352 protein-coding genes, 3 pseudogenes and 1 other annotated feature (1 of these 356 only partly in view) are annotated in these 370,501 nt (G+C 44.1%); of the genes and pseudogenes, 307 read left to right on the top strand and 48 right to left on the bottom strand.

What is annotated here, in order from left to right; translation table 11 throughout:
• Positions 1-477, bottom strand: a pseudogene (locus tag A8709_RS35715) (hypothetical protein); the annotation flags it as partial.
• 748 nt (positions 478-1,225) lie between these two features.
• Here A8709_RS35715 and A8709_RS19110 point away from each other — a divergent pair.
• From A8709_RS19110 to A8709_RS19050, 13 genes are all read left to right on the top strand, one after another.
• Entirely contained in the window at positions 1,226-2,287 is a 1,062-nt protein-coding gene (locus tag A8709_RS19110; protein ID WP_065854003.1) for an Atu2307/SP_0267 family LLM class monooxygenase, read from the top strand.
• 57 nt (positions 2,288-2,344) lie between these two features.
• The gene (locus A8709_RS19105; RefSeq protein ID WP_065854001.1) at positions 2,345-2,914 is read left to right on the top strand and encodes a TetR/AcrR family transcriptional regulator; all 570 of its coding nucleotides are present in this window, start codon (positions 2,345-2,347) and stop codon (positions 2,912-2,914) included.
• A gap of 128 nt (positions 2,915-3,042) precedes the next feature.
• The gene (locus A8709_RS19100; protein ID WP_065853999.1) at positions 3,043-3,585 is read left to right on the top strand and encodes an NAD(P)H-dependent oxidoreductase; all 543 of its coding nucleotides are present in this window, start codon (positions 3,043-3,045) and stop codon (positions 3,583-3,585) included.
• Positions 3,582-4,229 (top strand): DsbA family oxidoreductase, encoded by a 648-nt coding sequence (locus A8709_RS19095; protein ID WP_084225116.1) that lies wholly within the window; start codon positions 3,582-3,584, stop codon positions 4,227-4,229. Before A8709_RS19100 ends, A8709_RS19095 begins: the two co-directional genes overlap by 4 nt.
• Before the next feature lie 438 nt (positions 4,230-4,667).
• Positions 4,668-5,135: a MarR family winged helix-turn-helix transcriptional regulator gene (locus A8709_RS19090; protein WP_065853996.1), complete on the top strand. Its 468-nt coding sequence runs from the start codon at positions 4,668-4,670 to the stop codon at positions 5,133-5,135.
• Between the two features lie 217 nt (positions 5,136-5,352).
• On the top strand, positions 5,353-5,724 hold the full coding sequence (locus A8709_RS19085; protein WP_065854103.1) for a YhjD family protein: 372 nt from the start codon (positions 5,353-5,355) through the stop codon (positions 5,722-5,724).
• On the top strand, positions 5,721-6,998 hold the full coding sequence (locus A8709_RS19080; protein WP_065853994.1) for a DNA polymerase IV: 1,278 nt from the start codon (positions 5,721-5,723) through the stop codon (positions 6,996-6,998). Before A8709_RS19085 ends, A8709_RS19080 begins: the two co-directional genes overlap by 4 nt.
• Positions 6,995-7,519 carry a YhjD family protein gene (locus tag A8709_RS19075; protein ID WP_065853991.1) on the top strand — a complete coding sequence of 175 codons (525 nt, stop codon included), beginning with the start codon at positions 6,995-6,997 and terminating at the stop codon, positions 7,517-7,519. Before A8709_RS19080 ends, A8709_RS19075 begins: the two co-directional genes overlap by 4 nt.
• Positions 7,520-7,657: 138 nt before the next feature.
• The gene (locus A8709_RS19070) at positions 7,658-8,338 is read left to right on the top strand and encodes an SOS response-associated peptidase (RefSeq protein ID WP_065853989.1); all 681 of its coding nucleotides are present in this window, start codon (positions 7,658-7,660) and stop codon (positions 8,336-8,338) included.
• A gap of 37 nt (positions 8,339-8,375) precedes the next feature.
• Positions 8,376-9,521, top strand: a complete 1,146-nt coding sequence (locus tag A8709_RS19065; RefSeq protein WP_065853987.1) for a metallophosphoesterase — start codon at positions 8,376-8,378, stop codon at positions 9,519-9,521.
• A 24-nt stretch (positions 9,522-9,545) separates the two neighbouring features.
• On the top strand, positions 9,546-10,088 hold the full coding sequence (locus A8709_RS19060) for a hypothetical protein (RefSeq protein ID WP_065853985.1): 543 nt from the start codon (positions 9,546-9,548) through the stop codon (positions 10,086-10,088).
• Between the two features lie 58 nt (positions 10,089-10,146).
• Positions 10,147-11,148: a CobW family GTP-binding protein gene (locus A8709_RS19055; RefSeq protein WP_065853983.1), complete on the top strand. Its 1,002-nt coding sequence runs from the start codon at positions 10,147-10,149 to the stop codon at positions 11,146-11,148.
• A gap of 97 nt (positions 11,149-11,245) precedes the next feature.
• Positions 11,246-11,668 carry a Fur family transcriptional regulator gene (locus tag A8709_RS19050; RefSeq protein ID WP_244163257.1) on the top strand — a complete coding sequence of 141 codons (423 nt, stop codon included), beginning with the start codon at positions 11,246-11,248 and terminating at the stop codon, positions 11,666-11,668.
• 74 nt (positions 11,669-11,742) lie between these two features.
• Here A8709_RS19050 and A8709_RS33770 read toward each other — a convergent pair whose 3' ends face one another.
• The 3 genes from A8709_RS33770 to A8709_RS19035 all read right to left on the bottom strand — a co-directional run bounded on the left by A8709_RS33770 (position 11,743) and on the right by A8709_RS19035 (position 14,255).
• Positions 11,743-12,807 carry a polysaccharide deacetylase family protein gene (locus A8709_RS33770; RefSeq protein WP_084225112.1) on the bottom strand — a complete coding sequence of 355 codons (1,065 nt, stop codon included), beginning with the start codon at positions 12,805-12,807 and terminating at the stop codon, positions 11,743-11,745.
• Positions 12,808-12,897: 90 nt separating this feature from the next.
• Entirely contained in the window at positions 12,898-13,725 is an 828-nt protein-coding gene (locus A8709_RS19040) for a stalk domain-containing protein (RefSeq protein ID WP_065853979.1), read from the bottom strand.
• A 32-nt stretch (positions 13,726-13,757) separates the two neighbouring features.
• Complete coding sequence (locus tag A8709_RS19035) at positions 13,758-14,255, bottom strand: GNAT family N-acetyltransferase (protein WP_065853977.1); 498 nt, start codon at positions 14,253-14,255, stop codon at positions 13,758-13,760.
• 152 nt (positions 14,256-14,407) lie between these two features.
• On the opposite strand from A8709_RS19035, the gene A8709_RS19030 reads away from it, so the two are divergent.
• Entirely contained in the window at positions 14,408-14,692 is a 285-nt protein-coding gene (locus A8709_RS19030; RefSeq protein ID WP_065853975.1) for a hypothetical protein, read from the top strand.
• Positions 14,693-14,778: 86 nt separating this feature from the next.
• Here A8709_RS19030 and A8709_RS34665 read toward each other — a convergent pair whose 3' ends face one another.
• Entirely contained in the window at positions 14,779-14,949 is a 171-nt protein-coding gene (locus A8709_RS34665; RefSeq protein ID WP_167357126.1) for a hypothetical protein, read from the bottom strand.
• Between the two features lie 248 nt (positions 14,950-15,197).
• Between A8709_RS34665 and A8709_RS19025 the strand changes: the two genes are divergently transcribed.
• The 7 genes from A8709_RS19025 to coaD all read left to right on the top strand — a co-directional run bounded on the left by A8709_RS19025 (position 15,198) and on the right by coaD (position 22,047).
• The gene (locus tag A8709_RS19025) at positions 15,198-15,731 is read left to right on the top strand and encodes a hypothetical protein (protein WP_065853973.1); all 534 of its coding nucleotides are present in this window, start codon (positions 15,198-15,200) and stop codon (positions 15,729-15,731) included.
• 334 nt (positions 15,732-16,065) lie between these two features.
• Positions 16,066-17,280 (top strand): hypothetical protein, encoded by a 1,215-nt coding sequence (locus tag A8709_RS19020; protein WP_065853972.1) that lies wholly within the window; start codon positions 16,066-16,068, stop codon positions 17,278-17,280.
• A 2-nt stretch (positions 17,281-17,282) separates the two neighbouring features.
• Positions 17,283-18,059, top strand: a complete 777-nt coding sequence (locus A8709_RS19015; RefSeq protein ID WP_208607701.1) for a copper amine oxidase N-terminal domain-containing protein — start codon at positions 17,283-17,285, stop codon at positions 18,057-18,059.
• Between the two features lie 125 nt (positions 18,060-18,184).
• Complete coding sequence (locus A8709_RS19010) at positions 18,185-18,526, top strand: ribosomal-processing cysteine protease Prp (protein WP_065853967.1); 342 nt, start codon at positions 18,185-18,187, stop codon at positions 18,524-18,526.
• A 353-nt stretch (positions 18,527-18,879) separates the two neighbouring features.
• On the top strand, positions 18,880-20,418 hold the full coding sequence (locus A8709_RS19005; protein ID WP_065853965.1) for a stalk domain-containing protein: 1,539 nt from the start codon (positions 18,880-18,882) through the stop codon (positions 20,416-20,418).
• A gap of 535 nt (positions 20,419-20,953) precedes the next feature.
• Positions 20,954-21,517 carry a 16S rRNA (guanine(966)-N(2))-methyltransferase RsmD gene (rsmD, locus tag A8709_RS19000; RefSeq protein ID WP_065853963.1) on the top strand — a complete coding sequence of 188 codons (564 nt, stop codon included), beginning with the start codon at positions 20,954-20,956 and terminating at the stop codon, positions 21,515-21,517.
• Between the two features lie 29 nt (positions 21,518-21,546).
• Positions 21,547-22,047 carry a pantetheine-phosphate adenylyltransferase gene (coaD, locus tag A8709_RS18995; protein WP_425262337.1) on the top strand — a complete coding sequence of 167 codons (501 nt, stop codon included), beginning with the start codon at positions 21,547-21,549 and terminating at the stop codon, positions 22,045-22,047.
• 68 nt (positions 22,048-22,115) lie between these two features.
• Here coaD and A8709_RS18990 read toward each other — a convergent pair whose 3' ends face one another.
• Positions 22,116-23,387: a nucleoside recognition domain-containing protein gene (locus tag A8709_RS18990; protein WP_065853960.1), complete on the bottom strand. Its 1,272-nt coding sequence runs from the start codon at positions 23,385-23,387 to the stop codon at positions 22,116-22,118.
• A 123-nt stretch (positions 23,388-23,510) separates the two neighbouring features.
• Between A8709_RS18990 and A8709_RS18985 the strand changes: the two genes are divergently transcribed.
• From A8709_RS18985 to A8709_RS18860, 26 genes are all read left to right on the top strand, one after another.
• A complete protein-coding gene (locus A8709_RS18985; protein ID WP_141692582.1) occupies positions 23,511-24,632 on the top strand; it encodes a SepM family pheromone-processing serine protease in 1,122 nt (373 codons plus the stop codon).
• 89 nt (positions 24,633-24,721) lie between these two features.
• Entirely contained in the window at positions 24,722-25,231 is a 510-nt protein-coding gene (locus tag A8709_RS18980; protein ID WP_065853958.1) for a YceD family protein, read from the top strand.
• 38 nt (positions 25,232-25,269) lie between these two features.
• Entirely contained in the window at positions 25,270-25,443 is a 174-nt protein-coding gene (gene rpmF / locus A8709_RS18975) for a 50S ribosomal protein L32 (RefSeq protein ID WP_056624823.1), read from the top strand.
• A gap of 121 nt (positions 25,444-25,564) precedes the next feature.
• The gene (gene fapR, locus A8709_RS18970; protein WP_028558233.1) at positions 25,565-26,176 is read left to right on the top strand and encodes a transcription factor FapR; all 612 of its coding nucleotides are present in this window, start codon (positions 25,565-25,567) and stop codon (positions 26,174-26,176) included.
• Positions 26,160-27,164: a phosphate acyltransferase PlsX gene (plsX, locus tag A8709_RS18965; RefSeq protein ID WP_065853956.1), complete on the top strand. Its 1,005-nt coding sequence runs from the start codon at positions 26,160-26,162 to the stop codon at positions 27,162-27,164. Before fapR ends, plsX begins: the two co-directional genes overlap by 17 nt.
• Positions 27,161-28,147: a beta-ketoacyl-ACP synthase III gene (locus A8709_RS18960; protein ID WP_065853954.1), complete on the top strand. Its 987-nt coding sequence runs from the start codon at positions 27,161-27,163 to the stop codon at positions 28,145-28,147. The genes plsX and A8709_RS18960 overlap by 4 nt, the downstream gene beginning before the upstream one ends.
• Before the next feature lie 81 nt (positions 28,148-28,228).
• Positions 28,229-29,179 (top strand): ACP S-malonyltransferase, encoded by a 951-nt coding sequence (gene fabD, locus A8709_RS18955; RefSeq protein WP_065853952.1) that lies wholly within the window; start codon positions 28,229-28,231, stop codon positions 29,177-29,179.
• Positions 29,166-29,906 (top strand): 3-oxoacyl-[acyl-carrier-protein] reductase, encoded by a 741-nt coding sequence (fabG, locus tag A8709_RS18950; protein ID WP_065853950.1) that lies wholly within the window; start codon positions 29,166-29,168, stop codon positions 29,904-29,906. The genes fabD and fabG overlap by 14 nt, the downstream gene beginning before the upstream one ends.
• A gap of 85 nt (positions 29,907-29,991) precedes the next feature.
• Positions 29,992-30,225, top strand: a complete 234-nt coding sequence (acpP, locus tag A8709_RS18945; RefSeq protein ID WP_028558238.1) for an acyl carrier protein — start codon at positions 29,992-29,994, stop codon at positions 30,223-30,225.
• A gap of 95 nt (positions 30,226-30,320) precedes the next feature.
• Positions 30,321-31,556 carry a beta-ketoacyl-ACP synthase II gene (fabF, locus tag A8709_RS18940; protein WP_065853948.1) on the top strand — a complete coding sequence of 412 codons (1,236 nt, stop codon included), beginning with the start codon at positions 30,321-30,323 and terminating at the stop codon, positions 31,554-31,556.
• Positions 31,557-31,618: 62 nt separating this feature from the next.
• Positions 31,619-32,320, top strand: a complete 702-nt coding sequence (gene rnc, locus A8709_RS18935; protein WP_065853946.1) for a ribonuclease III — start codon at positions 31,619-31,621, stop codon at positions 32,318-32,320.
• Between the two features lie 95 nt (positions 32,321-32,415).
• Positions 32,416-35,991 carry a chromosome segregation protein SMC gene (smc, locus tag A8709_RS18930; protein WP_065853944.1) on the top strand — a complete coding sequence of 1,192 codons (3,576 nt, stop codon included), beginning with the start codon at positions 32,416-32,418 and terminating at the stop codon, positions 35,989-35,991.
• A gap of 59 nt (positions 35,992-36,050) precedes the next feature.
• A complete protein-coding gene (gene ftsY, locus A8709_RS18925; protein WP_065853943.1) occupies positions 36,051-37,040 on the top strand; it encodes a signal recognition particle-docking protein FtsY in 990 nt (329 codons plus the stop codon).
• A gap of 81 nt (positions 37,041-37,121) precedes the next feature.
• Positions 37,122-37,472, top strand: coding sequence for a putative DNA-binding protein (locus A8709_RS18920; protein ID WP_065853941.1), 351 nt, complete (start codon positions 37,122-37,124; stop codon positions 37,470-37,472).
• A 30-nt stretch (positions 37,473-37,502) separates the two neighbouring features.
• Positions 37,503-38,861: a signal recognition particle protein gene (gene ffh / locus A8709_RS18915; protein WP_065853939.1), complete on the top strand. Its 1,359-nt coding sequence runs from the start codon at positions 37,503-37,505 to the stop codon at positions 38,859-38,861.
• Positions 38,862-38,895: 34 nt separating this feature from the next.
• Entirely contained in the window at positions 38,896-39,168 is a 273-nt protein-coding gene (gene rpsP / locus A8709_RS18910; RefSeq protein WP_028558245.1) for a 30S ribosomal protein S16, read from the top strand.
• 26 nt (positions 39,169-39,194) lie between these two features.
• Positions 39,195-39,425 (top strand): KH domain-containing protein, encoded by a 231-nt coding sequence (locus tag A8709_RS18905; protein WP_028558246.1) that lies wholly within the window; start codon positions 39,195-39,197, stop codon positions 39,423-39,425.
• A gap of 71 nt (positions 39,426-39,496) precedes the next feature.
• Positions 39,497-40,012, top strand: coding sequence for a ribosome maturation factor RimM (gene rimM, locus A8709_RS18900; RefSeq protein WP_065853937.1), 516 nt, complete (start codon positions 39,497-39,499; stop codon positions 40,010-40,012).
• The gene (trmD, locus tag A8709_RS18895) at positions 40,009-40,779 is read left to right on the top strand and encodes a tRNA (guanosine(37)-N1)-methyltransferase TrmD (protein WP_065853935.1); all 771 of its coding nucleotides are present in this window, start codon (positions 40,009-40,011) and stop codon (positions 40,777-40,779) included. The genes rimM and trmD overlap by 4 nt, the downstream gene beginning before the upstream one ends.
• 167 nt (positions 40,780-40,946) lie before the next feature.
• Positions 40,947-41,288 carry a 50S ribosomal protein L19 gene (gene rplS, locus A8709_RS18890; RefSeq protein WP_028558249.1) on the top strand — a complete coding sequence of 114 codons (342 nt, stop codon included), beginning with the start codon at positions 40,947-40,949 and terminating at the stop codon, positions 41,286-41,288.
• Positions 41,289-41,407: 119 nt separating this feature from the next.
• A complete protein-coding gene (lepB, locus tag A8709_RS18885; RefSeq protein ID WP_084225151.1) occupies positions 41,408-41,995 on the top strand; it encodes a signal peptidase I in 588 nt (195 codons plus the stop codon).
• 11 nt (positions 41,996-42,006) lie between these two features.
• On the top strand, positions 42,007-42,870 hold the full coding sequence (gene ylqF, locus A8709_RS18880) for a ribosome biogenesis GTPase YlqF (RefSeq protein WP_065853931.1): 864 nt from the start codon (positions 42,007-42,009) through the stop codon (positions 42,868-42,870).
• A 135-nt stretch (positions 42,871-43,005) separates the two neighbouring features.
• On the top strand, positions 43,006-43,653 hold the full coding sequence (locus A8709_RS18875) for a ribonuclease HII (protein ID WP_065853929.1): 648 nt from the start codon (positions 43,006-43,008) through the stop codon (positions 43,651-43,653).
• A 75-nt stretch (positions 43,654-43,728) separates the two neighbouring features.
• Positions 43,729-45,594, top strand: coding sequence for a hypothetical protein (locus A8709_RS18870; RefSeq protein ID WP_065853927.1), 1,866 nt, complete (start codon positions 43,729-43,731; stop codon positions 45,592-45,594).
• Positions 45,591-45,905 (top strand): EscU/YscU/HrcU family type III secretion system export apparatus switch protein, encoded by a 315-nt coding sequence (locus A8709_RS18865; protein ID WP_065853925.1) that lies wholly within the window; start codon positions 45,591-45,593, stop codon positions 45,903-45,905. The genes A8709_RS18870 and A8709_RS18865 overlap by 4 nt, the downstream gene beginning before the upstream one ends.
• On the top strand, positions 45,906-46,283 hold the full coding sequence (locus A8709_RS18860; protein WP_065853924.1) for a YraN family protein: 378 nt from the start codon (positions 45,906-45,908) through the stop codon (positions 46,281-46,283). It abuts the gene before it with no gap.
• 55 nt (positions 46,284-46,338) lie between these two features.
• Here A8709_RS18860 and A8709_RS18855 read toward each other — a convergent pair whose 3' ends face one another.
• On the bottom strand, positions 46,339-47,919 hold the full coding sequence (locus A8709_RS18855; RefSeq protein WP_065854097.1) for a YifB family Mg chelatase-like AAA ATPase: 1,581 nt from the start codon (positions 47,917-47,919) through the stop codon (positions 46,339-46,341).
• A 737-nt stretch (positions 47,920-48,656) separates the two neighbouring features.
• Between A8709_RS18855 and sucC the strand changes: the two genes are divergently transcribed.
• The 104 genes from sucC (at position 48,657) to A8709_RS18330 (ending at position 155,906) form a co-directional block, all read left to right on the top strand.
• On the top strand, positions 48,657-49,817 hold the full coding sequence (sucC, locus tag A8709_RS18845; protein ID WP_065853920.1) for an ADP-forming succinate--CoA ligase subunit beta: 1,161 nt from the start codon (positions 48,657-48,659) through the stop codon (positions 49,815-49,817).
• Between the two features lie 49 nt (positions 49,818-49,866).
• Positions 49,867-50,799, top strand: a complete 933-nt coding sequence (sucD, locus tag A8709_RS18840; protein WP_057315715.1) for a succinate--CoA ligase subunit alpha — start codon at positions 49,867-49,869, stop codon at positions 50,797-50,799.
• 116 nt (positions 50,800-50,915) lie between these two features.
• Positions 50,916-52,007, top strand: coding sequence for a DNA-processing protein DprA (gene dprA, locus A8709_RS18835; RefSeq protein WP_065853918.1), 1,092 nt, complete (start codon positions 50,916-50,918; stop codon positions 52,005-52,007).
• A gap of 70 nt (positions 52,008-52,077) precedes the next feature.
• On the top strand, positions 52,078-54,186 hold the full coding sequence (gene topA / locus A8709_RS18830; protein ID WP_065853916.1) for a type I DNA topoisomerase: 2,109 nt from the start codon (positions 52,078-52,080) through the stop codon (positions 54,184-54,186).
• A 12-nt stretch (positions 54,187-54,198) separates the two neighbouring features.
• Positions 54,199-55,515 (top strand): FADH(2)-oxidizing methylenetetrahydrofolate--tRNA-(uracil(54)-C(5))-methyltransferase TrmFO, encoded by a 1,317-nt coding sequence (gene trmFO / locus A8709_RS18825; RefSeq protein WP_065853915.1) that lies wholly within the window; start codon positions 54,199-54,201, stop codon positions 55,513-55,515.
• A gap of 195 nt (positions 55,516-55,710) precedes the next feature.
• A complete protein-coding gene (hslV, locus tag A8709_RS18820) occupies positions 55,711-56,265 on the top strand; it encodes an ATP-dependent protease subunit HslV (protein ID WP_065853913.1) in 555 nt (184 codons plus the stop codon).
• 88 nt (positions 56,266-56,353) lie between these two features.
• A complete protein-coding gene (hslU, locus tag A8709_RS18815; protein ID WP_065853911.1) occupies positions 56,354-57,751 on the top strand; it encodes an ATP-dependent protease ATPase subunit HslU in 1,398 nt (465 codons plus the stop codon).
• A gap of 36 nt (positions 57,752-57,787) precedes the next feature.
• The gene (gene codY / locus A8709_RS18810; protein ID WP_065853909.1) at positions 57,788-58,573 is read left to right on the top strand and encodes a GTP-sensing pleiotropic transcriptional regulator CodY; all 786 of its coding nucleotides are present in this window, start codon (positions 57,788-57,790) and stop codon (positions 58,571-58,573) included.
• Positions 58,574-58,799: 226 nt separating this feature from the next.
• A complete protein-coding gene (gene flgB, locus A8709_RS18805) occupies positions 58,800-59,210 on the top strand; it encodes a flagellar basal body rod protein FlgB (protein ID WP_065853907.1) in 411 nt (136 codons plus the stop codon).
• A 6-nt stretch (positions 59,211-59,216) separates the two neighbouring features.
• Positions 59,217-59,666 (top strand): flagellar basal body rod protein FlgC, encoded by a 450-nt coding sequence (gene flgC, locus A8709_RS18800; protein WP_065853905.1) that lies wholly within the window; start codon positions 59,217-59,219, stop codon positions 59,664-59,666.
• A 20-nt stretch (positions 59,667-59,686) separates the two neighbouring features.
• Complete coding sequence (gene fliE, locus A8709_RS18795; RefSeq protein WP_065853903.1) at positions 59,687-59,995, top strand: flagellar hook-basal body complex protein FliE; 309 nt, start codon at positions 59,687-59,689, stop codon at positions 59,993-59,995.
• Positions 59,996-60,036: 41 nt separating this feature from the next.
• Positions 60,037-61,620 (top strand): flagellar basal-body MS-ring/collar protein FliF, encoded by a 1,584-nt coding sequence (fliF, locus tag A8709_RS18790; RefSeq protein ID WP_065853901.1) that lies wholly within the window; start codon positions 60,037-60,039, stop codon positions 61,618-61,620.
• A gap of 12 nt (positions 61,621-61,632) precedes the next feature.
• Positions 61,633-62,649, top strand: coding sequence for a flagellar motor switch protein FliG (fliG, locus tag A8709_RS18785; RefSeq protein ID WP_065853899.1), 1,017 nt, complete (start codon positions 61,633-61,635; stop codon positions 62,647-62,649).
• Positions 62,642-63,463: a FliH/SctL family protein gene (locus A8709_RS18780; protein WP_065853897.1), complete on the top strand. Its 822-nt coding sequence runs from the start codon at positions 62,642-62,644 to the stop codon at positions 63,461-63,463. Before fliG ends, A8709_RS18780 begins: the two co-directional genes overlap by 8 nt.
• Position 63,464: 1 nt before the next feature.
• On the top strand, positions 63,465-64,790 hold the full coding sequence (gene fliI, locus A8709_RS18775; RefSeq protein ID WP_065853895.1) for a flagellar protein export ATPase FliI: 1,326 nt from the start codon (positions 63,465-63,467) through the stop codon (positions 64,788-64,790).
• Positions 64,791-64,799: 9 nt separating this feature from the next.
• Positions 64,800-65,243 carry a flagellar export protein FliJ gene (gene fliJ, locus A8709_RS18770; protein WP_065853893.1) on the top strand — a complete coding sequence of 148 codons (444 nt, stop codon included), beginning with the start codon at positions 64,800-64,802 and terminating at the stop codon, positions 65,241-65,243.
• Between the two features lie 23 nt (positions 65,244-65,266).
• Complete coding sequence (locus tag A8709_RS18765; RefSeq protein ID WP_065853891.1) at positions 65,267-66,181, top strand: MotE family protein; 915 nt, start codon at positions 65,267-65,269, stop codon at positions 66,179-66,181.
• Between the two features lie 33 nt (positions 66,182-66,214).
• Entirely contained in the window at positions 66,215-67,669 is a 1,455-nt protein-coding gene (locus A8709_RS18760; RefSeq protein WP_065853889.1) for a flagellar hook-length control protein FliK, read from the top strand.
• Positions 67,670-67,715: 46 nt separating this feature from the next.
• Entirely contained in the window at positions 67,716-68,159 is a 444-nt protein-coding gene (locus tag A8709_RS18755) for a flagellar hook capping FlgD N-terminal domain-containing protein (protein WP_065853887.1), read from the top strand.
• Entirely contained in the window at positions 68,156-68,545 is a 390-nt protein-coding gene (locus A8709_RS18750) for a TIGR02530 family flagellar biosynthesis protein (RefSeq protein WP_065853885.1), read from the top strand. Before A8709_RS18755 ends, A8709_RS18750 begins: the two co-directional genes overlap by 4 nt.
• A gap of 93 nt (positions 68,546-68,638) precedes the next feature.
• A complete protein-coding gene (gene flgG, locus A8709_RS18745; RefSeq protein ID WP_065853883.1) occupies positions 68,639-69,460 on the top strand; it encodes a flagellar basal body rod protein FlgG in 822 nt (273 codons plus the stop codon).
• Positions 69,461-69,520: 60 nt separating this feature from the next.
• The gene (locus tag A8709_RS18740; protein ID WP_065853881.1) at positions 69,521-69,742 is read left to right on the top strand and encodes a flagellar FlbD family protein; all 222 of its coding nucleotides are present in this window, start codon (positions 69,521-69,523) and stop codon (positions 69,740-69,742) included.
• Positions 69,743-70,228, top strand: a complete 486-nt coding sequence (locus tag A8709_RS18735; protein ID WP_065853879.1) for a flagellar basal body-associated FliL family protein — start codon at positions 69,743-69,745, stop codon at positions 70,226-70,228.
• A gap of 36 nt (positions 70,229-70,264) precedes the next feature.
• The gene (fliM, locus tag A8709_RS18730) at positions 70,265-71,263 is read left to right on the top strand and encodes a flagellar motor switch protein FliM (protein ID WP_065853877.1); all 999 of its coding nucleotides are present in this window, start codon (positions 70,265-70,267) and stop codon (positions 71,261-71,263) included.
• On the top strand, positions 71,256-72,530 hold the full coding sequence (fliY, locus tag A8709_RS18725) for a flagellar motor switch phosphatase FliY (protein ID WP_065854096.1): 1,275 nt from the start codon (positions 71,256-71,258) through the stop codon (positions 72,528-72,530). Before fliM ends, fliY begins: the two co-directional genes overlap by 8 nt.
• Positions 72,531-72,554: 24 nt before the next feature.
• Entirely contained in the window at positions 72,555-72,917 is a 363-nt protein-coding gene (locus A8709_RS18720) for a response regulator (protein ID WP_028558282.1), read from the top strand.
• Between the two features lie 48 nt (positions 72,918-72,965).
• Positions 72,966-73,598 (top strand): flagellar biosynthetic protein FliO, encoded by a 633-nt coding sequence (locus A8709_RS18715; RefSeq protein ID WP_084225108.1) that lies wholly within the window; start codon positions 72,966-72,968, stop codon positions 73,596-73,598.
• Between the two features lie 29 nt (positions 73,599-73,627).
• Positions 73,628-74,371: a flagellar type III secretion system pore protein FliP gene (gene fliP, locus A8709_RS18710; RefSeq protein WP_425262332.1), complete on the top strand. Its 744-nt coding sequence runs from the start codon at positions 73,628-73,630 to the stop codon at positions 74,369-74,371.
• A gap of 26 nt (positions 74,372-74,397) precedes the next feature.
• Positions 74,398-74,667, top strand: a complete 270-nt coding sequence (fliQ, locus tag A8709_RS18705; protein WP_065853873.1) for a flagellar biosynthesis protein FliQ — start codon at positions 74,398-74,400, stop codon at positions 74,665-74,667.
• A 12-nt stretch (positions 74,668-74,679) separates the two neighbouring features.
• Positions 74,680-75,477: a flagellar biosynthetic protein FliR gene (gene fliR / locus A8709_RS18700; protein WP_065853871.1), complete on the top strand. Its 798-nt coding sequence runs from the start codon at positions 74,680-74,682 to the stop codon at positions 75,475-75,477.
• A 14-nt stretch (positions 75,478-75,491) separates the two neighbouring features.
• Complete coding sequence (gene flhB, locus A8709_RS18695) at positions 75,492-76,586, top strand: flagellar biosynthesis protein FlhB (RefSeq protein ID WP_065853869.1); 1,095 nt, start codon at positions 75,492-75,494, stop codon at positions 76,584-76,586.
• A gap of 21 nt (positions 76,587-76,607) precedes the next feature.
• Complete coding sequence (gene flhA, locus A8709_RS18690) at positions 76,608-78,641, top strand: flagellar biosynthesis protein FlhA (RefSeq protein WP_065853867.1); 2,034 nt, start codon at positions 76,608-76,610, stop codon at positions 78,639-78,641.
• A complete protein-coding gene (flhF, locus tag A8709_RS18685; RefSeq protein ID WP_065853865.1) occupies positions 78,638-79,951 on the top strand; it encodes a flagellar biosynthesis GTPase FlhF in 1,314 nt (437 codons plus the stop codon). Before flhA ends, flhF begins: the two co-directional genes overlap by 4 nt.
• Positions 79,948-80,817 (top strand): MinD/ParA family protein, encoded by an 870-nt coding sequence (locus A8709_RS18680; protein WP_065853863.1) that lies wholly within the window; start codon positions 79,948-79,950, stop codon positions 80,815-80,817. Before flhF ends, A8709_RS18680 begins: the two co-directional genes overlap by 4 nt.
• A gap of 47 nt (positions 80,818-80,864) precedes the next feature.
• Entirely contained in the window at positions 80,865-81,989 is a 1,125-nt protein-coding gene (locus tag A8709_RS18675; protein WP_141692581.1) for a protein-glutamate methylesterase/protein-glutamine glutaminase, read from the top strand.
• A gap of 44 nt (positions 81,990-82,033) precedes the next feature.
• Positions 82,034-84,103: a chemotaxis protein CheA gene (locus A8709_RS18670; protein ID WP_065853859.1), complete on the top strand. Its 2,070-nt coding sequence runs from the start codon at positions 82,034-82,036 to the stop codon at positions 84,101-84,103.
• Positions 84,104-84,134: 31 nt separating this feature from the next.
• Positions 84,135-84,596, top strand: a complete 462-nt coding sequence (locus A8709_RS18665; RefSeq protein WP_065853857.1) for a chemotaxis protein CheW — start codon at positions 84,135-84,137, stop codon at positions 84,594-84,596.
• Positions 84,597-84,599: 3 nt separating this feature from the next.
• The gene (locus A8709_RS18660; protein WP_065853855.1) at positions 84,600-85,220 is read left to right on the top strand and encodes a chemotaxis protein CheC; all 621 of its coding nucleotides are present in this window, start codon (positions 84,600-84,602) and stop codon (positions 85,218-85,220) included.
• Positions 85,217-85,711 carry a chemotaxis protein CheD gene (locus A8709_RS18655; protein WP_065853853.1) on the top strand — a complete coding sequence of 165 codons (495 nt, stop codon included), beginning with the start codon at positions 85,217-85,219 and terminating at the stop codon, positions 85,709-85,711. The genes A8709_RS18660 and A8709_RS18655 overlap by 4 nt, the downstream gene beginning before the upstream one ends.
• Positions 85,711-86,142: a hypothetical protein gene (locus A8709_RS18650; protein WP_084225104.1), complete on the top strand. Its 432-nt coding sequence runs from the start codon at positions 85,711-85,713 to the stop codon at positions 86,140-86,142. Before A8709_RS18655 ends, A8709_RS18650 begins: the two co-directional genes overlap by 1 nt.
• Positions 86,143-86,161: 19 nt before the next feature.
• Positions 86,162-86,950: a FliA/WhiG family RNA polymerase sigma factor gene (locus tag A8709_RS18645; protein ID WP_065853851.1), complete on the top strand. Its 789-nt coding sequence runs from the start codon at positions 86,162-86,164 to the stop codon at positions 86,948-86,950.
• Between the two features lie 124 nt (positions 86,951-87,074).
• Positions 87,075-88,484, top strand: coding sequence for a DUF342 domain-containing protein (locus tag A8709_RS18640; protein ID WP_065853849.1), 1,410 nt, complete (start codon positions 87,075-87,077; stop codon positions 88,482-88,484).
• Between the two features lie 19 nt (positions 88,485-88,503).
• Positions 88,504-88,824 (top strand): hypothetical protein, encoded by a 321-nt coding sequence (locus tag A8709_RS18635; protein WP_065853848.1) that lies wholly within the window; start codon positions 88,504-88,506, stop codon positions 88,822-88,824.
• A 25-nt stretch (positions 88,825-88,849) separates the two neighbouring features.
• The gene (locus A8709_RS18630) at positions 88,850-89,434 is read left to right on the top strand and encodes a hypothetical protein (RefSeq protein ID WP_065853847.1); all 585 of its coding nucleotides are present in this window, start codon (positions 88,850-88,852) and stop codon (positions 89,432-89,434) included.
• Positions 89,427-89,942 carry a hypothetical protein gene (locus A8709_RS18625; protein ID WP_065853845.1) on the top strand — a complete coding sequence of 172 codons (516 nt, stop codon included), beginning with the start codon at positions 89,427-89,429 and terminating at the stop codon, positions 89,940-89,942. The genes A8709_RS18630 and A8709_RS18625 overlap by 8 nt, the downstream gene beginning before the upstream one ends.
• Positions 89,943-90,191: 249 nt before the next feature.
• Positions 90,192-90,890 carry a 30S ribosomal protein S2 gene (rpsB, locus tag A8709_RS18620; RefSeq protein WP_029195233.1) on the top strand — a complete coding sequence of 233 codons (699 nt, stop codon included), beginning with the start codon at positions 90,192-90,194 and terminating at the stop codon, positions 90,888-90,890.
• 117 nt (positions 90,891-91,007) lie between these two features.
• A complete protein-coding gene (gene tsf / locus A8709_RS18615) occupies positions 91,008-91,658 on the top strand; it encodes a translation elongation factor Ts (protein ID WP_065853844.1) in 651 nt (216 codons plus the stop codon).
• 91 nt (positions 91,659-91,749) lie between these two features.
• The gene (gene pyrH, locus A8709_RS18610) at positions 91,750-92,475 is read left to right on the top strand and encodes a UMP kinase (protein ID WP_065853842.1); all 726 of its coding nucleotides are present in this window, start codon (positions 91,750-91,752) and stop codon (positions 92,473-92,475) included.
• Between the two features lie 3 nt (positions 92,476-92,478).
• Entirely contained in the window at positions 92,479-93,033 is a 555-nt protein-coding gene (frr, locus tag A8709_RS18605) for a ribosome recycling factor (RefSeq protein WP_065853841.1), read from the top strand.
• Positions 93,034-93,096: 63 nt separating this feature from the next.
• Positions 93,097-93,870, top strand: coding sequence for an isoprenyl transferase (locus tag A8709_RS18600; protein ID WP_279615882.1), 774 nt, complete (start codon positions 93,097-93,099; stop codon positions 93,868-93,870).
• A gap of 76 nt (positions 93,871-93,946) precedes the next feature.
• Positions 93,947-94,741, top strand: coding sequence for a phosphatidate cytidylyltransferase (locus tag A8709_RS18595; RefSeq protein WP_065853840.1), 795 nt, complete (start codon positions 93,947-93,949; stop codon positions 94,739-94,741).
• Positions 94,742-94,764: 23 nt separating this feature from the next.
• Positions 94,765-95,910, top strand: a complete 1,146-nt coding sequence (locus tag A8709_RS18590; RefSeq protein WP_065853839.1) for a 1-deoxy-D-xylulose-5-phosphate reductoisomerase — start codon at positions 94,765-94,767, stop codon at positions 95,908-95,910.
• A 271-nt stretch (positions 95,911-96,181) separates the two neighbouring features.
• The gene (gene rseP, locus A8709_RS18585; RefSeq protein WP_065853838.1) at positions 96,182-97,441 is read left to right on the top strand and encodes an RIP metalloprotease RseP; all 1,260 of its coding nucleotides are present in this window, start codon (positions 96,182-96,184) and stop codon (positions 97,439-97,441) included.
• Positions 97,442-97,462: 21 nt separating this feature from the next.
• On the top strand, positions 97,463-98,911 hold the full coding sequence (gene proS, locus A8709_RS18580; protein ID WP_065853837.1) for a proline--tRNA ligase: 1,449 nt from the start codon (positions 97,463-97,465) through the stop codon (positions 98,909-98,911).
• Positions 98,912-98,977: 66 nt separating this feature from the next.
• Complete coding sequence (locus tag A8709_RS18575) at positions 98,978-103,288, top strand: PolC-type DNA polymerase III (protein ID WP_065853836.1); 4,311 nt, start codon at positions 98,978-98,980, stop codon at positions 103,286-103,288.
• A gap of 194 nt (positions 103,289-103,482) precedes the next feature.
• Positions 103,483-103,947 (top strand): ribosome maturation factor RimP, encoded by a 465-nt coding sequence (rimP, locus tag A8709_RS18570; protein ID WP_279615881.1) that lies wholly within the window; start codon positions 103,483-103,485, stop codon positions 103,945-103,947.
• 36 nt (positions 103,948-103,983) lie between these two features.
• On the top strand, positions 103,984-105,081 hold the full coding sequence (nusA, locus tag A8709_RS18565) for a transcription termination factor NusA (RefSeq protein WP_065853835.1): 1,098 nt from the start codon (positions 103,984-103,986) through the stop codon (positions 105,079-105,081).
• 122 nt (positions 105,082-105,203) lie between these two features.
• Positions 105,204-105,518: an RNase P modulator RnpM gene (rnpM, locus tag A8709_RS18560; protein ID WP_065853834.1), complete on the top strand. Its 315-nt coding sequence runs from the start codon at positions 105,204-105,206 to the stop codon at positions 105,516-105,518.
• Positions 105,508-105,837, top strand: coding sequence for a L7Ae/L30e/S12e/Gadd45 family ribosomal protein (locus A8709_RS18555; RefSeq protein WP_065853833.1), 330 nt, complete (start codon positions 105,508-105,510; stop codon positions 105,835-105,837). Before rnpM ends, A8709_RS18555 begins: the two co-directional genes overlap by 11 nt.
• Before the next feature lie 52 nt (positions 105,838-105,889).
• Entirely contained in the window at positions 105,890-108,763 is a 2,874-nt protein-coding gene (gene infB / locus A8709_RS18550) for a translation initiation factor IF-2 (protein ID WP_425262336.1), read from the top strand.
• Positions 108,764-108,769: 6 nt separating this feature from the next.
• Positions 108,770-109,129: a 30S ribosome-binding factor RbfA gene (gene rbfA, locus A8709_RS18545; protein ID WP_065853831.1), complete on the top strand. Its 360-nt coding sequence runs from the start codon at positions 108,770-108,772 to the stop codon at positions 109,127-109,129.
• The gene (locus tag A8709_RS18540) at positions 109,126-110,127 is read left to right on the top strand and encodes a DHH family phosphoesterase (RefSeq protein ID WP_244163245.1); all 1,002 of its coding nucleotides are present in this window, start codon (positions 109,126-109,128) and stop codon (positions 110,125-110,127) included. Before rbfA ends, A8709_RS18540 begins: the two co-directional genes overlap by 4 nt.
• Positions 110,124-111,038, top strand: coding sequence for a tRNA pseudouridine(55) synthase TruB (truB, locus tag A8709_RS18535; RefSeq protein WP_065853830.1), 915 nt, complete (start codon positions 110,124-110,126; stop codon positions 111,036-111,038). Before A8709_RS18540 ends, truB begins: the two co-directional genes overlap by 4 nt.
• Before the next feature lie 47 nt (positions 111,039-111,085).
• Entirely contained in the window at positions 111,086-112,033 is a 948-nt protein-coding gene (locus A8709_RS18530) for a bifunctional riboflavin kinase/FAD synthetase (protein WP_065853829.1), read from the top strand.
• 154 nt (positions 112,034-112,187) lie between these two features.
• Positions 112,188-112,457, top strand: a complete 270-nt coding sequence (gene rpsO, locus A8709_RS18525) for a 30S ribosomal protein S15 (protein ID WP_028558319.1) — start codon at positions 112,188-112,190, stop codon at positions 112,455-112,457.
• 265 nt (positions 112,458-112,722) lie between these two features.
• Positions 112,723-114,825, top strand: a complete 2,103-nt coding sequence (locus tag A8709_RS18520) for a polyribonucleotide nucleotidyltransferase (protein ID WP_065853828.1) — start codon at positions 112,723-112,725, stop codon at positions 114,823-114,825.
• Positions 114,826-115,022: 197 nt separating this feature from the next.
• Positions 115,023-116,000: a polysaccharide deacetylase family protein gene (locus tag A8709_RS18515; protein WP_244163244.1), complete on the top strand. Its 978-nt coding sequence runs from the start codon at positions 115,023-115,025 to the stop codon at positions 115,998-116,000.
• Positions 116,001-116,109: 109 nt separating this feature from the next.
• Positions 116,110-117,366 carry a M16 family metallopeptidase gene (locus A8709_RS18510; RefSeq protein WP_065853826.1) on the top strand — a complete coding sequence of 419 codons (1,257 nt, stop codon included), beginning with the start codon at positions 116,110-116,112 and terminating at the stop codon, positions 117,364-117,366.
• Positions 117,353-117,808, top strand: coding sequence for a dUTP diphosphatase (gene dut / locus A8709_RS18505; RefSeq protein WP_279615880.1), 456 nt, complete (start codon positions 117,353-117,355; stop codon positions 117,806-117,808). Before A8709_RS18510 ends, dut begins: the two co-directional genes overlap by 14 nt.
• Before the next feature lie 145 nt (positions 117,809-117,953).
• Entirely contained in the window at positions 117,954-118,853 is a 900-nt protein-coding gene (gene dpsA, locus A8709_RS18500; protein ID WP_065853825.1) for a dipicolinate synthase subunit DpsA, read from the top strand.
• Complete coding sequence (locus tag A8709_RS18495) at positions 118,850-119,443, top strand: dipicolinate synthase subunit B (protein WP_065853824.1); 594 nt, start codon at positions 118,850-118,852, stop codon at positions 119,441-119,443. Before dpsA ends, A8709_RS18495 begins: the two co-directional genes overlap by 4 nt.
• Positions 119,444-119,479: 36 nt before the next feature.
• The gene (locus A8709_RS18490; RefSeq protein ID WP_065853823.1) at positions 119,480-120,517 is read left to right on the top strand and encodes an aspartate-semialdehyde dehydrogenase; all 1,038 of its coding nucleotides are present in this window, start codon (positions 119,480-119,482) and stop codon (positions 120,515-120,517) included.
• Between the two features lie 42 nt (positions 120,518-120,559).
• Positions 120,560-121,777: an aspartate kinase gene (gene dapG / locus A8709_RS18485; RefSeq protein ID WP_065853822.1), complete on the top strand. Its 1,218-nt coding sequence runs from the start codon at positions 120,560-120,562 to the stop codon at positions 121,775-121,777.
• A gap of 26 nt (positions 121,778-121,803) precedes the next feature.
• Positions 121,804-122,667: a 4-hydroxy-tetrahydrodipicolinate synthase gene (gene dapA, locus A8709_RS18480; RefSeq protein WP_065853821.1), complete on the top strand. Its 864-nt coding sequence runs from the start codon at positions 121,804-121,806 to the stop codon at positions 122,665-122,667.
• 171 nt (positions 122,668-122,838) lie between these two features.
• Positions 122,839-124,515 (top strand): ribonuclease J, encoded by a 1,677-nt coding sequence (locus A8709_RS18475; protein ID WP_065853820.1) that lies wholly within the window; start codon positions 122,839-122,841, stop codon positions 124,513-124,515.
• 172 nt (positions 124,516-124,687) lie between these two features.
• Positions 124,688-125,428, top strand: coding sequence for a ClpP family protease (locus A8709_RS18470; protein ID WP_065854082.1), 741 nt, complete (start codon positions 124,688-124,690; stop codon positions 125,426-125,428).
• Complete coding sequence (locus A8709_RS18465; protein ID WP_065853819.1) at positions 125,425-125,664, top strand: YlzJ-like family protein; 240 nt, start codon at positions 125,425-125,427, stop codon at positions 125,662-125,664. Before A8709_RS18470 ends, A8709_RS18465 begins: the two co-directional genes overlap by 4 nt.
• A 64-nt stretch (positions 125,665-125,728) precedes the next feature.
• Entirely contained in the window at positions 125,729-128,296 is a 2,568-nt protein-coding gene (locus A8709_RS18460; protein ID WP_065853818.1) for a DNA translocase FtsK, read from the top strand.
• A gap of 117 nt (positions 128,297-128,413) precedes the next feature.
• A complete protein-coding gene (sleB, locus tag A8709_RS18455; RefSeq protein ID WP_065853817.1) occupies positions 128,414-129,202 on the top strand; it encodes a spore cortex-lytic enzyme in 789 nt (262 codons plus the stop codon).
• A gap of 101 nt (positions 129,203-129,303) precedes the next feature.
• Positions 129,304-130,584 (top strand): EF-P 5-aminopentanol modification-associated protein YfmF, encoded by a 1,281-nt coding sequence (yfmF, locus tag A8709_RS18450; RefSeq protein ID WP_425262331.1) that lies wholly within the window; start codon positions 129,304-129,306, stop codon positions 130,582-130,584.
• Between the two features lie 3 nt (positions 130,585-130,587).
• Positions 130,588-131,877, top strand: a complete 1,290-nt coding sequence (gene yfmH, locus A8709_RS18445; RefSeq protein WP_065853816.1) for an EF-P 5-aminopentanol modification-associated protein YfmH — start codon at positions 130,588-130,590, stop codon at positions 131,875-131,877.
• Positions 131,874-132,629 (top strand): elongation factor P 5-aminopentanone reductase, encoded by a 756-nt coding sequence (ymfI, locus tag A8709_RS18440; protein WP_065853815.1) that lies wholly within the window; start codon positions 131,874-131,876, stop codon positions 132,627-132,629. Before yfmH ends, ymfI begins: the two co-directional genes overlap by 4 nt.
• A 104-nt stretch (positions 132,630-132,733) precedes the next feature.
• On the top strand, positions 132,734-132,985 hold the full coding sequence (locus tag A8709_RS18435; protein ID WP_065853814.1) for a DUF3243 domain-containing protein: 252 nt from the start codon (positions 132,734-132,736) through the stop codon (positions 132,983-132,985).
• A 93-nt stretch (positions 132,986-133,078) separates the two neighbouring features.
• Positions 133,079-133,930 carry a hypothetical protein gene (locus A8709_RS18430; protein ID WP_141692580.1) on the top strand — a complete coding sequence of 284 codons (852 nt, stop codon included), beginning with the start codon at positions 133,079-133,081 and terminating at the stop codon, positions 133,928-133,930.
• A gap of 142 nt (positions 133,931-134,072) precedes the next feature.
• Positions 134,073-134,816 carry a DUF3388 domain-containing protein gene (locus A8709_RS18425; protein WP_425262335.1) on the top strand — a complete coding sequence of 248 codons (744 nt, stop codon included), beginning with the start codon at positions 134,073-134,075 and terminating at the stop codon, positions 134,814-134,816.
• 51 nt (positions 134,817-134,867) lie between these two features.
• Positions 134,868-135,743, top strand: coding sequence for a helix-turn-helix domain-containing protein (locus tag A8709_RS18420; protein ID WP_065853811.1), 876 nt, complete (start codon positions 134,868-134,870; stop codon positions 135,741-135,743).
• Between the two features lie 144 nt (positions 135,744-135,887).
• Positions 135,888-136,379: a YajQ family cyclic di-GMP-binding protein gene (locus tag A8709_RS18415; RefSeq protein ID WP_065853810.1), complete on the top strand. Its 492-nt coding sequence runs from the start codon at positions 135,888-135,890 to the stop codon at positions 136,377-136,379.
• A 128-nt stretch (positions 136,380-136,507) separates the two neighbouring features.
• Positions 136,508-137,839 carry a 30S ribosomal protein S12 methylthiotransferase RimO gene (gene rimO / locus A8709_RS18410; protein ID WP_065853809.1) on the top strand — a complete coding sequence of 444 codons (1,332 nt, stop codon included), beginning with the start codon at positions 136,508-136,510 and terminating at the stop codon, positions 137,837-137,839.
• Positions 137,836-138,420 (top strand): CDP-diacylglycerol--glycerol-3-phosphate 3-phosphatidyltransferase, encoded by a 585-nt coding sequence (pgsA, locus tag A8709_RS18405; RefSeq protein ID WP_056625118.1) that lies wholly within the window; start codon positions 137,836-137,838, stop codon positions 138,418-138,420. Before rimO ends, pgsA begins: the two co-directional genes overlap by 4 nt.
• Before the next feature lie 113 nt (positions 138,421-138,533).
• Positions 138,534-139,784, top strand: a complete 1,251-nt coding sequence (locus A8709_RS18400; protein WP_065853808.1) for a competence/damage-inducible protein A — start codon at positions 138,534-138,536, stop codon at positions 139,782-139,784.
• 172 nt (positions 139,785-139,956) lie between these two features.
• On the top strand, positions 139,957-141,000 hold the full coding sequence (recA, locus tag A8709_RS18395) for a recombinase RecA (protein WP_065853807.1): 1,044 nt from the start codon (positions 139,957-139,959) through the stop codon (positions 140,998-141,000).
• Between the two features lie 74 nt (positions 141,001-141,074).
• A complete protein-coding gene (locus tag A8709_RS18390; RefSeq protein ID WP_065853806.1) occupies positions 141,075-141,764 on the top strand; it encodes a regulatory protein RecX in 690 nt (229 codons plus the stop codon).
• A 382-nt stretch (positions 141,765-142,146) separates the two neighbouring features.
• A complete protein-coding gene (rny, locus tag A8709_RS18385; RefSeq protein WP_028558347.1) occupies positions 142,147-143,685 on the top strand; it encodes a ribonuclease Y in 1,539 nt (512 codons plus the stop codon).
• Between the two features lie 118 nt (positions 143,686-143,803).
• Positions 143,804-144,598, top strand: a complete 795-nt coding sequence (locus A8709_RS18380; protein ID WP_065853805.1) for a TIGR00282 family metallophosphoesterase — start codon at positions 143,804-143,806, stop codon at positions 144,596-144,598.
• 145 nt (positions 144,599-144,743) lie between these two features.
• Positions 144,744-145,004: a stage V sporulation protein S gene (locus A8709_RS18375; RefSeq protein WP_028558349.1), complete on the top strand. Its 261-nt coding sequence runs from the start codon at positions 144,744-144,746 to the stop codon at positions 145,002-145,004.
• 123 nt (positions 145,005-145,127) lie between these two features.
• A complete protein-coding gene (locus A8709_RS18370) occupies positions 145,128-146,090 on the top strand; it encodes a dipeptidase (protein ID WP_341833429.1) in 963 nt (320 codons plus the stop codon).
• 209 nt (positions 146,091-146,299) lie between these two features.
• Positions 146,300-148,048 carry a 2-oxoacid:acceptor oxidoreductase subunit alpha gene (locus tag A8709_RS18365; RefSeq protein ID WP_065853804.1) on the top strand — a complete coding sequence of 583 codons (1,749 nt, stop codon included), beginning with the start codon at positions 146,300-146,302 and terminating at the stop codon, positions 148,046-148,048.
• Positions 148,036-148,902: a 2-oxoacid:ferredoxin oxidoreductase subunit beta gene (locus A8709_RS18360; protein WP_065853803.1), complete on the top strand. Its 867-nt coding sequence runs from the start codon at positions 148,036-148,038 to the stop codon at positions 148,900-148,902. Before A8709_RS18365 ends, A8709_RS18360 begins: the two co-directional genes overlap by 13 nt.
• Positions 148,903-149,023: 121 nt before the next feature.
• Positions 149,024-149,593: a phosphate propanoyltransferase gene (pduL, locus tag A8709_RS18355; protein ID WP_065853802.1), complete on the top strand. Its 570-nt coding sequence runs from the start codon at positions 149,024-149,026 to the stop codon at positions 149,591-149,593.
• Between the two features lie 269 nt (positions 149,594-149,862).
• Complete coding sequence (locus A8709_RS18350) at positions 149,863-152,301, top strand: bifunctional diguanylate cyclase/phosphodiesterase (RefSeq protein WP_065853801.1); 2,439 nt, start codon at positions 149,863-149,865, stop codon at positions 152,299-152,301.
• Between the two features lie 148 nt (positions 152,302-152,449).
• Positions 152,450-154,036, top strand: a complete 1,587-nt coding sequence (gene miaB, locus A8709_RS18345) for a tRNA (N6-isopentenyl adenosine(37)-C2)-methylthiotransferase MiaB (protein WP_065853800.1) — start codon at positions 152,450-152,452, stop codon at positions 154,034-154,036.
• Between the two features lie 33 nt (positions 154,037-154,069).
• A complete protein-coding gene (locus A8709_RS18340) occupies positions 154,070-154,534 on the top strand; it encodes a YlbF/YmcA family competence regulator (RefSeq protein WP_065853799.1) in 465 nt (154 codons plus the stop codon).
• A gap of 152 nt (positions 154,535-154,686) precedes the next feature.
• Positions 154,687-155,421, top strand: a complete 735-nt coding sequence (locus tag A8709_RS18335) for a phosphonate ABC transporter ATP-binding protein (protein WP_065853798.1) — start codon at positions 154,687-154,689, stop codon at positions 155,419-155,421.
• The gene (locus tag A8709_RS18330; RefSeq protein WP_065853797.1) at positions 155,418-155,906 is read left to right on the top strand and encodes a low molecular weight protein-tyrosine-phosphatase; all 489 of its coding nucleotides are present in this window, start codon (positions 155,418-155,420) and stop codon (positions 155,904-155,906) included. The genes A8709_RS18335 and A8709_RS18330 overlap by 4 nt, the downstream gene beginning before the upstream one ends.
• Before the next feature lie 62 nt (positions 155,907-155,968).
• On the opposite strand, the gene A8709_RS18325 is transcribed toward A8709_RS18330, so the two are convergent.
• Complete coding sequence (locus A8709_RS18325) at positions 155,969-157,216, bottom strand: sensor histidine kinase (protein WP_065853796.1); 1,248 nt, start codon at positions 157,214-157,216, stop codon at positions 155,969-155,971.
• A 222-nt stretch (positions 157,217-157,438) separates the two neighbouring features.
• On the opposite strand from A8709_RS18325, the gene A8709_RS34660 reads away from it, so the two are divergent.
• The 9 genes from A8709_RS34660 to mgrA all read left to right on the top strand — a co-directional run bounded on the left by A8709_RS34660 (position 157,439) and on the right by mgrA (position 166,248).
• On the top strand, positions 157,439-157,606 hold the full coding sequence (locus A8709_RS34660; protein ID WP_167357122.1) for a hypothetical protein: 168 nt from the start codon (positions 157,439-157,441) through the stop codon (positions 157,604-157,606).
• A 113-nt stretch (positions 157,607-157,719) separates the two neighbouring features.
• Positions 157,720-158,730, top strand: a complete 1,011-nt coding sequence (locus tag A8709_RS18320) for a 2-oxoacid:acceptor oxidoreductase family protein (protein WP_065853795.1) — start codon at positions 157,720-157,722, stop codon at positions 158,728-158,730.
• Positions 158,731-158,764: 34 nt separating this feature from the next.
• A complete protein-coding gene (locus A8709_RS18315; protein WP_065853794.1) occupies positions 158,765-161,068 on the top strand; it encodes a thiamine pyrophosphate-dependent enzyme in 2,304 nt (767 codons plus the stop codon).
• Positions 161,069-161,141: 73 nt separating this feature from the next.
• Positions 161,142-161,438, top strand: a complete 297-nt coding sequence (locus A8709_RS18310) for a hypothetical protein (RefSeq protein WP_065853793.1) — start codon at positions 161,142-161,144, stop codon at positions 161,436-161,438.
• A 158-nt stretch (positions 161,439-161,596) separates the two neighbouring features.
• On the top strand, positions 161,597-162,556 hold the full coding sequence (locus A8709_RS18305) for a C40 family peptidase (RefSeq protein ID WP_065853792.1): 960 nt from the start codon (positions 161,597-161,599) through the stop codon (positions 162,554-162,556).
• A 201-nt stretch (positions 162,557-162,757) separates the two neighbouring features.
• Positions 162,758-163,351: a ribonuclease H-like YkuK family protein gene (locus A8709_RS18300; protein WP_244163242.1), complete on the top strand. Its 594-nt coding sequence runs from the start codon at positions 162,758-162,760 to the stop codon at positions 163,349-163,351.
• A gap of 165 nt (positions 163,352-163,516) precedes the next feature.
• Positions 163,517-164,023: an ADP-heptose synthase gene (locus A8709_RS18295; protein ID WP_065854076.1), complete on the top strand. Its 507-nt coding sequence runs from the start codon at positions 163,517-163,519 to the stop codon at positions 164,021-164,023.
• Positions 164,024-164,056: 33 nt separating this feature from the next.
• Complete coding sequence (locus tag A8709_RS18290) at positions 164,057-165,073, top strand: phosphotransferase (RefSeq protein WP_167357121.1); 1,017 nt, start codon at positions 164,057-164,059, stop codon at positions 165,071-165,073.
• 185 nt (positions 165,074-165,258) lie between these two features.
• Complete coding sequence (gene mgrA / locus A8709_RS18285) at positions 165,259-166,248, top strand: L-glyceraldehyde 3-phosphate reductase (RefSeq protein WP_065853789.1); 990 nt, start codon at positions 165,259-165,261, stop codon at positions 166,246-166,248.
• A 3-nt stretch (positions 166,249-166,251) separates the two neighbouring features.
• On the opposite strand, the gene xerS is transcribed toward mgrA, so the two are convergent.
• Complete coding sequence (xerS, locus tag A8709_RS18280) at positions 166,252-167,334, bottom strand: tyrosine recombinase XerS (RefSeq protein WP_065853788.1); 1,083 nt, start codon at positions 167,332-167,334, stop codon at positions 166,252-166,254.
• A gap of 155 nt (positions 167,335-167,489) precedes the next feature.
• Between xerS and A8709_RS18275 the strand changes: the two genes are divergently transcribed.
• The 4 genes from A8709_RS18275 to A8709_RS18260 are packed head-to-tail and all read left to right on the top strand — an operon-like array spanning position 167,490 to position 169,465.
• Complete coding sequence (locus A8709_RS18275; RefSeq protein WP_065853787.1) at positions 167,490-167,999, top strand: RNA polymerase sigma factor; 510 nt, start codon at positions 167,490-167,492, stop codon at positions 167,997-167,999.
• A 2-nt stretch (positions 168,000-168,001) separates the two neighbouring features.
• Positions 168,002-168,889 (top strand): anti-sigma-V factor RsiV, encoded by an 888-nt coding sequence (rsiV, locus tag A8709_RS18270; RefSeq protein WP_065853786.1) that lies wholly within the window; start codon positions 168,002-168,004, stop codon positions 168,887-168,889.
• Positions 168,890-168,948: 59 nt separating this feature from the next.
• A complete protein-coding gene (locus tag A8709_RS18265; protein ID WP_065853785.1) occupies positions 168,949-169,182 on the top strand; it encodes a hypothetical protein in 234 nt (77 codons plus the stop codon).
• A 22-nt stretch (positions 169,183-169,204) separates the two neighbouring features.
• Entirely contained in the window at positions 169,205-169,465 is a 261-nt protein-coding gene (locus tag A8709_RS18260; protein ID WP_065853784.1) for a DUF3892 domain-containing protein, read from the top strand.
• Positions 169,466-169,581: 116 nt separating this feature from the next.
• On the opposite strand, the gene A8709_RS18255 is transcribed toward A8709_RS18260, so the two are convergent.
• Both A8709_RS18255 and A8709_RS18250 read right to left on the bottom strand, forming a co-directional pair.
• Entirely contained in the window at positions 169,582-169,866 is a 285-nt protein-coding gene (locus A8709_RS18255) for a hypothetical protein (RefSeq protein WP_065853783.1), read from the bottom strand.
• 92 nt (positions 169,867-169,958) lie between these two features.
• Positions 169,959-170,810 (bottom strand): AraC family transcriptional regulator, encoded by an 852-nt coding sequence (locus A8709_RS18250; RefSeq protein ID WP_244163241.1) that lies wholly within the window; start codon positions 170,808-170,810, stop codon positions 169,959-169,961.
• A 182-nt stretch (positions 170,811-170,992) separates the two neighbouring features.
• Between A8709_RS18250 and A8709_RS18245 the strand changes: the two genes are divergently transcribed.
• The 5 genes from A8709_RS18245 to A8709_RS18225 all read left to right on the top strand — a co-directional run bounded on the left by A8709_RS18245 (position 170,993) and on the right by A8709_RS18225 (position 174,985).
• A complete protein-coding gene (locus tag A8709_RS18245; RefSeq protein WP_141692579.1) occupies positions 170,993-172,162 on the top strand; it encodes an MFS transporter in 1,170 nt (389 codons plus the stop codon).
• Between the two features lie 161 nt (positions 172,163-172,323).
• Positions 172,324-172,527, top strand: coding sequence for a YwbE family protein (locus A8709_RS18240; protein WP_065854074.1), 204 nt, complete (start codon positions 172,324-172,326; stop codon positions 172,525-172,527).
• A 27-nt stretch (positions 172,528-172,554) separates the two neighbouring features.
• Positions 172,555-172,806, top strand: coding sequence for a YolD-like family protein (locus A8709_RS18235; protein WP_065853780.1), 252 nt, complete (start codon positions 172,555-172,557; stop codon positions 172,804-172,806).
• A gap of 245 nt (positions 172,807-173,051) precedes the next feature.
• Complete coding sequence (locus A8709_RS18230; RefSeq protein ID WP_065853779.1) at positions 173,052-173,975, top strand: tyrosine-type recombinase/integrase; 924 nt, start codon at positions 173,052-173,054, stop codon at positions 173,973-173,975.
• Positions 173,976-174,061: 86 nt separating this feature from the next.
• On the top strand, positions 174,062-174,985 hold the full coding sequence (locus A8709_RS18225; protein WP_065853778.1) for a S66 peptidase family protein: 924 nt from the start codon (positions 174,062-174,064) through the stop codon (positions 174,983-174,985).
• A gap of 68 nt (positions 174,986-175,053) precedes the next feature.
• Here the strand turns inward: A8709_RS18225 and A8709_RS18220 are convergent, their stop codons facing one another.
• Complete coding sequence (locus A8709_RS18220; protein ID WP_065853777.1) at positions 175,054-175,698, bottom strand: C40 family peptidase; 645 nt, start codon at positions 175,696-175,698, stop codon at positions 175,054-175,056.
• Positions 175,699-176,016: 318 nt separating this feature from the next.
• Between A8709_RS18220 and A8709_RS18215 the strand changes: the two genes are divergently transcribed.
• The 7 genes from A8709_RS18215 (at position 176,017) to A8709_RS18185 (ending at position 183,970) form a co-directional block, all read left to right on the top strand.
• Positions 176,017-176,829, top strand: coding sequence for an ABC transporter ATP-binding protein (locus tag A8709_RS18215; RefSeq protein ID WP_065853776.1), 813 nt, complete (start codon positions 176,017-176,019; stop codon positions 176,827-176,829).
• A gap of 109 nt (positions 176,830-176,938) precedes the next feature.
• On the top strand, positions 176,939-178,312 hold the full coding sequence (locus A8709_RS18210; protein WP_065853775.1) for an aspartate aminotransferase family protein: 1,374 nt from the start codon (positions 176,939-176,941) through the stop codon (positions 178,310-178,312).
• 6 nt (positions 178,313-178,318) lie between these two features.
• Positions 178,319-179,590, top strand: a complete 1,272-nt coding sequence (locus A8709_RS18205) for a M20 family metallo-hydrolase (RefSeq protein ID WP_141692578.1) — start codon at positions 178,319-178,321, stop codon at positions 179,588-179,590.
• Positions 179,591-179,619: 29 nt separating this feature from the next.
• Positions 179,620-180,990 carry an NAD(P)-dependent oxidoreductase gene (locus A8709_RS18200; protein WP_065853774.1) on the top strand — a complete coding sequence of 457 codons (1,371 nt, stop codon included), beginning with the start codon at positions 179,620-179,622 and terminating at the stop codon, positions 180,988-180,990.
• A 31-nt stretch (positions 180,991-181,021) separates the two neighbouring features.
• Positions 181,022-182,317, top strand: a complete 1,296-nt coding sequence (preA, locus tag A8709_RS18195) for an NAD-dependent dihydropyrimidine dehydrogenase subunit PreA (RefSeq protein ID WP_065853773.1) — start codon at positions 181,022-181,024, stop codon at positions 182,315-182,317.
• A 2-nt stretch (positions 182,318-182,319) separates the two neighbouring features.
• The gene (gene hydA / locus A8709_RS18190) at positions 182,320-183,762 is read left to right on the top strand and encodes a dihydropyrimidinase (protein WP_065853772.1); all 1,443 of its coding nucleotides are present in this window, start codon (positions 182,320-182,322) and stop codon (positions 183,760-183,762) included.
• Positions 183,755-183,970, top strand: coding sequence for a hypothetical protein (locus tag A8709_RS18185; protein ID WP_065853771.1), 216 nt, complete (start codon positions 183,755-183,757; stop codon positions 183,968-183,970). Before hydA ends, A8709_RS18185 begins: the two co-directional genes overlap by 8 nt.
• Here A8709_RS18185 and A8709_RS18180 read toward each other — a convergent pair.
• Entirely contained in the window at positions 183,967-185,583 is a 1,617-nt protein-coding gene (locus tag A8709_RS18180; protein WP_065853770.1) for a PucR family transcriptional regulator, read from the bottom strand. The two genes, A8709_RS18185 and A8709_RS18180, sit on opposite strands and share 4 nt — an antisense overlap.
• 133 nt (positions 185,584-185,716) lie before the next feature.
• On the opposite strand from A8709_RS18180, the gene A8709_RS18175 reads away from it, so the two are divergent.
• From A8709_RS18175 to A8709_RS18085, 19 genes are all read left to right on the top strand, one after another.
• Positions 185,717-187,159, top strand: a complete 1,443-nt coding sequence (locus A8709_RS18175) for a CoA-acylating methylmalonate-semialdehyde dehydrogenase (protein WP_065853769.1) — start codon at positions 185,717-185,719, stop codon at positions 187,157-187,159.
• A 189-nt stretch (positions 187,160-187,348) separates the two neighbouring features.
• A complete protein-coding gene (locus A8709_RS18170; RefSeq protein WP_084225098.1) occupies positions 187,349-189,112 on the top strand; it encodes an ABC transporter ATP-binding protein in 1,764 nt (587 codons plus the stop codon).
• Positions 189,109-191,121, top strand: coding sequence for an ATP-binding cassette domain-containing protein (locus A8709_RS18165; RefSeq protein ID WP_065853768.1), 2,013 nt, complete (start codon positions 189,109-189,111; stop codon positions 191,119-191,121). The genes A8709_RS18170 and A8709_RS18165 overlap by 4 nt, the downstream gene beginning before the upstream one ends.
• An 829-nt stretch (positions 191,122-191,950) precedes the next feature.
• Positions 191,951-192,754: a lipid II flippase Amj family protein gene (locus A8709_RS18160; protein WP_065854069.1), complete on the top strand. Its 804-nt coding sequence runs from the start codon at positions 191,951-191,953 to the stop codon at positions 192,752-192,754.
• A gap of 74 nt (positions 192,755-192,828) precedes the next feature.
• Entirely contained in the window at positions 192,829-193,707 is an 879-nt protein-coding gene (locus A8709_RS18155) for a radical SAM/SPASM domain-containing protein (RefSeq protein WP_065853767.1), read from the top strand.
• Positions 193,708-193,865: 158 nt separating this feature from the next.
• Positions 193,866-195,812, top strand: coding sequence for an ATP-dependent DNA helicase (locus A8709_RS18150; protein WP_065853766.1), 1,947 nt, complete (start codon positions 193,866-193,868; stop codon positions 195,810-195,812).
• Positions 195,813-195,932: 120 nt separating this feature from the next.
• The gene (locus A8709_RS18145; RefSeq protein ID WP_065853765.1) at positions 195,933-197,441 is read left to right on the top strand and encodes an RNA polymerase sigma factor; all 1,509 of its coding nucleotides are present in this window, start codon (positions 195,933-195,935) and stop codon (positions 197,439-197,441) included.
• Positions 197,442-197,663: 222 nt separating this feature from the next.
• Entirely contained in the window at positions 197,664-198,797 is a 1,134-nt protein-coding gene (locus A8709_RS18140; RefSeq protein ID WP_065853764.1) for an acyl-CoA dehydrogenase family protein, read from the top strand.
• Between the two features lie 17 nt (positions 198,798-198,814).
• Positions 198,815-199,966: a citrate synthase gene (gene mmgD / locus A8709_RS18135; protein ID WP_065853763.1), complete on the top strand. Its 1,152-nt coding sequence runs from the start codon at positions 198,815-198,817 to the stop codon at positions 199,964-199,966.
• Complete coding sequence (locus tag A8709_RS18130) at positions 199,963-201,411, top strand: bifunctional 2-methylcitrate dehydratase/aconitate hydratase (RefSeq protein WP_065853762.1); 1,449 nt, start codon at positions 199,963-199,965, stop codon at positions 201,409-201,411. Before mmgD ends, A8709_RS18130 begins: the two co-directional genes overlap by 4 nt.
• 38 nt (positions 201,412-201,449) lie before the next feature.
• A complete protein-coding gene (gene prpB, locus A8709_RS18125; RefSeq protein ID WP_065853761.1) occupies positions 201,450-202,364 on the top strand; it encodes a methylisocitrate lyase in 915 nt (304 codons plus the stop codon).
• 127 nt (positions 202,365-202,491) lie between these two features.
• Positions 202,492-203,649 (top strand): acyl-CoA dehydrogenase family protein, encoded by a 1,158-nt coding sequence (locus tag A8709_RS18120; protein ID WP_065853760.1) that lies wholly within the window; start codon positions 202,492-202,494, stop codon positions 203,647-203,649.
• Between the two features lie 18 nt (positions 203,650-203,667).
• The gene (locus A8709_RS18115; RefSeq protein ID WP_065853759.1) at positions 203,668-204,834 is read left to right on the top strand and encodes an acetyl-CoA C-acetyltransferase; all 1,167 of its coding nucleotides are present in this window, start codon (positions 203,668-203,670) and stop codon (positions 204,832-204,834) included.
• A gap of 53 nt (positions 204,835-204,887) precedes the next feature.
• A complete protein-coding gene (locus A8709_RS18110) occupies positions 204,888-205,739 on the top strand; it encodes a 3-hydroxybutyryl-CoA dehydrogenase (protein ID WP_065853758.1) in 852 nt (283 codons plus the stop codon).
• A 519-nt stretch (positions 205,740-206,258) separates the two neighbouring features.
• The gene (locus A8709_RS18105; protein ID WP_065853757.1) at positions 206,259-206,825 is read left to right on the top strand and encodes an HIT family protein; all 567 of its coding nucleotides are present in this window, start codon (positions 206,259-206,261) and stop codon (positions 206,823-206,825) included.
• Entirely contained in the window at positions 206,822-207,214 is a 393-nt protein-coding gene (locus A8709_RS18100; RefSeq protein WP_065853756.1) for a hypothetical protein, read from the top strand. The genes A8709_RS18105 and A8709_RS18100 overlap by 4 nt, the downstream gene beginning before the upstream one ends.
• A complete protein-coding gene (locus A8709_RS18095; RefSeq protein WP_065853755.1) occupies positions 207,211-207,471 on the top strand; it encodes a hypothetical protein in 261 nt (86 codons plus the stop codon). The genes A8709_RS18100 and A8709_RS18095 overlap by 4 nt, the downstream gene beginning before the upstream one ends.
• Positions 207,472-207,629: 158 nt before the next feature.
• Positions 207,630-208,187, top strand: a complete 558-nt coding sequence (locus tag A8709_RS18090; RefSeq protein WP_065853754.1) for a DEAD/DEAH box helicase family protein — start codon at positions 207,630-207,632, stop codon at positions 208,185-208,187.
• A 26-nt stretch (positions 208,188-208,213) separates the two neighbouring features.
• Positions 208,214-208,672 carry a GNAT family N-acetyltransferase gene (locus A8709_RS18085; protein ID WP_065853753.1) on the top strand — a complete coding sequence of 153 codons (459 nt, stop codon included), beginning with the start codon at positions 208,214-208,216 and terminating at the stop codon, positions 208,670-208,672.
• Positions 208,673-208,745: 73 nt separating this feature from the next.
• Here A8709_RS18085 and A8709_RS18080 read toward each other — a convergent pair whose 3' ends face one another.
• Positions 208,746-209,585, bottom strand: a complete 840-nt coding sequence (locus tag A8709_RS18080; protein ID WP_065853752.1) for an SDR family NAD(P)-dependent oxidoreductase — start codon at positions 209,583-209,585, stop codon at positions 208,746-208,748.
• 174 nt (positions 209,586-209,759) lie between these two features.
• On the opposite strand from A8709_RS18080, the gene A8709_RS18075 reads away from it, so the two are divergent.
• From A8709_RS18075 to A8709_RS18040, 8 genes and pseudogenes are all read left to right on the top strand, one after another.
• Positions 209,760-210,182, top strand: a complete 423-nt coding sequence (locus A8709_RS18075; protein WP_065853751.1) for a MerR family transcriptional regulator — start codon at positions 209,760-209,762, stop codon at positions 210,180-210,182.
• Between the two features lie 203 nt (positions 210,183-210,385).
• On the top strand, positions 210,386-210,868 hold the full coding sequence (locus A8709_RS18070; protein WP_065853750.1) for a DUF6530 family protein: 483 nt from the start codon (positions 210,386-210,388) through the stop codon (positions 210,866-210,868).
• 5 nt (positions 210,869-210,873) lie between these two features.
• Positions 210,874-211,263 carry a GIY-YIG nuclease family protein gene (locus A8709_RS18065; RefSeq protein WP_065853749.1) on the top strand — a complete coding sequence of 130 codons (390 nt, stop codon included), beginning with the start codon at positions 210,874-210,876 and terminating at the stop codon, positions 211,261-211,263.
• Positions 211,264-211,429: 166 nt separating this feature from the next.
• A complete protein-coding gene (locus A8709_RS18060) occupies positions 211,430-212,413 on the top strand; it encodes an aldo/keto reductase (RefSeq protein ID WP_065854067.1) in 984 nt (327 codons plus the stop codon).
• Positions 212,414-212,454: 41 nt separating this feature from the next.
• Positions 212,455-213,069: a DUF3990 domain-containing protein gene (locus A8709_RS18055; protein WP_065853748.1), complete on the top strand. Its 615-nt coding sequence runs from the start codon at positions 212,455-212,457 to the stop codon at positions 213,067-213,069.
• Positions 213,038-213,334 (top strand): hypothetical protein, encoded by a 297-nt coding sequence (locus tag A8709_RS18050; protein ID WP_065853747.1) that lies wholly within the window; start codon positions 213,038-213,040, stop codon positions 213,332-213,334. The genes A8709_RS18055 and A8709_RS18050 overlap by 32 nt, the downstream gene beginning before the upstream one ends.
• 64 nt (positions 213,335-213,398) lie before the next feature.
• Positions 213,399-214,220 carry a class I SAM-dependent methyltransferase gene (locus A8709_RS18045; RefSeq protein ID WP_065853746.1) on the top strand — a complete coding sequence of 274 codons (822 nt, stop codon included), beginning with the start codon at positions 213,399-213,401 and terminating at the stop codon, positions 214,218-214,220.
• 106 nt (positions 214,221-214,326) lie between these two features.
• A pseudogene (locus A8709_RS18040) lies at positions 214,327-215,478 on the top strand (MFS transporter); the annotation flags it as partial.
• 22 nt (positions 215,479-215,500) lie between these two features.
• On the opposite strand, the gene A8709_RS18035 reads toward A8709_RS18040, so the two are convergent.
• Positions 215,501-216,997, bottom strand: coding sequence for a DHA2 family efflux MFS transporter permease subunit (locus A8709_RS18035; protein WP_065853744.1), 1,497 nt, complete (start codon positions 216,995-216,997; stop codon positions 215,501-215,503).
• A 161-nt stretch (positions 216,998-217,158) separates the two neighbouring features.
• Here A8709_RS18035 and A8709_RS18030 point away from each other — a divergent pair, with 161 nt between their 5' ends.
• The 6 genes from A8709_RS18030 (at position 217,159) to A8709_RS18005 (ending at position 221,904) form a co-directional block, all read left to right on the top strand.
• Positions 217,159-218,031: a TetR/AcrR family transcriptional regulator gene (locus A8709_RS18030; protein ID WP_244163255.1), complete on the top strand. Its 873-nt coding sequence runs from the start codon at positions 217,159-217,161 to the stop codon at positions 218,029-218,031.
• A 58-nt stretch (positions 218,032-218,089) separates the two neighbouring features.
• A complete protein-coding gene (locus tag A8709_RS18025) occupies positions 218,090-218,578 on the top strand; it encodes an SRPBCC family protein (protein ID WP_065853742.1) in 489 nt (162 codons plus the stop codon).
• Between the two features lie 112 nt (positions 218,579-218,690).
• Positions 218,691-219,557 (top strand): sugar phosphate isomerase/epimerase family protein, encoded by an 867-nt coding sequence (locus tag A8709_RS18020; protein WP_244163240.1) that lies wholly within the window; start codon positions 218,691-218,693, stop codon positions 219,555-219,557.
• A gap of 185 nt (positions 219,558-219,742) precedes the next feature.
• Positions 219,743-220,333, top strand: a complete 591-nt coding sequence (locus A8709_RS18015) for a DUF1989 domain-containing protein (RefSeq protein WP_065853740.1) — start codon at positions 219,743-219,745, stop codon at positions 220,331-220,333.
• A gap of 69 nt (positions 220,334-220,402) precedes the next feature.
• A complete protein-coding gene (locus A8709_RS18010; RefSeq protein ID WP_065853739.1) occupies positions 220,403-221,029 on the top strand; it encodes a LysE family translocator in 627 nt (208 codons plus the stop codon).
• Positions 221,030-221,130: 101 nt separating this feature from the next.
• Entirely contained in the window at positions 221,131-221,904 is a 774-nt protein-coding gene (locus A8709_RS18005) for a YqcI/YcgG family protein (RefSeq protein WP_065853738.1), read from the top strand.
• Positions 221,905-221,919: 15 nt separating this feature from the next.
• On the opposite strand, the gene A8709_RS18000 is transcribed toward A8709_RS18005, so the two are convergent.
• Together A8709_RS18000 and A8709_RS17995 are read right to left on the bottom strand one after the other, a co-directional pair.
• A complete protein-coding gene (locus tag A8709_RS18000; protein ID WP_244163239.1) occupies positions 221,920-223,269 on the bottom strand; it encodes an amino acid permease in 1,350 nt (449 codons plus the stop codon).
• 87 nt (positions 223,270-223,356) lie between these two features.
• Positions 223,357-223,995, bottom strand: a complete 639-nt coding sequence (locus tag A8709_RS17995) for a spore coat protein (RefSeq protein ID WP_065853737.1) — start codon at positions 223,993-223,995, stop codon at positions 223,357-223,359.
• 175 nt (positions 223,996-224,170) lie between these two features.
• Here A8709_RS17995 and A8709_RS17990 point away from each other — a divergent pair, with 175 nt between their 5' ends.
• The 7 genes from A8709_RS17990 (at position 224,171) to A8709_RS17960 (ending at position 232,081) form a co-directional block, all read left to right on the top strand.
• Positions 224,171-224,590 carry an HIT family protein gene (locus A8709_RS17990; RefSeq protein ID WP_065853736.1) on the top strand — a complete coding sequence of 140 codons (420 nt, stop codon included), beginning with the start codon at positions 224,171-224,173 and terminating at the stop codon, positions 224,588-224,590.
• A 244-nt stretch (positions 224,591-224,834) separates the two neighbouring features.
• The gene (locus tag A8709_RS17985) at positions 224,835-225,821 is read left to right on the top strand and encodes a CgeB family protein (protein ID WP_065853735.1); all 987 of its coding nucleotides are present in this window, start codon (positions 224,835-224,837) and stop codon (positions 225,819-225,821) included.
• A gap of 11 nt (positions 225,822-225,832) precedes the next feature.
• A complete protein-coding gene (locus A8709_RS17980) occupies positions 225,833-226,864 on the top strand; it encodes a CgeB family protein (RefSeq protein ID WP_065853734.1) in 1,032 nt (343 codons plus the stop codon).
• A 112-nt stretch (positions 226,865-226,976) separates the two neighbouring features.
• Positions 226,977-227,783: a class I SAM-dependent methyltransferase gene (locus A8709_RS17975; RefSeq protein WP_065853733.1), complete on the top strand. Its 807-nt coding sequence runs from the start codon at positions 226,977-226,979 to the stop codon at positions 227,781-227,783.
• Between the two features lie 169 nt (positions 227,784-227,952).
• Positions 227,953-229,524 carry an FMN-binding glutamate synthase family protein gene (locus A8709_RS17970; RefSeq protein ID WP_244163238.1) on the top strand — a complete coding sequence of 524 codons (1,572 nt, stop codon included), beginning with the start codon at positions 227,953-227,955 and terminating at the stop codon, positions 229,522-229,524.
• Positions 229,525-229,702: 178 nt separating this feature from the next.
• Complete coding sequence (locus tag A8709_RS17965) at positions 229,703-230,980, top strand: stalk domain-containing protein (RefSeq protein ID WP_065853732.1); 1,278 nt, start codon at positions 229,703-229,705, stop codon at positions 230,978-230,980.
• Positions 230,981-231,127: 147 nt separating this feature from the next.
• Positions 231,128-232,081 (top strand): stalk domain-containing protein, encoded by a 954-nt coding sequence (locus A8709_RS17960; protein WP_065853731.1) that lies wholly within the window; start codon positions 231,128-231,130, stop codon positions 232,079-232,081.
• Between the two features lie 88 nt (positions 232,082-232,169).
• Here the strand turns inward: A8709_RS17960 and A8709_RS17955 are convergent, their stop codons facing one another.
• Both A8709_RS17955 and A8709_RS17950 read right to left on the bottom strand, forming a co-directional pair.
• Positions 232,170-233,951, bottom strand: a complete 1,782-nt coding sequence (locus tag A8709_RS17955; protein WP_065853730.1) for a cache domain-containing sensor histidine kinase — start codon at positions 233,949-233,951, stop codon at positions 232,170-232,172.
• Positions 233,948-235,522, bottom strand: coding sequence for a response regulator (locus tag A8709_RS17950; protein ID WP_065853729.1), 1,575 nt, complete (start codon positions 235,520-235,522; stop codon positions 233,948-233,950). The genes A8709_RS17955 and A8709_RS17950 overlap by 4 nt, the downstream gene beginning before the upstream one ends.
• Before the next feature lie 186 nt (positions 235,523-235,708).
• Between A8709_RS17950 and A8709_RS17945 the strand changes: the two genes are divergently transcribed.
• The 8 genes from A8709_RS17945 to A8709_RS17910 all read left to right on the top strand — a co-directional run bounded on the left by A8709_RS17945 (position 235,709) and on the right by A8709_RS17910 (position 246,815).
• The gene (locus A8709_RS17945) at positions 235,709-236,626 is read left to right on the top strand and encodes an ABC transporter permease (RefSeq protein ID WP_065853728.1); all 918 of its coding nucleotides are present in this window, start codon (positions 235,709-235,711) and stop codon (positions 236,624-236,626) included.
• A gap of 27 nt (positions 236,627-236,653) precedes the next feature.
• Entirely contained in the window at positions 236,654-237,553 is a 900-nt protein-coding gene (locus tag A8709_RS17940; protein WP_065853727.1) for a carbohydrate ABC transporter permease, read from the top strand.
• A gap of 66 nt (positions 237,554-237,619) precedes the next feature.
• Entirely contained in the window at positions 237,620-239,185 is a 1,566-nt protein-coding gene (locus A8709_RS17935) for an ABC transporter substrate-binding protein (protein ID WP_065853726.1), read from the top strand.
• Between the two features lie 204 nt (positions 239,186-239,389).
• Entirely contained in the window at positions 239,390-242,998 is a 3,609-nt protein-coding gene (locus tag A8709_RS17930; protein WP_141692577.1) for a glycosyl hydrolase 53 family protein, read from the top strand.
• Positions 242,999-243,019: 21 nt separating this feature from the next.
• Complete coding sequence (locus tag A8709_RS17925; RefSeq protein WP_065853724.1) at positions 243,020-244,012, top strand: Ig-like domain-containing protein; 993 nt, start codon at positions 243,020-243,022, stop codon at positions 244,010-244,012.
• A 129-nt stretch (positions 244,013-244,141) separates the two neighbouring features.
• A complete protein-coding gene (locus A8709_RS17920; RefSeq protein ID WP_065853723.1) occupies positions 244,142-244,861 on the top strand; it encodes a response regulator transcription factor in 720 nt (239 codons plus the stop codon).
• Positions 244,858-245,928, top strand: a complete 1,071-nt coding sequence (locus tag A8709_RS17915) for a sensor histidine kinase (protein WP_065853722.1) — start codon at positions 244,858-244,860, stop codon at positions 245,926-245,928. Before A8709_RS17920 ends, A8709_RS17915 begins: the two co-directional genes overlap by 4 nt.
• A 71-nt stretch (positions 245,929-245,999) precedes the next feature.
• Positions 246,000-246,815, top strand: coding sequence for a hypothetical protein (locus A8709_RS17910; protein ID WP_065853721.1), 816 nt, complete (start codon positions 246,000-246,002; stop codon positions 246,813-246,815).
• Positions 246,816-246,834: 19 nt separating this feature from the next.
• Here A8709_RS17910 and A8709_RS17905 read toward each other — a convergent pair whose 3' ends face one another.
• The 3 genes from A8709_RS17905 to A8709_RS17895 all read right to left on the bottom strand — a co-directional run bounded on the left by A8709_RS17905 (position 246,835) and on the right by A8709_RS17895 (position 249,715).
• Positions 246,835-247,392, bottom strand: coding sequence for an NADPH-dependent FMN reductase (locus tag A8709_RS17905; protein WP_065853720.1), 558 nt, complete (start codon positions 247,390-247,392; stop codon positions 246,835-246,837).
• Positions 247,393-248,077: 685 nt separating this feature from the next.
• On the bottom strand, positions 248,078-249,259 hold the full coding sequence (locus tag A8709_RS17900) for an NAD(P)/FAD-dependent oxidoreductase (RefSeq protein ID WP_065853719.1): 1,182 nt from the start codon (positions 249,257-249,259) through the stop codon (positions 248,078-248,080).
• Positions 249,260-249,283: 24 nt separating this feature from the next.
• Complete coding sequence (locus A8709_RS17895) at positions 249,284-249,715, bottom strand: DUF1641 domain-containing protein (protein WP_065853718.1); 432 nt, start codon at positions 249,713-249,715, stop codon at positions 249,284-249,286.
• A gap of 366 nt (positions 249,716-250,081) precedes the next feature.
• Here A8709_RS17895 and A8709_RS17890 point away from each other — a divergent pair, with 366 nt between their 5' ends.
• From A8709_RS17890 to A8709_RS17880, 3 genes are all read left to right on the top strand, one after another.
• A complete protein-coding gene (locus A8709_RS17890; RefSeq protein ID WP_065853717.1) occupies positions 250,082-251,251 on the top strand; it encodes an FAD-dependent oxidoreductase in 1,170 nt (389 codons plus the stop codon).
• 216 nt (positions 251,252-251,467) lie between these two features.
• Complete coding sequence (locus A8709_RS17885) at positions 251,468-252,130, top strand: hypothetical protein (protein WP_065853716.1); 663 nt, start codon at positions 251,468-251,470, stop codon at positions 252,128-252,130.
• 14 nt (positions 252,131-252,144) lie between these two features.
• A complete protein-coding gene (locus A8709_RS17880; RefSeq protein ID WP_065853715.1) occupies positions 252,145-253,236 on the top strand; it encodes a toxic anion resistance protein in 1,092 nt (363 codons plus the stop codon).
• A 120-nt stretch (positions 253,237-253,356) separates the two neighbouring features.
• On the opposite strand, the gene A8709_RS17875 is transcribed toward A8709_RS17880, so the two are convergent.
• Both A8709_RS17875 and A8709_RS17870 read right to left on the bottom strand, forming a co-directional pair.
• Positions 253,357-254,175 carry an ABC transporter permease gene (locus A8709_RS17875; protein WP_065853714.1) on the bottom strand — a complete coding sequence of 273 codons (819 nt, stop codon included), beginning with the start codon at positions 254,173-254,175 and terminating at the stop codon, positions 253,357-253,359.
• Complete coding sequence (locus A8709_RS17870) at positions 254,172-255,197, bottom strand: ATP-binding cassette domain-containing protein (protein WP_065853713.1); 1,026 nt, start codon at positions 255,195-255,197, stop codon at positions 254,172-254,174. Before A8709_RS17870 ends, A8709_RS17875 begins: the two co-directional genes overlap by 4 nt.
• Before the next feature lie 288 nt (positions 255,198-255,485).
• On the opposite strand from A8709_RS17870, the gene A8709_RS17865 reads away from it, so the two are divergent.
• The gene (locus A8709_RS17865; protein ID WP_065853712.1) at positions 255,486-256,187 is read left to right on the top strand and encodes a DUF4386 domain-containing protein; all 702 of its coding nucleotides are present in this window, start codon (positions 255,486-255,488) and stop codon (positions 256,185-256,187) included.
• A gap of 61 nt (positions 256,188-256,248) precedes the next feature.
• Positions 256,249-256,513 (top strand) — a binding site (T-box leader).
• Between the two features lie 141 nt (positions 256,514-256,654).
• Entirely contained in the window at positions 256,655-257,740 is a 1,086-nt protein-coding gene (gene asd / locus A8709_RS17860; protein WP_084225092.1) for an aspartate-semialdehyde dehydrogenase, read from the top strand.
• 89 nt (positions 257,741-257,829) lie between these two features.
• Here the strand turns inward: asd and A8709_RS17855 are convergent, their stop codons facing one another.
• On the bottom strand, positions 257,830-258,429 hold the full coding sequence (locus A8709_RS17855) for a TetR/AcrR family transcriptional regulator (RefSeq protein ID WP_065853711.1): 600 nt from the start codon (positions 258,427-258,429) through the stop codon (positions 257,830-257,832).
• Between the two features lie 155 nt (positions 258,430-258,584).
• Between A8709_RS17855 and A8709_RS17850 the strand changes: the two genes are divergently transcribed.
• From A8709_RS17850 to A8709_RS17830, 5 genes are all read left to right on the top strand, one after another.
• Entirely contained in the window at positions 258,585-259,823 is a 1,239-nt protein-coding gene (locus A8709_RS17850; RefSeq protein ID WP_167357119.1) for an MFS transporter, read from the top strand.
• Positions 259,813-260,457, top strand: coding sequence for a peroxiredoxin-like family protein (locus A8709_RS17845; RefSeq protein WP_065853709.1), 645 nt, complete (start codon positions 259,813-259,815; stop codon positions 260,455-260,457). Before A8709_RS17850 ends, A8709_RS17845 begins: the two co-directional genes overlap by 11 nt.
• A 162-nt stretch (positions 260,458-260,619) precedes the next feature.
• Positions 260,620-263,883, top strand: a complete 3,264-nt coding sequence (locus A8709_RS17840) for a hypothetical protein (protein WP_065853708.1) — start codon at positions 260,620-260,622, stop codon at positions 263,881-263,883.
• Between the two features lie 57 nt (positions 263,884-263,940).
• Positions 263,941-264,894 carry a YbjN domain-containing protein gene (locus tag A8709_RS17835; RefSeq protein WP_065853707.1) on the top strand — a complete coding sequence of 318 codons (954 nt, stop codon included), beginning with the start codon at positions 263,941-263,943 and terminating at the stop codon, positions 264,892-264,894.
• A 176-nt stretch (positions 264,895-265,070) separates the two neighbouring features.
• A complete protein-coding gene (locus tag A8709_RS17830) occupies positions 265,071-266,549 on the top strand; it encodes an Lsa family ABC-F type ribosomal protection protein (RefSeq protein WP_065853706.1) in 1,479 nt (492 codons plus the stop codon).
• Between the two features lie 13 nt (positions 266,550-266,562).
• Here the strand turns inward: A8709_RS17830 and A8709_RS17825 are convergent, their stop codons facing one another.
• Together A8709_RS17825 and A8709_RS17820 are read right to left on the bottom strand one after the other, a co-directional pair.
• Positions 266,563-267,042: a hypothetical protein gene (locus A8709_RS17825; protein ID WP_065853705.1), complete on the bottom strand. Its 480-nt coding sequence runs from the start codon at positions 267,040-267,042 to the stop codon at positions 266,563-266,565.
• A gap of 131 nt (positions 267,043-267,173) precedes the next feature.
• A complete protein-coding gene (locus A8709_RS17820; protein ID WP_141692576.1) occupies positions 267,174-268,592 on the bottom strand; it encodes an MFS transporter in 1,419 nt (472 codons plus the stop codon).
• Positions 268,593-268,695: 103 nt separating this feature from the next.
• Here A8709_RS17820 and A8709_RS17815 point away from each other — a divergent pair, with 103 nt between their 5' ends.
• Positions 268,696-269,733, top strand: a complete 1,038-nt coding sequence (locus A8709_RS17815; RefSeq protein WP_244163237.1) for an AraC family transcriptional regulator — start codon at positions 268,696-268,698, stop codon at positions 269,731-269,733.
• Between the two features lie 69 nt (positions 269,734-269,802).
• On the opposite strand, the gene A8709_RS17810 is transcribed toward A8709_RS17815, so the two are convergent.
• Positions 269,803-270,846 carry an S-layer homology domain-containing protein gene (locus A8709_RS17810; RefSeq protein WP_065853703.1) on the bottom strand — a complete coding sequence of 348 codons (1,044 nt, stop codon included), beginning with the start codon at positions 270,844-270,846 and terminating at the stop codon, positions 269,803-269,805.
• Between the two features lie 178 nt (positions 270,847-271,024).
• Positions 271,025-272,461, bottom strand: a complete 1,437-nt coding sequence (gene pdxR / locus A8709_RS17805; protein WP_065854057.1) for a MocR-like pyridoxine biosynthesis transcription factor PdxR — start codon at positions 272,459-272,461, stop codon at positions 271,025-271,027.
• A 400-nt stretch (positions 272,462-272,861) separates the two neighbouring features.
• On the opposite strand from pdxR, the gene A8709_RS17800 reads away from it, so the two are divergent.
• Both A8709_RS17800 and A8709_RS17795 read left to right on the top strand, forming a co-directional pair.
• Positions 272,862-273,359: a GNAT family N-acetyltransferase gene (locus tag A8709_RS17800; RefSeq protein ID WP_065853702.1), complete on the top strand. Its 498-nt coding sequence runs from the start codon at positions 272,862-272,864 to the stop codon at positions 273,357-273,359.
• Between the two features lie 142 nt (positions 273,360-273,501).
• Positions 273,502-273,717, top strand: coding sequence for a hypothetical protein (locus tag A8709_RS17795; RefSeq protein WP_065853701.1), 216 nt, complete (start codon positions 273,502-273,504; stop codon positions 273,715-273,717).
• Here A8709_RS17795 and A8709_RS17790 read toward each other — a convergent pair whose 3' ends face one another.
• Positions 273,718-274,569 (bottom strand): alpha/beta fold hydrolase, encoded by an 852-nt coding sequence (locus A8709_RS17790; RefSeq protein WP_065853700.1) that lies wholly within the window; start codon positions 274,567-274,569, stop codon positions 273,718-273,720.
• A 214-nt stretch (positions 274,570-274,783) separates the two neighbouring features.
• Here A8709_RS17790 and A8709_RS17785 point away from each other — a divergent pair, with 214 nt between their 5' ends.
• The 17 genes from A8709_RS17785 (at position 274,784) to A8709_RS17710 (ending at position 292,438) form a co-directional block, all read left to right on the top strand.
• A complete protein-coding gene (locus tag A8709_RS17785) occupies positions 274,784-275,668 on the top strand; it encodes a YjgB family protein (protein WP_065853699.1) in 885 nt (294 codons plus the stop codon).
• Between the two features lie 253 nt (positions 275,669-275,921).
• Positions 275,922-276,665: a hypothetical protein gene (locus tag A8709_RS17780; protein ID WP_065853698.1), complete on the top strand. Its 744-nt coding sequence runs from the start codon at positions 275,922-275,924 to the stop codon at positions 276,663-276,665.
• Positions 276,666-276,675: 10 nt separating this feature from the next.
• Positions 276,676-278,361 (top strand): vWA domain-containing protein, encoded by a 1,686-nt coding sequence (locus A8709_RS17775; protein ID WP_065853697.1) that lies wholly within the window; start codon positions 276,676-276,678, stop codon positions 278,359-278,361.
• Positions 278,362-278,394: 33 nt separating this feature from the next.
• Positions 278,395-279,534 carry a toxic anion resistance protein gene (locus tag A8709_RS17770; RefSeq protein ID WP_065853696.1) on the top strand — a complete coding sequence of 380 codons (1,140 nt, stop codon included), beginning with the start codon at positions 278,395-278,397 and terminating at the stop codon, positions 279,532-279,534.
• A gap of 133 nt (positions 279,535-279,667) precedes the next feature.
• Positions 279,668-280,645: an aldo/keto reductase gene (locus A8709_RS17765; RefSeq protein ID WP_065853695.1), complete on the top strand. Its 978-nt coding sequence runs from the start codon at positions 279,668-279,670 to the stop codon at positions 280,643-280,645.
• 144 nt (positions 280,646-280,789) lie between these two features.
• A complete protein-coding gene (locus tag A8709_RS17760) occupies positions 280,790-282,115 on the top strand; it encodes a spore germination protein (RefSeq protein WP_065853694.1) in 1,326 nt (441 codons plus the stop codon).
• Positions 282,112-283,215, top strand: coding sequence for a GerAB/ArcD/ProY family transporter (locus tag A8709_RS17755; RefSeq protein ID WP_065853693.1), 1,104 nt, complete (start codon positions 282,112-282,114; stop codon positions 283,213-283,215). Before A8709_RS17760 ends, A8709_RS17755 begins: the two co-directional genes overlap by 4 nt.
• Entirely contained in the window at positions 283,212-284,312 is a 1,101-nt protein-coding gene (locus A8709_RS17750; protein WP_065853692.1) for a Ger(x)C family spore germination protein, read from the top strand. Before A8709_RS17755 ends, A8709_RS17750 begins: the two co-directional genes overlap by 4 nt.
• A gap of 162 nt (positions 284,313-284,474) precedes the next feature.
• Positions 284,475-286,532 (top strand): peptidoglycan D,D-transpeptidase FtsI family protein, encoded by a 2,058-nt coding sequence (locus A8709_RS17745; RefSeq protein WP_065853691.1) that lies wholly within the window; start codon positions 284,475-284,477, stop codon positions 286,530-286,532.
• A 117-nt stretch (positions 286,533-286,649) separates the two neighbouring features.
• Entirely contained in the window at positions 286,650-287,027 is a 378-nt protein-coding gene (locus A8709_RS17740) for a VOC family protein (protein ID WP_065853690.1), read from the top strand.
• Positions 287,028-287,232: 205 nt separating this feature from the next.
• Positions 287,233-287,811 carry a TetR/AcrR family transcriptional regulator gene (locus A8709_RS17735; RefSeq protein WP_065853689.1) on the top strand — a complete coding sequence of 193 codons (579 nt, stop codon included), beginning with the start codon at positions 287,233-287,235 and terminating at the stop codon, positions 287,809-287,811.
• 22 nt (positions 287,812-287,833) lie between these two features.
• A complete protein-coding gene (locus tag A8709_RS17730; protein ID WP_065853688.1) occupies positions 287,834-288,175 on the top strand; it encodes a DMT family transporter in 342 nt (113 codons plus the stop codon).
• Positions 288,175-288,489, top strand: coding sequence for a DMT family transporter (locus tag A8709_RS17725; protein ID WP_065853687.1), 315 nt, complete (start codon positions 288,175-288,177; stop codon positions 288,487-288,489). The genes A8709_RS17730 and A8709_RS17725 overlap by 1 nt, the downstream gene beginning before the upstream one ends.
• A gap of 326 nt (positions 288,490-288,815) precedes the next feature.
• A complete protein-coding gene (locus tag A8709_RS17720) occupies positions 288,816-290,318 on the top strand; it encodes a malate:quinone oxidoreductase (RefSeq protein ID WP_065853686.1) in 1,503 nt (500 codons plus the stop codon).
• Between the two features lie 18 nt (positions 290,319-290,336).
• Positions 290,337-290,495, top strand: coding sequence for a hypothetical protein (locus tag A8709_RS34655; protein ID WP_167357118.1), 159 nt, complete (start codon positions 290,337-290,339; stop codon positions 290,493-290,495).
• 13 nt (positions 290,496-290,508) lie between these two features.
• Complete coding sequence (locus A8709_RS17715) at positions 290,509-291,468, top strand: D-2-hydroxyacid dehydrogenase family protein (RefSeq protein WP_065853685.1); 960 nt, start codon at positions 290,509-290,511, stop codon at positions 291,466-291,468.
• A gap of 205 nt (positions 291,469-291,673) precedes the next feature.
• Positions 291,674-292,438, top strand: a complete 765-nt coding sequence (locus A8709_RS17710) for an SDR family NAD(P)-dependent oxidoreductase (protein WP_208607700.1) — start codon at positions 291,674-291,676, stop codon at positions 292,436-292,438.
• Between the two features lie 153 nt (positions 292,439-292,591).
• On the opposite strand, the gene A8709_RS17705 is transcribed toward A8709_RS17710, so the two are convergent.
• Positions 292,592-294,355 (bottom strand): sulfatase family protein, encoded by a 1,764-nt coding sequence (locus tag A8709_RS17705; protein WP_065853683.1) that lies wholly within the window; start codon positions 294,353-294,355, stop codon positions 292,592-292,594.
• A gap of 335 nt (positions 294,356-294,690) precedes the next feature.
• Here A8709_RS17705 and A8709_RS17700 point away from each other — a divergent pair, with 335 nt between their 5' ends.
• The 4 genes from A8709_RS17700 (at position 294,691) to A8709_RS17690 (ending at position 297,316) form a co-directional block, all read left to right on the top strand.
• Positions 294,691-295,353: a FusB/FusC family EF-G-binding protein gene (locus A8709_RS17700; protein WP_065853682.1), complete on the top strand. Its 663-nt coding sequence runs from the start codon at positions 294,691-294,693 to the stop codon at positions 295,351-295,353.
• Positions 295,354-295,567: 214 nt separating this feature from the next.
• Complete coding sequence (gene yjcZ / locus A8709_RS35190; RefSeq protein WP_084225084.1) at positions 295,568-295,675, top strand: sporulation protein YjcZ; 108 nt, start codon at positions 295,568-295,570, stop codon at positions 295,673-295,675.
• A gap of 236 nt (positions 295,676-295,911) precedes the next feature.
• The gene (locus tag A8709_RS34950; protein WP_065853681.1) at positions 295,912-296,352 is read left to right on the top strand and encodes a hypothetical protein; all 441 of its coding nucleotides are present in this window, start codon (positions 295,912-295,914) and stop codon (positions 296,350-296,352) included.
• Positions 296,353-296,482: 130 nt separating this feature from the next.
• Positions 296,483-297,316 carry a PPK2 family polyphosphate kinase gene (locus A8709_RS17690; protein WP_065853680.1) on the top strand — a complete coding sequence of 278 codons (834 nt, stop codon included), beginning with the start codon at positions 296,483-296,485 and terminating at the stop codon, positions 297,314-297,316.
• Between the two features lie 47 nt (positions 297,317-297,363).
• Here A8709_RS17690 and A8709_RS17685 read toward each other — a convergent pair whose 3' ends face one another.
• Both A8709_RS17685 and A8709_RS17680 read right to left on the bottom strand, forming a co-directional pair.
• Positions 297,364-297,594 carry a cold-shock protein gene (locus A8709_RS17685; RefSeq protein ID WP_065853679.1) on the bottom strand — a complete coding sequence of 77 codons (231 nt, stop codon included), beginning with the start codon at positions 297,592-297,594 and terminating at the stop codon, positions 297,364-297,366.
• Between the two features lie 65 nt (positions 297,595-297,659).
• A complete protein-coding gene (locus tag A8709_RS17680; RefSeq protein ID WP_056625586.1) occupies positions 297,660-297,860 on the bottom strand; it encodes a cold-shock protein in 201 nt (66 codons plus the stop codon).
• A 324-nt stretch (positions 297,861-298,184) separates the two neighbouring features.
• Here A8709_RS17680 and desA point away from each other — a divergent pair, with 324 nt between their 5' ends.
• The 4 genes from desA to A8709_RS17660 all read left to right on the top strand — a co-directional run bounded on the left by desA (position 298,185) and on the right by A8709_RS17660 (position 302,023).
• Positions 298,185-299,246 (top strand): Delta(5) desaturase DesA, encoded by a 1,062-nt coding sequence (desA, locus tag A8709_RS17675; protein WP_065853678.1) that lies wholly within the window; start codon positions 298,185-298,187, stop codon positions 299,244-299,246.
• Positions 299,247-299,315: 69 nt separating this feature from the next.
• A complete protein-coding gene (locus A8709_RS17670; protein ID WP_065853677.1) occupies positions 299,316-300,452 on the top strand; it encodes a sensor histidine kinase in 1,137 nt (378 codons plus the stop codon).
• Complete coding sequence (locus tag A8709_RS17665) at positions 300,449-301,048, top strand: response regulator transcription factor (protein WP_065853676.1); 600 nt, start codon at positions 300,449-300,451, stop codon at positions 301,046-301,048. Before A8709_RS17670 ends, A8709_RS17665 begins: the two co-directional genes overlap by 4 nt.
• A 228-nt stretch (positions 301,049-301,276) precedes the next feature.
• Positions 301,277-302,023, top strand: coding sequence for a polysaccharide deacetylase family protein (locus tag A8709_RS17660; protein ID WP_244163235.1), 747 nt, complete (start codon positions 301,277-301,279; stop codon positions 302,021-302,023).
• Position 302,024: 1 nt separating this feature from the next.
• Here the strand turns inward: A8709_RS17660 and A8709_RS17655 are convergent, their stop codons facing one another.
• Positions 302,025-303,407 carry an MFS transporter gene (locus A8709_RS17655; RefSeq protein WP_065853674.1) on the bottom strand — a complete coding sequence of 461 codons (1,383 nt, stop codon included), beginning with the start codon at positions 303,405-303,407 and terminating at the stop codon, positions 302,025-302,027.
• A gap of 111 nt (positions 303,408-303,518) precedes the next feature.
• Between A8709_RS17655 and A8709_RS17650 the strand changes: the two genes are divergently transcribed.
• From A8709_RS17650 to A8709_RS17625, 6 genes are all read left to right on the top strand, one after another.
• Entirely contained in the window at positions 303,519-304,406 is an 888-nt protein-coding gene (locus A8709_RS17650; RefSeq protein WP_065853673.1) for a LysR family transcriptional regulator, read from the top strand.
• A 360-nt stretch (positions 304,407-304,766) separates the two neighbouring features.
• A complete protein-coding gene (locus A8709_RS17645) occupies positions 304,767-305,405 on the top strand; it encodes a glycoside hydrolase family 11 protein (RefSeq protein WP_065853672.1) in 639 nt (212 codons plus the stop codon).
• Between the two features lie 87 nt (positions 305,406-305,492).
• Positions 305,493-306,335, top strand: a complete 843-nt coding sequence (locus A8709_RS17640; RefSeq protein WP_065853671.1) for a formylglycine-generating enzyme family protein — start codon at positions 305,493-305,495, stop codon at positions 306,333-306,335.
• 360 nt (positions 306,336-306,695) lie between these two features.
• Positions 306,696-306,962 (top strand): ArsR/SmtB family transcription factor, encoded by a 267-nt coding sequence (locus A8709_RS17635; RefSeq protein ID WP_425262334.1) that lies wholly within the window; start codon positions 306,696-306,698, stop codon positions 306,960-306,962.
• Positions 306,959-307,354 (top strand): SRPBCC family protein, encoded by a 396-nt coding sequence (locus A8709_RS17630; protein WP_065853669.1) that lies wholly within the window; start codon positions 306,959-306,961, stop codon positions 307,352-307,354. The genes A8709_RS17635 and A8709_RS17630 overlap by 4 nt, the downstream gene beginning before the upstream one ends.
• A gap of 27 nt (positions 307,355-307,381) precedes the next feature.
• Positions 307,382-307,729, top strand: a complete 348-nt coding sequence (locus tag A8709_RS17625; protein ID WP_065853668.1) for a DoxX family protein — start codon at positions 307,382-307,384, stop codon at positions 307,727-307,729.
• A gap of 147 nt (positions 307,730-307,876) precedes the next feature.
• Here the strand turns inward: A8709_RS17625 and A8709_RS17620 are convergent, their stop codons facing one another.
• Positions 307,877-308,929, bottom strand: coding sequence for an LLM class flavin-dependent oxidoreductase (locus tag A8709_RS17620; RefSeq protein ID WP_065853667.1), 1,053 nt, complete (start codon positions 308,927-308,929; stop codon positions 307,877-307,879).
• 203 nt (positions 308,930-309,132) lie between these two features.
• On the opposite strand from A8709_RS17620, the gene ybaK reads away from it, so the two are divergent.
• The 7 genes from ybaK (at position 309,133) to A8709_RS17585 (ending at position 327,054) form a co-directional block, all read left to right on the top strand.
• Positions 309,133-309,600, top strand: coding sequence for a Cys-tRNA(Pro) deacylase (gene ybaK, locus A8709_RS17615; protein ID WP_065853666.1), 468 nt, complete (start codon positions 309,133-309,135; stop codon positions 309,598-309,600).
• A 208-nt stretch (positions 309,601-309,808) separates the two neighbouring features.
• Positions 309,809-310,351, top strand: a complete 543-nt coding sequence (locus tag A8709_RS17610) for a GNAT family N-acetyltransferase (RefSeq protein ID WP_341833428.1) — start codon at positions 309,809-309,811, stop codon at positions 310,349-310,351.
• 167 nt (positions 310,352-310,518) lie between these two features.
• The gene (locus A8709_RS17605; RefSeq protein ID WP_244163234.1) at positions 310,519-311,319 is read left to right on the top strand and encodes an ABC transporter ATP-binding protein; all 801 of its coding nucleotides are present in this window, start codon (positions 310,519-310,521) and stop codon (positions 311,317-311,319) included.
• Positions 311,320-311,484: 165 nt separating this feature from the next.
• Positions 311,485-318,033, top strand: a complete 6,549-nt coding sequence (locus A8709_RS17600; RefSeq protein ID WP_084225082.1) for an S-layer homology domain-containing protein — start codon at positions 311,485-311,487, stop codon at positions 318,031-318,033.
• Positions 318,034-318,390: 357 nt separating this feature from the next.
• Entirely contained in the window at positions 318,391-322,263 is a 3,873-nt protein-coding gene (locus tag A8709_RS17595) for a discoidin domain-containing protein (protein WP_065853664.1), read from the top strand.
• Positions 322,264-322,573: 310 nt separating this feature from the next.
• Entirely contained in the window at positions 322,574-326,482 is a 3,909-nt protein-coding gene (locus A8709_RS17590; protein ID WP_065853663.1) for a discoidin domain-containing protein, read from the top strand.
• Positions 326,483-326,601: 119 nt separating this feature from the next.
• Positions 326,602-327,054: a GNAT family N-acetyltransferase gene (locus A8709_RS17585; RefSeq protein WP_065853662.1), complete on the top strand. Its 453-nt coding sequence runs from the start codon at positions 326,602-326,604 to the stop codon at positions 327,052-327,054.
• A 6-nt stretch (positions 327,055-327,060) separates the two neighbouring features.
• Here the strand turns inward: A8709_RS17585 and A8709_RS17580 are convergent, their stop codons facing one another.
• Entirely contained in the window at positions 327,061-327,912 is an 852-nt protein-coding gene (locus A8709_RS17580) for an aldo/keto reductase (RefSeq protein ID WP_065853661.1), read from the bottom strand.
• A 296-nt stretch (positions 327,913-328,208) separates the two neighbouring features.
• On the opposite strand from A8709_RS17580, the gene A8709_RS17575 reads away from it, so the two are divergent.
• The 10 genes from A8709_RS17575 to A8709_RS17530 all read left to right on the top strand — a co-directional run bounded on the left by A8709_RS17575 (position 328,209) and on the right by A8709_RS17530 (position 337,441).
• Entirely contained in the window at positions 328,209-329,564 is a 1,356-nt protein-coding gene (locus A8709_RS17575; protein WP_425262333.1) for an FAD-binding oxidoreductase, read from the top strand.
• Between the two features lie 217 nt (positions 329,565-329,781).
• Positions 329,782-330,765, top strand: coding sequence for an SLAC1 anion channel family protein (locus A8709_RS17570; protein WP_065853659.1), 984 nt, complete (start codon positions 329,782-329,784; stop codon positions 330,763-330,765).
• Positions 330,766-330,864: 99 nt separating this feature from the next.
• Positions 330,865-331,785, top strand: a complete 921-nt coding sequence (locus A8709_RS17565; RefSeq protein WP_065853658.1) for a LysR family transcriptional regulator — start codon at positions 330,865-330,867, stop codon at positions 331,783-331,785.
• Positions 331,786-331,857: 72 nt separating this feature from the next.
• Positions 331,858-332,763, top strand: coding sequence for a hypothetical protein (locus A8709_RS17560; RefSeq protein WP_065853657.1), 906 nt, complete (start codon positions 331,858-331,860; stop codon positions 332,761-332,763).
• A gap of 251 nt (positions 332,764-333,014) precedes the next feature.
• Positions 333,015-333,338 carry an NIPSNAP family protein gene (locus tag A8709_RS17555; protein ID WP_065853656.1) on the top strand — a complete coding sequence of 108 codons (324 nt, stop codon included), beginning with the start codon at positions 333,015-333,017 and terminating at the stop codon, positions 333,336-333,338.
• 61 nt (positions 333,339-333,399) lie between these two features.
• The gene (locus A8709_RS17550) at positions 333,400-333,942 is read left to right on the top strand and encodes an NAD(P)H-dependent oxidoreductase (RefSeq protein WP_065853655.1); all 543 of its coding nucleotides are present in this window, start codon (positions 333,400-333,402) and stop codon (positions 333,940-333,942) included.
• A 73-nt stretch (positions 333,943-334,015) separates the two neighbouring features.
• Positions 334,016-334,243, top strand: coding sequence for a tautomerase family protein (locus tag A8709_RS17545; RefSeq protein ID WP_065853654.1), 228 nt, complete (start codon positions 334,016-334,018; stop codon positions 334,241-334,243).
• 187 nt (positions 334,244-334,430) lie between these two features.
• Positions 334,431-335,999 (top strand): spore germination protein, encoded by a 1,569-nt coding sequence (locus A8709_RS17540; RefSeq protein ID WP_141692575.1) that lies wholly within the window; start codon positions 334,431-334,433, stop codon positions 335,997-335,999.
• A gap of 36 nt (positions 336,000-336,035) precedes the next feature.
• Positions 336,036-337,214, top strand: coding sequence for a Ger(x)C family spore germination protein (locus A8709_RS17535; protein ID WP_084225078.1), 1,179 nt, complete (start codon positions 336,036-336,038; stop codon positions 337,212-337,214).
• Entirely contained in the window at positions 337,211-337,441 is a 231-nt protein-coding gene (locus A8709_RS17530; protein WP_065853653.1) for a hypothetical protein, read from the top strand. Before A8709_RS17535 ends, A8709_RS17530 begins: the two co-directional genes overlap by 4 nt.
• Here A8709_RS17530 and A8709_RS17525 read toward each other — a convergent pair.
• Positions 337,427-338,530, bottom strand: a complete 1,104-nt coding sequence (locus tag A8709_RS17525; RefSeq protein WP_065853652.1) for a GerAB/ArcD/ProY family transporter — start codon at positions 338,528-338,530, stop codon at positions 337,427-337,429. The genes A8709_RS17530 and A8709_RS17525 overlap by 15 nt on opposite strands.
• 136 nt (positions 338,531-338,666) lie before the next feature.
• Entirely contained in the window at positions 338,667-339,365 is a 699-nt protein-coding gene (locus A8709_RS17520) for a GntR family transcriptional regulator (RefSeq protein WP_065853651.1), read from the bottom strand.
• Positions 339,366-339,654: 289 nt separating this feature from the next.
• On the opposite strand from A8709_RS17520, the gene A8709_RS17515 reads away from it, so the two are divergent.
• Together A8709_RS17515 and A8709_RS17510 are read left to right on the top strand one after the other, a co-directional pair.
• On the top strand, positions 339,655-341,349 hold the full coding sequence (locus A8709_RS17515) for a tyrosine-protein phosphatase (RefSeq protein WP_065853650.1): 1,695 nt from the start codon (positions 339,655-339,657) through the stop codon (positions 341,347-341,349).
• A gap of 212 nt (positions 341,350-341,561) precedes the next feature.
• Positions 341,562-341,957, top strand: coding sequence for a hypothetical protein (locus A8709_RS17510; protein ID WP_065853649.1), 396 nt, complete (start codon positions 341,562-341,564; stop codon positions 341,955-341,957).
• A gap of 13 nt (positions 341,958-341,970) precedes the next feature.
• On the opposite strand, the gene A8709_RS17505 is transcribed toward A8709_RS17510, so the two are convergent.
• The gene (locus tag A8709_RS17505) at positions 341,971-342,849 is read right to left on the bottom strand and encodes a LysR family transcriptional regulator (protein WP_065853648.1); all 879 of its coding nucleotides are present in this window, start codon (positions 342,847-342,849) and stop codon (positions 341,971-341,973) included.
• A 52-nt stretch (positions 342,850-342,901) separates the two neighbouring features.
• Between A8709_RS17505 and zwf the strand changes: the two genes are divergently transcribed.
• From zwf to A8709_RS17485, 4 genes are all read left to right on the top strand, one after another.
• Positions 342,902-344,434 (top strand): glucose-6-phosphate dehydrogenase, encoded by a 1,533-nt coding sequence (gene zwf, locus A8709_RS17500; RefSeq protein ID WP_244163233.1) that lies wholly within the window; start codon positions 342,902-342,904, stop codon positions 344,432-344,434.
• A 94-nt stretch (positions 344,435-344,528) separates the two neighbouring features.
• Complete coding sequence (gene gndA / locus A8709_RS17495; RefSeq protein WP_065853647.1) at positions 344,529-345,941, top strand: NADP-dependent phosphogluconate dehydrogenase; 1,413 nt, start codon at positions 344,529-344,531, stop codon at positions 345,939-345,941.
• Between the two features lie 116 nt (positions 345,942-346,057).
• A complete protein-coding gene (locus tag A8709_RS17490; RefSeq protein WP_065853646.1) occupies positions 346,058-347,101 on the top strand; it encodes a stalk domain-containing protein in 1,044 nt (347 codons plus the stop codon).
• Positions 347,102-347,309: 208 nt separating this feature from the next.
• Complete coding sequence (locus A8709_RS17485) at positions 347,310-347,783, top strand: NUDIX hydrolase (RefSeq protein ID WP_244163232.1); 474 nt, start codon at positions 347,310-347,312, stop codon at positions 347,781-347,783.
• A 90-nt stretch (positions 347,784-347,873) separates the two neighbouring features.
• Here A8709_RS17485 and A8709_RS17480 read toward each other — a convergent pair whose 3' ends face one another.
• The 5 genes from A8709_RS17480 to A8709_RS17460 form a co-directional block, all read right to left on the bottom strand.
• Positions 347,874-348,932, bottom strand: coding sequence for a polysaccharide pyruvyl transferase family protein (locus tag A8709_RS17480; protein ID WP_065853644.1), 1,059 nt, complete (start codon positions 348,930-348,932; stop codon positions 347,874-347,876).
• Positions 348,932-350,068, bottom strand: a complete 1,137-nt coding sequence (locus A8709_RS17475) for a glycosyltransferase family 4 protein (protein WP_065853643.1) — start codon at positions 350,066-350,068, stop codon at positions 348,932-348,934. Before A8709_RS17475 ends, A8709_RS17480 begins: the two co-directional genes overlap by 1 nt.
• A complete protein-coding gene (locus A8709_RS17470; RefSeq protein WP_065853642.1) occupies positions 350,065-350,772 on the bottom strand; it encodes a glycosyltransferase family 2 protein in 708 nt (235 codons plus the stop codon). The genes A8709_RS17475 and A8709_RS17470 overlap by 4 nt, the downstream gene beginning before the upstream one ends.
• On the bottom strand, positions 350,759-352,048 hold the full coding sequence (locus A8709_RS17465; RefSeq protein ID WP_167357117.1) for a glycosyltransferase family 2 protein: 1,290 nt from the start codon (positions 352,046-352,048) through the stop codon (positions 350,759-350,761). Before A8709_RS17465 ends, A8709_RS17470 begins: the two co-directional genes overlap by 14 nt.
• Before the next feature lie 226 nt (positions 352,049-352,274).
• Entirely contained in the window at positions 352,275-352,475 is a 201-nt protein-coding gene (locus A8709_RS17460) for a hypothetical protein (protein ID WP_065853640.1), read from the bottom strand.
• Positions 352,476-352,718: 243 nt separating this feature from the next.
• Here A8709_RS17460 and A8709_RS17455 point away from each other — a divergent pair, with 243 nt between their 5' ends.
• The 3 genes from A8709_RS17455 to A8709_RS17445 are packed head-to-tail and all read left to right on the top strand — an operon-like array spanning position 352,719 to position 356,373.
• Positions 352,719-354,116, top strand: a complete 1,398-nt coding sequence (locus tag A8709_RS17455; RefSeq protein ID WP_065853639.1) for a spore germination protein — start codon at positions 352,719-352,721, stop codon at positions 354,114-354,116.
• A gap of 26 nt (positions 354,117-354,142) precedes the next feature.
• Positions 354,143-355,285, top strand: coding sequence for a Ger(x)C family spore germination protein (locus A8709_RS17450; RefSeq protein ID WP_167357116.1), 1,143 nt, complete (start codon positions 354,143-354,145; stop codon positions 355,283-355,285).
• A complete protein-coding gene (locus A8709_RS17445; RefSeq protein ID WP_065853637.1) occupies positions 355,282-356,373 on the top strand; it encodes a GerAB/ArcD/ProY family transporter in 1,092 nt (363 codons plus the stop codon). Before A8709_RS17450 ends, A8709_RS17445 begins: the two co-directional genes overlap by 4 nt.
• Before the next feature lie 12 nt (positions 356,374-356,385).
• On the opposite strand, the gene A8709_RS17440 is transcribed toward A8709_RS17445, so the two are convergent.
• Positions 356,386-356,751: a MerR family transcriptional regulator gene (locus tag A8709_RS17440; protein WP_065853636.1), complete on the bottom strand. Its 366-nt coding sequence runs from the start codon at positions 356,749-356,751 to the stop codon at positions 356,386-356,388.
• An 86-nt stretch (positions 356,752-356,837) separates the two neighbouring features.
• Between A8709_RS17440 and A8709_RS17435 the strand changes: the two genes are divergently transcribed.
• The 10 genes and pseudogenes from A8709_RS17435 (at position 356,838) to A8709_RS17390 (ending at position 364,912) form a co-directional block, all read left to right on the top strand.
• A complete protein-coding gene (locus A8709_RS17435) occupies positions 356,838-357,689 on the top strand; it encodes an SDR family NAD(P)-dependent oxidoreductase (protein ID WP_208607699.1) in 852 nt (283 codons plus the stop codon).
• A 207-nt stretch (positions 357,690-357,896) separates the two neighbouring features.
• Entirely contained in the window at positions 357,897-358,592 is a 696-nt protein-coding gene (locus A8709_RS17430) for a DUF421 domain-containing protein (protein WP_244163231.1), read from the top strand.
• Positions 358,593-358,715: 123 nt separating this feature from the next.
• Positions 358,716-359,139: pseudogene (locus A8709_RS17425) on the top strand (VanZ family protein); the annotation flags it as partial.
• A 288-nt stretch (positions 359,140-359,427) separates the two neighbouring features.
• A complete protein-coding gene (locus tag A8709_RS17420) occupies positions 359,428-360,024 on the top strand; it encodes a TetR/AcrR family transcriptional regulator (RefSeq protein ID WP_065853632.1) in 597 nt (198 codons plus the stop codon).
• Positions 360,025-360,162: 138 nt separating this feature from the next.
• Positions 360,163-360,984, top strand: a complete 822-nt coding sequence (locus A8709_RS17415; RefSeq protein WP_065853631.1) for an SDR family oxidoreductase — start codon at positions 360,163-360,165, stop codon at positions 360,982-360,984.
• Positions 360,985-361,159: 175 nt separating this feature from the next.
• Complete coding sequence (locus A8709_RS17410; RefSeq protein ID WP_065853630.1) at positions 361,160-362,158, top strand: ROK family protein; 999 nt, start codon at positions 361,160-361,162, stop codon at positions 362,156-362,158.
• Between the two features lie 110 nt (positions 362,159-362,268).
• Positions 362,269-363,489 carry an MFS transporter gene (locus tag A8709_RS17405; RefSeq protein ID WP_065853629.1) on the top strand — a complete coding sequence of 407 codons (1,221 nt, stop codon included), beginning with the start codon at positions 362,269-362,271 and terminating at the stop codon, positions 363,487-363,489.
• Entirely contained in the window at positions 363,486-363,869 is a 384-nt protein-coding gene (locus tag A8709_RS17400; protein WP_065853628.1) for a VOC family protein, read from the top strand. The genes A8709_RS17405 and A8709_RS17400 overlap by 4 nt, the downstream gene beginning before the upstream one ends.
• 170 nt (positions 363,870-364,039) lie before the next feature.
• A complete protein-coding gene (locus A8709_RS17395; protein WP_065853627.1) occupies positions 364,040-364,432 on the top strand; it encodes a VOC family protein in 393 nt (130 codons plus the stop codon).
• Positions 364,433-364,456: 24 nt separating this feature from the next.
• Positions 364,457-364,912, top strand: a complete 456-nt coding sequence (locus A8709_RS17390) for a DinB family protein (RefSeq protein WP_065853626.1) — start codon at positions 364,457-364,459, stop codon at positions 364,910-364,912.
• Positions 364,913-365,046: 134 nt separating this feature from the next.
• Here A8709_RS17390 and A8709_RS17385 read toward each other — a convergent pair whose 3' ends face one another.
• Positions 365,047-365,328: a hypothetical protein gene (locus A8709_RS17385; protein WP_065853625.1), complete on the bottom strand. Its 282-nt coding sequence runs from the start codon at positions 365,326-365,328 to the stop codon at positions 365,047-365,049.
• A 202-nt stretch (positions 365,329-365,530) separates the two neighbouring features.
• Between A8709_RS17385 and A8709_RS17380 the strand changes: the two genes are divergently transcribed.
• Both A8709_RS17380 and A8709_RS17375 read left to right on the top strand, forming a co-directional pair.
• Complete coding sequence (locus tag A8709_RS17380) at positions 365,531-366,418, top strand: fructose bisphosphate aldolase (RefSeq protein WP_065853624.1); 888 nt, start codon at positions 365,531-365,533, stop codon at positions 366,416-366,418.
• Positions 366,419-366,988: 570 nt separating this feature from the next.
• On the top strand, positions 366,989-368,434 hold the full coding sequence (locus A8709_RS17375; protein WP_065853623.1) for a P-loop domain-containing protein: 1,446 nt from the start codon (positions 366,989-366,991) through the stop codon (positions 368,432-368,434).
• 27 nt (positions 368,435-368,461) lie between these two features.
• Here the strand turns inward: A8709_RS17375 and A8709_RS17370 are convergent, their stop codons facing one another.
• Positions 368,462-368,875 (bottom strand): MerR family transcriptional regulator, encoded by a 414-nt coding sequence (locus tag A8709_RS17370; protein ID WP_065853622.1) that lies wholly within the window; start codon positions 368,873-368,875, stop codon positions 368,462-368,464.
• A 97-nt stretch (positions 368,876-368,972) separates the two neighbouring features.
• On the opposite strand from A8709_RS17370, the gene A8709_RS17365 reads away from it, so the two are divergent.
• Positions 368,973-369,803, top strand: a complete 831-nt coding sequence (locus tag A8709_RS17365; protein WP_065853621.1) for an SDR family oxidoreductase — start codon at positions 368,973-368,975, stop codon at positions 369,801-369,803.
• 204 nt (positions 369,804-370,007) lie between these two features.
• On the opposite strand, the gene A8709_RS17360 is transcribed toward A8709_RS17365, so the two are convergent.
• A protein-coding gene (locus tag A8709_RS17360; RefSeq protein ID WP_141692573.1) for a metal-dependent hydrolase crosses the window boundary here: on the bottom strand, positions 370,008-370,501 show its 3' portion. It continues 103 nt past the right edge of the window; the window shows 494 of its 597 coding nt (coding positions 104-597); the start codon falls outside the window, past its right edge; the stop codon is at positions 370,008-370,010.

Raw genomic sequence — 370,501 nt, 5'->3', positions numbered from 1 at the left:
GACCCCCGTGGCGCCCGTAGGTCCGGTCGGCCCTGTGACGCCGGTAGCGCCCGTGGGCCCGGTGGGCCCTGTGACGCCCGTAGGCCCGGTGGGCCCGGTCGGCCCTGTGACACCCGTGGCGCCTGTGGGCCCAGTCGGCCCTGTGACGCCGGTAGCGCCTGTGGGCCCAGTCGGCCCTGTGACCCCCGTGGCGCCCGTGGGCCCGGTCGGCCCAGTGACGCCCGTGGCACCTGTGGGCCCGGTCGGCCCTGTGACGCCCGTGGCGCCTGTGGGCCCGGTCGGCCCTGTGACCCCCGTGGCGCCCGTGGGCCCGGTCGGCCCGGTGACGCCTGTGGCGCCCGTAGGCCCGGTCGGTCCGGTGACACCTGTGGCGCCTGTGGGCCCGGTCGGCCCGGTGACCCCCGTGGCGCCCGTGGGCCCGGTCGGCCCTGTGACACCCGTGGCGCCAGTTGGTCCTGTGGCACCAGTAGCACCCGTGGCCCCTGTAGCTCCATTTACACCCGTAGCCCCCGTATCACCGGTAGCCCCTGTCGCTCCAGTCGGTCCAGTGTCCCCTGTAGCTCCTGTTGGCCCGGTCGGTCCCGTAATCCCAGTCTCATGGCAATTGCAACAAGAGAAATGGGAGTCGCTGACATAGATTCTTCTCGTCATCGGGTTCTCCCCCTCCCGTAAAGTCCAATTTAGTATATTAAATGCAGAAGAGGAGCTGTCGGGACACGCACTCGTCCGTGGTTAACCGCACATTTTTGAATAAAGAGGATTAAATGGGTTGTTAACTCCTGAAACTATGTGTGGAGTGAGGGCTTTGAATAAAACAAAGCTAGTCAGTGGATTACGTGATTTGTAAAGGAAATTTATTGATGAGGATATTGTATTCAGGAGAATGATATGATTTAGTAGAGCTTCATCTTGCTCTGTATTCGTACATACCCATGAACACAGTTCATTTTGACCGAAGATCGGAAGCAAACAACTATTCAGATAAATCTAGTCGTATTACTGATACAAGTTAAGAGTTTAGACATTTGCTGCGAGTTTATCGCGGCTGTTTGTTATTCTTCCTTATAGTTATTATGTCAATTTTTCCATGTTGACTCTCTAATTGAATAATATTATATTAAATAATATTAGGATATATAATTATAGAATAAATATTCATATGAGCATTTAAATAGTAGGGTGAACATCATGTTTAAAAATTTGAAGGAAAAAAGAGGGATTTAAAATGGAAATTGGTGTAGATACTTTTGTAGAGACAACCCCAGATGTTAAAACGGGTGAAACGATTAGTCATGCACAGCGATTGCGGCAGGTTGTTGAAGAAATCGTCCTTGCCGATCAGGTTGGGTTAGATATATTTGGGGTCGGTGAGCATCACCGTAAGGAATTCGGGGATTCTGCTACTGCTGTTATACTGGCGGCAGCGGCACCTATGACCACAAGAATACGCTTAACCAGTTCGGTTACTGTGCTCTCCGCTGCAGATCCAGTACGATTGTTTCAGCAATTTGCCACACTCGATGGTATTTCAAATGGACGTGCGGAGATTATCGCGGGTCGAGGCTCCATGGTCGATGCATTTCCATTGTTTGGTTATGATTTAAAAGACTATGATGAGCTTTTCGAGGAGAAACTGGAATTATTATTAAAATTAAGAGACTCAGAGAAAGTATCCTGGAACGGCGTACATCGACCGAGCTTTACGAATCTAGGTGTGTATCCGCGTCCGGTTCAGAATCAATTACCCGTATGGCTTGGCAGTGGGGGGAATTCAGCATCTGTAATACGTGCAGGGGTACTTGGACTTCCACTTGTTTTGGCCATTATTGGCGGAAGTCCTTTGCAATTTGCTCCACTCGTGCCGCTGTATAAGAACGCTGCTACTCGTGCAGGACATGATGCTTCGAAATTAAAGATAGCGGTGCACTCACTCGGGTTCGTTGCGGACAGTACCTCGCTTGCGGCCGACAAGTATTTCCCTCCTACACAGGCGTCGCTTAATTATTTTGGTAAAGAGCGCGGTTGGGGACATTATAGTCGTTCCAACTTTGATGCAGCACGCAGTTTAGAAGGTGCACTCTACGTAGGCGATGCCGAAACGGTCGCCAACAAAATTGTTTATATGAGAAAACATTTGGGCTTCTCACGATTTTTCTTACATTTACCTGTCGGCACCATGCCGCATGAGGAAGTTATGAGAGCCATTGAACTATTAGGAACAGAAGTCGCACCGCGAGTTCGGGAAGAGGTCGCAAAATGGGAAGCTGAAGAAGGAATTTCGAGATAAAACCAAACCATAAATCTCCAAGTTGACATACTATCTACTAAAAGGTAGAATTACAACATGAATAAAAACAAAAACACTTCAGAAATTATTTTGGATACGGCTCAGTCGATCGTGCAGCAATTCGGATTTAACGGATTCAGCTATTCGCACATTGCAGAAAAAGTAGGCATACGCAATGCTAGTATTCATTATTACTTCCCGAACAAGGAAGATTTGGGAGAAGCACTGATTGAACGATATCATAGAAATTTTATTTCTATGGCAGCTCAGATCGATACGGAAACCCAGCATAATTTAGAAAAGCTGCGCAAATTCATTTTGATTTACAGTGGTCCTGTTCAAGATTATTGTGCTTGCCTAAGTGTCATGCTATCGACTGACTTGGCTACTTTATCAGGTAAAGTACAAGTAGGATTATCACAGTTTTTCGCTTCAAATTTAGAATGGTTGGAACGCGTGCTGGAACAGGGACGGCGTGAGGGACATCTGCATTTTGAAGGCTCCGCGGATGTACAAGCACATCAATTTCTTGCTTCACTACAAGGTGCGCAATTATTGGCTAGAAGCTTTCATGATATCAGTAAGTTTGAAAAGATTGCCGATGGCCTAATATCCGCTTTAGCTTGAAAAAGGGGGCGGATGATTTTTTAATAACCATCTACCTTTTAATAGGTAAAATTATTTTTTGTGAAACATGGCATGTCGTAAAGACTCGGCATGGATAACAAATACAACTTAGAATGGAGCAATTATAAATGAAAACTCTAGTCATCGTAACGCATCCTAACATCGAAACATCGAACTGGAATAAATCTTGGCTTGAAGGTTTGCAAAAAGATGGTGGATTCACTGTTCATGAATTATATAAGGAATATCCTGATGAAAATATCGATGTCGCGAAAGAGCAGAAGCTCATTGAGGCACATGATCGGATTATTTTCCAATACCCGCTGTATTGGTACAGTTCACCGTCTTTGCTTAAGAAGTGGTTTGATACTGTCTTACAATATGGTTGGGCCTATGGACCAGATGGCTCTAAAACGGCAGGCAAAGAAATAGGTGCAGCCATTTCAACGTATGGCACAGCAGCGTCTTATCAAGCAACAGGATCTAATCGCTTTACACTACAGGAGATATTACGTCCTATCGAAGCACTTGCCGAATTCATCAGCGCTTCCTATCTGCCTCACTTTGCACTTAACGATACTTCTACCGTTACGGAAGAACGTTTAGCACAGAGTACGAAGGATTACATTCATCATATTAAAACAGTTAAGCCAGTTGGTGTTAAGTCATGAAAGACTTACTAATTGACATATATATGGATACAACATGCCCCTGGTGTCGCATGGGAACCAAGAGTATGTTAGCTGCATTGAAACAATTACCACAAGACACAAAGGCAATCGTCCGTTGGCATGCTTTTCAGATTAACCCAGGTATTCGGCCTGAAGGAGAAGATTATCGCCAGGTTATGATTGGCAAATTAGGTGGCGTTCCTCAATTCGAAGTAAGAAAAAAGCAGTATCAAGAATACGGTGATCATTATGGCATTAAGTTTAAGATGGATCTTGTAAAATATACGCCCAATACCACTTTATCGCATCAGTTAATCGCTATTACTCCTGAGAACATGCAAGAACGATTGATCCAGCAAATCTATACGGCGTATTTTGAAAATGGGATAGATATCGGTGATATAGATGAACTTGTAAAAATAGCTAATACTATTGGGATCCCTAACGATGCTGAGCTGAAAACGCGGCTTTCGCAAGGTGAGGGGATTGAAAAAGTTGAATTAGGACAACGCAACGCGGAAAAGTTAGGGATCAGAGGAGTTCCTTACTTTGTCATTAATGAGAAGATCCGTTTATCTGGATTACAATCCCCTGAAGAATTGATCAAAGTTTTGAGCGGCACGCATGAAAATATTACGGATTAGAAAAATAATGGTAGTCACGTATAAAAGATCGAAAATATCTATCTTTTAATAGGTAAGTTCAATGTGAAAAACAATACCGCAAGCAGCGGTCCCAATAACGTGATCTAGTTCCATCAGTGGGCCGATTCATACGATAAATTGCCCTCCCTATTCGATTCGGAAGTAGGGAGGGTAGGTGTGCTTAAAATGCTTCATACAGGTAGACTATATGGATATGTCAGTTTTTTATTATTGCTGTTCCTTATCTCACATAGGTGGTTCAACATATTGACTTGTACATAAGATGTAAATATATTATATATTATTAGATTAAATAATTTTAGGTTAAATAAATCAATTTCTGGGCCGAAGGAAAGGTGCTTCGAATTTTTCTGATTGATGTTCCTGCAGAAGTAGATTATCTTTTGTATTAACAAAGCCAGATAAGGTGGTCGAAAAATGACTGAACGCGATGCTGAGGGGAAAGAAATTGATTTAAGGCTTACAAGAGTACTAAGAAACATGGTAAACGCGTTGTACGGAAGCTTAGAACGAGACATTGACAGCTATGGCCTCAGTATGGAAACGTTTAGAATCCTCGAGCTTCTATACAATAAAGGTCCACAACCCATACAAAAAATAAGTGATACCTTCTCCATCCCGAGTGGGAGTATTACCTATGTTGTAGATAAGCTGGAGAAGAAGGGCTTTGTGGAACGGCTGCCAATCCCCGGTGATCGACGCAAAACGAATGTGACATTGACTGGTGAAGGACAAAGTTACTTTGATCAGATCTTCCCTAAGCATGTTCAGAAGATCTCCGAAAATTTGTCATTTGCGACGGATGAGGAGAAACTTGAACTTATCGAGCTCCTTAAGAAAATTGGATATGGCATCAAGAATCGGCAAGAAGCTTCCAACAAATAATGGGGAGCTTCTTTACGTTTAACGGTCAGCAACTATGTACCATGGGGAAAAATAAGGTCATCTCGTTGAATAAATCACTTTTGCCCAGATACTTCATCTGGGTTTTTGGTGTTTTTATCCATTGCTAAATATATTTTAAAATTCACTTGCATAACGAATACGTGTTCGGTATATAATATGGAAAAGCGAATACATGTTCGTATATGGTGGTGAGGACATGAGTAATAGTTCAAAAGTCGAGACAGAAGAAGATGTCCAAATGATTAAAGAATACACATTGCTACCCATTCTGCTGGATATGCTGGCAAGAGATATGGAGGAGCTGAAGGTTTATAAGGATAAGATCGTATATAATCACATTCTGTTTTATCTCAGAGAGGTTGAGATGGCGATTTATCCCGAATTACAACGGTTGAAGAGCAAAATGAAGCAGCGAGAGATTAAGGTGATCCATACAGAAATGAATGCTTTAGGCATTAATGTAGAGTACAAAGTGCGAGGTTACATTCATCATTTCACGATGCTTCGTAGTTTGGTCAAAGCTGAGCTTATGACTACGCTGATGAATATGCGGGGGGAATTGCGATGAGCAAGGGGAACAAGGGTGGGGAACGAACGATTTTCCTAGCGGACTGTCAAAGCTTCTACGCGAGTGTAGAAAAGGCGGATCATCCAGGTCTAGAGAACAAACCAGTTGCCGTTGCGGGGGACCCTGCGTTAAGGTCGGGCATTATTTTAGCCGCCTGCCCTATTGCCAAAAGATTCGGTGTATCCACAGCCGAACGGTTGGGTGAGGCACTTAAGAAGTGTCCTGAGCTGATTGTTATGCGTCCACGCATGCAGCATTACATCAATACTTCTCTGCAAATAACCGAAATATATGAGGAAGTTACAGATTTGGTTGAAGTATTCAGCATTGATGAGCAATTCCTAGATGTCACAGGGAGTCTACCGTTCTATGGAGATGCGATGACGATAGCGACAACTTTGCAGCACAAGGTACTGAAACAAACCGGCGTTAAAATTCGCATCGGAATTAGCTCGAATAAAATCCTAGCGAAAATCGCGACCGATATTTGGGCTAAAAAGAATGCCAGCGGCATTTTCACACTTCACCCATCTGCTATTGAGGAGTATCTGTGGAAGGAGCCTGTTAGTAAAATGTTTGGTGTTGGTTCGCGGATGACGGCCCATTTTGCCAAGCTGGGTATGTATACCATCGGCGAAGTGGCGCGAACACCGCTGCCGCAGCTGAAGCAGAAATTTCGCGCGCGCTTCGGCAAGCAGTCGGACATTCACGCCGAGGTGATGTGGCGAACGGCAAATGGACTGGATGACAGTCCCGTCACGCCAGGCACGTTCGATACGCCTCCGAAGTCAATCGGCCATATGATGACGCTGCCGAGAGATTATGCGGAATCCTCCGAGGTGAACACGATCCTCATGGAGCTTACTGAGGAAGTGTGCCGCGATTGTCGGCGCAAAGGCTATATGGCGTCCATTGTGACGGTCAGCTGTATGTGCAGTCCGTTTGATGCGCCGACGGGCTTTTCGCGCCAGATGAAGATGCCGGATCCGACGAACCATACCGGTACGGTATTCCAAGCTGTGAAACAGCTTTTTTATAAGTTCTGGGATACGATGCCTGTTCGCCGCGCGGGTGTGATGCTAAGCCAGTTTGTGGATGATGCGACTTATCAACTCACACTCTTCGAGGATCAGGTGAAGGCACGAGAGCTGGAGAAAGTGACAGACAGCATTAAGGATCGGTTCGGCAATGCGGCGATTGTTCGCGCGTCCTCCTTGACGACAGCGGGTCAAGCGAAGACTCGCTCGCTCAAAATCGGAGGCCACTATAAATGAGCAAAAAGCTACAGGATAACGGACTGTGGGAGTCTAGTCGCATGATGTTGCCGCAGCATCGAGAGGCTTTTCAAAGTGTGCGGCACGATAAGCCCGTTCCTACGAAGCGTCCGACGGCGGATGATATTGGGATTATGAGAGAAGCTGTGCTGTTACCGCTTATGCATACGATTATTGTGAGAAAGGCGAACGAAATGGAGCGCTCGTCGGAGATGTTAAGGGCCTTGTACGCGAAGGTGGCTCTGGTTTTAGCCAAAAACATGAAGGCAGATTTAGCGAAAGTGAAGCGGCATATGCTGGAGAACGGCATGAGCGTTTGCGAAGAGGAAAAGGACGATCAGATGATTCGTTACCGCTATACGTGCCGGGAGCACGAAGATCGGTTTACAATGACGAGAGATTATCTGCGTGCAGAGATTGGCGTGAGAATTGGTCGATATGCCGACAGTCTTGTCACAACCATTTATGGGACGGATCCGCGTGTGAGTGTGTTAGAGACGGAAGCGAAGAAGAAATCGTGAGATGTGCCAAAGAGCAGCGAGTCATACACAGCCTGAAGAAGAACACTTCTTCGGGCTGTACGAATTGACGTGAGCCTATCTTTTTTCCATAATGGAGAGAGGGTTAAGGATAATCGTAAGGGAGAAGGATGTTGACGGATGTGCGGACGCTATACAATCACCGTAACGTTAGAGGAATTGATGCTGCGTTATGATATGTACGACAACTATATGCCGAGATATAGTCCTAAATATAATGTAGCGCCAGGGCAGCAAGTGATGGCCATCGTCCATGACGGGCAGCGAAATAAGCTGGGCGAGCTGCGCTGGGGACTAATTCCCGAATGGGCCAAGGATGCGAAGGTAGGTTATCAGATGCTTAATGCGCGCTCCGAGACCTTATCGGACAAGCCTGCCTTCCGCAAGCCGTTTGAACGCAAACGCTGCCTCATCCCGGCGGATTCTTTCTACGACTGGAAAGGGACTGGCAAGCATAAGCAGCCGATGCGCATCATGCTGCGCAGCAAAGAACTGTTCAGCATGGCAGGGCTTTACGACACATGGACGTCGCCTGAGGGCGAACGTATCTCCACATGTACGGTCATTACGACGGAATCGAACGAGTTGATGAGGGATATTCATGAGCGTATGCCTGTCATTTTGCCCCGGGAAAAGGAAACGGCCTGGCTAGACCGCAATAACAGAAACATGGAACAGCTCAGTTTGTTATTAAAGCCGTATCCTTCGGAATTGATGATGGGGTATCCTGTGTCGAGCCGAGTAGGGAACGTGCGGAATGACGATGAGCTCTGTATAGAGCCGATAAGCCTGCTACTTTAAAGGTAGAAGGTTATAGAGAATGGGAGACTCAAGTAATATGAGAAATCGCATGGCACGAAGAATTATGATTATGCTTGTTATTGTAGCGGCGATCAACGGTTATATAGGCTGGCACTTGAAAGTTTTTCTATCGCATTTAGGGGGAGCTTCCTATCATCCATGGTTGTATTGGCCTGTGTTTTGGATTGTTGCCTTCTGCTATTTAATGGGGCGGTTTGGAACAAAGGTGCTGCCACCAACAGTATCGCGGTCGCTAAACGTCGTTGGTTCCTATTGGTTGGCTCTTATGCAATTCGGTATACTCCTTCTGCCAGTCACGGATGTGGCAATAGGTGTGCTTTACTTGGCATCCGTCTCACCGGCCACGTATGTGCCATTGCTAGGTTGGATCGATGTAGCTATCCTACTTATATTGCTTGCATTAGGTTCTTATCTGGCGCGGACACCGGTTATCCGTAAGTACGAGATTACGATTCCTAAACAAGCAGGGGACTGGAAGCAGCTTCGAGTCGCCGTCGCATCGGACATTCATTTGGGCAACGTCGTCGGTAACGGCCATTTACGGAAGCTTGTTAAGCATGTGAATGGGATGAAGCCTGATCTTATCCTGCTGCCGGGTGATATCATTGATGATGATATTAAACCTTTTATTCGTTATCAAATGGGGCGAACGATGCGGGAATTGCAAGCTCCGTTAGGTATTTATGCCGTGCTTGGTAACCACGAATACTATGGTGGACATATTCCAGCCTTCGTGGAACAAATGGAACAAATCGGCATTCGCGTGCTGATGGATGAAGTCGTTCATATCCAAGACAGCTTATATATCGTGGGGCGTAAAGATAAATCAGCGGAACATTCCGCTGAAGGGCGTAAACCGCTAGCCTCCTTGATGGAGGAACTGGAACTCGCGCAGCCGATTATTGTCATGGATCATCAGCCGCACCACTTAGACAAAGCTGCAGCCGCAGGCGCCGATGTGATGCTGTCAGGGCATACCCACCGTGGTCAAATAGCGCCCAACCACTTATTCACTAGACGCATCTTCGAACTCGACTGGGGCTATTTGCGCAAAGGTAATCTACATGCGATTGTTTCCTCAGGCTTCGGAACATGGGGGCCACCCATACGGTTAGGCAGCCAATCCGAAATCATTGAGCTGTTGATTCATTTTAACAAGTAACGATAGAAAAGAGGATGAACACCTATGCAAGAAATAGATAAGAAGCAAATTACCCCCGTGGAACTGGCTGCAGCGATGATGCAGCTGACGATGAAAGGGATCGAAAGTAGCTGGGACACGTTGAAACCTGCTGTAACGGCCTATTTATCCCATCCCGTGTTAACGATGGCCAAAGAAGATGAATTGTTGAGAGAGATCTACATAGCCGCTTTGGCATTGGAGATTTATTGTATTCCTTATGCTTTCGAGGAAGAAACAGCACGTCTAGTTAGCTTAGGCATGGGAGAGGTGATGTCTTCAGCCAACTTAGTGGAGCATCGCTTATCCGAGTCGATCACACAGTATTACCTCCCGCGATTGGAGGCTGTAGCCGCGGCTGCTCCTGCTGATTTGGCGATGGAGCTTGTTCAAGAGGCAACGAGAATCCTATACGAGCGGATCGATCTCCCGCTGAAACCTGCAGATTGGGCGACAAGCTTGTTAGGGGCGAAACTATTCCCATTCATGGCTGGCATCGTCGGCAAATGGCCGATCTTGGCTATGAAGTTTGAGGTTAAGCCCGAGTAATACTTGGGGGACTTGGCTAGGCGCAATTAGGATGATGGGATGGAGGAGAATGATACGAATGACAAATAAAAGAGTTCATGTTTATATATTATCTGGATTTCTTGGGAGCGGTAAAACGACCTTGCTCACCAAGGCCATCGATTATTTTACAGAAGCGGGACGCAAGCCAGCCGTGATTATGAATGAAATTGGTGAAGTGAATTTGGACGGGCAATTAATCGCGAATGAGGTGCCGATGTCAGAATTACTCGGAGGTTGCATTTGCTGCTCCAGCCGTGGGGATTTGGCAACTGCGCTGAATGATTTGGTAATAGAAGAGCAGCCTGATTTGATTTTCGTTGAATCGACAGGGATTGCGAATCCGATGGAGATTATTGATGAAGTTACAGACGCATCGCTCGTGCTCCCTATCGAACTTTCAGCGATGATCACTGTTGTGGATGCACCTCAGCTGCTAGAGTTGAATCGAACAAGCCGTGGGAAAACCTACCGACTCATGCGAGATCAAATTCGCTGTGCGAACTTACTCCTGCTTAACAAAACGGATTTACTGCAGGAAGCGGCGCTTCAAGAGGTTCATGATCTGGTACGCGAATGGAATCCGTATGCGGATTTACATTATACGGTATTCAGTCAAATCGACATCAGACTAATTGAAGATATCCACATGGACGTTCCTAAGAGGACGAAGGTTCAACCAGATTCGAACGGTCATACACGGGGGCATAACCACGAGCCATCCCATGAGGATGAACATCATCACCATTCCCATCGCCATGTGATGGCATATACACATTTTTTTGAACGAGCCGTAGATAGTAATGCCTTTGAAGAATTCGTCAGTAAGCTGCCTCAGGAAGTGTATCGGGCCAAAGGGATTCTTAGCTTCTCGGATACATCGAGTCGTTTCTTATTCCAATACGCCTACAGAGAAATGGATTTTGTGAAAATTACGCCCAAAGGTGATGTGCCCGATGTAGCGGTCTTCATTGGCGAGAACTTCGCCAAAGATGCTATTCGTGCGGAGTTGCTGAAGTTAGAAGCCATGTCCAACACTTGACGCAAAAGCCCATTTGCTGCACTATAATAGGAGAAGATTTCAACACAGAGGGGTAATGCAAGTGAGTACGCATACGCATACAGATACGATCGATGAGATGCTAAGAGCGATGTCGCAGCAGGGCTGGCGAATTACAGAGCAACGTAGAAGTTTGGCGACTCTATTCGCGGAGTCTGGCGGTTATTTATCGCCTAAGGATGTCTATGAGCATATGAAAGTGAAATATCCAGGCATTAGCTTCGATACTGTGTATCGTAATCTCCGATTGTTGAGCGAGATGGGTGTTCTGGAGCAATTTCATTTGGCCGATGGCTTGAAGTTCAAAGCGAGCTGCTTGTCGCACCATCATCATCACATGATTTGTCTTAGCTGTGAGAAGACAGTGACGTTTGAGTTCTGTCCGATGAAGCTTGTACAGGATTTACCAGAGAGCTTTGAAGTGCAAAGCCATCGGTTTGAGATATTTGGGTATTGCGCGGATTGCAAATCAGCCATGCCTGTTCCTCAAATAAGCGAGTAGTCCATCGTCTTATTCATATTATACTTAGAGCAGTCTGCTGGGAGAAACCAGCAAGACTGCTTTTTGGTATATGGCTACCTGCTTTTGGTCACATGAAGCAATTCAGGAACGGTTACGAAGGTGTAACCAGCTGCTTTCAGCTTCGAGACTAAGGGTCCAATGGCTTGCACAGTGCCAGATAAATCCTGGCTGTCTGCGCCTCCGGAGTGCTGAAGAATAATGGAGCCTGGCTTCGTTTGCTGGATAATATTATGGAGCACTTGGTCTGAATTCAGCGATTTCCAGTCAAGGGAATCGACATTCCAGTTCACAATTAAATAATGATGATCTGCCATCCACCGGACTTGTTCCTCATTAATTGCACCATAAGGCGGACGGATCAACCTAGGTGCGTAGCCGATGAGACCTTGGAGCACATTGTCTGTGCGTTCAATTTGGTTTTGGAATTTATCCACAGATAGCTTGGGAAGATTCGCATGACTATAGGAGTGGTTACCAATGACATGCCCCTCATGGACGATTCGTTGAATGATATCCGGATGTGTGCTAGCCAAAGAACCAAGTACAAAAAAGGTTGCTTTCACGCCATTCGCTTTCAACGCATCAAGCACTTTTGGCGTAAAACGCGTATCGGGTCCGTCATCGAAGGTTAAAGCTATTTTCTTCTCCTGACTGGAGCCGCGCAGCTTGAAGGTGTCTGGGTATTTAACAACCAGTTGTGAGAGAGAAAGTCTCTTCTGAGAAATTCGCGCTTGCCCTTGATTTTTCTGAACAGGCAGGGAAGGTCTCTTAGAAGCTTCTGGTTGTATAGCTGCTTTCTTGGGGCTCGTTTTTGGTTTCGAGCTTGGCGACAAGGTAGGAGTAGAGATAAGCGTACGACGTGTCTCTTGTGTAGCTGTTGGTTGTGCTGAAGCGGCTGGCGTGTTAATAGGCGAAAGAAGACTTATCTGTTTCGACCGAATGACATCTGTAACGAACGGAGACGCGATGGGCTCCCGAGTAACATCAGTAGATGTCTGGGTGACCTCTGGATAGGTATGTTGAGTTGAGTTTTGTTCTTGAAAAGGCTTCGCTAAAGGCACACCGCAGCTTGTAACAAGCAGACAAATGATGCTGACGGACCAAAGCCGTTTGGTCATGGCAATCCCCTCCGAGCATTATGACTATGCTCTAGGTTTTGTTAGGGTGGGTCATCTTATCCAGTGAAAATAACGGAAACAGAATAATCCTTAGAGATGTCCCTCATAATCACCGCTGGATAAAAGTGCCCCTGTGACAGCATCAATCGTCACTGTCTGCCGGTTACCGTAAGGAGAATATAAAGCTGTAATCACCCAAACCTTGGTGTATCGTTGTTGATCCGGAAGTGGGACAGACCAAGCCGGAAGGAGCAGAGCGCTCCATACGGGATTGTCTGCTTGAGAAATGGTAGTCATGCCAATGGACAGGGCTTGCTCCTTGGTCAGAAGGAGGGGATTTGCAATGGTGGGGTCCGCGATCATGCGTTCATTAACGGCAATGATATGTAAAAGGACAGAGGAAAACTGGCCAAAATGGCCATATCCCATTGTCTCAAATGTTAGGGGAGTACGTTTATAGGCAGATCCAGCAATTGATGCTACACCGATCTCGGTACCATGCTCATCCTGAAAGCTTAGGTAGGCATCAATGATATGTGCCTGATCATCAGTGCCTTCTAGCTGAAGCTGCCCTGTAACGCGGGTATTGGCTCCTGAATCTACAGCAATAATATTCCCAACGGTTACTTGTGGATAAGTGGCATCGATGAGTTGGAGTGGTTCATTCTTGATGATAATTCGCTGCTCCTTGGGATCGTAATCAATGTTCGCCCCAAGGTGCTCCGCAGCAAACCGAATAGGCACATAGGCGTGCCCTTGCACGTTAAGAACCGAATAGTCGTCTGGTAAAGATACGGTGTTCCCATTGACTTCAAATGCAGCTGGAAAAAGGAGTGCCTGAATCGTGTCGGAAGCTACGGCTACCGAAGAAAGTGAGATTACAATGCCAAAACAGGTGCCGGCAATGAATTTTTTCACGAGATTCCTCCTTCAAATAATGAAACAAATGATTACGAAATGATTTTCTGAAACGTCACAATATCCAGAAATTTTCCCCATTTGAAACCAACCTCACGATAATAAGCGCATTGCTCGTAACCGTTTCGAGTAAACATATGGATGCTAGCTGAATTATCTGCGCAAACCGTCGCAATTAATGAGTGAAAGCCTCGCTCTTTGGCAATCGCTTCTACATATTGAATGGAGGCGGATCCAATTCCTTTACCTACACATTCCGGATGTAAATAAATCGTTACTTCACCTGTCGTATCATAGGCTTGTTTTTTCTTGTGGGGCATAACTTGGACATACCCTTGGGGTATCTCGTCCAGAAGAATGACATAAGTCTGATACCGCGGGTTAGCGTGAATGACGCTCTCCGTAAATTCAGGTAATGCGACGGGCTCTGTGTGGAAAGAATAGGTGGAGTGAACAACAAAATGATTGTAAATATCCATCAAAAAAGAGATGTCGGATGGTGCTACTTGCTTGAAAGTTAAGGAAGACATGATGTGGGCACCTCGCTGAATGAAATAACAAACTTCAATATATGTTCCACGGCGGCAGTTATATACCTTCTCGCGGTGAGATTTTCAAATAGACATTCCGTACTAATCCATGTATCTTAGAGATAATAGCTACTAGAATTAGGGGGAGTCATATGTCGGGCAATTCAAGTTATATTCTCGTGATCGTCATTGGTGTCATCTTACTCGCAGGCCTGACGTACATGAATCTACGCAAAATAAGCAGATCTACTGCGGATTTAACCCAGCTTAAGAAAAGAACGCTTCTCTGGAGCGAAGTCTCCTTAGCATTGTTCGTCGTGCAATTATTTTTCCGTGACCGTAATGGCGGATTCTTATTGTTTTTTGGGATATTGACCTTGTTTACAGGGGCGCATTATGTTGGGGTGTTGTATCATTCACGTAAAAAGAACCGTTAAAAAAGAAGAGAGGCTCTCCACGTAGGCAACTACGGAAGGGAGCCTTTATTTTATTTTCAATGATATAACATGTGAAATTTCCTGGGTTAATCGTTCCAACTCGATGGTTTCGTCTTCGTGGACGATCCCCACTTCTGGTACCATTTCTTCTTCTGCTTCTGGCCCATTAACGTTCGTAACTGCAGCATCACAAGCTTAGCCCGATCCTCATCGGCGTACTTGTCACGCAAATTCTCAAACACAGGTTGATCTTTCATAACTTACCTTCTTTTCTGGCTGTAGGATGAATGTAAAATAAAGGGAATATATGTTCTTGTTTTTTGATTATAGCATAAAATGGAAGAGGCAATCAAGTTCTCAACATGAACTTCATATAGCATCAGGGCAGATGAGCCTTGGTGCTATTTTCTCTTTTACAATAACTAAAAGACTTGTATATTCCCATTAAATGGAATTAATGTTAATGTATAAATATACCAAATTATAATAATAAATGGAGGTATCCATGTTCAAAAAAGTAGAGAGTGTGCTAGAGTTACAACGCTTTGATGAAATCTGGACCCGGTCCTGGGAGGAGAAAGGATTCGAACTGGAGTATTCCGAAGGAAAGGTCGATCGCTATTTAATTCGAAATGATCAAAATGACGAAATAGGTTCCATAGAATTTAAAGCATTTAGCCATCTTTCAGAAATTAATGCAATTTTCCCTTTTCATCATGTTGATAAAATTAAACACAGTCGCACGACTATTGAAGTGGATAAAGTAGCCATTTTGAACGAACACCGTGGTAAAAACTTAGATCGACTCCTTTCAGCCATGGTTTGTTATGGGGAGACGAATCGGGTTAACTATTACATAGCCTTAATTGATCCCTTGTTGTACCGAGCATTGCGTGTTGTGTATAAAGTACCTTCTGAGAAATTGGGAGAAAAAATGTTCTATAAGGGGGATTACGTGTATCCGGTATATATAGATGTGGAATTTGTGTATAGAAATAAAGATCAGTTTTCGTGGTTGAAGGTTTATGAGAGGGTGTAGAGGGTGGAGAAAAAGAGGATGAAGAAAACCTGTAAGGTCTCGAGTTGAGGCTTACAGGTTTTTGATGTTGTAAATGATAATGGTCTTAGTCCAATAGTGTAGATAGTTTCAAAGTGGGACGGCCTATCCTTTTAGGATAGGTTTTTGTGTATTCTTAATCATATTAATTATTATTTTATGTTACGATAAAATTCGATCCAACATTTACCAGGGGTGCAACTTATATAATGAAGGTGATGAGGTCATTTACGTATTTTTGAAGGGCTAAATGGACTGTTATAAATATACAAAATTGATATAGTTAGTAATTAATTTTAAATTTGGAGGAATTGACTTGAAACGTATTTTCATTTTAATTATCTTAGCATTGGTTATTGGTTGTGATAATCAAAATTCTACAGGTGGAGAGGAGGAACAGCCTAGTAACACGATAGTTCCAAAAGAAAGAGTTGAAACTGTGGAAACACCCAAGCCATCTCCAACTGTTACTCCAACAATTCAAACTGAAACGTCTACTCCATCGACGCTTCCATCTCCAACAGTTTCAGTACAACCCACCGAAGTAATAAATTCAAATAAAACTTTGCCAGACGTGGATAAAGTTATTACTGGAACTTATATATATCCTTGGTCCAATCCATTGAACTCAGGTACGGCAGAAGTTACCAAAATATCCACTAATAAATATCATTTAAATGTTTCTGTTGTTCATGGGTTTGGTCATAATATCGGTGAAATTGACTCTGATTTTACCTACGATGGAAAAAACTTTGTGCTATTAAATGATCAGTATAAAATAGTCACCATTTCATTTACGGATTACACTCTTACGATTGACTATCCTGGCGAGGGATTTGGTGGGGCAGGAGCAGAGCCTAAAGGTACGTTTTACTTGAAAAACTCTGGTGTTGATGATGCTCCTTTTTTGAGAACACTATACGAAAAGTTAAAGCTCAGAGATCAGTATCGCCATGGATTTACAGATGTACTAACCTATAATATAAACAAGACACAGAAAGTTTTATTGGTTCGTTCTAAAGGTAGCATAAACCGCACTCAAATTGTTGCTGAGTCATTGGTACTTTATGATACTTCAAATCAAATCTTTGATGTCTTAGGTGAAGTAAATAGTCACAAAAGTCAGGAAATTCTTAAAAAGCTAGAAAGTTTAAAAGCTTCTCCAGAATTAATTTATCAACTCTTGCACAAAGATTATGCTGATCGATTCATTGAGTTAGAAATGAAAAGATTTGATAATGGTGATCGAACAGTGGGTGAACCAGATAAATTTAAACTTACAGATGCCGAGGCATTTTACATCGTTACTGGTATTGAGGGTGCTACGTCAACTTCTAATAATAAACGTAATTCTGACAATATTGGTTCAATATTTAAGACAGAGGTTGATCACAGCGATAATAAAACGGTTACTATCCATATCTATGAAATAGTACGTAATGATAAAGATGACGAGCATACAGCGACTGCTGACTGGTTGGAGTTGGACCGTTCAACTGGTGAGGTATCAAGCATGATTTTTGATAAATGATAGTGCAGATTGAACGTGATTTACAAGAAGAGATTAATTTATTTATTAAACTAAAAAGGAAGATTAAATTGAAACTTAAAAAAAATGCTATTATATCCTCAATTACTTTGGCTTTTATTCTTGGAGGTTCACTCGGTGCAAAGGCAGATTCAGTATTAGAGTCCATTTCTGCATATCTAGATCATAGTATCAAAATAAAATTGTATGGTACTGATTTTGCTTTAAAGGATTCAGAAGGAAATAAATTAGAGCCTATTAATTACAATGGAAGTACATATCTACCAATACGATCAGTGGCGGAAGCAACAGGGATGAAAGTAAAGTGGGATGAGGAGTCAAGAACAGCAACGTTAGAAAAGGATTCAATTGTACTTGCTAATACTACAGATAAAAGCGGAGTTAAAATTAGTATCGATGGGCTATGGAGTCCAACTTATATTACAGATGTTAAGAAAATATACAGCAATTGGTATATGGGTGTACAGTTTGAGACAACAACAATTGACAAATACGGATTTAAGGACAATATTTCAAGAAAAATCGAAGAACTTAAAAAGCATTCAAGAATTATAGAAATGAAAGAGATATATGTAGGGGATTTAAAAGGGACTTATATTGATCGCGAAGAATCAGATGCTCGAATTAAGATGGTTTTCATAGAAAGTAATAATTCAGATGAATATTTCACGGTTGAAGTATTTATTGAAAAAAGTAAATACAGTGATGAAAATAATGATGCTTTCGATCGAGTTATTTCAACGTTTGCAAGATATAGATAGTATAAGAAGAGGGATGAAAGTATGGAGTTTTCTAACGAAATTGAAATTCAAAGATCAATAAATGATTATGAAACTGATGAGTATAATCCTTTTGTAGTGACATTTTACTATAACTTTAAAAATATTTGTACGGTTTTGTAGCAAGAGGTGAAACTGGTTTTACGCAATATGGTCTCGATATAATCGCAGCTGGAGTTTCCTCCTTAGTAATAAACACAGTAAACTCAGTAAACTCAGTTCAACAACTAACCAACGATCAAGTTGATTCTGAAGTGAAACGTAACTTCACTAAATTCATTTTACCTAAGCTTCAAGATAATAATGGAAGTCGAGAGGCTATTGTATTATTACAGTCGCTTAAGTTAGGAATTCATAGTATACAAAACACTTATGGACAAAAATATATAACAATTGAAGAAATAAAAGAGGAAAAGAGAACGCTTTTAAAGAGGCTATTTGTTAAATAGCAATATACCAGTAATTCATTTAGAGGTATTGCTCCGTAGATACTTCTTCAAATAACATCATTTTTCACGCTGAGACGCGATACGGCGATGTGTGGCAGCTAGTGGATCAAAGCTTATGACTTGTGAGCAGATGAATAGGAAATGACGTGCGCTGAAGTTGGATAGGATCTGCTAAAAGTACAATAATCTTCAAAAATTATACCTAAAGATTTATTTACATGGTAATATTTAGTGGGATGTTCTACATGGACTTTTTCAGAGAGGGAATGTCCTTCGACGTTGAAAGTTTTCCATGGTCAAATTATTTGTTCTGAAATACTACAATATTTTGTAACTGGAGGTAAATTTAATTCATGCAAGTAACAAAAAAGCTAATAAAAACCCTACTAGTCTCGGTGCTTATCTACTCTTTCTCAGTAAGTACTTTAGTTAATGCTGATTCCCAATCATCAGAAAATGATGCTAAAGTTGGTTGGTCAGAAATTGGCGCATTTGGCCTTGCAGTTAAACAAGATGGAACGGTTTGGGCATGGAGTGGAAATAGTGCTTCAAAGCCAACATCAAACATAAAAGATGCAGAGAATGCAGGTATTACTATGGTCCCGGAACAAGTTAAAGGCATCTCAGATGTCACTGCTGTCGCCTCAGGCCATGGATTCTCTTTAGCTTTGAAGAAAGACGGTACAGTCTGGGGTTGGGGTGGCAATGGTGATGGTCAACTAGGCGATGGAACCCAATCTGTTTTTGATCCAAAAACCTATGAAACAATAAAAAGTGCAGATAAAGATATACCAGTGCAAGCAATAGGTCTATCCAATGTGGTTGCTATCGCAGCAGATTGGAACACAAGTTATGCAGTTAAAAATGATGGTACCCTTTGGGCTTGGGGGGGGATCTACTATCGTAAAGCTGATGGAAGGGTTGCCAATTATATTGTCCCTACCCAACTTAAAAAGTTCTCCGATATAGTTTCTGTCTCTCTAGGTTGGGGAAATATGGTTGCTTTAAAGAAAGATGGTACCGTATGGATACCTTCACATGGAAATGTTGTTCAAGTCGACGGACTTAGTGACATTACAGAAATTGCAGCTGGAGGACAATATTCGTATGGCCTAAAGAAAGATGGAAAAGTTTGGTTTTGGGGCTCAAATGGTGAGAGTGGGGCAGTAGTTGGTGGGAAAGATACTGCTGATCATTCAAAACCTCAATTACTTGAAGGAATTGAGGATGTCGTCTCTGTACAAGCAAGTGCAGGAGGGCCTCTTCTCTTGAAAAGTGATGGAACAGTTTGGGCTAGTGGAACAAATACAGGTGGACAGCTTGGAATAGGTTCTTATGAAGATAGTATTGTCCCTGTTCAAGTAAAGGGTTTAACAAGAATAAAAAAAATTGCAGCTTCTGGAACTGATTTTAAATCGATGGCTTTAAAAGCGGATCATACTCTCTGGTCATGGGGAAATGGTTATGTTGGGGATGGTACGAAATGGTATAGGACGGTACCAGTTTGGATAAAAAGTTATGATTCTGAAGTATTACAAGAAGATCAAATAATTGTGAAGTTGGATAATAAAGAACTGGAGTTTGATCAACCCCCTATTATTATCGAAGGAAACACAATGGTGCCCTTGCGTAAAATCTTTGAGGCACTAGGGGCAGATATTCAATGGGATGAGGATACATTAACAGTAACGGCCACCAAAGGACAATCAGTCATTAAACTCAAAGTAGGTAGCGATATTGCTTATGTAAATGGAGTGAGCACAAAACTAGACTCAGAACCATTGATTATTGAGGGAAGGACATTAGTCCCCGCGCGATTTATAGTAGAATCCTTTGGAGCTAAGGTTAGTTGGGAAGAAAATTCAAAGACAGTTTTTATTAAAACTAAATAAATATGTTTAACCCCTCAGCTCAGGTATTATGGGCTATATGGAATATATTGCGTCACATTTTCCGGGAAAATAATGATAGACCCTCAAAATCTTGATGAAACACCTAAAATAAATAAAAGCCCAAGGAGTTACATGGGCTTTTTTTGTGTTTAATTTAGATGTAATAGGATTAAGTTTTTTCGTTTGGTATCCTAATGGTACCTTAAACGATTATGGAGAGCCTGTACTACTCATTTTTTTAGAATTGTTATATACATAATTCCTTAATATATCAACGGGTTCTGAAAACTGTCCTATAAAATAATAACGGCGACTGCTTGCGCAGCCGCCTCATGGGAGAGGAGAAACCGGACGAAGAGCTTATGGGGAAACGTAAGCCTTCTCCGCGGTTGTCTACGACATTCTCTGATGTCGATAATGTAAGGATGACCGATTTACGGTAAATTTATACATCGGAGGGATAAAATTTTTGTAACAGATTAGTCCATGTGGTACGATAGCAAAAGAATGAACCAGCATGAAGGGGAAACGCACGATGAGAGTGATATCAGGCACGGCCAAAGGCCGGTCGTTAAAGGCTGTACCCGGTACAAGCACACGGCCAACAACAGATAAAGTGAAGGAAGCGATCTTCAGTATGATCGGACCTTATTTTGACGGAGGACAGGTACTTGATCTGTTCGCAGGCACAGGCGGGTTAGGAATTGAAGCGCTAAGCCGAGGTATGGATAAGGCGGTATTTATTGATATCGAGAAGAAAAGCATCGACACCATACAGCACAATGTACAAGTAGCAGGTGTGAAAGATCAGGTGGAGATATACCGAACGGAAGCGTCGAGAGCCGTGAAGGTGTTGGCGAAGCGGGCGGAACAATTTCAACTTATTTTCCTAGATCCCCCGTATCGTATGAAAGGAATCGCAGAGTTGATGACGATGATGGAGGAACAAGCCATTGTTGACGCGGATGCGACGATTGTGGTCGAACACGATGCGAAAGATGTGCTGCAAGACACGATAAGTGGATTTAAACAGCAGCGCAGAGCGGACTATGGAGATACAGCTGTAACCATATATAAACGCGACAACGCATCAATATGAGTGAGTCAGCGAAGGAGATGAGGGGCATGATGAGGCAAGAACACGGGATAACAGTTGCGGTATACCCAGGAAGTTTTGATCCGGTTACATACGGCCATCTTGATATTATACATAGAGCGGCGAAGGTGTTTGATAAGCTAATTGTAGCGGTACTCAACAACACATCCAAAAATGCGTTATTTAGCTTGGAAGAGCGGATTGAGTTACTTAGGAAAGTGACCGCAGATCTTCCTAATGTGGAGATTGATGGGTTCCGAGATTTGATGGTAAATTATATGAAGGCTCGGAATGTGCGTCTGATTGTTCGTGGGCTTAGGGCTGTTTCTGATTTTGAATATGAGTTGCAGATGGCGTCAACGAATCACAAGTTGAACCCAGATGTAGAGACGTTCTTTATGACGTCGAAGCCGCAATTTTCGTATTTGAGTTCCAGCATCGTCAAAGAAATTGCGAAATTCCATGGGCCTGTTGAAGAACTGGTGCCTGCCGAGGTGGAAGAGGAGTTAAGAAGAAAGTTCCCTCAGACCTAAGAAGCAGATGGTCTAAAGGAACTTTGTCCTACTTGCGTTAACCATGCAATCACTATTTTATAAAAAAGTTAGTTCACCGTTTTCTTCTGGAAAAGGCGTAAGCTAATCGAAATCAGCAGCATGAGGCTGAAAATAAAAAGGAATTGCGTCAGCATTGGTCCCCACAGGCCCCATGCCGATTCGCCGTTCACAGGAAACGATGCCGCGGCCTCTCCTGAGGATTTGTCCAACCAAAGAAAGCTAGGTTCGGAATCCATGAAAAGCATTTGCAGAGGCGTCCATAGCACAATGGTCGTGAATAAGGCGAGAACAGCGTGAAGGGCACGCGACTGTAAGAAAAACAAGTAGCGTGCATCCGTCTTCTGATGAAAGCCTGCGACCTGTGCGTGGGCGGATAGACCGCCCCAGCCAAGAAATGTGCTAAGCAGCGCCATTTGCGGGAGAAGCGGGAGATCGTTAGCTTGACTGAACGAGTAGGCACCGAGGTGAACTTCCATTAAGCCTTTGATCCAATGAGGCGTAGTATCTGTGAAAATGTTCATAAAGCTCAGTAGAAACTGCGTGAAGGGCCGCAGAATATCAGCAAAATGAGTGATCGAAATCACGTTGATCAACACGGAGAAAATCATCATATACCCGCCGATCAACATAAGGGTTTGTACAGCATTAGCCACGGCATCACCGAGCAGTTTACCGAAGGAACGACCGTCATCCCAATAGGCTTTACGCATGGTTGTAAGAGCTGAAGCCCATATCGTAGAGGGATCTCCCTGCATTAAATTGACCGTCTTCGGTTCAGCGGCAACGGGCTTTTTACCCAATCGCATCAAGAATCCCGTTATAATCGCGGAAATGTAGTGAATAATCGCAAGTAGAATCCCTAGCTTGGCGCTGTGCAAGAACCCGATGCCGACCACCATGATAAGGAATAAGGGGCTGCATACATGGGAAAGAGCCGTTAAACGCTCTGTTTCTGTACGGGAAAGCAGGTTTTTTTCGCGCAGGGATGCAGTAATTTTAGCGCCGGCAGGAAACCCTACAATAAAGCCGGAGGCCAGTGCCCATCCGCTCACACCTGGCAGGCGAAAGATCAAGCGCATCAGCGGTTCCAAGAGAACGCCTGTGCCTTGAACGACACCAAAGCCGATCAATAGCTCGGCCATGATAAGAAAAGGCATCAAAGCAGGAAAGACGAGCTTCCACCAAACGGTAAGCCCTTCGAGAGAAGATTGGAAAGCTTTGTCCGGAAATAAAATAATAGATACGACAACTAGTCCAGCCAAAACACCTAGTACCAGTGTAGTTAATTTAGAATTGGATCTTGTATTCATAGGCTGCATAGCATCACCTCGTCCTTCGAACATGCTTCATTGTACGCAAGAAGGCAAACGAATAGACCAAGCTTTCACATGGATTGGAATGGCCAAAACATCAGGCGAAGGCAACAGGAAAGGGGAACCTGTATGGAAAGGGAAGAAGAAAGTACAGTTCAGGCGTGGTCGAATGATTCCTATCGATATCCGAGAGGTTCGTCGACGAGACGTTATTTAATCTCTGCGCTTATCGGTATCATCATTTTATATGTGATGTTTTTTGTAAGACTTCCTTATTTTATCTTTATGCCAGGCACCGCGGAAGAAATTAAGCCCATGGTGTCGATTGTCAAAACCACAGGCACAGAGAAAGGCACACTGATGCTGACAACGGTGCGTGTCGCCGATGCCAATGTAGTGAATTATTTAGTAGGACTCGTTCATCCCTATGAAGAAATTGAGCCCAAAACGTCGGTTCTCAAGAAGGGAGAGTCCGAGCAGGAGTATTCGCAACGTCAGGAATACGTCATGCTGACCTCACAAGCAAGTGCGATACAAGCGGCTTATACCGAAGCCAAGGTCCCTTTTCATATTGAGCCTGAGGGAGTGATGGTGCTTCAGACGGTGCCAGGCTTAGCTGGCGAAAAGGTGCTCAAACCAGGGGATGTGCTTTTAAAAGCAGGCGATAAAGAAGTGAAAGTCGCACAAGATCTGTTGGATGCCATCGCAGGTAAAAAAGCTGGGGATACGATCACGATTGCGTATACGAGGAATAAGGTCGACATGCAAGCCACGCTTACGCTTGGAGCGCTTCCTCTGCAAGAGGGTGAGACTGTGCAACGTGCTGGAATTGGCGTCGTTCCTGCAGGCATGCAGTCTGTGAAAGCGGATCAGGCGGACCAGCAGGTCACGATTAAAGCTGGTGATATCGGAGGTCCTTCCGCAGGTTTGATGTTCTCTTTAGAGATTTTCAATCAACTAGTCCCAGAGGATATTACGAAGGGCTATCGCATCGCAGGAACGGGAACGATTGACACGGATGGCACGGTTGGACCAATTGGCGGTATTGAGCACAAAATTATTGCCGCGGATCGCGAAAAAGCAGAGATTTTCTTTGCGCCGAAGAACATAACGTACAAAGATGGCACCAAAATTGAGAATTATTCGGATGCTGTCAAAAGAGCCGAGCAAATTAAGACGAAGATGAAAATTGTAGAGATTGGCACCATGGAAGATGCTTTAAAATATCTAGCAGCGTTGCCTCCGAAATAATGCGTATCTATGACAAAGTCATAGATTTAAATTGACAAATCGTATACGCAGTGGATATAATAATCTTTGTTTGTTTGGGGTGAAAAAACATGCAAATTCGTTTTAGAGAGCTATCTCTGCAAGGGCAGTCGGTACCTATGAGCGAAGTTATGAACTTGACGGAACCTTTTGAGGGCCGTTCAGACATTCTTGGCCACGGACCTGTACGTGCCGATCTTCATGCAAAGTATGAAGAAGGAGTAGTGAAAGTTAACGGTACGTTAACGCTAGACTTGGAGTTAAGTTGTTCTCGATGCTTAACGCACACGAACCAAACAATTAAGCTTCCGTTCAAGGAAGTCTTCATGCAAAAACCAGAAGAGGAAGATCCAGAGCTTGACGAGGATATCCATCTGGTTGTTGGGGATAAAGTCGATTTGGAGCCTTACGTTGTAGAAAATGTAGTGGTCGGTTTACCATACATACCACTTTGTGACTCAGCGTGCAAAGGTCTATGTCCAGTGTGCGGAGAAAATCGCAATCAACGTGATTGCGGCTGTAAGCAGGATAAGATTGATCCTAGGCTTGCAGGTCTCGCGGACTTTTTTAACAAAGAATAAGGCAACGCCCGAAATTCGTATAAGGAGGTGTTTTGAATATGGCAGTACCTCAAAGAAGAACGTCCAAAACTCGTCGCGACAAGCGCCGTACTCACTTTAAATTGGAAGTTCCAGGCATGGTGAAATGTGAACAATGTGCAGAGTTGAAACTAGCACATCACGTTTGTAAATCTTGCGGAACTTACAAAAGCAGAGAGATCGTAAAAGCATAAGAATAGACATAGTACTTCATCCTAGGTGAGGTGCTATTTTTTTTGCTTTCTTTTTGGTCTTAAATTTAATATACTACAGTTTAGTATCTGGTAATAAGATGAGATCTCACGAGATAAGGTGGTGCTTACCATCGAACGCCTTCCGAAACGACTAAGGCAGCAACAGCTGTTGCAAGCCATTGAAGCAAACCCTTTTATGACGGATGAGGAACTGATGCGAACGTTTGGAGTTAGTATCCAAACTGTCCGCTTGGATCGATTAGAGCTCGGAATTCCCGAACTGCGGGAACGTATGAAACATATGGCTGTCAAAACGTACGATCCTGTACGTTCGCTTCCGATGGATGAAATTATTGGAGAAGTTATTGACTTACAGCTGGATCAGAGCGGTATTTCGATTTTTGAAATTAAAGAAGATCATATTTTTTCGAGAACTAAAATTGCTCGCGGACATCATATCTTCTCGCAAGCCAACTCCTTGGCAGTTGCTGTCATCGACGACCCGATTGCTTTAACCGCATCAGCAGATATCCGTTTTGTACGATCGGTCAAGTTAGGAGAGAAGTGTGTCGCCAAAGCTTACGTGCGCTCCGTGTCTAAAGGGAAAGCACGCGTTGAGGTGTTCACTTATGTTGGTGAGGAGACGGTGTTCAGAGGCAACTTTGTTATCTTTCATTCGAAGAAAGAGCAACATCTAGATAGGGAGGACAAGCTCCATGCGGATCGCGATTGATGCAATGGGTGGAGATCATGCGCCTAAGATCGTAGTTGAGGGTGCTCTCGCAGCGGCTAAAGAGTGGAAGGACGTACATATCATTCTGGTTGGCAACAGCGCCGCAATTGAAGCCCACCTCACAGAGAGGCCGGATAACCTGACGATTCGCCATGCAGAAGAAGTCATTGAAGCTGAGGATGAGCCCGTTAAAGCGGTTCGTCGGAAGAAGGACGCTTCCATGGTCGTCGCAGGAAGACTCGTGCGCGAGAAAGAAGCGGAAGCGATGATTTCTGCAGGGAACACGGGGGCGCTCATGACGACAGGATTACTCGTCGTTGGGAGAATTCCAGGCATTGAACGCCCGGCGCTAGCACCGATGATTCCTACGATGGATGGCAGCGGTGTGCTTGCACTAGACTTAGGTGCGAACATGGATGCAACGCCAGAGCAATTAATCCAATATGCGATTATGGGGAGCATTTATCGGGCCAAAGTGCACGGTGTGAAGAAGCCCCGCGTAGGATTATTGAATGTAGGGACGGAATCGACCAAAGGGAATGAATTAACCAAAACAGCATATCCTTTATTGGAACAAGCTCCGATTCATTTTGTGGGTAATGTGGAGTCTTCGCAGGTGCTGCGCGCACAATGTGACGTCATTGTTTGCGATGGGTTTGCTGGAAATATTATGTTGAAAACATTGGAGGGCGCTGCGTCCACCATTTTCTCAGCCTTGAAGCAGGAATTTACGAAATCTATATTTACCAAGCTTGCAGCGGCAGTTTTGAAGCCAGGCTTGACACAATTCCGCAAAAAGCTGGATTATAATGAACATGGGGCTGCACCATTTCTCGGTATTGATGGATTGGTACTTAAGAGTCATGGCTCCTCGGATGCAAATGCGATCAAGAATGCCGTTCGGCAAGCAAGAATAGCGTTACAAAATGATTTGGTTGGCACCATATCTGCCGAAATTAGCCGCGGGAAGCGAGATATAACAACATGAACTTAATACCAGTTGGGGTACTCGGAACGGGTAAATATGTACCAGAACGTATTTTAACGAATCAAGAATTGGAAACGATGGTTGAAACGAATGATGAGTGGATCGTAACCCGAACGGGGATACGTGAAAGAAGAATCGCGGCAGAAGGACAAGCTACGTCCGATCTCTGCTACGAGGCTTCACTGGTTGCGATGTCCAATGCGGGCATCACAGCGGATCAACTCGATTTGATCATCGTGGCCACGATTACGCCGGATATGTCATTCCCATCGACGGCATGCATTCTGCAAGAAAAGCTAGGGGCTAAGAAAGCGGCGGCGTTTGATTTATCAGCAGCTTGCTCGGGCTTCGTTTATGGCTTAGCCAATGCTTCTAATTTCATAGCTACGGGTACATATAAATATGCACTCGTGATTGGCGCAGATTGCCTATCCAAAATTACGGATTACACAGATCGCAACACATGCATTCTGTTTGGTGATGGTGCAGGGGCGGTCGTTATAGGTGAAGTACCTGAGGAAAGAGGATTCAAATCCTTTGAATTAGGAGCAGATGGTACGGGAGGTCCTCTTCTGAAAATTGAAGGCGGCGGTTCTCGTAATCCAGCTTCGCAAAATTCCATCGACCAGCGTTTACATTACATTTATATGGCTGGTGCCGAGGTATTCAAGTTCGCGGTCCGCATTATGGGGAATGCTGCAGATGAAGCATTACGCAAAGCGGGTTGGGAGAAAACAGACATCGATCTGCTCGTTCCCCATCAAGCGAATATGCGTATTATTCAATCCTCATTGAATCGCTTGGAATTATCTGCGGACAAGTGTATGATCAACTTGGACAAATACGGCAATATGTCGGCTGCTTCTATCCCGGTTGCCCTTGCAGAAGCTGCTGAGCAAGGCCGAGTAAGTGAAGGCGATCGCCTTGTCTTAGTTGGTTTTGGCGGCGGACTCACATGGGGTGCGACGGCTTTAGTTTGGTAATAAGCTGGCTAGAGCAGTGTGAACTCATTCTTATTTTAAAATGACAAGTAATTATATCGCGGAAGGGGATCCTTTTCTCGTATGGGTAAAATAGCATTTGTATTTCCTGGTCAAGGCTCGCAATCCGTGGGTATGGGACAAGACCTATACGCTTCGTTGCCGGCAGCTAAGGATTATTTTGACCGCGCGAACGCAGCGCTGGGCTTTTCCTTGTCTGACCTGATCTTCCAAGGTCCAGAGGACCAATTGAAGATTACGTATCACACGCAGCCTGCGCTGCTCACGACAAGCATCGCTTGTCTGGAGGCATTCAAGGCTGCTGGCATCACGCCAGACTATGTCGCAGGACATAGTCTGGGTGAGTACAGCGCGCTCGTCGCAGCTGGCGTGCTCGCGTTCGAAGACGCGGTCCGCACCGTGCGGGCCCGCGGCGAGTTCATGGAGCAGGCCGTCCCAGGCGGACTGGGTGCCATGGCAGCCGTGCTTGGAGCCGAGCGCGGAGCGCTGGCGGAGCTTTGCGCGGCAATCACCAGCGGCGGCTCCGTCGTGGAGCTCGCCAATGTAAACTGCCCGGGACAGATTGTCGTGTCGGGCAGTAAGGAAGGCGTTGCAGCGGTTGTTGAACGCTGCAAGGAAGCTGGCGCGAAGCGTGCCATCCCGCTCGAGGTGAGCGGGCCGTTTCACTCTTCCCTCATGAAGCCAGCCTCGGAGCGCCTCGCAGAGGTGCTCGCGTCCATCGAGATGAAGGATGCTGCTGTGCCCGTTGTCGCCAACGTCACAGCGCGTCCTGTGACACAGCCGAGCGATATTCGCGGCTTGTTGGTAGAACAGGTGTATTCCCCAGTTCTATGGGAAGACACGATCACGTACCTGATCAGCCAAGGTGTCGATACGTTCATTGAGCTAGGCTCAGGGACCGTCTTAGCGGGCTTGATCAAGAAGGTCGATAAAACGGTGAAAACCGTGTCGATTGGCAGCCTGGAAGCGCTGGACAAGTTCACGCAGGAGGTGCACAATCATGTTAACGGGTAAAGTAGCACTAGTCACAGGAGCTTCTCGCGGCATTGGCCGTGCGATTGCCTTGCATTTGGCTGAACACGGGGCAGATGTTGTAGTCAACTACGCAGGCAGTGAAGCGGCTGCTGGCGAGGTTGTAGCTGCAATTGAAGCCATGGGGCGCAAGGCGATTAAATTGCGCGCCGATGTAAGCAGCTACCAAGAATCTGATGATTTGGTCAAGCAAACATTAGAAGTTTTTGGTAAAATTGATATTCTCGTGAATAATGCGGGCATAACAAGAGACAATTTAATCATGCGAATGAAAGAAGAAGAATTCGATCAAGTCATCGCTACGAATCTCAAAGGTGTGTTCAACTGTGTCAAAGCCGTTACACGTCCAATGATGAAGCAGCGTTTCGGTCGAATTATCAATATATCTTCTGTAGTTGGCGTGCTCGGTAACCCGGGTCAAGCTAACTATGTAGCAGCAAAAGCAGGTGTAATCGGCTTAACGAAGGCGACAGCGAGAGAATTATCCTCGCGTGGCATTACTGTGAACGCCGTAGCGCCAGGCTTTATTGAAACCGATATGACAGACAAATTGTCTGCCGAGAATCGTGAACACATGCTGAAGCAAATCCCGCTGGAGCGCCTAGGGCAGCCAGAGGAAGTTGCGAAGGTTGTTCGATTCCTGGCTTCTGACGATGCCTCTTACATGACTGGGCAAACGCTCCATGTTGATGGCGGAATGTACATGTAAGTTTCTCCAAAATGAGATTCACGAAATTGCCTACTGGCAATCTGTCAAAGATTCTCGTATAATACCAAATGAGGAGGTGAACCGGATGTCCGACGTATTGGATCGTGTTAAACGAATTGTAGTCGATCGTCTAGGGGTTGATGAAGCTGAAGTCACCCTCGAAGCATCTTTCAAAGAAGACCTAGGTGCTGATTCTCTCGATGTAGTTGAATTAGTAATGGAATTAGAAGATGAGTTCGATTTAGAAATTTCAGATGAAGATGCTGAGAAGATTACGACAGTAGGAGAAGTTACGAATTACATAAAATCTCATACGTAATAGTCTACAGAGTCCCGTTTCTTAATAAAGACGGGACTTCTCTCCATTTTCAATTACTCCAAAAAATAAGCAATACTACATAGAAGGTGGTACAAATGAACAGAGTTGTAATTACAGGTATGGGCGTAGTTACTGCCCTTGGTCAAGATTTGGAGACATTCTGGGGGAACCTGACTGCAGGGAAGTCCGGCGTGAGTTTGATCGAGAATTTTGATGTAAGCGAATACCCAACGCGGATTGCCGCTGAAGTCAAAGATTTCAACATTGAGGACTATGTGGATCGCAAAGAATCCCGTCGCATGGACCGTTTCGTTCAATTCGCAGTAGCAGCATCCTTGAATGCGCTCAAAGACGCGAACTTGAATGTGAAGGAAGATGCAGATCCAGAGCGAGTAGGCGTTTCCGTAGGATCAGGGATCGGCGGTTTGAACACATGGGAAGAGCAACATCGCATTTTGTTGGAAAAAGGTCCTAAACGTGTTTCACCTTTCTTTATCCCGATGATGATTGCGAACATGGCTTCTGGTCATGTATCGATGGTCACAGGTGCGAAAGGGCCGAACTCCACAGCCGTAACGGCTTGTGCAACAGGTACACATTCCATCGGTGACTCTTTCAAAATGATTCAACGTGGCGATGCGGACGTGATGATCTGTGGTGGTGCTGAAGCGACGATTACACCAATCGGTGTTGCAGGCTTCTGTGCATTGCGCGCGATGTCAACTCGCAACGAAGAACCTCATTTGGCTAGTCGTCCGTTTGATACGGACCGTGATGGCTTTGTCATGGGCGAAGGTTCAGGCGTACTCATTCTGGAGTCACTCGAACACGCTCAGAAGCGTGGAGCACGCATCTATGCCGAAATCATCGGCTATGGGATGAGTGGCGATGCTTATCATATGACAGACCCAGACCCAGATGGTGCAGCACGCTGTATGGTGAAGGCGATCAAAGATGCAGGGATTGCGCCTGACGCGATTGCGTACATTAACGCACACGGTACATCGACGCCAGTTGGTGATAAATCAGAGACGATTGCGATCAAGAAAGCGCTAGGCGAGCATGCTTACAAGGTAGCAGTTAGTTCAACGAAATCCATGACAGGTCATTTGCTTGGCGCTGCAGGTGGAGTTGAAGCTGTGATTTGTGGACTAACGATTGCGAATAGCTTAATCGCTCCGACAATCAACTTGGACAACCAAGATCCAGAGTGTGACTTGGATTATGTGCCGAACACAGCGCGTGAAGCGAGCGTAGGCATTGCGATGTCGAACTCCTTCGGCTTTGGCGGACATAATGCAACGATCATCATGAAAAAGTTTGAAGCATAATTTACCTTCCTACGAAGAAAGATAACGGAATATCATTCTCTCGGGGTGGTGAAAGTTAAGGTATGAACCGTGAAATTAAAGATTTACAGAAGCAGATCGGTGTCTTGTTTCGCAAAACGGAGTTACTGAAGCAAGCATTTACACATTCGTCTTATGTGAATGAACATCGAATCGCTGGACATAAAGATAACGAGCGGCTCGAATTTCTGGGAGATGCCGTTCTGGAATTGACAGTTTCGGAATTTTTATATGAATCTTATCCAGGGCGTTCAGAAGGCGAATTAACGAAGCTAAGGGCATCGATTGTATGCGAGCCCTCGCTCGTGACATTTGCCGAGGATTTGGATTTTGGAGCCTTTGTTTTACTTGGTAAAGGGGAAGAGCTTACAGGAGGACGCTCACGTCCAGCGCTTTTGGCGGATGTGTTCGAGTCCTTTGTTGGCGCCTTGTACCTTGATCAAGGCCTCGAAACGGTCAAAACGTTTCTGCAGAAGCATGTTTTCGCCAAAATATCCAATGAAGGTAAGCTGCTTGTGATTGATTATAAGACGCAATTACAAGAGCATACCCAGCATCATAATATGGGTTCCTTGGAATACCGGATTGTGAATGAGCGAGGTCCAGCTCATGAGCGGGAGTTCGTTGCTGAAGTGTATATGGAAAGCGAGCTCCTGGGAACCGGTGCAGGCCGTTCGAAGAAAGAGGCGGAACAGCAGGCTGCTGCTGGTGCGTTGTCTAAATTAAACGTAGCGGTACAAAGATAGGAAGAATAACCAGAAGAGGCGGCTGCTGCTGCCTTTTTTGTATTTTTCTCTTATTTTAACATGCGATATGTTACAATAATTTTTGAGGTGAGACCATGTTTTTGAAACGGATCGAATTATCCGGATTTAAATCATTCGCGGACCGGACGGAACTCGAATTTGTACGAGGCATAACCGCGGTTGTAGGTCCTAACGGGAGTGGTAAGAGTAATATCTCGGACGGGATCCGTTGGGTATTAGGGGAACAAAGTGCAAAATCATTGCGCGGTGGTAAAATGGAAGATGTTATCTTTGCCGGCAGTGATGCGCGTCGTGCAGTGAATTACGGGGAAGTCTCGCTGACGCTGGATAACACCTCGCAATCGCTTCCGCTTGATTTTAACGAAGTTACGGTGACTCGCAGAGTGCATCGCAATGGGGATAGCGAGTATTTGATTAACAAGCAGCCGTGTCGGTTGAAGGATATAACGGAATTGTTTATGGATACCGGTATCGGGAAAGAAGCGTATTCGATTATTGGACAAGGCCGAATTGAAGAAATTTTGAGTACCAAATCGGAAGATCGCCGAGGGATCTTTGAAGAAGCTTCGGGGATCGTTAAATATAAATCGCGTAAGCGTGAAGCCGAAAAGAAACTCAATGACACGGAGCAGAACTTGCTGCGGATTCATGATTTGGTTTCGGAGTTAGAGGATCAAGTTGAACCGCTTCGTGAACAGTCAGAGAAAGCGATTCGGTTCAAAGAGCTGAAGGAAACACTCAAGAGCAGTGAGATCTCCATGTATGTACATCAAATTGATCAGATTTACATCGCATGGAATGATGCTACACAGCTGCTAGAGAAGCTGACGAAAGAACAGACGGAGTTGTCGACAATCGTCAATCAGCATGATGCGCACTTGGAGAAACACCGCTGGGAGACTCGCAGGTTAGAAGAGGAACTAGAGACACTGCAAGAGAGCCTATTGGGACTTAGTGAGGAATTTGAGAAGTGTGAGGGTCACGGTGAGGTTCTCAAAGAGCGGAAGAAGAACTATGTGACGAATCATCAGCAGTTAAGTACGACCATTGCGATGCAAGAGCAGCGTAAATTAGATAAAGAAGCTGATCTCAGCGAGCAGCGCGATAAAATTATTAGCATTGGCGCGCAGTTATTTGAGTTTCAAGCTAAGCTAACAGCAGAAGAGCAACGTTTACAAGGCGTTAGCGGCGGGATTAGCTCATCTCCTGAGGATCAACTCAAAGGCGAGTTACTGGAAACACTCAATCGGATGGCACAATCTCGTAATGAAATTCGGTACGCTGAGCAGCAAATAGAAAGTATCGGACGCCGTTTGGAGAGGTTGGACGAAGAGCGCCAGAAGTGGGCTGACCAACGTGAAAGCATTACACGCCGTAAACAAGAACTTTCTGCTAAATTGGAAGAAACTGTTGCGGACATAGAGAAGGCAAGACTGCAATATGTGCAGTTAACACAAGCTCTTAAAAGTAAGCAAGGTTTATTAGATGAAGCACAAGCGATGGTGCGCAAATGGGAGCAAAAGCTCGATGCACTCATTTCACGCCGCGATACCATGAAAGAAATGGCCAACGATTACGATGGCTTCCAACAAGGTGTCAAAGAAGTGCTCAAAGCAAAAACGCGCAAAGATCTGCGCGGTATTCGCGGTGCGGTAGCCGAGCTTGTTAAAGTGCCTGCCAATGTGGAAATAGCTATCGAAACGGCACTAGGCGGTGCCCTGCAGAATATTATCGTAGAGACCGAAGCAGACGGCCGAGAAGCCATCGCGTTCTTAAAGCGTCGTCAAATGGGACGAGCTACCTTCTTGCCGATGAATGTTATTCGTGGACGCTCGATCTCTGATCACGAGAGTCACACGTTGAAGGCATCGAAGGGCTTTGTTGGGATTGCAGTTGATTTAGTGTCATTCGACGCGACATATACGAATATTTTTTCCAGTTTACTCGGGAATGTCGTTGTAGCTGAAAGTCTAGAAGATGCCAATCATATCGCAGCGAAAGCCCAATATCGGTATCGTGTCGTAACCCTTGAAGGGGACGTCGTTAATCCAGGCGGTTCCATGACAGGCGGAAGCTTGCAGAAGAAATCCACGAATCTACTAGGTCGCCAACGTCAGATTGAAGAGCTTGATGCAGAGATCGCAAGTTCTGAAGGTCAGCTTAGCGGTTTACGCAGCCAGTCTAGTTCGTTGAAGCGTGAAATTACGGATGAAATGTTGGCAGTGGAACAGCTTCGTCAATTGGGTGAGCAGCAGCGGATTACAGAGCAGCAAATTCGAGCGGAACTTAACCCATTGGAGTCAGAGAGTCGTACAGTGGAAGCGCAGCTCAAGATCGATAGTCAAGATCGGGGAGCCCTCCAGGAGGAACGAACTGAATTTGGCCGTAAAAAAGTGGAGAGCGAAGCAGCGCTAGCCCAGCTCCAAGAAGAGGAAGCTTCGCTTCAACAGGCGATTCGTGATGCGGAGAGCTCACGTAAAGCGAGTGAGTCCGAGAAAGAAGAGCTGCAAAGCCAATTGACGGATTTGAAGGTGAAAGTAGCATCGACTTCGCAGGAGAAGCAATCTCTTCAAGATCAACAGCGGCGTTTACAGCAGGATCTCAGCGATGTAGAGCGAGAAATCGAGCTAAATCGAGGCTTACTCAGCCAGCTAGATCGCGATATGGCAACGCTTGAGCAAGAAACCGTGCAGCAAATTGAATTGCTGAATGATTTGAAACTAAGGAAGCAGCAATGCTCCGAAAGCATCGATTTCAAACGGGCTGAACGTACGGAATGGTTACAGAAGCTGGAACAAGGGGAGAATGAAACGCGCACACAACGTGTTCAGCTGAAGCAGGTTGAAGAAAACCTCCACCAAACAGAAGTTCGGGTTACTCGTCTAGATGTAGAGCTAGAAAACCTGCTCAAGAAACTTGCCGAAGAATATGAGCTAGGTTATGAACTGGCGAAATTGCGTTATCCGGTGCCTGAAGATATTCAAGGTACGCAGCAGAAAGTACGTGAGTTCAAACGGGAGATTGCATCGCTTGGTGATGTCAACTTAGGTGCGATAGAGGAGTATGCGCGTGTGTCGGAACGCTTTGAGTTCTTGAGCTCGCAGAAAGATGACTTGATCGAAGCCAAAACAACGTTGTATCAGGTCATTCGCGAGATGGACATCGAAATGTCCAAGCGATTCAAAACGACATTTGATGCCATCCGTTCGCACTTTGGCGTTGTTTTTGCCAAATTGTTCGGTGGAGGCCGGGCCGATTTAATTCTGTCTGAGCCTGAGAATATGCTTGATACAGGGATTGAGATTGTAGCTCAGCCGCCAGGCAAAAAGCTGCAAAACCTTCAATTGCTCTCTGGAGGCGAACGTGCGCTTACAGCAATTGCGCTTCTTTTCTCGATTATTCGTGTGAAGCCAGTGCCATTCTGCGTACTGGATGAGGTTGAAGCAGCGCTGGATGAGGCGAACGTATCTCGATTTGCTGAGTATCTGCGTGAATTTTCAGAGATGACGCAATTTATCGTGGTCACACACCGCAAAGGAACGATGGAAGAGGCCGATGTCCTGTATGGCGTCACGATGCAAGAAGGCGGCGTTTCTAAATTAGTTTCTGTTCGGTTAGAAGACGAGGAAGCAACGATGACCGCGTCATAAGGGTATAGACTTTCATGTAATAAAAGCGCTGAAATTAAGGGAGTTATTTAGGAGGAACTATGAGCTTTTTTAAACGACTGAAAGATAGTATTTCCGGTAAAGCAGAAGCGGTAACGAATAAGTTCAAAGAAGGTTTGACCAAAACGCGCGATGCGTTCGTGAATCGTGTCGATGATCTATTCAGCCGCCGTAAAAAAATAGATGAGGACTTTTATGAAGAACTGGAAGAGATTCTGATTGGCGCTGACGTTGGCGTGAATACCGTGCTGAAGCTGATCGATGAGTTGCGTGCTGAGGTTAAAAAGCGCAAGATCGAAGATCCCTCTGAATTGCAACCAATCCTTTCTGAGAAATTGATTGAATTGTTGAAGGGCGATGCAGATGCTGGATTGAATATCAATCCGAATGGCCTTACCGTTATTCTATTCGTTGGAGTTAATGGCGTAGGGAAGACGACTACCATCGGTAAGATGGCCCACATGTTCAAGTCCCAAGGGAAAAAAGTGTTGATGGCCGCTGGCGATACGTTCCGTGCGGGCGCCATTGAGCAGTTAGAAACGTGGGGAGAGCGCGTTGGCGTTGATGTGATCAAGCAGCAATCTGGCGCTGATCCTGCCGCGGTTATGTACGATGCGGTACAGGCAGCGAAGACGCGCGGTGTGGATATCCTTTTATGCGATACAGCGGGTCGTTTGCAAAACAAAGTGAACTTGATGGAAGAGCTCAACAAGATCTATCGTGTGATCCAACGCGAAGTACCGGATGCGCCTCATGAAGTTATTCTCGTTCTAGATGCAACTACGGGACAAAATGCACTCAGCCAAGCGAAACTTTTTGGTGATAAAACAGGACTAACGGGCTTGGTTTTATCCAAATTAGATGGAACCGCGAAAGGCGGGATCGTTGTGGCGATCCGACAAGAGCTGGCATTACCGGTTAAGTTTGTGGGTCTTGGCGAGAAAATGGATGATCTTCAGCCGTTCGATTCCGAGCAGTTTGTCCATGCGCTTTTCGGAAAATGGATAGGCGAACAGACTGACAAGGTATAATGCTTGACAATCATCTTGGAATTCAGTATGATAGGTTCTGTTGTGCTGCTGTCAAGTGTGCAACCTTTACGGAGGTAGATTATGACTGTCGATCCTATGTTAGAGAAAACAAATCGCATTAACTTGCTTTTTGATTTCTATCAACCATTGTTGACCGATAAGCAGCGGACATTCCTTGAACTGTATTTCCATGATGATTACTCCCTTGGGGAGATTGCAGAGAACTTTACGATCAGCCGTCAAGCGGTTTATGAACACATTAAGAGGGCCGAGTTGACATTACAGGAATATGAGAGTAAATTACAGCTGGTACATAAGCATGAACAACGCATGAAGCTGCGTCAGGATTTGGTTGTGGAGTTGCAGGATTGTGATCCAGGGCTAAAGAGGAAAATGACTGAGCTTTTTGATACAATAGTAGGGATCGATTGAAACCAGAGTAAGAAGCAGGAGGTGAAGCGCATGGCATTTGAAGGATTAGCAAACCGATTGCAGAATGTGTTCGGCAAGCTGAGAAGCAAAGGTAAGCTGACGGAAGAAGATGTAGGCGAAGCGCTTCGCGAAGTACGACTAGCACTCCTTGAAGCGGACGTTAACTTTAAAGTCGTCAAAGACTTTATTGCGAAAGTGAAAGAGCAAGCGATTGGACAAGACGTTCTGAAATCTTTCACACCCGGCATGGTTGTTATTGATATTGTGAACAAAGAACTGACAGCTCTGATGGGTGGTACACAAAGTAAGCTAGCGCGTTCGAATCGTCCGCCAACTGTTATTATGATGGCAGGTTTGCAAGGGGCTGGTAAGACAACAACCTCAGGTAAGTTAGCTAAAATGTTGATGAAACAGAATCACAGACCGCTTCTTGTTGCGTGTGACATTTATCGCCCCGCGGCGATTAAGCAGTTGGAAGTGCTCGGCGAGCAGCTCAAGGTTCCGGTATTCTCTTTAGGTGATAAAGTGAGTCCTGTTGAGATTGCGAAAGCAGGCCTTCAACACGCCAAAGATAATGGCAATGATTATGTGATTCTTGATACAGCGGGTCGTTTACACATTGATGAGAACCTCATGGAAGAGCTCAAAAACGTCCGTGAAGCAACGAGCCCAGATGAGATTCTGCTTGTTGTCGATGCGATGACAGGGCAAGATGCGGTTAATGTGGCAGAGAGCTTCCATCAACAGCTTGAATTATCAGGCGTTGTGTTAACCAAGCTTGATGGAGATACGCGCGGTGGTGCTGCGTTATCCGTCAAGGCGGTAACAGGTTGTCCGATCAAGTTCGTAGCTAGCGGTGAGAAAATGGATGCATTAGAACCATTTTATCCAGACCGTATGGCATCCAGAATTCTCGGAATGGGCGATATGCTCTCCTTAATCGAGAAGGCGCAAGCTGGTATCGATATGGATAAGGCGAAAGAGATGGAGCGCAAAATGCGCAACGCCGAATTCACCTTCGAGGATTTCATCGAACAGATGGAGCAAGTGAAGAAGATGGGTCCTCTTGACCAGATTCTTGATATGCTGCCTGGTGCGAATAAGATCAAAGGCATGAAAGATATGAAGGTTGATGAGAAGCAGATGGCTCGCGTTGAAGCGATCGTGAAGTCCATGACAACCGAAGAGAAGCGTAAACCGGAGCTGCTGAATGCGAATCGTCGCAAACGGATCGCAGCGGGAAGCGGAAATACGGTGCAGGAAGTCAATCGTTTCATCAAGCAGTTCGATGATATGCGTAAAATGATGAAGCAGTTCTCAGGCATGATGGGGCCGAAAGGCGCCAAAGGCATGAAAAAGTTAGGCAAGGGATTTAAGTTTCCCTTTTAAATAGTGTTTATTCTAAGTAGGAGGTGATTTTTCAATGGCAGTACGTATTCGTCTTAAACGTGTAGGCGCTCATAAAGCTCCTTTCTACCGTGTCGTGGTTTCGGATTCCCGTTCCCCGCGTGATGGTCGTTTTATCGAAGAAATCGGTACTTATAACCCAATTGCTGAACCAGCAGCTGTGGTTCTTGATGAGGAAAAAGCGCTTAAATGGCTTCAAACTGGCGCTCAACCGTCCGATACAGTTCGCAGCCTGTTCTCAAAAGCAGGTTTGATGACTAAGTTTCACGAGCTGAAATTACAGAAGTAATCTGTTATCTTTCGGAGGGTGGGTTCATGAAGGATCTTATCACCGTAATTGCTAAGGCTCTTGTCGATCATCCGGAAGAGGTACGTGTCGCTGTGGTGGAGAAAGAGGACAAGATCGAGTACAGGCTTTCTGTTCATCCCGACGATGTCGGTAAAGTGATTGGCAAGCAAGGCAAGATTGCGAAGTCGCTCCGCACAGTTGTCACGTCAGCAGCTGTGAAGGAAACGAAGCGGGTAGCCGTTGAAATCGTTTCATAAGAAATGAGGTTAGGATCTATTCCTAGCCTTTTTCTTGTACGTAAATTAATGTGGAGGTTGGGCAAGCACATATGACCGATAAACTAGTAACGGTAGGTAAAGTCGTCAATAGCCACGGTATACGTGGAGAATTAAAAATTGTACCTGAAACGGATTTTCCAGAACGATTTGATGTAGGTAATTCCTTGATTATTGTCGATTCTCAAAATAAGCAAACGCCGGTGACGGTGAAAACGTCCCGCTTACATAAAAATGTGTTTATTGTCCTGTTCGATCAATTTTCGAACATTAATGATGTTGAGAAATATAAAGGCTCCCTGCTCAAAATTGAAGCTAAGAATCAAAAGCCGCTCGAAGAGGGAGAGTATTATTATCACGAAATCATCGGCTGCAAAGTCGTTACAGAAGAAGATCAAGAGCTTGGACTTATTTCTGAAGTACTGACACCGGGAGCTAATGATGTCTGGGTCGTGGCGCTGGCTAAAGGCAAACAGCTACTACTGCCTGTTATCGATGATGTGATTCTTCATGTAGACATTCCTAACAAAACGATTCGGATCCATCTGATGGAAGGGTTAATGGAATGAAAATCGATGTCTTAACCTTGTTCCCGGAAATGTTCGAAGGCGTATTTTCGTCCAGCATTTTAGGGAAGGCACGTGACAAGGGAATTGTTTCTCTAGGAACGGTCAATTTTCGAGATTATTCGACGAACAAGCATAATACCGTAGATGATTATCCTTATGGCGGCGGTGGCGGGATGGTATTGAAGCCGGAGCCGATCTTTGGCGCTGTAGAAGATTTACCACCTCATCTAACTGAGGAGGGGGAACCAGTAAAACCTCGCGTCATTCTCCTATGCCCACAAGGGGAGACCTTTACACAGAAGAAAGCGGAAGAGCTTTCAGGTGAAGAGCATCTTGTCTTTATTTGCGGACATTATGAGGGCTATGATGAACGGATTAGACAGCATCTAGTGACGGACGAGCTCTCTGTTGGTGATTATGTATTAACCGGCGGTGAAATCCCTGCTATGGTCATTATAGACAGTGTAGTAAGGCTCTTGCCGGGTGTGCTAGGGAATGAAATGTCGGCAGTGACAGATTCTTTCTCAACAGGACTTCTGGAGTATCCGCATTATACAAGGCCAGCCAAGTTCAGAGACTGGGAAGTTCCCGAAATGCTGCTATCTGGCCATCATGCCAATGTGAAGAAATGGCGTCTTAAAGAGTCGCTCATTCGAACGTTAGAGCGCCGGCCCGATTTGCTGGAAGGCAGAGTTTTGTCTAAAGAAGAGAAGCTTTGGGTGGCCGAATGGAAGAAGCAGCAGCAAGAAAAGGAAATAAACTCATGAAAGCTGTCCTCGGAAACTTCTCTATTGAATTAATCCTTGGACTATGATAATATATATTCTGTTGTGATTTTTTCAACAGTTCGAGTCTGGTGGTCCTCTACGCATAACAACTTAGATACACTAACTATTAGCGGAATGAACACCTGTGTGGAAGGAGGGAGTCAACTATGAATCTTATTCAAGAGATTACGAAAGAGCAACTCCGTACGGATATTCCTAATTTCCGTCCAGGAGACACACTTAAAGTACACGTAAAAGTTATCGAGGGTACACGTGAGCGTATTCAGCTGTTCGAAGGTGTTGTTATTAAACGCCACGGCGGTGGAATTAGCGAAACGTTTACAGTTCGTAAAATTTCTTACGGTGTGGGTGTGGAAAGAACTTTCCCATTCCATTCTCCGAAGATTGACAAGATTGAAGTGGCTCGCCGTGGTAAAGTTCGTCGTGCGAAACTTTATTATCTGCGTGGTCTTCGTGGTAAAGCAGCAAGAATTAAAGAAATTCGATAGTAAAATGGGGGGCTTGTTCAGTCAAGTCTCCTTTTCATTTTTTCTGTACATAATAGAACATAATAAAGATCACACCAAAACTGGAAGAGAGGCCGTCAGTGATGGAACATAACGATCAAATGCAACCCAACCAACCGATCAGCGCTACACCAGCAAAGCCGGTGCAAACCAAAAATGAAACATGGGAATGGATAAAAGCGTTAGTTATTGCAGGAGTGCTTGTTATTATTATTCGTTGGTTCCTGTTCTCTCCATTTATTGTTGATGGTGATTCCATGCATCCGAACTTTTTTACGGGTGAGCGATTGATTGTCAATAAACTTGTGTATGATATTCGTGCTCCTAAGCGAGGCGAAGTTATCGTATTCCACGCACCAGAAGGCAAGGATTATATCAAGCGCGTTATCGCACTTCCAGGGGAAACCGTGAAAGTTACCGGTGACAAGGTGTATATTAACGGTGAAGAATTGGCCCAACCTTACATCCAAGCCGCGATTGATCAAGCAGTAAAAGAAGGACATCCTTATAATACGTTAAAGGATTTTCCTGAATCGAAAGTGCCTGATGGTGAGATTTTTGCCATGGGAGACAATCGACCGAATTCCAAGGACAGCCGTATGATTGGTTTTGTGCCTTACAATAAAATTGTAGGCCGTGCAGAAGTTATTTTCTGGCCGGTGAAGAAAATTAGTTTCATACATTTTTGAGGTGAAGAGAAATGACCATTCAATGGTTTCCCGGTCACATGACCAAGGCTCGCAGACAGATCGAGGAAAAGCTTAAATTGATTGACGTCGTGATTGAGCTCTTGGATGCCCGCATTCCGTTATCCAGCCGGAACCCGATGGTTGATGAGATTTTAAAAGGCAAGCCACGTCTTGTATTGCTTAATAAGAATGACCTAGCGGACCCGCAAGTCACGGCAGAGTGGGTGAAATATTTCGCGGACCAAGGCTTGCCTGCCTTGCCGATTGATGCTGCGAACGGTACGCATGTCAAGGAGATTTTACCTAGAGTTAAACAGCTTTGGTCTCATAAAATCGAGACGATGCTGCGCAAAGGGATTAATCCACGTGCGATCAGAGCGCTGATTGTTGGGATTCCGAATGTGGGGAAATCCACACTTATCAATCAACTAGCAGGCAAGAAAATTGCCGCAACAGGCGATAAGCCAGGTGTGACCAAGGGTCAACAATGGATCAAGGTCGGCACGGAGATGGATCTTTTGGATACACCAGGGATTTTGTGGCCCAAATTCGAAGACCAGATGGTTGGTATGCGTTTAGCTGCAACGGGAGCAATTAAGGAAGAGCTTCTTCACTTGGATGACGTAGCCTTGTTCACCATTAAATATATGGTTCAGCATTATGGAGCTGGTATTCAGGAACGCTTCGGTGTTCAGGAGTTACCAGATGACATGGATAATATACAAGAGATGGTCAAGGTCATGGAGGCGATCGGGCGTAAGCGCGGTGCCATCGTGAGCGGAGGCAAAGTTGATCTAGACAAAGCATCCCTTATCATCATTCGTGATCTGCGTGCTGGAAAAATGGGTCGGATTTCGTTAGAGAGACCTTCATAGACATAGGAATCAGGAAGAACCTGGGGCTAAGCCTTGGGTTTTTCTTTTTGTTCACATGGACGATGCAAAAAAATGGGTGTGGCTTGACGAAGCGCCGATCCTATATAATGTAGGCATGGGAAAGGGGCATAACGCGTGCTAGATCATGAGAAAGACATATGGCAACAAGGGTTCACAGCGATTGCTGGAATCGATGAAGTAGGACGAGGATGTTTGTTTGGAGATGTCGTGGCCGCTGCTGTCATTTTCCCAAAGGGGCATGTCCTTGAAGGGGTTAACGATTCTAAGAAGCTTTCGGAGAAGAAGCGAGAGTTACTTTTTGATCAAATTAGGGATGAAGCGATAGCAATAGGTATAGGGATTGTGAATGTTGATCTTATCGAATCATTGAATATTAAACAGGCATCAAGATTAGCTATGAAGCAAGCGGTTGAACAGTTAAGTATCGTGCCGGACTATTTATTAGTTGATGCAGAAAAAGTTGATCTAGACATTCCTCAGTCTGCAATTATTCATGGAGATGCGTTGAGCCAGTCGATAGCTGCGGCCTCCATTATCGCAAAGGTTACAAGAGATCGCATGTGTTCGGATTGGGAGACGCAATATCCGGAGTATGGGCTCGCTGTACATAAGGGTTATGCCACTAAGCATCATAGAGAAATGTTGTTGCGCTACGGTCCTACGCCACTTCACCGGAAATTATTTATTCGTAAAATTATGGCTCAACTAGAAGAACCAGAAAGTGAAGTTTCATCCGAACAGTTAGTTTTTGATTTGATCTAGGTATTCTCATGTAACGAAATCGCTATCGGACGCCGATAATATACATACGTGGAATCAGATTAGAGGTGAGCCCTTTTGAATATTAGTGGATTAATTCGTAACTTAGTCGGAGATTTAACAGCATCCGATCCTAAGGTTCTCGAATTAAAAGTTGGACAAATTATTAAAGGTGTCGTGCTTCAGCTTTTGAATGATCAAGAAGCACTTCTAAATATTGGTGGTACGCAAGTTCGTGCGAAGTTGGAAACGCCTTTGAAACAAGGTGATGTGACCATGCTGCAAGTGCAGCCTGAATCCCAAGGTGGTCAAATTATTTTAAAGCCGCTTGTTGCTTCGGATGTGCAGATTACAGATGATTCTTTAGGTGAGCTGCTTAAAGCTTTTGAAGTAAAAGATTCGGCGGGGACACGTCAAATGGTGCAGCAAATGCAACAGGCGGGCGTTCCAGTTTCCAAGGAAAATGTGAAGGCTTTTGAAGCTGTGATGAGTGAAATGCCACAGGGTGAGAACAAGGAAGAATGGCTGCAGGCAGCTATCCTTGTTTCAAAAAAAGGACTGCCGCTGACACCGACGACGGTAAACGCGGTGAAGCAAGTGACCACGGGCCCTCCGGTGGGCCAGGTGTTTGAGCAGCTTGAGCAGCAGGTAACGAACCTGCTCGAGCAAGAACCGACACACCCTGCGGTGGATACCGCCAAGCAGGTTGTGTCGGTGCTGAGGGAGCTGCGCGCTACCGCCGCAGCTGCAAGACCCGCGGAGCTGGCTGCGCCAGCCTCCGCCACGACAGCGCCTGCTGCTGTGCAGGCGTCTGCCACAGCAGCTGCGCCTGCGGCCGCAGCACCGCAAGAGCCCGCACCAGCTGCTCCGCAGGCTGGTGCAGACGAGGCTGCGCCGCGCGGCAGCGTGCCTGCGGCCGCTGCCAGCGCAGCCCCGCCCGCAGCAACGGCAGCGGGCGAAGAGCCTCCCGCACCGGCTGCGCAGCCGGCAACGGCACTGGCCGTCTCGGCGGAGCCGGCGGCCGAAGGCAAGGCTCAGGCGCGCAGCGCTGAGCCTTTGAAGGGCGAACCGCTGCAAGCGGGTTCGCCAGCGCCCGTGCGCGCGCAAGAACCCCCTGCGAAGCAGGAGGGGGTTCTTGCCGCTAAAGAGGCGCGAGTAAGCGCGCCTCAAGCTCCGCCAGCTGATCCAGAGACCAACTGGATCAGCAAGATGCTCAAAGCCGTTGGCGTTGAGCATGAATCTCAAGTGGCCGCGAAGCTGGACGAGCGCGGCAATGCCATACCCATACGCCAGCAAGCTGCGGATGATGCCTTTACTAACATTTTTAGTAACACGAGTGATCAACAAGGCGATACGGTTAAGCCTGCGGCAGACACGCTGAAAAGCCTTTTGCTTCAGCTTACAGCTTCGGATGATACGCCTGCGCCAGTCAAAGAAGCCGCACAGCAAGCTGTAGCTCAAATTACTGGTCAACAGCTGATGTTAACCAACGATAAGAATGCCATGTTTGCTCAAATGACCCTGTTTGTCCCATTTGTGGACAATACGGGACAGCAATCTGCAGCTATACATATTCAGTCCCGTAAGGGGAGCCGCGGCGAAGTAGATGCAAGCAATTGTCGATTATTATTTGACCTTCAAATGAAAGTAATGGGCAACACATTGCTTGATGTCCAAGTCGTCAACAAAATTGTATCCTTAAACGTTCATAATGATCATCCCGCTCTGGCAGGTTTAATGGAATCCTCGAAAGAAGATATCGCAGCGGCAATGAGCAGTGTAGGCTATCAATTCATCTCATTGAAATGTTCGCCATACCCCAAGCCACCTGAAATTCAGGAGGGTAAGGAAGGTTTGGCTAAACTTGCCTCGTTAGATGGTCGAGCGGATTTAAGAGAACTCTACAGCCCTTTGACCTATAAAGGGGTTGATGTTCGCGCATGAGTCATCCCAAGAAATCCGCCGAGGAGTCACAACTAACCTCGCTCAAGAAGGCTGTTGCCCTGCGTTATTCACCAGAAGCACAAAAAGCGCCAACCCTGATTGCCAAAGGGAAAGGGCACATGGCTGAAGCCATTTTACAGAAGGCGAAAGAAAACGGCATTCCCATCCAAGAGGATAAATCATTGGTGGAAGTCTTGTCCAAGTTAGATCTGGATCAAGAAATTCCTCCGGAATTGTATCAATTGGTGGCTGAAGTTCTCAGTTTCATTTATCGCTCTGATCAGCGCATGCGACCATCGAGGCAAGAATAGATGAGCAACGTGCATAAAGACGATCGCAAAATGCTAGGGCAACAAGGTGAAGAGTGGGCAGCGAGCTATCTTTTGAAACAAGACTATCTAATTGTTGAGCGCAATTGGCGTTGTCGTTCCGGAGAAATCGATATCATTGCGGAGAAAGAAAATAAGCTCATATTTGTTGAGGTTCGAACGAGAAGGCCTTCCAGTCGATTCGGAACAGCGAAGGAATCTGTTGACTACCGAAAGCAGCTGAAAGTGCGAGAAACGGCGCAATACTATTTGCACCGTTTCCATAAATACGAGCAATCTATTCAATTTGATGTGATTACGGTTGAAATTACCGATATGCAGCCGGAACCAAAGCTTGTCCATATACAAGGAGCCTTTTGAAACGTCAATGATAACTCATGTGACGTTTCAAAAGGCTTTTTTAGGTTGTTAAAAGTCACATTTCAATCTCTTCTATTCGCTGATTTTTATCCAAATTTCGATACTGAATGGCCTCTGCAAGATGAGATGGGAGAATGGTTTCGCAGCCATCCAAATCAGAAATCGTCAGCGCGAGTCGCAAAATGCGATCATGCGCACGCGCACTTAACCCCAGTGACTCGAATGAAATACGCAGTAACTGATCTCCTTCAGGTGTTAGTCGGCAAATCTCCTTCATAAATCGTCCACTTAATTCATTATTATGTTGGATATCTGTACCTGCGTAACGCCGCTGTTGCCGCAAGTGGGCCTGCATAACCTTTTCTCGCATCATGCTGGAGGATAAATTAGAGGTGTTATCTTTTAGTTGTGCATAGCTTGGCTTAGGAACTTCCACATGGAGGTCGATCCGATCAAGGAGCGGCCCTGAAATTTTGGACCGATACTGAACGATCTTTGCAGGACTGCAGGTACAGGCATTTGTCTCAGATTCCGCACCATAGTAGCCACAAGGGCAAGGATTCATGGCTGCAGCCAAAATAAAATGGGAAGGAAACGTGTACACAGCTCTAGCCCTGGCAATCATCACATAGCGATCCTCCAAAGGCTGCCTAAGAACTTCTAGCGCGTTCCGCGTAAATTCGGGGAGCTCATCCAGAAATAGAATGCCACGATGGGATAAACTTACCTCACCTGGCTTGGGGATGGTACCACCGCCAACAAGGCCGGCAGGTGAAATAGAATGATGCGGGGCACGGAACGACCTCGCACGCATAAGTGTGGAGCGGTCAGTTAGCTTGCCAGAAGCGCTGTAGATTTTCGTTACTTCAAGGGCTTCGCGATCTGTCATTGGAGGTAGAATGGAGGGCAGGCGCTTAATGAGCATGGTTTTTCCTGTGCCAGGCGGGCCAAGGAGTAAGAGGTTATGCATACCAGCTGCTGCAATCATCATGGCGCGCTTCACCGTATGCTGCCCGTTTACATCGGCATAATCTTCGGCATAATGAAGGTTGTTGTGAGAATTTCCATTTGAAGCTGAGAGTTCATCGTGACCTTGAGCAACTTGGTGATAGATAAAATCGACATACGAATGTTTGTTCCAATTTTTGAATTCGGACAAATTTTTAATCACACATACCTCAATTCCTTGAATTAAGGCGGCTTCTGGTGCATTTACAGGGGAGACACATACACGTTTAATCCCCATCTTTTTGGCGGCATGAACCATTGAAAGTACGCCGGGAATAGGACGAAGCGAACCGTCTAGTGCTAATTCACCAAGAAACAACGTAGTTTGGTAGCCGTCGATATGGACCTGCCCTGTAGTGATGAGAATGCCAACGGCAATCGCTAGATCGAACGAAGATCCCTCTTTGCGCAGGTCGGCCGGAGCTAGATTTACCGTGATTCGATCCATAGGGAAGGTGAATCCACAGTTTTTGATCGATGAGCGAACGCGCTCAACAGACTCTCGAATCGCTGAATCGGGCAGTCCAACTAGGTTGATCTGGGGTAATCCACTTGAAATATCGACCTCTACTTCAATCGTTTGACCTTCAATTCCTTGTAAGCAGGCGCTCACAACTTTGCCATACATAAAAAACACCTTCTTCTCCATAGAATGAGCAGTTCCTAGAACTGATCTCGCATTGGATAAAAGGTGCTTCCTTATTGATCCGAACTTTTTCTTTTATTATAATCGCAAATGGTAAAATTACGCAAATAGGAACAGCTGTCTTTCACGGTTTAAAAATGTGCGACATGCACATACTGGAAGATGAGGTGATGATATGCAGGAAAAACCATATTTTTGTCCCAATTGTCGGTCGAATCGCGTGAAATTCAGTGTAATTACGAGCTATTCGCAGTCATTTATGAAGGATGCATTTTCGGGAGATTTTACCGAATTTCAAGACCCTGATGTAATTCCTGAGCCAGAACCAACGATTCAGTGCTTAATTTGTAACTTTTCCAGTAATGAAATGCGCTTTATTAAGCAAGCCGAGCGTGAACCTAGAGTCAACTCTCCAACAACTTCGTTTTCTTAAATTAAGCTGACACAAGACGTGTTTTCCCGTTATTTTGGAAAATGCGTCTTTTTAATTTGCGAAGTGATAGCTAAAGTTTTTCAGTGTGAAAGGAAAATTTGAAGGGATTCACGAAAAAAATAAAGAAACTGTCGAAAATAATGTGATACAATGGTTAGGGCTTGCGAAGAAGTGTGATACTAATTCCGGTAGCAAGATATATTCTCGTGCACAACGTCAATTGGAAATTACACTTTTCCCTGTATAGCACGTATAGAAAGTCCATACTGATAGGAGGATTTAGGAAATGAATATCCATGAGTACCAAGGGAAAGAAGTCCTGAGACAGTACGGAGTCAGCGTTCCTAACGGAAAGGTTGCTTTTACAGTTGACGAGGCTGTAGAAGCAGCAAAAGAGCTTGGCACATCCGTTGTCGTAGTAAAAGCGCAAATTCATGCCGGAGGTCGCGGTAAAGCAGGCGGCGTTAAGGTAGCTAAAAGCCTCGATGAAGTGCGTACATATGCTAGCGAAATTCTAGGTAAAGTGCTAGTCACTCACCAAACAGGTCCAGAAGGTAAAGAAGTTAAACGCCTTTTGATCGAAGAGGGCTGTGACATTAAGAAAGAATATTATGTTGGTGTTGTTGTTGACCGTGCAACAGGCAGCGTCGTATTGATGGCTTCCGAAGAAGGCGGTACGGAGATTGAAGAAGTAGCTGAACACTCTCCTGAGAAAATTTTCAAAGAAGTGGTTGACCCAGCGATTGGTCTTCAATCCTTCCAAGCACGTAGACTTGCTTATGCCATCAACATCCCAAATGAACTAGTAAACAAAGCAGTTAAGTTCATGCTTGCTCTTTACAAAGCATTCGTTGAGAAAGACGCTTCCATTGCTGAAATCAACCCATTGGTTGTAACTGGCTCTGGCGACGTTATGGCACTTGATGCGAAATTAAACTTCGATTCTAACGCATTATTCCGTCACAAGGATATCGTGGAACTTCGTGACCTTGAAGAAGAAGATGCGAAAGAAATCGAAGCTTCCAAATATGACCTTAGCTACATCGCACTTGATGGCAACATCGGTTGTATGGTTAACGGCGCTGGACTTGCTATGGCCACTATGGACATTATCAAGCACTATGGCGGAGACCCTGCTAACTTCCTAGACGTAGGGGGCGGTGCTACGAAAGAGAAAGTTACTGAAGCTTTCAAAATCATCTTATCCGATGAGCAAGTTAAAGGGATTTTCGTTAACATTTTCGGTGGTATCATGCGTTGTGACGTCATCGCTGAGGGCGTAATCGCTGCTGCTAGAGAGCTAGGACTATCCCGTCCGCTTGTTGTTCGTCTTGAAGGTACTAACGTTGAGCTTGGTAAAAAGCTTCTTAACGAATCCGGCTTGAACATCGTTGCTGCTGATTCCATGGCGGATGGCGCACAAAAAATCGTTGCACTAGTTAAATAATCAAACCTGAGCGGTTTGAAAAATATATAGGGGATGTGAACAATCGATCATGAGTATTTTGGTCAATAAACATACAAAAGTCATTACTCAAGGGATTACCGGCGCTACGGGTTTGTTTCATACCAAAGGCGGTCTGGACTACGGCACACAAATGGTGGGTGGCGTAACTCCTGGTAAAGGCGGCACAACAGTCGATATCACTTTGGAAAATGGCGAGCTTGTTAAGCTACCTGTTTTCAACACTGTTGTTGAGGCTAAAAAGGTAACTGGTGCAACAGCATCCGTTATTTATGTACCTCCAGCATTTGCTGCAGAATCCATCATCGAAGCGATCGAAGCTGAGCTTGAATTGGTTATCTGTATCACAGAGGGTATTCCAGTACTTGATATGGTACGTGTTAAACGTTACCTTGAAGGTAAAAATACCGTTCTTATCGGACCAAACTGTCCAGGCGTAATCACACCAGGCGAGTGCAAAATCGGTATCATGCCAGGATACATCCATACACCAGGTCACGTAGGTGTCGTTTCCCGTTCCGGGACATTGACTTACGAGGCTGTTCACCAATTGACAACTCGCGGAATTGGACAATCCTCCGCAGTTGGTATCGGTGGAGATCCAGTTAAAGGATCCGAGTTTATCGACATCCTTAAACGTTTTAACGAAGATCCGGATACGTACGCTGTTATCATGATCGGTGAAATCGGTGGTACGGCTGAAGAAGAAGCAGCAGAGTGGGTTGCGGCAAACATGACGAAACCAGTTGTTGGCTTCATCGGCGGTAAAACAGCGCCTCCAGGAAAACGTATGGGCCATGCTGGTGCCATCATTTCCGGTGGTAAAGGTACAGCTGCTGAGAAAGTTGCAACAATGGAAAGATGCGGTATCCGCGTAGCGGCTACACCATCCGAAATGGGTTCAACACTTGTTAGCGTACTTGAAGAAAAAGGCATGCTTGATAAAGTTATCACTAAAAAATAAGCTTCGTTCTACGAAGGTAAGCAACCTTCCATTTCCCTTATTTGGGAATTGGGAGGTTTTTTTATTTTTATCCCTTGTGCATAGATTTGTCATTCATGGAAGGAGTGTATATACTAATGGATAATCGATATAGTTTACTTGGTTTGCATGAGCTGGAGGGCGTTGGATGGAAAACGATCCAACACCTTTTAAGCAAATTTCCTGAACCTAGCGTTTTGATTGGGTTATCAGCATCCGAAATTGCATCCTGTGGTATCCGGGCTTCTGTTGCAGAGCTCGTTTCGGCACGATTAACACCATCGTTTATTGAGCAAAAGCTGCACTTATATAGAAGTCAAGGCATTCAAATATTGACTCGCTTCGATGATGGCTATCCAGAGAGGTTAAAGGAAATTGCACAACCTCCTTGGGTGTTATATGTGAAGGGTGATTCTAGGTATTTAAATCATCACTTATTAGGTATTGTAGGGACTCGAACGCCAACACTCTATGGTAAGAAAATCGCAGAAGAATGGGCTTCGGCACTTTCGAGAACGGGCTTTGGAATCGTGAGTGGACTTGCGAGAGGGATTGATAGCAAAGCTCATATCGGCGCACTCCAAGGAAAGTCGAAGACAGTAGCTGTACTCGGATGCGCAATTAATTCGATTTATCCGCGAGAAAATGCCCTCTTATTTCGGCAAATCGAACAAGAAGGCGCTATTATTTCTGAATACCCAATTGGCACTGGTATGAGACCGGGGATGTTTCCCCAGCGGAATCGAATTATTGCCGGTTTATCTCTGGGAGTGACGGTTGTGGAAGCGGCCGAAGATAGTGGATCCTTGATTACGGTCGAGTTTGCACTCGATGCATCGCGAGATGTTTTCGCTGTACCAGGGCCGATTAACTCGCGTCAAAGCAGCGGTGTTCATAAGCTTTTAAAAGATGGTGCGAAATTAGTTACACGTGTGGAGGAGATTGTCGAAGAATATCAACATCTCTTTGGCGGAGATGGCATACATGTCGTTTTGAAGCCAGAACCGGCTTTTCATCTCACGAAAGATGAAGTCGAAATTGTTCGAAAGTTGTCAGATACACCTGTCTCAATTGACACTATATTAGAAGACAGTCAATTTACGTTTGGACATTTGCATGCAGTTCTGTTATCTTTGGTATTGAAAAAGGCGATTAAACAGCTTCCGGGTTCAACATACATTCGAGCATAGGCTAAACAGAAGTTTTGCTTCTCGCCAAGTAAACTTTACCTTGAAACCAAGAGGGGAGGAAGGACGAACCATGGCAGATTCGTTAGTCATTGTTGAGTCACCAGCAAAAGCCAAAACCATCGGCAAATATTTAGGAAGTAAATTTATCGTAAAAGCCTCGATGGGTCATATTCGCGACCTTCCGAAAAGCCAAATTGGCGTAGAAGTCGACCGTAACTTTGAGCCTAAATACATAACAATTCGTGGAAAAGGTTCTATCCTTAAAGAACTGAAAGACGCAAGCAAAAAAGTGAAAAAAATATACCTAGCAGCGGATCCGGATCGCGAAGGTGAAGCGATTGCGTGGCATTTAGCTCACTATTTGGATGTAGGTCCAGATGAGCTGTGCCGAGTTGTATTTAATGAGATCACGAAAGATGCGGTTAAGGATGCTTTTAAAACACCACGTCGCATTAATCAAGATTTGGTAAATGCGCAGCAAGCTCGTCGGATTTTGGACCGACTTGTGGGATATAAGATTAGTCCTTTACTTTGGAAAAAAGTGAAAAAGGGATTATCAGCAGGCCGTGTGCAATCTGTTGCGGTTAAACTGATTCAAGATCGTGAAAATGAGATCAAAGCCTTTGAACCAGAAGAGTACTGGTCCATAACGGCAGTTCTTGATGCGGGTAAAACAGTCTTTGAAGCCAAGTATCATAGTCATAATGGTGAGAAAAAGGAACTGCATTCACAAGAAGATGTTGATCTCGTTCTTGCTGCCATGGGTAAAGATGCGTTTGTCGTCAAAGAAGTGAAAGAGAAAGAACGTCAACGTAATCCGTCCCCGCCATTCATTACAAGCTCCATGCAACAGGAAGCAGCGCGTAAGCTCAATTTCCGAGCATCCAAGACGATGTCTGTGGCACAGCAATTATATGAAGGTATCGATTTAGGTAAAGAAGGTACCGTCGGTTTAATCACCTATATGCGTACGGATTCCACGCGAATCTCTCCTATTGCCCAAGAAGAAGCCAAAGACTTCATTATGATGAAATACGGTCCTACTTTTTATCCAGAGACGCCTCGTCAGTATCTAAAGAAAAATGCGAATGCGCAGGATGCGCATGAGGGGATACGTCCGACATCTGTATTGCGTGAACCTGATCAAATGAAGGCATTCCTGAGTAAAGATCAGTACCGTTTGTACAAGCTGGTGTGGGATCGTTTCGTTGCAAGTCAGATGGCATCAGCTATTCTAGACACTATGACGATTGACTTGAATGCTGGGGAAACAGTTTTCAGAGCGAATGGTTCTAAAATGAAGTTTGCTGGCTTTATGAAGGTATATGTGGAAAGCAATGATGATGGTACAACAGAAGAAGATAAGCTGCTTCCGCCACTTTCGAAGGGAGATTCCTTGCAAAAGCAAAGCGTAGAGCCGAAACAACACTTTACTCAACCGCCTCCAAGGTATACAGAAGCGCGCTTAGTACGTGCCCTTGAGGAAATGGGTATTGGGCGGCCAAGTACGTATGCACCAACGCTTGAGACCATTCAGAAGCGTGGCTACGTGGCTATCGAGGAGAAGAAATTCGTTCCGACGGAACTAGGTGAGCTTGTTATCCAGTTAATGCAAGAATTTTTCCCGGAAATTCTCGATATCGAGTTTACCGCACATATGGAAGAAGAGCTGGACTTTGTGGAAGAAGGCAAAGAGGATTGGGTACGTGTTCTTGATACGTTCTACACCTCATTTGAGAAGCGCCTTGAATTTGCCGAAGAGGAAATGAAGGAAATTGAGATCCAGGATGAGGTTTCAGATGAGATCTGCGAGAAATGCGGAAAACATCTAGTCTACAAAATGGGTCGATTCGGTAAATTCCTGGCATGTTCAGGTTTTCCCGATTGCCGTAATACGAAACCAATTATCAAAGATACTGGGGTTACTTGTCCTACTTGTAAAACCGGTAAGATTGTGGAGCGCCGTAGCAAAAAAGGACGGGTATTCTACGGTTGTGACCAGTATCCTACCTGTGACTTTGTTTCTTGGGATAAGCCAGTGGACAAACCGTGTCCGGTTTGCAGCTCGCTGATGATTGAGAAACGCAGTAAAAATGGTGTTATGATTCAATGTACGCAATGTGATCATAAGGAAGAAGCGATAGATGATTCCGAAAACACAGATGATATGAAAGATTAGAGGTGTCTGATTTTGCCAGAAAATCAAAGAGTAACAGTCATCGGCGCAGGATTGGCTGGCAGTGAGGCCGCGTGGCAAATTGCCCGTCAAGGCGTACCTGTTACTTTATATGAAATGCGTAATAAAAGAAAAACGCCTGCACACATTACCGACCAATTCGCTGAACTCGTGTGCAGTAACTCACTTCGCTCCAATGGACTTATGAATGCGGTAGGTGTATTGAAGGAAGAAATGAGACGTATGGACTCACTAATCCTATCTTGCGCTGATGAGCATGCTGTGCCTGCAGGTGGAGCGCTTGCAGTTGACCGAGATGGTTTCTCACAAAGCGTTACGAACACGTTAAGGAATCACCCTTTGATTGAAGTGCGCAACGAAGAACTAACAGCACTGCCAGAAGGTATTGTTGTAGTAGCTACAGGACCGTTAACTTCACCAGACCTAGCTGCGGAACTCAAATCCCTAATGGGCGAAGAATATTTATACTTCTATGATGCGGCAGCGCCTATTGTGGAGAAAGACTCCATTGATATGAATAAAGTATATTTGTCTTCGCGATACGACAAAGGGGAAGCTGCCTATCTGAATTGTCCGATGACGGAGGAAGAGTTCAATGTATTCTATGATGCTCTGATCACGGCTGAGGTTGCGGAACTAAAGGAATTTGAGAAAGAAATTTATTTTGAGGGCTGCATGCCTTTGGAAGTGATGGCGAAGCGGGGGAAGCAAACCGTCTTATTCGGACCGATGAAACCCGTTGGCTTAATTAATCCACATACAGGTAAAATGCCTCATGCTGTCGTACAACTTCGCCAAGATAATGCGGCAGGTACTCTATATAATTTAGTGGGCTTCCAAACGCATTTGAAATGGGGCGAGCAGAAGCGGGTGCTTCAACTCATCCCTGGATTGGAGCAAGCGGAGTTCGTTCGTTACGGTGTAATGCATCGCAATACGTTTATTAACTCGCCTAGGCTGCTAGAACCTACCTATCAGTACAAGCGCCGCGAGAATCTGTTCTTCGCAGGTCAGATGACGGGCGTTGAGGGCTATGTGGAATCGGCCGCTTCGGGCTTAATTGCCGGTCTTAATGCAGGACGTATGGCCAAAGGTCAAGAGTGTTTGGTTGTTCCTGCAGAAACGACGTTAGGAAGTATGGCGCAATACATTACAACGGCTGATTTCAAGCATTTTCAACCGATGAATGCGAATTTTGGACTGCTTCCTGCATTGCCAGAGCGGATCCGAAATAAAAAAGAAAAATATGAAAAGCTGGCTAACCGCGCGCTAGAAAGTATTCAGAATTTTGTGAAAACAATATCCGTATAAGTTGTAATTAGACGTTTCGATGTGTTACTATAATTATGTTTTGTTGCATTTTTCATTCGTTTGATCATACATTTACCTCTAGATGCGGTCATTTTTCTTTTGGGACCTCGCTAGAGGTTTCTCTCATTTTTGCGACCCATACACATGTTTGAATTCTGTTTTGCGGGCAAGATTCTGATAGAGGGGTGATTGGAAATGGAACCTAATCAAGCAACGTTTCACGCAACAACGATATTTGCGATCCGACACGAAGGTAAGGGAGCTATTGCAGGCGACGGTCAAGTGACTTTTGGCAACAGTATGATCATGAAAAGTACGGCCAAAAAAGTACGGCGTTTACATAGAGGGAAAGTCATAGCGGGCTTTGCCGGTTCAGTTGCCGACGCGATTACGCTTTTCGAGAAATTTGAAGGTAAGCTAGAGGAGCACCATGGCAATCTGCAACGTGCTGCTGTAGAACTAACGAAGGATTGGCGTCAAGATCGTGTGCTGCGAAGATTGGAAGCTATGATGATTGTTATGGATGCAACGGGTCTATTATTACTTTCTGGTAATGGTGAAGTTATTGAGCCAGATGATGGCATCTTAGCGATAGGCTCTGGAGGTAGTTTCGCGTTGTCCGCGGGTAGAGCATTACATCGCCATGCGCCGCACATGAGTGCGAGGGATATTGCCCACGCCGCGCTAACGACGGCAGCTGAAATATGTGTTTTTACTAACCATAATATTATTGTTGAAGAAATTGAATAAATTAGAACGTATGTTACTTTAAGCAAATTATGCACACGTGCTCAATGGGTCAATTAGCTTTAACCTAACTTTAAGGAGGGTAACACATATGGCAAACAGCTCTCTTACACCTAAACAAATTGTTCAGGAATTAGATCGATATATTGTGGGACAAAAAAAAGCAAAGAAATCGGTTGCTATTGCTTTGCGCAACAGGTATCGCAGGAATCTGGTAGACGAAAGCATGAGAGATGAAATCGTACCGAAAAACATTCTCATGATCGGTCCTACAGGCGTAGGTAAAACGGAAATCGCTCGTAGACTTGCCAAATTGGTCGGTGCTCCATTTATTAAAGTAGAAGCAACGAAGTTTACAGAAGTGGGCTATGTTGGGCGCGATGTAGAATCTATGGTACGTGATTTGGTGGAGACTGCCGTACGTATGGTTAAGGTAGAACGTATGGAGAAGGTCAAAGACCGCGCAGAGAAGCTTGCAAATGAGCGATTAGTAACGTTGTTAGCTCCGAGTGCAGCTCGCGCTAAAACGCAGCGTAATCCGCTTGAGATGCTGTTCGGCGGGCAAAATAAGGATGAGCAAGAGGAGCCGACACCGGATCCAACGCTTGCTTCTAAAAGAGGTCAAATCGCAGAACAATTGTCCAATGGTAAATTAGAGAATGAAATCGTTGAAATTGAAGTAGAAGACACTGCACCTTCCATGCTGGATATGCTGGGCGGTCAAGGTAATGATCAAGCAGGTATGAACATGCAAGAAATGTTCGGAAGTCTTATGCCCAAAAAGACGAAAAAGCGGAAGCTGCATGTCAAAGAAGCAAGAAAAGTACTAACGCAAGAAGAAGCGCAGAAATTAATTGATATGGATGATGTCATTCAAGAATCGATTCATCGTGCTGAGCAAAGCGGCATTATTTTTATTGATGAAATCGATAAAATAGCTAGCAGCAGCCGCGGCGGCAGCGGTCCAGATATTTCTCGCGAAGGCGTTCAGCGTGATATTTTGCCAATCGTTGAGGGCTCAACGGTTGTCACCAAATACGGTACTGTCAAAACAGATTATGTCTTATTCATTGGCGCTGGCGCTTTTCATATTGCAAAGCCATCTGATCTTATTCCCGAGCTACAAGGGAGATTCCCAATTCGGGTCGAACTCAGTGATTTAACGTTGGAAGACTTCGTTTCTATTTTAACGGAGCCTAAGAATGCATTGACCAAACAATACACCGCATTGTTACAAACGGAAGGTATAACTGTTGAGTTTGCGGAGGAAGCTATTCATGAAATAGCTCGTATTGCCGTTGAAGTAAACCAACAGACGGAGAATATTGGAGCTCGTCGTTTGCATACTATTTTGGAGAAATTATTAGAGGATTTATCCTTTGAGGCACCGGAAATCACACTTGAGTCCATCGTGATCAATCCAGCCTATGTACGCGAGAAGCTTGGCAGCATCGTACAAAATCGAGATTTAAGTCAATATATTTTATAAGAAACATGCAGGTTTCAGGTAGTAGGAGGCAGTTACATGAGTTTATTAAATAAAACGAGAAGGCTTAATCGCTTGCTCCAAAAAGAAGCAGGCAATGCGGTTAGCTTTATGGATATGGCAGAAGTGCTGCGGGATATTGTTATTGCAAATATTTATGTGGTCAGCCGAAAAGGTAAGATCCTTGGCTACGCGGTAACGAATGATCCCGTATCACCAGAAATGAATCAAACGATCCTTGTTGAGCGTAGGTTTCCACTAGAATCCAATAATTTGTTGTTGAAAATCGAGGAAACTTCGTCAACTGCTGAACAGGATAGCCCTTACTTTTATTACACGGATCAAATGAAAGATATGTTTCCATCCACACACACGACTTTAGTACCTATTATTGGCGGTGGGGATCGGCTTGGGACGCTTATCCTTAGCCGTAGTGAAGGCAGCTTTATTGATGATGATTTGATTCTTGCTGAATATGGTTCGACAGTAATCGCCATGGAAATATTAAGAGAGCGTGCGGAAGAAATTGAAGAGGAAGCACGTAGTAAAGCAGTCGTTCAAGTTGCAATTGGTTCCCTATCGTTCAGTGAGATGGAAGCCGTGGAGCATATTTTTGATGAATTGGACGGCAAAGAAGGCTTGTTAGTAGCAAGTAAAATTGCGGATCGCGTTGGCATCACACGTTCTGTTATTGTCAATGCACTGCGCAAATTGGAGAGTGCTGGCGTTATTGAAACGCGATCACTTGGCATGAAGGGCACTTATATCCGTATTTTAAATGAACAACTCATGCAAAGTATTGAACAAATGAAATCAAAACTATAGATATAAACAACGTAAAGTCCTATCTGGTAAAAAGATAGGGCTTTTTTCTTATTGTAAGTTATCGTAATATCTTAGATGATAAGGGAATAAGTCAAAGGTTTACATATTTCTACATATAGAACTATTTTGTATCGGATATCGAGAATAATGTCGAAACAAGAAGGAATAGATTCTTGCGATGTGGAAGTACTTACAGACTATTATTTAGAGTGAAGGGGAATCATTTATGTCGTTTTTAGACAAGCCTAGTTGGAATATGATGGAGCGTTCGCTGGATGCATCGACGCTAAGACAAAAGGTGGTAGCGAATAACATTGCCAATGTGGATACCCCTAACTTTAAACGTTCCGATGTATCTTTTGAAGAATTATTACATAACCAGATGAGTGCAGCGACACCTTCTATTGAAGGTTATCGGACCGATCCTAGACATTTTGTCATCGGAAACACGAACACGGAGTTGCCAAATTCTGAAATCAAAACGGATGAGTCAACGGCAGTGAACACAAACAATAACAATGTGGATATGGACTACGAAATGTCATTAATGGCCAAAAACCAACTTAAATACAATGCAATGATTCAACAAATGAACAGCGAGTTCAAGAAAATGCGAACAGTCATAGGAGGCAAGTAATAACCGATGAGACTCACGAACGGATTTGATATCAGTGCTTCAGCCTTAACGGCGCAACGACTGCGGATGGATGTTGTTTCCTCTAATATAGCGAATGCCGATACGACGAGAGCGAAGTTTGTCGATGGTAAATGGATGCCTTACACAAGAAAATTGGTTTCATTTGAGACCAAGTCACAGCCAAGTTTTGCACAATCGTTAAGTTCGGCAATGGCAGATGGAACTGGCGAAGGTGTACGCGTGAATAAAATTTTCGAAGATAGCTCGCCGCTCAAGCAAGTGTACAACCCGACTCACCCCGACGCGGATAGTAATGGATTTGTCTATATGCCAAATGTTGACATCACAAAAGAGATGGTTGACATGATCTCAGCAACTAGATCCTATGAAGCGAATGTCACGGCTTTGAATGCAAGTAAATCCATGATTACGAAAGCATTAGAAATTGGTAGATAACCACGACAGGAGGTTACAACATGATTGATAAGATTAGTTACAGCCCAATTAACATTATGAGCTCTATACAACCGAAGGATAACACGGGAGAGGGAGCTGACGACTTAGGTAAGAAATTCGGTTCCTTTCTGAATGACGCAATGAATAATCTAAATAGTCAACAATTGCAAGTCGACAAACTGAATGAAAGCTTCATCAAAGGAGATCTTTCCGATGTACATCAATTGACAATTGCCTCGGAGAAAGCATCACTTGGGCTAGAACTAACTGTTCAAGTTCGGAACAAAGTGATTGAGGCATACCAAGAAATGATGAGAATGCAGCTGTAATAGTAGAGATGCTGCTAAATTTGGGTCAATGAGGTGACAGAGTGAACGAGAACCTGCTCCAGTACTGGGAAAAGGTGAAGCAATACTGGAATCGTTATAATCGCACAACGAAAATAACATTTATCGCAACCGTGTTGTTACTGATTCTAACCGCTGCAATAATTAGCATTAATTTATCAAAAACAGAGTATTCCTTGGCTTTTACGGAATTGCAGCCGAGTGATGCTGCAAGTATTAAATCCTATCTGGATACTGCGAAAATTCCCTATCATCTGAGTACGGATGGTAAAAGTATAGAAGTGCCTACGAGTGAAGTGGCCAACGTAAAGCTTGGCGTCGAGTCACAAGGATTGAATAAGAATGGTTCCTTAGGATTTGAAGCTTTTAGTGGCAGTAGTTCTTTTGGGATCACGGATAATGAATTCAAAGTAAAATATTTAAGCGCCATTCAAGGTGAACTGCAGCAGTTAATTAATTCAAATCAAGCGATAGCAAGTTCGAAGGTTCTCATTTCGCTCCCGGAGGAAGGTCCTTTCTTACAACAACAGGCTGAGAAAGCGACAGCTTCGGTTGTGTTACAAGTGAAACAAGGCTATACGTTGGATCAACCCAAAGTGGATACGATTTATAATCTAGTTTCCCACAGTGTGAAAAACCTTCCTATTGAAAACATCACGATTTCGGATCAATATGGACAAGGACTTAATTCTTCCAAACTAGATGGTGGAACATCACAGACTTTGATTAGCGGAACAGATATTAATACGCAATTCCGGAATGACTTGCAGAAGAGTATTAACAATATGTTAGGCAACATGTTTGGACGCGATAAAGTTAATGTCAATGTATTTACGACAATGAACTTTGATCAAAAGAAAACGAAAGAACAACTGGTAAGAGCACCGAATCAAGTGGATCAAAAAGGTTTGGAAATTTCCTTGCAAAAAGCAACAGAATCTTATCAGAGTAATGGTGCTGATAATGGCGGTGTACCTGGTACAGGGTCTACAGACGTTCCCGGATACCCTGGTACTTCAACCACAGGTAAGTCCAACTCAGAGAAGACGAGTGAAACCGTTAATTACGAAGTAGATCGTATTACGAATGATATCATCTCAACACCGTATGTTGTAAAAGATTTAAGTATCAACGTCGGTATCGAACCTCCAGTTAAAGATGATCCTAATTCATTAACCGCGGAGACGAAAACAGCTGTTCAGAATGCATTGGTTAACATCGTGAGAACTGCTCTTGCTGATAATAAGACTACTTATACAGACGAGGAATTACAGAAGAAAGTTACGGTCTTTGCACATTCTTTTGCAAGAACTTCAGATGCGACGGCAACAAAGACGTCCACTTACTTGACTTATGGAGCTTTAGCGCTTGCAGCGTTAGCAATTGGAGCTGTTGTTGGGTTTGCAATAAGAAGACGCAGAAAAGCTTCACAGCAGTTGTTACTTGATCAAGAAATGAATGTAGCAGCTACTAAAGCAGAACTTCCAACGATTGATATTGAAAATGTTACGAATGACAATCAAGTACGTAAGCAACTCGAAACGCTTGCGAAAAAGCGGCCAGAAGATTTCGTTAACTTGCTGCGTACTTGGTTAGTAGATGAATAGAGGTGCACTTGTATGGCCAGAGCCGCTTTACAAGGGTTGACCGGACGACAAAAGGCAGCTATTCTTTTGATCAGTTTAGGCCCTGAGGTATCTGCACAAATTTTTAAACATTTGCGTGAAGAAGAAATTGAACAACTAACCCTTGAGATTGCGAATGTGCGCAAAGTAGATGCCCTTGAGAAGGATTCGATTTTGGCTGAATTCCATCAAATCTGTTTGGCTCAGGAGTTTATTTCACAGGGCGGTATTGCCTACGCCAAAGATATTTTGGAGAAGGCTCTGGGTTCCCAGAAAGCACTCGATATTATTAATCGTTTAACAGCAACACTTCAAGTTAGACCTTTTGACTTTGCAAGGAAAGCGGATCCAGCGCAAATTCTCAATTTTATTCAAAATGAGAACTCGCAAACGATCGCTCTCGTGTTGTCGTATTTACAAGCGGAGCAAGCATCAATTATTCTCTCGTCGCTGCCGCAAGAGAAACAAGCGGATGTGGCCAAGCGTATCGCCCTGATGGACAGCACATCGCCTGAGGTCATTTCTCAAGTTGAACGAGTACTTGAACAAAAGTTATCCTCAACGGTTACTCAGGATTATACAAATGCTGGAGGTATTGCTTCCATCGTTCAGATTTTGAATGGTGTTGACCGTGGTACGGAACGTACCATTCTCGATTCCTTAGAGATTCAAGATCCAGAATTAGCGGAAGAAATCAAGAAGCGGATGTTCGTATTCGAGGACATTGTCAATATTGACAACCGTTCAATTCAACGGATTATTCGTGATATTGAAAATGCTGACTTGCAATTGGCACTTAAAGTGGCAAGTGAAGAGGTTCGTGATGTGCTTTTCAAAAACATGTCCAAACGGATGGCAGAAACATTCAAAGAAGAAATGGAATTTATGGGACCTGTTCGCTTACGAGATGTCGAAGAAGCCCAAACCCGCATCGTTGCAACGATTCGTCGCTTAGAAGAATCGGGTGAAATCATCATCGCACGTGGTGGAGGAGATGATATTATTGTCTAATGTCATTAAATCATTTGCCTATTATCCACTTGAGGATAAGAAAGTTGTTGAAACGCCAGCTGCATATGCTCCTTTTGGCTCTGACCAAGATGCTGAGGACGGCCTATCGGTTGAAATGCAGAATGAGATTAACGATGCAACTAGTTTGAAGAATCAAATTCTGCAAGATGCTGAAGAATTTGCCAGCGAACAAGTTGATCAAGCAATGCGTGAGTGCGCAACCATTCGTGAACAAACGGAATTGGACATTGCACAATGGTGGGAAGCCAAACGTATAGAAGATGAAGAGATCATTACTACTTCCAAGCAACAGGGATATGAGGCAGGTTTTCAACAAGGTCTTGCACAAGCGGGAGAAGAAATCAGAAAAGAGTATAGTGATATGCTCGCTGAGGCCTGTACCATCCTTGAACAGTCATACAAGCTGAAACAACAAATCATACAAGAATCAGAGCCTTTTCTTATTGAGTTAAGCACATCCATCGCAGAGAAGATTATCGGAAGACAATTATCTCTAGAACCGCAATGGATTATTGAATTAATACAGAAAGTACTTGCTCGTAGACGTGAAAAAGGAATCATTACGTTATGTGTAGCACCATCTCAGTTCGCTTATATCCAAGATGCGAGAGAAGAATTACTTACTTCCATTGATTCACAGGCTGAGCTGGAAATTATTCCGGATTCATCGGTACAAGATCAAGGTTGTGTAATTCGGTCATCTTATGGAAGCATTGATGCTAAAATCGATACGCAATTGAAAGAAATCAAGTCAGCCTTACAGCAAGTGGCCACACAAAGTGAGGAATCCTAATATGCCGCAACCACTGCCGAAAGTGGATAAATACAAGGAACATTTACAAAGCATTGATCCAATCAGGGTTAACGGCAAAGTAACGCAAGTTATTGGACTTACCGTTGAATCTGAAGGACCTGATGTTAGTATCGGTGATCTTTGTTATATCTATCCACATAAGTCGAATAAGCCCTTGAAAGCGGAAGTCGTAGGATTTCGAAGTAACAAAGTTATTTTAATGCCGCTAGGTGATCTTGATTCTATTGGTCCTGGTTGTGATGTTGTCGGAACAGGTAAACCTCTAACCGTTCAAGTCGGGCATGAATTGCTTGGCAAGGTGTTGGATGGGTTAGGTCAACCGTTGGATGGATCTTTCTTACCATCTAGAATGGCACAGTATTCTACGAATAATGTTCCTAGTAATCCATTAACGCGACCGCGTGTTCTCAACCCGATTTCAGTTGGTGTTCGTTGTATCGATGGCCTCCTGACGATTGGCAAGGGACAGCGTGTTGGTATTTTTGCTGGATCCGGTGTTGGTAAAAGTACATTAATGGGTATGATTGCCCGTAATACTTCGGCTGATGTCAATGTCATAGCTCTTATTGGAGAGCGTGGCAGAGAAGTTTTAGATTTTATCGAACGAGATTTAGGTCCTGAAGGTTTGGCGCGCTCTGTCGTTATTGTTGCGACCTCGGATCAGCCAGCGTTAATCCGTATTAAAGGGGCAATGATTGCGACAAGTATAGCCGAATATTTTAGAGATCGTGGCTTAAATGTCATGATGATGATGGATTCCGTCACACGATTTGCTATGGCACAACGTGAGGTTGGACTAGCAGTGGGGGAACCTCCTGCTACACGTGGATATACACCATCGGTTTTTGCTATGCTTCCAAGACTCTTGGAACGTTCTGGTACAGGGGCTAAGGGCTCGATTACCGCTTTTTATACCGTTCTTGTTGACGGTGACGATATGAATGAACCGATTGCGGATGCTGTACGAGGTATCCTGGATGGTCATATTGTTCTTAATCGTAATATTGCGAACAAAGGACATTATCCAGCGATTGATGTACTTTCCAGTGTAAGTCGAGTTATGAAAGAAATTGTTCCTTCTGAACACATGGAGGCTGCTGATCAACTCAAGCGACTTCTCTCTATATATAAAGATTCGGAAGATCTCATTAATATAGGGGCGTATCAAAAAGGTTCTAACCCAAATATTGATGTTGCGATGGATAATATTGAGGCGATCTGGGATTTTACGAAGCAAAGAACAAGTGAAAAGCTGACGTATGAAGAAGCGCAAGCACGCTTAATACAAGAATTTTATAAGGGATGAGGGTCCTAAATGAGTTTTCGTTATTCGTTCCAACAAATTGTCGATTTGAAAAATAATGAACGAACACAAGCAGAATGGATTTTATCTGAGGCAATGGGGCAATTACGGAATGAAGAAACGAACTTACATGGATTAGTTGAACAGAAGGAAAACTTACACAACGAAATGGTACGAGCCGCTACTCACGCAAGTACGATCTCGAACATGTTGATGCTGCAAAGCTATATGAATCATGTGGACAAGCAAATTGCTCGTAAACATCAAGATGTCAGACATGCTCAACATGTCGTTACTCAGAAACAGGATCATCTTTCCGAGAAAATGATTGATGAGAAGGTATGGTCCAAAGCAAGAGAGAAAGCGCATAACCAGTTTCGAGCGATGGTCGCTAAGAAAGAGCAGGAAGCTCTTGATGAGATGGCAACTAATCGGTTCAGACGACTATCGTATTAAGGAAACAAGGGAGGGAAGAGGAGATGGCCAATACAAGCGTGGAGGGTGCATCCTATAGTGCACTGGAGCGGTTTTTAATATGGTTTGTCATCCCCTTTGTGTTTACAGCAGTTCTACTCTTCGTGCTGCTTTCGATCTTTGATTATGATATCAAAAGTAGTATCCAAAAGGCTTTGCACAATACACCAGTAATCGGGTTAGTTGTTCCTGCGCCAAAGGAAACTGCTGCAGTGACTGCTTCTGGTAAAGCATCTAATCCTGAACAAAACGCTAAGCAAAAAGAGGATGAGATCGCTAAGCTTAACGCCAAAGTAACTGAGCTTACAACGGCTTTACAAAAAGCAGACACAGTAACAGGTATAAAAGATCAATCTCTGAAGGATGCCGAGGCGAAAGTCGCCGATCTCGAAGAGAAGCTAAAAGACAAAACACAAACGGAAGAAGAATATAATAACCAAATCACGCAACTCGCAAATATGTATGCCAAAATGAGTCCTAGTAAGGTTGCTCCTATTATTGAAGCCTTAACGCCAAATGAAATGGTACTTGTGTTTTCGATGATGAAAGCAGATAGTCGTGGGGCTATTCTTGAGAAGATGGACGCTGGGAAGGCTGCTATCGCCTCTATTGGTCTAAAAGACGTTGTCCCTGTACGCGATAAAGAAATTGCAGCGCTTCAGGAGAGATTAGCTACCAATAGTACGAAGGATGCCAAGGCAACAACGACGGTGAGTACATCAGATCTTGGACAAACATTTGCAAATATGGTGCCAAAAAGTGCTGCTAATGTTCTGCTAGAGATGAATAAATCCAATCCTGCCAAAGTGTTATCCATTTTAAGCGGTATGGACAATGCGTCTCGCTCTAAAGTAATGTCCGCGCTATCCGATGCGAACAAGGAAACAGCTGCAGCGATTGCAACTAAACTTGGACCATAGTGATCAGGGATCATTCGAAAGGAGGTGACAAAAATGGACGTACAAATGGCTGCAGTACCAACAACTCCAACAGCAACTGCAACATCCAGTACAACTGCTGCAAACAAAGGAACGTCGAAAGGGAATGCTTCTACGACGTCTTTCTCTGCTCTGCTTGCGGATCAGACAGGTCAGGATAATGCGCCAGCAACTGATGGGCAACCAACAGATAGCGAACTTTCCATGACCATGATGATCCAAATGTTACAGACGCTTGTCATGCCGCTACAAACTGCTGCTGAGCAAGGTGCGACTACAAAAACGGAGGAGCATTCGCTGCCTGAGTTATTAGTAGAAGCTTTGAACAGTAATCCGGATCTTGCGGGTAAATTATTGCAAGACCCTAAAGTGAAGAAATGGTTCGAGAATGCAGATGACATGCTAGCTGCGCTTGGAAATAATTCAAATACTGCTGGTCTTGGCTTAATAGCGAACTTGCAACAGCCAACGAATGCATCGGTTAATTTGAAAGTGCAGAATACGTTGTTAACATTGACGACACTGTCAAAACAACAGCCAGACAATCCGATTCTGAACTATTTAAAAGCGGATCTGACGAATACGATTCAGCCCTTGCTTCCAGAGATCTTAGCTACACTTGGTGGCCCTCAGAAGCCCGCTGCAAGTCCTGTGACAGCAAATCCTCTGGCGTCTGATGATGCGGTTGATACCGGTAAGAAGCAAGCGACATCAGCTACGAAAGCTAGTGCGCACAAATACATAAACAAACGCGCTGTTGAACAACCGACAGAAAATATACAAACTATCAATCTTCAATCGGTGCAATCCAAGCAAGAGAAATTTGCAATCAAGTATATTCCGATTGCTATTAATGAACTAGCTTCGAATGCTACGGAAGAGAAGAAAGCTCCTCTAGTTGATGTACCCGTTGAGAGTAATTCGACAACGAATACGATTGTAACTATTGCTGATTTGCAAAAAGCGCAGCAAGTAACAAATGTAGAGAAGACAGCCGCTCCTGTGTTATCAGCAGCTAACTTTACAGAAGAAATGACTGCGCATGTGCTCAAAAACATGAAGATCACCATGTCAGAAGGTTTTTCAGAAGCGAAACTTTCTTTATTTCCTAAGAATCTAGGACATGTTGATGTGAAAATTTCCATGCATGATGGTCAGTTGTTTGCGCAGTTTGCAGCGGATACCCTAGCGGGTAAACAAATGCTGGAAAGCCAGCTGCCGCAACTTCGCCAAGCTTTGCTAACGCAAGGATTACAAGTTGAGAAGTTAGAAGTTACACAAAGTGCGAATATGTCCTCCAGCATGTTCCAAGAGCAACGACAACCTCAATCCTTTAATCAGTCGCAGCAACAACCTAGAAATCGATCTAATGCGGTTGAAATCGATGCTATTGAATTTAAAGATGACATGGAGCAACTTGCACAGGTTCGTGAAGCAGCAAACGGCAATTCTTTCGATGTAATAGCTTAAAGCAATATTCAATGTGTAATTCAAATGAACTGTTGGAGGTGAAAGTATGGCTACAAGTCCAATTGTAGGTAACGTAGCGGATCTTATTAATACAAACACTACCAAGACAACGAAGGACAAGGATAGTACGACACTCGGGAAAGATGATTTCCTGAAAATCTTGATCACTCAACTTCAAAACCAAGATCCTACGCAACCTTTACAAGATAAAGAGTTTATTGCGCAAATGGCCCAATTTACGTCCGTTGAGCAACTGACGAATATGGCTGGTGAAATGAAGCTAATGAGACAATCTTTAGGTTTTGTATCAGGATTGATTGGGAAGTCGATAACATGGACGGGTACAGATGCATCTGGCGTTTCGACTGATTTATCAGGTGTCGTAGACTCCATTACCTTTAAAGATGGCAACCAATATGCCAATGTCAACGGCGCAGAAATTTCACTGGATAAACTGAAGAAAATTGAGAACGTTGGCGATTCAAAATGACAGAGAGAATATCCATAGGTGAACTTTACCCTAATGCGGTTTCTCCGGCTACAACAAGACGATCACTTGCTCAACAACAACAGATTCCGCCGTCGGGAAATGCAACATTTCAGAAAATTTTTCAAGATCAGTTCGTCCGGTTTAGTCATCACGCAGAGGTAAGAATCCAAGAGCGTGGTATTCAACTTAAACCTGAACAACTTGAGAAGCTTAATAAGGCCATCGATAAAGCAGCGTCCAAAGGGGCAAAAGATGCTTTGATGATCGTGGCTGGAAATGGGTACATCGTGAACGTGCCCAACCGAACCGTTGTGACTGCGCTGGATGGACAAGCCATGAACGAGCATGTATTTACCCAAATCGATAGCGCAATGATCATTTCATAGAAAATGGGCTCGACCGTCAAGGAAGCCTGGAGCTGTGGAACGAATGAAGCAGCTCGAATTTAAGAACTCACATCCGATTTAGGAGGCCTATCCATGTTAAGATCTTTATACTCAGGCGTTTCAGGTATGCGTGGTTTTCAAACAAAACTAGATGTCATCGGCAATAACATCGCTAACGTTAATACCATCGGATTTAAAAGTGGTCGTGTAATGTTTAAGGACATTCTGAGTCAAACAGTTTCAGGTGTCAGCGCACCCGATGATGTTCGTGGTGGGGTGAATGCACAGCAAGTGGGTCTAGGTGTCAGTGTGGCTGCAATTGATACTGTACATACCGCAGGTAGTGCGATGACTACGAACGTGGTTACTGATCTACGTGTGAATGGAGATGGCTTCTTCGCAGTAGGAACTGCTGAGCAAGCAGATACACCTTTCTTGACTAGAGCCGGTAACTTTACACTTGATCCAAACCGGAATTTAGTGAACTCTGAAGGCCTTCATGTTATGGGTGCTGATGGAGCTGGTCCGATTGTTATTCCAGAGGACATTGTTTCCTTCTCCATTTCTCAGAATGGTGACATTATTGGGGTCAATGCCAATGGTGAAACGATTGCAACTGGGCAGAAAGTTGGCGTAGTAAAAGTAATTAATCCAGCTGGTCTCGAGAAAATCGGTGGTAATCTTTACCAAATGACAGCGAATGCCAATCCTGCGGGTGAGATTACTGTAGGTGCTGCAGGAGATCCGGCCACGGGGACTGGCACTCTGATTTCAGGTCAATTAGAAATGTCCAACGTTGACTTGACAGGTGAGTTTACAGAAATGATTATCGCACAGCGTGGTTTCCAAGCGAATTCACGGATCATTACGACTTCAGATGAAGTACTTCAAGAAGTTGTTAACCTCAAGCACTAAGAAGTAATTGAATGAATAAGGGGAGCCTAGCTCCCCGAACCCTGACTCAGGAGGAGAAGGATGATTGCTCTCACTCGTTTAAACGGTAAATCCCTTATCTTGAATGCGATTTTGATAGAACTTATCGAAGAAACTCCGGATACGATGATTACATTGACGACAGGCAAGAAAATCACAGTTCTCGAAAAGGCAGAGGTTGTGGTAAGCTTAGTGCGGACCTACATGCAAGATATTGGATCCGTTCGAGCGACAATACAGTCCAGGGATACGGAGGGTTCGTAAGTGTTTAAGAACAAAATATTCATACTCATTGTTTCTATTCTGATTGCGATCACACTGATTCTCACCGCAGCCTTTGTGTTGTGGAACTTTATGGAGAAAAATAACCAATCGAAGGATCCTGCTGTACAAGCCCAAGATGCTGTTGCAAGCGTCAAACCAACGAAAGCGCCTTCGGCTGAAACAGTTAAGGCAAACACGTCGATCATTAAGGATATTTTGACTAATTTATCTGGCAGTCAGAATTTCATTAAAATCAGCTTCGCGTTTGAAATGGAAAATTCCAAGGGCAAAGCTGAGTTTGATAGCTTACTTGACTCTGCGGTTAAAGGAACTATTGTGCAAATATTGGGAGATATGACGAAGGATCAAATTGAAGGAAGTAAGGGTTCAGATAGTTTAACTTCCACAATAATGAACAAACTAAACCCATTATTGCACGCAGGTAAAATCAAACAAATTTGGATAACTGATAAAGTCCTACAGTAACTCGTTATTGATTTTGCTTACAAGGAGGTGACTCGAATGGTTGATGTTTTATCGCAAAATGAGATCGATGCCTTATTAGCTGCTTTATCCTCTGGCGAAATGGATGCAGATGAGCTGAAGAAGGAGGATACTCAGAAGAAGGTAAGGGCTTATGATTTTAAGAGAGCGGTACGTTTCTCTAAAGACCATATTCGAAGCTTAACCCGGATTCATGAAAATTTTGCGCGTTTTTTAACGACATATTTCTCAGCACAGCTTCGTACATTCGTACAAATCAATGTTGTCCAGGTTGAACAACTGCCTTATGATGAATTTATTCGTTCGATCCCGAAAATGACCATTTTGAACATCTTTGAAGCAGAGCCTTTAGAGGGTCGAATGGTGCTTGAGGTTCATCCGAATGTTGCATTTGCGATGTTGGATCGTTTATTAGGCGGAGCAGGTACGACGCCAACCAAGATTAATGCCTTAACCGAAATTGAAACCATTGTTATGGAACGTATCTTCAGTAGAGCTTTTGATAGTCTGCAAGAAGCTTGGAAGACTGTTATTGATATTCAACCGCGATTAGAGGCACTTGAAACGAATCCGCAGTTTATGCAAATTGTTTCACCCAATGAAACGATTGCATTAATATCGTTGAGCACCAAAATTGGGGATACAACAGGTATGATAAACTTATGTATTCCGCACGTCGTCATTGAACCGATCATGCCTCGACTTTCTGTTCATCACTGGTTTGTTTCCCAGAAGAAAACGAGAGCTCCTGAAGAAGTGGAAGCACTTCAATCACGCTTGGAGAAAACCAAGTTACCTCTTATTGCAGAATTGGGATCGTCTGAAATTTCAATCCAGGATTTCTTAGGATTAGCGATAGGCGATGTAATCCCGCTGCATAAATCCGTCGAAGATTCGCTTCAAGTCAAAGTGGGCGAGAAGCTGAAATATCTCGGAAGCCCTGGTACCGTAAAAGGGAAGATGGCTGTACAAATTACAGAAATCGTGAATGAAGGAGAAGAAGATTATGATGAATAACAGAGATTATTTGTCGCAGGAAGAGATCGATGCTTTATTGAGACAATCATCTGAAGAAAGCTCAGCCTCTTCTTTTCAAGGGCCTCCGCAAGTTGAAGATTTTTTATCCCCGCTCGAACAGGATGCGCTTGGGGAAATTGGTAATATTACGTTTGGAAGCGCGGCGACGGCGTTGTCGACGCTTCTCGGGAAGAAAGTCGATATTACGACACCTAAGGTTTCTGTCATTGGGAAAGAAGAATTGGAAGCGCAGTTTCCAAGACCACATGTCGCCGTACATGTCAACTATGTAGACGGCTTTCACGGCATCAATTTGCTCGTCATTCAAACGCGTGATGCGCAGGTCATTGCTGACCTGATGATGGGTGGAGATGGCACTGGCGGGGATGAAACCCTAAGTGAAATCCATATTAGTGCCGTGCAAGAAGCGATGAATCAGATGATGGGTTCATCAGCAACATCCATGTCTACCATCTTTAATCGATTTGTCAATATCTCTCCACCAGGAATCGACATATTAAATTTGTCGAAAGGAGAAGGAAAACTGCCTGATGAGGACGTATTTATAAAGATATCGTTCCGACTTGCCATTGGCGATCTGATTGATTCCAATATCATGCAGTTATTACCTGTTCCTTTTGCCAAAGAAATGGTATCGATTCTAATGGGTGGTGGTGAAACTGACTCGGCTATGGAAGCTGCACCAGCTGCTCAAGCACCAACAGTAGCTGCAGCTCCACCAGTGCAAGAAACTCCTAAATCACAACCAGCACCTGTCTACGAGCAACCTGTTTATCAACAACCGGTATATGAACAGCCGATGTATCAGCAGCCCCCAATGGGACAGCCGATGTATCCGCCACAGCAACCACAACCGCTGTATCCACCTGGGCAGCCGATGTATCAACAACCTCCAGCAGCGTATGGTGGGATACCCAATCGGAATGTGAATGTACAACCGGTACAGTTTGGTAATTTAAATTCAGGTGGTTTCGCACAAGCAGATGATACGAACTTAAATTTACTACTCGACATTCCTCTTAAGGTAACTGTAGAGTTGGGTAGAACGAATAAGGTGATTAAGGACATCTTAGAGTTATCACAAGGTTCTATTATCGAATTGGACAAGCTTGCTGGTGAACCGGTGGATATTTTGGTCAATAACAAGTTGATTGCCAAGGGTGAAGTTGTGGTCATCGATGAAAATTTTGGGGTTCGTGTTACTGACATTGTGAACCAATGGGAACGAATTCAAAAAATACAATAATTTAATTTTAGGGGGATATTTTCAATGGCTAACCGTATTCTAATTGTGGATGATGCAGCTTTTATGAGAATGATGATTCGTGATATTTTATCAAAAAATGGGTATGAAGTTTGTGGCGAAGCGAATGATGGCGCACAAGCGATCGAAAAATATAAAGAGTTGAAGCCTGATCTAATTACGATGGATATCACAATGCCTGAAATGGATGGGATTCAAGCTCTGAAAGAAATCAAGAAAATTGAGCCGAATGCTAAAGTCATTATGTGTTCTGCGATGGGACAACAAGCCATGGTTATTGATGCTATTCAGGCTGGCGCGAAAGACTTCATTGTCAAACCATTCCAAGCTGACCGCGTTATCGAAGCTATCAAAAAGACTCTAGGTTAAACCGTACGAATTCGGTTGAGTCTTACATAAACCGAAAGGGTTGTTCCTATGACAAGACGTCAATCGAATACCATATACTTAGCAATAATTAGTTTATTCACTATGTTACTTACAAGTCACGTCGCATTTGCGGAAGCAACACCATCTCCGGATATGCCGATTTCGGATTACCCGGATACTATGGACTCCATGAGTTCGTTTTTTATGGTCATCAAGGTAATAGGCGTTCTCTTATTTATTATCATTCTCTTTTATATCCTCATGAGGTATATATCAAAGAAAAATAAAGGCACCATGTTCGGGAACTCGATTCGTTCTTTAGGAGGAGTTCCCCTTGGTCAGAATAAATCGATACAAATTGTTGAAATTGGTCATTCGCTCTTCGTTGTTGGCGTTGGTGAAAATATTCAATTACTGGATAAAATCATGGACGCCGATGAAGTAGCTTATATTTCGGAGATCCTTCAATCCTCACAGGATGATAGGATGGGATTCGGGGCCATAGGAAAATGGATCAACAAGTTACCAACAAGAAAAGTGGAGGTGGAGGAAGAAGTTGAACTTACCTCCTCATTCCAACAAGTTTTTCATGATAAGTTGAAACGTGTAACAGATCGTAATAAAAACGTAGAAGAATGGCTGTCAGATCAAAAACAAACAGATCGGTTGAATGAAGAATGAAAAGAAAGAATCTAATCAGTGTCATCCTGATGGTTGTCATTTCTGTATTTCTGTTATCTTTAACAGCTTCTGCTGCGGGAACGGATGTTACGAATCCCATTCCTGGTTTAAATGTTAACATTGGAACGAGCTCTGCAGCGGGGGGTTCCTCTACGAATACAGTCACTCTTTTACTGTTATTGACTGTGCTTAGTTTAGCGCCTTCTTTTCTAATATTAATGACGAGTTTCACAAGAATTGTTATTGTGCTGGGTTTTGTTCGAACGTCATTAGGAACTCAACAAATGCCACCCAATCAGGTTCTAATCGGACTCGCTCTGTTTTTAACCTTTTTTATCATGTCTCCAACTTTAGGAGAAGTTAATTCAACAGCACTTCAACCCTATTTAAAAGGTGAAATTAATCAAACACAAGCCTTTCAGACTGCTTCGATTCCTATGAAGAAGTTTATGTTTAAACATACACGTCAGAAAGATTTGAAACTATTCCTAGACTATTCCAAAGCAAAAGCACCTACAGGGGTTGAGGATATACCAATCACCTCATTAGTGCCAGCTTATGCGATTAGTGAATTAAAATCAGCCTTTCAGATGGGGTTTATGATCTTTATCCCTTTTCTGGTCATAGACATGGTCGTGTCTAGTACCTTAATGGCCATGGGGATGATGATGCTACCGCCCGTGATGATTTCACTTCCATTTAAAATCCTACTTTTCATCCTGGTTGATGGTTGGTATCTTGTGGTGAGATCGTTACTGTTAAGCTACGGTTAATTACCATGATATCGGAGGTGACCTAGATGGGGTCGGAATTTGTTATTCGAATTGCAGGCGAAGCCGTGTATACCGTTCTTAAAGCTAGTGCGCCAATGTTACTTATTGGTTTAATCGTCGGTCTAGCCATTAGTATTTTTCAAGCGACAACGCAAATTCAAGAGCAGACACTTGCTTTTGTTCCCAAAATTGTTGCTGTATTACTTTCCATTCTGATCTTTGGACCTTGGATTATGAATACCTTGGTTGATTTTACTTTCAATCTACTCAACAATCTTTACAAATTCGTTGGATAGGTTGTGAATGACATGGTAGCCATTATTCAAGCGATTCCTATTTTTCTGCTTATCTTTTGTCGAATTACATCATTTTTTGTCGTGGTACCTATACTTTCTTCGAGAAATGTTCCGATGATGTTTAAAGTGGGACTCTCAGTATTTATTTCATTGATTATTTTTTCTACGATTGGTATTGATAAAACAATGCCAATTGATGGCATATATGTGCTATTGATCATGCGTGAAATGTTAATCGGTGTGCTGCTCGGGTTTCTTGCTTACTTGTTTTTTACGGTGGTTCAAACAGCCGGTTCCTTCATGGATATGCAAATTGGATTCAGTATGGCAAGTGTGATCGACCCTTTATCTGGTACATCAACACCGATGTTAGGTAATTTGAAGTACATGATTGCCATATTGCTGTTTCTATCATTTGATGGGCATCATTATTTGATCCGAGCCATCATTGACAGTTACCAATGGGTGCCGATTGATAACCAGCTTTTTAACCGCATTTACGATGGTCAAATCTCTGATTTTTTATTTCAATCTCTATCCAAAATGTTTTATCTGTCATTCCAATTGGCAGCTCCGATTGTTGCAGCCTTGTTTCTCACGGATTTAGGTCTAGGACTCCTGACCAGGGTCGCTCCGCAATTCAATATTTTCGTCATCGGTGCACCATTGAAAATGATATTAGGATTTTTTCTGCTCGTGATTGTTTTTCCTGAGTTAGTTTCACAATTTCAACAATTGTTCAGTACTATTTTCGATTACATGGAGAAGATGCTCCAGATCATAAGTGGTACACAGCAATCATCACCTTAAGTAGGAGGAAGACCGTGTCCCATCAACTTCGTTTACAGCTAGATTTACAATGGTTTGCTGGGGAAAAAACGGAGTCTGCTACTACGAAAAAGAGACAGGATGCCAGAAAAAAGGGTCAAGTTGCAAAAAGTATGGACTTGCCCGCGGCTTCCATTTTGCTTTTTTCATTCCTGGCTTTTGTGATGTTTGGATCGTATATGAAAGAAAAAATAATTAACATTTTTCGTAATGTCTATGAGAATCAACTGGGGATGGATATAACCGCAGGGAATGTGCAAGTGCTTTTCATGGATCTAGGTAAACAAGGTTTGATGATTATGGCACCGATTTTCATTCTAGTTGTACTAATTGCTTTTATCGCCAATTACGCACAAATTGGTTTCATGTTTATCGGTGATCCATTAATGATGAAATTCGACAAAATCAATCCGATTAGCGGTTTTAAACGCATTTTTTCTTTGCGAACCGTAATGGACTTTCTAAAATCTACATTAAAAATGCTAATTATCGGCTATGCCGTGTATACAACTTTAATGGGGGAAAAGGCAAGACTTCTAGGTTTGGGTCATACGCCCCTTGAAAGTACATTCTCCTTCATAGCTTCGGTTACTTTGAGCTTAGGAATTAAAATAGGGGCAATTTTAATTGTTCTTGCCATTTTCGATTATATTTATCAGAAGTATGAATATGAGAAGAGTCTCAAGATGTCCAAACAGGACATTAAAGATGAGTATAAGAAAAGTGAAGGCGATCCTCTCATCAAAGGGAAGATCCGTGCCAAACAGCGCCAAATGGCTATGCAGCGCATGATGCAAGAAGTACCAAAGGCTGATGTCATTATTACTAACCCAACCCATTTCGCGGTTGCACTTAAGTATGATTCCATTAATATGCAAGCTCCAACTGTAATTGCTAAAGGTGCGGACTACATGGCTTTGAAAATTAAAGAGGTAGCCAAACAAAATAACATTATGACGATGGAAAATAAGCCGCTTGCTCGAGCGATCTTTGCACAGGTTGAAATTGGGGAAGCGATTCCAGCAGAACTGTTCCAGGCTGTTGCAGAGGTACTAGCGTATGTATACAAAATCAAGGGTAAGACGAAATAAGCTCAAGGGAGGTGCAATCTGATGAAAATCAAAGATTTATTAGTTCTAGTTGGTATTATAGGCATCGTGTTGATGATGATTGTACCGGTTCCGATCCCTATGCTGGATTTTTTACTAATTATCAATATATCTATTGCCTTGATGATTATTTTGGTCGCGATGAACACGCAAGAAGCACTTCAATTTTCGATCTTTCCTTCCTTATTGTTGATTACAACCTTATTTCGATTAGCATTAAACGTTTCCACTACGCGTAACATTTTGTCTCACGCAGAAGCAGGCGACGTGGTCAAAACTTTTGGTTCATTCGTAGCTCAAGGCAATATCGTCGTGGGATTCGTCGTGTTTCTCATCCTTGTCTTAGTACAATTTATCGTTATTACCAAAGGTTCTGAGCGCGTGGCCGAGGTAGCAGCTAGATTTACACTAGATGCGATGCCAGGAAAACAAATGAGTATCGATGCTGATTTGAATGCTGGTTTGATTAATGAGGTGCAGGCGAGAGAACGTAGGCAGAAGATTGAACGTGAGGCTGATTTCTATGGTGCGATGGATGGTGCCAGTAAGTTTGTAAAAGGAGATGCGATTGCAGGGATCATTATTCTCGTTATTAATCTCATCGGTGGTTTTATTATCGGGATGACGATGAAACACATGTCCTTTCAAGAAGCACTTCAAACCTTCTCGATCCTTACGATCGGTGACGGCTTGGTCAGTCAAATTCCGGCGCTTTTAATTTCAACCGCTGCGGGTATTATTGTAACGCGAGCTTCGTCTGAGGGTAACCTAGGTCACGATATTACGCGCCAATTAACTGCCCAACCAAAGTTATTGTACATTGTAGCAGGAACACTTGTTGTCCTGGGTATTTTCACACCTATTCATTGGTTCACAACATTTCCTATTGCGGGACTGCTCATATTCGCTGCCTTCAAAATGCAAAAGAATTTGGATCATCAAGCTATCAAAGAAGAGCAATTGGTTGAAGAAAAGCAAATTGAAGAAGTACGGAGTCCTGAAAGTGTCATTTCCTTATTGCAAGTGGATCCGATTGAATTTGAGTTTGGATATGGACTTATTCCTCTTGCTGATACGCAGCAGGGCGGAGATTTATTAGACCGGATTATTTTAATTCGTCGCCAGTGTGCGTTAGAGCTTGGAGTTGTGGTACCTGTTATTCGCATCCGTGACAATATCCAACTAAGACCTAATGAGTATATCATCAAAATTAAAGGCAACACCGTTGCCCGCGGCGAACTACTTCTTAATCACTATCTCGCTATGAGCCCAGGTATTGATGATGACTCTATTTCAGGAATTGAAACGACGGAGCCAGCATTCGGCTTACCTGCCATTTGGATCGATGAAATGAACAAAGAGAGAGCAGAGCTATCGGGTTATACGGTGGTGGATCCACCTTCCGTTGTAGCGACACACTTAACTGAAATCATTAAGAAACATATTCATGAACTGCTGGGTCGTCAAGAAACGAAAGCTCTGATCGAAAATGTTAGAGAAGCTTACCCAGCTCTTGTGGACGACTTGATCCCATCTGTATTATCTATTGGGGATATTCAGAAAGTATTGTCCAAGCTGCTTCGCGAGAAAATATCGGTTCGAGATTTGGTTACTATTCTTGAAACGCTTGCAGACTATGGAACATACACCAAAGATCCTGAGATCCTGACCGAGTATGTGAGACAATCCTTATCTCGTCAGATTACACAGCAGTTTACTTCCATCGGCGATTCGTTAAAAGTTATTACGGTTGGCCCATCCGTTGAGAAGAAAATTGCTGACTCTGTGCAACAATCTGATCAAGGCAGTTACTTGGCCTTAGATCCATCTTCCTCACAAATTATTTATCATCGTGTCTCTGAACAAATAACGAAATTAATTCAATCAGGTCAACAGCCAGTTATCTTAACTTCTCCAACGATACGTATGTATGTTAGACAACTTTTAGAGCGCACACTACAAGATATACCGGTTCTTTCTTACAGTGAATTAGAGCCAAGCGTTGAAATCCAAAGCATGGGGGTAGTCAATTTATGAGAGTAAAAAGATATGTCGTTGATTCCATGCCAGACGCTTTGCAGAAAATACGTTCGGATCTTGGCAAAGATGCTGTTATTCTCAATACGAAGGAAATTCGCACTGGCGGATTTCTTGGCATGTTCGGAAAGAAGAAAATAGAAGTCATTGCAGCTATCGATGCTGCTACTTCGAAGCCAAGTCCTGCCCCACAACGGGTCGCACCACAACCGGCGCCTCAGCCCAAAATCGTAAGTCAGATCCAACAGGCCAAAAACGAGATTCATCAGTCTGATTTTCCAGAAGTTCCTGATGTCCTTATGGCACCAACCATCAAGCGTGAGCCGGTTGCGGTAAGCGCTATACCTGATAAAATTATGAATCCTGTGCAACATCAAGCCTATTCACAATCATCTGTTCAATCATCTGTCCAAGTATCTTCAAGAGCGACTGTAAAAGATGATCATTTGATGGATGAGCTTAAACAAATGAAAGACATGATGAAGAAATTAACGCAAGTTTCCGACGAGGGAAAGCTCCCAGAAGCTTTACAGAAGCTTGAACAGCGTCTTTATGACCAAGAAGTGAATCCTACACTCGTTCGACAAATTATGGATGAGGTCATGGCTGATTTTGAACTGGCTGATGAGCCTGTCACGGAAGAATCTGCGCATCAACTCGTGCGTTCCAAGTTAGGGCAAATTTTTCAAACAGATCAAAGTAAACACATTGCTTCACAGACAAGAGTTGTTCATTTTGTTGGACCAACCGGGGTTGGTAAAACAACGACAATTGCCAAACTAGCAGCAGAACAAGTGTTGAAATATCATCGTAAAGTTGGTTTTATTACCTCAGATACGTATCGGATCGCGGCTATTGAGCAGTTAAAGACGTATGCAACAATTTTGAACGTACCGCTTGAAGTTGTATTTTCCCCGCAGGATTTAACGAAGGCCTTTCAGAATTTAGCAGAATGTGACATTATTTTCATGGATACGGCAGGGCGGAATTTCCGGAACGAAATGTATGTTTCAGAATTAAACTCTTTGCTTAAAACCCAAGGAAATAGTGAGACGATACTTGTCTTGAGTTTAACAACGAAATATCGTGACTTGAGAGCGATTACGAACAATTTCAGTAAATTTAAGCTTGATAAAGTTTTATTCACCAAAATGGATGAAACGGACTCCTACGGTGCGATTCTGAATGTTGTACATGAGTTTTCTCTGAAACTTTCGTATGTGACTAATGGGCAAAGTGTTCCTGATGATATTGCGGAAATGAATGAATGGCAAATCATTGATTTGCTATTGGAGGAGCCTAGAACATGAAGGATCAGGCAGAAGGGTTACGGAATCTGGTTCAAACACAGAGTGATAAAGGCACAAAGACAACCAGGATTATTACCGTGACCAGTGGAAAAGGTGGTGTGGGTAAATCCAATTTTACACTGAACTTTGCTTTATCACTGCAGTCTCTGGGGTATAAGGTACTTGTTTTTGATGCGGATATCGGACTAGCTAATATTGACGTGTTAATGGGTGTACCCTCAACGTACAGCCTTTATCATTTATTGAAAAAAGATAAAACGATCTGGGAAATCATCCAAAAGGGTTCCAATGATTTGGAATTTATAGCGGGTGGTTCAGGTTTTAATGATTTATTACGACTTACTGAGGAAGAATTAGATTATTTTGCCGACCAAGTTATGCAATTGAATGGGTATGCGGATTTTATTATTTTCGATACAGGTGCTGGATTGTCCAAGGAAACACTGAAGTTTATTCTCGCGGCTGAAGAAGCTATCGTAGTTACTACGCCAGAGCCGACTTCTATCACAGATGCTTACGCCATTATCAAAATGGTGAATTCCATGGGACATGACGTAGCGTTTAAGCTAGTCATTAATCGCGTAACGGATGCGAAAGAAGGCAAGCAAACCGCTGACAAAATTTCTTTAGTGGCTAAGCAGTTTTTAAATATCCAAATACCAACGATTGGTTTTGTTGAGGATGATCCTGTCGTTTCGAAAGCCGTAAAAAAACAAATCCCTTTTTCGATTGCCTTTCCTTATTCGGGTGCAACCAAAAGTATAAAGTCGCTAACAGACAACTATATCAAAGGTTATCGCGTAATAGAGACACCTTCTACAGGTGTCAAGAGTTTTTTAAATAAAATGATGAAACTTTTGAAATAGGATTTTTGAAAATCATGTCGAATAAGCAGATAGAGGAGGGAAGCAGCTTGGCAACATATAACATTCTTGTCGTAGATGACTCCGTCTTTATGCGAAAAATAGTAAGTGATCTGATCTCAGAAAATCCGCAATATAAAGTCATTGGCACGGCGAAAAATGGGCAGGAAGCGATTGAGCAAGTTAAGCTGCTTCGACCCGATGCTGTGACGATGGATGTCGAAATGCCTGTAATGAACGGATTGGATGCGCTCCATCACATCATGGCAGAACAACCAACGCCAGTCATCATGCTAAGCTCGTTAACGCAAGAGGGGGCTGCTGAGACGATTAAAGCATTGGAGTGGGGAGCAGTTGATTTTATACGTAAGCCTTCGGGTTCGATATCCTTGGATTTGTATAAAGTGAAATTACTGCTGCACGAGAAATTACATATGGCGGTTCGAACGAAAATGAACGCGATACCAACATCTCAAGCTCATTCTCAGATTCCAAAAACAAATGCATTCTCGCTTCCAGTCATGAATGCGAAAGAAACGGTGAGACAACCAGAGAGCAAAGCTCCTGTGATGCAAGCTTCTGCGAATTTCAACCATGTAGTTGCCATAGGAACATCAACAGGTGGCCCACGAGCATTGCATCAGGTTATTTCCAATATTCCTGCAGGCTTTCCAGCACCGATCTTAATTGTTCAACATATGCCGCCTAATTTCACCAAATCTCTGGCCCAGCGTTTGAATGACATTTCTCAAATTAGGGTAGTCGAGGCGGCGGATGGCGATGTTCTTCATACAGCTACTGCTTACGTAGCACCAGGTGGCTGGCATATGGTTGTCTACAAAGATACCAACCGAACTTACAAAATTCGATTGACCAAAGATGAACCTGTTTCTGGTCACCGACCTTCCGTTGATGTGATGTTTGATTCTTTACGCAGTATGACTGAATTAAAACGACATGTTGTCTTAATGACTGGCATGGGAAGCGACGGGGCTAAAGGGATGCTCTCTCTGAGGCAATCAGGTGCGACAACAACAATTGCCGAGGCGGAAGAAACATGTGTCGTCTACGGCATGCCCAGAGCCGCTGTAGAGAATCAAGCTGCGATGCATGTTTTACCTCAACAGGATATTGCAGTTCGCTTATCAAAGTGCGTACTGAATGAAATGAACTGAAGCAAATATTGTGTACTGGATGATTCTATTGGAGGTGTGTGGTTGTGGAACTTAGTCAATATTTATCCATGTTTATTGATGAATCAAAAGAGCATTTGCAATCTTTAAATGAAAATTTGTTGAATTTAGAAAGTAGTCCTCAAGATATTAGCATCGTACATAATATTTTTCGTTCGGCTCATACGTTAAAAGGGATGTCAGCAACAATGGGCTTTGAAGATATAGCGGCCCTGACGCATGAAATGGAAAACGTACTTGATCTTGTTCGTAATAGCAAAATTGAAATGGATTCTTACATATTCGATTGTATTTTTAAAAGTTTAGATTCGTTAGAATCTATGGTTGAAGATATTATTCAAGGTGGCACGGGGAATGCAGACGTATCCTCCATTGTCGCATCCTTAAGGTCTATTGTCACAGGGGAGTATAAGAAAGCTCAGGCGCCTTCATCCGTGGCTGTTGCTGTTAAAGAACCAGCTAAAGGCATCGAAGTAGATGAGTTTCAATATTCGATTCTTCAGCAATCAATCGATTCTGGCTTCCTCGTATTCTATGTAGAAGTAAGTGTTAACGAAAACTGCGTATTGAAAGCTGCTCGTGCTTACATGGTATTCGATGCCATGGAAAGAATGGGCGAAATTATTAAATCAACGCCTTCTGTTCAAGAAATTGAGCAAGAGAAATTTGATCGTTCGTTCTCCCTCTACTTTATTTCTAAAGTTGATCAAGCAACGCTAGAGAAAGAGATTCTGAACGTTTCCGAGATTGCTTCTGCTGTGATTATTACGGTGGATACAGAGTCACTTGCTGAACTATCTCGTCCGATTGCTGAAATTGAAACAGCTAGACAAGAAATTGCTGCTGCTGTTGCAGCTACAGTGGTCACACCTGAGATAATTGCACCTAAAGCGGCTGAACCTGTGAGTAGTGCTGTTAAACCAGCTGCAGGTGGTGCTCCAGTTGCAAGCCGTACAATTCGTGTAGATATTGAGCGTTTAGATACGCTTATGAATTTATTTAGTGAGCTTTTGATTGACCGTGTACGCCTAGAACAGCTAGCCAGTGAAGTAAAGCGCAATGATTTGACGGAAACGGTTGAGCATATGTCGCGCGTTAGCAGCGATTTGCAAAATATCGTTCTGAAACTGCGCATGGTCTCCGTAGATTCTGTATTCAATAGATTCCCACGTATGATTAGAGACTTGGCGAAATCTTTGGATAAGAAAGTAGATCTCGTAATTACTGGCGCTGATACTGAGTTAGATCGTACAGTAATTGATGAAATTGGTGATCCGCTCGTCCATTTATTGCGAAATGCAGTGGATCACGGTATCGAGTCTATTAGCGAGCGTGTTGCAGCTGGTAAGCCAGAGCATGGTACAATTCAACTTCGAGCATTCCATAGTGGTAATCATGTCTTTATTGAAATCGAAGAAGATGGCAAAGGGATTTATCGTGACAGAGTTCTGAAAACAGCCATGAAGAACGGTCTTGTTACTGCAGATCAAGCAGCTAAATTAACTGACCATGAAGTGTATAACCTATTGTTCGCTTCCGGCTTCAGCACAGCTGAGAAAATATCAGATATTTCCGGGCGCGGTGTAGGCCTTGACGTCGTTAAAACGAAGATTCAAATGCTGGGTGGACACGTGCAAGTGGACTCCAAACCAGGCTTTGGCAGCAAGTTCTCTGTTCAATTACCGCTGACACTTTCTATTATTTCGGCTATGTTGGTTCGCCTTGGTAGTGAGAAATATGCGATTCCATTGTCTTCCATTGTGGAAACATCGGCTATTCAGAAGTCGCAAATACGTAACATCCAAGGAAGTAAAATGATTGATTACCGTAAATCAGTTATTCCGTTGGTTTCAGTAAGTACCTTATTCCAAGTTCCTGATTTCAATGAGGATCTAGAGGAAGAAACGGAAATTGTCGTTGTTCGCAAAGGCGATAAGCAAGTAGCTTTGATGGTGGATGAATTTATCGGTCAACAAGAGATCGTTTTAAAAACATTAGGTAAATATTTAACTGGCATTTTTGCAATCTCAGGAGCAACCATTCTTGGAGATGGACAAGTAGCATTAATTATTGATCCTAATGCATTAATTAAGTAAGCAAACCATATTCGATAAGGAGGATTTCAAAATGGGAGAAGAAAAAAAGGTAATTGTCTTCGCACTTGGATCGGAAGAGTATGGTGTTGAGGTTGAGAAGGTAAGAACGATTGAAAGAATGCAACCGATGACCCGTGTACCGAAAGCGCCAGAATTTATTAAAGGTGTTATCAATTTACGTGGTGTTGTTATTCCTATTATTGATCTACGTGCTAGATTCGCACTTGAAGAAGTTGCTAGTACCGATGCTACACGTATCATTATTGTTTCGGCTGCAGAATTTGAAGTTGGCCTAATTGTAGATTCAGCGAATGATGTCATTGATGTAGATACAGATAACATCAATACGCCGCCGGAAGTTGTTGGTGGAATTAAAGCGAAGTACTTAGATGGTATTGCTCGTGTTGGTGAAAATCGTTTGCTTGTACTCCTTAACCTGGAGCAAGTCTTGAATCGTAGTGAAATCCAGCAGCTTGAAAGATTCGAGGAATAGCTTGTGGACGTTTTTAGCCGCTTAGAGGATTTCCAATTAGATGTTCTGAAAGAAGTCGGAAACATTGGCGCGGGTCATGCAGCAACTGCGCTTTCTACTCTGCTGGATAAGCCGATTGATATGCTTGTACCGAAAGTTAGAATGCTGCCATTTGAAGAGATTTGCGATAGTGTAGGCGGCGCAGAGACGGTGGTCTTAGCCATTTTCTTACGAGTTGAAGGGGACGCTCCAGGGAATATGTTCTTCATCCTTGACCTCGATGCTGCTAATAATATGCTTCAAGATCTGATTGGACTATCGATTTCTGATCAAGATGGGTATTCAGAGCTTGAATTATCGGCACTAAATGAAATTGGTAATATCCTTGCTGGATCTTATTTATCATCACTTGCTGATTTCACGAATTTAAATATGCAGCCGACGGTTCCAGCGCTGGCGATCGACATGGCTGGTGCAATTCTAAGCTATGGTTTATTGCAATTTGGTCAGATGGGGGACCAGGCTCTCCTCATTGATACTAAATTTTTGGAAGGGGAGAATGAAGTGCAAGGGCACTTTTTCTTAATCCCTGATCCGGAATCGTTTGGTAAAATCTTTTCGGCATTAGGGGTAGTCTCTCCATGACGCTAGAAAACTTAATTAAAGTAGGTATGGCTGACCTGAATGTTGCTCATCAAACGGGTGTGTTGAAGACAACAGGACTGGGATCGTGTGTAGGTTTGACCCTCTACGACAGCCGAGCGAAAGTAGCAGGAATGGCACATGTGATGCTGCCTTCATCGGATATTGCCCGTGAAGGCTCCTTAAATATTGCCAAATATGCGGATACAGCTATTCCTGAATTAATTTCACGAATGGAAGCGTTAGGCGCTAACACAAATAAATTAGAAGCCAAGCTTGCAGGCGGGGCTCAAATGTTTGCTTTTGCAGGAAATAATGATACGATGAGGATTGGGCCAAGAAATGTAGAATCTTGTAAGGAAATGTTGAATCGATATAAGATTCCTATTCTTGCTGAGGATACCGGTGCTAATTATGGTCGTACGATTGAGTTTTATAGTGAAACGGGTATCTTATTAATACGCAGTGTCCAATTAGGAGTAAAGGAAATGTAATGATGATTGGAACAATTCGAATTAATGTCATCGTAGCTTCGTTGGCTTGTATTTTTACATTTGTTTTATCCATTGGTAATAATGTCTTCCTGTCTACTTGTCTCAAGAGCGGCTACAGCTTCCTGATACTATTCGTGCTAACATTCGGATTTAGATGGGTGTTAGGTCTATTAACTGGATCTGTGTCATTACTGGAAGCATCTTCAGACGTTAACTCCTCATCTAACGTGGGTCAAAAGCTAGATTTAATTACGCCTGATGAGGATGCAGAAACACGGGAAATGATGAAATCGAACATGCCTAACAACCAGAACGCTGCTCTTTCTAATGAAGCGCAATTTTCACCATTGAATCCACCTAAGCTAGTCACCAAGAATAATTTCGACCCTGAACAACTGGCGGGTGCCTTGAGGCGAATGTCTGAAGATTAAGGATGGTGAATCTTAAATCATGATCGATCAAAAGCAAGTCCAACTTGCTAATATGGAGTTATGGAAGCAGTGGAAAGAACAGGGCTTAATTCACGCGCGGCAAACGCTGATTGAGAGTTATTTACCATTGGTTGAGTACGTTTCCGGCCGGATGGCTATTGGACTTCCCAAAAGCGTTTCGAAAGATGACTTATCATCCTTTGGCGTTATGGGTCTGATTGATGCCATTGAGAAGTTTGATTATGCGCGCGGCTTACAGTTCGAAACTTACGCTTCTTGGCGAATTCGTGGTTCTATTATCGATGGCTTACGACAGGGTGATTGGGTACCAAGATCCGTAAGAGAGAAGGCCAAAAAAGTAGAAGAAGCGTATCAGAAACTGGAGCAGCAATATCTTCGATCCGTAACGGATCAGGAGATAAGCACTTTTTTGCAAATTAGTGAGCAAGATTTCCAGCAGATGCTTCAGGATATTTCGATTACGACGATTTGCTCCATCGACGATCCCATTCGGGAGGAAGAATCGGAAACTCGTCTTTCGCTGATCGTCGATGAGAAAGCCAAGAATCCAGAATATCAAGTAAACGAGTTTTATTTGAAAGATTCTTTGGCGAAAGCCATTGATCGGTTAACGGAAAAAGAGAGAACGGTTGTTTCACTATTTTATTTCGAAGAGTTATCTTTAAGCGAAATTGCAGAGGTTATGTGCTTATCTCCATCACGAATTTCACAGCTGCATTCTAAAGCGATTTTAAGACTCAAAGGTGTGCTTGGTCGATTTAAAAATCAACTATTTCAAGATAACTAACTGTAGTAAATATAAGAATTCATATGTTTCACTTAATAACTCGGATTTATTTTATGTTTATCACGCTCATCCATGAGGACGGCGTAACCGTTTATTATGTGTAAGCAGGGAAGGTGGTATGTCCATGAGTGAAGGGAGCATGCCTTTGGATTACTACATTAGTATTACGGTGTCAGATGATAAATTATCTGCTCATTTACTAATTAGTAATACGGACGATACGTTTAAAGTGACCATTGGGCAATTAATGGATCTTGTTCAGAGAAATCGGATTATTCACGGACTAAACCAAGTTGAACTAGCAGCTATTTCGGCTAATCCCAAAGCTTATATCCTTAAGAAGACGTTAATCGCAACAGGAACTAAGCCGGTTGAAGGTCAGAACGGCTATATCAAATTAACATTCGATTTCGATGATAACGACAAAAAACCACTAGAGCTGGAAGACGGCAGGGTCAATTATAAAGAAGTTGTATCCATTCATAATGTGAGAAAAGGGCAACTAATCGGTCAAAGATTTTTGGCAACCGAAGGAATACCTGGACGTGCTGTAACGGGGGAGACCCTGTTTACCAAGGCGGGCAAAGAAGCTAGATTCAAACTCGGCAAGAATGTTGTTACAGATGCTGAGCAAAAAGGGTTATATGCGACAATCGATGGAATGGTTGTTCGTACCGATCGAGATAAAATAAATGTATTCCCTGTTTATGAAGTGAACGGTGACGTCGATTATAATATAGGAAATATTGATTTTATCGGTACCGTTGTTATTCGGGGCAATGTTCTTCCTGGCTTTAAAATTCGCGCAGCCGGAGATATCCGTGTTACTGGCGGAGTCGAGGCTGCGGAACTAGAAGCTGATGGATCCATTGAAATCTCTGCAGGGATAGTTGGGCAGAATAAAGCATTCATTAAAGCCGGTAAGAATGTGAAAAGTTCCTTCATCCAGGATGCTACGATCGAGGCTTCTGGAGATCTTGTCGTTTCACAAAGTATTATGCACTCAACGGTTAGAGCAGGCGTCAGTGTACAATGCGTTGGTGCAAAGGGACTCATTGTTGGAGGTATTGTTCAAGCTGGGGATCGTGTTGTTGCCCGTACCATCGGCAATTCGATGTCTACGACTACGGTTATCGAGGTAGGTGTGCTGCCAGAGCTTCGCAATGAGATGATTCACCTTCGTAATCAGTTAAAGATACTGATGGAAAACTTGGATAAGACGAGTAAAGCGCTTTCTCTTTTAGATCAATTAGCCGCAGCGGGACAATTAAGTCCGGATAGGCTGGCTATGCGAATCAAACTTAATAATACGAAGAAACAAACGATTGACGAACAGCTAGCTATCAAGGATCGTATGTTAGAAATCGAAAAATCGCTTGAGGATTCCGAAAATGCTAAAGTGCAAGTTGCCTCTACCATATATGGTGGTACCAAAATTGTCATTGGGCGGTATACGAAATTCATTAAAGATCCAACAACCCGTATGACATTCCGACTCAGCGAAGGCGATATTACAGTGAGTGCTAATGTGTAAGTGGAGGAGGGAGTAAACGATGAGTTTTAAAGCCATCGATTTACAGTTCGCTGTACACAAGAATGACGAGGCGGGTATCAAACAAAATCAATTGATGCAGAAGCCGCGGCAAGATAGCACCCTTTTAGAAAATCAAGCCATGCAATCAACGGATATTGATCGTCAACGAACAGGAAAACTCGAAGAGAGTCACCGTTCGGATATGAAGGATCAACGTAAAGAGAAGCAGTCACAGATGAGCAAAAGCAAAACCAAAGGGCCGATGGATAGTGCAGTAACGGAACATGATCATCAACCGGAACATCCCTACAAAGGTCATCATATCGATTTTTCCCTATAACTTGCTATAGAAAAAGGTGAACCCCATGGTCATGCAGCCGGTGTTGTATGTCATTCTCCTTGGTCTTGTGATGATTGTTTACGCAAGATTCATTCCAAAGGATCAGACAGCGGCCTCATCCTCTACCGCGACAGTCGTGAAAGAAATCGAAGATACGATTGAAAACTTCGCTGCCGAAATGGATGAACAGAATCAAACGATGCTTAATCTATTCTCAAAAACCAAACAAGACTATGAAGTAGAACTTGCCAAGTTATCAGGTCGGCTTGAAACCTTGGAGAGACAGAAACATGAATTATCACAAGAATTAACTTCTCTGCATGTGACTAAGCACGTATCAGATACTTCAAATGCAGCACTGGAAGTTTCCACTAACTCACATCAATTGGAGACGCAGGTGGCTTACGAAGAGGATGTGATTATTCCTGATCCTATTCCAGAAGAACCCGTTTATGTTGGTCTTAGTATGAAAAGCAGATATGCGGAACTATTCTTACTCCATGACCAAGGAAAAAGTGTTGAGGCAATTGCTAAGAAACTCAATATGAATAAAGGCGAGGTCAGTTTGATCCTGCAGCTGTCAAGACAGGAGGAACGGACACGTGTTTAAAAATAGAGTGTTAGTCACAGGCATTGGAACAGGTATCATTATTGGTGCAATACTCCTACAAGTTATGAATGTTCGGCCTAGCGCACCTAAGACATCAGGCATCGCATTGGAAGAGATGGATCCACAGAAGTTAAAGGAAGAAACCTCGAAGTACTATCAAGTATTTGAAAAAAATGTGAAGATGTATACGCAAGCTGAGCTTGATGCTGCTATTCAGAAGAAAGTCAAAGAGGAAGCGGACAAGCAAGCTACTGCTAAGCCGCAAGATCAAGCTAAAGCGACACCAGCGACAGCTTCTTCGAAGATTGTTATGTATGTCCAACCTAATTTAGATGCAACTACGGTTGCTGATTTGTTGTTTCGCGCTGGGGTCATTGCGGATCGCAAAGCTTTCGTGACTGAATTAGATAAACAAGGTGGAAATACCAAAATTCAAGTGGGTTACCACGAGTTTGATGGCGTTATGAGCATGCCAGCGGTAGTCACTAATTTGATAACTGCTCAATAGTAGGGCCGTTAAAAGGATCTTCTTAACGAGATCTTTTTTTATTTGTGTTATACATTTTTTATCCATTTCAAGGGCAGGATGACAAATAGGATTAAATGTTGCATCGGGTTTTGAGTTGTGGTATATTTATTCACGGTGTTAAAAACTCACGCCTTTCAATTTGCATAATGGTGCTTACTTATGTAGGTTTTATGCAAAGATGCGAGGGGCGGCGGATACCAAATAAACCATTTAGAGGAGGGATTGGGGATGGCAGTTATCTCCATGAAACAGCTTTTAGAAGCTGGCGTACATTTCGGTCACCAAACACGTCGTTGGAACCCGAAAATGGACAAATACATCTTTACTGAAAGAAACGGTATTTACATTATCGATCTACAAAAAACGGTTAAAAAAGTTGAAGAAGCTTACAACTTTGTTAAATCCGTATCTGAAGATAATGGTACTATTCTTTTCGTAGGAACGAAGAAACAAGCACAAGATTCCGTTGCTGAAGAAGCAGAACGTTGTGGCATGTACTTCATCAACCAACGTTGGTTGGGTGGTACATTAACTAACTTCCAAACTATTCAAAAACGTATCGATCGTTTGAAAACTCTTGAAAGATGGGAAGAAGACGGCACTTTCGAAGTTCTTCCTAAGAAAGAAGTTATCATTCTCCGTAAAGAGAAAGATCGTCTTGAGAAGTTCCTAGGCGGAATCAAGAATATGAAAGGTCTGCCAAGTGCACTTTTCATTATTGACCCTCGTAAAGAGCGTATTGCTGTAGCAGAAGCTCGCAAATTGGGTATCCCAATCGTTGGTATCGTTGATACAAACTGCGATCCAGACGAAATTGATTACGTGATTCCAGGTAACGATGACGCGATTCGCGCAGTTAAATTGTTAACAGCGAAAATTGCTGATGCAGTTATCGAAGCACACCAAGGCGAGCAAACAACAGCTTAATCTATAGGAATGTGAAAAGGGTGGTTGGAAGGTGTAACAGCCTGTCACCACCCTTTTTTTAAAGAATAAACTAGTGTTACATATTAACTATAAACATTTAACAGGAGGTTTCTTCTCATGGCAGTTACAGCAGCACAAGTTAAAGAATTACGCGAAAAAACAGGTGCAGGTATGTTAGATTGCAAAAAAGCACTTGAAGAAGCAAATGGCGATATCACAAAAGCGGGCGAACTTCTACGTGAAAAAGGTCTTTCTGCAGCGGCAAACAAAGCTGGACGTATTGCTACAGAAGGTGCAGTAGAATCTTACATCCACGCTGGTGGTAAAGTAGGCGTTCTAGTTGAAATCAACTGTGAAACTGACTTCGTTGGTAAAACAGAGCAATTCAGAACATTCTGTAGAGACATTGCTATGCACATTGCAGCAGCAAACCCATCGTATGTTCGTCGTGAAGAAGTACCAACCGAAGCTTTGGAAAAAGAAAAAGAAATTCTTCGTAACCAAGCTTTGAACGAAGGCAAACCAGAGAAAATCATCGACAAAATGGTTGAAGGCCGTATTGGTAAATACTACGAAGAGTACTGCTTAATGGAGCAAGCATTCATTAAAGATCCAGACAAAACAATCGACCAATTGTTAAATGAGAAAATCGCTGCAATCGGCGAGAACATCTCCATCCGTCGTTTCGTTCGTTTTGGTCTTGGTGAAGGTCTTGAGAAGAAACAAGAAAACTTCGCAGAAGAAGTTATGTCCCAAGTTAAACTATAATAAGTATTCAAAAAAGTTGGAACACTTGGTGTTCCTTCTTTTTTAGCCCTTAAAGAGATTTGGTTATGCATGGAAACGGAGGTCATACAAGTTGGGTCAACCTTTTTATAAACGAATAGTGCTTAAATTAAGCGGCGAAGCTTTAGCCGGACAACAGGGATATGGCATTGATTCCGAAGTGATCACCTCCATTGCTCAGCAAGTGAAAGATGTTGTTGAATTGAATGTTGAGGTTGCTATCGTTGTAGGCGGCGGGAATATTTGGCGCGGCATCGCAGGTAGTGAGAAGGGCATGGATCGGGCAACAGCCGATTACATGGGAATGCTTGCCACAGTCATGAATTCATTGGCTTTGCAGGATGCACTGGAAAATATCGAGGTACCGACACGAGTCCAGTCTTCCATTACCATGCAACAAGTTGCAGAACCGTACATACGCCGTAGAGCGATGCGTCATCTTGAAAAGGGTCGCGTTGTTATTTTTGCCGCTGGGACAGGTAATCCTTACTTCTCCACGGATACGACGGCTGCACTCAGAGCAGCTGAGATTGAGGCAGAGGTTATCCTCATGGCCAAAAACAAAGTGGATGGCGTTTATTCCGCAGATCCATTCAAAGATCCAACCGCGAAGAAGTTCGAAACGTTAACCTATATGGAAGTTATTAGTAACAACCTTGGTGTCATGGACTCCACCGCATCTTCCCTTTGTATGGATAACAACATTCCGTTAGTGGTTTTCAACATTACGGAAAAAGGGAATATCAAACGAGTGGTCCTTGGCGAGAAAATTGGGACTACAGTTAAAGGGAGTGTTTAAAACATGCCGCAATCAGTGAAAAAAAATGCAGAAGATCGTATGGACAAGGCAATCGGAGCTTTAAGAAGAGACTTAACTTCACTTCGTGCAGGACGCGCTACACCATCTCTGTTAGATCGTATTCAAGTCGAATATTACGGGGCGATGACGCCTGTTAATCAGCTTGCCAATTTAACAACACCGGATTCACGTACACTACTCATTCAGCCTTGGGACAAGAGTTCCATGACGTCAATTGAGAAAGCTATTATGAAATCAGACCTTGGCTTAACGCCGTCGAATGATGGGATCGTTATTCGAATTGTGATCCCTGCTTTAACAGAAGAGCGTCGTGCTGATTTGGTGAAAATGACGAAGAAATTTGGCGAAGAAGCCAAAATTGCAATTCGTAATATTCGCCGTGATGCGAATGACGAAATTAAAAAGCTTGAGAAAGCAGGTATTTCTGAAGATGAATCCCGTAAACATCAAGAGGATATTCAGAAATTCACTGATAAATTCGTAGCTGAAGTTGAGAAAGTTTTGGCTGCTAAAGAAAAAGAAATCATGGAAGTATAAGATAGATATGCCCCCGGGTATTCGCGGGGGTTTTTCATCTTTCCCTAGTTGGGAGGAACAACTGTGCTCAAGCTATTCAAGATGTGGTTAAGCAAGAAGAGTAAGCCTAGGACTTGGGAAGCACCTGAGATAGAGCTGGACAAAGTCCCAGCACATGTTGCAATTATTATGGATGGTAATGGTCGTTGGGCCAAACAAAGAGGATTACCGCGTGTCGCGGGTCATCACTCAGGCATGAAGAATGTAAAGAAAATTACGATGGCAGCCAATGATATTGGTGTAAAAGTCTTGACGATGTATGCTTTTTCCACGGAGAATTGGAAGAGACCTAAGGACGAAGTTGAATTTCTAATGAAACTTCCTCAAGAGTTTTTCCCATTGGAGATTGAAGAATTAATTCAGAACAACGTGCGTATCCGAATGACCGGTTGGAAAGAAGGGCTACCTGACTACACGCTGAAAGCGATTGAAGGTGCTATCGAACGAACAAAGGATAACACAGGTCTCATTTTGAATTTTGCCTTAAATTATGGTGGACGCAAAGAAATCATTGCAGGTGTTCAAGATATGTTGCAAGATGCACACAACGGTATTTTGAAGCCGGATGAACTGGATGAAGCCAAGTTTTCTTCTTACATGTTAACGTCTGATCTACCAGACCCGGATCTGTTAATTCGAACAAGTGGCGAATTACGGCTGAGTAATTTTTTACTGTGGCAACTAGCTTATTCTGAATTATGGTTTACAGATGCGTACTGGCCTGATTTCACAGAGGACTTATTCATGCAAGCCATTGCTGAGTTTCAACGACGTGCGAGAAGGTATGGTGGCGTTTAACCCTTCATTGTAAGTTGTGATGTCACTGTGCATGAATGGCTTAGAGATAAACGTTGTTCATCTAGGGGGATTCAACTTGAAGCAAAGGATTATCACCGGTGTAATTGCTGGTCTTGTATTTATAACACTCTTAGTACTTGGTGATTTATGGTATGCAGGGCTTATTGTTCTTGTTTCCATCATTGGGTACCGTGAGTATTTACAAATGAATGGTTATATGTCTTATAAACTGACGGCTGCTGTAGGACTCATAGCGCTTTTATGTTTAACAATTCCTTGGGGATTGTTAGGGATATCCTTTCCAATTTCGTTCACTGCGGTTACATGGCTTGCGATGTTCATTGTGCTCTTTATTACCGTAGCCTCCAAGAACAAAATCACGATTGATCAAGTTTCTGTGATCTTACTAGGTGTTATTTATCTTGGTTTTGGATTTAATTATATGATTGAATCCCGTTTAGCGGAAAATGGCTTATTTTGGACGATTATGATATTTGTCTGTATTTGGGCTTCCGATTCTGGCGCGTATTTTGTCGGTTCCAAGATCGGGAAACACCCGTTATGGCCTCAAATCAGTCCGAAAAAGTCTATTGAAGGGGCGCTCGGCGGTGTAGTCATTGCTATGATTATTGCGCTTGGCTTCGCATGGTATGCACCTGATCTTTTAAGTATAGGGAGAGCCTTATTATTAGGTTTTCTTATAGCTGTAGTTGGACAAGTAGGGGATCTGATTCAATCAGCCTATAAACGCGTAAAAGGTATTAAAGACACAGGAACACTACTGCCAGGACATGGCGGTGTGCTCGACCGGATGGATAGTTGGCTCATTGTTTTTCCTTTTATTTATCTGCTCGACTTGATTCCTAACTAATTCTCATCAGCGGGGTGGAAAGTATGAAGAAAATTGCCATCTTGGGTTCGACAGGATCAATTGGGACTCAAACCCTTGATATTGTGAAGCACTCCCCTGACATGTTTCAAGTTGAAGCGATCTCAGCTGGTTACAACCGTGATCGTGTGATCGAACAAGCCCATCAGTTTCAACCAAAGCTAGTGTCGGTTGCGACGAAGGAATTAGCGGACGAGGTTGCAAGTCAAATTCCTTCACATATTAAAGTTCTTTACGGCGAAGAAGGTCTGTTAGAAGTTGCAGCAGCGACAGATGCGGATTTACTTGTAAGTGCATTAGTAGGGAGTCAAGGGTTGAAACCTACCTTAGCCGCGATTGAAGCTGGTAAACATATTGGTCTAGCGAATAAAGAAACATTGGTAAGCGCTGGTCATATTGTTACGGAAGCTGTAGCGCGTAAAGGTGTTGCATTACTGCCTATTGACAGCGAGCACTCAGCAATTTTTCAATGTCTTAATGGTGAAAAGAACGCCCAGATCGCACAGATTACACTTACAGCTTCCGGTGGGTCCTTTCGGGATCGTACGAGAGCTGAGCTTGAGGGAGTAACTGTCGAGCAAGCGCTTCAGCATCCGAATTGGTCGATGGGGGCCAAAATAACGATAGATTCAGCCACGATGGTAAACAAAGGGCTTGAAGTTATTGAGGCGCACTGGCTTTTCGGCTTGTCTTATGAAGATATTCAAGTTGTGATACACCCAGAAAGTGTTATCCATTCTTATATCGAATTTGTTGATCACAGTGTGATCGCTCAGCTAGGAAATCCGGATATGCGGGTGCCTATTCAATATGCATTAACCTATCCAGATCGTTTTCCTACGCCTACATCAAGATTAAATCTTGCCGCTATCGGTAAACTGCATTTCCGCGAGATGGACTACACGCGTTTTCCTTGCTTGCGAATGGCTTTTGAGAGCGGTAAACAAGGCGGAACAACACCAACTGTTTATAATGCGGCTAATGAGATGGCTGTTGCTCGTTTCCTCAAAGGGGAAATTACGTTCCTTCAAATTGAGGATATCATTGCGGCGGTGTTGGACAAGCATGAATCTTATGCGAATCCGCTGATTGATCTTATTCACGAGCAAGACCAGTGGGCAAGAGCTTTCGCATCCTCTATCCGTTTCTAAGTTTAATGAAGAGCAAAGGTCAGATTGCATGGCCCAGCTCTTTTTTTGAATAACCAACAGCAGGCCCAAAAGTAAAGTCTAATTCATTCTCTGAGCTCGTATACTGTCCTGAACGGGCATAGCTTGTATTCAACTGTTCAATAGTGGTAATCTAAGAACTAGAACAGTTGATCTTAAGTAGATGCTTAAAAGGTAGGTTTTTGACTGAAAGCGTCTGGAAATTGCTGCATAGGATAGTTTTCTGTAGAAAACCCGAAGGAGGAAATACGACTTGTCGGCCATTGAAGTTGGGTTAAAAGTTATTTTGTTGTTTTTCGTTCTTGTTACGATTCATGAATGGGGACATTTTTATTTTGCAAAACGTGCAGGTATTTTAGTTCGTGAATTTGCAATTGGTTTTGGTCCCAAAATTTTTTCATATAAAAAAGGGGAAACACGGTATACGTTACGGATTCTGCCTATTGGTGGATTTGTACGAATGGCTGGAGAAGATCCGGAAATCGTCCAAGTGAATCCCGGACAGACAGTTGCCATTAAATTAAATAAACAAAATCAAGTTACATTTTTATATTTAGACCAATTAGACCGTCGTTCCAATGTTATTATTGGCGTTGTGGAACAAATTGATTTAGAGCGAGCTCTGCGCATATCGTTAGATGTCGACGGAGAGAAGGTTACGTATCCAATTGACCCGCAAGCTATGATGGTAACAAAGGGTACAGAAACGCAAATCGCTCCATACGATCGCCAGTTTGGTTCCAAATCAGTAGGGAAACGTGCGATTGCGATCGTCATGGGACCCGTAATGAACTTCATTCTAGCTATTGTTTTGTTCTTCATCGTAGTGATTATGTCAGGTGTGTTCACGAATGTGAAGCTGGATTCTGTTCTTTCTGGTAAAGCTGGAGAGAAGGCTGGTTTGCAAAAAGGTGACATTATCATGTCGATCGATAAGCAGCCCATTGGCGATGATCGCGAGAAAATGGTATCCGCCATTCAATCTTCGGCTGGAAAGCCGATGACATGGGTCATTGATCGTGCTGGTAATCCGATTACACTTCAAGTCACACCTGAAATGGAAGATGGTTCAGGGAAACTTGGCGTTGTTATTAGCGGAGATCGTAGAAGCGCTACCTTTAGTGAAGTCTTTACAGGAACCTATGACCAAGTTGTCGGCACAACAATAGGCATCGTAACTGGCTTGCAGAAACTAGTTATGCTGCAGTTCAAACTTGATGATCTTGGCGGGCCCGTTCGGACTGCCCAAGTATCTGCTCAATTCGCCAAAATGGGACTTAGCTCCTTGATTGCGTGGGCTGCTACATTAAGCTTGTATCTCGGGATATTCAATTTACTGCCGATACCTGCCTTAGATGGAAGCCGATTGCTCTTTATGGGATTGGAAGCACTCCGCGGCAAACCGATTGATCCGAATCGAGAAAGTATGGTTCATTTTGTTGGTTTTGCACTGCTCATGCTTCTCATGGTGGCCGTTACGTACAATGATATTTTACGATTGATTAAGGGTTAGTCCTACTATTCGGGAGGGTTTATGTCAAACGATAAGCAATTTGTTAAAGAGATTACACCGCAAGGGGAAGATTTCTCCCGTTGGTATATAGATGTCATCAAGAAAGCTGATTTAATGAGTTACTCTCCAGTTCGTGGTTGTATCGTATTCAAACCAGACGGCTACGAGATTTGGGAAAACATTCAACGTGAGTTGGATAGTAAATTTAAAGAAACGGGACATCGGAATGCCTATTTCCCATTGTTTATTCCAGAGAGCTTTTTCCAAAAAGAAAAAGAGCATGTGGAAGGCTTTAATCCCGAACTGCCATGGGTGACGGAAGCAGGTGGAGAGAAGCTTGAAGAACGGTTAGCCATTCGTCCAACTTCCGAAACGATGATTGGTCATATGTATTCCGAATGGATTAATTCCTATCGTGATCTTCCACTTCTTATCAATCAATGGGCGAACGTGGTTCGTTGGGAGAAACGGACATTACCTTTCCTTCGCACGACTGAGTTTCTATGGCAAGAAGGACATACCGCACACGAAGATGAGCAGGATGCCCGGCGTGAAACGATGCAAATGCTCGAAGTATATCGTCAATTTGCGGAAGAGTTCCTTGCTATTCCAGTTATCGTAGGTAAAAAGACACCATCTGAGCGGTTTGCTGGTGCGATTGATACATTCTCTATTGAAGCGATGATGAAAGATGGTAAGGCGGTTCAAGCAGGTACCTCTCATTACCTTGGCACTAAGTTTGCAGTAGCTTTCGATATCAAATTCTTAGATCGTGAGAATCAGCACCAATTTGCTCATACGACGTCATGGGGCGTAAGTACAAGACTAATTGGAGCACTAATCATGGTTCATGGAGACGATCGTGGTCTAGTTCTTCCGCCGAAGGTTGCTCCTACGCAAGTAATCATGATCCCGATTGGACCGCCAAAAACACGTGACCAAGTTATTGGACGAGTGGACGAGTTATTCGCAGAATTGAAGAAGGCTGGCGTTCGCGTCAAAGTCGATGATCGTGCGGACCAAAGCCCTGGTTGGAAATTCAACGAGTACGAGATGCGCGGCGTACCAATTCGTGTAGAGCTCGGACCACGTGATATGGAAAATGGCGTAGTTGTTCTTGTTTCTCGTGTAAGTGGCGAGAAGAAAATTGTCCAACAAGCTGACTTCGTACAAGAAGTGCAAAATATGCTTGCTGAGATTCATCAGCAGATGTATGATAAAGCGAAGCAATTCCGTGACGAGCATTACATTGCGGTAGATTCGATCGATGAATTTAAGACGTTCTTGGAAACGAAACGTGGATTTGCCTTGGCTGGCTGGTGCGGATCTGACGCTTGCGAAGCGCAAGTGAAAGAAGAAACAGGAGCTACAAGTCGTAATATCCCGTTCACACCATCTGAAACCAAATCGACTTGTGTGGTATGTGGCGAAGCTGCACAGCATACGGTTGTCTTTGGTAGAAGCTATTAATTAGAAATCAAGGGCATATGGAGGTCTAACTCCATTGCCCTTGGTATGTTTATGGGGAGGCTGTTCATGAGTAATTTGGCTGATAAACGGAATCGCTTTGAGCTTTTGATGCAGCAAGCCGAGATTCCAGCCGATGTTGTACGGTCATATTTTGCAGAAGGTTATATTGATCAAGTAGAAATTAGTCGTAAAAATCGCGATTGGACCTTCTATTTGGTGAAAAATGAGCTTGTGCCTCAGAACATTTACCGTTCATTTTGTAAAATGATTCAGGAAAAATTCGCGCAAATCGCGAAAATTCGGTTTATTTGGAAGTTCGAACAGGTGGAACCTGAGGCGCTAGTTGAGGAATACTGGGGCCTCTTCATGGAGTGGCTGCAACGGGAAGTTCCTTCTGTTAACGGCTGGATGACTAAGGCCAGGTTTGAAGTACAAGGACAATCACTTTCGCTCGTCATGCTGGATGCCATTGGCCTTGAGCTAGCGAAGAAAAAAAATATCGATATGTTTATTCGGAACTTTTTCCATAACTTTTTCCAAACCGAGTTATCTGTGAAGTACGCGATGAGTGATTCAACGGAAATCGTTGCAGAGTATGAGAAATTTGCGAAGCAGCGGGAGCAAGGCGAGAAAACATTTACGCAGGAAATCATGATGTCCATCGACATGGAAGAAGAAGAATCATCCTTGCCGGATGGGGATTTGAAGTTAGTCATGGGTATTGATATCAAAGACGTGCCTACGCCACTGAAAGATATCCAAGAAGAAGAGAAGAAAATTGCCGTTCAGGGAACTGTTTTCGGCTTGGATGTCAAAGAATTAAGAAATGGCAACACGCTATTTACTTTTAACATTACCGATTTCAGTGATTCATTAGCAATGAAAGTATTCGCCAAGACCAAAGACGATGTGAAAATCATGAGTCTGTTGGCCAACGGTACTTGGATTCGAGCTAGAGGTAAAGTCGAGTATGACCGTTTCATGCAAATTCCGGAACTCGTGATGATTCCGAATGATCTATACGAAGTGATGGCACCTAGGGATCGCGTGGACGATGCAGCGGAGAAGCGTGTGGAGTTTCATTTGCACACGAACATGAGCACCATGGATGCCTTAACTTCCGTCGACCAATATGTGAAAATGGCGGCCAAGTGGGGACATAAGGCGATTGCGATTACAGATCACAGCAACATCCAATGTTTCCCAGATGCAGGTAAGGCGGCCAAAAAACATGGGATTAAAGTGATCTATGGCGTTGAAGCGAATGTTGTCAATGATTCCGTGCCAATCGTTATGAATGGACGCGATCTAGATCTGAAGCAAGCGACGTATGTCATTTTTGACGTGGAAACGACGGGGCTATCTGTTACTAACAACCGTATCATCGAGCTTGCCGGTGTCAAAATGCAAGACGGAAAAGAAATCGATCGTTTCGCAACATTTATTAATCCACATGAGAAAATCCCTTACAACATCCAACAATTGACGAATATCAATGATGAGATGGTGAAGGATGCGCCAGATATTGAGGACGAGCTGCCTAAGTTTGTCGAGTTTATTGGCGACAGCGTGCTTGTCGCTCATAATGCGCGATTCGATATGGGCTTTCTTCAAACGAATTTGAAGCGGATGAACCTGCCAGAGGTTACGAATGCTGTGTTAGATACGTTAGAGCTGGCTAGATTTCTATTCCCTTCGATGAAGAATCATCGTCTCAATACCCTTTCCGATAAATTCAAGGTGGGACTCGATAATCATCACCGTGCAATAGATGACTCCATTGCCTTAGGTTATGTCCTCTATCATTTAATTAATGAGGCTAACGATCGACAAATTACGAGCCTTGCGAAGCTCAATGATTATGTAGGTAAAGACTTGTCCAATCAACGTCCTTTTCATTGTTGTATTTATGCCTTAAATCCGGTTGGTAAGAAAAATTTATTTAAACTGATCTCCTTGTCACATACCACGTATCTTCAACGATCTGCGACTATCCCCAAAAGTGTGTTGGTTGAACATAGAGAAGGCTTATTAGTCACTTCTGGTTGTGAAAAAGGAGAGTTCTTTGAGGCTGTTCTTAATAAATCGATTGAAGAAGCGGAGCAAGTGTCAGAGTTCTACGATATTCTTGAAATCCAACCGGTTAGCTATAATATGCATCTCGTAGAGAAGGGGCTAGTGGGCTCTGTCCAAGATCTTGAGGATGCGGTACGTCGTGTTTGTGAAATAGGTTATAAAACTGGCAAGCCAGTCATCGCGACAGGTAATGTTCATTACCTGAATCCACGCGAGAAAGTATGCCGTGATATCACGATCAACGGAATTACTGGTTTTAGCCCGCTGAAAGCGATGAAGAAACCGGATGCGCATTTCCGTACGACCAAAGAGATGTTGGAAGAGTTTAAGTTTTTGGGTGCAGAAAAAGCTGTTGAAGTTGTTATTCGGAGCACAAATGAGCTTGCTGATCGCTTTGAATCCATTGAACTGTTTCCTGATAAGCTATTTACGCCTATTATTGAGGGGGCAGACGAAGAGATTCGAACAACCTGCTATGAAACGGCCAAAGGTATGTATGGCGAAGAGCTTCCTGAAGTTATCATAGCGCGACTTGAAAAAGAGCTAGTTCCGATCATCAAATTCGGATTTTCTGCCAACTACTTGATTTCAGAACGTCTTGTGAAAAAATCCAATGCTGACGGCTACCTCGTTGGTTCTCGGGGATCTGTTGGGTCTTCCGTTGTTGCCATGATGCTAGGCATCTCCGAGGTTAATCCTTTGCCGCCGCATTACATTTGTCTTACTTGCAGGCATAGTGAATGGTTCCTTGATGGTAGTGTGCCAAGTGGTTTCGATTTGCCCAATAAAGTATGTCCTTCCTGTGGCGGAAATTTAAAAGGTGATGGTCATGACATTCCATTTGAAACGTTCCTAGGGTTTAAAGGGGACAAGGTTCCCGATATCGATTTGAACTTTTCTGGCGTCTATCAGCCTGTGGCTCATAATTTCACTAAGGAGATCTTCGGACCGAAGAATGTATTCCGTGCAGGGACCATCGGTACAGTTGCTGAGAAGACCGCGTTCGGATTCGTCAAGAAGTACGAGGAGGAACAAGGCCAGAAGTGGCGCGGAGCGGAGATTGCTCGACTAGCGTCAGGTTGTACGGGGGTAAAGAGAAGTACAGGGCAGCATCCAGGCGGTATTGTCGTTGTGCCAGATTACATTGAGGTCGATGATATTACACCGGTTCAATTTCCTGCCGATGATAAAAATTCGGAATGGATGACAACTCATTTTGACTATCATGCCTTCGATGCGAACTTGCTTAAACTAGATATTCTGGGGCACGACGATCCGACGATGATGAGAATGCTCCAAGATTTGACCGGTATTGATCCAACGACCATCCCTATGAACGATGTGAAAGCCATGAGTATTTTCAATTCAACAGATGCGCTAGGTGTAAGACCGGATCAGATTCGTTCTCCTGTTGCTACGTACGGTGTGCCGGAGATGGGGACTAAATTCGTTCGTCAGATGCTTCAAGAAACGCAACCTTCGTCTTTTGCCGATTTATTGCAAATTTCAGGGTTGTCACATGGAACGGGTGTTTGGCTCGGGAATGCCCAGGAACTTATCAAAAAAGGGATTTGTAACATTAAGACCGTTATTGGCTGTCGGGATGATATCATGCTCTATTTGATTTACAAAGCGGGAATGGATGCAGGTCTGGCTTTTAAAATTACGGAGAGTGTTCGTAAAGGGAAGGGCCTAACCGACGAATGGAAAGACGAGATGAAACGCTGTAATGTGCCCCCATGGTATATCGAATCTTGTGAACGTATTGAATATATGTTTCCAAAAGCACATGCTGCAGCTTACGTTATCTCTGCCGTTCGTACCGCTTACTTCAAGGTGTATCACCCGATCGCTTACTATGCGACCTACTTTAGTGTACGTGCAGCGGACTTTGATCTTGAACTGCTTTGTCAAGGATATGATGCGATTCTCAAACAATTAGTTGAGATTGAAGCGAAAGGTTTCCAGGCGCTGCCTAAAGAGAAAGCCATGGTGTCTATTCTTGAAATGTCGTTAGAAATGACCTCACGCGGATTTAGCTTTAAGCCCATCGATATTTATCGTTCTGATGCGACAAAATTCATCATTGATGGTAATTCGTTGATTCCACCTTTTGCTGCTATGTCAGGGATTGGCGAGAATGCTGCTAAAAATATTGCTGCTGCTAAAGAAGATGGGGATTTCCTCTCGGTTGAAGATTTCCAGAATCGTTCTAAGGCCTCCAAAACCGTGATTGAACTGTTAAATTCCATGGGCTGCTTCCGTGGATTGCCGGAATCTAACCAACTTTCCTTGTTCTAGATCATAGCTGTCAAGTGAAAATGATTAACAAGTTTGCTATTGTAATGCAAAGATTGGTTATGGTATAATTTTTATTGGCAATAATGAGGATATCATCTTGTGATTAAAGAGTGGGGAAACCCACTCTTTACATTTTGATATAGGACTTTTCCGGTTAAGACAAGGGGAAGTCAATTTAGGAGGTACAGGTATCTGTGGCTACACAAGTGCAAATCAAATCCATCATTGAGGACATGCTGAAGGATTTTTTCGAACAAAATGGGTTTGAACTCGTTGATGTTGAATATGTCAAAGAAGGCAGCAATTGGTTCCTTCGCGTCTATGCGGACAAAGAAGGCGGAATTGATATAGATGATTGCGGCCGCATCAGTGAATACTTGAGTGTTCTATTGGATGAGAAAGATCCGATTACTGATGCTTATTTCTTGGAAGTTTCTTCACCTGGGGCAGAACGCCCGCTTAAGAAAACACAAGATTTCTATAAAGCCGTTAACAGTCACGTATTTGTTACCACGTATGAACCGATCGACGGTTCTAAGGAATTTGAGGGATTGTTGCAATCTTATGATGAGGAAGTTCTCGTGATTGAGATTGGTAAAAAGAAAGTCAGCATACCGGTTGCTAAATTAGCTAGTGCACGTCTTGCTATCGTATTTTAGTCAACGTTACTTATTGAAAGGGGGGACTCAGTTCAAATGAACACGGATTTTATCGAAGCGCTGTCGGAAATTGAACGAGAGAAGGGTATCTCCAAGGAGCTACTCATTGATGCTATTGAAGCGGCGATGATTTCAAGTTATAAACGTAATTTCAACACGGCACAGAACGTACGTGTCGATATCAATCGACATACAGGTCTCATCAAAGTCTATGCACGTAAGACTGTAACTGAGGAAGTACTAGACCCAAGATTAGAAATTTCGGTGCACGCTTCACGTGAAATTAACCCGAATTATCAATTGGAAGATATCGTTGAGATTGAAGTGACGCCTCGTGATTTCGGACGTATTGCGGCTCAAACCGCTAAACAGGTTGTAACGCAACGTATCCGCGAAGCTGAGCGTGGCTTAATTTATAATGCTTTTATCGATAAAGAAGAAGATATTGTTACGGGAATACTTCAACGTCAAGACCAACGTAATATTTATGTTGACCTTGGTAAAGTAGAAGCTGTGCTTCCACTTACAGAGCTTATGCCTACGGATAAGTTCAAACAAGGCGATCGCATTAAAGCGTATATTACGAAAGTTGAGAACACAACCAAAGGACCTCAAATTATTCTTTCAAGAACTCATCCGGGATTGCTAAAGCGTTTATTTGAGCTTGAAGTTCCAGAAATTTTTGACGGCGTTGTTGAGATCCGCTCAGTTGCGCGTGAAGCTGGCTTCCGTTCCAAAATTGCAGTTCATTCTCGCAACCCTGAGGTTGATCCTGTTGGATCATGCGTAGGCCCCAAAGGTCTTCGTGTTCAAACGATCGTAACCGAGCTGCGCGGCGAGAAGATTGATATTGTTCGTTGGATGGAGAATGTGGAAGAGTACGTAGCGAATGCGCTAAGTCCTTCTAAAGTGCTTGAAGTCCAAATTCATGAAAATGAAAAGATGGCACGAGTCATTGTTCCTGATTATCAGTTGTCTCTGGCGATTGGTATCAAGGGGCAGAATGCTCGACTGGCTGCCAAATTAACAGGATGGAAAATCGACATCAAGAGTGAAACACAAGCAGAACAAGAATATGGAAGAGTGAAAACTTATTCGGAAGAGATGCATCAAGATTCGATCAGCATCGATTAAGTTTTTGTTAAAATATAAGAATATATAGGTTTCTAACTATATAATGCTTATATTTTCTGATAAACGCTTCTGTTCAAACAGAACGGAGTAGCCGTTTATTTTAGGAACAAGGGGTGATCGGAATGAAGCAGAGAAAAATCCCTCTGAGAAAATGCGTTGCCTGCCAGGAAATGATGCCGAAGAGGGACTTGATCCGCGTCGTCAAAACGCCTGAGGATGACATTCTCATTGATCTCAAGGGGAAGAAGTCCGGGCGCGGTGCCTACCTGTGCGGTAAAGTTTCTTGTTTTAAATTGGCAAAGAAAAGCAAAGCCCTGGATAGAGCTCTGAAGCATGCCGTCGGCGCAGATATTTATGACCAACTGGAACAAGATTTCATTCGTGTGGAAGATGAATTCCTTTCTTCGAAAGAGGAGGAATCGGAAGATGAATCCTAAATTTTATAATCAATTAGGGTTGGCGATGAGGGCTGGGAAACTCGTAACGGGTGATGAAGGTGTTTTCAAAGCAATTCGCGCGGGTGAAGCCAAGCTTGTTATTATGGCGGAAGACGCTTCAGCTAATACACGTAAGAAATTTCAAGATAAATGTCAGTTCTATGGGGTAAAGCTCATGGAAATTGGCTCTAAGTATGAGTTGGGCCGCAGCATTGGGAAAGAAATGCGTGTCACCATAGGTGTATTGGACGGAGGCTTCGCGCAGATGCTGCTGAAGAGTCAAGAAAATCCTGCGGAGGTGAAACATATTGACCAATAAACAAGATAATAAAGACAAGACCCGCGTGTACGAATACGCCAAGCAGCTCAATATGAGCAGCAAAGAGATCATAACCATCCTCAAACGACTTAACATACCTGTTAACAATCATATGAGCGTGATGGAGAATGACGCGGTCAGCAGTGTAGAAAAGTTTTTTAGAGATATTAAAGCAAATGCGGCTGCCAAACGAGCAGCTACGGACGGAGGAAATGTGAGTTCATCTACGACGAATCAGAATCCTGCATCGCAGGCTCCAGCACAAGAGAATAAAGGTGCAGTAACTCCTGCGGCTAAGCCGTCAGCAGTTACGGAACAATCGAGCCCTCAACCAACAACAACGACAACACCAACAAGTGCAGGGACTACACAACAATCGCAACAAGGTCAGTCTACACAAAACACATCAAGCCGTCCACCACAGTCACGTCCAAGTGGGCAAAGCAATTACCAAGGTGGGAATCGTCCTAGCTCACAAGGCGGACAGCGCACGGGGTATCAGGGTTCCAATCCGAACGGTGGACAACGTCCATCCGGTCAAGGCTCTAGCCAAGGCGGACAACGTACGGGTTATCAAGGTTCCAATCCTGGTGGACAACGTCCGGCTGGTCAAGGTTCTAGCCAAGGCGGGCAACGTACAGGTTACCAAGGTTCTAACCCAGGCGGACAACGTCCAGCTGGTGGAAGCTCAGGCGGATACAACAGCTCACGTCCTGCGAGCCAAGGCTATAGCCAAGGTCAAGGACAAGGCGGAGCACCGCGCACGAATAGCAACTATGCGGGTTCCCGTCCAAGTCAAGGTACAAGTGGTCCAGGTGCAAGCAGTGGGCAAGGCGCGAACAGCGGACGCCCGCAATCCAGTCCGAATCGTACTGCTGGTCCTAACCGTCAGAACAAACCTTTTGAGAACCGTAACAATAACCAAAGTGGAAGACCTGTTGTTCAAGAAGCTAAACCACAATTCCATGTGGGTGCTACAGCAGCTGAGTTGGATGACGCAGCAGCTAAAGCTGGCGTAATCACAACGAAGAAATCCAAGCCAACTCCGAAGCGTTTTGACGATAACAGATCTGGCGGCAACCGTGGTCCAGGTGGCAACAACAGAGGTAATCAGCGCGGGAATAATCGTGGACGTTACCAACAGGATATGGTTAAGAAAGAGAAAGTGGATAACACACCTAAGAAGATCATTGTTCGTGGTACGATGACTGTTGGTGAAACAGCGAAATTACTACACAAAGATGCATCTGAAGTCATTAAGAAGCTTCTTTTCCTTGGTACAATGGCAACAATCAACCAAGAGCTTGATTTGGAAACGATCCAATTGATCGCATCTGAGTTTGGTGTTGAAGTTGAAGTTAAAATTAAAGTCGAAGAAGACAACTTCGAAACCTTCGAAGAAATCGATGACGAGGCTGATTTGCTAGAACGTCCACCTGTTGTTACGATCATGGGTCACGTCGATCATGGTAAAACAACGTTACTTGATGCCATTCGTAAAACGAGTGTAACTGAAGGTGAAGCAGGCGGTATCACACAGCATATTGGTGCTTATCAAGTCGAAGTTAATCATAAGAAAATTACTTTCTTGGATACACCAGGTCACGAAGCGTTTACAACAATGCGTGCCCGCGGTGCTCAAGTTACGGATATTACGATTATCGTTGTTGCAGCTGATGATGGTGTAATGCCACAAACCGTAGAAGCGATTAGTCATGCTAAAGCGGCTGGTGTACCGATCATTGTTGCTGTGAACAAGATTGATAAAGAAGGCGCTAATCCTGATCAAATCAAGCAAGCTCTAACTGCTTATGAATTGGTTCCAGAAGAGTGGGGCGGCGATACGATTTTCTGCGAAATTTCCGCAAAACAACGTATTGGACTTGAAAACTTGCTTGAGATGATTCTCTTGGTAGCAGAAGTTCAAGAGTACAAAGCTAACCCTAACAAACGGGCTAGAGCAACTGTTATTGAAGCTGAGTTGGATAAAGGAAGAGGCCCAGTGGCTCGTATTCTAATTCAACATGGTACTTTGAAAGTTGGAGATAGCTTCGTTGCCGGTGTATGCTTCGGTCGTGTTCGTGCGATTGTGAATGACAAAGGTAAACGTTTGAAAGAAGCAGGTCCTTCAACACCAGTTGAAATTACGGGTCTGACAGAAGTGCCGCAAGCTGGGGATCCATTCTTAGCTTATGAAGATGAGCGTAAAGCAAGAGACATCGCTGATCGTCGCGCAATCGCACTTCGTCAATCAGAAATGACAGCTAATTCACGCGTTACGCTGGAAGACCTCTTTAAGCATATTAAAGATGGTGAAGTGAAAGATCTGAATGTCATTATTAAAGGTGACGTTCAAGGCTCTGTAGAAGCACTGAAGAGCTCCCTTGAGAAGATTGAAGTTGAGGGTGTTCGTGTTAAAATCCTTCATAACGGCGTAGGTGCTGTAACGGAATCCGATATTATTTTGGCATCTGCATCAAATGCAATTATCATTGGATTCAACGTTCGTCCTGAGCCTGCAGCGAAAGCGACAGCAGATCAAGAGAAAGTTGATATCCGTCTGCATAACATCATCTATAACGTCATTGAAGAAATCGAGCAAGCGATGAAAGGCATGTTGGATCCAATCTTCAAAGAAGTTGTTCTTGGTCAAGCAGAGGTTCGTAACGTATTCAAAATTACGGGCTCAGGTACGATCGCTGGTTGTTATGTAACTTCAGGTAAAATTGCCCGTAATGCACAAACGCGCTTGATCCGCAGCGGCATTGTTGTTCATGAAGGTAAAATTGATTCCTTGAAACGATTCAAGGATGATCAAAAAGAAGTTGCACAAGGCTACGAGTGTGGTATATCTCTTGAGCGTTATCATGATATTAAAGAGGGCGACATCATTGAAGCCTTTATCATGGAGTCCGTTGAGAGGTGATCATAAATGGCTAGAGTACGTGTAGGACGTGTTGGTGAACAAATTAAGAAAGAGCTTAGCCAAATCATTCAAGGAGAACTGAAAGACCCTCGCATCGGTTTCATGACCGTTACGGGTGTCGAAGTGACGAATGATTTATCCTTAGCTCGCGTGTATCTGAGTGTAATGGGTACGGAAGAGGAGAAGGCGGCGACGCTTAAAGCTCTTTCAGTTGGTTCAGGCTATATCCGCTCTGAATTAGGCAAACGAATTAGGTTGCGTAAGATCCCAGAGCTACAGTTCAAATTTGATGCTTCTATCGACTATGGTAGTCACATTGACCAGTTGTTGTATAAGCTCAATAAGGAAGGAAATACAAACGTATGAACATTGGAATGAACCATGCCACCGAATACTGTCAGCAGCTGGCAGCAGCAGCAACATTTATCGAGCAGCATGATGATTTCCTGGTCGTATCTCACATCCAACCGGATGGAGATGCTGCCAGTTCAACGTATGCAACGGGTTGGATACTAAGTCGACTTGGGAAGTCATTCACGATGATTAATGAGGGCGCTATGCCCTCTAAATTTTCCTTTTTAGAAGGAAGTAAACATATCATTGATTATAGTGAACAGGCGCCTGAGCGACTTTTCCAAACCATCATAAGTGTAGATTGTGCTGATTTCTCCAGAATGGGTAGGATCAGCACTCTTTTTGATGAGCAGGTACAATTACTCAATATCGACCACCATCCAACGAATGATCAATTCGGCACATGCCATTTAATTAAACATGACGCCGCGGCGACTGTTCAAATCCTGTATGATTTAGCGATACATATGAACTTGCAGCCGGATGTGACTTTCGGTGAATGCATTTACACAGGTTTGCTGACAGATACAGGCGGTTTTCGATATTCGAATACAACTTCTGTAGTTATGAAAATCGGGGCTACGATGCTTGAGCTAGGCGTTCAGGGTGCAGACATTGCAGAGCATGTGCTGGAACGAATGACATATGCACAAATTGTCCTTCTCCAAAAGGCGCTTTCTACACTTTCTTTTGCCTATGATCGTAAGTTAGCTTGGTTGGCTGTATCACTTGCAGATTTGGAACTAACAGGTGCGTCAAGTGATGATTTGGATGGACTCGTCAATTATCCTCGGAATGTAGAGGGCGTTGAGGTAGGCATGCTCATTAAGGAGAAGGCTGCGGGTGTTATTAAAGTGAGTCTTCGTTCCTCTGGGCTCGTTGATGTTGCGGCTATTGCTCAATCTCTTGGTGGTGGAGGGCATGTCCGCGCATCAGGCTGTACCATTCATGGAACACTTGATGAGGCTATAGCTAGAATGGTGCAGGAAGTAGGGGACAAGCTGCAATGATGCTAGAAGGTATTTTGCCTGTTTGGAAACCAGCGGGCTTTACATCTCATGATGTTGTGGCCAAAGTTAGACGTATATTAGGTATCAAAAGAATTGGTCATACGGGTACGCTTGATCCGCAAGTGACAGGTGTTTTGCCACTTTGCATTGGTCGAGCGACACGAATGGTTGAATACATTCAAGAATTGCCGAAAGAATATGAGGCTGTACTACGAATCGGGCTATCAACGGATACCGAAGATATGACCGGCAGTGTGTTAGAAGAAGTATCGCATGTTTCGCTTATCGAAGATCAAGTGCGTAAAGCACTTCAATCGTTTGTAGGCGACATCGAACAGATTCCTCCCATGTTCTCTGCTGTGAAGGTTGATGGGAAACGGCTGTATGAATTAGCTAGAGAAGGTAAGGAAGTTGAACGCAAAGCACGGAAAGCGACGATCTATGAGCTAGAAATTCTGGCACTTCGATTGGATCTGAAGCATCCTGAGATTCATTTCCGAGCTGTTTGCTCGAAAGGGACTTACATTCGAACATTATGCGTAGATATTGGCAAATCTTTAGGTTATCCTGCTGTGATGGAAAGCTTGATTCGTACTTCGACGGGTAATATCCGCAAGGAGCAATGTTTGACTTTTGAACAGATAGCTCAATTGAAGGAAGAAGGTTTATTGCAGCAGCAGTTGATTCCTATGGATACAGCTATTTCGCACATTCCTTCAGTTACACTTACAGATCAAGAGGCTGTACACGCATTGCAAGGTAAAAAGTTAACTCTAGCTGCGATTCGGGTGGCTCATGCAGATGCTTCACAAACCATATTTCGGGCCTATTCACCTGATGAACGATTTCTTGGTCTGTTTGAATGGAAAAGCACTAGCCACGTCTTGGTCCCGGCCAAAGTATTCCTTTAATCATAACGTCGCGGGACGGGTTGAAATGGGTAGGTGAACGAACTTATATGCATATATTGCCAATATCATATCCGATGGATCTGGACAAGTTAGTCCAATTTGTTGGGAAACAAGTGGTGGCCATTGGTGATTTTGATGGTGTACATTTGGGTCATCAAGAGGTCATTGGACGCGCCTTATCAACCGCTAAACGATTAGGTTTAGAGGCTGCGATCATGACTTTCTCCCCACATCCTAGAGCAGTAATGGGTCAGGATAAATATGTGGAACTTTTGACACCTACGAAGAAGAAGATGGCGTTTTTTGAGAGCATGGGTGTGAATCATACGTACATAGTAACGTTTGACGCCTCCTTGATGCGATTATCTCCAGAACAATTCGTAGATCAAGTGCTAGATCGTCTTGGTGTAGATAGTGTCATTTGTGGATTTGATTTTACCTTTGGTTTTCAAGGTAAAGGTACGCCGGATTCGCTCTGCGAGCTGAGTCACGGTAAATTCTCTGTCGAAGTGGTGAGACCTTTTCATATGAATGGTGAAAAAGTAAGCAGTACGCGTATTCGCGAAGCATTGCAAGATGGAGATTTGGAAACAGCAACTCGCCTTCTTGGACGTCCATACAGTATCAGCGGTATTGTCGTTGATGGTGCGAAGAGAGGCAGAACACTTGGTTTTCCAACAGCAAATCTTCAATTAGACGAGTCTTATGTTCCTCCAATGAATGGCGTTTATGCAGTAAAAGCGACTGTTCGTGGAGAAGTCTACCAAGGTGTAATGAATATCGGTATCAAACCAACGTTCGAAACGGGTGAATTAAAACCATCATTCGAAGCACATTTATTTGAATTTTCTGAGCAAATTTATGGGGAAACGGTGACAGTTGAGCTTATTGCTTTTCTGAGACCTGAGCGTAAATTCTCATCGTTGGATGATTTAGTTGCACAAATCAAGCTCGATGCAGAAGAGGCTAAGCATAAATTGTCTTTAGAGCCTTGATCAAGCATTTACTTCTGCTAGGCAGTTATGATATACTAATTAACGTTGTCATTTGGACGTGATCCTTTGACATGAACCTTAGCTTGGATGGACGTTATCATCGACGATTTCTAGGCTAGCGGGGATACTAAAAGAATTTAGGAGATGAGCAATTATGGCAATAACTCAAGAACGCAAAACGCAACTGATTCAAACTCACAAAGTACATGATACCGACACAGGTTCACCTGAGGTACAAGTAGCAATCCTTACAGAAAACATTGTTAACTTGACAGACCACCTTCGTACACACAAGAAAGATCACCATTCCCGTCGTGGTTTGCTTAAAATGGTTGGACAACGTCGTAAGTTGCTAGCATATGTTAAAAACAAAGATGTAAGCCGTTATAGTGCTTTGATTGCAAAGCTTGGTTTGCGTCGATAGAACCGACAATGAGAAGCAACCTGTTGCTCTTTGCTGGGCTTGATAAAGCTTTGGCGAAGAGCAGCACAAGGTTGCTTTTTCTTGTATTTTTAAAACGGGAAAAGAAGGAAATACTAGACATAACGCAGAAATAGAGGATAACTCCATAGCTAGTCTTTTTTACATACATACGGGGTAGATTCGAATTGGTCTCTGGATCTTTGATTTCTGTACAATGTTTATCAAACACATATTTGAAATTTAAACCATGCCTTAGGAGGATATTATGGAGACAAGGGTACAAATGGAACTTGGCGGTAAGCCGTTCATTCTTGAAACTGGCCGACTAGCCAAACAAGCCAATGCAGCTGTAACTGTACGCTACGGCGATACGGTTGTGCTTAGCACAGTAACGGCTTCCAGCGGACCGAAAGATTTGGATTTCTTTCCGTTAACAGTGAACTATGAAGAAAGATTATATGCGGTTGGTAAAATCCCTGGTGGATTTATCAAGCGTGAAGGACGTCCAAGTGAGAAAGCGATTCTTTCCAGTCGTTTAACCGACCGTCCGATTCGTCCTCTTTTCCCAGAAGGCTTTCGTAATGACGTTCAAATCGTTTCAATTGTCATGAGCGTTGATCAAGATTGCCCGCCAGAAATGGCAGCCATGATCGGTACGTCAGCTGCACTTGCGATTTCCGATGTTCCTTTTAATGGACCTGTTGGTGGCGTAATTGTGGGTCGTGTAGATGGTCAATTCGTAATCAATCCAACTGGCGAAGTTGCTGATAAAAGTGACATTCATCTGACTGTTGCAGGAACGAAAGATGCAATCATGATGGTTGAAGCAGGTGCGAAAGAAGTTTCAGAAGAAGCTGTTCTTGAGGCAATCATGTTTGGTCATGATGAAATCCGTAAAATCGTAGCCCTCATTGAAGAATTGGTTGCTCAAGTTGGCAAACCGAAAATGGAAGTTAAACTCCATGCGGTAGATGCTGAAGTGAATAGCGCGGTACGTGAGTATGCACAAGCTAGACTTGTTGATGCCATCAAGATTCCTGAGAAACATGCTAGACAAGAAGCGATTGATGCTGTGAATGCAGATGCTGTGGAACATTTCACTGCATTGTACGTAGAAACACCAGGTCTTCTTGGCGATGTGAAAGAAACACTGTATGATATCGTTAAAGAAGAAGTGCGCCGCTTGATCACGCATGACAAAGTGCGCCCAGATGGACGTAAACCAGAAGAAATTCGCCCGATTGACTGCGATATCAACTTGTTGCCGCGTACGCATGGTTCAGGCTTGTTCACACGTGGACAAACACAAGCACTTAGCATATGTACATTAGGTGCATTAGGTGATGTTCAAATTTTAGATGGTCTCGATTTAACTGAAACGAAACGTTTCATGCATCATTATAATTTCCCGCCATTTAGCGTTGGGGAAGCAAGACCTTTACGTCCTCCAGGTCGTCGTGAAATCGGACATGGTGCATTAGGGGAGAGAGCTCTTGAGCCGATCATCCCGAATGAAGTAGAGTTCCCGTATACAATTCGTCTCGTTTCTGAAGTATTGGAATCCAATGGTTCAACTTCCCAAGCTAGTATTTGTGCGAGCACGCTTGCTCTTATGGATGCAGGTGTACCGATTAAAGCACCAGTTGCGGGGATTGCAATGGGTCTTATCAAGGACGGTGATCATTTCTCCATCTTGTCTGATATTCAAGGTATGGAAGATCATTTAGGCGATATGGACTTTAAAGTTGCAGGTACTGCAGAAGGTATCACAGCTTTGCAAATGGATATCAAAATTGATGGGATCGACCGCAGCATTCTGCAACAATCGTTGCAACAAGCTAAAGAAGGTCGTTTGCACATTTTGGGCAAAATGGTATCACGTATTTCCACACCTAATAAATCCCTTTCACAATATGCGCCTAAAATCCTTACAATGAACATTAACCCGGACAAAATCCGTGATGTTATTGGAGCAGGCGGTAAGATCATTAACAAAATTATCGAAGAAACTGGCGTAAAAATTGACATCGAACAAGATGGACGAGTATTCATCGCATCTTCGAATCAAGAAATGAACGAAAAAGCTCGTTCCATTATTGAAGGAATCGTTCGTGAAGTCATCGTTGGCGAAACTTACTTAGGTACGGTAAAACGCGTTGAGAAGTTTGGCGCATTCGTTGAAATTTTACCAGGCAAAGAAGGTCTTGTTCATATTTCACAAATTTCTACAGAGCGCGTAGCAAAAGTAGAAGATGTTGTGAATGTAGGCGATCAAATCACGGTTAAAGTGACCGAAATCGATCAACAAGGAAGAGTTAATCTTTCACGCAAAGCAACGTTAACTTCACAAGTTCCGGCACAAAGCTAGTCTTTTGCCAACGTGAAGTCGTTTCATTCATAGTTTAGGATAAAGAGTCAGATCTATCTGTCTCTTTTTTGCTTTTTCATGAGATTTGGACAGGCATGGTTATAATCTTGTCCTAGTGGGCATACAATCAGGAGATGAAGAAAGGGGACCTGTGTATGCTCCACAAAAAATGGCTGTTGCTTGGGAGTTTTTTTGCTATGGTTCTAATAAGTGTGAACGCGATACCTAGTGTAGGAACCTACATTCATAGCGTGAAAAATCAAGATACTCGTTTGGCAGAGGAGCGCGGATGGACGAGTAATGAAATTCGTTCTGTGTTTGCTACTACCTCGGAATCGGCATTATTGGAAACCATCACGAAAGAGGCAGAGAAACGAAGAGTTGCTCCTATTAATGCCAAAGTTGATCCTGTCTGGAAAGCCATTCCTGGCTATAATGGATTAGAAGTGGATATTGAGGAGACGCTGAAGTTAGCGGAGCATCACTTAACGCCTAACAAAATTAATTACGTCATGAAAGAAATAGAGCCAAGCATACAACTTGATGATCTTGGTCCCAACCCCATTTATAAAGGAAATCCGAAGAAACCTATGGTTTCTTTCATGATAAACGTTGCGTGGGGGAATGAGTTTCTCCCGAGTATATTAGATACGCTTCGTAAAGAAAATGTGCATGCTACTTTTTTCTTCGACGGTTCGTGGCTGAAGAAAAATACAGAAATGGCGAAGAGAATCCAAAGTGAGGGTCACGAAATTTCCAACCATGCGTATTCACATAAAGATATGAGAACCGTTTCTCGCAGCAAAGCTGTTGAGGAAATATCCAAAACGGAAGATTTGTTAAAACAGTTAGGCGTGAAAAACACATTATTTGCACCGCCATCGGGTTATTTTAGCCAAGAAACGGTTCAGGTCGCTTCCGAGTTTAAACTGCAAACCGTACTATGGACATTTGATACGATTGATTGGAAAAATCCAGGTGCGAGCCGCATTCTGGAGCGGTTATCAACGAATGTAGAGCCAGGCACCTTAATCCTGATGCATCCTACGGCTTCATCGCGTGATGCGCTTCCAGGAATGATCAGTATGATCAAGAAAAAAGGGCTTACTTTAGGAACCGTTTCGGATACACTTTCTTCGAAACGAATCACGGGACAAGGGCAAATAACGAATTAATGTCTACTTATATGCCGCGAATTTGAGTCGCAGGCACATTTTTGTTAGACTGAGTAAGTATAATGGGAGAATAGGACTTATAGGTGTAACATTTCGAGGAGGAACCTTGGTGATCAAATATCGCTTACATAATGGCTTAAGAGTCGTCATGGAACAAATCCCTACATTCCGATCGGTCACTTTCGGGATTTGGGTGAAAACAGGCTCGCGTAATGAGTCACAAACGGATAACGGGATTTCACATTTCATTGAGCATATGTTGTTCAAAGGAACAGAACGTCATTCGGCAAAGGATATTGCAGAAATATTTGATGGCATTGGCGGAAATGTGAATGCATTCACCTCCAAAGAGTACACCTGCTACTATGCGAAAGTGTTGGATGAGCATTTGCCGTTAGCCATGGATGTGCTTTCGGATATGTTTTTCCATTCGACCTTCGATGAAGGTGAACTGGAGAAAGAGAAGAACGTGATCTATGAAGAGATTTCGATGTACGAAGATACACCTGATGATCTTGTTCATGATTTGTTGGCGAAGGCTTCATACGGGAAGCATTCATTAGGATATACAATTTTAGGTACGCAGGATAATTTGTCCAAAATGAAATCCGATGATCTGCGATCCTATATGAAGCAAAATTATAACACAGAAAACACAGTGCTCAGCATCGCTGGAAACATTGATGATCATGTCAAAGCACTTATCGAAAAGCATTTCGGTGAGTTTGCTCAGACCGGGTTAGAAACGAGCTATGATGCACCAGATTTCATGAGCGAATTGATTTTCCATGCGAAGAAAACGGAACAGAATCATATTTGCTTGTCGTTACCCGGCTTATCGCTTCAAGAAGAAAATTTGTATCCTATGGTATTGCTGAACAATGCCATTGGTGGAGGTATGAGTTCTAGACTATTCCAAGAGATTCGTGAGAAGCGCGGTTTAGCCTATTCGGTTTACTCGTATCACACTTCTCACATTGATAGCGGGATGTTTACGATTTATACAGGAACAGCACCGAAGCAAACAGAAGAAGTTCTCAAAGTGACCATGGAGTTGCTTCATGATATTGTGATTAATGGAATGACAGATAACGAACTGCAGAAGGGGAAAGAGCAGCTGAAAGGCAGTCTTATTCTCAGTTTGGAAAGCACAAGCAGTCGTATGAACCGCTATGGGAAAAATGAATTGATGACGGGTAAGCATTATAGTTTGGATGAAATGATTGAGCGCATTGAAAGCGTTCAGATGGAGCATGTTCGTCAGCTGACGAAAACACTCTTTGCCACACCGTTTGCATTATCAATGGTCGGAAATTCGGATGATGTGATTAACGGCTTCAGGAGGGATCAGCTTGTCTCCCTTTGATTACGAGGTCCAGATTAAACGAATGGAAGGTCAGAAGGATGTCCTCCTTCCTCAGAAGATGTCCGCTGCTGCAAGCGGGTATGATTTACATGCTGCAGTAGATGAACAAGTTATCCTTCAACCAGGCGAGCGTCGGCTGATCCCTACAGGGTTTGCACTTAGTATGCCGCCAGAGTTAGAAGCACAGATTCGCCCAAGAAGCGGGTTGGCTTATAAGCACGGTATCACAACGCTTAATTCCCCGGGAACTATCGATGCGGATTACCGCGGCGAGGTAAAAGTATTACTCATTAATCTTGGGCAGGAGCCCTTTGTTATTGAGCGGAACGAGCGTATTGCGCAGATGGTATTCCAACGTGTGCCGCAAATTCAATTGAATGTTGTCAATGAATTGACCGAAACTGTACGTGGAGCTGGCGGTTTCGGCCATACAGGACGTTAATTTAATAAGAAAGTAAAACCTCTTCTAAGCTCTAAGGAAGAGGTTTTTTCTTGTTTCTGGGGACGCAAAGACGGAAGTCACCCATCCTTAGGCGTACGCATACTATAACGTATCGAAACGGACCGAGGAAGGGGTGTAAGCAAGAATGCTTACTGGGATTTCGGTTGCTATTATGGGGGGAGACGCCCGGCAACTTGAAGTAATACAGAAATTTACTGAGCTAGATGCTACCGTGTTACTACTCGGATTTGACAATCTCGGCAGGCAGTTTAACGGCGTTACGAATGTGAAGCTGGATCCGGCATTGTTTCAACAGGTAGATGCACTCATTTTACCAGTTGTAGGTACGGATGATACGGGACAAGTGGAATCCATTTTTTCGAGTGAAGAATTGATTCTCACTGATGAACACATATCTTCGTTGCCTAAGCATGCCAAAGTGTATACCGGCATGGCAAAGAATTATTTGAAGAAGCTTGTAATGGCTCACGGAATCGAGGTTGTGGAACTATTGGATCGTGATGATATTGCTATTTACAATTCCATTCCAACTGCTGAGGGTGCGCTGATGATGGCCATCCAGAACACCGATATTACCATTCATGGGTCTGTTTGTATGGTGTTAGGTTTTGGTCGAACTGGCTTTACCATGGCCAAAACATTGCAAGGATTAGGGGCAACCGTGAAGGTTGGCGTCAGGAAGCCGGAGCATTTCGCAAGGGCGTGGGAGATGGGTTTTCAGCCTTTTTATACGAAGGATCTGTACCCGGAAGTGGGGAATATTGACTTGCTTTTTAACACAATTCCGACTATGATAGTCACAGCGCAAGTTATTACCAATATCCCACATCGCGCGCTTATTATCGATTTAGCTTCTAAACCTGGCGGAACGGATTTTCGATTTGCCGAGAAAAGAGGCATTAAAGCGATGCTAGCGCCCGGCTTACCTGGAATCGTCGCCCCCAAAACAGCTGGCCGAATTATGGCTAACACGTTGAGTCAGCTGATCGAGGTAGACTTCATAGACAGGAGCGATGTGGAATGAATTGGCAAGGGAAAACAGTCGGTTATGCATTAACCGGATCACACTGTACACTTGAAGAGGTTATGCCTCAAATTAAAAGATTTGTAGACGCGGGAGCAAGGGTCATACCGATCGTTTCAAATACGGTTATGACAACCGATACGCGTTTTGGTAAGTCGGCAGATTGGCAACAAATGCTGAAGGATATTACAGGAAATGAGATTATTTCTAGCATTGTAGATGCTGAACCCCTAGGTCCATCCAAGTTGTTGGATGTGATGGTTATTGCGCCTTGTACGGGTAATACGACTAGTAAACTAGCAAATGCATTGACGGAGAGTCCAGTTCTTATGGCCGCTAAAGCACAAATGAGAAACTTGAGGCCGCTTGTATTGGCGATTTCAACGAATGATGGTTTGGGCTTGAATGCTATGAATATCGCAAAACTGTTAATTACCAAAAATATTTATTTCGTGCCCTATGGTCAGGATGCTCCAGGAGCAAAGCCAAATTCGTTGGTGGCTCGTATGGACTTGATTATGGAAGCCTGTGAAGCTGCGCTTGAAGGTAAACAATTGCAACCGATGATTATTGAGAGATTTCAATATTAAATCATAGATATAATCTTGAAGGGGAGAGACCAGCCCATGTCGAACCAGAAGCTATTCAACGTTGCAGTAGTAGGAGCTACAGGCGCAGTAGGTGAACAAATTATCCGTCTATTAGATCAACGGAATTTCCCCATCAAGGAATTAAAGTTACTTTCATCAGCTCGTTCAGCGGGTGTAAAGCTTCGTTTCAGAGGCGAAGAAGTTGTTGTGCAAGAAGCGACTCCAGACAGCTTTCATGATGTGGATATCGCTTTATTTAGTGCGGGAGGCGATGTGACAAAAGCATTAGCACCGCATGCGGTAAAAGCAGGAGCGATATGTATTGATAACACAAGTGCTTATCGGATGGATCCTGAAACTCCACTCGTTGTACCCGAAGTTAATGTTGACAAAATCAATGAACATAAAGGGATTATCGCGAACCCGAATTGTTCCACGATCCAAATGGTAGCAGCGCTTAAGCCGCTTTACGACCGTTATGGGATTTCCCGTATCATCGTATCTACGTATCAGGCTGTTTCCGGAGCGGGAGCCAAAGCGATTAACGAAATGCTTAGACAATCCAAAGAAGTATTAGAAGGTAACGATGCCAATCCGGATATTTTACCAGTCGGTTCTTTACCCGTGAAGCACCAAATTGCTTTTAATGCGATTCCGCAGATTGATAAATTTCTTGATAATGGATTTACGAATGAAGAAATGAAAATGATTCTTGAAACGAAGAAAATCATGGGTGATGAATCCATTGAAGTTACAGCAACATGTGTTCGTATTCCTGTCGTTTACGGACATTCGGAATCCGTGTATGTGGAATTAAAAGAAGACTTCGATGTTGAAGAAGTGAAAACATTGCTTGCAAATGCACCAGGAATTGTGTTGGTTGACAATCCTTCTGAGCAGCAGTATCCGCTTGCAACAGATGCAGCAGGTAAGCTGGAAACATTTGTAGGCCGTGTACGCCGCGATTTAAGCAATCCAAAAGCACTTAATATGTGGATTGTTTCGGATAACTTGTTGAAAGGTGCGGCATGGAATGCCGTACAAATTGCTGAATATATTGCTATAGAGCAATAATCAGTTACTGCTTAACGATAGCAGTGAAAATGGGGGAAACTCATGCGAATTCTTGTCCAAAAATTTGGAGGTACTTCGCTTTCCACCACACAAGCTAGAGATCACGTTATTGGACACATTCAAGATGCACTAATTCAACATTACAAATTAGTTGTTGTGGTATCTGCGATGGGACGAAAAGGAGATCCCTACGCGACAGACTCGCTCCTAGACCTCGTACGTAAGAACGGGGAGGGACTGCCTGCGCGGGAACTCGATATGTTAATGGGCTGCGGAGAACTCATATCTGCGGTGCTTTTGTGTAGTCTGCTAAACAAAACAGGTATTCGTTCTACGGTTTTGACAGGTGGGCAAGCAGGTCTGATTACGAATGAAAATCACGGCAATGCTCAGATTATCGCGATGAAGCCCAATCGCATTCTTGAACTGTTAGAGCAAGATCAGGTTGTCATTGTGACCGGTTTTCAAGGTAAAACGAGTCAAGATGAATTAACAACACTGGGCCGCGGCGGAAGTGATACTTCTGCAACAGCGCTAGGTGCTGCACTTAAGGCAGAAATCGTTGATATATTTACGGATGTCGATGGCATTTTGACAGCGGATCCAAGAATCGTTGAAGACGCGAAACCTTTACAACGGGTTAGTTTTACAGAGATTTGCAACATGGCTCATAATGGCGCGAAGGTCATTCATCCGCGTGCAGTTGAAGTTGCGATGCAAGCGAATATTCCGATCCGTGTACGGTCTACCTTCACCAAAGACGAAGGGACGCTGGTAACGGCTTCGGATAATGTGTCTTCGGAAATTAACCATGTTAAGGATCGATTTGTTACAGGGATTGCTCATTTCACGAACATTACACAGATCCAGGTGGCAGCTGTTGATGGCGAATTTGATCTTCAACTTCGCGTATTCAAAACAATGGCGCAACATCAGATTAGTGTTGATTTTATTAACGTTAATCCATCAGGTGTCGTTTATACGGTATTCGATCATGAGGCAGAGCGTGCAGTTCACTTACTGAAGGCACAAGGCTATGAGCCTAAGTTTACAAGCGGCTGTGCGAAGGTATCCGTCATTGGTGGAGGCATGAATGGTGTGCCTGGTATTATGGCACATATTGTTGAAGCTTTGACCGTGGAAGACATTCGTATCTTACAATCTGCGGATTCGAATACGACGATCTGGGTACTCGTTCAAGGTGTAGATATGATCAAATCCGTTAGAGCCCTTCATCGAAAATTTAATTTATATAAATAAATAGGTAGAAGTAAGGAGGCGTACCCGTGAGTTTTGGGAGAGTAGTCACAGCAATGGTTACTCCGTTTGACGAGCAATTGCAAGTCAAGTGGGAGCAAGTAGAACCGCTTATTAATTATTTAATTGAAGAACAACATTCAGATAGCCTTGTGATTTGTGGGACGACTGGGGAGTCACCGACACTTTCGGAAGAAGAGAAGCTAAAGCTTATTGATCTTTCGGTTCGTGTTGCGGCTGGTCGTTGCAAAATTATTGCAGGGACAGGAAGTAACGATACGGCACATACGATTGCTTTCTCACGTAAAGTTGAGCAACTTGGTGTTGATGCTTTACTTCTAGTTGCACCCTATTACAATCGTCCGTCGCAAGAAGGGCTGTACCAGCACTTTAAAGCGATTGCTGAGGCTGTTGAAGCGCCTGTCATGCTTTATAATGTTCCTGGGCGTACTGGCGTCAATTTGGATGCGGACACGACAATTCGTCTTTCCCAAATTCCGAATATCGTAGCAACCAAAGATTGCTCGAACACGGATCAAATGACTCGTATTCTTACGCATGCTGCTCCAAATTTCCTCGTTTATAGTGGAGATGACAGCAGCACTTTACCTGCATTAGCGATTGGGTGCCAAGGTATTGTCAGCGTTGCTAGTCATGTGATTGGAAAAGAAATGCAATCTATGATAAAGTATTACTTAGAAGGCAACATTCAGCAAGCTGCGGAGCTTCATCGTAAGCTTCATCCTGTGTTCACAGGTATCTTTTGTGCACCGAGCCCAGCACCTATTAAGTATGCTCTAGCACTTAAAGGTATTGAAACAGGTGGCGTTCGACTTCCGTTAGTTCCTGTATCCGAGCAAGAAGGTCAATTCATTCAATCACTTTTTGTATGATCCTGCCTAATGAATCGGTGCTTCCGGCATCGGTTTTCTTTTTTTGGGAAATCTAAACGTATTCAGTATTAACTTGTATTTGCTGTTTTTTTTCATGTATAATGGTTGCAAGTGACTAGTTCGGTTTTTTCATTTAAAATTCGTCGTCCAATCTATGAAGGAGGTATATTCTTGTCCAAAAAAAATATTGATAAACTTTTGATCTTCGCTCTTGGCGGCGTGGGCGAAATCGGAAAAAATATGTATTGCGTTCAGTATGCAAACGATATTATTGTCATTGACAGTGGTTTGAAATTTCCAGAGGAGGACATGCTCGGAATTGACATTGTCATCCCCGATATTGGGTACTTAACGGAGAATCGGGATAAAGTACGCGGCATTATCATCACCCACGGCCATGAGGATCACATCGGTGGCTTACCTTACGTGCTGAAGCACCTTAATGTTCCCCTCTATGCTACGAAGCTAACGATGGGACTTATCGAAGCTAAGTTGAAGGAAGCAAACCTGCTCGGCACTACGAACCGAATTGTTATCAATTCGGAATCCGTTCTTCCTTTGGGCGTTCTTACAGCAACATTCTTCAAAACGAATCACAGTATCCCAGATTCTGTGGGAGTCGCTCTTGATACACCAGAAGGTGTTGTTGTTCATACCGGTGACTTTAAGTTCGACCAAACACCAGTTAATGAACAATACGCTGACTTGCATCGTATGGCTGAGATCGGAAAGAAAGGCGTTCTTGCCTTGCTTTCAGACAGTACGAATGCTGAACGTCCTGGCTACACAGGCTCTGAGCGTGGTGTAGGTATTGAGATTGAAGAAGTTTTCCGTAAAGCGAAACAAAGAGTTGTCATTGCGACATTTGCATCCAATATCCACCGGGTTCAACAGGTGTTTGATGCAGCTGCAGCAACGAATCGTAAAGTAACCGTTATCGGACGCAGCATGGTAAATGTGGTTTCGATTGCAAGCGAGTTAGGGTACCTGCATATTCCAGACGGCATGTTGATTGAGCCAGAGGAAGTTAATAAACTTGCAGCCGACCGTGTTGTAATCCTTTCCACAGGTAGTCAAGGCGAACCGATGTCAGCTCTTACGAGAATGGCGCGTTCAACTCATCGTAAAATTGATATTTTACCGGGTGATACAGTCATTATTGCGGCAACTCCAATTCCAGGAAATGAACGTTACGTAGGCAGAACAGTCGATGAATTGTTCCGAATTGGCGCTAACGTGATCTACGGACCAGGTTCTGTGACTGGCGTTCACGTTTCAGGACATGGTAGTCAGGAAGAATTGAAGCTTATGCTTAACCTGATGAAGCCTAAATATTTTATTCCAATTCATGGCGAATATCGCATGCTGCGTCAACATGCCATTCTTGCCGAGTCTGTCGGCATTCCTAAAGAAGATATTTTTATGTGCGATATTGGTGACACGGTTGAAATTCAAAATGGTGCTGCACGCAAAGGATCGAAAGTTCAAAGCGGCAACATCCTGATTGATGGACTAGGTGTTGGGGATGTAGGCAATATTGTATTGCGTGATCGTAAATTGCTGTCGCAAGATGGAATTCTAGTTGTCGTGGTTACGCTAAGTAAACAAGATGGCAAAATTTTGTCCGGACCCGATATTATTTCACGCGGATTTGTTTATGTTCGTGAATCCGAAGGACTTCTTGAAGAAGCCAACCGTATTGTAACTAATACGTTAACTAAACTTATGAATGAAAATGTAAATGAATGGGCATCTTTAAAAACAAATGTGAAAGATGTTCTCGGACGCTTTTTATATGAACAAACCAGAAGAAGACCAATGATTCTTCCTATCATTATGGAAGTTTAGGTACTCGAACAAGTCACTTGAGCCTATGCAAATAGTAAAGCTCTCTCCAATCGGAGGGAGCTTTTTCTTGTTGTCTTGATCGAATAATGCATGAAAGGATACAAGTTTATTCATACTATGGGAGATATTGAACAGCTTGATCTTGCAGCAACATTCGAAAGGGGATTTCTTAGTGGCAGCTGAACCAGGCACGAAAGAACAAGAACAGGAAGCAGGAGCGGAAGAAAGCAAGAAGAATGCCGTTCTCGAAAATATTCAGCAATTAGGGCAAACAAATACGGTTTCGGGTGAGTCCAATATTTTCTGTCTCACGATTATCGGCCAGATAGAAGGTCATATTGTTCTACCTCCTCAGAATAAAACAACCAAATATGAACACCTCATTCCACAGCTTGTGGCGGCGGAGCAGAACTCTAAAATTGAAGGTGTCATGATTATTTTGAACACGGTTGGTGGTGATGTTGAAGCGGGTCTTGCTATTGCAGAAATGGTTGCAACTTTATCCAAACCAACGATTGCGTTAGTATTAGGAGGAGGTCATAGTATCGGTGTTCCGATTGCTGTTTCTGCGGATTATTCCATCATTGCAGAAACAGCAACGATGACCATACATCCGATCCGTATGAATGGTTTGGTCATTGGTGTGCCACAAACATTTGAATACCTGGATAAAATGCAAGAACGTGTTGTCCGATTCGTAACGAAGCACTCGAATGTGACAGAGGAGAAATTTAAAGAGCTCATGTTTAAAACAGGTGAGCTAACGCGAGATATCGGTACAACGGTTATTGGCATCGATGCCGTAAAATATGGGTTAATTAATCAGGTAGGTGGAATCGGAGATGCTATTCGGGAACTCAATGCCCGAATTGATGCAAAAAAAGCAACACTTAGTGGAGGGCTTGTCCAATGACCCATTATTCGGTGATTCCGATGGAAGTCATATTTGATGGATATGAGAAGTTTGCTCCTGAATATCAGGATATCGAACAAAATGGGTTCATGATGCAAATCGAACCATTAAGCGGGTTTCAAGCACGTATCGTAAGACTGTACAGCTGTAATCCCCAAGATTATTTGAATGAACAGTATGCACCAGGAACAATAATTTCTTATCGTCCGCAGATAGAGACGTTTTCGGTAAGGTAAGCCCGTGTTCCCATATCATCCCTCAAGTCAAATATGGTATAATGTGGACTTGGGGGTGACAATCTTGGCGAAACGCAGGAAAAAGACAAAGGCTGTAAAAACCAGCTTACTATTCGAGTTATATGGAATCCTCATCTTGATTTTCTCAATCATTGCTCTTGCCCATCAAGGACATGTGGGAAACTCTTTGGTTTATTTGTTTCGCTTTTTTGTTGGAACGTGGTATTCCATCATACCTCTTATCTTTATTTATGTGGCTCTTTATGCCATGATCAAACGGGCTTGGCCACCAATGATAACTCCCAAGAAAGCGGGAATACTGTTATTCATTTTTGGCCTATTGATAAAGAATCATATTGATTTATTTGCTCAGCTCTATCCTAACAACGACTTTTCTTCTAGCAAAGTCATTTCATCAACATGGACTGCCATGTTGGACGGTTTGCACCCAACAGAAGCTGGTAAAGCTTCCTTGGAGCATGGAATCGGTGGAGGTATGATAGGGGCTTTCTTGTACAGCATACTCTATTTCCTATTCGATTATCTTGGAGCTAGATTAATTCAATATATGCTGTTTGTTATGGGGTTTATTCTTGCAACCGGTGTCTCTTATGTGGATCTAGGAAATATCATCAAAGGGCGTTTCAGCAATGTTGGTCAAACATTTAAAGACCGAATGAAAGAATGGTTACAGGACAGGGAAGTGCGTCAGCCGCAAGCTGCAGCGGCAGGAAGCAGCACCGCCGCTCCGAAGGTGAAAAAGCCTGCCTATATTCCCGTCGATGATGAATTTGATGAAGAAGTATTCCAACCCGTCAAACGGGCAAAGAAAACGCCTTTGTTTATGGAATTACTCCGTCCCATTAAGGAAGGGCGGAAGAAGTCCTCAACGTCAGAACAAGATGTGATGGAAGATAATCTAACTGACTCAGGAGCCGATGAAATCCCAGAGGAAGTTGTATACACGAATCATACACGTCAAACAGAAGAGCCTATACATAGTACAGGTGATCAACCTGGTGCACCTATTATTCGTGATTTTCAGGAGCAGGTTATTCAGGAAGCGCAGCAAACGGTTAGACCGAATGGTGCAAATACAATACCAGTATCAGCACCATCTACTCCAGTTGCTCCTGCAGGTGTGGAGCTCGATCCCAATGAACCAGTCACAGTAGAGTTTCAAGTAGATACGCCGGTGATTGTTTCACGTCCCTATGAAATACCATCGCTTGATTTATTGGCAAGACCAGCTTTAGGTAAAGGAAGCGAGATGGCTGATTATAAGGCCAATGCCAGGAAGTTAGAAGCCACGCTAGAAAGCTTTGGAGTTCGTGCCAAAGTTCTTGAGGTCGTAAGGGGACCCGCAGTTACTCGTTATGAAATTCAACCCGATGTAGGGGTGAAAGTCAGTAGAATTGTTTCGTTAACGGATGATATTGCCTTGGCACTTGCAGCGAAGGACATTCGGATGGAAGCCCCCATACCTGGTAAATCAGCAATAGGTATTGAAGTGCCGAACTTGGAAGTATCCATTGTTACCATGCGAGAAGTTATGGAAACGTCAGCATTTCAGGAGTCCAGTTCTCGATTGTCTGTCGTTCTAGGACGAGACATTTCAGGACAACCGATTGTTGGTAATCTTGCAAGAATGCCCCATTTACTTGTTGCAGGTGCAACTGGTTCGGGTAAATCCGTTTGTATTAACGGAATTATTACGAGCATTTTATACAAAGCCAAGCCTAATGAAGTGAAATTTTTGATGATTGACCCTAAAATGGTCGAATTGAATGTCTACAATGGAATTCCACATCTATTAGCACCTGTTGTAACGGATCCTCGGCGCGCATCCCTAGCACTTAAGAAAATCGTTGTTGAGATGGAGAAACGCTATGAGTTGTTCTCTAAGAGCGGCACACGGAATATTGAGGGCTATAATGCTTTGCTTACAGAGAGTGGCACATCGGCGCCATTACCTTATTATGTGATTATTGTAGATGAGTTAGCTGATCTCATGATGGTCGCAGCGAATGACGTGGAAGATTCGATCTGTCGTCTTGCTCAGATGGCTCGTGCTGCAGGGATTCACTTAATTATTGCTACACAGCGTCCATCGGTTGATGTTATCACGGGTGTCATCAAAGCGAATATTCCATCTCGGATTGCATTTGGCGTTTCCTCTCAAGTGGATTCGCGTACAATTTTGGACATGGTAGGCGCAGAGAAGTTACTCGGCCGTGGGGATATGCTTTACTTGCCCGTAGGCGCATCCAAGCCAGTTCGTGTTCAAGGTGCTTTCCTGTCCGATGGAGAGGTAGAACAGGTCGTTGGCTTCGTTCGTACACAAGAGCAAGCGAACTATCGCGAAGAACTGGTACCGCAAGTTGAAGAAATGCCAGAGCAGCAGAATGAATTTGAGGACGAGCTGTATGACCAGGCTGTTCAAATTGTTTTGGAAGCGAAGCAAGCGTCCGTTTCTCTGCTACAGCGGCGTATGCGAGTAGGTTACACGCGTGCAGCCAGACTTGTTGATGCCATGGAAGCCAAAGGGGTAGTAGGCCCTTATGAAGGTAGTAAACCACGTGAAGTATTGCTCTCACTTGAACAGTATCATCATAATCGGATTAGCTCATAATCCAAACCACTCAAACACTCTCCTCCCGAGAGTGTTTTTATTTGCATAATCATCGACCTGCTTTCTCATAATAAGCAAGAAAAGGCTGTAATTTGAAAAGTGAGGTTGAGAAGGGGAATGAATAAACGATTAATTGTCATTACATTTTGCATTGTTTTTGTCTTGGTTGTTTCTTTTCAATTAAAAGGAAAGTTTAATCAACCGGCAGAAGAAACATTTAGTAAAAATGAAGTGCGTTATGGTGCTACGGGTTCAGATGTAAATGAGCTTCAGGGCAGATTGAAATTCCTTGGCTTTTATAGTGGAAGCATTGACGGCGATTATGGGTATCAAACGTTGACAGCAGTGAAGCGATTCCAAGGTGAATTTGGTATGAAAGTAGATGGGATTGTCGGACCGAAGACTAAATTGAAGCTCTGGGAAGCTACAAAAAGCTGGGCGCCATCCGCACCATCAACGGCATCCAAAAATCAAGGCAGCGGCTCAAACCAAGCTACAGAAGGCGCGGATCAAAAACCGGCGAATTTGACGCCTTCCAATAATCTAGGATATTCCGAGCAAGATATTAATTTGATGGCCAATGCGGTGAATGGAGAGGCTCGTGGTGAGCCTTATGTGGGACAGGTTGCGGTAGCCGCGGTTATTTTGAACAGAGTAAAATCTCCAAGTTTCCCGAATACCATTTCCGGTGTTATCTTTCAGCCAGGCGCTTTCACAGCCGTAGCCGATGGTCAGATATGGTTGACGCCGAATGAATCTTCAAAAAAAGCAGTGAAAGATGCTTTAAATGGCTGGGACCCTACAGGGGGATGTATTTATTACTTTAACCCAGCAACAGCAACGTCGAAATGGATTTGGACGCGACAACAAGTTAAAAATATTGGGAAGCACATTTTCTGTATTTAATTTAACGGTGGACAAGGAGAAGGAACCAGCTTTGGTTGCTTCTCCTCTTCGTATAGGAATATAATGGATATAGAACACGGATATAGAAAGGAGACCGACCTGTGAAGCCTAATCAATTTGAGCGTAGTACGTGGAAGCATATTCGCATGCATGTTATGCCGACAGACCGTTTCAAAACATTTGCTATTTCCGTTTACATAGGCCGTCAATTAGATGAGGAGACGGTCACGAGTACCGCACTTACACCTTTTATCCTACGTAGAGGTACTGAATTGCGTCCAGAAACGAAGCAATTTAGAGAGTATCTAGATGATTTGTATGGCGCTGGCTTCGGTTTTGATATTTATAAAAGAGGCGATTATCAAATCGTTCAGTTACGAATGGACATTATCAATGATCGCTTTGTGAAATCGGCCGATTCTTTACTAAAGCAGGGGCTTGAATTTGTGGGGGAAACGTTAACGCGTCCCGCGCTCGAAGATCAACATTTTCGTACAAAATACGTAGATGCTGAGAAGATCACACTCCGTAAGCGCATTGAATCCGTTATTAACGATAAAATCAGGTATGCGGCTGAGCGTTGTATGGAGGAAATGTGCAAAGATGAACCATATCGACTCCATCCGTTAGGTAAAATAGAAGATCTCGACGGTATCAATACGAAGGAACTGTACGAACAATATAGAAACTGGCTTCAAACCTCACCAATGGATATATATGTCGTAGGTAACACTACACTTAGCGAAGTGGAGGAGATAGTGAAGTCGTCATTCGCGATCGACCGGAGTGCAGATGCTAGTTATGTAACCTCCGAACCACGTGGCGTTACTGGTGATGTAAAAACAATCGTAGAACGATTGGATGTGAACCAAGGCAAACTGAATATGGGGCTGCGTACGAATATTTCGTATAGTGATGAACAGTATCCAGTTGCCCTTATGTATAATGGTGTGCTGGGCGGTTATCCGCATTCCAAATTGTTTACCAATGTGCGCGAGAAGGCTAGTCTGGCGTATTATGCTTCATCCCGTTTTGATGGTCATAAGGGTATCCTTACGATTCAGTCTGGCATTGAGATGGCTAATTATGAAAAAGCTGTTGATATTATTCGAAAACAACTAACCGCGATGGAGCAAGGTGAGATCAGTGAGGTCGAGTGGAGCCAAACACGTGCTATGATTTCTAATCAATTAAGAGAAATCCAAGACTCAGCGTTTGAGCTGATCTCATTCGATTTCAATGCCATACTTTCCGGTAAAGAACGGACGGTTTCTGGTTTGATTACAGCCGTAGAGCAAGTGGATATACCAGCTATCGCGGCAGCAGCCAAACGCGTTCAATTGGACACGATATACTTTTTACGGGATCAAAAGGGGGAGTAGACCATGCAGCGTATACCATATCCACATCTCGGTGAAACCATTTATCATGAAACGCTTGATAATGGGCTGCATGTGTTTGTGTTACCCAAAGAAGGCTTTCAAAAGACGTACGCGACTTTTACAACGCAATATGGGTCTATCGACAATTTTTTTCAGGTTCAAGGGAAAGAAGCTGTTCGGGTCCCAGATGGGATTGCTCACTTCTTAGAGCATAAAATGTTCGAAGAACCAGAAGGAGACATTTTTGCGACGTTTGCGACAAACGGGGCGTCGGCTAATGCTTTTACAAGCTTTGATCGGACGGCTTACTTATTCTCATCGACAGATCGTTATCTTGAAAATTTAACGACATTAATTAATTTCGTTCAAAATCCCTATTTTACAGACGAAAATGTTGAAAAGGAAAAAGGGATTATTGGGCAAGAGATTAAAATGTACGAGGATAATGCGGACTGGAGAAGCTATTACGGTTTAATTGAGTCCTTGTATGCGAAACATCCGATTCACATTGATATCGCAGGAACTGTGGCATCTATTGCTGAAATTACGAAGGAATCGCTCTACGAGTGCTATAACACGTTCTATCATCCTAGCAACATGAGTTTATTCGTCGTAGGTGGCGTGGACCCGCAAGAAGTTATTACATTGGTCAAGGACAATCAAGCTGCCAAAACGTTTCCGCCTCAAGGTGATATCAAACGTTTCTTTCCAGAGGAGCCTGCAGATGTCAAAGAAGCGCGTAGACTTATTATACTGCCCGTTTCATTACCAAAATGTTTGATGGGATTTAAGGAAGAAGCTCCGTCCGTAACAGGGAAACCGCTATTAGTCAGAGAATTAACAACGAAGTTAATGTTAGATGTGTTATTTAGCTCCAGTTCGGAGATTTATCAAACACTGTATGATGATCAGCTGATTTCTGATAATTTCGGACATGAATACAACTGTAGTGATGGTTATGCTTTTTCCATCGTTGGTGGAGATACGAAGGATCCGGAACAGCTTATTGCCAGAATTCGTGAAGAGGTTGAAAAAAGGAAAGAAGCGGGACTTGATGAGGTCACGTTCGAACGTAGTCGGAAGAAGAAGATCGGTAGCTTCCTCCGCATGATGAATTCACCTGAATCGATCGCGAACGAGTATACGAAATACCGATTTAAAGGGATAGATTTGTTCGATATTTTGCCGGTGTATGAGCAAATTACGCTAGATGATGTGAACCGTCGTTTCCGCGACCATTTTGATTGGAGCAAGCTTGCTGTTTCCATTGTACAGAGTCGTGAGCCATCGTGACCTTCGTGAAACCTTTTAGCGAACAAACTGTGCTCGTAACGGGTGCAAGCAGAGGAATTGGCGCTGCAATTGCGCTTCGTTTCGCCGCGGTTGGCATGCAGATCGTGATTCATTATCGTGAATCCCACGAAGCTGCAAATGAAATTGCTAGAGCCTGCATGAAACAGGGGGCCAAAGTGTTCACGGTGTCTGCGGATATTCAATCACGCGAACACATTCTTAAAATGAGGGATAAGCTGGAGCAAATGAATATGCTGCCCGATATCGTCGTCAACAATGCAGGTATCTCCCATTATGGGATGCTTGCTGATGTGACGGAAGAGGATTGGGATCGTGTCATGGATGTGAATTTGAAGGGTTCTTTTCTATGCACGCAAGCCTTCATGGCACCAATGATAAAGCAAAAGTATGGACGTATTATCAATGTTTCCTCGATCTGGGGGATCTCAGGAGCTTCATGTGAAGTTTTATACTCCACGGCCAAAGGCGGTCTAAATGCGTTTACCAAAGCTTTGGCCAAGGAACTTGCTCCTTCTGGTGTCACGGTGAATGCCGTGGCGCCTGGGGCTGTTCATACCGATATGATGGCTGGCTTTCAGCCAGATGAGATCGCTGCGCTTGAGAATGAAATCCCGGTTGGCCGGCTTGCCTCACCCAATGAGGTGGCTTCATTAGTTTATTTTCTGGCATTGCCTGAATCTAGCTATATAACCGGGCAAATCATTTCCCCTAATGGGGGATGGCACACGTAATACGTACAGTCAGTGGAAAAGAAGCCCACGCATAATCCTTTTCTGAGAAGAGCATATTACGTATGTAATGACCATTTCTCATAACTCAAAGGAGGCTTCTTACTATGGCTACTGTACTTAAAGTGTTCGACAAATGGAAAGAGTTTTTGGCTGAACGCGTGAGTCAGGCTGGACATGCAGGGATGAGCGAGGAGACGATCTCGAAGCTCGCTTTTCAAATTGGGGAGTTTTTGTCAGACAAGGTGGATCCTCAAAACGAACAAGAACGAGTTCTCAAAGAGTTGTGGGATGCAGGGGATGAGCAAGAGAAGCATACACTCGCCCGTCTCATGGTAAAATTAGTAGACAAAGGCTAATAACCGTTTTACAATTCAATAAGATAAATTGTGAGAGCCTCCTCTTTCGGAGGCTTTTGCATGCTTTTTAAGCTAGAAAGGAATTATACCTTCATGAATAAGAAATATGTGTTAGTTATTCTAAGTTTGTTTATTTGTTTACTTGCGGGGTGCGGTAATCGCGGTATTCCAGTAATTAATCAGGACATGCTCAATCAGAAAATCTCGGTGCTTGTATTATCAAGTGCCAGCGTAACAGCATCTGCTTCAGACCCGATTAGCCAAGCATTGAATACCTGGCGTGATGCCAATGGAATCGCCTATGAATGGGTTAAAGATTTGACTGTTCTAGATGATAATGTGGTTTCAAAATTGAAAACGAAATCATATGATTACATATATGTGGTTGGAAATGAGCTGTTCGCTTCGGCCAACGAGACTATGAAGCTTGGGCTTTCATCGAGTAAATGGACCTTTTTGCAGAGTCAACCATTTGCCGAGGGGAGTGCAGTGGTCCTTGATAACCAAGCGTCATTACTCCAAGTAGATACGCAGCAAATGGAAACCATGAAGAACAAATGGATTCAAGATCTCTTGTTTCAAAATGTTGCCGTAGAATGGGTGACGCAAAGTACGCGGCCAATTCCTTCTGCGTGGGCCCCTTCGGAGGAAGCAGATCATATTGTATTATTAGATAATAATCCGCAATGGTATCAGCAGCTTGTTTTTCAAATCAATCAACATCGCGCTTCGTGGGTTATTTTCTATAGCCCTGCTGATCCAGCACAAATTCAGAAAGCGAAGTCGATTGGGGTATCTGTGATGGATTTTTCAGGTGCATTGTCGGCTGATCTCAATTGGACACAAATTTTGGATAACCGACTTGCCATCATGAAAGCACATTCGTGGCAAAGTGGTACTCAAAATTATAATTTGCAAGAGCTAAAAGAACTAAAAATGAAATAAAATGAACATTTGTCGCAAAGAGAGAAGGATATTGACGGAATTTGTAGAAATTAATTAATAAGACAATATTATTTGTTCATTAACAGATGTGTGTGACAGAGATGATGATGAGGTGGAAGCATTGGACGTTAAAGAGTGGTACATGGAATACAAAATTCATAAGAACCGTCCCGGTTTATTAGGAGATATAGCTTCTTTAATGGGGATGCTTGATATTAACATCGTAACGATTAATGGTGTTGAAGATCGCACACGTGGGATGCTGCTTCAAACTAACGATGAAGAAAAAATTGATTTAATGGGTAAAATGTTGAGAAAAGTAGATAATATTACTATTACTGCTTTGAGACCCCCTAAACTCGTTGATATTTTGGCTGTGCGTCATGGGCGTTATATTGAACGTGATTCGGATGATCGTAAAACGTTCCGTTTTACACGCGATGAATTAGGCTTATTAGTTGACTTTTTAGGAGAAATTTTCAAACGTGATGGAAATCAAGTTGTAGGTCTGCGAGGTATGCCTCGTGTTGGTAAAACAGAGTCGATTATCGCTGGGAGTGTTTGTGCCAATAAGCGTTGGACATTCGTTTCCTCAACCCTACTTAGACAAACGGTTCGAAGCCAGCTTTCTGAGGATGAAATGGCCCCAAACAATGTCTATATTATTGATGGTATTGTTTCTACGATTCGTTCGAATGAGAAGCACTACAGTCTTTTGCAAGATATCATGGCCATGCCTTCAACGAAGGTAATTGAGCATCCAGACATTTTCATTCGTGAATCAGAATACACCTACAATCACTTTGATTACATCATTGAGCTGCGAAATAGCCCAGATGAAGAAATTAACTATGATTCATTTACGTATACGTCCGAACCTTTTTGATACATCGAACGTCAATAACAGGATACATAATTCTTTCGGGGAGGTGACCACATGTCTGATTTAGGCTATATTTTGCGCAAAACACGACTGGAAAAAAAGATATCGCTGGACGATCTTCAAGAAGTAACGAAGATTCGCAAACGCTATCTCGAAGCCATTGAAGAAGGAAACTACAAGGTGCTGCCTGGCAGTTTCTATGTTAGAGCTTTTATCAAAAGCTATGCGGAAGCATTGGGGCTGGATCCGAATGAAGTGCTGAACATGTATCAGTCAAGCATTCCTTCCCCAACGATTGAGAAGCCTGTTGTCGAAGCGATTCGTTCGAATAGATCAAGTGTTCGTAATACGGAGAAAATGAGCCGGTGGGCTTCAAGTTTAATGTTTGTCTGTTTTATTCTGCTTATATTTGGAATCGTGTATTACTACACATATAAGAATTATAAAGGAACGCCCGCGGACGAGAAGCCAACGCAATCAACTTCACCGCGGATTACGGACTCGACGAACCCTAACCCGTCGTCCAATCCATCTGTGAATGCGACCGGAGATGTTAAAGCAACAACACTTGCGACGCCAACGCCAGCTCCGACGCCTACACCACCTACAGTTCAGGTTAAATTCACCAGCACTGAAAAGGGTGTAGACAATTACATGATTACAGGAACTGCAAATCTAAATATACAGTTTAAAATTACAGGTTCCTGTTGGATTGCTTTGAATGCCATGACTCCCGAAGGGGAGAAGGGTGCACTACTTAGACAGAAGCTATATAATGCAGGCGATACGGATACTTTTGATCTAGCAACCTCGGCTTACTTGAATGTTGGCGCGGCAAGTACCTTGCAGCTGATGGTCAATGGCACACTCGTGCCTGTTGGTGATACGCCCAATCCGAAGCGTATACAACTGAATTTGCAAAAAAGCTAGCATTTTAGCAATTCCTGCGCTTTCCCGGGCAATGAAATAAGAGGATGGGAAATATTCGAGGCCAGTTGGCGCTTGGATATTTCTTTTTTTATGTGTTCTTGCTATAATGCTATGTAATTTGATGGAAGGGATGTTGGGAAGTAGATGAGTACAGAGAGTTCATTTGATATCGTATCCAAAGTGGATATGCAAGAATTAAACAATGCGATTCAACAAGCGGAGAAAGAGATCTTGACCCGTTTTGACTTTAAAGGTAGCAAAAGCAGTATCAAATTAGATAAAGATCAGCTCGTTGTAACATCCGATGATGAGTTTAAGCTACAGAACGTACTTGATATTATGCATGCCAAAATGACAAAACGCGGAATATCGATCAAAAATCTCGAGTATTCCAAAGTAGAGCCAGCCGCTGGTTCAACGGTTAGACAGAAAATTAGCATGAAACAAGGTGTTGATCAAGACAACTCCAAGAAAATTAACATATTAATTCGTGATTCTAAGCTGAAAGTGAAAACTCAGATTCAAGGGGACCAAATCCGTGTAACCGGGAAGAGCCGCGACGACTTACAAGCAGTAATAGCCCTCCTTCGCAAAGCAGATATTCCCTTAGATTTGCAGTTTGTTAATATGAAATAAGTGGGTAAGCTGTGATAGATTGTAGAAAACCTCCTGGATGCAGGGGGTTTTTACATTTTGACACCCTATGGGGCTTGTATTATACTGGTAGGGAGCGTTTTTTAGGACTATTGGAGGTTGTTTCTTTCATGACAGAAAAGGTTAAGGTAGTTACTCTCGGATGTGAGAAGAATTTAGTTGATTCCGAGATTATGTCAGGCTTAATTCACGGCCGTGGCTTTCAGCTTGTTGATAACAAGGAAGATGCCACAGTCATTATAGTGAACACTTGCGGGTTCATTGATGCAGCGAAAGAAGAATCCGTAAATACAATTTTGGATATGGCAGAACTGAAGCAAACAGCGAATCTTAAGGCTCTTATTGTTTCAGGCTGTTTAACGCAAAGATACAAAAAGCAGTTGATGGACGAGATGCCTGAGATCGATGGCATTGTGGGCACGGGCGATTTTGATAAAATTAATCATATTGTTGATGAAGCGCTCAGAGGAAAGAAACCGGTTCTAGTTGGGAATCCGGTATTTAACTATGACGCTGATAATTTGCCTAGACTTATGACAACCCCTCGCTATACAGCGTATGTGAAGATTGCGGAAGGCTGCGATAACGCATGTACATTCTGTAGTATTCCTATTATGCGTGGCGCCTTCAAAAGTAGAAGCATGGAATCGATTGTTGCAGAAGTGGCGAATCTTGCGTCACAAGGCGTTAAAGAAATCAGCTTAATTGCACAAGATTCCACAAACTACGGTACGGATATTTATGATAGCTTCATGCTTCCTACTTTGCTTAACAAAGTAAGTGAAGTTGAAGGTATTGAATGGGTGCGTCTACACTACGCTTATCCTGGCTTCTTCAGTGATGAATTGATCGAAGTGATGGCTACGAATCCTAAAGTATGTAAATACATTGATATGCCATTGCAGCATAGCGAAGATTCAATTCTTAAGCGTATGCGCAGACCTGGCCGTCAAAAGGATACACGTGAGCTCGTTCGTAAAATTCGTGAATCCATTCCGGATGTTGCTTTGCGCACATCGCTTATTGTTGGTTTCCCAGGCGAAACCGAGCAAGACTTTGAGAACTTGAAACAATTTGTACGCGATGTTCAATTTGATCGTTTGGGTGTGTTTGCATACTCCAAAGAAGATGATACTCCAGCAGCGAGACTGCCGGATCAAGTGCCGGATGATGTTAAAGAATACCGTGCAAATGCGATTATGGAAATTCAACGTGAAATTTCAAATATTCGCGGTGGCCGCCGAATTGGTCAAGAAATCGATGTGCTTATCGAAAGATACGATGGTCGCAGCGATGTATATATTGGTCGTTCACAATTTGATGCACCCGAAATTGATGGCGAAGTATTCGTTTCCAATGCGAAATTGACTATTGGAGAACTGGCCAAAGTTCGTGTTACCCACTCCTATGAGTTTGACTTATCGGGGGAGGTAATTGCATGAACTTAGCTAACCGCATCACCGTAGCGAGAATTTTATTAGTACCGATCATCATGTTTTTCTTGTTGATTAAGGTGAAATTCCCGCAAATACGGATAGAGGAGTTTAGCATAACGTATAATCAAATTATTGCTGCTTTAATTTTTATTATTGCTGCAAGTACAGACAGCTTAGATGGTTACATTGCTAGAAAGCGTAATCTTGTCACGAATTTAGGCAAGTTGCTTGATCCCTTGGCGGACAAGCTGCTTGTTACCGCTGTGCTTGTTTCATTAGTAGAAATGGATAAAGTTGATGCTTGGATCGTTATTGTCATTATTAGCAGAGAATGGGCGGTCACTGGACTTCGTCAAATTGCTCTCCTTGAGGGTACTGTTATGGCGGCCAGCAAATGGGGTAAGGCGAAGACGGCAGCTCAGATTACAGCCATCATTGCACTGCTAATTAATAATTTTCCATTTACGTTTCTAGACTTCCCCTTTGATGTTATAGCTAGTTGGGCAGCAGCCATTATTACCGTTTATTCAGGTGTCGAATATTTTGTGAAAAATAAGCATGTCATCGATTTTTCAGAAAAATCATAATTGGGCAACCTAGTATTCGTTATATCTACAACATACACCTTACCTCTAAACGCAGTCGATCATCACTGAACGATTACGTTAGAGGTTTTCTCATTTTAAGGAGGCCTCGGTCAATGAAAGCAGAAATTATCGCAGTAGGGACAGAATTGCTACTTGGTCAAATTGTGAATACGAATGCGCAATTTATTTCGAGAGAATGTGCTGCACATGGCATTGATATTTACTTTCAGACTGTTGTCGGGGATAATGAGCAGCGCTTGTTAGAAAGCCTTCAATTGGCTGCTAAGCGAGCGGATGTTGTTATATGTACGGGGGGACTAGGCCCCACACAAGATGATTTGACCAAAGATGTACTTGCCGCATGGACGGGAAGCAACTTACATATACATGAACCCTCGATGGAAGCGATCTCAACGATGTTTGCCTCACGCGGTATTCATATGGTAGAGAGCAACCGGCGCCAAGCGCTAATGCTGGAGGGCAGCGATCCCTTACAAAACGATACAGGCTTAGCCGTTGGTAATGCGCTCACGTTCGAAGGCACACATTTCATTCTATTGCCTGGTCCTCCCAAAGAAATGAAGCCAATGTTTACAAATTATGCGATTCCTTGGCTTAAATCACGAATGACGGATGAAATCCCTCTATATTCAAAAATGTTGAAGTTTGCCGGCATTGGTGAGTCGAGTTTGGAACATGAATTACTCGATTTGATCCAATCGCAATCTGACCCCACTATAGCGCCTTATGCTAATGAGGGAGAAGTGACCATTCGCTTAACAACCCGTGCTCAATCGGCTGAAGAAGGCGAACGGAAAATTCAAGCGACTGAAAATGAGATTAAGAACCGATTGGGTCAATACCTCTACGCGGAAGTTGATATACCTATCGAGACGGCTGTTCTGCAACTATTAGGAAAAAATCAACGGACGCTTGCTGTAGCAGAGAGTTGTACAGGTGGTTTATTGAGTGATCTAATTACGGCAGTTCCTGGAAGCTCGCAATCATTCCTCGGTGGGATTATTTGTTATTCAAACGCCTTAAAGCACAAATTGTTAGGCGTTCCGATGGAAGTTTTGGAAGGCGAGGGTGCGCCAGGTGCTGTCAGCGTCGAAACAGCGGCTATTTTAGCGGACCAATTGCTAATCAGGACTGGGAGTGACTTCGGTATCTCTGTGACGGGTGTGGCCGGTCCAAGCCCTTCTGAAGGGAAGCCTGTTGGACTTGTCTATGTTGGTTTAGCGCAAAAGGATGCAACAACAGAAGTTTTTACGTTGCAACTATCAGGAAATAGAGAGTTTATTAAACAAAGAGCCGCGAAGAGTGCGCTCTATCAGCTGTGGAAACAGTTGAAAGATAACTAGAAATCAACTATAATTAGAAGCAAGTGTTAACGGAAGAACCGTAGCAAAGCGATAACTTTGTTACGGTTTTTTGTTTGTTCGCAAATAAACGAATGTATGTTCGAAAAAATGCTTGGCAAACATGCCAAAACAAGTTATCATATACCTATAATGATAGAAGGAAGTGGTCGTTTTGTCAGATCGTCGTGCCGCACTTGATAATGCATTACGTCAAATCGAGAAACAGTTCGGAAAAGGCTCCATCATGAAGCTTGGAGAATCTACACATATGCAAGTTGAAACGATCTCATCGGGTTCGCTTGCCCTTGATATCGCGCTTGGAATAGGTGGATTTCCACGAGGAAGAATTATTGAAGTGTATGGCCCAGAGTCATCAGGTAAAACAACTGTAGCTCTTCATGCGATTGCGGAAGTTCAACGAGTTGGCGGACAAGCTGCCTTTATCGATGCAGAACATGCGTTGGATCCTTCTTATGCTAGCAAGCTTGGTATTAATATAGATGAACTCTTACTCTCCCAACCAGATACGGGTGAGCAAGCACTAGAAATTGCTGAAGCACTTGTACGTAGTGGCGCGGTAGACATTATCGTAATTGACTCCGTAGCAGCACTAGTTCCTAAAGCTGAAATTGAAGGCGATATGGGGGATTCTCACGTAGGTCTTCAAGCGCGTTTGATGTCACAAGCTCTTCGTAAGCTGTCTGGTGCAATTAATAAATCCAAAGTTATTGCAATCTTTATTAACCAATTGCGTGAGAAAGTTGGCGTCATGTTTGGTAACCCGGAGACAACTCCAGGTGGTCGTGCATTGAAGTTCTACTCTTCTGTTCGTTTGGATGTTCGTCGAATTGAAACGATCAAACAAGGCAATGACATGGTTGGTAACCGTACGAGAATTAAGGTCGTTAAGAATAAAGTTGCTCCTCCGTTCAAACAAGCGGAAGTCGATATCATGTACGGTGAGGGTATCTCACGTGAGGGAAGTATTATTGATATCGGAACTGAATTGGATATCGTGAATAAAAGCGGTGCTTGGTATTCATACGAGGGAGAACGCCTAGGTCAAGGTCGCGAGAACGCGAAGCAATTCTTGAAAGATAACAAAGCGATCTCAGAGACGATTGAATTACGTATTAGAGATAACAGTAACCTGACGAAGGTTGTTGGCCCTAACACAGATGATGATGAAGATGAGTTGGAAACAGCTTTTGAATAAGTTTGAAATATAAGATGAAGAAGCACCTTAACCTTGTGTTGGGGTGTTTTTTCATTAATAGAGGATGAGTGAAGATGAATCACGAAGAGGAACAATTACAAGTTATCACGAAGGTAGAGAAGCAAAAGCAGGGAAGGCACCGCTATAATATTTATTTGAATGAGGACTATGCGTTTTCTGTTCATGAAGATATATTGATCAAGCATCGCTTAAATAAAGGGGAAACCTTATTTCAACAAGCCATTGAAGCCATCATTCTGGATGAAGAGCGGAATCTGGCTTATGTTAAGGCGCTTTATATGGTGGGGAGACGTCCACATTCCTTATCTGAAGTAAAGCGTAAGTTGAAAGAGAAAGGTTTTGAAGCGCCAATTATTGAGTGGGCCAGTGAGAAGCTTATCGAGAATAAGTATATTAACGATGAAGAATTTGCAAAGATGTGGTCAGACAATCGTGTAATCTCGCAACGTAAAGGTCGTAACTTAATTCGACAAGAACTTCAGCAAAAAGGCATCCACCAGGATGTTGTGAAAAGCACAATGGAATCCATAAATCCCGATGATGAATACGCGGGGGCCTTGAAAATTGCTAGGACGAAATGGAAGCAAACATCAGGGAAAACGATAGATAGAAAGCGTAAGACAGGGGCTTTTCTCATGCGTAGAGGCTTTACGGGGGCTATTGTGACAAAGGTCTTGGGACTGATTAGTACGGAAACTGACGATGACATACTAGAGATGGATGAAGTCTTTGATGATAATTAATGCCATTAAGTATTCGAGGATTTAATTAATGGCATTAATAATCGATGGAGCCAATTTGGGCCAAATTAATCAAGTCTTGGACATTCGCTTGACAAGCTTCTTCGACAAAAGATAAAATAACAGTGTATATTTTCATAATGTATTCAAAATCATACTAATTTCATTGATTTTGAGAGGGCAGCTGTAAAAACCGCCAATTTTTACACTGTTTGATTATGGATTATTAGCACTATAGTGCCCTAACGCACAGTGCGCATTCATTTAAAAGCCATACTCTTCCTAATAAAGAGTATGTATGACTAGTCAAACAATTAAATCGGATTAAAAAACCGAAGGTATCCCAGGCTAACACCTTGGAGAAACCAACGAGGAGGTGAACAAGATGACTGCCATCTGGATCGCGATCATTCTCGTTGTTGGAGCTGCATGCTTAGGGATTGGTTATTTTATCCGTAAATCTCTTGCAGAAGCGAAAATTTCCAGTGCTGAAACAGCCGCTGAGCAGATAAGAGAATCTGCCAAAAAGGAAGCAGAAGCACTGAAAAAAGAAACGGTTCTGGAAGCAAAGGACGAAGTGCATAAACTGAGGTCCGAAGCTGAAAAAGACATTCGTGAGCGTCGGAATGAAATTCAACGACAAGAAAGACGATTGTTGCAAAAAGAGGAATCGCTGGATAAAAAATTAGAATCTCTCGAGCGTAAAGAAGAGCTAGTAGCCAACAAAGAGAAGCGAATCGAGGATACACAAACACAAATTGATCAGCTTTATAAAAGCCAAGTGTCCGAATTGGAACGCATTTCTGGTCTTACAATGGAAGAAGCTAAGAGTATTATTCTTACTAATGTAGAGCAAGAAGTTCGCCACGAAACAGCACAGCTTATCAAAGAGATCGAACAGCAAGCCAAAGAAGAGGGCGACAAGAAAGCACGTGAGATCATCACACTAGCTATTCAGCGTTGTGCGGCGGATCACGTAGCTGAGACTACAGTTTCAGTTGTCTCGTTGCCAAATGAAGAAATGAAAGGCCGTATTATCGGTCGTGAAGGAAGAAATATTCGTGCATTGGAAACTCTTACGGGTATTGACCTTATTATTGATGATACGCCAGAAGCTGTAATCTTATCAGGCTTTGACCCAATCCGTCGTGAAATTGCTCGTACTTCACTTGAGAAGCTTGTGGCGGATGGACGTATCCACCCTGCACGTATCGAAGAGATGGTTGAGAAGTCCCGCAAAGAAGTGGACGAACGTATCCGCGAATATGGGGAGCAAGCAACGTTTGAAGTTGGCGTACACGGATTGCATCCTGATTTGATTAAGATTTTGGGACGCCTGAAGTTCAGAACAAGTTACGGACAGAACGTGCTGAAGCATTCCATGGAAGTAGCGTATCTGGCTGGATTAATGGCCGGGGAGCTCGGGGTAGACGTAACTTTGGCGAAACGTGCCGGGCTGCTTCATGACATTGGTAAAGCGCTAGACCATGAAGTTGAAGGGTCACACGTAGAAATCGGTGTCGAGATTGGTAAGAAATACAAAGAACATCCAATCGTTATCAATAGTATTGCTTCTCACCACGGTGATGTGGAAGCAACATCTGTCATTGCGATGCTTGTCGGAGCTGCTGATGCATTGTCTGCAGCAAGACCAGGTGCTCGTAGAGAAACATTGGAGACGTATATCAAGCGCCTTGAGAAGTTGGAAGAGATCTCAGAGTCATTTGAAGGTGTTGAGAAATCATACGCCATTCAAGCTGGCCGCGAAGTCCGCGTCATGGTTCAACCAGAGAAAGTGGATGACACTGAGGCGTTCCGTTTAGCCCGAGATATTACGAAGAAAATCGAGGGTGAACTCGATTATCCAGGACATATTAAGGTTACGGTCATTCGTGAAACAAGAGCTGTTGAATACGCCAAATAAGAACCAAATGCGAAAAGTGGCTATTATAGCCACTTTTCCTTATTTTCAAGGCCGACTGTAGACTCCGTCTGCTAGGAATTAGAACAACTTCGGTCTATAAAGGAGCTTTCACGACGTTATGAAAATTGTATTTATCGGTGATATTGTAGGATCCGTTGGAAGAAAAGCATTAAAAAATATCATGCCTAGACTCAAGCAATTACATCCACATGCCGTATTTATTGCCAATGGAGAGAACGCAGCAGCTGGTAAAGGGATTACTGCAGCGATTGCGAAAGAGATTTATGAGATGGGCATTCAAGCAATCACGATGGGAAATCACACATGGGATCAAAAAGAAATTTTCGATTTCATTGATCGTGATGATAAAATGGTTCGTCCTGCTAACTTTCCGCCTGGAACGCCTGGAAGAGGTCACACGGTTATTAAAGTCAAAGATCAAGAACTTCTCATCATAAATTTGCAAGGACGTACATTTTTACCGCCAATTGATTGTCCATTCCGCAAGGTTGATGAAATCTTGGAAGGTGACAAGAAGAAACACAAATTCGTTTTCGTTGATTTCCATGCGGAAGCAACTTCAGAGAAAATCGCGATGGGTTGGCATTTGGATGGAAAGGTATCAGCCGTTGTAGGAACGCACACACACGTGCAAACGAATGACAACCGCGTATTACCACAAGGAACTGCTTATGTGACCGATGTGGGCATGGTAGGGCCGCGTGATGGCATTCTAGGTGTTGAACGAAACGCAGTACTACAGAAGTTCAAGACTCAACTCCCTGTAAGATTCATAACGGATGAAGGTAAGTGGCATTTCCATGCGGTTGTGATTGAATTAAATGATCAGACCGGCTTAGCCAAAAGCATTAATCTGATTCGATATGATGAGGATCAAGTTTTCATGGATTAATTGTTTCATATAAGATAGCGTTTATGCTGCAATGGAACGATCTTTTGTGTTCTCGTTAATAATCGAATGAAATAGCATGTTTGATCAGCCTTGTGAATATGATGGGTATTGGAAGCTATCCATCATTTCCGAGGAGGTACTATTCATGGATGTATTAAAAGTTTCAGCAAAATCCAATCCAAACTCCGTAGCAGGTGCATTGGCAGGCGTATTGCGTGAACGAGGAGCAGCTGAGCTCCAAGCGATAGGCGCAGGCGCATTAAACCAAGCCATCAAAGCAGTAGCTATCGCAAGAGGATTTGTGGCGCCTAGTGGAGTCGACTTAATTTGCGTACCAGCCTTCACGGATATCGTCATTGATGGGGAGGACCGGACAGCTATCAAATTAATCGTTGAACCGCGGTAGAGTTCGATTAGCTACATATGGGTTTGACTTCTTACCTTAACTGAAGGCTACAACTTCATGTTATCACAGTACCTATGAAACCTCTGTATAGAGGTTTTTGTGTTGTTTAGACACCTAGTACGTATGTGGGGAGGCCATGAAATGATGCGAATAGTCGATGGTCATTGCGATGCGCTTACGAAACTTTATATGAATGCGAAGCTGGACTTTCATACAGAAGAAGATGAATTGGATGTCAGTTTTCCGAGGCTTCAGAAAGCCGGTGTCAAAGTTCAATATTTCGCGATGTATCTTTCTGAGTCGATCTCCAATCCTAATTTTGAGCATGTACTGCAAATGGTAGATGTCTTTCATCGGAAAGTGGCCAGTCATCCTGGGATGAGATTTATTCAAACAGCTTCAGATTGGAGAGCAGTAGAACAAAGTAATGACATCGGCGCTGTTTTGACTTTGGAAGGATTAGATGCTGTAGTAGGGAACTTCACTTATTTACGCATGCTTTATCATCTAGGAGTTCGCAGTATAGGACTTACATGGAACTATGCAAATTGGGCAGCTGACGGGGTCATGGAGCGGAGAAATGGTGGATTTACAAAAAAAGGGCTAGCGATGTTAAAAGAAATTGAAAGTATGGGTATAATAGTCGATGTATCCCATCTGTCTGCTGCTGCTTTCTGGGAGCTTGTTGATCTATACAAGAAACCATTTATAGCTTCCCATTCAAACGCTCAGCACTTATGTCCTCATCCAAGAAATTTATCAGATGAACAGATTAAAGCTATCATTTCATGTCAGGGATTGATGGGTATAACTTTTGTTCCTTACTTTCTGGAGAGCGCTAAGGGAGAAGTACACATTTCATCGATCCTGAAGCATATTGATCATATCTGTGCATTAGGCGGGGAGACTCATGTTGGTTTTGGATCAGACTTTGATGGGATCGAACATTGGGTGAAAGATTTAAGACATGTTGGACAATACGGAAATATTATAGAAGCTTTATGTAAAAACTACAGAGAGTCACAAGTAGAGGCTTTTCTGTATGGGAATTGGCGTAATTTCATGCTGGCGAACCTTCCGCAATGAATAAGTGGAAATCAATCTAAAATTGATATGGATACAATCTAAAAACTCTATCTTTTAGAAACGGTTAAACCTCTTGCATTTTACTCTGTAAAGGCATAGAATTTGGTTGACAAGTGAAAGAAAATTTTTATTGCATCAACTTACATTACTACACAATTAGCTTATCAAATTTTCTTCATGCAGCTACAATCAAAAGGAGTGGACGTACGGTGATTAGTCAGTTATCTTGGAAAATCGGAGGTCAGCAGGGTGAAGGGGTCGAAAGTACAGACCGCATTTTCTCTACTGCATTGAACCGTCTCGGTTACTATTTGTATGGGTACCGTCATTTCTCTTCACGGATTAAGGGGGGACATACAAATAACAAGATTCGCATCAGCACCAAACCGATTCGCGCAATTTCAGACGACCTCGATATTCTTGTAGCGTTTGACCAAGAAAGTATCGATTTCAACGCACACGAGCTTCGCGACAATGGTGTAATCGTTGCGGATGCTAAATTCAACCCAGTTTTACCTGAGGGTATTAAAGCTAGATTGTTCCCTGTACCGATTACTGCGATTGCAGAGGAATTAGGAACGTCCCTATTTAAGAACATGGCCGCGTCAGGCGCTTCATGGGCTCTACTTGGCTTGCCAATTGACGTGTTTAATAAAGCAGTTGAAGAAGAATTCGGCCGTAAAGGTGCAGCTGTTGTTGAGAAGAATATTGAAGCCGTTCGTAAAGGTGCGGAATCCGTACTTGAACTAGCTGGCGGACCTATTGCGGACTTCCAACTTGAGCCTGCGGATGGCCAACAAAAATTGTTCATGATCGGTAATGATGCGATCGCTCTTGGAGCTGTTGCTGCAGGTTGCCGTTTCATGCCTGCTTACCCAATTACACCAGCATCCGAAGTTATGGAATACTTGCAAAAAGTACTTCCTAAAATGGGTGGAACCGTTATTCAAACGGAAGATGAGATCGCAGCTTGTACAATGGCAATCGGCGCTAACTACGCTGGAGCACGTGCATTGACAGCATCTGCAGGTCCTGGTCTTTCCTTGATGATGGAAGCAATCGGTCTAGCTGGTATGACAGAAACGCCTGTTGTTATCGTTGATACACAACGTGGTGGTCCAAGTACAGGTCTTCCAACGAAGCAAGAACAATCCGACTTGAATGCAATGGTTTACGGAACTCACGGTGAGATCCCGAAAATCGTTCTTTCCCCAAGTACAATTGAAGAGTGCTTCTACGATACAATTGAAGCTTTCAACCTTGCTGAGAAATATCAAGTGCCAGTTATTCTTATGACAGATCTTCAGCTTTCACTTGGTAAACAATCCGCAGAAATGCTGGATTACAACCGCATCGTGATTGACCGCGGTACGCTGGTGACTGAAGCTCCTGAGCAAGAAGCTAACCAATTGTTCAAACGTTATGAGTTCACAGAGAACGGTGTTTCACCGCGTGTGATCCCAGGCGTTAAGAACGGTATTCACCATGTAACAGGTGTAGAACATGACCAAACGGGTCGTCCTTCCGAGAGCACTGAAAACCGTCAACGTATGATGGATAAACGTCTTGAGAAGTTGAAACACATCCAAGTTACAGATGCGATTAAATTTGATGCTCCTCATGAAAATCCAGACCTTCTCATTATCGGTATGGGTTCCACAGGTGGTACGATTGATGAAGCAAGACAACGTGTTGAATTGGAAGGTATCAAAACTAACCATGCGACTGTACGTTTGATTCATCCTTTCCCAGCTGAGCAATTGAGACCACTCGTTGAAAAAGCGAAAACAGTTATTGTTGTCGAAAACAACGCAACAGGTCAATTGGCAGATCAAATTAAACTGCATGTTGGTCACGCAGATAAAATCAAAAATGTTCTTAAATACAACGGTAATCCTTTCTTACCAGCAGAAATCGAACAAAAATGTAAGGAGTTGACTTTAGCATGGCAACATTAAAAGACTTTCGTAACAATGTAAAGCCTAACTGGTGTCCTGGATGCGGAGATTTCTCCGTACAAGCAGCTATTCAACGTGCTTCAGCTAACGTTGGATTAGAGCCAGAAAACTTAGCAATCGTATCAGGTATCGGATGTTCCGGACGTATCTCAGGATATATCAATGCATACGGTTTCCACGGTATCCACGGTAGATCCCTTCCAATCGCACAAGGCGTGAAAATGGCTAACCGCGATTTGACAGTTATCGCTTCTGGTGGAGACGGAGACGGATTTGCAATTGGTATGGGTCACACTGTTCATGCTATTCGTCGTAACATCGACGTTACTTACATTGTAATGGACAACCAAATCTACGGTTTGACTAAAGGTCAAGCATCCCCACGTAGTGCGGAAGGCTTCAAAACGAAAAGCGTACCATCCGGTACAGTTGAGTCTGCCATTTCTCCTTTAGAAATCGCAATGGCTGCTGGTGCTTCATTCGTAGCACAATCCTTCTCCAGTAACTTGAAACAGTTAACTGCTGTTATCGAAGCTGGTTTGAATCACAAAGGTTTCTCCTTGATCAACGTATTCAGCCCATGTGTAACTTTCAATAAAGTGAACACATATGACTGGTTTAAAGAGAATATCGTAGACTTGGATGAGATTCCAGACTATGATTACACAAACCGTGTGATGGCGATGACCAAAATCATGGAAACTAACTCCATGTTGACAGGCATCATCTATCAAAACAAAGAGAAGAAGAGTTATGAAGACTCACTACCTACCTTTGCTAAAGAGGGTCTTACTAAACAAGATCTTAAGCTTTCTGAAGCTGACTTCAGCAAATTGCTTACTGAGTTCAAATAAACGATTTCTTATGAAGGCATATGGAGAAATTCCGTATGCCTTTTTTGATGAGCGGAGATACTGACAACGTAGACGCTGCTTGATCTGCAAGATTTTATTAAAGAAAGGATGACTTTCCACTATGCCTATGATACCTATCGGTGTTTCAGCAAGACACATACATCTATCGCCAACAGATTTAAATATCCTCTTCGGTGAAGGTTATGAGCTATCGGTATTTAAAGAACTTTCCCAACCGGGTCAATTCGCGGCACAAGAAACGGTGGCGATCGTTGGACCCAAAGGACAGTTTGAGAAGGTAAGGATTCTTGGGCCTGTACGCCCGCAGACACAAATCGAGGTTTCTCGGACGGATGCTTTTTCATTAGGAATACACCCGCCAGTACGGGAATCCGGACATATCGAGGGTACACCAGGTTTGCGTGTTATTGGTCCTAAAGGAGAAGTTCCTTTGGAGCAAGGCGTCATCGTTGCAGCAAGGCATATTCATTTCCATACCACAGACGCCGAGCAGTGGGGCATTCAAGACAAACAATTGCTTCGTGTTCATTTGCGAGGAGAACGACCACTTATTTTGGAGGATGTTATAGCACGTGTGTCTGATCAGTTTGCATTAGATATGCATATCGATACGGATGAAGGCAATGCTGCTGGCGTAAAAACGGGAGAGCAGGCTGAACTCCTTTTATAAGGTTAATGCCATTAATAAATATCGAAATGTCAAAGAAGTGCATCCTTTACCTACGTGTAAGGGCCTTCTTAAGCATAATTTGTTGTATTTAACATACATAAGATTGTCAAACTTTCATTATTCGCATATATTCGACAAAAACATATAGAGCCACCCTCTAAATCATGATAAGATTGTTTTTAAGAGTCAGCTAATCAAGCATAATGTTTGGTTGAAACCAGTTGCTCCTTCAAGTAAAACATTATTTCTTGTAGTTAGGGGACATCATTGTGGAAACAATCTCAAGCACGTATCACCTTTCGCTTGTCATTTTTTCAATCGTAATTGCGATCATCGCATCATTTGCTGCTTTGGATTTAGGGATTCGCATTCACAAAGCCAAAGGATCCGCGAGGCTAGCGTGGTTATCTGGCGGCTCTTTTGCAATGGGGATGGGCATTTGGTCGATGCATTTCGTCGCTATGCTGGCTTTTCATTTAACAATCTCGGTTACATACCAGTTATCTATGGTTATTTATTCGATAATCCCAGCGCTGCTTGCATCATGGATTGCCTTATCCATCATAAGTCGGCCTGTCATGCGAAAATCACATGTGTTCGTCGGGGCTATTTTTATCGCAACGGGCATTGTTTCCATGCATTACATCGGAATGGAAGCGATGGTCATGGGAGCCACAATTACATACAATCCGTTTCTGTGGGCGCTTTCTGCAATTATCGCTTATGTCGTTTCATTAGTAGCGCTCCTTTTGTTATTTGCGGTAAAAATGAACGCCAGTTCTCCTCGTATCATGTTGCGGAAAGTAGTAAGCTCATTGATTATGGGTGTTGCGATAGCAGGTATGCATTATACAGGGATGTCGGCGGCCTCATTTGAGCATGATCATACCCGTATGATATCGCAAAATACTTTGGATTCATCGTTATTAGCTTATTTGATAGGTTTTGGAGTTTTGTTTGTTTTGGGATTAGCATTCGCCAGTACGTTTATTGATAGACGATTTGAAAATCAAACCAATATGTCAGAAAGAAGATTTCGTTCTGTCGTAGAATCAGCCCATGATGCCATTATTTTAGCCGATAACAAAGGTGCCATTATTTCTTGGAATAAGGGAGCTAATCTCATTTTCGACTATGAAGAGCAAGAAGTCATTGGTGAACACATACAGTTTCTTTTTCCAGAACGCTACGTTATAGCTTATCAGCATAGCATGGAGCAATTGCTAAGAACAGGCGAAATGAATGAGCTAAGTAATACGATTGAGCTAAGCGGTTTAAGAAAAGATCAAACAGAGCTGCCTATTGAACTTTCAATTGCCGTATGGAAGGAAGAGGGGAATACGTTTTTCAGCACGATCATTAGGGATATTTCGGAGCGCAAAAAAGCTGAGGATAAAATTAATCAGATGGTGTATCGGGACCCCTTGACTGGCCTGCCCAATCGGCATTTATTGAATGATCGACTTAAACACGCATTAGATCAAGCGCATGAGAATAAACAAATGATCGGGATTATGTTTATTGATTTAGACCGGTTCAAGTATATCAATGATACACTGGGTCATGCCATGGGCGATCGTCTCTTATTGGAAGCTTCTAAGCGATTTGAGGCAAGTGCGGGTAAAGGAAATACCGTGTCAAGGCAGGGTGGCGATGAATTTATTGTTCTATGGGTCAATACGTCGACAGATGAAATGATTCAAAAAGCTCGGATAATATTAGAACAATTTACGAAGTCGTTTACGATCGAAGAACATGAGTTATTCGTGACCCCTTCCATTGGAATAAGTCTCTATCCATCAGATGGCGTTGATAGTGATACTCTAATTAAAAATGCGGATACAGCCATGTACCGAGTTAAAGAGTTAGGTAAAAATAACTTTCAATTTTACACGCCAGATATGAATGAAGCGGTAACTCGAAAAATGCAGATGGAAATCGGTCTGCGTAAAGCATTGGAACGAAAAGAATTTAGAGTGTATTACCAGCCTCAAATTGATGTAAACACAGGTCACGTTATTGGAACTGAAGCACTTATTCGTTGGGAACACCCGGAATGGGGGCATATGTCTCCAGCAGATTTTATTCCATTAGCTGAAGAAACAGGTCTTATAATTCCTATCGGGGAATGGGTCCTGAACGAGGCTTGCCGTCAAAACAAAGAGTGGCAGACACAAGGATATCCACCATTGCGAATGGCTGTCAATATGTCATCACGACAATTTAAGCAAAGTAATTTGATCGACACCGTGAGTAATGCATTGGATCTGTCTGGCTTGGAACCGCAATACCTTGAGCTAGAGCTGACGGAAAGTATTATCCAAGATTCCAAATATGCTATTACGACGATGCAAAAGTTGAAAGACATGGGTATCTTTTTATCGATCGATGACTTTGGAACAGGTTATTCTTCTTTAAATTATTTGAAGCATTTCCCGATTGATAGCTTAAAGATTGACCAATCATTTACACGGAACATGTTTGAGAATACGAAGGATGCCGCTCTTATCCATACTATCATTACGATGGCACATAATCTAGAATTAAAAGTGATTGCAGAAGGTGTAGAAACAGAGGAACAACTGCAATTCCTTTTGCAACGTCAGTGTAATGAAGCACAGGGATATTTATTTAGCCGTCCTATCCCCGCTAAGGAAATGACCGGCATGATTAAGAAGCAGTATACCTACGGGGATAAGATTATATAAGAATAAGCCTTCTCGCAGGAGAAGGTTTTTGGCTTACAGTCGTGATACAGAAGCGAATATGGATATACAGGTATCTTTTGTGCTATAATTTGATATTGGGTTACGACAATAAGTGCTATATTTATAGATAAAGGGAAGTGAATTCATCATGTCAAAGGAGAACCAAAATACATCGGACATAAAATCCGACAAGGTTAAGGATTACTCCAAATACTTTGACTTCTCGGATGCGAAGGTGTTAAGCCAAGAAGAGGGCAAAACGACATATCGCATTAAAGGGCGAAATATTCAAATTAACGCTGCGCCGAATTATAAGGATGAGAAACAGCGGGGCAAAGAAGACATTCAGGTTCATTATGATTTTGCCATTCCCGAAGATATGCAACAATTTGGTCAAGATAAATATTATTTAATTACGACTTACGGCTGCCAAATGAATGAGCACGATACAGAGGTCATGAAGGGCCTATTCGAGCAAATGGGCTATCAAGCAACGGAAGATAAACAAGTAGCTGATGTCATCCTGCTGAATACGTGTGCAATTCGTGAGAATGCCGAAGATAAAGTGTTCGGTGAACTTGGGCATTTGAAAACCTTGAAGGCTCAGAAACCTGGACTTATTCTTGGCGTCTGTGGATGTATGTCACAAGAAGAATCCGTTGTAAACCGTATTATGCAAAAGCATGCGTTTGTCGATATGATTTTTGGGACGCACAATATCCATCGGTTGCCTAGCCTATTGAAGGATGCCTATTTCAACAAAGAAATGGTTGTCGAAGTATGGTCCAAGGAAGGCGATATCGTTGAAAATCTCCCTAAGAAGCGGGAAGGTATCCGTGCTTGGGTTAACATTATGTATGGCTGTGATAAATTCTGCACCTACTGTATCGTTCCTTATACGCGTGGTAAAGAGAGAAGCCGTAGACCGCAGGACGTATTGGCAGAGGTTAGGGATTTGGCACGTCAAGGGTTTCAGGAAATTACGCTACTTGGACAGAATGTCAATGCTTACGGCAAAGACTTTGAAGATATAACGTACACTTTCGCTAATTTGATGGATGACATTCGCAAAATTGATGTTCCACGAATTCGTTTCACTACTTCGCATCCACGCGATTTCGATGATCGCTTAATCGAGGTTCTGGGCAAACGCGGTAACCTGGTGGAGCATATTCACTTGCCTGTGCAAGCAGGGAATACAGAGGTTCTGAAACGAATGAGCCGGAAGTATTCAAGAGACCACTACTTGCAGCTAGCGGGTAGAATTAAAGCAACAATGCCTGACGTCGTCTTAACAACGGACATTATTGTTGGTTTCCCAGGAGAAACGGATGAGCAATTCGAGGATACGATGACGCTGTATGAAGAAGTTGGATTTGATTTCGCGTTTACATTTATCTATTCACCGAGAGTAGGTACGCCTGCAGCGGAGATGGAAGATAATGTTCCCATGGAAGTGAAGAAGCAACGGTTATACCGTCTGAATGAACTGGTGAACAAGTTGAGTAAAGATAGTAATGAGCGTTTGTTACATCAGACTGTGGAAGTGCTAGTCGAAGGAGAGAGTAAGAAAGATGTGGATGTGCTTGCAGGCCGCACGCGGACGAATAAGCTCATTCATTTCACCGGTGATCCTTCTTTGATCGGTCAAATGGTTGATGTAAAAGTTACCCATGCACAAACATGGATCTTGAAAGGCGAGATCGTTCAGAAGCCACTTGAAGTGTCGGTATAAAATTACAGTAGTAGAAATAGGAGCGTGTTACGAATGTCCCAATGTGATCACAACCATGATGATAATCAACCTCATGCGTTTAAAGTAGAGGAATTTACAAATACAGAAATGATCGTTCGCGAAGATATTTTGGCTAAAGCGAAAGAACTTGCTAATTTGCTGACAACGTCGAATGAAGTTCAGTTCTATCAAAAGGCTGAGAAGCAAATTGCTTCGAACCCTGATATCCAAGGTTTAATTAGTGCCATTAAGAAAAAACAAAAAGAAATTGTGGCATTTGAAACTTTCCAAAATAAGAAAATGGTTGAAAAGATCGAGAATGAAATCGAAGTCCTGCAGGACGAGTTAGACGGCATCCCGATCGTGAACGAATTTAAACAAACACAAGAAGATATCAACTACTTACTTCAACTTGTGATGTCAGTCGTTCGCGATACGATTTCGGATAAAATCAATGTAGAGGCTGGCGCGGCAGAAGCACCGACTTCTTGTGACTAAGATCAGTAATGAATCGAGCAACAAATCGCCCTCAACGAGCAGAATAAATGCTTGGATTGAGTGGCGATTTTTGCCAACATATAACTATGTAAAGAGGACTGCATTTTCATTTATAGTGAATGACCACTAGACTTACGTGAAGGAGAGTTGTCATGCTGACAGTTCGTAATTTAAGTAAAGTATACCCACCTGACAACCAAGTCCTATCACAAATTAGCTTTCAAGTTGATGCAGGTGAGTTTATCGCTGTTATCGGTAGCAGCGGAAGCGGGAAAACAACACTGCTTCGCTGTATCAGTCATCAAGAGAAATGGACAAGCGGTCAGTTGATCTATAATTCGAATGATATTTCCAAGCCAGGTCCATGGGACCGTTTTAAACTAGGAAAAGATTTCGCATACCTAGAGGAAAAGCCTTTTTTGAATCGAAATAAAAGCGCTGTCAAAAATGTTTTGATGGGCCGTGTGTATCAAGCTCCACTTCGTATTCTAACAGTGATGACATCTCGTAATGAGCATGTGGACAGCATGGACTTCTTAGAGAAAGTCGGACTGTTGGATAAGGGAGATAAGAAGGTTGGTCAGCTCAGTGGTGGTGAACAGCAGCGTGTTGCGATTGCAAAAGCGTTGATTCTTGGCCCCAAAGTACTTGTGGCTGATGAGCCCGTATCTGGACTTGATCCTAAATCCACGGAATTCATTCTGCAAGATTTGAAGAATTTGTGTAAAGACCGCAACATGAGTGTCATCGCAACGATACATAAGGTTGAATTAGCGGAGCGTTTTGCCACACGTATCTGGGGTGTGTCGGAAGGCCGAATTGTGTTGGATATTCCAGCGCGACCGCTCACGTTAAATGAAAAAATGCTTGTTTTTGGCCAAATATGATTCAGGTGTTGTTCGTTTGTTTAGGGAATATTTGTCGTTCGCCAATGGCAGAGGCTGTGTTTCGTCATCAAGTGAAGCTAGCAGGTTTGGCAGATGTCATTCAGATTGACTCTGCGGGCACTGGGGATTGGCATATCGGTCATCCTCCTCATCAAGGCACACGTGATATTCTAGACCGTCATCAGATCAGTTATGAAGGCATGAAAGCCAGGCAGGTTCGTTCGGATGATTTCACTCAATTCACGTACATCATCGCGATGGATGATAGTAACGTGACCAATCTGGGCTCATTTGCACCGGACAGTAAAGATGAAGAGAAGAGAGCTTCTATTCATAAGCTCTTGGATTTCTCAAGTGATCGGAAGCTCTCTGACGTACCAGATCCGTACTATACGGGGAATTTCCAAGAAGTGTACGAAATGGTGGAAGAGAGCTGCAGCCGTTTGCTCGCATTTATCGTGAAGAAAGAAAACTTAGCTCCTTAGTTGAATAGGTATAAAAAAAGCAAGCTGTACAGAGATTCTCTGATGCAGCTTGCTTTTTTCTTTTATTTTAGCTGAAAAATGATGGAACATTGTGTGCCGCGATTAAGACTGCTTGAGAAGGAGATCTTGCCGTTCATTCTCTTAATCAGACTCATGACGACGACAAGTCCGAGCCCAGTTCCATCTGTTTTGGTGGTAAAAAAGGGCTTGCCTAATGATTTCAATTGCGAGCTCGTCATTCCTACACCGGTGTCCGTAATCGAGATTTGGACTGCACTTGGATGCTTCCATGTACGTAAGGATAACATGCCGCCGTTGGGCATAGATTCAATGGCATTCTTAATGAGATTCAGCAAACATTGACGCAATTTCTGTGATTCACCAAGGATATAAAGCGGTGCGTCACATTCGTGGGATATATCAATGACGACTTGCGAATCAGAAGCATATGGGCTGATAAAACGAACGGTTTGTTCTAATTCCTGTTTGATATCAAGCTGTTCTTGCAAGTTGATCGATGGTTTCGCGTAATTTAAGAAGTCAGTTAAGATGGTGGTTGATTGATCGACCCCGGATATAGCTAATTCTACGTAACGTCTCCGATCTGAAATCGACAATTCCGAATTAAGTAATAATTGTAAGAAGCCTCTTGTTGAAGTCAGCGGGTTGCGGATTTCATGTGAAATTGTTGCAGACAGTTCGGCCAGCATACGATTTTTCTCTAAATGTGTAATGTGTTGTTTCTTAATAGCATACTTGTCGATGAGGAATTGTAAGGCAACTAATATCCATAAGGAGATGAAGGCAAAGAAAACGACGTACCCCGTATAGAGTGAAATAGGTGCGAAGACATAGGGTGCTAAAGGCGCATATAATAATTCATACACGATAAGTATGGCAGTAGCATAAGTTAGCTTGATGGCCAATGAGGCAACGCTCATATGATTTCTAACTAGAAAGCCTAAGATCAGTATGAATGTACTACTAAGTAACGCCGGCTCCCAATAATAATGTAGAACGAATATACAACCAAAGTTAAACATCAGCCAAGTTAAGATCGATGGAATAATGCCCACACAAAGTGTCACGAAGAGCAGACAAACAGGAACTAATTGCAGCACATAAATCAAGGGATCGATATCTGAAAAATTCCAATAACAGAGAATGAAAGTGCTTAAAATGAAGGAAAATAACACATTTAAATGTTGTTCCTTATGGATGAAATGGGGAGAAAGAACCAGGTGTAGCAATGTCGCGCTCATGATGTAAAAGAGGCCGTGAAGCTCATTGGATACAATTAAATGGAGCAATCGTAAACATCCTTTCCATATTTCGACAATTAATTAATTGTTTCTACATTATCTCACAGATGCCGTTTGAATCAAATAAATAGGGGCTATTTGGATGCTAAAGATTTGCTAAAGATTTGATAAAGACTTATAGTCACCGATGCACAATGCGCTGTATAATAAAGAAAACATGATTTGCAAACGTTTACAATAATGGGGATTTGAAGCCGAGGAGAGATGTGAATGCGGACGTGCTCACAGGTGTGCGGTGTTGTATTTAATCCGATTGAAGACGATTATGTAGACGTATGTGAGGAATGTGAGGAAGGGCAGAAGGAAGCTGAGGATGACAGGGTGTCATGCTGTTTCTACTTAGGGAAATGTGGACTTATCATAGATTATTTACTTTAAATGGCTGCGAGAAAAAAAGGTTGATTACCAGCCATTTCTTGTTACAATAATAGTAGATTTACTATTCACACTATTCATTCTTTATGCAGTTCATTTTTGAAAGGAGACCAAGCATGGTAACTTTACCTAAATTGAACGATCTCGGTTTTTTCGAGATAAGACTGGAATCCATCGGCGGTCTTGGCGCGAACCTAGCAGGGAAGATGCTGGCGGAAGCAGGAGTCGTTGGCGTTGGTTTGAACGGTGTCAGTTTCTCGTCCTATGGGTCAGAGAAGAAAGGATCAGCAGTAAAAGCACACATTCGATTTTGTGACATGGATACGAAGATTCGGGATACATCACCCGTTGAACGACCGCATGTTGTTGGTGTTTTTCATGAATCGCTTTCCAAAACTGTAAACGTTATCAGTGGCATCTATGAAGATAGTACCGTGTTAGTAAATTCAACGAAAACACCGGATGAGCTGAAAGAAAAGATGAAGCTTCGCGGAGGAACGATTGCTGTTATCGATGCGATCGGGATTTCACTCGAAGAGAAAAATCGTGTAAATATGGCTATGCTTGGCGCGATGTTCCGATTGTGTGATTTTCTGGATCCAGATGTCATGCGGGGTGTTATTCGCAAATCGTTAGAAAAGAAATATCCGTTAGCGGTTGCACCCGCACTACGTACTTTCGACCGCGGTTATAACGAAGTCGTGTTCCAAACGTACGCGCTGCCAGAAGGGGAATCCATGCCAGACTTTGTACGGTATGATACACCAGTTCTGGGCTTTGCTACGCAACCTATCGGGGGTGTCGTTACGAATCCCGGAAACAGTATACTTAAAGATTTGAGCATTTCCCGTGCAGGGATGATGCCACATTTTCATGAAGATAAATGTATTCACTGCGCTTCTTGCGATAACGTGTGTCCTGATTTTTGTTTTGTGTGGGATGAGCTCCCCGACAAAAAAGGGCGTCCCCAAATGTTCTTGCAAGGCATAGACTATCAGTATTGTAAAGGTTGCCTTAAATGCGTACAGGCTTGTCCAACCGATGCGCTCTCAAATGAGCGGGAAGTAGATGGTTATGCAGATGCTAATCGCATGCCGCATCGATTCAATCTAGCTATAAACTCTTAGAGAGTATTTATGGGAGAAGGGTGGAACTACTCGCATGTCCATTGATATCAAGAAAGAATTAGGGCAAGCCAAAGTCGAGCAGCGCATCGTATATGAATCAGGGAATGAAATGGCGGCCTATGCGGCGCATCAAATTAATTATCATATTATGGGGTACTTTCCGATCTCACCATCCACGGAGGTAGCTCAGTTTCTGGATCTCATGAAGTCCAATGGACAGCATGACATCGTTCTCATACCTGCAGACGGGGAACATGGCTCAGCAGGGATATGCTATGGGGCATCAACCGCTGGCGGCCGCGTATTTAACGCGACAAGTGCTAACGGTTATTTGTACATGTTGGAACAAATGCCCGTACAATCCGGAACACGATTTCCGATGGTTTTGAATTTGGTTTGTCGTTCCGTATCGGGGCCGCTTAACATTCATGGAGATCATTCAGATTTATATTATGCCTTGAATACAGGTTGGCCGATCGTGATGTGTCGAGACCCACAAGCCGTATATGATATGAATATTATGGCGCTCAAATTAGCAGAGGATCCTGAGGTGCGTTTACCTGTCATGGTCGCTTCCGATGGTTATTTCACCTCACACCAAAAGCGCAGAGTTCAAACCTTCGCACATCGGGCTGATGTGCAGGCATTCGTAGGTGAGAAGCCACAGGGCTTCCCAGATACCTTAGATCGGAATAATCCGATCACGGTTGGGCCGTATATGAATGAGCCAGATTACATTAATAACTGCTACCAGCAGTCAGTAGCCATGTACAACGCAGAGGGCGTGTATGATCGCATTCGGCAGGAATACGCCGATTTGACAGGGCGAGACTATCCGATACTCGAGCTTTATCGGATGGAGGACGCGGAAGTTGCGGTATTCCTGATGAATTCGGCCTCCGAAATCATCAAGGATGTCGTCGACCAGCTCCGCGAGAAGGGCATTAAAGCAGGATCGATTGCACCGAATCTGATCCGTCCTTTTCCAGCTAAGCAAATCGCAGAGGCGCTGCAGAACGTGAAAGCGATCACCGTAGGCGATCGCGCGGATTCCTATGGCGGACATGGCGGCAACATGGTCAATGAAATTAAAGCGGCGCTGTTCACACATGGGAACAGAGATACGCTTGTCATAAGCCGAATCTATGGCTTAGGTGGCAAAGACTTTTATGCCGAAGATGGGCATAATCTGTTCCAATTCGCCATTGATGCGATGGAAAGCGGCAAAGTGGACGTGCCTTTCGACTACTACGGGCATACGCCTGGAGATCCTTCGAAAGCACCGAAGCGGGTATTGACACCGATGAAGTATGAAGATCTGAAGACTGGGCTTATCACAGTCTCGCCAGATGAGAATACAGGCAAATTGAATGTGCGCATTCCACCGTTGCGCTCTTTAACGAAGAAACCGAAGCGAATTGCACCAGGTCATGGCGCTTGCCCGGGCTGTGGTATTTTCTCAGGACTGGAACTGTTCTTCAAAGGGATTGAAGGTGATATCGTCTCCATTTTCCATACGGGCTGTGCGATGGTTGTGACGACGGGTTACCCGTATTCGGCGCACAAAGCCACGTATATCCATAACTTGTTCCAGAATGGCGCAGCGACACTGTCAGGCGTCGTAGAGATGTTCTGGGAGCGGAAGCGTCGTGGAGAACTCGATCATTTAGGGTTGCAGGACGACTTCACGTTCGTCATGATTACGGGTGATGGCGGCATGGATATTGGGATGGGGCCAGCTATTGGGGCTGCACTGCGGAATCATAAAATGATCATTCTCGAGTACGATAATGAAGGGTACATGAACACAGGTGCGCAGTTGTCCTACTCAACGCCGATGGGACATCGGACATCAACGTCCAATGTAGGGAAGCATCAAGGCGGGAAAGTGTTCCACCATAAGGATACGGCGCAAATCATGGCAGCAACGCATATTCCTTATGTGTTCACAGGCTCAGAGGCGTATCCACAGGATCTGGTTAAGAAAGCAGCCAAAGCGCAATGGTATGCGCAGCATGAAGGTTTAGTTTACGGCAAAATCCTCATTGCATGCCCATTGAACTGGCTATCTGACGATCAGGAGGGCTCCAACATTGTCGGCGCAGCAGTTGACTCATGTTTCTTCCCACTCTATGAAGTGGAACATGGGGTGACTTCCATCACGTATAATCCGGAGGAGAAGAGCAAGAAGATTCCATTATCAGATTGGCTGAAAACGATGGGCAAAACAAAGCATCTCACGAAGCCCGAATATGAAGGTTCGCTGAAATCTTTTGAGACAGAAGTTGAGCGTCGCTGGAATATGTTGAAAGCCAAGCATGAGAATGCGTATCTCTAAGTAGCACTCATCATATACGAAGGCACATTCCCCTCATGGTGAGTGTGCCTTTTTTAACAGGAGGTCATGAAAGATGCCTTATGTTTTACAGCATAAAGAAACCGGGCAAATCTACACCAGTACACTAGTTAACAATTATGGGCTTGCGTATTACGGTGTGAAATTCTGGATGGAGCTGGAAGAAGCAGAAGCGCAGGCCTTATCATATTTGGAAACGCAGTCGGCGCCTGAGCTGAGTCGATGGCAACTCATTGAACTGGAAGAAAATGAGATGAAAATATGTAATGTAAAATTGAGAAACTCCGCGCAGTTGCAACTATTTTGGTCATTTGCAACTCGAAAACCTGAGGTTCGTAAATTGGAAAATTAAACCGCCTCGTCAATAGGCTAATCGCCACTTACGATCAGCTCATAATCGCTACCTTTCACCTATATTCGACGATGACCCCCTCAATCTATAATAAGGGTACGAATGAAAAAATTAACATCGTACAGCTAGATCACAAGCAACTTATGGAGGGAAAGACGATGAAAAAGTGGACGAGCGTTATTGCTGTACTGATGGTGATGTTGACGTTAGTACTCCCCAAAGAAACGCAAGCTGACGAAAGTGTTACAACCAAAGCACAGATTGTTGCAGGTGTAAGCTTTCGAGATCAACCAAACACGAGCAGTAAAGTAATTCGCCTTCTAAAAGCAAATGAAGTGGTAACCGTGACAGACTACACGACAGCAAGTTGGTACCAAGTCAAAGATGCGCAAGGTGTTAGCGGATACGTGTCAACGAGCTCGAAATACATAACTTTATTAAGTAATGCACAAATCATTTATGGTGTGAATTTCCGTACATTGCCTTCTTCTGATACTGGTTCAGGTTCCAAAGTCATCCGCATGTTGAGTAAAGGTGAAGAAGTGCTAATCACGGACAAAGTGAATGATAGCTGGTACAAAATTCAGGATGCGAATGGTGTAGTAGGCTATGTCAGTTCTAGCAGCAAATATGTAACAGCAGATTTCTCGATCATTAAACCGAATATGCCGATTGATGATGAGATCGAAGCAGTCATCGCGGCTGGACAAGTGTATATGGGAACCCCTTATGAATTTGGTTCAACTCGTAATGATCCAACAACATTCGATTGCTCTGATTTTGTTCAAACGATGTTCTGGGATGCGCTTCGCTTGTCTTTACCTGGCGACTCAGCGGGACAAGGCAACTATGTGAGAGCACTGGGCCCGATTGTGAAAGATTGGACGAAATTGAAACGTGGAGATCTTCTCTTCTTCAGCAGTTACAAAGGGGCTAAAGCATCCGATTATGCGGGTGTGAATATTCTAACAGAACCAATTACACACGTTGCTATTTATTTAGGTAATGGTCAAATCCTGCACACGTATTCCGTTGAATCTGGCGGCGTTCGGGTGGATACCATTGATGGCAAACAGTGGGAAAACCGATTTTTGTACGGTGGAAGTGTTATAAGATAAGTTGATGGTTCGAACAGGCAAGGTTTGCCATATACTATAGAGAGAGGCGGATGCTTGCCTTGAGCATCCGCCTCTTGCTCGTTGCTACCGAAGAATAAGCAGGAAACTTTTGCTTCTCAGCAACCTTGATAAACGAGCTCGACGACCAGCAAGGCTGAGACGTTTATTCTGGATTCTATGGAGAAAGGGAGAGCCTTATCTTTGAAACCTTCGACGACGAACCATCCACTGGAATTTAGGAACACAACGGAAAGAGGACTTAACCTGGATACCGTGCACGAGCGTATTCTGCACTTTATGCGTCTTGACCCCGTAGCGACCTATAAATTTATTATTGGTACGGATTGTCAGGTGCACCCAGGTCATACGAAATTCATTACCGGCGTAGTGATCCAGCGGCTAGGGAAAGGAGCGTGGGCGTGTTATCGTCAAGTGATCGTACCAAGAGCACTTTACTCGATCAAAGAAAAGCTTTCGATGGAAACTAGCTTGAGTGAAGAGATTGCGATGTATTTTGACGAAAACAAGCGACTCGATATGGAAAATATTGTTCTTCCTCATCTTTATCAAGGTGCCACATTCGATATGTTTATTCATATTGATGCTGGGGATGACGAGAATAGAAATCGGACGGCCAAATTCGTCCAAGAAATGGTAAGACGCGTGGAATCGGTCGGGATGGTCCCCGTCATTAAACCAGACTGCTATGTCGCATCGGCCTATGCAAATCGATATTCCAAGAAACCCTATCGTCCCCCATACGAGGATCATGAGGTGATGGATGGCAGTGTATAATGCGGATAAAGAAACCGTTAGCTCGAATGGTCAAAGCGATCTCGGGAGCTGACGGTTTTGTTTTGAATGAAGTGGTGTAAGAGCTTTCCTTCCTGAAAAAGAGGGTTTCCAATGTTTCTTAGCGAAGTATTGCTGAATGATGCATGTAGCATAGGGGGGAATTCCATGAGCAAGACATTTATCATCGAAGCTGTCATGTTGGCTGTACATGGTCAACTCATGCTGCCATCAAAGCCAGTGACGTATCTGATTCCGTACACGACGATTCAAGAGCTATACGAGTTGCATACGAGCCCTGAACCGATTATGTTAGAGCATGAGGATGATGGCTTTGTGAAACAGATGATTGGAGAGCTTATTGTTTTCTTCGAGGAATCGTTTAATAAGAAAAAAATAGAAAAAGCTTTATCGATACCGTGGGGCAAAAGCCCGCCATTACCCATAAATGAACATGTGACCCTAATGGTCGTATATGCGATAGATAACGAAGCGTACGGTGATCAATTTGATCCCATCGAAACCGAATTAATTTTAACTGCAATAAGAGAAAAGGCGATTTTACTAACGGATCAATTCGATTTTATTGAGCGGCTAGTGGAGTCGGCAATCCCAGTGGAGGCTTTCGATGTGGAAGATTTTGAGTTCGCGGTTGAAGGCGATAACCAAGTTTAGGAAGAGGAGATGAGTCTCGTCATTATGCGAGTTATGGATCAAGAAGACCAATTAGCGTCACTTCCCGCCAATTGGTTTCCAGCACAAACCTGGACACTGCGTGTAGGTGCCGGGGGTATGAACAACACAACGCGATTCGTGGAAGTTGGTGATAGAACGTATGTTCTACGCTTGTATGAAACGCATCGAGATACGAACAAAATCAAGTTCGAACATAGCGTGTTGCTGCGCTTAGCCGCCATTAAAGCGGAGCTTCCATACGATATTCCGATGCCGCTCGAACTTCCGAATGGCGGTACGATGGTAACACTAGGAGATGGAGAAGGTAAGATCGCGGCATTATTTACTTTTACTGATGGAGAGAATCCAATCGAATTAGGTTTATCTCAGTTGCATGAGATGGGGAAGGCTGTAGGTCAACTTTCCGCAGCCTTAGCCACGATTAACATGGAGCTTAAGCCAGAATATGCTCCTTATTATGAAATTGAACATATTCATCCTAGTTGCAAGCCAGAGGCGATTCGCACATTCTGTCTTCAGGCGCCTGAGTCATTTCTGCCGCAGCAGGAGGAACTTGCTTATATATTTGGACGGTATATGGCGTTATACGCCGCGATTCCAACGATCCGGCAATTACCGCATCAACTCGTGCATGGCGATATTAATGGTTCTAACATGTTGGTGAACGAAGAGGGGCAATTGGCCGCGATTCTTGATTTCGAATTTGTCACGATCGATGCACGAGTGATGGAACTTGCGGTATGCTTGTCAGATCTGATCGATCCTAGCTTATCGGAAGATCGGCTCAAAACCAATTGTAGAACCTTTTACGAGGGCTACCGTCAATTTATCGCTTTAACACAAGAAGAGAAGGGGATACTGCCTCTACTGATCGAGTTGCGGAGACTAGATGTTTTTATTCACTTTCTGGGGCGATACTTAGATGGCGTAGATCCGCAAGGTGTGCTAGTCGATATTATTACCAATACCTATGAGAAAACCAAGTGGCTGCAAGAACATGATACGTTGCTTCAATTCGATCAAATGTAATCATTGAACGTGCTTACTAACCTGGAGGTTAGTAAGACACGTTTTTTTCAGTTCTATTTTTATAGGGACGCTTCACTTATACTGTACATAGGAATCAAGCTTCTTGTGAAAACTTTAGTGAATGCAAAAGTGGTTTACAAGTAACAGCTCACATAATTTTCTTAGAACCACAAAGGAGGACAAACATGGTCTATCAAGCGAGTGCAACACGTTATGCAGAAATGAAATATAATCGTTCAGGGAAATCTGGACTTCAGTTACCGGCCATTTCCTTAGGGATGTGGCACAATTTCGGAGGGTTAGACCTGCATGAGAATGGGAGAGCCATGCTGCTTCGTTCTTTTGATTTGGGGATTACCCACTTTGACTTAGCGAATAACTACGGTCCGCCTCCAGGCTCCGCAGAAGAATTAATGGGCCGCGTACTGAAAAGTGATCTCGGTGCTTATCGTGATGAGCTCATCATCTCGTCGAAATCTGGCTATCATATGTGGGAAGGTCCTTATGGCGAGTGGGGCTCCAAGAAGAATATGGTTTCCAGCTTGGATCAAAGCTTGAAAAGAATGGGTTTAGAGTACGTTGATATTTTCTACTCCCATAGACCAGATCCCAATACACCGTTCGAAGAAACCATGGCGACGTTGGATCTTATTGTTCGTCAGGGGAAAGCACTCTATGTGGGACTTTCCAATTACTCGGCAGAGCAAACGAAAGAAGCAGCTGCGATTCTAAAAAGACTAGGTACGCCACTGCTTATTCACCAACCCGCTTATAGTATGATGAACCGTTGGATTGAGGACGGTTTGCAGGACGTTTTAGATGACTTCGGTGCGGGAAGTATTGCGTTCTGCCCCCTTGCGCAAGGTTTGTTAACGAATAAATATGTCAACGGCATTCCCGCGGATTCGAGAGCTGGTGGTAAGAGCCAATTCTTGAAGGAGCAAGACATTACTGAGGAGAAGTTGAATCAAATCATTCAATTGAACGAATTGGCGAGCTCGCGCGGTCAAAGCTTAGCGCAAATGGCCCTGGCTTGGGTACTTCGTGGCGGGCGAGTGACCTCTGCTTTGATAGGAGCAAGCCGCGTATCTCAAATCGAGGAAAATGTGGCTGCACTTAAGAACTTAGAATTCGCACCAGAAGAACTCGCGGCAATTGAAAAAATCCTGAAGTAAACTTCAGGATTCCAATCGTTTATCAATCGCTTCGGACATCGTGCGATCTGTGAGATGCGCATAAATCTGCGTGGTCTCCGGGGAGGCATGGCCGAGCTGTTCTTGGGTTTTATACAAGTCATTTTGTAAGTAATAATCAGTGGCGAAAGAATGTCGCAGCTTATGTACGGACAAGTAGGGCTTGCCAAAGCGTTTGGCGTATTTGATCACCAATTCTTGAATCGCTCTTTTCGTCATTCGTTCGCCTTCTTTTTTGCCATTCGCCATGGCAATGAAGAGGGCTTTTTCTTTTTTGAGCGGCTTATACCGTGAAGAGCGAATGGCCAAGTAGTCCGTCAGGGCTTGTATGGCTTCAAGTCGGAAGTACACCGGCGTTTTGAACGTATCGTCATTTTTACCCTTGCGATATACGTGGACTAACTTCATTTTCAGATCAATATCGTCGACATTCAGGTTAAACACCTCCGAAACACGAAGCCCCGAGTTGAGAATGAGCGTAACGATACAAGCATCTCTCACTTTATTGAGTTCATAGGCGTAGAGCGCTTGCTTGTTGGTCGCTACATCGTGTTCATAGCCGCTTTGCACATAAGCAATAAACTCCACGATTTCTTCCTCTTGCAGCAGCTTGCCTTCCAGCTTCGCGGCGCTGTCCTTGGCCTTGTGGGAACGCTTAATTTCTACCTTCGCCATGACGTTGCGTTTCAGGAGCGGGTAAAAGTTATCATCCTCAGCAATTTGACTCAAATAGTGAAATAATGAGCGCAGCGCGGACAGCTTGCGGTTTATCGTCGTTTTGCCATTAGCTTGTGCTTTACGTGTGGCGAGGAACATGCGAAAATTATTAACGCTGTCCATATGCAGCTTCTCCAAATCCTCAAGGGGCACTTGATTCATGGTGGTTGCTGTACTCAAGCCTTCTGCAAGAAGCCAAGATAAGAAAATCTCATAATCACGGACATATTCCAAAAGGGATGAAGGCGAGAGGTCTGGAAGCTTATAATTAATAAATTTCTCAATATACCATGGCATCGAAGGCACACGTCGATCTAATTCATGGCGATCTTTGATTTTAATAATATTCATAGAAGTCACCTCATTAGCGTCTTGCTGTTAGTATACCAGTGGATTCGCGAAATTGGTAGGTATGGAAATCAAACTATTCAGCGTGCTGATGCGTCTTAGCTACAACAAGAATCATCTCAGTAAATGAGTGCGGCAAAAGGAGCGTCATCAACCTCATGATAATAAAAAAGAAGTTGGAAACGGAATTAATTACTTGCATTACGGAACACAAGGAACATGTATACCGATTGGCTTACAGTTATGTGAAAAATCAACAGGATGCTCTAGATATCGTTCAGGAAGCCATACAGAAGGCTTTCGCCGCAGCGGATACATTGAAGAGCGAGGCTTCGATCAAAAGCTGGTTCTACCGAATCGTCGTCAACACCTCTTTAGATTTCTTGCGAAAACATAAAAAACTTACGGTGATGGACGATGTGACCATGGAAGCAATCACACCAGGCAGTGAGGATGCTTATCCGAATATTGATTTGGAGCGGGCGCTTGAGGACTTGCCAACAATGTATCGCAGTGTGATCACACTTCGGTATTTCGAAGATTTGAAGATTGATGAAATTGCCGATGTTCTGAAAGAAAATACGAGCACGATTAAGACGCGGCTATATCAAGCTCTGAAGCTTCTCCGGGTTAAAATGATCGATGATACGCTAGTGGAGGTAAACTAACGATGGATGAGAAGTTAGAGCAAATGAAACAACAGTATATGGACATTCCTATTCCCGCGGAGCTTGATTTTATCGTTAACCAGGCAATAGCAGCACATAGCACGAAGAGACCGAAGACGGTTATGAAATGGTTAACAGCCATTGCGGCAGCAGCGATCGTATTCGTAGCGGGGCTCAACACAAGTCCAGCTTTTGCCCATTCGTTAGCTGAGGTACCAGTTGTAGGTAAATTAATTAAAGTCCTGACGTTTCGAGAATATAAATATGATGATGGCGCACATCGTGCCAAAGTAGAAGTCCCTGCCATAACGAATTTAGAGAATAAGACGCTGGAGGATTCATTGAATTCGAAATATTTGGAAGAAAGCAAGAAGCTGTACACGGACTTCATGAGTGACATCGAGAAGTTGAAAGCGAGTGGGTCTGAGGGGCATATCGGAGTTGATAGTGGGTATGTGGTCAAGACAGACAATGATCAAATTCTCGCGGTAGGCCGATATGTCGTGAATACGGCTGCTTCCTCATCGACGACTTTTCAATATGACACGATTGATAAAAAGAATCAGCTGCTCATCACACTCCCTAGCTTATTTAAAGATGATGGCTATATTGGCGTCATTAGTGACTATATTAAGGAGCAAATGAAACAACGTATGAAAGAAGACTCCTCCAAAATCTATTGGGTAGAGGGTGTTCCGAATGACGTGAAATTTGCATTTAAGACAATAAAAAAAGATCAAAGCTTCTACATTAATAATGAAGGTAAGCTTGTCATCGTGTTTCAGAAATATGAGGTGTCGCCAGGCTATATGGGTGGAAGTGAGTTCATTATCCCGACAAGTGTGATTAATGATCAATTGAGTTCTCATGCGTACCTTTTGTCCGAATAAAAAAGGGCTTATCTGCCTACATTAATTGGGTATGCAAAACATCAGCTGGGGGTATTACCATGCCGCAACAAAAGGAATTAGGCTTAGCGCAAATTAAAGATGTAGCCCAAAAAGCGGAACAAGCAGCCGAACAAACGCTGGAAGTTGCCCAACAAATTTATTCGCAAGCCACCGCAGCAGCACTGACAGAAGCCGAACAGCAGCTTGAGGATCTGCAAACTCAAATCAAGCAGGCACAGCAAAAAACCGAAGATTTGAAACAGGAAATAAAATCTCAGAACGAGTCAAATTGAACAAGATTGGGGAGGTAGTTATATGCCGCGAAGTCAAAGTGATAAGCACACCATTGATCCGAAGAAAGCGATGATTCAATCGGTGCATTACGAGGACGGAAGTATCCAGGCTGTTCAATTTCAAAATGGTCAAGTGGTCGATATTCAAACTGCGATCGAGATGACCGAGGCAGATTTAATCGAGGATGCAAATACCGGTGTCAACCGAGCTGGGGAGAAAACCTTACGGTCCTATCCGGATGGTGATCCTAGCAACAATTTATCGAATTTACCGCGTTTTTAAAATAGGAAATTTAAGAATACAGAGAAAAAGCTGTTTGCCCTTGCAGGGCGAGCAGCTTTTTTTGACACTAAAAAAGCTGCTGAGAGGGTCTCAGCAGCTGTGAATGCGTTTGCAAGTTACTTTTTAAAGTAAACGGAAACATACTTGTAGACGACGCCTAGAGCACCGATGTAGTAAGCGATTTTGATAATGTAATCGGAATGATCAAGCGGCATCATGTTGGAGAGCAAGAATAGGGGGAACACAAGGTACAGAAGGTCTTTCAAGTAAGAAGTAATCGTCGTGCTAGAGAACGTGCCTGATGCAAACGATTTGACTAAATCTACTACAAAACTAAGACCCATTACCCCTAAGACAAGCCACATTGCATAAAGCATTAAACCCGTGAGTGTAAGTGCCATGTCTGATTCACCTCCACATACGAAGATTTGCTTTCGATCTATCATATGCAGCAATGTGACAAGTCGTGCTAGGTATTCGAAAATTTTAGAGTCTACGCATGCATCGTTTTTCGGAAAATAAGCGGTGATACGCCTACATATTTCTTGAAAATTCGTGAAAAGTAGAAAACGTCCTTATACCCTAGGGATTCTGCGATTTCCTTTACCGAATTGGTTGTGTTCAATAGAATATTTTTGGCTTCCGCCATTTTCATACGGTGCATGTAGGTGTTCAATGGATAACCAGAATATTCACTCACGATTCTACGAAGGGTAGATAAGGAGATATGATGCCTCCGCGCTACAAGCTGTGCGTCAAATGGTTGGTATAACGATTGGCTAAGATCTTCGATAAGTGAAATAAATTGTTGTGATTTCGTCGTTTCAATTGTAGCTTCTGCTTGCATGATAAATTCAAATAATAAGGATTCGACGAGCATAGCTGCTCGATCAATATTCGTAGGAATCCCGCTTTCCATGAGGATAAAAATGCGTTCAATCCGATTATGCTGGGCCGCATCGTTAGCACCAACTTGTTTCACTAGGTCTAATTGGGTGAGCCAGCTACTCTGCCATTCCTGCACACGGCTGCCTTCCATAGTGAAATAGTACTCATCCCAGTAGCCGCCGGGCTCAGGTCCATATTGATAAACCGTATTCGGACGGAAGACGAAGAGACTGCCGCTATTGACCTGTTGAATAGGCCCGCCATTTACGCGGTAGGTGCCTTTGCCTCCTGAGATGTAGACGAAGGCCCATTTCTCGAACACGGCATGATCCCGATACATGATTCGACCAGGCAAATGCCCAACATTGAGAATGCGCAAGGAATGTAATTTTAATTTACTGGCATCGATAGGCAAAGTAATGATTCGAAGCGGGTAGGGACTTATCGTATCGTCCATGAATCTAGGCATAACATACATTCCTTCCGAGCAAACTCCGTGATATGATGATGAAAGTTAAAACGCATTAACTTTCGTAATTTCATTATAAGGGAAGCGTGACCTCCTTGAAACCTAGTTTATCAAAAATTTGATGAGAAAGTGAGTGCAACATGACAGCCGCGCTGAAACGACTATTACTAATGAGTATGAGTTCGGGGATTATTTTTAACTATATGGGTATTTTTATCAATCTGTTTATTTGGGAAAAAGGGAATCAAATCTTTGACGTTGCCTGGTTCAACCTCATTATGTTTCTTGCTTGGGGAGTTGCTTTCATGTATGGTGCGAATCTCTTGTCCAAATTCACCATCGGTACGGTCATGAGGGTAGCTGCTATCGGTGCTGGCATCACCTTTATTCTGTTATCTTGGGTGCATTTTGAACCGAAAATCTTATACATTACTATGATTGCAGTACCTGTTGGTCTTACAAATGGGCTATACGGCGCCGCGCAAAATATGGGGATCTCGCTTTTTGGGAAGGGGAAGGAATTCACCGCCTTTTTCTCTGCGACGAACGTGATCGGTCAACTCATTGCCTTTATTAATCCATTGTTGTTCGCGGTCATTATTAAGTGGATGGGGTTTACCGCTTCCTTCTTCATCATGTTTATCTTTATCGCACTTATGATTTTTACTTCTTATTTCGTTCCACCTATTTCGTTAAAAGAGGCTAAAGAGCCTGTGTTTCGAAAATTTGGCATACGCCAAGTATTCGCCACGCCACAGCTGAAATGGATGATTCCTTCCCTCATTGCCGGTGGCTTCTTCATCCAGTTTCAAGGGATTTTCTCGTTGATTTTCACTTTTTCCGTTACGCAAGATAAGCTAAGTATTGCGATGCTGCAAATTATGTACACCTCATTCACGATTGCGTGTGTGTTCTTATATCGACGCTTTAGTCGAACCCGTCCAATCGGTGATAACAAATGGTTAACATTTGGCATGATTGCAGCAGCTGTTGGATTCTTACTTGCGTTGTTCCCAACACCATTGATTCTTATTTTATCTAATATTCTTACGACAATCGGTCTATTTTTCTTCTATACGATCTGGAGCTCAAGACAATTTATTGCGACTTACCGGTTAGAGCCCATTCATCAAACACGTGTGTTGGTATGGCGGGAATTGATCCTTGTCATCTCCCGTATGTTCCTTCTGGCGTTAATTCTCGGGATTCATGACTTTGATGGATTTGTGTTTAAGGCTGTCATGATCTTCAGCTTCTCAAGTGCCTTATTAATTCCATATTTTTCGAAAAAAAGCGATGAGTCCGCTGAAGAAATGGTACTGCAAGGCGTGGAATCTTAGGATTCCCGCTTTTTTTTTGTTGCCTCTATTCATTTAGTGGCATTAAAGATTAATGATATTAACTAATTTCCGTGGACAAATTGTTGCTTAAGATGGGGAAGTAGGGGAATCTATGGTATAATAAATCTCATTATGGCATGAAAGCAGGCGACATACGCAGCATGAATGGACAAAATCGGAAAGATGTTGTGCCCGGCAAAGAAGTGAATATCGTACTCAAACAAGATCAACGCAGCGGGAAATTAACACGCGGGATTGTCAAAGATCTTCTAACGAATTCGCCCACACATCCTCATGGTATAAAAGTAAGGCTCACAGATGGCCAGGTAGGTCGTGTGAAAGAAATCATTTCGCCGTCTAACTGACTGACGGATCACGAAGGAGAATAGAAGATGGCAAAAGCAAAGGTAACGAAGCGTCCAACGCGCGATGAGTTTGTGCTAGAAGAAATCGGGAACCAACTGTCGGAAGCGAAGATGGAAAATTCCGAGATTGTGTTAACCGTTTGGGGGCGTGAAGAAACAGTACGAGGAACGATCACGACGATGGACTCTCGTACAGGACGCGTTCATATGGATTGCAAAGGTGAGCTGGATAAGGTGCCTTTCATGGATATTATGAAGGTGGAGTATCCGCGGGATTGAGAAATGATATTCCGAGTGTATCGGGAGGTAGTAAGGTCGTAAAGACTTTACAGCCTCCTGTTTATATTTTCAAGGCAAGGCTTTTTAAATAAAAGAAATGATAGAATGAGATCAACATGTGATGAAGGAATTTACGAAACAGTAAATGTGTTGATAGGGCAGAAACAAGTAATTTTCCTACTAAAAAAATTGCACTAAATCTATATTTAACGCAATTTAGCTTCTAATGGACGGAGATTAACAGCATGGACACTAGATTGGCTTATGATGACGAGTATTTAGAGCTTTTTGACTCCTGGATGAAGGACCAGGGGTTTACGAAACGAACGCAGCAGGCTTACCTAGGCGATGTTCGTTTATTCCTTGGCAACCTCGGGGAGAAAGAACTACCGACGATCGAGGCCATTGATATTATGCGATTCCTGACGAGGATGCGTCAGCGTGGGGCAGGGGATGCCGCGAGGAATCGATACCTGTCGTCGATACGGACATTTTTCACAGCGCTTATCGAGCTGCAAATGCTTAGTCATAATCCTTCAATGACTGTGAAGAAATCGAAGGTAGAGAAGAATCCAGTTCCAACTTTTCTGAGTGAAGAGCTTCTCTCTGCTTTCTTGCAATCCATCGAGGGGAAATACCAGATTCGCAATGTCGCGATGTTTCTCTTGATGAGCTATGCGGGCCTGCGTGTGAGTGAACTGCATCGTTTGAATATTTCAGATTTCAATCGCGGTACGAATACACTAATGGTGCTAGGGAAAGGGAGAAAATGGCGCGTGATCCCACTTCCAGCTGAAATTGTTCAGGTGCTTGCACGTGCACTTGTTGAACGCATGGATGCGCGAAATGGGGCAGAGCAGCCGTTCTTCGTCTCCCAGTTCGGACGGCGGATTAGCATCAGGATGATTCAAACCATTGCCGAGAAGTATTTCGGGCAATTGAAAGGGCAATACATCGAGCTGCAAGGGAAGTCATTCTCTAGCCACAAGCTGCGGCATACATTTGCGACGATGCAAGTGTTGGCAGGGACAGACATTCGGACTTTGCAGGAATTGCTCGGCCATGCTAGCATTCAAACCACGCAAATTTACACGCATGTGGGTGATAAGCAAAAACAAGAAGCCATGAATCGTGTTTCAGCTTTTATACCGGTGGGAATGGGGATTTAAGTGTCATAATCTATGTAATTTTTACATATAAGGCAACAGAGGGATTATCCGATTCGGGAACGATAACTTGGTTAGGAGGCGTCATTATGGCAATACGGCCCCCCATCTTACAACGTGGCGATACCATTGGCATTGTTACGTTAGGTAGCCCGCTCGACGCAAATACGATTGATGCAAGAATTCAGACGCTGGGAAATATGGGGTTTCAAGTCGTTGTAGGCAAGTATGCTTACGCTTATGGGGGGATCGTTGCATCAACTGCGCAACAACGAGCGGATGATTTGATGTCCATGTTTGTTAATCCGAATGTCAAAATGATCCTGCCGACAAGGGGAGGAACAGGCGTCAAGGATATTTTGCCATTGTTAAACTACCCCATCATCAATAGTCATCCGAAAATCGTAACGGGTTATAGTGATATTTCAATTCTGTTGAATATTCTTTATCAATTCGCTAATTTGATTTCGTTTCAAAGCTTGCTGTTAATTGACTTCAACACGAGTACACCGGCCTATAATTTCGATCAATTCTATGCAGCAACTTCAACGCTAGTAAGCCCAAGAGTCATTACTAATCCACCTGGTATGCCATTGAATGGTTTAGTAAAAGGACATGTGCGCGGGCAAATCGTAGGGGGCAATTTGACTTCGTTTGTAGGTACGCTAGGGACGCCATTCGAAGTAGATACCAAGGGGAAAATCATACTGATTGAAGAGACGCATGAACCAACGAATACGATTTATCGCTATTTGACACAGTTGATTATGGCAGGTAAATTTCGAGATTGTGTCGGTATCGTGATGGGCTTATGTACGAATTGCTCTACATCCTATAATACCTCCTATGATGATTTAATCAATGGGATAATGGTTCCGTTAGGGAAACCACTTATGACCAACTTGAGTACGGCACACGGGCTTTACAAAGCGGCGATTCCCATAGGGGCCATGGCTGATCTGGACACGTACAATAATACGCTTACTGTCCTTGAACCAACCGTTACCGTCTAGCAAAATCGTGAAAGATGACCGAATGGGTGAAGAAAGGCCGGTATACACCGGCTTTTTGTTATCCTTCACTAGTTAATTAAACGACGTGCACCCCAATAATGAGCATCATAATAGGGTGTACCAAACAAAGTACTAATTTTCACTTCTCGCGTACCCATTGTACCTGCCTGAAGAATTTGGTTATTGCCAAGGTAAATACCTACATGGGAAACACCTGTCGTATAGGTTCCTTGCAGAAAAACAAGATCTCCTTTACGAAGATTGCTCTTTTCAACAGGCGTGCCTAGCTGACTTTGAAGTGCTGCAGAATGCAACAAATTAAAACCATTTTGATTAAATGCATACTGTACAAAGCCAGAACAATCAAAAGCGACATAGGGCGTGTTGCCGCCAAACACGTAAGGCACACCCAGCTGTTTCATACCCGTTGCAATGATCGCATCCGCTTGTACTTCCCAGCTTGCTTTTGGAGCAACTTTACTAGGGATTTTAATGAGAACGCCTTCATAAATATTATCCGCATTCACGCTCGGATTGCTTGCGATCAGTTCCGATAAGGGAACATTAAACTTCTGTGAAATGGACCAGAAAGTGTCAGAATCAGTAGCGACGTAGGGACTAGAAGTCGCAGTACTCACGGCAGTTGCTGCATTTGCAATGCCACCGAACAAAAGACTTGTAGCTACGATGGTTGATAAAATGATCTTTCTCATGGAATTCCTCCTAGTTGTTTAATGTTGGACAGTCCTATTCTATCAAAATGAAGAAACAGAGAATATGATCAAAATATGGATATAGGGAAGGGAATCGATATTTGTTTACATAACATTAGTTATGCAAACAAATCATATAACCTTAGATTAAATTTAATAGATAATTCAGATAATTTTACATAGTGTCTAATTTCAGATGAAATTTAGGCACAGTATGTATAATGAAAATCCTGAAAATCGCTATATAATATAACATATAGAGTTATTTAAACTTACAACTAGGTGACGTAAGCGTGAACGTAATGGAGGAGGAATCCGATGAGTTCTGATTTTTCCCGACGAAAAGTGGAAATTTCATTGGAAGACGTCAGTATGGTGTTCGGTAAAAAGGGGAGACAGGAAACGGTCCTTCAGGACATCACATTTGATGTCGAACAGAATGAATTCGTCTCTGTACTAGGGCCTTCAGGCTGCGGCAAATCGACGTTGCTTCGACTGATGGCGGATCTCCTTCAACCGTCTAAAGGTCATATTACGATTCAGAAGGATCACCCTAGAGAGGTGCGGCTGCGTCGCAAGTTCGGTATTGTTTTCCAAACACCAACCTTATTTGAATGGCGGAGTGTGCGCGAGAACATCGAGCTACCACTTGAAGTCATGGGCCACCCTCGCCATGCTTATCGGGAACTCGTCGACCACCTCATGGATACGGTTGGCTTAACGAAATTTAAAGATTATTATCCGTGGCAGCTCAGCGGCGGTATGCAGCAAAGAGTCGCCATCGCACGTGCGTTATCCCTCGATCCTCCCATCCTTTTTATGGATGAACCTTTCTCCGCTTTAGATGAATTTACGAAGGAACGTTTACAATTGGACTTGCTCGATATGAAGAGGAAAACAAATAAAACCATCGTATTCGTCACTCATAGTATCTCAGAAGCCGTATTCCTATCCAATCGCATCATCGTATTAACTGCCAATCCGGGTCGTGTACATGCGATTTACCCCGTACCCCTAGGGGAAGACCGTAACCTGCAAACACGAGAATCTCTTCCTTTTCAAAAACTAACAGCTGCCATTCACCATGATTATAAGGAGGAAAGTGATCCTTCTGAAGATCAATTAGGTTAAGTTACTCCCTACTAATTGAAAAGCAAATGATAGGGATGACTTCACCAATGTAGACATAGAAATATAATAGGAGAGCCATGCACGATGTCATTCGCGAGGGGGACGATGTATGACCGCAAGTGAAGATCTCGACCAATGGAATAAAGAGGACCTGCTCGAAAAAGATCGCAAATATGTGTGGCATCATATGACGGCCCATAATGAAAATCCGATGATTATCGCTTCAGGCGATGGAAGTTGGGTCACGGATATCGATGGGAATCGTTATTTGGACGGGATGTCGGGTTTATGGTGTGTGAATGTCGGTCATGGAAGAAGAGAAATTGCCGAAGCCGCCGCTGACCAAATGATGAAGCTCGCATACGCAACACTCGTACAAAGCCACATCCCAGCTATTGAATTAGCGGCCAAATTAAATGAGTGGCTGATCGGCGATTATCGTATTTTTTATTCCAATTCCGGGTCTGATGCCAATGAAGTTGCATTCAAAATCGCCCGTCAATATCATCATCAGAATGGGAAACCGAGTAAGTATAAATTCATTTCGCGTCATCGCGCGTATCATGGCAATTCCATGGGCGCCTTAGGGGCAACGGGGCAAGCACAACGGAAGTTGAAATACGAGCCGTTAGGTGTTGGCTTTCAGCATGTGCCCCCGCCATATTGCTATCGCTGTCCATTTGGGCAGACCAAAGAAACATGCTCGCTGCAGTGTGCCAAAGCCATTGAAAATGCGATCGTCTGGGAAGGTCCTGACTCGGTTGCCGGCGTGATTCTAGAGCCTGTCATTACCGGCGGAGGCATGATAATTCCTCCTGATGATTATTTACCGATGGTTAGAAGCATCTGTGATAAATATGATGTGTTGCTCATCGTGGATGAGGTAATATGCGGGTTTGGGCGATCAGGTAAGCCATTCGGGCATCAGAATTATGAGGTTAGACCCGACATCGTCACGATGGCCAAAGGGTTAACAAGCGCCTATTCGCCGTTATCGGCTACGGCGGTGTCCTCCGAGTTATACGACTCGTTCCAAGAGAAAGAGGCGACGAGCCATTTTCGACATATCAACACGTTCGGTGGTAATCCTGTTTCTTGCAAAGTCGCACTAACGAATCTTGAGATTATCGAGCGAGAAGACTTAGTGGGACGTTCTGCCGAGATCGGTAATGCGTTCAGATCAGGACTGGAACCCTTACAGGAACATCCGCATGTTGGGGAAATTCGTATTTTTGGATCAGCGATGGGCATCGAGTTGGTCGAAGATCGTGAATCGAAGATTCCCGCTTCAGTAGAACGGGTAACGAAGATTGTGATGGCTTGTAAAAGCAAGGGACTGCTCGTCGGCAAAAATGGGGATACGGTCCATGGCTTCGCGAACATTATTACGTTAAGTCCCCCTTTGTCCTCGACGGACAGTGATGTGGATTTTATCATCGCAACGTTACTTGCTGTTTTTGGCCAAGAAGAAGAGAAAGGATGATGTGAGTTGACGACAATCCCAAGCAAAGCGATTAATGCAGCTCGACTTCACGGACACATTCATGACCTCGCGCAGATCGGCAAGATTGGTGAAACCGGGGTCTGTAGACTTGCCCTATCCAAGGAAGATCGCGCCGGCGTTGAGCTTGTGAAATCGTGGATGGAGGAAGCGGGGATGGAAGCGTATATCGATCCTTTCGCGAATTTGATTGGTGTCTGGCGCGGAAGTGATCCTCAAGCACCGGTTCTTATGTTGGGATCGCATGTCGATTCGCAACCCTATGGGGGCAGATTTGACGGCGCAATTGGTGTGCTTGGCGCGATCGAAGTCGTACAAACGATGAGGGAGGAAGGCCTGCAGCCGGCTTGTACGATCGAGGTCGTTGCCTTTTGCGATGAGGAAGGATGCCGCTTCAATAAAGGGTTATTTGGCGTTCGAGGCATGACCGGAAAGCTAGAGGTAGATGAACTGGATCGTATGGACAAAAACGGCGTTACACGCCGTGAAGCCTTGTTGGAGTTCGGGTGTGATCCAGCGGATTTCGAGGGATATGCGTTTCAAGCTGGTCGTATTGGCGCCTTCTTAGAGCTGCATATTGAACAGGGGCCCGTGCTGGAGTCGCTAAATGAGCCAATTGGGATTGTCAGCGGAATCTCGGGTCCGTTATGGCTGACGGTAGAAATGACCGGCTTTGCAGGCCATGCAGGCTCCGTGCCGATGTCGATGCGTCATGATGCGCTTCTCGGTTCAGCCAAAATCATCGTCGCACTGAACGAACTTGTTCGAAGGGAACCAGGTGCACCAACGGTAGGAACGGTTGGCTCACTATCTGTGTTTCCGGATTCTCGCAACATTATCCCGGAGAAAGTGAGCTTCACGATTGATTTACGTGATATTGAAATCCGGCGCCGCAATGCGCATGAAACCGAACTTCTCAGTATTATCGAGAATGTAGCCTGTGAACATGGCCTCACCTATACGATTCGGGAGGATACGAATAGCGAGCCTCGCTACTGTGCGGACTGGATCAAAGAAAGTCTTCATCAGGAAGCTGCCCTCATGGGGATGAAGCCGCCCGAACTGATGAGCGGTCCATTCCATGACTCATTGGCAATGTCCCATGTCTGTGACTATGGCATGATCTTCGTCCGCTGCTTGGAGGGCATTAGTCACAATCCCAAGGAATATGCTAGTCCTGAGGATATTTCGCTGGGCACAGAGCTTTTGTACCGAACCGCTCGCCGCATCGTAATGGAGAAAGAGCGCTTCCAAGGGTAAGCTGATCAAATAAAGGAGGAGGAGCGAAGATGAGTACGACATTTATTTCTCTAACGGATTTGAAGCGTAATTTTGCCGAAGTGAAGTCGGGCATGAAGCCCAAAGAGGCGATTGAAGAATCCAACCGCTGCTTGTTCTGTTATGACGCTCCTTGTACGCATGCATGTCCGACAGGCATTGATATTCCTTCATTTATTAAAAAGATTGCCTCCGGCAATCTAAAAGGCTCTGCACGCACGATAATGGACGCGAATCCAGTTGGGGCTTCTTGTTCCCGCGTGTGTCCCACGGAAGAACTGTGTGAAGGGGCTTGTGTACTTAATCATTCGTCCAAGCCTATACTTATTGGCCAGCTTCAGCGCTACGCGACGGACTGGGCGATCAAGAACGAACAGATATTATTTAAAGCGGGTACCAGTAACGGTAAAACCGTGGCAATTGTAGGCAGTGGACCTGCAGGGCTCTCGGCTGCTCGGGAGCTAGCCCGTTTCGGGTTTAAAGTGACGGTGTTCGAGACGAAGGAGCAAGCTGGTGGCTTGGATACATATGGTATCGTATCGTTTCGTTTACCGCAGGAAATCTCACTCTGGGAAGTTGAGCAAGTGCGACAGTTGGGCGTCAAATTCCGCATGAACACACGTGTAGGTGTAGATGTGAGTCCCGCCGAGCTGTTAAGTGAGTATGATGCTGTTGTATTAGCCGTAGGGATGTCGAAGGTGCCGATGCTCGGAATTGAAGGGGAAGCCTTGACTGGTGTCTATAATGCGATTGATTTTGTGGAATCGACGAAAATTGCACCGGATCTCGATGAATCTCTCGTTGGTAAGCGCGTGGTCGTGATTGGCGCAGGGAATACGGCGATTGACGCAGCCACATGCTCGGTGAGATTAGGTGCGGAACACGTGCAGATCGTCTACAGACGAACCCAAGAGGAAATGACGGCGTATGATTTTGAATACGAGTTTGCGAAATTGGACGGTGTTGCTTTTCAATGGTTGACTGCTCCAAAACGGATCATTGGAGATGAGCAGGGGAATGTCATTGGCATCGAATGTGTGCGAATGGAGCTCGTGGAAACTGATGACGGCGGGCGCAAACGCCCAGTGCCCATTGCAGACTCCGAATTCCTTATCGAGGTGGATGCCGTAGTCAAAGCAATAGGCCAGTCGAGGCATATCTCGCTGATCGAGCAGTTCGGACTCGCGCATACGCGAGGGACGGTCACGCTTCTTGATACAGCCGCAGGTATAACGTCGAATCCGCAGGTGTTTGCGGCTGGAGATGTCATCTTCGGCGATGGACAGGGCGAAGCGATGGTAGTATCAGCAGCCCAGCAAGGGAAGCTGACGGCGTATGCGATTTACAAGCAGCTGGTGAAGGGCCATGAGGCGACGGCTTAAGCAGGGATATTAGAATCAGGAGGGATTCAGCATGGCTGATTTACGAACGAATCTAGCGGGTATTACGTCACCCAACCCTTTCTGGTTGGCCTCGGCGCCACCGACGAATACGGGGTTTCAGGTACAGCGAGCTTTTGAAGCGGGATGGGGCGGAGCGGTATGGAAGACACTAGGTGATCCGATTATTAATACATCCTCGCGGTTTGCAGCTGTGCATTTTAACGGACAACGCGTCGCGGGCTTCAATAATATTGAACTGATAACGGACCGTCCGCTGGAGGTTAATCTGAAGGAGATCTATGAGACGAAAAAGCGTTTTCCGAATCACGCGCTCGTCGTGTCCTTAATGGTTGAGCCCAAACGGGATAAATGGCACGAGATCGTAAAAAAGGTCGAAGCTGTCGGCGTCGACGGGCTTGAGCTTAACTTCGGCTGCCCTCACGGGATGGCGGAGCGTGGGATGGGCGCGGCATCCGGGCAGCAACCGGACCTTGTTGAAGCGCAAACGATGTGGGCGAAGGAAGCGGCTCAGACGCCGGTTATCGTGAAGCTCACGCCGAACATTACAGATATTACGAGCACAGCCCTAGCGGCAGTACGTGGCGGAGCAGATGCGATTTCACTGATCAACACGATCAACTCGTTGGCTGGTGTGGATATTGACTCGTGGAACACGATTCCGCATGTTGGCGGCAAAGGTTCACATGGCGGTTATTGCGGTCCAGCAGTAAAGCCCATTGCACTCCACATGGTGGCAGATTGCGCTCGTAATCCCGGCGTGAACATCCCGATTTCTGGTATTGGCGGTATTTCTAATTGGCGGGACGCGGTTGAGTTTATGCTTATGGGCGCTACGGGAGTTCAAGTGTGCACAGCCGCCATGCATCATGGCTTTCGCATCGTCGAGGATATGATCGACGGGTTGAATAACTATTTGGATGACAAAGGTCTAGCCAGTGTATCCGATCTGATCGGGAAATCCGTTCCTCGTTATTCGGACTGGGGGAACTTGGATCTGAATTATGCGGTCGTAGCTAAGATTGACACGGAAACATGTATTAACTGCAATAAGTGCCATATTGCCTGCGAGGATACCTCGCACCAATGTATCGAGCGGCATACGGACGATCAGGGGAAATCCTTTTTGCAGGTACGGGAAGAGGACTGTGTTGGCTGTAATTTATGCGCGATTGTGTGTCCGGTCGATGGGGTAATCTCCATGGTTGAAGTGAAGGGGACAGAAGCTCCGATGACATGGAATGAGCGTCAGGAGGCGGTTGCGAAGTTGTCCGATGGGAAAGATGCTGAGAAGAAGGAGGCTGTGTAGCCATGGCCAAGCTTATTAAGAATGGAACAATCGTTACGGCAACCGACCAATATCAAGGAGATATTCTTATCGAGAACGGGGTCATTACGCAGATTGGCCTTAATTTAACCAGAAAAGATGCAGTCATTGTAGATGCGAAGGGCAAATATGTGTTCCCTGGCGGGATTGATCCGCATACGCATCTGGATATGCCTTTTGGCGGGACTGTCACAGCCGATAATTTCGAAACAGGCACCCGGGCTGCGGCTTTCGGCGGGACGACGATGGTTATTGATTTTTGTTTGACGAACAAAGGGAAACCGCTAAGTCAATCGGTTGAAACGTGGCATCAGAAAGCTGCGGGCAAAGCGGTTATTGATTATAGCTTTCATTTGATGATTGCTGAGATCAATGATGAGGTTCTCGCTGAGCTGCCGGCTATGATTCAGGAAGAAGGGATCACCTCACTCAAGGTGTTCATGGCTTATAAAAACGTCTTCCAAGCAGATGACGGCACACTGTACCGCACTTTGCTGGAAGCGAAAAAGCATGGCGCATTAGTCATGGTTCACGCAGAAAATGGCGATGTGATTGAGTATCTGATCAGCCAAGCGCTCGAAGCTGGGCAGACGGATCCCATTTATCATGCGCTGACGCGGCCTTCACTGATCGAAGGGGAAGCGACAGGGCGGGCAGCGAAACTTACGGATCTGGCGAACTCGCAGCTCTATGTTGTGCATGTCACGTGCGAAGAAGCGGTGCAGCAAATTACGGAAGCGCGGAATCGTGGTGTCGATATTTGGGGCGAAACGTGCCCACAATACTTGATGCTTGATCAAACGTATCTCGAGAAACCGGATTTTGAAGGTGCGAAATATGTGTGGTCACCGCCATTACGACCGAAGTTTCATCAAGATGTGTTATGGAATGCATTGAAAACGGGCCAGTTACAGACAGTGGGCTCGGACCAGTGTTCGTTTAATTTTATCGGTCAAAAGGATTTAGGCCTTGGTGACTTTAGTAAAATTCCCAACGGAGGGCCATGCATCGAGGATCGCTTTTCTATTCTGTACTCGGAAGGCGTGGGCAAAGGGAGGATTACAATCAATCAATTTGTGGATATTATCGCGACGCGAAGCGCGAAGTTATTTGGTTTATTTCCTAAAAAGGGGACGATTGCCGTTGGCGGGGACGCGGATCTTGTGATTTTTGATCCCACTGTGAAACGTACGATTTCGGTTGAAACCCACCACATGAACGTGGATTATAACCCGTTTGAAGGCCTAGAAATAAAGGGTGAACCTGTGACCGTTTTGTCCCGTGGTGAATTCGTCATTTTGGATAAACAATTCGTGGGTGAGGCCGGAAATGGCCAATTCGTGAAGAGGCGAACATATGTTTCATCCGCATCAGGAGAGGCCGTTTCGAAGAAGGAAACGATCCGAGGAGGTGTGCCCAATGTCTGAATTTGAGCTATTTCAAGCGGAAAAGCAAAAGCTAGACGGATACGTCGCTCAGAAATTCCGCATTGTCGGCGTGCTCGAAGATCTCGAAGGGGCTTGGCTGGATCTCGAGCACCCCGGCGGTGAAACGGCAAGGCTGCATCTAACTACGGCGAATGCGAGGAAATATTACGTCAACGTGCTCTTATCACAGGGTCACTCCCAAGCTTAATGAATGTCTCCATGAATGTATTCAAAAGCATGTAGGGCAAGCTCGAGCGCGATGCGCTTCTGCGGCTTCATGAAATCATCTCCGAGAATAGCGGCGATTTTATCCAGGCGATGGTAGAGCGTCTGCCGCACAATAAACAGCTCCTTCGCTGTTTCCTGTTTGGATCCTGAGAGCGTCAGATAGACATGCAATGTACGGAGAAGCTGACCATTTTTCTCGCGATCATAAGCTAAAATCCCTCCGATATACCCATCGATATAGGCCGTTAATTGTCCGGTTTGCTTCAACAGGTAAATCAGTTTGTAAATGTGCAGTTCGTGATAAAAAGGCTTCGGGAGCAGCCCAATGTCCTTCTGGATGTCGACAGTATCCAAGGCAGAGCTGTAGCTGGCAGGCAGGTGGAGCGGATCGCTGACGGTAATGCCAATGCCGAAGATCGAAGAGAATAGGGCAGTCTCTTGGGTGAGGTCATTTTTTTGCAGTCGGTGTACCACACGTAAGATTCTATCATGGGCCGTAGTTGCCAACATTTGATTAATCAAAATGAATACAATCCGCTGTTCAAAGAAGGTTGGGAGCAAATGGAATCCTTCTCGTTCAAACAGGGAACCAGCGATCAATTGCTTTTGGAAAAGAAGTGATTCCTGGGATTTACCACCTTCAACACGAATTGGCGCCGTGTCGAACACGCATACAAGGAGTGGTCCGAGCTTCACGGCTGGCTTAATCGTCATGAGATAGTCGCGAATTTCTGGAAGTGAATGTTTGCCCCTCAGCCAGTCGGCAATCCAAAGGTCTTGTTTGTAGCGCGTTTTCTCCTCCATGTAGGTGGTGCGCATCATTTCTTGGGCGATGGCCGTTGCGAAACGATCCAAGGCAAGAATTTGAAACTCACTTAGCTCCTGATTAGCAGATAATAACAGGTCTGCGAACAAATGTTCTAAAGCGAGAATAGGGCGATGAGCCAATTTGTTTTTGACTTCGGGAAAATGAAACATTTCGCCATAAATCCATTTTTCATAAAAAGCAGCACCATCCTCCTTCGGAAGCGGAGGGACGAAGATGGCCTCGGCATCGAATGGGAAGAAAGCCACCTGTGCATGCGTAGTTTCATGAAGTAAGTTGAGCAACGGCTGTAAGCCTTTACCCGATAGCAGAAGCTGATTGAGCCCGGTGGAGAGGGCTTCTAGGTCGGAGACCATTTTGTGATGCTGATGAATAAAATAGGCATGTAAATCTTGGGTGATATCAATATATCGAACTTCTTCATGAAATAAAATGAGCGGGAAATTCGCTTCGAGGGCAAGTGACTTCAAACGTTCAAGCGGTTGTTTCGTATAGGTTCCGAGCTCGATACAGAGTCCAGAAGCACCATGATCGATTAATTGTTGGAGAAAAGAAAGACTTGTTGCTTCGTTATCCCCCCAACCAATTCCTGTACTAAGAATGAGTTCATTGCCGTTCAATAAATGACCGACTTGCGTAACCTCCATAATGTGAACCCAACGCACTTTGCGAGCTAACGCTTCTTCTGTTGCGATCGCCTCAGCCTTCTGAAAAAGAGGGCGCTGTAAAATATCGTGAACAGTTAATTGTAAGAGGGTTTGAACCATGGAAGATCACTCTTTTCATGTTAGGGAAGTTGACGTTCATTCGAGAGAATTGGATTGAGATTCATTATACAATGTGTCTAGTGAATTGTGGGGAATATTTAGAAAATTTCAGGCTGCCAGGAGATGAGCGACGATGAGGGAGCTGCAAAATTTAGTCAATGGCGTTTGGATAGACGCAATAGGTGGTGAAAAGGGTGACGTAATCAACCCTGCAACAGGGAAAGTCATTGCGCGCGTGCCACTTTCAACTGCTGAGGATGTGGAGCTTGCTGTTAGTGCGGCACAGAAGGCCTATGAATCATGGAGTAGAACACCTGTTCCTAAACGTGCGCGTGTGCTATTTCATTATTGGCAGCTATTACAGTCCCATGAGCAAGAACTTGCTGAACTGATTACGCAGGAGAATGGGAAGAGTTATAAAGAAGCGCTAGGTGAGGTACTGCGCGGGATTGAGTGTGTGGAATTTGCAGCGGGTGCACCTTCCCATATGATGGGTTCCACACTGGCCAATATTTCCGCCGAGATGGATTCTGAATTGTTTCGTGTACCGCTGGGCGTCGTAGGAGGGATAACACCATTTAACTTCCCGATGATGGTTCCCTGTTGGATGTTTCCGTTAGCGATAGCATGCGGGAACACGTTCGTCTTGAAGCCATCGGAGAGAACTCCGCTCACGGCAATGAAATTAGCATCGCTGATGCAGGAAGCCGGGCTTCCAGATGGCGTGCTGAATGTCGTGCATGGCGCGCATGATGTGGTGAATGCGCTCACGACGGCGTCTGCGGTCAAAGCGATTTCCTTTGTCGGCTCACAGCCAGTCGCTAAGTATGTATATGAGCGAGCATCCGCTGCAGGTAAAAGGGTGCAAGCTCTGGCTGGCGCCAAGAACTACCATATTGTGATGCCCGATGCTCACCTCGAGAAGACGGTGGAGAATATTATCATGTCTTCATTCGGTTCCGCTGGGGAAAGGTGTATGGCCTGCTCCGCTGTCGTCGTTGTCGGGGATGGCGATGCATTCGTGCAGTCACTGCAAGAGTCAGCAGGTCAGATGGTGCTGGGGAATGGGATGGAGGAGCAGGTGACACTGACGCCTATCATTCGTGATGAACAACGTACGCGAATTGCCAGCTTTATTGAAAAAGGAATCGCCGAAGGAGCGGAACTGCTGATTGATGGCCGAACGGTTGCTGCGTGCGAGGGCGAGGGCTTTTTCCTGGGAGCTACGATATTTGATCATGTGAAACCGGAAATGACGATTGCTAAAGAAGAAATATTCGGGCCGGTTCTATCGTTGTTCCGCGCGGAGGATTTGGATGCGGCGTTAACGCTCGTGAATTACTCGCGATTCGGGAATTCTGCGGTGATCTACACGGAGAATGCGAAAGCCGTGCGTCAATTCCGCGAGGAAGTTGAGGCGGGGATGCTGGGAGTCAATGTAGGCGTGCCGGCACCGATGGCATTTTTCCCATTCTCGGGATGGAAAGACTCCTTCTATGGTGATTTGCATGCCAATGGCAAAGATGGGGTTGAATTTTATACGAAGAAGAAGATGATGACTTCGCGGTTTTTTTGAGCATGTTGTAGTGAAGGAAAAACATAATGCATTCAATCCGTACCATGTCAAAACGATATGAACGACACGAACCGAAGCAGCCGCCGCAACGCGGCTTTTTTCATTTTACCCAAAGTGTCCGTTGTCGGGATGATGCCAATTTAGTATGATGGAGTGTACGTCAAGAGGAATACGGAGGACTCCATTTTTATGAACAAAAACCGCAAGAACAGCAACTCTATGGGACAATACCGCGAGTTGCTGGGCCGCTATCTGTTTCCCCAGAAGGGAACGCTGATCGGACTGACACTGCTGTTATTTGCTTCCATCGGGCTGCAGCTGATTAATCCGCAAATTATTCGCTATTTTATCGATACGGCTCAGTCGCAAGGGGCGATGAAGCCACTTTTCACAGCTGCGATGCTGTTTATCGGATTTGCGCTGATCCAGCAGCTTGTCTCAGTGATTGCTACCTATTTTAGCGAAAATGTGGGCTGGAAAACGACGAATAAGCTGCGCGTCGACTTGGCGGCACATTGTTTGTCTTTGGATATGACGTTTCATAAAAGCCAGACATCAGGATCGCTAATTGAGCGAGTGGATGGCGATGTGAATGCGCTTGCGAATTTCTTCTCTTCTATGATCATTCATTTGTTGGGGAACGTGCTGTTGATGGCTGGCATTCTCGTTCTTTTATTTCGCGAGAACTGGCTGATTGGAACGGGGATGGCCGTATTCGTTGTATTCGCGATCTACATGATTCAATGGATTCGTCAATTCGCGGTACCGGTTTGGGCAAAATGGCGTCAAGCGAACGCTGAGTTTTATGGCTTTATCGGTGAGCATTTGGAGGGAACAGAGGACATTCGGGCTAATGGCGCTGTGAGCTTCGTGATGAATCGCTTCTATACGATGCTTAGAACGATGCTTCCGCTGCGTGTCAAAGCTTTTCTCGGCTTTTGTGCAATGTGGAACATGTCGATCTTCGTGTTCGCTTTAGGGAATGCGATGGCTTTCGGGATCAGCGCCTACTTATGGCATGGCCATCACATTTCGCTTGGTACAGTTTATTTGATCTTCTTCTATACCGAATTACTGGCGAAGCCGATTGAGAAGATTCGAACGCAAATGGAAGATTTGCAAAAAGCAGATGCTAGTATCTCACGCATTCGAGCGTTATTCGCGATTCAATCGAAGATACAAGATGGACCAGGCGCTCAACTTCCAGCAGGACCGTTATCCGTTGATTTTCAAAAAGTCACGTTTAGTTATGATGAGGATCAACCGACGATAGATGAATTATCGATGACCTTGAAGCCTGGTGAAGTGCTCGGCTTACTGGGCCGTACGGGGAGCGGGAAGTCTACATTAGCTAGGCTATTACTACGATTTTACGATCCGCAAAGCGGCGTGATTGCACTCGGCGGGACGAATATCCGTGATTGCACATTAATTGAGTTAAGAAAGCGTGTCGCACTCGTGACGCAAAATATCGAAATTATCCAAGGGACAATTCGCGATAATTTAACCTTTTATGATGAGACAATTCGGGATGAGCAGATCATTGAGGTGCTGCAGGAATTAGGTTTGGGTGCTTGGTATGAGGCTATGCCGGAAGGCCTGGACACGGGACTTGCGTCAGGAGGAAGCAGCTTATCTGCGGGGGAAGCGCAATTATTGGCGTTCGCACGGGTTTTTCTAACCAATCCCGGGCTTGTGATCATGGATGAGGCGTCATCGAGATTGGATCCTTTGACCGAGCAACGAATGGAGAAGGCTGTCTCTAGGCTGCTGAAAGAGCGTTCATGTATCATGATTGCTCATCGACTTGCTACGGTTCAACGTGCGGATCATATTGTTATTTTAGATGCAGGGCGCGTTTTGGAATCTGGCAAAAGAGAACGGCTAGCCGCTGATCCGAATTCCCGCTTTAGCCAATTACTCGCCACTGGACTAGAGGAGGTGCTGGCATGACGACATTTCAATATTTAAAAGGACTGATCATGTACCGGCCTTTTCGCTACTTCATCAATGCCCTTGCGTGGACGATCATTTATTTGGCTCCGATTGCGCCGGGTCTCATCACGAAAGCTTTTTTTGATTCTTTGACGGAGAAATCCACGTTAAGTATTGGGGTTTGGGGCTTAATTGCCCTGCTGATTGCGGCAGCGTTAGGAAGAATATTGCTGATCATTGTTGGGTTCATTACCGATGTGCAATTCCGTTTTCGGATGGGGATGCTCCTGCGACGTAACTTGCTTGAGCATGTACTGAAGCAGCCCGGCGCACAAGCTATTCCGGTTTCACCGGGAGAAGCGATCAGCCATTTCCGAGACGATGTGGATCAATCGGAAGAAGCGGTCAGCTGGTCGGTCGATGTGTTTGGGATGACCGTCTTCGCGCTTGTGTCAGGATACATACTAATCCGCATCGATGCCCAAATGACTTTGCTTGTGTTTATGCCAATCGTGATCGTCATCACGGCTGCGCAATTGGCCACGGTACGTCTACAGAAATACCGCGCAGCCAGCCGAGAATCCACCTCGAAGGTAACAGGTGAAATTAGCGAAATGTTCGGGAATGTACAGGCGATTCAAGTCGCTGGCGCTGAGAAAAGAGTGATCGATCGCTTTCGCAGCTTTGGCGATTCTCGCCGAAAAGCGATGCTCAAGGATCGCTTGATGAGCGAATTGCTCGACTCCGTGTTCTCGAACTCGGTGAATTTGGGAACAGGCTTGCTGCTTCTGTTAGCTGGTACGAAAATGAGAGCAGGGACATTCAGTGTCGGCGACTTAGCGTTATTCGTCTATTATTTAACTTTCGTGACGCAGTTCATTACAAATGTAGGGAAGTTTATTACGTATTTTAAGCAAATGAGTGTTTCGCTCAAGCGGTTGACGTTTCTGTTACAGGGCGCGTCGGCGAAGGTGTTGACGATGGTGAGGCCGCTTTATTTGAAGAAGGAGCGGGTGGGTGTAAAGACGAGCGCGGCTTCCATGGTTGGTAAGGCTGTTGGGGCTCGTGGAAATGATTTGGTGGAAGTTCAAGGGCAGGAAAAAAGGAGGGGGCAAAAGCAAGTTCAAGAGCAAGTTCGAAAGCAAGATCAAGAGCAAGAGCAAGTTCAAGGTCAAGAGCAAGAGCAAGTTCAAGAGCAAGAGCAAGAGCAAGATGAAGTTCAAGACCAAGCTCAAAAGCAAGATCAAGAGCAAGATCAAGTTCAAGACCAAGCGGATGACGGCGTGATTGCTCCGCCGTTGCAGCGCCTAGAAGTGAATGGGCTCAGCTACACCTACCCGGAAACGGGTAGAGGTATCGCTGACATTCACTTCGCTATGCAGCGAGGATCGTTCACCGTGATTACGGGAACGATCGGTTCTGGCAAAACCACGCTAGTGCGTTCCCTTCTTGGGCTGCTGCCCAAAGAAGGAGGAACGATCGCGTGGAACGGTGTGCCCGTCGAAGATCCGGGCACCTTCTTTACACCGCCGCAGAGCGCCTACACCGCGCAAGTGCCGCGGTTATACAGCGATACGCTGCGCAATAATGTGTTGCTCGGGCAAGCGGAGCAAGGCGACAGCTTGCAGCAGGCACTGAACGCGGCGGTGCTCGAGTACGACGTCGCGCAGCTGCCTGGCGGGCTTGACACGGTCATCGGCCCGCGTGGGGTGAAGCTCTCCGGCGGCCAAGCGCAGCGGACGGCCGCGGCTCGCATGCTCGTGCGCGACGCCGAGCTGTACGTCTTCGACGACCTGTCGAGCGCGCTCGACGTCGAGACCGAGCAGAAGCTCTGGGAGCGGATGTTCCAGCGCCGCCGTGAAGCGACGTGTCTCGTCGTCTCACATCGCAAAACCGCGTTGACACGTGCCGATCACATCATCGTGATGAAAGACGGCCGCATCGAGGCCGAGGGCACGTCGGAGGAACTATTGCTTCGCAGCTCTACATTCCGCGAGTTGTGGTACGGGGATGACCGAAAGGCGTAGCTGAATTAAACTTCCTTTGTCGAAGTGAATGACAAATAAAGGAAATTGCTGCGAAGCCTCGAATAATAGAACCAACGGATGAGTTAATCTACTTTATCGTAGCACCAAGCACAATTAACGAAATCTACGCTATCGTAGCACCAATTACAATTAACGAAATCTACGCTATCGTAGCGCCAAGCACAGTTAACGAATTCTACGGTATCGTAGCACCAAGCACAGTTAACGAATTCTACGGTATCGTAGCACCAAGCATAGTTAACGAAATCTAAGCTATCCTAGCATCAAGCACTGTTAACCAAATCTACTTTATCGCTGCTGCACCCAACACCATATTACAACTCTAGCTAATCAGTACTTGCAACACTATTGAGCATTGGAAACCAGCGACGATATAAACTGTTAATTAAATCAAATGCATTAACTGTATAAACTACAGCTAAAAATAATAACTTTTCGCTGAATTACAGAATAACTGGATTACATACAGTTAATTTCAAGCAAATTCGCCGATAACTCCGAAAACAGCGAAATTAACTACATGTTTTCCATCTAAAGGTTGAAAAGCGGCGATTACACAGAAATTAGCTGCATGTTTTCCATCTATTACTGCCGGACATCCGCTTAGAAGCGTGTACAGATCTTGAAATCTCAAGCCGAACTCCCGAAGTGGGAGCAAGAAGCTTTTTTAGCTGGAAAAGCACGCCAAATCAAGGCTCTATATCAATTCACATCACCATAACCCACACAAACCCACCCGATGCTGCGACAAAAGGTGGGTTTTCTTATGCTTTTACCACCATCACTTACACAAAGGATGATTCTCCCTATGATCAACACGCTCATTCTGGTCTTCATTCTAACGATGATCATCCACACCGCAGAGACGCTCTCGTATTCGATCCGCTACGCAGGGGTGCGCTTGAATAAACTCGCCGTCGCATTGTCACTTGTCGGTATTGTCGTGCTCGTGTCACGGACAGCGAATCTCATTCAGGCGCCAATGACGGCGCATTTTGTTGATTTCGCCAAGAAGAATCCGACCTTCGACTTAGTGCATTATTTGCGGATCACACTGTTGGCTTCGTCTGTCGGGACGGTCATTGCCATCGCATTATTTCCGACTTTTATTAACATCAGCGCTAGAGTCATTGCTCGCCTTGAAATCGCAGGTTCCATTCCGAAGCTGTTCTCGAGTGTCACCATTGCGCAGTTGAAGAACACGCCTAAGTACATCAAAAAGCCGAAAGTAAAGCTTAGCCAATTCCGCTATTTGGGTATTTCCAAAAGATTTCTGTTCATCAACATCATCGTCACAGCGTTCTATTCGGTAGGTGTACTAGCCTCTCTATATACGGCTCATCTGCTGCCAGATCATGCGACGACGGCGTCACAGGCCTCGGGACTGATTAACGGGATTGCTACAATTTTGCTCACGATATTTATTGATCCACAGCTAGGTTTGATTACGGATAAAGCACTCCACGACGAAGCTCAGCGCAAGCAGCTTGGCAAAATCTACGCTTTACTTATGACAACGCGCTTCTTGGGCACGATGCTGGCGCAAGTATTTCTGGTCCCATCTGCCTACTTTATCGCTTGGATTGTTCAGTTATTTTTCCAATCAGCGTGAAATCCTTTCTTTCAGCCGTCTTGCTTGGTATAATAGCCTCTATCATAGTAGCGCAGCTAGAACGGAGATCGACCATGAAGAAGTTCAAGAAATTTTATATTGAAATCACGAGTGTATGTAATTTAGCTTGTACGTTCTGCCCACAGACGAAGCGCCAAGCGAATTTCATCAAAATAGATACGTTTACGAACATTCTAGATCAAATCAAACCGCATACAGATCATATTTATTTACATGTAAAAGGGGAACCCTTGCTTCATCCGAAAATTGATGAGTTGCTCGATCTAAGTCACGAGAAGGGCTTCAAGGTCAACATTACAACGAACGGTACACTTATTAATAAAAATAGACACAAGCTGCTCGATAAACCAGCTCTTCGCCAAATGAATTTCTCGTTGCATAGTTTTGACGGCCATGAAGGTTCTGAGGACAAGGAAGGCTATGTGACAAGTATCTTGCGTTTTGCGAAGGAAATCGTTGCGAAATCCAATGTTATTATTTCCTTCCGCTTATGGAATCTGGATACGGATAATCAGACGAATTTGGAACGGAATCGTAACCGTGAAGTGCTGGAATTACTAGAGAAAGAGTTCGAGCTCGATTACAAAATTGATGAGAAATTCGTCCGCGGAACTGGTGTTAAGCTGGCCGATCGCGTTTATCTGAATCAGGATCACGAGTTTCAGTGGCCAGATTTGAAGGCGGAGGAGATCGAAGGTCCTGGCTTCTGCCACGCCTTGCGGAATCAAGCGGGCATTCTCGTTGACGGCACCGTCATTCCATGTTGTCTCGATGGGGAAGGGGTCATCAATTTGGGGAATATCAACCAAACGCCTTTTTCCGAAATCGTAGAGGGAGAGCGGGCGAATCGCTTGTTTGAAGGCTTTTCAAGACGTGAAGTCGTGGAAGAATTATGCCGCAAATGTGGCTATCGGGAACGATTCAGCATGTAAATACTATGGCTCATTCCAACCAGCAGTAGGCTGGGGGAGTGGGCTTTTCATTTGACATTGGAGGGTGAGGCTTTCGGCAGTTCATCTCCATTTTGCTTTTACAACATTTTCATGAGATAATAGAAGTTTGATTCAAACTGAGGGTTGGGGGCACAAACGTGGGACGTTATCCATTTGCATATGATCATGCACAGCCATTTATGCAGCAGGTGTCCGACTGGATTGCGGATATCTTTTATGACATTTTGCCTGAAGCAGGTTTTGAGGTTCGGGATGAACAGATTTATATGGCGTTTCAACTAGAGCGCGCTTATGCGGAGAAGGCGACGATTTTTGCGGAAGCTGGCGTAGGGACTGGGAAAACGCTAGTTTATTTACTATATGCGATTTGCTATTCGCGTTTTATGAACAAGCCGGCCATCATTGCGTGCGCCGATGAATCGTTAATTGAACAGCTTGTGAAACCAGGCGGGGACATTGACAAAATTGCTCGCCATTTGAATATGGAAATCGATGCACGACTTGCGAAATCACCGGATCAATACGCGTGTTTGGTGAAACTGGATGAAGCGCGATTCGGACATGAGGACACAGGATTGTACCGTGAAGTCTATGAATCACTTCCTGATTTCGTTCATACACGGGAAGCGTTACAAACATTTCATGCTTACGGCGATCGCAAAAACTACCCGCATCTAAACGATGAACAATGGCACCGCATGAATTGGGATGCGTATCAGGACTGCTTTGTGTGTGATAAGCGTCATCGTTGTGGACAAACGTTGTCCCGTGAATCGTACCGTAAATCAGCGGATCTGATCATTTGTTCGCATGACTTCTATATGGAGCATGTATGGACGTATGACGGTAGAAAACGGGAAGGGCAACTGCCATTACTGCCAGATCATTGCACGGTCGTGTTTGATGAGGGCCATCTGATGGAATCTGCGGCACAAAAAGCTTTAACCTATAAGCTGAAGCATATGGTGTTCGAGGAATTAGTCATTCGATTGTTAAAAGGGGAAGTTCGCGAAACGCTCGCCGTCTGTATTGATCGTGCGATCGAGCAGAGTGAACGGATGTTCGAGGTGCTTGAAAGCTGCTGCCGCCCGATCGCAGGATCAGAACGGAAGATGATCGTGATGTCGGATCTCTTGAAAAGAGAGATTCATACACTCTGTGATATTTTATCCGAGATTGAGGAAGAGCTTGTCTTCGAAGGAGAAATGTTTACCCTCAATGACTATCAATTGAAAATTGTGGAAGAGCATCTGGAGATGATGCAGAAGGCGCTTGCGTTATTCCGTAACGATCATTCTTTTATTTGCTGGGCAACGGAAAGCATTACAGGTCTCAGCCTTGTCATCATGCCAAGAACGGTGAAAGAAGTGCTCAAGGAGCATGTTTTCTCAGCTAAAATGCCGATTGTCTTCTCCTCGGCGACACTTTCGGTGGAAGGCAAGTTCGATTACGTGGCGAACAGCTTAGGTTTAGAGAAATATCTTTCATTCTCGGTGGATTCACCGTATGACTATGCAGAACGGATGGAAGTTCTGGCACCTCGTTTCACAGACGGCGGCACCTTCCAAGAGAAACTGGATACGGCAGTCGGCTTACTGCAAAGGACGGAAGGCAGAGCGCTTATTCTATTCCCGACTCATCAGGAATTGCAACGGTTCAAAAGCGAAATCGCAACTCGCTCGGACTGCAAGGAGCTGACCTTCTTCTATGAAGGAGATCAAGAAATCTCACACGTAATCGCATCGTTCCAAGGGGACGAGCATAGCGTGTTGGCAGCGGTTAGTCTCTGGGAAGGACTGGATATTCCGGGTCCATCCCTGTCGAATGTAATTGTCTGGGCACTGCCGTTTCCTCCGGCAGATCCTGTGTTTAATGCGAAGCGAGAGGCTGCAGCGTCACCATATGAAGAAGTCGATATTCCTTATATGCTGCTTCGATTACGACAAGGTATGGGCCGCTTGATTCGGACGCGTGAGGATAGCGGGATCATTGCTATTTTCAGCGATGAGCTGGTTACGAATGCGTCATTGCGTGAGCATATTGAACGGGTTTTACCTGCTGGCGTTGAAATGAAATCGGAGTAGTAGATTTTGATAGATAAATATATAATCGGGGGCTTAGACGATGTCTAGCCCTTTTTTCTAACCTGTCGGTTAGCTGTGAATGGTTCCGATCGTGATTTCAAATAAGGGGTGTAGAATACATTGGAGAAAGAGCTAGATCTACCAGAGCTTATTCGTCTAGTCAAAGATGGTGATCAAGCGGCGCTATCGCTTCTTATTAATCGTTTCCAATCCGTAGCATTGTCCTGGTCAAAAGCAATCGTTCGAGATGAGCATATAGCCGAAGATGTGGTGCAAGAAGCTTTCTTGCGACTGACTAGTCACATTCAAAACTTACAAGATGATGAGAAATTCACCGCTTGGTTTCGGTTGATGGTACGCAGATTATCCATGAACGCTATACGCGGCGCAGCGCATCAGCGTGAATGGGTGACCGACGAACTTCCTGAAGAGGAATGGAACGAAGAATTGAAGGACGAAGAGCAATTTCGTAACGCCTTAGATCACTTATCGAAGCAAGCAAAGGACGTATTGACTGTAAGTGCCTATGAGGAAGCAAGCCCAGATGAATTGGCTGTACGATTCGGCATGAATAAAAGCAATGTGTATAATGTGCTTTCTCGAGCACGTGTTAAAGCGAATGAAGAACGATTTCGCCATGAGATCTCACGCTATTTGCAAGTACGGCGAGAGAAGAACTTACCGACAGGCACGCAATTAGCAAACCCAAACTACAAAAGTCCTTATGCGTTTCTTTCCATTATGCTGGGAGAAGCCCTACACTTTGCCGAGGAAAATAAAACGTTTACGTATACGGAGCTCATGGGCATCTCCGGTGAGGCATTCCGTTTGAATGTGGCAACTGGCTGCCGTTGGCAGGGGATCTCCACGTTTGATTGGAGCTATTCCGCGAATCAGACACTCGAACGTTTGGGAATCGCAGGATCGTGTTTCGGCAGACCGCAACGTACAACGATAACCCCTGAGCAACTAGTTCACATGTTGTCGTTGATCCATATGTCCTTGGACAAGGGGATTCCCGTGATCGTTCGGAATCAACAGATCAATGAATGGGGTTACATCACAGGGTATAGTGATCCGAAACAGTTACTCCGTTATATGGGATGCAATGGGACGGAACAAACCCTTCGTTATGATCAACTTGGACGCACAGGTGAGGAGCAACCCCTATTTATACTTGCGATCAAGGGTCGATCTGCCCCCGCCCAAACGGGTTTGGCGGCACTTCGTGCAATCGCGGCGCACGCGCGAGGGAAGGAACCCGCGCTTGAAGGGTATGCGTTCGGTTTAACTGGATATCCGCATTGGATTGATGCGGTGCAAAGTGGTGCGCTTGATCTGCATGGACATGCATATCAAGTGGCCATTCTAGCGGAAGCACGATTGCAAGCTGCGAAATACTTGCAACTACTATCCGAAACGATGAACCGACATTCGGATAAGCTGGTGTTAGTAGAAGCAGCAGCTTGTTATCGCAACGTCAGCGAAGTTTTTAGGAAGCTGTATCCGAGCTTTCCTTTTGGTTACGGGGGTAGTTCAGCAGGTCGTTTAGAGGCAATCCAACGTGGGTTACAGGCAGCTTGGGAAAGCGAAAGGCAAGGTATTGAGCGAATTCAAAGTATTTTATAAATGGTTATTAGGAAGTCGTCGTCAGCTCTTACTAGATCCGATCTAGCGGGAGCTGCTTTTCGTGATGGTTTTTTTGTCGAGGCACAGTCTATTGGCTAATCAAAGCGTGTATATATAACATATATTGAAAGCGTTTACAACTTGTCCTACTTGTAACGATCGACCCAATAACCTCGGCCAATCAGGAGATGACAACATGAGTAAGTCGAAGGAGGTCGTCGCATGCACTTGTCCTATACTGCAGATCAGCAAGATATTCGTACGAAGGTTCGTGAATTTGCTCTAAAGGAAATTGAACCAACTTCAGGAGAAAGGGATGACGAGGAACGGTTTGATCGTGTGATTTTTGACCGAATCGGCGAGCTTGGTTGGTCAGGACTGCCTTGGCCAAAAGCTTACGGCGGGGCTGGAGCCGATTTCCTGACTTACGCAATGGTCATCGAGGAGCTATCTCGCGTATGTGCTTCTACTGGAGTGATGCTTTCCGTGCACACGTCGCTAGCTAGTTGGGCGATTCATACGTATGGGACGGAAGCGCAGAAAGGCACCTACTTAAAGTCGCTCACAGAAGGGAAGCTGTTAGGCGCGTATTGTTTAACAGAGAGCGATTCAGGCTCCGATGCCGGGTCTATGCGAACTACAGCAACGAAGGAAGGAGATGCCTATTTGCTTAACGGCTCCAAGCTATTCGTTACGAATGGCGGGGAGGCGGAGGTGTATATCGTGTTTGCAGTGACGGATGTCGCAAACAAGCAGAAGAGTTACACAGCCTTCATCGTAGAGAAAGGGTTCCCTGGGCTTATTTTCGGCAGCAAAGAAAAAAAGCTTGGTATCCGCTCATCGACCACGATGGAGCTCAGGTTTGAGGACTGCCGAGTGCCTGCGGAGAACCGCCTAGGTCCGGAGGGAGAGGGCTTCCACATCGCCATGCGCAGCCTAGATGGCGGGCGGATTGGCATTGCGGCGCAAGCCACGGGCATCGCCCAAGGCGCACTAGACGCCGTACTGGCTTATGGAGCGGGATTTGACGCGCGAAGCAGCGAAATGTTTGAGGCTCATAGTTCGGAAATGGCGACGCACATTGAAGCCGCAAGGCTGCTGACCTATCAAGCCGCTTGGCGCAAAAGCCAAGGGCTTACGTACGGGAAGCAGGCTGCCATAGCGAAGCTTTTTGCCAGCGATACGGCTGTGAAAGTATGTTTGAGAGCCGTTCAACTGTGCGGGATTGCAGGATGTTTGAAGGATAGGAAGGTAGAGCGATATTTGCGCGATGCAAAGGTCACACAAATCTATGAAGGGACGAATGAAATTCAGCGGATTGTGATTTCGCGGTTACTGCTTTCTGAAAGCACGTAGGAAGGGAGAGCGAAAACATGAGTGATCACTACTTGCCTGGGCTTGAGCATGTGATTGCCAATGAGACCAGCATTTCATATCTCGATGTCGAGAAGGAAGAAATCGTTATTCGCGGATATGATCTGATTGAGCTTGCGCGCCATGTCACCTATTTGGATTGTGTGGGGCTGCTGCTTGAGGGTGCGTTACCTAGTGGACAAAGGCTTCTTGAAATCGAATCGCAAATTCAATCTGTGTATGGGTTACCCTCGAATGTCCGTGCTATTTTGCACTTGATGCCCGATCAAGCGGATATGATGGATGTGCTGCGTACCGGTATTTCAGCGCTTGCTAGTTTTGATGAGGAGCTTGATGATCGATCTCCTGATGCGAATAAGCGAAAAGCGATCCGACTGCTCGCCAAGGTGCCACAAATTGTTGCATATGGCTACCGTGCGATCACGAAGCAGCCTCTGGTAGAACCCGATCCTGCACTGTCGTACTCAGCGAACTTCCTGTATATGATTACGGGGGTGATTCCGACTCCGATCGAGGAAGCGATTTTTGATCAATCTCTAATTGTCTATAGTGAGCATGAGCTGCCTAATTCGAGTTTTACGGCACGCGTGATTGCTTCTACGCAATCGGATTTGTACGGTGCGCTTGTTGGCGCCGTCGCCTCCTTGAAAGGAACCCTGCACGGCGGAGCGAATGAAGCTGTCATGCACATGCTGCTGGAAGCGGGTTCGGAAGATGATCTTGAGGTTTTGATTCGTTCGAAGCTTGCACGCAAGGAGCGCATTATGGGCTTCGGACATCGGGTATATATGCGGAAACCAGATCCACGCGCACTGCTTATGAAAGAGGCGTTAGCTCAGCTCGCAGTCACGTGCAATCAACCCGAATTGTATGATATGTGCGTGCGTGGAGAAGAGATTATGCGGACCGAAAAGGGACTGCATCCTAATTTAGACTACTATGCTGCGCCTGTTTATTACTTGCTGGGCATTCCGATTGAACTGTTCACACCCGTATTTCTAGCTTCGAGAACGCTCGGAATTTCGGCCCATGTGATGGAGCAGCATGCGAATAATCGACTTTTTCGCCCCCGTGTTCGGTATACCGGAGCAAGAGATCTACATCCGCCACTACGGCGCAATTCTTCAGAAAGTGAGGACGAGAACGAATGAGTACGCCCAATGAATTGCCGCAGAGGGAGATGGTGTTCGACCCGCTCATTGTAGAGATTGCTGAGTATGCCTTGCATGCGCAAATCGATAGTGAAGAAGCGTATCTCATTGCCCAGCATGTGTTAATGGATTCACTCGGAACAGGTTTACTTGCCCTGCGTTTTCCCGCATGTACGAAGCATCTGGGCCCCATTGTACCAGGCGCAGATGTAATTGGCGGAGCTCGTGTACCTGGTACACGCTATGAGCTGGACCCTGTGCAGGCTGCCTTCAATATCGGCTGTATGATACGGTGGCTTGATTATAACGACACTTGGTTAGCGGCAGAATGGGGGCATCCATCCGATAATTTGGGAAGTATTCTGGCGGTAGCTGATTATGTCAGCCGTAGACGCATTGCAGAGGGCGGGACGCCGTACTCCATGAAGGATGTCTTAACGATGGCCATCAAAGCGCATGAAATTCAAGGCGTGCTCGCGCTCGAAAATAGTTTGAATGCTGTAGGTTTAGATCATGTACACCTGGTGAAAATCGCCTCAACCGCCGTGGTTACGGTGATGCTGGGGGGGACCCTAGATGAGGTATGCAACGCCGTTTCGAATGCTTGGATCGATGGTGCGAGCTTGCGCACGTATCGGCATGCGCCGAATACGGGTTCTAGGAAGTCATGGGCAGCAGGTGATGCCACAAGTCGTGCGGTGCGATTGGCACTAATGGCTGTTGGAGGTGAGATGGGCTATGCGTCAGCATTGACGGCGTCGAACTGGGGCTTTCAAGATGTGCTGTATGAAGGCAAAACGCTAACGCTCGCAAGACCGCTAGGTTCCTATGTGATGGAGAACATTTTATTCAAGATCTCGTTTCCTGCGGAGTTCCATGCGCAAACCGCTGTGGAGTGTGCACTTACCCTTCATGAGCGTGTGAAAAATCAATTAGGTGACATAACAAAAGTTATGTTAACAACTCACAAATCAGCCCTACGTATTATTGATAAAAAAGGGCCTTTGCATAATCCGGCAGATCGCGATCATTGCTTGCAGTACATGGTGGCGATTGGATTGATATTCGGAACGTTAACTGCTGAGCATTATGAGGATGATATAGCTTCCGATCCGCGGATTGATGCGCTGCGGGAGCGTATGGTCGTCGTGGAGAACGAGCAATACAGCAAAGATTATCTAGATCCAGATAAGCGTTCAATCGCAAATGCGATTCAAATTTTTTTCAAAGACGGCACGAGTACAGGTAAAATCGTATGTGAATACCCGATCGGACACCGTAGGCGGCGTGCGGAGGGATTACCCAAGGTCATTGATAAGTTCAAAGCCAATGTGCAGACTCGTTTTCCACGTAAGCAAACGGAAGAAATAATGAAGCTGTCTCTTGATTATGAGAAGCTGATTCAGACATCAGTGCCTGCTTATATGTCGCTTTTCGTGATTTGATAAACATGCAGAGGAACTGTATGAGGTAGGTGATCACAATGTCGTGGCTCATTGAGGAGGAGCCTAGTCAACAACAATTGGCTTTGCAGTTCCGCAGCCTTGTAGAAGCGGGTCCGATTCTTCAAATCCCAGGCACCCACGATGGCATGGCGGCTAGAATCGCTAAGGCCGCACAATTTGAGGCGCTTTATTTGTCAGGGGCTGCGTATACGGCGAGTAGAGGGCTGCCAGATTTAGGGTTAATTTATTCCAATGAAGTTGCGGAGCGCGCACGTGAGCTTGTTCGTGCTTCGGGATTACCGTTATTGGTAGATATTGATACCGGCTATGGCGGCATCTTGAATGTCGCTAGGACGGCTAAGGAGATGGTCGAGGCGAAGGTCGCTGCTGTGCAGATCGAAGATCAGGATATGCCAAAGAAATGCGGCCATCTTAGCGGAAAGAAGCTCATTTCAACGGAGGAAATGGTGCAAAAGATCCGCACACTCAAAACCGTGAGCCCAACGCTTTATATCTTGGCGCGCACTGATGCAAAGGGTGTATACGGCATGGAGGAAGCGATTTCGCGTGCGAAGGAGTATCTCGCGGCTGGTGCGGATGCGATTTTTCCAGAGGCATTAGAAACAGAGGAGGAATTTCAACATTTTCGGAGGGAAGTGGATGCCCCTCTTTTAGCTAATATGACCGAATTTGGGAAGACACCTTATTACACGGCCGCACAATTCGAGAAGTGGGGCTTCCGCATGGTACTCTATCCAGTAACTTCACTCCGTGTGGCTGCTAAAGCCTATGAGCGTGTTTTTGAGGACATTCGGTCGCATGGCACCCAGAAGGGTTCATTAGATGAAATGCAGACGCGAAGCGAGTTGTATAAGGCGATAAGGTATGAGGATTATGAAGCGTTAGATGGCACGATTGCGAGATCAAGTTGGGTGGGGAGGGAGCAGGAATAGGGCGATTAAGATAAAAGAAAAATGAAAAGAATTGGATACGGTATAGGGTATGTGGTATGTGGTATGTGAGGTGCTAAAAGATAAGGTGTAGATTGGAGTAAGGTCGCGGCTTGAGGGAGGGCTCCACATGGATTATAGCCTTTCAGAGGAACTGGAAATGATTCGCAGAATGGTACGGGAATTTGCCATAGATGAGGTTGCCCCAGGGGCGGCATTACGAGATGAAACGGAGCGATTCGATCGACCATTATTTGAGGTGATGGGTAAGCTTGGATTGACAGGGATTGCGTGGGCGGAGTCGTACGGTGGGCTTGGATCTGATGTCGTAACAAACATCATGGTGCTGGAGGAACTAGCGCGAGCTTGTGCTTCAACAGGATATTCCCTTTTCGTCCATAGCTCGCTTGCTGGCGCAGCTATTTCGATGTTCGGGCGTGAGGAGCAGAAGATAAAGTATCTGCGTCCAATGGCAGAGGGGAGCAAGCTTGGTGCCTATGCATGGACGGAATTGGCGCATCTAACGGGCACCTCTGGGGGAGAACTGCATACCAAAACGCGACGTGACGGGGATCATTATGTGTTGCAGGGGGATAAGTTTTTGGTTCCCAATGCGGGGGAGGCGGATGTGTACGTCGTGTTCGCAGCTATGGGAGATGGACCATTGGCAAGCGTGAGCACGGCTTTTCTAATCGAGAAGGACACCCCTGGATTTATGCTAGGCAAAAGTGAACAGAAACTCGGAACACGCGGGTCACCTAGCATGTCTGTAGAGCTGGATGGCTGTCGCATCCCGGCAGATAATCGACTCGGCGAGGAAGGGGATGGCCATCGGATTGCGCTTCGAACGCTGGAGGGCGCTCGAAGCGGTATCGCTGCTCTGGCTGTTGGCCTAGCGCAAGCGGCCATGGATGCAGCAATAGCGTATGCCAAGGCGCGCAAGCAATTCGGGAAGCCTATCGCGCAGCAGCAGGCGATCGCCTTCAAGCTTGCGAATATGGCTACGCAAATTGAAGCGGCGAGATGGCTCACCTATCAAGCGGCTTGGCGCGAGAGTGAGGGGGTTGAAAACGGTGGCAGTGGCGAGACGGCAAATACCAACCTTTTTGCTGGGGAAATGGCCATGGGTGTGACACTGGAAGCCGTTCAAATCCACGGTGGTTATGGGTATACGAAAGCTTTTCCCGTCGAGCGCTATTTGCGAGATGCGAAAATGCTGCAAATGGTTGAAGCCACGATGGATGAGCAGCGGCGGGCGATTGCGCGAGTGGTGAATGGGGCGTTTTGAGTGGAGGAGGTGAGGATCATGCGGGAGAGCGTTATTGTTGGCGGGGCGAGAACGCCATTTGGCAAATTCGGCGGGTCCCTGAAAGATGTACCTGCTGTCGAGTTGGGCGGCCTGGCCATTCAAGAAGCTATACGACGCGCATCGCTGGATCCCTCGTCCATCGACGAAGTTCTTATGGGCATGGTGCTGCAGGGAGGTGCAGGACAAAATCCAGCCCGTCAGGCGGCTCGCAGAGCGGGATTGGATTGGAGTGTTACGTCTGAGACGATCAATAAAGTGTGTGCGTCTGGGATGCGCAGTGTAACGATGGCGGATCAAATTATCCGTGCAGGCGATGCCACGACGCTTGTGGCGGGAGGCATGGAGAGTATGAGCTCTGCGCCGTATTTGACGATGCAGGCTCGTTGGGGAGCCCGGATGGGGGAACAACGTCTCATTGATCTCATGATTCATGATGGGTTAACGTGCCCTTTCGAGCGTGTGCACATGGTTGTACATGGGAGTCGAGTGGCTGCGGAGTTCAGTGTTCTACGTCAGGAGCAGGACGAGTGGGCGCTCCGCAGCCATCAATTCGCGTTGCAAGCGATGGCCAATGGCTTTTTAGCAGAGGAAATTGTTGCTGTTTCCATTGGGAAGACCGTATTGGATCGCGATGAGGGGCCTCGTTCAGATACAAGTTTGACAAAGCTTGCTGCTTTATCTCCCGTCTTCGATAAGCAAGGCACTATTACTGCGGGGAATGCGCCCGGCGTGAATGATGGTGCAGCCGCTTTGGTTGTGATGGCGAAGGATGCAGCTACCGCCCAAGGGGTGAGGCCGTTGGCGAGAATAATTGGCCACGCGTGTGTGGGTGAGCGCGCGCCTTACATCGCGACGACGCCAGGTTTGGCGATTCGAAAGCTATTGCAACAGACTGGAATGAGACTCGACCAAATCGACCGTTTCGAGGTAAATGAAGCATTTGCCGCTGTTGTGCTGACCAGTGAAAGCCTACTGGGATGGGATCCCCAGCGGGTTAATGTGAATGGCGGAGCGATTGCACTCGGCCATCCGATAGGTGCAAGCGGCACACGGATCATTCTGACACTCCTACATGAGCTGCGCAGAATTGGCGGCGGTTATGGGATCGCTGCCATTTGCAGCGGAACCGCGCAAGGGGATGCAATTTTACTTCATGTAGAGTAATCATAGGGAAGTAGTGGCATAAGCAGAGTTGGCTGAAAGAGGAGTGGTGGGTGATGTCAATTCAAACCGTGATGGTGGTTGGAGCTGGACAGATGGGAAGTGGAATCGTTCAAGTAGCGGCCGCTGCTGGGAGAAAGGTGCTGTGGCATGATCTGACGATGCCCTTCATCGACAAGGGGATGCTGGTTATTCGAAAGCATCTTGCGAGAAGTGTGGAAAAAGGGAAGCTGACAGTAGAGGAGCAGACAAGTATAATCGGCCGTATTTTGCCTACGGAGGATGTCACTGACGCAGCAAAGGTGGATCTTGTGATCGAAGCGATTTCTGAAAATATGGCTTGGAAAACAAACCTTTTCCAGAAGTTGGACAGGATTTGTCCTCCGGGCGTGATTTTAGCTACAAATACGTCTTCGCTGCCGATCACCGAAATCGCTGCGGCAACATCACGGCCTTCTCAGGTTATAGGGATGCATTTCATGAATCCTGTTCCCGTGATGCCGCTTATTGAAGTTATTCGTGGACTAGAAACTTCACAGGATGTGTTTGATGCCATTTTTCAACTTAGTAAAGAGTTTGGCAAAACCCCTGTAGAAGTGCAGGACTTCCCAGGGTTTGTATCGAATCGCATTCTAATGCCGATGATTAATGAAGCCGTGTTTACCGTGTACGAGGGCGTTGCATCTGTGGAAGCGGTGGATACGGTGATGAAACTCGGGATGAATCATCCGATGGGGCCGCTTGAGTTGGCTGATTTTATTGGTTTGGATACATGCCTTTCTATCATGGAAATCCTCTATGAAGGCTTTAAGGATCCAAAATATCGGCCATGTCCGTTATTACGGAAATATGTGAAAGCAGGGCGTCTGGGGCGTAAATCGGGGCAGGGATTTTATGTGTATGCGTGATTAAGCGCGGAATTCCGAGCTTAACGCGGGGCGCGCTCGGACGAAAGCACGGAACCCGAGCCTATCGGGGGTCGCGCCTGCCCGAAAGCACGGAACCCGAGCCTATCGGGGGTCGCGCCTGGTCGAAAGCACGGAACCCGAGCCTATCGGGGGTCGCGCCTGGTCGAAAGCACGGAACCCGAGCCTATCGGGGGTCGCGCCCGTTTGAAAGAACGGAACCCGAGCCTATCGCAGGCCGTGCCCGGTCGAAAGCGCAGAACCCGAGCCTATCGGGGGTCGCGCCTGATTGAAAGCACGGAACCCGAGCCTATCGCAGGCCGCGCCTGGTCGAAAGCACGGAACCCGAGCCTAATGTGAGCCGTGCCCGGTCGAAAGCGCAGAATCCGAGCCTAATGCGAGCCACACCCGTTTGAAAACATGGAATCCGAGCCTAACGTGGGCCATGCTAGTTCTTCCCGGCTACGATCGTCCGTTTGTTGTATATCTATAACAATTTGGGAATAGAAAGGATGTCCACATATGATAGAACCAACATGCTTAGGGTGTCAGTTAGCAAATGGACAAGCTCAGGCGCATATCGTGTACGAAAATGAATGGGTAACCTGCATCCTTGACATCGCACCGTTGAATGAAGGCCATGTGCTCATTCTTCCGAAGAAGCATTATGCAGAAGTAACAGACATTGATGAAATTACTTCATTGGCTCTGATGAAAGCATCCCTGTTAATCTCGCGTGTGTTGACAGCTTTATTTCAACCAGATGGGGTCACGCTCCTACAAAACGGCGGTTCGTTTAATGATTTAGATCACGTGCATATACATGTTTTCCCGCGATATAAAGGAGATGGATTTGGCTGGATAGAGCCGGTAGATCGTAAAAACAACCGGAATCGGTTGAAGGAAACAGCCGCACATTTAATTAACTACATTAATGATTTAAGCATCATTAATTATATACAATCACCCATAGGACAAGCTATTCGTGCTCTATCATTGCTTAGGAGCCAACAAAAAGTTGGCATCCTATCGACGAAAATGATAAACTGCTATGGGGCGTCGCCACAGCAAAGGAGGCTAACTGAGTGAAATTCCGAGCCGTATCCAATGAGACTAGAATGAATTATATGTTCTGGAATATTCAGAATGAGATTAAAAAAGAAATGAAGTATCTGGAGTCCTTACCCTATGATCCTTCATCGATTATTGCGGTTGTGAAGCATCATTTGGATCAATGGGATCCGATTCAACTGTTAGAGATAGGCAGTCCTGACGATGAATATGAGGGTGAAGCGCGGAGCATCACTATTTACATAACCAAACATGTGGATGATATGACGGTAGCTGGCTTGGGCCAGGCGATCTCTCGTATTTTCCGAAAATCCTTTCGAGCTGAGTTCCAGTCTGAAGAGGAATCCATGGAGATTGCCTATGGGATATTACGTGAGTTAACAACAGGAGATGAGGATGCATCGTGAGTGAAATGGTTGGGAAATACTGCGCGAAGTTTTTTGGGAAGACAGGCGTTATTTTGGAGATTGGTGTTGTGAAAAAGGTAGCAAGTCGTACCATTCATGTGGATTGGGGTACGAAAACGTGGGTGTATCAGAACCGAGATTTCAACTGGACACCGCTCTCTAAGGAAGAATTTGAAGAAAAGTACAAAAAACCAAAATTCTCCGATGCCGCGTTGGCGCGTGCTTTGGAATTAGGATTGAAAATCACGTATAACTAAACATAGTTAGACAAGAACTACGGCGGCCTACAGGCGGCCTTTTTTCTTTTTACATAGCTGGTAGGAGAGTTTGTATGTTAACGAAATTTTCCAAATAAGTGGTCGCTTGTCGTGATAAAATAAGGATAGAAGTCGCATCGACGAAATGAGGAATTGTTATGAAATTTGTACTTATTTTCGGTCCGCAAGCGGTGGGGAAAATGACTGTGGGGCATGAGCTTGAGAAAATAACAGCGTTGAAATTATTTCATAATCATATGACGATTGAACTCCTTCATCCTTACTTTGGATTCAGCGCAGAAACATGGCGACTTGTTGATCTGTTTCGAGTCGAGATCCTGGAGGCTGTTTCTAAAAGCGATCTTGATGGCATGATATTCACCTATGTGTGGGCGTTTGACTTGCAGTCTGACTGGGATTTTGTCCATAAAATCTGTATGATTTTTGAATCCAAAGGTGCCGATGTCTATTTCGTTGAGCTAGAAGCGTCATTAGAAGAAAGAGTAATGCGAAATACAACGCCTCATAGGCTTGAACATAAACCTACCAAACGAAATGTCGAGCATTCCGAACAGGATTTGCGTGCCAGCATGGAAAAGTATCGTTTAAACTCTATTGAAGGTGAAATCAAGCAAGAGAATTACGTGAGAATCAATAATGAGGGCTTAAGTCCTCAGGACGTTGCGTCCATGATCAAGGAGAAGTTTCATTTGTAATTCCATCTACAAGAATGGAGGCATGGATGATGTTACACATTCGTGAATTGCAGCTGACGGAAGAATATCCGATTCATTTGTTTTTACTGGCTGATCCAGACCTAGGGATGGTGGAGTCGTATGTCTATCGGAGCAAATGCTATGTGTTAGAAGAAAATCATGAAATTATAGGTTCCTATTTGCTTCTGCCGACAAGGCCAATGACAATCGAGCTGGTGAATATCGCCGTGATTACCAAGAAGCAAGGCAGGGGTTATGGTAAGGAATTAGTCAAGCATGCGATAGAAACAGCTAGAACTTTAGGTTACCAGACGATAGAAGTAGGGACGGGGAATTCTGGTGTCCAACAGCTGGGCCTTTATCAGAAATGTGGTTTTCGAATCTATGGGGTAGATCTGGATTTCTTTACGCGGCACTACAAGGAGCCGATCTTCGAAAACGGGATACAATGCAGAGATATGATACGATTGAGTCAGGATTTATAAGTAGGAACGGAGAAACTCCCGCCAACAATGGCATCAAGCCATATTGACAGGAGTTTTTTTGTTTATGATTCATTCACAAATACTCATGCATATAAATCGTGCGAACTTTGTCAAGCACACGAGATGCCTGTTGAGCGAATTTCAAATTCTTACGCACGTTGTTCACAAGGAAAGCCCCAGGCTTGTTGTCGCCGATGGCTGCTTGGTATAGCAGCGAAGCACCTTTGCTAGGATGAGGAAAAAATAATCGAATAATGGGTTTGAGATAGAAGGGAATACCGGATTTTTTACCTTTCCGCATCGTATTATTGCCACCTGGATCCACGGTAACCATGGTAATTCCTTCTTGTTCAAAAAACGAAGCAGCGAGCTCTTGCGTCCACAAAGATAGTCCCAGCTTGGAAGCCGCGTACGGTCCGAAAAGCTTTTTAAATTGTCCGGGCCGATCTAACGCCTCAGGATCAAAGCTTTTCATCGTATTAAATGCGCTAGTAGACGTATGAACGATTCTTTTTAACATACCACGCTTCAAAAGCTCCTTAAGCTCCATCGTAATGATATAGGGAACGACGGTTTGGAGTTCGTAATGCAGCTCGCGGCCTTGCTTGGAAAACTGTAGATCAGCGAAACTTCCTCCTGCGTTGTTGAAAAGGATGTCAATCCGCTCCTCAGTACGCTTGATCTGGTCTAACGCGGCGCGTAATTTAGCGAAGTCGCTCAAGTCAGCTTGATAAATGCGTAGCTGCTGATTATGAATCGCCTCTTGAATGAGGGCATCGTCTTTCGGGAAACCTGAGCGAATTAAGGCAATGACGTGCGAGCCTTCTTGAAGGAGTTGGCGGGTCAATGCTAAACCTATCCCGCTGCTTGCTCCGGTTATCATGGCAACTTTATCTGAAAGTGTTGTTTGCATGCTTATATTTCCTCCATTTCAAATAGCGAGCGAATTGCTTGGATTGACTATACAACTTGGAGTCGACTTCAAGTCAACACGATGATCACAGAAATTTGCGGCTTGACTTCGAGCTGACTCCAAGTTCTATACTAGAAAGAAGGCAGTGTGCGAATGAAAGGGAGCTGAATCCAGATGGGAGAGACAGCAGGGTTTACGATTAAACAAGCAGCGGAGCAAACCGCATTATCGGAAGATACCATTCGCTACTATGAGAAAATTGGACTGCTTCCAGAGGCGGATCGGAAAATGAATCGACATCGCATCTATCATGGGGAAGATCTTCGAGTCATGAAGATGATCACTTGTTTGAAAAAAACGGGGATGTCCTTAGATGAGATGAAGCCATTTCTCGGGTTGACCAATGATTCGGATTTGACTGCGTATCCGGATCTACAACAAAAACTGCTGCAGCATAAAGAGAATATCCAGCAGCAAATCGATTCCTTACAGATGATTATCGATGTGATCGATACGAAATTAACGTCTGGCCGTATGCCTGATCAATGCGAATTAGCCGAGCCAACGAAGAAGATGCCGCGGGCGCAGCTGATATAAATAGAAAGAGTCTCCTTACACGGGAGGCTCTTTATGTTTTCTGCGGGAGATGTCAACCAAATTCCTCCCTCCACACGCATCCATTGACTTGAAAAAGAAGCTGAGGTATACTTCATTCATCAACTTCTTATTTAGTAAATTAGTAAATTACTAAATGAAAATCAAAAATCAAACAACCAATTTCAATCCCTGGAGGAATCACAATGAAAATACCAACAACCCTCAAACATAAACCAGTTATCGTAGCCGAAAATTATGCCAATATTGATGGCAGATATACGGACAACACCGATACACAAGGACTTTCCCTTGGTCTAGCTCAATGGAATGACAGGGGGAAAGTAGATATTTCTGCCAAAGTATGGCGCTACACAGGCGAGAAATGGTCTCGTCAATCCGAAGAATTACCTTTGCACCGTGTGCTGGATCTTGCAATCCTTGTGTGCCGTACAAAGCTGCACTTCCAAGAAGATGCTTATCGCTACCCGAACTCCTATGATACAGATAATCCGGTTATCGATCGGATTGGATTGCAGGGGGATGCCATGACGGTTGCCGTATGTACGGATAATGAGAAAATTAACGAAGATATGAAGCTGTTTAGCCAAGCGCTAAGTGATGATGGAGAGCTTATCGGGGAGCGTTTAAGCACGCTTTCACGGATTTTAAAAGAAATGGGGTACTGATCGACATGATAGACAAGCAGAAGAAGAAGGAGCTTGCTACAAACTATAAGCAATCGTTTCGAGCCATGGGTGTGTATCAAATTCGGAACGTTCAGAATGATAAAATATTTTTGGCAGGCAGTATGGATTTGGACGGGATGCGAAATCGCTTTGATTTTGGTAAACAGATGAATATGAACACGTTTAATGAGCTGCAAAAGGATTGGACCACATACGGTGGGAGCAGCTTCGTATTTGAAGAGTTAGATCGGATTGAACCGCGAGATGAAGTATTATTAGATCCAGCCGATCTCAAAAGCTATCGCGGTGAAGTCGATGCCTTGCTTGAACTATGGATTGAGAAGCTCCAGCCATATGACGAGAAAGGCTATAATAAAAGGAAACGATCCACATAATAACATAAACGCGATAATCATAGTCCACAGGGTGTCCGGCAATGGCCGGTACCCTGTTTTTTCGTCGTAAGGCAGGTTTCTATGCAATCAATGGCGAAATGATGGGAGATGAAATGATTGGAAGTAATCAGGAAACCCTACATAGAAGGAGTAGATACAGATGAACATGAAATACCGTCAACTTGGAGATACAGAACTTCGCGTAAGTGAAGTAAGCTTTGGCACGTGGGCCATTGGTGGAGGCTGGGGAGAAGCGAATGATGAAGAATCCATCAGAGGGCTTCATCGTGCTATGGAAGCAGGCGTCAATTTCTTCGATACTGCGGATGTGTATGGATCAGGTCATGCGGAGGAGCTTCTTGCGAAAGCAACGAAGGGGAAAGAGGATGACATTCATATTGCAACGAAGTTTTGCCGATCTGGCGATATTCACGACCTTGCAACGTATTCCGAGGATGCTGTTCGCCAGTTCTGTGAAAATAGCTTGAAACGATTGAATCGTGAACGGATTGATCTGTATCAAATTCATTGCCCGCCGCTGGCGATTTTGAAGGATGGTTCCGTCTTCGAAGTGCTTGATAAATTAAAAGCCGAAGGCAAGATCCGTCATTATGGCGTGAGTGTTGAAACTGTTGAAGAAGGTTTATTCTGCCTGACCGTGCCTGGGGTGAAAGCGCTGCAAGTGATTTTCAATCTCTTCCGTCAGAAGCCAGCCCAAGAGCTGTTTCCACAAGCCAGCGCTGCAGGCGCAGGTATTCTTGTTCGATTACCGCTCGCGAGTGGTTTATTAACTGGAAAATTTACAACTGCGAGTACGTTTGCTGCGGATGATCATCGAAATTTCAACGCGAATGGTGATCAATTTAATGTAGGCGAAACGTTCGCTGGGCTGCCATTTGCCAAAGGTGTTGAGCTTGCGCAGGAGCTTGCTTGGATTGGTGAGGGACGCGGTAACATGGCACGAGCTTCGATGCGTTGGATTCTGGAGAATCCCAACATCACCTGTATCATCCCTGGATTCAAAAACGTCAAGCAAATCGAAGATAATCTAGCTACACTAGAAGTTCCTGCGTTTACAGCTGATGAGCAAGCGCGTCTCCAAACCTTTTATAAGACACAGGTACACGAGTACATTCGCGGCGCCTACTAAGTCGAATCTGAAGGGGTTGAAAGGTTTCAGGGGGAAGCGAAATGGACATCATAACACCACAACGTTTATATCATGGAACAACGGATAATCTCGTCAGTCTTTTCCAAGACAAGCTGTTAGTCAGCAAATATTGGCGACCCGGGCGTGATTTCGGGGAAGGGTTCTATACCACCATCTCAGCGGCTCAGGCGCGGATTTGGGCACGGAAGGCGGCAGCGCGATCGCTTTTGGGGAATGAGCATCCATGCGTCTTGGAAATCGAATTACTTACAATCCCGAATCAGATGGAGCCGCTCATTTTTCTAAGTGATTCGTTGGCCTGGGCCGAATTCGTAATGAGTCATCGCCGGGTGATGATAAAGGGGGAAGCTGATCCGTGCCATAAGCATCCTGAAATCATTATAGGCCCAATGGCCGATGGGGATACTGGACGAATTATTGAAGAAGCAGTACAATTAAAGTTAGATGTACATTGGTTTTACGATCAAATTTTGCGAACGACACGCGGCCGGAAATTGGATGCGTTACGTCTTGGGAACCAAGTGGTGTTTTCCTCAGAGAAATGGGAAACCTCGCTGCGGCTCGTTGGTTATAACATTTTTATGGGAGGCAGGTGGATCTATCATGAAAACACAAGTTCGGCTGAATCAGTATGAGCGTGGAATCGTTGATTCACTCATTCAGAGCTTTGGTTACACAGCCCAAGCTGCACGAAAGCTTGTTGTTGATTATGTGGAAGTCATTCGTAAATTAGGTGGCTATGACACCTGTTATGATCACGCCGAGCGCCTTGTTCAAGCCAAGACCATTGAACTTAAGCCGGAAGACTGGTTGAAACGGATCCATCAGATTGCCAAAGAAGCCGCTCAGGATAAAGGCATTCTTCACTTGGAAGCACGTTTACATGCGAACATACGTTAACGTATTCAGAAGCTCATCCTTTGGGATTGAGCTTTTTTTGCAGTTTATACGAGGAGGGAAAGCCATGATTGAACATATTCGCACGAACAATGTACAGCGTTTCACAGGATTTGGGGAGTTGTATGACGAAAGCCGGCCCACAGCTCCAGCGGAAGTGATCAAGATTCTGTCTTCCTACTTAGGAAGGCAACCGCAAACCGTAGTGGATGTAGGCTGCGGGACAGGCCTATCTTCGTTCCTGTGGTTGAATGACGCAGCTTCCATCATCGGTGTGGAGCCGAGTGACGATATGCGGGCAGTCGCACTGGCCAAGTGGGAGGCCATGCAGAGACCGGCGAATCTGCAATTCGTCAAAGCGCTATCGCACGAGTTGGAACTGCCTGCAGCTTCTACGGATATTGTGACTTGCTCACAATCGTTTCATTGGATGGAGCCGCAAAGTACATTGCGCGAATTCGCTCGCGTTCTCCGCCCAGGTGGCGTCTTTGCCGCGTATGATTGCGATTGGCCGCCAGTGGTCGATTCGGACATTGAGCAGCAATATATGAAGCTCACAACGCTTGGACATCAACTTGCGGTGGAACTGGAAGTGGAGCAGGAGCAAGCTTACAAATGGAACAAAGAGGAGCATCTGTCGCAGATCCAAGCATCGGGTCTTTTTCGATATGCACGCGAAATTGTATTCCATAATTGGGAGCCGTGTACAGCGGATCGATATGTGAAATTAGCACTGAGTCAAGGCAGCTTGCAAACGGCACTAAAATTAGGTGCCAAAGAGCTTGAGGCGGAGGCTGCATCGTTCCGAGAAATTGTGGAGAAAGCGTTCGCTGGGGAAGAAAAGTCGATTTTATTTGGATATCGGATGCGTCTAGGAATCACGAAATAAGCATGGTGGAAAGGTGAAACGGACCTACATGACGAAAGACTAGGAATAGCTAGAAATTTCTTAGCGTTTTTTTGCATGAAAGAAGGGGACAACTACGAAACTAACAGCGTTTATTCTATTCTACGTCTTGATTTACATGGGGAACGCGGTATATGGGACATTTATGCCGGTTTACTTAAACAGCGTTAAATTTTCGCAAGAACAGATTGGCTTATTATTAAGTCTTGGACCTTTAATTGCGATGTTTGGCCAACCCATTTGGGGTGCATTCGGGGATCGTGCCAAATCGAAAAATCGCGTGCTTCGCGTTCTCGTCATCGGAAGCGGCATTTCCATTTTGTTTTTCCCGCTGTCCCAGCAGTTTGCTTTTGTGCTTGTGGTTATCTGTTTATTCACTTTCTTCCAAACTTCCATCTTTGCGTTAAGTGATGCGATCACATTGGAAGAGATCGATCGGCGCCCGACTTGGAACTTCGGGCATATCAGGCTCGGCGGAACCGTGGGCTTTGCGATCATGTCACTCGTATTTGGCATCGTAGCAAAGTCGCACATTCACTCGATGTTTCCTGTTTATGCTGGGGCCATGGTTGCCGCGTTGATCTGTCTTTGGCGTTTTCCGCCTGCGGCAGGGCGTGTAACGAATGTGATGGAAAAGAAGTTTCGAGAGTTATTTCGGAATCGCAAGCTCATGTTATACCTAAGTATTAATTTTGTCATTCAAATTACGTTAGGTTATTATTATGCCTTTTTTCCGATTTACTTTAAGGAAATGGGCGGGGATAGTGTTCTTTTAGGCTGGTCAATGGTGATCTCATCCCTTAGCGAGCTGCCATTTTTATTATTTTCGGCTAAAATATTCAAACGGATCTCAATCTCCATGTTATTGATTATTGCTGCGCTAGCTTCAACGTTGCGCTGGTTCTTATTCTCTCAGATTGATAATCCGCATTGGCTGCTGCCGGTGCAATTGTTGCATGGACTTATCTTTATCGTCCTGTCCGTCACCTTAGCTACCTTCATTAATCGTGAAGTACCTCCAGAATGGAAGGCCAGCGGCCAAACGCTGAATGGCTTGCTCAGTCTAGGAGCCGCTCGTATTATCGGCAGCTTCATTGGAGGCATTATGAGCGCAGCTTATGGCATGCGGCAAGTGTTCCTGTACAGTTCGTACGTTACTTTTTTGTGTGTAGTTGTATTTGGACTCTTTATTTGGTTGCGGCGTGATTCTCAAAACAAAAGACCATCTCCTTCGGGCTAGCCGGGGGAAATGGTCTTCTTTATTAATGTCCCATCATCATGGATACATCGGGTTTGTCTTCGCCTTCTTCTAACTCATCACCTGGCTTGATGCGAGGTTTACGAAGAATTAAGGAGAATAGAATGCCGGCAACTGCGATCCATGCTGTGATTAAGAACGTATCGCCAAATGCAGAGGCTGCACCTACCAGCGGGTTGGCATCGGTTCCGCCTTCAGCCATATGCGTGCTGATACGTGATGTTAAGTAACCAGTAATCCCTGCAACAGCGAACGAAGTCACGACTTGTTGTGTGGCTGTCGTTAGTGGAGTGACGCGGCTAACTAGGCGACGAGGAGCTGAGTTCAGTACGTGCGTATTCAAAGCCATCATGGATAAACCCATGCCCATGCCCATTAAGAAAAGTGAAATAAGAATCGTTAGAATCTTTGTCTCTAGCGAAATGCCTGCTAATATAAACAACGCAACACCAATGATGGATAAGCCGACAAAGGTAAGCGGACGAGCACCGATTTTATCAAATAAGACACCACCGATAGGAAGGAAGATCATTGATCCGATTGCCATCGGAAGTGAAATGACACCACTTTCTAAAGCGGTATGATGTAAAATGTTTTGCAAATAAAGAGGAACTAATAACATAGGACCGAACAGGGCAATTTGCATTAACCAAGTGAGCAAAACACCGCGTGTAAAATCAGAAGATTTGAACACTCGAAGCTCAAGAAGCGGTTGATCATGTCGAAGCTCTACAATAATGAAGAGAATAAGTGCAACGCCGCCAACGATCAATCCCGTTAAGGCACCCGTGGAAGTCCATTTGACAGCACCTTCTGTTACGCCGTAGGCTAACATCGAGAAGGCAATAGGGGCAAGGATCATACCGAGGATATCTAGCTTTGGCGCTTTATTGCTTTCGAATTTCGGTAGAAATTTAATTCCGACGATAATCGCAGCAATCCCGATTGGTAGATTAATCAGGAAGATCCAATGCCATGTTGCGATACCAATCAACCAACCAGATAGGATAGGGCCAACTGCTGGAGCAAGAAGCATAGGAATACCTAGCATTCCCATAACAGAGCCTCTTTTCTCTGGAGGAGCTAACTTGAAGATCATAGCCATCCCAATGGGGGAGACCATACCGCCACCTACACCTTGAATGACGCGATAGAGAATAAGTTGACCTGGTGTTTGTGCGATGGCACATAGGACAGATCCGACGGTGAATAGGAAAATGGTGATCAGAAAGATGCGTTTCGCACCGAATTTATCCGTCACCCAACCCGCCAAAGGAATTACCGCTGCGAGAGCAAGGGTATAGCCAGTAATTGTCCATTGAATCGTCTTCAAAGAACTGTTAAAATACTCCTGTAAATTAGGCACCGCGACGTTAATGACCGTGCTGTCGAGAATAACCATAATCATCCCGATAATAACCGCAAGAAGTGGCGCGATAATCGTTTTGATTGAAAACTCTGCTGGCGAAGCAGCTTGACTTGCCGTAGATGTTGCAGACATGCGTGTGTTCCTCCTTTATCTAATCTTGACGTCTATGCTGATAACAGCTATATTTGACTCATCGGTTTTTATTAAAACTAGTGGGTCAACATTTCTATATACTACTCGATTTTCTGTGAAAGTCAATCCTAAATTTGAGGAGAGGAACGGCATTGAGTATTGTGAAGCAGCGAATCATGGATTCCACGGTCCGTTTTTTTTCGGAAAAAGGGTACGTCGCGACCTCGATTCAAGATATTGCCGATGATTGCGGCATAGCAAAAGGCTCTCTGTATAAATTTTTCCCTTCGAAAGAAGACTTATTTATTGAAGTACACTTAGCCAAGCAGAACCAACTATTAGCAGACATCGCTGAAATAAGAGCGAATCCTGATCTTTCCTTGCAAGAAATATTCATTCGTGAGACAGAAAGCCAATTGAATTTCTTCGTCCAGAATAAGTTCATCATGAAAGATATTCTTGAAGTCAATGCAACCGAAGGGAAAATTACGGAATTTTTATTGCAATTAAGGGCAAATCTACTAACAATGAGTAAAGAAGGCGTTATTCGTAGATTTGGTGAAGCGGTTGAGCCGCATGTCTGGGATCTTATCGTAATGTACGCAGGCATCATGCATGAATATCTATTTCTCTTAGTCTTTGAGAATGCGCCCTTAAATATTCGCGAGATTTCGGAATATATGGTGGATCGTTATGAGGAAATGGCTGAGAATGTTATTCGCAAAAATCCGAAGCCGATTCTTCGAACAGATATGATGGCGATGTATATGGATGCCAGTTGTATGAATTTGTTTCAGCCTAAACATGAGCAAATCGAGACTTTGCTAGCTCAATTAAGCTCAAGTGTGAAAGAGCTCCCTTGTGCAAACCACCGTAGAACAGAGCTGCAGGAAGCGATTCAAATCCTTCAATCTGAGTTAGCCTTGGAGTCTCCCAAAATGGTATTACTTCGTGCGATCCTTCATTTCTTGGAGAATGAGCCTGAGCTAAAAGGAACTGCGGTCCAACTAGAGAAGCTAGTTTGTCGGAGCTAGAACCTTGGTTTGTTCGGGAACTGGGGAATGTTTACGAATTGAAAGGATGTGCTGATGGGTGATCAAACATGAAGCGGTACTTACGTATGAACCGCAAGGGCAACAGATTTGTGTGACACGTGTATTCGATGCGCCGCGAGAGTTGGTGTTTAAAGCGTTTACAGTGGCGGACCTGATCGTACAATGGCTTGGGCCGCGTGCGTTAACTATGAAACTGGAGACATTTGAGCCTAGAAGCGGCGGTAACTGGCGTTATATCCATGCTGACAGTCAAGGTAACGAATACGCGTTTCGCGGCGTATATCATGAAGTAACCGTGCCGGAGCGGATTATTCAAACGTTTGAATTTGAGGGTTTGCCTGAGAAAGGGCATGTGGTGCTCGAAACGGCCAGCTTTGAGGAGCTTACAGGCGGGCAAACTAGGCTGCGTATGGAATCTGTCTTCCAATCAGTCGCAGACCGAGATGGGATGCTGCATTCAGGGATGGAGCAAGGCATACAAGATTCCTATGAGCGGTTGGCGGAGCTTTTGGAGAGAATGAAATAGAGACGAAGAGCAGGCATCTAACGATGGCCTGTTTTTTTTACACAAAAATAGCACAATAAGAGATCTAACTGCACATTCGAATATGGTGATTCCCAGATGGCTTTGATACACTTTGTCCAAACGAAAGAATGAAAGGGTTGGAGCTATGCCTTACTTATCATTGACGAGCTGGAGTTTACATCGGAATCTGGGTCCTTTGCGTTGGACGCGCTGGGATGATAACACACGTACCCAATTTACCGATGCCCAAGAGCAGCCAGAGCTGCTATCCCTGCTGGAACTCCCTGCGGTATTAGCAAAGAAGGGGTTTACTTCACTGGAAGTGTGTCATTTCCATTTCCCTGAAACGAGTGCAACGTATTTATCTTCCTTGAAGAACGCATTTGCTGAAGCCAAGCTGCGCTTTTATACGCTTTTGCTGGAGTATGGCGATATTTCCAGTTCTGATGAGACGAGGAGACAGTCCGATATTACTTGGATCAAAGGTTGGATCGATATCGCGGCTGCTGTTGGCGCAGAACGTGTACGTGTCATTGCAGGCGAGGCAGATCCAGCAGTGCAGGCTGCTTTGGTACGATCGACAAATGCACTGCGTGAACTAGCGCAATATGGTTCGACGCAAGGAGTCCGCGTGATTACAGAGAATTTCAAATCCTTATCCTCAACGGCTGATAATTGTCTCTCTTTATTAGAGGGTGTCGGTGAGCAACTCGGATTTACTTCCGATTTCGGAAATTTCAAGGGAGCCGGTAAATTCGACGAGCTGGTTAGGACGCTACCTTATAGTGAGTCGGTTCACGCCAAAGCGCAAACGAATGCAGAGGGAATACCTGATGAAGCCGAGTTTATCCGTTGTCTAGACATTGTCAAAGAGGCTCGCTATGAAGGGCCGCTAACACTCGTGTATGATGGACCCGGCGATATGTGGGAAGGGATTGCGCGAGTGCGAAGAATTGTAGAGCCGTATTGTACCAAATAAGTGAAATAGCCAAAGGACACGATCCAAAATGTCGCAGACTTCTTAAGCTAATAATAAGCCTAATCTCCTAGTGAGATTGGGCTTTTTAGTTTAGCAGCGCATGAACTGTCCAGTATTTTTATCATAAATCCACATGCGCTAAGCCATACTGTAAGGGAAACTTACCTAACTTTAGGAGGACGTGAATGAGTAAACAGCATTGGCAAATCCCGGCTACAGAGGGTCTCAGTCTCCAACTCAAGAAGGGACAAGTGATCCGGGTAACGGATGTAGAGGGAGAACAAATTGCCGACTTCGTGGCTTATCGAGCAGATGATATCAGTGAGCGACTTGACCCCAGTGTGACGATGGATGCTTTACATGCAATGAAAGTCAAGCCTGGCGATATCATTTACTCCAATAAATATACGCCTATGCTCACGATTATTAGAGATACGGTAGGACAACACGACTTTATTAACTCTGCCTGTCGGCCTGAAATGTATGAGGTGCTGTACAATAAGCGAGACCATACCAGCTGCTATACGAATTTAAATGAAGCACTGGCACAATTTCAAATTCCCGCCCCAGATCAGCATTATCCCTTTAATCTATTCATGAACACGATCATAGAGGCTTCTGGACAAATCCGGATAGAGAAGCCTTTATCTCAAGCGGGGGATTACATTGAGCTACGTGCAGAAATGGATTTAGTTGTGGCGATCTCTGCTTGTCCGTGCGAGGAAAGTCTCTGCAATGGGTACAAATGTACACCTATTTGTGTTGATATTATCTGATCTTCTAATGAACTAGTACCTGACATACAATAACTTGTACAAGTTATTTGATAGTCAGGGGGTTAGGTTATGCATGCTTTTGTCACCTATCTGTTTCTTGGCATTTCGCTGTCGGCACCCATCGGTCCTATTAATGCTGCTCAACTCGACAAGGGAGCCAGATTTGGCTTTACGCAAGCGTGGTTGATCGGTTTGGGCGCGATGTGTGCCGATTTGTTATATATGCTGCTCATTTATTTTGGTTTAGCTCATTTCTTGACCACCCCGTTTATGAAAACATTTCTTTGGTTATTTGGCTGTTTTGTGCTTATCTATACGGGCATCGATTCGTTAAAAAACGTGAAAATGACTCAGGGATCTAATCCTCTAGGGGGGCATTCCAGCGTAAGTTCTTTCCGTTCCGGTTTTATTATGGCACTTACCAACCCACTAAATATCTTATTTTGGCTCGGCATTTACGGTTCTATTTTAGCTGAAAGTGTGCAAAATTATGGCCTTACCCAAGTGCTTTGGCATAGCTCAGGTATCTTTGCAGGCATCCTGCTGTGGGATGTGGCCATGGCTGCGCTCGCCAGTTCCTTTCACAAGTTCGGAAATCGCATGACGCTGCAAGTGATTTCTGCAGCAGCTGGCCTCTCTATGATTGGTTTTGGCATTTACTTTGGCTATCAAGCTTATAAGCAATTGACTGGCTAGCCAGAGGTTGTACCATGAAGTACAGCTCTTAACCGAGATACTCACCCATCTATTCTCCTTCGCATAGTATGTTTCGTACTCTCGAAGGAGGTTAATACAACATGGCTGATCTCTATGCCAAAGACTGGCTTGATACACATATGACTACCCTTGCCGCATGGCAGCAAGATGCTTTCCGTCAATTCGGTGCCATGATCGCAGATCCAGAAAATACGTATCCTTGTATACCCGGTCGGCAAGGCTTCCTTACCAATAACCTGCGTTTTGGCTTTGCTGCGGATCCAAGATCCGAACATGCTGTTCTTGACGCCATCCAGCTCCTGCAGGCGTATGGTCAGTGCTCACGCGAAACAGGGAAATTCGCCTCGCTCGTTATCTTTTTCCACACACCGGAAGACATGCTTAAGAGCTTCTCTGTAGAAGACTATGAGCAGCTCTTTTGGTCTGTTCTTACCAGAGTCATTGCCAAAGATGACGTACCATGGCCACCACATATTTCAAAGGATCCATCGCACCATTCTTGGGAGTTTTGTTGTGATGGTCATCCGTATTTCTCCTTTTGCGGAACACCTGCACATGAAGTCAGGAAGAGCCGGAGGTTTCCACATTTTCTCATTGCCTTCCAACCCAGATGGGTGTTTGAAGAAATTAATGATTCTACCCCTTTCGGACGTAATATGAAGAAACGGATTCGCCAGAAATTAGAGGCATACGACGGTATCCCCGCACATCCTTCACTCAAATGGTACGGACAAGAAGATAACCAGGAATGGAAACAGTATTTCTTACGTGATGATGAAAGTACCCCTTCGAAATGCCCCTATACGTTTATGAAAAACAAACTAAAATCCGTTGGCGTGCTATTTCATAAATAGATAAATAGAATTTTGTTAGGCTGGCTCTTGTCGTGCCGATTTATGTTTCATCCACAATGTAATAAGTATAATTACCATAACGATAAGAAGGCTAGTCCAAAGCCCGGGTCTACCGGTTTTCTCTAGGAGCGTTCCTGTTGCTGCTGCAAGAATAAGTAGGATAGCGATCCAAGATTTTAGTTGTCCGCTAATTCCAGGGCGAAGTTGTTTGAGATAGGATGCTACAATGAGCAGCCACGTATATAGCAGAACTAGACCTCCAGCTGTGGTCAAATGTTCAAAGATTCGGCTCGGCATCACTAGCGCTAGGACGATAGAAATGCATAGCCCTATTGTATTCACGCTTAGTGCATAAAGAGGTAACTGCTTTTTGCCTTTCCTATCGGCCAGCCATGGCGGGGCATCACCGCCTTCTGCTAAGGCAACTAACATCGTTGATACGCCGTATAGCGAGGCAACGAGGATAGAAAATCCAGCAATAATCAGTACGCCATTCATCATGTGCACGAGTATAGGCAGCCTCATAATGCCTAGTGAGAGAAGCAGCGGACTTTTATCAGGTGTCATATTTTCCTTGGTTATAAAAAGAAGGGCTAGACTAATAGCAGTCACATATAGCACCGTAATAGTCAGTAACATCAGTCTACCAGCTTTCGGTGCCTGCCCAGGATGACGTAAATGAATCGCCATGAAGCCCATAACCTCTATGCCGCTAAATGCGTAAAACGCATACAAAAGCCCTTTCCATGCACCTGTCCAACCTGATCCAACCCAATGAGCAGCACTGTCCTGAATGGGTTTTATGCCATGGGTTCCTTTGATGAAAGCAATCCCTGCGATTGCAATGAAAAGGAACACTGCTGCAATTTTTACAATTGCGCATATATTTTCAGTTTGGTTAATTCCTTTGGAGCCAAGAATCACAACAAGCAGAGCAAGGAGAGAGTAGATAGCCGTCAACAACCAGAGTGGCAGGCTTGGAAACCAGAATTGCGTGAAAATCCCTATTGCTGTTAAGGAACTACCTAAAATAAGCATTTCCGAGGACCAATACAACCATCCCACGCCAAATCCTGCCCAGCGGCCGTAGGCTTCTCTAACATAATTTCGAAACGACCCCTTAGCAGGGTTGGCTGCCGTCATCTGTGCTAAAGCCTCATAAACAAATAAGGTGGCTATAGCCGCTAATAAAAAGATAAAAATAACCACATAGCCACTTTTCTGAATGGCGATGCTGGAGCCAAGGAAGAAGCCTGTTCCTATGGTGCAGCCAATCCCGAATAGAGCTAATTGCCACCAGGACAGCTTGTTCGTGTTATTGTTGTTATTTTTGTTGTCAGTGTGCATATGCCGCATTTTTTCCATGTGTCATTGACCTCCAATCCTCCTGGTTAATTTGAGAAAGCCCAGACATCGACCTAAGGGCCGATGCTGGGCTTCATTCGCTGCTAACTAGTGAACAGACGCTGCTGATCGGTTATTTGGCGGCATTTGCGGCGCACCGGTCGCGGGGACGAATGCTGACAGCATGCTTTGCATATCGGATGCTTCTAATTGTGGTACCTGGTAGTAAGCATGTCTATTTTGATAAAGAAAGATTTCATAAGCCATTTCTATGAAATTTGGTACTTGAGCGGCGAGTACTCGCCGTACGACGGGATTCGTTACTTCTACAGCTGTCATGGTGAGCAAGGATGCATGTGTTTTGATCAGACCTAGCATATGTCCACTTATTCCAGCGTCCTTGATATCAGCGAGCGACTGGTTTGGCTTTTTGGGTTGGGTGGGTTTGATGCCGTAGATCGGTTGCGAAAGTTGTTTAATCATATACGTAGATGTTTCTTGGCTAGGCTTTTGACCTGTTGTGAAGCACTCAGCGGTTAAATTATACTGAGCAAGTGTGAATTGATATTGATGATCCAGAATGTCCAGCAGCTCGCTGTCTTGCACAAACTGTCTAAATATCATGAATTGATCCAGCACATTAATGGTACAGGCCAACACTTCATGTAAATCGAAGAGCTCATGACCACCGTGGTTGGTACTTGGCGAAGTTTGCGTTTGATTATTGGGCTGCATTTGCTGTTGCATAACGAAATCTCCTTTGATGTTGAGGTTAAAGTAACTTCGTTAATGTTGGTCATAGATCGGTGGTTTATACACGGATAGGACCTGTTAATGGAAGTATTGAAACCATTTTTTGAAAATAAGTGCTATAATTAAAGGGATTATTATCCACTACGCGCTAGAATAGGAGACTTCTACGATGAGCCAAGTTTGTAACTATTGCAGCAAGAATGAAGCTTTATCCAATTTGATGATCGAAATCGGTCAATTGCGTGTTTCAACACTTTATTTATTTCGGGAGCAGACGTATAAGGGCCGTTGTATTGTAGCGTTGAATGAGCATCATACGGAATTCTTTCATTTATCCCAAGAGAATCAGGATGCTTACATGCGTGATGTGGCACAGGCCGCAGCAGCCGTCGAGAAAGCTTTTGCACCGGATAAAATCAATTACGGCGCCTTCGGCGATACCATGCCGCATGTACACTTCCACATCGTGCCTAAATATAAGGATGGTTACACTTGGGGGAAAATGTTTGAGATGAATCCCGCCGATAATAAGCAATTGACGGAGCCGGAATATGCCGACATCATTGGGCAATTGAGAGCGCAGCTTTAAGCGGTTCACTTTTGAGTCGAACATAGATGCAAAAATTTCTTTAAAATAAATAGAAGCTTCCATTTCCACAGTATAGTGGATTGGGGGGTTCTATTTTTTTGTTTACAGGAGCGAGGTTCTCTAGGCGGCTATCTAGAACATCAATTCGGATAAGGAATATGATGGTGGGAGCCTATTTGAAGCAGGGCGCTTTCGACGCGGTAATGAATAGGGAGATAGACGCCATCTACGGTAGGAGGAAACGATGAAGATCTTATTTCTTGAACGAGGAAAATTGTGGTCTTTCGGCCTCCCGAATGGATTGAGGAATCTTGGTCATACCGTTCGGATTTCAGGCCCTGTGACCCAACAAAGATTACGTAAACAATTGACAACTTTTCAGCCGAATCTTCTTGTTTCCGTCGGTTGGGGGCCGGATCATAAGAAGTCCAAACAGCGGATTATACGTAAACTTGCGACCCACTATCAGATACCTCTGGTCTATTGGTCGACAGAAGATCCGAATTTCACAGATGTATTTACAATTCCATTGCTTCAGACCATGAAGCCTGACTTCACGTTTACGATCAGCCATCCAACAGCTACTAAGTTTCGCAGTATGGGGTTCGCTGCTGACTATATGGATTTCGGCTATGATCCTGCCATTCATCGTGCTGTGAAACCGATGGGTCGCTATCGGCATCATATCGCAGTCGTGGCTAATGCATACCCGCATGTGCTTCGGAAATATCCCCGGATTTACCGCCGGAAATCCATCGATATCTTGATTCGCCCTTTGTTAGCCAAAGGGTATCGTGTTGATTTCTACGGACGCGGTTGGGATAAAATGAAACCCTTCCTCGGTAAAAGGATTCCGCGTAACTGGCTCCATGGCCCAATTGCCTATAAAGACGCGAATAAAGTATATAGCTCGGCTAAGATTATGTTGGGTTTGCAAAATTATCAAGATATGGTGACCCAGCGAACTTATGAAATTTTAGGGTCTAGTGGCTTCCTGTTAACCAGTGATACACAAGGCGTACGAGGACTCCTAATGCCAGGGAGGGATCTGGTGGCCTCTTCAACGCCCAGCCAAACTATTGCGCTCGTTGGGCGATACCTGAAGAATCGAGAGGCTAGGATAGCGATACAAAGGCAAGGAAGAAAATCGATACATCCACATAGCTACACGAGCCGGGCTCAGCGAATGCTCACTATTTTAAGCGAAAAAGGGATACTACCGGGTGTATAGGGGGTGCTAGATTGCGGATTTTATTTCTGGAATATCATCCGATGTGGATCCATGGGTTACCCAATGGTTTTCGTGATTTAGGCCATGAGGTGAAAATATCTGGGAAACTGACCAAACATCAGATGGGACGAATGATTGCCAGTTTCAAACCAGATTTAATTATTACGTTGGGATGGACCCTCCAACATAAACCCCATAGACGTCCATGGATTCGACAGTATGTTGGAAAGTCCCAAGTCCCGCACGTCTTTTGGGCGACGGAAGACCCTACACACTTCGAAACATTCTCACATCGCTATGTGAAAGCGGTGAAACCGGACTTTGTCTTTACGATTTGTCGAGCTAACGTAAACAAATATGAGAGTTTAGGCTTTCCATCGGCCCACATGGATTTCGGTTATCATGCGAAGGTCCATCGGAAGAGTAAGCCCTATAAGAAATTCCGAAGTGAGATCGCGGTGGTGGCCAACGGGTATTCTCATATTTTGAAGAAATATCCCAAGCATTATCGTATTCAATCCTTGCAGACACTTATTCGACCTCTAGTCCAAGATAAAGTGAGGATTGATTTCTGGGGTAGGCAGTGGGATAAAATGAAGCCGATTCTTGGCGCTAGTGTACCCAAATCTCATATACATGGCTATTTGGATTATCCTGAAGCTAGGAAAGTGTATAATTCAGCTAAAATTGTGATTGGTCCACAGAACCAACTGACCCAAGTTACGCAGAGAACGTATGAAATTTTAGGTTCTGGCGGGTTTCTGCTAACGAGTGATACGCCAGAGATTCGGCGACTCTTCGAGCCAGGAAAGCATCTCGTCGTATCGCAATCAGCTAAGGAAACGAAGCGACTGGTTACCTATTATTTGAACCATCCGACGGAAAGAGAAAATATTCGAGAAGCTGGCTATCGAGCAGTCTCTCAACATTCCTACAAGTCCCGCGCCGCGTATATGCTAAGGGTTTTACATGAAAGAGGGATCTTAATCAATGAGTCAATGAGGTCCTATCATCTTGGAAGCCGGAATAAAAATTTAGATTGACAGGAATAATTTGGTTTTATAAACTATCATGAACTACCGTACAGGTAAGACCTGTCGTCTTTAGTAGGCGATAGGTTTTTTGGGTTTTCTAGGGAAAGGAAGGGGTATGCCGATGGACAACGTAATGGACTACTATTCCAATTTTGATGAGTGGGGAAGGTTAGATCGGGAGCCGATTGAGTTTACGGTAAACTGGCACTACTTGATGCAGCATATGCCGAGATCTGGTCATGTCCTCGATAATGGTGCTGGACCAGGCAAATATGCGATTGCTCTAGCTAAAATGGGATATGCGGTGACCCTTTCCGATTTCACTCCTCGATTAGTTGACATTGCAAAAGAAAAAGCGAATGAATTAGAATTAGCGGAACAATTTACAGGTTTTCATGTGCTAAATGCCACACATTTACTTGGAATTCCGGATTCAATCTACGATGCGTCGTTAATGATGGGACCCCTTTATCATTTACAAAGGGAAGAAGATCGTATCGCTGCTGTTCAAGAATTGCATCGAGTTACGAAGGAAAATGGCCTCGTTTTCGTAGCTTTCCAAAGTCGAATGAGGATGGCGCTAACTTCGCTGCTTTTTCCACAAGCATGGAAGCCGCATGATAATGTCTCCGCGATTAACTCATTTATCGACGAAGGCAATTTTAATCATACGGATCAAGGTCGATTCACTGGCGCTTATTATTACAAAGTGGAAGAGATTAAGCCATTTATGGAGAGTTATGGTTTCGAGACACTTGATTTAATTGGTTCCTCGAATCTTGGTGCCCTATTATCGAAAGAACAGAAGCAATATTGGGTGGATCGAGGAGAAGAGGAACAACTGATCGATATGCTGATCCAATTCGCTAGGGATCCATCTATTCTGGGTATTTCTTCGCATTTATTGTATATAGGGAGAAAATTGTAGGTATTGGCATAGACTAAATAAGTAGAGCGAAAGAGCTGTCGAGAGGCGGCTTTTTCGTTGTTAGCAGGAATAGGATGGAACGGACATAGGCGTAACTTCTAGGCTTAAAAATTAGAAAAATGTGGTATGCTAATCGAGGTTAGATGAGTAAAATTGGAGGTTGAACTTGATGGTGCATAGTGTCTTATTGTCCATTTTACTTGTGGTTGTATTGGTGCCACCTTTGATTTTCTTTGGTTACATGTATGCGTTATCCAAGAAACCAAAACATTCGATCATCCGCTCCCACCCTTTTTTAGGTTGGATGCGTTATTTACTTGAGAAATTGGGGCCCGAGTTCCGCCAATATTGGTTCGATCATGATACAGAGGGGAAGCCTTTCTCAAGGGCTGATTTTGTTGGGCTCGTGTATGCGGCCAAGTACCGAACAGATCTTATTTCCTTTGGTGGTAGACGGGATTATGAGAAGCCAGGATTTTATTTATCGAATGCCATGTTTCCGAAGTTGACGAGCGAGCTTCGCGTGGATAACGATGGGCTGGTGCCAGGAAAGAAATATGTCATTACGGATGAAGGGCTCTTCACCCGGCAGGAAAAGTTCATTGACGAGCAAGTTAAACCTTGGCTTCTCTTAGATGACGATGCGATTGTAATTGGCCCGAATCGGACCCAGCCATGGCGGCTCAAAGGGATGTTCGGTGCTTCAGCTACGTCGTATGGAGCGGTCGGCGAGAATTATATCCTCTCGACAGGCAGCGGCGCATCGATGGCCGGCGGATCTTGGCTGAATACGGGAGAAGGTGGTGTTGCGCCAGAACACCTAGCTTCAGGCGCCGATGTGATCTCACAAATCGGACCCGGTATGTTCGGCTTTCGTGATGACACTGGTCAATTCTCATTGGAAGCGTTTCGTCACAAGGCGGCGATACCCACGATTAAAGCCTTTGAATTGAAATTTCATCAAGGTGCGAAGATACGCGGCGGACACCTCGAGGGTACGAAAGTAACAGAGAAGGTAGCTGCAACCCGATTGGTTCCAATAGGCAAAACGGTCAATTCACCGAATCGCTTCGAATTTCTCACCAATCCGGAGGAGGCTTTACGGTTCATCCAGACGTTGCAGGAAGAAGGCGGGAAACCCATTGGCGTCAAAATCGTCGTTGGTGATCCAAAGCGATTAGAGCCTTTTTTCCAGACGATGGTCGAGCTCGACATCTATCCAGATTTCATCACTGTAGACGGCTCTGAAGGCGGCTCAGGAGCAACTTTTAAAGCCATGGCAGATGGCATGGGGCTGCCGTTATATGCAGCGCTGCTCATTCTGGATGATGTTGCTCGCAAATTCGGTGTCCGCAACCGCATCAAAATCTTCGCGTCTGGCAAACTCATCACGCCAGACAAGGTTGCCATCGCCCTTGCGCTAGGTGCTGACTGCGTCAACTCCGCTCGCGGCTTTATGATGGCAAATGGGTGTATCATGGCCATGCAATGCCACACGGGCAAATGCCCAACCGGAATCACAACGACAGATTCTAAGTATCAGGCGGCACTTGCGCCGGAAGAGAAGCAGTGGCGGGTGATGAACTACATTTTGCAATTGCGAGAAGGGTTATTCTCTTTGGCTGCAGCTTGTGGATTGGAGAGCCCGCTGGGGCTGCGGAGAGAGCACGTGGTATTTACGAATGAGAGCGGGCAGAGCACGAGAATCGTGGATTTATTCCCATATCCCGAGTCATCGTAGGACATATTAAGTTTTAAAATTCAAGCTATCGAGCACATGCTCGATGGCTTTTTCCTTGTTCATTTTCATGGTGAGAGGAGGCCGCTTCGTTAATTAGTAAGCACCTTTTTTGCAGGATTAAAGGGAAAGATGTCGAATAAAAGGGGACATTGGAAATAACAGGTTGTTTGGAGGTATTATGAGAAATTCTTTAAAAGCAAAAGTCAAGATCGCAACGGTTGTTACCGCTTTATCAATGATTCTTTCGAGCCAATCTGTACTGGCAGTTACGCCTAAGAGCACAATTGGTACGGAAGTGAGCAACGTTAACAGTGCAGCTGCAGCGTTAAATTACCTCAATGATATAAGATCTAAGATGGGCATACAAGCTATGAAATTAGATCCTACCTTAACACAAGCAGCCAGCAATCATGCGAATTATTTACTCGTCAATCAGGAGAATGGCCATACAGAAACAAGCGGAAAACAAGGCTATACGGGAGAACGTCCCTGGGATCGGGCAGGTGCACTAGGATTTGACACGGATAAGTTCGGTGTGTTTGAGGATGTCTCGTTTGACACGGATTCACCTGAAAAAGGGGTGCAGTCCTTACTTGATGCTCCTCTTCATAGATCCAGCTTAATTTTGCCGGATATGACGTTATTGGGCGTAGGTTATAATCAGCATGCGGTTGTTCTCAACCCTGCCAAAGCTTGGTATACGCATACGGGCGTTGGTGTTTATCCGTATGATGGACAAACGGGGGTGCCGATTGGGTTCTATGGGTTTGAGGTACCTAATCCCTTAGAGCAATTCGGTTTAGAAAAGTCAGGCTATTTCATTACCTATGCGGGCGTAGCTCAGGACAAAGAGGATATAAGTGCCTCAATGATCGATAGTGCTGGCAAGGCCGTTGATATTTTAAAATTAAAGCAGGAGCTTGGCGATACGAATGCTTGGCACCTTATCCCCAAACAAGAACTAACCTATGGTGAAACTTACACAGTGACTGTGGAGGATAAGACGTGGTCATTCACCACGAAAGAAAATCCGGATGCGCCTAAAACAGATCATACCACGAATCCAACCAAAGTGGATCCGCCAAAGCAGTTCAGCAGTAACGATGTGGGCATTCGAATTAACGGTAAGTATGTGGACGTTTCGCCAAAGGCTAGAATTATAGAGGGAAATACGTTGATTCCGCTGCGTGGCGTATTTGAAGCGATTGGGGCTAATGTGCTTTGGGAAGGAAGTCGTAAAGAGGTTACCATCCATAAGGATGCAACCACGATCGTGCTAACTATTGGGACCAATCAGGCACTGGTGAACGGGAATCGGAAAACAATTTCAAGTGTGCCGTTCATTTCTTCGGAAGGTTCGACCTATGTGCCGCTTCGCTTCGTCAGTGAGGCCCTCGGGGCGCAGGTAGCCTGGGAAAGTGATAAATGGACAGCGGTAATTAATGGTGTTAATTAATGCAGTTACTTAATGCTGTTAACTAATTATAGGAGTCGAGCAGATGTTGCTCGGCTTTTTATTTTAGAAACTATTCAGGACAGACCGCGTCTAACGTTATGGATTGTTATAATTTGGAATCGATAACAGGTGGAAGAGGTGTCATCTTTGAAGAAATTTATTTTTGGACTAAGCTGTGGCTTAATGATTGCTGGTTCTACGGCTGCGTTCGCTTCGGACTCGATTCAAGCACTTTTATTTCCTGCGCGTTTCGAAATTAATGGCAGTGCCGTTGATTTGGGCAAGGATTATCAAGTGCTAAATGTCGACGGACATGCGTATGTGCCTGTGCGTTTTGTTGCGGAGAACCTGGGAGCGAACATCGATTATGATACGGATTCGCAGAAAATCGTGATTCAAAATAGACCGTTAGACATCACAGATCCGGATTACAAAACCATTTCGGTCGGGAATTTAATCCTGACGAAAGATGGAGATAACACGAAAGTGACCGGGCAATTGAAGTTTGACGGCGTTGGGATCACACAAAATTCCATCAATGCGTTGCTGACTTTTTACAATGAGGATAATGTGAAAATAGGGGATGTGACGATTTCGGGAGATGACTTCGGTGTAGACGCGAAAACCTTCGTTACGGAGGGGAAAGGTGATTTCCGGAAATACGATGCCGCATACCTGAATATTCGCTCTGTGAATCAGAAAGTTATTCTTGATGAACCTACCACAGCTTATACTGATACTAAACTTAAGTATTCGCTAAACCTGCCAAAATCATGGATGGACAATTATAGGATTGGTGAAATGTTAGAAAACGAGTCAAACACCGCTAATATCCATTTTTATGACAGGGCCAATTTACAGTATGGTGGAATTCTATTTAGTATTTCTATCTGGACCAAGAGCGATTGGATCAATAATGGACCTACAGCTAAAAGTATCGCTCGACTGTACATCTTGGGTGAAGACGAAGATCGTGTATTCGTCATGTCGCTTCCGGGCGATGTGCAATTCAATCCCCATGACGCCCAATTAACAGCGGGATACAAAGAGATGTCAGATCAAATAGGCAAGATTCGAACGAGTTTAAAATTTGTGAAGTAGTTGGGTCAGCGAAACGTGTTGTCAAGTAAACATCACCTACAAAAATAAAAGAGGGTTCGCACTAGGCGATCCCTCTTTGTTTAATGACTCAAAGCTCATCTTCCTCCGTCAACGGAAACGTAATCTCAACTTCCGTCCCCACACCCACAACACTCCGGTACATAAGCTTCGCAGGCTCTCCGAAATAATGGCGAATGCGTTCGCCTACGTTTTTGACACCGAAACTGCTGCCACCTAGGCGACTTCGGCTAATGCCCGCCATCATATCCTCGATAAGTGATTGGCTCATGCCTACACCGTCATCTTTAATGATCAAATGAACCATATCCTCCTCAAGATACGCACGAATGAAGATGCTGCCTTCACGCTGGGTTCGTCCTAAGATACCGTGGAGAATCGCATTCTCTACTAAGGGTTGGAGAGTGATTTTTGGGATCGGATGAGCGAGAAGTTCTTCTGGCACGTCAATCTGAAAATCAATCTTATTTTCAAAACGAATATTCTGAATTTGCACGTAGAAGGAGACATGCTGCAGCTCTTCACGCAGGGTGATCACATCTTTACCGCTGCTGAGGCTGACTTTGTAGAAACGAGCCAATGCTTTGACGACTTTCTTGATGTCGGTGTTCAAGCCGCTGTCCGCCATCCAGTTAATGAGATCCAACGTATTATAGAGAAAATGAGGATTAATCTGCGATTGCAGCGCCTTGAGTTCCGCATTCTTGACCTCTTGACCGAGTCGATAGTGCTCCTTATTCATCGAGCTAATCTGCTCAATCATGTAGTTATAAGTTTGAATAAGCTCGCCAATTTCATCACGGCCCTGTGTTTGGGCGAGGGCAATGAGATTGCCGTTCTGCACGTCCCGTAGACGACTCGTCAATTGGGTGACGCGACGAGTGACAGAAAACGAGAAGAGGTACGCTAACAAGTAAGCGATAACCGTTACGATGAGCAATATAAATAGTAAATCGTTCCGTAATTGATGACTTTGTTCGACAACCTCGTGGAGGGGGATAACCGTAACCATGCCCCAGTTAGATGGTAATTTCTGGTATAAGTAGTAATTATTTTTCGTTTGCCATGTGGTAGAAACCGCATCATCTGCTGCCTCAGGTAAGTCCACAGTATTCAAGGCTACTGGATCCGAAGCTAGGACGACTTCATGATTTTGATCAACCAGATAGGTCGTGCTATTGCGGACTACATTGGCTTTGCGCAGCATGGTACGAATCGTTTCCGCCTGCACATCCACGCGTAATTGACCGATTGGATTAGCGTAGTTGTTCGGATCCAGAATACTTCGAACCACGTAGAGAGAAGTGTCATCATGAGAGGCATTCTTGCCTAGCTCTGGCGCGGAGCACCACAAATATTTGGCATGCGATTCATCTAAGCGATTGAAGCAGGGACTGTCCTTGGTTTCACCAAGAGGTAAGAAATTCTCGGTCTCATTTGAAAAAATAAAGGCACTCGGTACATAGAGAATAACGCGCGAAATATCCAAGCTATCCTGCATAGAGCGTAGCAGTATTTTGAGATTCTTATATTCTTGGAGTTCACGGTTGATATCGCTGGTTACATTTTTATCCATCAGCAAGTCGGAAATCGTGGTGTTGGAAACCAGAATATTCGTCGTTTCGGCGATTCGCTGTACACGATAATTGAGAAAGGAATACGTCTGGTCGAAGCCTTGTTTGGCTGAATAAGTAACATGATTGATAATAATATCGGACATTTTCTCGGAAGCAATGAACTGATAGAAACCTAGTGGCAGCATGATTAGCATCAAGTAGGTGTACATGATTTTGTGTCGCAGCTTGGTGTTGTACAGCCATTTGCGCAGCATTTGAATAAATGAGAAGATCATAATTGACAACGCTCCCGATACTCAGAGGGGGTCATGCCGGTAGATTTGCGGAAAATTTTGGCGAAATGCTCCCCGTCCTTAAACCCGACTTGCGAAGCCACATCGAGCACTTTCAGCCGGTTATTGCGCAGCAAATCCTTCGCTTTTTCCATCCGGTATTCGGTGACGTATTGCTTAATGGTTTTCCCTGTTGCTTCCTTGAAAATGGAAATGAGATGAGAAGCCGTCATTTGCATATGATCGCTCACATCCTGTACCGATAAATCATCGTCCGCAAAATGAAGGTGAATAAAGCGCATGATTCGAGAGCTTGTGGAGGACATGCCACCGCTGGAACGCTCTTTCACAGACCTCTTTAATTCCTCCAATTTAAGCAAGGTTACGCGCTCAATCTCATCTAAATAATGACATTCCAAAATTAATTTCCATGCTACATCATTTTCCTCCGAGGTATCAAAGAGGGTGATGTTCCGACCTTGCGCGAACTTATCCATTTCAAGGATGAATCGATAGTAAAGCTCCTTAACACTCACGATTAACGTGCCTGGATGCAGGCGAATGTCGGACGTTACCTTCGAAATCATCTTCTCCACATCCGTGAAGTTTTCTTCCGCAAGCGATACCCCGATACGAATCATGTGTTCAGGCTGCGCCAAATAATGCTGAGATTGCGCGTCGCTCCCATAGTTGTCTTGGAGAATCAGTGAGCAGGGCTTATGGAAGAATGCCTCCTGAAGTCGAAGCACCGCGATGGTATAGGAGTCTTGTAATTTATAAGCATTAGGAACGATTTTGCCTGCAGCGATGGAGAATAACGTGTGCTCCCGCTTCAAAACTGAGGCAAGTTCATAACAGAGATGTTGAACCTGACTGTTCTCCAATCCGTCGCGGGCCTCGGAAAAGAAGTGAACAATCGCGTGGTGATCATCTTTCCAAGCATAGAGATAAGGCTGTTCACTAGAATGAATCGCTTCGTTCAAGATTTTCCCTAGCGTCTCTTTCTGAGGCACCGGGGAAATGAGTTTAATGATGGCTGTAGCTGCAGGCGCTTGCATAACGGCTGTAAAATCTGCGGCAACCAGACGATTGCGGAGCATATCCTCATCATAACCCCCGCGAATTAACTGCAAGGCGGCTTCTTGCTTCATATAGCTCTTGTTTTCTTTGGCTACCGTATCATTGGCCACATGTCGTTGCTCTTCTAGGACAATGTCAATTGCCCCCTGTAAAGCTTCTTCCAATTCTTCAACGTCAATCGGTTTCTCTACATAACTAACCGCTTTCAAAGTAATTGCGGCTTTCAAGTATTCTTTATCGGCATAGCCGCTCATAAAAACGATCTTACATTGCGGATACTTGCGACGAAGGTGAAAGGCAAGCTCAATGCCATCCATCCGCGGCATGCGGATATCGGTGAGTACGATGTCCGGCTTGAACTGCTCTGCGATGGCAACTGCGTCTAGACCATCTACGGCTTCCCGGAGCTCAGTAATGCCTAGACGGTCCCAACTGACGGATTTGAGTACGCCTTCTCGTGTGAATTTCTCATCTTCTATAAATAGAAGTTTCATGGCAGGCACCCCCCCTTAGATGTAGCTATAGATTATCTCATATTTTCATGCAATACCACTAGCTAGAGGGGCTATCTGCAAAACTTACAGGCAATCGATATTTTGTCGGGTTATCAGGCCTCTTCGAACCTGTTAATTTATATACAGGAGAGAGACAACTAGAAGCGGATGGGGGAAAGGATAGAAATGAGAACAGGACTCCTGTATCGGTTAAGATCCAAGAAAACACTGTTATTCATGATTGCGCCAGCGGTGTTATACTTTTTACTTTTCAGCTATGTACCGATGGCAGGCATCGTGCTTGCGTTCAAGCAGTATCGTTACGATTTAGGCATATTAGGTTCACCTTGGGTAGGATTCGATAATTTCAAATTCTTCTTCATGACAGGGGATGCCTTCCGAGTTACACGGAACACCTTACTGTATAATGCAGCATTCATTCTCATCAATAACGGCTTACAAATTATCGTGGCCATCTTCATGGCGGAGATCGGTTCCAAACTGTTCCGCAAAACAGCGCAGACGATTATGTTTTTACCCTACTTCTTATCATGGGTTGTAGTTGGTGCAGTTGCTTACAATTTGTTTAACTACGAACATGGTACAGTGAATACGCTGCTGCGAGCCTTGCACATCCCAGAATTAGATATTTATACAACAACCACCTATTGGAAATACATTCTCGTGTTCTTCTCAGCTTGGAAAGCGGTAGGGTATGGGGCAGTCTTCTATATGGCATCCATTCTAAGCATTGATCGTGAGACATATGAGGCTGCTGAAATCGACGGAGCTAACGTGTTCCAACGCATTCGCTACATCACACTGCCGTCACTGCGGCCAACGATTACGATTCTCGTCCTGTTAGCGATCGGAGGTATTTTCCGCGGAGACTTCGGACTCTTTTACCAGCTGGTGGGGAACAACGGTCTGCTGTATGAAACAACAGATGTCATCGACACGTACGTGTATCGTTCACTCTTGGTCAATAATGAAATCGGGATGTCATCCGCAATTGGATTCTACCAATCGATTCTATGTTTTGTAACCATTATGCTGACGAACTTCTTAGTACGTAAATCCGATAAAGATAATGCCTTATTCTAAACTTACAGCAATTTGCGAGGTGATCTTATGAGTACAACGAGTGTGAAAAAGAGTCAAATCGATCAACGCCTGCTCGATACGATTGGCTATGTCTTTATAGCAGTGATATGTTTGGCTTGCTTAATCCCGTTCTTACTGATTATCAGCGGTTCATTAACAAGTGAATCTTCGATTACAAGTGATGGGTTCCGATTATGGCCCAAGGAGTTTTCGTGGGACGCGTACACTTTTGCCCTCAAGCATCCGGAGCAATTCGTCAGCTCCTATCTGCTAACGATTACGTTAACCGTAACAGGGACTGTAGTCGGCTTGTTCATCTCGGCAATGGCAGCCTACGTGCTGCAGCGGCAGGATTTTGAATGGAAAAGTGGATTTTCCTTCTTCTTCTACTTCACAACCCTGTTTAACGGTGGACTTGTTCCCTGGTATATCTTAATGGTTAACTATTTACACATGAAGAATACCTTCTGGTCGCTGCTTGTCCCGCCTTTACTGAATGTGTTCTATATTATTATTCTACGAACATTCTTACGGAGCATCCCGGACGCGATTACCGAGTCTGCCAAAATTGATGGCGCAGGGGATTTCACGATCTTCATCCGGTTGATTATACCACTGGCCAAGCCAGGTCTTGCGACAATTGGATTGTTCACCGCTTTGAATTATTGGAACGATTGGTTTAACTCGTTGCTGTTTGTACAGAATGAGAAACTGTACACCCTGCAATATTTATTATATAAAATGTTAGGTAATCTCGAAGGCATTCGCAAAGTTATGGCGATTACTGGCATGCAGGTGACAGACCTGCCTGGTGAAAGCTTGAAGATGGCCCTCGCCATCCTTGTCACAGGACCTATCATTTTCCTGTATCCGTTTGTTCAGCGATATTTTGTGCAAGGCTTAACGGTTGGAGCTGTAAAAGGATAACCCCGGGAATTCCAATTCCCGGTTATCATATCTGATTTATCAATCATGTAGTAAGGGGAGAATAAAATGGCACACTCGAAGAAAATAGCCACAATCAGTCTGGCATCATTATTTGTCATGGGTACGGTATTATCGGCTTGCAGCTCCAAAGAGGCAACACCTTCTCCAAGTGCTTCTGTAGTACCAAAAGCAAGCGCTTCCGCTACGGCAACGCCGAGCACAGGCATTGATACAAGCAAAGAAGTGAAGCTCAAAACGGTGTTGTTAGGTTCTAAACCGAAAGGTTTTGACGAGGTTTATGGGGAAGTTAATAAATTAATGAAGCAAAAAATTAATGCGACGCTAGACGTTAGCTTCTTAGATTGGGGCGAGTACCAACAGAAGTATCCGTTGATGTTTGCTGCTAATGAAGATTTCGATCTTGTTTTCTCTGCAACTTGGTCTTACTATGCACAACAAGCTACGAAGAACGGTTTCATGCCTTTGACTGAGGATATGATTAAGAAATTCGCGCCAAAAACATGGGCTGAAGAGCCGAAAGTTGCTTGGGAACAAGCGAAAATCAATGGCAACATTTATATGATTCCGCAAAACAATTTTGAATACAGCTATCATATGATTGGTATTCGTGGCGATCTTCGCCAGAAGTACAACCTGCCTGAGTTGAAAACGTATGATGACTACGTGAATTATCTTAAAACGATCGCTGAAAAAGAAAAAGATTTCAAACCAAGCATTGGTGTAAGTGAATTTAATGCCGTTGAATTGGTACAACCGAACGAGTGGAACTTCGTAGTACCTCAATTACCTATCGTTTACAAAGTAACAGAAGCATCAGGTAAACTATTCAGCTATGTCGATACACCAGAATTCGCAACGTTTGCTAAGAAAATGTTCGATACACAAAAAGTTGGCGCTTGGTCACGTGACGCGATTGCCAACAAAGTAGATAAAACACAAGCTTTCAAAGATGGTAAATTAGCATCTGTTGAGTGGAACCTGGGTACACTCCTGCGTACGAAATCCGAAATGCAAACGACGCATCCAGATTGGAAAGTAGAGCTGTACGATCTAAGTGCTGATAAGAAACGTCTGTCCAATCCGTTCATTAACAACGGAATGTCCATTCACGCTGGTTCCAAGAACGCTGAGCGCGCTCTGATGGCCATTGATCTTCTTCGCTATGATCCAGAAATTCACGATTTGACGAACTATGGGATCAAAGGTAAGCATTATGAGCCAGTTGGCACAGATCAATTCAAACCGCTGCCTGCATCAGCCGATTTCCCGCCATCCGGTACAGATCCATGGGGCTGGAACTCCTTGCATGAGCGTCTAGATTCTACTGTAGCGACTGAAACAACGAAATTCACAGAAGACTGGAAGAAAAATGTAACTGTGAATCACCCGCTTGAGACATTTACTTTCGATGATACGAAAGTGAAGAACGAAGTTGCTGCAGTTAGCAATGTGATGGATACGTATGGTAAACCATTATTCTATGGATTAGTTGAACCAAGCGATGCTGCACATGGTTTGCAAACATTCAAAGACAAGTTGAAACAAGCAGGAATTGATAAAATCGTGGCGGAAATGCAAAGCCAAGCAGATCCGATTATTTCTAAAAAATAAATTGTAAGGGACCGCTTCCTGCTTGCAGGAGGCGGTTTTTTGTTGTTTGAGAAAGGTTGATGGAACTGCAATATTTCCATCTATAAATTGAACAGGTAATCGATATTTTTGCGGGTTATTCTCTGGATTTCATGTTGGTAAGATGGAGATGAACGATTCGGGAAGCGTTTACAAAACGTAGTGAGAGAGGAATGAATGGAGACAATGAGAAAAAAGAAACAGGCTCAAATGGGGAGACAAAGCTTAGCCATTGCCATGGCAGGGATATTGACCACTGGTATATTACCAGCGACATTACCGGTCGTTTCAGCGGTATCAGCAACGGTGTCAACGACAACCGACGATATTCACATCAACCCGATCCCAGGATTGGCTTCCGATTTTATTAAGGGCGCTGATGTGTCGATGTTGAAACAGATCGAAGTCAGCGGGGGCAAATTTTACGACGGGAACATGGAGAAGGATGCGCTCCAAATTCTAAAGGATCATGGCGTGAATTGGGTCAGACTTCGCGTATGGAACAATCCTGTGGATGCTAATAACATCGGATTAGGCGGAGGGAATAACGATAAGGCAAGAACGATCGAAATTGCCAAGAGAGCACATGATCTTGGACTTAAAGTGCTGCTTGATTTCCACTATAGTGATTTCTGGGCTGATCCCTCGAAGCAAACGAAGCCTGCAGCTTGGGTAGGGCTTAACACGACTCAGCTTGGGCAAGCGTTATATGACTATACCTCTGATGTGATCCAAGGCTTAACTGATGTAGGAGCCATGCCAGAAATGGTGCAGATCGGGAACGAGACAAACACAGGGATGGTATGGCCAGATGGACAAACGACGGGCAGTGGTGGCTATGAGGGTTGGGCGAATTTAATTAAAAAAGGCGTACAAGCGGTACGCGATAACGATCCGAATAATGCCAATCCGCTGCTGCGGACGAAAATAATGATCCATCTTGCCGATGGTGGAAACAATGAGCTGTTTCGCCGAGATTTTGACCAACTGACGTCGCGTCAGGTGGATTATGATGTGATCGGCTTTTCCTATTATCCTTATTGGCATGGACCGCTAGCGGATCTTAAGCAGAATATGATCGACATCTCCCAGCGGTATGGCAAAGAGGTCCTCGTTGCTGAGAATGCCTATGCCTATACGCTGAATGATGGGGACAATTTCTCGAACAATTTTGGACCAGGACAAGAACAATTAGGTGGCTATAAAGCAACCGTACAAGGCCAAGCGCAGGAAGTTCATGATGTCATGAACGCTGTTTCGCAAGTTCCGAATGGCAAGGGATTAGGTGTGTTCTATTGGGAGCCGGATTGGATTCCGGTGAAAGGAGCTGAGTGGAGCTCGAAGGAAGGGGAGGGCAACGGTTGGGAAAATCAAGCGATGTTTGACTTTACCGGACATGCACTGCCTTCGTTAGATGTCTTCAATCGTGTGTCGGCTGCTCAAGGCGGGGCTCCTTTTGTTGCAAAAGCAACAATCATTCATCCTGAGCAGATTAATGTGACGGTTGGTGGTACTTTGCTGCTTCCAAGTAAAGTACAGGTTGAATTTACGGATGATTCGGTACGTGATCTGCCAGTAACATGGGATGCAGTTGCTCCAGAAGCATTACAGCATCCGGGAACCATTCAGCTTCAAGGCACAGTGACAGGTATTCCGTTACGAGCCGCAGGTACGATAACTGTGCAAGGATCTACGAATTTGGTGAGTAATCCTGGGTTTGAGAGTGGTGACAATGCGAATTGGACCATCACGGGGGATAGCAGCGTTGTGAAAGTCGTTGCGGACAGTGCAAATGCACATGGCAGTACCTATGCGCTGCATTATTCTTTACCACAAGCCATGCCATTCTCAGCGACACAAACCATTACTGGTTTAGCGAATGGCTCGTATACATTGAAGGCTTGGTCCCATGGTGGCGGCGGTGAAAGCAGCATGAAGCTTTTTGCCAAAGATTATGGCGGGGAAGAAGTTTCTGAGGACATTGTGAATGCAGGTTGGCTGGTCTGGCAGCACCCGATTCTTATGAATATTGAGGTTTCGAATAATACGGCTGTAGAAGGCGAAGCGCCTAACGGCACAGCAACGATTGGTGTCAAAGCTGACGGAAACGCAGGGAATTGGGGGAATATCGATGATTTCGAGTTTTACACGGATCGCTCCGCTGAAACACTTACAGCGCCTAGCCGTGTCAGCAGAGGCTCCACATTCAACGCAAACGTGGGGAACGGAGGTTTAGTCGATACGATTTATGCAGAAGACCTTGTCATCCATTATGATTCAAATGCTTTTGAATTTGTATCGGCGCAGAGCGCTTCGCCAACGGTACAAGTATTGACCACAGACTCACATACGGCTGGTGCGGTTAGACTCATCCTGGGGCATCAAGGAGGAAAGTCCTTAAATACGAACTCCGTTACGCTTACCTTGCGTGCAAAGTCATCGACGAGTCAGACAGAGGGAATCATAAGCGTTGCCTCCGCACAATGGGGGACAGCACCAGCGGGTGGCGTGCTAACGCCTGCTGCTTTAGGATCAGCAACCGTTTCATTGTACACGGAAGACACAAGTACACCAAGTACGGGTACGGGATCGATTACGAACAAGCCAGAGGCTTCTATCGAATTGAACTCAGATGGAAAAGCTAGCCTACAACAAACACCCATTTTAACGAACGGTAAGACTGCTGTTGCGGCGGTTACTTCTGACATTTGGAAGAAGATGATGGATACGGCGAAACCAGATGCTAACGGAACAAAGAAATTATCTTTGATTCTTTCTAAGGTTGAGGGAGCAACTTCGTATGAACAGCAGCTTCCGAGAGAAGCTTTGACAGGGGATCATCAACAGGTTGAAGTCGTAACACCGCAAGGAACGGTCACCTTACCCGCAAATATGCTTAGTCCAGCAGTAGGGGACGGCTCTGAACCCATCAGTCTTACGATTGGAAACGTAGATCTATCGCAAATTCCAGCTGCGCTACAAGCTAAAATTGGAAGCAAGCCTGTTCTTGATTTGAAGTTGAAAGCAGGCAATGAAGTGATTCCGTGGCATAACGCAGCTTCACCTGTAACCATAAGCATTCCTTATCAACCAACCGCGGACGAGTTGCAAAATCCAGATCATATTGTGATTTGGTATATAGATGAAAACGGTCAAGCGGTAGCTGTCCCCAATGCCAAATATGATGCAGCTACGCATAGTGTTGTGTTTACTACAACGCATTTCAGCACCTATGCAGTTGCGTATGTGTCTACGACATTCGGGGATTTGATTGGCTTTGACTGGGCAAAGCAAGCCGTGGAAGCCCTCGCTTCCAAAGGGGTAACGACAGGTACCTCGGCTGATTCATTCAGTCCGGCGTTGAACGTCTCCCGTGCTGATTATCTCGTCATGCTAGTCAAAGCACTAGGCTTAACCGCGAATGCCGGGCCTCGTTTTCAAGATGTGGCAGCTTCTGATTACTATGATGAAGCCGTAGGCATTGCCAAAGCACTCGGCCTAGCCGAGGGCGTTGATGCGCAGCATTTTGACCCGAAAGCACCGATCTCTAGAGAAGATTTGATGGTACTCACAGCACGAGCGCTGCAGCTTTCTCATCGTTTGAACGGAAATGGTGAGACAAGCAACTTGAATACGTTCGCAGAACAGTCGGATATTGCAGCTTACGCCAAGGCTTCAATCAGTGCTTTGCTCCAAGCAGGACTCGTTCAAGGTAATGGTTATGGACTTGCTCCGAAAGCGCATACAACCAGAGCCGAGGCCGCGGTCATTTTATATCGATTGCTTCATTTCTAATCATACAGGAGGTTGATTTCAGTGCATTTGAAAAAAGCAGCTTTAACTGGACTATGTGCAGCTTCTTTACTATTAGGGAGTCTGCACTTAAGCAACGCCGCCTGGGCGGATGAGGTTATTACGCCTGTACCTGTCAATTACGTAGTCGATGGTGATTTCGAAGGAAGTGACGCTTCGCGATGGTTGTTCGAAGGTGCACAAGCTTCTGCGATTGCCATTAAAGCACAAGATAATCACACGGTTGGCGGTTCACATTCTGCGGCCTATTGGTCTGGCTCCGATTTTCATTTTAAGGTATCCCAACGTATTGAAGGCTTAGCAAATGGTAGGTACATGCTCAAGGCCTATACACAAGGCGGGGGAGGGGAAACGAGTTCGAGGCTGTTTGCGGTTAGCGATGGAGGAGAGCCGGTCCATGCGAATTTCATTAATACAGGCTACAACAATTGGCAACAACCACAAATCACACATATCAACCTTACGGTCACGAATGGCAGCTGTACGATAGGTTTTGAAGTGGATGGAAAGGCGAACAATTGGGGATCCATCGATGATATTTCATTGGTACGAATCGGAGATGTCGAAACTGCTCCTGTATCCATGACGGTTCAACCTATCCATGTTACTTCATGGCTAAACGCCTTGCCGGCACTTCCAAGTGTGGTGAGTGCTGTGTATAACGATGATCAATCGTATCTTGAAGTACCTGTTCAGTGGGAAACGAGTCAGGCTTCGGATTATAACCACGTAGGTGTGTACCAACGAATAGGAACCATCCAAGGGTCAGATACAACGGTACCAGCTATCATTACGGTTAATCTGAAATCTGCCGATCTGAATGCCGATGGGGTAGTGAATGTGGCAGATTTGGCATTAGCGTACTATGATTTTAATGTTAGCAGGGGTTCTGTTAATTGGGAGAGAGCGCAAAAGGCGGATCTCAATAATGATGGCATCGTCGATCTGAACGATGTCCAACTTATGGCCAATCAAATGATACAACCATTACCTTAGGCAAGAAAAGACGGAAAAGCTGGATTGGGGCAACCTGGTTCAGTTTTTTTCATTTTTAGGATTTCATGGTTTAATAGATGAAGTGTTGTCAACCTGTATACTGGTTAAAAAGGAGCCCCTATGACCCCAATGACAAGAATAGCTGCTCAAAAAGTAAAAACGATTTTAATCGTGGAAGATGAGGACAAAATCCGTGAAGTTCTGATCTCTTACTTAAATAAGGAAGGATTTCAAACGATAGAATCCGCGACGGGAATCCAAGCTATGGACTATGTGCGCAGTGGTCGCGTGGATCTTCTTATCTTGGATCTTATGCTGCCCGACATATCCGGAGTTGAGGTGTGTAAAGCGATTCGTCAGTTCTCATCGATACCCATTATCATGCTCACTGCGAGAGTGTCTGAGGACGATCGGGTCCAAGGATTAACGCAGGGGGCTGATGATTATGTGGTAAAGCCATTTAGTCCAAGAGAACTGACCGCGCGAGTGAAAGCCATTCTTCGACGGTCACAAGATGATTCGCTGTTGGCGGAGGCTATTTCGTTTCAACATGACGACCTCGTGATTCGGCCACTCAAAAACGAAGTATATAAAAAAGGAAATCTCGTAAATCTGACGCCGATTGAATATAAATTACTGCTCATTCTGGCCCATCATCCGAACAGAACGTTCACGAGAGATGAGTTGATCGACAAAGTACTAGGGTTTGATTTTGAAGGTGATACACGCGCGATAGATCAACATATCAAAAATCTGCGACATAAAATTGAAACCAACCCGAAAAAACCTCACTACATAGTAACGGTGTTCTCCGTAGGGTATCGATTTACGGGAGGAGAATCGTCATGAGAGGCTTATATGCTCGTATCGCTATCGCTTTTATATGCGTAGCCTCCGGTGTCTTGCTGATTTCGACGATTGCGTTTGTCTGGGCGACGTATTACCATTTCTCGATGTACCAAAAACAAACGATGGATGCGCCTATGAATGCGCCAACGTTCGGCACGCATTTTGAGCAGGCTTTGATACAATCTGTACTCATTTCAGCTATTATTGGGATTTTACTCGCAGTTGTGTTAAGTCTTTTCGTCGCGAAGCGGATAACGGCGCCATTAATTCATATGAAGGAAATTGCAGAGCAAATGGCGAACGGGGATCTCGCTGTTAGAACAGCGGTAAGGGGCAATGATGAGCTGACTGATCTAGGTGGATCTCTTAATCATCTCGCGGCGCAGCTTGTTCAACAAGAGCATCTTCGCAAAACAATGACAGCTGATGTGGCACATGAATTAAGAACACCGCTTACCACACTTAAAAGTCATATAGAAGCTATGATTGACGGTGTTTGGGAGCCCACGCCTACACGTTTAGCCTCATGCTTTGAGGAGGTTGAACGACTGCGTTATCTTGTCGGTGATTTGGAACAGTTGACGGAAATGGAGTCCCCCGACTTCAAATTGAACCTTCAAGATGAGAGCGTTACTTCGCTCATTCAACATCAGGTTGAAGCGCATATGGCTTCATTTGAGCAGAAGGGTGTTGATCTCTTATCTAGGGGTTCGAGTGGGATCAAAGCAAATCTGGACAGACAGCGATTAGGGCAAATCTTGGCTAATCTTTTGACAAATGCGCTAAAATTCACACCTCCTGGTGGTAAGGTTGCTATCGACGTACACGAAGAAACAACCCATGTCGTCGTCGTTGTTTCGGATACTGGGAGGGGTATTCACGGGGATGATCTTCCCTATGTGTTCGAACGTTTCTATCGCGTAGATAAGTCAAGAGAACGTAAAACAGGGGGAAGTGGCATTGGATTAACCATTGTCAAAAAACTAGTAGAAGCGCATGGAGGGACGATTCGAATAGAGAGTGAATTAGGCATAGGGACAACCGTATATATACATTTCCCTTTGTAAGATGAGAGATCTACACAGGATCTACATAAGTACCTTTTATAATTGAGAAAAATGAGTTATGGAGGGCAAACATGAAAAGAGGAATGTTGACGATCGTACTCGTTGCCGCTTTCTTGACGGGATGCGGCAATATGCAAAGCAATTCAAAGGAAATGGATCATAGCAAGATGACACAAGAGTCTGATTCAACGCAGAATGGAAAGGTCCAAGCGCAGTTTAAGCTTTCAAGTGAGAAGCCGTTACCAAATCAGGATACAACGATTACCATACAAGTTCAGGATTCCAAGGGTAAACCCATCGATAAGTTGGATACTGTTCATGAAAAGATGATGCACGTGATCGTGGTAAGCAAAGATTTGTCTTTCTTTAATCACATTCATCCTGCGTATAAGGGGAATGGGGAGTTTGTTGTGAAGACACAATTTCCAACTGCAGGTGAATTTAAGGTGATTGCTGATTTTACACCTACTGGCATGAGTGCGATGAACAAGAGCCAGTGGTTTACGATTCAAGGTAATGGGCCAGCGCCAAAGCCAGTTGAGCCCGATACTTCTTTGACAAAGGTTGTCGAAGGCAAAGAAGTTACACTTTCCATCGATCATCTCATGGCGAATATGGAATTGACGTTGAACTTCAACATCAAGGATGCACTTACGAAGAAGCCGGTAACCGACCTGCAGCCTTACCTTGGGGCGGTAGGACATGTCGTCATTTTAAGCCAAGATGCCGAAAATTACTTACATGTCCACCCGACCGAAGAAAAGGCGAAAGGGCCTGATGCTGCCTTCATGACCACATTCCCGCATAGCGGTGTGTATAAGATATGGGGCCAATTTCAGCAAAATGATAAGGTCTTTATGATTCCTTTTGTAGTAAAAGTGCCGTAATGACTTGGCCGGATAGCGATTATCGCAATGTTTTCAATGCGCCGCTCCAGGCAATCACCTGATCAAACATCGTGTTCGCTGCAGCCTCTTGGCGTGGACTTGGTTTGAGCACGCTGAAATTCTCAAAATCCGTAAAGAGGGAAAGAGTAACCTGAGCGCGTACGTCAGCCACATGTAATTCGCCCAAAATGAGCCGCAGATTCTCAGCCGCGCGAGTTCCACCTGCGCCACCGCCATAGCTGACGATACCTGCGGCTTTATCTTTCCATTCGTTGAAGAGGAAGTCGATCGCGTTCTTGAGCGCCCCAGTAATTGCGTGGTTATATTCCGGCGTCACGAAAATATAGCCATCGTACGCATTAATCGCCTGCGACCAGGCTTTCGTATGCTCTTTGGTGTATTTCATCAGCATAGGGGGATTGGGCTCATCATAGAGCGGTAAATTAAAATCCGCGAGATCGACGATCTCGAATTCTGCATCCGTACGTTTACTCGCTACTTCGTGAATCCATTGTGCGATAACTTCGCCTCTACGGCCAGGGCGGGTACTGCCTAGTATAATTCCAATTTTGAGCATAGGTATGACCTCCATATAAATGTTCTATTTGAGAGAAGCATACCTGAGGTTGGGGAGGAGTGCAATTGAATTTACGGTTATAACTAAATTATCCGAGGTGGGGGAGGGTGGTTGGCGGGTATTTGTTTACATAATATTAGTTATGTAAATAATGCTGTTGTTTGATACGCTCGCGCTGGCAAAAGCTCGGTATCCGCCAAACGCTCCGCCCGCGCTGGCGAAAGCTCGGAAACCGAGCCTATGGCTCCGCCCGCGCCGGCGAGCCTAACGCTCCCCTACGTTGGCGAGAGCTCCGCCGCGCCCACTGTCTTGAACCATTTTGATACTCACGCCACCTCAATAGTCCGTAAACATCGAACTATTATCACTTCACTCGTATCTATGACTTGATTAATCCGGATATGCCCAACTAAAACGCCCTAAACAACAATTTGGTTCGAAAAAGGAGCATTTAGTTCGACAGAAACGAACTAAATGTGTTTGCAGAAGAGGAATCCTCTAATTAGTTCGGAAATATCGAACTATAGCAGAATCAGCCGAAAGCCGTAGCAAGCGACAGAGGCAAGTAGACTCGAAGCCACCCGAAAGCTGCAAGCAATAGCAGGATGAACACTCACACTTGCTCGGGCATTCCTCGCTACAATAAAAAAAGCTGCCTCATAAGAGACAGCTCCTCGATCTATTATTAGTATGCTAATGCGAAAAGGCCATGAATGTGAGAAAGGTAGCGAATGTTGCTCGCTTCTTTCATCAATGTAGCAGGCAAGCCTTTCAGCTGCGTGTTGCTTCCACCGATTGTGCCTACGCCATCTTTACGGCCAAGGCTGCCAAGCGTTCCGGAGAACACAGGTACAAATTTATCCATAACGCCGCCTTTAATTTGAACAGACAAGTTGTAACCAACCGTTTCACCCATTTGCCAAGCAAGCTGAGCAGTAGGAGGGTATGGTCTTTCGCTGCCTTCAGGGAAGACAACTGCGCAGTCACCAGCCAAGTAAACATCAGCATGGGAAGTGGATTGCAGCGTTGATGTTACCGTAGCGCGGCCGCGATCTTCTGCGATTCCACAGCTACCGACAACACTGTTTCCTTTGACGCCACCCGTCCAAATAATGGTGTTGGATTCGATGGTTTGTCCACTTTTCAGAGAAACGGTGTTTTTCGTAGCTTCTGTAATGGCAACGCCTGTCAAGAAAGTAATACCGCGTTTCTCAAGGCTTGTTACTGCGCGGTCAATCAGAACTTTAGGGAAAATAGGCAGGATTGCTGGGCCAGCTTCTACACAGTAGATAGAAACATCTGCGAAATCAATCCCTTTGCTGCGGCAAACTTCAGGCAATTTGTCAGCAAATTCACCAACAAGCTCAACGCCTGTTAATCCGCCACCGCCGACAACGATTGTTGCATCAGCTTTGTTGCCAGAAGCTTTGTAAGCATCTAGACGAGCTTCAACGTGTTGACGAATGCGATTCGCATCATCAGCTGATTTCAGAATCATGCTGTTCGCTTCAAGTCCTGGAATTCCAAAGTAGTTTGTTTCACTACCTAGGGCAACTACAAGGGCGTCGTACGTATGTACCGCGCCGCTGCTTGTCAAAACTTGCTTTTCATTCGGTTTAATTTCTTTGATGGTATCGACAAGAACATTGACTTGTTTGTCACCAAGCAATTTTTGAAGTGGAAGTGCCACGGCTTTCTCTTTGATCGTGCCACCAGCCAAGCGGTGCAATTCGGTAATAATTTGGTGAGTAGGGTAGCGATTGATGATCGTGATTTGAGCTTCACCCGCTGTTAAATGTTTACGAGCTGTTAGTGCTGTGAGAAGACCGCCATAACCGCCGCCAAGAATTAATATTTTTTTCGCCATCGTAGTATTCATCCTTTCTTATGTTTAGTTTTTACGTTCTGCAAGTACGTTCAAGAAAGCTTGAGCGAAACGAAGCGTTTTTTGTACTTCTGGGTCTTTCATCATTTTCAAAACGCCGAAGATACCGATTGTTGTTGCTGCATCAGCCTGTGAACGCTCGCCAGCTTCGATAGCCGCGGATGCGATGTCTTTGGCTTTTTCCTGAACAGGCTTAACGAACTCGCCAATACCTTGGGCAAAATCATTGATAAGCACTTTGTCAGTTGCAACGCCTTGTACGAAATCGAAAGCTTTTGTCATGACGGTGACCATTTCCACCAATTTAGGTAGGTTGTCTACCAGTACAGTCAGGGATTGTTGTACCTCAGGTTTCAGTAATTGGTCTAACACGTCTGATGATTTGGGTTCGGCAGCTAGTGTTACTGCAATTTCTTGCGTAGCAGATGTCTGTGTCATTTGAAAATCCTCCTTTGCGTTAGAAAAAAATCGGGTACTCACATTGTGTAGGGGGACATGAAGTCGGACCTATAGGTTGTAACACTTTTCACATAAGAAGGTGTTCGTCAACTTTCGACACAATTGTATTTAAACCGTCTTCTGATAGTTTACACCTTTTCGACACAAAATTAATGATGAAAATATTTCAAATTCGTGAAGAATATTGACTTTATAGCGGAGATTGAGCTCATTTGGGTGAAAATGCAAGAGGGGATGTAAATATATTCCTGTTATTTCAAACGAACAATGTACTTTACGAACACTGTTCGTTATGGTATAACTAAGGCATGCTAATCAAAAACTAACGACGAGGTGTTGATGAAAATGAGTACTCAATCAGGTAAATCAAATAAACGTATTGCTATTATTGGTGCAGGTCCCGGTGGTCTTACTCTTGCCCTTATTCTTCAAAGACATGGCATACAGACAGTGATTTATGAACGTGAGCCTTCCCGCGATAGTCGCCAGCAAGGAGGGTCCTTGGATATTCATCATGACTCTGGTCAAATCGCATTAGCTGAGGCTGGTTTGTTAGAACAATTCCAGAAGCTGGCTAGGTATGAGGGAGAGGACTTCCGTTTATTTGATAAGACAGGCAAGATGTATATGGACGAAGTAGCAGATATGAAAGAGGGCGGACGCCCTGAAATTGATCGCAGCACATTGCGCGAACTGCTGTTGAATGCCCTTAATCCGACCACAATCCAGTGGGGATTCAAACTAGACCATGCTGTAGCACGCGAGAATGGCTGCCATGAGCTTCATTTTGACAATGGACAGGTAGATACTGTTGATCTTGTTGTCGGGGCAGATGGGGCATTCTCCCGCATTCGTCCGCTGCTCACGGATTCAGTAGCTTCTTATACCGGCGTGACTTTTGTCGAGCTAGCATTGGAAAATGCGGCCATCAATCACCCCGAGTTAGCAAAGCTGAACAGCCGTGGCAAAATGTTTGCCCTTGGGGATCATAAAGGGATCCTTGGTCAGTTAAATGGTGACGGGCGTATCTGTGTGTATTTAGCATTTCGCGCAGAACAAACTTGGTTAGATACCTGCGGTATTCCGTTTGACCAACCTGAGCAAGCAAAAGTTCATTTACTAGAACTATTTGCCGATTGGGACGAATCGCTTAAGAATTATATCCGTTCCGCGGATGGCGCCATGATTCCAAGACGGATCTATATGCTGCCAGTCGGTCTCAAATGGGAACACAAACCAGGCGTAACGCTGATCGGCGATGCGGCGCATCTGATGTCTCCTTTTGCCGGAGAAGGCGTGAACTTGGCGATGTTAGATGCCGCGGAGCTGGCACGGTCGATCATTCAAGCTGGTGACCTCAATGAAGCGGTAACAGCTTATGAGGCGAAAATGTATGAGTATTCGTCCTTGTCAGCAGAGCAATCGGATTCGAACCTGGAACTTACCTTTTCCGAAAACGCAGCAACCAAATTCATGGATTTAATGAATTCCTTTCATGAAGAACCAGCGGTTTGAAGGATTAGTAATAAACGAGGTTAGTAGTCAGAGTTCCTGACATAGCCGGCAAGTAGAAGTGAAAAACCGCCGAAATCGCGGTTTTTTTTGTATTTCATCTTGGAATATGTTTGTTCTTGAAGTTGTCATCCACGTTCGCTATGAATTGACACCATTCGTCAGCTCTTATATTATTTTAAATAGGAAACAAGCTGAACATAAGGATGTGAGTGTAACTTGCAATCGAAATATAAAGTCGCGGCGGGCATATCCATTGTGGGGTATGTCGTGAGTCTCTTAACGGGGCAAATTCTACCTGGCGCTATTAATTTATTAGTACCTACCCTATTTTCGATAGGCAGTATTGTCGTACTTAGTCGGAACTCTAGCTCGGTTCTCATTCAAAAGCCAAGTCAACCAGAGCCTTCTAACCCCTCATTCGCAAATGGTACAACGGTTCCTTTAAGCTCAGGTCATGCATCAGAACAACGAATTGAAAGTGATCCATTCTGGGAGCCGATTTCTGAATATATCCATGTGATTGAAGAGTCGATGATTTCGGAGGGGCAAAAGAACACCATTGACGATGAAATCGTTGAGAAGACGCTTAGTTTACTCTCAAGAGTAGGTCGATTGATTCCGCAGCTTAAAGAATTGAATGATGCAAACATGAATCATAACATACAACGATTAATTTTTAAGGATTTAAATGGTGCAATTAACCCATTTCTTAAACTGAGTGGGGAGCAGAAACGATTAAATCGTCGTCTATTGCTTACAGGGATTAAAGATATTAACTCCAAACTTACGACCTATGTCGAGACGATCGAGCAAAAGGATTTAATTGAATTACAGACTCGAATGGATCTTATCCAACAACGCTACCGCTCCGCAGACTAAAGGAGGAACTGACCATGTCCAACCAATTGGTACAATTGAAGCCTACAGATTTGCAGAAAGTCGAGGATGAAGCGAAACAACTTCTCCAGAAAGTATCGACGACAGATACCATGGAATTAGAAACGTTAATGGATTCTATCGGGCGTATGGGTTCCAAAACGATGGAGCAAGCTGGACAATCGCTAGCGATGTTAGAGCGTCCTGTCAATGAATTGATGTCGGGTAAGCGTTCCGAGGTTCAGAATAACATTCTGAAGCTGCGCGGCGAAATCGATTCGCTAAGTAAGAGTAAACAGCTCGGTTTTTTTGAAAAAATGATGAAAAAGACGCCGCTGAAGAACTATATTTACAAGTATCAGTCTGTGAAAACGAATGTGAATGCGATTGTGCAATCTCTTCGAAACGGGAAAGAAACCCTGGAAGAAAACATGGCTTATATGAAAACATTGAAACGAAATTCGATTGAATCCGTGTATAATCTTCAAATGCGCATCGCCATGGGGGAGAACTTAAAGCAGCTTTTTGAAGTGGAGATTGCCAAGCCGGAGAATGCAGATCGTAAAACACATTTGGAGCGAGGACTTCGTAAAGTCGTAACGCGCATTCAGTCCTTCCAAGAGATGGTTATCCTTTATCAGCAAGCGATTGCGGGTACGGACATCATCAACGACAACAACGACAAACTCATTGATGCCGTGGATGCCACTATTGATAAAACACAGAATCTGCTGACGGTATCTGCTATGATCTCCATGGCAATTGAAGATCAAGTACAGACCATTGATGCCGTAAATTCGGCGAATTCTACACTGAATAAAATGTTTGAAGATAACTCACGTTTATTGAAAGAGACAACACAGCGGACGAATGATTTACTTGGCAAGCCTGGCTTGCAAATGGATTCGATCGAGCGAGGGATGACCGATCTTTTTGCTGCTTTAGATTTGTTTGAACAGTCCAATCGGACAATCATTCAATCCGCAACGGAGCATACGCAGCGTCTAGGCACGATCAGCCAACAAATGACGCAGCGACTCGGCTTGAAGCCGGGTGAGAAAACGACAGCGGAATTGAAAGCGTCGGAGTTGAGCGGATTGTTGGAGTAGTGGATGAAATAGAAACATGAAGTTATGTTTGGAGCCGCGCATTGTGCGGCTTTTTTTATTGCATAACCATACAAAAAAGTTCTTGCCTTTGTAAAAAGACAAGAACTTTTTGTCGTTGCATTATGTGCGGCGCATATAGGCAATAACCGTGATAGGAGCAAAGATTGCAACGATGACCGCAGCTCCGATAAGGGAGATGACGAGATCCCAACCGACGGTTCCTGTGTTAGCGAGCTGGCGGACGGCGGATACGAGATGTGAGATCGGATTGATTTTGACAAACCATTGAAGCCAATTCGGCATGGTATCTACAGGTACGAAAGCGTTAGAAAGGAATGTAAGCGGGAAGAGTACAAGCATCGAAATCCCTTGAACGCTAGAAGCTGTACGGGCAATAACACCAAAGAAAGCAAAGATCCAACTGATGGCCCATGAGCAGAAAATAACAAGCAACGCGGCGATCGCTACGTGTTCGAAACCGCCAGCGGGACGGTAACCCATGATGTAGCCCATGCCAAATGTAAGTACAGTTGCAATGGTATATCGGATGGTGTCGGCTAATAAGGCTCCTGCAAGCGGGGCTATACGTGCGATCGGCAATGATTTGAACCGGTCAAACACACCTTTATCCATATCTTCTCGCAGTTGGACACCGGTGACGATGGAAGTCGTAATAACTGTTTGAACTAGGATACCGGGAATGATGACGGGTAAATAACTTTGGATGTCACCCGAGATAGCACCGCCGAAAATGTAAGTAAACATTAGAGTGAAGATAATCGGTTGTAGGGTAACATCGAATAATTGTTCAGGCGTGCGGCGAATCTTTAAGATGCCGCGATATGCCATCGTCAAAGAATTGCGAACGGATTGACCGAAACTTGTATGGTTCTTCAGTTGTCGTTCGGCACCTGGTTTAATTGAAGTGCTGCTGCTCATACACGTGCCTCCTCAATTTTTTTGTTTGAGTCAGAAGACTCAGATTCGTTCTCCGAAACGCCTTTGCCCGTAATCGTTAGGAATACTTCATCCAGTGTTGGCTTCTGTACACTCATCTCAGCCAAGAGAATGCCTGCTTCGCGAAGGGAGATAAGCAAGTCGGTGACACGATCCGCATTAGCCATCGGAGCTGTAATCTGTCCAGCGGATACCGCGGATGGCACCTTAAGCACTTGTTCAACGATGCGACAGGCTTGTTCAATATCTCGTGAATTCTGAATTTTTAAATGCAAGGACGAAGTGCCGACGGATGCTTTCAGTTCGTCTACGGTTCCTTCAGCGACGACATGTCCTCGGTCGATGACAGCGACACGATCTGCCAATTGATCGGCCTCATCGAGGTACTGTGTTGTTAGCAGGATGGTTGATCCTGTTTTCACCAGGCGACGGATCGTTTCCCACATCTGAGCGCGTGTGCGAGGGTCAAGTCCCGTCGTTGGCTCATCCAAGAAGATGAGGGGAGGCTGTGCGATAAGGCTCGCTGCTAGATCCAATCGGCGGCGCATACCGCCGGAGAAATTCTTCAACGGGCGTTTCGCCGCTTCGGATAAACCAAATTCCTCAAGCAAATCTGCGGTTTTCTGACGCGCCTCTGCGCGCCCTAATCCTAATAAACGAGAGAAAATTATCAGGTTCTCGGTAGCGCTCAGGGACTCGTCAACAGATGCATACTGACCCGTTACTCCGATTAATTGACGGACGATCTGTGATTCTTTCACGACATCGTGCCCGAAGATTTTTGCCGAACCGCCATCTGGCCGAAGCAAGGTTGCCAGCATGTTAATTGTAGTGGTTTTACCAGCTCCGTTCGGACCCAGTACGCCATAAATAGTGCCGGTTGGCACTAACAAGTCTACACCATCCACCGCTCGATTCTCGCCAAATGTTTTGACGAGTCCTCGTGCTTCGACGGCCCAAGCACCTTGTTTTCGTTCTTTGTCTCTTCTGTTTAGTTGATCCAAGGTAATTCCTCCTAATTCACTAATACGTGTATTGTAATGCACATTTTTAAACTGAATGTAAACAGTTGTGACAATATTTTCTTGGTGTCTATTTACATACCTTAATGTCTTAGTGTACTATTGAATTAATACACACGAACAATAAATAGTGAAGCTAAAGGAGAGATAGGAATGAGGGTGTAGTTTGCTGTATGGAGCCGTCATAATTCATATTGTATATGTTCCAGTTATGCTGGGAATCAGTCTGAGGACGGAGAGCCTAAGGAACAAGATCGAGGAGGCTATGAAATGGAAGCTAGCAGGAAGAGAGCAACAATTGTGGGTATCCTATTTATACTTGCAGCAGTTACATCCATAATAGGTCTTATGTTATACAATCCAGTTCTGAATGATGTGAATTATCTCAAGCAAGGTGCTGAACATGCGAATCAGGTGATTCTAGGTGCGATTTTTGAATTAATGCTCGTCGTTTCTGCGATTGGTACCTCAATTACGCTGTTTCCTCTATTAAGAAGGCACAATGAAAGTATGGCACTTGGGTATGTTTGCTTTAGGTTCCTAGAGGCTGTGATTATAACAATTGGTATCGTCAGCGTGCTAACTTTATTGACCTTAAGTCAGGAATATGTAAAAACCATTACACCGAATGAGTCCTCCTTTCATACGTCAGGTTCCTTATTAATTGCCATACATGACTGGACATTTTTACTCGGGCCGAATTTCATGTTGGGTATTAATACAATGATGTGCAGTTATCTACTGTATAAATCCAAACTTGTTCCACGATTCATTTCCTATATGGGTTTAACAGGTGCTTCACTCATTTTTATCGCAGCCATTTTAGAAATGTTTAATGTTATTTCTCAAATTTCTACCTGGGGAGCGGTTCTAGCGATTCCAGTAGCTGCTTATGAGATGACATTTGCGATATGGCTCCTTGTAAAAGGGTTTAATAAATCGGTGGTGGGAAATCACGTTCAGCCGTTCTAAATAAACAATTTCAAAAAAACTATTTACCTAGCCACGTTTATTTGATAATATAATCGCAACATCAAATGCGACGAAGAGATGAGTAAATAAATGAAATCTTTTGCAGAGAGCTCCGTTAGCTGAAAAGGAGTAAAGAATTCGTTATTGAACAAAGCCTCAGAGCAGCACATCGGAACCTTTTCACGAAGGAGATGGTGTGACAGGAGCTCCTGTTACAGAGCTATAGTATAAGCATTACACGGTAATGCCGTACTTGAAGAGGCTAAGATGGCGACATGTTAGCGAATCTGGGGTGGTACCACGAGTATTCTAATCTCGTCCCTAAGACTTTATTTAAGTCTTGGGGGTGGGATTTTTTTGTTGTTGTATTCGAAGTAGATCTCGCGTCTACACCAAATCAATCTGTTTGCATATATATTAATGGGTTTGCCTAAAATGAGACCATGTCGAAAGGAATTGAAACTTTTATGACACACAAACTTAAAGTTGGTATTGTCGGAGGAACAGGCATGGTTGGTCAGCGATTCATGCAATTGCTGGATCAACATCCTTGGTTCCAAGTAACATCTATCGCGGCGAGTGCTAGCTCCGCAGGTAAAACATATGAAGAATCCGTGCAAGGCAGATGGAAATTGACGACTCCGATCCCGGAAGATGTGAAAAACATCGTGGTTCTGGATGCTTCGAAAGTGGAGGAAGTGGCCGCTGGCGTTGACTTTATTTTCTGCGCTGTCGATATGAAGAAAGATGAAATTAAAGCGTTGGAAGAGGCTTATGCCAAAACAGGTACGCCTGTTATTTCCAATAATTCAGCTCACCGCTGGACACCTGATATCCCAATGGTTATTCCGGAAGTCAATCCAGGGCATATTGAAGTTATTGCCGCACAAAGAAAGCGTCTTGGCACATCGACTGGTTTCATTGCAGTTAAACCAAACTGCTCCATCCAAAGCTATGTACCAGCACTTCACGCATTGTTAGACTATAAACCTAAACTTGTCGTAGCCTCAACCTACCAAGCCATTTCGGGTGCAGGCAAGAACTTCACGGATTGGCCTGATATGCTAGACAATGTTATTCCTTATATTGGCGGCGAAGAAGAGAAAAGCGAGCAGGAGCCGCTGCGCATCTGGGGAAGCATTGTGAATAACGAGATTGTTAAAGCAAGCTCACCTATCATTACAACACAGTGTATTCGTGTTCCGGTTACAGACGGACATTTGGCGACGGTATTTGCATCGTTCGAGAACAAACCTTCGAAAGAAGAAATCTTGGAGCGCTGGTTAAACTTCAAAGGGCGCCCGCAAGAACTGGAATTGCCAAGTGCACCGAAACAGTTCATTACGTATTTTGAAGAAGATAATCGACCACAGACGAAACTTGATCGTGACATCGAGCGCGGCATGGGTGTATCTGTCGGAAGATTGCGTGAGGATAGTATCTATGATTATAAATTTGTAGGACTTTCACATAATACATTGCGCGGAGCAGCCGGTGGTGCGGTTCTGATCGCGGAACTTCTTAAAGCAGAAGGCTATATTCAAGCAAAATAAGTCGTACAATGGTGAAGAGGTAAGGGGAGATCCCCTTACCTCTTTATGTTTTGAAAGGGCTAGTCCAACCTCGCAAATTATGCTGCCAATCATTGATTATTCAAACAGCAGCTCTGCAAATACGAAGTGAAACTCGCGATATTCATAGCCATATGCCGATTGCTTCCTTCGAGTTTACTTAACATAATCCCGCCTTCCATTAATGAAAGGGTGAACGAAGCCAAGGCATCGACGTCGATATGGTCTTTGAACTCACCCGTTTGGATACCTTCATGAATGATAGTTTTCATCCTATCTAGGGTGCTGATCAATCCTTGCTGCGCTCTTTGACGCAAAGAAGGATGCGTGTCGTCACTCTCAACGGCGGTGTTCTGCAGTGGGCACCCGCCAATGAACGGCGGATTATCTACAACATCCTCGTAGACGTGGAAAAAAGCAAGCAATCGCCCCGCGGCAGACGTCTCATTGCCAATCGCATCATTAAATTTACGACCGACGGTGCTCGCGGCAAAGTTATAGGCTTCTAGGGCAATTTCATCTTTAGAGCCGAAATGGCGATAGATGCCGCCTTTCTTAATGCCAGTGGCGGCAATAATATCGTTCAACGATGAACCGGCATATCCTTGTTGGTTAAAAAGCTCAGCAGATTTCTGGATGATGTGTTCCCGTGTTTGATCCCCTTTTTTCATGAGCCCTCCTCCGATAAAACAATATTTATTTAAAAGTATTATAACAAAAATATACAAATCTGCCCTTGTAGTTCACTTCATCTGTGTTAGAATAAAGATACCGATCGGTATCTTTTATGAGTTTAACACAAATGGAACAGAGAGGTGGAAAAGATTTGGAACAAGAAACATGGTTTGTGCGTCATTACGCGTGGATCGGGTTATTTGCGTTATGGATGATTGGATTCATTGGAGCTATATCCAGGTTCATAATGGCAGCTTATCAAGTTCAAATGGCGGAAGACTTGCATGTCAGCAGGGGATTCATTTCGGCAGCTTGGTCAACGAATCTGCTCATCGCTGCACTTTGCGCTCCGATAGGCGGCAGGCTTGTAGACCGCTTTGGTCCGAGGAGAGTACTTTTGCTAGCTAGTATCTTCAGTATTTCAGGCACAGCCCTTGTATATCTAGGGCACAATCCTAGTTTTTTCTTTATTGGCTACGGAATGCTATCCGGGTTGGCGGGAATAGGGGCTTCGACCGCCTACGTCTTGTTATTCCAATGGTTTGGACGTCACAAAGCAAAAGCAACGGGCATATTGAGCAGTGCATCATCCGTAGGTCTAGCCATTTGTACACCAGTTTTCCTAGCCAATGCGAAGTTAACTTGGGAAATTGCTTTCCTCATCTCAGCCGTGTTGGGCTTGGTATGTACGATACCGCTCATCATATTCCTCATAAAACCAACGTTAAAATTTCAGCAAGTAGATCCCGCAACTGAGCCTATAGAAGCCGTAAATGAGACGACTGAACCACGTTCAAGTCAACCTCATCGAAATCAATCCGCGATACCTCTTGTCATCATTGCTTTTGCACTATTTACCTGTGGCATTAATATGGGAACAGTTGAAATGAACATCGTCGCGATTCACCAACAGGCTGAAGTTGCCACCGGCATGATTCAACTTTCGATGGGCATTCTTGGCGTCATGGAAATCATAGGCTCACTCATTTTTGGCATCGTTATGGATGCGATGAATAAACGGCGTGTGATGACATTGCTGTATGGGATTCGTGTGCTTAGCTTTCTAATTTTGCTTCTGCATACGTCATGGTCACCCCTTGTATTTGCTATCACTTTTGGGCTTACTTATTTGGGAGCGGTACCTGGAGGCCTCTTAATTGCTAGTGAGCTTACGATGAAAAAGGGAAAGCTGATTGGCAATTTGATGCTTTTCCATCAAATTGGCGGGATTGTAGGGGCGTTAATCGGTGGAATCGCTTACGATATGTTTCAAAGCTATCAGGTCCTGATTGGACTTGATGCTATACTTTGTGGAATTGTTGTGATCGGCTATTCCATTATGAGGATTCATACTTTTAGACAAAAAGGAGAGTTGGTCCATGTCGCTTAAGGAGCAGTTAGAGGGAACCAAAGCTGGCTTTATTGCAAAAGTACCTGCAGATGCGCAGGCGGAAATTTTCCGCCACATCAAAGAGCAACAACAATCTGGCATTGTTTTCGGGTTAAAAGAAGGAGACAGAGCTCCTAATTTTATCTTATCCAATCCGATAGGAGAACGTGTGAGTCTATACGAGGAGCTTACAAAAGGACTGGTTGTCCTGATTTTCTATCGAGGCCATTGGTGTCCATTTTGCAATGTCCAACTTCGGGGGTTTCAACAAATCCTGCCTGACATTCAGAAGTATGGAGCTGGATTGATCGCGATTTCTCCGCAGAGCCCAGACCATGCCATTTCGCAGCAAGAGAAAGAACAACTGTCCTTCCAAGTGCTGAGTGATCCCAATGGGCTGGTCGCCGACAGCTTCAAGCTTTTGTTCGAGTTACCTAAATTTCTACAACGCACGTTTGCAATTACATTAAACCGTGATCTTACGCTTTACAATCAGTCCGATCGATGGGTGCTGCCGGTTCCGGGAACATATATCGTCGACAAGGATAGAACGGTCATTCATGCCACTGTCAATCCAGATTTTATGAGCAGGATGGAACCCCAGGAAGTCATCCATCTATTGAAGAATCTCTGATTTAAACTAGGTACGAGTCCCTCTAAAGCTACGAATCTACGAAACTTCAACTTCAATATTCGTATTCCATTTATATACGACAGGTCACAGATGATGTTACAATGAAATCAATGGAAATTGATCGAATTCGTAGTTTCAAAGTAGCTACAGGGGGGCTTCGTCGTGAGTGAACACACAACGGCACAACGGACAACAAATAGCCAGACAACGGCAACTGCTCAACCGAGTACAGCCGAAACGGCAGCGCCAACTACTATGGATGCTCGTCAGATAACGTCGGCCACTATTATGCAAATGCAGAGGACGATGGGCAACAGGGCTGTCCAAGGCATGATTCAAAGAATGGGCAATGGTCAATCTGTTGTACAGCGGAATGGAGGGGCTTCTGCGACTCCAGCATCTACTACAACTACGACTCCTACACCGACACCTGCGTTGACCCCCGCGCAAAAGCGTAAAGAGAAAATGAATGAGGAACGTGATGCCACGGTTCCTGGGCTAGTCAACACGTCTTTTAGTGATATTAAAACAAAAGTAGCACAGAATTTAGAAAAACATTTGACCACGGACTCTAAAGGGGCTGCAATTCGTCAAAATGTAAAAGCAAAAGTAATTTCTGAAATTAAAGCAAGTATGACTTCCGGATCGCAAGAACAGAGAGATGATGCACTGAAATATGCGCAGGAGAGCGCAGAAGGCATTATGATAGCCAAGTTGAAAACGTATGCCACGGAAGTGGCAAATGGTGAAGTTGTTGATGCCAAAAAAGACGGCATGAAGGTAGCGGCCAATAAAGCCTATGACACGGTTACACCGAGTCTCAACGATGCCGCTTTTGCGAAGCAGAAGACGAAGTCTGCTGCTGAGGCACAGAAAAATTTGAACAACCTAACGAAAACGTTGGTTACTGATGCAGTTACTAGCTCTTTAGCTGTGATTGCTGCTAAATTTATAACCACAAGCGGGTCGAGTACTGTCACTGGCGGTTTTGACAGTATCGCGGTTGGCGATGTGGGTACGAAAGAGTTGCAAGAACGGGTGAGATTGGATAATACGCTGGTTGATCAAACCGTGCTTAGAACGGAAACGGTCGATGGTACTCAAAAAGATATCAGAGACATGGAAAATATATACATAACTAAGATCTTAGAGCCGCTGAAAAAGGACGTTCTATTGAAATTAGGCGTGGGCCGTCGCGAGTTTAGAAGATCCAAAGAGTTGAACGAGTACCGACAAGGTCTGAAGGACGCAGCTCGGACAAAAGTGAATGCTCAGATCGATGCTGAGATTACAAGTGCTGGCCAGACTGCTACTGGTACTACACCAGCAACGACCAACCCAGCAACCTCCATTGCTTCAAGCACGCCAATGAAAAAGGAATATATGAAAATGGCGACCAAAGCGATCGCCTACAAGGATTCTAAACAACTGGTAGACGATGTAATGGCGGAAGAATCGAAAAAGATTATTCAGGCTTTACTACCCAAAGACGAAACAATTCTCAAACTTACGAATGCTGGTAAAAGCGCAGCTTATGAAATTGCTAGAAAAAGTGGTGCTGAAGCATCCAAAATTCAAACAGCAAGTATTAAGGGAGCCAATGCTCTCGCTGAGAAATTACTTTTAGCGAAAAAAGAAGAGGCTATCCTAGATGCGAGAAAGCTTACGAAGGGTACGAAGGCAACAGCAGCTACAGCAACAACTGCAGCAACTTCAGCGACTACACCAGATACGGTGAAAGCACAACAAGTCTTGGCGGACATTCAAAATGACGATAAAACGAAAGCTGTTGCTAAAGCCGTTATCAAAAAGTCAGTTGAAGCGCCAGATTTGAACAGCGGTTTTAATAAAATAGGCAAATTGATTGATCTTTCAACACCGAATCCAGGTGATGCAAGTTCATTGGATTTTGAATTGAAGATTCCTATAGCTTCTGCTGCCGGTGGTGGACATGCTTACTTCTTATTCGGTTTCGGAGGAGAAGCTGAGCGAGAAGCGGAAGACTTGACCGTCAATACGCAATTAACATTTGGAGCTGGATTTTCAACGTTTGGCTTTGATGCCAATGCCCGGTTCGGTCTTTTCCTGGAAGGGAAAGGGAAAGATACGGATAGTGTCATGAATCTCCTTTCCTATGGCTTGTATAGAGAAATGAACGACATTAAGCCTGCTGCAGCGGCACATTTCTGGGGCCTAGGCGGCCGTTCTGGCGATAGCAAGCTAGTCGAGGCAGAGAAATGGGCGATGATGATTGAAGAACAGCATTTGGTCGATGAAGCTGAAGTGAGTGTAGGTGGACTTGCCAAGTTAGCTATGGAAGCGAACGTAGGTGTCGCTGAATTCTCAGCCGAGCTCGCAGTCAAACGACTTAGTAAATATAATAAGGAAATTATTGAGAAGAAAGGCAAGCATGCGAGCGGCAGGGCCATGACAGCGCTCGAGCGGTTGGCCAATGATAAAAATGCCATTGGTAAAGGTGAAGTTAACACAACAGTGGAAGCAGCAACAGAAATCGAGGTTGGCTTTGGCAAAGACAAAGTTGCCTTCGGTCTTGAGGGTTCATTAACGAAAACTAAAAATGAGGATGACCCAGATCCTACAAAGCACGAATGGCTGCTTAAAGAGTTGTCACTGCAGCTTTCAGCGAGTATTCCTTCCCAATTCGGTGAAGAGGGCGGGGATATCACGAAATATGTGTCTAAGATTGTAACTGCCGCAATAGGCGGAGGTAAAAATCTAGCTGCTCTACTTAAGAAAGCTGCTGCACCAGAGGCAGATCGTAAGAAACGAGCAACGGGGACTGTACTTGACGCGGGTAGTGACGCGCTGTTCACGGGCAATTATTTCGATGATATTGGCGCGAGCTTCGCTTCGAAAATTCAGGGTGATGAAACGATCAATGATACAATGCGCTCGTGGCTTCCAGGGCAAGATGACAGTGCTTCTGCCATTGAACAAGTGAATAAGATAGCTTTGTCCAATGCCTTGCAATTGTCAGTTGGCTTCAAGAAGGAATATGATGGCTGGGCGAATCCAGGCGATTGGGAAATATCACTGGAAGCAAGCCAAGTGAAATCATTAGAAGTTGATGCGGAGATTGTGAAAGTAGCTATTGAGAAATCCAAGCGTCTTGGCAAACTTGAATTTGCGAAAGGCAAAACGACAAAATATGAAGGGTTAGGTTTTGCTGGAGGCGGCCAAGACAGGCCAACTCCTACGCCGACCACAACTACCCCTGCTGCAACAACAGGAGGTACTGGTGGTCAAACGTCAGCACAAACACCTAGTTCAACAGGAACGTCAACACAGCAATCTACACCGCAAACGCCTGCTAGCACAGGAGCTTCAGGCAGCCAAACGGCGACGGTGCAAGCTCCTACAGGCAATGCGGGAGCTCAGGCAATTCCATTAATCCCTACACCTTGATAGGCATAGGTAACTAGTTTCGATAGGATGAAATTAACTTGTGAAGGAGGCTAGTCGATGGTTGATATAGAAACAAGTGATCACGCGGATCAGTCACGATTGGATTTTGATCAAAAGATCGCGTTCCATACATTGACAGGAGAGCTTCTGCACACTACAGCGAAGAGGTTGAACCTGACAGTCTCAGAAGAGAATACGCGGTGTACACTCCATCTTGAAGTCACTTGGAGCGTGTACCAGCAACTCCTTGTTGGAGAGTGGATGGGACTATTCGCTAACGCTAGAACTAGTGAAACACAGATGGACTTTGAGCAGGATCAGGTCATCGAACTTCGCGTAATGTTGCGGCAAAGCCTAATCCCAACTGCTTGCCATAATGGAACAGAAGTTGAACTAGTTCTACAAACCTTGCTGGGGGATTCTACGGAAGCCCATAAGCTTCGCAATAGCGAGAGCTGGTTAGTGATCGAAGTGAAGCAGCAATTGCAATTGAGCGCAGAGCTTGATGGCAGCGGGACTTTAAAACGAGGGTACCGTACGCTATGGGCAGGTCCTGCGGTTGTAGGAGCCTCCTACATCGCTGCACGAGTAGATTACACGCTCAAAGAGATTGTAGAAGGTTATCTGAATCGACGAGAGATTCCCTATGAATGGATCACAGAGTCGATCATTCGGTTAACGTACGAGGGAGAGAATGGGACGTGGATCGTGCTGGTCCGTACAGATGAGGAGAAGCAAGTATGCCTCGTGTATTCCATCTTTCCGGAGTTTGTTCCAGAAGAACATCGCGGCGAAATGGCTGTGTACCTCATCGAGGAAAATTATGATCTCGTGGTTGGTAATTTTGAATTGGATACAACAGACGGTGAGCTGCGCTACCGGACAAGCATCGATGCTGAAAATGCGCATTTGACGATGGAACTCTTCGGTCAACTTTTCAAGACGAACGTTGTGAACATGGATCATTACTTCTACGTCATCCAAGAGGGCATACAAGAAGGATTCCTATAGATCGCTTTTTTACAAAATCATAAAAGCCCCAAAGTCCGCTATGTTAGCGGGCTTTATTTGTTTTGATATCAGACTTTCCGGGGAGAATTTAGCTATAGTTATCCTTTACTTCGACTTGAAATCCGTTGTTATGCTATTATGATTGAAAATTCACCTGCGGTTAGGAGGATTACTTAATGTCATTAATTAATGTATCCAATCTGACATTTGCCTATGAGGGCAGTTACGATAATATCTTTGAGAATGTCAACTTTCAAATCGATACAGATTGGAAGTTAGGATTTACAGGAAGGAACGGAAGGGGAAAGACGACCTTTCTAGGCTTATTACTGGGCAAACATGAGTATAGCGGAAAAATATCAGCTCAGGTTCATTTTGAATATTTCCCCTATTTTGTCGAGAACAAAGGGGAGAACACCCTTGATATTATTCATGAGATGTTACCGGATCGTCTTCATTGGGAAGTTGTCCGCGAGCTTTCCCTTTTACAGGTAGCTGAAGACGTGTTATATCGGCCCTTCGATACCCTGTCTAACGGAGAGCAAACGAAAGTCCTTTTAGCCGCCTTATTTCTCAAAGAAAATGCCTTTCTGTTAATCGATGAACCCACTAATCATCTGGATAGTCATGCAAGAAAACTTGTCAGTGAGTATCTGAATTCCAAAAGCGGATATATCCTTGTTTCTCACGATAGGGCTTTTCTGGATCATTGCGTAGACCACATTCTATCCATTAATAAAACCAACATCGAGATTCAAAAAGGAACTTTCTCCGACTGGTGGGAAAATAAGGAGAGGCAAGATCATTTCGAGCTTGCAGAGAATGAGAAGTTAAGAAAAGATATTAAACGGTTGTCGGATGCAGCTAAACAAACGAGCAATTGGTCTCATGAAGTAGAGAAAACGAAAAATGGTACCCGAAATTCTGGCTCAAAGGTGGATAAAGGCTATATTGGGCATAAGGCTGCTAAGATGATGAAACGCTCCAAAGGCATTGAGCAAAGACAGCACTCCGCTATGGACGAGAAGTCCAAACTTCTCAAAAATGTTGAGACGACAGAAAGCTTAAAGATGGCACAACTTCGTTATCATCGAAGCCAATTGGTCGAGCTTGAGCATGTTTCAATTTTTTACGGGGATAAAAAGGTTTGTTCGGATATCAGCTTCACAATTGAGCAGGGGGATCGCATCGCACTTGCAGGTAAAAACGGGGCTGGCAAATCAAGCCTTCTCAAGCTAATTTGTGGGGAAGAGATCACTTATACGGGCACATTTAGAAAGGGAAGTCAGCTGAAAATCTCCTATGTGTCACAGGATACCTCACATTTACAGGGGGATTTATCGGATTACGCGAGGATACATGGGATCGATGAAAGTCTTTTTAAAGCGATACTTCGGAAACTTGATTTCGCCAGAGTGCAATTTGAGAAGGATATTTCTTCTTTCAGCGGCGGCCAAAAGAAGAAAGTACTCCTTGCCAAAAGCCTAAGTGAGAAAGCTCATTTGCACATTTGGGATGAGCCGCTCAATTTCATTGATGTTATTTCTCGCATGCAAATCGAAGAGTTGCTACTTGAACATGAATCAACGATCCTCTTTGTCGAGCATGATCGCGAATTCTGCACCAATATGGCAACGAAAATAATTGAACTCTAAACAAGTTATTCAATCATGCAAGTGAAGTCGTGTGCTTATTGATTTGGATAAAGTGAATTTGCAACGACCCGAAAAAAGCTTTGCCTTGATTGTAATGCAATTCACATTTATACCCGTAACTCTGAGAGATGGCTTGCAGCTCTTTGAAGCCGGGGAGCGCACTGACCAACGAAGTAATCTGCTCAGTCACATAGGTAGGTAACTTCATAAACATCGTCGATGCATGGATGCCATCTACAACGGAAATAAAACTGGGGATAGGTGATTTCTTCTTATTTGAAAGAAGCATCCAATCCTCGGCAATTTGTAAGATTTCTTTGTTCAAACGATTGAGGTTCAGGGTCATATGCTTATAAAAGTAAATTCCATACCCCATTTTGTTAGTCAAAGGATTTAAACGTTTTTTCCATGTCAACAATTTGGCTTCCCAGTAAGTGTCCAACTGTTCGATACGTGCATGCCAGTTCATTCGTGATGTGAACAATTTCTTCATGATTAGCTCCTTCGTATAACATTTTTACGTTAATATGACGAAGAAGCTCGGTAGATTGTTCAATTCGTAAGAAGACTTCCCATGATTAACACCAATGGAAAGTCTTTTTTTATTAACTTATTTTATGAGTTTTATGAGATTCTACGTAACAACGGTTCTCTATTTGTCTTTCTAACGGGTAGAAACAAGAGGAGTACCACAATGAGTGACGTTGTGATAAATATTGCTGATCCTGTAATCGATATCGAAATCGCGTGAGCAAACTGTTCTTCATTTGAAGGTGACGCTGACGCTGGACGGTTGACAGCCTCAAAAATGGTAATGAGGACAGCCAGACCCAAGGAGCAGCCTATTTGTTGGGAGACATTAATAAGACCCGAGGCGGCACCTGCATCATTGGGATTAATATCTGTTAAACCAAAGGAGGTTAACGGTAGAAATATCATGCCAGCGCCCATCCCCATGATGATCAAAGGAAAGAATAGTTGTGGAAAGAAATGAGCCTGTATGGATATTTCGCTGCTTAACCAGCTCGTACCGATGATGGCAATAATCATACCGGCGATAAGTACTTTTAAATTACCATAACGGGCGATTAGTGTAGGCATGACATACATCATTCCGAATTGCACCGCGGTAAAGGGTAAGAAGGCAAGTCCCGCTTCAAATGAGCTAAAGTGAAGAACGCGCTGTAAAAATTGCGGGATAAAGAAGAATAGTGAGAAATTGCCACATAAAAATAAGAATCTGCCCAGATAAGCTCCCGATCTTTGACGGTTTGAGAACAAACGGAGAGGTGTAATAGGTTGTTTGGCATGAGCTTCAATAGTAATGAATGAAGTTAACAAAGTAACACCGAGCAGAAGAGAAATCAATGTTACTGAATTACCCCATCCATTTGCAGCTGCCTGTACGCAACCAAATACTAATGCGGTTATGCCAGTAACAGAGGTTACCGCACCCATCACATCAAACCGCCCCGTATTCTTCTCCGACTCCCGTAAGTATCTTGGGATCATAATGAACAGGATAATACCAATAGGAACATTAAGGAACATACCAACACGCCATGAAACGAGGTCTGTCAATAAACCCCCGATGAGAAGCCCGACACTACCGCCTGCTCCGGACACAGCACTGTATAAGGCGATCGCTTTGGTACGTTCTTTGGCTTCCACGAAGGTCAAGGATAATAAGGCAAGTGTGGATGGCGTTGCAATTGCAGCTGCAAGACCCTGCAAAGCACGACTGACAAGCAGCAATATTTCTGAATGTGAGACCCCAACTAGGATCGATGCAAGCGTAAATAGTGCGATGCCTACACTGAACATTTTCCTCCGACCTAAAATATCACCAGCTCTTGCTCCAAGCAGCATAAGTCCGCCATATGCCAAAATGTAAGCATTTTGAACCCATGTCAAGTTGGCCGTTGTGATATGGAGAGTGCGACCAATCTCAGGTAACGCTGTTACCATGATCGATGAATCTAGTACAACCATGAGCTGACAGGCGATAATAATCGTTAAAATTATCGGTTTAGACTGAATCAAAATAATCATCCTTCCGGGTTAACTAGGTTCGTGATATGAGCGCTACGCCGCTAAGCTCATACGAACATTATCACGTAGGAAGGAGGATTGAAGTAGACCTTTCATGCCAAAAACTTGCCTAAAACTACAAAGTTCATTTATTATGATGGTGTTCAAAGAACGTCATCATAAAGGCAGGTTGATCTACATGGTTGATGTCCTCACTTATCAGAAGTTACTGGAAGAACTCATCGTGATGTCGGAAAGGATTACAAGGGTAGAGGGAAGAACACCAACTATCATTCCGTTTCTGTCTATTACGCGAGTTAGTCATGCAACACCGCTTGTTCCTAGCGCTTTGAGTCCTTCCTTTTGTCTTATTCTGCAAGGGGCTAAGAATCTCCAAATTGGACAAAATATGATTCATTATCACCCAGGCGAGTATGTAGCATCGATGATCGATATGCCTGCCTCTGGCCAGATTGTTGATGTCACTCTAAATTCTCCTTATATCGCAATCCGTATAGATTTTACAACCCAAGAGATCGCATCCGTCGTCACTGAGGCTGAATTAATCGTAAAGCCGAGAAGTAGTAAGTTGAAGGAGCAAGCATTTATAGGGAAATCCGATGTGGATCTATTAACGTCATTTGTTAGATTACTGCAATTAATCGACAAACCTAAAGAGGCGCGCTTTCGCTCGGAGCTCGTCAAACGTGAAATGATATTTCAATTATTATCCGGAGATTACGGGCATTTATTTTTCCAACAAGTGCTTTTTGAGCAGCAAGTGAACGGAATTGGCAAAGCCATTGAATGGATCAAGGAAAATTACACATCGTCATTCACCATTGAAGAGCTCGCTAAAACCACGAATATGAGTGTTTCGGGACTACATCGTAAGTTCAAAGCCGTAACAACGATGGGGCCTTTGCAGTTTCAGAAGCAGCTTCGTCTTCAAGAAGCAAGGCGGTTGATGCTGAGTGGTACAACAGATGCCACGAATGCAGCTTTACAGGTTGGTTATGAAAGTCCCTCGCAATTTAATCGCGAGTATCGGAGGCTTTTTGGGTTGCCGCCGCTTAAAGATATCAAAACGGTTCGGAGAAATTTCGAAGAAGGCTATACACAGAATCATGAGCAAGTAACAGTTATCAACTGATGGGTGATAAACCGAAGAGAGCCGACCAATTCATAGGGAATTGGTCGGCTTTTTTTATCCATCGTTTATTTAGTTACTTGGTTGCAACCCTTTTACGGCTGTTAAGGCATTTTTAACAATGTCCGTTGCATCCGTGAGTGTAATTTCAACCTTCGGATTGAAGTTGCCATCGGGATTTATTTTTACAATGTGTAAGGCAAGAGCAGTCTGAATGGCACCCGAGTTGAGGACATCAATCTTGTCATTATCCTTCACATCCACAGGAGATACCTTAATCATAGGTAATTTCCCGCTTGTTTGGAAAGTATGAATAAGCAGATACGTGAACGATTCACGTGTCATTTTGGCATCTGGATCAATTTTGATTTGGATGTCTGAGTCGAGCTTACCAAGAGCCTCTGAGATCAGGTGAACACCTTCGGCTGCAGTAACCGTATCAGTTGGCGTTGTAACGGGTGCTTGATGTGCTTTCAAATACGCAAGGGCATTGAAAATTTCCTCAGCAGCATCAGCGCGTGTAATTTCATCTTTGGGATTGAATTTACCTGCAGCATTAAGTTTAATAATGCCATAGTTAAGCCCGCGTTGGATGGAACCCGAATAATCAATCGTGATTTGATCATTATCGCTAATTTCTGTGACAACTGGGTTGATTAGAGGAAGTTTCTTGCTAATTTCCATCGCACGTACGAGCTGATGCGTGAACACTTCACGTGTTAATTTTTGCTCGGGTTGAAGATCCTTGGGAAGATCAATCCCGTTGACTGCAGCGGTAATAAACGCATTAGCGTACCATGCATTATTATTCGCATTTGCAAAGTAGTCTGTTGCTTTAGGCTCTTTTACGAATTTAACCAAGTCTAAATTAAGCCCAAACGCATTCACAATGAGCTGCACACTTTGAGCAGCTGTAAGGGTTGACTGAGGTGCAAATAATTCAGAAGTGACGCCTCCTACAATCCCACTTTGTTGCAGTGATATGATTTTATCTTTAGCCGCTACCTTGTCCAAGTCTGTAAACGATGTAGGAGCAGCAAAGCTTTGTCCAATTAAAGAAAGCGAGAGCAGCGCAGTTGCCGCTGTTGTTGTGAATAGCTTCATTGATTTTTTCATTTCCTGTTCACCTCATAAATTTTTTTGTCTTTCTGGTCTTTCGAGATCCTAAACGGATAGGCCTGGGAAAAGGTTGCAAGTATATAAAAATAAGTTGCTAATTTTATATTTTTCATGTGCGTAACTCAAAAAGGCGATCCTCTTCAATAGAGAATCACCTTTCTTATACCTATGTATGCTACTTGCGACATGCTTCTAATGCCAAAGCGAGCTGTCTCAGTCCTGGAAGAATCTCTTCGAACTGAGGCCTCGCGAAGCTAAGTCGGATACATCCTTTGCTGGAACCGTACACGCTGCCCGGTACGAAAATAACGCCTCTTTTCGTTGCTTCTTCAATCAGTTTAAAATCGTCAACTGCGCTGTTGATTTTACACCAGAAGGTTAGTCCGCCTTGCGGTAAGGAATAGGTTAATTCATCCGCCAATATATCATCGAATCCGCGTATAAATTCATCTCTTTTCTTCACTAACTCTTCCCGCAAAAATTGAATCTGCCTGTCGAGGTGTCCCTCTTTGATAAAATGGTTGGCAATCCACTGAGGAATATTGCTCAAACCAAAATCCATTTGCTGTCTGGCATCCGTTAACCGACTAATGACGGTCTGTGGGGCAATTAACCATCCAATTCGTAAGCCAGATGAAGCAATTTTGGATAATGAACCTACATAGAGGACGTTATTATTTTTATCCAATGATTTCAAAGTAGGAGGAGGGTTACCATCAAAAGCAGTTAAGGTGAATGTGTCATCTTCAACAATCGGAATGCCTAGCTCCGAGGCAATTTCAAGTAATTTTAACTTTCGATCAAGGGGCATTACATGTCCTGTGGGATTTTGAAAGTTGGGATTTAGAAAAATCATGCGAATTTTGTGTTTACGATACAACGCAATGAGTTCCTTGGGGTCTATACCGTGTTCATCCAAGGGTAATCGAAACAAACGCAAGCCAGCTGATTGAAACATTGGTAAGGAGTAACAATAAGAGGGATCTTCTATTGCAACTGCGTCTCCAGGATTGAGAAGGCATTGTAAGATTAAATATAAGGATTGCTGTGAACCAGAGGTTATTAAAATGGACGATTCTGTGCTATGTATGTGAAGATGATGTTCAAGAAATGAGACGAGTGTCTCTCTCAGCTGGGAATAGCCTTGTGGATCATCGTAACCCAATTGTTCCTGGAACGGATGTTTTTGCAAGAGTTCACGGACTACTTCATTTGGGAATAAATCCGGCGACAATTCACCACTTGCAAAATCGATCATATCTGTTTTTTTACGCAATTCCTCACGAATGCGACGAATGAAAGGAAGATTGGGGAGAAAGTTTCCGCCATTGACATATTCTTTCCAGTTTGGCGTAAGGCTGGCAGCATTCCCCTTATTATAATTAGTGACAAGTGTGCCGCTTCCTTTGCTGCTCACTAGAATGCCCAAAGAGCGAAGTTCTTCATAAGCGGCTACCACGGTACTGCGATTAACTCGCAGCTCGTCTGCTAACTTCCTTTCCGATGGCAGCAGACTGCCGGGCGGAAATTCCCCAAAAGAAATGCGATGCTCCATGTAATCCGCAATTTGTTGATAGATAGGCGTTTTTCTTGATCTATCAGGTTTCCACATCATAGATACCAACTTTTCATCAAATTTTAAATGAACTGATCTGAAACGTGACTTAGCCAAGAACATTGTGAATACAAAAAATACCCTACTTGTCGTAGACAGGGCAATGGAAGTGTTGGCCTAGATGTGTGATCAGCATAATTTTTATGTATCATATCACAAATAGGATTCGGTTTTGTAGTCCTATTTCATAATTTAATTATGTAAATTAGGTGACAGATCATAGTTTCAACTTACGATATACTGATTGTGAGTATTGAAGCGTAATTCCTGCTCTGTTCTTGGATGGTCTGTTTTGAAAATAACTGGATGGTTACATCGTGTTCAATAGTCGTTAAGATGGATAGGATAAAGACTGCCCTCACATAGGTCAGATGCTAAGGGAGAGACGAGTATACCCATGAACGCGTTAAGCCAATTCGAAGATAAATATTTAGAAGAAATTATTGAGCTCATTTTATATGTTCAAAATTATGAGTTTCAGCTGGATATTAGTATCGATGAACAGTCCGATATTTTAGATATTCAAACGAATTATATACATGATGGAGGGAATTTTTGGGTTGCATTGAATGAAAAAAGAAGAGTCATTGGCACCATTGGATTGCAAAAGAAAACAGATGAAATCTTTATTTTAAAGAAATTTTTTGTGTATATCGAATATCGCGGGGGAGAATTCGCGGTTGGACAAAAGTTATTTGAAGTATTGCTCGAATATGCCAAACAGCAAGGAGCGACGACTATTTTCTTGGATAGTCCTTCCATTGCCACAAGATCCCATCATTTTTACGAGAAAAATGGCTTCAAAGTCATAACAAAAGAGGAATTACCAATTCCCTATGGATATCCGGATAGGAATTCTTATTTATATCGGCTGGATCTCTTAGGAAGTGCATAGTGTCTGATACATTGTTAGCTATCCATTAAAGCATATTGGATGGTTATAAAAGTGATGGAGTGGCGGATGTGTAACGAATATCGCTCCTATATACTATTAACTAACTTGGCTTATATTTTTGACCGAAATAGGAGGTTACACTATGAATTTGACAATCTACTACGCTATTTTTTCAATGATCTTATTGTTTGCGCTTGTCGCTACATTCATGATCGGTATCTCTCGTAGAAATACAGAAGGGGATCAAACCTATTTTCAGCGCACAGGGGGCAAATGGGTTCGGCTTACTTCCTTCTATGTGATTTCTATCGTAGCAGGATTATTAGCTTTATTTTTGTACATGCATAACATGAACTAATTACAGATAAACAAAAAAACGTTTTATAAGCTCAGAGATAGGTAAGCTCTGTTCCTCCAAAACAAAGTGTCCACCACATAAAAAATGAGTTTCAATGCATGTCAGTTCTTTGCTAAAGGCATGAGCCCCTTCTAATGTGAAAATAAAGTCATTTTTACCCCAGGTAATCAAGGTTGGGGGCTGATAGCTCCGCAGGTACTGCTGCCAGAGGGGATAGGATGCTACATTAGTTCGATAATCGTAGCCGAGTTCCAATTGGATTTGGCTATTTCCAGGACGGTCTAGGAAAAATTGATCCATCGAGAACCCATCAGAACTAATCAAGTACGGTTGACAAACCCCTGTTACATATTGCTTTTTGGTAAATTCAAAGGTTGTGAGTACGGAGAATGCAGCTTCGGTTGCGGGATTCCGATCGGCCCACAATGCTTTGAAGAGATCGAATGGTTTTCCTAACCCTTTCTCATCGGCCACTGCATTTTGAATGACAAAACCTAAAACACGGTGTGGATTACGTATTGCCAACCTGAACCCAATTGGACCGCCATAATCATGAACATACAAAATATAGTGAGTCATACAGAGATGGTTAAGAAGCTTTTCAATGATAAGGGATAGATTCTCGAACGTGTAGGTAAACTCTTCTGTTGATGGCATGCTGCTATTCCCGAATCCAGGGTAATCAGGTGCAATGACATGGAAGCGGTCCGCCAAGAGTGGAATCAAATCTCTAAACATATGGGAGGAGCTTGGAAAACCATGAAGAAGGACAATGGTCGGATGGTAAGGACTCCCAGCTTCGCGAAAAAATAGTTGCAACCCGTCGATCATCATCTTTTTATAGAGAATCATCCGTCAGCTCCCTTTCAGAACGCTCATTTCCTGTTATCCCGCCAACACAAAATATGTAGAGTAATCGCTTTTAAGTACACATTTTAGGAGCTTCAAGTAAAGCTGCAGCTTTTGCCAACTTTATTATCATAAGGTTGCAACCTTTTGGAAGTAACTGACGTTCCATTAGTCGAAAGGAATGAACGTACTTCACATCAAAAGAGGAGAAGCAAACTTGATTAAAAAAATGGCTGCATTATCTGCAGTATCCTTACTCATTGGCAGTTTAACGTTATGTACGGGATTCGCTTTCTCCGACGTTGATGCAAGACAAGCAACTATTAATGAGAATATCCCTAATGAAACTTCTCACGCAAATGAGATTACGGTAACGATTGATAAGATCAATGACGACGTCAACAAGGTGACATTATCCCGTGGCCAAAAATTGAATGCGGGATACGGTATGGATATCAATACCATTCATTTCGAGTCGAACGGGCAAGCTGTCATCACGTACACACTGCGTAATCCGCAGCCTGACGAAGCTTATGCGGAAGTAATCACAGAAGCCAAAGTCGTCACTTATCTGTCTTCCAAATATAAGCCTGTAGCCGAGCAAGCTGTCGCACAAGTACCTGCACCGGCGCCATCGCTCGCTGATTCGATATCTGAAATGATGAATAAGCAGATTAAGGAGTTATTCGAGCTCGTAAAAAAAGGGAAAGTACCCGATGTTGCTTTCGCTGTACACACGAATCGAATTGATGAGGTTCGGCAGGCTTGGGGACCGGCGGACACGCAGAAGAGCTTGGGCAATGGCCTTATTTATGACAGTTTTAACGTTAAGCATACGGTAATTGGCTATAACAAAGGCTCTCAAATTTTCGAAATCCAATCAAGCCTGCCCGCTATCCAAAAGTGGAATATCCAGCGCATCGAGCTGATGTTAGGTAAACCTACGGATACGAAAGTCGGACAAGATTCATCCATATATATCTATGCAGCTAACGATCAATTTCAATTGAAATTGGTCGTGATGAATGCCACAGGTTATGTTGATCATCTCTCTGTTCTCTCGCCTAAAGATGCTGTAGATATTATGGAGCAGATTAATTAATGCCATTAATTATGTAAGGACCCTTTGCCGTTGGCATTGGGTCTATTTTTTTACCTCATAAGTCCTATAAGCACGGTCACTTTTGGGAATGTCGCACATAAACTTGAAGAAAGCCATAAACAAATGGCTGTTATACCGCCTTTCATCGCATCCAACGACTCGGTTCTCTATATGAAAATGACACTTTGCGGCGGGATTAATGACCCGGCGCTTTTTTCACTAAAATCATTTTACAAGAGAGGAGAGGCTCCTTATGAGTGTGCAAACTAACAAGTTGATCAAAGTGGTTTTGATAACGATGGGCGTTGTTGTTTTCGATATCGCTATGCTTTCACCTGGCTTGGTGGGGATCAGGATAGGCGATAATGCCTTGCATACGGCAATGGCGGTGTCTATTTTACTAGCGAGTACGCTGGTCTTATTCTTCGGCATGTATACTGTGCTAATGAAAAGAACCATTCGGATCCCTTTGAAACAAATTAAGAGCCCGGAAGAGTATGAGCATGCCTTGAAACAATGCAAAGGAATCAAATCCTTGGAAAAGGAAATTGCACTAGCTTTGCATCAAATTGAGCGAATGAACAAAAAGCAAGAGACCATGTTCCATGTCCTCAAACAGCGATTTGAACCCAATGGCATGACATACCTTAAATTTGCTAAAACCACCCAAGAGGTAGATAAGTTATTTTTTCTCAATATACGTAGTATCTTAAACCGTCTGAATGTGTTCGACGAAGCAGAATTCAAAAGTGTGATGAAACAGAAGAATAGCTCGTATTCCTCGCAACTCATTCAAGAGAAGACGATGCTTTATAACGAGTACATAACATTTGTAAAGAACGCCTTACATATGAATGAAGAAATTTTGCTCAAACTGGATCGGTTGCTTCTAGAAATTTCACGTCTGGATAGTTTGGAAATGAGTGATATTGAGCAGATGCCATGCATGCTAGAGATTGATGCTTTGATTAAGCAAACACAATACTACAAACAGTAGGGGTGAAAAAATGAACAAGACGAAGTTCTTCTTTATTTCTTGCCTTATCGTCGTGATTGTGTTTATCGCCGTGTATGGAGGGATCTCCTTAACAGCGAATTTGGGCAAATCCCAATCTCAAGTTACAGCGGAAGATGCTGCTAAACAATTGAACAAAATTTACAGTAAAATCAACGTTGTGAACGGAACGCCAGTTAAAGGACAGATTGATATCGATCCGGCTGATGTCGCTTCCTCATTGCCTGATATTTCGAAATTCCCACTTACCGTGAATAATACCTCCGATAATTTTGTTGAAATTTTCTCCTCAACAGAGAAATCAGGTACTGGCGTTGATGGCTGGCTAACCGATGCGGCGAATGATTTTAACAAAGCACAATTGCAAGTCAATGGTAGACCCGCTTCGGTCAAGATCCGGAATATCGCATCGGGTACCGCAACGGATTATATCAAGTCAGGTAAATATATGCCTGATGCTTTCACTCCGTCCAATGAGCTTTGGGGAGAAATGGTTAAGGCGAGCGGTGTGAAGACGCAATTAGTCACGAATCGCCTTGTTGGCAATGTGCCAGGGATCGTGATTTCCAAGAAGAAATATGATGCCCTCGTTTCGAAATACGGGTCGATCAACGTCAAGACCGTAACCGAAGCTATCGCGAATAACGAGTTTGCCATGGGGTATACAGATCCGTTTGCCAGTTCCACCGGGCTTAATTTCCTTGTAACTGCGCTTGCTACATTCGATAGTGCAAATCCAATCAGTGAGAAGGCGATTCAAGGATTTGAGCAATTTCAGAACAACGTCCCCTTTATCGCGTCGACAACGCTGCAAATGCGCGATGCTGCCAAGTCTGGGATGCTGGATGGCTTCGTCTTAGAGTACCAAACATTTCAGAACGCGGCGGATCTTAAAAATGATTATGTCTTTACGCCTTTTGGATACAGACATGATAGCCCGCTCTACGCTATTGGTGATCTACCGTCAGCTAAACTGGATGTGATTCGCAAATTTGCTGAATTTGTTTCACAACCGAAATATCAGCAAGCAGCCAAAGATAAGGGGTTTAATGGGCTCGAAGATTACAAAACGGAACTGCGTGCAATCGATGGGAATACACTGTCCTCCGCACAGAAGGTATGGAAAGAAAAGAAGAATGGCAGTAAACCGATCGCTGCTGTTTTTGTAACGGACGTATCAGGCAGTATGGATGGCAAACCCCTTAATCGACTGAAAGAATCGCTGCTCAAAGGCCAGAAGTATCTAGGCAAAGAAAATAGAATTGGACTTGTCTCTTATGCCAACACCGTGACCATTAATCTTCCTATTGCCAAATACGATACGAATCAGCAATCCCTGTTTGTGGGGACAGTTAACAGTCTCCAAGCAGGTGGAGGAACAGCAACATTTGATGCCATCGTGGTCGCTACGAAAATGCTGCAGGATTACATGGCTACGGATCCCAATGTGAAACCCCTTATCTTCGTATTGAGTGATGGGGAAACGAATGCAGGTAATTCTTTGAAAGATATTAGAGGACTAATAGAAAATTATAATATCCCGATCTACACGATTGGTTACAATGCTGACATTCAGGCCCTTCAAAGTATTTCGAGCATCAATGAGGCAGCCAGTATCAATGCAGACACCGATGATGTCGTATATAAAATCAGCAACCTGTTTAACGTTCAAATGTAAGTGAAACTTATCATGAACTGAGGAGGATTGCGCATGTCATTTTCGATGGAAGTAGCTAGTGAAGACGTACTCAAGGCTGTTGTTGAGGAACAAGTAAAACCGATTCCAGATGAACTTGTTAAACTGAAAACGCAGGCCGAACAGAACGTTCAAACCATTATGGCATTAGATCTCGACTCGCTAGAGAAAAGGAAAAATATTCTAAACACGGTTGAAAACTTTGGCTTGGAAACAATGAAGGCATCCTCACAGAAAAACGCATTACTCCAAGTAACCGTTGGTAAATTATCTAAGTCTGGTGATGAAGGCGGTGTAGTTGCCAAAGGACTTGGAGAACTACAGCTGCAAATGAAAGATCTCGATCCGAGTGGGATCGATTTCGTAAAGCGTGGGTTTTTGGGTAAGTTATTTAATCCCCTGCGAGCATACTTCCTGCAATATGAGAAAGCAGATGCTGTGATTGCGAATATCATTGAAATGCTAACGAAAGGGAAGGTCGGACTGAAGGACGATAATACTACGCTGCTTATTGAGCAGCACGCGCTGCGGGAGCTCACCAAAAAACTCCGCAAAGAGATCCAACTCATCACCTTCATGGACGAATCCATTGAAACCCAGATCGCGATTGCCAAATCACAGAATGAGGATCGGGAGAAAATTCAATTCATTACGGAGGAAGTGTTATTCCCGCTCCGTCAGCGGACGATGGATATGCAAGCAATGATGGCGGTCAATCAGCAGGGCTTCATCACTTTCGAGGTCGTCATCCGCAACAATAAGGAACTGATTCGCGGTGTAGACCGCGCGTGTACGGTATCTGTTGCCGCATTACGCGTCGCAGTTACGGCTGCAAGTGCCTTAGCCAATCAAAGAGTTGTGCTGAAACAACTCACAGCGTTGAATGCGACCACGAATACGTTCATTGAACATACGGGTCAAATGTTGAAACAACAAGGGGTAGAGATTCAAAAGGGCGCGATCGAGTCCAATATTTCTGCAGAGTCGCTAAGGAAAGCATTCGCAGATAGTTTTGAAGCCTTACACGCGATTAGTACCTATAAGCAAGATGCTTTGCCGAAAATGCGCGAAACCATTGCCCAATTCCGTGAACTTGCTGAATCCGGTGAACAACAAATTTTACGTCTAGAAAAGGGGAATGCCATTGGGATGTAATTCCTTGTGAGCTGTGGGAAGAGGTAGTTACATAAAAGAAAGTAGATAAACATATTGTGCGTACTTCCAAGTTGCTCTCTTTTTAGATATATTTCAGTTAGAAATATGAATCGATATAAAGGGAGCAGATGCTGTGGAATACCGTGTACTGGGTCGTTCAGGGTTGCGTGTGAGCGAAGTAAGTTTAGGCTGCTGGGCGATTGGCGGACCCTCGTGGCGCGACGGCGAGGCTGTTGGTTGGTCAGGTAATAATGACAACGAGTCACTTGATGGATTGCATCGGGCGTTCGAGTTAGGGATTAATCACTTTGATACAGCGGATGTATACGGTGACGGTCATTCGGAACGCGTTCTAGGACGTTTTATCAAGGAGATTCCGCGCGACAAAGTCGTTCTTGCTTCCAAAGTCGGTTGGTTCCGCGGCACAGCTCCGAACGCGATGCAGCCGCTCCATATTCGTCATCAGTTAGAGCAGACGTTATTGAATTTAGGCACGGATTATGTAGATCTTCACTATTTTCATAACACGAATTTCGGACCGAGCGATCTTTATTTAGAAGAAGCCGCCGATATGATGCGTCAATTGCAAAAAGAAGGTAAAGTGCGAGTTATCGGGCAATCCGGCTATAGCTATGGTGACTTTATGCGAGTATCCCCAGTTACACGTCCTGATGTGCTGCAATTCCATTACAATGCATTCGGGAATCAGTTCGATCAGCCAGATACGAATTTGTTCCAGTGGGCAGATGAACAGAATCTCGGTATCGTATTGTTTGGTCCTCTAGCGCAGGGCCTACTGCTTGATAAGTTCGATCCAGAGAATCCGCCGAAGTTCGGAGAAGGGGATGTTCGGGCTTCCAATTTGTCCTATACGAAGGAACGATTGTTGGAAATCCGTGAGAAGCTCATTCCAATCAAAGAACGATTCGGTATGGACGTGCAAGATTTAGTACGCGTGGCGATTCAATTCGCACTAGCGCAATCTCCGAACGCATGCGTGATTCCAGGGTTCAAGAACGCGAAGCAAGTGGAATCCAACGCACAAGGAGCGGGTAATCCGTTGGATGCCGAGGAAGTTGCCTTTGTTCGCAGCGTAATCCAAGGCTCTTAGATAGTTAATCTATTCGTTGGCCCGCCATTTCTTTGGCGGGCTTTTTCTTTTGGCTGACAAGTAGAGATACTACAAGTCATATTTACATAAAATTCCTCAATACGGGTATAATTCCAATAATACATCTAAGGGGGAGGTCGAGCCATGCATAAGCTGCTGGAGCAAATTCAAAAGGAATTACTTCATACGGATGATTTGATCATTAGACCGTTTGAGCTTCATGGTGCTCAAGCCCAATTGATGTATATTGAAACGTTGTGTGATAAGGAGAAACTAGAAGTAAGCGTTTTTAAACAATGGTTTCAGACAAATTCAAGTGCCTATCCCAACTTAGAAGTAAACCAACTGCTAACAGCGGCAAATAATGACCTCATAAGCACTTCTCTAGATGGGATACATGCATTAATGCAAGGAAAGGGACTAATTGGCTTCGATCATTCGGAAGATCTGTTTGCGTTTAATGCTGAACTTTCGAACGTACGTTCGATACAAGAGCCAGCTAATGAATTATCCATTGTCGGAGAGCGAGCCGGTTTCGTTGAACATTTAACTGTAAATTTGAATTTGATTCGAATTCGTGCCTCTGTGAAAAGTTTCCAAGTAAGCTATCTTTCTGTTGGCAAACAAGGAACTCATAAAGTAGCGATCGTTTGGGTCGATGGCATCGCTGAGGATCAGATCGTTCAAGAAACCATTAGCCGATTATCTGCATTTAAATCATCGTTGGAAGTTCATCCAGGTAAACTCCAAAAGCAACTGACTGCTCAAAAATCGATCTTCCCGCAAGTTTTCGGAACAGAGAGAATCGATATTGCAACCAGCCTTTTATTACAGGGGAGGGTCGCGATACTTTGCGACCAAAGCTCGACATGCTTAATCGTGCCAGCTTCTTTCTATACCTTCCTGAAATCAGCCGATGCGATATTACTGGGGTTTGGAACAGCTTGGCTGCTTCAAAGCTTAAGGGCGGTCGGGTTATTTCTCAGTTTATACATTTGCAGCTTATATATAGCTACAACGACGTTTCATCATGAAATATTGCCGGCAAAGATGACAATTAACATCAAGAGTTCACTGGAGAACGTTCCCTATCCACCGATTATCGAAGCAATTATTATGATCCTCATATTCCAATTGATTGCTGAAGCAACAATTCGATTACCCTCGCAATTGGCTCAAATGGTCGGTGTTACGGGGGGAATTATCATTAGTGAATCGCTTGTCAAAATCGGGTTTGTTTCGAACGTATTCATCGTCATTGTCTCTCTATCAATGATCGGTTCCTTTATGATTCCTACGTATCAGATGCGTGTATCTACGTTAGGCATTCAAGTCTTGCTGCTCATAGGCGCTACAGTCATGGGATTTTACGGCATCATGTTCGTTACGATTGCCATATTAATTCACTTTTTCACATTAGAGCCATTCGGTGTGCCTTATTGCATGCCTGTAAGGAGTAAATCCAAATGACAAAGGGAGCTCTACGCATCGGACCTATTCAGTTGTACTGCATTTTAACGCAGGCGCAGATCGGCTCAGCAGTCATTTCGATCGCTGGTGATATCAATGAGGAATCAGGCGGTAGTGCATGGATTTCCTGTTTGGCCGGTGGCGTGATCAATTGTCTTTTCGTTTATCTGGTCTGTCTGTTGGCATCCAAGGCACCGAATTCCAACGTATTTCACATGCTGATGCAGCGTCTAGGCGGTGTTTTTGGTCGTCTTCTTCTAGCCAGCTTAGCCTGCTTTTACGCAATTATCGCGTATGTGATTTTGTTGAACTGGCTCTACACGACGCATTTATGGGCCTATGAGCGAACCCCGAGAACTGTTCTGTTACTTATTTTTATTTCAGTTTGTATTTATTTAATCCTTAAGCCAGTGACTGTTTATGCGAGATTTGCTGTGCTGACGACATGCTTTGTACCCGTACTTGTCATTTTTACGGCTTATTCGTACAAGGACTGGAGCATGGAGAATTTGTTACCACTCATTGACAGAGGGCCATTGAATATGTTCAAAGGATCAATAATTGTACTATGGGCATTAGCAGGCATAGAATTCATGCTAATTTTGCCCCGCTATGTGAACCATATGGATGCCAAGAAGGTGTTGCGAATAGCGCTGTATAGTAATGGAACAACCATGCTGTTTTATTCATTTAGCGTGTTTTCTTCCACGGCATTGCTCGGCCCCGATATGATTTCCAATATTCGAGAACCCTTGCTGTATCAAATGAAGGCGATTTCGTTCAATATTATTGAAAGAATGGATCTCATCATTATCTCGCTCTGGATCCTCTTTGTTGTAATGTCGTTTTGCTCTTATTTTATTTTGTTCGTTTCGTCCCTTGCAGCGATTTTGAAAAAGAAGGAGGAGACACCGCTTTGGCTTACCATCGGATGCGGCAGCCTATTCTTCATCGCGGGTATTTGGAGCTGGAGTGCAAGTCAGCTAGATCTCCTACATCACTATTTTGACTTCTGGGTTGGCGTTGTGTCTTTTATTTGTATAGCAGGGTTACTCTTGATACTTAAAATGAGAGGCACGAAGGGAGCAGAGCAATCATGAGAAAGCTTCCTTTACCTTTAATGATGCTCCTTCTTTGTTGGTCTCTTTGCGGTTGCTGGGATCAGAGAGAGCTCAAAAATATACGGATGGTGCATACCGCAGGTATCGACTTGCTTGAGGATAATAAGGTTCGGTTATCCGTTTCGATACCTACCGTTAAGACTTCATTTGAATCCCAAGGTACTGTCATTACACCGAAAGTCAGCGAAGTAGGGCGCAGCGTGCAGGAAGCTAATATGAATTTACAAAAAATTGTGTCCCAGCATATGGATTTGAGAGAAACTCGCATCCTACTAGTCAACCGAGCGTTTGCTGAGAAAAATTTATATGAAGGATTGGATTTCTTTTATAGAGAGGCTCAATTTCCTATTAATGTTTATATAGCCGTTACCGAACAGCCCACACAAAAAGTCGTCCAGCTTGATGTGGAGGACCGTTCATTAATTAGCGAATATTTATATGATTTACTCAAAAGTGGTGAGGAGGAGGGGTTACTCCCCAAAGAATCACCATATCTAATTGCTCCGGTCATGTTCGCGAAAGGTATTGACAATGTGTTACCCTATCTAACGCCATCAACAATCCGCAATCGGGCGAAAATTGAGGGTCTAGCGCTTTTCCATAGTGAACGCATGACGGGTCGTTTGGATGAATTGCATACCAGAACGTATGTTTTGCTGAAGAATAAAAAGTCATACGGTACGCTTACGGAGCCAATTGGTCCGAATCACAGTTTTATGACATTTACGTACATCACATCAAAGCATTCGCTTAAACTTAACACAGCAGCACCCATTCAAGCCGATATATATACAACCATGCATTGCGAGTTGATTGATAATCCATCTGGTATTCGATTAGAAGAATCGATCATGAAGGAAATGACACGAGAACTCGAAGCCATACTAACGAAACGTGCAGAAGAAACGATTCATAAGCTCCAAGAAGCTAATTGTGATGCGCTGGGGATTGGGCGCTTTTTGAAAGCGCATCACCCTAAGCTTTGGAGGACGCTAGAATGGAGCAAAGCATATCCTGATATCCGCATTCGTGCGCATATGGATGTTCGAATTGAAAATCATGGGTTGTTGAATTAGACTTGCTTAAAACCTACAAGGGACCGTCCACTATCGAGTGGATGGTCTTTTTCTTTAATATATAGAATGAATACGATTATTTCTCTATATTAAATTCCATATTATGGTATAATGTGATAGATTCATACAAAAGTAAAAAAGAAAGAAAGGTTTTGACCCGTTATGAAGCTTCCCATTATGGATGATCCGAAGAATAAAGAAATAAATCAAAGGCGGAATTTCTCTTTCCGGATTAATGTGTTTTTCTTTGTTACGTTTATACTTTTTTCTGCATTAATCGTTCGATTAGCGATGCTGCAATTCGTGCAATCCAAAAATCTTAAAGCCGAAGAGAATACCAATACGAATCAATCGAACAAAATTGCCCCCATTCGCGGAAATATTTACGATTCAACGAAGTCACCCCTTGCCTATTCCATTCCGGTTCAGACCTTATTTTTCCGTATCGAGCCTTCTCAGCGTAATAAAAATGATGTAATCGAGCTAGCGTATAAATTACAAAAGGTATTTGATAGCTATGGTAAAAAAGATGTGAAGAAGCTTTCCGCTGCTGAAATTGTCTTAGCGATGGACGTTGGATATGACATCACTCAGAAGGAAACGAAAGAACCTAACTATAATGCGGTCCCCCGCAAAATAAAATCGGATTTATCGAAAGAAGAAATCGCATATATTCTGGAACATCGCGACGAATTCAAATGGCTGGAAGTGACCGAAGAAAGTATTCGCACATACGAGTTGGATGATGACGGCAAAACCACGATTGCGACACAGCTTATCGGTTATTTGAATAAATTTTCCACGGAAACTGCACAAACCATGTACAAAGATCATCCTGATAAAAAAGAATATCTTCTCGATGAGAATGTTGGGTTTGACGGTATAGAACGCATGTATCAAGATGATCTCCGCGGCACGAACGGAACACGCATCTATCCTGTAAATGCTGCTATGAAAATCATTGGTAAGGCCACTACCTTGAAGCCTACGAAAGGGCATAATCTATTTTTGACGATCCATAAAGATATTCAAAAGACGACGGAGAAAGTTATTGCAGATCAGATCCAGTATTTGCGTTCCCCATCTCATGCCAATGACCAATTTTTAAGCGCTGGCATGAATGCCTCATCTGGATTTGCAGTTGCCATGGAAGTCGATACGGGGAGGGTGATAACGATGGCCAACTACCCGGATTATGACGCCAATGTATGGACCGGAGGCATATCAACCGACACCTATCAAAATATTCAACCTTTTATACCGAATGGCACCATTAAGACAGCTACATCCAAGTATCCCTCTGCCAAAGAGATGGCCAAGCATCCTTCATCGATCGTATTCATGGGCTCTACAATTAAGCCTTTATCTGTACTCATTGGTTTAAAAGAGAAGTTCTATGGACCCATAGAGACATACAATGACACGGGTACATTCAGTTTTGGAAAAAATGAAACCTCCATATCTAACTCAGGAAAAACGGCCTACGGACCGATTGATGCAGCAGATGCGATTGCGCACTCATCTAATACGTTTATGTCAGCACGTGTCGGGTTACCCTTTTACTCCAAATATGGAGGAGAGAACCCTGCGGTAACTAAGAAGTGGGCAGAGTATTTAGGCAGGTTCGGTATTGGTGTCAAAACAGGGAGCGGGCTTCCCAATGAATATGCGGGATCTAACGACTTTATCGTCAATGCGCGAAATGACAGCTACCAATCTGCCATGGTGTATGCCTCATGGGGGCAAAATGAGAAAACAACAACGCTGCAACTCGCACAATTTGCCGCCACACTGGCCAGTAAGGGAAAACGGATGAAACCCTTGCTTGTGGATGAAATTAGAAGTTATGAAGGGGAACTCATTACCAAATTCGAACCGGAGGTTCTTGAAGATTCATCCGCCTTATTCGATAAGGATGATTGGAACACAATTATTCATGGGATGAAGAGCGGGGCAGAAGGGATTGACGAGCTTCCCTACAACGTAGCAAGGAAGACCGGTACTTCGACGCAGGATGTCGCGGGTGGTAGAGTGGATAATGCGGTTTTCATTGCATTTGCTCCAGTTGAACATCCGAAATTAGCAGTCGCCGTGGTCGTTCCCGAAGGTGGCTTCGGCCGATATGGTGCCTCTCCAATTGCTGCTCGGATTTTTCAAGCCTATGATGAAGCGAATGATGGGATCCTTACCAAATTAGGTGGTGGGAAAAATGCATGGTAAAGGGGAGAGTTGTACTGTACTGTCAAATTTTGTACAATAAGATTGTTACCTGAAACATAAGGTGTTTCGTTTTGCAAATGGATCGTATGTGAACACACACGAATAGGAGATTGGCAAATGATTACTAAACTAGGTCAAGTTATGTTATACGTGAATGATCAAGATGCGTCTTTGAGTTTTTGGACCGAGAAGGCAGGGTTTACCTTAGTTTCTGAGGAAAAAAACGAGCACATGCGTTGGATTGAAATCGCGCCAACGAAAGAAGCACAAACGAGTATTGTTCTCCATAATAAGGATTTCATAGCGAAAATGGAGCCTTCCTTGAATCTTGGTACCCCATCATTATTGTTTTTCTCGGATGACTTGGACAGACTGTATCAAGACTTCAAAAACAAGGGAATCACGGTAGGAGAACTTGTTACGATGCCTACTGGACGAGTGTTCAATTTTGCAGATAATGAAGGCAATTACTTCGCTATTTTGGAAAAGAAATAACGCAATTTAACAATATCGATTTATCCAAGATAAATAAGGTAAATAATAAGACTGCTTACTAACTTGCCTTCTGGCAGGACGGTGGGGAGTCTTTTTCTATTTTCGGACAGAAGTCATTTCGTTGTTAGCTAGTGAAGCGGGTTGCCCTAAGGTTGAGAACGTGATACAATCATCCTGACGAACGTTCGGAAGGGAAGAGGAATGAATGACAGCATCTCGGATCAAAGAAGTCGCCCTCACGCAATTTGCCTTAAACGGTTATGAAGGAGCGTCGCTTGCAGATATCGCAGCTGAAGTAGGCATCAAAAAACAATCCATTTATACACATTTCAAAGGGAAAGATGAACTTTTCCTAGCTCTTTTTGACGATGTACAGAAGAAGGAATTGAATTTTGTTGTTGATTATCTGGATCGCCATAAAGATCTTTCGATAGATAAGCTTTTGTACCGTTTTCTAATCCAGTATAAAGATTGCTATGAGCAGGACGATAATACCAAGTTTTTCTTACGGGTTGCCTTTTTCCCGCCTTCTCATCTCTATGATGAGATTGTTAAACAAGGATACGCGTATTTGGATACGATCGAAGCGATGTTAATTCCTTTATTTGAACAGGCCATTTCAGCAGGAAGTATCAATAAGGATGTCAGCAGTGATACGGCGGCAGTAGCTTTTCTTGCTGTCCTGGATGGGATGTTTGTCGAGTTATTATTCGGAGGATCGGATCGATCACTCAAAAGACTTGAAGCTTCGTGGTTCGTATTTTGGCGAGGCATTCAAGCGTAAATCAGCAAGGGGGAACTGACACATGAATCGCAATTGGGTTTATATTTTTATTGGTGTTATTTTTGAAGTGATGTGGGTTACAGGTCTGAAGCATGCGGATACCACGCTCATGTGGATAGGCACGATCATCGCTATGTATATTTCTTTTCATCTCGTAATTAGCGCATCTACCAAACTTCCTGTAGGTACTGTGTATGCAGTCTTCACAGGCATGGGGACGGCCGGCACGGTATTAGTGGAGATGCTGCTCTTCGGAGAACCTTTCCGCATGCTTAAAGTATTCCTTATTTTATTGCTTCTATCCGGCGTATTTGGACTTAAATTTGTAACCAAAGAGCAAGATCAGAAAGGAGCTGCAGCCTAATGGGGTGGATTTTTCTGACGTTTGCGGGCATGTTCGAAGTTGTTGGTGTCGTGGGTATGAACCAAATTAATAAAGCCAAAACCGTTCGATCCTTTTGTATTTTCATCGTTGGCATCATCATGAGTTTTGGATGTTTAAGTCAAGCGATGAAAACCCTGCCGATGGGTACGTCTTATGCGGTCTGGACGGGGATCGGAACAGTGGGCGGCGCTCTTGTCGGGATGCTGTTCTATGGAGAATCCAGAGACTGGAAACGGATCATGTTCATCGCAATGGTGTTAAGTGCAGCGGTTGGACTGAAATTAATGTCGTGATGTAGATGAACAAGTAAAAGCCAAAAACGAATTCATTCGTAGTTGGCTTTTATTCATTTTAATTCCCATAAATAGTCATAAATAACTTTTTTAAATAGGCGTCTTTGCAGGATCTTCATAAAATTGGGGAAGACTTTAATTATACACGCCTCACTTCTTGTCGAATACCTTATAACTATCATATAATAGTAAATAAATATTTTAATCTAAAGGAATAAACTGATCCAGAAAAGGTGTGTGACAAGGTCGTACCTTGACTTGATGTAGCGTCTAAGCAGGAACGCCTACATCCTTTCTGCAAATCTTAGGGGATAAGGACGGTAAAAATGAGCAACAGAGAAACTAAAACAGATGTCATCTTAATTGGTGCCGGAATCATGAGTGCGACGTTAGGGACAATTCTGAAAGAATTAGTACCGGATTGGGAAATTACTGTGTTTGAGAAGCTCGAAAATGCTGGTGAAGAAAGTTCTAACGAATGGAATAATGCAGGAACAGGGCACGCGGCACTTTGCGAGCTTAATTATACTGTGGAAAAACCTGACGGATCTATAGATATCAGCAATGCGATCAAGATTAATGAACAGTTTCAGCTTTCCATGCAATTCTGGTCTTACCTTGTCAATAACAAGTTGATTGATAACCCACAAGACTTCATCATGCCATTACCGCATATGAGTATGGTGCAAGGGGAACACAATGTTGCTTTTCTAAAGAAACGTTTTGAAGCAATGACTAACAATCCGTTGTTTCAAGGGATGGAATTCTCAGATGATCCTGCCAAATTGATGGAATGGATCCCGCTTATTATTAAAGACCGTCCAATGAATGAATCCATAGCAGCAACGAAAATCGACACCGGCACAGATGTTAACTTTGGCGCTTTAACGCGTATATTGTTTGACCATCTCAAAAGTAAAAATGTCGATATTAAATACAAGCATAGCGTTGATAACATTAAACGTGCTCACGATGGATCGTGGGAATTGAAAATACGCACGGACCGCGGTACAATCGAACGCCATAATGCCAAGTTCGTCTTTATTGGAGGCGGCGGCGGTAGTCTGCATTTACTACAAAAATCCGGTATTCCTGAAGGAAAACACATTGGTGGATTCCCAGTAAGCGGGATTTTCATGGTGTGTAATAATCCGGATGTGGTCGCACAGCATCATGCAAAAGTATACGGTAAAGCGAAGGTTGGAGCTCCGCCAATGTCCGTACCGCATCTTGACACTCGATTTATCGATAACAAAAAATCGTTGTTGTTTGGACCATTTGCAGGTTTCTCACCTAAGTTTCTCAAAACGGGTTCCATGTTCGACTTGGTCACTTCGGTTAAACCGAATAACCTCGTAACGATGTTATCGGCTGGTGCCAAAAATATGTCATTAACGAAATATTTGGTCGAGCAAGTGATGTTGTCCAAAGAAAAACGTATGGAAGAGTTACGTGAGTTTATTCCGAGCGCAAAAACAGAAGATTGGGATCTTGTCGTAGCTGGACAACGTGTACAAGTTATCAAGGATACGGAAGCTGGCGGCAAAGGTACACTTCAATTCGGTACAGAAGTTATCAGTTCCGCAGATGGCTCCATTGCAGCCTTACTCGGTGCGTCGCCGGGTGCATCAACCGCTGTTCATGTCATGCTAGAAGTGATTAAGAAATGCTTCCCGCAGCACATGAAAGAGTGGGAACCGAAAATTAAAGAGATGATCCCGTCTGTTGGCAAATCACTCATGAATAATCCAGATTTGCTGGAAGAAATCCACACTTCAACGGCCGAGACACTTGGCCTCAATGGAAAAGAGTTAGTTTCTAGTAACTAGCTCAATCAATAGTACATCTTGAATCAAGTCCGCTTTTATCAGGTGGGCTTTTTTCTTTATGAGATGACAGGCATGGCTGGCAGCTTCAATATGGTGCGTGAGCGGAAGATTTGCAACACGTATAACCTATGTGTGAAAATGAAGAGCAAGGTAAGTCAAATAGATCGTGTGATCTGATGGAGGTACATACATGAAGAAGCTGCGCTGTGCGATTTTAGATGACTATCAGCAAGTGGCATTAAACATTGCGGATTGGTCTCAGATAAGTGACAAGGTGGAAGTCAAAAGTATTGAACGGCATATCGATCAACCGGAAGAATTGATCGAACAAATCGCCGATTGTGACATTGTCGTGATCATGCGCGAAAGAACCCCTTTCCGCGAATCGCTTCTCGCTCAACTGCCTCAACTGAAGCTATTAATTACGACAGGGATGCGCAATCCGTCCATTGACACGGCCGCAGCAGCATCGCGAGGCATAACCGTATGTGGAACGGGAGGCGCAGGTAATGCAACGGCAGAACTCACGTGGTCGTTAATTTTGGGGCTTGCTCGTAACATCGTACAGGAGCACAACGCGATACGTAATGGACAGTGGCAAAGCACGCTTGGCACCGATTTATATGGGAAGACACTTGGCGTGCTAGGACTTGGCAAATTGGGAAGTAAAATTGCCAAATTTGGTCAAGCGTTCGGCATGGATGTCATCGCATGGAGCGAGAATTTAACCAAAGAACGGGCTGACGAAATTGGTGTGCGATTAGCCGATTCGAAAGAGGAGCTACTTGAAAGAAGCGATTTTGTGTCCATTCATCTTGTCTTGAGCGACAGGACGAGAGGCTTGATCGGTGCCGAAGAACTCAAAAGAATGCGCGCTTCAGCGTATCTAATCAATACGTCTCGGGCTCCGATTGTGAATCAGACAGCGCTTGCGGAGGCTTTGCAGAACGGCTGGATCGCTGGCGCCGCGGTAGATGTTTTCGAGCAGGAACCGCTGCCGAAAGACGATATCTACCGAACACTTCCAAATCTTCTCACGACGCCGCATATCGGATATGTATCGAGAGCGAACTATGAAGCTTTTTATCGAGATGCGATTGAAGATATTGAAGCTTTTCTCTCCGGATCGCCGGTACGAACTTTGTCTTAATGGATAGGTAGGAGTTAGAGTTAGGTCTAAGTTGCAAAGTTTTTATTTAACCCTAATAAGCCAGGCATGGTGGTGTAGAAGCCACTTGTCTGGTTTTTTTTCATGCTGAAAATCCGGTTTGACTTGGAGCAATCTCGAAGTGGTACATTATGTAGAGCACCTGCTGGAGAATTTGGTGACACCAGAAATTTAAAGGAGAGTTATCTTGGAACAACAACCACATTTAGCAGTAATAACGGGAGGAAGTCGAGGGTTGGGACGAAATGCAGCTCTTGCTCTAGCCCATAAAGGAAACGACGTTATCATCACTTATCATAGTCAGCAAGCACAGGCCGAATCACTCGTACTAGAGGTAGAGGCATTGGGACGGAAAGCGGTCGCTATTCAGTTAGATGCCGGTCGTACGGCTTCATTCGATGGATTCAAGGACGAGCTTCTGAACGTAATTCAGCAAAACTGGCAGCGAGAAGACTTCGATTATCTAATTAATAATGCGGGTTTCGGTCTTTATGCTTCCATTGCCGATACGACGGAAGAACAGTTTGACGATCTGATGAATGTACATGTGAAAGGCGTGTTCTTCTTAACGCAGAAGTTGATGCCTCATTTGGCGGATCATGGCGCGATTATTAATGTCTCTACTGGACTGACGCGCTTCACGATCGCCGGAAGTGCTGCGTATGCCGCGATGAAAGGCGCCGTTGAAGTGCTGACCAAATACATGGCGAAGGAACTCGGCGCTAGAGGGATTCGCGTCAACACGATCGCCCCAGGAGCCATTGCGACAGATTTCGGCGGTGGACGACTTAGAAACAGCGAAGAGATGCAAGGCTTCATCGCGGGACAAACCGCGTTGGGTAGAACTGGGGAAGCTGATGATATCGGATGCGTCATCGCGGCACTCTGCTCACCTGAGACAGGTTGGGTGAATGCGCAGCGAATTGAGGCTTCGGGTGGTATGTTTTTGTGAAAGTTGAAAAGAAACAACGCGTGCTGATCATCTTCCAGCACGCGTTGTTTTTATTTTTCATTTACTCGAACTATTTTTAAGACAATTAATTCTGAATTTTCTTCAAGTTCAGCATCCAACATGAGTTGTGCTTTATTTTTCAGTTATGGCGTTTCAAAAACTATTTTGGTTTGGTTTCAATCTCTTCAGATTACGTTGCTCATCCAATAGGCGTACCATATATGTTCGGACGTGCTCCAACTGAGGCGTAGCATAGGCAGGGTGCGCGAGATTAATCGTTTCCAACGGATCATCGGTTATGTTGTACAATTCGAATTCCTCTGGAACAGGGATGGTTTTGCAGGTAACCTGACAAGGGGGAGAAGTTGTTTGATTTGGAGCAGCGCATATATCCCCAAAAAGCTGAAGCGTGACATCCCGTACACCCGGTACGCTCCAGAATTGATCGTTGTCAAAGTAACGTGTAAATTTCCATTGCTGATTAGGAAAGCCTGGCTGTCCGGGTATATCAGTGATAATCGTCTCTATGTGGTTGGGCTGGACGACAGAGGCGTAAGGTTTGCCTAAGGGGTTGAATTGATGCTGGCCACGTGTTATTTCGTCATCCGTCATGAAATAAACCGGTTCTCTGGGGAAGATGGCGTCCCCATGCTCTCTGTTGCCGAGTAAGAATGGCGATAGATCACGGCCAACGAAGGGGCGGACTTCGCTAAAGCTTCGTTGTAACCGGTTTTGAGTCTCAGCAATATCTGTACCTGCGAGTCCTAGCATTGTAGGAACTAGATCAACATGTGAGGTAAGCTCTGTAAAGTTTACCTTTTTCGGGAAGAGGGTCTTGCTGTGAATAAGGAATGGCACGTGCAGAACTTCTTCGTAGGCGCAGTACATTTTCTGGTGCAGGTTGCCGTGAGCGCCAAGTAAATCGCCGTGATCTGATGTGAAAATAACAATGGTCTCGTCACTAAACGATGAACGATCCAGTGCTTCTAAAACCTTCATGATTTGCGCATCGACATTTTTTTGCAATTGATAATAAAGCTTTCGATAAAACACCGCATTCACGATAGGCTGGATGGCGATTGGATAGGTATCCCGGTAGCTGGCCTGGCATCGCGGCTTAGTATGCAGCAATTCGCCGATCGTTGGAGGTGGCGGGACGTCCGGCATGGGATCGACTTCAAAATGAAACATGTTCGGTAAATTGGCGGTCAGTGTACCATATAGGGTGATATCATGCGGATTAACAAATGAGGCGACGACGAGCCATGGCTTTGCTTCAGAGTCGGCACTTTTCTGATGATCCAACGCTTCGATCAGTTGAACAGCCTCGGCACTATATACAATGTCTCTGCCGCTTAAACCTGTAGCTGCAGATGAAGCAGAATTACGTGGATTACGGCCATGCGGTTCGGGACCGATCCAAGAGGAAAAGCCGAAGGCATCTAGAGGGTCAGCAGACAAGTAAAGCTGTTCACGTTGTGGATTTGGTATCCCCGTATTAGGATCATAGCTAGGCATATCATCATGCGTTCCTGGCACCAGGATGTCTTCATATGAAATATGCCATTTCCCTTTGTAATAGGTTTGATATCCAGCTTCGCGAAAGTAATTGCCCATTGTTGGCACTGTATTCGGCGGTAACCAGAACATATCAGAATCGAAAGCATTCTTTGCAATGCCGTTCGTTTGTGAGACACCATGGAGTGACGGGTATTGACCGGTAAACATCGTAGCCCGGCTTGGGCAGCAAGCAGCACTTCCGATATAGTGACGGTGAAGTTCGACGCTATTCGCACGTAATTTCTCGTGGGCGGGAAGATTGGCGAGCCGCCAAGTGCTAATCTCAGGGCTTTCATACTTGGGAGGATAGCGCTCTTCATCAACAACGATGAGTAGAAAGTTCGGTTTATTTAACATGAATACACCCCCGAATAACTATTTTAAACCTAGATGTATGCGGGGAAGGTCATCGCCATGCTGATTATCATTGTTGTGTTGGGTTTAATCTCCATGGTGACATGTACTTGCAGACAGCATAGAACCTCCTATATAATTTAAAAGGGTAAGGGAGGCGGTAAATATGGCAAATCAATTTGCCGGAATAAGAAGCGACTCATGCAGAGCCTTTCATTAGGGCGATCTTTGCATGGGGTGATTCGTGAGTAGTAATCGCCCGAGAAAATGTAATCGTTTCTAAGCATGAGGCTTTGCAGCTTATTTTATTTTGAAATTAAAATAAGGGGCTGTAAGCTATGAATCAACCATTCATTAGAAACCACCATTACAACGAAATTAAGAAACAAATCGGTCAGTTACAAAATACGTGTAACTCCGTTTCCGATTCGAAAGTCGTCAAAGCAGTTCGCAACGATACAGAGGTCAAGCTAAACGAATTAATTTCGGATGCAACTGATGATCAAAAGCAATTGCTGAGTAATCTGGAACAGTTGCAAACGTCAGCAGATTTTCAGCGTTATATGCATGCCTTAGAGCCTTATTTAGCAGAGGAATATGCACAGGTGTCGGACAATCAGTTGAAGAAATTATTTCCTAAGCATAAGAAATTGAAATTACCCGATCTTACGGGCAGCACGTATAGATTCGCGACATATCTGGGATGGACCGATCAGGCAGCGAATAAAATGTTCATTGTTTATGATCTCAAAGGTAAGCTCATTGGTATCGAAGGAAGGTATACGCCGACGAATAAGAAAGGTGTATGCTTCGTATGTAATCGACATGCGGAGGTTGCATTATTCATGGCAACGACCAAGTGGAAACCAGCAGGGGCATCGCCAGATTATTACAGAGCTATTGGTAATTATTTGTGCGTTAACAGTGAGGTTTGCAACAAGAATATCACAGATGTCGACACATTGGAGAAATTCATTCATGGCGTGTTAGTCGGTCCATAATTAGGCCGCTAAGCCTGATCATAAAGAGTTTTTGTCTAAAAATAACGAATATGTAATATCATGATGAAACGGCAGCCGATACGGGCTGCCGTTTTTATTATTCAAATTCAGGCTAAGACTTTAAAACAGGCTTACATTAGCTGTCATTTGTCCATGCATTTCAAGTGCCGTTGCAATACAATAGACCAACTGATAATAGAAGGGAGCGAATGGAATGGGTTATGCTGCGGAAGGTTGTTATGGTGGTGGAGTTTCAAGTACGGCAGTTATCTTAGTTCTCTTCATTCTTTTAGTCATTATTACCAGCGCTTTTGTATGGTAATGAATTGACAAATCATGATGATATTACATGAAAGGAGTGATTGTCTATTATGGGATATGAAGCAGGTGTAGGTTCTAGCGCAGCGGCGATACTGGTTCTCTTTATTTTATTGGTCATTATTACAATGACTTTTGCTATATAATTCGTAGAATTAGATTATCTTTTTAAATTAAATCCACAGCTTATGGCTGTGGATTTATTAATGAAGAAGTGTGATGAGAGGAAGTGTGAGTGACATGAAGCAAATGAAGTACAAATCGACAAGCCGATCGAAACGTGTGAAAATTGCACAAACAACAGCTCAAATTAAAGATGTTATGGATAAAGTACCGGTTCTTATAGGTTTAAAGGATGGCAGTGTCTACTATGGCTTTATTCGGGATCTCCAAGGTCAAGATATTCTGTTTGAAGGAGTGAAAGGAAATAAACCTCCCCGCAGAAGTTCATCCAAGGGCAAAGCAAACATTTCAAGTTTGGGTGGGCTAGGTGGGCTAGCTGGCTTATTCGGCAACTCGGGTTCGGGTGGCTCTGGTGGTTTAGGAGGTTTGGGAGGACTACTGGGTGGTTTAGGAGGAAGCGGCGGTGGAGGCTTATTCGGGAATTTGGGTGGTTTTATGAAAATAGGTATGGGAATGCTTAAATTCATTATGCCTCTGATGAGCGGCTTTGGCATATGACAATACAGGACTAGAACAAGTCGGCGTACATCGCGGGCTTTTTTTTCATTTATGTTTATATATATAGCAGCTTGGTTAAATTTTCAGAGTAGAGTGATATAATACATAGGAAGCGAATGGAGGTTTTCTCATGTTAAAATCGTATCGGTTGAACAAAGATGAAAAGATTAAGCTGGACAACTTTGATCCCAGCGACACAGGCGACTTCAAGAACAAGGAAGAGATCCATGATGAGTTTGAAAAAATGGAGCGGAAGCTTAGCGAGATACAGGACAAGCTTTTCGCTGCCAAAACAAACGGTGTGCTCATCCTTTTCCAAGGAATGGACTGCAGCGGCAAGGATGGCGTCATCAAGAAGGTGCTTTCCAACTTGAATCCACAAGGCTTTCGAGCGGAGAGCTTCAAGAAGCCAACACTAGAGGAGTCTTCTCACGATTTCTTGTGGCGGTCTCATAAGCTTATTCCAGCTAAAGGATTCATCACTGCCTTCAACAGGTCTTATTACGAGGACGTATTGATTACCCGCGTTCATGGCATGATTCAGGAGGAGGAAGCAGAGGCTCGACTGAATCATATCCGACATTTCGAGAAAATGCTTTCGGACAGCGGAGTTCTACTAATCAAAATCTATTTGCATATTTCACCTGAATTTCAGCTTGAGAAAATCCGTGAAAGATTAGAAAACCCTGAAAAGCTCTGGAAATTTGATCCAAGTGATCTTGAGGAACGCCGCTATTGGGACCAATACGTGGATGCTTATGAAGATGTCTTCAAGCACACAGCAACCAAAATTTGCCCTTGGTATATCGTACCGGCCAACGAGCGATGGTTCCGCGATTATTTAGTGCTTCGGATTATTCTTCATGCGATAGAGAAGCTGGACCTAGATTACCCGAAAGTGGATTTAGAAGTGGAAACGCTGTTGAAACAGCTTCACGAGGGAAGTAAAAAAAGCCCGTTGTAATCCAACGGGCCGTATTCGAACGGCAACTGGTTCAGGCCATATATGGCCTAGGAAATTAGTCTGCCTTTATGGAGAGACTTCATATCTTTATTGGAGTTGGAAATGATAGGGAGCATTTTCAAGCTGCTAATCATGGGAGAAAGGCATTGATGGCAAGTTGGAACGTACTCGAATGAGAAATTGTCCCGAATCCACCCTTTACACGATTCATTCTTACATGCCCAGACTTTCGTGTTTTCCTGAATGAGATCCTCAACCGATTTTCTGCGAAAATACATCGTTAACGCCTCCTCTAATAAAAAAACTGCCCTTAACACTTGTTAAGGACAGTTCACTGTGTGAATTACAGTTTTACAACATTTTCGGCTTGTGGACCGCGGTTACCTTGAGCTACATTAAATTCAACGCGTTGACCTTCGTCCAACGATTTGAAGCCATCTCCTTGAATCGCGGAGAAATGAACAAATACGTCATTTCCGCCTTCCATTTCAATAAATCCAAAACCTTTCTCTGCGTTAAACCATTTCACTGTTCCTGTTTCCATAATATAAATACCTCCAAATTATTATTTAACATGCTTTTTTAAACAAAAAAAATCACACATTAAAAAAGGTACCATTGCACAAATGATCACTTTTTTAATATGTGAGTTTATGTCAAAGCTGTTTATGCGAGAATCATAGCACACAAAACCGTGATAAGCAAATTAGTTTTGTTTTTCCTTAGAGGGTATGACAACTGTCATACCCTCTATATGATGTTTATGACTGCAACGAAATGAAGGGGTTATCTATAATGGGGATAGGATACAGCAACTAGCGAATTGGCTAATGAGTCCTGCGTATCATATCGAGGAGGAACTTATACAATGACACAATCCACACTAACCCATTTAAAAAAACAGGTTGCCCCTTATGAAAAATCAAATACGAGAGCAAGCATCAAACAGCTAATCAACACATTAGGACCTTTAATTGTCCTTTGGTTTGCCGCTTATCTAAGCCTGTCGGTATCCTATTGGCTTACATTACCGATTACCATTCTTGCATCCGGTTTCGTTATACGGACGTTTATCATATTCCATGATTGTTGTCATCAGTCTTTCTTCAAAAACCGAAAAGCTAACGATATTTTAGGTACAATAACAGGTATCCTTACACTTTTCCCTTATCAGCAATGGAAAAATAGTCATTCTATCCATCATGCAACGAGCAGTAACCTGGAGAAACGCGGAACTGGTGATATGTGGGTGCTAACGGTCGATGAGTATGCGACATCTTCCTTTTGGGTCCGAGCAGCGTATCGGTTCTATCGGAATCCATTTGTCATGTTTGGACTAGGTCCCATCGCTTTGTTTCTAATTACCAACCGATTTAACACAAAGGGTGCCAAACGCAAAGAAAGAATGAGTACTTACTTGACGAATGTTTCTATCCTTGCTGTATATGGATTACTGATCTGGGCAATTGGTTGGCAGTCGTTCGTTCTGATCCAAGCTCCGCTTATGTTTGCAGCTGGCTTAATGGGAATTTGGTTATTTTATGTGCAGCATCAGTTTGAAGATTCTTATTTTGAGAATGAGGATGAGTGGAGTTATGTGAAAGCTGCGGTAGATGGAAGTTCTTACTACAAGCTTCCTAAGTTATTGCAATGGATAACAGGGAATATCGGATTTCACCATGTACATCATTTGAGTCCAAAGGTGCCAAATTATAATTTAGAGAAAGCGCATAATGCAACTCCGCCGCTTCAAAAAGCAACAACGATTACTCTCAGCACGAGTTTGAAATCACTACGTTTCCGTCTATGGGATGAGCGTAATAAAACGTTTGTTGGTTATACAAATAAAAAAGTGTTGTCTAAGGATGCTGAACAAGACCCCGTGACGAACAAAATAAAATCGCGTAAAACGAGCTTACTAGGGCAATAAATACTTCGTTTCAAGTTTATGCTAAAATAGAAGTAAATCTATGTTAAAGAAATCGAGGCCAAACGGACTATGCAAAAGTGGTATCAAATTTTTCACAAAAACACCGGTCTTAGTCCGTATGTATGGGTTGTCTTTTACATTCTTCCTTTTTATTTCATTTATCGTTCTACCGATATGTACCATATTGTCATTGGCACATTCATGATTATCGTATTTTTTAGCTGCTACGTGCTTTCCTTCGTATCTAAAGGTTGGATCGTGTATTTTTGGTCAAGCGTTCAAATTATCATTTCGATCGTTATGGCCTTAGTTTTCAGCTATGTTTATTTCTCACTGTTTCTGGCCTTTTTTATTGGTACGATGAAAAGTAAAGCTGGGTTTATCACGTTGTACTGCGTACATTTAGTGACCACGATTGTAGCGATTAACTATGGATTGGTCACGCAGAATCCGGTGTTTTTCACACAGCTGCCTTTTATCATAATTAGCGTTATAGGTGTTATTCTGCTTCCCGTCACCACGTACAACCGAAACCGGAGTGAGAAGTTGCAGGTACAGCTAGAGGATGCCAATAAGCGGATCTCGGAGCTGGTCAAGCTGGAGGAACGCCAAAGAATCGCCCGCGACTTACACGATACGTTGGGTCAGAAATTGTCGTTAATTGGGTTAAAGAGTGATTTAGCTGGGAAATTAATGAGCAAAAATCCGACACAAGCACTCATTGAAATTAATGATGTGCGACAGACGGCTAGAAGCGCATTAAAGGAAGTTCGCGAAATCGTGACTCAAATGCGCGGTGCGAGACTAGTCGATGAAATGTTTCGTATCAAACAGATTTTGAAGGCTGCAGAGATCGAACTCATCGTAGAAGGCGATCCTAAGCTGACGAATACGTCTCTGATCAATGAGCATGTGTTGAGTATGTGTTTGAAGGAATCGGTTACGAATATTATTAAGCACAGCAGTGCTACGACTTGTACCATATCCATCGAACCTTCACCAAGTGATCTTGTTATCAAGGTTGGAGACAATGGGATCGGGATGACGAAGGAGTGCCTTGTTTTACTCGGAAATGGATTGCGGGGCATGAAAGAACGGCTGGAGTTCATTAACGGATGTATGGAAATCGTTTCAGATCAGGGAACATTGATCGTTATCAAAGTGCCGAATGCGATCGTACCATCAGAAAGGGAGGCGAGGATATGATTCGAATTGTGATTGCCGAGGACCAACGGATGCTTCTTGGCGCCCTTGCTTCCTTGCTGGATTTGGAAGAAGATATGCAAGTCGTTGGCAAAGCAAGTAATGGCGAGGATGCTGTGAAGTTGGTTAAGCTGCACAAACCAGATATTTGTATCATGGACATCGAGATGCCGATCATGAACGGGTTAGATGCTGCGGAAGAACTGAAGGGATTAGGTTGTAAGATCATTATACTGACCACTTTTGCCAGATACGGATATTTTGAACGAGCGGTGAAAGCGGGAGCCAATGGTTATTTGTTGAAAGACAGCCCAAGCGAGGAATTGGCTACGTCCATTCGGAGTGTTATGGCTGGCCGCCGAATCTACGCCACAGAACTAGTAGATGAAGCGTATAACGAAGAAAGTCCTTTAACCGAGAGGGAAAAGGAAGTACTCATTCTGATTGCTGACGGTAAGAATACGAAGGAAATCGCGGATCACATGTATATAACACGAGGTACCGTGCGTAATTATGTATCAGTTATCCTCGATAAACTCAATGTCAGTAACCGAATTGAGGCTATTATGCGTTTCAAAGAGAAGGGCTGGTTCAAATGACTGAACCTAGATCAGCTAGTCAGGAAACATAGCGTGGAAATTGTTAAAATCATGAAAAAACGTCACCTCTAAGGCAATGTCATTAAGTTAAGGTTTATCTTAATGACATTGACCTCTGAGGTGGCGTTTTTCTTTTCAGTATCGAAAGCTAACATGGGGGACATTCTAATAATCTGATTTTAAATAAGAATATCCCGTCTTAAAAGTCAAATGTACCTAGGAGATGAAATGAAAATCATTGCCATTTTAAGTATTTGTTTTGTTTTGTTGCAGCCTGCGGCTCACGCTGCCCCTAAGAAAGACCGAGCCTATTATGAGGGACGCGGAGATGTCGTTTGGGAAATACCAACCAGCGAAAAAAAGATAGCTCTAACGTTTGACGATGGTCCGGATCCAGCGGATACGCCTCTTATTTTGGATTTACTGAAGCAATATAATGCGAAAGCAACCTTTTTCGTCATAGGCAACAAAGTTGAAAAATACCCAGACATCGCACGAAGAGAAGTGCTGGAAGGTCACGAAATTGCCAATCATACATATAGCCACAAGTATTTCAGGAAAAATATACCTAGCGAAACCATTCAAAAAGAAATCCTTGATGCTGAAAATGCCATTATTCAAGCGACCTCAGTAAAGCCAAGGTTATTCCGTCCTCCAGGTGGATTTTATAATGAGAACGTCATCCATGTTTCAAAAAACGCAGGCAATTTGGTTATCATGTGGTCATGGCATCAGGATACAGAGGATTGGCAAACGCCAGGTATATACAAAATTGTGAATAAGGTTTCGAAAAATACCAGAAACGGTGATATCATTTTATTTCATGATTATGTGGAGGGGAAAACCCAAACCATTGCAGCTTTGAAGCAAATCCTTCCACTATTAAAAGAAAGAGGATACGAATTCGTTACGGTTTCAGAATTGCTAACCTATCGCAACTCGACAAGCGTTGACAATACGAATCCAATTAAATAAGTTAGGCTTGTAATTGCACGACTTTCTGGCGTCGTCGACTCATTAATACCAAGGACAAGGCAAGTAACGTGAGAATAATACCAAGCATGCGGAATCCTATAAAGCTGAAATGACCTCCCATTACGATGCTTATCAATAGTGACGATAGGATGGTTCCAAGATATCTGGACGTATTAAATAAACCTGATGCAACGCCGATTATTTCTTTGGGGCAACTTTGGAATAAGGCGGCTTGCATTCCTACATTGTTCAACCCATTGCTGATTCCGAATGCAGCCAAAGCCAAGCACACGCTGATAACCGGTGAAGTTTGATTTAGCGTCACCAGCCACACCGAGCCGCCTGTCATCAGAATAGCGGACATCAGAAGTGCCGGCCTAGGCCCTGATTTATCAATCCATCGACCTGCTATGGGGGAAGTAACTAGTGAGCACAAACCTAAACTCAACATGAGCAATCCTGTTTGGAACTCACTGACATGACGCACCACTTGCAAGTAGGATGGAATTCCGAAAAAGAGAGAGTAATAAAGGATGTTAACGAGCATGAATTCGACGTTAACCCGCGTCATTGCAGGATATTTGGCGAATGCGCGTAACGGGATAAAAGGTGACTTGATTTGTAATTCATGTCGTACGAATGCTCCTAAGGCAACGATGCCCGTCAGACTAATAATGACATTTTGTAGGGTAAGATGCCCCGATGATTTTGCAGAAAGTAATCCAACGAGCAGCGCTACGAGACCTACAGTAAATAATAGGATCCCAACTGCATCAATTAGTTCCATGCATGTTCGAAAAGACATGTTTCGTGTATGGGATGCTTGCGGTTCGTCCTTAGGGATCGTCCTCCACGCGAGTAGAAAGCTAGCCAACATAACCGGAATATTGACGAAAAAGATAGCGGGCCAATGCCACCAATGTATGAGCATCCCGCCAATAAAGGGACCAATTGCGGCAGCTCCCGAGAGAAATATGGACAAAACGGACAATGCTGTTGCCTGTTTCTCTGTAATATGAATTCGAATAATGGCCATTCCAACCCCAACCATCATGCTTGTTCCAATGGATTGCACAATTCGGAACACAATTAGCCAACTAAAGTTTGGTGAGAATGGCGCTAATAGGGACGCTAGGAAAGCAACAATGATCCCGCTAAGAAATATTTTTCTGCGACCGAATAAATCACTGGCCTTTCCCATGACGGGTTGAGCGATACTGCTTGCAATATAGAATGAAAATATAATCCAGGATACACTTGTTAGATCAAGATGAAACACATTTTGCAGACTTGGCATAGCAACAGATATCATCGAAGAATTTAATGGGTTCAATAGAATCCCTAGACCAACTGCAATCATCAACCACCAGCTACGAGCACTCATTATAGGTCCCCCTAAATCGTTATAATGTTATCGTAAATGAAATCACTTATTCATTCCAACGCATTTCATGTTATAATCTTATTGATTTGAAGGAATGAATGGGGGCGCGGAATGGAACTTCTTCAGCTGCACTATTTTCTAGCGGTAGCTCGTGTGGAACATGTCACTGAGGCTGCGCGCAGTCTGCATGTTACGCAATCGTCACTAAGTAAGACCATTCAGCGATTGGAGGATGATCTTGGTGTTCCCCTATTCGATCGAATAGGGAGGAAGCTGCGACTGAATGAGTTCGGCGTGCGGTTCCTTCACCGTGCAGAAAGGGCATTGTTCGAACTGGACCAGGGAAAACAGGAGCTTCGCGATATGTCGAGTCCAGATCAGGGCACGCTTGAATTGGCAGTGACCGCAGCTAGTACGTTGCCCAATATTCTTCGCGCGTTTAGGAAAAAGCGGCCTCATATTCAATTTCATGTTCAAATGTTGACCACGCAAGAAATGGTGACGCTTCTTCATCGAGGTGAGGTTGATTTCTGCTTATCGTCACCTCCTATTGAGAGCGATGACATCGCATGTCAAATTGTTTATAGGGATCCCATCCTTATCGCTGTTCCGAAGGGGCATCGGTTGGCAGCTCAAAGCCATGTATCATTGATACAACTAAAGGATGAATGGTTCGTTGGTGTAAAAAGAGGTTACGGTACGCGCGATTTAACGGATTCGATATGCAAAGCCGTGGGATTTGAACCGCAATATGTGTATGAGGGAGATGAACCCGCAAGGCTTAGCGCCCTTGTGGAAGCCGAAATTGGCATAGCTTTCATGCCTAGCACGGCAAAGAATATGCGAGAAGATATCTCATATCTCCAAGTAGATGGTCATGAATTGGTTCGTGAAATAGCCTTATTATGGCACAAGAGTCGATATATGTCGCAGGTTGCGCTGGAGTTCCGTGAGGTAGTTGTCGCCTATTTTGAAGCGATGCACGAAGAAACAACGTAAGGAAAAGAAATTCAGGTTCATATTGAAATGCCGTCCTTGAAGGGGCGGCTTTTTGCGTATACGTTTCAATTCCATGGCGAATGTGAGGGTCCAAGGTGACTGCAAAAGCGTTCCCAATTGTTCACATCACGCGAAATGGGTTTCTATGTATTTTAAGAAAAGTAAAAATTTGGGGGTATGTTCTTTAATCTGTTGAGTAGTTATGTATGCGCTTACCTCCTATAATAATCTACGTAGGGAGGAGGTGACAGTCAGAACTACACGTCATATAACACGGGATACATAGTGCTTAATCTAAGAGAACATTCAAGTCGTACGTAGGTAATTAGTGACAATTTGAAAAATTTGAGGAGGTAAACTATGTTTAAACGGAATAAGAAATTCTTGACTTTGATTATGGCTGCTTCGATTAGTTGTACGAGCTTGTTTGCAGTAACTGCCAATGCGGCGACGGACTACTGGCAGAATTGGACAGATGGCGGCGGGACTGTTAATGCTACGAATGGATCTGGCGGCAACTATAGTGTTTCTTGGTCGAATAGCGGTAATTTCGTTGTTGGTAAAGGCTGGAATACCGGTTCACCATCGAGGACGATTAACTATAATGCCGGCGTTTGGTCGCCATCGGGTAATGGCTATTTGTCTCTGTATGGATGGACGAGAAACTCACTTATCGAATACTACGTCGTTGATAGTTGGGGGACCTATCGACCTACTGGCACATATAAAGGTACCGTGACCAGTGACGGAGGGACATATGACATTTATACGGCTACACGAACCAATGCACCTTCTATAGACGGCACTGCAACATTCACTCAGTTCTGGAGTGTTCGACAGTCGAAGAGAGCAACTGGCAGCAATGTCGCTATTACGTTTAGCAACCACGTTAACGCATGGAAGAACTTAGGCATGAACTTAGGAAGTAGTTGGACTTATCAAATATTAGCGACTGAGGGATATCAAAGCAGTGGAAGCTCTAATGTAACTGTGTGGTAATAGGTCGCTGAATGATTACAATTACTAAAGCTAGCCGGTCTAACAGCCGGCAGCTTTATGTATTTCAACCTACAAGGAGATACCTCAATGAGAATACGAATACTTTTCCTATCAGTAGTCATGATGGTTGTTATCGGTGCTTGTTCGCAAGAAAAGCCTGTAATGAAGAAGGATAACTTTGTATTCGTCAAAGGCGGGAAAATGATGAATACAAAATCCAACTACTATGGAAAAAGTGTAACCATATCGAACTTCTATATCGGTCAATATGAGGTCACTCAAAAAGAGTGGCTGGATGTAATGGGGAGTAATCCCTCTCAGTTCCAAGGAGCGAATTTGCCAGTAGAAATGGTAAGTTGGTATGACGTGATTGAGTTTTGCAATAATAGAAGTATAAAAGACGGCTTGAAACCATACTACAACCTAGATAAAACCAAAAAAGATCCGAATAATCAAAATGCTAACGATCCACTTAAATGGACAGTAACGATCAATGAAGGTGCGAATGGTTATCGATTGCCGACAGAAGCAGAATGGGAATATGCTGCATCGGGTGGTCAGACCAGCAAGAATTACACATACAGCGGCAGCGATAATGCTGATGAAGTAGCTTGGTATTGGAGAAATGCCGGCGATACCTACCTATCAGGCGATTGGAACTGGCCAAGCATAGAAAACAACAAGAATAAAACCAAAACGATCGGGATCAAAAAACCTAATGAGTTAGGTCTTTACGATTTGTCTGGTAATGTTAGGGAATGGTGTTGGAACTGGTTTGGAGAGTTGGATAGTCCTAGTGGTTCCTACCGAGTCGTGAAGGGTGGCGGTTGGATTGGTGACATTAGCAATGATGCGTTATCCTTTCGGGGCAAGTTTGATGCGAATGGGATTGGCCCAGATCAAGGTTTTCGCTTGATTCGAAACGAGTGAACAGAGAAATCAAGTATCAAATTAAAAGGTGTACTGCCATTATAAAAGTTGATACGTACATAGTTTTTTCTAAAAGCCCGTGGCCTTCACGAGCTTTTTTATTGTGAGAATACATAATTAAAATAACATCGGGATTTCCAGTTGACATGACACCAAAAGGTGACATATAATAAATGAGACACTAAATGGTGTCACATCAAACTTCTCACTCATGACTGCTACGTCGGAAGTACCGCCCCCATGAGAGAGTGTGAATTTACGGCTGTCCCTTGGTAATAATAGGTAGGAGAGGGTGTTGTGATCGAAAATAACCATTTGCGAGATGTGTATGACGCGATTGCAGATCCAAATAGGCGACGAATGATTCGTTTGTTAGCTGAGGCTGAAGAGATTCCGCTGCATGAGTTAACCGAACAGTTTCAAATGGCCCGAACAGCCGTATCTAAACATTTGACAATCCTTAAAGAGGCCGGACTAGTACTTGACCGAAAAGTAGGGAGAGAAACACGATTCAGGCTAAATGCCTCACCACTCATAGAAATCCCAAATTGGGTGGCTTTCTACAGCAAGTTTTGGGGTACACATATGTTTCACTTAAACCAACTATTAGAGGAGGAAGACTTATGAGTTTAACATTATCTTTGGATTTTCAGTTCACGTCATCGATTGAGAAAGTGTGGTCTGCTTTAACGGATTCAAACAAGCTTACGAAATGGATTATGCAAAATGATTTTAAGCCTGTCGTAGGTCACCGTTTTCAATTCCGTACACAAGCGACTGAATATTGGAATGGCATTATCGAAGGTGAAGTGCTTGTCGTGGATGCACCTAAGCAGCTGTCTTATACATTTGCCAGCGGTGAGGTGCACACAGTCACTTGGACACTTCAAGAATTAGAGGACGGAAAGGTTAACCTCCATCTTGAACAAACCGGGATCTCAAATCCGCAAGCACTTGGCGGCGCTAAGTACGGCTGGACGAATTGGTGCGGCGAGCTTGAAAAGTTATTGGCCGAGTAGCCAACTAAAGAGCAGGGGGAGAACCTAATGATAATCGTTTTTATTATTTTACAAAGCTTCTTACTTGTTTCCATGGGGTTTGCTGGTGGAAGTAAGCTAGCCGGTACGAAGAATCATATCGAAATGTTCAATTCGATTAAACTGCCGCAATGGTTTCGGGTTGTTACAGGTTTCGTTCAACTCGTTGGGGCAGCTGGGCTTGTTATCGGATACTGGTATCCGGTAGTAGCTGCATGGGCGGGCATTTGGATTGGCGTCACGATGTTAGTGGCATGCCTTTCTCACTTCAGAGTCAAGCATCCGGTTGCACAAGCGATACCTGCTTTTGTGATTACGTTGATTGCAGCGTCATTGGTCGTTGTTCATGTGATTTAATTGTCGCAATTTGGGTTGGAAAAAGGGTCCGAACTAGGTTACTATACCTGGTTCGGACCCTTTATTGTATATAGGGATGTCGTGAAGGAATGTACGGCACATGAATGCCGAACTAAGTTGGCATTCACAATGTAATGCACCCATGTCTTACCCGCGAGCAAGCTCCTTGTGCACGATTGGCGCGACTTTTGTGCCAAGCAGCTCAATGGTGCGCAGCAATTCGTGATGCGGCATCGTACTGACGTCTACATGCAGTAGGAAGCGCGTAATGCCTAAGTTCTTGCGGAGCAGTATGATTTTCTCCGCGACATATTCGGGATCACCGACATATAGAGCTCCGCGTAGGCTGCGAGCAGCATCGAACGATTCGCGCGTGTAAGGCGGCCAGCCGCGTTCACGACCAATGGTGTTCATCTGGGCGGCAGTCGATGGATAGAATAAGTCTGCAGCTTTCTCGACAGTATCAGAGATGAAGCCGTGAGAGTGCGTTGCAATCTGCAGCTTACTTACATCGTGTCCGGCCTTAGTTGCCGACTCCTTATACAGACTGACAAGAGAAGCGAATCGCTCGGGCATACCGCCAATGATGGCAAAGACGACAGGCAAGCCTAACATGCCAGCGCGAATGGCAGAATCCGGATTACCGCCGGTTCCAATCCATACGGGTAAAGGCTCTTGAACGGATCGCGGATAAACACCTAAGTTATGAATTGCAGGGCGATGACCACCCTTCCAGCTTACTTTCTCCGAATTGCGGATGGCGAGTAGAAGTTCTAACTTTTCCTCGAATAGTTCGTCGTAGTGGTTCAAATCATGTCCGAACAGAGGGAAAGATTCAATAAACGATCCACGACCCGCCATAATTTCAGCCCGGCCATTGGATAAGCCGTCTAACGTAGAGAATGCTTGGTAAACGCGAACCGGATCATCCGAAGACAATACCGTCACGGCGCTCGAGAGTCTGATTCGCTTGGTCGTGGAAGCGGCAGCAGCCAGAATTACGGCCGGCGCTGAGCTCGCATAATCCGCACGGTGATGTTCACCGATCGCATAAACATCCAGACCGACTTGGTCGGCCAAATTAATTTCCTCTACCGCTTGTCGCAGTCGTTCGGCGTGAGTAAAACCGCCGGCTCTCGGAGCAGCCTCGAGGAATGTGCTTATTCCTATTTCAAATGAAGAAGATGTAAGATTGGACATTATAAGTCACTCCCTTCTAGATACTTGTTATTATACTATATAATTTAATGTAACTCAACAAAAGTAAGTTATGAATTATTCGAGTCGTGAAATTCCACTCATTTATTTTGATTATAACGTTATATTATCTTGATGAGTCCCTGAAATAAGTTAATAATAAGATGTACATTTATTTACTTCTTCCTATATAGAAAGGTGCTAATATGGAAAAGACGAATGCTTGCCGTAAATTAGATGTGCTCAAAATTCCCTATACGTTACACGAATACGAGTGGGATGAAAACCAACTTGATGCTCAAACAGTGGCAGAGAAGGTTGGCGTTCTTTCCAATCAAATTTATAAAACATTGTTGGTCCAAGGTGATAAAATGGGGGTGATGATCACCTGTATTCCGGGTGATCGAGAGCTCAATCTAAAACGTTTGGCAACTGAAAGTGGTAATAAAAAGGTTGAGATGGTACCACTCAAGGATATATTGCATCTATCTGGATATATACGAGGCGGCGTGTCGCCACTGGGGATTAAGAAGAAATATCCGATTTACTTGGACCTCTCCGTGGAATCTATGAATCTTATTAGTATAAGTGCTGGTCGGCGCGGGTTACAAATATTTATGAGTGGTGCTGATTTAATCGTTGCAACTGAAGCACATCTTGTGGAAATAACATAAGTGAAGCACTGCTTTGCTTCGTGCAACCGAACGATATTTAAACCATAACAAGTAGCAACTGTCTCGTCGGCAGTTGCTACTTGTTTATTATGCGTTGGGCACTAAATTTTACACAATTAAAATGTAGATTTAATAAAATCCCCTATTTCCTTTTATATACTTAAATTGCTTGATATAGCGAACTTAAAGGACTAGGTGGTAATTTACTATGATGTTGAAAAAACGTGATTTGCACGACTGCCATTCATTGTATACTTTAATGATGGACCCTGCAGTATTTCCTTACGTTCGTAATAAATGTCAATGTTATGAAGAATATTTGTTTAGTACGAAACAATTGATTACGGAAGAGGAACAGAACACATGTATGTCTAGAACCATTCTTAACGAAATGGGACAGCCCATTGGTACGATTGATTTATACGATATTGTTAATCAAACAGGTTTCTTGGCCACGTGGATTGGGGCTCCGTATTTTGGGAGCGGTTATAACCAACGGGCAAAGGATTCTTTTTTCACGGAAGTATTTCTTGAACATCATATCGAAACGGTGTTTCTAAAGATCCGAAAACAAAACATCCGATCGAAGAGGGCGATAGAAAAATTACCGTATGCCCAATTAGTTAATGACATTAATATTCAAGTATATAAATTAATAAATGAAGCGCAACACATCTATGATTTGTATCAAGTAGAACGGTTAAGCTTTCTGAAATATAGTAACCTGATGCAACATGAGGTTGCTACGTAATCAAGCATGTACACTGCGAATGATCGTTCATGATGCTGTCACTTTTGACACGAACGTACATTTGCGTACAAACTCCGAAATTCATGGTAAGCTTAGATAGACAAGTATATTCGGATGTAGGTCATCTAGGCCTTAGGCCGGAAGGGTGAAGATCGGGGGAATACAATTTGGAAATAAATGATGACTCCTTACCGCAGGTTATTGAATTAAAAGAAATTGGTTGGTACCGGGAAAACAAAATCATCTTGGATGATATTAATTGGCAGGTTGCCAAAGGTGAGCATTGGGCAATTCTTGGACTTAACGGATCAGGCAAAACAACCTTGCTTAATATGATTAATGGCTATATTTGGCCGACGAAGGGAAAATTGTCTGTCTTGGGGCATCCTTTTGGCAGCGTAGATATTAGAGAATTACGTAAATCGATTGGTTGGGTAAGTTCATCCTTGCAGGAAAAGTTGTACGCTTCCGATAAAACACAGCATGTTGTTATCAGCGGCAAACATGCTTCGATAGGCTTATATGATAAGCCGAGTGAAGAGGATTTCGATCGTGCGAGGGACTTCATGCAGCGGCTATCTTGCTTGCATTTATATGATCGTACTTACCAATCCTGCTCACAGGGTGAGAAGCAGAAGCTGCTCATTGCCAGAGCACTTATGGCATCACCGAAGTTGTTAATTTTGGATGAAGCCACGAATGGTCTGGATTTTCTTTCAAGAGAAGCTTTATTGTCTAGCATTAGCGAACTGGCCGTAGGGCCGGATGCACCGACACTGCTATTTGTTACCCATCACATTGAGGAAATTCTCCCGGTGTTTGGACAAACTTTACTCATTCGCCGCGGCGGCGTATTCGCCAAAGGAGACTCACGCGATGTATTGACAAGTGAACGATTGTCCGCATTTTTTGAAACACCTGTCGAAGTGAATTGGCAGAATCAACGCGCTTGGCTCTCGATTCCGTAGACAAAATGACATAGGCATCTGTTTTCATTCCATTAGGATGAGAACGGATGCTTTTTTTTGTAGGTAAGTAGATTTGGACATGATTTCCATAATATTACACATCGCTCTATTGAAAGCGCATTCCTATACTTGGAAGTGGAACCTATTTCTATTTCAATTGGAGGAATGTCAAGGGTGATACGTTTATTCAAACGAAATTTGCTGATTCTGCTGGCCATTCTATTAGTGCTGCCGTTTCAAACGCTGGCCTATGCGGATGGTACGTCAGGCGGATCGAGTTACTCTAACTCGTCAAGCAGTGCTGCCGGTTTGGTCGTTCGAATCAAGAACAAATGGAAGGGCAATTATCTATATGAAGATTCGTCTGGTACTGTCCGATACGGTTATACAAGCGCAGCGGATCAATCAGCGAAATGGCTGATGGAGGACGCACCAGATGCTACCGGTTTTAAACGAATTAAGAACATGCAGACGGGTCATTACATCACGGTTAACCAAGTGACCAAGCGAGCTGATGCCTTGACGAGTGACGCAGTAAGCAGCACTTCGGTGAATGATCAATGGCTCATTCAAGACGCCAGCCGAGCTGGCTATGTAACGATTCGCAGTGCGAAAGATCTAACGCAGAACTTGTTTATCCACGAGGAAGATCAGCTTGGCTTCGGTCAAGTAAGCGCTGATATCGGAGCTGCTTGGGAGAGTCCACAATGGCTATTGGAGCCAGCAAGTGATGAGAGTCCAGTTCGAATTGTTAACCAATTTCGCGCAGGACAATACTTGTACGAGGATAAAGATGGACTTGTCGAATTCGGCAAAGTGCCGATGGATGATACGAGCTCACACTGGTTCATTGAACAAGTAGCTTCTAACGGTGACGGTTCAACAACGGTGCGGTTGAAGAATCGGGCGACAGGGCACTACATCACACAAGGGACATTTTGGGATAAAATAAAAAGCGTTCCATTGACGGATTCAACCAAAAATCAATGGAAAATGGCAGTCGGGATAGCCGATGGCTGGGTAACGTTCACCAACGTATTCGCCAAAGGAACTGACCGGCTCCCAGGCGATCCAGATGATATTGAAGCAGGGAGCCAGACCTACGTGTTGAACAGTCAATTCGATGATACGTTCGCCCGTTCCAACAATTGGTCAGTTCCAACGCGAGATAATGCGCAATGGAAAATCGAGATGGCAGCAGATGTGAAGCCTGTCCGTATCGCCAATTTTACTTCTCAACAAGTCAGTGACAAATATTTGTATGAGGATCATGGCACGGTGAAATATGGGTCGATTCCTTCTGGAACCGTGACTGGGAATGTGTATCAGTGGCTTGTAGAAGATTATAACGGTAAGAAACGAATTCGCAATCTCGACACCGGCAACTATATCAGCATGGAAAATATCCTACAATCCGATGATCCGCTTCAAGTTCTGAAACAGCCGAACGGCTCTGGGGATGATCAATGGCTTATCGGCAATTCCACGCTGTATGACGATTATGTAACTGTCCAAAGCGCTGTATATGCGGGGACTTATATCAACGTAACGTCTGTTCTTGGTTTTGCCCAATCCAGCGTGGCCAATCCGAATACGGATGAGGTTCAATGGCTGTTCGAAGATCCATCGGTGGTTGCCGGTGTGAATCAGTATGTGCAAATCGTGAATACATGGACCTCATTAGCTTTATATGAAGATGCCGATGGTAATGTGAAATATGGCAATGTGAAATCAGACGATCAAAAAGGGCAATGGCTGATTGAAAAGTTTGCTGGCCGCAAAAGGATCAAGAATCGAGCAACGGGCCATTACATCAATAATCAAAACCCAGTGGACGGACACTTGCAGGTAACCGATGTTGAAGATTCGTGGACCAGTGCGATTTGGGTTATTGAAACGACTGGGGATACGAAGCAAATCCATAGTGTAAATGATCCGAATTTACAGCCTAATCACCAGAAGTTCCTCAATGTGCAAAATCTGAATAAGTATGCGGAATACAGTGAAATCCCGGCTACGTGGGGAAGTAAGAACTGGCGGTTTGTTCCGGTTTCGGATAGCACGCTGCCGATGACGGCGCGTTTTAAGAACAAACAGACTGGCAAATATCTATATGAAGACGCTGATCATAATATGAAATACGGAGATCTCCCGACTTCTGATCTTTCTTCTGTTTGGGTCATTAGCGTCTCCCAAAATAATGCAACGCAAGTGTATCTCAAAAATGCGAAGAGCGGTTATGGCCTTGCTTTGGAAAATGTCGTCCCTGACATTGAACAAGACAATCCGCCGGAGAACCTGCTTTTGTACGAAACGATTTACGCTGCGTGGGCTAGCGCGAACTGGGTGCTTCTGGATTCGAATACACCTGGTTATGTGATGTTAAAAAGCGGATGGACTAACGCTCATTACATTTACGATGAAGCTGGAACAAATGGCGTTAAAGTCAGTAAAGTAAAAGCAAACGATGATAGTGCACTATTCGCTGTAGAGCCTGTGCAAATCTCAGCAGCGCTGCCAACGGATCCCGTGCGTATCAAAAATTCGGATAACAATCAATATTTGTACGAAAATAACCGAGGCGCCATCCTATATGGGACACCAGACGCAGAAAATGCCTATTCGTATTGGATCATCGAATCTGCTGGCGGCATTCAGCGCATCAAAAACGCGGCGACGGGCCGTTACATGACAATGAACGACACGTACGCGTACATGCAAGACAAGGCTGCAACTATCAATAACTTGGCATCGCAATGGAGCATCGAGGATGTTTCTGGAACAGGTAAATTCCGTATTCGCAGCAATAATGGTTCATTTAACGATGAATACCTAAATACAGTGAATGGATCAGGCTATCCAGAACGTGGTCTTTATGTCCTGCAAGGAGACTCGGAGAAAAAGCTGGAATGGACGTTTGAAGCTGCGACGAGCGCTTTAAAGACGCCAACAATTTCTGAAACGCGTAATGAAAAAACGACTACGCCTGTTATTGACGATACCAACTTTGTTCGTATTAGTAATAAACAAACAGGTCAATATGTCTATGAACAATCGGGATTGGTATTGTTAGGCAGTCAAAATGACTTACAGGCAAGCGGCGAATGGATGGTCCAACAAGTAAATGGCCGTCAAACCTTGAAGAACCGCGCAACTGGACATTTGCTTGAGTCTCTGATAGACAATCAAGTTGCTAGCTCGAATAGCGATATCAGTTCGCTCACAACACAGTGGAACATCAATGATGTGCTGGGCTATCAACAAATTACCAATTCCGTGACTGGACAACGTCTATTGGTTCAGGATGAGGCGATAAAGCAAGGAACGACGGCTCCATCGAAAGATTCAGCGCTGTGGTCCTTGGAACCTGTTCTTGGCGATGCAGTATACGAACTGGAAAAAGCATTTCTTAGCGGCGGCGTTCAGTCTGGCCAGGCGATATCGGGTTATTCCGGCAGTGGGTACGCAGATCATTTCGTGGCTGCAGGTGCAAGAGCCATTGTGGCCGTGAACGCGCAAGAAGCTGCTACATATGCAGCGACAATTCAGTTTGCGAATACATCCGCAGCTGATCAAACGTTAAGCTTACTTGTGAATGGCATCCGGACGCAGCAACTGACGTTTGTCAAAGGAGCCGGATGGCAAGCCATTCAAGTAAATCTCCCGCTTCGCGCAGGATATAACTCTGTATCCTTCGAATTGGCGGCAGGGGATACTTGCACTGTTGCCATTGATTCTTTGACGGTTCATCAAGCGGTAAACAAAGCTTATAGAGGCGCTATTGAAAGCTACACAACCTATGAAGCTGAACAGGGAGAAACCAACGGTACGATCGTAGGACCATCTCGCACGTACCATGATTTGGCCAACGAAGCATCCGGCAAGCAAGCGGTTAAGTTGGATCAAGCCGGTCAGTATGTGCAATTCCAGGCCTCACATCAAGCTAACTCCCTTGTCCTTCGTTATTCCATTCCTGACAATGCCGACGGAACCGGCATGAATGCGAAGATTGGACTTTATGTGAATGGCACAAAAGTGCAAGATTTGGATCTGACTTCCAAATATGCTTGGGAATATGGCAACTATCCTTGGTCGAATGATCCGAAGCAAGGCAGCGCTCATCGCTTCTTTGATGAAATTCATACACGGATCAGCCAGGTAGACGCAGGAGCGACAATCAAATTGCAAGTAGATGCCAATAGCACAGCATCGTCGTATATCATCGATTTTGCTGAGATGGAGCAGGCTCCTGAAACGGCGTATACGATGCCAGCTGGGTTCGTTTCTATCACGGATTTCGGAGCAATTCCGAATGATGGTCAGGACGATTCGCAAGCGTTAAAAGATGCTTTGGCAGCAGCTCATGCGCAGCATAAAGGCGTTTGGTTCCCTGCAGGAGATTTTGAATTAACCAATGACAATGGAACCGATCCTGGGGTGAATGTCAGTCAGGAAACGATGCAGCATGTGTTCCTGCTAAATGATGTAACCCTAAGAGGCGCTGGCATGTGGTACACGAATCTGAAGGGTGCTAAATTCTTCGCAACTGGTAATAACATTCGCGTGTATGACTTGGCCATTGACGGCGAGTTGAACATCCGTAACGATGATGCACATACGAATGGGTTTGAAGGTGCATTTGGAACAGGCTCCACAATCCAGAGCGTTTGGATTGAACATACGAAAACGGGTATGTGGATCGCGCGTCCAAGAGGTGATTTTGGCGTCAGCACAGACCAATACACAGATGGTTTCTATGTCGGCGGTTTGCGTATGCGCAACTTGATGGCAGACGGATTGAATTTCAGTACGAACACGAAAAACAGTATGGTCGAAGAGACGAATGTCCGCTACGCCGGGGACGACGGTCTTGCCATGTGGTCGACTTTAAACGAAGGGTATCCAACAGATTTCAACGACAATAATACGTTCCGTTTCGACACCGTCCAGCTGCCGTGGCTGTCCAATAACATGGTTGTTTTCGGCGGTAAGGATAACAAGATGACAGATAATGTGCTCAAAGATACGATTGGTCTCGGTGGAGGAATCACGGTTTCCACAAGATTCAGCCCGGTAACGCCGCTTGACGGGACGACGCTGGTTCAGCGCAACACGCTGATTCGAACAGGTAGCCGCGATGCTGGCCTCAATCTGAATTTCGGGGCGATCTGGGTATACGCCGACACGAAACCGATTAACAGCCCTGTCCTCATTAGCGATAACATTGCGCTAGATAGTATGTACCAAGGCATTTCCATCCAAGGCACATCACCTGTAAACCTAGTGACATTTAGGAATAATGTGATTGATGGTGCAGGTACGACAGGTTTGGAAGTTGGAAATACCGTTGCAGGTTCTGCTAGCTTTGATAATGTGATTATCCGCAACGCCAATATCCAAGATGTAGCTAACAATGCCGGTGCTGGTTTTACAGTTAATGAAACGGGGAAAGGGTTTGCGAGTACGAAAGCTGAACCAGACACCTCAACTGGAAATCCTCCTGGTGGATCACCTGATACAACAGGTTCTGGCTCGAGTGTGCCAATCATTCAGATCACGGATGGGCAAATTGCGGATTATATCAAAAACAATCAATCGGTGATTCGTATTCCAAGTGGTTTGACAGGTAACGCTGCCCAATTCCAGCTTCCAGTAGCTGCATTACTGAAAATCGTGACTGCAATGCCAGATGCGAAACTCATCATTCAACATTTGAATGCCAGCTATGAGCTGCCTGCCAATATTGGGAAATTACTTGCAGCTCAAGGCATTAGCGGTGTCGATTTTTCAAGTGCAACACTGAAAGTGACGATCGTGAAGCTGGATGGCGATCAAAAGAGTACAATCGAAACGAAGGCAGTTCAACTTGGTGGGAAGCTGCTGGATACACCAGTAAGTTTTGAAGTTACATTGATTTCTGGTAGCCAAACCATAGTACTTCATCATTTTGGTCACATGTATGTAACCAGAACGTTGACTGTGGATGGAACGGTAGACGCCGCATCGGCAACAGCTGTTGTCTACCACCCAGAAACGGGCGAGTTCCAATACGTTCCTGCTTTATTCACCCTCGTGGATGGAAAAACAGTTGTAACGATCAAAAGCACGACCAATAGTATCTATGCCGTTGTACGCTTGAACAAAACGTTTGTCGATCTGATCGGACACTGGTCAAAATCACAGATCGAGCTGCTAGCCTCGAAGCTAATCGTAAATGGGAAATCGGACTCCGCGTTTGCACCTGACGATCAAGTGACAAGAGCAGAGTTCGCGGCTATGCTAGTGCGTTCACTCGGGCTTACTGCAAGTGAAACACAGCAGAAAGCATCAGCCTTCCACGACATTAGCGCTCAGGATTGGTTCGCTGATGTAACTTCTGCAGCAGCTGAGTATGGTCTAATCGAAGGCGATGATGCCGGCAACTTCCATCCTAATCAATCTATTACGCGTGAAGAAATAGCTGTAATGATTGAGCGGGCGCTAAAGCTTACAGATGCAAAATCTGTACTTGCACAGACAAATGTATTACTTGCATTCGCAGATAGCGCATGGATCAGCGATTGGGCCAAAGACGCTATGCAAGATATCGTGACACGCGGTTTGATGCAAGGTCAAACTGATTCGTCACTTGCGCCACAAGCACTTGCAACACGTGCGGAGGCGTCGGTGCTCCTGCATCGATTGCTGCAAGAGGCGAATTTAATGAATCCATAATTAGACTCACATGAACGAATAGAAGACCTCTTACTAGCTGAGAGGTCTTCTATTTTTACCTACTTATGAAGAACCTACAATTGTAAAAAGAAGGAAGTGAGAGTAACCATGTAATCCCTTTAATTCTTCCTAAAATTGTATGAAATGCGTAATTTTGCACACGAACCCAGTAAGGATGCACATCGTTCTCATGTTCACATGTTTGTTATGATTACGATACCGGTCGTTGCTTGGAAAGGAGGGAAGTGAAAAGGCGGCCTCACGCTATTCGCCGAAGGAGTGGGAAGCGCTTACTATTTATGTTGCAACGGGTATGTGCATGGTTCACATGTTTACTAATTAGGAGGTTTTATGCTAATGAAGTTGCAGTTCAATCGGGTTCATAAGTCCAAAAGTATCCTTGTCGCACTCATTCTAGCCGTTTTGTTCGCACAATTAGGAATCGCAGTGCCAGCTGCTCTTGCAGCCACGAATTTAGCAGCAGGTAAACAAGTCACCGCCACTGGCTATAACGATGTCTACGTGGCGACTAACGTCAATGATAGTAATCAAGCCACATACTGGGAAAGCACGAATAACGCATTTCCCCAATCAATTCGTGTAGACTTGGGAAGTACGTACTCTGTCAATCAGGTTGTGCTGAAGCTTCCCGTCGGCTGGGGATCGCGATCCCAAACACTTTCCGTACTCGGTAGCTTGAATGACTCTACATATACCAACCTCGCAAGCTCAGCTAGCTACACATTTAATCCCACAAGCAACAACATTGTGACCATTAATTTCACTGCCGCTTCAGCCCGCTATGTCAAATTAACAGTTACTTCCAATTCAGGCTGGCCTGCTGCGCAGCTTTCCGAATTTGAAGTGTACGGAGCAGCGGCTGGAGATACACAGGCACCAACTGCACCGTCAAGTTTGGCCTACACGACGCCAGCTTCGGGTCAAATCCAATTAACATGGAACGCTTCAACAGATAACGTTGGCGTTACAGGTTATGACATTTACGCGAATGGCAGTCTACGTACTAGTGTAGCTGGCAACGTGCTGACTTACACAGACAGCCAACCAGATACGGCAACGGTCAGTTACTATGTGGTTGCGAAGGATGCCGCAGGCAATGTTTCCGCCGCAAGCAATACGGTAACACGTACTGGCGTAGTCAATTCTGATACACAAGCGCCGACAACACCGGCAAGCTTGGCCTACACGACACCAGCATCGGGTCAAATCAAATTAACATGGAACGCTTCAACCGACAACGTTGGCGTAACCGGCTATGACATCTACGCAAACGGCAGCCTGCGTACTAGTGTAGCTGGCAATGTGCTGACCTTCACGGACAGCCAGCCAGATACAGCCACGGTTAGCTACTACGTGAAAGCGAAGGATGCCGCAGGCAATGTTTCTGCTGCTAGCAATACGGTAACGCGAAACGGTACTGTCGTAAGTGGCAGTAACCTCGCTGTGGGCAAAACGATCACAGCATCGTCCAACACACAATCGTTTGTCGCTGCTAATGCAAATGACGGCAGTGTCACCACGTACTGGGAAAGCGGTTCTGGCGCATATCCAGCTACACTTACCGTGAGCTTGGGCGCTAATGCTTCCATTTCGTCCGTCGCTGTGAAGCTGAACCCAGATGCAGCGTGGGCAACGCGCACGCAAACGATCGAAGTACTCGGAAAACCGCAAGGCGGTTCCGCATTCACGACGCTCGTTGCCTCCGCAACCTACACGTTTAATCCAGCTTCGGGCAATGTGGTCAACATCCCGGTGACAGGAACAGTCAGCGACGTGCAGTTGAAATTCACAGCGAATTCCGGAGCGCCAGGCGCTCAAGTTGCTGAGTTCGAAGTTATCGGTACGCCTGCTCCGAATCCGGATCTAACGATCACCGGGTTGTCCTGGACGCCGACTACACCAATTGAAACCGATGCGATTACTCTTAACGCAGTCGTGAAAAATATCGGCACGGCCGCCGCAACAGCGACGACGGTTAACTTTTATGTAGGCACGACGAAGGTGGGATCTGCCCCAGTAGCAGCTCTAGCAGCAGGAGCAACGGCAAATGTAACGGCGAACATCGCAGCTCAATCGGCTGGCAGCTATTCACTTACTGCGAAAGCAGATGAAGAGAATGCCGTCATCGAGCTGAATGAAAGCAATAACAGCTACACGAGCAGCTCTAATCTAGTTGTAAATGCGGTTGCAAGCGCTGATTTGATTGTTACGGCTTCTTCGTCACCTAGCAATCCAGTAGCTGGAAATACTGTAACCTTTACTGTTAATCTGAAAAATCAAGGGAACATTGCTTCTGCGAGCGGAGCTCACGCTCTGACTTTAGTTCTTAAGAACTCGGCGGGTGCCACGATCCAAACGCTAACTGGATCCTATACCGGCGCTATCGCAGCTGGAGCATCCGTTAATGTGAATTTGGGAACTTGGACAGCCGTTAATGGCAGCTACACACTGACTGCGACAGTTGCGGCTGATGCGAATGAAGTTAGCATTAAACAAGCAAATAACTCAAGTGTAACAAGTCTTTATTCGGGACGTGGCGCTAACATGCCGTTTACCGTTATTGAAGCAGAATTACCTTCCAATGCCACGAACGGAACGAGATTGGTTCCGAACTTTACACCAGGCGACTTTGCCGGAGAAGCTTCCGGGCGCTCTGCAGTTTACTTAGATGCAACTGGAGAGTATGTCGAGTTTACACTGACTTCTCCAGCGAACGCGTTCGTTCTGCGTAATGCTGTGGCCGAAAATACGACGGGAACTGTCAGCATATATGCCGATGGGGTAAGTAAAGGCAAATTCAACGTGTCCTCAAAGTTCTCTTACTTGTATGCAACGCCAACTACACTGGGTCGTCTCGGATATGATAATTCGGGTACGAAAGCATATTGGCTCTATGAAGATGCCCAATTGATGCTTGATCAAGTTTACCCAGCGGGAACGAAGATCAAAATCCAAAAGGATGCAGGCGACGTTTCTTGGATCTACGTTGACATGATCGAGACGGAAAATGTTGCTCCGGCAGTTTCGAACCCTGATCCGAGTAAATACGTCCAGGTTTCAGCTTCGAAATCGATCGATCAAGCTCTGAATGAATTTAGACAAGACACAACCAAGAAAGGGATATTCATTCCTGCTGGCACATGGACAATTAATAGCAAAATCTTCATTTACGGACGCGCAACCGAAATCATCGGAGCAGGGCCATGGTATACCAAGCTGACAGCACCACAAGATCAATCCAACACAGATGTTGGCTTTAATATTGCTTCGACCGCGAATGGCTCGACCATCAAAGATTTGTCCGCTTGGGGCAACTATCAGTACCGTGTGGATGGACCAGGTAAATTCATCGATGGAAACGGTATGCAGAACGTTACGATTCAAAACATTTGGGCGGAGCACTTCATCTGCTTGTATTGGGGAGTTGGTGCTTCAAACAATACGTTCAGAAACAACCGGATTAAAAACACGTTCGCAGACGGAATCAACATGACCAACGGATCCAACAACAACATCATTGACAACAACTACGCGAGAGCAACTGGCGATGATTCCTTTGCAGAGTTCAGTGCGGTAGATGCCGGTGGTTCGTACAATGTAGGCAACAAGTTCACAAACCTAACTGCGGTAGCTGTAAGACGTGCAGCAGCATTTGCAGCCTACGGCGGATCGGATAACTTGTTCCAGAACCTGTATGGTGCAGATACATTGACGTATCCAGGTCTTACGATCAGCAGCTTGAGCTTCGGTTACAACACGTTGGGCTTTGGGGACGTGGATACGGTATTCGACGGCATCACGCTTGACCGGACGGGCGGAGATTTCTGGACCAGCGTAGGAGCAGACGACAAGATCAATGATTACCAGAATTTTGGTGCAATTTGGTTCTATTCGGGTGACCGTGCATTCAAGAACATTTTGGTTAAAAACGTGGACATTAACAACTCGGTTTATTTCGGATTGATGTTCCAGAACATGTATCCAAATGCGCTAGCGATGCAAAATGTTCGGGTAGAAAACGTCAACATCAATAATCCGACTCGTTATGGCATCAAGCTTGTTGTAAAAGCAGAACAAGGCCAAGGACCCGTTGTAGGTGCAGCAAGCTTTACCAACGTAAAAGTGAACAATCCTGGTGTTACAGCCATCTATGGAGAATCATCAAATCCGAACTTTACCATTACAAGAGTTTCAGGGAATAACTGGTAATAGGGCATAAATATTCGACAAACAGCTTACTCGGTTTTCTGAGTAAGCTGTTTTGTTCAGTTCATTACAGCTCGGCTGAATGACTTCCTTTAATTGTATGAAATGCGTAATTTTGCACATGAACCCAGTAAGGATACACATCGTTCATACATTCATTTGTTTGTTATGATTACGATACTGGTCGTCGGTTGGAGGTGGAAGGTAGGGAGGCGGCCTCATAGTAATTATTGAAGGAAAGGGAAGCGCTTTCTTATTTTGCAACAGGTATCTGCAAAGCTTACATGTTTACAAATTAGGAGGTTTAATTCTAATGAATTTGCAGTTCAATCGCGTTCATAAGTCCAAAAGGTTACTTGTCGCACTCATTCTAGCCGTCATGTTCGCACAGTTAGGAATCGCAGTGCCAGCCGCTCTTGCAGCCACGAATTTAGCAGCAGGCAAACCGGTCACCGCAACTGGTTATAACGATGTCTATGTGGCGACGAACGTCAATGACAGCAATCAAGCTACATACTGGGAAAGCACGAATAATGCATTTCCTCAATCGATTCGCGTAGACTTGGGAAGCACGTACTCCGTTAATCAGGTTGTGTTGAAGCTTCCCGTCGGCTGGGGATCGCGATCGCAAACACTTTCCGTACTCGGTAGCTTGAATGACTCTACATATACCAACCTCGCAAGCTCAGCTAGCTACACGTTTAATCCCACAAGTAACAATACTGTGACCATAAATTTCACAGCGGCTTCAGCTCGCTATGTCAAATTAACGGTCACAGCCAATTCAGGCTGGCCGGCTGCGCAGCTTTCCGAATTTGAAGTGTATGGATCCGCGACTGGGGATACACAGACTCCGACTGCTCCAGCAAATTTGGCCTACACGACGCCTGCTTCCGGTCAAATTAAATTAACATGGAACGCTTCAACGGATAACGTTGGCGTAACGGGTTACGATATCTACGCGAACAGCAGTCTGCGTACATCTGTTGCAGGCAATGTCCTGACTTACACGGATAATCAGTTAGATACAGACACGGTTAGCTACTACGTGATTGCGAAGGATGCCGCAGGCAATGTTTCTGCCGCAAGCAATGTAGTAACACGCACAGGTGTTGTTAACTCTGATACACAAGCACCGTCTGCACCGTCGACGCTGGCCTACACGGCACCTGCTTCGGGGCAAATAAAATTGACATGGAACGCTTCGACGGACAATGTCGGCGTGACAGGTTATGACATCTACGCGAATGGTAGTCTGCGTACTAGTGTAGCAGGCAATGTGCTGACTTACACGGATAACCAACCAGATACAGCCACGGTTAGTTACTACGTGAAAGCGAAGGATGCAGCAGGGAATGTTTCTGCCTCAAGTAATACTGTAACGCGAAACGGCAGTGTCGTAAGCGGCAGCAATCTTGCTGTGGGCAAAACGATCACAGCTTCGTCCAACACACAATCGTTTGTCGCTGCTAATGCAAATGACGGCAGTGTCACCACATACTGGGAAAGTGGTTCTGGCGCATATCCGGCTACACTTGCCATGAGCTTGGGCGCTAATGCATCCATCTCGTCCGTTGCTGTGAAGCTAAACCCTGACGCCGCGTGGGCAACGCGTACGCAAACGATCGAAGTGCTCGGTAAATCGCAAGGCGGTTCCGCATTCACGACCCTCGTAGCTTCCGCAACCTACACGTTTAATCCAGCTTCAGGTAACGTAGTTACCATCCCGGTGACAGCGACAGTTAGCGATGTTCAATTGAAAGTCACAGCGAACTCCGGAGCGCCGGGTGCTCAAGTTGCTGAGTTCGAAGTTATCGGTACGCCAGCTCCGAATCCGGATTTGACGATCACCGGTTTGTCCTGGACGCCGACTACGCCGATTGAAACCGATGCGATTACCCTTAACGCAGTCGTGAAAAATATCGGCTCCGCCGCCGCTACGGCGACTACGGTTAACTTTTATGCAGGCTCGACGAAAGTGGGATCTGCCCCTGTAGCAGCCCTAGCAGCAGGTGCAACGGCAAATGTGACGGCGAACATCGCAGCCCAAACAGCCGGCAGCTACACGCTGACTGCCAAGGCAGATGAAGAGAATGCCGTCATCGAGCTGAGTGAAAGCAATAACAGCTACACGAGCAGCTCTAACTTGGTTGTCAGTGCAGTTCCAAGTTCTGATTTGGTAGCCACGGCTGCATGGGCACCAAGCAATCCAGTGGTTGGAAATATCGTTTCCTTTACCGTAAATCTGAAAAATCAAGGTAACATCGCTTCGGCAAACGGTGCTCACAATATAACCGTAGCTCTTAAAAATGCTTCTGGGTCAACCATTCAAACCTTTACGGGATCTTACAGCGGTGCTATCGCAGCGGGCGCATCCGTTAATGTAGCCCTTACGGGGACATGGACTGCTGCAAATGGCAGTTACGCGGTAGTTTCAACGGTTGCTGCTGATGCGAATGAAGTAAGCACGAAGCAAGCCAACAACACAAGCACAACTAGTTTGGTTGTGTATGCTGCACGCGGTGCGAGCATGCCATATACCCGGTATGATACGCAAGATGCAACGCTTGGTGGTGGTGCCAATGTGAAATCCGCACCTAACTTTGATCAATCGCTTACGGCTTCTGAAGCTTCAGGTCAAAGTTATGCAGCTCTTCCTTCGAATGGCTCATATGCACAATGGGCGATCAGACAGGGGGAAGGCGGAGCAGGAGTAACCATGAGATTTACGATGCCGGATTCAAGTAATGGCATGGGATTGAACGGTTCACTTGACGTATATGTAAATGGTGTTAAAACCAAAACGATTTCGTTGACATCCTACTATAGCTGGCAGTATTTCTCCAGTGACCAGCCTGCGGATGCACCTGGCGGTGGCCGTCCGTTGTTCCGATTTGATGAAGTACATTTCAAACTGGATACAGCCCTCCACCAAGGAGATACCATCCGTATCCAAAAGAACAATGGAGACAGCTTAGAATATGGCGTTGACTTCCTTGAAATTGAAGCGGTTCCGACAGCGATTGCACGTCCGGCTAACTCCGTTTCTGTTACCGATTTCGGAGCCATTCCAAACGACGGACTTGATGATCTTGCTGCTTTTAACAATGCGGTAAGTGCAGCTGTTTCATCAGGGAAAACGTTGTACATCCCAGAAGGAACGTTCCATCTCAGCAGCATGTGGCAAATCGGTACTGCCACCAACATGATTAATAACTTAACAATTACAGGTGCAGGTATCTGGTATACCAACATCCAATTTACGAATTCAAATGCTGCAGGCGGCGGTATCTCGTTCCGTATCAGCGGCCAACTCGATTTCAGTAACGTATACATGAATTCGAATCTGCGTTCCCGTTATAACCAAAATGCGATTTACAAAGCCTTCATGGATAACTTCGGAACGAACTCCAGGATTCATGACATTTGGGAAGAACACTTTGAATGTGGTTTCTGGGTAGCCGATTATGCTCACACACCAGCGATTCATGCTGAAGGTCTGTTGATTGAAAACAGCCGAGTAAGAAACAATCTTGCCGACGGCATTAACTTCTGTCAAGGAACGAGCAATTCAACAGTTCGTAATTCAAGCTTGCGCAACAACGGTGATGATGCACTTGCGGTTTGGACAGATAACACGAATGGCGCTGTAATGGGCGTAAACGATACCTTCACTTATAACACAATTGAGAATAACTGGCGTGCAGGTGCAATCGCTTTCTTCGGAGGAAGCGGCCACAAGGCTACGAACAACTTAATTGTAGATACAGTTGGAGGTTCCGGTTTCCGAATGAACACGGTATTCCCGGGGTACCATTTCCAAAATAACACAGGCATCATATTCTCGGATAACACGCTAATTAACACAGGTACGAGTCAAGACCTTTACAATGGGGAACGTGGCGCGATTGATCTAGAAGCTTCCTCGGATCCGATTACAAACTTAACTGTCAGCAACGTTACGATTCTTAATACACAACGCGATGCTGTACAATTCGGGTATAGTGGTGGATTCCAGAATATTAACTTTAATAACATTACGATTGATGGTACGGGGCTAGACGGAGTGACGACTTCGCGCTTTGCAGGACAACATAAAGGTGCTGCTATCTACACGTACACGAATAATGGTGCGGCAACGTTCACTGGATTGACGACTACGAATATTGCATATCCGAGTCTTTACTTCATCCAGTCTGGATTTAGTCTAACAATTAAATAACGGTTTGTTAGCGGCGAGGAGGTTATCATAACCCCTCGCCGTTGTCATGTCCTTAAGCACTCTTTTTTGGTAAAATAAAATAACGAATCTATGGATGAATAAGGAGCTGTTACTGTTAGATGATTCCGATTAATCTACGTCAATCTCATAAATCTGATGTTGAAATGCTTGCTAATTTACGCGCAATTGTCCTACGAAATGATTTAACCAGGTTAAGAAGGTTTGATGAAGCGAAGGTTCGTCAGCGCTTCCGTCATTCATTTGACCCCGTTCACACTTGGATTATTGAATCGAATGCTGAATTTGTTGGCTGCGTGGCTCTTAAACCAACGTTGGATGGTTACTTATTAGAACATTTTTATATTTCTCCGAATTACCAAGGTAAAGGGATCGGTTCTCAAGTCCTAGAAAAATTGCTTCAACAACAGGAAGTCATTGGAAAACGTGTGACATTAAATGTTCTGCAAGGAAGTTCTGCTAAACGCCTTTACGAACGGTTTGCTTTTAAAATAGACAGTGAAGACCTCATAGACGTATATATGTCTGTGATTGTAGAGGAAAAACGTCTGTAGCCTTGCTTAGATATCAAGTTTACGGTTACTTAACCATTTCACCATTTCAGGATCCCGATGCGAGAAGAATAAACTCGTCTTCGTATCTAATATCGTAATCGACGCCATATCCTCTTGGCTCAATTCAAAATCAAAGATATTGAAGTTTTCGATCATGCGTTCTTTACGAACAGACTTTGGAATCACAACGACATTTCTTTGTGTCAACCAACGTAAAACAACTTGTGCTACGGATTTATGATTCTTTTCTGCAATGGATACCAATATCTCATTCTGGAATAAGTTATTTTTCCCTTCAGCAAAAGGCGCCCAGGATTCGATTTGAACCTGATTCTCATTCATGAAAGCAGCATTTTCGATTTGTTGGTTGAATGGATGTGTTTCCACTTGATTGACAGCAGGAACGACTTCATTCTGAATAATCAAATCGATCAAACGATCTTCATGGAAGTTACTTACGCCAATCGCGCGGACCTTTCCTTCACGATACAATTCCTCCATAGCGCGCCATGAACCATGAACATCGCCGTATGGCTGATGAATTAAATACAAATCCAAATAATCCAATTGGAGTCTTTCCAGTGAATTCATAAACGCAAGTTTGGTGCGCTCATAACCAGTATCCTGAACCCAAAGTTTTGTTGTAATAAATAATTCCTCTCTAGCCACGCCACTCCGTTTGATCGCTCTGCCAACGGCTGCTTCATTCAAATAGGAGGCAGCTGTGTCAATCAGCCGATAGCCTGAGCTAATCGCGTCATAGACGCTTTGTTCACATTCCTGTTGATCTGAAATCTGAAATACACCGAAACCGAGTATCGGCATCTCAATCCCATTGTTCAAAGTTACTTTCTGCATAGTAAATCCTCCATTTATAAAAATTGTAAATCAAGTGGTACTCAATGCGATGTATTATCTCCTCTTATCACATCCTTATTATGCTTCAGATGACGGAGTGGACGGTATCCCATTCGTGTTAAATGATTGCCTAATCCTCTCACTATGGTTTGAAAACTCTAACCGTTGAAAAAGGAAATATTGATCAATGCCAATAAGCCCATACCCGTGACGAGTGTCCTGCGTACGATGTAGAGGGCATGGTTTGTTAATGTTCTCCATGAACCGGCAGTAACCCATAAGGAGTTGGAGTTGTGATATCAAAAACGGGACTTACAGGGCGTGTGATCTTTAAAGGAGATCCGGGTTATAATGCAGCGCGTAAAAATTGGGATCCTCATACGGACAGATTTCCGAAAGTATTTGTGTTTGCACTTCGAACCAAAGATGTAGCAAATGCGATTAGATGGGCACGAAGAAATAATGTCCCGATTCGACCAAGAAGCGGAAGACATGCCTTGGAAACGAATCTGTCACAGGTCAATGGCGGCATAGTTATTGATGTAAGTGAAATGAAGAAAATTCAGCTCAATAGAAAACTTGGAACAGTTGTTGTGGAGTCAGGCAATCGGGTGGGAAGAGTAGTAGATACGCTAGCCAGAAAAGGTTTTATTGCTCCATTTGGCGACAGCCCTTCCGTAGGAATCGGCGGAATTACACTTGGCGGTGGAATCGGGCCACTGCAACGGACGACCGGCCTCATTAGCGATAATCTTCTCGAAATCGAAATGGTCGATGCAAAGGGAAAAGTGATTCGAGCTAATAAAAAATGCCATAGCGATCTTCTATGGGCTTCCCGTGGTGGTGGCGGAGGAAACTTTGGCGTCTATACGAAATATAAATTTAAAGTGCTTCGCGCTCCAGCCAAGGCTACCGTCTTTCATGTCACGTGGCCATGGAATCAGTTCGAAGCGGTCGTAAAGAAATGGCAGCTATGGGCACCGTCCACTAGTACCAAACTGGGTAGTGAGTTATCCGTTGGTCCCAAAAAGGGCGGCAATGTGAGTATGTTAGGACTCTTCCTCGGTTCAAAAAAAGAAGCGCTTCGCTTTTTAGAACCTATTTTAAGTGTGGGAACACCCATTGAAAAAACCATCAAGAACTTGCCGTACTTGGAAGCCACGAAGTTTTTGTTAGCACCTGATCCAATACTTACTCAGAAGTTTAGTAACCAATTCTCTAGTGGTTTCGGCAGACGCCCATTCCCAGATAAAGCCTATAAGACCATTCGTAAATTTCTAGAAAAAGCAGAGGGAGGTACTCCGGCTGGCTTCTTCTTCCTCAACTGGGGAGGGGCCATACGCCGCATCGCTCCTAAAGCTACCGCGTTCTATTGGCGTGATCCCCAATTCTATGTGGAGTGGAACACCTCATGGGTTAAGCCATCTCACGCAGCTAGAAATATTGCTTTAACTCGGAACACCAGGAAGAAGCTGCAGCCTTATATCGTAGGTTCTTATATCAACGTTCCAGACCAAGGTATAAAATGCTCAGGCCCCGTCTATTATGGCAAAAACTACGCAAGATTGCGGAGAGTCAAAGCTAAATATGACCCTACCAATGTCTTTAACAATCCGCAAAGTATTCCTCCAGCGCGGATCGGGAAACGCTAATATAAAAATGTGTCAGTTCACCGCTCTCAAAGGAAGTTCTTAACAACCTTTGAGGGCTGTTTCTGTTTATATCTACCGTATAATTCTCGATTTCCTATCGGATTAGAATCGTCCTGTCTATCGAAATCATAGAAACAACGATATTGATCGCATTATGGGACAAGGTTAAGATAAGGGAGTCCTTCGAAGAGAAAAAAAGAAAATAGGTGATTTAACGATGCAGACCATATCGATTGTTCAGAAACAAAACAATATCGGTTCCGTTCAATTCTTGCCCGTTAACTTATTTGCATCTGTAATGGGGATTTCGGGTTTATCTTTGGCTTGGCGACAAGCTAGCAAATTATTTGGGAGTTCTCCGGTTATTGCAGATTGTATTGGAATTGTTGCGGTTCTTATGTTTATCGCTTTAAGTATAGGATATTTGTCCAAATGGATGCTATATCCTCAGAAAGTAGCAGACGAATTTGTGCATCCTATCCTGGGCAATTTTTTCGGTACAATACCGATTTCTATTCTATTACTTTCATCTATAGTAGGTATCTATAGTGAGATAGCAGGTCAAACGCTTTGGATCATTGGGACGGCAACCACATTGGTGCTTAGTTATGTCTTTGTTTCACGATTGTTAAAAGGAAATCAAGAACTAGGCAATGCCGTTCCTGCATGGCTTATCCCAGTTGTAGCATCACTTGACGTTGGCGTCGCTGGTGGAACGATGCCATTTCCTTGGGCGCATGAAATTAACCTGTTGTGTTTAGCGATCGGTGGAATTGCTGCATTAGTTTTCTTCACTCTGATCTTAGCCAGATTGATCCACCAAGCTCCATTGCCAGCAGGCTTAACGCCGTCGCTGCTCATTTTGATAGGACCATTTGAGGTGGGTTTTCTTAGCTATACGAATTTCACGCAACGAATTGATCAGTTCGCATCTCTGTTATTTTACTTTGGTTTATTTTTATTTATCGTTCTCTTCTTTAAAGTTTTCAAAAAGTCAGTACCTTTTGGCGTTTCATGGTGGGGTGTAAGCTTTCCGATGGCCGCGCTTAGCAATGCAGCTATTAAATATGCTTTGTTCGTGCATTCGTGGTTGTTAGTCGCCATCGCCGCGATTATTCTAACATTGCTTAGTATCGTTCTGATCGTGCTATTTATTCGAACGCTAAATATTCTTTTCAACGGCAAATTACTTAAAGGGTAATTCAAGTTTCAATTTAAATGATAATAGGGCACAATAGGGGATATGAATCAAGTGCTCTTAGAATATCGGTAACGAGTGGGCGCCATGAGGTGAATAAGAATGGAAATAAGACAATTAGAATATTTTATGACGACATGTGAAGAACTCCATTTCACGCGAGCTGCCGAAAAGCTAGGAATCACACAACCTACGTTAAGTCATCAAATTAAGGCGCTAGAGAATGAGCTTAATGTTAGATTATTTGATCGAATAGGGAAGAAGACGATGATTACCGAAGCAGGTATGATTTTGTACCAAAACTGCCATAAAGCTTTGGGATCTTTAGCAAATGCACGCGAGCAAATTCAAGAGTTGCAGAAAGTAGAACGCGGCACCCTGTCGATTGGTGCTTTGCCAGGCGAATTAAATGAACTCGTTTCATCTCTTCTTATTGACTTTCATCGTAATTATCCGAATATTCGCATAAAGTTGATTGCTCATGAAGATGTTGTTGAGCGTGTTCTGCAAAATGAACTGGACTTTGCTCTTTCTATTCTGCCCGTAGAAGATGATAAATTGGTGATAAAACCGCTTTATAGAGAAGCGTTCTATTTCGTAACTACGGCTAACCATCCGTTATCCGGCTACCAGCAAATTAATTTGGAGGAAGTCGTTACAACTCCGATTGTGATGTTTCCTGAAACACACCGTTGCCGACAATTAATTGATTTTACTTGCAAAAAAGAAGGGCTAGAATTGAAACCATTTATTGAAACAACGACGATTGATTCTTTATTTAATTTAGTAAGGTCGGGAATTGGAGCCACAATTCTCTCTAATACTTTAATTGAAATGCAACAATATGAAGATTTAATCATCATTCCCATTGTAAACCCAAGGCTCTGTCGAGAGGTAGCAATCGTTTATCATAAAGATAAATATGTGGGACAGGCTGCAAGCGGCTTTATCGAACTCATACTTTCGTACATTAATTCCATTAAAAAGGAAGAGCATACAGCTTATTGTGATCTTGAAGGTTAATAACGAATTATTTGCGTTAATTTTAGGCACTTTTAGATACGACAGGTTCGTCTTTGAAAGGAGTAGAATCAAATGGGATGGAATATTCTGTTAACCAGAAAGTTTATAGTTGCTTACCTATTCGTTTTTGTCATGCTTGTTAGTTCTGTCGTTCTCCAAGAAACGGATATTCTTTTCCCGGAAATTGCCGGTATGGCCATGGGGATTATAGTATTTAGAGTTCCTCATTGGATAAAGAAACCAGTCCATTTGTGGCTTTCCCCAACTTTAGGTGCATTCCTTGGTACTTCTTTTAACGAGTTATCTTTAAGTCCCTTGGCTAAAATATGGGTAGGGCTAGTGGTTGTTGTTATTCTTATGCATATATTTCGCGTGAATTTTGGACCAACGATTCCTGCAACATTACTGCCGATCTTTTTAGAACTACATGACTACGTATTTGCAATCTCAACTTGTGTTTTTACATTTGTGATTATGTTAGCTGCATTTAAATTGAGAAAGCCGGAATCGTTACAGGGAGGTCCCCTTCAATTTCGGAAGAAAACAGATACGCTTATCATAACGCTTGTATTAGGGGTTTGGATTGGTCTTGGCTTTGTAACTAAGCTAGAAGTCTTGGTAGTTCCTCCCGTATTTGCCCTCATATTCGAAGTCTTTCATGCTGAGAAATTTGCTTGGAAACTGATTCCGTCTCGTTTAGCAGTTCTGACTACTACAGCTGTTCTTTCAGTTGGCGTGTATCACTTATTGGGAGGATCCATCATTTGGGTTGGTGTCGTCAATGTTTTGATAACGATGCTGCTTTGTACGTTGTTTAAATCGCCTGTACCTGTGGCATTTGGTGTTTCTTTAATGCCGCTTATCGTCCCAGCATGGGGAACATGGGGGTTTCCTGTTGGTGTATTTGTGACAACTGGATTATTGATGTGTTTGACTGCGGGATACCGTCAATTTAAATCAAATCGGAGTAATCCATAAATATACAGGTTGACAGTCTATCTACTAAAAGGTAGAATCACAACATGACGATAACTTACTATCCGCTTTAGCCTAAAAATAAGGGCGGATAATTTTATTAACAATCATCTACCTTTTAATAGGTAGACAATAAGGGGATGTAAACGCTGGTCAATGGTAAGAAAAATAGTAACAAAATGAGATAGGAATAGTTAGCACATACTGATAAGGTTATGGATATTTTTTATATTGATAACAGGAGGTGAGTAGACATGTTGTATGAACTGCGAATCTATCACGTTCACCCAGGTAAGATGAAGGCAATTCAAGATAGGTTCAGTGACCATGTTATTCAACTATTTATGAAACATGGCATGAAAGTGACGCAATTTTGGGAAGATATCGATGAAGCAAATAACCGACTATATTATATAGTTGAGCATCCCAATATGGAAATGCGCAATCTGAACTATGACCGTTTTCGCAATGATCCTGAATGGATTGAAGTGAAACGAATTTCAGAACTTGACGGAGCGTTAGTTCATAAACAAGAAAGTATATTTATGAAAAATGTTTCTTTTTTCGAGAACAATTGATAATCGTTAAGGTAACCTATCTTTCTACTAACAAATACAACTTAGAATGGAGCAATTATAAATGAAAACTTTAGTCATCGTAACGCATCCTAACATTGAAACATCTAACTGGAATAAATCTTGGCTTGAAGGTTTGCAGAAGGATGGTGGATTCACTATTCATGAACTATACAAAGAATATCCGGATGAAAATATCGATGTCGCGAAAGAGCAGAAACTCATTGAGGCACATGATCGGATTATTTTCCAATACCCGCTTTATTGGTACAGTTCACCGTCTTTGCTTAAGAAGTGGTTTGATACTGTCTTACAATATGGTTGGGCTTATGGACCAGATGGCTCTAAAACGGCAGGCAAAGAAATAGGTGCAGCCATTTCAACTTATGGCACAGCAGCGTCGTATCAAGCAACTGGATCTAATCGCTTTACACTACAGGAACTATTACGTCCCATCGAAGCACTTGCGGAATTCATTAGCGCTTCCTATCTCCCTCACTTTGCACTTAACGATACGTCTACCGTTACGGAAGAACGTTTAGCACAGAGTACGAAGGATTATATTCATCATATTAAAACAGTTAAACCACTTGGCGTTAGACAATAAAAACTTTCTAATTAACATATCTAAGGATTCAACCTGCACGCGATAAACAATGCATGTCAAGGAGGTTAAGATAATGCCCGTCGTTACCATTAAAGTAACCCGAGAGGGAACTACCCCTGATCGTCAGTCTGTCACAGCTGAGGAGAAGGCAGCGCTCATCAAAGGTGTCAGTGAACTTTTACTCGAAGTACTTCATAAGCCATTGGATTCTACACATGTCATTATTGAGGAAGTTGATACAGAGAATTGGGGATGGGGCGGACTGCCAGCACTTGAATATCGCAAACAACGTTCCCAATAACTGCAGAGCATACAATAGAAACTTTTAATTAAGCATATTAAAAATCCTCACTTAACTAAGTGAGGATTTTTCTTTATATCCGTAAGAATTCTGGGGTATTCAGTAATAAAAGATCAACTCTGTTCTAGAATATTTTTGACGAAAAATGGAAATATATATCTATCAGTGTTTATTAGGAGGCTATGTTGTGAATTGGTTTAAGAAATGGATGCATATTAGCCCCGTGTATCCCAAAATTCCAGATGAACATGTATCTGGAGAAGAAGCAAATACCCAATTAACCTCTGATTTGGATCAAAACGAATTAACTTTTACACGTATTTTCCATAATAGTTCCGATATCATATTTCGTAAAGTTCGGCAGAGTGATCAAAACCATTGGTTGGTCATCTACCTTTCAAGTCTGGTTGAAGAGCAAATGATTGATGATCATATATTGAAAGCTTTGACATCGCAAGAGACAAATCATTTGATAGATGATCCGATGATCTCAATAGGAAGTACGGCACTCACAAGCCAAATAGCTGACATTGTTTCTCATGTGTTAACCGGTCATGCCGCTGTTCTTACAATGGGCAGCAGCGATGCCTTTTTGGTCAATGTTATCAGCAAAACGCAACGAAGCCTTGAAGAACCGCCATCTGAACCCGTCATACGCGGACCTAGGGTTGGTTTTATTGAGAATATTTCAACGAATATAGGCTTGATACGGAGCAGGATTAAATCATCACGACTTAAAATGGAGTCCTATACAATTGGGGAGTTTTCTCAAACCAAAGTTGTTATTACCTACATAGCCGGCATTGCTTCTGAACCAGTTGTCGAGGAAGTTCGAAATCGCGTATCTCGGATTCAGATTGACGGAATTCTAGATTCTGGCTATATCGAGGAATTTATTGAAGATAATCCATACTCTCCTTTTCCACTTGTGCACAGCACAGAACGACCAGATGTTGTAGCTGCAGAGTTATTGGAAGGGAAAATAGGCATTCTTGTCGATACCAGCCCATTTGTATTAATAGCCCCTATGACATTTTGGAATGGACTTCAAGCGAGTGAGGATTACTATATTCGTTGGCCAATCGCTACTTTTGTTCGGTGGATCCGGTTCCTGTTCATATTCATTGCAATATTTGCACCGCCCTTATATGTTGCCATTACGACATTCCATCAGGAGATGATTCCTACTAATCTTGTTTTGAGTATTGCCTCTTCGAGAGAGCCGGTTCCATTCCCAGCGCTGGTCGAAGCCTTATTAATGGAAATCATATTCGAGGCATTGCGTGAAGCCGGGATTCGCTTACCCAAACAAATAGGGCAAGCGATAAGCATAGTAGGGGCCTTGGTCATTGGTCAGGCGTCTGTACAAGCTGGCATAATATCTGCTCCAATTGTCATTATCGTATCCATCACGGGCATTGCTGCGTTTACAATTCCACGATATAGCTTTGCGAATGGGATCCGTTTGCTTCGCTTTCCGATGCTATTCTTGGCCGGTACGCTTGGTCTATATGGTATTGTACTGGGGTTTATGTGTATCTTGTTACATATCACACAACTTCGTTCGTTTGGCGTGCCCTATTTTACACCGATTGCTCCTCTGGCATTCAAGAATTTGAAGGATGTTATTATCCGAGCACCCATATGGGCGAAAACACATCGACCACAGGCTACTGGATCTCTCAATTCTATTCGTGAGCCAGAAGGTCAAAAACCAAGTCCTAGTCAAGGGAAACAGCCAGCGGATAACAACTAGGATGGATCAAAGACTGAGGAAAGGAAACGCATCAGAATGAAACCAGTCCTACACATCGGCTTACTTCTTATCATAGTCATTATAAGCGGTTGTTGGGACCGTACGGAGATCAATGATCTTGCCTTCATTTCAGGTGCAGCTTTTGATTTAACGGAGAACGGTAATTATATGTTATCGCTACAGATCGCAATTCCTTCTTCTGGTCAGGGAGGACCTGGGAGTGGAGGCAGCAGTCAGAATGAGAAGTTTTTTGTCATCTCAGCAACAGGGAAAAATGCCAACGAAGCTTTTCAAAAGCTACAGAAAAAAAGTTCCCGTAGGTTATTTACCGCACATCGTGGCGTTATTTTTATTGGCGAGTCATTAGCGAAATACGGGATTAAAGATATTCTTGATGTGTATATTCATGATCCGCGTCAACGTTTAAAAACGTATATTATGGTTGTAAAAGGGGGGGAAGGGCGAGAAATTCTACGAACCAAATATCCCTTTGAACAAGTGCCAATCGAGGCCATTAAAGAAATGGAAAATTTACAGAGCGAGTTAGCGGTTACTTTGCGCGATTTTTTTATTGCTGCATCAAGTGAAGGTATCAGTCCGGTTATGGGGGTTATAGAGTCTGATGGTATATCTGATGGCCTAACAGCAAACAAGAATCAACTATTCAAGCTCGCTGGATCCGCTATTTTTAAAGACTTAAAATTAGTCGGTTATTTAAATGAAAAAGAAACAAATGGATTTAATTGGCTAACCGATCGAATGAAGCAAGGTAGGATCAATGCTGATTTACCAGAAGGTGACGGTAACATAGGGATGCTTTTGAACGATGCTAATCGAAGAATTTCTACAGAAATAAATGGTTCTCAGATTAAGATGGTCATTCAGCTGTATGGAGAAGGAAGTCTCTCCGAAAATAATTCCCCGCTGGATATCTCTCTGCCGAAAAATCTTGAGCTTGTACAGCATCTATTCGAAGATTCCGTTGAGCAACAAGTTAGAGATGTATTATCCAAAGTTCAAAAGCGATTCAAGGTAGATAGCATGGGTTTCGGTAGAGAAATTTATCGCAATCATCCGAAGGTGTGGAAAGTAGTGAAAGACCATTGGGAAGAGAAGTTTCCAGAGGTAGACGTCTCCGTCGATGTCAAATTAATGGTTGGAACTGGAATGGCTGGACCGCCTCTACAATTAAAAGTACAGGAGATCAAACAATGATTATACGAATAGCTGCTTATGTACTGATAATGCTTGTTTGGTCGTATTTTCGAATTCAGTCCTTGCTAAGTAAGCAAAAAAACAAAGAAGCAGCCGTATATAGTAGTTTAATGGGAATTTCCTCCATTGTGGGCTCTTTATTAATTGCTGGTGTTGACGTACCAAGCATTCTTATCCCTTTCAAAGTCATATTTGAACCTATTGGGAAAATACTATTGATGCAGTGAGTTACCTACTCTGCTTTTAATAGAGTCAATTAGTAGAAGGAACAACGGGATGAGGCTTTGCGTTAAAAATCCTGAACTAGGGTAAATGAAAGTTAAATAGGAGAGAAGCTCAGAGCTGTTTTTAAATATCCAAATCGATCCAATAAGGGATAAAAGTGCTGTCGGATATACAATATCTCGATAATTTCTCATACTGAAAATTTGGCTTATACTAAGACATAAAATAAACAAGGACACGGATACCTTCGTAAAATACCCTAACACCCACATCGAGACCGCAATGGCCTCAAGACGTTCAAATGAACCTTGAATACCAATATATTGAATGACACTTAAAAACGAATAGTTGAGTTTCCCTGTTAACGGACCCAGAACCATAATGGTGAGTAAAACTACGATAAAAATAAAAACGGATATCCCGAGAAGCGCAATCAGTGAGACTTTTCGGGCCTTTTCAGGATGATTTAAATACGGAATGAGCCATCCCAAAATGAATATTTGATTCATAAAAGCTCCGGATGGAATGACAGCTCCTTGTAAAACAGGGAGTAATCCTTCTGCTAATATTGGCTTGATTTGACCAGGATCTGCTTCACCAACCATCAACAAAAAGAGTGGAATCACAAAAATCAAGTAGAGTGGCGTATGAAACTCCGTACATCTTCCAATTGCCTCTATTCCTGAAATAACAACGACACTGCTTAAGAGTAATAATGTCGAACTTCCCACTAAAGATGGGCTTTTGGGTAATAGAAGCGTATTAATAAATACAGTATGCTGTATGGTCATAACTGAAATGGATACAAACCAGAAATAAATATAATATAACCCCAACATCGTTCCTAACCATTTCCCGAGGATTTTTGAACTGTATTGTATAATTGTCAATCCCGGATAGCGATTCGCAAGTGCTGTCATCACCCAAATACTTAATAATCCTGTTGTTATAGATGGAATAACCGAGAGCCATGCATCTTGCTTGGCAAACATCACCATCAATCCTGGAAGGGATAAGATGATTGTGGAAATGATAAAAGTGAAGAGGACTAAACCTAGTTGGTGTCCAGTAATTTTTTCGATTTTCTGCAAATGAAAACACGCTCCTTACCCCATAGAGGTCGTTCCAAGTATTGACTTTTCGTAATTCATTTATACGTTAAAGTCTTTATACAAGTAGTTGACCAATACAGGTTGAAAGCGGTTCTGCAATTAAATTCCGTTGATTTTATAAGCCAAAAGACTGGAATTGCTGATGGGTTCGCTCGATGAGCTCTAGTATGATTCTTTTGGCTCCGTCCAAATCACCAGCGACAAGCGCATCATAGATGTGTTGATTGCATTGTCCGGATTGCTGCGGCTTCGGCAGTGTTTGGGCATGCAGCTTACGGTACGAAATAATTTTGAACATATATTTCCCTTTCATTTGCTCCAGGAAATGCAGCATGCTCGCATTGTTCACAAGAAGCAGCATGGTTTCAATAAAGAGAAGCCCACTTTCGTAATACGTGCGATAGTCGTCCTCTTCTGAAGCGCGCAGCTGCCTCGAGAGATGGTATTCCAATTCAGGCAGATTAAAGCTGAGTTTCCGGAGACCTGCGATTTCGAGGCTATATAGCTGCATCGAGGAGAGTACCTCGAATATGTCGTGAAATTCCCGAAACGAGATTTCTTTGACGAAGACTCCGCGTCCCCGAATGGACTCCACAAAACCCTCTGTCTCCAGGAGGGAGATCGCTGCTCGAATGGGTGTGCGGCTCATGCCGAATTGCTCGGCCAGCTCATTTTCCGATAACAGCATGCCTGGTAGAAAATGCGCATTGATAATATTCTCACGAATTTGTTGATAGGATAGTTTTTCAAGTGATGGCTTAGCTGAGCCCAATTGATTCGATGCGTTCCGTGCATCGGGTTGACGTGTGGTCATTTAATCATAATCCGCCTTTATCATAGAGTCTATAAAGTCTATTATACAGGTTGTATGTAAGTTGAGTATAAAGTGGATGAAAAATAAATTAATTTTCTCGCCTGCTGAGCACGCAATATTCCTAGGTTTCACCCCGTTTTAACGGGGTATTTACTGTTTTCGCAGTAGGAGGAATTATAAAAGATTAACAGTGTGTTTACATAAGTCGAATATTCCAAAAACAATCCAGTCATAATCTAATACCTGAAACAACGCGAAAAATTACTGAATAATAGACAGGAGACTTCCAATGAAAAAATGGTTAGCGGTACAAGCAGCGGCAGTTATGTTGGGTATGACTTTGATTCAGACGGTAGGCGGATTGAATGAGGTTCACGCAGATGAGGTTGTACAGCAGCAAGCCACAACCGTATCTGCTGGCGTGGAACGGCAATCAGACGGAACGATCAAGCTGAGCTGGGAGTTAGGTGCGGCGCAAAACGGGGACGTTCGCATTACTTGGAGCCGTTCACCTTACAATTTTGATAAAGAACATAATGTCTTGACATCGGGCGTCAAAGAAAACTCTTTCGTTGTGAAGGATCCGAACCCTTCAGGTCGTACATATTTCCTGATTGAAGGCGGCGGCACGTCCGTGATTACAGCTGAACGCAAAGTTAACGTCAAGGGGCTTGACAATTTCCGCGACTTGGGTGGCTATCGCACAGCGGATGGGCGCACTATCAAATGGGGCAAGCTGTTCCGGGCGAACGAGCTGGCAGCATTAACTACAAGTGATAAGCAAGTTGTGCAGGACCTTGGTATTCGCACCGACATCGATTTCCGCTCTCAAGGTGAAGTTGCACAGAAACCAGATCCGCAAATTCCAGGTGTTACTTATGTTTGGGATCCGGTCATGAAAGACCTGGGGAACTCGACCGATATTACGCAGCTGTTCAAAATGGATTACGCCTCCATGATGGCGATGATGGAAGACGGCCAGCGCAATATGGTCAGTGATCCACAAGTGCAGGCTTATAAAACGATGTTCGAACTGTTGAAAGATCCTGCAAACGGAGCCATCGTCTACCACTGTACAGCGGGCAAGGATCGTACAGGCTTGGGATCAGCGCTCATTTTGCTAGCGCTTGGGGTCGACGAGAAAACTATTATGCAAGATTACTTACTGAGCAACGACTATCGGGCGGCCGGCAATCAGGCGACGCTAAAGTATATGGCTCCTATGATGACAACAGAGGATTCGAAGAAGATCGCCACTTCCATTCTTGGCGTAGAGCCGGAGTGGCTACAAGCCTCGTTGGATGAGATCAAAAAGCAATATGGCACCTACGATGTCTTCTTTGAGAAGGTGCTCGGGGTGACTGCGAAGGATCGTGAGGAGCTCAAAACGATGTATCTAGAAACGCCGGGCACTTACGCACCGAGCTTCGGTGATATTATGGGCCACTGGGCGCAAAAGGATATTGAGCAGCTAACAAGTGAGTCGATTGTTAGCGGTGTTAACGATCTGGCGTTCGCACCGAACCGCAGCATCACGCGCGCTGAGTTCGCTGCGCTGCTAGTCCGCGGACTAAAACTACCGGCCTCCGCTGCACCGAGTGGTTTCCAAGACGTCGCTGACAGCGACTGGTATGCAGCACCGGTGAGTGCAGCTGTTAAGGCGAAGCTGATCTCCGGCTACGAGGATCACAGCTTCAAGCCAGATGCGCCGATTACGCGCGAAGAACTGTCGGCGATGCTCGTCCGCGCCATGCAGGCTTCCGGCACAAGTACTGCATTAAGCGCCGATGCTGAGAAATCGGTGCTGGCGAAGTTCAAAGACAGCAGCAGCATCGTATGGGCGCGTCCGGAAATGGCCGCGGCTCTGCAAAGCGGGCTCGTGAACGGTCTTGGTGACGACATGCTGTCACCATCGGTGCCGGCTACGCGTGCGCAAGCAGCGACAATGCTGGAGCGCTTCTTGCAACTTGCGAAGAAGGCGTAACATAGGAAAAAGCCCGTGCTCTTTAGTGAGCGTACGGGCTTTTTTTATTTTTGCACATCGTTTGACTACAATTATTTAAAGTAATCCCATTCATCCCGTCTATGGCTATTGTGAAATATATTAATTACTTGTATGGATGCATTTCGTACTATAGTTGTATTAAGAAAAGAAACATTTCTCAATAGTAAGATGTATGAAAGGAGAGATGAAATATGATGCACTATTACTTTTCAGATAAAGCTCATATTTTTTGGGATGACGTGATTGAAGCTGTTGTAATTCGTTGGAATTCTACAGCGCAGGAAGATGAGTTCCGTGTGCCTCTAAATAAACTGATTGAACTGGCCGTCATAAAAAAGGCGAAAAAAGCCTTGATTGATAAAAGTCCTAAAATGGTTTTAGCCGAAGATGTAAATTGGTTGTCTGCAGAGTGGCTGCCAAAACTTCTTGATGCTGGCATTCAATATACAGCTACTGTTACGACAGAGAATACCTTTCCTACTGTCGATATGAGGGAAACCATCGGAAAAGATACAACTGAATTCAACTATCATGATTTCGATGATATTCACAATGCCGTTGGTTGGTTATCAGGAGTACCTGCGTAAGGTGTTATGCTTTTTATTGAACCAGATCAATAAACTTGTTTACTGCGTTGGAGATCGGCATGTTGCGCATAATCATAATCCCGACCTGCGAGGGTGGTATCGGCACATCTAATTGAATCTCGAAGAGCGTTCCTTCTTCCAGTTCTTTTGATACGAATTCTCTAGTTACGTATGAAATGCCGAGACCTTTCCGAGCTAACTCAATGAGTAGATCTACGCTGCCAACTTCGATTTCAGGTTTGAGTTGGTGACCATAACTTTGAAATAATTCCGTAATGGCCATTCGTGCTCGGCTATTTCGTGAGAATAGGATGATTGGGTATTGGAGCAACATATCCAAAGATAGAACGACATTTTGAAGCTCGGAATAAAGAGATCCCGCTACAAAGCAATCCTGAAGCTGGAAGCTTTCTCTTACTTCTAGCTCGGGGTCAGCAATCGGCATACGAACGACACCTAAATCAATTTCCCCTTCTTTCAGAAGCGATATGATTTCTGGGGTTGTTCCATGATTAAGATGAAGTCTGATGCCGGGATACTGCTTATGAAAGTTTTCCAAGTGTTGAAGAATGTAATGCTTGAACAGGGAGTCGCTTCCGCCGATCCGCAGCTCGCCACTATCTAAATTTTTAAGAGCGGTCATTTGTTTTTCAGCTTGTGCGATTAAGATTTGAGATTTTTCTATGTAGGAATAGAGGACTTCGCCCTCTTGTGTGAGCACAACGCCTTTGGAATTACGATTAAATAAGGTAATGCCAAAACTATCTTCCAGTTGTTTTATGGCATGGCTGACGCTCGGTTGAGTGAGGTACAAGACTTTAGCAGCCTGGGTTAAGCTGCCTGTCTTCGCAGCCCAATAGAAAACTTTGTACAATTCATAATTATTGATCATAAAATGTGGGCTAGCTCCTAGATTGATTTAGTAGATATATGAAACATTATAGATGAGCAATGAAAAAGAAACCAGTGAAGGAGTGAGCAAATTGAAGCCAGCAACGTTTGTATTGTTTGGAGCAACAGGTGATTTAGCCAAAAGAAAGATTTACCCAGCCCTATATCAATTGTTCGTCGATCAGAAACTGCCTTCATCCTTTTCCTTGATTGGTCTCGGAAGAAGGGAACTATCTCATGAAACATTTCAGTCAAATGTCGAGCAATCCCTTCTTAACTTTTCCCGAAGTGAAGTGAAAGATGCCGCTGTAATTAAAAAATTCTTGCGTGCATTTCGCTATCAGGTTCTAGATGTTGAACGCAAAGAAGATTACACAAAGCTGCTGCGGGTGGTTGAAGAGCGGGAAGAAGAGCTTAACATAACGCCTAATCGCATGTTTTATTTATCTGTTGGACCTGAATTTTTTGAAACAATCGCAACCAATATTCACGAAAGTGGACTTGGTTCAGTTGATGGGTGGAAACGGCTGGTAATAGAGAAGCCTTTCGGCCATGACCTAGAGTCTGCTAGACATTTGAATCAGAAGTTAAACCAAGCGTTCGATGAGACTGAAATTTATCGAATTGATCATTATCTAGGCAAACCAATGGTTCAGCAAATGGGGCAACTGCTGCATTCTGCACTCTCAGAGCAAGAGCTAAGGTCGCGAAGTATGGCCAGCATTCAAATTTCCGCAAACGAAACATTGGGTGTGGAGGAAAGGGCTGGATACTACGATCACGCAGGGGCAATCCGCGATATGTTCCAGAATCATATGCTTCAATTACTTATGATGTTAACGATCGAATTACCGAATCGAAGTTCAGTAGAAGAAGTTGGGCCACTAAAAAGAAAGATAATCAAGTCGTTGCAGCCGCTTCATAAAATGGATGTTAAACACCACATTGTTCGTGGTCAATATGGTGCAGGGGAGATAAAAGAGGGGCAGGTTGTCGGCTATACAAATGAACCTGGAATAGCTTCTGACTCTCAAAATGATACTTTCATTGCAGCCAGACTGCAAAGCAATGATCCATTCTGGAAGGACATCCCCCTCTATATCCGAACCGGTAAGCGGTTGAAAGAAAAGGTAACGAGAATCGTGATCGAATTTAAATTGGAGGGTCCCCTTAAGGATCTCTTGATCATAGAAATTGGACCGAACGAAGGCATTTTCTTTCAAAAAAGCCAATCGGTTCAAGAACATTCAGAGGGTGAGCTGCCCATTCGAAACCAAGTAAGCTTCCTGAAAGAAGGAGTTACTGACGCTTATGAATCACTCATCTACGATGCTTTAATGGGTGATAAAACTTATTTTGCCCATTGGGATGAAGTGGAATTATCGTGGGAATGGGTGCAGCCTATCTTAGAGGCTTATCAAGAGAACTTGCTACCGCTTCATATCTACCCAGCAGGGTCGTTCGGGCCGCTTGAAGCTGATGAATTGCTTGCGAGAGATGGCTTCCATTGGTGGTTCGATAACAAAAATGCATCAAATGACGAAGCAACCCAAGGAAATGTCCCTACTTATCACTACAACACTTGATCAATTATATGTGATTACGATTCGAGCTTTACCTAAAGATACGATTCATAAGGAAAATTCGGGACATCTTGGAAACTAACAGGAGGTAATGAACATGGAAAAACAGCAAATTGGTGTAGTTGGTTTGGCCGTAATGGGTAAAAACTTAGCCATGAATATTGAAAGTAAAGGCTTCTCCGTAGCAGTATACAATCGTTCACCAGAGAAAACGAAAGAACTAATGGCAGAAGTACAAGGAAAGAATTTTATCGGTACGTATAGTATAGAAGAATTTGTCCAATCGCTCGAGACGCCGCGTAAAATCCTCATCATGGTCAAAGCGGGAAAACCGACAGATGATACCATCGATCAGCTACTGCCATACCTTAGTCCAGGGGATATTCTCATCGACGGCGGCAACGCCTTTTTCCCTGATACGCAAAGAAGAAACAAGGATCTGCAAGCGAAAGGATTCCGCTTTATCGGCGCTGGCGTTTCAGGCGGCGAAGAGGGAGCCCTGAATGGTCCTGCGATTATGCCAGGCGGGCAAAAAGATGCCTATGAACTTGTCGAGCCTATCTTGACGGCGATTTCGGCCAAAGTGAATGGCGATCCGTGCTCGACTTACATTGGCGAGGATGGCGCTGGGCATTATGTGAAAATGGTGCACAATGGCATCGAGTACGGCGATATGCAGCTCATTGGCGAAGCTTATCATTTGCTGAAAGATGTACTCCACTTAAGCACAAGTGAACTCCATGAGATTTTCACCGAATGGAATAATGGCGAGCTGGATAGTTATTTGATCGAGATCACAGCTGATATTTTCTCAAAGACAGATCCTGAGACAGGCAAACCGATGGTTGATGTTATTCTCGATTCGGCAGGACAAAAAGGAACCGGAAAATGGACAAGTCAAAGTGCATTGGATTTGGGCGTTCCCTTGTCCATCATCACGGAATCTGTGTTCGCGCGGTTCCTCTCGGCTATGAAAGAAGAGCGTGTAGCCGCAAGCAAACGACTGAGTGGCCCTGCGGTATCCAGCTATGACGGGGATCCAAAGGAATTTATCGAAGCTGTTCGTAAAGCTTTGTACACCAGCAAAATTGCTTCCTATGCGCAAGGATTTGCACAAATGAGAGCAGCTTCCGATGAATACAACTGGGACTTGAACTATGGCAGCATTGCGATGATTTTCCGCGGGGGATGTATTATTCGCGCAAGATTTTTGCAAAATATCAAAGATGCTTATGACCGTGATCCTGCTCTTAAAAACCTGTTGTTAGACGAATATTTCGGTTCCATCGTTGATAACTATCAGGATGCTTGGAGAAAAGTGATCTCCATTGCCGTAACGAGAGGGATTCCGGTCCCTGGATTCGCTTCCGCCTTAGCCTATTACGACAGCTATCGTACAGAGCGGCTGCCAGCCAATTTGCTTCAAGCACAAAGAGATTATTTTGGGGCGCATACGTTTGAGCGAGTTGATAAAAAGGGAAGTTTTCATTTTCAATGGATGGAGAATTAACTAATATGGGGCCCCGAGAGGGGCCTTTTTCCTTTATAAGGCAGCTCTCTTTACGGACCTAAGGAACGTGATCATCTCGAAGTATATAGGAATTAACCTATGAGGGGTCATGCCACATGAGATTTCGTAAAGGTGTTGTACAAGGTATCAAACTAACATTTCTAAGTATGGCATTGCTCCATGCAACTTCTGTTCATGCTGACGAGAGTCCATCACCATCCGTCTATCTGGACGGGCATCTGTTATCTTTTCAGACACCTGCTGTTATTGAAAATGGATATAGCCTCGTTCCGATGCGAACACTTTTTGAGGCAGAAGGTGCCCAAATTACTTGGGACGAGAGCACGCGAACAGTTACAGCTAAGAAAAATAATGATGTATTTACCTACCAAATCGGCGAGATGGCTGCTTATAAGAATCAACAACGATTAGAGCTGCCCATTGCTGGTAAAATTATCGATGGTTCGACGATGGTTCCACTTCGATTTATAAGTGAAACGCTTGGTAATCTCGTGGCATGGCATGATTATTCCCGATCCATTACAATTTCGTCTGTTCATGACTATGAAACCACGATTCAATACGGCGTCAATCTGCGTACTACACCTGATAAAGATACGACGGACAACAGTGTCCTACGCATGCTTTCCAAAAGTGATAAGATTCACGTCATCCGAGAAATGGACGCGAACTGGTTGGAGGTTCAAACCCAAGACGGTACATTTGGATTCATTTCTGCTGCCCCAATGTATACGGATTATCTGAACCAATCGTCTTTAACTGCCAAGAAAGCGGATGCGTTGATCACGTTTGGATCCAAATTCATAGGAACTCCCTATGAGTTCGGCGCAGCACCCGGTCAAACCAATACATTTGATTGCTCTTCATTTGTTCAACATGTGTTTAGCGAAGTGCTGTCCATTGATCTACCGCGCGTCTCCTATGATCAAGCTCTAAAAGGGAAAGAAGTTGGCATCGACGAATTACGCAAAGGTGATCTTTTGTTTTTTAGTGCTCGCGGGCTTGATATTGGTCACGTAGCCATCTATGCAGGAGATAACCAATTGCTTCATACCTATTCAAAGGACCTTGGCGTACATATAGAGAGTTTCGATGATAAGTGGAAGAAGCGTTTTGTCACGGCACGTAGATTGTTCTGATGGGAAGAAAGAAGGTCATTGATATCAAAGCACGCATCCATGGTAACAATAAGTTAGTGGATGTAACAAAAATATTTATCTTCTTTTAAGTTTGTTTACAGTCAAATTTAATATTGGGATGATATTAATACTGTAAGGAAGATTGTTCGTGCGCTGTTGGTTTAACATCTAATGTTCTAGCCCATTAAAGGTTGTGAGTATGATGTATATGCCAAACCCAATTGTAGTTGTCGGTGGTATTGTGGAGAATGAACATGGATACATCTTATTAGTAAAGACGAAACATAGCGGTTGGATATTTCCTGGAGGGAAAATCGTAGAAGGTGAAGACCTAATGACTGCTTTAATTAGAGAAGTAAAAGTAGATTGTGGAATAAACATAGATGTATCTTACTTAATCGGTGTTTATTCAAATTCAGTCATGCATAAATGGCATAACAGTGTAACTGATAGTTCAAACAAACTTATGTTCGACTTTATGTGCAATCCTGTGAGTGGAGAACTATTTGCCTCCGAAGAAACCTTAGAAAGTTTTTGGTTTGAAAAGGATACCGTACTAGCGATGATTACTGATCCAGCCATACGTACTCGATTTCAAGCTTATTTGGATTTTGGAGGCAGCTCCTTCTATACAGAGTTTGATCCATGGAGTGGTGAGCCACAAGGAGAACTTGGTTTATAAGATAAGGGATCACGATATTTGAAGGGCTTGCCTCAAGAGGCAGCCCTTTTTTATTTGAACAATAGGGTAGCGAATATGATTATTCCTATTTCACAAAAGCTTCTCCTTGAAGGGCAGCTCCAGTAGCGTCCTGTAAGAATTCCTGCTGACTTCGAATTGCTCCAGAATGGATGCCTTATTTTCTTCGATCTTCGCAACTCTGTCGAGAATGACTTCCGTTAGCTGGTCGAGATGAGTAGGCAGCACATAATCGGAAAGATTAACGGAGTAACCGAAATCCAACGACTTAAACCGGTAGCCTAAGCAAATGAAGGGGACACCGGCTGCTGCGGAAAGATAATTGCTGTGGAGTTTGAAATTGATCGTTAAGTCATACCCCTGCATAATTTCCAGCAAATCCTCGTAATGATGCAGACGCTGATCAAGTTTGACATGTTCCGGATCTCCAAGTTTGCGGTAAAGACGCTCACAAGCCTCCCGGTCTGGACCCCATACCGGAAAAATCGTAATGTCGTAACCCTGCCGAATCAAACGCCGGAGCGCCTCGACTAAATGCTGTTCCACTTTTTCCTCATTGCCACCAAAAATCCGGTTGTACGCAGTTCCCCAGTTCACACCAATAACGTGTTTCGAACTTTCACTCTTCAAACGAGCAGGGCTAGGCAGCAGAAAACCTGGATCGCCGCTAATCACGACTTTTTCCATGGGCACGCCGGAATGTTGAAGAAATTGCAGTGAGAGGGGACCGCGAACCCCGCAAAAAGCAGACTGGCTAACAACTTCAGCAAGCTTTATACTTGTCGCCTTGTGCTCTTCGGTATAAGCCAGATGGAGGGAGACTTGACCTGATTCATCTAAAGGGGTGTACTCCCGCCGATCGTGGCCGCTTCCCCAAATGATAACTTTTTTATTTTGTTGAATGGCTTGGTGAACAACGTCGATATAGCCGGGAATTAATAATGATCCCCCACCCAATACGATCGTATCGTAAGGGCCATGGTTACGAATATCTACGCCAGGAATCGATGGGATCACTTCATATTCTTTTGAAGGGAGAAATCTCCAACAGTAATCTCGAAATAATTGCCACATCAGCTCGTCACCAATATTATTAAAGCCGATCCAACCCAAATATAGCATGCGTTTCATTATTGTCCCCTTTCTCGTGATACCTGCGTAACGGACTGATAGATTTGGAGGAGTTGATCAGTTGTACGTTCACTATGAAATAAGCGTTCGACCCACTGTCTATTTTCCCGCCCTTGTGCCGTTAACACATCCAATTTCTGATAACCTTTTATGATTTGATCCGCAAAAAGATAACGTGAATGCGAGGCACTTGAGCCGTGATCGCCGAAATAGAGCGACCAGGCTTCCTCGTAATTTCCAGGCTCCACCCATCCGAAAAAACCATTGTTACCGATGGCGAGCACCGGTTTTTCAGAAGCCAATGCCTCAAGCGCCACGCGTCCTGTACCGATCACGATATCAGCGGCGTTATAGAAGTCACGCATTTGGGTTTGCTGACCGGCTAAATGGATAAACTTCCTGCCGCTTTCCTCGTGAATGAACTCAGCTAGACGCTGAATCGAATCCCGCTTTGGGCCGTCACCAACGACGACAAGCTCGAACTGGTGCCAGCCGTACCGATGGAGATCCTTCATTGCCCGCAGCAGGATGTCACAGGCCGTCGCTTTGCCCCAAGCCAAACGACTCGCGTAAACGATGAGGACAGAAGTATCGGCAATGCCGAGTTCCGAGCGTACCTGGGTACTTATAGACGGATAAAACTCCTCAAGGTCGATACCATTCGGAATTAAATGCGATGGATAACCAATATGCTGCACGTACTGTTGTACCGGCTTACTTACAGCGATCACGGCTTTCGAGCGGGAGAGGAGAGATCCAAGACTGTCTTTGGGATAATACGTTCCATGTGTTGTGAAAATGAAAGGGATACCTTCACTGCTTGCAGCTTCTGCTGCTAAAAGACCGGAGGGAGTTTGATGTGCATGAACGCAATCGAAATGGGTCATTTTCATGATTCTTTGTAGTGTGTTGATCCATTCTGCGCGATTGGTGGAGCCGTCTTCAGGAGGATCCATGAGATATACGGAACACCCAGCTTGTTCGAACGAGGAACGAAGTTCACCATCGGCCGCCACCAGTCTGACGTGATGTCCTTTCTGGATCAAAGACTTCGTCAAACTTAATACGTGCGTCTCCGTACCAGCCGGACTCAATTGATCGAGTACCATCAGCACAGACAACGGGGCAGTGGTCATGATGGATCGCCTCCTTTTCCGAAATAGGCTAGAGACCTTTGATTGCTGTGAAAACGATAGTAATACAGAATCTCGGGCATATTATCGATTCGAGCTCCAATATTGAGAAACTTAACGATAAATTCATAATCCTCTGCACCAGCGATCCGTCGGGTAAGTCCACCAATCTGGTCGAATATCGCTCCGCGGAACATGATGGTGCCGTTACAAACACAGTGGCCGCCATTTCGGTAGACTTTACGAATTTCCTCCCCGTACTTCAGCCAATTCGCAGGGGTATATTGCCGTTGCTGATGATCTTCGTTCTTGAACGAAGCATAATTGCTTCCAACCAGTGATACTTCCGGATGGTTCTCTAGGTAACTCACCTGTTTCTCGAAACGAGATAGGTGAGAGAAGTCGTCGGAGTCTTGAACGGCAATAAACTCCCCTCGTGCCAAGAATAGACCCGTGGTCAAAGATCCGGAATAGCCTGCATTCCTCGAAAGACAAACAAGGAGTAAACGATTGGCATCGACGCCATTTTCCTTCATCCATGACTGTACCACCCCAATCGATCGATCTGTGGATGCATCATCTACAAATATGATTTCAATCTTTGGATAGGTCTGATGGTGGAGGCTGTCGAGACATTCTTTCAAAAATAATTCACGGTTACAGTTAGTCACAACGACACTAACCATGCCGGGTTCACGCTTCATCATGTCGGTACATTCCTCCTTTTTTGTCCGAAATAGTATGCATGGCTTCGATATGGTCGCCAATAATCTGTGCAGCTGCTTGAGAATAGCGTTCTCCTGCCAAATCATGCTTTCCATGTCGATAACGGTTCAGCCTGTCTACCTCAACCTGGTGAACAGGCAAGCAATGCAAGCCGCCGAGCAGTCCAAGTGCATAAGCTTTGGGTGGACACTGAAGATGAGTCCAATGAATGACCTCAAGCGCTCGCCTATTTATGGCAAAAGGTACATGAACGAGCGAAGCATTCTCAAGATCCGCTCTCCCCAGCGCGGTATTCAGTGCATATTTCAGAGCCGTTACTGTCCCAACAGGCATACGCAACCGCAAATGATGATTTAATTGGTTGACAGCCACATCACAGCAGGTTGAAGCAGATTCAACGAAAGGTACTAGATCCTGCCAAGGGATGACAAAGTCTCCATCCACAAACAGTAAAATCTCACTTTGTGCAGCAAATGCGCCAATTGCACGACCAACATCCGTACCAAGTGGATCCTCAAAACTAATGGTTGTAGCACCTTGCCCGCGAGCTATCGTTTCTGTCTGGTCGCTTGATCCGTTGATTACCACGACAATTTCATTCGGTGCAAGCTTCTTTATTTCCTGAATGACTTGCCCAATCGTTGCTTCCTCGTTCCGTGCCGGGATAATGACAGATAACGACTTGGCTCTATCGCCTCTCCTATCGAAAGAGTAATCCCTGCCGGGGTATGGAGATGGCAGCGATAGGTTACCTTGATGTAGCCTGTCGACAATATCCCTTCTTCGAGCACCATCATTCCAACCTCCTCTGGGAGGAGGAAGTAGCGATAGAAGGGCCGCAAGCCGCTCTTCAATCCCAGGAGGAGGCTCTACGCTTTTCTGCTCGAGTGAAGCTAGGTTGGTTGAACTGCTGTCTTTCACTCCGATCCGATAGGGGGACCGGATTAACCTGAGGTGCGAATCAACAGGGTTTCTTAGCAATTGGAGTCCAGCATATGAGCGCCACTCAGGCGTGGGCAGGGCAAAGGGAAGATTCGCAAGCGAGGCGCTGCCCAGTTCGGGCCTTCCGGAGAATTCGTTTATCAACCTGTGCCATAGAGGCAGCGGGGAGATGCTCAAGTTAGGATGTAACTTCTCTTCCCCTTGAGTCAACATAGCATCGAACCTGCCGTTTTGAATTGTTTGTATCATCTGCTTCAGATCCCTTGGATCGCTGCGGTCAGCTGTCACTATTACGAATTCTACCGTTTGCTCCAAGGCTCTAGGTTCTTTTTCCTGAGTGGAAAGATGGTCTAGAAGTACGCATTCTATTTCCTTACAGTTAACGTGCAATTTCGAGAGATCTTGATTTGAATGACTTAGGTAAATAGGAACGCGTAATGGCAGTTTACGACAGTTGATTACAAATTGCATGAGAGTCTCGGGACTCCCGTACGAAGCAATAATCAAGCACACGCTTTTCTGTGAATGCTTACGATACTTCTTAAATAACCCGAACATAATCTATCAAACGGGTGCGAATAAGCAATTCATCTTCACCGTCGTAACCGGGTACGCTTGCTGTCTGAACAATAATGTAAGAACAGTTCACTTCTGCCAGAACGCCTTTGACGATGTCTCCGTTTGAAAGAATCAGTTCTACATTGTTTCCGATAAACATGCGTAGTTTCATGACAAATCTCACAAAATCTCCTCCAAATATAAATAGAATAATGTAAACTCTTGCGTCTACTTAAACTTAATATATTCAAGAGAATAGTAGGGGGAACGGTCGGTATCTATATAAATGCGTGGAGTTTTCATGAAAACTATTCCTAAAACGCCATAAGTCATTGCTTTGAGCATAGTCTCTCTTGTTAATCACTCGAATAAGGCAACAAATAAACGCACATAATATTCAATGAAATTTATGGAAAGGGGGTACGTTGTGGAGCCCACCATGCCTGTAAAAGTGAGCGAAAGCATGACAATCAATCAAGACGTCATGCATGAAGTTTTTCAAAATTGTGCGGATGTCGTAATTAGGCCTCTAAAATTACCGGATCAAGCGAATATTCTACTCGTGTATATTGAAGAATTAACGGATTCTAACAAATTGGAAGAGATTATTTCGGCATGTATGATAAGTCGTGAAGTCGATCGACTGACACAGTTTAAAATGGAAGTTCACTATTCGGAAATCATAGCAAAAGTGCTGAAAGGTTGTACGGCCATCTTTTTGGATGGTAACCCTTTTGGATATATGGCCGAACTAACTGCTTTCAAACAACGCGCGATCAATGAGCCTTCAAATGAAGCATCTATACGCGGTCCGCGTGAAGGGTTCACAGAAGACCTAAAAACAAATTTAAGCATGATTCGAAGAAAAATAAGTAATTCGAAACTTAAGTTTGAAAATCTTCAAGCAGGTGAGTTGACCCATACATCGTTTGTTGTTGCTTACATCGAAGATAAGGTCAAACCAGAATTGCTTCAAGAAGTTAGGGCAAGACTTCAAGCTTTTCACACCAATCAACTACTAGATTCAGGGTATATTGAAGAATTTATTGAGGACAAATCTTTATCCCTGTTCCCACAAATCCAAAATACAGAACGGCCAGACACCGTTTCTGCAAGTCTATTAGCAGGCAAAGTGGCCATAATTGTTGATGGCTCACCAAACGCATTGCTGCTGCCAATGACATTCTGGGCAGGTTTTCAAGCCGCTGAAGATCATTATGAACGTTTCTTATACGTCTCGGCCGTCAGACTGTTACGGTTTCTACTTGCCATTATGTCTTGTCTCGTTCCATCCATCTATGTTGCGCTTACAACGTTCCATCCACAGATGATTCCACTTGCGCTGATGCTTAGTATTTCAGCGGCGCGAGAAGGCATTCCATTTCCATCGGTCATTGAAACTTTATTGATGGAACTTATGTTCGAAGGATTACGAGAAGCCGGTCTTCGACTGCCTAAAGCCATCGGGTCAGCTGTAAGCATCGTAGGTGCACTCGTTATTGGGGAAGCAGCCGTCCAAGCTGGGTTTATCTCAGCTCCCATTGTGATGATCGTTGCAGGTACCGGGATCGCCTCGTTTGCATTTCCTAGCTATAGTCTGGCATTACCATTTCGCATGCTGCGGTTTCCGCTGCTAATTTCAGGTGGAGTCCTTGGTCTATATGGTATTGCGATCGGGATTATGTTCATCATGATTCATCTAGTTACCCTCAAGTCATTCGGTATGCCTTATTTAAAACCAGTGGCCCCTATTGGTGCAACTTTTTGGAAGGATACGCTTATACGAATGAATAAAAAGTATGTAGCGGCACAAGACAAACAATGAAAAGAACCGGTTGTTTCATGCTTCTTTTGATACAAACAGTGATACTCTCTGGATGCTGGGACCGGAATGAAATTAACGATTATGCCTTCTGGATTGGAACAGCATTGGATTTAACTGAAAGCGGCAAACTTCAAAAAAGCGCTCAAATCGCGGTTCCCGCTGATTTCAAAAGTATCCGGGGAGGCGAGGGGAAGAGTCAAAGAGCGAACATTGTATTAACGGCGACTGGAAAATCAATCGTAGATTTGACCCAACAAATTCAAGACAAGCTGCCCCGTAAAGTTTTTCTGGGGCATCGTAGAGCTATTTTTATCGGAGAGAAATTGGCACGGAATGGTCTGATTGACGTTATGGATCAATTTACACGAAATACGGATACGCGTTTGCGGACAGATATTTTCGTTGTGAATAACGGAGAAGGAAGGGAAGTTTTGAATATTAACAGTCCGTTCAATCAATTTTCATCGATTGTGGCTGTTGATCAAGACCGATATTGTCGCTTAGGAGACACGGCTTTGAGAGATGTTTTAATTGATGCGGGGAGGGATGGGATTCGCCCGTCCATGCCGATGGTTGAGATTTCGCCAATGAATAAGCAAGAGAAAGACAAAATTTTTGATGTCAGATCAGTTGCTATCTTTAATAAAGATTTGAAAATGGTCGGGGAAGTGAGCGGGAGAGAATCACTCGAATTATTTTGGATCAAAGGTGTATTGAGAAATCAATTCGTGACGGAAGAGATCGAGGAAGGAAGTATTTCTTTATATGAATCCAATCTAAAACAGACCATCCGAACGCAATTTGAGGGTGATAAGCTGAAAGCCTATATCAAACTCGTAGGCACTGGAAGGGTACTTGAAAACAATACGGACATTGATCTCTCTTTATCCGCGGAGCGCGTCCACATCGAAAATAAGTTGAATGCAATCAAAGCAAAGCGAGTAGAAGAAACAATACAGAAGTTACAGACTAAGTTTGGGCAAGATGTATTCGGAATCGGCGAAGAATTTCACAGAGAACATCCTTATCGTTGGAAAGAAATTCGCAATCATTGGGATGATTTATTTCCGACTGTTGAAGTGGCGGTGGATGTCAAGTTGGATATTGAGAGTACAGGAGATATTCGCAAGCGAATCGTAAGAAAAGGAGATAAAGGGGAAAGAGAATGAAAATTTCAACCTGGCAATTGTTTTGGATGTTTACAACATTGGAGATCTCCATGTCGATTTGGCTAACTATCTCGCCGACGATTGAAATCGCTAAACAAGATGCTTGGATCTCCATTGTGGTGGCAGGCATTATTGGCCTGGGCTTAACGACAATTCTCGTTCGCGTTAGTCAACGACATCCTTCCCAAACGCTGGTAGAGTTTGCTCAAAAGCTTTTTGGGAAGTGGATTGGAAAGCTAATCAGCCTGTTGTATCTTGTGGTTTGGTATTCCGTATGTGCCGATATTTTACGCATATTCTCATTGTTTATTAAGCAGATTCTATTTCACGATACACCGGTCTGGAGTATCTCCGCTCTAATGATGGCGGCAATGGTTTACATTACATTCGCTGGCAGTGTAGAAGCCATTGCACGATTCAGTGAATTAGCTGGACCTTTGATTATCGTCGGCATTGTCATTTCGTTCACATTAAATATACCCAATTTACATATCGCACTGCTTCTACCTATATATGCTGATACTGGCATCATGCCCATTCTACAGGGATCATTGGTGAATGCCTCTTTCCTTGGGGAATCCATGATGATCATGATGTTAACGCCTTTTATAGCAAAACCGGAAAAACTGCTTAAGCCGATTCTATTATCCATTTGCATTCCATCCATACTAGCTCTCGTTGCGACGATTATGGTTATTGCAACATTCGGAACGAGCATCGGATCGAGTATGTATTTTCCGTATTTTGCTATGGTTCGATTTATTAATTATCTAGAGTTTATTCAAAATATGGATGTCTGGATTGTGTTTATCTGGATTTTCAGCGTGTTAGTAAAGTTGTCCATGTATTTGTTCATTAACAGTTATGGATCAGCACAATTGTTGGGTATCCAGAAATGGCGGAGGATGATCATTTTTACTGCGCCTGTCATTTTCTCTATCTCTTTAATACCTGCAAACGTCTTTGGAATATTGGATTATGCAAACCTTGTCTGGACGACATTTATTTTTCCGATATTCATTGTTGGTATTCCGATTGTTTTTCTAATCATTAGCCTGATAAGAGGCAGACATTTGCAAGAGGCATAAGAATAATTAATTTTACAAATCCTCATTCTCCCTAGTTTTTAAAAATGCAATCTTTTCGCTTACAATTTCATTAATCCGCTGGAGTTCCTTGATATCATTTTCAATTTTTATTTGATAATTCTCAAGGTATTCGCGTCTTTTACTAAAACTTGTGGATTGTGCGCCAATAAATTCTGTTGTTCCGATCCCGATTCCTCTTAAATATTTCACCAGAATAAGCCAATCGACATCTTCTTTTGTATACATCCGATAGTTATTAGAATCTCTTCCAATAAACTGGAGAATCCCGATTTTCTCGTAATAGCGTAACGTATCCTTTGATAAACCAGTTAATTCTGTGGTTTGTTGCGTAGAAAAATATTTTCCATCGTTAGCCATGTAAGATTTTCTCTCCTTGCTATTGAGTTAACTCCACACTTTATATTGTAAATATAACTCAGCATAAGTAAAGGATGATGATTACTTTGGAAAATGTTGCGCATAAGAGTAAAGTTGCTGTCATATCGGGAGGAACGTCTGGGGTGGGAAAAAAAACCGCTTTAGATTTAGCGAAGAAAAATATAATAACAATTATTTTGGGCAGGGATAAAGAAAAAGGAATACGAGCCAAGAATCAGATAATCAACGAATCTGGCAACGATCATGTTGAATTTTATCCTGTCGATTTATGCTCCTTGGACGATATCAAGAAATTCCGTAGTGATTTTGAAACGAAGTATGATCATATTGATATTCTCGTTAGTGCTGCAGGTGTTATGTATTCGGATTTGAAAGTAACGAAAGAGGGATATGATCAAAATTTTGTAATCAATTATTTGGCACATTTTTGGCTGATAAACGAAATGCTACCTCTCTTAAAAAACGCCGAGCAAGGCAGAATTCTGCTTGTTGGAGCTATTCCATTCGTCATTAATCATAGCAAAGTAGAGCTACCGAAACTTGAAAAAAGCACGAAATATAGCGGATTCAGAGTAGTTGGAGAGTCACTAATGTTAAGGGTCTTACTTACTGTTGCTTTAAGTGAGCAACTAAAGAACACCTCGATAACGGCCAATGTGTTTCACCCTGGGTATGTTACGGATTCCAATTATGGAGCAGACTTGTCAGGGATTGCAAAGTTAATTGGAAGTATTGCCGGAACTTTATTCTCTAAGAAAAATGCTCCGATAGGGAGGGAGTTGGCACTGGATCCGACCCTCTCAACAATCAGTGGCCGACTGTTCAATGAAAAAAAAGAGATTGTGCCATTGTCTTCTAACTATAAGAAAGAATTGGCGGATGAATTGTGGCGCTTTAGCTTGACCATGTACAAATAACGAATAGAAATGTTGAGAAGCCTCTGATAAAGGGGCTTTTTTTTGCGATAATCAGCAATTCCTACGTCTTACAGAAAGGCGGATACCGATAATATCCTGAATTTGCAAACAGATGATATAATAAGGGAGCTTTCATACTAGCAAAATGACTTCAGACACAGTTTTAAGTTTATCAATTGAATGAATACTTCGAAGGGAAAGATGAAGGTGGATACCAATCTTTATGTAAGCATCGGTCTCAAGCTTATCGTCGCTATGATAGGTCTTTTGATCATGACTCGACTATTAGGGAAAAAAGAAATCTCCCAATTGACCGCTTTTGATTTCGTTTCCTCTTTAATGCTCAGCGAACTCGTCGGCAATACGATATATGATGATAACATTCATCTTAGCCATCTACTTTTCGCTTTGATTATCTGGACGCTTCTAGCGCTAGGGTTGGAAAAGTTTATCGCACTATTCCCCAGACTGTCCCGCTATGCCGCGGGAACGCCAGATCTGATTATCCGAGACGGCATAGTTGATTTCAAAGCCATGAAGCGCAATAATCTCGATTTCGCCCAACTGGGCATGCTGCTTCGGGAAAATAATATCTTCTCACTGCGTGAAGTGGCCTATGCGTTATTCGAGACGAACGGCAGCATCAGTGTGCTGCGTCAGAAGGACCCGGAGGAGATCAGCGGTAATGCAGTAGACCAGCAGAGCAGCGTCAGTCTTCCCGCTTACATTATTGAAAACGGCAGCATCAATGAAGATACTTTGAAACGCTTGAGTCGAGACAGGGAGTGGGTGGACCAGCTGTTGCAACTTAGCGGAATTTCGCATCATGAGCGTGTGCTTTTCGCGGAATGGTCGGACTCTAGCGGTTTATATTATCAATTAAAGGAAGTAAAAAAAGATTAGCCTGATACCTTCAGCGAAGTGAAATTTAAGAAAAACTTTATATTTGTCCCACTTCTAATTTAATCAGTGTTCCTTATCCTGAAGGCATGTTGTGTAAACAAGGAAACGGGGTTGAAAGTGAGTATGTTTGTAAAAGGACGCATGACGTCATTTATATTGTTTGGTGTTTTTCTCATATCTTATATGTATCTGTTTCTTCTCATATTTCTTTTTAAGTATGTTTCACCTTTAGCAATATTTAGTCCAAATCGAACAAACTATAGATCTCTAGATGTAATCCCATTTAATACGATATATAGTTATTTATCAGGTGAACTGCATGTTTCACCTATTATCGTAATGACGAATATATTGGGAAATATTATTTTGTTTATGCCTTTAGGTCTGTATGTACAGTTATTAAAAAAGGATAAGAGATTATCCATCAGTATGCTTATTGTTTTTCTTGTTAGTTTGCTTGTTGAGATATTGCAATATATATTTGGAATTGGAGCTACAGACATTGATGATATTATTTTAAATTCCTTAGGTGGATTCATTGGGATATACGTATATAAAGTCTTATCAAGGATCTTTAAGGATGAGCAGAAAGTGCGTTTGACCCTCGTACTAACAGTACTCATTGTTATTTTGATTGCCATTGCATGTAAAGCGATATTATTTTATAGATTAGGGCTTAGAATCAGACTACTGCCGTAACGTAAAGAGATAAAAGCCGGACTCTGAGAGAGTTCGGCTTTGTGCGGATGCTGAGGTTGGCTGGTTGACTTAAGCAAAGTTCTATTTTATACTTAGAACGATCATTCGATCTGCTAATGTGGAAGGAGGAAATGCCGTGTTCGAACGATACAACAAAGTTCAGAAAGCAGTCTTGGAGACAACACTGCATCTGATCATCGACCGAGAGCTGCAGGCAACTTCGATGTCACTGATTGCCAAGGATTCCGGCGTCTCGACAGGCAACATCTATCATTATTTCAGCAGTAAGGAAGATATCATCAATGAGCTTTATAAGGCGATCGTTCTGTTTAATGGTGAGTTTGTAACGAAGGACCTGTACCAGATTAACTCTATACAGGAACAATTTTGGCAGGCATGGAGAAATGTATTCGAGCTGGGCAGGAACTATCCAAAGGCATTTCGATTCATCGAGCAGTACTCATTCTCACCCTATATTTATGAGCAAACCAAGGTGGAAGCCATCAATGGCGGTTGGTGTGGATCCCTTGAAAAGCTATATAAGCAGGCGGTTGAGGAAGGTATATTCGTTGAGCTTAAGCCGCTCATGATGGTTCACATGCATTACGGTTCAATCGTCTATCTGTTAAAGTTATATCAACAGAACATACACGATCTAACAAATGAAGATATCGAAAAGGTAATCCTTGCTTGTTGGAATGCGGTAAGCAAAGAGGAAGGTTCGAACAGTTAGTTCTGCCTGATTCTTTTAGCCTAATTAGATTGAACGTTCGATATAAAATGTATATCTTAATCTTTTGGATTGTAAGAGAACATAATTAATAGAACGAACATTCAATAGAAAAAATAATTCAATATCGGAGGAATTATGATGACAACTAAAACAGTTTTTATTACGGGAACGAGCTCAGGACTAGGGAAATTGACGGCGATTCATTTCGCGAAGCTCGGATGGAACGTCGCCGCGACGATGCGCACACCGGAGAATGAAAAGGAACTTACTGCATACGACAATATTAAAATCTTCAAGCTAGACGTTACAAATGTGAAAGAAGTAGAAACAGCCGTGACTGATGCGATTGCAGCATTTGGGAAAATAGACGTTGTAGTTAATAATGCAGGGATGGGATCGTATGGGGCGCTGGAACTAGCCGCAGAAGAGACCATTGATTGGCAGTTTGCCGTGAATGTACGCGGCCCGATCAATGTGATTCGTAAATTTCTACCTCATTTCAGAGCCGCGGGTGGCGGAATGTTTATCAATATCAGCTCTTTTATGGGCGTAACTACAGCAGTCCCGCTTGGCTCTCTCTATAATATGTCCAAGTTTGCCTTGGAAGGATTAACAGAAGGTCTCTACTACGAACTCAAGCCATTAAACATCGAGCTTAGACTCATTGAACAAGGCGGTTCCAAAGGTAACAATTTCGTGCATAGTATCATTTGGAATAAGAATGAGAACATTACGGCTTACGACGATTTGATGAACAAGGTAGCCACCTTGATGACAAATAGTCCTGAAGATCAACTCGATGATCCACAAACTATCGTCGATGCCATCGCGGCTCAAGCAACTGGAGAAAGCAATCAATTCCGGACGGTCGTAGGCGAGGCGGGCAATCATTTAATGGGACTACGGAAGTCGCTTCCTATCGAGCAATACTTAGATATGATCATGCAAGGGTATAATTAAGGAGTAGATACACCAATTTAGCAGCGACAATCCAGGACATTATTTACTCGTCCATGGTTGTCGCTGTTTTTAGGTCTACATGATTGTTCAAATAATAATATACGAGTAGAATTGATAATTGTTAAGGAAACATGTCTACAATACAATTACATAGATACCAATAAGGGGGAGAACAGTGAAAAATGCGAATGCTATCTTAATGAAAGAGATTAATTTAAATAACGTGCGTCAAGCACTTAAGCAAATTGAAACGGCTACCAAACCACAACTGTCCAAATTAACTAACCTCAGTGTAGTCACTGTTAATTCTCTTGTTAAAGAATTACTCGAACTGGGCGAGATATTTGAGGATGAAACGGTTCCTTCCAACGGTGGAAGACCGGCTTTAACCTATCGTTTTAATTACGATTTTAGTCTAGCACTTGTGATCAGTTTAAAAGAAAATCATGGTAACGAACACCTTACCACTATGGTCGTTAACTTAGATAATCGAATTTTACATAAAGAAGAACATCTAGTTCCACGTTTTGAACGCCAAATCCTTTTCGATCATATTGAACGTTATCTCAATCTTTATCCTTCCGTTAAAGTGATTGGCCTTGGAATTCCAGGGCAAACGGTAAACGGAGAAGTGACAGTAACTAGTCATAGCGAATTAAAAGGAATCCGTTTAGCTGAAGAAATTGAATCAAAGTTTAACTTACCGGCTATGGTAGAGAATGACGTTAATGCTGCTGTCAGCGGCTTTTATGCGAGCCATGAATTTTCTGAAGATAGGTCGTTAGTTGGCATTTACTTTCCTACAAAATATCCTCCAGGCATGGGCATTTATCTAAATGGGCGTTTAGTTAAAGGTAAAAACGGGATGGCTGGAGAGATTAAATTTCTCCCACATGATCAACAATGGAGTCAAATGAACAGTACATTATTCGTCCAATCCTTATGTCAGCTCATCCATACAGTGAACGCTATACTTGCGCCTGATAGGGTTGTCGTTTATGTAGACAGGCTAGACGTAAGTTTCTGGAGAAACGAGTGGGAGAGGTACCAACAGGAACATATCATGCCGAGCTATCCCGAAGTGATCCAACAAGGCACGTTTCAAGAGGATTTCGAATCGGGCATGCGAGTGCTCACATTAAAAGAGTTAGTACCAAATATTCATTTTAATTAGGAAAGACCCCTGAGATTCCAGGGGTTCTTTCGTATATTGACAAAAAATTAAGATTCGCACATACTAAATAAAGTTACTTTATAAAGTATAATTTTAAAGGGAGTGATTTTATGGCTACATGGTTTTTACTCATTATATATCTTGCATTTGTTAGCCTTGGTCTTCCAGATTCATTGCTGGGATCGGCTTGGCCTGTCATGTGGCAAGACTTAGGGACATCAATGGGGGCCGCGGGAGTTGTGTCCATGACGATAGCCGCGGGGACCATTGTTTCAAGTCTAGCTAGCGGTGCTATAGTAAGACGTCTGGGAACCGGAAAAGTAACGCTAATTAGTTGCGCATTAACAGCAGGAGCGTTACTCGGTTTTTCTATTTCACCTTCCATGCTGTGGCTCATTATTTTTGCTATTCCCCTTGGGCTTGGTGGTGGTTCTGTTGATGCTGCTTTAAATCATTATGTAGCTGAAAATTACAAAGCTCATCACATGAATTGGCTCCATTGTTTCTGGGGCGTTGGGGCTACCATGGGTCCAATTGTAATGTCAGGCTATCTAAGGGATAACGGCTTTTGGAGAGGGGGATATGTTGCGGTATCCATTGTTCAGTTTTCACTGGTTGTTATATTGTTTGTGACGCTACCACTATGGAAACGTGTAGCTGCCAAACGTAAAGATGAACGTTTAAAAATGAATGAAACGAGTAATCTACCAGAACGTGAGTCGATCGATTCACCTCCGACAAAAATAAATATCCTACAAATCAAAGGTGTAAAACCTACTTTAATTGCTTTCCTATTTTATTGTGGCGTGGAAATGACCATAGGATTATGGGGGGCCAGTTATCTGGTTGGTCCGCGGGGAATATCCGCTGAGAGTGCGGCCCGATGGATCTCCTTGTATTATGCAGGCATTACATTAGGTAGGTTGATAACCGGATTTATTGCGCTTGAAGTCAGTAATCGTGTGTTAATTAGATATGGACAGATAATAACCATTGTAGGGGCAATCATTCTTCTACTTCCATTACCGGGTACATTTTCTCTCATTGGAATTATTCTTATTGGATTAGGCCTGGCTCCTATTTATCCTGGACTTTTGCACGAAACGCCTGCTCGCTTCGGACGCGATAATTCCGCCAAATTAATGGGGTATCAAATGGCTGTTGCATACACCGGAACAACATTGCTTCCCCCTCTATTTGGACTTCTTGCATCACAAATTAGTTTATCTCTATTCCCAATCGTCGTCTTCGTATTTCTCGCTCTAATGTTGATAAGTGTGGAAAAGGTGAATCGTACCTTAAATAAACTAGTGAAGGGGAATAGCCTGTGAAAATCGCACACATTGCTATGTATGTAAATGATCTGGAGCTAAATAAACAATTTTTCATCCAATTCTTTAATGCCAAATCCAATGATCAATACTATAATGCTCAGACTGGGCTAAAAACGTATTTTCTAACCTTCGATGAAGGGGCTGTTTTAGAAATCATGTCTAGGCCGAATATGACGGATGGAGACAAAACGTTGACCAGGACAGGACTGACCCACATGGCTTTTAGTGTCGGCAGCACAGATAAAGTTGACTTATTAACTAAGGAGCTTTCAGTTGCTGGTTACTCAATCTTAAGTGGCCCTCGTACAACGGGTGATGGTTATTACGAAAGTTGCGTTTTAGGACCAGAAAATAATCAAATTGAAATTACGGTTTGAGCCTATTTAAAATCTAATGCCCAAAATTTAAATAAATATTAGTGCCCTGGAAATGAGGCGTTTTTTTGCGAAAATCATTGCTGCGATCTGCATTCATATTGACAATGGAAAGGGCAATTCGTATGATCCAAGTAGGACTGTAAAAAAATGCAAATGGGGTCGGATGACTGATGACGACTGTTAAATGGGCGAACAAAATTAGCGAAATCACATTGTTTGTGGAGGATTTGTATCGATCTAAGGCATTCTACCAAGAGGCGTTCAATCTTACGATCTTATATGAGGATGAAAACTGCACAGTGTTCGATTATGGAAATACAAGCATCAATCTGTTGAAACAATCGAATGCCTGGGAGTTAATTAAGCCGGCTCAGGTTGGTACCGGAGATGGCGCGCGGTTTCAGCTCACGATCCAAGTGCCAGACGTTGACCGGGTATGCGATGAGCTGCAAGAGCGGGGTGTTACGTTATTGAATGGACCGATAACGCGCCCCTGGGGTCGGAGGACGGCTTGTTTTGCCGATCCGGACGGACATTTGTGGGAGATTGCCCAGTTACTGTAATAGGATGAAGAGGGGGAAACCGAAATGAAGACAATCAAATGTATGATGGACCACCTGATCTGGGCGGACGGACGCATTTTGGACGCGCTCGAGGAGAGTGAAACGAAGAACAAGGACCTTTTGAAGCTGGTTCGCCACGTCGCGGTTGCGGAAAGAGTATGGCTTTCCCGATTACTGGGCAAGGGCAGCGCGCAATATTCGTTGTGGGAGGAAGCAGACGACCTGATCGCAATCCGGACGATGTTCGAAGAAAACGCGGAGCATTATCGTGTCTATATCGAAGGGCTCGAGGAATCCGAGTTGGACAAAATGATTGAGTATGCGAACCAAATGGGGGTTCCGTTCCGAACTTCCGTCAGGGACATCCTGTTGCAGGTCCTCTTACATGGGCAATATCACCGGGGACAGATCAACCGGGCACTCCGAATTGACTCAGCAGAGCCTGCCCAAGTCGATTACATCACGTTCGCGAGGCTCTAATAGTGACAAATTATCTCCATTACTCGAAATGGTATTGAGAACCTATGTTCAATTACATGTAAAATGAGGCTGCCGCGATGGTAGCCTCATTAAGCGATATGGCAGTATAGTTCGAACACTTAGCGAATAATTATTTACGGAGTATACGAATTTAAGAATATGGTACCCTCAGGTAAAACAGTATGCTTATCTACAGCAAGAATTCCTATCCCTCCAGGAATATATACGGCTACTGTATCTTCATCAACTAAATAACGGCCAGGAATATAAATACCATGGACATTGGTATGAATACTGCCATTCAAATACATGTAGGATGGCGTAGCTGGAGTCTCAGTTGCAGCGCTAATGACGCTCGGAACCATTAAACTCGAACAGGCAAGAATCAAAATCAATTTTGTTTTAAGGAAACTCATATTGTACCACTCTCCTAAGATTTATTTTAACTCTATGATCATAAGTAAACAGTTTGCGTATTTTAGAAACATTTACCAGAGACAATATTAAAGGTAAATATTCGGCTTCCGTTTTTGTGCTCGCCGCAGCTCGACACTTTTTCCAATATTAATCGATTTGATGTACAATAAATGAAAAGCATTTTAGGGAGGAATTCCGTACATGAATACGAAGCAGATGGAACGAATTCGCAAGGGTCAAGGGTTCATCGCAGCGTTGGACCAAAGCGGAGGGAGTACACCGAAAGCGCTCCAGCAGTACGGCATCGAACCGAGCCGCTATGCTGGTGACGAGGAGATGTTTGCGCTGGTGCACGAAATGCGGACACGCATTATCAAGAGCCCTGCGTTTAACGCGGAGTACATCCTAGGGTCAATATTGTTCGAGAACACGATGGATCGGAAGATCGATGGGCTTTTTACGACCGATTACTTGTGGGAGAAGGAAGGTATTGTGCCTTTTTTGAAAGTTGACAAGGGGCTGGCAGAAATAGCTGAGGGCGTACAGTTGCTAAAGCCAATTCCGGATCTGAACGACTTGCTTCAGCGAGCGGTCGAGCGGAACGTCTTTGGAACTAAGATGCGATCGGTTATCCACGAGGCGAATCCGGAAGGGATACGCAAGGTAGTCGAGCAGCAGTTCGAGCTTGGTAAGCAAATTTGGTCCGCAGGACTTGTCCCCATCATCGAGCCTGAAGTCGATATTAACAGCCTCGACAAAGGGGAATCGGAACGGATCTTAAAGGATGAAATCTTCAAGCAGTTGTCCGCTCTTGCTCCCGAGGTTACCGTTATGTTGAAGCTCTCGATCCCAAGCGAGGACGATTTCTATCGTGATCTGATGGACGAGCCGCACGTAGCTCGGGTTGTCGCATTATCCGGCGGGTATGACCAGAAAGAAGCTAATGAACGGCTGAACCGCAATCACGGCTTGATCGCTAGCTTCTCTCGCGCATTGGCAGAAGGTTTGTTTGATCAACAAACGGATGAGCAGTTTAACGAGATACTCACCAGTTCTATTAAGTCCATATACGAAGCGTCGATCTCTTAAGGAGCCGATAGCGATCGGGTTTAGTGTGCTCAGGGTAATAACGTGCAAGTTTAATGAAAGAAAAAGCGGTTCAAGGACATATACTAGTCCTTGACCGCTTTTTTTCTTTTTCAGGATTTGAGTTCATTATAATTAATCTTTCTCTATCTTGTAGATCCTCGTAATGTTATGATTCTGTTGCTGTAAATGAAGAATCGTTTAAGCTTTGTTACTGGTCTATGACAGCCACTTACGGAGTGGCTGTTATTTTTATAGGCTAAAAACCGCTTTCCACATATGAAAGGATGATGATTTATTAAAAGACTCTCTCAATATTTCCGCTCATTACAATCCGTACAGTCAACTTACGGTATTATTTATGAAGGTTCCTACTATGATCAAGGGGGGACGATTTCTGACCCGACCTATTGGTATAATGATGTCGCCTATTACATTGAACGGACACATAAACTCACACTGGATAAACCATGTATCACCATAAAAATACCCTTTGACCGTCTCGGCTTAGTTGAAAATAGGGATGGAGTTGTTCTTTCCGATTTTGCATTAAGAGAATGGGTTCCTCATATTGTGGGATTAAATAAATTGATCTATAACCGATCACGTTCTGATAAAGAAAATGGTACTTTTTATTGTTTTCGTCCAACCAACGTAGTCTTGCAACGTAATGCATCCTTTGTCGAAGTCATTTCGGATACATGGTATCTATGCTTAATGATTACCGTTCAACTTCCATACAAGAATAATGATAAAGCGATGCGCATGCTATGCAAAATGCTTCCCAAAGAAGTCGAGGAGTTAATTGCCGATTGGGATCTCAACAAATTAAATGCTGCTTATGAACTGGTTGAAAAACAAGATAGGATTCGCGAATGGCTGAAATCCAATGATTATTGTGCTTTTATTGCGAATGGCAGCATTTTGCCAAGGAATAAAGACAACAGCGGGCCACTGGAAGGTGCCTTGCCTTTTACATCCCCAGAAGATGTTGAAGTTGAAATTTGTGGGTTGCGTGGGATGGGAATTAAAAAGGGTGTGACGGTCATTACCGGCGGTGGTTATTCAGGTAAAAGTACCTTGCTGGATGCACTAAATTCGGCGATTTACAATCACACCAGAGGCGATGGACGTGAATTTGTGATTACTGATCAAAGTGCGATGGAAATATCTGCAGAGGAAGGCCGTTCCATAAAAAACATTAATATTACGCCTTTCATAAAATGGATACCCAATAGTTCGGCTGAACAGTTTTCGACTGACTATGCCTCAGGCTCAACCTCCCAAGCTGCAAATATTATGGAGGCAATTAACATGGGGTGTAAGCTTCTTCTTATTGATGAAGACAGAAGTGCGACGAATTTTATGATTCAAGACATCAAAATGCGTGCACTAATCAAGCATGAACCCATTACACCTTTTACGGAACGTGTCAGGGAGCTATATGAAACTGCCAACGTATCTTCCGTTCTGGTTATTGGAGGTAGTGGTGAGTTTTTATCCGTTGCCGATCAAATCATTCTGATGGATAATTTTGTGCCAAAAAACGTCACCCAAGAAGCAAAAAAATTATGTGAAGCTGATAACCCACGCGAACGTATCCCTTATACAAAATGGGAGATAGTAACAAAAATAGCCACCGATCACTTTTCGAGCTATCCACAGGGAAGTGGTACAGAAAAGCTGAAGATTTCAAACATGGGATACATCATGATAGGTGATGAACAAGTTGATATCCGAGGGCTTTACAATATCACATCACCCGCGCAGGTTGCTGCTATTGCCTTTTTAATTCGAAAACTCGCAGTTAGTAATCAGGATCGCCTCATTTTTCTTCAAGAAACGTTCGAAAAAGCTCTCGAAAATATGAGGAGAGAAGGAGTAGATATTGTATTTTCTTCCTTTTTTCCTGGTTTCGATAGATGGCTTGAATTACCAAGAATTAATGAGGTATTAGCAGTCCTAAACCGAATGAAACATTTGGATTTCATTCCGCTTGAGACTTCTGAACAGCTCTAATTACCAGTTTTATCTCGTAAAATTCGCTTAGATATTCATTTTTAGACGTAATTCTGCCATCATAGCCTCAGCTTGTTGCGGATCTTCATTTAGCAGCTTTCGATATGTCAGCATCCAATTTAGCGTTACAAGCATATGATCGTATTCGTCCTTCTTGCGCTCAATATCATTGATTTTCTTAAGAATCCACTCAATAACTTCTTGGTTCGTACGTTCGTTCGTATCGTGATCCTGCAAAATCGTCTTCAGCTCAGCTAACGAGCAGCCAATGCCTTGAAATTTCTTAATCAGTTTTAACCGATCAATTGCCTCATCCGAGTAGTTGCGATAATTATTATTTTCTCGCTGAATATGCCTGCTGTCAAGCAACCCTTCCTTCTCATAAAAACGAATAGTATGGGGTGTTAAACCCATCAAGTCACCTAATTCTTGAATTTTCATTTAAAATTATACCTCCAAACGCTTGCCTTAGAGTTTACTTCATAGTTTAGACTAGAGTCATATCTTCGTCAAATGCTAAAGGAGGAGTAATATTATTATGCGTATATTTGTTACAGGAGCAGCAGGCTATATTGGTACAGCAGTTGTCCGCGAACTTATCGGTGCGGGGCATCAGGTAGTTGGTCTGACCCGTTCAGAGAGTGGAGCTCAAGTTTTAGAGGGCATGGGAGCTGAGGTGGCTCGCGGTGTTTTAGAGGATCTAGATTTACTTCGCAGCTGTGCAGCCGCTTCAGAAGGTGTTATTCATCTGGCATTTAACCACGATTTCTCTAACTTCGCCGCATCACTAGCCACCGATCTTCGCGCCATCGAAGCAATGGGAGAGGGGCTTGCGGGCTCCAGCAAACCATTGGTTATCACAGCTCATGCGAATGGTAAAGCATCGGAGGATGCAGCTCTTGCATGGGTAGAACAAGGCGTGAGAGCATCGATCGTCTCGCTTGCACCTTCCGTTCATGGAGAAGGGGATAAAGGCTTCGTGCCGCAATTAATCCGGATCGCAAAGGAAAGAGGCTCTTCGGCTTACATTGGAGACGGCACCAACCGTTGGCCAGCGATTCATCGCTTGGATGCGGCAGTATTGTTCCGTCTCGCTGTAGAATCTGCGCCTGCAGGCTCACGACTGGATGGCGTGGACGATGAAGGTATTCCATTCAGCGACATTGCCCGCGTCATCGGTCGTCATCTGGACGTGCCTGTAGTCAGTATCCCGCGTGAAGAGGCACAAGCAATCTTCGGTTTTCTTGGTATGGTTGCTTCGCTTGACTTAGCAAGATCAAGTGAAGGGACGAGGGAGCTACTCGGCTGGAAGCCTGTCCAACATGGACTTCTCGCAGATCTAGAGCAGGGCCATTATTTCACAAAATAACGTTAGCTGAAGACGAAGGCTGGCTTCAAAAACAATAAACCGACAGTGGATCAGAGATCCGTTGTCGGTTTTATTTGGGTATACACAGTAACCGTTTAGGACTTTATTTTTTCGTTCATGGTTGTTGCTGTTTTGTATTTTTGGGTCAGTCTATCACTGTGAGCACCTCATCAGCACTTCTCATCTGATCCCATTTCGTGCTTCCTAAAGCTCAAGCCTCGAAATCCACCAAGCGACTCCAATGTAGTAGCAGAAATTAAAGACAGCGGCGAATTTAGCGCTCGGCGGTGAAGGTCCCCACATAGTGAACGCGTTAATTAGTAACAAAGTGAATATGACGCCAATCATTCCATATTTGCGCTTTCCGATGACACTCCAATACATTATGAAACCGGCTATCAATAAAGCCGCCTCAATTGCAAAACTCCATATCGCGCTTTGATAGAGTCCATAACCCATTTTAAAACGATTGCCAATCAGCGGGAGATCATGGTCGTGCACGATCAAATCCAATATCCAATGTGAGAACACGGCTAGCCCTATGAATAACGCCGATCGACCTGCATCTCGCCAGCGATAAACTAATCTGTATAGGGTGTAAGCAGCTCCAGACCATAGTAGAGCGGAGAATAAACTATGCGTATAAGGCATGTACGTTAATCGAAGAGGAATTCCAGGTAAAGTGCTATGAACATCTG

It is taken from the genome of Paenibacillus pectinilyticus, assembly GCF_001700435.1.
GTDB lineage: Bacteria > Bacillota > Bacilli > Paenibacillales > NBRC-103111 > Paenibacillus_E > Paenibacillus_E pectinilyticus.
This window is presented reverse-complemented; position numbering and strand designations above follow the sequence as displayed.

Coding starts and splice junctions, on each gene's coding strand:
- A8709_RS17930 (WP_141692577.1), top strand. CDS start 239,390: ATGAGAAAAAAGAAACAGGCTCAAATGGGGAGACAAAGCTTAGCCATT.
- A8709_RS18255 (WP_065853783.1), bottom strand. CDS start 169,866: ATGGCACTTACACTCACGGGTTTAATGCTTTATGCAATGTGGCTTGTC.
- A8709_RS18920 (WP_065853941.1), top strand. CDS start 37,122: ATGACTGTCGATCCTATGTTAGAGAAAACAAATCGCATTAACTTGCTT.
- A8709_RS18035 (WP_065853744.1), bottom strand. CDS start 216,997: ATGTCTGCAACATCTACGGCAAGTCAAGCTGCTTCGCCAGCAGAGTTT.
- A8709_RS18180 (WP_065853770.1), bottom strand. CDS start 185,583: ATGGTTCAAACCCTCTTACAATTAACTGTTCACGATATTTTACAGCGC.
- A8709_RS18295 (WP_065854076.1), top strand. CDS start 163,517: ATGAGCAAGACATTTATCATCGAAGCTGTCATGTTGGCTGTACATGGT.
- A8709_RS34950 (WP_065853681.1), top strand. CDS start 295,912: ATGAAGCAAATGAAGTACAAATCGACAAGCCGATCGAAACGTGTGAAA.
- fliI (WP_065853895.1), top strand. CDS start 63,465: ATGCCGCAACCACTGCCGAAAGTGGATAAATACAAGGAACATTTACAA.
- flgB (WP_065853907.1), top strand. CDS start 58,800: ATGTCGTTTTTAGACAAGCCTAGTTGGAATATGATGGAGCGTTCGCTG.
- A8709_RS18750 (WP_065853885.1), top strand. CDS start 68,156: ATGACAGAGAGAATATCCATAGGTGAACTTTACCCTAATGCGGTTTCT.
- ffh (WP_065853939.1), top strand. CDS start 37,503: ATGGCATTTGAAGGATTAGCAAACCGATTGCAGAATGTGTTCGGCAAG.
- A8709_RS17875 (WP_065853714.1), bottom strand. CDS start 254,175: ATGAGCAGCAGCACTTCAATTAAACCAGGTGCCGAACGACAACTGAAG.
- A8709_RS18070 (WP_065853750.1), top strand. CDS start 210,386: ATGAAAATACCAACAACCCTCAAACATAAACCAGTTATCGTAGCCGAA.
- A8709_RS17730 (WP_065853688.1), top strand. CDS start 287,834: ATGAATCGCAATTGGGTTTATATTTTTATTGGTGTTATTTTTGAAGTG.
- A8709_RS19060 (WP_065853985.1), top strand. CDS start 9,546: ATGCAAGAAATAGATAAGAAGCAAATTACCCCCGTGGAACTGGCTGCA.
- A8709_RS17680 (WP_056625586.1), bottom strand. CDS start 297,860: ATGGAAACAGGAACAGTGAAATGGTTTAACGCAGAGAAAGGTTTTGGA.
- A8709_RS18170 (WP_084225098.1), top strand. CDS start 187,349: ATGAACAAAAACCGCAAGAACAGCAACTCTATGGGACAATACCGCGAG.
- pdxR (WP_065854057.1), bottom strand. CDS start 272,461: ATGTGGAAACCTGATAGATCAAGAAAAACGCCTATCTATCAACAAATT.
- A8709_RS18290 (WP_167357121.1), top strand. CDS start 164,057: ATGGATCAAGAAGACCAATTAGCGTCACTTCCCGCCAATTGGTTTCCA.
- A8709_RS19090 (WP_065853996.1), top strand. CDS start 4,668: ATGACTGAACGCGATGCTGAGGGGAAAGAAATTGATTTAAGGCTTACA.
- A8709_RS18160 (WP_065854069.1), top strand. CDS start 191,951: ATGATCAACACGCTCATTCTGGTCTTCATTCTAACGATGATCATCCAC.
- A8709_RS18640 (WP_065853849.1), top strand. CDS start 87,075: ATGAGTGAAGGGAGCATGCCTTTGGATTACTACATTAGTATTACGGTG.
- A8709_RS17895 (WP_065853718.1), bottom strand. CDS start 249,715: ATGACACAGACATCTGCTACGCAAGAAATTGCAGTAACACTAGCTGCC.
- hydA (WP_065853772.1), top strand. CDS start 182,320: ATGGCCAAGCTTATTAAGAATGGAACAATCGTTACGGCAACCGACCAA.
- A8709_RS18980 (WP_065853958.1), top strand. CDS start 24,722: ATGCAAATTCGTTTTAGAGAGCTATCTCTGCAAGGGCAGTCGGTACCT.
- asd (WP_084225092.1), top strand. CDS start 256,655: ATGACACACAAACTTAAAGTTGGTATTGTCGGAGGAACAGGCATGGTT.
- A8709_RS18275 (WP_065853787.1), top strand. CDS start 167,490: ATGATAATAAAAAAGAAGTTGGAAACGGAATTAATTACTTGCATTACG.
- A8709_RS17415 (WP_065853631.1), top strand. CDS start 360,163: ATGACAACTAAAACAGTTTTTATTACGGGAACGAGCTCAGGACTAGGG.
- A8709_RS18080 (WP_065853752.1), bottom strand. CDS start 209,585: ATGCAAACAACACTTTCAGATAAAGTTGCCATGATAACCGGAGCAAGC.
- smc (WP_065853944.1), top strand. CDS start 32,416: ATGTTTTTGAAACGGATCGAATTATCCGGATTTAAATCATTCGCGGAC.
- A8709_RS17945 (WP_065853728.1), top strand. CDS start 235,709: ATGAGAACAGGACTCCTGTATCGGTTAAGATCCAAGAAAACACTGTTA.
- A8709_RS33770 (WP_084225112.1), bottom strand. CDS start 12,807: ATGACCAAACGGCTTTGGTCCGTCAGCATCATTTGTCTGCTTGTTACA.
- A8709_RS18720 (WP_028558282.1), top strand. CDS start 72,555: ATGGCTAACCGTATTCTAATTGTGGATGATGCAGCTTTTATGAGAATG.
- A8709_RS19030 (WP_065853975.1), top strand. CDS start 14,408: ATGTCGGGCAATTCAAGTTATATTCTCGTGATCGTCATTGGTGTCATC.
- A8709_RS17705 (WP_065853683.1), bottom strand. CDS start 294,355: ATGTTAAATAAACCGAACTTTCTACTCATCGTTGTTGATGAAGAGCGC.
- A8709_RS17965 (WP_065853732.1), top strand. CDS start 229,703: ATGAGAAATTCTTTAAAAGCAAAAGTCAAGATCGCAACGGTTGTTACC.
- A8709_RS17395 (WP_065853627.1), top strand. CDS start 364,040: ATGACGACTGTTAAATGGGCGAACAAAATTAGCGAAATCACATTGTTT.
- A8709_RS18000 (WP_244163239.1), bottom strand. CDS start 223,269: ATGGAAAAAATGCGGCATATGCACACTGACAACAAAAATAACAACAAT.
- A8709_RS17650 (WP_065853673.1), top strand. CDS start 303,519: ATGGAACTTCTTCAGCTGCACTATTTTCTAGCGGTAGCTCGTGTGGAA.
- A8709_RS17570 (WP_065853659.1), top strand. CDS start 329,782: ATGCAGACCATATCGATTGTTCAGAAACAAAACAATATCGGTTCCGTT.
- A8709_RS18010 (WP_065853739.1), top strand. CDS start 220,403: ATGCATGCTTTTGTCACCTATCTGTTTCTTGGCATTTCGCTGTCGGCA.
- rimM (WP_065853937.1), top strand. CDS start 39,497: ATGACCGATAAACTAGTAACGGTAGGTAAAGTCGTCAATAGCCACGGT.
- prpB (WP_065853761.1), top strand. CDS start 201,450: ATGTCGTGGCTCATTGAGGAGGAGCCTAGTCAACAACAATTGGCTTTG.
- A8709_RS17995 (WP_065853737.1), bottom strand. CDS start 223,995: ATGCAACAGCAAATGCAGCCCAATAATCAAACGCAAACTTCGCCAAGT.
- coaD (WP_425262337.1), top strand. CDS start 21,547: ATGAGGCAAGAACACGGGATAACAGTTGCGGTATACCCAGGAAGTTTT.
- A8709_RS17700 (WP_065853682.1), top strand. CDS start 294,691: ATGAATCAACCATTCATTAGAAACCACCATTACAACGAAATTAAGAAA.
- A8709_RS17445 (WP_065853637.1), top strand. CDS start 355,282: ATGAAAATTTCAACCTGGCAATTGTTTTGGATGTTTACAACATTGGAG.
- desA (WP_065853678.1), top strand. CDS start 298,185: ATGACACAATCCACACTAACCCATTTAAAAAAACAGGTTGCCCCTTAT.
- flhF (WP_065853865.1), top strand. CDS start 78,638: ATGAGAGTAAAAAGATATGTCGTTGATTCCATGCCAGACGCTTTGCAG.
- A8709_RS17370 (WP_065853622.1), bottom strand. CDS start 368,875: ATGAAAATTCAAGAATTAGGTGACTTGATGGGTTTAACACCCCATACT.
- A8709_RS18130 (WP_065853762.1), top strand. CDS start 199,963: ATGAGTACGCCCAATGAATTGCCGCAGAGGGAGATGGTGTTCGACCCG.
- A8709_RS18530 (WP_065853829.1), top strand. CDS start 111,086: ATGCATATATTGCCAATATCATATCCGATGGATCTGGACAAGTTAGTC.
- fabF (WP_065853948.1), top strand. CDS start 30,321: ATGAACAGAGTTGTAATTACAGGTATGGGCGTAGTTACTGCCCTTGGT.
- rpmF (WP_056624823.1), top strand. CDS start 25,270: ATGGCAGTACCTCAAAGAAGAACGTCCAAAACTCGTCGCGACAAGCGC.
- A8709_RS17970 (WP_244163238.1), top strand. CDS start 227,953: ATGGTGCATAGTGTCTTATTGTCCATTTTACTTGTGGTTGTATTGGTG.
- A8709_RS17520 (WP_065853651.1), bottom strand. CDS start 339,365: ATGACCACACGTCAACCCGATGCACGGAACGCATCGAATCAATTGGGC.
- A8709_RS17775 (WP_065853697.1), top strand. CDS start 276,676: ATGAACAAGACGAAGTTCTTCTTTATTTCTTGCCTTATCGTCGTGATT.
- A8709_RS17660 (WP_244163235.1), top strand. CDS start 301,277: ATGAAAATCATTGCCATTTTAAGTATTTGTTTTGTTTTGTTGCAGCCT.
- dapG (WP_065853822.1), top strand. CDS start 120,560: ATGCGAATTCTTGTCCAAAAATTTGGAGGTACTTCGCTTTCCACCACA.
- rnc (WP_065853946.1), top strand. CDS start 31,619: ATGAACCGTGAAATTAAAGATTTACAGAAGCAGATCGGTGTCTTGTTT.
- rplS (WP_028558249.1), top strand. CDS start 40,947: ATGAATCTTATTCAAGAGATTACGAAAGAGCAACTCCGTACGGATATT.
- A8709_RS17825 (WP_065853705.1), bottom strand. CDS start 267,042: ATGAAGAAATTGTTCACATCACGAATGAACTGGCATGCACGTATCGAA.
- A8709_RS17530 (WP_065853653.1), top strand. CDS start 337,211: ATGATTATACGAATAGCTGCTTATGTACTGATAATGCTTGTTTGGTCG.
- A8709_RS17830 (WP_065853706.1), top strand. CDS start 265,071: ATGTCATTAATTAATGTATCCAATCTGACATTTGCCTATGAGGGCAGT.
- A8709_RS17580 (WP_065853661.1), bottom strand. CDS start 327,912: ATGCAGAAAGTAACTTTGAACAATGGGATTGAGATGCCGATACTCGGT.
- rpsP (WP_028558245.1), top strand. CDS start 38,896: ATGGCAGTACGTATTCGTCTTAAACGTGTAGGCGCTCATAAAGCTCCT.
- A8709_RS17690 (WP_065853680.1), top strand. CDS start 296,483: ATGTTAAAATCGTATCGGTTGAACAAAGATGAAAAGATTAAGCTGGAC.
- A8709_RS19105 (WP_065854001.1), top strand. CDS start 2,345: ATGAATAAAAACAAAAACACTTCAGAAATTATTTTGGATACGGCTCAG.
- A8709_RS17665 (WP_065853676.1), top strand. CDS start 300,449: ATGATTCGAATTGTGATTGCCGAGGACCAACGGATGCTTCTTGGCGCC.
- truB (WP_065853830.1), top strand. CDS start 110,124: ATGATGCTAGAAGGTATTTTGCCTGTTTGGAAACCAGCGGGCTTTACA.
- A8709_RS18575 (WP_065853836.1), top strand. CDS start 98,978: ATGAGTAATTTGGCTGATAAACGGAATCGCTTTGAGCTTTTGATGCAG.
- A8709_RS18905 (WP_028558246.1), top strand. CDS start 39,195: ATGAAGGATCTTATCACCGTAATTGCTAAGGCTCTTGTCGATCATCCG.
- A8709_RS17590 (WP_065853663.1), top strand. CDS start 322,574: ATGAATTTGCAGTTCAATCGCGTTCATAAGTCCAAAAGGTTACTTGTC.
- A8709_RS17685 (WP_065853679.1), bottom strand. CDS start 297,594: ATGTATTTTCGCAGAAAATCGGTTGAGGATCTCATTCAGGAAAACACG.
- A8709_RS18230 (WP_065853779.1), top strand. CDS start 173,052: ATGGACACTAGATTGGCTTATGATGACGAGTATTTAGAGCTTTTTGAC.
- hslU (WP_065853911.1), top strand. CDS start 56,354: ATGGCAAACAGCTCTCTTACACCTAAACAAATTGTTCAGGAATTAGAT.
- frr (WP_065853841.1), top strand. CDS start 92,479: ATGCCGCAATCAGTGAAAAAAAATGCAGAAGATCGTATGGACAAGGCA.
- mgrA (WP_065853789.1), top strand. CDS start 165,259: ATGGTCTATCAAGCGAGTGCAACACGTTATGCAGAAATGAAATATAAT.
- xerS (WP_065853788.1), bottom strand. CDS start 167,334: ATGAATATTATTAAAATCAAAGATCGCCATGAATTAGATCGACGTGTG.
- A8709_RS19075 (WP_065853991.1), top strand. CDS start 6,995: ATGAGCAAAAAGCTACAGGATAACGGACTGTGGGAGTCTAGTCGCATG.
- A8709_RS17790 (WP_065853700.1), bottom strand. CDS start 274,569: ATGATTCTCTATAAAAAGATGATGATCGACGGGTTGCAACTATTTTTT.
- A8709_RS18260 (WP_065853784.1), top strand. CDS start 169,205: ATGCCGCGAAGTCAAAGTGATAAGCACACCATTGATCCGAAGAAAGCG.
- pduL (WP_065853802.1), top strand. CDS start 149,024: ATGCCTATGATACCTATCGGTGTTTCAGCAAGACACATACATCTATCG.
- A8709_RS17985 (WP_065853735.1), top strand. CDS start 224,835: ATGAAGATCTTATTTCTTGAACGAGGAAAATTGTGGTCTTTCGGCCTC.
- zwf (WP_244163233.1), top strand. CDS start 342,902: ATGAGCAATGAAAAAGAAACCAGTGAAGGAGTGAGCAAATTGAAGCCA.
- ybaK (WP_065853666.1), top strand. CDS start 309,133: ATGGAAAAGACGAATGCTTGCCGTAAATTAGATGTGCTCAAAATTCCC.
- sleB (WP_065853817.1), top strand. CDS start 128,414: ATGAATAAACGATTAATTGTCATTACATTTTGCATTGTTTTTGTCTTG.
- A8709_RS18310 (WP_065853793.1), top strand. CDS start 161,142: ATGCCTTATGTTTTACAGCATAAAGAAACCGGGCAAATCTACACCAGT.
- A8709_RS18105 (WP_065853757.1), top strand. CDS start 206,259: ATGATAGAACCAACATGCTTAGGGTGTCAGTTAGCAAATGGACAAGCT.
- A8709_RS17600 (WP_084225082.1), top strand. CDS start 311,485: ATGTCAAGGGTGATACGTTTATTCAAACGAAATTTGCTGATTCTGCTG.
- dprA (WP_065853918.1), top strand. CDS start 50,916: ATGGATAATCGATATAGTTTACTTGGTTTGCATGAGCTGGAGGGCGTT.
- A8709_RS19070 (WP_065853989.1), top strand. CDS start 7,658: ATGTGCGGACGCTATACAATCACCGTAACGTTAGAGGAATTGATGCTG.
- A8709_RS17835 (WP_065853707.1), top strand. CDS start 263,941: ATGGTTGATATAGAAACAAGTGATCACGCGGATCAGTCACGATTGGAT.
- fliP (WP_425262332.1), top strand. CDS start 73,628: ATGGTTGTCATTTCTGTATTTCTGTTATCTTTAACAGCTTCTGCTGCG.
- plsX (WP_065853956.1), top strand. CDS start 26,160: ATGCGGATCGCGATTGATGCAATGGGTGGAGATCATGCGCCTAAGATC.
- A8709_RS18185 (WP_065853771.1), top strand. CDS start 183,755: ATGTCTGAATTTGAGCTATTTCAAGCGGAAAAGCAAAAGCTAGACGGA.
- A8709_RS18650 (WP_084225104.1), top strand. CDS start 85,711: ATGATGATTGGAACAATTCGAATTAATGTCATCGTAGCTTCGTTGGCT.
- A8709_RS17670 (WP_065853677.1), top strand. CDS start 299,316: ATGCAAAAGTGGTATCAAATTTTTCACAAAAACACCGGTCTTAGTCCG.
- A8709_RS17800 (WP_065853702.1), top strand. CDS start 272,862: ATGAACGCGTTAAGCCAATTCGAAGATAAATATTTAGAAGAAATTATT.
- A8709_RS18400 (WP_065853808.1), top strand. CDS start 138,534: ATGAAAGCAGAAATTATCGCAGTAGGGACAGAATTGCTACTTGGTCAA.
- flgC (WP_065853905.1), top strand. CDS start 59,217: ATGAGACTCACGAACGGATTTGATATCAGTGCTTCAGCCTTAACGGCG.
- A8709_RS17440 (WP_065853636.1), bottom strand. CDS start 356,751: ATGGCTAACGATGGAAAATATTTTTCTACGCAACAAACCACAGAATTA.
- A8709_RS17935 (WP_065853726.1), top strand. CDS start 237,620: ATGGCACACTCGAAGAAAATAGCCACAATCAGTCTGGCATCATTATTT.
- A8709_RS18490 (WP_065853823.1), top strand. CDS start 119,480: ATGTCGAACCAGAAGCTATTCAACGTTGCAGTAGTAGGAGCTACAGGC.
- A8709_RS18250 (WP_244163241.1), bottom strand. CDS start 170,810: ATGGACGATACGATAAGTCCCTACCCGCTTCGAATCATTACTTTGCCT.
- A8709_RS17560 (WP_065853657.1), top strand. CDS start 331,858: ATGGGATGGAATATTCTGTTAACCAGAAAGTTTATAGTTGCTTACCTA.
- A8709_RS19035 (WP_065853977.1), bottom strand. CDS start 14,255: ATGTCTTCCTTAACTTTCAAGCAAGTAGCACCATCCGACATCTCTTTT.
- A8709_RS17745 (WP_065853691.1), top strand. CDS start 284,475: ATGAAGCTTCCCATTATGGATGATCCGAAGAATAAAGAAATAAATCAA.
- fliJ (WP_065853893.1), top strand. CDS start 64,800: ATGAGTTTTCGTTATTCGTTCCAACAAATTGTCGATTTGAAAAATAAT.
- fliG (WP_065853899.1), top strand. CDS start 61,633: ATGGCCAGAGCCGCTTTACAAGGGTTGACCGGACGACAAAAGGCAGCT.
- lepB (WP_084225151.1), top strand. CDS start 41,408: ATGCAACCCAACCAACCGATCAGCGCTACACCAGCAAAGCCGGTGCAA.
- A8709_RS17610 (WP_341833428.1), top strand. CDS start 309,809: ATGATGTTGAAAAAACGTGATTTGCACGACTGCCATTCATTGTATACT.
- sucC (WP_065853920.1), top strand. CDS start 48,657: ATGAATATCCATGAGTACCAAGGGAAAGAAGTCCTGAGACAGTACGGA.
- A8709_RS18075 (WP_065853751.1), top strand. CDS start 209,760: ATGGGAGAGACAGCAGGGTTTACGATTAAACAAGCAGCGGAGCAAACC.
- A8709_RS18220 (WP_065853777.1), bottom strand. CDS start 175,698: ATGAGAAAGATCATTTTATCAACCATCGTAGCTACAAGTCTTTTGTTC.
- A8709_RS17535 (WP_084225078.1), top strand. CDS start 336,036: ATGAAACCAGTCCTACACATCGGCTTACTTCTTATCATAGTCATTATA.
- trmD (WP_065853935.1), top strand. CDS start 40,009: ATGAAAATCGATGTCTTAACCTTGTTCCCGGAAATGTTCGAAGGCGTA.
- A8709_RS18425 (WP_425262335.1), top strand. CDS start 134,073: ATGGAATACAAAATTCATAAGAACCGTCCCGGTTTATTAGGAGATATA.
- proS (WP_065853837.1), top strand. CDS start 97,463: ATGTCAAACGATAAGCAATTTGTTAAAGAGATTACACCGCAAGGGGAA.
- A8709_RS17940 (WP_065853727.1), top strand. CDS start 236,654: ATGAGTACAACGAGTGTGAAAAAGAGTCAAATCGATCAACGCCTGCTC.
- rimO (WP_065853809.1), top strand. CDS start 136,508: ATGACAGAAAAGGTTAAGGTAGTTACTCTCGGATGTGAGAAGAATTTA.
- A8709_RS18740 (WP_065853881.1), top strand. CDS start 69,521: ATGATTGCTCTCACTCGTTTAAACGGTAAATCCCTTATCTTGAATGCG.
- A8709_RS17780 (WP_065853698.1), top strand. CDS start 275,922: ATGAGTGTGCAAACTAACAAGTTGATCAAAGTGGTTTTGATAACGATG.
- fabG (WP_065853950.1), top strand. CDS start 29,166: ATGTTAACGGGTAAAGTAGCACTAGTCACAGGAGCTTCTCGCGGCATT.
- rpsO (WP_028558319.1), top strand. CDS start 112,188: ATGGCAATAACTCAAGAACGCAAAACGCAACTGATTCAAACTCACAAA.
- ftsY (WP_065853943.1), top strand. CDS start 36,051: ATGAGCTTTTTTAAACGACTGAAAGATAGTATTTCCGGTAAAGCAGAA.
- A8709_RS17880 (WP_065853715.1), top strand. CDS start 252,145: ATGTCCAACCAATTGGTACAATTGAAGCCTACAGATTTGCAGAAAGTC.
- A8709_RS17515 (WP_065853650.1), top strand. CDS start 339,655: ATGAAAAAATGGTTAGCGGTACAAGCAGCGGCAGTTATGTTGGGTATG.
- A8709_RS17905 (WP_065853720.1), bottom strand. CDS start 247,392: ATGCTCAAAATTGGAATTATACTAGGCAGTACCCGCCCTGGCCGTAGA.
- A8709_RS18340 (WP_065853799.1), top strand. CDS start 154,070: ATGTCCCAATGTGATCACAACCATGATGATAATCAACCTCATGCGTTT.
- A8709_RS17380 (WP_065853624.1), top strand. CDS start 365,531: ATGAATACGAAGCAGATGGAACGAATTCGCAAGGGTCAAGGGTTCATC.
- A8709_RS18090 (WP_065853754.1), top strand. CDS start 207,630: ATGAAATTTGTACTTATTTTCGGTCCGCAAGCGGTGGGGAAAATGACT.
- A8709_RS18110 (WP_065853758.1), top strand. CDS start 204,888: ATGTCAATTCAAACCGTGATGGTGGTTGGAGCTGGACAGATGGGAAGT.
- A8709_RS18060 (WP_065854067.1), top strand. CDS start 211,430: ATGAAATACCGTCAACTTGGAGATACAGAACTTCGCGTAAGTGAAGTA.
- A8709_RS18225 (WP_065853778.1), top strand. CDS start 174,062: ATGGCAATACGGCCCCCCATCTTACAACGTGGCGATACCATTGGCATT.
- A8709_RS17755 (WP_065853693.1), top strand. CDS start 282,112: ATGACAAAGGGAGCTCTACGCATCGGACCTATTCAGTTGTACTGCATT.
- fliE (WP_065853903.1), top strand. CDS start 59,687: ATGATTGATAAGATTAGTTACAGCCCAATTAACATTATGAGCTCTATA.
- A8709_RS18555 (WP_065853833.1), top strand. CDS start 105,508: ATGAATCCTAAATTTTATAATCAATTAGGGTTGGCGATGAGGGCTGGG.
- A8709_RS18990 (WP_065853960.1), bottom strand. CDS start 23,387: ATGCAGCCTATGAATACAAGATCCAATTCTAAATTAACTACACTGGTA.
- rsmD (WP_065853963.1), top strand. CDS start 20,954: ATGAGAGTGATATCAGGCACGGCCAAAGGCCGGTCGTTAAAGGCTGTA.
- A8709_RS18065 (WP_065853749.1), top strand. CDS start 210,874: ATGATAGACAAGCAGAAGAAGAAGGAGCTTGCTACAAACTATAAGCAA.
- A8709_RS18515 (WP_244163244.1), top strand. CDS start 115,023: ATGGTTCTAATAAGTGTGAACGCGATACCTAGTGTAGGAACCTACATT.
- A8709_RS17640 (WP_065853671.1), top strand. CDS start 305,493: ATGAGAATACGAATACTTTTCCTATCAGTAGTCATGATGGTTGTTATC.
- A8709_RS18235 (WP_065853780.1), top strand. CDS start 172,555: ATGGCAAAAGCAAAGGTAACGAAGCGTCCAACGCGCGATGAGTTTGTG.
- A8709_RS17510 (WP_065853649.1), top strand. CDS start 341,562: ATGATGCACTATTACTTTTCAGATAAAGCTCATATTTTTTGGGATGAC.
- A8709_RS17855 (WP_065853711.1), bottom strand. CDS start 258,429: ATGAAAAAAGGGGATCAAACACGGGAACACATCATCCAGAAATCTGCT.
- nusA (WP_065853835.1), top strand. CDS start 103,984: ATGAACACGGATTTTATCGAAGCGCTGTCGGAAATTGAACGAGAGAAG.
- A8709_RS17890 (WP_065853717.1), top strand. CDS start 250,082: ATGAGTACTCAATCAGGTAAATCAAATAAACGTATTGCTATTATTGGT.
- A8709_RS17405 (WP_065853629.1), top strand. CDS start 362,269: ATGGCTACATGGTTTTTACTCATTATATATCTTGCATTTGTTAGCCTT.
- A8709_RS18055 (WP_065853748.1), top strand. CDS start 212,455: ATGGACATCATAACACCACAACGTTTATATCATGGAACAACGGATAAT.
- A8709_RS17795 (WP_065853701.1), top strand. CDS start 273,502: ATGAATTTGACAATCTACTACGCTATTTTTTCAATGATCTTATTGTTT.
- A8709_RS18215 (WP_065853776.1), top strand. CDS start 176,017: ATGAGTTCTGATTTTTCCCGACGAAAAGTGGAAATTTCATTGGAAGAC.
- A8709_RS18655 (WP_065853853.1), top strand. CDS start 85,217: ATGACGCTAGAAAACTTAATTAAAGTAGGTATGGCTGACCTGAATGTT.
- A8709_RS18175 (WP_065853769.1), top strand. CDS start 185,717: ATGAGGGAGCTGCAAAATTTAGTCAATGGCGTTTGGATAGACGCAATA.
- rpsB (WP_029195233.1), top strand. CDS start 90,192: ATGGCAGTTATCTCCATGAAACAGCTTTTAGAAGCTGGCGTACATTTC.
- rnpM (WP_065853834.1), top strand. CDS start 105,204: ATGAAGCAGAGAAAAATCCCTCTGAGAAAATGCGTTGCCTGCCAGGAA.
- A8709_RS19110 (WP_065854003.1), top strand. CDS start 1,226: ATGGAAATTGGTGTAGATACTTTTGTAGAGACAACCCCAGATGTTAAA.
- A8709_RS18140 (WP_065853764.1), top strand. CDS start 197,664: ATGCACTTGTCCTATACTGCAGATCAGCAAGATATTCGTACGAAGGTT.
- A8709_RS18335 (WP_065853798.1), top strand. CDS start 154,687: ATGCTGACAGTTCGTAATTTAAGTAAAGTATACCCACCTGACAACCAA.
- A8709_RS17475 (WP_065853643.1), bottom strand. CDS start 350,068: ATGACCACTGCCCCGTTGTCTGTGCTGATGGTACTCGATCAATTGAGT.
- A8709_RS18420 (WP_065853811.1), top strand. CDS start 134,868: ATGTCTGATTTAGGCTATATTTTGCGCAAAACACGACTGGAAAAAAAG.
- A8709_RS18860 (WP_065853924.1), top strand. CDS start 45,906: ATGAGCAACGTGCATAAAGACGATCGCAAAATGCTAGGGCAACAAGGT.
- A8709_RS18240 (WP_065854074.1), top strand. CDS start 172,324: ATGAATGGACAAAATCGGAAAGATGTTGTGCCCGGCAAAGAAGTGAAT.
- A8709_RS18590 (WP_065853839.1), top strand. CDS start 94,765: ATGAAGAAAATTGCCATCTTGGGTTCGACAGGATCAATTGGGACTCAA.
- A8709_RS18380 (WP_065853805.1), top strand. CDS start 143,804: ATGAAAATTGTATTTATCGGTGATATTGTAGGATCCGTTGGAAGAAAA.
- A8709_RS18635 (WP_065853848.1), top strand. CDS start 88,504: ATGAGTTTTAAAGCCATCGATTTACAGTTCGCTGTACACAAGAATGAC.
- A8709_RS18200 (WP_065853774.1), top strand. CDS start 179,620: ATGAGTACGACATTTATTTCTCTAACGGATTTGAAGCGTAATTTTGCC.
- A8709_RS18495 (WP_065853824.1), top strand. CDS start 118,850: ATGAATTGGCAAGGGAAAACAGTCGGTTATGCATTAACCGGATCACAC.
- A8709_RS18115 (WP_065853759.1), top strand. CDS start 203,668: ATGCGGGAGAGCGTTATTGTTGGCGGGGCGAGAACGCCATTTGGCAAA.
- A8709_RS17715 (WP_065853685.1), top strand. CDS start 290,509: ATGAAGAAGCTGCGCTGTGCGATTTTAGATGACTATCAGCAAGTGGCA.
- infB (WP_425262336.1), top strand. CDS start 105,890: ATGAGCAGCAAAGAGATCATAACCATCCTCAAACGACTTAACATACCT.
- tsf (WP_065853844.1), top strand. CDS start 91,008: ATGGCAGTTACAGCAGCACAAGTTAAAGAATTACGCGAAAAAACAGGT.
- A8709_RS17550 (WP_065853655.1), top strand. CDS start 333,400: ATGAAAACTTTAGTCATCGTAACGCATCCTAACATTGAAACATCTAAC.
- A8709_RS17865 (WP_065853712.1), top strand. CDS start 255,486: ATGGAAGCTAGCAGGAAGAGAGCAACAATTGTGGGTATCCTATTTATA.
- A8709_RS18855 (WP_065854097.1), bottom strand. CDS start 47,919: ATGTATGGCAAAGTTGTGAGCGCCTGCTTACAAGGAATTGAAGGTCAA.
- A8709_RS17910 (WP_065853721.1), top strand. CDS start 246,000: ATGAAAAGAGGAATGTTGACGATCGTACTCGTTGCCGCTTTCTTGACG.
- A8709_RS17740 (WP_065853690.1), top strand. CDS start 286,650: ATGATTACTAAACTAGGTCAAGTTATGTTATACGTGAATGATCAAGAT.
- A8709_RS17770 (WP_065853696.1), top strand. CDS start 278,395: ATGTCATTTTCGATGGAAGTAGCTAGTGAAGACGTACTCAAGGCTGTT.
- A8709_RS17900 (WP_065853719.1), bottom strand. CDS start 249,259: ATGGCGAAAAAAATATTAATTCTTGGCGGCGGTTATGGCGGTCTTCTC.
- A8709_RS18120 (WP_065853760.1), top strand. CDS start 202,492: ATGGATTATAGCCTTTCAGAGGAACTGGAAATGATTCGCAGAATGGTA.
- preA (WP_065853773.1), top strand. CDS start 181,022: ATGGCTGATTTACGAACGAATCTAGCGGGTATTACGTCACCCAACCCT.
- A8709_RS19080 (WP_065853994.1), top strand. CDS start 5,721: ATGAGCAAGGGGAACAAGGGTGGGGAACGAACGATTTTCCTAGCGGAC.
- A8709_RS18330 (WP_065853797.1), top strand. CDS start 155,418: ATGATTCAGGTGTTGTTCGTTTGTTTAGGGAATATTTGTCGTTCGCCA.
- A8709_RS17635 (WP_425262334.1), top strand. CDS start 306,696: ATGATTCGTTTGTTAGCTGAGGCTGAAGAGATTCCGCTGCATGAGTTA.
- A8709_RS17760 (WP_065853694.1), top strand. CDS start 280,790: ATGCATAAGCTGCTGGAGCAAATTCAAAAGGAATTACTTCATACGGAT.
- A8709_RS17990 (WP_065853736.1), top strand. CDS start 224,171: ATGAGCCAAGTTTGTAACTATTGCAGCAAGAATGAAGCTTTATCCAAT.
- A8709_RS17915 (WP_065853722.1), top strand. CDS start 244,858: ATGAGAGGCTTATATGCTCGTATCGCTATCGCTTTTATATGCGTAGCC.
- A8709_RS18645 (WP_065853851.1), top strand. CDS start 86,162: ATGATCGATCAAAAGCAAGTCCAACTTGCTAATATGGAGTTATGGAAG.
- A8709_RS17950 (WP_065853729.1), bottom strand. CDS start 235,522: ATGAAACTTCTATTTATAGAAGATGAGAAATTCACACGAGAAGGCGTA.
- A8709_RS18520 (WP_065853828.1), top strand. CDS start 112,723: ATGGAGACAAGGGTACAAATGGAACTTGGCGGTAAGCCGTTCATTCTT.
- rny (WP_028558347.1), top strand. CDS start 142,147: ATGACTGCCATCTGGATCGCGATCATTCTCGTTGTTGGAGCTGCATGC.
- fabD (WP_065853952.1), top strand. CDS start 28,229: ATGGGTAAAATAGCATTTGTATTTCCTGGTCAAGGCTCGCAATCCGTG.
- A8709_RS18390 (WP_065853806.1), top strand. CDS start 141,075: ATGAATCACGAAGAGGAACAATTACAAGTTATCACGAAGGTAGAGAAG.
- A8709_RS17505 (WP_065853648.1), bottom strand. CDS start 342,849: ATGATCAATAATTATGAATTGTACAAAGTTTTCTATTGGGCTGCGAAG.
- A8709_RS17735 (WP_065853689.1), top strand. CDS start 287,233: ATGACAGCATCTCGGATCAAAGAAGTCGCCCTCACGCAATTTGCCTTA.
- flgG (WP_065853883.1), top strand. CDS start 68,639: ATGTTAAGATCTTTATACTCAGGCGTTTCAGGTATGCGTGGTTTTCAA.
- codY (WP_065853909.1), top strand. CDS start 57,788: ATGAGTTTATTAAATAAAACGAGAAGGCTTAATCGCTTGCTCCAAAAA.
- A8709_RS17920 (WP_065853723.1), top strand. CDS start 244,142: ATGACAAGAATAGCTGCTCAAAAAGTAAAAACGATTTTAATCGTGGAA.
- A8709_RS17845 (WP_065853709.1), top strand. CDS start 259,813: ATGTCGCTTAAGGAGCAGTTAGAGGGAACCAAAGCTGGCTTTATTGCA.
- A8709_RS18415 (WP_065853810.1), top strand. CDS start 135,888: ATGAGTACAGAGAGTTCATTTGATATCGTATCCAAAGTGGATATGCAA.
- A8709_RS18210 (WP_065853775.1), top strand. CDS start 176,939: ATGACCGCAAGTGAAGATCTCGACCAATGGAATAAAGAGGACCTGCTC.
- A8709_RS19065 (WP_065853987.1), top strand. CDS start 8,376: ATGAGAAATCGCATGGCACGAAGAATTATGATTATGCTTGTTATTGTA.
- A8709_RS18435 (WP_065853814.1), top strand. CDS start 132,734: ATGGCTACTGTACTTAAAGTGTTCGACAAATGGAAAGAGTTTTTGGCT.
- A8709_RS18465 (WP_065853819.1), top strand. CDS start 125,425: ATGACCCATTATTCGGTGATTCCGATGGAAGTCATATTTGATGGATAT.
- A8709_RS18245 (WP_141692579.1), top strand. CDS start 170,993: ATGAGTATGAGTTCGGGGATTATTTTTAACTATATGGGTATTTTTATC.
- mmgD (WP_065853763.1), top strand. CDS start 198,815: ATGAGTGATCACTACTTGCCTGGGCTTGAGCATGTGATTGCCAATGAG.
- A8709_RS18015 (WP_065853740.1), top strand. CDS start 219,743: ATGAGTAAACAGCATTGGCAAATCCCGGCTACAGAGGGTCTCAGTCTC.
- A8709_RS18155 (WP_065853767.1), top strand. CDS start 192,829: ATGAAGAAGTTCAAGAAATTTTATATTGAAATCACGAGTGTATGTAAT.
- A8709_RS19095 (WP_084225116.1), top strand. CDS start 3,582: ATGAAAGACTTACTAATTGACATATATATGGATACAACATGCCCCTGG.
- A8709_RS19005 (WP_065853965.1), top strand. CDS start 18,880: ATGCAAGTAACAAAAAAGCTAATAAAAACCCTACTAGTCTCGGTGCTT.
- A8709_RS17485 (WP_244163232.1), top strand. CDS start 347,310: ATGCCAAACCCAATTGTAGTTGTCGGTGGTATTGTGGAGAATGAACAT.
- acpP (WP_028558238.1), top strand. CDS start 29,992: ATGTCCGACGTATTGGATCGTGTTAAACGAATTGTAGTCGATCGTCTA.
- A8709_RS17975 (WP_065853733.1), top strand. CDS start 226,977: ATGGACAACGTAATGGACTACTATTCCAATTTTGATGAGTGGGGAAGG.
- A8709_RS17470 (WP_065853642.1), bottom strand. CDS start 350,772: ATGATGAAGCGTGAACCCGGCATGGTTAGTGTCGTTGTGACTAACTGT.
- A8709_RS17365 (WP_065853621.1), top strand. CDS start 368,973: ATGCGTATATTTGTTACAGGAGCAGCAGGCTATATTGGTACAGCAGTT.
- A8709_RS17955 (WP_065853730.1), bottom strand. CDS start 233,951: ATGATCTTCTCATTTATTCAAATGCTGCGCAAATGGCTGTACAACACC.
- miaB (WP_065853800.1), top strand. CDS start 152,450: ATGTCAAAGGAGAACCAAAATACATCGGACATAAAATCCGACAAGGTT.
- pgsA (WP_056625118.1), top strand. CDS start 137,836: ATGAACTTAGCTAACCGCATCACCGTAGCGAGAATTTTATTAGTACCG.
- A8709_RS18045 (WP_065853746.1), top strand. CDS start 213,399: ATGATTGAACATATTCGCACGAACAATGTACAGCGTTTCACAGGATTT.
- A8709_RS17390 (WP_065853626.1), top strand. CDS start 364,457: ATGAAGACAATCAAATGTATGATGGACCACCTGATCTGGGCGGACGGA.
- A8709_RS18265 (WP_065853785.1), top strand. CDS start 168,949: ATGCCGCAACAAAAGGAATTAGGCTTAGCGCAAATTAAAGATGTAGCC.
- yjcZ (WP_084225084.1), top strand. CDS start 295,568: ATGGGTTATGCTGCGGAAGGTTGTTATGGTGGTGGAGTTTCAAGTACG.
- A8709_RS18085 (WP_065853753.1), top strand. CDS start 208,214: ATGATGTTACACATTCGTGAATTGCAGCTGACGGAAGAATATCCGATT.
- A8709_RS18960 (WP_065853954.1), top strand. CDS start 27,161: ATGAACTTAATACCAGTTGGGGTACTCGGAACGGGTAAATATGTACCA.
- A8709_RS19100 (WP_065853999.1), top strand. CDS start 3,043: ATGAAAACTCTAGTCATCGTAACGCATCCTAACATCGAAACATCGAAC.
- A8709_RS18320 (WP_065853795.1), top strand. CDS start 157,720: ATGGTAACTTTACCTAAATTGAACGATCTCGGTTTTTTCGAGATAAGA.
- A8709_RS18360 (WP_065853803.1), top strand. CDS start 148,036: ATGGCAACATTAAAAGACTTTCGTAACAATGTAAAGCCTAACTGGTGT.
- A8709_RS18375 (WP_028558349.1), top strand. CDS start 144,744: ATGGATGTATTAAAAGTTTCAGCAAAATCCAATCCAAACTCCGTAGCA.
- A8709_RS18630 (WP_065853847.1), top strand. CDS start 88,850: ATGGTCATGCAGCCGGTGTTGTATGTCATTCTCCTTGGTCTTGTGATG.
- A8709_RS18005 (WP_065853738.1), top strand. CDS start 221,131: ATGGCTGATCTCTATGCCAAAGACTGGCTTGATACACATATGACTACC.
- rbfA (WP_065853831.1), top strand. CDS start 108,770: ATGGCTAGAGTACGTGTAGGACGTGTTGGTGAACAAATTAAGAAAGAG.
- A8709_RS18050 (WP_065853747.1), top strand. CDS start 213,038: ATGAAAACACAAGTTCGGCTGAATCAGTATGAGCGTGGAATCGTTGAT.
- A8709_RS18370 (WP_341833429.1), top strand. CDS start 145,128: ATGTGGGGAGGCCATGAAATGATGCGAATAGTCGATGGTCATTGCGAT.
- A8709_RS18430 (WP_141692580.1), top strand. CDS start 133,079: ATGAATAAGAAATATGTGTTAGTTATTCTAAGTTTGTTTATTTGTTTA.
- A8709_RS19085 (WP_065854103.1), top strand. CDS start 5,353: ATGAGTAATAGTTCAAAAGTCGAGACAGAAGAAGATGTCCAAATGATT.
- A8709_RS17490 (WP_065853646.1), top strand. CDS start 346,058: ATGAGATTTCGTAAAGGTGTTGTACAAGGTATCAAACTAACATTTCTA.
- A8709_RS17815 (WP_244163237.1), top strand. CDS start 268,696: ATGCCAAAAACTTGCCTAAAACTACAAAGTTCATTTATTATGATGGTG.
- fliR (WP_065853871.1), top strand. CDS start 74,680: ATGGTAGCCATTATTCAAGCGATTCCTATTTTTCTGCTTATCTTTTGT.
- A8709_RS17565 (WP_065853658.1), top strand. CDS start 330,865: ATGGAAATAAGACAATTAGAATATTTTATGACGACATGTGAAGAACTC.
- sucD (WP_057315715.1), top strand. CDS start 49,867: ATGAGTATTTTGGTCAATAAACATACAAAAGTCATTACTCAAGGGATT.
- A8709_RS18665 (WP_065853857.1), top strand. CDS start 84,135: ATGGGAGAAGAAAAAAAGGTAATTGTCTTCGCACTTGGATCGGAAGAG.
- dpsA (WP_065853825.1), top strand. CDS start 117,954: ATGCTTACTGGGATTTCGGTTGCTATTATGGGGGGAGACGCCCGGCAA.
- fliQ (WP_065853873.1), top strand. CDS start 74,398: ATGGGGTCGGAATTTGTTATTCGAATTGCAGGCGAAGCCGTGTATACC.
- ylqF (WP_065853931.1), top strand. CDS start 42,007: ATGACCATTCAATGGTTTCCCGGTCACATGACCAAGGCTCGCAGACAG.
- A8709_RS17655 (WP_065853674.1), bottom strand. CDS start 303,407: ATGAGTGCTCGTAGCTGGTGGTTGATGATTGCAGTTGGTCTAGGGATT.
- A8709_RS18305 (WP_065853792.1), top strand. CDS start 161,597: ATGAAAAAGTGGACGAGCGTTATTGCTGTACTGATGGTGATGTTGACG.
- fliM (WP_065853877.1), top strand. CDS start 70,265: ATGGTTGATGTTTTATCGCAAAATGAGATCGATGCCTTATTAGCTGCT.
- hslV (WP_065853913.1), top strand. CDS start 55,711: ATGGAACCTAATCAAGCAACGTTTCACGCAACAACGATATTTGCGATC.
- rsiV (WP_065853786.1), top strand. CDS start 168,002: ATGGATGAGAAGTTAGAGCAAATGAAACAACAGTATATGGACATTCCT.
- A8709_RS17545 (WP_065853654.1), top strand. CDS start 334,016: ATGCCCGTCGTTACCATTAAAGTAACCCGAGAGGGAACTACCCCTGAT.
- A8709_RS17585 (WP_065853662.1), top strand. CDS start 326,602: ATGATTCCGATTAATCTACGTCAATCTCATAAATCTGATGTTGAAATG.
- A8709_RS18985 (WP_141692582.1), top strand. CDS start 23,511: ATGGAAAGGGAAGAAGAAAGTACAGTTCAGGCGTGGTCGAATGATTCC.
- A8709_RS17620 (WP_065853667.1), bottom strand. CDS start 308,929: ATGTCCAATCTTACATCTTCTTCATTTGAAATAGGAATAAGCACATTC.
- A8709_RS19055 (WP_065853983.1), top strand. CDS start 10,147: ATGACAAATAAAAGAGTTCATGTTTATATATTATCTGGATTTCTTGGG.
- flhA (WP_065853867.1), top strand. CDS start 76,608: ATGAAAATCAAAGATTTATTAGTTCTAGTTGGTATTATAGGCATCGTG.
- A8709_RS18755 (WP_065853887.1), top strand. CDS start 67,716: ATGGCTACAAGTCCAATTGTAGGTAACGTAGCGGATCTTATTAATACA.
- A8709_RS17750 (WP_065853692.1), top strand. CDS start 283,212: ATGAGAAAGCTTCCTTTACCTTTAATGATGCTCCTTCTTTGTTGGTCT.
- A8709_RS17385 (WP_065853625.1), bottom strand. CDS start 365,328: ATGAGTTTCCTTAAAACAAAATTGATTTTGATTCTTGCCTGTTCGAGT.
- A8709_RS17555 (WP_065853656.1), top strand. CDS start 333,015: ATGTTGTATGAACTGCGAATCTATCACGTTCACCCAGGTAAGATGAAG.
- A8709_RS18715 (WP_084225108.1), top strand. CDS start 72,966: ATGACAAGACGTCAATCGAATACCATATACTTAGCAATAATTAGTTTA.
- A8709_RS17595 (WP_065853664.1), top strand. CDS start 318,391: ATGAAGTTGCAGTTCAATCGGGTTCATAAGTCCAAAAGTATCCTTGTC.
- A8709_RS17645 (WP_065853672.1), top strand. CDS start 304,767: ATGTTTAAACGGAATAAGAAATTCTTGACTTTGATTATGGCTGCTTCG.
- A8709_RS17630 (WP_065853669.1), top strand. CDS start 306,959: ATGAGTTTAACATTATCTTTGGATTTTCAGTTCACGTCATCGATTGAG.
- fliY (WP_065854096.1), top strand. CDS start 71,256: ATGAATAACAGAGATTATTTGTCGCAGGAAGAGATCGATGCTTTATTG.
- A8709_RS18315 (WP_065853794.1), top strand. CDS start 158,765: ATGTCCATTGATATCAAGAAAGAATTAGGGCAAGCCAAAGTCGAGCAG.
- A8709_RS18865 (WP_065853925.1), top strand. CDS start 45,591: ATGAGTCATCCCAAGAAATCCGCCGAGGAGTCACAACTAACCTCGCTC.
- A8709_RS17480 (WP_065853644.1), bottom strand. CDS start 348,932: ATGAAACGCATGCTATATTTGGGTTGGATCGGCTTTAATAATATTGGT.
- A8709_RS18165 (WP_065853768.1), top strand. CDS start 189,109: ATGACGACATTTCAATATTTAAAAGGACTGATCATGTACCGGCCTTTT.
- A8709_RS18540 (WP_244163245.1), top strand. CDS start 109,126: ATGAACATTGGAATGAACCATGCCACCGAATACTGTCAGCAGCTGGCA.
- A8709_RS17720 (WP_065853686.1), top strand. CDS start 288,816: ATGAGCAACAGAGAAACTAAAACAGATGTCATCTTAATTGGTGCCGGA.
- yfmH (WP_065853816.1), top strand. CDS start 130,588: ATGCAGCGTATACCATATCCACATCTCGGTGAAACCATTTATCATGAA.
- A8709_RS17625 (WP_065853668.1), top strand. CDS start 307,382: ATGATAATCGTTTTTATTATTTTACAAAGCTTCTTACTTGTTTCCATG.
- A8709_RS17810 (WP_065853703.1), bottom strand. CDS start 270,846: ATGAAAAAATCAATGAAGCTATTCACAACAACAGCGGCAACTGCGCTG.
- A8709_RS18765 (WP_065853891.1), top strand. CDS start 65,267: ATGGCCAATACAAGCGTGGAGGGTGCATCCTATAGTGCACTGGAGCGG.
- A8709_RS18680 (WP_065853863.1), top strand. CDS start 79,948: ATGAAGGATCAGGCAGAAGGGTTACGGAATCTGGTTCAAACACAGAGT.
- topA (WP_065853916.1), top strand. CDS start 52,078: ATGGCAGATTCGTTAGTCATTGTTGAGTCACCAGCAAAAGCCAAAACC.
- A8709_RS19025 (WP_065853973.1), top strand. CDS start 15,198: ATGTTCAAAAAAGTAGAGAGTGTGCTAGAGTTACAACGCTTTGATGAA.
- A8709_RS34660 (WP_167357122.1), top strand. CDS start 157,439: ATGCGGACGTGCTCACAGGTGTGCGGTGTTGTATTTAATCCGATTGAA.
- A8709_RS34665 (WP_167357126.1), bottom strand. CDS start 14,949: ATGAAAGATCAACCTGTGTTTGAGAATTTGCGTGACAAGTACGCCGAT.
- gndA (WP_065853647.1), top strand. CDS start 344,529: ATGGAAAAACAGCAAATTGGTGTAGTTGGTTTGGCCGTAATGGGTAAA.
- A8709_RS18760 (WP_065853889.1), top strand. CDS start 66,215: ATGGACGTACAAATGGCTGCAGTACCAACAACTCCAACAGCAACTGCA.
- A8709_RS19050 (WP_244163257.1), top strand. CDS start 11,246: ATGCTAAGAGCGATGTCGCAGCAGGGCTGGCGAATTACAGAGCAACGT.
- A8709_RS17725 (WP_065853687.1), top strand. CDS start 288,175: ATGGGGTGGATTTTTCTGACGTTTGCGGGCATGTTCGAAGTTGTTGGT.